451 protein-coding genes, 1 tRNA gene, 1 other RNA gene, 5 pseudogenes, 5 riboswitches and 3 other annotated features (1 of these 466 only partly in view) are annotated in these 461,373 nt (G+C 52.9%); of the genes and pseudogenes, 132 read left to right on the top strand and 326 right to left on the bottom strand.

Annotation, left to right across the window (positions count from 1 at the left end; genetic code table 11):
- Window positions 1-265, bottom strand: the 5' end (the start) of a protein-coding gene (locus KNP82_RS02280) for a FadR/GntR family transcriptional regulator (protein WP_214798511.1). The gene continues 290 nt to the left of window position 1, outside the view; 265 of the gene's 555 nt are visible here — the first part of the coding sequence; its start codon is at window positions 263-265; its stop codon lies off the left edge, out of view.
- A 74-nt stretch (window positions 266-339) separates the two neighbouring features.
- Window positions 340-3,510, bottom strand: a complete 3,171-nt coding sequence (gene dnaE, locus KNP82_RS02275) for a DNA polymerase III subunit alpha (RefSeq protein ID WP_236355695.1) — start codon at window positions 3,508-3,510, stop codon at window positions 340-342.
- Window positions 3,511-3,612: 102 nt separating this feature from the next.
- Between dnaE and KNP82_RS02270 the strand changes: the two genes are divergently transcribed.
- A complete protein-coding gene (locus tag KNP82_RS02270) occupies window positions 3,613-3,804 on the top strand; it encodes a YtzJ family protein (protein ID WP_021065615.1) in 192 nt (63 codons plus the stop codon).
- 18 nt (window positions 3,805-3,822) lie between these two features.
- Here the strand turns inward: KNP82_RS02270 and KNP82_RS02265 are convergent, their stop codons facing one another.
- Window positions 3,823-4,788, bottom strand: coding sequence for a DHH family phosphoesterase (locus KNP82_RS02265; protein ID WP_058764551.1), 966 nt, complete (start codon window positions 4,786-4,788; stop codon window positions 3,823-3,825).
- Between the two features lie 77 nt (window positions 4,789-4,865).
- Between KNP82_RS02265 and KNP82_RS02260 the strand changes: the two genes are divergently transcribed.
- Window positions 4,866-5,180, top strand: coding sequence for a YtpI family protein (locus KNP82_RS02260; protein WP_235045157.1), 315 nt, complete (start codon window positions 4,866-4,868; stop codon window positions 5,178-5,180).
- Window positions 5,181-5,224: 44 nt separating this feature from the next.
- Here KNP82_RS02260 and KNP82_RS02255 read toward each other — a convergent pair whose 3' ends face one another.
- Window positions 5,225-6,535, bottom strand: coding sequence for a DRTGG domain-containing protein (locus KNP82_RS02255; protein ID WP_021065612.1), 1,311 nt, complete (start codon window positions 6,533-6,535; stop codon window positions 5,225-5,227).
- Window positions 6,536-6,696: 161 nt separating this feature from the next.
- Here KNP82_RS02255 and KNP82_RS02250 point away from each other — a divergent pair, with 161 nt between their 5' ends.
- On the top strand, window positions 6,697-7,794 hold the full coding sequence (locus tag KNP82_RS02250; RefSeq protein WP_029595176.1) for a M24 family metallopeptidase: 1,098 nt from the start codon (window positions 6,697-6,699) through the stop codon (window positions 7,792-7,794).
- A 43-nt stretch (window positions 7,795-7,837) separates the two neighbouring features.
- Here KNP82_RS02250 and KNP82_RS02245 read toward each other — a convergent pair whose 3' ends face one another.
- A complete protein-coding gene (locus KNP82_RS02245) occupies window positions 7,838-8,560 on the bottom strand; it encodes a metallophosphoesterase family protein (RefSeq protein WP_029595175.1) in 723 nt (240 codons plus the stop codon).
- A gap of 12 nt (window positions 8,561-8,572) precedes the next feature.
- Window positions 8,573-9,298 (bottom strand): SDR family oxidoreductase, encoded by a 726-nt coding sequence (locus KNP82_RS02240; protein WP_021065609.1) that lies wholly within the window; start codon window positions 9,296-9,298, stop codon window positions 8,573-8,575.
- A 183-nt stretch (window positions 9,299-9,481) separates the two neighbouring features.
- Here KNP82_RS02240 and KNP82_RS02235 point away from each other — a divergent pair, with 183 nt between their 5' ends.
- Complete coding sequence (locus KNP82_RS02235; RefSeq protein ID WP_021065608.1) at window positions 9,482-9,919, top strand: universal stress protein; 438 nt, start codon at window positions 9,482-9,484, stop codon at window positions 9,917-9,919.
- Between the two features lie 48 nt (window positions 9,920-9,967).
- Here KNP82_RS02235 and KNP82_RS02230 read toward each other — a convergent pair whose 3' ends face one another.
- From KNP82_RS02230 to tpx, 6 genes are all read right to left on the bottom strand, one after another.
- Window positions 9,968-10,384, bottom strand: coding sequence for a serine hydrolase (locus tag KNP82_RS02230; protein WP_483299303.1), 417 nt, complete (start codon window positions 10,382-10,384; stop codon window positions 9,968-9,970).
- Window positions 10,385-10,672: 288 nt separating this feature from the next.
- Complete coding sequence (locus KNP82_RS02225; RefSeq protein WP_029595174.1) at window positions 10,673-11,764, bottom strand: RNA-guided endonuclease TnpB family protein; 1,092 nt, start codon at window positions 11,762-11,764, stop codon at window positions 10,673-10,675.
- A gap of 255 nt (window positions 11,765-12,019) precedes the next feature.
- The gene (locus tag KNP82_RS02220; protein ID WP_214826896.1) at window positions 12,020-12,613 is read right to left on the bottom strand and encodes a 3D domain-containing protein; all 594 of its coding nucleotides are present in this window, start codon (window positions 12,611-12,613) and stop codon (window positions 12,020-12,022) included.
- A 432-nt stretch (window positions 12,614-13,045) separates the two neighbouring features.
- Entirely contained in the window at window positions 13,046-14,257 is a 1,212-nt protein-coding gene (locus KNP82_RS02215; protein WP_021065605.1) for an acetate kinase, read from the bottom strand.
- 126 nt (window positions 14,258-14,383) lie between these two features.
- Window positions 14,384-15,271 (bottom strand): class I SAM-dependent methyltransferase, encoded by an 888-nt coding sequence (locus tag KNP82_RS02210; RefSeq protein WP_058764001.1) that lies wholly within the window; start codon window positions 15,269-15,271, stop codon window positions 14,384-14,386.
- A gap of 99 nt (window positions 15,272-15,370) precedes the next feature.
- Complete coding sequence (tpx, locus tag KNP82_RS02205) at window positions 15,371-15,859, bottom strand: thiol peroxidase (RefSeq protein ID WP_021065603.1); 489 nt, start codon at window positions 15,857-15,859, stop codon at window positions 15,371-15,373.
- A gap of 155 nt (window positions 15,860-16,014) precedes the next feature.
- On the opposite strand from tpx, the gene KNP82_RS02200 reads away from it, so the two are divergent.
- The gene (locus KNP82_RS02200) at window positions 16,015-16,833 is read left to right on the top strand and encodes an NAD kinase (protein ID WP_031199840.1); all 819 of its coding nucleotides are present in this window, start codon (window positions 16,015-16,017) and stop codon (window positions 16,831-16,833) included.
- A 45-nt stretch (window positions 16,834-16,878) separates the two neighbouring features.
- Here the strand turns inward: KNP82_RS02200 and KNP82_RS02195 are convergent, their stop codons facing one another.
- Window positions 16,879-18,450, bottom strand: coding sequence for an amidohydrolase (locus tag KNP82_RS02195; RefSeq protein ID WP_021065601.1), 1,572 nt, complete (start codon window positions 18,448-18,450; stop codon window positions 16,879-16,881).
- A 74-nt stretch (window positions 18,451-18,524) separates the two neighbouring features.
- Window positions 18,525-20,255 (bottom strand): septation ring formation regulator EzrA, encoded by a 1,731-nt coding sequence (gene ezrA, locus KNP82_RS02190; RefSeq protein WP_021065600.1) that lies wholly within the window; start codon window positions 20,253-20,255, stop codon window positions 18,525-18,527.
- A 236-nt stretch (window positions 20,256-20,491) separates the two neighbouring features.
- On the opposite strand from ezrA, the gene KNP82_RS02185 reads away from it, so the two are divergent.
- Complete coding sequence (locus KNP82_RS02185) at window positions 20,492-20,974, top strand: GAF domain-containing protein (protein WP_021065599.1); 483 nt, start codon at window positions 20,492-20,494, stop codon at window positions 20,972-20,974.
- A 222-nt stretch (window positions 20,975-21,196) separates the two neighbouring features.
- Window positions 21,197-21,796 (top strand): 30S ribosomal protein S4, encoded by a 600-nt coding sequence (rpsD, locus tag KNP82_RS02180; protein ID WP_029595169.1) that lies wholly within the window; start codon window positions 21,197-21,199, stop codon window positions 21,794-21,796.
- Between the two features lie 43 nt (window positions 21,797-21,839).
- On the opposite strand, the gene KNP82_RS02175 is transcribed toward rpsD, so the two are convergent.
- Together KNP82_RS02175 and tyrS are read right to left on the bottom strand one after the other, a co-directional pair.
- Entirely contained in the window at window positions 21,840-22,466 is a 627-nt protein-coding gene (locus tag KNP82_RS02175) for a GTP pyrophosphokinase (RefSeq protein ID WP_021065597.1), read from the bottom strand.
- Window positions 22,467-22,573: 107 nt separating this feature from the next.
- Window positions 22,574-23,821, bottom strand: a complete 1,248-nt coding sequence (tyrS, locus tag KNP82_RS02170) for a tyrosine--tRNA ligase (RefSeq protein WP_214826893.1) — start codon at window positions 23,819-23,821, stop codon at window positions 22,574-22,576.
- 48 nt (window positions 23,822-23,869) lie between these two features.
- Window positions 23,870-24,067 (bottom strand) — a binding site (T-box leader).
- 167 nt (window positions 24,068-24,234) lie between these two features.
- Between tyrS and KNP82_RS02165 the strand changes: the two genes are divergently transcribed.
- Window positions 24,235-26,730, top strand: coding sequence for a transglycosylase domain-containing protein (locus tag KNP82_RS02165; protein ID WP_214826890.1), 2,496 nt, complete (start codon window positions 24,235-24,237; stop codon window positions 26,728-26,730).
- 44 nt (window positions 26,731-26,774) lie between these two features.
- Here the strand turns inward: KNP82_RS02165 and acsA are convergent, their stop codons facing one another.
- Entirely contained in the window at window positions 26,775-28,481 is a 1,707-nt protein-coding gene (gene acsA / locus KNP82_RS02160) for an acetate--CoA ligase (protein ID WP_021065594.1), read from the bottom strand.
- 155 nt (window positions 28,482-28,636) lie between these two features.
- On the opposite strand from acsA, the gene KNP82_RS02155 reads away from it, so the two are divergent.
- From KNP82_RS02155 to KNP82_RS02145, 3 genes are read left to right on the top strand one after another with little or no spacing between them, the layout of a single operon-like run.
- Window positions 28,637-29,266, top strand: coding sequence for a GNAT family N-acetyltransferase (locus KNP82_RS02155; RefSeq protein WP_058764004.1), 630 nt, complete (start codon window positions 28,637-28,639; stop codon window positions 29,264-29,266).
- A 12-nt stretch (window positions 29,267-29,278) separates the two neighbouring features.
- A complete protein-coding gene (locus tag KNP82_RS02150) occupies window positions 29,279-29,911 on the top strand; it encodes an acetoin utilization AcuB family protein (RefSeq protein ID WP_214826887.1) in 633 nt (210 codons plus the stop codon).
- Window positions 29,908-31,077 carry an acetoin utilization protein AcuC gene (locus tag KNP82_RS02145; protein ID WP_131471300.1) on the top strand — a complete coding sequence of 390 codons (1,170 nt, stop codon included), beginning with the start codon at window positions 29,908-29,910 and terminating at the stop codon, window positions 31,075-31,077. The genes KNP82_RS02150 and KNP82_RS02145 overlap by 4 nt, the downstream gene beginning before the upstream one ends.
- A 50-nt stretch (window positions 31,078-31,127) precedes the next feature.
- Here KNP82_RS02145 and ccpA read toward each other — a convergent pair whose 3' ends face one another.
- The 4 genes from ccpA to KNP82_RS02125 form a co-directional block, all read right to left on the bottom strand.
- On the bottom strand, window positions 31,128-32,141 hold the full coding sequence (gene ccpA, locus KNP82_RS02140; RefSeq protein ID WP_021065590.1) for a catabolite control protein A: 1,014 nt from the start codon (window positions 32,139-32,141) through the stop codon (window positions 31,128-31,130).
- Between the two features lie 126 nt (window positions 32,142-32,267).
- On the bottom strand, window positions 32,268-33,359 hold the full coding sequence (locus tag KNP82_RS02135; RefSeq protein ID WP_021065589.1) for a bifunctional 3-deoxy-7-phosphoheptulonate synthase/chorismate mutase: 1,092 nt from the start codon (window positions 33,357-33,359) through the stop codon (window positions 32,268-32,270).
- A gap of 137 nt (window positions 33,360-33,496) precedes the next feature.
- The gene (locus KNP82_RS02130; protein ID WP_029595164.1) at window positions 33,497-34,213 is read right to left on the bottom strand and encodes a YtxH domain-containing protein; all 717 of its coding nucleotides are present in this window, start codon (window positions 34,211-34,213) and stop codon (window positions 33,497-33,499) included.
- 22 nt (window positions 34,214-34,235) lie between these two features.
- Window positions 34,236-34,754: a DUF948 domain-containing protein gene (locus tag KNP82_RS02125; RefSeq protein ID WP_021065587.1), complete on the bottom strand. Its 519-nt coding sequence runs from the start codon at window positions 34,752-34,754 to the stop codon at window positions 34,236-34,238.
- A 173-nt stretch (window positions 34,755-34,927) separates the two neighbouring features.
- Between KNP82_RS02125 and KNP82_RS02120 the strand changes: the two genes are divergently transcribed.
- Window positions 34,928-36,040 carry an aminopeptidase gene (locus KNP82_RS02120; RefSeq protein WP_021065586.1) on the top strand — a complete coding sequence of 371 codons (1,113 nt, stop codon included), beginning with the start codon at window positions 34,928-34,930 and terminating at the stop codon, window positions 36,038-36,040.
- A gap of 40 nt (window positions 36,041-36,080) precedes the next feature.
- Here KNP82_RS02120 and KNP82_RS02115 read toward each other — a convergent pair whose 3' ends face one another.
- The 6 genes from KNP82_RS02115 to KNP82_RS02090 form a co-directional block, all read right to left on the bottom strand.
- Window positions 36,081-36,533: a Dps family protein gene (locus KNP82_RS02115; RefSeq protein WP_021065585.1), complete on the bottom strand. Its 453-nt coding sequence runs from the start codon at window positions 36,531-36,533 to the stop codon at window positions 36,081-36,083.
- A gap of 102 nt (window positions 36,534-36,635) precedes the next feature.
- Window positions 36,636-37,943: a UDP-N-acetylmuramate--L-alanine ligase gene (gene murC / locus KNP82_RS02110; RefSeq protein WP_021065584.1), complete on the bottom strand. Its 1,308-nt coding sequence runs from the start codon at window positions 37,941-37,943 to the stop codon at window positions 36,636-36,638.
- Window positions 37,944-38,031: 88 nt separating this feature from the next.
- Window positions 38,032-39,015 (bottom strand): hypothetical protein, encoded by a 984-nt coding sequence (locus tag KNP82_RS02105; RefSeq protein ID WP_131471303.1) that lies wholly within the window; start codon window positions 39,013-39,015, stop codon window positions 38,032-38,034.
- 53 nt (window positions 39,016-39,068) lie between these two features.
- Window positions 39,069-39,689 carry a YtpR family tRNA-binding protein gene (gene ytpR / locus KNP82_RS02100; RefSeq protein ID WP_058764015.1) on the bottom strand — a complete coding sequence of 207 codons (621 nt, stop codon included), beginning with the start codon at window positions 39,687-39,689 and terminating at the stop codon, window positions 39,069-39,071.
- Between the two features lie 48 nt (window positions 39,690-39,737).
- Entirely contained in the window at window positions 39,738-40,529 is a 792-nt protein-coding gene (locus tag KNP82_RS02095) for a DUF1444 family protein (protein WP_131471304.1), read from the bottom strand.
- 5 nt (window positions 40,530-40,534) lie between these two features.
- On the bottom strand, window positions 40,535-40,846 hold the full coding sequence (locus KNP82_RS02090) for a thioredoxin family protein (protein WP_021065580.1): 312 nt from the start codon (window positions 40,844-40,846) through the stop codon (window positions 40,535-40,537).
- A 114-nt stretch (window positions 40,847-40,960) separates the two neighbouring features.
- Here KNP82_RS02090 and KNP82_RS02085 point away from each other — a divergent pair, with 114 nt between their 5' ends.
- Window positions 40,961-41,293 carry a hypothetical protein gene (locus KNP82_RS02085; protein WP_131471305.1) on the top strand — a complete coding sequence of 111 codons (333 nt, stop codon included), beginning with the start codon at window positions 40,961-40,963 and terminating at the stop codon, window positions 41,291-41,293.
- A gap of 49 nt (window positions 41,294-41,342) precedes the next feature.
- Here KNP82_RS02085 and KNP82_RS02080 read toward each other — a convergent pair whose 3' ends face one another.
- Window positions 41,343-42,359, bottom strand: a complete 1,017-nt coding sequence (locus KNP82_RS02080) for a PTS sugar transporter subunit IIC (RefSeq protein WP_131471306.1) — start codon at window positions 42,357-42,359, stop codon at window positions 41,343-41,345.
- A 127-nt stretch (window positions 42,360-42,486) separates the two neighbouring features.
- Window positions 42,487-43,560 (bottom strand): M42 family metallopeptidase, encoded by a 1,074-nt coding sequence (locus KNP82_RS02075; protein WP_029595159.1) that lies wholly within the window; start codon window positions 43,558-43,560, stop codon window positions 42,487-42,489.
- Between the two features lie 136 nt (window positions 43,561-43,696).
- Here KNP82_RS02075 and KNP82_RS02070 point away from each other — a divergent pair, with 136 nt between their 5' ends.
- The 4 genes from KNP82_RS02070 to dhaM all read left to right on the top strand — a co-directional run bounded on the left by KNP82_RS02070 (window position 43,697) and on the right by dhaM (window position 46,056).
- On the top strand, window positions 43,697-43,999 hold the full coding sequence (locus KNP82_RS02070; protein ID WP_021065576.1) for a PepSY domain-containing protein: 303 nt from the start codon (window positions 43,697-43,699) through the stop codon (window positions 43,997-43,999).
- A gap of 104 nt (window positions 44,000-44,103) precedes the next feature.
- Entirely contained in the window at window positions 44,104-45,081 is a 978-nt protein-coding gene (dhaK, locus tag KNP82_RS02065) for a dihydroxyacetone kinase subunit DhaK (RefSeq protein WP_214826884.1), read from the top strand.
- 23 nt (window positions 45,082-45,104) lie between these two features.
- Window positions 45,105-45,695, top strand: a complete 591-nt coding sequence (gene dhaL / locus KNP82_RS02060; RefSeq protein WP_029595157.1) for a dihydroxyacetone kinase subunit DhaL — start codon at window positions 45,105-45,107, stop codon at window positions 45,693-45,695.
- Window positions 45,688-46,056, top strand: a complete 369-nt coding sequence (gene dhaM, locus KNP82_RS02055) for a dihydroxyacetone kinase phosphoryl donor subunit DhaM (protein WP_021065573.1) — start codon at window positions 45,688-45,690, stop codon at window positions 46,054-46,056. The genes dhaL and dhaM overlap by 8 nt, the downstream gene beginning before the upstream one ends.
- Before the next feature lie 24 nt (window positions 46,057-46,080).
- Here the strand turns inward: dhaM and KNP82_RS02050 are convergent, their stop codons facing one another.
- The gene (locus KNP82_RS02050; RefSeq protein ID WP_236355697.1) at window positions 46,081-46,590 is read right to left on the bottom strand and encodes a hypothetical protein; all 510 of its coding nucleotides are present in this window, start codon (window positions 46,588-46,590) and stop codon (window positions 46,081-46,083) included.
- A 105-nt stretch (window positions 46,591-46,695) separates the two neighbouring features.
- Complete coding sequence (trmB, locus tag KNP82_RS02045) at window positions 46,696-47,343, bottom strand: tRNA (guanosine(46)-N7)-methyltransferase TrmB (RefSeq protein WP_029595154.1); 648 nt, start codon at window positions 47,341-47,343, stop codon at window positions 46,696-46,698.
- 135 nt (window positions 47,344-47,478) lie between these two features.
- Here trmB and cydS point away from each other — a divergent pair, with 135 nt between their 5' ends.
- Complete coding sequence (gene cydS / locus KNP82_RS15720; RefSeq protein WP_021065570.1) at window positions 47,479-47,589, top strand: cytochrome bd oxidase small subunit CydS family protein; 111 nt, start codon at window positions 47,479-47,481, stop codon at window positions 47,587-47,589.
- 45 nt (window positions 47,590-47,634) lie between these two features.
- Here cydS and KNP82_RS02040 read toward each other — a convergent pair whose 3' ends face one another.
- Genes KNP82_RS02040 through pepV form a run of 6 tightly spaced genes read right to left on the bottom strand, consistent with a single transcriptional unit; the run spans window position 47,635 to window position 54,653 of the window.
- Window positions 47,635-48,429 carry a phosphotransferase family protein gene (locus tag KNP82_RS02040; RefSeq protein ID WP_029595153.1) on the bottom strand — a complete coding sequence of 265 codons (795 nt, stop codon included), beginning with the start codon at window positions 48,427-48,429 and terminating at the stop codon, window positions 47,635-47,637.
- A gap of 50 nt (window positions 48,430-48,479) precedes the next feature.
- Window positions 48,480-50,645, bottom strand: coding sequence for a type I pullulanase (gene pulA, locus KNP82_RS02035; protein ID WP_165569416.1), 2,166 nt, complete (start codon window positions 50,643-50,645; stop codon window positions 48,480-48,482).
- A 21-nt stretch (window positions 50,646-50,666) separates the two neighbouring features.
- Window positions 50,667-51,506, bottom strand: a complete 840-nt coding sequence (locus KNP82_RS02030; protein WP_131471309.1) for an NERD domain-containing protein — start codon at window positions 51,504-51,506, stop codon at window positions 50,667-50,669.
- Window positions 51,476-52,051: an RNA 2',3'-cyclic phosphodiesterase gene (thpR, locus tag KNP82_RS02025; RefSeq protein WP_131471310.1), complete on the bottom strand. Its 576-nt coding sequence runs from the start codon at window positions 52,049-52,051 to the stop codon at window positions 51,476-51,478. Before thpR ends, KNP82_RS02030 begins: the two co-directional genes overlap by 31 nt.
- Before the next feature lie 5 nt (window positions 52,052-52,056).
- Window positions 52,057-53,208 (bottom strand): MFS transporter, encoded by a 1,152-nt coding sequence (locus tag KNP82_RS02020; protein WP_214826881.1) that lies wholly within the window; start codon window positions 53,206-53,208, stop codon window positions 52,057-52,059.
- A gap of 59 nt (window positions 53,209-53,267) precedes the next feature.
- The gene (gene pepV, locus KNP82_RS02015) at window positions 53,268-54,653 is read right to left on the bottom strand and encodes a dipeptidase PepV (RefSeq protein WP_021065564.1); all 1,386 of its coding nucleotides are present in this window, start codon (window positions 54,651-54,653) and stop codon (window positions 53,268-53,270) included.
- Window positions 54,654-54,959: 306 nt separating this feature from the next.
- Here pepV and KNP82_RS02010 point away from each other — a divergent pair, with 306 nt between their 5' ends.
- The gene (locus KNP82_RS02010) at window positions 54,960-55,181 is read left to right on the top strand and encodes a DeoR family transcriptional regulator (RefSeq protein WP_081637897.1); all 222 of its coding nucleotides are present in this window, start codon (window positions 54,960-54,962) and stop codon (window positions 55,179-55,181) included.
- Between the two features lie 83 nt (window positions 55,182-55,264).
- On the opposite strand, the gene KNP82_RS02005 is transcribed toward KNP82_RS02010, so the two are convergent.
- Together KNP82_RS02005 and KNP82_RS02000 are read right to left on the bottom strand one after the other, a co-directional pair.
- Entirely contained in the window at window positions 55,265-55,975 is a 711-nt protein-coding gene (locus KNP82_RS02005; RefSeq protein ID WP_131471312.1) for a pseudouridine synthase, read from the bottom strand.
- Entirely contained in the window at window positions 55,975-57,672 is a 1,698-nt protein-coding gene (locus KNP82_RS02000; protein WP_058764030.1) for a putative polysaccharide biosynthesis protein, read from the bottom strand. Before KNP82_RS02000 ends, KNP82_RS02005 begins: the two co-directional genes overlap by 1 nt.
- A 128-nt stretch (window positions 57,673-57,800) precedes the next feature.
- Between KNP82_RS02000 and KNP82_RS01995 the strand changes: the two genes are divergently transcribed.
- A complete protein-coding gene (locus KNP82_RS01995) occupies window positions 57,801-59,075 on the top strand; it encodes a BaiN/RdsA family NAD(P)/FAD-dependent oxidoreductase (RefSeq protein ID WP_021065561.1) in 1,275 nt (424 codons plus the stop codon).
- Between the two features lie 44 nt (window positions 59,076-59,119).
- On the opposite strand, the gene KNP82_RS01990 is transcribed toward KNP82_RS01995, so the two are convergent.
- From KNP82_RS01990 to KNP82_RS01975, 4 genes are all read right to left on the bottom strand, one after another.
- Window positions 59,120-59,632, bottom strand: coding sequence for a pyrophosphohydrolase domain-containing protein (locus KNP82_RS01990; protein WP_131471313.1), 513 nt, complete (start codon window positions 59,630-59,632; stop codon window positions 59,120-59,122).
- Between the two features lie 14 nt (window positions 59,633-59,646).
- A complete protein-coding gene (locus tag KNP82_RS01985) occupies window positions 59,647-60,687 on the bottom strand; it encodes a hypothetical protein (protein WP_214826878.1) in 1,041 nt (346 codons plus the stop codon).
- A 117-nt stretch (window positions 60,688-60,804) separates the two neighbouring features.
- On the bottom strand, window positions 60,805-63,210 hold the full coding sequence (gene leuS, locus KNP82_RS01980; protein ID WP_029595145.1) for a leucine--tRNA ligase: 2,406 nt from the start codon (window positions 63,208-63,210) through the stop codon (window positions 60,805-60,807).
- Between the two features lie 38 nt (window positions 63,211-63,248).
- Window positions 63,249-63,467: a binding site (T-box leader), on the bottom strand.
- 42 nt (window positions 63,468-63,509) lie between these two features.
- Window positions 63,510-64,700 (bottom strand): MDR family MFS transporter, encoded by a 1,191-nt coding sequence (locus KNP82_RS01975; RefSeq protein WP_051627705.1) that lies wholly within the window; start codon window positions 64,698-64,700, stop codon window positions 63,510-63,512.
- Between the two features lie 176 nt (window positions 64,701-64,876).
- On the opposite strand from KNP82_RS01975, the gene mnmL reads away from it, so the two are divergent.
- Both mnmL and mnmM read left to right on the top strand, forming a co-directional pair.
- Complete coding sequence (gene mnmL, locus KNP82_RS01970; protein ID WP_131471315.1) at window positions 64,877-65,854, top strand: tRNA modification radical SAM protein MnmL/YtqA; 978 nt, start codon at window positions 64,877-64,879, stop codon at window positions 65,852-65,854.
- Window positions 65,808-66,380, top strand: a complete 573-nt coding sequence (gene mnmM / locus KNP82_RS01965) for a tRNA 5-(aminomethyl)-2-thiouridylate-methyltransferase MnmM (RefSeq protein ID WP_029595142.1) — start codon at window positions 65,808-65,810, stop codon at window positions 66,378-66,380. Before mnmL ends, mnmM begins: the two co-directional genes overlap by 47 nt.
- 30 nt (window positions 66,381-66,410) lie before the next feature.
- Here the strand turns inward: mnmM and KNP82_RS01960 are convergent, their stop codons facing one another.
- Together KNP82_RS01960 and KNP82_RS01955 are read right to left on the bottom strand one after the other, a co-directional pair.
- Window positions 66,411-67,127, bottom strand: coding sequence for an alpha/beta fold hydrolase (locus KNP82_RS01960; protein ID WP_021065554.1), 717 nt, complete (start codon window positions 67,125-67,127; stop codon window positions 66,411-66,413).
- A gap of 89 nt (window positions 67,128-67,216) precedes the next feature.
- Entirely contained in the window at window positions 67,217-67,687 is a 471-nt protein-coding gene (locus KNP82_RS01955; protein ID WP_029595141.1) for a GNAT family N-acetyltransferase, read from the bottom strand.
- A gap of 164 nt (window positions 67,688-67,851) precedes the next feature.
- On the opposite strand from KNP82_RS01955, the gene KNP82_RS01950 reads away from it, so the two are divergent.
- Window positions 67,852-68,349, top strand: coding sequence for a hypothetical protein (locus tag KNP82_RS01950; protein ID WP_029595140.1), 498 nt, complete (start codon window positions 67,852-67,854; stop codon window positions 68,347-68,349).
- A 39-nt stretch (window positions 68,350-68,388) separates the two neighbouring features.
- Here KNP82_RS01950 and metK read toward each other — a convergent pair whose 3' ends face one another.
- Entirely contained in the window at window positions 68,389-69,597 is a 1,209-nt protein-coding gene (gene metK / locus KNP82_RS01945; protein WP_021065551.1) for a methionine adenosyltransferase, read from the bottom strand.
- Between the two features lie 132 nt (window positions 69,598-69,729).
- A riboswitch (SAM riboswitch) is annotated at window positions 69,730-69,849 on the bottom strand.
- Window positions 69,850-70,164: 315 nt separating this feature from the next.
- Between metK and pckA the strand changes: the two genes are divergently transcribed.
- Window positions 70,165-71,736, top strand: a complete 1,572-nt coding sequence (pckA, locus tag KNP82_RS01940) for a phosphoenolpyruvate carboxykinase (ATP) (protein ID WP_029595139.1) — start codon at window positions 70,165-70,167, stop codon at window positions 71,734-71,736.
- A 35-nt stretch (window positions 71,737-71,771) separates the two neighbouring features.
- Here the strand turns inward: pckA and KNP82_RS01935 are convergent, their stop codons facing one another.
- The 12 genes from KNP82_RS01935 to KNP82_RS01880 all read right to left on the bottom strand — a co-directional run bounded on the left by KNP82_RS01935 (window position 71,772) and on the right by KNP82_RS01880 (window position 81,727).
- A complete protein-coding gene (locus KNP82_RS01935; protein WP_021065549.1) occupies window positions 71,772-72,527 on the bottom strand; it encodes an alpha/beta hydrolase family protein in 756 nt (251 codons plus the stop codon).
- A complete protein-coding gene (gene ytkD, locus KNP82_RS01930; protein ID WP_021065548.1) occupies window positions 72,508-72,981 on the bottom strand; it encodes an RNA deprotection pyrophosphohydrolase in 474 nt (157 codons plus the stop codon). The genes KNP82_RS01935 and ytkD overlap by 20 nt, the downstream gene beginning before the upstream one ends.
- 98 nt (window positions 72,982-73,079) lie before the next feature.
- The gene (locus KNP82_RS01925; protein ID WP_029595138.1) at window positions 73,080-74,432 is read right to left on the bottom strand and encodes a glucose-6-phosphate isomerase; all 1,353 of its coding nucleotides are present in this window, start codon (window positions 74,430-74,432) and stop codon (window positions 73,080-73,082) included.
- 106 nt (window positions 74,433-74,538) lie between these two features.
- Window positions 74,539-75,702 (bottom strand): iron-containing alcohol dehydrogenase, encoded by a 1,164-nt coding sequence (locus KNP82_RS01920; protein WP_029595137.1) that lies wholly within the window; start codon window positions 75,700-75,702, stop codon window positions 74,539-74,541.
- Between the two features lie 68 nt (window positions 75,703-75,770).
- Window positions 75,771-76,769: a Gfo/Idh/MocA family protein gene (locus KNP82_RS01915; RefSeq protein ID WP_021065545.1), complete on the bottom strand. Its 999-nt coding sequence runs from the start codon at window positions 76,767-76,769 to the stop codon at window positions 75,771-75,773.
- A 94-nt stretch (window positions 76,770-76,863) separates the two neighbouring features.
- Window positions 76,864-77,256: a S1 domain-containing post-transcriptional regulator GSP13 gene (gene yugI, locus KNP82_RS01910; protein WP_016509788.1), complete on the bottom strand. Its 393-nt coding sequence runs from the start codon at window positions 77,254-77,256 to the stop codon at window positions 76,864-76,866.
- Window positions 77,257-77,450: 194 nt separating this feature from the next.
- A complete protein-coding gene (locus tag KNP82_RS01905) occupies window positions 77,451-78,695 on the bottom strand; it encodes a lysine N(6)-hydroxylase/L-ornithine N(5)-oxygenase family protein (protein WP_214826876.1) in 1,245 nt (414 codons plus the stop codon).
- A 58-nt stretch (window positions 78,696-78,753) separates the two neighbouring features.
- Complete coding sequence (locus tag KNP82_RS01900) at window positions 78,754-79,941, bottom strand: aminotransferase (RefSeq protein ID WP_214826872.1); 1,188 nt, start codon at window positions 79,939-79,941, stop codon at window positions 78,754-78,756.
- Complete coding sequence (locus KNP82_RS01895) at window positions 79,938-80,432, bottom strand: Lrp/AsnC family transcriptional regulator (RefSeq protein ID WP_021065542.1); 495 nt, start codon at window positions 80,430-80,432, stop codon at window positions 79,938-79,940. Before KNP82_RS01895 ends, KNP82_RS01900 begins: the two co-directional genes overlap by 4 nt.
- A gap of 3 nt (window positions 80,433-80,435) precedes the next feature.
- A complete protein-coding gene (locus tag KNP82_RS01890; protein WP_021065541.1) occupies window positions 80,436-81,236 on the bottom strand; it encodes a glycosyltransferase family 2 protein in 801 nt (266 codons plus the stop codon).
- Window positions 81,233-81,481, bottom strand: coding sequence for a NifU N-terminal domain-containing protein (locus KNP82_RS01885; RefSeq protein ID WP_021065540.1), 249 nt, complete (start codon window positions 81,479-81,481; stop codon window positions 81,233-81,235). Before KNP82_RS01885 ends, KNP82_RS01890 begins: the two co-directional genes overlap by 4 nt.
- Window positions 81,482-81,493: 12 nt before the next feature.
- Window positions 81,494-81,727: a DUF1871 family protein gene (locus KNP82_RS01880; protein ID WP_021065539.1), complete on the bottom strand. Its 234-nt coding sequence runs from the start codon at window positions 81,725-81,727 to the stop codon at window positions 81,494-81,496.
- Window positions 81,728-82,236: 509 nt separating this feature from the next.
- On the opposite strand from KNP82_RS01880, the gene KNP82_RS01875 reads away from it, so the two are divergent.
- From KNP82_RS01875 to KNP82_RS01865, 3 genes are read left to right on the top strand one after another with little or no spacing between them, the layout of a single operon-like run.
- Window positions 82,237-84,504 (top strand): ribonucleoside-diphosphate reductase subunit alpha, encoded by a 2,268-nt coding sequence (locus KNP82_RS01875; RefSeq protein ID WP_214826869.1) that lies wholly within the window; start codon window positions 82,237-82,239, stop codon window positions 84,502-84,504.
- Window positions 84,505-84,533: 29 nt separating this feature from the next.
- Window positions 84,534-85,040, top strand: a complete 507-nt coding sequence (locus KNP82_RS01870; protein ID WP_021065537.1) for a flavodoxin domain-containing protein — start codon at window positions 84,534-84,536, stop codon at window positions 85,038-85,040.
- Window positions 84,997-86,037 carry a ribonucleotide-diphosphate reductase subunit beta gene (locus tag KNP82_RS01865; protein ID WP_021065536.1) on the top strand — a complete coding sequence of 347 codons (1,041 nt, stop codon included), beginning with the start codon at window positions 84,997-84,999 and terminating at the stop codon, window positions 86,035-86,037. The genes KNP82_RS01870 and KNP82_RS01865 overlap by 44 nt, the downstream gene beginning before the upstream one ends.
- A gap of 54 nt (window positions 86,038-86,091) precedes the next feature.
- Here KNP82_RS01865 and KNP82_RS01860 read toward each other — a convergent pair whose 3' ends face one another.
- Together KNP82_RS01860 and KNP82_RS01855 are read right to left on the bottom strand one after the other, a co-directional pair.
- Entirely contained in the window at window positions 86,092-88,035 is a 1,944-nt protein-coding gene (locus KNP82_RS01860) for an N-acetylmuramoyl-L-alanine amidase (protein ID WP_214826866.1), read from the bottom strand.
- 127 nt (window positions 88,036-88,162) lie between these two features.
- Complete coding sequence (locus tag KNP82_RS01855; RefSeq protein WP_214826864.1) at window positions 88,163-88,951, bottom strand: MazG nucleotide pyrophosphohydrolase domain-containing protein; 789 nt, start codon at window positions 88,949-88,951, stop codon at window positions 88,163-88,165.
- Window positions 88,952-89,036: 85 nt separating this feature from the next.
- Between KNP82_RS01855 and ytvI the strand changes: the two genes are divergently transcribed.
- Window positions 89,037-90,164, top strand: coding sequence for a sporulation integral membrane protein YtvI (gene ytvI, locus KNP82_RS01850; RefSeq protein WP_214826861.1), 1,128 nt, complete (start codon window positions 89,037-89,039; stop codon window positions 90,162-90,164).
- A 4-nt stretch (window positions 90,165-90,168) separates the two neighbouring features.
- Here the strand turns inward: ytvI and KNP82_RS01845 are convergent, their stop codons facing one another.
- Entirely contained in the window at window positions 90,169-90,828 is a 660-nt protein-coding gene (locus tag KNP82_RS01845) for a DUF429 domain-containing protein (protein ID WP_058764053.1), read from the bottom strand.
- A gap of 135 nt (window positions 90,829-90,963) precedes the next feature.
- Window positions 90,964-92,406 carry a leucyl aminopeptidase gene (locus KNP82_RS01840; protein ID WP_214826858.1) on the bottom strand — a complete coding sequence of 481 codons (1,443 nt, stop codon included), beginning with the start codon at window positions 92,404-92,406 and terminating at the stop codon, window positions 90,964-90,966.
- Window positions 92,407-92,735: 329 nt separating this feature from the next.
- On the opposite strand from KNP82_RS01840, the gene ptsP reads away from it, so the two are divergent.
- Complete coding sequence (ptsP, locus tag KNP82_RS01835; RefSeq protein ID WP_021065530.1) at window positions 92,736-94,454, top strand: phosphoenolpyruvate--protein phosphotransferase; 1,719 nt, start codon at window positions 92,736-92,738, stop codon at window positions 94,452-94,454.
- Window positions 94,455-94,591: 137 nt separating this feature from the next.
- On the opposite strand, the pseudogene ptsG (KNP82_RS01830) reads toward ptsP, so the two are convergent.
- From ptsG (KNP82_RS01830) to KNP82_RS01810, 5 genes and pseudogenes are all read right to left on the bottom strand, one after another.
- Window positions 94,592-96,529 (bottom strand): annotated as a pseudogene (gene ptsG, locus KNP82_RS01830) (glucose-specific PTS transporter subunit IIBC); the annotation flags it as partial.
- Window positions 96,530-96,669: 140 nt separating this feature from the next.
- Window positions 96,670-98,169 (bottom strand): annotated as a pseudogene (gene ptsG / locus KNP82_RS01825) (glucose-specific PTS transporter subunit IIBC); the annotation flags it as partial.
- A gap of 217 nt (window positions 98,170-98,386) precedes the next feature.
- The gene (glcT, locus tag KNP82_RS01820; protein ID WP_021065527.1) at window positions 98,387-99,232 is read right to left on the bottom strand and encodes a glucose PTS transporter transcription antiterminator GlcT; all 846 of its coding nucleotides are present in this window, start codon (window positions 99,230-99,232) and stop codon (window positions 98,387-98,389) included.
- 105 nt (window positions 99,233-99,337) lie between these two features.
- Complete coding sequence (locus KNP82_RS01815) at window positions 99,338-99,655, bottom strand: YuiB family protein (RefSeq protein ID WP_029595123.1); 318 nt, start codon at window positions 99,653-99,655, stop codon at window positions 99,338-99,340.
- 126 nt (window positions 99,656-99,781) lie between these two features.
- Window positions 99,782-100,993: an NAD(P)/FAD-dependent oxidoreductase gene (locus KNP82_RS01810; RefSeq protein WP_131472403.1), complete on the bottom strand. Its 1,212-nt coding sequence runs from the start codon at window positions 100,991-100,993 to the stop codon at window positions 99,782-99,784.
- Window positions 100,994-101,259: 266 nt separating this feature from the next.
- Between KNP82_RS01810 and KNP82_RS01805 the strand changes: the two genes are divergently transcribed.
- Entirely contained in the window at window positions 101,260-102,237 is a 978-nt protein-coding gene (locus KNP82_RS01805) for an NAD(P)/FAD-dependent oxidoreductase (protein WP_029595122.1), read from the top strand.
- Window positions 102,238-102,273: 36 nt separating this feature from the next.
- Here KNP82_RS01805 and KNP82_RS01800 read toward each other — a convergent pair whose 3' ends face one another.
- Window positions 102,274-103,128: a Rossmann-fold NAD(P)-binding domain-containing protein gene (locus KNP82_RS01800; protein WP_131472401.1), complete on the bottom strand. Its 855-nt coding sequence runs from the start codon at window positions 103,126-103,128 to the stop codon at window positions 102,274-102,276.
- Between the two features lie 127 nt (window positions 103,129-103,255).
- Here KNP82_RS01800 and KNP82_RS01795 point away from each other — a divergent pair, with 127 nt between their 5' ends.
- Entirely contained in the window at window positions 103,256-103,498 is a 243-nt protein-coding gene (locus tag KNP82_RS01795) for a hypothetical protein (RefSeq protein WP_029595120.1), read from the top strand.
- A gap of 41 nt (window positions 103,499-103,539) precedes the next feature.
- Here KNP82_RS01795 and KNP82_RS01790 read toward each other — a convergent pair whose 3' ends face one another.
- Window positions 103,540-103,896 (bottom strand): HesB/IscA family protein, encoded by a 357-nt coding sequence (locus tag KNP82_RS01790; protein WP_029595119.1) that lies wholly within the window; start codon window positions 103,894-103,896, stop codon window positions 103,540-103,542.
- 97 nt (window positions 103,897-103,993) lie between these two features.
- Window positions 103,994-104,135: riboswitch (FMN riboswitch) on the top strand.
- A 159-nt stretch (window positions 104,136-104,294) separates the two neighbouring features.
- On the opposite strand from KNP82_RS01790, the gene KNP82_RS01785 reads away from it, so the two are divergent.
- On the top strand, window positions 104,295-104,882 hold the full coding sequence (locus tag KNP82_RS01785) for an ECF transporter S component (RefSeq protein WP_029595118.1): 588 nt from the start codon (window positions 104,295-104,297) through the stop codon (window positions 104,880-104,882).
- A 129-nt stretch (window positions 104,883-105,011) separates the two neighbouring features.
- Complete coding sequence (locus KNP82_RS01780) at window positions 105,012-105,539, top strand: nucleotidyltransferase family protein (protein ID WP_051627782.1); 528 nt, start codon at window positions 105,012-105,014, stop codon at window positions 105,537-105,539.
- A gap of 91 nt (window positions 105,540-105,630) precedes the next feature.
- Here KNP82_RS01780 and KNP82_RS01775 read toward each other — a convergent pair whose 3' ends face one another.
- The 3 genes from KNP82_RS01775 to KNP82_RS01765 form a co-directional block, all read right to left on the bottom strand.
- Complete coding sequence (locus KNP82_RS01775; protein WP_029595116.1) at window positions 105,631-106,176, bottom strand: 2'-5' RNA ligase family protein; 546 nt, start codon at window positions 106,174-106,176, stop codon at window positions 105,631-105,633.
- Window positions 106,177-106,239: 63 nt separating this feature from the next.
- Window positions 106,240-107,451, bottom strand: coding sequence for a NupC/NupG family nucleoside CNT transporter (locus KNP82_RS01770; protein ID WP_029595115.1), 1,212 nt, complete (start codon window positions 107,449-107,451; stop codon window positions 106,240-106,242).
- A gap of 210 nt (window positions 107,452-107,661) precedes the next feature.
- Window positions 107,662-107,898: a YuzB family protein gene (locus tag KNP82_RS01765; RefSeq protein ID WP_021065517.1), complete on the bottom strand. Its 237-nt coding sequence runs from the start codon at window positions 107,896-107,898 to the stop codon at window positions 107,662-107,664.
- Between the two features lie 97 nt (window positions 107,899-107,995).
- On the opposite strand from KNP82_RS01765, the gene KNP82_RS01760 reads away from it, so the two are divergent.
- Both KNP82_RS01760 and KNP82_RS01755 read left to right on the top strand, forming a co-directional pair.
- Window positions 107,996-109,051: an NAD(P)/FAD-dependent oxidoreductase gene (locus tag KNP82_RS01760; protein ID WP_034778394.1), complete on the top strand. Its 1,056-nt coding sequence runs from the start codon at window positions 107,996-107,998 to the stop codon at window positions 109,049-109,051.
- Window positions 109,052-109,288: 237 nt separating this feature from the next.
- Window positions 109,289-110,719, top strand: coding sequence for a S8 family serine peptidase (locus KNP82_RS01755; RefSeq protein WP_214800068.1), 1,431 nt, complete (start codon window positions 109,289-109,291; stop codon window positions 110,717-110,719).
- A 38-nt stretch (window positions 110,720-110,757) separates the two neighbouring features.
- On the opposite strand, the gene KNP82_RS01750 is transcribed toward KNP82_RS01755, so the two are convergent.
- The gene (locus KNP82_RS01750; protein ID WP_029595112.1) at window positions 110,758-111,051 is read right to left on the bottom strand and encodes a DUF1462 family protein; all 294 of its coding nucleotides are present in this window, start codon (window positions 111,049-111,051) and stop codon (window positions 110,758-110,760) included.
- Between the two features lie 96 nt (window positions 111,052-111,147).
- On the opposite strand from KNP82_RS01750, the gene KNP82_RS01745 reads away from it, so the two are divergent.
- Entirely contained in the window at window positions 111,148-111,405 is a 258-nt protein-coding gene (locus tag KNP82_RS01745; RefSeq protein ID WP_228617585.1) for a NifU family protein, read from the top strand.
- A gap of 34 nt (window positions 111,406-111,439) precedes the next feature.
- On the opposite strand, the gene KNP82_RS01740 is transcribed toward KNP82_RS01745, so the two are convergent.
- Window positions 111,440-112,210, bottom strand: a complete 771-nt coding sequence (locus tag KNP82_RS01740) for a TIGR01457 family HAD-type hydrolase (protein WP_058764066.1) — start codon at window positions 112,208-112,210, stop codon at window positions 111,440-111,442.
- A 4-nt stretch (window positions 112,211-112,214) separates the two neighbouring features.
- Window positions 112,215-112,658, bottom strand: a complete 444-nt coding sequence (locus KNP82_RS01735) for a DUF86 domain-containing protein (RefSeq protein WP_131472395.1) — start codon at window positions 112,656-112,658, stop codon at window positions 112,215-112,217.
- A gap of 158 nt (window positions 112,659-112,816) precedes the next feature.
- Here KNP82_RS01735 and glpX point away from each other — a divergent pair, with 158 nt between their 5' ends.
- A complete protein-coding gene (gene glpX / locus KNP82_RS01730; RefSeq protein WP_021065511.1) occupies window positions 112,817-113,797 on the top strand; it encodes a class II fructose-bisphosphatase in 981 nt (326 codons plus the stop codon).
- Between the two features lie 37 nt (window positions 113,798-113,834).
- Here the strand turns inward: glpX and KNP82_RS01725 are convergent, their stop codons facing one another.
- The 8 genes from KNP82_RS01725 to KNP82_RS01690 form a co-directional block, all read right to left on the bottom strand.
- Complete coding sequence (locus tag KNP82_RS01725) at window positions 113,835-114,503, bottom strand: DUF975 family protein (RefSeq protein ID WP_214826855.1); 669 nt, start codon at window positions 114,501-114,503, stop codon at window positions 113,835-113,837.
- A 101-nt stretch (window positions 114,504-114,604) separates the two neighbouring features.
- On the bottom strand, window positions 114,605-114,910 hold the full coding sequence (locus tag KNP82_RS01720) for a hypothetical protein (protein ID WP_021065509.1): 306 nt from the start codon (window positions 114,908-114,910) through the stop codon (window positions 114,605-114,607).
- A gap of 165 nt (window positions 114,911-115,075) precedes the next feature.
- Window positions 115,076-115,456, bottom strand: coding sequence for a YutD family protein (locus KNP82_RS01715; RefSeq protein WP_058764068.1), 381 nt, complete (start codon window positions 115,454-115,456; stop codon window positions 115,076-115,078).
- A 48-nt stretch (window positions 115,457-115,504) separates the two neighbouring features.
- The gene (locus tag KNP82_RS01710) at window positions 115,505-116,845 is read right to left on the bottom strand and encodes a bifunctional metallophosphatase/5'-nucleotidase (RefSeq protein WP_251128599.1); all 1,341 of its coding nucleotides are present in this window, start codon (window positions 116,843-116,845) and stop codon (window positions 115,505-115,507) included.
- A 14-nt stretch (window positions 116,846-116,859) separates the two neighbouring features.
- Window positions 116,860-117,705 carry a DUF72 domain-containing protein gene (locus tag KNP82_RS01705; protein WP_214799096.1) on the bottom strand — a complete coding sequence of 282 codons (846 nt, stop codon included), beginning with the start codon at window positions 117,703-117,705 and terminating at the stop codon, window positions 116,860-116,862.
- Between the two features lie 17 nt (window positions 117,706-117,722).
- A complete protein-coding gene (locus tag KNP82_RS01700; RefSeq protein ID WP_021065505.1) occupies window positions 117,723-118,904 on the bottom strand; it encodes an MFS transporter in 1,182 nt (393 codons plus the stop codon).
- Window positions 118,905-119,018: 114 nt separating this feature from the next.
- Window positions 119,019-120,338 carry a branched-chain amino acid transport system II carrier protein gene (brnQ, locus tag KNP82_RS01695; RefSeq protein ID WP_029595106.1) on the bottom strand — a complete coding sequence of 440 codons (1,320 nt, stop codon included), beginning with the start codon at window positions 120,336-120,338 and terminating at the stop codon, window positions 119,019-119,021.
- Between the two features lie 241 nt (window positions 120,339-120,579).
- Window positions 120,580-120,852, bottom strand: coding sequence for an acylphosphatase (locus KNP82_RS01690; RefSeq protein ID WP_214756719.1), 273 nt, complete (start codon window positions 120,850-120,852; stop codon window positions 120,580-120,582).
- A gap of 92 nt (window positions 120,853-120,944) precedes the next feature.
- On the opposite strand from KNP82_RS01690, the gene KNP82_RS01685 reads away from it, so the two are divergent.
- Window positions 120,945-122,327 carry an alanine/glycine:cation symporter family protein gene (locus tag KNP82_RS01685; protein WP_131472383.1) on the top strand — a complete coding sequence of 461 codons (1,383 nt, stop codon included), beginning with the start codon at window positions 120,945-120,947 and terminating at the stop codon, window positions 122,325-122,327.
- Window positions 122,328-122,362: 35 nt separating this feature from the next.
- On the opposite strand, the gene KNP82_RS01680 is transcribed toward KNP82_RS01685, so the two are convergent.
- From KNP82_RS01680 to KNP82_RS01615, 15 genes are all read right to left on the bottom strand, one after another.
- The gene (locus KNP82_RS01680; protein WP_285801264.1) at window positions 122,363-123,337 is read right to left on the bottom strand and encodes an L-lactate dehydrogenase; all 975 of its coding nucleotides are present in this window, start codon (window positions 123,335-123,337) and stop codon (window positions 122,363-122,365) included.
- 109 nt (window positions 123,338-123,446) lie between these two features.
- Window positions 123,447-123,776: a DUF6678 family protein gene (locus tag KNP82_RS15650; protein ID WP_051627704.1), complete on the bottom strand. Its 330-nt coding sequence runs from the start codon at window positions 123,774-123,776 to the stop codon at window positions 123,447-123,449.
- A gap of 124 nt (window positions 123,777-123,900) precedes the next feature.
- A complete protein-coding gene (locus KNP82_RS01675) occupies window positions 123,901-124,254 on the bottom strand; it encodes a hypothetical protein (protein ID WP_214826852.1) in 354 nt (117 codons plus the stop codon).
- Window positions 124,255-124,323: 69 nt separating this feature from the next.
- Window positions 124,324-125,706, bottom strand: coding sequence for an LVIVD repeat-containing protein (locus KNP82_RS01670; protein ID WP_131472379.1), 1,383 nt, complete (start codon window positions 125,704-125,706; stop codon window positions 124,324-124,326).
- Window positions 125,707-125,817: 111 nt separating this feature from the next.
- Window positions 125,818-125,932, bottom strand: a riboswitch (SAM riboswitch).
- Window positions 125,933-126,022: 90 nt separating this feature from the next.
- Window positions 126,023-126,397: a YciI family protein gene (locus KNP82_RS01665; protein WP_058764076.1), complete on the bottom strand. Its 375-nt coding sequence runs from the start codon at window positions 126,395-126,397 to the stop codon at window positions 126,023-126,025.
- A gap of 134 nt (window positions 126,398-126,531) precedes the next feature.
- Window positions 126,532-127,929: a Fe-S cluster assembly protein SufB gene (gene sufB, locus KNP82_RS01660; protein ID WP_029595099.1), complete on the bottom strand. Its 1,398-nt coding sequence runs from the start codon at window positions 127,927-127,929 to the stop codon at window positions 126,532-126,534.
- Between the two features lie 19 nt (window positions 127,930-127,948).
- On the bottom strand, window positions 127,949-128,383 hold the full coding sequence (gene sufU, locus KNP82_RS01655) for a Fe-S cluster assembly sulfur transfer protein SufU (protein ID WP_024372279.1): 435 nt from the start codon (window positions 128,381-128,383) through the stop codon (window positions 127,949-127,951).
- The gene (locus KNP82_RS01650) at window positions 128,373-129,593 is read right to left on the bottom strand and encodes a cysteine desulfurase (protein ID WP_029595097.1); all 1,221 of its coding nucleotides are present in this window, start codon (window positions 129,591-129,593) and stop codon (window positions 128,373-128,375) included. Before KNP82_RS01650 ends, sufU begins: the two co-directional genes overlap by 11 nt.
- Before the next feature lies 1 nt (window position 129,594).
- The gene (sufD, locus tag KNP82_RS01645) at window positions 129,595-130,863 is read right to left on the bottom strand and encodes a Fe-S cluster assembly protein SufD (RefSeq protein ID WP_021065496.1); all 1,269 of its coding nucleotides are present in this window, start codon (window positions 130,861-130,863) and stop codon (window positions 129,595-129,597) included.
- Between the two features lie 12 nt (window positions 130,864-130,875).
- Window positions 130,876-131,637: a Fe-S cluster assembly ATPase SufC gene (gene sufC / locus KNP82_RS01640; protein WP_087576453.1), complete on the bottom strand. Its 762-nt coding sequence runs from the start codon at window positions 131,635-131,637 to the stop codon at window positions 130,876-130,878.
- A gap of 172 nt (window positions 131,638-131,809) precedes the next feature.
- The gene (locus KNP82_RS01635) at window positions 131,810-133,024 is read right to left on the bottom strand and encodes an MDR family MFS transporter (RefSeq protein WP_021065494.1); all 1,215 of its coding nucleotides are present in this window, start codon (window positions 133,022-133,024) and stop codon (window positions 131,810-131,812) included.
- 101 nt (window positions 133,025-133,125) lie between these two features.
- Window positions 133,126-133,959 carry a MetQ/NlpA family ABC transporter substrate-binding protein gene (locus KNP82_RS01630; RefSeq protein WP_029595094.1) on the bottom strand — a complete coding sequence of 278 codons (834 nt, stop codon included), beginning with the start codon at window positions 133,957-133,959 and terminating at the stop codon, window positions 133,126-133,128.
- Window positions 133,960-133,989: 30 nt separating this feature from the next.
- Window positions 133,990-134,652 carry a methionine ABC transporter permease gene (locus tag KNP82_RS01625; protein WP_021065492.1) on the bottom strand — a complete coding sequence of 221 codons (663 nt, stop codon included), beginning with the start codon at window positions 134,650-134,652 and terminating at the stop codon, window positions 133,990-133,992.
- On the bottom strand, window positions 134,642-135,670 hold the full coding sequence (locus KNP82_RS01620) for a methionine ABC transporter ATP-binding protein (RefSeq protein ID WP_021065491.1): 1,029 nt from the start codon (window positions 135,668-135,670) through the stop codon (window positions 134,642-134,644). The genes KNP82_RS01625 and KNP82_RS01620 overlap by 11 nt, the downstream gene beginning before the upstream one ends.
- Before the next feature lie 77 nt (window positions 135,671-135,747).
- Window positions 135,748-135,853: riboswitch (SAM riboswitch) on the bottom strand.
- A 452-nt stretch (window positions 135,854-136,305) separates the two neighbouring features.
- On the bottom strand, window positions 136,306-136,563 hold the full coding sequence (locus tag KNP82_RS01615) for a thioredoxin family protein (RefSeq protein ID WP_021065490.1): 258 nt from the start codon (window positions 136,561-136,563) through the stop codon (window positions 136,306-136,308).
- Between the two features lie 187 nt (window positions 136,564-136,750).
- Between KNP82_RS01615 and KNP82_RS01610 the strand changes: the two genes are divergently transcribed.
- Window positions 136,751-137,803 (top strand): PTS sugar transporter subunit IIC, encoded by a 1,053-nt coding sequence (locus KNP82_RS01610; RefSeq protein WP_029595091.1) that lies wholly within the window; start codon window positions 136,751-136,753, stop codon window positions 137,801-137,803.
- A 42-nt stretch (window positions 137,804-137,845) separates the two neighbouring features.
- Here the strand turns inward: KNP82_RS01610 and gcvH are convergent, their stop codons facing one another.
- From gcvH to KNP82_RS01580, 6 genes are all read right to left on the bottom strand, one after another.
- Window positions 137,846-138,229: a glycine cleavage system protein GcvH gene (gene gcvH, locus KNP82_RS01605; RefSeq protein WP_021065488.1), complete on the bottom strand. Its 384-nt coding sequence runs from the start codon at window positions 138,227-138,229 to the stop codon at window positions 137,846-137,848.
- A 39-nt stretch (window positions 138,230-138,268) separates the two neighbouring features.
- Entirely contained in the window at window positions 138,269-138,631 is a 363-nt protein-coding gene (locus KNP82_RS01600) for an arsenate reductase family protein (protein ID WP_058764079.1), read from the bottom strand.
- A 45-nt stretch (window positions 138,632-138,676) separates the two neighbouring features.
- Window positions 138,677-139,405, bottom strand: coding sequence for a hypothetical protein (locus KNP82_RS01595; protein WP_021065486.1), 729 nt, complete (start codon window positions 139,403-139,405; stop codon window positions 138,677-138,679).
- Between the two features lie 87 nt (window positions 139,406-139,492).
- Complete coding sequence (locus KNP82_RS01590) at window positions 139,493-141,277, bottom strand: acyl-CoA dehydrogenase family protein (protein ID WP_029595088.1); 1,785 nt, start codon at window positions 141,275-141,277, stop codon at window positions 139,493-139,495.
- Window positions 141,278-141,290: 13 nt separating this feature from the next.
- Window positions 141,291-142,463, bottom strand: a complete 1,173-nt coding sequence (locus tag KNP82_RS01585) for an acetyl-CoA C-acetyltransferase (RefSeq protein ID WP_021065484.1) — start codon at window positions 142,461-142,463, stop codon at window positions 141,291-141,293.
- Between the two features lie 19 nt (window positions 142,464-142,482).
- Window positions 142,483-144,894 (bottom strand): 3-hydroxyacyl-CoA dehydrogenase/enoyl-CoA hydratase family protein, encoded by a 2,412-nt coding sequence (locus tag KNP82_RS01580; protein WP_214826849.1) that lies wholly within the window; start codon window positions 144,892-144,894, stop codon window positions 142,483-142,485.
- 214 nt (window positions 144,895-145,108) lie between these two features.
- Here KNP82_RS01580 and KNP82_RS01575 point away from each other — a divergent pair, with 214 nt between their 5' ends.
- The 4 genes from KNP82_RS01575 to KNP82_RS01560 all read left to right on the top strand — a co-directional run bounded on the left by KNP82_RS01575 (window position 145,109) and on the right by KNP82_RS01560 (window position 147,318).
- The gene (locus KNP82_RS01575) at window positions 145,109-146,011 is read left to right on the top strand and encodes an SDR family oxidoreductase (RefSeq protein ID WP_029595086.1); all 903 of its coding nucleotides are present in this window, start codon (window positions 145,109-145,111) and stop codon (window positions 146,009-146,011) included.
- A 122-nt stretch (window positions 146,012-146,133) separates the two neighbouring features.
- The gene (locus KNP82_RS01570) at window positions 146,134-146,688 is read left to right on the top strand and encodes a YcxB family protein (protein WP_029595085.1); all 555 of its coding nucleotides are present in this window, start codon (window positions 146,134-146,136) and stop codon (window positions 146,686-146,688) included.
- Between the two features lie 57 nt (window positions 146,689-146,745).
- On the top strand, window positions 146,746-147,018 hold the full coding sequence (locus KNP82_RS01565) for a hypothetical protein (protein WP_029595084.1): 273 nt from the start codon (window positions 146,746-146,748) through the stop codon (window positions 147,016-147,018).
- A 78-nt stretch (window positions 147,019-147,096) separates the two neighbouring features.
- Window positions 147,097-147,318 (top strand): YcxB family protein, encoded by a 222-nt coding sequence (locus tag KNP82_RS01560; RefSeq protein ID WP_029595083.1) that lies wholly within the window; start codon window positions 147,097-147,099, stop codon window positions 147,316-147,318.
- A 15-nt stretch (window positions 147,319-147,333) separates the two neighbouring features.
- Here the strand turns inward: KNP82_RS01560 and KNP82_RS01555 are convergent, their stop codons facing one another.
- The 6 genes from KNP82_RS01555 to secA2 form a co-directional block, all read right to left on the bottom strand.
- A complete protein-coding gene (locus KNP82_RS01555) occupies window positions 147,334-148,251 on the bottom strand; it encodes a proline dehydrogenase family protein (protein WP_029595082.1) in 918 nt (305 codons plus the stop codon).
- Window positions 148,252-148,408: 157 nt separating this feature from the next.
- Window positions 148,409-149,080 (bottom strand): PAQR family membrane homeostasis protein TrhA, encoded by a 672-nt coding sequence (gene trhA / locus KNP82_RS01550; RefSeq protein ID WP_029595081.1) that lies wholly within the window; start codon window positions 149,078-149,080, stop codon window positions 148,409-148,411.
- Window positions 149,081-149,175: 95 nt separating this feature from the next.
- Window positions 149,176-150,618: a carbon starvation CstA family protein gene (locus KNP82_RS01545; protein ID WP_029595080.1), complete on the bottom strand. Its 1,443-nt coding sequence runs from the start codon at window positions 150,616-150,618 to the stop codon at window positions 149,176-149,178.
- 207 nt (window positions 150,619-150,825) lie between these two features.
- On the bottom strand, window positions 150,826-153,564 hold the full coding sequence (locus KNP82_RS01540) for a bifunctional 2',3'-cyclic-nucleotide 2'-phosphodiesterase/3'-nucleotidase (protein ID WP_051627701.1): 2,739 nt from the start codon (window positions 153,562-153,564) through the stop codon (window positions 150,826-150,828).
- A gap of 291 nt (window positions 153,565-153,855) precedes the next feature.
- Entirely contained in the window at window positions 153,856-154,677 is an 822-nt protein-coding gene (locus KNP82_RS01535; RefSeq protein WP_029595078.1) for an SLAP domain-containing protein, read from the bottom strand.
- A 1-nt stretch (window position 154,678) separates the two neighbouring features.
- Window positions 154,679-157,048: an accessory Sec system translocase SecA2 gene (secA2, locus tag KNP82_RS01530; RefSeq protein WP_035385651.1), complete on the bottom strand. Its 2,370-nt coding sequence runs from the start codon at window positions 157,046-157,048 to the stop codon at window positions 154,679-154,681.
- 236 nt (window positions 157,049-157,284) lie between these two features.
- Here secA2 and KNP82_RS01525 point away from each other — a divergent pair, with 236 nt between their 5' ends.
- Window positions 157,285-158,580, top strand: a complete 1,296-nt coding sequence (locus KNP82_RS01525) for a Y-family DNA polymerase (RefSeq protein WP_029595076.1) — start codon at window positions 157,285-157,287, stop codon at window positions 158,578-158,580.
- Window positions 158,577-158,906: a YolD-like family protein gene (locus KNP82_RS01520; RefSeq protein WP_214826847.1), complete on the top strand. Its 330-nt coding sequence runs from the start codon at window positions 158,577-158,579 to the stop codon at window positions 158,904-158,906. The genes KNP82_RS01525 and KNP82_RS01520 overlap by 4 nt, the downstream gene beginning before the upstream one ends.
- Here the strand turns inward: KNP82_RS01520 and KNP82_RS01515 are convergent.
- Window positions 158,903-160,459, bottom strand: coding sequence for a SulP family inorganic anion transporter (locus KNP82_RS01515; protein ID WP_214826845.1), 1,557 nt, complete (start codon window positions 160,457-160,459; stop codon window positions 158,903-158,905). The two genes, KNP82_RS01520 and KNP82_RS01515, sit on opposite strands and share 4 nt — an antisense overlap.
- A gap of 218 nt (window positions 160,460-160,677) precedes the next feature.
- On the opposite strand from KNP82_RS01515, the gene KNP82_RS01510 reads away from it, so the two are divergent.
- Window positions 160,678-161,331: a hypothetical protein gene (locus KNP82_RS01510; protein ID WP_058764094.1), complete on the top strand. Its 654-nt coding sequence runs from the start codon at window positions 160,678-160,680 to the stop codon at window positions 161,329-161,331.
- A 75-nt stretch (window positions 161,332-161,406) separates the two neighbouring features.
- Here the strand turns inward: KNP82_RS01510 and KNP82_RS01505 are convergent, their stop codons facing one another.
- Window positions 161,407-162,819: an NAD-dependent epimerase/dehydratase family protein gene (locus KNP82_RS01505; protein ID WP_214826843.1), complete on the bottom strand. Its 1,413-nt coding sequence runs from the start codon at window positions 162,817-162,819 to the stop codon at window positions 161,407-161,409.
- 139 nt (window positions 162,820-162,958) lie between these two features.
- Between KNP82_RS01505 and KNP82_RS01500 the strand changes: the two genes are divergently transcribed.
- Window positions 162,959-163,150, top strand: a complete 192-nt coding sequence (locus tag KNP82_RS01500) for a hypothetical protein (RefSeq protein ID WP_058764098.1) — start codon at window positions 162,959-162,961, stop codon at window positions 163,148-163,150.
- Between the two features lie 47 nt (window positions 163,151-163,197).
- Here the strand turns inward: KNP82_RS01500 and KNP82_RS01495 are convergent, their stop codons facing one another.
- The 22 genes from KNP82_RS01495 to KNP82_RS01390 form a co-directional block, all read right to left on the bottom strand.
- Window positions 163,198-163,845, bottom strand: a complete 648-nt coding sequence (locus tag KNP82_RS01495; RefSeq protein WP_131472350.1) for a hypothetical protein — start codon at window positions 163,843-163,845, stop codon at window positions 163,198-163,200.
- Window positions 163,846-164,021: 176 nt separating this feature from the next.
- Complete coding sequence (locus KNP82_RS01490) at window positions 164,022-164,981, bottom strand: HNH endonuclease signature motif containing protein (RefSeq protein ID WP_029595069.1); 960 nt, start codon at window positions 164,979-164,981, stop codon at window positions 164,022-164,024.
- A gap of 71 nt (window positions 164,982-165,052) precedes the next feature.
- A complete protein-coding gene (locus KNP82_RS01485; protein WP_029595068.1) occupies window positions 165,053-165,661 on the bottom strand; it encodes a hypothetical protein in 609 nt (202 codons plus the stop codon).
- Between the two features lie 189 nt (window positions 165,662-165,850).
- Window positions 165,851-166,006 carry a hypothetical protein gene (locus KNP82_RS01480; RefSeq protein WP_029595067.1) on the bottom strand — a complete coding sequence of 52 codons (156 nt, stop codon included), beginning with the start codon at window positions 166,004-166,006 and terminating at the stop codon, window positions 165,851-165,853.
- A 127-nt stretch (window positions 166,007-166,133) separates the two neighbouring features.
- Window positions 166,134-166,489, bottom strand: a transfer-messenger RNA (tmRNA) gene (gene ssrA, locus KNP82_RS01475).
- Window positions 166,490-166,538: 49 nt separating this feature from the next.
- Entirely contained in the window at window positions 166,539-167,009 is a 471-nt protein-coding gene (gene smpB / locus KNP82_RS01470; RefSeq protein ID WP_029595066.1) for an SsrA-binding protein SmpB, read from the bottom strand.
- Between the two features lie 49 nt (window positions 167,010-167,058).
- Window positions 167,059-169,464 carry a ribonuclease R gene (rnr, locus tag KNP82_RS01465; RefSeq protein ID WP_214826841.1) on the bottom strand — a complete coding sequence of 802 codons (2,406 nt, stop codon included), beginning with the start codon at window positions 169,462-169,464 and terminating at the stop codon, window positions 167,059-167,061.
- A 16-nt stretch (window positions 169,465-169,480) separates the two neighbouring features.
- Window positions 169,481-170,233 (bottom strand): alpha/beta hydrolase, encoded by a 753-nt coding sequence (locus tag KNP82_RS01460; protein WP_483299302.1) that lies wholly within the window; start codon window positions 170,231-170,233, stop codon window positions 169,481-169,483.
- 90 nt (window positions 170,234-170,323) lie between these two features.
- Window positions 170,324-170,548, bottom strand: coding sequence for a preprotein translocase subunit SecG (secG, locus tag KNP82_RS01455; RefSeq protein WP_012726902.1), 225 nt, complete (start codon window positions 170,546-170,548; stop codon window positions 170,324-170,326).
- Window positions 170,549-170,621: 73 nt separating this feature from the next.
- Complete coding sequence (locus tag KNP82_RS01450) at window positions 170,622-171,509, bottom strand: YitT family protein (RefSeq protein WP_128124240.1); 888 nt, start codon at window positions 171,507-171,509, stop codon at window positions 170,622-170,624.
- A 55-nt stretch (window positions 171,510-171,564) separates the two neighbouring features.
- The gene (locus KNP82_RS01445) at window positions 171,565-172,905 is read right to left on the bottom strand and encodes a glycosyltransferase (protein ID WP_214826834.1); all 1,341 of its coding nucleotides are present in this window, start codon (window positions 172,903-172,905) and stop codon (window positions 171,565-171,567) included.
- Complete coding sequence (locus KNP82_RS01440; RefSeq protein WP_251128612.1) at window positions 172,902-174,110, bottom strand: glycosyltransferase family 4 protein; 1,209 nt, start codon at window positions 174,108-174,110, stop codon at window positions 172,902-172,904. The genes KNP82_RS01445 and KNP82_RS01440 overlap by 4 nt, the downstream gene beginning before the upstream one ends.
- 21 nt (window positions 174,111-174,131) lie before the next feature.
- Window positions 174,132-175,013, bottom strand: coding sequence for a UTP--glucose-1-phosphate uridylyltransferase GalU (galU, locus tag KNP82_RS01435; RefSeq protein WP_021065453.1), 882 nt, complete (start codon window positions 175,011-175,013; stop codon window positions 174,132-174,134).
- Window positions 175,014-175,269: 256 nt separating this feature from the next.
- Window positions 175,270-176,067 carry a phosphotransferase enzyme family protein gene (locus KNP82_RS01430; protein WP_029595060.1) on the bottom strand — a complete coding sequence of 266 codons (798 nt, stop codon included), beginning with the start codon at window positions 176,065-176,067 and terminating at the stop codon, window positions 175,270-175,272.
- A gap of 297 nt (window positions 176,068-176,364) precedes the next feature.
- Window positions 176,365-177,657, bottom strand: a complete 1,293-nt coding sequence (gene eno / locus KNP82_RS01425; protein WP_021065450.1) for a phosphopyruvate hydratase — start codon at window positions 177,655-177,657, stop codon at window positions 176,365-176,367.
- Between the two features lie 36 nt (window positions 177,658-177,693).
- Window positions 177,694-179,232: a 2,3-bisphosphoglycerate-independent phosphoglycerate mutase gene (gpmI, locus tag KNP82_RS01420; RefSeq protein WP_021065449.1), complete on the bottom strand. Its 1,539-nt coding sequence runs from the start codon at window positions 179,230-179,232 to the stop codon at window positions 177,694-177,696.
- Entirely contained in the window at window positions 179,233-179,985 is a 753-nt protein-coding gene (tpiA, locus tag KNP82_RS01415) for a triose-phosphate isomerase (RefSeq protein WP_021065448.1), read from the bottom strand. It lies immediately after the preceding gene.
- Window positions 179,986-180,003: 18 nt separating this feature from the next.
- Entirely contained in the window at window positions 180,004-181,188 is a 1,185-nt protein-coding gene (locus tag KNP82_RS01410) for a phosphoglycerate kinase (RefSeq protein WP_029595059.1), read from the bottom strand.
- Window positions 181,189-181,286: 98 nt separating this feature from the next.
- The gene (gap, locus tag KNP82_RS01405) at window positions 181,287-182,294 is read right to left on the bottom strand and encodes a type I glyceraldehyde-3-phosphate dehydrogenase (RefSeq protein WP_021065446.1); all 1,008 of its coding nucleotides are present in this window, start codon (window positions 182,292-182,294) and stop codon (window positions 181,287-181,289) included.
- A gap of 59 nt (window positions 182,295-182,353) precedes the next feature.
- Entirely contained in the window at window positions 182,354-183,382 is a 1,029-nt protein-coding gene (locus KNP82_RS01400) for a sugar-binding transcriptional regulator (protein ID WP_021065445.1), read from the bottom strand.
- Window positions 183,383-183,491: 109 nt separating this feature from the next.
- On the bottom strand, window positions 183,492-183,749 hold the full coding sequence (locus tag KNP82_RS01395) for a glutaredoxin family protein (protein WP_214826828.1): 258 nt from the start codon (window positions 183,747-183,749) through the stop codon (window positions 183,492-183,494).
- Window position 183,750: 1 nt separating this feature from the next.
- On the bottom strand, window positions 183,751-184,893 hold the full coding sequence (locus tag KNP82_RS01390) for an RNA polymerase factor sigma-54 (protein ID WP_029595057.1): 1,143 nt from the start codon (window positions 184,891-184,893) through the stop codon (window positions 183,751-183,753).
- A 123-nt stretch (window positions 184,894-185,016) separates the two neighbouring features.
- On the opposite strand from KNP82_RS01390, the gene KNP82_RS01385 reads away from it, so the two are divergent.
- Both KNP82_RS01385 and clpP read left to right on the top strand, forming a co-directional pair.
- Window positions 185,017-185,089: transfer RNA gene (locus tag KNP82_RS01385), tRNA-Arg, on the top strand.
- A gap of 151 nt (window positions 185,090-185,240) precedes the next feature.
- Window positions 185,241-185,816 carry an ATP-dependent Clp endopeptidase proteolytic subunit ClpP gene (gene clpP, locus KNP82_RS01380; protein WP_021065442.1) on the top strand — a complete coding sequence of 192 codons (576 nt, stop codon included), beginning with the start codon at window positions 185,241-185,243 and terminating at the stop codon, window positions 185,814-185,816.
- Window positions 185,817-185,855: 39 nt separating this feature from the next.
- Here the strand turns inward: clpP and KNP82_RS01375 are convergent, their stop codons facing one another.
- The 12 genes from KNP82_RS01375 to hprK form a co-directional block, all read right to left on the bottom strand.
- Window positions 185,856-186,296 carry a hypothetical protein gene (locus KNP82_RS01375; protein WP_214826825.1) on the bottom strand — a complete coding sequence of 147 codons (441 nt, stop codon included), beginning with the start codon at window positions 186,294-186,296 and terminating at the stop codon, window positions 185,856-185,858.
- Between the two features lie 63 nt (window positions 186,297-186,359).
- Window positions 186,360-186,875, bottom strand: a complete 516-nt coding sequence (locus tag KNP82_RS01370) for a DUF2179 domain-containing protein (RefSeq protein ID WP_021065440.1) — start codon at window positions 186,873-186,875, stop codon at window positions 186,360-186,362.
- A 95-nt stretch (window positions 186,876-186,970) separates the two neighbouring features.
- Complete coding sequence (locus KNP82_RS01365; protein WP_021065439.1) at window positions 186,971-187,207, bottom strand: hypothetical protein; 237 nt, start codon at window positions 187,205-187,207, stop codon at window positions 186,971-186,973.
- 87 nt (window positions 187,208-187,294) lie between these two features.
- A complete protein-coding gene (whiA, locus tag KNP82_RS01360; RefSeq protein WP_029595055.1) occupies window positions 187,295-188,248 on the bottom strand; it encodes a DNA-binding protein WhiA in 954 nt (317 codons plus the stop codon).
- 31 nt (window positions 188,249-188,279) lie between these two features.
- On the bottom strand, window positions 188,280-189,275 hold the full coding sequence (locus KNP82_RS01355) for a gluconeogenesis factor YvcK family protein (protein ID WP_029595054.1): 996 nt from the start codon (window positions 189,273-189,275) through the stop codon (window positions 188,280-188,282).
- Between the two features lies 1 nt (window position 189,276).
- Complete coding sequence (gene rapZ, locus KNP82_RS01350) at window positions 189,277-190,149, bottom strand: RNase adapter RapZ (protein WP_021065436.1); 873 nt, start codon at window positions 190,147-190,149, stop codon at window positions 189,277-189,279.
- Window positions 190,150-190,274: 125 nt separating this feature from the next.
- Entirely contained in the window at window positions 190,275-191,228 is a 954-nt protein-coding gene (gene trxB / locus KNP82_RS01345; protein ID WP_021065435.1) for a thioredoxin-disulfide reductase, read from the bottom strand.
- Window positions 191,229-191,296: 68 nt separating this feature from the next.
- On the bottom strand, window positions 191,297-192,769 hold the full coding sequence (locus KNP82_RS01340; protein ID WP_021065434.1) for a tetratricopeptide repeat protein: 1,473 nt from the start codon (window positions 192,767-192,769) through the stop codon (window positions 191,297-191,299).
- A 295-nt stretch (window positions 192,770-193,064) separates the two neighbouring features.
- Window positions 193,065-193,547, bottom strand: a complete 483-nt coding sequence (locus tag KNP82_RS01335) for an acyltransferase (RefSeq protein ID WP_214826822.1) — start codon at window positions 193,545-193,547, stop codon at window positions 193,065-193,067.
- Window positions 193,540-194,190 (bottom strand): pyrophosphatase PpaX, encoded by a 651-nt coding sequence (ppaX, locus tag KNP82_RS01330; protein WP_214826819.1) that lies wholly within the window; start codon window positions 194,188-194,190, stop codon window positions 193,540-193,542. The genes KNP82_RS01335 and ppaX overlap by 8 nt, the downstream gene beginning before the upstream one ends.
- Window positions 194,190-195,008 carry a prolipoprotein diacylglyceryl transferase gene (gene lgt / locus KNP82_RS01325; protein ID WP_058764138.1) on the bottom strand — a complete coding sequence of 273 codons (819 nt, stop codon included), beginning with the start codon at window positions 195,006-195,008 and terminating at the stop codon, window positions 194,190-194,192. Before lgt ends, ppaX begins: the two co-directional genes overlap by 1 nt.
- Window positions 195,008-195,946, bottom strand: coding sequence for an HPr(Ser) kinase/phosphatase (gene hprK / locus KNP82_RS01320; protein WP_021065430.1), 939 nt, complete (start codon window positions 195,944-195,946; stop codon window positions 195,008-195,010). The genes lgt and hprK overlap by 1 nt, the downstream gene beginning before the upstream one ends.
- Window positions 195,947-196,099: 153 nt before the next feature.
- Here hprK and KNP82_RS01315 point away from each other — a divergent pair, with 153 nt between their 5' ends.
- Window positions 196,100-196,456, top strand: coding sequence for a hypothetical protein (locus KNP82_RS01315; protein WP_021065429.1), 357 nt, complete (start codon window positions 196,100-196,102; stop codon window positions 196,454-196,456).
- A 50-nt stretch (window positions 196,457-196,506) separates the two neighbouring features.
- Here the strand turns inward: KNP82_RS01315 and KNP82_RS01310 are convergent, their stop codons facing one another.
- From KNP82_RS01310 to uvrB, 4 genes are all read right to left on the bottom strand, one after another.
- Window positions 196,507-196,866: a hypothetical protein gene (locus tag KNP82_RS01310; protein ID WP_214756744.1), complete on the bottom strand. Its 360-nt coding sequence runs from the start codon at window positions 196,864-196,866 to the stop codon at window positions 196,507-196,509.
- Window positions 196,867-196,929: 63 nt separating this feature from the next.
- Window positions 196,930-198,108 (bottom strand): DUF4097 family beta strand repeat-containing protein, encoded by a 1,179-nt coding sequence (locus tag KNP82_RS01305; protein ID WP_021065427.1) that lies wholly within the window; start codon window positions 198,106-198,108, stop codon window positions 196,930-196,932.
- Between the two features lie 66 nt (window positions 198,109-198,174).
- A complete protein-coding gene (gene uvrA / locus KNP82_RS01300) occupies window positions 198,175-201,048 on the bottom strand; it encodes an excinuclease ABC subunit UvrA (RefSeq protein ID WP_214826816.1) in 2,874 nt (957 codons plus the stop codon).
- Entirely contained in the window at window positions 201,049-203,025 is a 1,977-nt protein-coding gene (gene uvrB, locus KNP82_RS01295; protein ID WP_021065425.1) for an excinuclease ABC subunit UvrB, read from the bottom strand. It lies immediately after the preceding gene.
- Window positions 203,026-203,139: 114 nt separating this feature from the next.
- Between uvrB and KNP82_RS01290 the strand changes: the two genes are divergently transcribed.
- The 3 genes from KNP82_RS01290 (at window position 203,140) to glpK (ending at window position 206,381) form a co-directional block, all read left to right on the top strand.
- Entirely contained in the window at window positions 203,140-204,024 is an 885-nt protein-coding gene (locus KNP82_RS01290) for a sulfite exporter TauE/SafE family protein (RefSeq protein WP_125318001.1), read from the top strand.
- A gap of 101 nt (window positions 204,025-204,125) precedes the next feature.
- Window positions 204,126-204,833, top strand: a complete 708-nt coding sequence (locus tag KNP82_RS01285) for an MIP/aquaporin family protein (RefSeq protein ID WP_029334585.1) — start codon at window positions 204,126-204,128, stop codon at window positions 204,831-204,833.
- Between the two features lie 30 nt (window positions 204,834-204,863).
- Window positions 204,864-206,381 carry a glycerol kinase GlpK gene (gene glpK, locus KNP82_RS01280; protein ID WP_214707253.1) on the top strand — a complete coding sequence of 506 codons (1,518 nt, stop codon included), beginning with the start codon at window positions 204,864-204,866 and terminating at the stop codon, window positions 206,379-206,381.
- A 41-nt stretch (window positions 206,382-206,422) separates the two neighbouring features.
- Here glpK and KNP82_RS01275 read toward each other — a convergent pair whose 3' ends face one another.
- The 11 genes from KNP82_RS01275 to cspD form a co-directional block, all read right to left on the bottom strand.
- Window positions 206,423-207,559 carry a PDZ domain-containing protein gene (locus KNP82_RS01275; protein ID WP_214826813.1) on the bottom strand — a complete coding sequence of 379 codons (1,137 nt, stop codon included), beginning with the start codon at window positions 207,557-207,559 and terminating at the stop codon, window positions 206,423-206,425.
- A 40-nt stretch (window positions 207,560-207,599) separates the two neighbouring features.
- On the bottom strand, window positions 207,600-209,003 hold the full coding sequence (locus KNP82_RS01270; protein ID WP_214826808.1) for a S41 family peptidase: 1,404 nt from the start codon (window positions 209,001-209,003) through the stop codon (window positions 207,600-207,602).
- A gap of 98 nt (window positions 209,004-209,101) precedes the next feature.
- Window positions 209,102-210,475 (bottom strand): murein hydrolase activator EnvC family protein, encoded by a 1,374-nt coding sequence (locus KNP82_RS01265; protein WP_214826805.1) that lies wholly within the window; start codon window positions 210,473-210,475, stop codon window positions 209,102-209,104.
- A gap of 30 nt (window positions 210,476-210,505) precedes the next feature.
- A complete protein-coding gene (gene ftsX / locus KNP82_RS01260) occupies window positions 210,506-211,408 on the bottom strand; it encodes a permease-like cell division protein FtsX (RefSeq protein WP_214826802.1) in 903 nt (300 codons plus the stop codon).
- Window positions 211,398-212,084 (bottom strand): cell division ATP-binding protein FtsE, encoded by a 687-nt coding sequence (ftsE, locus tag KNP82_RS01255; RefSeq protein ID WP_021065417.1) that lies wholly within the window; start codon window positions 212,082-212,084, stop codon window positions 211,398-211,400. Before ftsE ends, ftsX begins: the two co-directional genes overlap by 11 nt.
- 433 nt (window positions 212,085-212,517) lie before the next feature.
- Window positions 212,518-212,850: a cytochrome c551 gene (cccB, locus tag KNP82_RS01250; protein WP_214826799.1), complete on the bottom strand. Its 333-nt coding sequence runs from the start codon at window positions 212,848-212,850 to the stop codon at window positions 212,518-212,520.
- 107 nt (window positions 212,851-212,957) lie between these two features.
- The gene (locus KNP82_RS01245) at window positions 212,958-213,815 is read right to left on the bottom strand and encodes a YitT family protein (RefSeq protein WP_214826796.1); all 858 of its coding nucleotides are present in this window, start codon (window positions 213,813-213,815) and stop codon (window positions 212,958-212,960) included.
- A gap of 61 nt (window positions 213,816-213,876) precedes the next feature.
- Window positions 213,877-214,977: a peptide chain release factor 2 gene (gene prfB, locus KNP82_RS01240; RefSeq protein ID WP_214756750.1), complete on the bottom strand. Its 1,101-nt coding sequence runs from the start codon at window positions 214,975-214,977 to the stop codon at window positions 213,877-213,879.
- Window positions 214,978-215,031: 54 nt separating this feature from the next.
- On the bottom strand, window positions 215,032-217,554 hold the full coding sequence (gene secA / locus KNP82_RS01235) for a preprotein translocase subunit SecA (protein ID WP_214756752.1): 2,523 nt from the start codon (window positions 217,552-217,554) through the stop codon (window positions 215,032-215,034).
- A 141-nt stretch (window positions 217,555-217,695) separates the two neighbouring features.
- Window positions 217,696-218,256, bottom strand: a complete 561-nt coding sequence (hpf, locus tag KNP82_RS01230; protein ID WP_021065412.1) for a ribosome hibernation-promoting factor, HPF/YfiA family — start codon at window positions 218,254-218,256, stop codon at window positions 217,696-217,698.
- A gap of 313 nt (window positions 218,257-218,569) precedes the next feature.
- Window positions 218,570-218,767 (bottom strand): cold-shock protein CspD, encoded by a 198-nt coding sequence (gene cspD, locus KNP82_RS01225; RefSeq protein ID WP_021065411.1) that lies wholly within the window; start codon window positions 218,765-218,767, stop codon window positions 218,570-218,572.
- A gap of 273 nt (window positions 218,768-219,040) precedes the next feature.
- Here cspD and KNP82_RS01220 point away from each other — a divergent pair, with 273 nt between their 5' ends.
- The 8 genes from KNP82_RS01220 to KNP82_RS01185 all read left to right on the top strand — a co-directional run bounded on the left by KNP82_RS01220 (window position 219,041) and on the right by KNP82_RS01185 (window position 224,668).
- The gene (locus KNP82_RS01220) at window positions 219,041-219,535 is read left to right on the top strand and encodes a competence protein ComK (RefSeq protein ID WP_214826793.1); all 495 of its coding nucleotides are present in this window, start codon (window positions 219,041-219,043) and stop codon (window positions 219,533-219,535) included.
- Between the two features lie 90 nt (window positions 219,536-219,625).
- The gene (locus KNP82_RS01215) at window positions 219,626-221,290 is read left to right on the top strand and encodes a hypothetical protein (protein ID WP_251128597.1); all 1,665 of its coding nucleotides are present in this window, start codon (window positions 219,626-219,628) and stop codon (window positions 221,288-221,290) included.
- Between the two features lie 9 nt (window positions 221,291-221,299).
- Window positions 221,300-221,590, top strand: coding sequence for an EscU/YscU/HrcU family type III secretion system export apparatus switch protein (locus tag KNP82_RS01210; protein WP_131472867.1), 291 nt, complete (start codon window positions 221,300-221,302; stop codon window positions 221,588-221,590).
- Window positions 221,587-221,967: a flagellar export chaperone FliS gene (locus KNP82_RS01205; protein WP_029595030.1), complete on the top strand. Its 381-nt coding sequence runs from the start codon at window positions 221,587-221,589 to the stop codon at window positions 221,965-221,967. The genes KNP82_RS01210 and KNP82_RS01205 overlap by 4 nt, the downstream gene beginning before the upstream one ends.
- Window positions 221,951-222,775, top strand: coding sequence for a flagellin N-terminal helical domain-containing protein (locus KNP82_RS01200; RefSeq protein ID WP_214826788.1), 825 nt, complete (start codon window positions 221,951-221,953; stop codon window positions 222,773-222,775). The genes KNP82_RS01205 and KNP82_RS01200 overlap by 17 nt, the downstream gene beginning before the upstream one ends.
- 20 nt (window positions 222,776-222,795) lie before the next feature.
- Window positions 222,796-223,239, top strand: coding sequence for a YaaR family protein (locus KNP82_RS01195; protein WP_214826786.1), 444 nt, complete (start codon window positions 222,796-222,798; stop codon window positions 223,237-223,239).
- A 9-nt stretch (window positions 223,240-223,248) separates the two neighbouring features.
- Window positions 223,249-223,914, top strand: coding sequence for a DUF2225 domain-containing protein (locus tag KNP82_RS01190; RefSeq protein WP_214826784.1), 666 nt, complete (start codon window positions 223,249-223,251; stop codon window positions 223,912-223,914).
- Between the two features lie 253 nt (window positions 223,915-224,167).
- Complete coding sequence (locus KNP82_RS01185) at window positions 224,168-224,668, top strand: DUF1572 family protein (protein WP_214826782.1); 501 nt, start codon at window positions 224,168-224,170, stop codon at window positions 224,666-224,668.
- A gap of 163 nt (window positions 224,669-224,831) precedes the next feature.
- On the opposite strand, the gene KNP82_RS01180 is transcribed toward KNP82_RS01185, so the two are convergent.
- Window positions 224,832-225,461, bottom strand: coding sequence for a DUF4352 domain-containing protein (locus KNP82_RS01180; RefSeq protein WP_214826780.1), 630 nt, complete (start codon window positions 225,459-225,461; stop codon window positions 224,832-224,834).
- A gap of 148 nt (window positions 225,462-225,609) precedes the next feature.
- Window positions 225,610-225,795 carry a hypothetical protein gene (locus tag KNP82_RS01175; protein ID WP_214826777.1) on the bottom strand — a complete coding sequence of 62 codons (186 nt, stop codon included), beginning with the start codon at window positions 225,793-225,795 and terminating at the stop codon, window positions 225,610-225,612.
- A gap of 191 nt (window positions 225,796-225,986) precedes the next feature.
- On the opposite strand from KNP82_RS01175, the gene KNP82_RS01170 reads away from it, so the two are divergent.
- Complete coding sequence (locus KNP82_RS01170; RefSeq protein WP_214826775.1) at window positions 225,987-226,364, top strand: DUF3021 family protein; 378 nt, start codon at window positions 225,987-225,989, stop codon at window positions 226,362-226,364.
- A 48-nt stretch (window positions 226,365-226,412) separates the two neighbouring features.
- On the opposite strand, the gene KNP82_RS15505 is transcribed toward KNP82_RS01170, so the two are convergent.
- From KNP82_RS15505 to KNP82_RS01140, 5 genes are all read right to left on the bottom strand, one after another.
- Entirely contained in the window at window positions 226,413-228,002 is a 1,590-nt protein-coding gene (locus tag KNP82_RS15505) for a flagellin N-terminal helical domain-containing protein (protein WP_251128596.1), read from the bottom strand.
- Between the two features lie 142 nt (window positions 228,003-228,144).
- Window positions 228,145-228,498 (bottom strand): flagellar protein FliT, encoded by a 354-nt coding sequence (locus KNP82_RS01155; RefSeq protein WP_214826772.1) that lies wholly within the window; start codon window positions 228,496-228,498, stop codon window positions 228,145-228,147.
- Complete coding sequence (fliS, locus tag KNP82_RS01150; RefSeq protein ID WP_214826769.1) at window positions 228,495-228,869, bottom strand: flagellar export chaperone FliS; 375 nt, start codon at window positions 228,867-228,869, stop codon at window positions 228,495-228,497. Before fliS ends, KNP82_RS01155 begins: the two co-directional genes overlap by 4 nt.
- A gap of 14 nt (window positions 228,870-228,883) precedes the next feature.
- The gene (fliD, locus tag KNP82_RS01145) at window positions 228,884-230,557 is read right to left on the bottom strand and encodes a flagellar filament capping protein FliD (protein WP_214826766.1); all 1,674 of its coding nucleotides are present in this window, start codon (window positions 230,555-230,557) and stop codon (window positions 228,884-228,886) included.
- 12 nt (window positions 230,558-230,569) lie between these two features.
- Entirely contained in the window at window positions 230,570-230,926 is a 357-nt protein-coding gene (locus KNP82_RS01140; protein WP_214715997.1) for a flagellar protein FlaG, read from the bottom strand.
- 271 nt (window positions 230,927-231,197) lie between these two features.
- Here KNP82_RS01140 and KNP82_RS01135 point away from each other — a divergent pair, with 271 nt between their 5' ends.
- Window positions 231,198-232,073, top strand: a complete 876-nt coding sequence (locus tag KNP82_RS01135; protein ID WP_214826763.1) for a hypothetical protein — start codon at window positions 231,198-231,200, stop codon at window positions 232,071-232,073.
- 84 nt (window positions 232,074-232,157) lie between these two features.
- Here the strand turns inward: KNP82_RS01135 and KNP82_RS01130 are convergent, their stop codons facing one another.
- From KNP82_RS01130 to KNP82_RS01100, 7 genes are all read right to left on the bottom strand, one after another.
- Window positions 232,158-233,315 carry a flagellin N-terminal helical domain-containing protein gene (locus KNP82_RS01130; RefSeq protein WP_214826760.1) on the bottom strand — a complete coding sequence of 386 codons (1,158 nt, stop codon included), beginning with the start codon at window positions 233,313-233,315 and terminating at the stop codon, window positions 232,158-232,160.
- Between the two features lie 72 nt (window positions 233,316-233,387).
- Window positions 233,388-234,278, bottom strand: coding sequence for a flagellin Hag (gene hag, locus KNP82_RS01125; protein WP_214826756.1), 891 nt, complete (start codon window positions 234,276-234,278; stop codon window positions 233,388-233,390).
- A 70-nt stretch (window positions 234,279-234,348) separates the two neighbouring features.
- Complete coding sequence (gene hag / locus KNP82_RS01120) at window positions 234,349-235,239, bottom strand: flagellin Hag (RefSeq protein WP_214826752.1); 891 nt, start codon at window positions 235,237-235,239, stop codon at window positions 234,349-234,351.
- Between the two features lie 232 nt (window positions 235,240-235,471).
- Entirely contained in the window at window positions 235,472-236,764 is a 1,293-nt protein-coding gene (locus KNP82_RS01115; RefSeq protein ID WP_214826750.1) for a methyl-accepting chemotaxis protein, read from the bottom strand.
- 123 nt (window positions 236,765-236,887) lie between these two features.
- Window positions 236,888-237,211, bottom strand: a complete 324-nt coding sequence (locus KNP82_RS01110) for a hypothetical protein (RefSeq protein WP_214826748.1) — start codon at window positions 237,209-237,211, stop codon at window positions 236,888-236,890.
- 10 nt (window positions 237,212-237,221) lie between these two features.
- Window positions 237,222-238,049, bottom strand: coding sequence for a GNAT family N-acetyltransferase (locus tag KNP82_RS01105; protein ID WP_214826746.1), 828 nt, complete (start codon window positions 238,047-238,049; stop codon window positions 237,222-237,224).
- 58 nt (window positions 238,050-238,107) lie between these two features.
- Window positions 238,108-238,593, bottom strand: a complete 486-nt coding sequence (locus tag KNP82_RS01100) for a hypothetical protein (protein ID WP_021066569.1) — start codon at window positions 238,591-238,593, stop codon at window positions 238,108-238,110.
- Between the two features lie 156 nt (window positions 238,594-238,749).
- Between KNP82_RS01100 and KNP82_RS01095 the strand changes: the two genes are divergently transcribed.
- Entirely contained in the window at window positions 238,750-239,247 is a 498-nt protein-coding gene (locus tag KNP82_RS01095; protein ID WP_021066568.1) for a hypothetical protein, read from the top strand.
- Between the two features lie 32 nt (window positions 239,248-239,279).
- On the opposite strand, the gene KNP82_RS01090 is transcribed toward KNP82_RS01095, so the two are convergent.
- The 3 genes from KNP82_RS01090 to KNP82_RS01080 form a co-directional block, all read right to left on the bottom strand.
- Window positions 239,280-239,573 (bottom strand): putative quinol monooxygenase, encoded by a 294-nt coding sequence (locus KNP82_RS01090; RefSeq protein WP_035385647.1) that lies wholly within the window; start codon window positions 239,571-239,573, stop codon window positions 239,280-239,282.
- 2 nt (window positions 239,574-239,575) lie between these two features.
- Entirely contained in the window at window positions 239,576-240,529 is a 954-nt protein-coding gene (locus KNP82_RS01085) for a DMT family transporter (protein WP_214716473.1), read from the bottom strand.
- Between the two features lie 97 nt (window positions 240,530-240,626).
- Window positions 240,627-241,487: a YitT family protein gene (locus tag KNP82_RS01080; RefSeq protein WP_214716471.1), complete on the bottom strand. Its 861-nt coding sequence runs from the start codon at window positions 241,485-241,487 to the stop codon at window positions 240,627-240,629.
- Window positions 241,488-241,650: 163 nt separating this feature from the next.
- Here KNP82_RS01080 and KNP82_RS01075 point away from each other — a divergent pair, with 163 nt between their 5' ends.
- The gene (locus KNP82_RS01075) at window positions 241,651-242,565 is read left to right on the top strand and encodes a YitT family protein (protein ID WP_214716470.1); all 915 of its coding nucleotides are present in this window, start codon (window positions 241,651-241,653) and stop codon (window positions 242,563-242,565) included.
- 31 nt (window positions 242,566-242,596) lie between these two features.
- Here the strand turns inward: KNP82_RS01075 and KNP82_RS01070 are convergent, their stop codons facing one another.
- The 11 genes from KNP82_RS01070 to KNP82_RS01020 all read right to left on the bottom strand — a co-directional run bounded on the left by KNP82_RS01070 (window position 242,597) and on the right by KNP82_RS01020 (window position 250,423).
- On the bottom strand, window positions 242,597-243,652 hold the full coding sequence (locus KNP82_RS01070; RefSeq protein ID WP_251128595.1) for a GGDEF domain-containing protein: 1,056 nt from the start codon (window positions 243,650-243,652) through the stop codon (window positions 242,597-242,599).
- Window positions 243,653-243,751: 99 nt separating this feature from the next.
- On the bottom strand, window positions 243,752-243,979 hold the full coding sequence (csrA, locus tag KNP82_RS01065; protein WP_021066562.1) for a carbon storage regulator CsrA: 228 nt from the start codon (window positions 243,977-243,979) through the stop codon (window positions 243,752-243,754).
- Complete coding sequence (gene fliW, locus KNP82_RS01060; protein WP_029595007.1) at window positions 243,979-244,416, bottom strand: flagellar assembly protein FliW; 438 nt, start codon at window positions 244,414-244,416, stop codon at window positions 243,979-243,981. The genes csrA and fliW overlap by 1 nt, the downstream gene beginning before the upstream one ends.
- Before the next feature lie 15 nt (window positions 244,417-244,431).
- Window positions 244,432-245,007, bottom strand: a complete 576-nt coding sequence (locus KNP82_RS01055) for a DUF6470 family protein (protein ID WP_131472892.1) — start codon at window positions 245,005-245,007, stop codon at window positions 244,432-244,434.
- Window positions 245,008-245,010: 3 nt separating this feature from the next.
- Window positions 245,011-245,940 (bottom strand): flagellar hook-associated protein FlgL, encoded by a 930-nt coding sequence (gene flgL / locus KNP82_RS01050; protein ID WP_214716468.1) that lies wholly within the window; start codon window positions 245,938-245,940, stop codon window positions 245,011-245,013.
- Window positions 245,941-245,946: 6 nt separating this feature from the next.
- Window positions 245,947-247,440 (bottom strand): flagellar hook-associated protein FlgK, encoded by a 1,494-nt coding sequence (gene flgK / locus KNP82_RS01045; protein WP_131472894.1) that lies wholly within the window; start codon window positions 247,438-247,440, stop codon window positions 245,947-245,949.
- Window positions 247,441-247,452: 12 nt separating this feature from the next.
- A complete protein-coding gene (gene flgN / locus KNP82_RS01040; protein ID WP_029595003.1) occupies window positions 247,453-247,809 on the bottom strand; it encodes a flagellar export chaperone FlgN in 357 nt (118 codons plus the stop codon).
- A 112-nt stretch (window positions 247,810-247,921) separates the two neighbouring features.
- The gene (locus KNP82_RS01035; RefSeq protein WP_021066556.1) at window positions 247,922-248,173 is read right to left on the bottom strand and encodes a flagellar biosynthesis anti-sigma factor FlgM; all 252 of its coding nucleotides are present in this window, start codon (window positions 248,171-248,173) and stop codon (window positions 247,922-247,924) included.
- Window positions 248,174-248,197: 24 nt separating this feature from the next.
- Complete coding sequence (locus KNP82_RS01030) at window positions 248,198-248,542, bottom strand: flagellar protein (RefSeq protein ID WP_051627695.1); 345 nt, start codon at window positions 248,540-248,542, stop codon at window positions 248,198-248,200.
- A gap of 58 nt (window positions 248,543-248,600) precedes the next feature.
- Window positions 248,601-249,269 carry a ComFC family protein gene (locus tag KNP82_RS01025; protein ID WP_058764216.1) on the bottom strand — a complete coding sequence of 223 codons (669 nt, stop codon included), beginning with the start codon at window positions 249,267-249,269 and terminating at the stop codon, window positions 248,601-248,603.
- Entirely contained in the window at window positions 249,266-250,423 is a 1,158-nt protein-coding gene (locus KNP82_RS01020) for a helicase-related protein (protein ID WP_214716466.1), read from the bottom strand. Before KNP82_RS01020 ends, KNP82_RS01025 begins: the two co-directional genes overlap by 4 nt.
- A gap of 183 nt (window positions 250,424-250,606) precedes the next feature.
- Between KNP82_RS01020 and KNP82_RS01015 the strand changes: the two genes are divergently transcribed.
- On the top strand, window positions 250,607-251,350 hold the full coding sequence (locus KNP82_RS01015) for a hypothetical protein (RefSeq protein ID WP_214716464.1): 744 nt from the start codon (window positions 250,607-250,609) through the stop codon (window positions 251,348-251,350).
- Between the two features lie 36 nt (window positions 251,351-251,386).
- Here KNP82_RS01015 and KNP82_RS01010 read toward each other — a convergent pair whose 3' ends face one another.
- The 7 genes from KNP82_RS01010 to KNP82_RS15645 all read right to left on the bottom strand — a co-directional run bounded on the left by KNP82_RS01010 (window position 251,387) and on the right by KNP82_RS15645 (window position 259,813).
- On the bottom strand, window positions 251,387-252,727 hold the full coding sequence (locus KNP82_RS01010) for a hemolysin family protein (protein WP_251128608.1): 1,341 nt from the start codon (window positions 252,725-252,727) through the stop codon (window positions 251,387-251,389).
- A 173-nt stretch (window positions 252,728-252,900) separates the two neighbouring features.
- Window positions 252,901-254,535, bottom strand: a complete 1,635-nt coding sequence (gene treC / locus KNP82_RS01005) for an alpha,alpha-phosphotrehalase (RefSeq protein WP_214714101.1) — start codon at window positions 254,533-254,535, stop codon at window positions 252,901-252,903.
- Window positions 254,536-254,618: 83 nt separating this feature from the next.
- Window positions 254,619-256,067, bottom strand: a complete 1,449-nt coding sequence (gene treP / locus KNP82_RS01000; RefSeq protein WP_214826744.1) for a PTS system trehalose-specific EIIBC component — start codon at window positions 256,065-256,067, stop codon at window positions 254,619-254,621.
- Window positions 256,068-256,270: 203 nt separating this feature from the next.
- On the bottom strand, window positions 256,271-256,936 hold the full coding sequence (gene treR / locus KNP82_RS00995) for a trehalose operon repressor (protein WP_058764564.1): 666 nt from the start codon (window positions 256,934-256,936) through the stop codon (window positions 256,271-256,273).
- A 91-nt stretch (window positions 256,937-257,027) separates the two neighbouring features.
- Window positions 257,028-257,876 (bottom strand): DegV family protein, encoded by an 849-nt coding sequence (locus KNP82_RS00990; protein WP_058764224.1) that lies wholly within the window; start codon window positions 257,874-257,876, stop codon window positions 257,028-257,030.
- A 94-nt stretch (window positions 257,877-257,970) separates the two neighbouring features.
- On the bottom strand, window positions 257,971-258,663 hold the full coding sequence (locus tag KNP82_RS00985) for a response regulator transcription factor (RefSeq protein WP_034778646.1): 693 nt from the start codon (window positions 258,661-258,663) through the stop codon (window positions 257,971-257,973).
- Window positions 258,664-258,688: 25 nt separating this feature from the next.
- The gene (locus tag KNP82_RS15645) at window positions 258,689-259,813 is read right to left on the bottom strand and encodes a sensor histidine kinase (RefSeq protein ID WP_201455031.1); all 1,125 of its coding nucleotides are present in this window, start codon (window positions 259,811-259,813) and stop codon (window positions 258,689-258,691) included.
- 174 nt (window positions 259,814-259,987) lie between these two features.
- Between KNP82_RS15645 and KNP82_RS00975 the strand changes: the two genes are divergently transcribed.
- Both KNP82_RS00975 and KNP82_RS00970 read left to right on the top strand, forming a co-directional pair.
- Window positions 259,988-260,629: a YigZ family protein gene (locus KNP82_RS00975; protein WP_058764228.1), complete on the top strand. Its 642-nt coding sequence runs from the start codon at window positions 259,988-259,990 to the stop codon at window positions 260,627-260,629.
- A 41-nt stretch (window positions 260,630-260,670) separates the two neighbouring features.
- The gene (locus KNP82_RS00970) at window positions 260,671-261,693 is read left to right on the top strand and encodes an LCP family protein (protein WP_214826732.1); all 1,023 of its coding nucleotides are present in this window, start codon (window positions 260,671-260,673) and stop codon (window positions 261,691-261,693) included.
- A gap of 52 nt (window positions 261,694-261,745) precedes the next feature.
- On the opposite strand, the gene KNP82_RS00965 is transcribed toward KNP82_RS00970, so the two are convergent.
- The 5 genes from KNP82_RS00965 to KNP82_RS00945 form a co-directional block, all read right to left on the bottom strand.
- Window positions 261,746-262,798: a glycosyltransferase family 4 protein gene (locus KNP82_RS00965; protein WP_214826729.1), complete on the bottom strand. Its 1,053-nt coding sequence runs from the start codon at window positions 262,796-262,798 to the stop codon at window positions 261,746-261,748.
- Window positions 262,799-262,924: 126 nt separating this feature from the next.
- Window positions 262,925-263,338: a Rok-like winged helix domain-containing protein gene (locus KNP82_RS00960; protein WP_029594989.1), complete on the bottom strand. Its 414-nt coding sequence runs from the start codon at window positions 263,336-263,338 to the stop codon at window positions 262,925-262,927.
- A 218-nt stretch (window positions 263,339-263,556) separates the two neighbouring features.
- Window positions 263,557-264,222 carry a beta-phosphoglucomutase gene (gene pgmB, locus KNP82_RS00955; RefSeq protein WP_214826726.1) on the bottom strand — a complete coding sequence of 222 codons (666 nt, stop codon included), beginning with the start codon at window positions 264,220-264,222 and terminating at the stop codon, window positions 263,557-263,559.
- A gap of 200 nt (window positions 264,223-264,422) precedes the next feature.
- Window positions 264,423-264,758: an Asp23/Gls24 family envelope stress response protein gene (locus KNP82_RS00950; protein ID WP_029594988.1), complete on the bottom strand. Its 336-nt coding sequence runs from the start codon at window positions 264,756-264,758 to the stop codon at window positions 264,423-264,425.
- A 73-nt stretch (window positions 264,759-264,831) separates the two neighbouring features.
- Window positions 264,832-265,887 (bottom strand): acyltransferase family protein, encoded by a 1,056-nt coding sequence (locus KNP82_RS00945; RefSeq protein WP_029594987.1) that lies wholly within the window; start codon window positions 265,885-265,887, stop codon window positions 264,832-264,834.
- A 277-nt stretch (window positions 265,888-266,164) separates the two neighbouring features.
- On the opposite strand from KNP82_RS00945, the gene KNP82_RS00940 reads away from it, so the two are divergent.
- Entirely contained in the window at window positions 266,165-266,653 is a 489-nt protein-coding gene (locus KNP82_RS00940) for a hypothetical protein (RefSeq protein WP_029594986.1), read from the top strand.
- Here KNP82_RS00940 and KNP82_RS00935 read toward each other — a convergent pair.
- The gene (locus KNP82_RS00935; RefSeq protein WP_214826723.1) at window positions 266,650-267,249 is read right to left on the bottom strand and encodes an alpha/beta hydrolase; all 600 of its coding nucleotides are present in this window, start codon (window positions 267,247-267,249) and stop codon (window positions 266,650-266,652) included. The two genes, KNP82_RS00940 and KNP82_RS00935, sit on opposite strands and share 4 nt — an antisense overlap.
- On the bottom strand, window positions 267,246-268,190 hold the full coding sequence (locus KNP82_RS00930) for a VOC family protein (RefSeq protein WP_214826720.1): 945 nt from the start codon (window positions 268,188-268,190) through the stop codon (window positions 267,246-267,248). The genes KNP82_RS00935 and KNP82_RS00930 overlap by 4 nt, the downstream gene beginning before the upstream one ends.
- Before the next feature lie 117 nt (window positions 268,191-268,307).
- Here KNP82_RS00930 and KNP82_RS00925 point away from each other — a divergent pair, with 117 nt between their 5' ends.
- The 3 genes from KNP82_RS00925 (at window position 268,308) to KNP82_RS00915 (ending at window position 270,870) form a co-directional block, all read left to right on the top strand.
- Window positions 268,308-269,198 carry an ABC transporter ATP-binding protein gene (locus KNP82_RS00925; protein WP_021066531.1) on the top strand — a complete coding sequence of 297 codons (891 nt, stop codon included), beginning with the start codon at window positions 268,308-268,310 and terminating at the stop codon, window positions 269,196-269,198.
- A complete protein-coding gene (locus KNP82_RS00920; protein WP_214826718.1) occupies window positions 269,188-270,381 on the top strand; it encodes an ABC transporter permease in 1,194 nt (397 codons plus the stop codon). The genes KNP82_RS00925 and KNP82_RS00920 overlap by 11 nt, the downstream gene beginning before the upstream one ends.
- Before the next feature lie 63 nt (window positions 270,382-270,444).
- Entirely contained in the window at window positions 270,445-270,870 is a 426-nt protein-coding gene (locus KNP82_RS00915; RefSeq protein WP_029594984.1) for a hypothetical protein, read from the top strand.
- 64 nt (window positions 270,871-270,934) lie between these two features.
- Here KNP82_RS00915 and KNP82_RS00910 read toward each other — a convergent pair whose 3' ends face one another.
- Both KNP82_RS00910 and KNP82_RS00905 read right to left on the bottom strand, forming a co-directional pair.
- Complete coding sequence (locus KNP82_RS00910) at window positions 270,935-271,534, bottom strand: helix-turn-helix domain-containing protein (protein ID WP_214826715.1); 600 nt, start codon at window positions 271,532-271,534, stop codon at window positions 270,935-270,937.
- An 86-nt stretch (window positions 271,535-271,620) separates the two neighbouring features.
- Window positions 271,621-272,121: a PTS sugar transporter subunit IIA gene (locus KNP82_RS00905; RefSeq protein WP_029594982.1), complete on the bottom strand. Its 501-nt coding sequence runs from the start codon at window positions 272,119-272,121 to the stop codon at window positions 271,621-271,623.
- A 206-nt stretch (window positions 272,122-272,327) separates the two neighbouring features.
- Between KNP82_RS00905 and KNP82_RS00900 the strand changes: the two genes are divergently transcribed.
- A complete protein-coding gene (locus tag KNP82_RS00900; RefSeq protein WP_029594981.1) occupies window positions 272,328-274,022 on the top strand; it encodes a M3 family oligoendopeptidase in 1,695 nt (564 codons plus the stop codon).
- Window positions 274,023-274,128: 106 nt separating this feature from the next.
- Here the strand turns inward: KNP82_RS00900 and KNP82_RS00895 are convergent, their stop codons facing one another.
- The 12 genes from KNP82_RS00895 to KNP82_RS00840 form a co-directional block, all read right to left on the bottom strand.
- Entirely contained in the window at window positions 274,129-275,019 is an 891-nt protein-coding gene (locus tag KNP82_RS00895) for an aldo/keto reductase (protein ID WP_029594980.1), read from the bottom strand.
- Entirely contained in the window at window positions 275,016-275,519 is a 504-nt protein-coding gene (locus tag KNP82_RS00890) for a hypothetical protein (protein ID WP_029594979.1), read from the bottom strand. Before KNP82_RS00890 ends, KNP82_RS00895 begins: the two co-directional genes overlap by 4 nt.
- Window positions 275,520-275,854: 335 nt before the next feature.
- Entirely contained in the window at window positions 275,855-276,700 is an 846-nt protein-coding gene (locus KNP82_RS00885; RefSeq protein ID WP_214826712.1) for a pentapeptide repeat-containing protein, read from the bottom strand.
- Window positions 276,701-276,780: 80 nt separating this feature from the next.
- Entirely contained in the window at window positions 276,781-277,536 is a 756-nt protein-coding gene (locus KNP82_RS00880; RefSeq protein WP_214826705.1) for a hypothetical protein, read from the bottom strand.
- A gap of 120 nt (window positions 277,537-277,656) precedes the next feature.
- Complete coding sequence (locus KNP82_RS00875) at window positions 277,657-278,034, bottom strand: hypothetical protein (protein WP_214799213.1); 378 nt, start codon at window positions 278,032-278,034, stop codon at window positions 277,657-277,659.
- A 76-nt stretch (window positions 278,035-278,110) separates the two neighbouring features.
- Window positions 278,111-278,539 carry a CBS domain-containing protein gene (locus KNP82_RS00870; RefSeq protein ID WP_128123335.1) on the bottom strand — a complete coding sequence of 143 codons (429 nt, stop codon included), beginning with the start codon at window positions 278,537-278,539 and terminating at the stop codon, window positions 278,111-278,113.
- Between the two features lie 387 nt (window positions 278,540-278,926).
- Window positions 278,927-279,727: an alpha/beta fold hydrolase gene (locus KNP82_RS00865; RefSeq protein ID WP_214756295.1), complete on the bottom strand. Its 801-nt coding sequence runs from the start codon at window positions 279,725-279,727 to the stop codon at window positions 278,927-278,929.
- 86 nt (window positions 279,728-279,813) lie between these two features.
- Window positions 279,814-280,926 (bottom strand): M14 family metallopeptidase, encoded by a 1,113-nt coding sequence (locus KNP82_RS00860; protein WP_214826703.1) that lies wholly within the window; start codon window positions 280,924-280,926, stop codon window positions 279,814-279,816.
- Window positions 280,927-281,014: 88 nt separating this feature from the next.
- Window positions 281,015-281,416, bottom strand: a complete 402-nt coding sequence (locus KNP82_RS00855) for a hypothetical protein (protein ID WP_214826701.1) — start codon at window positions 281,414-281,416, stop codon at window positions 281,015-281,017.
- A gap of 110 nt (window positions 281,417-281,526) precedes the next feature.
- On the bottom strand, window positions 281,527-281,997 hold the full coding sequence (locus KNP82_RS00850; RefSeq protein ID WP_251128594.1) for a flavodoxin family protein: 471 nt from the start codon (window positions 281,995-281,997) through the stop codon (window positions 281,527-281,529).
- A gap of 83 nt (window positions 281,998-282,080) precedes the next feature.
- Entirely contained in the window at window positions 282,081-282,509 is a 429-nt protein-coding gene (locus KNP82_RS00845; RefSeq protein WP_131471938.1) for a hypothetical protein, read from the bottom strand.
- Window positions 282,506-283,156: an SIMPL domain-containing protein gene (locus KNP82_RS00840; protein ID WP_214826690.1), complete on the bottom strand. Its 651-nt coding sequence runs from the start codon at window positions 283,154-283,156 to the stop codon at window positions 282,506-282,508. The genes KNP82_RS00845 and KNP82_RS00840 overlap by 4 nt, the downstream gene beginning before the upstream one ends.
- A gap of 214 nt (window positions 283,157-283,370) precedes the next feature.
- Here KNP82_RS00840 and KNP82_RS00835 point away from each other — a divergent pair, with 214 nt between their 5' ends.
- The gene (locus KNP82_RS00835; protein ID WP_214826688.1) at window positions 283,371-283,973 is read left to right on the top strand and encodes an excalibur calcium-binding domain-containing protein; all 603 of its coding nucleotides are present in this window, start codon (window positions 283,371-283,373) and stop codon (window positions 283,971-283,973) included.
- 60 nt (window positions 283,974-284,033) lie between these two features.
- Here KNP82_RS00835 and KNP82_RS00830 read toward each other — a convergent pair whose 3' ends face one another.
- Genes KNP82_RS00830 through KNP82_RS00820 form a run of 3 tightly spaced genes read right to left on the bottom strand, consistent with a single transcriptional unit; the run spans window position 284,034 to window position 285,118 of the window.
- The gene (locus tag KNP82_RS00830) at window positions 284,034-284,207 is read right to left on the bottom strand and encodes a hypothetical protein (protein ID WP_214826686.1); all 174 of its coding nucleotides are present in this window, start codon (window positions 284,205-284,207) and stop codon (window positions 284,034-284,036) included.
- A 33-nt stretch (window positions 284,208-284,240) separates the two neighbouring features.
- The gene (locus KNP82_RS00825) at window positions 284,241-284,984 is read right to left on the bottom strand and encodes a hypothetical protein (RefSeq protein ID WP_214826683.1); all 744 of its coding nucleotides are present in this window, start codon (window positions 284,982-284,984) and stop codon (window positions 284,241-284,243) included.
- Window positions 284,981-285,118, bottom strand: coding sequence for a hypothetical protein (locus KNP82_RS00820; protein WP_214756287.1), 138 nt, complete (start codon window positions 285,116-285,118; stop codon window positions 284,981-284,983). Before KNP82_RS00820 ends, KNP82_RS00825 begins: the two co-directional genes overlap by 4 nt.
- 185 nt (window positions 285,119-285,303) lie before the next feature.
- Between KNP82_RS00820 and KNP82_RS00815 the strand changes: the two genes are divergently transcribed.
- Window positions 285,304-286,437 carry an RNA-guided endonuclease TnpB family protein gene (locus KNP82_RS00815; RefSeq protein ID WP_214826680.1) on the top strand — a complete coding sequence of 378 codons (1,134 nt, stop codon included), beginning with the start codon at window positions 285,304-285,306 and terminating at the stop codon, window positions 286,435-286,437.
- On the opposite strand, the gene KNP82_RS00810 is transcribed toward KNP82_RS00815, so the two are convergent.
- From KNP82_RS00810 to KNP82_RS00775, 8 genes are all read right to left on the bottom strand, one after another.
- Complete coding sequence (locus KNP82_RS00810; protein WP_214826677.1) at window positions 286,370-286,948, bottom strand: RNA polymerase sigma factor; 579 nt, start codon at window positions 286,946-286,948, stop codon at window positions 286,370-286,372. The genes KNP82_RS00815 and KNP82_RS00810 overlap by 68 nt on opposite strands.
- Window positions 286,949-287,005: 57 nt before the next feature.
- On the bottom strand, window positions 287,006-287,515 hold the full coding sequence (locus tag KNP82_RS00805) for a HEAT repeat domain-containing protein (RefSeq protein ID WP_214826674.1): 510 nt from the start codon (window positions 287,513-287,515) through the stop codon (window positions 287,006-287,008).
- A gap of 74 nt (window positions 287,516-287,589) precedes the next feature.
- A complete protein-coding gene (locus KNP82_RS00800; protein WP_214826671.1) occupies window positions 287,590-290,160 on the bottom strand; it encodes an ABC transporter permease in 2,571 nt (856 codons plus the stop codon).
- On the bottom strand, window positions 290,157-290,840 hold the full coding sequence (locus KNP82_RS00795) for an ABC transporter ATP-binding protein (protein WP_021066503.1): 684 nt from the start codon (window positions 290,838-290,840) through the stop codon (window positions 290,157-290,159). Before KNP82_RS00795 ends, KNP82_RS00800 begins: the two co-directional genes overlap by 4 nt.
- Window positions 290,841-290,925: 85 nt before the next feature.
- Window positions 290,926-291,930 carry a sensor histidine kinase gene (locus tag KNP82_RS00790; RefSeq protein WP_214799227.1) on the bottom strand — a complete coding sequence of 335 codons (1,005 nt, stop codon included), beginning with the start codon at window positions 291,928-291,930 and terminating at the stop codon, window positions 290,926-290,928.
- Between the two features lies 1 nt (window position 291,931).
- On the bottom strand, window positions 291,932-292,612 hold the full coding sequence (locus tag KNP82_RS00785; RefSeq protein WP_214826667.1) for a response regulator transcription factor: 681 nt from the start codon (window positions 292,610-292,612) through the stop codon (window positions 291,932-291,934).
- A gap of 93 nt (window positions 292,613-292,705) precedes the next feature.
- A complete protein-coding gene (locus KNP82_RS00780) occupies window positions 292,706-293,713 on the bottom strand; it encodes a tRNA dihydrouridine synthase (protein WP_214717982.1) in 1,008 nt (335 codons plus the stop codon).
- 96 nt (window positions 293,714-293,809) lie between these two features.
- Window positions 293,810-294,412, bottom strand: coding sequence for a TetR/AcrR family transcriptional regulator (locus KNP82_RS00775; RefSeq protein ID WP_214826664.1), 603 nt, complete (start codon window positions 294,410-294,412; stop codon window positions 293,810-293,812).
- Between the two features lie 217 nt (window positions 294,413-294,629).
- Between KNP82_RS00775 and KNP82_RS00770 the strand changes: the two genes are divergently transcribed.
- From KNP82_RS00770 to KNP82_RS00760, 3 genes are read left to right on the top strand one after another with little or no spacing between them, the layout of a single operon-like run.
- Window positions 294,630-295,589 (top strand): DUF5692 family protein, encoded by a 960-nt coding sequence (locus KNP82_RS00770; RefSeq protein WP_214826662.1) that lies wholly within the window; start codon window positions 294,630-294,632, stop codon window positions 295,587-295,589.
- Window positions 295,590-295,640: 51 nt separating this feature from the next.
- A complete protein-coding gene (locus tag KNP82_RS00765) occupies window positions 295,641-295,925 on the top strand; it encodes an antitoxin VbhA family protein (RefSeq protein WP_242678983.1) in 285 nt (94 codons plus the stop codon).
- On the top strand, window positions 295,925-296,644 hold the full coding sequence (locus KNP82_RS00760) for a Fic/DOC family protein (protein WP_029594958.1): 720 nt from the start codon (window positions 295,925-295,927) through the stop codon (window positions 296,642-296,644). The genes KNP82_RS00765 and KNP82_RS00760 overlap by 1 nt, the downstream gene beginning before the upstream one ends.
- A gap of 104 nt (window positions 296,645-296,748) precedes the next feature.
- Here the strand turns inward: KNP82_RS00760 and KNP82_RS00755 are convergent, their stop codons facing one another.
- The 7 genes from KNP82_RS00755 to gatC form a co-directional block, all read right to left on the bottom strand.
- Window positions 296,749-297,279, bottom strand: a complete 531-nt coding sequence (locus KNP82_RS00755; RefSeq protein WP_029594957.1) for a DM13 domain-containing protein — start codon at window positions 297,277-297,279, stop codon at window positions 296,749-296,751.
- A 36-nt stretch (window positions 297,280-297,315) separates the two neighbouring features.
- Complete coding sequence (locus KNP82_RS00750; RefSeq protein WP_029594956.1) at window positions 297,316-297,852, bottom strand: GNAT family N-acetyltransferase; 537 nt, start codon at window positions 297,850-297,852, stop codon at window positions 297,316-297,318.
- Window positions 297,853-297,928: 76 nt separating this feature from the next.
- Window positions 297,929-299,290, bottom strand: coding sequence for a 23S rRNA (uracil(1939)-C(5))-methyltransferase RlmD (gene rlmD / locus KNP82_RS00745; protein WP_131471912.1), 1,362 nt, complete (start codon window positions 299,288-299,290; stop codon window positions 297,929-297,931).
- A gap of 96 nt (window positions 299,291-299,386) precedes the next feature.
- Window positions 299,387-300,388, bottom strand: coding sequence for a diacylglycerol kinase (locus KNP82_RS00740; protein ID WP_029594954.1), 1,002 nt, complete (start codon window positions 300,386-300,388; stop codon window positions 299,387-299,389).
- Window positions 300,389-300,449: 61 nt separating this feature from the next.
- Window positions 300,450-301,880, bottom strand: coding sequence for an Asp-tRNA(Asn)/Glu-tRNA(Gln) amidotransferase subunit GatB (gene gatB / locus KNP82_RS00735; protein ID WP_021066489.1), 1,431 nt, complete (start codon window positions 301,878-301,880; stop codon window positions 300,450-300,452).
- Between the two features lie 12 nt (window positions 301,881-301,892).
- The gene (gene gatA, locus KNP82_RS00730; RefSeq protein WP_029594953.1) at window positions 301,893-303,335 is read right to left on the bottom strand and encodes an Asp-tRNA(Asn)/Glu-tRNA(Gln) amidotransferase subunit GatA; all 1,443 of its coding nucleotides are present in this window, start codon (window positions 303,333-303,335) and stop codon (window positions 301,893-301,895) included.
- Between the two features lie 11 nt (window positions 303,336-303,346).
- Window positions 303,347-303,637 (bottom strand): Asp-tRNA(Asn)/Glu-tRNA(Gln) amidotransferase subunit GatC, encoded by a 291-nt coding sequence (gatC, locus tag KNP82_RS00725; protein ID WP_021066487.1) that lies wholly within the window; start codon window positions 303,635-303,637, stop codon window positions 303,347-303,349.
- Window positions 303,638-303,854: 217 nt separating this feature from the next.
- On the opposite strand from gatC, the gene KNP82_RS00720 reads away from it, so the two are divergent.
- Window positions 303,855-305,558, top strand: coding sequence for a methyl-accepting chemotaxis protein (locus KNP82_RS00720; RefSeq protein WP_029594952.1), 1,704 nt, complete (start codon window positions 303,855-303,857; stop codon window positions 305,556-305,558).
- A gap of 39 nt (window positions 305,559-305,597) precedes the next feature.
- On the opposite strand, the gene KNP82_RS00715 is transcribed toward KNP82_RS00720, so the two are convergent.
- The 3 genes from KNP82_RS00715 to KNP82_RS00705 all read right to left on the bottom strand — a co-directional run bounded on the left by KNP82_RS00715 (window position 305,598) and on the right by KNP82_RS00705 (window position 308,471).
- Entirely contained in the window at window positions 305,598-306,974 is a 1,377-nt protein-coding gene (locus tag KNP82_RS00715) for an alanine/glycine:cation symporter family protein (RefSeq protein ID WP_029594951.1), read from the bottom strand.
- Window positions 306,975-307,205: 231 nt separating this feature from the next.
- Window positions 307,206-307,643 (bottom strand): thioredoxin-dependent thiol peroxidase, encoded by a 438-nt coding sequence (gene bcp / locus KNP82_RS00710; RefSeq protein ID WP_021066484.1) that lies wholly within the window; start codon window positions 307,641-307,643, stop codon window positions 307,206-307,208.
- A gap of 12 nt (window positions 307,644-307,655) precedes the next feature.
- Window positions 307,656-308,471, bottom strand: coding sequence for a nuclear transport factor 2 family protein (locus tag KNP82_RS00705; protein WP_058764301.1), 816 nt, complete (start codon window positions 308,469-308,471; stop codon window positions 307,656-307,658).
- Between the two features lie 171 nt (window positions 308,472-308,642).
- On the opposite strand from KNP82_RS00705, the gene pruA reads away from it, so the two are divergent.
- Together pruA and KNP82_RS00695 are read left to right on the top strand one after the other, a co-directional pair.
- Entirely contained in the window at window positions 308,643-310,187 is a 1,545-nt protein-coding gene (gene pruA, locus KNP82_RS00700; protein ID WP_021066482.1) for an L-glutamate gamma-semialdehyde dehydrogenase, read from the top strand.
- Between the two features lie 54 nt (window positions 310,188-310,241).
- Window positions 310,242-310,610, top strand: a complete 369-nt coding sequence (locus KNP82_RS00695) for an iron chaperone (protein ID WP_214826660.1) — start codon at window positions 310,242-310,244, stop codon at window positions 310,608-310,610.
- Between the two features lie 49 nt (window positions 310,611-310,659).
- Here the strand turns inward: KNP82_RS00695 and KNP82_RS00690 are convergent, their stop codons facing one another.
- The 6 genes from KNP82_RS00690 to KNP82_RS00665 form a co-directional block, all read right to left on the bottom strand.
- Window positions 310,660-311,475, bottom strand: coding sequence for a ZIP family metal transporter (locus KNP82_RS00690; protein ID WP_131471904.1), 816 nt, complete (start codon window positions 311,473-311,475; stop codon window positions 310,660-310,662).
- Between the two features lie 93 nt (window positions 311,476-311,568).
- Window positions 311,569-312,033, bottom strand: a complete 465-nt coding sequence (gene ribH, locus KNP82_RS00685; RefSeq protein ID WP_021066479.1) for a 6,7-dimethyl-8-ribityllumazine synthase — start codon at window positions 312,031-312,033, stop codon at window positions 311,569-311,571.
- Window positions 312,030-313,214, bottom strand: coding sequence for a bifunctional 3,4-dihydroxy-2-butanone-4-phosphate synthase/GTP cyclohydrolase II (locus KNP82_RS00680; protein WP_029594946.1), 1,185 nt, complete (start codon window positions 313,212-313,214; stop codon window positions 312,030-312,032). Before KNP82_RS00680 ends, ribH begins: the two co-directional genes overlap by 4 nt.
- Window positions 313,214-313,855 (bottom strand): riboflavin synthase, encoded by a 642-nt coding sequence (gene ribE, locus KNP82_RS00675; protein ID WP_029594945.1) that lies wholly within the window; start codon window positions 313,853-313,855, stop codon window positions 313,214-313,216. Before ribE ends, KNP82_RS00680 begins: the two co-directional genes overlap by 1 nt.
- Window positions 313,836-314,915: a bifunctional diaminohydroxyphosphoribosylaminopyrimidine deaminase/5-amino-6-(5-phosphoribosylamino)uracil reductase RibD gene (gene ribD / locus KNP82_RS00670; RefSeq protein ID WP_214826658.1), complete on the bottom strand. Its 1,080-nt coding sequence runs from the start codon at window positions 314,913-314,915 to the stop codon at window positions 313,836-313,838. The genes ribE and ribD overlap by 20 nt, the downstream gene beginning before the upstream one ends.
- Window positions 314,916-315,067: 152 nt before the next feature.
- A riboswitch (FMN riboswitch) is annotated at window positions 315,068-315,210 on the bottom strand.
- Window positions 315,211-315,304: 94 nt separating this feature from the next.
- Complete coding sequence (locus KNP82_RS00665; RefSeq protein ID WP_214826654.1) at window positions 315,305-316,117, bottom strand: undecaprenyl-diphosphate phosphatase; 813 nt, start codon at window positions 316,115-316,117, stop codon at window positions 315,305-315,307.
- 453 nt (window positions 316,118-316,570) lie between these two features.
- On the opposite strand from KNP82_RS00665, the gene KNP82_RS00660 reads away from it, so the two are divergent.
- Window positions 316,571-317,212 carry a homing endonuclease associated repeat-containing protein gene (locus tag KNP82_RS00660; RefSeq protein ID WP_235045171.1) on the top strand — a complete coding sequence of 214 codons (642 nt, stop codon included), beginning with the start codon at window positions 316,571-316,573 and terminating at the stop codon, window positions 317,210-317,212.
- Between the two features lie 424 nt (window positions 317,213-317,636).
- Here the strand turns inward: KNP82_RS00660 and KNP82_RS00655 are convergent, their stop codons facing one another.
- Entirely contained in the window at window positions 317,637-319,319 is a 1,683-nt protein-coding gene (locus KNP82_RS00655; protein WP_214826651.1) for a GGDEF domain-containing protein, read from the bottom strand.
- Window positions 319,320-319,447: 128 nt separating this feature from the next.
- On the bottom strand, window positions 319,448-320,278 hold the full coding sequence (locus KNP82_RS00650) for a DegV family protein (RefSeq protein WP_021066472.1): 831 nt from the start codon (window positions 320,276-320,278) through the stop codon (window positions 319,448-319,450).
- A 169-nt stretch (window positions 320,279-320,447) separates the two neighbouring features.
- On the opposite strand from KNP82_RS00650, the gene KNP82_RS00645 reads away from it, so the two are divergent.
- The 3 genes from KNP82_RS00645 (at window position 320,448) to KNP82_RS00635 (ending at window position 324,288) form a co-directional block, all read left to right on the top strand.
- Window positions 320,448-321,146, top strand: a complete 699-nt coding sequence (locus tag KNP82_RS00645) for an ABC transporter ATP-binding protein (protein WP_214826649.1) — start codon at window positions 320,448-320,450, stop codon at window positions 321,144-321,146.
- A 5-nt stretch (window positions 321,147-321,151) separates the two neighbouring features.
- The gene (locus KNP82_RS00640; protein ID WP_214826646.1) at window positions 321,152-323,473 is read left to right on the top strand and encodes an ABC transporter permease; all 2,322 of its coding nucleotides are present in this window, start codon (window positions 321,152-321,154) and stop codon (window positions 323,471-323,473) included.
- A gap of 86 nt (window positions 323,474-323,559) precedes the next feature.
- Window positions 323,560-324,288 (top strand): DUF4261 domain-containing protein, encoded by a 729-nt coding sequence (locus KNP82_RS00635; RefSeq protein ID WP_236355702.1) that lies wholly within the window; start codon window positions 323,560-323,562, stop codon window positions 324,286-324,288.
- A gap of 34 nt (window positions 324,289-324,322) precedes the next feature.
- Here the strand turns inward: KNP82_RS00635 and KNP82_RS00630 are convergent, their stop codons facing one another.
- From KNP82_RS00630 to pulA (KNP82_RS00590), 9 genes are all read right to left on the bottom strand, one after another.
- Window positions 324,323-325,216, bottom strand: coding sequence for a DUF5996 family protein (locus tag KNP82_RS00630; protein ID WP_214826643.1), 894 nt, complete (start codon window positions 325,214-325,216; stop codon window positions 324,323-324,325).
- Window positions 325,217-325,322: 106 nt separating this feature from the next.
- Entirely contained in the window at window positions 325,323-325,646 is a 324-nt protein-coding gene (locus KNP82_RS00625) for a thioredoxin family protein (RefSeq protein ID WP_021066467.1), read from the bottom strand.
- A gap of 19 nt (window positions 325,647-325,665) precedes the next feature.
- Entirely contained in the window at window positions 325,666-326,517 is an 852-nt protein-coding gene (locus KNP82_RS00620) for a DegV family protein (protein ID WP_029594935.1), read from the bottom strand.
- Between the two features lie 132 nt (window positions 326,518-326,649).
- Window positions 326,650-327,066 (bottom strand): RDD family protein, encoded by a 417-nt coding sequence (locus KNP82_RS00615; RefSeq protein ID WP_236355703.1) that lies wholly within the window; start codon window positions 327,064-327,066, stop codon window positions 326,650-326,652.
- 18 nt (window positions 327,067-327,084) lie between these two features.
- Entirely contained in the window at window positions 327,085-328,158 is a 1,074-nt protein-coding gene (locus tag KNP82_RS00610; protein WP_058764326.1) for a nitric oxide synthase oxygenase, read from the bottom strand.
- A gap of 102 nt (window positions 328,159-328,260) precedes the next feature.
- On the bottom strand, window positions 328,261-329,946 hold the full coding sequence (locus KNP82_RS00605; protein ID WP_214826637.1) for a putative bifunctional diguanylate cyclase/phosphodiesterase: 1,686 nt from the start codon (window positions 329,944-329,946) through the stop codon (window positions 328,261-328,263).
- Window positions 329,943-330,680, bottom strand: a complete 738-nt coding sequence (locus KNP82_RS00600; RefSeq protein ID WP_131471879.1) for a PAS domain-containing protein — start codon at window positions 330,678-330,680, stop codon at window positions 329,943-329,945. Before KNP82_RS00600 ends, KNP82_RS00605 begins: the two co-directional genes overlap by 4 nt.
- Entirely contained in the window at window positions 330,628-331,083 is a 456-nt protein-coding gene (locus KNP82_RS00595) for a PAS domain-containing protein (RefSeq protein WP_214826635.1), read from the bottom strand. Before KNP82_RS00595 ends, KNP82_RS00600 begins: the two co-directional genes overlap by 53 nt.
- Before the next feature lie 225 nt (window positions 331,084-331,308).
- The gene (gene pulA / locus KNP82_RS00590; RefSeq protein ID WP_251128593.1) at window positions 331,309-334,230 is read right to left on the bottom strand and encodes a type I pullulanase; all 2,922 of its coding nucleotides are present in this window, start codon (window positions 334,228-334,230) and stop codon (window positions 331,309-331,311) included.
- Between the two features lie 214 nt (window positions 334,231-334,444).
- Between pulA (KNP82_RS00590) and KNP82_RS00585 the strand changes: the two genes are divergently transcribed.
- Window positions 334,445-335,575: a GGDEF domain-containing protein gene (locus KNP82_RS00585; protein WP_214826633.1), complete on the top strand. Its 1,131-nt coding sequence runs from the start codon at window positions 334,445-334,447 to the stop codon at window positions 335,573-335,575.
- A 182-nt stretch (window positions 335,576-335,757) separates the two neighbouring features.
- Here the strand turns inward: KNP82_RS00585 and KNP82_RS00580 are convergent, their stop codons facing one another.
- The 6 genes from KNP82_RS00580 to KNP82_RS00555 are packed head-to-tail and all read right to left on the bottom strand — an operon-like array spanning window position 335,758 to window position 341,483.
- A complete protein-coding gene (locus KNP82_RS00580) occupies window positions 335,758-337,416 on the bottom strand; it encodes an FAD-dependent oxidoreductase (protein ID WP_214826631.1) in 1,659 nt (552 codons plus the stop codon).
- Between the two features lie 12 nt (window positions 337,417-337,428).
- On the bottom strand, window positions 337,429-338,715 hold the full coding sequence (locus tag KNP82_RS00575) for an arsenic transporter (protein WP_035385645.1): 1,287 nt from the start codon (window positions 338,713-338,715) through the stop codon (window positions 337,429-337,431).
- A gap of 30 nt (window positions 338,716-338,745) precedes the next feature.
- Window positions 338,746-339,024 (bottom strand): Fe-S cluster assembly protein HesB, encoded by a 279-nt coding sequence (locus KNP82_RS00570; RefSeq protein ID WP_029594927.1) that lies wholly within the window; start codon window positions 339,022-339,024, stop codon window positions 338,746-338,748.
- Window positions 339,021-340,778 (bottom strand): arsenical pump-driving ATPase, encoded by a 1,758-nt coding sequence (arsA, locus tag KNP82_RS00565; RefSeq protein ID WP_035385731.1) that lies wholly within the window; start codon window positions 340,776-340,778, stop codon window positions 339,021-339,023. Before arsA ends, KNP82_RS00570 begins: the two co-directional genes overlap by 4 nt.
- A 14-nt stretch (window positions 340,779-340,792) precedes the next feature.
- Window positions 340,793-341,152 (bottom strand): arsenite efflux transporter metallochaperone ArsD, encoded by a 360-nt coding sequence (gene arsD / locus KNP82_RS00560; RefSeq protein WP_029594925.1) that lies wholly within the window; start codon window positions 341,150-341,152, stop codon window positions 340,793-340,795.
- A 13-nt stretch (window positions 341,153-341,165) separates the two neighbouring features.
- Entirely contained in the window at window positions 341,166-341,483 is a 318-nt protein-coding gene (locus KNP82_RS00555; protein ID WP_021066456.1) for an ArsR/SmtB family transcription factor, read from the bottom strand.
- A 225-nt stretch (window positions 341,484-341,708) separates the two neighbouring features.
- Here KNP82_RS00555 and KNP82_RS00550 point away from each other — a divergent pair, with 225 nt between their 5' ends.
- The 8 genes from KNP82_RS00550 to KNP82_RS00515 all read left to right on the top strand — a co-directional run bounded on the left by KNP82_RS00550 (window position 341,709) and on the right by KNP82_RS00515 (window position 349,807).
- Complete coding sequence (locus tag KNP82_RS00550; protein ID WP_029594923.1) at window positions 341,709-343,190, top strand: SulP family inorganic anion transporter; 1,482 nt, start codon at window positions 341,709-341,711, stop codon at window positions 343,188-343,190.
- Window positions 343,191-343,299: 109 nt separating this feature from the next.
- On the top strand, window positions 343,300-343,713 hold the full coding sequence (locus KNP82_RS00545; protein WP_029594922.1) for a universal stress protein: 414 nt from the start codon (window positions 343,300-343,302) through the stop codon (window positions 343,711-343,713).
- 106 nt (window positions 343,714-343,819) lie between these two features.
- Window positions 343,820-344,023, top strand: coding sequence for a PLD nuclease N-terminal domain-containing protein (locus KNP82_RS00540; protein WP_021066453.1), 204 nt, complete (start codon window positions 343,820-343,822; stop codon window positions 344,021-344,023).
- On the top strand, window positions 344,020-344,868 hold the full coding sequence (locus tag KNP82_RS00535; protein ID WP_021066452.1) for an ABC transporter ATP-binding protein: 849 nt from the start codon (window positions 344,020-344,022) through the stop codon (window positions 344,866-344,868). Before KNP82_RS00540 ends, KNP82_RS00535 begins: the two co-directional genes overlap by 4 nt.
- Window positions 344,868-345,626 (top strand): ABC transporter permease, encoded by a 759-nt coding sequence (locus KNP82_RS00530; RefSeq protein WP_214756263.1) that lies wholly within the window; start codon window positions 344,868-344,870, stop codon window positions 345,624-345,626. Before KNP82_RS00535 ends, KNP82_RS00530 begins: the two co-directional genes overlap by 1 nt.
- Before the next feature lie 113 nt (window positions 345,627-345,739).
- Complete coding sequence (locus KNP82_RS00525) at window positions 345,740-347,374, top strand: C39 family peptidase (protein ID WP_214756261.1); 1,635 nt, start codon at window positions 345,740-345,742, stop codon at window positions 347,372-347,374.
- A gap of 161 nt (window positions 347,375-347,535) precedes the next feature.
- Window positions 347,536-348,771 carry a DUF1343 domain-containing protein gene (locus KNP82_RS00520; RefSeq protein ID WP_214826628.1) on the top strand — a complete coding sequence of 412 codons (1,236 nt, stop codon included), beginning with the start codon at window positions 347,536-347,538 and terminating at the stop codon, window positions 348,769-348,771.
- A gap of 115 nt (window positions 348,772-348,886) precedes the next feature.
- Window positions 348,887-349,807, top strand: coding sequence for a CAP domain-containing protein (locus KNP82_RS00515; protein WP_214826624.1), 921 nt, complete (start codon window positions 348,887-348,889; stop codon window positions 349,805-349,807).
- Window positions 349,808-349,848: 41 nt separating this feature from the next.
- Here the strand turns inward: KNP82_RS00515 and KNP82_RS00510 are convergent, their stop codons facing one another.
- On the bottom strand, window positions 349,849-350,046 hold the full coding sequence (locus KNP82_RS00510; protein WP_021066447.1) for a CsbD family protein: 198 nt from the start codon (window positions 350,044-350,046) through the stop codon (window positions 349,849-349,851).
- 55 nt (window positions 350,047-350,101) lie between these two features.
- Window positions 350,102-350,500, bottom strand: coding sequence for a hypothetical protein (locus KNP82_RS00505; RefSeq protein WP_214826621.1), 399 nt, complete (start codon window positions 350,498-350,500; stop codon window positions 350,102-350,104).
- 146 nt (window positions 350,501-350,646) lie between these two features.
- On the opposite strand from KNP82_RS00505, the gene KNP82_RS00500 reads away from it, so the two are divergent.
- Genes KNP82_RS00500 through KNP82_RS00490 form a run of 3 tightly spaced genes read left to right on the top strand, consistent with a single transcriptional unit; the run spans window position 350,647 to window position 353,811 of the window.
- Window positions 350,647-351,579, top strand: a complete 933-nt coding sequence (locus KNP82_RS00500; protein ID WP_214799267.1) for an ABC transporter ATP-binding protein — start codon at window positions 350,647-350,649, stop codon at window positions 351,577-351,579.
- A 5-nt stretch (window positions 351,580-351,584) separates the two neighbouring features.
- The gene (locus KNP82_RS00495; RefSeq protein WP_021066444.1) at window positions 351,585-352,724 is read left to right on the top strand and encodes an ABC transporter permease; all 1,140 of its coding nucleotides are present in this window, start codon (window positions 351,585-351,587) and stop codon (window positions 352,722-352,724) included.
- Complete coding sequence (locus KNP82_RS00490) at window positions 352,711-353,811, top strand: ABC transporter permease (protein WP_214826619.1); 1,101 nt, start codon at window positions 352,711-352,713, stop codon at window positions 353,809-353,811. The genes KNP82_RS00495 and KNP82_RS00490 overlap by 14 nt, the downstream gene beginning before the upstream one ends.
- A gap of 42 nt (window positions 353,812-353,853) precedes the next feature.
- Here the strand turns inward: KNP82_RS00490 and KNP82_RS00485 are convergent, their stop codons facing one another.
- Entirely contained in the window at window positions 353,854-356,538 is a 2,685-nt protein-coding gene (locus tag KNP82_RS00485) for an HD domain-containing phosphohydrolase (RefSeq protein WP_353049047.1), read from the bottom strand.
- 202 nt (window positions 356,539-356,740) lie between these two features.
- On the opposite strand from KNP82_RS00485, the gene KNP82_RS00480 reads away from it, so the two are divergent.
- Together KNP82_RS00480 and chrA are read left to right on the top strand one after the other, a co-directional pair.
- Complete coding sequence (locus tag KNP82_RS00480) at window positions 356,741-357,049, top strand: PadR family transcriptional regulator (protein WP_021066441.1); 309 nt, start codon at window positions 356,741-356,743, stop codon at window positions 357,047-357,049.
- 5 nt (window positions 357,050-357,054) lie between these two features.
- Window positions 357,055-358,239: a chromate efflux transporter gene (gene chrA, locus KNP82_RS00475; protein WP_214756253.1), complete on the top strand. Its 1,185-nt coding sequence runs from the start codon at window positions 357,055-357,057 to the stop codon at window positions 358,237-358,239.
- Window positions 358,240-358,274: 35 nt separating this feature from the next.
- On the opposite strand, the gene KNP82_RS00470 is transcribed toward chrA, so the two are convergent.
- From KNP82_RS00470 to KNP82_RS00400, 15 genes and pseudogenes are all read right to left on the bottom strand, one after another.
- Window positions 358,275-358,778: a YdcF family protein gene (locus tag KNP82_RS00470; protein WP_214756252.1), complete on the bottom strand. Its 504-nt coding sequence runs from the start codon at window positions 358,776-358,778 to the stop codon at window positions 358,275-358,277.
- A 79-nt stretch (window positions 358,779-358,857) separates the two neighbouring features.
- Window positions 358,858-360,099 carry a DHHW family protein gene (locus KNP82_RS00465; RefSeq protein WP_214826617.1) on the bottom strand — a complete coding sequence of 414 codons (1,242 nt, stop codon included), beginning with the start codon at window positions 360,097-360,099 and terminating at the stop codon, window positions 358,858-358,860.
- A gap of 18 nt (window positions 360,100-360,117) precedes the next feature.
- Window positions 360,118-361,551, bottom strand: coding sequence for an MBOAT family O-acyltransferase (locus tag KNP82_RS00460; RefSeq protein ID WP_214756250.1), 1,434 nt, complete (start codon window positions 361,549-361,551; stop codon window positions 360,118-360,120).
- 24 nt (window positions 361,552-361,575) lie between these two features.
- Window positions 361,576-362,055, bottom strand: a complete 480-nt coding sequence (locus KNP82_RS00455; protein WP_021066436.1) for a hypothetical protein — start codon at window positions 362,053-362,055, stop codon at window positions 361,576-361,578.
- Window positions 362,056-362,132: 77 nt separating this feature from the next.
- Window positions 362,133-363,239: a non-hydrolyzing UDP-N-acetylglucosamine 2-epimerase gene (gene wecB, locus KNP82_RS00450; protein WP_131471841.1), complete on the bottom strand. Its 1,107-nt coding sequence runs from the start codon at window positions 363,237-363,239 to the stop codon at window positions 362,133-362,135.
- Window positions 363,240-363,319: 80 nt separating this feature from the next.
- A pseudogene (gene tagH, locus KNP82_RS00445) lies at window positions 363,320-364,096 on the bottom strand (teichoic acids export ABC transporter ATP-binding subunit TagH); the annotation flags it as partial.
- A gap of 7 nt (window positions 364,097-364,103) precedes the next feature.
- Window positions 364,104-364,901 carry an ABC transporter permease gene (locus KNP82_RS00440; protein WP_021066433.1) on the bottom strand — a complete coding sequence of 266 codons (798 nt, stop codon included), beginning with the start codon at window positions 364,899-364,901 and terminating at the stop codon, window positions 364,104-364,106.
- A gap of 16 nt (window positions 364,902-364,917) precedes the next feature.
- Entirely contained in the window at window positions 364,918-366,207 is a 1,290-nt protein-coding gene (locus KNP82_RS00435; protein ID WP_021066432.1) for a nucleotide sugar dehydrogenase, read from the bottom strand.
- Between the two features lie 141 nt (window positions 366,208-366,348).
- On the bottom strand, window positions 366,349-368,523 hold the full coding sequence (locus tag KNP82_RS00430) for a glycosyltransferase (protein ID WP_214714146.1): 2,175 nt from the start codon (window positions 368,521-368,523) through the stop codon (window positions 366,349-366,351).
- Window positions 368,520-371,591, bottom strand: a complete 3,072-nt coding sequence (locus KNP82_RS00425) for a CgeB family protein (RefSeq protein ID WP_214826613.1) — start codon at window positions 371,589-371,591, stop codon at window positions 368,520-368,522. The genes KNP82_RS00430 and KNP82_RS00425 overlap by 4 nt, the downstream gene beginning before the upstream one ends.
- Window positions 371,592-371,672: 81 nt before the next feature.
- A complete protein-coding gene (locus KNP82_RS00420) occupies window positions 371,673-371,978 on the bottom strand; it encodes a hypothetical protein (protein WP_021066429.1) in 306 nt (101 codons plus the stop codon).
- 9 nt (window positions 371,979-371,987) lie between these two features.
- Window positions 371,988-374,672: a glycosyltransferase gene (locus KNP82_RS00415; protein WP_131471836.1), complete on the bottom strand. Its 2,685-nt coding sequence runs from the start codon at window positions 374,670-374,672 to the stop codon at window positions 371,988-371,990.
- Between the two features lie 199 nt (window positions 374,673-374,871).
- Window positions 374,872-376,947: a bifunctional metallophosphatase/5'-nucleotidase gene (locus tag KNP82_RS00410; protein ID WP_214826611.1), complete on the bottom strand. Its 2,076-nt coding sequence runs from the start codon at window positions 376,945-376,947 to the stop codon at window positions 374,872-374,874.
- A 263-nt stretch (window positions 376,948-377,210) separates the two neighbouring features.
- On the bottom strand, window positions 377,211-379,163 hold the full coding sequence (locus tag KNP82_RS00405) for an asparagine synthetase B family protein (RefSeq protein ID WP_214826610.1): 1,953 nt from the start codon (window positions 379,161-379,163) through the stop codon (window positions 377,211-377,213).
- A gap of 73 nt (window positions 379,164-379,236) precedes the next feature.
- A complete protein-coding gene (locus tag KNP82_RS00400) occupies window positions 379,237-379,737 on the bottom strand; it encodes a hypothetical protein (protein ID WP_214714154.1) in 501 nt (166 codons plus the stop codon).
- Window positions 379,738-379,963: 226 nt separating this feature from the next.
- On the opposite strand from KNP82_RS00400, the pseudogene KNP82_RS15715 reads away from it, so the two are divergent.
- Window positions 379,964-380,082: pseudogene (locus KNP82_RS15715) on the top strand (transposase); the annotation flags it as partial.
- Between the two features lie 149 nt (window positions 380,083-380,231).
- Window positions 380,232-382,058, top strand: a complete 1,827-nt coding sequence (locus KNP82_RS00395) for a hypothetical protein (RefSeq protein WP_214826607.1) — start codon at window positions 380,232-380,234, stop codon at window positions 382,056-382,058.
- 275 nt (window positions 382,059-382,333) lie between these two features.
- On the opposite strand, the gene KNP82_RS00390 is transcribed toward KNP82_RS00395, so the two are convergent.
- The 3 genes from KNP82_RS00390 to KNP82_RS00380 all read right to left on the bottom strand — a co-directional run bounded on the left by KNP82_RS00390 (window position 382,334) and on the right by KNP82_RS00380 (window position 387,359).
- Window positions 382,334-384,745, bottom strand: a complete 2,412-nt coding sequence (locus tag KNP82_RS00390; RefSeq protein WP_144060661.1) for an Ig-like domain-containing domain — start codon at window positions 384,743-384,745, stop codon at window positions 382,334-382,336.
- 763 nt (window positions 384,746-385,508) lie between these two features.
- On the bottom strand, window positions 385,509-386,831 hold the full coding sequence (locus KNP82_RS00385) for an Ig-like domain-containing protein (protein ID WP_021066423.1): 1,323 nt from the start codon (window positions 386,829-386,831) through the stop codon (window positions 385,509-385,511).
- A 153-nt stretch (window positions 386,832-386,984) separates the two neighbouring features.
- A complete protein-coding gene (locus KNP82_RS00380) occupies window positions 386,985-387,359 on the bottom strand; it encodes a nuclear transport factor 2 family protein (protein ID WP_029594901.1) in 375 nt (124 codons plus the stop codon).
- A 180-nt stretch (window positions 387,360-387,539) separates the two neighbouring features.
- On the opposite strand from KNP82_RS00380, the gene KNP82_RS00375 reads away from it, so the two are divergent.
- From KNP82_RS00375 to KNP82_RS00365, 3 genes are all read left to right on the top strand, one after another.
- A complete protein-coding gene (locus KNP82_RS00375) occupies window positions 387,540-387,821 on the top strand; it encodes a hypothetical protein (RefSeq protein ID WP_051627691.1) in 282 nt (93 codons plus the stop codon).
- A gap of 73 nt (window positions 387,822-387,894) precedes the next feature.
- Window positions 387,895-388,118: a binding site (T-box leader), on the top strand.
- Window positions 388,119-388,174: 56 nt separating this feature from the next.
- Window positions 388,175-389,506, top strand: coding sequence for an anthranilate synthase component I (trpE, locus tag KNP82_RS00370; RefSeq protein WP_029594899.1), 1,332 nt, complete (start codon window positions 388,175-388,177; stop codon window positions 389,504-389,506).
- Window positions 389,503-390,081, top strand: a complete 579-nt coding sequence (locus tag KNP82_RS00365; protein ID WP_214826605.1) for an anthranilate synthase component II — start codon at window positions 389,503-389,505, stop codon at window positions 390,079-390,081. Before trpE ends, KNP82_RS00365 begins: the two co-directional genes overlap by 4 nt.
- A gap of 3 nt (window positions 390,082-390,084) precedes the next feature.
- Here KNP82_RS00365 and KNP82_RS00360 read toward each other — a convergent pair whose 3' ends face one another.
- The 7 genes from KNP82_RS00360 to KNP82_RS00330 all read right to left on the bottom strand — a co-directional run bounded on the left by KNP82_RS00360 (window position 390,085) and on the right by KNP82_RS00330 (window position 395,794).
- The gene (locus KNP82_RS00360; protein ID WP_214826602.1) at window positions 390,085-390,783 is read right to left on the bottom strand and encodes a ferredoxin reductase domain-containing protein; all 699 of its coding nucleotides are present in this window, start codon (window positions 390,781-390,783) and stop codon (window positions 390,085-390,087) included.
- A 17-nt stretch (window positions 390,784-390,800) separates the two neighbouring features.
- Window positions 390,801-391,553, bottom strand: coding sequence for an iron ABC transporter ATP-binding protein (locus KNP82_RS00355; RefSeq protein ID WP_021066414.1), 753 nt, complete (start codon window positions 391,551-391,553; stop codon window positions 390,801-390,803).
- A complete protein-coding gene (locus KNP82_RS00350) occupies window positions 391,550-392,626 on the bottom strand; it encodes an iron chelate uptake ABC transporter family permease subunit (protein WP_214826599.1) in 1,077 nt (358 codons plus the stop codon). Before KNP82_RS00350 ends, KNP82_RS00355 begins: the two co-directional genes overlap by 4 nt.
- Window positions 392,623-393,627, bottom strand: coding sequence for an ABC transporter permease (locus tag KNP82_RS00345; protein ID WP_214826596.1), 1,005 nt, complete (start codon window positions 393,625-393,627; stop codon window positions 392,623-392,625). The genes KNP82_RS00350 and KNP82_RS00345 overlap by 4 nt, the downstream gene beginning before the upstream one ends.
- Window positions 393,628-393,639: 12 nt before the next feature.
- Window positions 393,640-394,641 (bottom strand): siderophore ABC transporter substrate-binding protein, encoded by a 1,002-nt coding sequence (locus KNP82_RS00340; RefSeq protein ID WP_214826593.1) that lies wholly within the window; start codon window positions 394,639-394,641, stop codon window positions 393,640-393,642.
- 293 nt (window positions 394,642-394,934) lie between these two features.
- On the bottom strand, window positions 394,935-395,225 hold the full coding sequence (locus tag KNP82_RS00335; protein ID WP_214826590.1) for a hypothetical protein: 291 nt from the start codon (window positions 395,223-395,225) through the stop codon (window positions 394,935-394,937).
- Window positions 395,222-395,794 (bottom strand): zinc dependent phospholipase C family protein, encoded by a 573-nt coding sequence (locus KNP82_RS00330; protein ID WP_214826588.1) that lies wholly within the window; start codon window positions 395,792-395,794, stop codon window positions 395,222-395,224. Before KNP82_RS00330 ends, KNP82_RS00335 begins: the two co-directional genes overlap by 4 nt.
- A 111-nt stretch (window positions 395,795-395,905) precedes the next feature.
- Here KNP82_RS00330 and KNP82_RS00325 point away from each other — a divergent pair, with 111 nt between their 5' ends.
- The 5 genes from KNP82_RS00325 (at window position 395,906) to KNP82_RS00305 (ending at window position 398,078) form a co-directional block, all read left to right on the top strand.
- On the top strand, window positions 395,906-396,433 hold the full coding sequence (locus KNP82_RS00325) for a TetR/AcrR family transcriptional regulator (RefSeq protein WP_214826585.1): 528 nt from the start codon (window positions 395,906-395,908) through the stop codon (window positions 396,431-396,433).
- 1 nt (window position 396,434) lies between these two features.
- The gene (locus KNP82_RS00320; protein WP_214710875.1) at window positions 396,435-396,743 is read left to right on the top strand and encodes a DMT family transporter; all 309 of its coding nucleotides are present in this window, start codon (window positions 396,435-396,437) and stop codon (window positions 396,741-396,743) included.
- Window positions 396,744-396,754: 11 nt separating this feature from the next.
- The gene (locus tag KNP82_RS00315) at window positions 396,755-397,096 is read left to right on the top strand and encodes a DMT family transporter (protein WP_214826582.1); all 342 of its coding nucleotides are present in this window, start codon (window positions 396,755-396,757) and stop codon (window positions 397,094-397,096) included.
- Window positions 397,086-397,433, top strand: a complete 348-nt coding sequence (locus KNP82_RS00310) for a nuclear transport factor 2 family protein (protein ID WP_214826579.1) — start codon at window positions 397,086-397,088, stop codon at window positions 397,431-397,433. The genes KNP82_RS00315 and KNP82_RS00310 overlap by 11 nt, the downstream gene beginning before the upstream one ends.
- Window positions 397,434-397,568: 135 nt before the next feature.
- Window positions 397,569-398,078 (top strand): hypothetical protein, encoded by a 510-nt coding sequence (locus KNP82_RS00305; protein ID WP_131471791.1) that lies wholly within the window; start codon window positions 397,569-397,571, stop codon window positions 398,076-398,078.
- 35 nt (window positions 398,079-398,113) lie between these two features.
- On the opposite strand, the gene KNP82_RS00300 is transcribed toward KNP82_RS00305, so the two are convergent.
- The 8 genes and pseudogenes from KNP82_RS00300 to KNP82_RS00265 all read right to left on the bottom strand — a co-directional run bounded on the left by KNP82_RS00300 (window position 398,114) and on the right by KNP82_RS00265 (window position 403,191).
- Window positions 398,114-398,476 (bottom strand): VOC family protein, encoded by a 363-nt coding sequence (locus KNP82_RS00300; protein WP_029594885.1) that lies wholly within the window; start codon window positions 398,474-398,476, stop codon window positions 398,114-398,116.
- Window positions 398,473-399,246, bottom strand: a complete 774-nt coding sequence (locus KNP82_RS00295) for an ABC transporter permease (protein ID WP_029594884.1) — start codon at window positions 399,244-399,246, stop codon at window positions 398,473-398,475. The genes KNP82_RS00300 and KNP82_RS00295 overlap by 4 nt, the downstream gene beginning before the upstream one ends.
- Window positions 399,243-399,947 (bottom strand): ABC transporter ATP-binding protein, encoded by a 705-nt coding sequence (locus tag KNP82_RS00290; RefSeq protein WP_029594883.1) that lies wholly within the window; start codon window positions 399,945-399,947, stop codon window positions 399,243-399,245. Before KNP82_RS00290 ends, KNP82_RS00295 begins: the two co-directional genes overlap by 4 nt.
- A 15-nt stretch (window positions 399,948-399,962) precedes the next feature.
- Complete coding sequence (locus tag KNP82_RS00285) at window positions 399,963-400,496, bottom strand: GNAT family N-acetyltransferase (RefSeq protein ID WP_214826902.1); 534 nt, start codon at window positions 400,494-400,496, stop codon at window positions 399,963-399,965.
- The gene (locus KNP82_RS00280; protein ID WP_029594881.1) at window positions 400,496-400,714 is read right to left on the bottom strand and encodes a DUF6440 family protein; all 219 of its coding nucleotides are present in this window, start codon (window positions 400,712-400,714) and stop codon (window positions 400,496-400,498) included. Before KNP82_RS00280 ends, KNP82_RS00285 begins: the two co-directional genes overlap by 1 nt.
- A 131-nt stretch (window positions 400,715-400,845) precedes the next feature.
- Window positions 400,846-400,962 (bottom strand): annotated as a pseudogene (locus tag KNP82_RS00275) (UTRA domain-containing protein); the annotation flags it as partial.
- Between the two features lie 438 nt (window positions 400,963-401,400).
- Complete coding sequence (locus KNP82_RS00270) at window positions 401,401-402,279, bottom strand: hypothetical protein (RefSeq protein ID WP_214826576.1); 879 nt, start codon at window positions 402,277-402,279, stop codon at window positions 401,401-401,403.
- Between the two features lie 351 nt (window positions 402,280-402,630).
- Complete coding sequence (locus KNP82_RS00265; RefSeq protein WP_029594877.1) at window positions 402,631-403,191, bottom strand: AAA family ATPase; 561 nt, start codon at window positions 403,189-403,191, stop codon at window positions 402,631-402,633.
- A 143-nt stretch (window positions 403,192-403,334) separates the two neighbouring features.
- Between KNP82_RS00265 and KNP82_RS00260 the strand changes: the two genes are divergently transcribed.
- On the top strand, window positions 403,335-405,389 hold the full coding sequence (locus KNP82_RS00260) for a C40 family peptidase (RefSeq protein WP_029594876.1): 2,055 nt from the start codon (window positions 403,335-403,337) through the stop codon (window positions 405,387-405,389).
- A 379-nt stretch (window positions 405,390-405,768) separates the two neighbouring features.
- Entirely contained in the window at window positions 405,769-407,001 is a 1,233-nt protein-coding gene (locus KNP82_RS00255; protein WP_214826574.1) for a S1 family serine peptidase, read from the top strand.
- 12 nt (window positions 407,002-407,013) lie between these two features.
- Here KNP82_RS00255 and KNP82_RS00250 read toward each other — a convergent pair whose 3' ends face one another.
- Together KNP82_RS00250 and KNP82_RS00245 are read right to left on the bottom strand one after the other, a co-directional pair.
- Entirely contained in the window at window positions 407,014-407,178 is a 165-nt protein-coding gene (locus tag KNP82_RS00250; protein WP_029594875.1) for a hypothetical protein, read from the bottom strand.
- Window positions 407,179-407,197: 19 nt separating this feature from the next.
- Window positions 407,198-407,425 (bottom strand): DUF3221 domain-containing protein, encoded by a 228-nt coding sequence (locus KNP82_RS00245; protein ID WP_029594874.1) that lies wholly within the window; start codon window positions 407,423-407,425, stop codon window positions 407,198-407,200.
- A 125-nt stretch (window positions 407,426-407,550) separates the two neighbouring features.
- Between KNP82_RS00245 and KNP82_RS00240 the strand changes: the two genes are divergently transcribed.
- Window positions 407,551-408,435 (top strand): tetratricopeptide repeat protein, encoded by an 885-nt coding sequence (locus KNP82_RS00240; protein ID WP_241764571.1) that lies wholly within the window; start codon window positions 407,551-407,553, stop codon window positions 408,433-408,435.
- A gap of 125 nt (window positions 408,436-408,560) precedes the next feature.
- Here the strand turns inward: KNP82_RS00240 and KNP82_RS00235 are convergent, their stop codons facing one another.
- The 8 genes from KNP82_RS00235 to KNP82_RS00200 all read right to left on the bottom strand — a co-directional run bounded on the left by KNP82_RS00235 (window position 408,561) and on the right by KNP82_RS00200 (window position 414,534).
- Complete coding sequence (locus KNP82_RS00235; protein WP_214826572.1) at window positions 408,561-408,818, bottom strand: AbrB/MazE/SpoVT family DNA-binding domain-containing protein; 258 nt, start codon at window positions 408,816-408,818, stop codon at window positions 408,561-408,563.
- A gap of 95 nt (window positions 408,819-408,913) precedes the next feature.
- On the bottom strand, window positions 408,914-409,663 hold the full coding sequence (locus KNP82_RS00230; RefSeq protein ID WP_214826569.1) for an SDR family NAD(P)-dependent oxidoreductase: 750 nt from the start codon (window positions 409,661-409,663) through the stop codon (window positions 408,914-408,916).
- 126 nt (window positions 409,664-409,789) lie between these two features.
- Window positions 409,790-411,496 carry a methyl-accepting chemotaxis protein gene (locus tag KNP82_RS00225; RefSeq protein ID WP_214826566.1) on the bottom strand — a complete coding sequence of 569 codons (1,707 nt, stop codon included), beginning with the start codon at window positions 411,494-411,496 and terminating at the stop codon, window positions 409,790-409,792.
- 193 nt (window positions 411,497-411,689) lie between these two features.
- Window positions 411,690-413,513, bottom strand: a complete 1,824-nt coding sequence (locus KNP82_RS00220; RefSeq protein WP_214826562.1) for a methyl-accepting chemotaxis protein — start codon at window positions 413,511-413,513, stop codon at window positions 411,690-411,692.
- A gap of 118 nt (window positions 413,514-413,631) precedes the next feature.
- Window positions 413,632-413,844, bottom strand: a complete 213-nt coding sequence (locus KNP82_RS00215) for a DUF2922 domain-containing protein (RefSeq protein WP_021066376.1) — start codon at window positions 413,842-413,844, stop codon at window positions 413,632-413,634.
- Between the two features lie 29 nt (window positions 413,845-413,873).
- Window positions 413,874-414,086: a hypothetical protein gene (locus KNP82_RS00210; protein WP_021066375.1), complete on the bottom strand. Its 213-nt coding sequence runs from the start codon at window positions 414,084-414,086 to the stop codon at window positions 413,874-413,876.
- A 26-nt stretch (window positions 414,087-414,112) separates the two neighbouring features.
- Window positions 414,113-414,253 (bottom strand): YvrJ family protein, encoded by a 141-nt coding sequence (locus KNP82_RS00205; protein ID WP_021066374.1) that lies wholly within the window; start codon window positions 414,251-414,253, stop codon window positions 414,113-414,115.
- 68 nt (window positions 414,254-414,321) lie between these two features.
- Window positions 414,322-414,534, bottom strand: coding sequence for a hypothetical protein (locus KNP82_RS00200; RefSeq protein ID WP_029594867.1), 213 nt, complete (start codon window positions 414,532-414,534; stop codon window positions 414,322-414,324).
- 320 nt (window positions 414,535-414,854) lie between these two features.
- Between KNP82_RS00200 and KNP82_RS00195 the strand changes: the two genes are divergently transcribed.
- Complete coding sequence (locus tag KNP82_RS00195; RefSeq protein ID WP_029594866.1) at window positions 414,855-415,295, top strand: MerR family transcriptional regulator; 441 nt, start codon at window positions 414,855-414,857, stop codon at window positions 415,293-415,295.
- Window positions 415,296-415,324: 29 nt separating this feature from the next.
- Here KNP82_RS00195 and KNP82_RS00190 read toward each other — a convergent pair whose 3' ends face one another.
- Entirely contained in the window at window positions 415,325-416,080 is a 756-nt protein-coding gene (locus KNP82_RS00190; RefSeq protein ID WP_214756234.1) for a Fic family protein, read from the bottom strand.
- 197 nt (window positions 416,081-416,277) lie between these two features.
- On the opposite strand from KNP82_RS00190, the gene KNP82_RS00185 reads away from it, so the two are divergent.
- Window positions 416,278-416,478, top strand: coding sequence for a sensor histidine kinase (locus KNP82_RS00185; RefSeq protein ID WP_214756232.1), 201 nt, complete (start codon window positions 416,278-416,280; stop codon window positions 416,476-416,478).
- Window positions 416,479-416,539: 61 nt separating this feature from the next.
- Here KNP82_RS00185 and KNP82_RS00180 read toward each other — a convergent pair whose 3' ends face one another.
- Entirely contained in the window at window positions 416,540-418,393 is a 1,854-nt protein-coding gene (locus KNP82_RS00180; protein ID WP_214826559.1) for a sensor domain-containing phosphodiesterase, read from the bottom strand.
- Window positions 418,394-418,673: 280 nt separating this feature from the next.
- Here KNP82_RS00180 and KNP82_RS00175 point away from each other — a divergent pair, with 280 nt between their 5' ends.
- Window positions 418,674-420,053, top strand: a complete 1,380-nt coding sequence (locus KNP82_RS00175) for a C40 family peptidase (RefSeq protein WP_251128591.1) — start codon at window positions 418,674-418,676, stop codon at window positions 420,051-420,053.
- Window positions 420,054-420,168: 115 nt separating this feature from the next.
- The gene (locus KNP82_RS00170) at window positions 420,169-422,877 is read left to right on the top strand and encodes an EAL domain-containing protein (protein WP_214826556.1); all 2,709 of its coding nucleotides are present in this window, start codon (window positions 420,169-420,171) and stop codon (window positions 422,875-422,877) included.
- Window positions 422,878-422,907: 30 nt separating this feature from the next.
- On the opposite strand, the gene KNP82_RS00165 is transcribed toward KNP82_RS00170, so the two are convergent.
- Both KNP82_RS00165 and KNP82_RS00160 read right to left on the bottom strand, forming a co-directional pair.
- Entirely contained in the window at window positions 422,908-423,174 is a 267-nt protein-coding gene (locus KNP82_RS00165) for a hypothetical protein (protein ID WP_131471752.1), read from the bottom strand.
- Entirely contained in the window at window positions 423,171-423,905 is a 735-nt protein-coding gene (locus KNP82_RS00160) for a DUF3784 domain-containing protein (RefSeq protein WP_214756228.1), read from the bottom strand. Before KNP82_RS00160 ends, KNP82_RS00165 begins: the two co-directional genes overlap by 4 nt.
- A gap of 107 nt (window positions 423,906-424,012) precedes the next feature.
- Between KNP82_RS00160 and KNP82_RS00155 the strand changes: the two genes are divergently transcribed.
- Window positions 424,013-424,486, top strand: coding sequence for a DinB family protein (locus KNP82_RS00155; protein WP_214756227.1), 474 nt, complete (start codon window positions 424,013-424,015; stop codon window positions 424,484-424,486).
- A gap of 34 nt (window positions 424,487-424,520) precedes the next feature.
- On the opposite strand, the gene KNP82_RS00150 is transcribed toward KNP82_RS00155, so the two are convergent.
- Window positions 424,521-425,762, bottom strand: a complete 1,242-nt coding sequence (locus tag KNP82_RS00150) for a UDP-glucose dehydrogenase family protein (protein ID WP_214826553.1) — start codon at window positions 425,760-425,762, stop codon at window positions 424,521-424,523.
- Window positions 425,763-425,888: 126 nt separating this feature from the next.
- Here KNP82_RS00150 and KNP82_RS00145 point away from each other — a divergent pair, with 126 nt between their 5' ends.
- The 4 genes from KNP82_RS00145 (at window position 425,889) to KNP82_RS00130 (ending at window position 428,804) form a co-directional block, all read left to right on the top strand.
- Complete coding sequence (locus KNP82_RS00145) at window positions 425,889-426,134, top strand: hypothetical protein (RefSeq protein ID WP_029594856.1); 246 nt, start codon at window positions 425,889-425,891, stop codon at window positions 426,132-426,134.
- Window positions 426,135-426,253: 119 nt separating this feature from the next.
- A complete protein-coding gene (pgaC, locus tag KNP82_RS00140) occupies window positions 426,254-427,513 on the top strand; it encodes a poly-beta-1,6-N-acetyl-D-glucosamine synthase (RefSeq protein WP_214826551.1) in 1,260 nt (419 codons plus the stop codon).
- Window positions 427,471-427,950 (top strand): poly-beta-1,6-N-acetyl-D-glucosamine biosynthesis protein PgaD, encoded by a 480-nt coding sequence (gene pgaD, locus KNP82_RS00135; protein WP_214826548.1) that lies wholly within the window; start codon window positions 427,471-427,473, stop codon window positions 427,948-427,950. Before pgaC ends, pgaD begins: the two co-directional genes overlap by 43 nt.
- Window positions 427,950-428,804: a polysaccharide deacetylase family protein gene (locus KNP82_RS00130; protein WP_214826545.1), complete on the top strand. Its 855-nt coding sequence runs from the start codon at window positions 427,950-427,952 to the stop codon at window positions 428,802-428,804. The genes pgaD and KNP82_RS00130 overlap by 1 nt, the downstream gene beginning before the upstream one ends.
- Window positions 428,805-428,838: 34 nt before the next feature.
- On the opposite strand, the gene KNP82_RS00125 is transcribed toward KNP82_RS00130, so the two are convergent.
- The 11 genes from KNP82_RS00125 to KNP82_RS00075 form a co-directional block, all read right to left on the bottom strand.
- A complete protein-coding gene (locus tag KNP82_RS00125; protein ID WP_214826542.1) occupies window positions 428,839-429,483 on the bottom strand; it encodes a thioredoxin domain-containing protein in 645 nt (214 codons plus the stop codon).
- 138 nt (window positions 429,484-429,621) lie between these two features.
- Window positions 429,622-430,380 carry an Ig-like domain-containing protein gene (locus KNP82_RS00120; protein WP_214826539.1) on the bottom strand — a complete coding sequence of 253 codons (759 nt, stop codon included), beginning with the start codon at window positions 430,378-430,380 and terminating at the stop codon, window positions 429,622-429,624.
- 1,542 nt (window positions 430,381-431,922) lie between these two features.
- Window positions 431,923-432,567 carry a sugar transferase gene (locus KNP82_RS00115; RefSeq protein ID WP_285801263.1) on the bottom strand — a complete coding sequence of 215 codons (645 nt, stop codon included), beginning with the start codon at window positions 432,565-432,567 and terminating at the stop codon, window positions 431,923-431,925.
- On the bottom strand, window positions 432,567-434,120 hold the full coding sequence (locus tag KNP82_RS00110; RefSeq protein ID WP_214756219.1) for a lipopolysaccharide biosynthesis protein: 1,554 nt from the start codon (window positions 434,118-434,120) through the stop codon (window positions 432,567-432,569). The genes KNP82_RS00115 and KNP82_RS00110 overlap by 1 nt, the downstream gene beginning before the upstream one ends.
- A gap of 12 nt (window positions 434,121-434,132) precedes the next feature.
- Window positions 434,133-434,834, bottom strand: a complete 702-nt coding sequence (locus KNP82_RS00105) for a CpsD/CapB family tyrosine-protein kinase (RefSeq protein WP_214826537.1) — start codon at window positions 434,832-434,834, stop codon at window positions 434,133-434,135.
- Complete coding sequence (locus tag KNP82_RS00100) at window positions 434,803-435,564, bottom strand: YveK family protein (protein ID WP_051627686.1); 762 nt, start codon at window positions 435,562-435,564, stop codon at window positions 434,803-434,805. Before KNP82_RS00100 ends, KNP82_RS00105 begins: the two co-directional genes overlap by 32 nt.
- 130 nt (window positions 435,565-435,694) lie before the next feature.
- Entirely contained in the window at window positions 435,695-436,885 is a 1,191-nt protein-coding gene (locus tag KNP82_RS00095; protein ID WP_214826535.1) for a hypothetical protein, read from the bottom strand.
- 17 nt (window positions 436,886-436,902) lie between these two features.
- A complete protein-coding gene (locus KNP82_RS00090) occupies window positions 436,903-438,057 on the bottom strand; it encodes a glycosyltransferase family 4 protein (protein WP_214826534.1) in 1,155 nt (384 codons plus the stop codon).
- Window positions 438,058-438,070: 13 nt separating this feature from the next.
- A complete protein-coding gene (locus KNP82_RS00085) occupies window positions 438,071-439,126 on the bottom strand; it encodes a glycosyltransferase family 2 protein (protein ID WP_214826532.1) in 1,056 nt (351 codons plus the stop codon).
- 171 nt (window positions 439,127-439,297) lie between these two features.
- On the bottom strand, window positions 439,298-440,203 hold the full coding sequence (locus KNP82_RS00080) for an NAD(P)-dependent oxidoreductase (protein ID WP_214799332.1): 906 nt from the start codon (window positions 440,201-440,203) through the stop codon (window positions 439,298-439,300).
- The gene (locus tag KNP82_RS00075) at window positions 440,200-441,045 is read right to left on the bottom strand and encodes an aldolase/citrate lyase family protein (RefSeq protein WP_214826530.1); all 846 of its coding nucleotides are present in this window, start codon (window positions 441,043-441,045) and stop codon (window positions 440,200-440,202) included. Before KNP82_RS00075 ends, KNP82_RS00080 begins: the two co-directional genes overlap by 4 nt.
- A 283-nt stretch (window positions 441,046-441,328) precedes the next feature.
- Here KNP82_RS00075 and KNP82_RS00070 point away from each other — a divergent pair, with 283 nt between their 5' ends.
- Window positions 441,329-441,976, top strand: coding sequence for an acetyltransferase (locus KNP82_RS00070; protein ID WP_214826528.1), 648 nt, complete (start codon window positions 441,329-441,331; stop codon window positions 441,974-441,976).
- 41 nt (window positions 441,977-442,017) lie between these two features.
- Here the strand turns inward: KNP82_RS00070 and KNP82_RS00065 are convergent, their stop codons facing one another.
- Window positions 442,018-442,473: a hypothetical protein gene (locus KNP82_RS00065; RefSeq protein ID WP_214799966.1), complete on the bottom strand. Its 456-nt coding sequence runs from the start codon at window positions 442,471-442,473 to the stop codon at window positions 442,018-442,020.
- A 154-nt stretch (window positions 442,474-442,627) separates the two neighbouring features.
- Here KNP82_RS00065 and KNP82_RS00060 point away from each other — a divergent pair, with 154 nt between their 5' ends.
- The 6 genes from KNP82_RS00060 to KNP82_RS00035 all read left to right on the top strand — a co-directional run bounded on the left by KNP82_RS00060 (window position 442,628) and on the right by KNP82_RS00035 (window position 450,614).
- A complete protein-coding gene (locus KNP82_RS00060) occupies window positions 442,628-443,608 on the top strand; it encodes an Abi family protein (RefSeq protein ID WP_214826526.1) in 981 nt (326 codons plus the stop codon).
- 408 nt (window positions 443,609-444,016) lie between these two features.
- Window positions 444,017-445,924: a beta-glucoside-specific PTS transporter subunit IIABC gene (locus KNP82_RS00055; RefSeq protein ID WP_214826523.1), complete on the top strand. Its 1,908-nt coding sequence runs from the start codon at window positions 444,017-444,019 to the stop codon at window positions 445,922-445,924.
- A 37-nt stretch (window positions 445,925-445,961) separates the two neighbouring features.
- Complete coding sequence (locus KNP82_RS00050; RefSeq protein WP_214826521.1) at window positions 445,962-447,413, top strand: 6-phospho-beta-glucosidase; 1,452 nt, start codon at window positions 445,962-445,964, stop codon at window positions 447,411-447,413.
- A gap of 130 nt (window positions 447,414-447,543) precedes the next feature.
- Entirely contained in the window at window positions 447,544-449,085 is a 1,542-nt protein-coding gene (locus KNP82_RS00045) for a maltose/glucose-specific PTS transporter subunit IIC (RefSeq protein WP_021066322.1), read from the top strand.
- Between the two features lie 24 nt (window positions 449,086-449,109).
- A complete protein-coding gene (locus KNP82_RS00040) occupies window positions 449,110-449,916 on the top strand; it encodes a MurR/RpiR family transcriptional regulator (protein WP_214826518.1) in 807 nt (268 codons plus the stop codon).
- 2 nt (window positions 449,917-449,918) lie between these two features.
- On the top strand, window positions 449,919-450,614 hold the full coding sequence (locus KNP82_RS00035; protein WP_214826515.1) for an N-acetylmannosamine-6-phosphate 2-epimerase: 696 nt from the start codon (window positions 449,919-449,921) through the stop codon (window positions 450,612-450,614).
- 72 nt (window positions 450,615-450,686) lie between these two features.
- On the opposite strand, the gene KNP82_RS00030 is transcribed toward KNP82_RS00035, so the two are convergent.
- Window positions 450,687-451,712, bottom strand: a complete 1,026-nt coding sequence (locus KNP82_RS00030; protein WP_029594834.1) for a YcjF family protein — start codon at window positions 451,710-451,712, stop codon at window positions 450,687-450,689.
- Between the two features lie 316 nt (window positions 451,713-452,028).
- Here KNP82_RS00030 and KNP82_RS00025 point away from each other — a divergent pair, with 316 nt between their 5' ends.
- The 4 genes from KNP82_RS00025 (at window position 452,029) to KNP82_RS00010 (ending at window position 456,801) form a co-directional block, all read left to right on the top strand.
- Window positions 452,029-453,363, top strand: a complete 1,335-nt coding sequence (locus tag KNP82_RS00025) for a PDDEXK-like family protein (protein ID WP_214826512.1) — start codon at window positions 452,029-452,031, stop codon at window positions 453,361-453,363.
- A gap of 276 nt (window positions 453,364-453,639) precedes the next feature.
- Entirely contained in the window at window positions 453,640-454,896 is a 1,257-nt protein-coding gene (locus tag KNP82_RS00020; protein ID WP_214826509.1) for an extracellular solute-binding protein, read from the top strand.
- 61 nt (window positions 454,897-454,957) lie between these two features.
- Window positions 454,958-455,974, top strand: a complete 1,017-nt coding sequence (locus tag KNP82_RS00015) for a carbohydrate ABC transporter permease (protein ID WP_214826506.1) — start codon at window positions 454,958-454,960, stop codon at window positions 455,972-455,974.
- The gene (locus KNP82_RS00010) at window positions 455,971-456,801 is read left to right on the top strand and encodes a carbohydrate ABC transporter permease (protein ID WP_029594830.1); all 831 of its coding nucleotides are present in this window, start codon (window positions 455,971-455,973) and stop codon (window positions 456,799-456,801) included. Before KNP82_RS00015 ends, KNP82_RS00010 begins: the two co-directional genes overlap by 4 nt.
- A 92-nt stretch (window positions 456,802-456,893) precedes the next feature.
- Here KNP82_RS00010 and KNP82_RS00005 read toward each other — a convergent pair whose 3' ends face one another.
- A complete protein-coding gene (locus tag KNP82_RS00005) occupies window positions 456,894-461,279 on the bottom strand; it encodes an Ig-like domain-containing protein (protein WP_214826503.1) in 4,386 nt (1,461 codons plus the stop codon).
- Between the last annotated feature and the right edge of the window lie 94 nt (window positions 461,280-461,373).

Here is a 461,373-nt window from a genome sequence, read left to right as displayed (position 1 = left end):
TGACGATGAACTCTGACAAGATTTCAATGTAACGGTGCCGATCCTGTTCACACAAAAACGTGCCGCCGCCGTGTTTCGTCTCAACAATCCCAAGGAAGCTGAGAGCCCGTAATGCTTCACGGACTGACGCACGGCTGATGGACAGCGTTTCAGCGAGTTCCCGTTCTGACGGGAGACGGTCGCCCGGCTCGAGTGCGGCCTGGACGATTAACGTTCTGATTTTAGAAATGTTTTCGTGAAATGAGGATGCGTGTTTTCCATGCATCTGACCGTTCAACTCCCTTTTGGATGGCATTATCTCTAAAGTGGTCAGACCAATTAAACAGATTATACCACTTTTTATGACTTGGTACTAGTTCCCGTGCCGGGCAATTTCGAGTCGACCCGTTTCAACACGACATCCGTATCGCCGAACCGTTGCCTCAATCCTTGCAACAATGCTTCTGTCGGATTGACGGCATATGTCGAGGCGAGTTGTTTCACTTCTTTCGAATCAGAGAATCGGCAAATGACGGGGACATCCCCTGGCGCTGTTCGCAATAGTTCTTCAAGGTCGGCGAACGACTCCAGACGCAATCGGACAAACAACGCTTGGCCGTGGAGAGGCCGGACGCGTTCGACGACGAGTTGGCGACGCCCGTCCCGTTCATTCGGATGCACCTCGAGCAAGAGGACGTTCCCGACGTAAAGTGAACGAGAGAATTGGGTGAACACGCGTGGAAAAATCACGACCTCGTCTTGCGAGACGCCGTCATCGACCATGACAACACCCATCTCTTCATTCTTTTTCGTCTTGAACGTACGAATCGCATCGACATAGACGACGATGAATCCCCGTTCGCCGTTCAACACTTCATCGATCGTCACCGTCTCAATCGAGAGCGGGGCGACCGTCGTCAACGGCGAGTGGACGATCCACGTCCCGAGTGCTTCCCGTTCTTCTTCGGACCAATTCGGCTCGATTGGTGCCGAGCGCTTCAAACCGAGTGCGGACAGCTCATCTGGGAGCAGATGCGTCTCTGTCTCCTCGCGAAGCCGTTCAACGGCCTCGAACGCACGGTGGCGATCGCCGTGATACATCCGGTCGAGGGCACCGGCTCCGAGCAGGCGCCGCAACTTCGGCTGGTCTTTCGAGCCCCACTCCATCAGTTCGAGCAGACGTTTTACGTCGGTGAATTCGGAATGGTGTTCAATCAACCGTTCGACGTCGCGTTTCGTCAAGCCTTGGACCGCCTTCAACCCGAGACGGACCCCTGGCCCTTCTAAAAAGGCCCCGGCTTGGCCATGAAGGACGTCCGGCGGATAGACGGGAATTTTCCCTTTTCGCAGCATGCGAACGAGTTGGTTCGTCTTGTCGTACGTAACGAGATAAAAAATCCGCTCGAAGTGCGCCTTCACGAAAGCCAAGCGATAACTGATTAAACTGTAGGCCACCGCGTGCGAACGGTTGAAACCGTAGCCCGCGAACTTCTCAATCCACGAGAATACTTGTCGCATCGAGTCGCTGTCGAACCGCTCCGACGAACGTTCCAAGAATCGACTCTTCTCAACGTCGATGGCCGCTACATCTTTCTTGGCGATGGCACGGCGAATCAAATCGGCCTCGGCATACGAGTAGCCGGCAAGTTCTCGCAGGAGGCGCATGACTTGCTCCTGATAGACGAGCACGCCGTTCGTCGTACGCATAATCTCACCGACGACCGGGTGGACCGGCTGATGCGGCATGCCATGCTTTCGCTTCGCATACGTATCGATAAACTGCATCGGACCTGGACGATAGAGCGACATCGTGACGACGATATCCTCGAACGTGGTCGGCTTCACTTGCCGGAGCGCTTGTTTCATCCCTTCCGATTCGAACTGAAAAATCCCGTCCGTGTCACCGCGAGCGAGCACCCGCAACGTCTTGGCGTCATTCAATGGAATCGTCTTCAGCGAGAACAGTTCATCCGTCTCGCGAATGAGCGTCTCCATCTGACGGAGTCTCGTCAAGTTGCGCAGGCCGAGCAAATCGATTTTCAACAGGCCGAGCGCTTCGAGATCCTTCATATTATATTGGGTCACTTGCTCCCCTGCTGTCGGCTGTAACGGGGTGACGTCATCAAGCGCGTCACGACTGAGTACGAGTCCGGCCGCGTGGACCGAGGCTTGACGGGGCAATCCTTCGAGCTGGGCGGCGATGTGTAACAGTTGCGACCGCTTCTGACTGCCGGCGAACCATTTCATCTTCGTCGGATTGGCCAAAATCCCGGCCAACCCGTCGTCTTTCACTTGTTTGCTGGCCGCCTGTCCTTCTTCAAGCGTCAGCCCGAGCGCCCGCGCGACATCACGTAGCGCCGCTTTCGCGCCGAACGTCGCGAGCGTCCCGATTTGGGCGGCGTGGTTGGCCCCGTATTTATCGAGGACATAGCGGACGACCTCGTCGCGCCGCTCGTCTTCGAAGTCTAAATCGATATCCGGCATCGTGATTCGTTCCGGGTTCAAAAAGCGTTCGAATAACAGCTCGAACCGGACCGGGTCGACCTCGGTGATGTGAAGCGCGAAACTGACGAGTGATCCGGCCGCGGACCCACGCCCCGGACCGACTTCAATGCCTTGCTCCCTAGCGTAGCGGACGATGTCCTCGACGATGAGGAAATACGAGGCGAAACCGGTCCGCGCAATGACGTCGAGTTCATAGCGGGCTCGTTCGATATATTCCTCTTGGAACAAGTCGAGCGCCTTTAATCGTTCGGCGACGAGACGCTTCAGTCGGTCGATCGCATGTTCAATCTCTGGAATCGACGAGGTCGCCTCCGGCAAGCGTGTGACCGAGATGAGGGATTCGAACTCGTCCAACGCCTCAAGCTCGATCGGGTCGAACCAATCGTTCATTTCGCTCGGCAGTCTTACGTACTTTCCTTTCCGATGCACATCTTCTTGTGAGATGAGCTCGCCTTCACCGATGGCGACGATGGCGCGATACGCCTCGAAATCCTCCGGTCTCATGTAACACGTGTCCGGGGCCGGTACGAGTCGTGTCCCCAGTTCGTCACGCATCTCGCGTAATTGCCGGAGCATCAGCGTCTGTTCCGTCGACTGCGGCGCCGGCAACCCGAGCCACAGTCTGTCTTCATTCACATAACCGAGCAAATGGTTATAGAGACGGCGACGGTGAACCGGGTCGTTCGCTTTCCAGTTCTCCGGTAAGATGAGCACCGCCAGTTCGGTCGCTTCGGTCAAGCCATCGGCCTGGACGATGCGATACAGTTCGGGCACTTGTTCATCGGTCAACGCATAGACGAGAACGGAGACGTCGAATCCATCCATTCGCAGCGTCGTCCGTAATCCAATAACGGGTTTAACCGCATAGCGTTCACATAACCGGACGAATTGCGGCAAGCCGTATAACGCATCGTCGGCCAAAGCGACTGCTCGACTCCCCCGTTCGGCCATCTGGGCGACATACTGTTCGAGCCGAATCGTACTTTGCATCAAGCTATAAGCCGATCTTACATTCAAGTGGATCACAAGAGTCCCCCTTTCTTTTTTCACAATTGTCAAACTCATTTTGGCACTTGTCTGATACAATAATTATAGACAAAACTTCTCCTAAAAGGGGGTATAAACCGTATGATTATTAATCGGGGTAAAATCGCACGTGACAAGCTAGAGAATTTACAGAACGGCCAGACCGTCTTCGCCGATAGTCCGGAGATTATCGAACGACTCCGTCGTTATATCACCGAGTATCAACTCGATGTCGTCGAGGATGTGACCGACCGTGGTACGTGGTTCATTCCACAAGAAGAGGATAAACGCTGAAGAGAGCTGACCAACGGGTCAGCTCTCTTCAGTTTCGAACGTGAACGGGGCCGCGACTTCATCGAGCGCCATGATCACCTCGTCCATCTCTTCCCATTTATAGATCGTGGCACCGGCGGCCATCGGATGACCACCGCCGCGATAGCGTTTCGCCACTTCATTGATGACCGGCCCTTTCGAACGGATCCGGACACGAATCTCGTCCTTGTTCTCGACGAACATGACCCAACACTTCAGCCCTTCAAGGCCAGAGAAGCTGTTGACGAGCAGCGACGCCGCTTCCGGTGTCGCATGGAACGTGCGCAAGACGTCTGCATCGATTTTGACGTAGCCGACACCCGCGTCGGTCACATTGACGTTTTGTAAGACATAGCCTTGGAGTTGCAACGTCGCCAAATTCGTCTTATACATTTGACGATACAACCGGTTCGTATCGATACCATGGTTAATCAGTTCGGCCGCGACTTCGAACGTACGTGGCGTCGCGTTGCGGAACTGGAACCGTCCCGTGTCGCCGACGATTCCGGCGAACAACAAGAATGCGGATGCCTCGTCAAGTTCAAGCCCCCAAATCCCTGCAAGTTCAGCAATCATCTCTGAGGTGGAACTGACCGTCGTGTCGACGATTTGATGGGTCGCATACGCATCTTCGTCAGGGTGGTGATCAATCTTGACGACCGTTTTGCCGGTCAAGGCGTGCGGCCCATCGATTCGTTCATGGTTAGCCGTATCGAGCACGATGACGAGCGCCTCTTGATACATCTCCGGTTCGACATGCTCCATCTTACCTAAAAACTCTAAATCACGGACGATACCGCCGACGACATAGACCTGCTTTTCCGGATAGGCGACTTCAAGAATCCGCTTTAATCCGAGCTGACTCCCGAGTGCGTCAGGGTCGGGACGGACGTGTCGGTGAATCATAATCGTGTCCGCCGCTTCAATCAATTTCAATATCGTTGCTGCCTCTGGCCAATGTGCCATTGCCATTCCTCGCTTTCTTGAACACTATTCTATGGTATGATGATAACAGATTACACGTCTGAAAGGGGTTTCTTCACTTGGGTCAATTAGTTATGATCGGACTCATTCTGTTTTCGCTAGGCGCCTACTTCGTTTCCAAACGACGCGCTTATTTGACGAAGACACCGTACCGGAAAGCACTGTTCAACACGCAAGCGCTCATCTGGCTGAGCATGTTTCTCGCACTCTTCGCCGTCAACCAAATGGTTGGCGGACTCGGACTCGGCTCGACGATCGGTTGGATCGTCAGCATCGCCATGCTCGTCTTGGGTGTCGGCAACGCCATCGTCGGGTTCATTCGCTATCGTAAAATCTATCCGCTCGCTAGCGAAGAGCCAATCAACCAATCATAAGAGAAATAGAAACGAGCTGATGATGGCATCAGCTCGTTTTTTTGTTAGCGGTCAATCAATTGCGCCGTGACAAGCGCCTTGGCGACGAGTTGGGTGCCTTGTGTCATCTCGACATCGACTTTCCCGAACTTCCGGCCAAGGTCGAACACGTTGGCCGAGACGCGAATTTGACTCTCGATTTGAATCGGTTTCATAAAGTAGACCGTAATATTTTCGACGACGAGGTCGCCTTTTTTCATATGGCGCAGACTGCGGGTCGCTCCTTCGACGAGCAACGTCGTCAACACCCCTGACGATGCCGTCCCCATGTGGCTCGTCATCTGTGGCGCGACCTCGACGGTGAACGCCGTCCCGTTCGAAGCCGGGTCTTCTTTCAACTGGTTCGTGATCATATTGTCGAACGTCTCGCCGACTTGCGGTTGGCGGTTGGCGAGTTGGAGCGCCTTCAACACGTCTTGGCGGCTGATGATACCGAGCAGACGGCCATAGTTATCAACGACCGGCAACATCTCGATGCCTTCCCAAACCATTTGGTGAGCCGCATTGGTGACGCTCGTCTGAACGCCAACCGTGATCGGGCTCTTCGTCATCACTTTCTCGATCTCGGTATCATGCGGCCGGTCGAGCAAGTCTTTCGCCGTGATGACGCCAACGACTTTCATCTGCTCGTCGATGACGGGATAACGGTTATGTTTCGTCCGTTCGTTCAGTTCGTGCCACCGTTTGACCGTATCGTCCACTTTCAAATAGAACGTGTCGTGCAGCGGGATGACGATATCCGAGACGAGTAGAATCTCTTTTTTAATCAAGCGGTCATAGATGGCCCGGTTGATCATCGTCGCGACGGTGAAACTGTCATACGACGTCGAGATGACCGGCATGTGATACTTATCGGCCATCCGTTTCACTTCATCGGTCGTGTCGAATCCCCCCGTGATCAACACGGCGCCACCGGACTGGAGCACAAGTTCATGCGCCTTTTCCCGGTTTCCGATGATGACGAGTGAGTCGACGTCGATATATCGCATCATCGCCTCAAGCTTCATCGCCCCGATGACGAACTTCGAGAGCGTTTTATGGAGCCCGTCTCGGCCACCGAGCACTTGCCCGTCGACGATATTGACGACTTCTGCGAACGTCAGCTTCTCAATATTCTCTTTATGTTTACGCTTGATGCGAATGGTGCCGACCCGTTCAATCGTCGAGACGAAGCCTAAATTCTCCGCTTCCTTGATGGCCCGATACGCCGTTCCTTCTGATACTGCCAATTCCTTCGCGATTTGGCGGACCGAAATTTTAGATCCGACATCGAGCGACTCGATATGTGCTATGATCTGTTCATGTTTTGTTGTCATGTCACGAGTCCCTTTCCTCAATACATTTTCTGTCATCCTCAGTATACTGTATCAGTCTTCCTTCTTCAAACTGTACTACTGAAAATGTGACATTTCCTTTCCGTTTTGGAAAACGGTATAATGAAACAGAACGCCAATGAACGAGAAGGAAGGGAAACGAGTTGAATCAACGAACCAACCATATTGCACAATCTTTGGCCACTAAAGGGTTAGACGCTGCTTTTGTCACGTCGAAAGCATCGGTCTTTTATTTTTCGGGAGTATATGCCGAGGCACATGAGCGGCTCATCGCCATCCTCGTCTTGAAGAACGGCACGACCGCTCTCGTCTGTCCGGCACTTGAAAAAGGCATCGTCGAGGCGAGCGACTGGAATGGCGATATCGTCACGTACATGGACCACGAAAATCCATGGGACAAAGTCGTCAAACTGTTCCTCGACCAACAGATTATCCCCGAGCGCATCGGGATTGAAGGCGAGCATTTGACCTACAACCGCGTCGAACAGCTCCGCGCCGGCTTTGCCGGTCTCTCAATCATCGACTTGACCGAAGAGCTTCAGGCGCTTCGCATGATTAAGTCTCCGGACGAGGTCCGCCTGATGAAACGCGCCGCCGAACTCGCTGATATGGCGATTGAGGCAGGGATTCGCACCTTGCGTGAAGGCGTGACCGAGCTCGAGGTCATCGCCGAGATCGAATATGCGATGAAGAAACAAGGTGTCCGCGAGATGTCGTTCGACACGCTCGTCTTGTTCGGCGAGAACAGTGCCGATCCGCACGGCGTACCTGGTAACAATCGCTTGAAGAAAGGCGACTTCGCCTTGTTCGACCTCGGTGTCATTTGGCAAGGCTACGCCTCGGATATCACGCGCACCGTCGTCTACGGCGAAGCGAGCACGAAGCAACGTGAGATTTACGAGACCGTCCTTAAGGCCGAAGAAGCCGCCATCGAGATGGCGAACGTCGGGACGACGCTCGGATCCATCGACATCGCGGCTCGCCAAGTCATCACGTCGGCCGGCTACGGCGAATACTTCACGCATCGCGTCGGACACGGAATCGGCATCGAGGTGCACGAATTCCCGTCGATGGCGGCCAACAATGATATGACGGCCCAAGTCGGGATGACGTTCACCGTCGAACCAGGAATTTATCTCCCTGGCGTCGGCGGCGTCCGCATCGAAGACGATATCGTCATGACCGAGAGTGGTCCGATCTTGTTGACGAGTTATCCGAAGACGCTCCAAGAAATCAATTGAGTCACAACAAAGACCAGCCGTACGCGGCTGGTCTTTTTCACGGTCAATAAAAGAGTCGGAACATGACGTCACGTTGCGGCACATCATTCCGTTCCATCGCTTCCAGAAATGCCTGCTTGTCATAACGGACCGACTGCGGATGGATGGCGAAGCCTGTCTCATCCCACTCGAGGATGCCGTAACGGGCCAAATCGTCACGGGCGACACCGAGCGCACCGGGATTGAAATAATGTTTCGTGTCGTCATGGAACACATGCTCCGGATGATGATGCCCGAAACAGATGACGTCCGCTTCATAAGACCCATACAACGACTGCATGTTCGAAAGTGTCGCCTCGACGATGTCATGGAACGGCTCCTCGGTGATCGGCACGTCCCGCTTCTCGCTCGGGATATGATAATGAATCCCATATACCCGCGTACCCTCGACAACGCGTTCAATCGTACGCGGCAACTTGAAGAGCGCGTCCGCATAGTCAGGCCTAAGCGTGCGCGCCACCCACTCGTGATGCGGACGGGTATGGGCATAACTGTCAGGGTGACCCGTCCCGGCCATGAGCGACAAGACAGCCTCATCATGGTTGCCGGTGATCATGTGTACACCACGGTCGAGCAGACGTGCCATCACTTCGTTCGAGTCGGGCCCCATCGCGATCATATCGCCCAAACTCCAAATCTCGTCGACCTGCTGGCGATCGAGCTCGGCCAGCACCGCGTCGAGCGCTTGGACGTTTCCATGGATATCGGTCAACATGGCCAATTTCATGCGGTTTCCTCCTTATTTTCGGTATTGATGGACGACGTTGACACCTCCGGTCACATCGATGATGGCACCTGTGACCATATCGGAATCACGGGCGAGCAGGAATAGAATCATGCGGGCGATGTCTTCGCCCGTCCCGTGTCGTCCGACCGGGGTCTGGTCGTCCGGTTCGGCCGCTTCGATTCGCATTTCTTTTTGCGCGCCGACGATATTGCCCGGGTTAATCATATTGGCTGTGATGCCGTGTGCCGCTTCCTCGAGTGCGACCGATTTCGTCAAACTGACGAGCCCGGTTTTGGCGGCCGCGAAAGCCGACCGATGAACCCAGCCTGGTGCCGTCCCACTCTCCGGGAAGCCATATGTGATGATGCGGCCGAATCGTTTTGCCCGCATACTCGGGATAGCCCGGCGCATCAGCCAAAACGAGGCTGACAAATTGCCGCTGATGACCTCGTCCCACTCCTCGTCCGTCAAATCGACGAGACACTTCCGTTCGAAGATGTAAGGCCCGGCGTTCAAGATGAGCGCGTCCGGCTCTCCGAATTTGGCCACCGCCTCTTCATAGCCACTCAGGACAGCTTCGCGGTCCGTCAACGGGGCCTCGACCATATGTAACCGTTCATGTTGCCAATCGATCGGCTTCCGCTGCAATACACTGACGTGCCAACCTTCCTCCAATAATCGTTCCGTCACAATGCGGCCGATCCCTTTCGCACCGGCCGTGATGACTACATGTTTCATCGTCATCCCTCCTCTGTATCATCTTACCCGTTCCGCTTGCCCATTTCCAAACTTCAACCTGTTCCATCAGAAAGTTGTGAAAATTTCACACATTTCTGAAAGAACCGGGCGTGAATTGAAGCAGAAGTGGTATACTATACATGTAAGCCGCACGTACATTTCAAGCGAAAGGTTGGGATTTACATGGCAATTGTCTACAAACATATTCTATCTGCCGTCGACGGCTCGAAAGAGGCCGAACGTGCATTTGAAACAGCAATCGACGTCGCACTTCGAAACGATGGCAAACTGTATATCGGACACGTCATCGATACACGGACATTCGCCACGGTTGAAGCGTACGACCGGACGATTACCGAGCGTGCCGAGACGTATGCGAAAGAACTGCTCGAGGACTACGTCAATCGCGCGAAAGAACGAGGTGTCAAAGAAGTAGAGACGGTCATCGAGTACGGCTCTCCGAAAGTGACAATCGCTAAAAAAATCGCACCGAATCACGACATTGATCTCATCATCTGTGGAGCGACCGGGTTGAACGCCGTCGAACGCTTCTTCATCGGTAGCGTCTCTGAAAGCATCGTCCGCTACTCGAAGTGTGACGTGCTGATCGTCCGCCAATAACGTTTCAAGGGCCAACGCGCATGCGTTGGCCCTTTCGTGTGTAGTCGCTTATGGCATCAGGTTATCAATCGGTCGAACCGTCTCAGCCGCCAAATTACTGAACTCGCGAAGGTAATCGAGGTATCGATCGCCACCATAATTATAGAGTTTGTTATACATCCTGACGACGACGGTTCGATAAGCAGGAATAACCAATAGCAATGGCCCGGTGTTCCCAAGAATTTGATACGACCCAGCTGGTACAGCCTCCCCTAGTTCGCTCCACGCTTTCGGCTCGCCTTGGACATACCAAAACAGCCCGTTTGTCGGGAACGTTGAGTTGGGATATGCGGGACTTTGAATCGATGTCGCGAGACGAATCATTTCTTTCGGCACAATCTGAACTCCACGATGACGTCCGTTATTCAGATGAAGATTGCCCCATTCCGCGAATTCTCGCGCAGTCGTATGTAGGTTCGACCCCATTCCATCATCAAAAGGATACAACTTATACGACGCTTCCTCGTCAGGATCGTCAATGACTTTGACGAAACTCGGTGCCGCGCATCGGTCGCCCATTCCGTCCGCGAGAGTCCCATCGGCTGAAACACCCGCTCTCTTAATAAGTGAGTGAAGTCATATCCGTATAACCGTGTGAACTACTCACCACTTATTTGCTTCGCGAATTGAAGTGGGAGCTTCTTGGGAAGACCGTGCTTTGACCAGCCACGATTATGGGCCAAGCTCGTCGGGCAGTCCCTGCCCTGAGGTGTTTCAGTTGGCGAGGCGCAACAGGTTGAGGCTCGCGTTGACGTCGCGGTCGTGGTGCGCGCCGCACGCGGCACACGTCCACTCCCGAATTTGTAAGTCTTTCTTGCCGCCGTTCTCGCCACAGCTCGAACAGACTTGGGTCGAGGCGAACCACGGGTCGGCCTTGATCAGCGTCCGGCCGTAGAATTTACATTTATATTCGAGTTGTCGGACGAACTCGCCCCACCCGGCGTCCCCGATTGATTTCGCCAGGCGGCGGTTTTGCATCATCTCCCTCGGCTTCAGCGTCTCGACCACGACGACTTGGTTCTCGTCGACGATGCGTCGCGACAGCTTGTGGAGGAAGTCGTGCCGGCGATTCCGTACCTTTTCATGCTTTTTAGCCAAAAGGAGCCGGGCCTTCTCGCGGTTCCGGCTGCCGGGCTTCTTGCGGGCGAGGGCGCGCTGCGCTTGTTTGAGCCGATCTTCGGCCTGTCGCAGGTTGCGCGGGTTCGCGATCTTCTCCGTGACGAAATCGTCGTTCGTCATGGTGGCGAAGTGTTCCAGCCCGAGGTCGATCCCTATGTTGTGCTCGGCCGGGCCCCACGGCTCGTCATCCTGCTCGACGAGGAGCGACACGAAGAACGTGCCCGTCCTCGTCATCGACACGGTCGCCGAGCGGATCTCCCCGTCGAAGCCGCGATGCTGTGTGAACCGGATGAACCCGACCTTCGGCAGACGGACTTTTCCCGTCTCGATGCGGATCGTGCCGTGCTGGTTGTTCGTCGTGTAGGACGCGCGCGATTTCCGTCTCGACTTGAACACCGGGAAGCCGGCCGTCCCGGCGAAGAACTTCGCGAACGCCGCGTCGAGGTGCAGCTTCGCGTTAGCGAGCGCGAGGCTGTCCGCCTCGCACAGGAACGGGAACAGCGGCTTGTAAGAGGCCGGTGTCGGCGGTTTCCGCCTCGGTCCGCCGGCCGCCTTCGCCTCCTCGTGGATGGTGATGCGGTCCTCGAGCAGCTTGTTGTAGATGAAGCGGGCGCAGCCGATCGTCTTGATCAGGAACTCGGCCTGCGTCGCCGTCGGGTGGAGCCGATATCGGTAGCCCTTCAGCATGTCCGTCCCTCCTTTGCCCGGTACCAGGATGATGCTTGTCCCATTCCGATACCCGCGGAGGGGGCGAGGAAATCTGACGGAATCACGAACTTTTGTTCGTCGTCCTGTCACAGCGGTGGCCAAGGGCGTCGGGGACGGGCGATTCATCTCCTACCTACGCTGGGCCGTGCCCCGAGACGCTTAGAGGAGGGAGAATTCTCGCCTAATTTAGTTAAAAAAGGGCCACCGCAAATGCGATGGCCCCTCGTTCACGTATTATAACACTTTGACAGTAACCGTCTTACGACCGAAGTTGAGGGCCGCACTTTGTGAGTACATTAAGATGTCGATTTTGTTACCTTTGATGGCGCCGCCTGTGTCAGCCGCTGTGTATGTGCCCATCAACTTCCCGCCGACGTACACTTGTACTTTCTTACCGAGCGGAATGACGCGCGGGTCGACAGCGACGACGTTACGTTTTTGTGCCCGTACGTTCCAGCCTAATGCCGTAACGCCTGAACATCCTTTGCAGTACGGTGTGTAAGCCGATGCGTTCATCGTATATGTTTTCACATTAGCCTTCGCGACCGTTTTCTTCACGGTGCGTAAGTACTTTGTAGCGATCCAACCTGACTTGCCTTTGTAGTTGACGCGAATCCAAGCTCCTTTTGAGCCAGTGCGTTGAAGTTGTTGTCCTTTATTGATTTTCCCAATCACTTTACCGCTGAGCGTCCCTGCCGAGCGGACGTTCAATCCGTTGACTTGGCTTTGTACGTAAACTTTTGAAGACGCCTCAACTTGTTGTTGGGGTAAGAGCATAGCGAGTGTCATGACCGTCAGTAGTAAGACCGTTCCAATTTTTTTGAGCATGTGGTTTGTCCTCTCCTAGTCGGTTTGTTCGTTGTAAGTTCGTGTTGTCGAATCTGTTGTGCTGTTCCAGTTGAAACATGTCGTATCGATTACGGAATGTTTCGTCCAGATAACTATATGACGAATCGTATGACCGTGCGTTTACAACTAAAATTCATTTGAGTGTCAGCTAAGTTACGATTACATTACAAAACCGCCATCTTTTAAGGGAAGATGACGGCTTTGATAAAAATCTTTAGGTTTCGTCATATTAATTCCCAATTAAAGGGATTAATATATCTGCTTTGTTACGGAAACCATGTTTTCTTACGTCAAATGTTACAAACGAGCACTTTCGATTCGGCCCATCGTCACAAAACCATCTCATGCCGTATGCCAAAAGCACTAAAAAAAGCCCGTCCCGTATGAATACGGAACGGACGTTGTAACAGCTTAAACGTGTGATTCGACGAGGTTGGCGATGCGAACAGTATCGCGTGCGATGACCAATTCTTCGTTCGTCGGGATGATGATGACTTTGACCGGTGAGTGCGGGTAGTTGATGAACAACTCTTTGCCGCGTGCTCCGTTGTTGAGTGATGGATCCCAGTAGACGCCCATGAACTCAAGGCCACGAAGGATGCGCTCACGGATGACGTCAGAGTTTTCTCCGACACCAGCTGTGAAGATGATTGCATCGACACCGTTCATCTCTGCCGCATATTGACCGATATAGCCGTGGATGCGGTTCGAAAAGATTTTGAGCGAGACTTCGGCACGGTGGTTGCCTTCAGCCGCTGCTTGCTCGATGTCACGCAAGTCACTCGAGATACCCGAGAGACCGTAGACACCTGACTCTTTGTTCATGACGTTCAATACGTCTTCAGCCGACTTGCCAGTCTTCTGCATCAAGAACGGGATGAGGGCCGGGTCAAGTGATCCCGAGCGCGTTCCCATCGTGATTCCTTCGAGTGGCGTGAAGCCCATCGTCGTGTCAATCGAACGACCGCCGGCAACCGCTGCGATTGATGCACCGCTACCGAGGTGGCATGAGATTAAACGAAGGTCTTCAAGCGGACGACCGAGAAGCTCTGCCGCACGTTGCGTGACGTACTTGTGGCTCGTTCCGTGGAAACCGTACTTCCGGACGCCGTGCTCCGTGTAGTACTCGTACGGAAGGCTGTACAAGAAGTTCTCTTCCGGCATCGACTGGTGGAACGCCGTGTCGAAGACCGCGACTTGCGGTACGTTCGGTAAAATCGTTTGGAACGCACGAATCCCCGTCAAGTTTGGCGGGATGTGGAGCGGTCCGAGTTCGACGAACGATTCGATGTTCTTCATGACTTCATCGTCGATAACGACCGAATCCGCGTACAACTCTTTTCCGTGAAGGACACGGTGACCGACGCCTGCGATTTCGTCGAACGACTGAATGATATCAAGGTCAATCAATTTTTCGAGCGAGAGCTCGACCGCTTCTTTATGTGAATGAAGCGGTGTGACGATATGGAACTTTTGTCCTTCGCCATATTTAATCGTGAAGATCGCATCTTCTTTTCCGACACGCTCGACGAGCCCGACGGCGAGCATCTTCTCAGATGGCATTTCGAGAAGTTGGAACTTTAATGACGAACTACCTGCGTTGACTGCCATAATTTTTGTCATGTCATACACCTCTTACCTTTCGATTTAAACACGAGTCTTTATCTGTTCTCTTAAAAACCGATAACTGTATCATAATGAAGATACTTGATATGGCATATGTTTTTCAAGTCTTTTGCCCAATAAAAATTATGTTGTTTTAAACCAATCGTCAATCTGTTTCACAATATTGGCAACAGCACGCACATCCGTGAACGATGGCAACTCGACGAGGAGTGCTTGTTTCGGGCGTTTGACGCCTTCCCCAAGCTTTTGTAACATCAATAGGCTTTTCGCATATCGCTCGTCTTTGAACATCGTCGTCGGTAATTGAAGAACACCTTTGACGACAGCCTCACGGTCCATCCACTGTTTTAATTTCCCTTCGTCATCCTGTTCAAACAAATTGTTCGGGATGACAAAAATCCCGTGACCGCCTGGTTTCAAGTGACGCATCGCCTGCTCGATCAACAAGAAGTGCGAGTAAGAATGGCCTTCATCCCGTTTCAAGGCGTAGCCAGACGCCATGTCATCGTTCGGATAATAGCCGATCGGCAAATCGACGAGTGCCAAGTCGCTCGGCTCGACGAACAGCGGTGCGAGTGCGTCTTGATGGAAGTACGATACCGGCTTCCCGAGCAGGTTGCTGATTGCGTAAGACAGACGCAGCATCGTCTCATCGACTTCGACCGCCTGTGCGGTGGCATCTTTCAATTGTGTCAACACGGCGTGGACGAGTGTCCCCGTCCCGCTACCGAGCTCGAGCACGTTCGCCCCGTCCTTGACGAGTTTCGTCGCCAAGTACCCGATGAACAGGCTGACGGCGTCCGGCGTCGGTTGATGGTTCGGCGGGAGTGTCGTCGTCTCCTCGAGGACGAGCAGACTGACGGCTTTGCGGACATCATCCGTTTTCTCCTGTTCGACATTGACTCGCTCAAACACTTCAATCAATGCCTCGAGCGGCAATAAGTCAAGGTCTGTCGTCAGCTTCTTCGCTTCTTTCTTCCAATCCCGATACAGTTGTTCAAATCGTTCCATCTTCGATCATCCTTTCCATACAAAACCGGCCCTCTTGTGGAGAGCCGGTCGGTTCACTTCTATTAGTGTAAGCGATTCGTGGTCGATTCGCCAAGCGAATCAGTTCGCAGCGTCAAACGCCTCGAGCGCCGCATCGAAATCAACTTCCTCAGTCATCTCATCCATGTACTGGACGTACTGGACCGTACCGGCCGAGTCGATGACGAATACCGAACGTGCGAGAAGACGGAGTTCTTCCATCAATACGCCGTACGATTTCGCGAACGATTGGTCGCGGTGATCCGATAACATGACGACATTATCAAGTCCTGACGCCGCACACCAGCGACGCTGTGCGAACGGTAAGTCGTTTGACACCGTCAAGACGGTACCGCCGAGCGATGACGCCTTCTCGTTGAATGCGCGTGTTTGCGTGTCACAGACACCTGTGTCGATCGATGGAACGACACTAATCAATTTCTTGCCTGGGTATGACGCGAGCGTCACCTCTTCAAGTGCCGTCGTGAGCGCTGTAAAGTCCGGTGCAGTATCTCCGACTTTGACCGGGTTCCCTTGCAGTGTAACGGTATTGCCTTTAAATGTTGGCATCGTTTCATCCCCTTTTGCATGATTTATACTTCTTCATCATAGCGATGGCGCCGTCTCGATGACAAGCATCCTGCCTCAGACGGCCTGATTGTGATTTTCCCTATATCGAGCGTCTAAAACGCTGTATAATGAAAGAGACTCAATTGACAAAGGGGATGACTAGGATGAGAAACAACGTTTTTTTGTACCATCGTAACGTCAACGACTTTACAAAAGAAGTAAAGAAATTAATCGAAATCGGTGAGAAATACGGCTTCAACGTCGTCAATCGTCCTGAAGACGCCAACATCATCGTCGCCATCGGGGGAGATGGCGCGTTCTTGCAGGCCGTCCGCTATACAGGATTCCGTCAAGATGCTATCTACGTCGGGTTTGGCCGCGGCTTGAACGAGTTTTATTGCGACTTCGATATACATAAACTCGACGAAGTCGATCGCTTGTTCTCGGACAACAGCGCCCGTATCGAAGCCGGTCTCGAAGTGCGGAAATACCCGCTCTTGTCGGCATCCATCAATGAATCGACTCCGATGCTTTGTTTGAACGAAGCCTCAATCAAATCGAGTATCATCAAATCGCTCGCCATCGAAGTGTACATCGATGATCTCCATTTCGAGACGTTCCGCGGTGACGGCATGGTCGTCTCGACACCGACCGGCTCGACAGCGTACAACAAATCACTCGACGGCGCCATCGTCGACCCGCTCATCCCTTGTATGCAAGTGAGCGAGATCGCCTCGGTGAACAATAATCGTTACCGCACGCTCGGCTCGTCGTTCATCGTGCACGACTCACGCAAACTCTCGCTCCGCATCGTTGAGGACGGGAACGACTATCCGATTATCGGCATGGACAACGAGGCGCTCAGCTTGAAGTATACAGACCGCATCGATATCGAACTGTCTGACCAGGTCATCAAGACGGTCAAACTGAAAAACAACTCGTTCTGGCACAAAGTCCAACGCTCATTCTTCTAAACGACAAAAGGCTAGCCGTCCTCGTGGATGGCTAGCCTTTTTTTATTACGTGTTGACGACGTCGGCCTCGTATACCGGAGCCCCGTCGACGACCGTCATGACGAGTCGGTTGTCGAGGATGTCGCGTCCACGCAAGTCGAAGAAGTCCTCTTCCCACACTGTGAACGTCGCGTTATAGCTCTGAATCAACAAGCCGTCGCGTCCGTGTGTGCCTGTGGCGACACGTGGTGCATACGTGAAGCTACGGAGCGCCTCATACATCGATAGGCGTTCCGGCGGGTTGAGCGCCCCTGACTCCTCAAATGACTGACGGGTGACCGCCGCATACAAACCTTTCCGTACATCGACGGTAGAAATCGGGGCGTCACTGCCTCCAAGGACGAGCGCTCCCGTATCGAGCATCGATTTGAAGCGGTAGGCGTCATCGACGCGGTCGTTGCCGAGCCGATCGAACAACAAGTTCATGTCGTCCGACAAGAAAATCGGTTGGGCATCAATCAACACCGGCAACGCTTGAATCCGTTTCAAGAGCGCGTCGTTCAAGAGTGAAGCGTGAATGATTCGGTCTCTCGTCCCGCGCTTGGCCGGATATTTCTCAAGCAGCGTGATGAACTGTTCGGCGGCGGCGTCCCCAATCACGTGGGCCGCCACGTTCATCCCGTAGGACCGCGCCTTTTTGACAAGCGCCTCGAGATGATCCGGACGATGGACCTCGATTCCCCGCTGTGCCGGATCATCCGTGTACGGTTCCGACAAGAGTGCCGTCCGTCCCCCGAACGATCCGTCGACGAACAATTTCATCGCCCCGAAATCAAAACGCGGGCGCTTGGCGAGCGCATCGTGACGAATCAACGTATCGACGACTTGTTCATGGACGAGCAGATGCGCGTGGAACGGGAGATCCGCCAACACGTCTTCATACGCTTGAATCGTCTCGAGCGGGTCACCGTGATAGAACAAGTCTTCCGTATGGGCATTGACGATGCCGTGGGCGAACAGAGAGTCGATGGCCCGGTGGAGCGAGGCGACATTTTTCTCGCGATTCCCGCCCAGCTCTTTGTGGAGCAGGTCGAGCGCCGCATCGTACAGTACCCCGTTCAACTTGCCGTCCGCATCGCGTCCGAGCTTCCCGCCTTCGATGACGGTATGATGAATCAAGCCGAGCCGTTCCAACCCTTTCGAGTTGACGACGGCAACGTGGCGACAGACCCGTTTCAAGACGACGGGGCGGTCCGGAATGACGGCATCAATCATCTCACGCGTCGGCATCTCGCCAAGCAGACGGTCATTGAACCCTTCCGCGACGATCCAATCGTCGTTTCCACCCTTTTGCTTCATCGATTCGAGCAGAGCTTGCAAGTCCGTCGTCTCGGTCGCATCGATCCGGTCGAGCGCTTCCCCGTACCCGATCAAGTGGATGTGTGAGTCGGTGAACGCCGGATAGACGCTCTTCCCTTCAAGATTCACAATTTGCTTGATTCTTCCGGCGTATGTACGACGAAGGTGGCCTTCTTCTCCCATCTTCAAGATCCGGCCGTGCTCCACGTACATGGCACGAGCTTGTTCATGCTCTTTGTTCATCGTATAAATCTTTCCGTTAACCCATAGCGTTCCCATCACAAAATTCCTCCTCGATTCAAAAAAGATTGACGTACACGTTAATTCCCGTTTACGTCAATCTTCATGCATCATTATTTTCGTAATAGCTCTTGCTGTTCCAATCCTTTTTCGACACGTTGGCGAATCTCACGGGCCGCTCCTTCATCGAAACGTCCGAGGACACGCTCGCCAATCTCGACGGCCGTCCCATACTCACCATGTAAAAACTTGTTCTCGGCGAGCGTCAAGGCGATATGCACCTCGTTGTCGCGACGGCGATAGCGGTTCGCATACTGCAGAAGCTGTTCGGCGTACGTGACTTGGCGCAAGAGCGCTTTGACCCGGTCCCGGAAGTTGTCCATCGTCTCTTCGACGTCGTGGCTGAGGCCGACGATATACGTCATATTAAACGGTGCTTTCTCGAACTGTTCATCCAACGATTGCACGCCTTTTTGCAACTGGCGCATATCGCTCGTCAAATCAGTCGGAACGACCGGCATGGCGCTCTTCGCGAGCAAACGGCGATGGGCAGACAGTTCGCGCTTCCATGACTCGAGTTTGTTGCGGACTTCGAGTTCTTCTTTGCGAAGGGAGTTCGTGTTCTCGATGAACCGTTCATGCATTGCACTGAACTGATCGAGCGAACGTTTCGCTTCTTGTACTTTTGATTTAATCATGCTGAACGGAATCATCTGGGCGACGAGCGCCTGTTCGATGTCGAGTACGTTCGCCGTGAGCGTCGCACGCTCCCGTTCGAGCTGTTCAAACTCTTCGCCGACACGGGCATTAATCTCGTAATTGCTGACGAGCCGGGTCATCTCTTGATGGAGACGAGCCATGACTTCACTCGTCTGGCGGTCACGTTCTTTCACGGTCGCGAATTCTTTTTTCACGTATTGGCGTGCATCGACTTCGGTCCGGAACGCTTCGAACAGCTGATCGATGTCCGAGCTGAGCTGTTGCATGTCCATCTCGAAATGATCGAAGTCGAGTTGTTCAATCCGGTCCATGAGCGCGGCCCGGCGATCTTCCGCTTGCTCGATCTCTTCCATTAAACCGAGCGGCTCAAGCGCGTAGCCGTCCATTTGCATCTCTTTATGACCCGAGCGCAACTGGTTGAGCTGTTGTTTCAAATCGATTTGCACCGTGCGCACGAACTGCGGGATGACGCCGACGAGTTCACGAATCTTCGTCACTTTCTCAGACAAGACTTGGCCGGCGATATACGCCTCCGACACTTGTCCTTCCTGCTTCAACGTGATCATCTCGGTCCGCTTCGCTTCCGCTGCCGCGATTTCAGACTCGACGAGCTCGTATGTCGGACCAAACGCACTGTTTTGGGCGACGAGCGTCTTCCGGAATTGATACAACTCTTTCTCGTCTTTTTTGACGATATCGAGAAGCGACGAATGGTGTTGATTGAACTCATCCATCTCATCGAGCATGGCGTGTACCATCGACTCGAGCTCTTCAATCAACTGTTCCGTCGCGTTCAAATCGGATTTCACTTTAAGGAAGCGATATTTGTCCAAATCTTCTTCGGCATGATAGAGCGCCTCATCGATTTGTCCCGTATGTACGCTGACGAGTTCGTCCCACGACTGATGCCACCGTTCGAACTTCTCTTTCGTCTCGCCTTCCATCGGCCATTGTTTGAACTTCTGCAGTTCAGCCGGCACACTGGCGCTGAGCACACTTTGTTTGCGCATGTCTAAATCATCAATTTTCTGGTAAAAATTCCTTCGCACGAGCATGCTTCCCAGCATGGCCCCTAATGCGATGACAATGATTCCAATTAAAATTCCGTAGATTCCGTAATCCATCTCTGTCACAACCTCCAAGCCGCTTTCGTGGACTTATGTATCTAAATGAATAAATGAAGTATTTTATGAGTATAGATAATACTAATCATATTATAGAACCAATGATTTGCATAGGTTTTCCAACAGTTTAGGGAGAGAATGTTATTTTCCACGCGAATCTTTTGAGAAGACAAACCGAAAAAATGCGTGTACCATAATGCTAATTCATCATGCATTCATTCATAGGAGGGAATCAAATGTTTCAAACAACGACTTACACCGGCGATTTGGCCGCCGGGTACGACATGCTCAATAAACAGTTGGCAGCACTTCTAGAAGGCGAGACGAACCGTGTCGCCAATCTATCGAACGCGAGCGCATTGCTCAACCAGTTCCTCGACCGCATCAACTGGGTCGGATTCTATTTAACAGAGGGAGAAGATGCCCTCATCCTCGGACCGTTCCAAGGCCTTCCGGCTTGTGTCCATATCGCGTTCGGTAAAGGAGTTTGCGGCACGGCGGCCTCGACGCAAGAGACGCAACTCATCGCAGACGTCCATCAATTCCCGGGCCATATCGCTTGTGACGCGGCTTCTAACTCAGAAATCGTCGTCCCGCTCGTTCGCGACGGCAAGACGATCGGTGTCCTCGATATCGACAGCCCCGAGTTCGACCGCTTCTCAGATGTCGACCGCCAAGGGCTCGAGCAATTTTGCCAGACATTACTTCGCTTCATCTGATTGACAAGCGAATCGTTTCGTCGTATACTGATTTTTGTGCATGAAATGACGATAGCAGTCATTGACAGACGTATCCACCTTTCGGGCCTCGACTGAGTCGGAGGAGCATCTCGTAGCTTCGCTATCAAGTGAAGGTGCTTGAACCTAGAAAGGGGCGTCACCCGTCTTTGACACCGTTGTTCTTTTGTGCAAAATACATGAACAACAAGGAGGAGTCCAAACATGGCTCGTTACACAGGTCCAGCTTGGAAACTCTCGCGTCGCTTAGGCATCTCGCTTAGCGAAACGGGTAAAGAATTAGCAAAACGTCCTTACGCACCAGGTCAACACGGAAATGGTCGTCGTAAAATCTCTGAATACGGTCTTCAGCTTCAAGCGAAGCAAGCACTCCGTCACATGTACGGAATCAACGAGAAGCAATTCCGTCGCATCTTCAACGATGCTGGGAAAATGCAAGGTATCCACGGTGAGAACTTCATGTTCTTGCTCGAGTCACGCCTTGACAACCTCGTTTACCGTATGGGTCTCGCTCGCACACGTCGCGGAGCGCGCCAACTCGTCAACCACGGTCACATCCAAGTTGACGGTTCACGTGTAGACATCGCGTCTTACCGTGTAAAACCAGGTCAAGTCATTTCAGTTCGCGAGAAGTCTAAAAACTTCAAAGCGATCGCTGAAGCTCTCGAAGTAGCACCAGCTACAAAAGACTACGTCACATTCGATGCTGAGAAGCTCGAAGGTACATTCGTACGTCTTCCTGAGCGCGCTGAATTGAACGACCAAATCAAAGAGCAACTCATCGTTGAGTACTACTCACGTTAATGCTTTTATCCCCTTTCCTGCCGAGGCAGGAAAGGGGATTTTTTTATTTCTTTAAAATCTGTTCACGAATCCGGCCCATCTGGGTATCGAGCGCATCCGCCATCTTCGCCGCTTCAATCAATTCGAGTTTCGACGCCTCCGGGACGACGTGCTGGTATTTATAATGAAGCTTATGCTCCGTCGCCGCCCAAAAGTCCATGGCGAGCGTGCGAATTTGAATCTCGGCGGGCACCCAGATGACGCGTTCCGCCAAATACACTTTCGTTCGGACGATAAGATGCAGGCTCCGATAGCCGCTCGGTTTCGGATGTTGGATGTAATCCTTAATCTCATCAATTTCTAAATCGTCCCGTTTTTTCAAATGATCGAGGATGGCGTAAATGTCATCGCGGAAACTCGTGACGATCCGCACTCCGGCGACGTCAGATATATTGTCCCACAGCGCTTCCACTTCTAGGGGAAGTCCTTTTTGATTCATCTTCCGAATGATGGACGGCAGCGTCTTCATCCTCGTCTTCACGTGTTCAATCGGCGAATAGCCGAGCCGCGTCTGCCAATCGAGGTCGATGATGCCGAGATCGCTCTCGAGTTCAGTGATCGCCATCTCGTAGTACCGGAACCGCTCGCGCCATTGATGGAACTGCTCGCCAAAAAATTCTTCAATATCCATAACAAATCCTCCTTGTCGTCTATACTTGCTATCGTAGCAGACCGAATCGATGTTGAGACAGAAAAAAACGTCCATGTTCGCAACATTGGCGGACATGGACGCATGCATCAGACGTGACGGATCACGAAGTATTTTTTCTTACCGCGACGGATGATGGTGAACTCACCGAGCGTATCGGCGCGTGTCACCGTCTTATCGAGCGACTGCTCCCGCTCCCCATTCAAGTAAATCGCCCCGTTTTGAACGTCTTCACGGGCTTGACGTTTCGATGGTGCAATCTTCGCTTCGACAAGAAGGTCGACGAGGTTGCGCTCGCCGTCAAGCTCGAACTGTGGCATGCCTTTAAATGCGGCATCCATGTCTTCTGGTTTGAGCGTTTTCAAGTCGCCACTAAAGAAGGCAGTCGTGATGCGTTGCGCTTGATCGAGACCTGCTTCTCCGTGGACGAGTTTTGTCATCTCTTCGGCGAGACGACGTTGGGCGACACGCTTCTCCGGTGCAGCGACCACTTCTGCTTCGAGCGCCAAGATATCTTCGTGCGACATGAACGTGAAGTATTTGATGAACTTGATGACGTCAGCGTCGTCGACGTTAATCCAGAACTGGTAAAACTCGTATGGCGTCGTCTTATCGGCGTCGAGCCAGACTGCACCGCCCGCCGTCTTCCCGAACTTTTGACCGTCCGACTTCGTCACGAGCGGCACCGTCAACCCGAACGCCTTCTCCGAGTGACCGAAGCGGCGGATGAGTTCGAGACCGGCCGTGATGTTGCCCCACTGGTCGCTGCCCCCGACTTGAAGGCGGCAGTTCTCGTTTTCGTACAACTTTAAGAAGTCGAACGATTGCAACAACATGTATGAGAATTCCGTGTACGAGATTCCGTTCTCCAAACGTGAGTCGACCGAGTCTTTGGCGAGCATGTAGCTGATCGGGAAGTGTTTCCCGATATCACGTAAGAAATCGATAATCGATAACTCTTCCGTCCACTCGTAGTTGTTGCGGATAGAGATTGGATTCTCACCTTCGAGCGGGAGGAAACGGCTCAATTGGTCTTTGATCCGATCCGAGAACTGTTTGACCGTGTCGAGCGTGTTGAGCGAACGCTCGTCCGAACGACCTGACGGATCACCAATCATCCCGGTCGCGCCACCGACGAGGGCGATGACGTGGTGTCCCGCCTCTTGGAAACGTTTGAGTGTTAAAATCGGGAGCAAGTGCCCGATATGAAGCGAGTCCGCCGTCGGGTCGAACCCGGTGTAAAGCGTCGTCGGTTTGTTCAACTGTTCTTTCAATCCTGCTTCGTCCGTCATTTGGTTGACGAGACCTCGAAATTCTAAATCCTTCAATAATTCCATCTGTTCCACTCCTTCGATTGACATAAAAAAAACGTCCCTTCTCATATGAGAAGGGACGGAGATTCCGCGGTACCACCCTAATTGCCACAGCTGTGGCCACTTGTAGCGAGAGATAACGGTCTCGACCCGGCCGAACGGCACGCTCCAAAAGTGTAATTCATCGATTGACATTGGCTAGTTCACAGCACCCACTAGCTTTCTGGACAAGCGGTCAGTCGACTACTTCGCTTTCTTCATAGCATCTTTGTTTATGGACTATGCTTTACATTTTATAAGTTCCATTTCCAAATTGTCAACTGGAAGATGGAAACTTGCAGCCGACAGTTGATTGTGAGGAAGGTCAGCAATGACTTGTGCTATAATCGTATATATTACTGTCCAAAATAGTTTTACACCATATTAAGGAGGCTGTCATGCTGCAAAAGATTCGAGACACATGGAACCAACCAAAGTCCTTGAAAGCCCGCCGTTATGCCAATGTATTTTACGATGTATCGTGGAACGTCCTGCTCCTAACGATTATATCAGTCGTTCTCATTGGATTTTTAGGCGCCGGGATCGGAGCGGGTTATTTCGCTTCTCTCGTCAAGGATATGCCGGCACCTGCATATAAGACGATGACGTCACAAATCAACACGTACTCATCGACTTCTGACATTTATTTTGGAAGCGGTGAACGAATCGGAAACTACACGACGGATGAAGTACGGATTCCCGTCGCCGTCGATAAAGTTTCTCCGTTCGTCGTCGACGCATTACTCGCCACAGAGGACGTCGAGTTTTACGAACATGATGGTGTCGTCCCGAAAGCGACGCTCCGTGCCATCTTACAAGAAGCGACCGGATCGGAAGATCGGACCGGTGGCTCTACGCTCACACAACAGCTCATCAAGAACCAAATGCTGACGAACGAAGTGTCGTTCGAACGAAAAGCGAAAGAGATTTTACTCGCCCTTCGCCTCGAGAAAGCAATGAACAAAGATGAGATCTTGAACGCGTACTTGAACGTCGTCTCATTCGGACGAAACTCGATGGGACGCAACATCTCAGGGATTGAAGCAGCCGCTCGCGGTGTCTTCAACACATCGGCTGAGAAATTGACGTTGCCACAAGCTGCTTTCCTCGCCGGGATTCCGAAAAACCCGTTCTTGTACACACCGTATTACCAAGGCGGTGTCATTAAAGAGGACGTGGCACCGGCCATCAACCGGATGAAAACGGTACTCAACCGGATGTACGTAGCCGGGAAAATCACGAAAAAAGACTACGACGCTGCATACAACTACGACATCACAAAAGACTTCATGAAGACGCAATCGAAGCCGCGTGACCGCTATCCGTATGTCGTGCAATGGGCTGAAGAAGATGCTCTCATTATCGTTCGGGACCACATGCTTAAACAAGATGGCGTGAACGTGAACGAATTGAGTGCAGAAGAGCGCAAAGAAATTACGAACACGTACGGACGTCGCGCTCACAACGCGCTCCGTCAAGGTGGATACAAGATTCATTTGTCACTCGATAAACAAGTTCACGAATCGATGCAACAACCGGCCCGGAACGTCAATAACTTTGGACCAAACAATTCACCAAATGTCGATCCTGACCAAGGTCCGGAGCAAACGGCAGCCATCATGCTCGACAACAAGACCGGTCGCATCCTCGGATTCGTCGGTGGTCGTTATGTGAACGGTAAGGCCGATGACTTCAACCGCGCCCGTTTAATGGAACGCCAAATCGGGTCGACAGCGAAGCCGTTACTCGTTTATGCGAACGCGATTGAAAAAGGTCTCATCACGACGGATACGGTCATCATCGATGAGGAGTATAAATACCAAAACGGTACAAACCCGAATACGATTTCGGTTCGAAACGAAGACCGCGGCTACCGTGGACCGATGACGGCTCGTGACGCGTTGAAGCTATCGCGAAACGTCCCGGCCGTGAAAATTTACGAAGAGCAAGGCGACTTTAGAAATGATACGGAGAAATTGATTCAGATGGGCATGAACGTCCCTGACGATACACGCGACGCGCCATCAATGGCACTCGGTGTCAGCTCGGTCTCACTCGCATCACTTGCCTCAGGTTATGCGATGCTTGCCAACGGTGGTGAACATGTCGAACCGTATATCATCGACCGCGTCGAGTATCAAGGTGAAGTCATTTACGAGAAAAATCCGAAGAAGACACGTATCTACTCAGATCGTACGGCCTACTTGATTGTCGATATGCTCCGTGACGTCTATACGTCAGGAACAGCGACGTATGCCAACTCGCTCTTGAACGTCCCCGGCGACTGGATGGGTAAAACGGGTACGACCCAAGATATTCGCGACTCCTACTTGGTCGGTTCGACACCGGGTGTCACGCTTGCCGTCTGGACAGGATATGATAAAGAAAATGGTTTGACTGACGGAGGCGCTTATGGCCGCTACTACCAACGGACACAAGGTATGTGGTCTAAGATTGCCAACAACGTCTATCTCGATCGTCCAGAAGTGTTCAACTCGAACGCTCGCTTCGTACAACCGGCTAGCGTAAGAGCTGGCGACTTCGGTGACTCTGGTTCATTCTCTGAGAAGAAAAAAGTCGAAGAGAAGAAGAAGGAAGAGGAAGCGAAGAAGAAAGCCGAAGAAGAGGCGAAGAAGAAAGAAGAAGCCGAAGAGAAGAAACAAGAGGCTGAAGAGCAGAAACAGGAAGCTGAAGAAGAGAAACAAGAAGCTGACGCTGCTGCGAAGGAAAAGGCAGCGGCTGACGCAAAAGCGAAAGCAGAAGCCGACGCAAAGAAAAAAGCGGAAGCTGATAAGAAGAAAGCTGAAGAAGAAGCAAAGAAGAAAGCCGAAGCTGAGAAAAAGGCTGAGGAAGACAAGAAGAAAGAAGACGCCGAAGCTGCAGACGGCGCCTAATCCGACAAGAAAGGTCGACACATCGCGTGTCGACCTTTTGTCGTTCAATCTTCCATTGTCGATAAGTCACCCGTCTCGAGGTTCAACTCCCATGCTTTCAAGACGCGACGCATGATTTTCCCGCTTCGCGTTTTCGGCAATTTGTCTTTGAACTCGATCTCACGCGGAGCCGCGTGAGCCGCGAGACCTTCTTTGACGAACTTTTGAATCTCCGCCTTCAACTCGTCCGACGGCTCATAGCCTTTACGGAGCGCGATGAACGCCTTGATGATCTCGCCGCGGACCGGATCTGGTTTCCCGATAACCCCGGCCTCGGCGACAGCTGGATGCTCGACGAGACGGCTCTCGACTTCGAACGGACCGACCCGTTCCCCTGCCGTCATGATGACGTCATCGACGCGGCCTTGGAACCAGAAGTAACCGTCCTCGTCCATATACGCCGAGTCACCTGAGACGTACCAGTCACCCCAGAAGTAGCTCTCATACTTGGCGTCATTCTTCCAAATTTTCCGCATCATCGACGGCCATGGCGTCTTGAGTGCCAAGTTGCCCATCCGGTGAGGCGGGAGTGGTTGACCGCGGTCGTCTAAGATGGCCGCTTCACAACCCGGGATAGCTTTGCCCATCGACCCCGGTTTGATATCCATCGTCGGATAGTTACAAATCATCATCGCGCCGGTCTCTGTCATCCACCACGTGTCATGAATCCGTAATCCGAACGATTCGTTCCCCCAACGAATGACTTCCGGATTGAGCGGTTCTCCGACCGACAGGATATGGCGGAGTGACGACAAATCATATTTTTCAAACGCCTCTTCTCCGGCACCCATGAGCATCCGAAACGCTGTCGGCGCGCTGTACCAGACCGTGACACCGAACCGTTCGATGACCGAATACCAGAACTCAGGATTGAATCGTCCCCCGACGATTACGTTCGTCGCCCCGTTCAAGAACGGTGCGAAAATCCCGTAGCTCGTACCCGTCACCCAACCTGGATCGGCTGTGCACCAGTAAATGTCGTCCGGTTGCAAGTCAAGCACCCATTTGCCGGTCATCAAATGCTGCACCATGGCGTTATGGACATGCAAGACACCTTTCGGTTTCCCGGTCGACCCTGACGTATAATGCAAAATCATGCCGTCTTCGCGGTCGACCCACGTGATGTCGAGATCGGTCGAGGCATCACCCGCCAATTTGCGGTAGTCGATGATTTTCCCTGCCTCTTTTACCTCGTCACCGACGATTAAAATCGTCTCCAAGTGCGGGAGTTGATCGACCGGGATACGCGGTAGGAGCGCCTCGGTCGTGACGATGACTTTCGCTTCCGAGTCGAGCAGACGGTCGTGGACGGCTTGCTCCATGAACGCCTCAAACAACGGACCGACGATCGCCCCGAGCTTGAGTGTACCGAGCAAAATAAAATAAAGTTCTGGACTCCGTGGCATGAAGATGAAGACGCGGTCGCCTTTCTCCACTCCAACCGATTTCAGAACGTTTCCGGCCCGATTGCTTTCTCGTTTCATGTCCTCATACGTGTAGCGCTCTTCTCGTTCCCCATCGAAATAGAGCAACGCCAGCTTTGTGGCGAGTTCACCTTCTGCGTGACGGTCGATTGCTTCGTACGCCATATTGACGTTCCCCGTCAAATTCCAAGAAAATAATGCTTCTGCTTGTGTCCACTCGAACGACTGACAAGCATCTTCATACGACGCCAATTGATGTTCCCCTGATAACGCTTTCAATTTTTCCATCGCTAAAGATTCGCCTCCCCTGTAATGAATGGTATAACCACTTTCAGTATAGTGTTAATATTATGACAAATCAATGAATTTCCAAAATCTCCAAAAGAGTGTGAAACAAGCTAAATGAAAGCGCTATAATAGAAGGTGGAAAAGGTGGTGACTCCATGGAAAAACAATATCATTCAAAGGTGTGGGAAACCTCACTCGGAGCCGTAATCATCGATGGACCGATCGAGAGCGACGTGTTGGCCACGTATCGGCTCGATGAGGGATTGACCGCATTTCGTGAACCTGAGGACCAACATAAGGCGCTCGTCGAAATCGCTGACTTGAAAGAAGGCCGCATCATCGTGGCCCGCGTCGATGACCTCGTCATCGGTTATGTCACGTATTTATATCCGGACCCATATGAACGTTGGAGCGAAGGGAACGACCCCTATATCCTCGAGCTCGGCGCGATCGAAGTGAGCCCGCGCTTCCGTGGCCAACGGATTGGCAAGCAGCTACTCGAAGTGTCGATGATGGACTCGCATATGGATGACTTCTTGATTTTGACGACAGAATATTATTGGCACTGGGACTTGAAAGGGAGCGGGCTCTCGATCTGGGACTATCGGAAAGTGATGGAAAAGATGATGAACCACGGCGGACTCGTCTTCTTCCCGACCGATGACCCGGAGATTGCCTCGCATCCGGCCAACTGTCTCATGGCACGGATTGGCAAGAACGTCCGGCAAGAAACGATCGACCATTTCGATTCGCTCCGGCTGCGGCGCCGGTTCATGTATGACTAAGGAGGGACCTGGATGTTGATTGAACAAATGATGAATCGTCATGTCGTGACGATTCAACCGACCAACACGATCGCCCATGCGGCCAAGCTCATGCGTGATCATAAAGTGCGCCATCTCATCGTCACCAACCCGGCCCGACAAGTCGTCGGAATCGTCGGCCAGTTCGAGATGAGCGGAGCGACGAGCGTGTTCCATCCGGAGAGCGAGAGCGCCGACTTCAAAAACCCCGTTTCGAGCATCATGCGTCAAGATGTGACGACGGCACATCCGTACGACTTCTTCGAAGATGCGGCCGCTCTGTTTTATGAGTATCGCCTGACCTGCCTGCCGATTGTCGAACAAGGCAAACTCGTCGGCGTCTTGACCGAGACAGACTTATTGCGTTACTTCGTCCAATTGACGGGCGCGCTCGAGCCGAGCTCTCAGATTGAGCTCTTGGTCGCTAACACGACGGGGACGCTCGAGAAAGTGACCCGGCTCCTCGCCAAGACGAACGTCAACATCATCAACGTGTTCGTTCATCCGACGCCCGACCCATATAAACGCATCATCTCGTTCCGCGTCCAGACGATGAATCCGCTCCGCATCATCGAACGGTTGAAACGCGAGGGTTACGACGTGCTCGGTCCGGAGATGTCCCAATGAGACCGGCCTACATATTCGGGGAGAACGAGAACTCGTACCGCTTCCATGCGGATCATCCGTTCAATCCGGTCCGCCTGGAGCTGACGACGTCCCTGCTCATCGCCTCAGGTAAACTTCAGGCCTCCGAGTGCATCGCCCCGTCCCTCGCCTCGGTCGAGTCGCTCGCGCTCGTCCATGACCTTGATTATATCGAAGCGGTTCAAGCGGCGGCGGCCGGTGAGCTGTCGACATTGAAAGCGAACAAGTTCGGCCTCGGCACTGAAGACACGCCGATTTTCCCAACCATCCATGAAGGGGCGGCCCGGCTCGTCGGGGGCACCGTTCACGCACTCGATTTGGTCGCGAGCGGTAAACTGGAGCGCGCCTTTCACGTCGGGGGCGGCCTCCATCACGGGATGAGGCGGAAAGCGTCCGGATTTTGCGTGTATAACGACGCAGCGGTTGCCATCGCCCACGTCCGTAAAGCGTACGGCAGCCGGGTCCTCTATGTCGATACTGACGCCCACCACGGAGACGGCGTACAATGGCTGTTTTATGACGATGACGATGTGATGACGTTATCCATCCACGAGACCGGCCGCTACCTGTTCCCGGGGACAGGAGCCGTCACAGAGCGCGGCAACGGGAATGGGTACGGCTATAGCTGGAACGTCCCGGTCGATGCGTTCACCCAAGACGAGTCGTTCTTGCGCTGTTACGAGACAGTGTTCCGGGAAGCGTGCGAATGGTTCAAGCCGGATATCATCGTGACGCAGAACGGGGCCGACGCTCATGCCTTTGATCCGTTGACGCACCTTGCCTCGACGATTCGGACGTTCGAACAGATTCCTCAAATCGCCTCTCGACTTGCCGACGAGTATACGGAAGGAAGACTCGTCGCCCTCGGCGGCGGCGGCTATGATTGGTATCGAACCGTACCCCGGGCTTGGGCGCAAGTGTGGGCCGGACTGACGCGCGAGGCGCCGTACAGCGGCGACATTCCGTCCGAATGGATCGAGCAGTGGCAGGACAAAGCGGATTTAGCCTTGCCGACACGCTGGGATGACCATCCGTACACGTTCCAACATATTCCCCGACGCCAACAAATTGAGGAGAAAAATTGGGAAGTGACGAAACGGGCGTTCTGGCCGTTCATTTCGAACGATCGCAAATCAATATATGTCTAAAAAAATCCCCTCGTCCGCGGAGTGACTCCGACAGGCGAGGGGATTTTTATTCAGTCTTGACGTACCGAATCGCGACGTTCGATGCGGTGCGGCAAGACAACGTTCTTCTCTTCGACTTCTTCCGCATTCAAGATTTTCGTCAAGAGACGCATGGCAACGGCACCGATGTCATACATCGGTTGGACGACCGTCGTCAATTTCGGACGAATCATCGTAGCGAGACGCGTGTTATCATGGCCGACGACTTCAAAATCGTTCGGGACCGAGAAACCGGCGTCTTGAATCGCGTGAATGACACCGAGTGCCATCTCATCCGTACCGGCGAAAATCGCTTTCGGGCAATCGTCACGTTCGAGCATCTTCTGCATCGCCTCAAGGCCTGATGCGTACGTGTAATTCCCAAGGACGACGTCACTCTCACGGAACGGGAGTCCGGCGTCGTCAAGGGCACGGCGGTAGCCAGAGAATTTCTTCTCGCCATTGATTTGTTGCTCGAGTGGACCTGTGATGAAGCCGACTTGTTTATGACCGTGGCCAATCAACATTTCGGTCGCGTCGTATGCCGCTTGCTCATAATCGATGTTGACCGCAGGGAGGTCATACCCTTGGTTGAGTGTCGCCGCGAGGACGATTGGGACCGGTGACTTCTTAAACTCGTTGACGAGGTCTTCATGCAGACGACCGCCCATGAAAATGATGCCGTCGACTTGTTTCCCGAGCAATGTGTTCAACAAATGGATCTCTTTGTCACGGTTCGAGTCCGAGTTCCCGAGGATGATGTTGTACTTGTACATCGTCGCGACGTCCTCGATTCCGCGGGCAAGGTCTGCGAAGAAGATGTTCGAGATATCTGGGACGATGACGCCGACCGTCGTCGTCTTCTTACTGGCCAGTCCACGTGCGACAGCGTTCGGACGATAGCCGAGACGGTCAATCGCATCCTGGACTTTCTTGCGGGTCGTCGGTTTGACGTTCGGGTTTCCGTTGACGACGCGTGAGACGGTTGCCATCGACACCCCGGCTTCTCGTGCGACATCATAGATGGTTACATTGTTACTATTCATTAAAACTCCTCCTACAAGCAATGATTTTCAAACGATTTTCAAAAAACGTGTCAAAAAAGGAAGACAGGTATCTGTCATCATTTTACCCTGTCTTCACGCTATATAAAACGTTTCCAATTGGAAAGCTTACTTTTTCACCAAATCAAGTTGAGGGAACTGGGCCGTTAGCCCGTCCACGAATTGATCGAACTGATCGAAATCGAGTTGTTGCTGGGCATCCGATAAGGCGATGGCCGGGTTCGGGTGTACTTCCACCATGACTCCGTCCGCTCCGACTGCAAGCGCCGCTTTGGCCGCTGGCAGTAACAAGTCGCGTCGTCCTGTCGAGTGCGTCACGTCGACCATGACCGGCAAATGCGTCTCTTGTTTCAAAATCGGGACCGCTGTGATGTCGAGCGTGTTGCGTGTCGCCCGTTCATATGTCCGGATGCCGCGTTCGCACAAGATGACTTGGCTGTTGCCGCTCGCCATGATGTACTCGGCCGCATAGATGAACTCTTCAATCGTAGCCGATAAGCCACGCTTCAAGAGCACCGGTTTATCCGTCTTCCCGACTTCTTTCAGCAAGTCGAAGTTTTGCATATTGCGCGCACCGACTTGGATGATGTCCACGTATGGAAGTGCCGATTCGACCGCACCAGGCGTCATGATTTCAGAGATGACCCGTAAGTCATGACGATCTGCCGCTTGCTTAAGCAGTTTCAACCCCTCGAAGCCGAGACCTTGGAAGTCGTATGGTGAAGTACGTGGCTTGTACGCCCCGCCTCGCAAGATTTTCACTCCGGACAGCGCCAATTTCTCAGCGACGGCGTTCACTTGCTCAAACGATTCGACCGCACATGGTCCCGCAATCAGTTGCGGACGTCCATTGCCAATTTTGACATCATCGAGCGTGACAATCGTGTCTTCGGCTTGGCGTTTCCGTGAAACGAGCAGCGTCTTGTCACGATCTTCGCCTTGCAGTTCGGCCGAAGCTTTAAACATCTCTTTGAACAGATGTTGCAAGCGAGCCGTCTCGAACGGACCCGGATTCTCTGCCGCGATGAAGTCGAGCATCTCACGTTCACGTACCGGATCGTATCGCTCCACACCTTGCAGACGTTTTACTTTTCCAATCTCAACAGCGAGTGTGCCACGGCGGCTGAGCAAGTCGAGCATCTCACGATTCAACTCATCCATCTCGCGACGTAATCGATTCAACTGATCTTGTGGACTCATAATTACCCTCTCATTTCTAAGCCGTTCTTTCCAGATTCCTAATTATAACGAACTTTAATCGCTTTGTCATAGGGAAATGGGCTGACGACACAAAATCAACAAAAAAAGCGCCCGGCTAGTCCCGGACGCGTCATCACTTATTTGTTGCCGTTTTTAAGGTCTTGCTTCAAGTTGTTCAATTCTTGTTTCGACTCATCGTCGAGCAAGTCTTTCACAGGTGCCTCGAAGTCTGACTCATAGTCTTCCGATTGGTCACGGCTGCTCGTTGTTTTTTGTTTGTTTGCAGCCGATTTCGTCGCGTTCGATTTGTTCGCGTTCGGCTTATTGTCTGATTGTTTCGGTTTGTCTGTCGACGCTTCTGACTTCGACGACTCGTTTGACTCATTTGAGGCTTTCGCTTCGTTCGAATCTTTTGCTTCGTTCGACTGCTCTTCTGAAGCCTTATCGAGTTGCTCTTTCACTTCGGCTTCCGCCTCCGCTACGAGTTGATCAGCTTTCTCCATCGCTTCTTCGATTGACAATTCGTCTTCATCGACTTGTTGTTTCAATTCAGCCGCTTCACGGGCCTTGTCTTTGACGAGGTTTAAGACCGGAGCCGCTTTATCGCTCGCTACTTTAATCCATTCGCCGACGACCGGTTCTGCTTTTTCACGAACTTCTTTCGACTTGACGGTCAATCGCTCACGCGACGTCGCCGTTTTCTCGTCGAGGTATGTCCGTACTTCACGTCCGCTCTTCGGTGATGTGAGGAGTGCTACTGCTGCACCAATCACGCCGCCGAGGACGACACCAGCTAAAAACCCACCGCTTGATTGCTGTTCATTCGTATATGTCTTGTTCTTGTCGTATGTCATCGTTACTTCCTCCTTGTGATAGTTATGATTTGATTGTATCGTCTGTCGCAATCAACCCTGGTGAAACCGTAGTCGGTTCTTGTTTACGGTCCCGACGGCCGCGACGACGTGATGGTCGTTCGTCTGAAGACGTTTCTGTTTTGTTTTTCTTAAATAATTCTACAGCGACCGATCCCCAACGTACCGCTTGGGCAATCTGCTCTTTATTCTCGTCTGCTGCTACGTGAACAGAAGAAGAAACCGTCCGTACCGACTCTGTCACTTCGTTGAGTGACGTGCCGAGCTCATCAAGGGCGTGTGCCACCGGTGCGAGCAATTCTGTTTTCTCCTCGACGTTATCCACGAGACGGTTCGTCTTATGTAAGAGCGCCGTCACTTCCATTGTGATTCCGTCTAATTGACGTTCTAAGTTTTCAGTTGTGTTGGCGACGCTGCCGAGTGTCCGATTGACGTTCGACAAGACACGTGCCAAGAAAAATACGAGTACGACAAATGCGAGTGCTGCGACGAGCCCTGCAATGCCTCCTAATGTGATTTCCATGCATCCATTCCTCCTATTCGATAATGTGGTGGTTTCATTATAGCACCATTATGACTCAAAAGATTTGTCACAACCGTTTTCGCCATCCGGTCTGATTATTCCTTTACCCGTTTTTATGTTTTCGATTACACTAAAATAGAAATAAATTTAAAAAAGTTAAAAGGGGTGTTCGTATGAGAGATCCAAGAATCACGCAACTCGCTGATGGATTAATCAATTATTCAGTCGAATTGAAACCGGGGGAACGCGTTCTCATTGAAAATTTCGGCGTCGAGGAATCGCTTGTCGAAGCGCTCGTCGAAAAGGCGTATGAGGCTGGGGGGCATCCGTTCGTCTTATTGAAAGAGAGCCGCATCTTGCGCAAACTTTATACGGGAGCGAGCCGGGAACAGCTCGAACTCATGGCCGACATCGAACGCAAACAGATGCAAGCGATGGACGCTTACATCGGCCTTCGTGCCGGTGACAACATCAACGAACTGTCAGACGTGCCGGCCGAGCAACAAAAACTCGTCGGGGCCACTATCGGTAAAATGCATACCGAGGACCGCGTCAAAGGAACGAGATGGGTCGTGCTCCGTTATCCATCGCCGTCGATGGCACAACTCGCTGGTAAATCGACTGAGGCGTTCGAAGACTTCTACTTCAACGTCTGCACACTCGACTACGGTAAGATGGACCGGGCCATGGACGCGCTCGTCAGCCTCATGAATGAGACCGATCGTGTCACAATCAAAGGACCAGGGACGGACCTCACGTTCTCAATTAAAGACATTCCGGCCATCAAGTGTTCTGGCCAAATGAACATTCCGGACGGTGAAGTGTTCACAGCTCCGGTCAAAGATTCGATCAACGGTGTCATCACGTACAACACGCCGTCACCGTATCACGGCTTCACGTTCGAGAACGTGTCGTTGACGTTCAAAGATGGAAAGATTGTCGATGCGACAGCGAACGACACAGACCGAATCAATGAAGTGTTCAATACGGACGAAGGGGCACGTTTCGTCGGCGAGTTCGCCATCGGCGTCAACCCGTACATCCAACATCCGATGAAGGATATCTTGTTCGATGAGAAAATCGACGGCAGTTTCCACTTTACACCGGGTCAGGCGTATGATGACGCTTATAACGGCAACAACTCGTCAATCCATTGGGACCTCGTCAATATCCAACGCCCTGATTACGGCGGCGGCGAGATTTGGTTCGATGATGTCTTGATTCGTAAGGACGGGCGTTTCGTCGTCGACTCGCTCTTGCCACTCAACCCAGAGAACTTGAAATAACAAAAACAAGCGTGCCGATGACGGTACGCTTGTTTTTTCGTTACAGCTTCGTCTTTTTACCGAGCGCAGCCGACATCATCCAAATCTCTTTTTCGAGTCGTTCGATATGAGACACGAATGTGTCCTCGATGGCTTCGTCCCCGTCTTCGAAGTTCTCCATCGCGTCTTGCATCTCTTGGCGAATCTGTTTGAAGTCACTGATGACATCTTTAATCATCTGCTCGGTATCCGCGTGGCGGTCCCCTTCTTGCAACGTCGAATGTTCGAGATACTCCTTCATCGTCGCATACGGTTCGCCATCGTTCATCAATAGACGTTCCGCCACGTCATCGTACAGTTCGGCGACGAGATTATACAGTTCCTCTAATTTTTCATGATACGTGAAGAAGTGAGGGCCGCTAATGTACCAATGGTAGTTGTGCAGTTTGACGAATAAGAGGCCATAGTTGGCTACCTCTTTGTTCAATGTGTTTAATGCGCCTTGGCTTGCCATCCTTAACATCTCCTTTTCCAAATTCAGTCGCTAGTATTATTACCGTCTTAGCTCGATGTTAAACACAAAAAAAACGAACGGCATCAGCCGTTCGCTCTCGATTCACGCTTCAAGTTGGACGTGTTTCTCATATTCGCGTTGATAAGTCTGGATGTCCCCAGCCCCCATGAACAGGAGGACGGCATTGTCATGTGCCTGGAGCACTTGCGTTCCGCCACGCTTTAACACGTTCGCGCCTTCGATGCGCGATTGCAGGTCTTCAATCGTAACTGTACCTTCTTGTTCGCGAGCCGAACCGAAGATGTCACACAAGTAAACGGCATCCGCTTCGGCTAATGCCGCAGCGAAATCATCCATGAATGATTTAAGACGCGTGTACGTGTGCGGTTGGAAGATAGCTACAACTTCACGGCCGACGTATTTTTTACGCGCCGCTTCCACTGTCGCACTGATTTCCCGTGGATGGTGGGCATAATCATCCACTAACACTTGGCTTCCGAGCGTCGATTCGCTGAAACGACGTTTCACGCCGTTGAACGTCTCGAGGCGGTCTTTGACCAACTCTTTCGGTAAGTTCTCGTAGTCACATGTCGCGATGACGGCAAGTGCGTTCAAGACGCTATGGTTCCCGTATCCTGGAATCCGGAACGTCCCATAGAAGTCGTCACGCAAATACACGTCAAACGTCGTCCCGTTATCCGTCGAGTTCACGTTCTCGGCGCGGAAGTCGTTATGAGCGCCAAAACCGTAATAGACGATTGGCACGTTCGCTTGAATGTGTTGAAGATTTTCATCATCCCCGCAAGCGATGATGCCTTTCTTCACTTGCTTGGCCATCTCTTGGAATGCGTCGATGACGTCATCGAGTCCTGAGAAGTAATCAGAATGATCAAAGTCGATGTTCGTCATGATGGCATAGTCCGGACGATAGTATAAGAAGTGACGCTTATACTCACAAGCCTCGAAGACGAAGTTTTTCGAGTCTTCGACACCTTCACCCGTACCATCGCCAATCAAGAATGATGTCGGCTCGATGCCACGCATGACGTGGGCCAACAGACCTGTCGTCGATGTTTTCCCGTGAGATCCAGTGATGGCGACACTAGTGTAGTGGTCAGCCAACTCGCCTAGAAACTCATAGTACTTGTATATCGTCAATCCGAGTTCGCGTGCCCGAACAACTTCAGGGTGATCGTCTGTGAAGGCGTTACCTTGGACGACGATTTGCCCTTCAGTAATGTTTTCAGGGTCAAACGGAAGGATTTCAATTCCTTTACGGTTCAATGCTTCTTCAGTAAAAAATGCTTTGTCAACGTCCGAACCTCGGACCTCATTATTCATGTCATTTAAAATTTGAGCTAAAGGACTCATGCCCGTTCCTTTAATTCCGACGAAGTGATAACGGTTCATCTGTAAATAGCCCCCCTAATTCATTGCGGTCTGTTTCAAAAATGCGACAAACCTTTGTCATTATAGCAAAACTACCGGAGTCATGCTATTACAGATTATTGTTTTTTTTAGCCAATCGGCGACTCTTGTACATCGCCATCCGGTCTTGCGGCGTCATCATGACGTTGAGCGGAGGGCCATCCGCTTTGTATGACACGCCCATGGCGGGCGTCAATGTTTCTTCATCAGGCACATCGACCGGTTCGTCCGACTGTAATGTTTTCGCAACATCCTCAACAATCGGTGCCACCGTCTCGACCGATGCTTCAGTCGGCAACGATGGTTCGGTCACATCTTGTTTTTCTTCACGAACGGCAATCTTTGACGATTTCAAATCGGTCGACCCCATGAAGACCGAGGCAAATCCGCTCTCTACAATCGAGACTTCCCCGAGGAGCGGTTTTGTATCTGATTCATCCGGCTCATCTTCCAAGACGGTCGGACTCTCGTCAATTGGTTGCGATGTTTCCGCGGAAATAATTGACGCTTCGATTGGTGAATCTGTTTGCTCGGCCACCATTTCCTCAAGCGTCTCCGCTACTGGCGCTTCGTCCGCTGTGACATCAAAGTCAGACTGTGGTGTCATCGCTTCGTCCGTGTCCGGCGCCGATTCATCAACCGACTCCATCACCGGTTCATCTACTGATTCGATCACCGATTCGTCTACTGATTCAACAACGGATTCGTCTACTGACTCCATCACCGATTCATCTACAGAATCAATTACCGGTTCGTTCTCAGGCTCAGGCGTTACGCTTGGTGGCACCGCCTCTGACATTTCCTCAACTGGGACGGCCACTCGCTTCGCTTGGCGCATCGCTGAATCGTCTCGCGTCTCCGGAGAATGTTCAGTCGGCAAGATGATTTTCGGTTTCGGTCGGGCGTATCCATAAATCGGAGACGGTACATCCGACGGCACAAATTCATCCTTCGGCTCGGGCTTCGGTGCAGGCGCACCTTTCTTCCCTTCTTGGGATAGTTCGCGTCGAATTCGGTCTGCTTGCTGTTTTAATGAACGTTCATATGCATCCATACTTGATTCCTCGCTTTTTCACTCAATCCTATTTAGCAAAAAATCGGTCGAGTTTAGCGACCGATTTCAAATGCTTTACCTACTTCATATTCGTCATCTAATACGAGAATTCCTTTTTCTTGCGGTGCATCAGGCAAGTTCAATTCACGCGCCGAACAAATCATCCCGTGTGAGCTCTCACCACGTAATTTAGACGGGCGAATGATCAAACCTGATGGCATGACTGCACCCGGTTTCGCGACGACGACTTTTTGGCCGGCCGCAACGTTCGGTGCGCCACAGACGATTTGGACCATACCTTGGTCAGTCTCGACCTGACAAATCGACAATTTATCGGCATCCGGGTGTTTCTCAGCTTCTTTGACATAGCCGACGACGAATTTCGGGGTAAAGTCCACGCCCGACAACTCGGCTTCGATATTTTGTTTGCGCAAGATGACACCGAGCGTCTCAATCAATTCGGCCGTCAATTCGACCGGTCCATGCCAATCGCTGACATCAAAATAGTTGCTCGCGTTGAACACGTTGTAGCCATTGACTTTCCCTGTCGTCGACTTAACGATGGCGACATCGTCTTTCCGTTCAACAACTTGATGATGGCGATCGCCTTCTCTTAACAGGACCATGAGGACATCGCCGATTCCTTCACGGTTATAAAAAGCATTGATTTGCATACGTAAAAACGCCCCTTCTTTCAAACTAGACACAAATAGTTTAGCAGATTATGCGTCGGTTGGTGGGTTCTTTTTTCCGACAATGAAAATTGGCTCGAGTACGCCAGCCTCATAATGGAAAGAAAGAGCCGTCACCGGAATCCGACCGTTCGTGAAAAAGTCGAACATGAGCTGCTGCATCGCATCATAACCCTGATCGTTGCGGATGTCCGCGATGATCATCACGTCCTGGTGCGGTACCCCGACGAGCATATCGCCTTCGATACGGCGCTCCATGACCCGCAAGAACTCATCATTTAAAATCCGTGACGCTTCATACCCGTCCCGAGCAGCCAGAAAATAGAACGTATTCCCGGCCACGGTATCTTCTTTTAAATCGGTCGGCAACTTCTTGACGTTGTCTCGTGCCAATTCGTCAAGACGCGTCAAAGGCATCCCGTCCAAATGCCGCTCTTCGATCAAGCGATAGCCGTTGCCCAAATCGAGTGCATAAAAGACAGCCGTCTCAGCTGTATGTGGCGTCATCGCGAGTGCTTCCCCACGCTTCGTCTCCGTCGAGAACGAGGCCGAACGGATGACGGGATAAATGTTCGCTTCATTGCCAGCGAGTGTGACCGCATCGTCGGCCGAGAGCGCTGTCTCGATGTAGTCGACGACCTCTTCAATGGCGACTTCTCCCCGGACTTTCGCTTTCGCTACGAGCGGGGCGAGACGGATGTTGACGCCGAACCGGTCCGTGGACCGCTCGATGCGCAACACCTCGTTCTCACGGTCATACGAGGTCCGGTACCCTTCCGTAAACCGGCGTTCGAGATGGCGACGTAATTCATTCCGTTCCATCTAGCTCACCCTAACCCATGAAGGAAGGCTTCGACTTGCTCAGGCGTCTTCCGTTCGCGTCCGACATAGCGGTCGACTTCTTGTCCGCCGTTGAAAGCGACGAAGCTTGGAATCCCGAAAATGTCGAGTTCTTGAGCAAGCTCCATCCATTCATCACGATCGACGTAATAAAATGACCAGTCTGAGAACTTCGCTTCAATGTCCGGCATGAATGGGTCGAGGAAACGGCAATCGCCGCACCACGTTGCTGAAAACATGAGGACGCTCTTCCCTTGTTTCGCTGCTGTATATTCGTTCATCGTTGTCAGTTGTTTCATCTTCACCACTCCTGTTCTTTTTTCCTCATTCATGATAGCATAAGTCCGTTGTCACATTCCGCTCTCGTGTTTTATGATAGTCGGGAGTGAAGACTACGTGAAAAAGGTGAAGTCATGACAAAATGGACACGCGAACAGTTGAATCCAGAAATGAAGCATCCACTTGAACAACTCGTCGGCGTCATCGGCATGTTGGCGATTCTGCGCTACGGTTATTTGTTTATCGATACGGACAAATCACGAGGCGAGATTTTCATTTGGCTCGTCGTCGGATTCGCCGTGATTTACATACTTGAACGCGTCGTCAAGCGTCTTGTGCGCAGGCTGCCCATCATTCGAAAACGTTTTTTACTCCCCGTTTATGCCGTCCTGCTCGTACTATTCCTCGCGAGCTTCCGCGTCCCGCGGGAAACGGTCGAAATCGTCCGGAATTTTTTCGGGTGGTGAACGAAAGAGAGCGTCCCGCTTATTTGCCGGGACGCTCTCTTTCGTATGTTCAATATTCGATTTTCATGTCGTTCGGTCGAATCCGGTTCATCCGGACCAACACTTGATAGACGGCGTAGCTGAGCACCGCTGGCCCGACGATTAAAAAGCCGAAGACGACGATGAACGTATACCAACTGAAGCCCATCGTTTCGAGCATGACGATCGGTCCGACGAGTCCACTTGTTCCCATGCCAGCGCCTGCCGCGACGCTATCGAGTTCAAACAACAGAATCGCAATCGGCGCGAGCACGGCGCCGGCCACGGTCGGCGGCAACAGAATCCATGGGTTTTTGACAATATTGCCGACTTGGAGCATAGATGTACCGATGCCTTGGGCGATGGCGCCTCCGATGCCATTGTCCCGATAGCTCGTGATGGCAAACCCGACCATTTGGGCAGCACACCCGACCGTCGCCGCGCCGGCGGCAATCCCGCTCAAACCGAGCATGAGGGCGATGGCCGCGCTCGAGATCGGAGCCGTGAGGGCGAGCCCCATCAACGTCGCGACGACGACTCCCATGAACAGTGGTTGTTGTTCCGTTCCCCATTCGATCCATGTGCCGAGCTGTGTCATGAACAACCCGACGTATTTACCGATATAGGTCGCACTCAAATAACCGATGCCGATCGTCGTGAACGGCGTGACCAAAATATCGAGTTTCGTCGACTTCGAGACGAGCTTGGCGACTTCGACGGCGAGCAACGTCGCCACATAACTGCCGGCTGGTCCGAACTCATAGCCGAACGCCCCGACGACGAGTGCCGAGAACAAGATGAGTGGTGGTGCCTGGAGCGCATAGGCGATGGCGATTCCGATGGCAGGCCCGGTCAAGCCGATGGCCACGTCACCAATTTCGATGAGCGTCGAACCAAATCCAGACAGGTTCGTCTCGAGCAACTGTCCTCCGGCCGTCTTCATAATCAAGCCGATAATGAGCGTACTGAATAATCCGAGTGCCATATAACTGAGAGCCGTCACGAAATAGAGCGACGGACTGAGCGTAATCCCTTTTTTCTTAAGCATGGAAATTCCTCATTTCTGTCTTGTCAGTCGTAAAGTTCCTGTCTTCACACTTTTATCAGTATAAACGTTTCTCGTGAAATTTCAATATGAAAAAAACGCCACTCCACGAGTGACGTTCTTCGTTCAATTAGCGTGAAGCCCGGAGCGTCTCCATCGTCGAGCGATCGAGTCGTTTGACGAGTGCCTTCAGGAGCGCTTTCGCCGCGTCGTAGTCGTCCGTATGCAAAATCGAGGCATGCGTGTGGATATAACGCGCCGCGACACCGATGACGGCCGTCGGCACCCCTTCCCCGCTCATGTGGATGCGACCCGCATCCGTGCCACCTGGCGAGACGAAATACTGGGTCTTAATGTTTTCATCAGATGCCGTATCGAGCAGGAAGTCACGCATCTCAGGAGACATGACCATGACTCGATCGAGGATACGAATGAGTGCCCCTTCCCCGAGCTGTCCGAACTCTGTCTTATTGCCTGATGCATCGTTGGCTGGTGATGCGTCGAGGACGAGCGCGACATCCGGACGAATCATTTCGGCTGCTGTTTGGGCACCACGGAGACCGACTTCTTCTTGTACGGTCGCCCCGGCGAACAAGATGTTCGGGTGATCGGCTTTTGTCGTCTCTTCGAGCAACTCGACGGCGAGCCCGACGCCGTAGCGGTTGTCCCATGCCTTGGCCATAATTTTTTTCGGATGTTTGAGCGGCGTGAACTCGCTCGTCGGCACAGCCGGTAGACCCGGACGTACGCCCCACGATTCGGCCTCTTCTTTCGTATCGGCCCCGATATCGATAAACATTTGCTTCATGTCCATCGGCTTGTTCATCGCCTCCGGTCCAAGCAAGTGCGGCGGCGTCGATGCGACGACCCCTGGAATCAATCCATCGGCCGTAACGATGTCAAATCGTTGTGCCATGAGCACTTGGCTCCACCATCCGCCGAGCGGTTGTATGTACAGCATCCCGTTTTCTGTGATCCGGGTGACCATGAACGCGACTTCGTCCATATGTCCAGCGACCATGATGCGTGGGCCCGCCTCGTCCCCGACCCGTTTCCCAAAGATTGAGCCGATGCCATCCGTCATGACTTCATCGACGTGCGGTGTGATTCGGTCACGAACAAACCGGCGGACCTCTGATTCAAACCCGGGCGCGCCCGGAAGCTCTGTCAACGTCTTGAATAAGTCTCTCGTTTTTTGTTCCATTTCCATCCATCCCTTCAACCGTTCTTGTATCATTATATACAGAACTTTTCGACAGATGCGAATGGTTTTCGTTCCAATGGGGTACAGGTTTTGGTACGATGTACATGATAGCCATAGTTCAAGGGGAGGTAGTCATATGAAGAAAAGATATTGGTTAGTTGGAATCGGGGTTGCCATCGCAGCCGCACTTATGACGAAAAAAGTGTTAGATGAACGAAGCTTATCGGCCGAGGATGCGCTTGAGTACACGAAGCGTGCATTTTCAGCCAAAGGTCACGTCCAAGGGGCATGGATCTCGGCATCACCTGAGATTTATACGTATGACGGACGCGAGTACGACGTCTTCAAAGGCGGCATCTCGGTTCTCGAGAACGACGAAGAGAAGACGTACCAATTCACAGTCGATTCAGAGACTGGCGCTCTACTTGAATATGCATGAGATGAGGTCGGCGAATATTTTCGCCGACTTTTTTTGTTTAATTCACCCAAAAGAGTGGAAAATTGAATATGGTACTTTTCAAACTCAAAAAGGAGTGATCCCACGTGAAGAAACTGATCGGTGAAGCAAACGAGCTCGTGTCACAAATGGTCGAAGGTATGGTCCACGCCCACCCTGAACTGTACGGTCGTGTGGAAGGATTCAATGTCATCTGTCGTGCCGACGGGGCCAAGTCCGGGAAAGTCGGACTCGTCTCAGGTGGAGGGAGCGGTCACGAACCAGCGCACGCCGGTTATGTAGGCGATGGGATGCTCGATGCCGCCGTATGCGGTGAAGTGTTCACGTCCCCGACGCCGGACATGGTGCTCGAAGGCATCAAAGCGGCCGATGGCGGCAATGGCGTATTGCTCGTCGTCAAAAATTACGCAGGTGACGTCATGAACTTCGAACTCGCCGCCGAGCTCGCGGACGCCGAAGGGATTAAAGTCGATCACGTCGTCGTCGCCGACGATGTCGCTATCACGAACAAAGAAGACCGTCGCGGTGTCGCCGGTACCGTGTTCGTCCACAAGATTGCCGGTGCAGCCGCAGCGAGCGGGAAATCACTCGACGAAGTGAAAGCGCTTGCAGATAAAGTCGCGGCCAATGTCCGCTCAATGGGGATGGCCGTCGAACCTTGCTATATGCCAGTGAGCGGTAAACCTGGATTCGATTTGAACGAAGAAGAAATGGAAATTGGAATCGGGATTCACGGAGAACGCGGCGTCGAACGGAAACCGACGACGAACGTCGATGCGATTGTCGATGACTTGCTCGATCATTTGAAAAAAGAAGTCAGCCCCGGCGAAGTCGCCGTCATGGTCAACGGTATGGGCGGAACGCCTCTATCTGAACTGTACGTGACGTATCACTTCGTCGCGAAAAAATTGGAAGATGCCGGCTATTCATTGAAACGGAAATACGTCGGCAACTATATGACGTCACTCGAGATGCACGGCTTCTCGATCACACTCTTGCCGCTCGATGAAGAGTTGACGGGCTATCTCGATGCACCATCGGCGGCACTCGGTTTCAAACTCTAATCTACGAATGAGGTGTTCATGCAATGTTGACGATTGAAGGATTCAAGCAAGCATTACGGCACGCCCAATCAGAGATTGAGGCGAACAAGGATACATTGACCGATCTCGACCGCACTATCGGCGACGGAGATCACGGCATCAATATGTCACGTGGCTTTGAAGCGGTTGTCGCTGTCCTCGATGATGACTACGCAACTCTCGGCGACTTGAGTAAGAAAGTCGGGATGACGCTCATGTCGAAAGTCGGTGGTGCAGCCGGTCCACTTTACGGTTCCGCCTTCGTCAAGGCAGCGCCTAAGTTTGGTGACGCGACCGAAGCCGATTTCAATCTCGTCAAAGAAGCGCTCGTCGAAGCAGCGACAGCAATCAAGGCGCGCGGGAAATCGGAAGTTGGCCAAAAGACGATGGTCGATGTGTGGGACCCGTTCTTGAGTGACTTGAACGAGTCCGACGACTTTGACGCGAAACTTGATCAACTCGTCGGTGCGACCGAGGATATGGTCGCCACGAAAGGACGGGCGTCTTATTTCGGTGAGAACTCTCGCGGCACCGTCGACCCGGGGGCACTCTCGAGTTCAATCGTCTTAAAAGCGATTATGAAGGAGGTTGAGTGATATCGTAGAGCTCATCATCGTATCCCATAGCGCCAAAATCGCTGAAGGGATTCAAGACTTGATGAAAGAGATGGCCCCATCCGTTCCGATTCATTTAGCGAGCGGGCTTGAAGACGGCAGCATCGGGACTGATGTGACCCGAATCCTTGAGGCCATCGAAGCCGTCGACAAAGAGGCACTCATCTTATCGGATATCGGTTCGGCCACGATGAACGCCGAACTGGCCGTCGATATGTATGAAGGCGAGAAGACCGTCCAGTTTTATGACGGTCCAATCGTCGAGAGCGCCTTCGTCGCTTCCGTTTCAGCCGGTAACGGCATGGACGTTGCTCAAATCGTCGAACAGTTAAAGATGGCATAAAAAAAGAGCCTCGCGGCTCTTTTTTTAACGTGGGTTATCGTTTTTCTCGTAAATCGGGTTCATGTATTCAGTCGTCGAGTAGAAACGTGGTACGACAACGAACAAGATGACAGCCGGGATTGCGATCAAAAGTAACAAGATCAACACAGGCAACCAATAGACGATTTGTTGTCCGAGCATGTCGATGTTTGCGTCTGCAAATTCAGTCGCGCCTTCGACTTCTGCAAGGTCAGCTGTTGCGAGGATTTTGTTGTCCGTCGCATCATAGTAATGGAACTCCGTCTTACGTGTGATGAAGATGCCGTCACGGATCGTATCAATTTCAACGACCGCCGCGATGACTTCGTTGCCATTCGAGTGACGGAGCGTCTCTTCTTTTACGATTTCAGCCGTTCCTTCTTTGTAATCATAGTGCGTGGCCTTCAAATCCTCTTCAAGGGCGTCCAAAAACGCCTCATTTGCCGAGGTATTAAGTGGTGCGATTGTTAGAATGAAGATTAGTGCAAGCAGGCTTGCCCATGCTTTTTTCAACATCCCCATGTTCCCCCTTCTCTAATTCCAGTTTAGCGTCATTCCTATTGTACCAAGAAGAAAGAAAAAAGTGTGAAGAAAATGCTATTAAAATAAGAAAAAAGCGTGTCAAATTTTCGGGCGGAACGCGGCCTCCATCCGATAAATCGGTTGTCCCATGGCGCTGAAGCGCTCTTCGTACTCGGTACGGACGTTATCTGCCGGTTCGTTCGCGTGAAGATCAAGTGAAATATCTGTGAAGTACATGCCGTATTGACTCATGCTTTCGAGTGAATATTCGAACAGTCCGCGGTTATCCGTCTTGAAGTGAATCTCGCCTCCGCGTGGCAACACAGCCTCGTACGTGGCGAGGAATGTCTTATACGTCAAACGACGTTTCGCATGTCGGGTCTTCGGCCATGGATCTGAGAAGTTCAAATAGACGCGGTCGACTTCGCCGGCTTCGAAATAGTCGACGAGTTGCTTGGCATCCACAGTCAAGACGCGGACGTTCGGCATCGGCGTTTCGACGAGCTTTTGCACGATCGACACGGCGACGCTCTCGAACAACTCGATAGCGATGAAGTTGACGTCCGGGAACTGCTGGGCCATCCCTAAAATGAATTGCCCTTTCCCCGACCCGACTTCGATGAAGAGCGGATTGTCGTTCTTAAATTCTGATGTCCAGTTCCCTTTTAACGTTTCGGGATGAGTGATAAAGACGTGTTCTTGAGCTTCCATGTATTCTTTAGCCCAAGGCTTGTGACGTAAACGCATGTTTTTCCAACCTTTCGTTCAAGAAATGTTCAAGTTTCAGCTGACTAACCGCTTCGCGCGAGCAGTCCCCTTGCGATTATACACGAAATCATTGTTTAATGAACATGAATCATCCTTCACAAGGAGGTTATATCGATGAGCACGTTAGATCAATTTCTTATTTTTTACGCGGCTCCGTTGACGTTCTTCGGCGCCGTCATCGCGACGTTCGTATGGGCGTATTTTATGAAACCTGATGATGTCTGATGCATATGGAAAGGGATGGCTCACACTCGTGATCCATCCCTTTTTTCATTGTGTCCGTTCCTCTGCTTCATCGAGCAATTCCCGGAGCACGGTCAATCCTTCTGCGCGGGCGATGCCGTTCTGTTCCCCATATAAGGTCAGAACCGTCTGGGCAATCGCATACCAGTGCATTCGATAGTGTAACTCGGAGGTGAAACGGATGCCGTAATGACTGAACCACGTCTCCCAGTCCACCTCGTCGACGTAGCTGTAGACGACCATGGCCAAATCAAAAGCACGGTCGGCGATGATAGCGTCATCCCAGTCGGTCAAATATAACAGACCGGTCTCATCCTCAATCCAATTGTTATGGTTCAAGTCTGAATGGCAGACGACGAGTTCACGTTCGTCATCAATCGGCTGATGGACCGACAACCAACGAATTGCCTCATCAATCGTCACGTCTGCCTCGTCTTGCTCGTAAGCGGCACATTGCCGGAGCAACAGTGAGGACGTGACCGGTGTATGATTCAACTGCTGCAACATGAATAATAGTTCTTTCGAATGATGAATCTTCCCAAGCTGTGCCGCCACATCAGCCCGTTTCATATCGGCTGGCGAGAGCTCACGACCTTCGATGAACTGTTGGGCACTGAGGACGTCACCGTTAAACATCCGTTTCGTCCACAGCAATTTGGGGACGATGCCTTCGGCGGAAAGAATGGCTAAAAACGGGGACGAGTTTCGTTTGACAAAGATTTTTTGTTGGCGCGTCGTCGCTACGTACGCTTCGCCTGTAATCCCGCCTGCGGAAGCCACCGTCCACTCTTCACCGAGCGCACCGATTATATCTGAATACATATTCATCACGCTCAAATCTCATTAAGAATTACAAAGATACAATCACCATATTAACACGCGATAATCGTCATTGACAACGACTCGACTTGAATCTGACTCGGATTTCGTTCAATCGGGACGAGGCTAGCCGTTTCCCCTTGAACATACACGTTCCAGTCCCCTTCCGCTTGGAACGTCACATCGTGGAATGTCCCGTTCAAATAGACGCGAACGCGTTGCCAGGCGTCATAAGAATGGCTCGCCGTCAGCTCGTAGGCAATCACGCCCGGGGGCGACGGAAGGAACTTGAACTGCTCGATGACTTTCTGCCGGGTGTCGTAGCGGAAACATGTGTGACGGCGCCGCAGTTTAAGGAGCGTCTTCACGAACTCGACCTCGCTTTGGCGTTCGTCACGCAAGTCCCAATCGAAATGATTGATGCGGTCCGGCGCATTATAGCTGTTCTCGACCCCTTGTTTCGTCCGGCCGAACTCTTGACCGGCGTGGAGGAATGGGACGCCTTGCGATGTGATGACGATGGCCGTGGCGAACCGTTGCATCCGCAACCGCATCGTCTCGTCCATATCCTCACACGATAACAGCAATTTATCGTACGTCGTATAATTGTCATGCGCTTCTACGTAGTTAATCGTGTATTGCGGGCTCGGGAAGCGCCCGACGGTGACATTCGGGATTTGAACTGCCCCAGTGATACATTCGCGCAGCTCCCACTCCCGCCATTCGTTCCCGGAGACGAATCCACGCTCCCGGTCGTTGAACGTCGACCCTTTCAAAGCGTCTCGCATCATGTCATTGAAATGACCGATTCGGGGCATGAAGGCCGCGTTATGTGACGAGGCTTTCAATGACGGGCTGAGAGGCGTTGCTAAGTCCCACCCTTCCCCGTAAATCAAAATCGAGCGGTCGATTTTATCGAGTGAGGCCCGAATTTGATTCATCGTCTCGACGTCATGAATGCCCATTAAGTCGAATCGGAAGCCGTCAACGTGATACGTCTCGGCAAAATACGTCACACAATCGACGATCATCCGCCGCATCATATATCGCTCCGACGCCGTGTCGTTTCCGACCCCAGTCCCGTTCGCGACCGTCCCGTCATGTTCGTAACGGAAATAGTAGTACGGCACGAGTGCTTCGAGCGATGATTGTTCTCGAATGAAGATATGGTTCATGACGACGTCTACGACGACGCGCATGTCATGGCGGTGCAAGGTATCGACCATCTCGGCATACTCGAGGATACGCGATAGCGGCTCGTCCGGTTGCGAGGCATAGCTACCCTCCAAACCGAACCAGTGAATCGGGTCGTAGCCCCAGTTGTATGGCATCCGGGTCGCCTCGTCGACGCTGCCAAAATCATGGACCGGCAATAACTGCAGGTGGGTGATCCCGAACTCTTTCAAATAATCGAAGCCGGCACTGTTCCCTGCGCGCGTTTTCAGCCCGGTCTCGATGATACTGGCATATAGCCCTTGCCATCGACTCGTCGAGGCTGGGTGGCTCGTGAAATCACGAATATGCAGTTCATAGATGACGGCATCTGTCGCTTTGCGGAGAGGCGGGCGTTCTGCCGGCTCCACGTGCTCAGCGACGGCTGTCTCAACATCGATCAATACGCCAAATTCGCCATTTAGGCTGACGGCTTTGGCGTAAGGATCGACGACCTCGTTCGTTTCGACAGGTGTCTTGACGTACAGTCGATAAAAATAGCCTTCGTACAGTCTAGGAACATCGGCATGCCAGACGCCTCGACCGCTCCGAGACATGCGAAACCGTTCAATCTCACGATGCGTTTCGGGATCATGGATGACGAACCAAATCGAAAACGCGACGGGCGACCAGACATATGCTTCAATCGATTGCCCGGAAAATGAAAGGCCGAGCGGTCCGTCATAGGCATAGCGACGTTCAAACTCGTCCGTATGCACAATTTCGCGGGGCACGACGACAATCGTCTTATGTCCAGGGTGAAACACGGTATAGACCGCTTCGAGCGTAACCGGGCGCGTCAATTGGATATCTCGTTCAATCGTACCCGCCTCTGTCGTCCATTCATTGAGCACCACATAATCGACCGGTCGACCGTTTTGTTCGATTTGTACCGGTACGGATTCATATTTGGCAATGACCTCGAGTCGAATCGTCTCGAATGAGAGCAAGGAAGCCCGTTCAATCGTCACATGAGACGTCGTTTGCTGATTTGGTGTGTGATGCATACACGTTCCATCCTCTCCTACCTACTGGTCCAAAAATTGTCGAAACGGCATCTGGGCTGTCGCATCTAGTAGTTTCGCCACATCTCGAATTTGTTGGGCTTTGACGATCGGCGCCCTCGTGTTCACTTGTTTCATCCACGGTTCATAATCCGCGCGTGAGATGAACTGAGTCGACCGAATTTCAGGCACATGATCGAAATAGCCTTGTGGGGCCACCGTCACTTTTTGGATGACCCCGTCATAGGACGGAAGAAACTGTCGAACGATTTCTTCGGTGCGCGTCAACGCGATGAGCGGGTTGACTACACGTTTATTTTCCCCTTTGAGCGGTTGATGAATCCACGTCTTCTGCTTCGATATGTGATAGATGCTGCGGTCGCCGTCGAGCCATTCGACCAGGTAAATATGCGATGGTCCGATGATGAGGTGGCTCAGTTCGACCGTCGCCCCGTTCCATTCGACGACCGGACGATACATGAAGAAATGTTGATCGTTCCATTCGGATACCATCTTGCGATATCCGTATTCTCGCAAGAATGGCAATAACGGGACGTCCGCCTCGGTCGCCCCTTCACAGGCGTACTGCAATTTTTGGATATGACGGCGGTTTGTGAGCAGTGTCTGGAACTGTGACTCCGAGAGCGGCGTCGGTTCGAGCTCGATGCGTTCCGTACGGCGCCAAAATTTCCACCACGGGTTCACAAACTCCATGATTTCGGGCGGATTCAACCGATTGGAATCGTGGAGACGACGCATGCGCGCGACGTCGGATTCGACATACTCTTGAAAGCGATTGAATTGGTCGAGCATGTTTCGTTCATATTTAGATGTTACGTCAAAAATTTTAATCGGGATCGCCATGTGTCCTCCTCTGACCGCTTTAACGGAAATGCTTCGACTGCCTCATAGGCAGGGGTGTGACTCGGGTTGATTTGATAAAGGACGACCGCTTCAACCGATTCCTCGATGGTGAACGTCGGGGCGATGTACGGGATGCGTGTGCCCGTGTCCCACTTTTTTGCGAGTGTGACATGTGGGACGAACGGTTTACGGTCGAGTGCCGGAATCTCTTCGGCTAACTTGCGTCGAAGCGTCCCGGTGAGTGTCGTCAACTCCACGGACGGTTCCGGGACGATCGTCAAGACACGCGGACGATCCGGTCTCCCGAAGTGGTCGATTTGCTGGAACGTCAGCGCGAACGGGGCCGTCGACGTTGTCACTTCACGTGTGAGTTCTTTCACTGCCTCGACTTCATCATCGTCCAATGAACCGAGAAACTGAAGTGTCAAATGAAATTCCTCCGGACGATACGTCCGACGATACGAATAAAACGGCAAGATGTCCTGCTGTACGTGTTCGAACGTGTCGTCCTCGATCGGTAGCGCCAAAAAGTAATGTGTCGACATGACCATCATCCTTTCACTCGAAAACGTCTCGGTCCAAAGAAAAGGACCGCGCCAATGATGCTGACCACCGTGTACATCCAAAATACACCGATGATGCTGTTATATTCAATGATAAATCCACTGAGGAGGTTGAATCCGGCCGTCGCTAGTCCTGACGTGATGGCCATATAGACGCCAATCGCCGTCGAGACGACGTTGCGGCTGACAAGGCTGCGGACAAATTGAAGTGCGACCGGAATCAATAATCCGACGACCAGTCCTTGAACGATGGCAAGAATCCAAACGACCCAAATCGGGGGCTCAAGTGCTAACCAGCCGTTGCGAAGCGCAGAAATCAAGGCGGCTCCCGCCAGCACGTTGACCGTACCTAGACGTGAGACGATTTGGTACGCCACTTTCATGAATGGAATTTCGCATAATACCGCGACAAGGAACAGTGTCCCGACGAGCGTCGTCGAGCCTCCGATGCTCGTCACATAAATTCCGAAGTAATAGTTATTCGCGTAAATCGGGCCGAAGACGAGCATGCCCCCAATCAAAAAGGCGATGAACGGCCCATTCCAGACGGCCGACCATTGGAACGGTGCCGTCGTGTGCACTTGCTTCGGTTCCTGTTCAGATACGCTCCGCACGAACAGCGTACCGATTGCCAGCATGACCGCGCTGAGTAAAAACGTACTCGCGAGGCCCCATGTCGTGTCCGAGATGCGACCCATGACGAACACCGCAATCGCAAATCCGGCCGATCCGAACAGCCGGATGGCCCCGTAGTCGATTTTGGCGCGTGACGTATACTCGAGTGTCATCATATCGACGAGCGGGATGTGTGCACATTGGAAGATGGACCAGGCGATCATCAATATAATAATCCATACGTAAGACGTCGCGAACAAGAACGTGAGCGATAAGGCAGCCGCCCCGAGCATCGCAATAATCAACCAAGCCCGAACCCGCCCCGTTCGGTCGGCGAGCATGCCCCATAGCGGTTGGACACCGATTGAGAGGATCGGCATGATGGCGACGATTGTTCCGACCTGACCTGGAGACAAATCAAAACGTGACTGCGAGAAGAAAAGCGTCATGTAAGGAATGAGGGCTCCTTGGGCAAAGAAAATGGCGACGTAAATCGATTGAAACGATATTTTTTGTTGGTTCACAGTAAACTTCCTTCCTAACAGACAGAGAGCCGACCGAATCAGTCAGCTCTCACGGGTCATTATTTAGCGAGCTCATAAATCGCTTCCGCATAGATGGCGGCGGCGCGAAGTAAATCTTCAATTTCCATGTATTCATCGACTTGGTGGGCGACGTCTTTCGCTCCAGGGAACAGCGCCCCAAAAGCGACACCAGCCTCGAGCGAGCGCGCATACGTCCCTCCGCCAATGGCCATCAAGTGCGCTGACTCGCCGGTCTGACGCTCATAGACGCCTGCCAACGTTTTCACGAGCGGATGGTCTTCGGCCACATGGTGCGGCGGCATATGATGACGCGTCGACAGTTCGAACCCGAACGACAAGGCGATTTCTTTCAAGTTTTGCAACCGTTCCTCGAATTTCGCGGTGTATGGATAACGGATATTCACCGTCGCCGTCCGTTCGTCCCCTTGATAGCGGAACACACCACCGTTAATCGTCAAATCGCCCGTCTCATCACTCGCTTCGATACCGAGTGAAATCCCGCGTGAATCGGCGAACACGTGACGAATGAACTCGATGTAGCGCTCTCCTTGAATGTCGAGCGGGAGCGTCAACAAGAAGCCGGCGAGGACGTAGGCCGCGTTGACTCCGTTATCTGGTTCCATGGCGTGGGCGGCCACACCTTTCATCGTGAACGTATACGTCCCTTGGTCCCATGTGCACGTGCCGTCCGCTTCATATTTTTCGAGATACGCTTCAAACTTTTCTTCGAGAACGTCTTCTGTCTCGAGTACCGCTGTCGCAAAGTCCGGGACCATGTTCGGCCGTTCTCCGCTCACGAACGAGACCAAGTGATGTTTCGAGCCTGGCACCCGTTGAATTGGGAGCTGCTTCAAGACGCCATCGTATAGCCCCTTTTCAGCATTGATAATTGGAAAGTCAGCGTCCGGTGCGAAGCCATATGTCGGCATCGCCTCTTGTTTGAAGTATTCGCGGACACAACGCCATTCGCTCTCCTCGTCGCAACCTGCAATCAGGCGGACGCGTTTCGATAGCGGCAATCCAAGTTCCTTCACGATGCGCAGTCCGTAATAAGCAGCCATCGTCGGTCCTTTATCGTCATTGCTGCCACGGGCGAATATTTTCCCGTCGGCGATGGTAGGATTGAACGCCCCATACGTCCATCCCTCCCCAGCCGGCACCACGTCTAAGTGACAGAGGATGCCAACGATTTCTTCCCCTGACCCGTATTCTAAATGCCCCGCGTATCCGGCGACGTCTTTCGTAGCGAACCCGTCTCGCTCTCCGAGTGCAAACATGTAATCGAGAGCTCGGCGGACTTCAGGTCCAAACGGTTCGTTCGGGCCGGTCTTCGTCTCATCAAGCACGCTTGGGATTTGCAATAACCCTGTTAAATCTTCTAAAAATGCGTCTTTTCGTGCGTCGACTTCTTGTCTCCAATTCATATGGATCTCCCCTTTGCGAATGTTCTCTCCCTTATTAGTATATCCAAATGTTAGAAAGACGAACATTCATTTCGAAAATATTTTTTCGTTCGTCTTTTAGCCTTTTGTCTACGTCTTTACATATCCTTCATTCGATATTTACGTTCATAATCGTTTCTTTACATTTCGATTGTTCGTTCTTTTCTCTTGCAATTCTATGCAGGAGCGGTATACTAAAGGTGTAATTTTAGAAAATAACAATTTCATATTTCATTTGTCGTCCGTAGGTTTTGTCTTTCATCATTCTACGCATTGGGAGGTTATCCAATGAAAGGTTCAACAGATCGTATGCTAACCCGCATCAAGTCCATTTATTTGTTCATTAACGAAAGGGAATGCGTCACCACTTCTGAACTAGTAGAGGAGTTCGGGATCACATCACGCACCGTACAGCGTGATTTGAACGTGCTTGAATACAACAATCTGGTTGAAAGTCCGAGTCGCGGAACGTGGACATCATCAAAACGTTCGCTCAAGACGGCAAATTAAATAACAAGTTACGAGGGATTCCGGCAACGGGTCCCTTTTTTTGCGCCCAAAAAGGCACGTGTCGGCTGACACGTGCCTTCATTTCATGTGAAGAACAAGTCGACTTCCTCTTCGCTCAACTCCCGATACGCCCCGGGTTCGAGCGTCGGGTCGAGCTCGAGTGCGCCGATTTGGACCCGTTCGAGCTGCTCGACGTGTTTCCCGACCGCGGCAATCATCCGTTTTACTTGATGATACTTCCCTTCCGAGAGCGTCAGACGGACCGTCGAACGACGTCCGGATTTGCTGATGAGCTCAAGTCGGGCCGGTTTCGTCGTATAGCCGTCCTCAAGCTCGACACCCTCGGCGAAGTGACGGACATCGTCTGTCGTCATCTCCCCGTCAACTTCGGCGACATACACTTTGTCGACATGCTTACGCGGTGACATGAGCGCATGATTGAACGCCCCATCGTTTGTGAGAAGCAACAGACCGGTCGTGTCCTTGTCGAGACGTCCGACCGGGAACAACTCGTAATGGGCGTAGGACGGGTCGATCAAATCGACGACCGTCGATTCGACCTTGTCCTCGGTCGCACTGATGACACCTGCCGGCTTGTTCATCATCAAGTAGACGAACGGTTTGTACTCGACGACCTCGCCTTGCACGGTCACCCGTTCCGTTTCAAGGTTGACTTGACGTTTCGCGTCTTTGACAGGTTGGTCATCGACACGGACGACCCCTTGTTTCAGTAAAATCTTGACGTCTTTGCGCGAACCGTATCCCATGTTCGCCAATAATTTATCAATTCGCATTAAGCTTTCCTCCGATACTGGAATCGTTTCCCTAATAGTTTTCCGGCCAAGTGGCTTCTCCAACCGAGATAGCCGTATACGACGAGACCGATTCCGAAACCGACGATCGTGGCAACGATATCATTGCCCCAACTCGGTTCATTCCGGAGCGTGACGAACAGCGAGCCATACACGGCGATAAACATCGCGCCACCCATGGCAAACATGAGCATCGTCCGACGCAACAGTTGCTTATACGGAAACTGGAGCGCCCGTTGGATTTTCCAAACCATGAGGATAATCGCGACGATATAACCGGCGATCGTCGCATAACCAGCGCCGATCCCGCCGATTGCATACACGAACGGTACGTTGAGCACAGCTTTCGTGATGAGACCCATCGCCGTCGCGAAAATCGTGAAATATTGACGGTTGATCCCTTGCAGGATGGCCGCCGCCACCGAGTAATAAGCGAGGAAGAACGCACTCGGTGCGTAGTGGAGCAGGTAGACCCACCCTTCGCGGTCACCTGGGAACAACGTCCCGAACAACGGCTCCGCGAGCGCGACCAATCCGATGACGGCCGGGATGGTGACAAAGAACGATACTTGGAAAATATGGTTCACTTGATTGCGAACTTTGTTCATATCGCCGTGCGTGAACGATTTTGTCACGAGCGGGATGGTCGCCATCGACACACTCGCCGCAATCGATACCGGAATCAACACGATTTTATGGGCGTTCCCCGTCAAGAATCCGAACGCGGACGTCGCTTCGGCGACCGACTTCCCAGAGTTGAGCAACGTATTGACCATCGTCAACTGGTCGACGAACTGATAGAGCGGCGTCGACAGACCGACCATGACGATTGGAATCGAATAGCTGAGCAACTCGAGCAATAGTGATTTCATCGAACGGACCGGTGTGCCGGCCGGATTATCGGTTTGACGATGGATGTCTTTCCGTTTGCGCCAGTACATGGCGAGCACGACGATACTCCCAATCGCACCGATAAAGGCGCTGAACGTCGCAATCGTGACGGCGAGCACTTTCAAACCGTTCAACTCGGTCGTCGCCACAGCAGCGGTGCCACCGAGCGAGTCAGCGAGCGGACGAATGAGTGCCGAGTCCGAGAAGACGAACAAGACGAGCATCGTCCCACTGAGGAGGAACATGATGCGGACGATCTGTTCGATGACTTGGGAGATGGCCGTCGGGGCCATGTCCTGATGTCCTTGGAAATAGCCGCGCACCATACTCATCGCTGGGATGAGCAGGAGGGCGAAACTGACGCTACGCGTGACGAGCGTCAACGAGTCGATATATTGCTGATTGTTCTCCGAGTTGCGGACCATGAGTTCCGATAACCACGGTGCTGAGAAGAACAGTAATAAAAAAGCGACGACTCCGGTCACGAGCATCAGCTTCATCCCTTGACGGAACAAGCGCTGACTCGTGCCATATTCGCCGAGCGCATTATACTTGGCGATGAATTTCGATACGGCCACGGGAATCCCCGCCGTCGAAATGGCGATCATGAGCGCATAATAGGTGTACGCCGCCTGATAGAGCGTGACACCGGCAATCCCGACCATCGCTTGGAACGGGAACGTATAGAGCAGTCCGAGTGCACGTGAAATCAAATTTCCGGCTGACAGCAGCAGCGTGCCTTTGACGAAGGACTCTCGTCCTGAATCTTGTTTGACGCTTGATGACATGAGATACCTCCATCTATTGTTTCACAACTAATGTACCTAATTTTACAAAACGACCGTTTCTCATTATACTCTTACTGTTGCAGATAATAAAGTTACGAATTTGATTTGAAAGAGAAACGAGGGATACCATGATGAAAGATGTAATCGTCATCGGAGGAGGCCCAAGCGGTCTGATGGCGACCTATGCCGCCGCCAAAGCAGGAGCGAACACGCTCCTAATTGATAAAGGTTCGAAGCTCGGACGCAAGCTCGCCATTTCTGGCGGAGGACGCTGTAACGTGACGAACCGCAAGCCCGTCGACGAGTTGATTCAATTCATCCCGGGGAACGGACGCTTCTTATATAGCGCCCTCGCCCAGTTCGACAACCAGTCGATTATCGACTTGTTCACCGGGTTCGGCATCCCGTTAAAAGAGGAAGATAACGGCCGGATGTTCCCGGTGACGGATAAAGCGCAAGACGTCGTCAACACGCTCCTCGGGGCCATCGACCAACTCGGTGTCGAGATTCGCAAAAATGCGAAAGTGAAGACGCTCCATTTTAATGAAGCAAATGAGTTCGAAGCGGTCGAACTCGAGGACGGAGAGCGGATCGAGGCCGGCGCTTGCGTCATCGCCGTCGGTGGACAATCCGTCCCTCACACCGGCTCGACCGGGGACGGCTATCCATGGGCCGAGAAAGCCGGCCATACGATCACCGAGCTGTTCCCGACTGAAGTACCGATTTTGTTGAACGATGCGTTCATCGGCACGAAACAGCTGCAAGGGCTGTCGCTCCGTGACGTCGCCCTCACCGTTCACGGCAAGAAAGGCAAGCCGATTAAGACACACCGCGGCGACATGATTTTCACGCATTTCGGCATCTCGGGTCCGATTGCCCTCCGGTGCAGTCAATATACGATTAAAGAACGCAAACGTAGCAAAGAGCGCGTCGTCGCCCTCTCGCTCGACTTGTTCCCGGACATGGCACGTGACGAGCTGTATCAAGAGCTTTGGAACCAAGTGCAAGACCAACCGAAGCGGGCCGTCAAGAACGTCTGGAAAGGATTCATCCCGGAACGGATGCTCGACTTGTTGTTGGCCGACCTCGCGTTCGGCGAAGAGGACGCGAGCCAGCTGAAGAAACAATCGGTTATCGATTTCGCGACCCGATTGAAGACGTTCGAGTTGCACGCCACCGGAACGCTCGATTTCGATAAAGCGTTCGTCACGGGCGGCGGCGTTTCCGTCAAAGAAATCGCCCCACAAACGATGATGTCGAAGAAAGCAGACGGCTTGTTCTTCGCCGGCGAAGTGCTCGATATTCACGGCTATACGGGTGGTTATAACATCACGGCCGCCTTCACGACCGGACACTGTGCCGGTTCACACGCGGCACAGTTCGCGGAACAGACGACCGTATAAACAAAGAGAGTCGATCGCACGTGCGATCGGCTCTCTTTTTAGTGTCACTGTTTTGCTTCAAGTTGACGTCTTACTTCCGCCTCGAGCTCTGGCTCGGGTGGCAACCAGCCTTCCGGCTTCATGACTTTATTGTCTGACGCACGGAGGATCGGCTTGCCGTCTGGTCCGAGCTTCGCCATATTGGCACGCTGCACGATTTCAAACAACGGAACCGGGTCGAGCCCGAGTTCGACGAAACTGCCCATCACGAAATAGAGGGCGTCCGTGAGCGCATCACCTTGTCCGACGAGGCGAGCGACGTCGTCCGTCGGCGGTGCGTCTTGGAGCGATTTTTGAACCGCCTGTTCGAATCCTTGTTGGAACGTGGCGACGGCAGCAAGGAACTCGTCTTCATTCCGTGCCGATTGATGTAAAAATTCGACGACAGCTTCTTCTGCCGTCCAGACCGAACGTTTGACAGCACGGTCTAAGCTAAGCGGTTGCGGTGCACTCGCCTCCGGGTGTCCGAACGTCTCGTGGAACTGGCGAACCTCTTCATAAAAGTAACGTTTGCTCATCTCATTCTCTCCTATCAGTCGACCGAGACGAAATCGTCAAGGTCGAACACATCTGGTCGCACGATGGCGAATATCTCATTGTCTTGCAGGAACATGCCGGTCGAGCCGTAGACGCGAGGTGTCACCATCTGCCCGTTCATCGTCCCTTCGTCCGGGTTGACCGTATAGAGGACGAGTTCTTCCGAATCGAGGACGTAAATGCGCCCTTGGCGTTCGACGAGGCCGACACCGCGGAAGTTCTCGAACTTCTGTTGAATCGAGGCGCTCATCCCTTCGGTCGTGAGCGGTTTTCTCGACTCGACAGCCCATTCCGTCTTCGGTTCCGCTACTGCTTCAGAGTCCGCTTCATCTGTCGTCGATGTCGAATCGTCGTCTGAATCGGTTTCCGTCGCTGTACCCGTTTCCGCCTCACTGTCGTTGGCCGTCTCTTCCTCGAGCGTCCGCTCTTGGACGTACAACAGTTCTACATCCGGCGTGTCCTCCAAACGGCTCATGATAATCAATCGTTTCGTCTCTTCATCGTAACCGAGGCCGAACAACCGGTCTGTCGAGGCGATTCCTTTAATCAATTTACGTCGTTGTTCCGTCCAACGGCCTTCTACCCGCTCGATTGTCACGAGAACCCCGTTCGCCGTGACGGCATATATTTTGTCTTCGGAAATCATGCGCATGCCGATGAACTCGCCGAACCGATAGGGTTGCCCTTCGTTCTCCAATATGAGCGACGAATTCACGCGATTGGCGTTCCCGCTCACTTCGAAGAACTCTTTATTTTTCGTCAAGACGAGATACGATCCGATCGTGTCACTATAGTACACTTCATCAATCTCTTGAATCTGTTCGAGGGCATCGGTCGTATCGATGTCCTCCTCGTCCGGCGAGGCTTCGACGGGAGGTACCGAAGTCGATTGATGGCTCGTTTGAATATCGATTTTCTCAAACGTCGAGGCGATTTGGCTTTGGATGTCCTTGTCCGAAAAGACGAACACATAGCATAAAATCACACCGACGACGACGGCAAATAGCGTCGTATATAGTACGTATGAACGTTTCATGGACGTTTCGTCCCCTTTATATGCAGTATCGCCCTTTAGTGTAACAAACCCGACCCGAAAAGAAAACGACATGACGAAAAAGAAAGGAACGTGTGACAATGTCACACATTCCTTTGCTTATCCTACGACGATATTGACGAGTTTCCCTGGAACGACAATCACTTTGCGGACCGTCTTTCCTTCCGTGAACTCTTGAACGCGTTCGTTCGCAAGCGCATCGGCCTCGAGCGCTTCTTTCGAAGCGTCGCGGGCCACGTGCATCTTCGCACGAAGCTTCCCGTTCACTTGGATGACGACTTCAATCGTGTCGCTGACGAGTTTCGACTCATCGAACGTCGGCCATGCCGCGTACGTCAAGTCTTCTGTCATGCCGAGACGTTCCCATAACTCTTCGGCCAAGTGTGGCGCGACTGGGGAGAGCATCTTGATGAAGTTGACCATCTCTTGTTTTGGAAGCGTGTCTTGTTTGTACGCCTCGTTGATGAAGACCATGAGTTGCGAGATCGCCGTGTTGAAACGGAGCGCCTCGTAGTCTTCTGTCACTTTCTTCACCGTCTGATGGTACGTCCGTTCGAAGTCGGCCGTCGGAGCGCCGTCCGTGAGCTCCGTCTGGTCGAACAAGCGCCAGACGCGGTCAAGGAAGCGACGAGCGCCGTCAAGGCCGTTCGTCGACCAAGCGATGGCTGCGTCGAGCGGTCCCATGAACATCTCGTAAAGGCGAAGCGTGTCAGCACCGTGCGATTTGATGATATCGTCCGGGTTGACGACGTTCCCTTTTGACTTCGACATCTTCTCGTTGTTCTCACCGAGAATCATCCCTTGGTTATAGAGCTTTTGGAATGGCTCGTTCGTTGGAACGATGCCGATATCATAGAGCACTTTATGCCAGAAGCGAGCGTAGAGCAAGTGTAGGACCGCGTGCTCCGTACCACCAATATATAAGTCGACCGGAAGCCAACGCTTCAACTTCTCTGGATCCGCGATCATGTCTTCATTGTGCGGATCGATGAAGCGAATGTAGTACCAGCAGCTACCGGCCCATTGTGGCATCGTGTTCGTCTCGCGCCGCCCCTTCTCACCTGTCACAGGATCCGTGTACGTCAACCACTCGTCGGCGTTCGCAAGCGGTGATTCTCCCGTACCCGACGGCTTGATTTCATCGATAATCGGGAGTTCGAGCGGAAGCTCTTCAATCGCAACGGTCTTGAGCGTACCGTCTTCCATATGAATGATTGGAATCGGCTCGCCCCAATAGCGTTGACGGCTGAACAACCAATCGCGGAGACGATACGTCGTCTTCGCACGGCCAGTGCCGGCGAGTTCGAGTTCTTCGATGATTTTGGCGATCGCGTCGGCTTTATTGAGGCCGTCCAAGCTGCCTGAGTTGACGTGGACGCCGTCCTCGACGTAAGCCGCCTCATCCAAGTTGCCGCCTGTGACGACTTCACGGATCGGAAGGTCGAACGTCTTCGCGAACTCATAGTCGCGCTCATCATGTCCAGGTACGGCCATGACCGCGCCCGTGCCGTATGTCGACAACACGTAGTCAGCGATCCAAATCGGAAGCTTCTCCCCGTTGACCGGGTTGATGGCGTAAGCGCCGGTAAATACACCCGTCTTCTCTTTGGCGAGATCGGTCCGTTCGAGGTCTGTCTTTTTCGAGACTTCTTCGACGTACGCTTCGATGGCGACGACTTGTTCCGGTGTCGCGATTGCTTTCACAAACGGGTGCTCCGGTGCGAGCGTGACGTATGTCGCGCCGTAAAGTGTGTCCGGACGTGTTGTGAACACCGTCACGACTTTATCGTGACCGTCGACTTTGAAATCGACTTCAGCCCCGACCGACTTGCCGATCCAGTTGCGTTGCATCTCTTTGACGCTGTCTGGCCAGTCAAGCCCTTCTAAATCATCGAGCAAGCGCTCGGCGTATTCCGTGATACGAAGCACCCACTGTTTCATCGGCACACGGTAAACCGGATGGCTTCCCCGCTCCGACAACCCGTCGATGACTTCTTCGTTGGCGAGTACCGTCCCGAGGGCCGGGCACCAGTTGACGGCGACTTCGTCGACGTAGGCGAGTCCGCGGTCATGAAGTTGTGTGAAGATCCATTGCGTCCACTTGTAGTATTTCGGGTCGGTCGTGCTGATTTCACGATCCCAATCGTACGAGAAACCGAGCTCTTTCAATTGGCGGCGGAATGTGCCGATGTTGCGCTCTGTGAACTCGCGCGGGTCGTTCCCTGTGTCGAGGGCATATTGCTCGGCCGGAAGACCGAACGCGTCCCAACCCATTGGATGGAGGACGTTGAAGCCTTGCATCCGTTTCATGCGGGCGATGATGTCCGTCGCCGTGTAACCTTCCGGGTGACCGACGTGAAGTCCGGCTCCTGACGGATAAGGGAACATGTCAAGGACGTAGAAACACTCCTTGTCCGGGTCCTCTGTCGTCCGGAATGCATCTTTCTCGTCCCAACGCTTTTGCCATTTCGGCTCGATGTCTTGATGTTTAAAATAGTCCAACATTCATCCTCCTCTGCATAATAAAAAGCCTTCCGCCCCGGTAATGGGACGAAAGGCTTGAAAGCTTTCCGCGGTACCACCCATGTTGCATTTCTGCCACTTGAGACGCCGGTAACGAGGCGTAACTCCGGTTCACCCTACTGTTCGTTCAGGCGAACTGCTCCAAGGCGAGTTCTCGCGGTCCATATACCGGTTCACACCACCCACCGGCTCTCTACAAATACAGACGTCACGATACTATTCCTCTTCTACGCATGTGTATGATCTCACTCGTTCATTTTAGCCCAATCTGTTTTAGAGCGTCAACTTGATTTTTCAGGTACTCGGATGTCCTTCATGAAAATGAAGAACGCGAGCGCGATGGCCGTGAGCAAGAATAGCATTGTAAAGACGGCACCGATGCCGAATACGTCATAGACGAGACCCGACACGGTCGGACCGATCATCCGACCGACCGAGGCTGCGATATTGACGAGTCCTTGGAACTGACCTGCTTTCCCCGGCGGTGCGAGTTTCGCGGCAATCGTCGGAACGGCCGGCCAAATGAACATCTCCCCGATCGTCATGACGATCATCGCGACCATGAACATCGTGAAGCCCCCCGCGAACGGGACGACCGCGAAGGCAGCGAGGAAAATGACGGCGCCGACGATGAGTTGCTTCTTCAAATCATCTTCAAAGTAACGAAGCGCCCGGTTGAGGAGCGGTTGAGCGAACACGATCAAAGCTCCGTTCACCGTCCAAAGGAGTGAATATTGGCTGATTGTCACGCCAAGGTCTTTCGAATGGACGGCGATTGTCCCTTGCCACTGCACGTAAACGAACCAAAGGGCCGCGTAACCGATGGCAACGAACCACATCGATTTCATCGTCGCACTCGATAACGTCGTCGCCGCAGCCTCAAGCTGCGACTGGACGACCGGACGTGCCGGGTCTTTCAAATAACGGAGCCCGAATAAGAGGACGACGACGAATAAGACCGATAAGAAGAAGTTGGCGTAGAAAATCAACTCGATATCGATGCGCGCAATCTGTCCGCTCATCGCTGTCCCGAGGGCGACCCCGACGTTTTGAGCGACGTAAATCGCGTTGAACGAACGGCGTCCGCCTTCCGGCCAAATCAAGCCGGCAAAGGCGTATACCGTCGGGAAGACGAGACCGCCGGAGAACCCGATTAAGCCGAGCCAGCCCAAGTAGCCGAGGAACGTGGCATGGAACAACAAGAACCCGAGCGAGCTCACGAGCAATAGGCCGACCGAGAGGATGAGCGTCCGCTTCCCGCCGATCCGGTCAAACAGCGTCCCCCCGATATAGTTCCCGGCAATGGCGAGGGCCGAGTTAACGAGCAACGCCATCCCTGCGAGCGTCATTGACTCGCCTAAATATCCATTTATATAGAGTGTGTTAAATGGCCATAAAAAAGACGCCGCCGTCGTATTGAGCGCCATCGCGATGACCAAAATCCATACCGAAATCGGCATTTTGTTGTTCATACCAGTTACTCCTTTCCTACCCGTTAAACGATAAAAATTCGGCACGACGGCCGAATCAAAAATAAGTCCTCCTCCAAGCTAACGGAACGCCTCATAACTGTCAAGAAAAATTACTTATTATGAAATAACGGTGACTTATCTTTGTGATAGCATGAGCAAAGAAGGAGAGGATATTCATGCAAAACCCGTTTGGCGAAGCCAAATATCACAAATTAAATGAAGCATATCGCCGCGAGTTCGGCGGAAAAGTGTTCAAAGTACCGCTCGACGGGGGCTTCACTTGTCCGAACCGGGACGGGCTCGTCTCGAAGGGCGGGTGTACGTTCTGCTCGGATGACGGAAGTGGCGACTTCGCAGGCAATGCCTGTGATCCGATTTCGGTCCAATTCGCCGAAGTGAAGGCGCGGCTGCACCGAAAATGGAAACACGCCAGTTACATCGCCTACTTCCAAGCGTTCAGCAACACGTATGCCCCCGTCTCCCGGCTCCGGGAATTATTCGAGCCCGCCCTTGAGGAGGACGGTGTCGTCGGTCTATCGATTGCGACCCGACCGGACTGTCTGCCAGACGACGTCGTCGACTATCTCGCCGAGTTGAATGAACGGACGTCACTCACGGTCGAACTCGGCCTGCAGACGATTCACGATGCGACGGCGAGGAAAATCAATCGTGGTCACGACTACAAGACGTTCTTGGAAGGACTCGACAAACTCCGGCGACGCCAAATCAGCGTCGTTGTCCATATCATCAACGGCCTGCCGGGCGAGACGACGGAGATGATGCTCGACACGGCGCGAGAAGTTGCTAAAATGGACGTACAAGGAATCAAGATCCATTTGCTCCACGTCTTGAAGCAGACCCCGCTCGCCAGACAATACGAAAAAGGACTGCTCGAGCTCATGGACGAGACGACTTACGTCTCGCTCGTCTGTGATCAATTGGAAGTATTACCGCCCGAGATGGTCATCCATCGTCTGACCGGTGACGGTCCACCCGATCTGTTGATCGGTCCGACGTGGAGTCGGCACAAGATGGCCGTCCTAAACGCCATCGATGCCGAATTAATGCGTCGTGATTCTTTCCAAGGAAAAAAGAAGGATGAGAGCCATGGGATTAATGAGAGTTTTACCGTTCGCGAAATACCTACTTCGTGAACATGTGACGCCAGGTGCCGTCGCCATCGATATGACGGCCGGCAACGGGCACGACACATTGTTTTTAGCCGAACTCGTCGAAGCGACGGGACATGTCTATGCGTTCGACGTTCAAGCCGCGGCGGTCGAGGCAACACGGACTCGTATCGAGGAGGCAACATTGACGGACCGTGTCACCGTCATTCATGATAGCCACGACACGGTCCGGGACATCGTGGCAGACGAGACACGCCCAATCACAGCGGCCGTGTTCAATCTCGGCTATTTACCGGGAAGCGACAAGTCGGTCACGACGACCGGCAATACGACCATCGACGCCCTCGAGCAACTGCTCGATGTCATGGCCGTCGGCGGCGTCATCGTCGTCGTCATCTATCACGGCCATGAGAGCGGCAAAGTCGAGCGCGATGAGGTGCTCGCATATGTCGAATCACTCGATCAAAAACGGGCCGGCGTCCTCCGTTACGGCTTTATCAATCAAATCAATCATCCCCCGTTCATCGTGGCGATTGAAAAACGAGAATAAAAACAGGCGACTCATGCGAGTCGCCTGTCTTCATTCTCGAATCAATTCATAAAACGTGATGAGCGTCTCCGCGAACTTCGTATTCAGTCGTTCATAGCCGAAGTGCGGGAACCCTTCAAGCCGGCGGATATACACTTGGTCGCCGCCGATTTTCCGGCAGACGTTGAGTGTCAATTTCACATCGGCGAAGCGATCGTCCGGTGCGTAGAAACAAGCGAGCGGCAGACGCGGCAGATGTTTCTTCTCTTCTTGATGCTCGACGATTTCCTCTTCGATTTCACGGTATTGACCGTACGTGATCTCCCCGAAGCGCGACGACTCTTCCCCGCCACCCATGAACGTCATCATGCCGAGCGGAAGGTCAGGACGGAAACGGTCGACCGCACTGGCCACGACTTGTTTCAGTCCGCCGATTTGGCGGGACGGATGCCAGTCGAACAGCGGTGAGATGTACGTCAGACTGCCGAGCGGCACGTCATATTCCTGGAGCAAGCGGTTCGTCAACAACGCCCCGAGACTGAACGCGATGACGTGAATCGGCAGCTTGTACTGACTCGCCTCACGTAACGTGTTCTTGATTAACAATTTATGGTCTTCCGCCGTCAAACCGACCGTCTGGCCGGTCACGACGAGGACTTCATACTCGTCCCGCAACCGTCCTAAAAACGCCTCACTCAAACGCGACGTGAACTGGAGCGGATACACGATCACGATGACCCCTTTTCGTGATTCTTCTTCATAAGCCATGCTGTCACCTCATTTTGTTATCACATATCTTTATACTAACAAAAAACATCAGCCGAGACTGATGTTTGGTTGAAAATCCGTCTAGGGTCTTAGCGCGGGTCGTACCGTAAATGAATCAGTTCCATCGGTTGATCGTATACTTCTTCTTGGATTCTATTCAGTTCGATGAACGCCTCATGACTCAAAAAAGCGATGGCTTGCTCGTTCGAGCTTTCGACGTACAGCTCGATCGGTTGGACTTTCCGTTCCCGTAGATGCGACAACAGTGCCGTCCCTAGGCCTTGGCGGTGATGAGCCGGATGAAGATAGAGACGGAGTACTTCCCATGTGTCCCCGCGGTCGATGGCGTGATAGAAGCCGATGACGTCGCCTTCGGCCTCACCGACAATGAACAACTGCTCTTTCGCTTCCTCGCTTGAACTGATGGCGCGGACGATCTCTTCTTGTTGATAGGCGCGTTCCATTACTTTCGAACGAACCTCGTCTCGTTCACTGACCGTCGCGAGCGCAATGTCGCGGATGGTGGCGGCATCTTCTGGCACGGCTTCTCGAATCTTCATAACGGCATCCCCCTTTTGGCCAATCTAGTAGTAACATTCCCCATCGGCAAAAAAATATCCTGCCCGTTCATTACTTTTTGATGTCGAAATGAAGGAAAACGTTATTTTCCATTTTGTGTCGGGTATAAGAGTATCAATGCCAACTTACAAAAAGGAGTGTTACCATGGAACCGAAACTACAACACGATCCACAAGTCGAGCAAGCCAATCATCCGAACCGTCAGTTTGAACAAACGAACACAGGAGGTCCAAAAATCACAGTCGTGACTGGGATGCTCCTCGGCGCCCTCGTCGGCGGCCTACTCGCCTTACTTAGTACGTCAAACCGTGAGAACACGAAACAATCGTTCTCGAGCGCGAAGTCATCGGTCGGCGGTCTCGTCGATACGGTCAAGCAAGACCCGGCCGGAACGGCGTCACAAGTCATCGGTCAAGTGAAAGCAGCGAGCGAGGTCATTCAAGACGTCGCGACCGACGTGCAAAACGTCTATGAAAAAGTCGCCGGTGAAGTCGACACGGTCAAACAAGACGTGAACAAAGTCGTCGGGACGGCGCAAGAAGCGAAATCGGATTTACAATCGATCGGCGAGAAAGTCGTCGAAGCGAAAGATACAGCACTTGGCAAAGAGAACTCAACAACTGAAGACAAGCCGCAAGCCTAAAAAAAACGACCTTTCGAGTGAAAGGTCGTTTTTCTATGCTTATGCGAAACGTTTCGCGCCTTCTTCGAGCACTGCCGCTTTGTCCGTTTGCTCCCATGGGAGTTCAACGTCTGTACGACCGAAGTGGCCGTAAGCTGCTGTCTGCTTGTAGATTGGGCGACGAAGGTCGAGCATCTTGATGATGCCGGCCGGACGGAGGTCGAAGTTCTCACGAATGAGTTCGACGAGCTCAGTCTCGCTCAATTTGCCTGTGCCGAACGTATCAACCGCGATCGATACCGGGTGAGCAACACCGATTGCGTAAGCAAGTTGAACTTCTGCTTTGTCAGCAAGTCCCGCTGCAACGAGGTTTTTCGCCACGTAACGAGCTGCATACGCTGCTGAACGGTCAACTTTGGTAGGATCTTTACCTGAGAACGCGCCGCCGCCGTGACGAGCGTATCCACCGTACGTATCGACGATGATTTTACGTCCTGTGAGGCCTGCATCCCCTTGTGGTCCACCGATTACGAAGCGGCCAGTCGGGTTGATGAAGTATTTCGTGTCCGCGTCGATGAGTTCAGCCGGGATGACTGCATCGATGACGTGCTCTTTCAAATCAGCTTGGATTTGCTCGAGCGTGATGTCTTCCGCGTGTTGTGTCGAGATGACGATTGTGTCGATGCGAACTGGGTTGTTCGCTTCGTCGTATTCGACTGTCACTTGTGTCTTACCGTCTGGGCGAAGGTAAGCGAGCGTGCCGTTCTTACGAACTTCTGCCAAACGACGTGACAATTTGTGAGCGAGTGAAATCGGGAGCGGCATGAGTTCCGGCGTCTCTTTTGTTGCGTAACCGAACATGAGACCTTGGTCACCAGCACCGATCGCATCGATTTCTTCTTCAGTCATTTGTCCTTCACGAGCTTCGAGCGCTTGGTCAACACCTTGCGCGATGTCTACCGATTGCTCATCGATCGATGTGAGGACAGCACAAGTCTCTGCATCGAAACCATATTTCGCACGTGTGTAGCCGATCTCACGAACAGTTTCACGAACAACTTTCGGGATATCCACGTAAGTTGATGTTGTGATTTCACCTGCTACGAGCACGAGACCTGTTGTGACAGACGTCTCAGCCGCAACGCGGGCGTTTGGATCTTCAGCTAAAATTGCATCCAAAATCGCATCTGAGATTTGGTCACAAATTTTATCCGGATGTCCTTCCGTGACGGACTCCGAAGTGAAAAGTCGACGGTTCAAGTTTGCCATTTCGAAAAACCTCCTATAATAAAGGGTGATGTGTGGACGGTACTCGTTCCCCTTACGCGTTGCTTTGGGACGGTAATGAAAAAAACCTCTCGCCATGTTCAAATGGGAAAGGTTGAATCGTTCTTCCTTACCCTCTTATCGTTCGAAGCTTACGCTTCGCTTCAGGATAGCACCTTTTCCGAATAACAATGAAAAATCGGACGGTTGCTGGGCTTCGTAGGGCCTTGTTCCCTCCACCGCTCAGAATAAGAGTATCCGTTACGAAGACCATCATATAAATGACACCCCGTTCTGTCAAGCGTATCGACCGAATTCGTCAAACTTTTCACAAACGGTCAAATAGTTATGTTTGTGAAATATCAAACATTTTTTTGTCCGTTTTGGTTTTTGTACTATGACCTGGTACAGAATATGTTAGAATGACAATGTAAGAAAGCGCTTACTTTAAAGGGTAAAAAATGCTTGTTTTTGATTAGTATGTCACATATAATAAAAACGTCATACTGATTAAACGCGGAAGTATGCGGATTTCATCCACATCTATTTAGGGGAAAGGTGGGATTCAGGATGGCGACAACGCTCCTGAAAATCGAAGAATTAATTAAAGGTGCCGACATGATGCGGAACTTGACGGTTCCAGAACTGGTGGAAGAAGCCATTCGCAACGGTGAGGGCGTACTGACGAAAGACGGGGCTTTATCGGTCAGTACCGGGAAATTCACAGGACGGTCACCGAAAGACAAATTCGTCGTGCAAGATGAAGTCAGCAATCATTTAGTAGACTGGGGTCCAGTCAACCAACCGATCGCGGAAGAGAAGTTCACCGCGCTACTCGACAAAGTGTTGACGCACCTCGAAACGAAAGACAAGCTCTATTATCTCGAGGCTTCTGCGGGGGCAGACGAGCACTATACGCTCCCGGTCCGTGCCATCACGGAATACGCGTGGCACAATTTGTTCGCCAAACAGTTGTTCTTGCGTGAATGGCCGACGAAAGGTGCCTTCGAGCCCTTCACGGTCATCTATGCACCGAGTTATAAGGCCGATCCAGTCATCGACGGGACGAACTCCGAAACGTTCATTCTCGTCTCATTCGCCAAGCGGACCATTCTGATCGGGGGAACAGAATACGGCGGTGAGATTAAAAAATCGATTTTCTCGGTCATGAACTTCTTGTTGCCGGAACAACATGTGTTATCGATGCACTGCTCGGCGAACGTATCGGACGCCGGCGAGACGGCCCTTTTCTTCGGTCTATCGGGAACTGGGAAGACGACACTGTCGGCCGACCCGGAACGCCATTTGATTGGGGATGACGAGCACGGTTGGTCACCCGACGGCGTCTTCAATATCGAGGGCGGTTGCTACGCGAAGACGATCAATTTGTCGCGCGAGAACGAGCCGGAAATCTACGATGCCATCCGTTTCGGCTCATTGATTGAGAACGTCGTCTTAGACGAGAACCGGGCACCGGATTATAAGAATATCTCGCTCACCGAGAACACACGGGCCGCCTATCCGATTCAATTCATCGATAACGCGATGCTTCCGTCACGGGCCGGTCATCCGAACACGATCGTCTTCTTGACGGCCGATGCATACGGGGTATTGCCTCCAATCAGCAAATTGACGAAAGAGCAGGCGATGTACCACTTCTTGTCAGGGTATACGTCAAAACTCGCCGGCACGGAGCGCGGCGTCACTGAACCACAGGCGACGTTCTCGACCTGCTTCGGGTCACCGTTCCTGCCGCTCGCACCGGAACGCTATGCGGACATGCTCGGTACGCTGATTGAGAAGCACGACGTCGACGTCTATCTCGTCAACACGGGTTGGACCGGCGGCGCGTACGGAGAAGGATCACGGATGAAGCTCGCCTATACACGGGCGATGGTGAACGCGGCGGTCAACGGCAAATTGCGTGACGTCGAGACGACGCGCCACGACATTTTCAATGTCGAGATTCCACGCCACATTGACGGCGTGCCAGGCGACGTGCTCAATCCGCGGGACACATGGAAAGACGGAGCGCGCTACGATGCCGAAGCAACGGCGCTCGCCCGGAAGTTCCAGGACAATTTCAAACGATTCACGAAAGCGAGTGAGGCGGTCGTTGCGGCCGGACCAATCATCGTATAACGAAAAATGAGACGACTGCCGAATCGGCAATCGTCTCATTTTTTTGAGTTGGCGAGCATCCATTCCATCGCCGCATCGGTCGTCTTCCATTTTTCCCAAAACGGGAGTTGATGGGCGAAGGGGACGACCCAAAGTTCGGCCCGCTCCCCCATCCGTTCCGCGACCGCCGTCGCATGGCGGAGGCGGACTTGTTCATCATCGGTGCCGTGAATCAACAACGTCGGTGCATCCCATTCCTTGTAGAGCGGCGAGCGCTCAACATAAGCGGCACGGGCCGCTTCCGGGTCGCCCCCGGTCATACGGCGCAACATCTTCCGCATCGAACGCTGTTCTTCATATGTCCACTCGAGATTGGTCACACCCGCCCATGACGTGACGGACGTGAGCGGTCGTTCCGCGGCGAGCGACAACGCCATCATGCCCCCGCGCGAGAAACCAAGGGCATGAATGAACGTATCCGTTCGACGGACGCGATCGTAGAGAGACAGGACGTCCTCTAGATCGGCGCCGCCGAAGTCCTCTTTCCCGCTCCCGCCATGGTTACCCCGGTAAACGGGCGCCACGACGTGAAAACCTTTGGCAGCGAACTGCATCAACCGGGGCAAACGCACATCCCCGATGCGTCCTGTTCCGCCGCGCAGATAGAACAGGACGTGTCCGTTCGGCCGTTTCGGTGTGATCGTATAGGCGACGACGTCCTCACCGTCACGCGTCGCATACCAGCCACGATGGACCGGATAACCGGCGTACGGCGGCAGGACCTCGACCTTGTCAAACCAATTGTTTTTCATAGAGCACCTTCATCGTTTCCGGGAGCACCCGGTCTTTCATCATGAAGCTGTACCGATTGTTCCGGAGCAGATTCGTCGGCAATTCCTTCATAAGGACGGCCCCATCGGTCTCGTCGACCGCCGGATGATCGTCGAAACGTTCGATTTCGGCGAAATAAATATTTTTAATGACCGTGTCGCCGCGCCCGAGCACGCGATATTGGCCGAGATAATGGAGCGTCTTCACGACACCACCCGTCTCTTCATACACTTCCCGAATCGCGGCGTCATCCTCGTGTTCGCCGGGTTCGACTTTCCCACCCGGAAACTCGAGTCCGCGCTGCTTGTGCTTCGTCAGCACCCATTGATTTTCAAAGCGAGCGACGACCCAGACGTGGAGCGGTGTATCCGAAAATGGATAGTGCGCAAAGCTCAACTCGACTTTATTGTGATAGTAGTCCGTGAATGTCAACATAGTCCATCCCTTTCTTTCCCCTGTCTACTCTCACTTTACCTTGTCTTCCACTAGTTTCAAACAAAAAAATAGGCCCGCCGGAGCGGACCTACTCAAAATTATTGGTTCAAGCGCTTTTCAAGCTCAGCTTTTTGCTCTTCGTAACCTGGTTTTCCAAGCAACGCGAACATGTTCGCTTTATACGCTTCAACGCCTGGTTGGTTGAACGGATTCACTCCGAGGATGTATCCGCTCATCGCGCATGCCTTCTCGAAGAAGTAGAACAAGTAACCGAGGTGGTACGGCGTCATCTCTGGCAATTCGACGACGAGGTTCGGGACTTCTCCGTCCGTGTGGGCGAGGAGTGTTCCTTCAGCTGCCTTGTCGTTGACGAATTGAATCGTCTCACCAGCGAGGAAGTTCAAGCCATCGAGGTCTTGTGAATCTTCCGGCACGTTCATCGCGTGACGGACGTTCGTGACACGGATAACCGTCTCGAACAAGTCACGACGACCTTCCTGAATGTATTGTCCCATCGAGTGGAGATCCGTCGAGAAGTCGACTGCCGCCGGGAAAATCCCTTTGTTGTCTTTCCCTTCTGACTCGCCATAAAGCTGTTTCCACCACTCCGATACGTAATGCAAGGCTGGTTCGTAGTTGACGAGCAACTCGATCGACTTGCCTTTCGCATATAAAGCGTTACGGACGACCGCGTACTGATACGCTTCGTTGTCCGCCAAGTTCGGAGACGAGTAAGCCGTTTGGGCATCGCGTGCACCTTCCATGAGGGCGTCGATGTCGATGCCTGCTGCCGCGATCGGAAGGAGTCCGACCGGTGTGAGCACCGAGAAGCGACCTCCTACGTCATCTGGAATCACGAACGTCTCGTAGCCTTCTGCATCCGCGAGCGTCTTCAAGGCGCCACGGGCACGGTCTGTCGTCGCATAAATACGTTCACGTGCGCCATCTTGACCATACTTGTCTTCCATGAACTGTTTGAGGACACGGAACGCGATGGCCGGTTCAGTCGTCGTTCCCGATTTCGAGATGACGTTGACTGAGACGTCCTTGCCTTCGAGCACTTGGAGCAACTCCGTCAAGTATGTCGACGAGATGTTGTGGCCGGCGAAGAAGACTTGTGGTGCGTTGCGTTCTTCCTTAGATAACACGTTGAAGAATGAATGTTGGAGCATCTCGATTGCCGCGCGTGCGCCGAGGTATGATCCACCGATTCCGACGACGACGAGGACGTCCGAATTTTCACGGATTCGTTCCGCAGCCGCTTTGATGCGAGCAAACTCATCCGTATCGTAGTTTGTTGGAAGGTCGACCCACCCAAGGAAATCGCTACCTGCCCCACTGCGGTCATGAATGACCGAATGCATTGCTTTCACGGTTTCTTGCAATTGATCGACTTCATGTTCCCCGACGAAAGACAGGGCGTTTGAATAATCGAAACGTACTGTTGACATGTCATTTCCTCCTTTAAATCGCTCATTGAAGAGCCATACATGACCCATCATAAACGGAAACGTCGGATTCGTTCAATCATTATTGCAAAATAGGCATGAAATCGCCTTATTTGCTCAGTTCAAGAATCGCTGCGACGTCTTCACGTTCGAGCGTACGGAAGCGACCGAATGCGCCTCGTTTCATCGCCGAGTCGAGGATGGCGTCAAATGTCGATTCATCGATGTCATAGTCACGGAGTGAGCTTGGTGCACCGAGCTCGTCGAAGAAGGCGCGGACAGCTGCAATCGTCCGTTTCGCCGTCTCAAGATCGTTACCGGCCGGTTCAACGTTGAACACTTCCGTCCCGAGGCGTGCAAATCGAGCGGCGTTGTCTTCTTCAAGCACATGCTCCATCCAGCGCGGGAACAAGATTGCGAGTCCGCCTGCGTGTGGGATGTCATGGACAGCCGAGACCGCATGCTCGATGTTGTGTGACGCCCAGTCGCCCGAGGCGCCCATTTGGAGCACTCCGTTCAAGGCGATCGTTCCGGCGAACAAGATGATGGCGCGCAAGTCGACGTTCTCCAAGTCATTGACGAGTTTCGGTGCCGATTCGACGACCGCTTTCAACACGCCTTCCGTCATACGCTCTTGGACCGGCGCATGGTTCGGGTGGAAGTATTGCTCGAAACAATGACTCATCATATCGACGATGCCGTAAATCGTTTGATCTTTCGGTACCGATACCGTATAACGCGGATCGAGAATCGAGAACGTCGGATAGACAAGCGGGTGGCCCCAACCGTACTTCTCTTGCGTCTCCCAGTTCGTGATGACCGAGCCCGAGTTCATTTCAGAGCCAGTCGCTGCGAGCGTGAGCACCGTACCGAACGGGACCGCTTCTGTCGGGATGTGGTCGCGAAGCACGATATCCCAAGCGTCGCCTTCATACGGGATGGCCGCCGAGATGAGTTTCGTACAATCGATGACCGAACCACCGCCGACCGCGAGCAACGCGTCGATGTTCTCTTCGCGTGCTTGTTTGACCGCGCGACGTACCGTCTCGATGCGCGGGTTCGGCTCGACGCCTGAGAAGTCGACGTAGTCGATCCCAGCATTGTTTAACTCGGCCACGACTTCTTCGTACGTGCCGTTCTTTTTGATGCTCCCGCCTCCATAGACGAGCATCACTTTCTTGGCGTCAAGCGCCTGTAACTCGCTCGCGAGTTTTTCGATTTGATGAGTCCCGAAAATAAGTTTCGTCGGGTTTTTGTATTCAAAGTTGTGCATAATTCATCCTCCTTCGAAAATATGTAACACCTACACTATATACCCTGTTTTTTGTGATTGAAAAGCAATCAGGCCTGAGCGTAGATGCGGTCGATGATTGTATGGAGCGTCACCGCCTGTTCCGCTTGCTGGTACGACGGCTCCTGACGACACGCCTCGAGAAACGTGTGAATCTGTCTCGCATACGGGTCTTCGAGCGCGAGGTGAGCCGGTGTCTTATCGAACAACGCCCCGTGCTCTTCCGTATGGATGACGAGTGGGAACAGCGACGCGCCACCGTTCGTTCCACGCAGTTCGACCCGCATCGTGTCCGCCGCGTCGACGTTGGCCATGAAACTCGCGTCTAAGAACAAGGATGCCCCATTATCGAACGTGACCATCGCCCGCGCCGTGTCTTCGACCGAAAACGCGTCCGCGTCCCAATCGCCCATCAGCCCGACACCAGGTCGTGTTCCGAGATATTGACCGACGTGACCGACCACATCGACCGGCTTCGGATAATCCATCAAATAGAGGGCAAGGTCGAGCATATGTACCCCGATATCGAGCAGTGCGCCGCCGCCCTGCAACTCTTTATTCGTGAACACGCCCCATCCCGGGATGCCACGGCGCCGAAGGGCGAGCGCGGTCGCGGCATAGATGTGTCCGAGTTCACCCGCCTCGATCATCCGCTTCAATAGTTGGGTATCCGACCGATGCCGGTAATGGAAGCCATAATGAAGGGTTCGCTCAGCTCGTCTGGCCGCTTCTAGCATCTCGTTCGCCTCGTAAGCCGAGATGGCCGGCGGTTTCTCGCAGAGGACGTGACAGCCGGCCTCGAGTGCGGCAATGACTTGTTGTTTATGTAAGGCGTTCGGTGTACAGATGCTGACCGCATCGAGTGTCTCTTCGGCGAGCATCTCCTCGACCGTCTCGTACACCCGTTCGATTCCGAACTGCTTCGCCACCGCCTCCCCGCGTTCGCGTGTCCGATTCATAACGGCGACGACGTCTGCGCCTGCTGCGATGTATTGCGGGATATGGGCGGTCTTGGCAATCCCGCCCGTACCGATGATTCCGATTTTCATGGTCCTCACTCCTTTTCTGTACTGTTCGTGAACGTGTGGGACATTTCCTGTACAAAAAAAAGACGACCTGCACAAGGCAGGTCGTCTCAATCACTTACTTTTTGAAGTTCGTGTTTTTGATCCAGTCTTCGAGCTTGTCCTTGAGGACAGTGAAGCCTGGTGCTTCTTCTTGCTTGAAGTTTGAAGCTTCGTTGCGGCGTGGTGCGCCACGACGAGCTGGCTTAGCCGACTTCTCGCGTTTTGGAGCTTCTTGTGTTGCTTTCATTGAAAGCTTGATTTTCTTAGATGCTTCATCAACATCAAGAATTTTCACTTCAACTTCTTGACCGACTTGAACGTACTCGTTCACGTCTTTCACGTAGTCGTGTGAGATTTCAGAGATGTGGACAAGACCTTGAGTCTCGTCGTCGAGTGCGACGAACGCACCGAAAGGTTGGATTCCTGTTACTTTACCTTTTAAAACTTGATCTTTTTCGTATTTTGCCATTACAAACACTCCTATGCTAAATTCATCAACTTACTATAACATACTTTTTTCGATAAAGTGTACAAATTAGTAAAAAAGATTATTTGGGATTGTTTTTGTGTTTCAAAGTCGACGGGTCGGGTAAATACAAATCAAGCAAGACTTCAAGTATTCCCCCCTGATTCCGCTAGGCTAACGCCTAGCCCTTTTTTTGTTCAAAAACTTGTAAACGGTTGCTGCGCGGCCACATCAAACACCGTTTCCCCCATCATTTCATTCAACATGATTGCGTTTCGATACACTGCCATCCCCAAATTCGTCGCTGCCGGACCGTGCGAATGTTCTAAATTCGTATGGGTAAATAAACTTCCCGCCAACGTCGTCTTCGTCGCAATCTGATAGCGATTGTTGACACGCCACTGCTGCTCCGCCTCCCATTCGATGTCGAACCGTTCGACCCATGTCGGGATGCGCGGTCGATATCCGGTCGCCGCTACGACCGCATCATATTCACCCGTAAACGATTGCCCCGTATATTGTTGCGTCCCTTCGACAGTATAAACGATTTCGTGTGCGATGTGCTCGATTTCAATCTGAGTGTACAGGTTCGTCGCTTGATCACTTCCGTCCGCCGTCCGATGATACAAAAATCCATAAATCGCCCGAAGCGTCTCAGGATTGACCCCGTTCCGGAACCGCTCGAACGCTTTCCCGAGCTGCTCCCGCTCCGCATAGGGCAATTGATTGAAATAGTCGACATACGGCAAGCTGAAAATTTCCTCGCCGAGCTTACCGCTCTCTAGTGATTCGAACACATCCGAGCGCGTCACCCAATCGATGCGTTGGCGCATTTTATCGGACCGGGTCAATAAGTCGAGATACACTTCAGCCGCGCTTTGACCGCTACCGATGATGACGATGCGATCGGTTTCAAGCAAGCGCTCCCGCTCCATCCGATACGAACTCGTATGGACGACATCTTGGAAGGCGTCCGGGACAAGCGGTTCTGCTCCCGTACCAATGACGACGTGACGTGACGACAGCACCGTTTCCCCATCCGGTGTCTCGACCGTGACGAGAAACCCATCCGCCGCCGGACGGACATCGGTGACCCGGTGTGAGAACTTGATCGTGTCGAGCGAGGCGGCGACCGATTGTAAATACCGGTTGAACTCCGTCCGGGGAATTGTCGGGCTCTCCTGGACGATGAATGTCTGCAAGCGGCCGTTCTGTTTCAAATAGTTCAAATAACTGTGACGGTTCGTCGGATCGGCAAGCGTCACGAGATCATATAAGTAATGCGTCTGCATCGTCGCCGACTCGAGCAGCATGCCTTCGTGCCACTTGAAGTCGTCCCGTTCCTCAAAACAGACACCCTTCAATGAAGTCGCTTCACTGAGCGCCATCAATCCGAGATTGTACGGCCCACAGCCGATTGCTACAAAATCCACTTGTTCCATTGGCTTCACCTCGCTCGTCTTTTCCCACCTATTATACCGCTAAAACGTAAACAGACCCTCATCGCTGAGAGTCTGTTGTTGTTGTCGTCACCTCGAACTGTTTCATAAACCGATCGATGCGACGAATCGCTTCTTGTAACTGTTCGACCGACGTCGCGTAACTGGCACGGACGAAACCTTCGCCACTCGCACCGAACGCGTTGCCCGGTACGACCGCGACCCGTTCCTCGAGCAAGAGACGCTCGGCGAACTCTTCGCTCGTCAAGCCCGTGTGACGGATTGACGGGAAGGCATAGAACGCGCCTCCCGGCACGTGCGTCGGTAATCCGGCGTCATTGAGGGCCTGGATGAAGTAGTTACGGCGCTGTCGATAGCTCTTCACCATCTTCGGTACATGTTGGTCGCGACTACGGAGCGCCTCGAGACCGCCGAATTGGACGAGTGTCGGGGCACACATCATGCCGTATTGATGGACTTTGAGCATTTCTCGCGTCACGACTTCCGGCGCGCATGTGAACCCGAGCCGCCAGCCCGTCATCGCGAACGCCTTCGAGAACCCGTTGACGACAACCGTCCGCTCGCGCATATCGTGGAGCGTCGCGAAACTCGTGAACGGCTCATCGTAAGACAGCTCGGCATAAATCTCATCGCTGACGACCCAGAGATCGTGTTTCGTCGCGAGTTCCGCAATTTCGGTGAGCTCTTCGCCCGTCATCGTGGCCCCGGTCGGATTCGATGGGAAACAGAGGAGCATCGCCTTCGTCCGTTCGGTGATGGCCGCCTCGACATCGTCCCGGTTCAAACGGAACCCGTTCTCCGGACGACAGGCGACAGGAACGACCGTCCCGCCAGCGAGTTCGATGAGCGGTCCGTATGAAACGAAGGCCGGCTCGACGACGATGACCTCGTCACCCGGGTTGAGGAGTGCCCGGAACGCGATATCGAGCGCTTGCGATGCGCCCGTTGTGACAATCAATTCCGTCGCCGGATCATACGTCGCCCCGAAGCGGTCCGTCATATAACTCGCGATTTCTTGTCGCAATTCGAGGAGTCCTGCGTTGGCGCTATAAGCCGTATAACCTTGCTCGAGCGCTGCATAGCTCGCCTCGCGCACATTCCATGGCGTGATGAAATCTGGCTCCCCCACCCCGAGAGAGACGACGTTTTCCATCGTTTGCGCCAAATCGAAGAAGCGGCGGATGCCGGACGGCTTCATCGAGACGACTTGTTGAGATAGTGACTTCATGGCGTGATGTTCAACCGTTTGTCTTCGACTTGTGGGGTGAACAAGATACCATCGTGTTTATACGTCTTCAGTTTGAAGTGCGTCGTCGTCGAGACGACCGAATCGAGCGGTGACAGTTTATCCGACACGAACGACGCGACGTCTTGGAGTGAGTTTGCCCGAATGACGACTTGCAAATCGTAAGCCCCTGACATTAAATAGAGCGCCGTCACTTCCGGGAAGCGATAAATCCGCTCGGCGACCTCGTCGAAGCCGCGGCCACGTTTCGGTGTGACTTTGACGTCGATGAACGCCGTGACGTCGTGCCGATTGATTTTTTGCCAGTTGACCATCGCCCGGAAACCGAGCAAAATTCCGTCCGCCTTGAACTTCTCGAGCATCGCCTCAACGGTCGCCTCGTCTGTCGCTAGCAAGTTCGCCAACAATTTCGTCTCGAGGTAGCCTTTCTCTTCGAGCAACTCGAGCAGTTCTAATTCTTTCGATGTGTACATAATTTATTCTCCTTCCGTTCTACCGGGGAACGCCCCTGTGAACGTTCTCTCTGTCTGTCTCACGTAGTCCCGTCGCTCGGCTTGAACGATATGGAAGTTTTTCATCTCCATATTGACGAGGCCGTGCTTGTGACAGAACCGATCAAAGTAACGACGACGCGTCTCATCTTGTTTGGCCGACAGATTGTCCGTGCCGTTGAACGCGTATAGCACGGTCGCGCGCGCGGGATGCCGAATCGTCCCGACTTCGCTGACACGTAGAATGAAATCCCAGTCCCAGTAGTTATAGACATCCTCGTCGAACGGTCCAATCGTCTCGTGGAGCTGTTTTCGATACAGCGTGCCGGACGGGATGAACGTCGAGTCTTGACGGAGTCGTTCCAAATCGAGGTCGTAGGCGAACGCTTCCCAGTCGGTGACGCGTCGGCGTCCGTCTTCCCATATGAAGCGGAACAGTTCCGCATCCGTGAAGACGAGGTCGGCCGCGCGGATGTCCTCGAGCGCCTGCTCGAGATGTGTCGGCATGAGCAGATCGTCATCGTCGAGCAACAAGACATACTCGCCGTTCGCCTCTTGCACGCCGAGATTGCGGGCTTTGACGTGATGGTTCTCGCCAAGTTCGATATAACGAATCGACAATCGATTCAAAAAAGGCGCCAAAAGATGCTGTTTTGGCGGCCCGTCATTATTGATTACAAGTACTTCGAACTGTTGAAACGTCTGGACGACCAGGCTTTCCAGCAGTTCGGTCAGTTCTGTCTCCCGTGAATAGACCGGGATGACGATGGAAACGAGCGGGTTCATCCGCGGTAAGCAGTTTCGACGTGTGGCAAGATTGTTTCCCAGCTCACGCCATTCTCTTTTGATACCGTGACGAAATCGCCATAAGCGAATACGCTCTCCACGCCTTCGATGGCGACGAGTTTCGCGAGAAGCGGTTGGTCCGTCTCTTCGCCAGCTTTTACGCTTTGGCTTTTCGCGCCGAAGACGTTCTCAGGAAGTGTGATTTTCATTGCATTTGGATTCGGTGTTGGATCGATACGTAACATCGTGGTTCCCCCTTATAAGTGACAAGATTCTGAAGACGCGAGTAAGTGTGCCGCCATGGCCCGTGTTTCCGATTCGGTCGGACAGTCGCCGAACGCGTCTGTCAAAATCCGGCGAATCGTTTCATCCAACTCATCGATCGTGTCGATGTGGATGAGCGCCAAGGCGATATCATCAAACTCTGGTCCATACGACCCAAGCCCGTAACCGAGTGGGTCCCATGCTAATAATAAGTCTTCTGCTCTCATTTGTTAAACCCTTCTTTTTACCTTGATTTCAAATCGTACTCCCTCAATCTACCTCACTTTTCAATCCGATGCTAGTGAGCGTTCGAATTTCCCTCGTTTTCAAAAACAAGCGACCACTATATATAGTAATGAATCAACAGTGAAAAGAAGCAGGATTTTCTCAAAAAACAACGAAGGCGACTGCCGAATGAGGTCGTTCGCTTCTCGATTGACCGCTTACATAAAAATGAATGTGCTGTCGTTTAACCGTCGCTCAAACTTTTTTCTATCTCAAATCTCATCTCAAATCGGATGACAGCGCCGTTTTTGAGTAAAAGTAATTCAAGCGTCTGCAGTTTGCCGAATGTCAAGATTGCAAAACTAAATATAGGTGATTTATGATTAAAAAGAGAAGAAAACGTCAATATATAGTTAACGGATATTTATCACGTTCCGCTCACATTGACGTCGTATCGGACAAGTTCCGCTATACCTTTATAATATCTACATCCGAAGAAGGAGTGATCGTTTTGACATCCCCTATCCACCACGAGACGCTGTTGGCTGCGACGCCAACGCTCGCTGACGTCTCGCCATTGATCCAATCCCTTAAACAACGCTACCCACAACTCAGTGTTGAACGATATGAAGAACGGGCCGTTCGGGCGCTCGAAGGAAAGACACTGACACAAGATGTAGTATATGAACTCTTGACGATGCACGCCCTCGACATGTTGCAGGCAGAAGAGCCGGACTGGACGTTCGTTGCCACTGAGATGTACTTAAACCGCCTTTATTTAGAAGCGGCACGAAACCGTGGCTATGACGCCTCGATGCGTTACGGTGCGCTCTATCCGATGATTGAGACGCTCACGACAAAAGGCATCTTCACGTCGGCCCTACTCGATACGTACTCAAAAGAAGACATTGCCTACTTGGAGACGTTGATTGACCCGTCACGCGACCGCATGTTCACTTACATCGGTCTCCGGACGTTGTCGGACCGTTATCTCGGCCGTGACCATGTCAAGAACCTATACGAGTTACCGCAAGAGCGGTTCATGGTCATCGCCATGACGCTCATGCAAAAGGAGAACGCCGACCAGCGCGTCAAACTCGTCGAAGAAGCGTACTGGGCACTCTCGAACCTCTATATGACGGTTGCCACACCGACGCTCTCGAATGCCGGGAAATCGTACGGGCAGCTCAGCTCATGCTTCATCGATACGGTCGACGACTCACTCCGTGGCATCTACGATTCGAACACGGACGTGGCCACGCTCTCGAAAGGCGGCGGCGGGATCGGCGTCTATCTCGGCAAGATCCGCTCACGCGGCAGTGACATCAAAGGCTTCAAAGGTGTCTCGAGCGGCGCGCTCCCTTGGATGAAACAGTTGAACAACACGGCCGTCTCGGTCGACCAGCTCGGCATGCGCCAAGGCTCTATTGCCGTCTACCTCGACATTTGGCATAAGGACATCTTCGAGTTCCTCGATGCGAAATTGAATAACGGGGACGAGCGTCTCCGGACCCACGATTTGTTCACGGGCGTCTGTTTGCCAGACTTGTTCATGCGTACGGTCGAAGCCCGCGGTGACTGGCACTTGTTCGACCCGCACGAGATCCGGACGGTCATGGGCTTCAGCCTCGAAGACTTCTATGATGAGACAGAGAACGGCGGTTCATTCACGGAGAAATACATGGCGTGCGTCAATACGCCTGAACTGACTCGCGTCACGGTGCCGGCCATCGACCTCGTCAAACGGTACATGCGCTCACAGCTCGAGACAGGAACGCCTTACATGTTCTTCCGCGACGCCGTGAACCGTGCCAACCCGAACAAACACGCGGGCATGATTTACAGCTCGAACCTCTGCTCAGAGATCGCGCAAAACATGTCGCCGACGACAATCGATGAAGAGTACACGGAAGACGGAAAAATCGTCATCACGAAGACACCTGGTGACTTCGTCGTCTGTAACTTGAGCTCAATCGCCCTCGCCCGAGCCGTCAAATCGGACGTCCTCGAGCGACTCATCCCGATTCAAATGCGGATGCTCGACAACGTCATCGACTTGAACACGATCGAAGTGCCACAAGCGATGATCACGAACCAGAAATACCGCGCCGTCGGACTCGGCACGTTCGGCTGGCATCACTTGCTCGCACTTGAGGGCATCCGTTGGGAATCGGTCGATGCCGTCCAGTACGCGGAGAAGCTGTACGAGAAAATCGCCTACTTGACGATTCAAGCCTCGATGGAACTCGCCAAAGAAAAAGGCGCGTTCGGGGTCTTCGAAGGATCGGAATGGCACACGGGTGAGTACTTCAAGCGCCGCAACTACCGCTCACACGACGAACTCGATTGGGACGGTCTCGCCGCAGCGGTCCATCAAAACGGTGTCCGCAACGCCTATATGATGGCGGTCGCTCCGAACTCGTCGACGGCCATCATCGCTGGCAGCACCGCGTCAATCGACCCGGTCTATAAGAAGGTCTACTCGGAAGAGAAGAAAAACTATAAGATTCCGGTGACGGTCCCTGACCTCAACTCGGAGACGAACTGGTTCTATAAATCAGCGTTCGAAGTCGATCAACTCTGGAGCATCCGTCAAAACGCGGCGCGCCAGCGTCACATCGACCAAGCAATCAGCTTCAACCTGTACGTCAAAAACGACGTCAAAGCGACCGAACTCCTCTCGATGCACCTCGAGGCGTGGTCGCTCGGAATGAAATCAATCTACTACACGCGTTCGACGACTGTTGAAGTCGACGAATGTGAATCGTGTGCTTCATAACGTCACGTAACAGAAAGGTGGGAACGACCATGCACATCGCCATCGTCTATAGTTCCATGAGTGGGAATACAGAAGAAGTCGCCGAATTGATTCAGGAAAGCCACGTTAATCGGGGCGACCGCGTCGTCTTGTTCGAGGCGGACCGCATCGGCCATCGCGAAGCCCGATCGCTCGCCACGTACGACCTCGTCTATTTCGGATCGTACACGTGGGCCGACGGCGTCTTGCCGGACGAGATGAAAGACACGTTCCGGCTCGTCTTGAAAGAGCTCGACGTGCCGCTTCGCCAAGCCGCCGTATTCGGGACCGGGGACAAGATGTTCGTCCACTTCTGTCGAGCGGTCGATGAGATGGCGTACCACCTTTCGAAGTACGGGATCCCCCTCGCCGGTGAAACGTTGAAAATCGAGCAATCACCGCGCAATCAACCGTACAACGTCCGTCATTGGGCCGAACGGTTGGCTAGAAATGCCGAAGAAGGAGTATATGTCCATGAACATTCAAAAGATCAAACTACTGTCGCCCAAACATCCTAACCGGGCGACAGCCATTATCGGGGGCGAGACGAGTTCCATCGTGAATTGGAACGACATCGCCTATCCACAGTTTTATACCATCTATAAGCAACTGCTCTCGAACTTTTGGATCCCGGATGAGATTTCGATGTCCAAAGACATGCAGCAATGGCCACAGTTGACGGAGCGCGAGCAGGATGCCTTCAAACGCATCATCGGTCTGCTGTCAATCCTTGACTCGGTGCAGACGCGTTACATCCTCGAGTCATCAATGTTCTCATCCGACTCGTCGGTGCACGCCGTGCTCGCCGTCATCGCTCAGCAAGAAGTCGTTCATAACCAATCGTATAGCTACGTCCTCTCGAGCCTCGTCCCGCTCAGCGAACAAAATCGTATTTTCGATATCGCCAAGGACGACGAGATGGTCATGAAACGCAACCAATTCATCTTGGACTTATATGAGGACTTCCGCGCCGATCAAACGGCCGAGACGTTTGCCAAATCGCTCGTCGCCTCGATCATCCTCGAAGGCATCAACTTCTATTCCGGTTTCGCCTACTTCTATAACTTGGCGCGCCATCAGAAGATGGTCGGCACGTCGACGATGATCAGTTACATCCAGCGCGACGAGATGCAACATTCCTACTTCGTCAGCCAGTTGCTCCGGGCCGTCTTGACGGAAAATCCGGAGATTGACGCGGACGGTAGCTTCAGCCAGTTCGTCTACGACACGATGGCGGAAGCCGTCGACCTTGAAATCGAATGGTGTGAGTATGTGTTGCGTGACCTCGATGGACTCGACGTCAGCGAGATGCGCGACTACGTCAAATACCTCGCCAACAAGCGTCTCCGCGTCATCGGCTTGAACGATCTGTATGAAGGGTTCAATGAGGATGTCATGCCATGGATTCGCGCTTATTCAGATGATTCATTGAACGCGACCAAGTCAGACTTCTTCGAACAAAAATCACGTTCGTACGCGAAAGTCACCGACGCCAACGGCTTCGACGACCTGTAAGCACAAAATCCCCCGACTCACGATGAGTCGGGGGATTTTTATAATGAATGAAGCTTAATGATAGGCACGTACATATTGGGCAATTCCTTCTGCGACGCCTTCCGCCATCCGTTGACGCGAGGTGTTATTTCGTAAATGTGTGACGTCTTGCGGAGATGAGATGAAGCCAAGTTCGACGAGGGCCGATGGCATCGTATTATAACTGATGACATAATAGTTCGCCGTCTTGACGCCACGGTTCGTCATCCCGGACATTTTCCCCATCAGATTGGATTGGATATTCGTCGCCAGGACACGGCTCTTGGCGCTATGGGCCGAATAAGACGAATAGAATGTTTCGACCCCTTTGGCCGCAGGCGTCGTCGCTGCGTTTGTATGCAAGCTGACGAACAAGTTGCCGCGAAGTGTCTTAGCGGTCTGAACGCGTTGATCGAGCGTCAAATAGACGTCCGTCGAGCGCGTTAACCGGACTTGATATCCATATTTCGACCGAAGATACGTCTCGACCCGCTTCGTCACGTCGAGGACGATCGTCTTCTCATAAAGTGATCCATTGACCGCTCCCGGGTCACCGCCTCCATGTCCCGCATCGAGGACGATGACGGCGCCACTCGTTGCATTCGGTTTAAGCGTCATCGCGTAAGCCGTTGAGATGTAGCCATCGCGGCCATTGTACTTGATTTTATAGAAACCGTTCGCCGAACCGTAATGGTCGACTTGAGTCCCGTGCGTGAGGCGACCGAGAACCGCCGAGCTCGCCGAAGCGCTCGCCCGAACGTTCAACACGTCTCCTGGTGTATTCGTGTACACTTTCCCTTTCGGCGTGGCCGCAGGGGCGGCCGGGGCCTTTCCAGCCGTCAGCCAAGACGTTGGCGTATAGAACGTCTCCGTTCCGATATAGACGACCGACCAGCTCGAATTATGTTTACTGTAAGTCACGGTCGTATACTTCGGCAATACGCGAGCGACCGGTGAAGACTGAAGCGTTTTCTTGTAGAGGTTCGCATTCCGATTCGCATAGCCTTGTACTTTTTGAATGACCGGTGGCTTCGCTACCGGCGGTTTTGCTACCGGAGGCGCACCCGTCGTGATCCCAACTGTCGGCGTGTAGTACGTCTCGTTCCCGAGATAGACGACCGACCAGCTCGTGTTGTACTTGCTCGAGACGACCTTCGACTTAATCGGCAATACCTTCAACACCGTTGAACGTTGATTGCGCTGACCGAACAGCTTCAACTCACGGTTCGCGTAACCATTCGTTTTCACTACTGGCGGTTTTGTCGTCGCCGGAGGAGTGGCTGGCGCTCCCGACGTAATCCAAGCGGTCGGCGTGAAGAACGTCTCATTGCCGAGATAGACGATTGACCAGCTCGTATTGTACTTGCTCGAGACGACTTTCGACTTGACCGGAAGCACCTTCAATACGGTCGACCGTTGATTTCGTTCACCGAACAGCTTCAACGATCGGTTGGCATAACCATCCTCTTTCGTCACGGTCGGTGTCGAGGCGACGACTTTCGGGGCAATGTATGCTTTGGCCGCATAATACGTTTTGCCGCCGATATACACTTTTGCCCAAGACGAGTTGTGGACCGCATATTGGACGGTCGTGCCTTTTTTGAGCGTCCGATAGACAGTCGCTTTGCTATGGGCGGACACACGGATATTCAAGTTGACCGTGGTCACGCCTGTCGAAGTGGCCGCTTGCTTCGTTACGGTCGAAGATGGTGTAGCGATTCGCTTGATATACTGTGCTGAAGCATAATACGTACGACTGTTTAAATATATTTTGCTCCACTCTTTGTTATAAGTTCCATATTTTACTTTTGTTCCCTTTTTTAGCGTGTGAATCAATTTCCCGTTCGTGCTCGGTGTAGCGCGCACATTCAGATTGACAGTTGTTTCTCCTTCCAAAGTAGCCGCTTCAGCTGACGGTATTTGGATTGAAAACAACAAGACGATCATGATGAGGGCAAGTTTAAAAAGCTTCATATTCATCCAAAATATTCCTTTCTTCTACGCGCATCGCAACTGACAACACCTTCATAGTAGCACATTGCTTTTATTAAAAAAGTAAATATTTGAAAAAATTATGAATACTTTTTACAAAAAAGGGGAATGTTTTTTACCCTTGTTTTCGAACAATCAAGAACGAATCGGCACCATGCCGCTCGGTCTCGACCACGAAAGAGTCCGGGAGCTGGAAAGCTGCAGTCAACGAGCCGTTTGTTTGGAGCGGAGGCTCTGGCTGACGGATCACGAATCCATCAAGCCCTTCCACTTCGGCAATTTTTAAAAATCGCGTCAAATGCCTTTCTCGCTCTCTATATCGGCTCGCCTCCTCGAAAGGTTTAGCCGCTACTCCACCCCAATAGCGTCCTTCGACATACGCCACGTAGGCGCGGACCGACGCTTCCGTGATCGGGTCCGGGGTATGGTCGAAACGTCCGAAGTCCCGGGATGACTTGTCTTCGATGAGTGAGACAATCGCTGCATATAAATCAAAGTCGTTTTGGGACGCAAGGTCGAGGACCGCTCGTTGTACAGCCTCGATATGTCGCTGCAACGAACCCGGCGTCGCGGACGCCTTCAGTTTTTTGTCCCCTTCATAGGCGTTTAAAATCCGTCCGACTTCCCCGGCCTCACGAACGAGCCGATAGTACGTCTTGTCCTGCGCCTCCTGACCATTTCCGGCCTCTTGACGCTGAAGCGTGATGGCGTACTGGTTCGCCAGACACGTCGAAATGACGAACACGTCCATCAGTTCTTCCCGTAGCGCCGATTGGTCGTTCGCATACAATGCTCCGCCGACTTCACCGACTTCTTCTAGCAGTCGGGCCAACCCCGATAGTGGCCGCCAATAGCCACCTAAATGAATAATCATTTGATCGATTCGTCGTTGTAATTCCTTCATATTTAATCACCTATCCATCCTCTTTATTTACCGCCTGCGTGGTATACTATGCTCAATCAAATTGTTAAGAAAGGGGCTATGCATCTTGTCGCCAGCCAGACTATGGCAATTACTTCGTTTCCTGCTCGTCATCATCGGCCTCGTCTTCGTCATCTGGGGACTGAGTGTCCTCTTCACGTACACGTATCCATTCGTGTTCGCTCTCTTGTTATCCTTGTTGACGGTTCCACTCGTCAATTGGTTCGAGCGTGAGACCAAGTTACCACGCGCCCTCGGCACACTCGTTTCTTTGTTGATTGTCATGAGCGTCGTCAGCGGAATCATCGCCATCGTCGTGACGCAACTCATTCGCTACTTGACGATTGCCGCCGAAAAACTGCCTGCCCAGATTGAAACGTTCACCGAATACATACAACGCCTATTCAATGAAAAACTCGCCCCGTTGGTCAACGATGCGTACGACAGCATCCAACGGCTGAACCCCGAACAGGCGAACTCGCTCGAAGGCGGTATCACCGAAATCGGTGTCCAACTCGGCGCCGCGATCGGCGTCTTGTCCCGAGGTGTCGCCGGCTTGTTGCAGGACATCTTGAGCGCGTTGCCGCTCGTCTTGCTCTTGTTCATCGTCATCGTGCTCGCCTGGTTCTTCATCACGAAAGACTGGCCGGACTATATGAAGTCCATCGCTCGCTTGAATGAACGAAAAGGCTTTAAGGAGTTCGAGCTCGTCATGACGAATTTACGCTCGGCACTGTTCGGTTACGTCCGCGCGCAATTGACGCTCATCTCGATCACGTTCGGAATCGTCTTAATCGGCATGTTCATCCTTCATGTCGACAATCCGTTCTCGTTCGCCCTGCTCGCGGCCATCTTTGACTTGTTGCCGTACCTCGGTGTCGGAACGCTGTTATTGCCGTGGGCCGCCTATGCCGCCGTCACGGGCGAATGGTTCCTCGCGATTGGGCTCGTCGTCCTCTATATCGTCGTTATCGTGCAACGCAATCTGGCCGAACCGAAAATCGTCGGCTCTCACATCGGCCTCGACCCGCTCGCCGCCCTCATCTCGATTTTTGTCGGGCTCCAGCTGTTCGGGGTACTCGGCTTCATTTTAGGGCCGGTATTGGCCGTCCTGCTCAAAGCCCTCTATAACGCCCAAGTGTTCCACTACATGTGGAAGTTCGTCATCGGGCCGACGACACCAAAAGAGCGATGACACGTCATCGCTCTTTTGTCTTCGGTACCGCCACGAACGGTGCCCCTTCAGTTTGGTCCGGATGCGTCACCATCCCGGTCGTGCCCGCCTCATAGGCGGCAACGGCCAAAATACAGGCGTCGATGATATCATCGACTTGCACGTTCGACATCTTCCATTTCCATGGCGAGCTGTTCGAATAACGGCGCAACAACTCGATCCGTTCGAGCTCTCCCGCCTCGGTCTTCTTGCTGAAGGCCGCCTCGTTCCCCGTCATGACGGCAAAACACACTTCAGGATGCGACTCGTAGACATCCGCATCCGTGATCGTTTGAAACTCACGGATACGCGGCACCAAGTTCCACGCCTGTTTACTGATCCCTTTTCCGACCAGTTCCCGGCTCTTCGCATTCGCCTCGGCATAGGACGCCTCCATGAGCACGTCTTGAATCGGCGGCGTGAAGATGGACGACTTCCGCTGCTTCAGTTGTGACCGCATCCAGGCATCACACGACCGGTCCGGCGCATCAATCGTCGCCAAGTCTTTCGGCATGTCGACAAAATGAACCGCCCCTTCAATCAATAAATCTTCCAACTTTTCTGAGATGGTCAAACAGAGCGAGATGCTGTCGTACGTGATTCGTACCCAGCTCCCGCGCGCGCCATCAATTCCTACTCCGACCACGTCGTCCCTCCTGAATCAAAAACAATATTCCGAGCACCGCACATAAGACGGTCACTCCTAACAACCATTGACTCGGCCAAGCCGTGTATCCGAGTCCGGAGACGACGGCTAAGCCAATCAATAACAATCCTGATTTCAACGTTTCCACTCTTCGAGCATCAATGCGAGCGTTCGCACCATGACCCCAGTCGGTCCTTTTGGTCCGAGATCGCTTGCCGCCGAACGTTCACTCGTCCCGGCGATATCGAGGTGGAGCCAAGGCGTGTCGCCGACAAACTCACCGACGAACGCGCCACCAAAGATCATATGCCCATAACGGCCCGGCGAATTGTTCAAATCTGCGACTTCTGATTTCCGGACTTGTTTAATGAAGACGTCGAAGTATGGCATTTGCCAGACGAGTTCATTCGTCTCTCGGCTCGCAGCTTCTAAGGCGCCGTAGAGCGACGCATCGTTCGTCAGGCAACCAGTCACTTCTGTGCCGAGCGCGACGAGCACACCGCCCGTTAGCGTCGCCACATCGATGATGGCTTGCGGTTCATACGTCTTGGCAAAGGTGACAGCGTCGGCGAGGACAAGACGACCTTCCGCGTCGGTATTGAGCACTTCAATCGTCTTCCCGCTCATCGCTGTGATGACATCATCCGGTTTGAACGCGTCCCCCGAAATCATGTTGTCCGTCGATGGGATAACGCCGATGACGTTCACGTTCGGTTTCGTCGTCGCAAGCGTCTCGAATAGGCCGAGCACGGTCGCCGCGCCCCCCATGTCGCCTTTCATACCGACGATGCCGTCTTTCGGCTTGATTGAGTAACCACCCGTATCAAACGTGATTCCTTTTCCGACGACGGCGACGGGCGCTGCATCGCCTGCACCGTGGTATTCGAGGACAATCAATTTCGGCGGGATGGGCGACCCTTGATTGACGGCGAGCAGTGCACCCATCCCGAGCGCCTCCATCTCTTCCTTCTCCAAGATGCGATGGCTGAAGCCATGACGTTCGGCCAATTCGACCGCATAGTCCGCGAGTGTTTCCGACGTCAAAATATTGGCCGGCATCATCGTGAGCGTCCGTGCGACATTGACCCCGCGTCCGTAAGCGGCACCCGTCAACGCCTCTTCCTCTACACCAGCACCGAGCAACGTGATCGTCACGTCTGACTTCGCCGGCTTCGGTTCAGATTTGTATGTAGGGTGCTCATATGTCGCCATCTCATACGCTTCGGCAAACAGTTTCGCCGTGTTCGGTCCGAACGTGTCGAGCGCGACCGCGACGTTTGTGAAGGCGCGTGCTTTAATTTGTTTCGCGACTTTCCCGAACCAATTGCGCACGTTCTCAGGCGTATTCTCGTTGCGTTGTCCAAGACCGACGAATAGGATGCGTTTGACCGTTCCTTCGAACGTCGGGACGATGGACAGTTCCCCTGTTTTCGTCGAGATATCCGATGCTTGGATGAGCGACTTGACGCGCCCATTAAACAACGTATCGAGTCCTTCGTCAATCGTGTCGGCAGCACCGATTCCGACGACGATCGTGTCATATGAACCGTTCCAATCTAAATCCTTCACTTGATACATGTTTGCCACTTCCCTTCTTTATATATGGTTAGCATAACGAACTTCGGCGAAATAATGAAACAGTATGCGTAAGAGTCATGAATTCTTCGAATTCAGGCGTTAACTCCTCGTTGTGACGATGATTTATTTTATGATAGGATAAGAAAGTACGCAATCAGGCATCCCTCACTGTTGAGGCGAGGCCATTTTGTTCGGTCGAGGCTTCCCCTAGTAGTAGACCGTTGCTACTTTAATCTTCCAGGTTTTCGTTAGTTCCTTTTTCATTTCGGGTAAGAACTAACGAGATAACATTGGAAACCACTATTTCTTTGAAGAGAGGGACTACGCTTATGTCACACATTAAAGGTATTGGCGCATCTGCAGGAATCGCAGTTGCGAAAGCATTCGTCATGGAGACACCTTCATTCGACATCCCGACAAACAAAATCGAGGACGTAGCAGCTGAGAAAGCCCGTTTCCAAGCGGCCATCGCTCAGTCAAAAACAGAACTCGAAGAAATCCGTCAAATCACGCTTCGTGAGCTCGGTGAAGACAAGGCAGAGATTTTCTCGGCTCACTTGCTCATCGTCGAGGATCCTGAGATCGTCTCACAAGTGAACGACAAAATTGAAAGCGAACACATGAACGCTGCGAAGGCGCTCGATGAAGTCGCTCAAATGATGGTCATGATCTTTGAATCGATGGATAACGAGTACATGCGTGAGCGCGCAGCAGACGTTCGTGACGTCACGAAACGTGTCATGGCGCACATTCTCGGTGTCACGTTCATGACGCCAGCCTCAATCTCAGAAGAAGTCATCATCATCGCTGAAGATTTGACGCCGTCTGATACAGCTCAGCTCAACCGTAAGTACGTCAAAGGATTCGCGACAAACATCGGTGGACGTACATCTCACTCGGCAATCATGTCTCGTTCACTCGAGATCCCTGCCGTCGTCGGTACAAAAGTAGCACTCGAAGAAATCAAAAATGGCGATCTCGTCGTCATCGACGGGACAGAGGGCGACGTGTTCGTCAACCCGTCTGAAGAACTCGTCAACGAATATAACGAAAAACGCGCTGCATTCGAAGCGTATAAAGAAGAGTTGAAACAACTCGTCAACGAAGAGTCGATCACAGCCGACGGCCACAAGGTCAAACTTGCAGCGAACATCGGTACACCGAACGACCTCGAAGGCGTATTGAAAAACGGCGCTGACGCCATCGGTCTTTACCGGACCGAGTTCCTCTACATGGACTCGGAAACGTTCCCGACGGAAGAAGAGCAGTATACAGCTTATAAAGCAGTCATCGAAGGTATGGACGGCAAACAAGTCGTCATCCGTACGCTCGATATCGGTGGAGATAAAGAATTGTCTTACCTCGACCTTCCAAAAGAGATGAACCCGTTCCTCGGCTATCGTGCGATTCGCCTTTGCCTCGAAGAGACGGACTTGTTCCGCACACAGCTTCGCGCGCTTCTCCGTGCCTCAGCGCACGGTGATCTCGCCATCATGTTCCCAATGATCGCGACGCTTGAAGAGTTCCGTGCTGCGAAAGCCATCTTGCTCGAAGAAGAAGCAAAATTGAAGACAGAAGGAATCGCTGTCGGTAACTACGAAACTGGGATGATGGTCGAGATTCCATCGACTGCCGTCATGGCGAAGCAATTCGCGAAAGAAGTCGACTTCTTCTCAGTCGGCACGAACGACTTGATTCAATACACGATGGCAGCGGACCGCATGAACGAGAAAGTCTCGTACTTGTACCAACCGTTCAACCCGGCCATCTTGAACTTGCTCCACAACGTCATCACAGAAGCACACAAAGCCGGTAAATGGGTCGGTATGTGTGGAGAGATGGCTGGAGAAGAGCTTGCGATTCCAATCCTGCTCGGACTCGGTCTTGACGAATTCTCGATGTCGGCTTCAAGCGTCCTTCGCGCACGTAGCCTCGTGAAACGTTTGACGAAGTCGGAAACAGAAGCAATCGTCAACGACGTCCTCAACATGGATACAGCTGAAGAAGTCGTGAACTTCCTCAGTGAAAAATTCGATATTAAGAAGTAACACAAAAAAAGAAGTTCTCGCGGTTGCGAGAGCTTCTTTTTTGTTTACTCGGCTCCTTTGTCATCCGTTCTGAAGTCGAGCGCTTCCCCGGCGACGACCGTCTCTCCGAATGGGACGACGACGATTTTGCCGTCTCCGTTCGTCCAGATGATCGGCGTGATGAGCGATGGGACTTTGTCACGAATCAAGTTGAGGTCGACATCGAGCAAGACGTCCCCTGCTTCGACCCGGTCGCCTTCTTTCACTTTGGCGACGAAGCCTTCTCCTTTCAGGTTGACCGTGTCGAGTCCGACGTGGATGAGAATCTCTCGTCCGTCGTCCGCGAGTAGGCCGATTGCATGTTTCGTCGGGAAGAACGTGGTGATTTGACCGGTGACCGGCGCAACGACTTGTCCCGAGCTCGGCTCGATGGCAAATCCTTCACCCATCATCCGGCCCGAGAAGACTTGGTCCGGCACATCGTCAAGCGATAAGATGACACCCGACATCGGGGCAAGGAATCGATGGTCGGCATGTTCAGCCGCTTCCGGTGTGATGACAGCTTTTTCTTTCGGTTTATATTCGCCGCCTTCGATGATGGCCGCGATTTGCGATTTGAGCGTATCCGATTTCGGACCGAAGATGGCTTGAATGTTATCCCCGACCTCGAGCACTCCGGCCGCTCCCAAATCTTTCAGCAAGTCTTTATCGACTTGTTTGACATCGTTCACAGTGACACGCAAGCGTGTGATACAAGCATCGAGGTGTTTGATGTTATCCGGTCCACCGAGTCCAACGAGCACCTCATACGGTAAATCATCTCCGACGACGGCGCGGGCGCCTTTGCCTTCGGCGACGGTTTCACGTCCCGGTACTTTCAAGTCGAACTTCGTGATTGCGAAACGGAACCCAAAGTAATAGATGACCGCGAAAACGAGACCGACTGGAATGACGAGCCACCAGGCTGTCCGGTTCGGCAACACCCCGAACAAGAGATAGTCGATGAGTCCGCCCGAGAATGTCATCCCGATTTTAACATTGAGCAAGTGCATGGTCATAAAGGAAAGTCCAGCGAAGACGGCATGAATACCAAAGAGAAGAGGTGCAACGAAGACGAACGAGAATTCAACCGGCTCGGTGATTCCCGTCAAGAATGAAGTGAGGGCTGCTGAGAAGTAAAGTCCTTCAACGTCTTTGCGACGTTCTTTCGGGACAGTATGGAACATGGCGAGACAAGCGGCAGGTAATCCGAACATCATGAACGGGAATTTGCCGGTCATATACGTACCGGCTGTAAATTCGACCCCGTCACGAAGCTGGGCGAAGAAGATCCGTTGGTCCCCTTGGACGAGATCCCCCGCTTGGTTCGTATATTCCCCGAACTGGAACCAAAACGGAGAGTACCAGATGTGATGCAGACCGAACGGGATTAGTGAACGTTCGACCAAACCGAAGACGAAGGCGGAGACCGCGACGTTCGCTTCAATGATCGTGCTCGAGAACGTGTTGATCGCTGAACCGATTGGCGGCCAAATATAGGCGAGGGCAATCCCGATCAATAAGCTGAACGCGGCGGTCGCGATTGGCACGAACCGTTTCCCTGCAAAGAACCCTAAGAAATCCGGCAACTTGATGTTAAAGTACTTGTTGTAGGCGAAGGCGGCAATCAAACCGGCGATGATACCGCCGAATACCCCCATCTGGAGCGTCGGAATCCCGAGTACCGTCGCATAAGCCGGGTCACCCTGGGCAATTTCCGCGGTAATACCGTTCCACGTGCTGATAACCTTGTTCATAATTAAATAACCAACGATAGCTGCTAACCCGGCAACACCGTCCCCGTTGGCTAGCCCGATGGCGACACCGACGGCGAACAGTAGACCTAGATTGGCAAACACGATATCCCCGGCATCGGTCATGACCTGCCAGACGAGGACGAGTGAATCGTTTGCCAAGAAAGGTAAGAGCGAAACGAGATCAGGGTTTTGGAACGCCGTACCAAATGCGAGTAATAGACCGGCTGCCGGTAGAATCGCAACCGGAAGCATGAGTGCCTTCCCGATTCGCTGCAAAACACCAAACACTTTCTTCCACACCATGGTTCCCTCCTTTTGTCAGAATACTTACTTTTCCCCATCTGCCAGTAGGCTGAAACCGTTTCACCCATACAAAAAAAGCCAACCCATAATGGATTGGCTTATAGCTTCAATTAGTTAGCTTTCTTTTCGTTACCTGAAGCGATGACCGCTTGCATTTCTGATTTCAACGCATCCGAACGTGGTCCGAAGATGGCTTGAATGTTGTTACCGACTTCAAGGACACCAGCTGCCCCAAGGCGTTTCAACTCTTCTTTGTTGACTTGGCTCTTATCTTTTACTTCGACGCGGAGACGTGTGATACATGCGTCAAGGTGTTTGATGTTTTGTGAACCACCGAAACCAACGAGGATATCTTGTGCAAGTTCCGAACCTGTAGCAGTTGATTGCTCAACGACTTCATCTTCACGGCCCGGTGTTTTAAGGTTGAACTTACGGATAACGAAGCGGAATCCGAAGTAGTAAACGACTGCGAACACGAGACCGACTGGAATGACGAGCCACCAGTCTGTACGGTTAGGAAGTACACCGAAGAGAAGGTAGTCGATCAAACCGCCCGAGAACGTCATCCCGATTTTGACGTTCAAGATGTGCATGACCATGAATGAAAGGCCAGCGAAGACTGCGTGTACTGCGAACAAGAGTGGAGCAACGAACAAGAATGAGAACTCGATCGGCTCAGTGATACCAGTCAAGAACGATGTAAGTGCTGCCGAAGCCAAGAGACCACCGACGACTGCTTTACGTTCAGGACGTGCTTCGTGGTACATTGCGAGTGCTGCTGCTGGAAGACCGAACATCATGAACGGGTACTTACCAGTCATGAACGTACCGGCTGTGAGCTCAGCGCCATCACGAATTTGTGCGAAGAAGATAGCTTGGTCACCACGAACGATGTTACCCGCTGCATCCGTGTACGAGCCGAACTCGAACCAGAATGGTGAGTAGAAGATGTGGTGAAGACCGAATGGAATCAATGAACGTTCGATCAAACCGAAGATGAATGCCGCGAACGTGCGGTTTTCAGTCAACATGAAGTTTGAGAACGTGTTCAAGCCGTGCTGAACTGGTGGCCAGATGAGAAGCATGACGAAACCAGCGACAACTGCCAATACTGCAGTAACGATTGGGACGAAACGCTTACCAGCGAAGAAGCCAAGGAATTGTGGCAACTCGATGTTGAAGTACTTATTATATGCCCAGGCGGCGATCAGACCGACGATGATCCCTCCGAATACCCCAGTTTGGAGCGTTGGAATCCCGAGTACTGATGCGTAAGCCGGATCACCTTGTGCGATGATTTCAGGTGTGAGTTCGAGCCAAACACCCATAACTTTGTTCATGATGAGGAATCCGACGATGGCTGCGAGTCCGGCAACGCCGTCCCCTGCTAAACCGATCGCGACACCGACTGCGAATAAGAGTGCTAAGTTCGAGAAGATAATGCCACCCGCTTGCTCCATGAGCTGAGCGAATTTCACAACGCCTTCGTTCGTTAACCAACCAGCGCGTGATGTAAGGGCCGGGTTTTGCATCGCGTTACCGAATGCAAGAAGAAGACCGGCTGCCGGCAAAATCGCAACAGGAAGCATAAGTGCTTTACCGACTTTTTGAAGAACACCAAAGATCTGCTTAAACATGATAAATCCTCCTTTTTGTGATTGTTTCGTGCGGAAAGACGACTGTAGATGTCAGACAACCGACGTATCTAAACGTTTTCATAATAAACGTTTATAAAAACAGAAACAGGCATGAATAAGGTATAGAACGTAGACCTCTCCTAATAGAGAAATCGGTGCGTTCCACTCCTTACTCATGCCTGATCGAATCAGTAACACGTAAGATACGTGGTATCAGTTATCTACTTGTTAGGCGCTGGAGATGCATCGTCAAATATGTCGCTTCACCTCGCGGGACCGGACGCTTTAATTCGCGTTCCATGATGCCCATCAGCTCCCAAGCAGTACTATAGCATAGCGGATATTCTTCGCGCAATACCTTTTCAATTTTTTGTGGGGCCTCCACCATCTCACCCGTCGCAACCCGCTCAACGGCGTACCTTAAGTGCCGAAGTAAGCGCTTATAATCGAGTGAACTCCGGTCCATTTTGACGTTCAAACGACTCTCAATCGTCTGAACGATCTGCCCGATAATTTGGTTGTGTCGATTGACCTCGAGGACGTTTTTGAACGTCGTCGCCGAATGGATGTGGAGCGCGATGAAACCGATCTCCGCGTCCGGCAATAACACGTCAAGCCGCTCGTGAATCATATCGACGATACGTTCGGCGAGCGCGTACTCGTTCGGATAGAGCGATTCGGTCTCAAGCAAGAACGGATTCGTGACTTCCATCCCTTGTTCAATCCGCTTCATCGTGAAGAACAAGTGGTCGGTCAAACCGATATGAATATGTTGGTCGACTTTTTTACCGGTGTTGTTCTCGATAAAGCCGACGATTTCTTGCATGAAAGCAATAAAGTCCTCGTCGACGTGTTTGACGAGTTCACGATATTGCGATTGCTCTTCTTTGTCCGTCAGTTGATACACTTTCTCCGGGACACTGGCCGGGTCGACGAGATCGCCCGCTTTCTTGCCGAAGCCAATCCCTTTCCCGAGTAGAATGACTTCCGGTTCCGGATCATGTTGGCAAATGACAACGCTATTATTCAACACTTTCTTGATCGTATACATCGGTAATGTCATTCGTATCGCATCCCTTACTCACTATAATCGTTTCGTACTAAGTATATCGGTTCATCCCCTAAAAAAGTAGGCGGAAAACAAAAAAGACGAACATTTCTGTCGTCTTTAAAACATTGAATAACCACTCTTGCGCAAGTAGCGAATCGTGATTCCAGCCAAAATCGCACCGAGCAACCCGAAACCGAGCATGAACACATCCAGAAATTGAAGGCCGAGCACGCGTTCGTAAACGTTGGCGAGCGCAGTCGATGTCTCAGTGATGTAACTCGAGAGCTTGACGTTATCAATCATCATAATGACGAAAATCGGATAGATGAACACGAGCGTCCATGTTTTTTTAAGCAGCATGTTCAAAATGAAGCCGATGCTGAAGAAGATGACCAAATAAAGAATCGCCCCAATGACAGCCTGGATAATATGCATGCGATTGCCCCCTTTTCCCGTTGTCTATTATACCGAATCGTTTGCGCTTAGGTCAAAGGTGAACCGTACGCCACCGACAATAAAAAAGTGACCCGCTCCTATGAGCGGGCCACTCAGATATATGGCTTAGAATTTACCTTTTTTAAGGACGAGACCGTACTTCTTCAATTCGAGGAAGTGTTTGTTGTCGATCACTTTCTTCATGAATGAAGCGTTACGACCGAAGATCTTTTTGCCCATGACGATGCCGATGCCATCGTTATGGCCAAGTGATGCGACTGTCCCTTTGCTCTCATACGTGAATTTCGAAGTTGATTTCCCGTTGATGAGGGCAGCGATGTTTTTCGCCACGTTGTGCGCTTGTTGAGTCGCGATTTGGGCAGTCGGTGGGTATGGACGGTTTGAGACCGGATCCATGACAGCCGAGCAGTCACCGATGATGAAGACGTTGTCGTGACCAGGGGCACGGTTGTCCGCCTCGACCATGACACGGTTCCGAACCGCTTCAAAGCCAGACTTCTCAACGATCGGGCTACCGCTGACGCCACCTGTCCAGAGAATCGTGTTCGCTTCAATCGTCTCTGTCGTGTCGCCTTGGAGTGGACCGAACGTGACAACACCAGGCTCAACGCCTTTGATGCCGTTGCCGAGTTTCATCTCGACGCCGTTGCGCTCGAGCCATTTCTGCGCGTACGTCGTGAGTTCTGGGTCGAAACCAGGAAGTACAGTCGGAGCGGCTTCGATGTTCACGATGCGAACCGCTTCACGTGGCACGTCATACTGTTTGCAAAGCTCAGGCACACGGTTGACGAGCTCACCGAGGAACTCGATTCCTGTGAATCCTGCGCCACCGACAACGATCGTCACGTACGAGCGGTCAGCTGAACCGTTCGTTTTATATTGAGCGAACGAGTACTCGATATGTTCTTTGATTTTACGGACGCTGTTCAATGAACTGATTGTCATCGCGTTCTCTTTAAGGCCAGGGATACCGAATGTTTCAGGTACGCCGCCGAGTGCGAACACGACATAATCATATTCAACGGCTGAACCGTCTACGAGCAAGACTTGTTTTGCCGTAGTATCGACGCGATCGACGACCCCTTTGACAAATTTCACACGTGACGGGTTCACGACGTCGTTGATGTAGATGCGAGCTTGATCCGGTTTCATCGTTCCGGCCGCTGGCTCATGAAGCCACGTCGTCTGGTAATGGTAATCATGCTTGTTGATGAGCGTGATGTTCGCGTCGCCAGCTGAGAGCGTCTTCTGGAGGTTCACCGCTGTGATGAGTCCACCGAAACCTGCGCCAAGAATAACAATGTTAGGTCGTTTCATGTTCATTTCCACCTTGTTTTGATAGTTTTGTTTTCTTGAACAATCATGTTGTGTGTTTTTTCACATGAATGTTCACAATAAAGCCTAAACCTTGTTCAACCAATGTTCACAATTGCTTCTCGTTCATTGTACGCTGTTTATTTCGTTTTCTCAATGGAAAAGCTTATCTTCTTGAATTTTTTTTGAATGTATAGGATGTTTGTACAGAATGGATTTAATTCACGATTGTCACTATAATGGATGTATACGTTTTGAGGAGGAATTCGATGAAATCGACGAAAGATGTGATCATCATCGGTGGCGGCCCGGTCGGACTGTTCACCGCATTTTATGCAGGTATGCGCCAACTCGATACGGCGTTGATTGAAAGTTTGCCGCAGCTCGGCGGACAATTATCGACACTGTATCCAGAAAAATATATTTACGACATCGCCGGCTTCCCGAAAGTGAAAGCCCAAGATTTGATTGACCAATTAAAAGCCCAAGCCGATCAGTTCGAGCAGGACTATCGCCTCGGGGAGACGGTCGAGACGGTCGAACGTCTTGAAGACGGCACGTTCCAGATCACGACGAACAAGGATGAGTACCATACGAAAGCCATCATCATCACGGCCGGGAACGGGGCATTCGCCGCACGACCGCTCGGCATCGATGGTTGCGAAGATTATGCCAACCTTCATTACTTCGTCGACAACATGGAGAAGTTCCGCGACCGCCGCGTCATGATCGCTGGCGGCGGCGACTCTGCCGTCGACTGGGCGCTCATGCTTGAAGGCATCGCCAAGGAAGTCCATATCGTTCACCGCCGTGACCGTTTCCGTGCCCACGAGCATACGGTCGAGCAAATGAAGGCCTCGACGATCAACGTCTGGACGCCATATAACATCGAATCACTTTCAGGTGAGACGCACATCGAGTCGGTCGAATTGACAGACAAGGACGGCGAATCGAAATTCGTCGAGATCGATGACCTCATCTGTAACTACGGTTTCGTCTCATCGCTCGGCCCAATCAAAAACTGGGGCATGGAGTTCGAGAAGAACACGATCCGCGTCGACTCGCGGATGGAGACGACGGTCGCCGGCATCTTCGCGTGTGGTGACATCGCCACGTACGAAGGAAAAGTAAAATTGATTGCGACAGGCTTCGGAGAAGCTCCGATTGCCATCAACCAAGTGAAGCAGCTCGTCGACCCGACAGCGCGTCACCCGCAACATTCGACTTCGGTATTTGCCGGGAAATAACGATGTGGCCCTCATCGCGATGATGAGGGCCATTTTTCATTTGCGGATTGTTTGTACAATGACCCGGTCGAGCCAGTCGTCGAGTTGGGTGAAGACGAACCCGGCCTTTTTCGCCTCGGCAATCGACATATAATAGTCGACGTCCGTATCGTACGGCGACGACTCGCCATCTTTGATAATCTGGACCGGTTTATTTAAGTGATGGCCGATCCGTTCCATGAGTGCCCCGAGCGAGATGACCCCTTCACTCGCCGCGTTGAACGGTCCGGTCACGTTCGCCCGACCGACCCATTCTAGAAAGGCGGCCGCCTCAAAGCTTGAGATGAACCCCATCTTCGCTTCCGGGTGATGCAGTACGATCGGCTCTTCCCGTCGGACGGCGTCGATATAAAACTTGAGACGGTCTGTATAGTCGTCGGGTCCGAGCACGATTGGCAAGCGGACCGTCGCGACCGGGAACGAGGCGCGATGGAAGAAATAAGATTCAGCCTCTCGCTTCCCTTGCCCGTAATCATGTTCGGATTCGAGATGATAGTCATGATGGAGCGGATTGAAATCACTTTCTTTCAACTCGGCGCCTGGCGCATAAACCGACATCGTCGACGTGAGCACATATTTACCGACTTGGTCCATGAAAGCGTCCGAGGCGATCTTTGCCTGGTACGGGTTAAAGCAAATATTGTCATAGACGACATCATAATGGTCGCGTGACAAATCTTTCATCGTCGCCACCGACTGTCGGTCCCCTCTGATCGACCGGATGCCCTCCGCCTCGGGTACTTGCAGTTGTCCACGCGTCACAATCGTCACATCGTCACCGGCCTCCGCCAACCGAAGCGCCAACCGCTTTCCAAAATAGCGTGAGCCACCGAAAATCAATACTTTTCTCATCGTCCCTGCCCCTCCTACATGAAATGACATCTCTTTTCATTTTCCCTTGCATCCTCTCGACTAATCTTCCACATCCTTGAATATTTTTGTTATTCTTATATATATAGAGAAGAAAGAGGCGAGACGCATGCATCAGATCACATTAGAAAAAGGATGGTCGTGTGAATTACCGACACAATATGCCATTTACCAAAGCTTATCGGACTTCAGCCGTTACTCGGTCCTTGACCAAGAGGAAGAGAGCGTCTGTTCGTTCCGCATCACGAACGACACGTGTAAAATCACAGCGTTTCGTCCTTGGCAACATCAAATCGAGTTAGACGCGGCTTCGAAACTCATTCGATTAATTCTGATTGAAGAGACAGACTGAATACAAAAAAGGCCAATCATGAGACATGATTGGCCTTTCGTTTAGCAATCCCCAGGTGTCCCGGCGTTCGATGCCGTCCGGAAACTCGAGCCGCAACCGCACGTGGCGATGGCGTTCGGATTTTTAATCGTGAAGCCGCCTCCGAGCATCGACTGCTTATAGTCAATCTCGAGACCGTCGACGACCCCGTGATCGGCTTCCGCGACGATGACACGGACACCATAGTGGTCAAACTGAACGTCCTTGTCTGTCTTATCCTCATCAAACCCCATCCCATAAGACAGGCCGGTACACCCGCCCCCTTGCACTTTGATCCGCAAGTACTGGTCGTCGGGGCGTTCGGTCTGTTTCATCATATCGATGACTTGTAATGCGGCTGATTCTGTCAAATGAATCATCTGAACTCCTCCTTCGTTATCTTAACTTCAAGTCAACTGACTTGAGATTTTGTGAAATATCTTGTATAACTAAACTGTAACAAAAAAAATTAAATCGTTCCATCTTCGGGGCAGGGTGAAATTCCCGACCGGCGGTATTGAAGACAAGTTCTTCTCAGCCCGTGAGCGAGCAAGGCGTTGCTTGCTGATTTCGTGAGATTCGAAAGCCGACAGTAAAGTCTGGATGGGAGAAGATGGCGGCATCCGACCGATATCCGGATGTTTTCTTCGGCGTGGTCTAAACACCGATGAGAACATCTATTTCGTATGCGCGTAAACTCTCCCGATTGTTTGATACAATCGGGTTTTTCTATGCGACGGGTGCCATTCATCAAGGAGCGACAAAAGGAGAGATTTTGATGAAAACAACGCGCAACAAACGATTGACAACACTGGTGACGCTATCGATGCTCGGGGCCATTTCTTTTGTCCTCATGCTCTTTAACTTCCCGCTGCCTTTCCTACCACCGTTCCTAAAAGTGGATTTCAGTGACATTCCCGCGCTCGTCGCCGGGATCGTGTTCTCCCCACTCGCAGGCGTCGTGGTCGTCGCTCTAAAAAACGTCCTCTACTATGTCTTCAACGGTGGCGGCGTTCCGGTCGGCGAAGTCGCGAACTTCTTTGCAGGCGTCGCCTTCATGTATCCGGTCGCATGGTTCTACCATAAACGTAAAACGAATAAAGCGCTCGCTTCAGGCCTCGTGGCCGGTACGATCACGATGGCACTCAGCTTGGCAATCTTGAACTATTTGCTCATCTTACCAGCCTACGCGTTCTTCTTCGGCATGACCGAGATGGCGCAACCGGCAGTCAAAACGGACCTCGTCCTATACGGTATCTTGCCGTTCAACTTCATTAAGGCCTTGTTGATCAGCGCCTTGTTCGTCCCACTCTTCCTCAAATTGAAGCCGTGGATCGAACGCCAGCGCATGCAACTTCAAGCGTAACTGACAAGCACCTAGACCGGGGTCTAGGTGCTTTTTGTATAGGTACGCTATGCTAATGAGAGAATAGGAGGAGATGGATTGAACACGACTGAAGATGTGACCCATTTTTTAGAGACTGATGTGGAACTGATGCGTCTGTTGACAATCGTCGCTTCGCTCGGTTTACCCGATTGGTGGATTTGTGCCGGATACGTGCGGGCAAAAATATGGGATGACGCGCACGGCTACGAAGTACCGACGCCGATCGAGGACGTCGATGTCATCTACTTTGACCGATCTCACATCGACGAGGCGATTGAAAAACAGTATGAGGCACAACTGCACGACCTGTTACCGAACGTCCCTTGGTCGGTCAAAAACCAGGCCCGCATGCATCTGGTCAATCAATTGCCACCGTATCAATCTGCGGTCGATGCCTTGGCCCATTTCCCTGAGACGGTCACGGCCATCGGTGTCAGTCTTGGTGCGGGCGGACGCTTGAAGCTGGCCGCCCCTTACGGTATCGACGACATAGTCGAACTAAAGTTACGACCGACCCCGGCCTTTGCGAACGACGCTTCACACCATCATATTTATCGAGCCCGGATCAATAAAAAGAATTGGCAAGCCACTTGGCCGAGACTCCAAGAAGTGGATATACCTCGTCAGGAACGATAAAACCCCACCGTTTCCTGGTCAATCCCTTCTATCGGTCCTAGTCACATATGACAAACCTGACAGAAGAATGCACCTAAGTAACTTAGCTTTGTTACTTTTGTGCGGATAATTTTACTCTATGTAATACTCGAACGTGAATCGGTGTTACTAATTCAATTAATGCCACCTCTACAATTTTTCCAGCTATAGGTTTTACAATATCAGTACAATATTCAAAAGCATCTTTCATCTTTTCTTTAGACAATCTGTTTGCCAGTGTACAGTGCGGAATCCATGAGTCCGGCAAATATAAGGACTCAGCGTTATCATTAAACTCCCCAAATATACAATAATGCTCTAAGTGGAGGCTCCTCAATCCGGATGAGATTGTAGGTGAAAGAAAAAGTGCACTCGATTGAATGAACGTACCCAACGTACTAAATGTTAGATTTATAATCTCCTTCGATTGATAGTAGCTGTCCATCAGTTCGATATACGCCTCAACATTCAAACTACTGTAACTAGCTAATGTTATATGAGGTTGTCGATTCGAGACTTCATATGCATAAGAAGTAATTCCTTCTTGTTTCAAGCCTTCCCATACCTCTTGAATTCGTTTCTCCGTTTGTTCATCAAAAAGCGCTATCATTCCATACATATGTCATTCCTCCCCAAAAAAGAGTGACCACCGAAGTGATCACTCTGAGTATATCGTATTTGATTAGAGAAGCAGACCAGCAAGCGTGGCTGACATCAAGTTAGCAAGCGTACCTGCGAGAATCGCGAGGACACCCATGCGCGCGATATCGTTCCGACGGTTCGGTGCCATTCCACCAAGACCACCGAGAAGGATAGCGAGTGACGAGATGTTAGCGAATCCACAGAGTGCGAACGCGATCATAGCTTCCGTACGTGCCGAGAGGTCACCAGAACCGATGATTGGTGCGAATTCAGAGAAAGCGACGAATTCGTTCAACACGAGTTTTTGTCCGAGGAAGCTACCGAATTGAACAGCATCTGCCCATGGCACACCGATCACGAATGCGAGCGGTGCGAACACATAACCAAGAATCAATTGAAGCGTGAGACCGTCGAAACCGAACAAGCCACCGATTCCACCGAGAATCAAGTTAACGAGCGCGATCAATGAAACGAAGGCGAGAAGCATCGCACCGACGTTCAATGCAAGGAAGAGACCGTCAGAGGCACCGCGAGCGGCTGCATCGACGAAGTTCGCTGCCTTGTTCTCTTCATCTTCAGCGATTTCGATATCGTCATCCGGTACGTCTGTTTCCGGGACGATGATTTTCGCGAACATGAGACCAGCAGGAGCAGCCATGAAGCTCGCTGCGAGCAAGTACTCGAGCGGTACACCAAGAGCAGCGTATCCAGCAAGAACTGAACCGGCAACCGAGGCGAGACCACCGACCATGACAGCGAAGAGTTCCGATTGCGTCATCGTTGGAAGGTAAGGTTTGATGACGAGCGGTGCTTCCGTCTGACCGACGAAGATGTTCGCTGTCGCTGAGAGCGATTCTTTACGTGATGTGCCAAGTGCTTTGGCGAGAGCCGTACCGAGGATACGGATCACCCACTGCATGACACCTACATAGTAGAGAAGTGCGATGAGTGACGACATGAAGACGATAATCGTCAACACTTGGAACGCGAAGACGAAGTTGTCTCCGCCGACAGCTGTACCGAAGACGAAACTAATCCCGGCGTTCGCCGTGTTCAAGACGTTCTGGACGCCTCCTGAGATCCATTCTAACGCGTTACGTCCTACTGTAGTGAAGAGGACGAGGAAGGCGAACGTAAACTGTACCGCGAAAGCGGCAAGCACGGTGCGCCATTTGATGGCTTTACGGTTGGTCGAGAAGATGTAAGCGATTCCAATTAGTGCCAAAATACCAACCACGCTCATGATATTCATTGGTGTTGTGCTCCTTTCATATTGGGGAAACCTGATAATATGATATACCCGAATCGAGATGTGTCCTACCGTTTGAAACGCTTTCTTTTTCTGTTGTTAAACGTCAGACAACCTACATTCGAACCTCTTTGAATATAACAGACCCTTTTTAAAAATGCAACGGGTCAAAACGGTCAAAATAAAAAAAGTTTGAAGGTCCTTCAAACTTTTTCACCATGCCATTTCTTCAATTTTTTCATATACATTCGTCACGAGTTGTTCCGGTGTATCCCCGGTCACGACCTCACCATCGACGAGACAAAACAAGTCAAGCGAACAGACGCCGCAGTAGCCCGTACAGCCATATTCGACGACGTCTAAGTCTGGATCGGACTCTAATTTGGCGCGGGCGATTTGTGAACCCATCGCTAAATTGGAGGCACAGAACTCAATGATCGGATTCATCATGTCATTCACCCTTCCCCTTTCCTTCAAAGCAGGAAAATGGTTCTTCTACGGCGTATTATAACATGATACAGTTGAAGTGTAACAAAGGGGGATTTTTATGCGCAAATTAGTCGTCTTGGGAGGCGGTTACGGGGGTATGCGTGTAATCGAACGTGTCCTCGGCCATCAGCTGAAGGACGTATCGATCACACTCATCGACCGTCTACCTTACCATGGATTAAAAACAGAGTATTATGCACTTGCGGCGGGGACCGTGTCGGATCGTGACATCCGCATCGATTTTCCAGAAGAGGTCGACTACATATACGGCCAAGTCACCGATATCGATACGGGGGACAAAATGGTCCTGCTCGCGAGCGGGGAAAAAGTGCCGTACGACGACCTCGTCATCGGCCTCGGTTGCGAGGACAAGTATCACAACGTGCCCGGTGCCGCCGAGTTCACGTACAGCATCCAAACGTTAGAAGAATCACGCAAGACCCAGCAAGCAATCAACGGCCTATCTCCGGGATCGGTCGTCTCGATCGTCGGTGCCGGCCTGTCCGGTGTCGAGCTCGCCAGCGAGCTGCGCGAGAGTCGTCCCGACTTGACGGTCCGTTTGTTCGACCGCGGCCCGTCCGTCCTATCGTTCCTATCAAACCGCGTCTCGATGTATGTCCAGTCTTGGTTCGAGGAACATGGTGTCGAAGTCATCAATAACTCGAACATCGTCCGGGTCGACGCCGATGGGTTATGGAACCATGAACAGCACTTCGCTTCCGATTTGACGGTGTGGACCGCCGGGATTCAACCGGTCGCCGTCGTCCGCAACCAAGGTTGGGAACTCGACGGGGGTGGACGTGTCAAATTGACACCACACCACTACGTCCCGGAACAGCCCGACATCTTCGTCGTCGGGGACAACGCCAGCCTGCCGTATGCACCTTCGGGTCAGCTCGCGGAAGCGCAGGCCGAACAGATCGTCCAAGTGCTACTCTGTAAATGGAAAGGTGTCGGGTATCCAGATTTGCCGGATATCAAACTCCGAGGCACGTTAGGATCGCTTGGGAAGAAGGCCGGATTCGGCGTCTTCATGGGCAAGCAGTCGCTCACCGGAAAAGTCGCGCGATTGCTCAAGTCCGGAATTCTTTGGAAACATAAAGTCATTAAATAACATGCCTGGGTCGGCCATCTCGGTCGATCCTTTTTAGTGTAAAGCAATCCATTTGTCGTTCAGCCACCGTCGTGTTGAGCCAAAAGTCTTGTATCTGAATCCCCTGTATCCTTATCTAAATATTCAGATTATTGATTCGATTGACATATTCTACCCGTTGGCAAAACTTGTTACTCTAGGGTCACGGCCGAACGACTTCGTGTCGCCTCGCCTACATAACCCGAAGGAGGAAACAAGTTGAAAAAAATCTGTAGCACCGTCCTCGCCTCATTGCTCGTCTTGTCAACCGTCCCGGAAGCCGCGGAAGCTGCTCCCAACAAATCGAAAGAACGCGTCATCGTCGTCTTCAAAGAGTCAGCGAAGAACATCCCGCTCTCAATCGAAGGCATGGAAGTTCGCCAACAGTACAAAAACATTCCGGCCGCAGCGCTCGAAGTACCGAAGGCTGCCTTGAATGGCTTGAAGAACAACCCGAACGTCGCCCACGTGGAAGTCGATCAAACGGTACAAATCGAAAATCAGACGCAAGACTGGGGCATTCCGAAGTTGAAAGCTCCATCAGCTTGGCAGAGTGGCTACACCGGGAAAGGCGTGAAAGTATCGGTCGTTGATACCGGAATCTCGCCGCACCCTGATTTGACGATTTCTGGTGGTGCCTCGTTCAGTACAGTCACGAGCTCATACGCGGATGACAACGGTCACGGTACGCACGTCGCCGGGATTATCGGTGCCCGCAACAACAGCATCGGAACGGTCGGGATTGCCCATGAGGCGAGCATCTATGCTGTTAAAGCACTCGAAGCCAACGGTAGTGGTAGCCTCTCGAGTATCATCGCCGGGATTGACTGGTCGATCACGAACGATATGGACGTCATCAACTTGAGTCTCGGGACGACAAGTCCATCGACGACGCTCCAACAAGTCGTCGATCGCGCCAATAACGCGGGTATCCTCGTCGTCGCGGCAGCCGGTAACAACGGACGCGCTGACGGTACAGGTGATCTCGTCAACTACCCAGCCCGTTACAGCTCGGCCATCGCCGTCGCGGCGACGGACATCAACAACAACCGCGCCTCGTTCTCGGCGACAGGTAGCACGGTCGAAGTCGCGGCACCAGGTGTGAGCATCAACTCGACACTCGCGAACGGCGGCTACGGTCAAATGAGCGGGACATCGATGGCGACACCTTACGTCGCCGGTAACCTCGCACTCATGAAGCAAGCGTTCCCGACGTTGTCGAGCTCGCAACTCCGCACGAAACTGTCACAAGATTCGATCGACCTCGGAACGGCCGGCCGTGACACCTGGTTCGGGAACGGACTCGTGCAAGCACCGACGTCTGGCGGCACGACGCAACCGGTCCAAGCGCTCACGACGACAGTATCGACATCGAAATCAACTTACTACGCTGGTGAAGTCGTCTCGATTTCTTCAACAGTCCGGAATTCGAACGGCCAAGCGGTCGCGAACGCCGACGTCCGTGTGACGGTCACACAGCCAAACGGCGCGACGCTCACAGGAACAGGCAAGACAAGTTCAACGGGCGCCATCACGTTCACGCTCTCGACAAGCTCTTCGTCACAACGTGGGACGTATCAAGTAAAATCTGATGCGACGCTCACTGGTTACACGGCAGGTTCGGCGACGTCGTCGTTCCGTCTTCTATAACGCACAAGAGTCGAACGACAATCGTCGCTCGACTCTTTTCATGCTGTCGTCTGTTCAATGGCCGAATAGACTTTCCGTAGTTGGACGACCCCTTCGTCCACCACTTCCCCATCGATGAGCACGAGCGGATAGAACCACTCGTCCTGCTTGATCGCTTCGGCGATGTCATCGTCCGCCGTCTCAAAATCGATATACTCGAACTCAAACGCCTGATTCGGATATTTCCGTGCCAATGCGCTTTGCAACCATTCGTATGTCTCAATCGAACTCGGCGCCCCGACACAGCTCGCACACTGTACTTCGGCCCCATATACCGTGATTTTCATATCCATTCCCCCTCTTCTTTCCTATTATACAAAAATCAAGAAGCTGCATCGTCACAAAACGCTCAGCGTTAATGATTGAGAAACAATCTCAAACTTGCTAGAATGAAAGAGAACCAGAAAGGGGTAGATACCATGGAAATGTTTGATCAAGTCCAAGAAGTACTCGATAAATTACGCCCGTTCTTGCTTCGCGACGGCGGTGACGTCGAACTCGTTGATGTAGAAGAAGGCATCGTCAAACTTCGTTTGATGGGTGCATGCGGCAGCTGCCCATCTTCAACAATTACATTGAAAGCCGGGATTGAGCGCGCGCTCATCGAAGAAGTACCTGGCATCGTTGAAGTCGAACAAGTATTCTAAACAAAAAGGGAGACAATCATGTCATCCCTTTTTTTCATGCATGTGTCCATTCGTCCAAGCTCTCGACCATATAGGTTGGGAGTTTTTCTTGTTCCTGAATGAAAGCCGGACCATGTACGCCTGAGTTGACGTGGAGCGTCCGAATCCCACCGTTGATCCCGAACAAGATGTCGGTATGGTAGTTATCTCCGACCATGACGACTTCTTCTTTCGTGAGACCAATCATCTCAAGCGCGATGTCGACCATGACCGGTTCTGGCTTACCAATAAAGAACGGATCTTTTTCCGTCGTCACCGTCAAGACGGACGTGAGCGCACCGTTCCCCGGTAAAAAGCCGCGTTCGGTCGGAATGGCGATATCACCGTTCGTCGAGATGAAACGAGCGCCGGAGCGGATCGCGAGCGCGCCTTTCGCCAATTTTTCGTATGTGATGTGTCGGTCGAGCCCGACGACGACGTAATCCGCCTTCGCCTCTTCCGTCACATGGAAACCGCGTTCTTCGAGCGCCAGGCGCAGGCCATCTTCACCGATCATGTAAATCGTCGCCCCGGGCGTCATCTTCTCGATATAACGGGCCGTCGCCATCGCACTCGTCAATACGTGCTCAGGCGTCACATGCACACCCATCGAGACAAGTTTATTCGCCACTTGCTCCGGCGTCATCGACGCGTTGTTCGTGACGAATAAGTATGGGAAGCCGGTCGCCTCGAGTCGATTCACGAAATCGACCGCTGCTTGAATCGGGGCCGTCCCCGCATACATCGTGCCATCTAAATCAAATAAGTATCCTTTAATCGGATTCATCTAATCACTCGCTTTCTGGTAAAAATGCTGATACAGGACCGAGCTCCACCTCGAGATAGCGTCGGACCTGCTCTGGGAATGCCTCGAACGTTGATTTATCACGGTCGACCCAGACGTCGAACCGGGCCGAATCTGCCGTGACGAACTCCCTGACATAGTGCGCCCGTAATCCGACGAGCGCTTTCGTCGCTTCCGCCGTCTCGGCGTCGAGCACACGCTCGTCGAGCAAGATGTCGACAATATCCTCATAACTGCCCGGGTCACGCATGATGAACCCGTCAATCATCGAGTTGCCGACGTCAATCACGCCCTCCATCAAGTGAACGGCCAAACGTTGTTTCGCCAGCTCGATGGTGAACGCGTCCCCCTCTAATTGGTCGAGTCGACTGAGCATCGTCTCCATATGGGTCAACGTCTCGTTAATCTTTTCTCTGTTTACAAAATACATCGCAATCCCCCCTGCCTCCTATAGTAATCCTTTTTCTCGTTCGAGAAAAGAATCTCTCCTATTTACATCATTTACGTAATTGTGATACACTAATCCACGGATTAACACAACTATTAGTATGTCACATTAAATAGATATCATGTGGAGGGTACAACACTATGGAACGAGAATTAGCGTTAGAGATCGTACGAGCAACCGAGGCAGCAGCATTGGCCTCATCGAAATGGATCGGTCGTGGGCAAAAGAACGAAGCGGATGACGCAGCGACATCGGCCATGCGTGAAGTACTCGGCACGATCAATATGGATGCAACTGTCGTCATTGGTGAAGGTGAACTCGATGAGGCACCGATGCTTTATATCGGTGAACGCCTCGGGACGACGTTCGGACCAGAAGTCGATATCGCCGTTGACCCGCTCGAAGGGACGTCGATCGTCGCCAAAGGACTCGGGGACGCCATGGTCGTCATCGCGGTCGCGGATAAAGGCGCCCTCCTCCACGCACCAGATATGTATATGGATAAGCTCGTCGTCGGCCCGAATTTAAAAGGCAAAGTCTCACTCGACGAACCGCTTGAGTCGATTATCGAGAAAGCCGCCCTTTATAACGGCAAGCGCATCGAGGAAGTGACCGTCATCATGCAAGACCGTGATCGTCATGAACATTTCCGTCAAGCGGCGATGAACATGGGCGCACGCGTCAAGCTGTTTGAAGACGGCGACGTCTCGGCCGGAATCGCAGCGGCCGTCAAGTCGAACCCGATCGATATCTTCATCAGTACGGGCGGCGCACCAGAAGGCGTCATCACGGCAGCGGCCGTCAAGGCGCTCGGTGGCGATATGCAGGCACGCCTCCACCCGATGAATGAAGAAGAGACGGCACGTGTCATCTCGATGGGCATCGAGGACCCGCTCCAATTGCTCACGCTTGACGACCTCGTCAAGAGCGACGACTGCATCTTTGCGGCGACAGGCGTCACATCGGGCGAATTGCTGGACGGCGTAAAATTCTTGACGGACGATATCGTCGAGACGACGTCACTCGTCATGCGATCGAAGACGAAGACGATTCGTAAAGTCGTCGCCGAACACACACTGTCGCTCAAGCCCTACCTCCAAAAACAAGAAGTCAACGCCTAATACAAAACCTCCGCTCTCGATGAGCGGAGGTTTTCGTTTAGAATCCTTGTTCAAAATCTGTCCCGATATGGTTCGTCTGCGGTTGTTCTGCTTTCCGAAGTGAGTCGTAGAACGTCGCATACGTCGTCGTAAAGTACGGATAGACGTACAAGAAACCGATGCCGAGTGTAATGACCCCGAGAAGGAACCAACCGATGAACGAGAGGACGAGTTTGAACGCGTCCATCTTATGGCCGTCCATCATCCGGCGTGATTCGGTGATCGCCTCGAGGGCCGATAATTCCGGCTGGTCACGTAAGATGTAATACGTGAGAGAGTACGAGAAACTTTTGATGATTCCCGGAATCACGAGGAGCAACGACCAAAGGAAGATAAACAATCCCATGAAGAACGGGGCGAGCACGTGCTTGACGTATCCCGTTTTGAACGGCTCGAACAACGTCGAGACAGCAGGCTTGTCACCGCGCGATACAGACAGGACGAGCCAAGACCAACCGATGGCGAGCGGCGCAATCAATAATGTGAGGAGGAGCGACAAGAACGTAAGTCCCGTGTCCGCTGCTGTTGGGACCGCTTCTGGATCTACAGGAGGCGCGAACGATTGTGGAATCCCGTTCAAGACGACGAACAAAATTAATAGCCCGGCGAGTAGCCAACGCTTACCAGTTAACATTTGTTGTGCATGTTGCTTAAGTTGTGCAGTCATTTTCATCATCCTTTTTTTGAGTTCTCTCTTCAGTGTACGTCATCACTTCACGAAAAGTTTCAAAAAAACACGAAAAAAGGGAAAAGGTTTTCCCTTTCCCTTTAATACATGACGTTGCCCATGAAAAACTGTGACATCGATACGATAAATAAGAGCACACCTGTGGCCACTGCCGCCAACGAAATAATTTTAAAGAGGCGGCTTCTCAAAAACGCCTGACGATATTCAAAGCGGCGGATTAGCAAGACGTGGACAACCTCATAGATCAGGACTGCGGCGGTGAAGTAAAACGTCATGATACTCCCGAACCCGAAGAACAACATCGCTAGTACGCCCAAGCCGAAATTATGAATTCGATTATGGACGTCATCGCGGTCACCGACGGTCGCCGTTTGTACGTGTTGCATACTTCCACCTCACTTCCAAAACCCACAAAAACCCGAACAGAAACAATAACCTTAAATATAAGTTATCACAATTTTCCTATCCCTAAACCTGTCACACCGTCTTTTCACCTAAAAGAAACATTTGGAAAATAAATGTAACAAAAAAGCGCTGATGTCATCAGCGCGTCATGTACCGGTCGAAGGCTCGACTTCTTCCGATTTATTGAATTTGCGTTTCAGTTTGAGCGGTTGTTTCGTACCACCGAAGACTGGACCGTCTTCCGCCTCATCGATTTCCGTCTCTTTTTTGAGTACAAAGAACGGGCACCCAAAGTTACAGTATTCATACACGTAATCCATCACGTGATCGATTCGATTATCATACGTCGCGAACTTGGACTTCGTCTCATAGAACCCTTTCAACCGAAGCTGTCCGTGGCCCCAATCCCCGACGATATAATCGTATTTATCAAGCACGTCGCTATAGCGTGCGATGAACGCTTCCTCGTCAAAACCGTCACGTTTCTCTTCAATGACGGTATAGCCGTGGCGATTCACTCTAATCATGTTTCACACCTCCACTGTTCTATCATAGCATGCCGACCGGTCCCGTCCCTATCCTTTTCGGATGGCATTATGACGGGTCACGATCGTCTCGCGTAACACGTCACGCAGCAGTTCCGGCATAAAGTAACGCTTCGGCTGATCGGCCAAATACGGAAGGAGCGGTCCGAACGTGAACATGTCGACCGTGGCGACACGATACGTCCCGTCTAGATTGATTTCCTCACCATTAATCGAATAGCGACCGTTTCGGCTGTCGATTCCATGGAGGATCGGGCTACCGAGCACCGTCCCGCGAAAACCGAGGCCACGGACATGCATTGTCGTGAACGCATCTTCTTGGACGTCGTTCAAAAATCGGACGAGGGTCGCCCCGTCAAGCGTCAAGAGACAAGGGTTGATCGGATGCGGACAAATCCGGTGCAACATATTTAGCGTGACGTGGCCCGGGCGCAAACCTTCTAACAAGACACCGGATGGGATGATACTCAACTCGGCGTCACACCAGTCCGCGAGTCCGCTCGCCAATAGGTTTCCGATGGCTGACGGACCGAACCAGTCACTTTCATAACCTGGTGTCTCGGCAATCGTCACATCGAGCAGACGCTCGGCTTGACCATACTCTGCGGCTAGGACCGCGACCGTCGCTTCATCAGGTTCGCGCTCCGATACATCGTGGAGACAAGCCCGCTTCTCGATGACCCGCTTTCCTTCGATGGCTAGCTCGATTTGCCCGACGTACTGCCCGTATTTGCCGGCCTGCGCGATTAGGACGCCGTTCGTGACGACACCTTCATCGAGTACGTGGTGGGTATGGGCTCCGAGGATGACATCGATTTCTGGGAACGCCTCGGCGAGCCGCTCGTCGGCATAAAAGCCGAGATGGCTGAGCGCGATGATGACGTCGCAGTCTCGAAGTGTCTCGAGGGCACGCGCCGTTGCCGCATGTGGTGCTTCGATGGCCCAACCGAGTTCAGGATAAAGCTCTTCATACGGCGCGGTCACCCCGAACAGCCCGATCTGAATTCCCTCTCGTTCGACGATGAGCGTCTCCGACGCCCATTCTGGTCGTTCACCAGCTGCTTGATAGACGTTCCCTAATAGGACCGGGAACGCGGCCTCGTCATACAGATGGGCGAGCCAGTCGTGCGGGAACGTGATGCCTTCATTATTGCCGATCGTGACCGCCGTCGGTCGAATCCGGTTGAGCAGTCGGACGTTCACTTGTCCGCGCGTCACTTCTGTCGCCGGATGGGTGCGGTCGGCATGGTCGCCGAGATCGAAGACGAGCGTCTCGTCCGTCCGATGCTCATTCAAAAACGAGACGAACCGCGGCCAGTTATGGAATTTCGAATGTAAGTCATTATAATGGAACATCGTAATCGTTCTCAAGACGATCCCCCTTCCTAGAACAGACTGATTTGGCTCGGGGCGAGTTCATATTCGGCACCGAGAATCTCAATCAACCGTTTGGCGTTTGGTACCGCGTCGCCGGCCGAGTTGTTGTTGAAGTAGACGTACACCGACTTCGCTGTTTCATCGACTTGTTTGAGGGCCGCAGCGAGCTCCTGCAGTTCATCCTCACTATAGCGATACAGGCAGCGGACGTGACGCCATTCTTGGCTCGTCATGCCCGGCTTTCGGAGCCAGCCGGCGGTGTTGCGGCCGTGCAAGCGCACGACGGCCACGTCCGGATTGGTCACGACCGGGACGAACGGGATGCTACTCTCTTTCGTTTGCGGCTCATCACAAATCGTATTGATGAAACGTTGTTCCGTTAAGAATGCGAGCGTCCGCTCCCGGAACGCCTCGGAGAACCACGTCGGGTTCCGGAACTCGATGGCGATGTCATAGTCGTGCAACTCGTCACGGATCGTCCGTAAATAATCGAGATGTGGCTTCGAGACATCGAACCAGGGCGGGAGTTGGACGAGCACGGCTCGTAGCTTCCCAGCTTGTTTCAGCGGTTCGACAGACGTTCGATACCGTTCGAACAGCTCGGCGAGAGGTAGCTTCGGCTCCCGGTCATGGCCGCTCATTTCCCTGGAAACTTTGACGATGAATTGGAACGTCTCCGGTGTTTCCAAGTTCCACTTCTCGTAATTCTTCACCGGTTGAATCGCATAAAACGAGGAATCGATTTCAACGGTCGGGAAATGTCCCGCATAGGTCGACAGTTTATGTTTTCGTTCTTCTGGGGTCGTATACAGTAAATCATGGTCTCCCCACCCCGTCACACCGACATAAATCATCACATTCCCTCCTCAACTTATTGTTCGAACGTGGCCGCAGTGTTCCGTTTCGACCAATTCAACGTTCCCGCGAACGTCACGAGCAACAGAACGAGCCCCATCACAAACGGATAGCGCATATCGATATCGAAGGCGATTCCGGCAAGCGTCGGTCCGACGATATTCCCGATGCTCATATAAGCATTGTTCATCCCCATCGCAAACCCTTGCTCTTTATCTGCCATTTTCGATACGAGCGTATTCAATACCGGTCGTAAAATTGACGTCGACAAGAAGATAATCAACGTGACCGCGAAGAAAATCGTGTAAGACCCGGCAAACAGTGAGAACAAGAAGCCGAGCGCGGCGAGCATGATAAAGATGAGCACGACTTTAATCTCACCGAACAGCGAGACGAGACGGTCGACCGCGAACAGTTGGACGATAACGCTGACGATTCCCGTCCCGGTGATCATGACCGCGATTTGTTGCGGCGTTGCGCTGAACGTCTCACTGACGAACAGACCGAGGACCGACTCGTATGCCATCAAACCGAATGCCATGACCAAGTTGATGACGAGCACGAAGAAATACGGTTTCCGTGTCGACGACACGAGTTGACGCGGTAACGATTCACTCTCACTCGTTTGGACATACGGTTCACGGTCCGGTTCTTTCAATAGAATGATTGACGAGATGACGGCAACGAATGATACGATCGCCGATAACAAGAGCGGTGCCTTCAACCCGAATTCGGCGAAGAAACCACCGATTCCTGGGCCGATGACAATCCCGAGCGACATTGCCGCGGAAATATAACTGTTCCCTTTCGCCCGTTGTTTGAGCGTTGTGATATCGGCCACGTAAGCAAAGATGGCCGGAATCAAGAGAGCGGCCCCGACGCCGCCAATCGCCCGTGAAATCAACAGGACGGTCAAGTTGTCTGATAAGTAAAAGACGCCCATCGAGATAGTAAACCCGATGAGTCCGAGGATGATCATGAGCCTGCGGCCGTAAACGTCCGCCCATTTCCCGGCAATCGGCGACATGAGCAGCTGGGCACCGGCAAAGACAGAAATCATGAGTCCGGCAGCGGTTCCGCCTTCTCCAATCATCTTCAAATAATCAGGAATAATCGGGATGATAATCCCGAATCCTGCTACAGCGATGAACATGTTCAACATGAGAATCGCCAATTGTTTCTTTTGTTTAGTCGTCAATGTATGTCACTTCCTTTTCATCCTTTCATTTTACTTGTTGATGAATGAAATGAGCAAACGATAAGACAGCAAAACACCCATCCTTGACCAGAGGATGGGTGTTCAAACACTTGCTTATGAGATGCGTGATTGAGCGAGTGCTTGGTTGGAACGATTTTTCGGTAAAAACAGTGTGATCACATACACGATCAATGTTGGAACTGCCCAAGCAAGTCCGATCTCAGCCATCGGCAAGTTCGTGATCCAAGCTGTTGCTGCTGACGGCGCCAATCCGTGTGTCGTCTCGAAGAGCGAGAGCACGAGAGCCGTATATACAGTCGCCTTCATGGCGACATGCGGGTTGCGTTGAATCCGCTCCGTAATCGAGACGAGCACGAGTGCGATCATGACCGGATACAAGAGCGTGAGAAGCGGTACTGCGATTTCAATCAACATACCGAGTCCGACGAGTGAAATCATGAAGCCGAACAACGTCGTCGCGATGACGACTTGGTAATACTTGAGTGATTCGAACGTGTTGCTGATGAAGCGTGAGAACTCAGTGATGAGTCCGACCGCTGTCGTCAAACAAGCGAGGAAGACCGCAGCCCCGAGCGCGAGCATTCCGACTTGTCCGAAAGACGAACCTGCAAACGCTTGAAGCAAGCTTGCTCCGTCCGTCGTTCCTGTTTGGCCTGTCATGTTCGCTCCAATCGACCCGAGCGAGATATAGACGAGCATCAAACACGTGACAGCGAGCATTCCAGACGTCCGAAGGAGTGAAGATGCTTCTTTTTGGTCCGTCATCCCGTTCGCTTTGAGCGTGACGAGCACGATGGCACCGAAGACGAGAGCGCCGAAGACGTCCATCGTCAAGTAGCCTTGTTTGAAGCCTTCCCCGAGGGCACCAATCCACGTCTCATATCCTTCTGCTGGTGCGACCGGCTTCCCGAGTGGAGCCACGAGGTTCGTGATTCCGATTGCCGCAAGCAAGAGCAAGAGGATTGGCGTGATGATGCGTCCGATGACTTCAATCAATTTCTGAGCACGTAACGTCAAGAAGAACGTCAAACCGAAGAAGACAGTTGAACTGATTGCGAGCGTGAGCGTAGATGGCGCACCGAGAAACGGTACGACTCCCATCTCATACGTGACTGCTGCCGTCCGAGGAATCCCGAAGAACGGTCCAATCGCCACGTACATTAATCCCGTCAAGACGAGCGCAAGCCGCTTCGGAATATACCGAGCGATTTGGTCAGATCCACCGCCGACCCGCGCGACTGCGAAGAGCGCGAGTAATGGTAGCCCGACGCCGGTAATGACGAAGCCGACTAGGGCTGGGACGAGGTTCTGTCCTGCCATCGCACCTAGCATCGGTGGGAACAGCAAGTTCCCGGCCCCGAAGAATAATGCGAAAATCGTGAATGCTAACGGGAATAATGTCGATTTTTTCATACAACTACCTCCACATACATGTAATACCTTCCGTGTTACCCAATGAATCAAATGACTAAATTTTCTGACAATAAACCGCTTGGTCTATTTCATTATACACACTTTCATTTTTTTGACCACCCTATCCATAAAAATGATGTTTATTTTTTTGAAATGTGGATTTATTGTATGGAACCGTTCCCTTAATTTACAAATTATCGGTTGGTCGCACTCACTGACTAGCTGTAAATGAGAAAAATGGTCAATAACGGATATCAAACTTCCGGAATGATTCGATCGTCGCCTCTTCCGCTTCAATCCGTTCGACCCCGACAAAACGATTGCCGTCATAGAGGGCGCGTTTATATGATTCGAGTCTCTCCGCGTCTCCTTCGATTTGAAGTTCGACCGTCCCGTCATTCAAATTCCGGACCCAACCTGTGATGCCGTATTCAAGGGCAGTCGCTTGCGCGAAATAGCGGAAACCGACCCCTTGGACCCGACCCGATACGACGAGATGCTGTGCTTGTTTCATATAAGTCTCCTCCTCTAATTTGAAAGAATGGGTTTAGCCTCTGTCTCGTTAGGCAACAATGTATAAGTAAAATACTGGATAGGAGTGGTGATGTGGAACAACTTGTGACTGTGGTGACGACAATTTCAGATTGGCTATGGGGTGTGCCAATCATCTCGTTACTCGTTTTGTCTGGACTCTATTTGACGATTCGTTTAGGATTCTTCCAATTCCGATACCCCATCTACATAATGCAACAAACGTTAGGCAGTGTTTTCAAAAAACCAAAAGGTGAAGGTGACATCAGTCCCCGCCAGGCATTGACGTCGGCCTTATCTTCGACGATCGGTGCCGCCAATATCATCGGGGTACCAGCCGCCATCATGTTCGGCGGTCCGGGCGCCATCTTCTGGATGTGGGTCATCGCCGTCGTCGGGATGGCCATCAAGTTCTCGGAGAGCGTCCTCGCCGTCCGTTACCGCGAGAAGAACGAGGCCGGTGAATTTGTCGGCGGTCCCGTCTACTATATGGCGAAAGGCTTGAAGCTGAAATGGCTCGCCTCATGGTTCGCCTTCGCTCTCATGATCGAACTCATCCCGAGTATCATGGTTCAAGGAAACGCCGTCAGTTCGGCCGTCAGAGAGACGTTCAACGGCAATACCCTTGTGACCGGGATTATCGTCGCCGGGCTCGTCGCCCTCGTCGTCTTCGGCGGTATGAAACGCATCGCGAAAGTGACGGAAGTCATCGTCCCGGCGATGGCACTCGTCTATGTCGGTGCCGGTTTCATTATCGTCTTGATGAATTTCTCACAAATCCCGGAAGTACTCGGGCTCATCTTCTCATACGCATTCCAACCGATGGCCGCGCTCGGTGGTTTCGCTGGTGCCGCCATCGCCGAGACGATTCGTTGGGGCTTCGCCCGTGGTCTTTATTCGAACGAGGCAGGACTCGGGACGGCACCGATTGCCCACGCCGCTGCGCAAACGGATCATCCGGTCCGGCAAGGCTTCTGGGCCGTGATCGGGATCGTCATCGATACGCTCATCATCTGTAGCGCGACGGCGTTCGTTGTCTTGTCGTCCGGTGTATGGACACGGGCCGATGCGATGAACGATCCAGCAGCCCTGACAACAATCGCGTTCCAACAGTACTTCGGGTACACGGGCAGCCTGCTTGTCACAATCTCGCTCATCTTCTTCGTCTTGTCGACGATTATCGTCATCATCTTCTACGGGTCGCGCCAAGCCGAGTACTTATTCGGTTTGAAGGCCGGCTTCCTGATGAAAGTCGTCTATATCGGCTCAATCGTCATCGGTGCAATCGGTGGAGCACAGATGATTTGGAACTTCCTTGATTTGATGCTCGCGATGATTCTTATCCCGAACATGATTGCCGTCTTGATGTTGAGCGGCGAAGTGAAGCGCTTGACGACCGAGTTCTTCACGTCCGAGAAATATTATAAGAAAGACGTCGCCGAGAAGAAGGCGTCGTAATGACAAACCCGGCTGCGATTGCAGCCGGGTCCTTTTTATGTTGATGATTCGATGTTGTCAATCGCTTGGCGAATCCGTCCGACCGAGGCATCGAACTGTCCTTGTTCCTCGTCCGTCAGTTCGATCTCGACGATTTGGCGGATACCAGTCCGGTCAATCAAGGCCGGTACGCCGATATGGAGACCTGAGGCACCGTATTCGCCATCGAGATGGGCACCGATTGTCACGACGGAGTTCTCATTCCGGACGATGGCGCGGACGATTCGGAGGAGCCCGAGCCCGATCGCGTAGTACGCCGCGCTCTTATATTCGATGATTTGATTCGCCGCATCGCGGACTCCTTGATAGATGGCGTCCAAATCTTCTTGGCGATACGATTCATTCTCCTCAAGTAGCTGCTTCATCGACTTCCCGTAAACGCGGGCGTTGTCCCAGGCGACGAAGCCCCCAGCACCATGCTCGCCCATATAATAGACGTGGCAGTTCCGTGACGACAAGTCGAAGTACTCGCCTACCTTATAACGGAGACGTGCCGTATCAAGGACTGTTCCTGAACCGATAACGCGATGTTTCGGCAAGCCGGACGCCTTCCAGACGACGTGTGCCATGACATTAACCGGGTTCGTCGCGACGACGATGATACCGTCGAATCCGCTCGCCATAATTTGTTCCGTGACATGTTGCATGACCTTCGCATTTTGTTCGGCGAGGTCCATCTGGGTCTGACCGAGCTTTTGAGCGGCACCGGCCGTGATGATGACGATATCGGCGTCGCGGCAGTCCGAGTAGTCACCTGCCCAAATTCGGACCGGACTCGGGGCGAATGATATCCCGTGATTGAGGTCCATCGCCTCCCCTTCGGCCTTGGCGTGGTTCGAGTCGATCAAGACGAGCTCTTCACAGAGCGCCGCCATCGACAGTTGATAGGCGAAACTGATACCGACCCAGCCGGCGCCGACGACGGCGATGCGGGTGATGTCTTCTGGGTCAATCGTGTTCAAGTGATCCATCTGCTTCATCCCTTTCTAAACGTGTTCTCTTACTTAGCATACCCGACTCGCCTTCGTTTTACGACAAAAACTAAACAATCAGTATATACAAAGTAAATACAGGATTACGCTATACGTCACGTTTCGGTTCAAATATTCCCGTATCTCGAACATAGCCAAAAATTTGAATCGTTTTATTGTCCTGTATAAACGGGATTCGTTCTTTCGTTAAAATAAATATTATTTCATCGGTCATGTCACATACGTCCGGTTCGACGATTGCTCCCTTGTAGACTAACACCTTTGGTCGCAATCGAATCCATTCGATTGATTGTAGAGAAGACTCTATCCAAATGTCTTCCCACTCTCCCCATAACAATTCGTACTCAGACAACGACTCACTTGGAAATAACGTATCTTCTCCTAAGTATTTGATTTGATACGGGAGCGCATAACACAATGCTTCTGATAGAGCTCGATTTCATGCAGTTCTTTTCGTCGGTCCACCCAATTCACCTCTACCGTATTTGTTCTAATTTTACAATCGCTCGTAATACTTCATCCCGATTCTGCTTTTTCTTCATTTACTTAGGCAAGCGACTCTCAATACTGCGATTCGCCCTGTCGCTTGTCCGTATCATCGCCTCGATATAACGCTTCATGTAGCCGAGGTGCTCTTGGTTGTAAGCCCATAGTACATGACCACAACAACCTGTTTGTAGATAGAGCGGCAATCCGAAATGAACATCGATAGCTCCACCGATATATTTTGTACCGTTTTGCTTCATTTGCAGATGACCGCAATGGAAACAGCTCAGGCGTACCTCATTAATCTTCTCCAAAACGTCCGCTCGGCCCCCACATTGTGGACAAATCACAAACATTTGAGACATGAACGTCTCCAGTTCTCGACTCTCTAATAAAAATCGATTGGTCACGACATCGCCCCCTCGTTTCATTATACAAAAAACCAGCGAAGTCGAGCTTCGCTGGTTGTCGAGATGGCATTACTTGTTGGTTTTTTGGAGCACTTTCAACCCTGTACCCATGTCAGACGCGAGCACATAGTTTTGATCGACGTACACGCCCCAGATATTCGCATCGGCCGGCACGTATTTTCCGATTTGTACCGGGTGACTTGGATTCGAAATATCAACAGTTCGAACCCCGCCCGCATAGTGAGACAAGTACAACGTGTTCCCATGTACTTTTGGATCGTGTACCGTTTTACCGAACGTCACTTGTTCAGCCGGATTCTCAGAGATGTCTTCTGTCAAATCCGTCTTGAATTCGCTCAATAGTTTTGGATTCGTTTTGTTTTTAATGTCGAAGATCCGTGTGTATCCGTAAGCTTGTTCGTAGCCTGATTTAACCGGTGCATACACTTCTCTTGTTTCAACGAGTACCGTGCCGCCTTTTGCAAGTGCCGCCGAGTGCGCCGAGCCTTGTTGATCCGATGCGAACGCTGTGCGTCCTTCGTATGTCACGTTATCTGGGTCTGAAATATCCAAGATGATCGTTCCAAGATCCCAGAACGAGAGAAACGCTGTTTTCCCGTTCTCATCCGCATAGGCGCTATGATTGAAGACCGGTCTCTTCTTGCCATCTGGTGCGTTCCAGTTGTATCCGTCAAAGCTTTCATCGACTTCTGCTAATGAGCGTGGATCGAACTCATATAGCTTCTTCGGTTCCGCCGGGTTGGTGACATCGACGAGTTGGAAGTCCTTCTCTTTACCGTGTGAATAGTAGTCCGCGTAAGGGTTCGAGGCAAGGACCAATACCCGGTCCCCTTGTGTCGTCAAGTAAAGCTCATGTGTGCCTCTCGTTTTCTTCGTCACTTCATAGAAACCCAACTTCTTCGGCTCATACGGGTTCGTCACATCATAAATCAGGAATCCACCTTTAGAATTCGGATTTTTAGAGTCGAGTTGTTGTGCCGATACAACCGCCAAATCTCCTTTGAACGATTTTGTGTTCACCGTCTTCACGATTACTTTTTCCTGCCAAGTCCCAGGAATGTCTTGGTCGGCGAATACAGCGACTTCTTTCGGGTTGGATGGATCTTTCAAGTCAAACACGCGAACCCCGCCGTTTCCTCCACCGGCAGTATTTGTTCCTGTGTATGCGAACCCTTTATGGGCGTACACGTCGGCCGTACTATTTTTTACGCCTTCTCGGATTTCCTTTAATGATACTGCTGCCGTCTCATGTAGATACTTGACGTTCTTGCTTCCTTCCGTCACGGGAACCGAACTGATTTCATCCGAATTGCGCTCCCCTTTCTCAATGATGATGTCCCCAAGCTCGTCATGCGCATATGTAACCGGTAAAGCTGACGAGACCGTTAACCCTGTGACGAGCGCTGCACTTAATAAGAATTTTCCTTTCAAAATAAATTCCCCCTTATATTTTTTTGATAGAAACTCTGTTAGAGGCAGAATACAAAAAAATCCTTCTGAACTCATAAACGAGACAGAAGGATTCCTAAAAATTCCGATTTCCTCTCATCTCTCAGCGTTCGCTGTTAGATTTAGCACCGTTTCCGTACTGGCGATTCAGTACGGATGGTTGCCGGGCTTCATAGGGCTAATTCCCTCCACCTGCTCTTAATAAGAGTATTCATATCAAATTACTTTGTATTATGACGACGTTTCCATGGAATGTCAATATATTTTTCTGCATAATCTTTACAGGTGAAGTTTTCATTCACTCTCGCTCCCGATAATAGTGAACCGGCCGAATCTCGAGCCTCCACCCTAACGCTTCCGCTTCGGGCACTTGGGTCGTCGGATGGATGGAAGCGATTCTGACCGCGTCCTCCATATCCACCGCTTCAATCACGAACGCACTTCCCATGACTTCCTTCGATGCCGTAACAGGCCCATCCGTAATCGAAATCTCCTGTGACTCCCGCTTGAGTTGCTTCATGCTCGCTTCAAGCCCCATGTCCAACAACACTTGTTCACTTGCATATAGCTCCTGTAAGTATGGTTCACACGTCGCCATGATTTGATCGATTTCTAGGTCGGTCTTTTCGTTCATTTTGTCAGCGTTGAAATATCCCGTTACCAAGAACATCATGTGATCTTCTCCTCTCGAATCTACAGTCATGCATCATCTTATCCCATTCCCTATTCCCTGTTTACAGGCATTGCCTACACAAAAAGACGGTCGACATGAAATCATGTCAACCGTCTTTCCTCATCTATTCAGGATTATCCAATCGATCCTTCCATCTCAAACTTGATGAGACGGTTCATTTCGACGGCATATTCCATTGGCAATTCTTTCGTGAACGGCTCGATGAAGCCCATGACGATCATCTCAGTCGCTTCTTCTTCCGAGATTCCACGGCTCATGAGGTAGAAGAGTTGCTCTTCTGACACTTTAGAGACTTTCGCTTCGTGCTCGAGTGAGACTTGGTCGTTCAAGATCTCGTTGTACGGGATCGTGTCCGACGTCGACTCGTTATCCATGATGAGTGTGTCACATTCGATGTTCGAACGTGCACCTTTCGCTTTACGACCGAAGTGGACGATTCCGCGATACGAGACTTTTCCGCCTTGTTTCGAAATCGACTTCGAGACGATTGACGACGACGTGTTCGGTGCGAGGTGAATCATTTTCGCGCCCGCGTCTTGGTGCTGCCCTTTACCGCCGAGAGCGATTGAGAGCGTCATACCGCGTGAGCCTTCACCTTTCAAGATGACGGCCGGGTATTTCATCGTGAGTTTCGAACCGATGTTGCCATCGATCCATTCCATCGATCCACCCGCTTCACAGACAGCACGCTTCGTGACCAAGTTGTAGACGTTGTTCGCCCAGTTCTGGATCGTCGTATAGCGGCAATATGCGTCTTTGTTGACGAAAATCTCAACGACCGCTGAGTGGAGTGAGTTCGTCGTGTAGACCGGTGCTGTACATCCTTCGACGTAATGGACAGAAGCGCCCTCGTCGACGATGATAAGCGTCCGCTCGAACTGACCCATATTCTCCGAGTTGATGCGGAAGTAAGCTTGGAGCGGTTGCTCGAGCTTCACGCCTTTTGGTACGTAGATGAACGAGCCACCTGACCATACAGCCGAGTTGAGCGCCGAGAACTTGTTGTCCGTCGGCGGAATCAATTTTCCGAAGTACTCACGGAAGAGGTCTTCGTTTTCTTTGAGCGCCGTGTCTGTATCTTTGAAGATGACACCTTTCGCTTCAAAGTCTTCTTGCATGCTGTGATAGACAACCTCAGACTCATACTGAGCCGAGACGCCTGCCAAGTATTTTTGCTCCGCTTCTGGGATTCCGAGCTTGTCAAACGTACGTTTGATTTCTTCAGGAACCTCGTCCCACGAGTGCTCTGTCTTTTCAGACGGTTTGACATAATACGTGATCTCATCGAAATCGAGTGCCGTGAGATCGCCGCCCCATGTCGGCATCGGCATTTTGCGGAACTGTTCGAGTGATTTCAAGCGGAACTCGAGCATCCATGCCGGTTCTTCTTTCATGCGCGAGATCGTCTCTACGATTTCATTCGTCAAGCCGCGGCCTGAACGGAAAATCGAGATGTCTCGGTCATGGAAGCCATATTTATAATCGCCAATGTCAGGCATGTTTTTCGCCATATCGGTCTCCTCCTTCTACTTACGCTTCCTCGTCGACTCCCTTTTCAAGCGCTTTCCACGCGAGCGTGGCACACTTGATGCGAGCCGGAAACTTTGAGACGCCAGACAACGCTTCGATGTCGCCTAGGTCGAACGTGTCTGTATCATAGTCTTTTCCTTGGACCATCTCCGAGAAGATGGTGGCCAATTGGAGTGCCTCGTCAACAGACTTGCCCTTCACGATTTGAGTCATCATCGATGCCGACGCGAGACTGATTGAACAGCCTTCACCTTCGAACTTGGCATCTTTCACGATTCCGTCCTCGACTTGGAGTTGGAGTCGGAGTGAATCCCCGCATGTCGGGTTGTTCAAGTCGACCGTCACGCCATCTTCGATGACGCCACGGTTTCTTGGGTTTTTATAATGATCCATGATGACCTGTCGGTACAACATGTCGAGATTGTTAAAACTCATAATTGAAATACTCCTTCGTTTGACGTAGCCCTTCGATGAAGCGGTCGACCTCTTCTTTCGTATTGTACAAGTAGAAGCTCGCTCGGGCTGTCGATGATTGCTTCAGGAGACGCATGAGCGGCTGGGCACAGTGGTGGCCGGCCCGGACCGCGATGCCTTGCATATCCAAGACGGTCGCTAAGTCGTGGGCGTGCACGTCACCTAAATTGAACGTGACGAGTCCGACCCGTTCCTCTGGTCCGTAAATTTCAATGCCTTCAATCGTACGCATCTGTTCGATGGCGTACGTCGCGAGCGCCCGTTCGTGGGCTTCGACGTTCTCGAGACCGAGGTCTTCTAAAAAGTCGATGGCCGCTGCCAAACCGACGGCGCCGGCGATAATCGGCGTCCCTGCTTCGAACCGGTACGGGATGTCTTTCCATGTCGACTCATACAAGTCGACGTAATCGATCATCTCGCCACCGAATTCGACCGGTTCCATGTTTTTGAGCAACTGCTTCTTCCCGTATAAGACACCGATCCCGGTCGGACCGAGCATCTTATGGCCTGAGAAGGCGAGGAAGTCGCAATCGAGTGCTTGCACGTCAAGTTTCCGGTGCGGTGCGCTTTGCGCCGCATCGACGACCATGACCGCGCCTTTTTCATGGGCGAGCTTCGCCACATCGGCGATCGGGTTGATCGTGCCGAGCACGTTCGAGACGTGACTCATGGCGACGATTTTCGTCCGGTCCGACAAGACGGCACGGACCGCGTCGAGCGTGACCCGACCGTCCGGCGTCAATTCGACGTAACGGAGCGTGGCCCCTTTACGCTTGGCGAGCTGTTGCCATGGAATCAAGTTGGCGTGGTGCTCCATCGGTGTGAGGACGATCTCGTCCCCCGCGCCGACATTGGCGTCCCCGTAGCTTGACGCGACGAGGTTAATCGCCGTCGTCGTCCCGCGTGTGAAGATGATTTCTTCTGGGACGGCGGCGTTGATGAATGAACGGACGCGCTCCCGCGCCCCTTCATACGCATCCGTCGCGTGCGTCCCGAGCGTATGGACGCCCCGGTGCACGTTCGAGTGGATGCGGCGATAGTAATCCTCGATCGCCTCGATGACAGCAAGCGGTTTTTGGGAGCTCGCCGCGCTGTCGAGATAGACGAGCGGATGACCGTTGATTTCCTGATCTAAAATCGGGAACTGTTTACGAATCGAGGCATCAATCATCTTAACGTACTTTCCCTTCGATGACTTCACGGAGACGGTCTTTGACCGACTCGATCGCGAGTTGCTCGACGACCGGGTTCAAGAATCCGTGAATGATCAACCGTTCGGCTTCTTTACGTGACAGACCGCGGCTCATCAAGTAGTAGAGCTGTACGTCGTCGACGCGTCCGACCGAAGCGGCGTGACCTGCCATGACGTCGTCCTCATCGATGAGGAGAATCGGGTTCGCATCCCCACGTGCCTTTTCAGACAACATGAGCACACGTTCCGTTTGAACGCCGTTCGATTTCGAAGCGCCATGGTGAATCATCGATGTCCCGCTGAAGATGGCCGTGGCCGAATCTTTTTGGACACCGTGAATCAAAATGAACCCTTCTGAAGACTTCCCGAAATGGTCCGTCCGGATGTTGAAGTTTTGTTTCTGTGCGCCACGACCGATCGTGACCGCTTTCGTGTCTGAGAACGTGTTGTCTCCGACGAGGTGCGTTTTCGTCTCGACGACCGAGTTGCCGTCATTCATGTGACCGAGCGCCCATTCGAGGCGTGCGTTCTCATAGACGACACCGCGGCGGTTCATGAACGATAGAGCCGACTCAGCAAGCTGGTCGACGCCACCGAAGACGACTTTCGCGTTCGCGCCAGCGAACACTTCCGTCACGGCGTTGACCGTGTGCGGCTCGTTCGTGTTCGAGAGGAAGCTCTCGACGTACGTCAATTCACTGCCTTCGTCTGCGACGATGATCGTGTGGTGATAGAGCGCGCCGTTCGCTTGTTCCATCGTGAAGATGGCTTGGAGCGGGTCTTTCAACTGAACGTTCTTCGGTACGTATAAGAACGCACCGCCGTTCATGAGGGCAGCGTTCAACGCAGACAAACGTTCTTCGTCCACGCGGACACCTTCCGTCATGAAGTATTTCTCGACGAGGTCCGGATGTTGTTCCATCGCTTCGTTGATGCCCATGAAGAGGACACCTTCTGGCGTCGCAAGTTCGTTGTAGACGACATGACCGTTGCGTTCAACGAGCACGTTTGTACGGTGGTCTCCAAGAAGTGCTTCGATTTCAGGCGTCAAGCCGTCATGCTTCGTGAGCTCGACGTCTCCAGAGACGAAGTCCCATTTATCAATCTTGATCTTTTCAACTTTTGGCAAGGCGAGAGTCGGCGCAAGTTCTGCTGCTTCTTTGCGACGGTTGACCATCCATGAAGGTCCACCGAGCGCCTCTGCACGTGCCGCTACTGCTTGTGCATCCAATTCAAATTGTACGGTCATCGTACAGCCTCCTTACGCTTCTGTGTCTACTGTCATTCCAAGATCTTGCTTCACCCAGTCGTAACCTTCTGCTTCGAGTCGTTGTGCAAGCTCTTTGCCACCTGACATGACGATTTTTCCGTCCATCATGATGTGAACAAAGTCTGGCTCGATATAGTTGAGGAGACGTTGATAGTGCGTGATGATCAAGCAGCCGAACTCTTCGTTGCGCATTTCGTTGACGCCTTTCGCGACGACTTTGAGCGCATCGATGTCAAGACCTGAGTCAATCTCATCGAGGATGGCGATGTTCGGTTTGATCATCATCATCTGAAGAATCTCGTTACGTTTTTTCTCTCCGCCTGAGAAACCTTCGTTTAAATAGCGGTGTGCCATTGCTGAAGGGATTTCAAGGACGTCCATCTTCGCATCGAGTTCACGGATGAACTTCATGAGCGAGATTTCTTGGCCTTCTTCACGGCGCGAGTTGATTGCTGAACGCAAGAAATCGGCATTCGTGACACCACTGATTTCAGCAGGATACTGCATCGCGAGGAACATTCCGGCTTGCGCGCGCTCGTCGACTTCCATCTCGAGTACGTCTTCACCGTTCAAATCGACGCTTCCGCCTGTTACTTCATACAATGGATGACCCATAAGTGCCGATGCGAGTGTTGATTTACCCGTTCCGTTAGGACCCATGATGGCGTGAATTTCGCCACCTTTAATTTCAAGATTAAGACCTTTGACGATCTCTTTTCCTTCGATTGAGACGCGGAGGTCATCAATTTTCATGTGTGGTACGTTAGACATTCGGATACCCCTTCCGTTTTCTCGCCATTTTTGGCGTAGATTAGATATATTCTAATCTTAATCTAGGCAATTTTTTATTTCAAGCGACTCACCTTATTATTCATTCTCAATAAAACATAAATGTTGAGAATGAGAATATCGGGAAATCAAGACATTATCCAACTTTTTCCTCGGTTAACGCCAAACTTGCTTTCCGTTCTTTCAAGGCGCCGGTGAAGAAGAAGGCGCCACACGCCGTCAATACGGCCAAGCTTCCAAACACTGGCAACGCTGCATTGTCGAATCCATCAAGCAACACTCCTCCGATGACGGGGCCAATCGTCTGACCGAGCGCCGTCAACCCCATCGCCCCGAAATACGTCCCGCGCAGATGGGCCGGTGCCAATTCGTCCGTCAACACGTCCGTCATCGTGAACATGAGCACCTCGCCGACCGTGAAGATGACCATCGCGACGAATAAAATCCACGTCTCGGTCGCGAAGCCGATCAGGAGGAGTCCCGACGACAGCGTGGCGACACCGAAGAAGAGTGACTTGATCGGTGAGACCCGCATCCCGAATCGCATAATCGGATATTGGACGACAAGGACGGTGATCGCATTGACCGTCAATAGATAGGCGAACAAACGCGAGCCGTCACTGAATCCGTCATGGAAAGCGATGAACTGTGGCAACGTCGCATTGAACTGACTATAGCCGATGATGGCAAAAATCATCCCGATGATGACGAAGCGGAACGTCTTATCTTGTTGTAACACACGGAACGTCTCCGTCAAGCGCGGCCGGACTTTGACGCCGTCCCCTTCCTCGAACGGATACTTTCGGAACAGTGTCGAAATGACGAGTCCGTACATCACGTAAACGCCCGTCACGACGAAGAAGGCGCTCTTTGCGCCGGTGAGCGACAAAACGACCGCGAGCAATGGCCCAATCGCCGCCGCGATATTGATTAAAAAGTAGCGGACGTTATAGACGATGACGCGCTGGTCCGGCTGCGTCGTATCGCTGATGAGCGCGCGAGACGCCGGTTCGAGGAACGACCGCGACACACCCATGAGTACCGAAAATATGTAAAACCAAAATAATTCTGTCACGAGCGCGAAGCCGCTGAACGTCAAGGCGTTCAAGACGATGCCGATCAGCATCAACTGTTTGCGCCCGTACCGGTCAGACAGCGTTCCCCCGAAAAAGCTCATGAACAGACCCGATAGCGCCGAGATGGCGAACACCGTCCCGATGACACTCGCCGAGAAACCGAGCGTCGCGAGATAAATCGCAAAAAACGGCATAACAAAAAATGTCGACAGCCGGGCAAAAAATGTGCCAAACAAGACACCCAGCGTCAGCGGATGAATGTGTCGTATGTTCATCCGGATCCCCCCTTTTCCTACATATATGTAGTGTACTTCTATTGGTGAACCAAAACTACTCCAAATAAAAAAGGCCCGGGATAGCCCGGGCCTTGACGAAATTATTGTTTGACCGGTACGACCGCACCTTTGTACTCATCCAAGATCCACTGTTGTGTCTCTTCTGACGTGAGGACTTCAAGGAGTGCTTTGACGCGCTCATCATCTTCGTCGCCTTCACGTGTGACGATCAAGTTGACGTAAGGTGAATCTTCGCCTTCGAGAGCGATTGCGTCTTCGAGTGGGTTGAGGCCGGCATCAATCGCGTAGTTCGTGTTGATCAGGACCGCGTCCCCTTCACCGTTGTTGAACGCTTGCGGGAGAAGTGCCGCTTCGACGTCCGTCTTGAACTCCAAGTTTTTCGGGTTGTCGACGATGTCTGAAACCGTCGCGTCCGTTGTCTTGCCTTCCGCGAGTGTAAGCAAGCCTTCAGATTGAAGCATCGTGAGGATACGTCCGTGGTCAGCGACCGACGAGCTCATGATGATTTCCGCGCCTTCTGGAAGCTCATCGAGTGACGCGTAGTCTTTCGAGTACACACCGATCGGCTCGATGTGAACGCCGCCGGCTGAAGCGAATTTGTAGTCTTTGTTTTCAGCCATTTGCGACTCGAGGTACGGCTCGTGTTGGAAGTAGTTCGCGTCCAACTCCCCGTCTGCGAGCGTCTTGTTCGGGAGGACGTAGTCTTGGAACTTCTTGATTTCGAGCGTATAGCCCTTCTCTTCGTATTCGTCTTGGACGTGCTCTAAAATCTCAGCGTGCGGGACGTTTGATGCGCCGACGACGAGTGTCTTGTCATCGCCTGAACCTGATTCTGAATCCCCACCGCCGCAAGCCGCGAGAATCGTAAGTGCTGAAGCTGCCGTTAAACCGAGTACTGTTTTCCATGATTTCATTATAAAACCCCTCCAAATTTTCTATTTAGATTAAGCAGAACGCTTATCAATTACAGATACGAGTCGATCGCCGATGAACTGAATGACGAAGACGATGACCAAGATTAAGACGGTCGCGACGAACGTGACGTCACTTTGTGAACGCTGGAATCCTTCGAGGAACGCCAAGTTCCCGAGTCCTCCACCGCCGACGACCCCTGCCATCGCCGTGTAACCGACGATCGCGACGATCGTGACCGTGATGCCTGACACGATGGCCGGCAATGCTTCTGGGAACAACACTTTATAGACGATCTGCCATTTTGTCGCACCCATCGACTCAGCCGCCTCGATGACGCCGCGGTCGACTTCGCGAAGCGCGAGCTCGACCATCCGCGCATAGAACGGGGCCGCACCGATGATCAGTGCCGGCAGTGCTGCCGTTGACCCGAGCATCGTCCCGACGACGAGTAACGTGAACGGGATGAGCAAGATAATCAAAATGATGAACGGGATCGACCGGAAGATGTTGACGACCGCGCTGATGACCGTGTAAATCGGACGGTTCTTCATCATGAGCGGCTCGTTTGTGACATATAGGAGCATCCCGAGGGCGAGACCGATGACGAACGTCGCGGCTCCGGCGACGAGCGTCATATAGAGCGTCTCCCACGTCTGTTCTAACATGACTTGCCAATCTACATTAGGAAACATCGCTTTCTACCTCCACTTCCACTGCCTGTGATCGGATTGAGGCGATGGCCCGCTCGACTTCAGCCGGCTCTCCGATCAATTGGATGAATAATGTCCCGAGGGCACCGACTTGTGACTGCGTCACGTTTCCGCCGATGATGTTGAAGCCGATGTCATGCTGCTTCAACACTTCCGACAGAATCGGTTGTTCGGCCGTCTCGTTCAAGAATTTGAGCTTGACGATTTGACCGCTCGGATAACGAGCTTTCAAATGTTCGAACGTGAGCGACATGTCTTCGACCGCGCCGATCTGTTTGACGAACTCTTTCGTGATTGGCTGTTCCGGGTGTTGGAACACGTCGGCGACTTGCCCGGTCTCGACGACCTTTCCGGCCTCCATGACGGCGACACGGTGACAAATCTTTTGGATGACGTGCATCTCATGGGTGATGAGGACGATCGTCAACCCGAGTTTCTTGTTGATGCTGACGAGCAGTTCGAGAATCGAATCCGTCGTCTTCGGGTCGAGTGCGCTCGTCGCTTCATCGCAGAGGAGCACTTCTGGATTCGTAGCGAGCGCACGGGCTATCCCGACTCGCTGCTTTTGGCCGCCCGATAGTTGTGACGGATAGCTGTCTTCTCGTCCGGCGAGGCCGACGAGCTCGACGAGTTCTTGGACGCGGCGTTTGCGCTCGCTCGCCGGTACCCCGATGAGTTCGAGCGGGAAGCTGATATTCTCAGCGACTGTGCGCGACCATAACAAGTTGAAGTGTTGGAACACCATCGAGACGTTTTTACGTACCCCGCGTAGTTCCTTTGGTGTGAGCTTCGTCAGCTCGCTGCCGGCGACCACGATTTCACCGCTTGACGGTGCCTCGAGTCGGTTGAGCAAGCGGATGAGCGTCGACTTCCCCGCACCTGAATATCCGATTATTCCAAAAATTTCGCCGCTTTCGATTGTAAGCGACACATCATCGACCGCCTGGACCCGACCGTTTTTCGTGTCGAACCATTTGGCCACATTGCGTAATTGAATCAATCCATTTCCCTCCTGACAACAAAAAAAGTACGCACGTTTGAGCAAACGTGCGTACTTTATCGTACGGACAACGATTGCTCTCATCTTCCAAGGTTCTCACCTTGCTGGAATTAGCACCATTTCGGATTGCTCCGCGGTTGCTGGGCGTCATAGGGCCAGTCCCTCAGCCTCTCTTGATAAGAGTGGTTGCGTATTCGATTAGCCTTATCATAGCGACATATTATTTTCATGTCAAACTATTTTATGCGAAAAAATAAAAAAGGTGCCATCCGAGGATGACACAGAACGTAGCACCTTGAGTCACTGAAGGACAACCCATAGATGAACCTCTTTTGCCCGATCAGAGCATTCATCCTTATATGGGGGATTTTTACCCAACCATCACTCGGTCTTCGAACGGACCATGCAATTACGCGACCGGTGCCCCGACGCTTGATTTTTTTGGGGGACAATCGAAGGGAAGGTCCACCTGAAATCGCGTAAGCTCATGCAGCGGTTGTTCGAAAACGTCTTGATGACGGGAAAATCTCGTCCTATGTTGTGTTCAAGTAAGATGTTGTAATGAATATATCATTCGTGAACTTTCTGTGTCAACTGATTATTTAAAATTTTCAGATTATTCTAATCATCCTATCTCATTTAACGAAAGATAGGACGTGCTGGACGTTTTGAAACGCGTACAAACGATCGCGAACTTGGCCATTCTCCAGCTTCAATAGCGCCGGGACACTCATAACCTGATATGCCTCGAGCTCGTTCGGGATAAAGTTGGCATCGCGTTTTTCAATCTTCAATTCTGGGTCGACCGCCTCGACGACCGAGAGCATCCGCTCGGCCACGGCGCATGTACCGCACATTGGGGCGTATATATATAAGAATCCGTCTGTCATCATTTTGCTCACCTCTCTTCTAAGTATATGAATCCGGCCCAGTCGGTTCAAAAGTTGTGCTCAAATGGAAAATTCTGAACATTTCAACATTTCTTGTTGACGCTCAGCAGAAAGAGGCATAGTATGGTCATTAACTTTATCGCTTTTGTACATAACAGCAAACCAGTAGAAAAGGACAGGTGAATCCCCAATGACGGAAGAGAAGCTTACCGGAAAACAATTTTTAATGAACGTCTTGAACGGCCTCAGTCTTGCCATTCTCATTGCCCTCATCCCGAGCGCTTTGCTCGGTGAATTAACGAAAGCCATCTTGCCGTATTTTCCGTCCTTGCAGTTCATCTTAGATGCGACGACGATTGCGATGCGCCTCTTACCGGTCATCATCGGTGTCGCCGTCGCCATGCAGTTCGGACGCTCGGCGCTCGAGGCCGGGACGATCGGCATCGCGACCCAGGTCGGAAGTGGCGCCATCCGCATCGAGGAAGGAGCGTTCCTCATGGCCGGAATCGGTGACGTCATCACGGCCGGTGTGACGGCCGCTCTCGCGACGTTCCTCGTCATGCAGTTGTCGCCACGCTTGAAGACATACACGGTGCTCGTCTTGCCGATGACGGTCATCGTCGTCGCTGGAGGTATCGGGGCGTTCCTGCTCACATACATCTCACAAATCACGACGTACGTCGGAACGATCATCATGACGATGACGGAACTGCAGCCAATCGTGATGGGCATGTTGATCGCGATGGCGTTCTCGCTCATCATCGTCTCACCAATCTCCACGGTCGGGATTGCCACAGCGATCAGCCTGTCTGGTGTCGCTGCAGGGGCCGCCAACCTTGGCGTCGTCGCTGCCGGCTTCGGTCTCGCCATCGCTGGCTGGCAGATGAACGCGACCGGAACGTCGATCGCCCACTTCCTCGGCTCACCGAAGATTCAAATGGCGAACTTCGTCCGTCGTCCGATCATGATGTTGCCGGTACTCGCCAATGCGGCCATCCTTGGAGCGCTCGCAGGTATCCTTCGGATTGAAGGCACGCCAATCAGTGCCGGATTCGGCGTCTCGGGTCTAATCGGTCCGGTCAACGCCTTGCATTTGATGCCGGGAGGATTCGCGCTCTGGAACGTCATGCTTGTCGTCGTCTTGTTCGGGCTCATCCCAATCGCACTCGGGATTCTGTTCTATCGTTTGTTCAACCGGACGTCGCTCATCGAGCCTGATCATTACCGTCTCGACTTCGATTAATCAAAAAGACCCGGCTTCTCGTAAAGAGAAACCGGGTTTTGTTTAGCCTTGAATCATCGCTTCGTATTCTTCGGCTGACATGAGCTTGTCGACGTCTGACGCGTCGTTCAACTCGACTTCGATCATCCAAGCGCCTTCGAACGGTGCTTCGTTGACGAGTTCTGGTGAATCGGCAAGTGATTCGTTCACTGCTGTGATTTTCCCAGAGATCGGTGCGTAAAGCTCTGATACGGTCTTGACCGATTCAACCGAACCGAATGGCTCATCGAGTAAGATCGTGCCACCGACTTCAGGAAGTTCGACAAAGACGATATCCCCTAGTTCGCTTTGTGCGAAATCCGTGATCCCGATGCGGGCGACGCTTCCGTTCACTTCCACCCATTCGTGCTCTTTTGAATAACGTAGATTGGCAGGTACTTTGCTCATCTTAACTTCCCCCTCAAATGAATTAGACTCACACGAGTATTATAGCACTTCGCCCCAAACGTCTGTAAACGACTTTTCTGAAAATCCGACAGTTGATTTTTGACCATCTGTCACGAGTGGGCGCTTTAAAAGCATACCATTGCTCGCAAGAAGCTCGAGTTGTTCGTCTTCTGATAGATTTGGTAGCTTGTCTTTAATGCCTTCGTTCCGATACACTTGTCCGCTCGTATTGAAGAATTTTTTAAGCGGGAGACCCGACTGTTTCCATAGTTCAGCCAACTCGTCTTTCGACGGCGTCGCCTCGACGATATGGATATATGTATAGTCGATGCCGTTCTCTTTCAACCACTTCTCTGCTTTTTTACACGTACTGCATGGCGGATAGCCATATAGTGTCACCATGTTCATCACCTCTCCTGTTACTGTAGCATATTCCGATTCGTCGGTTCATGTTTCAAGCAAGCGCACAATCTCTTGCTTGAGCGCCGGATTGACCGAGTGGTGCGCCTCGATGTGGCGGAGGATGGCTGCGGCCGCCTCGACCGATTTTCCGTAACCGGGTAACCACTCCTGTAGACGTGCGACGAGCTCCGGATGTGTCCCTTCGACCCGTCGCGTCGGGTTGAAGGGGTCGCTCGTCTCCCCGTACGCGATTAACACGTTGTTGACAGCCGCGACTTGAATGAGTTCGAAGCCAGCGAGCTGTTCACCGCGCCGTTCCCGGAGCAGTCCGACGTATAGGTTCGTCAGTGCCTCCTCGTAGCGATGTGCGGCGTCTGAAGGGCGTGTGACAAGCTTCGGCGTCGCAAACGTGTCGAGCGCCTCGTCACGTTGCCAGACGACACGCCCCGGTGTATAAGCGATTCCAGGCATCTCTACGATCTCGAACACGGCGAACTCGGCGTAAATGCCGTCCTCATACATGACCTTGTGCCCGTCTTTCGTGTTTTGGAACTGGTACGCCAACGGCTCGACCGCGAGCCAGTCCAAATTGTCGATGAAGCGGGCCTTATGCCCGTCCTCGACGATCAAAAAGAAATCGAGGTCCGAATAGTCGTCGAGCCGATCCATCTCAAGTCCAATTGAACCGAGCGCGAGGAGCATGAGCGTGCCCTCATGCTTGGCGACCGAGCGGCCGATTGCATCCATCCGTTCTAATAAGTCATCTCGTTTCATGCGTATCCCCTCCTTCGTCCATTGTATCGTCCGCAGACAGGAAAAAGAAAGGGCCGACCGCGTCCGGCCACCCTTTCTCTCGCTTGCTTATACGATGAACTTGTTCGCTTTGATGAGGCTCGCTGCGACTTCGCGCTTCGTGCCGATGACGTTGATCGGCTGATAGCGGCTGAACTTCTTCATCGCCGACAAGAGCATGCGCTGCTCGTCGCCCGATGCGGCCGCATACAAGACTTCTTTCGCCATGAGTTCGACTTGCTTGAACACTTGCTCGGCGAAGATTTCTGTATAGCGGACTTTCTGCTGGTTCTTCTCAGCGCCTGTACGGGCGATGGCTTTCTCCGTCCGCGCGATGGCCGCTTCAAGCGCATAGATGGCGCTGATGATGTCGGCAATCTTCGCGAGAATCTCTTGTTCGTTCTGGAGGGCCTGCTGATATTTCTGGACGGCCGTTCCGGCGATCATCAAGTTGATTTTCTTCATGTTCGACAGAAGCATCTTCTCACGTGCGAGCGGCGACCCGTCAAGCTCTTGTGGCATGTAGCTCATGAGCTCTTTCTGGAGCTTCTGTGCTTCGGCGAGAAGCGGCAAGTCGCCTTTCATCGCTTTCTTAAGGAGCGTGCTCGGTACGATCAAGCGGTTGATTTCGTTCGTTCCTTCGAAGATGCGGTTGATGCGTGAGTCACGGTACAAGTTCTCGACTTCATATTCAGTCATGAAGCCGTAGCCGCCGTGGATTTGAACCGCTTCGTCGACGACGTAGTCAAACGTCTCCGAGGCGAACACTTTGTTGAGTGAACATTCAATCGCGTATTCGGCGATGGCTTGGGCAACTTTCGAACCGTCGCGCATGTTGTCGTCGCCTAGCGCGTCGAGGCTGTCTTGGAACAGACCGCCCGTCCGGTAGACCGAGCTCTCCATCGCATAAATGTTCGCAGCCATCGTCGCAAGTTTCTCTTGGATGAGCGGGAACTGACTGATCGGTGTCTTGAACTGTTTGCGCTCGTTCGCGTACTGGACCGAAAGATCGAACGCACGTTTCGACGAACCGACCGCACCGACCGCAAGTTTGTAACGACCGACGTTCAAGATGTTGAAGGCGATGACGTGGCCTTTGCCGATTTCTCCGAGGAGGTTGTCGACTGGGACTTCGACGTCTTCTAAGATGAGCGTCCGTGTCGATGAGCCTTTGATGCCCATCTTCTGTTCTTCGGCGCCTGTCGAGACACCTTTGAATTCACGCTCGACGATGAAGGCGCTGAACTTGTCGCCGTCGATTTTCGCGTAGACGACGAACACGTTCGCGAAACCAGCGTTCGTGATCCATTGTTTCTCCCCGTTCAAGACGTAGTGTGTGCCGGCTTCGTTCAAGACGGCCGTCGCTTTCGCACCGAGCGCGTCCGAGCCTGAGCCTGGCTCTGTGAGCGCGTAGGCGGCAATCCATTCGCCAGTTGCGAGTTTCGGCAAGTACTTATGCTTTTGCTCTTCTGTCCCGAAGAAGACAATCGGGAGCGTCCCGATGCCGACGTGGGCGCCGTAGCTGAGGGCGAATGAACGCGCTTTGGCGAATCGCTCTGTGATGATCGATGACGAGATTTTATCGAGCTGATAACCGCCATACTCTTCTGGCACGTCCGCGCCGAGGAGGCCGAGCTCGCCCGCTTCTTTCAACAGTTCGACCGAGAGATCGAACTCGTGTTTCTCGATGCGTCCAAGGACAGGCATGACACGGTCGTCGACGAAGCTCGCCGTCGTGTCGCCAATCATTTTGTGCTCATCTGAGAAGTCTTCCGGTGTGAACAAACGATCCGCGTCGAGTGCGTCGATGACGAAGCTACCGCCTTTAATCAATTCGTGTTCTGTACGTTCCATTGTCAATTCCCCCTTATAGTAATTCGAAGACGCCAGCAGCACCCATACCGCCACCGATGCACATCGTCACAACCCCATACTTTTCATTGCGTCGTTTCATCTCATGCAAGATCGAGACCGCGAGTTTCGCGCCCGTGCAACCGAGCGGATGCCCGAGAGCGATCGCGCCGCCATTGACGTTCACTTTCGACGGGTCGATCCCGAGTTCACGGATGACGCCGAGCGATTGGCTCGCGAACGCCTCGTTCAATTCGAACAATCCGACTTCTTCAAGCTTCACGCCGGCCATCTCGAGCGCTTTCGGAATGGCGACGACTGGCCCGATTCCCATCACTTCCGGACGGACACCACCGACCGCGAACGAGAGGAATTTCGCCATCGGTTTCAAGCCTTGACGTTCGGCTTCTTCGCGCTCCATGACGAGCACGGCCGCTGCGCCGTCTGACACTTGTGACGCGTTCCCCGCCGTCACTGAGCCCTTAATTTTAAACGCCGGACGCAGTTTACCGAGCGCCTCGAGCGTCGAGTCGGCACGGACGCCTTCGTCATGTTTGACGACGAATTCACGTTCCGCGACTTTCCCGTCTTCGCCGAGCACTTGCTCGACGACCGTGACCGGGACGATCTCTTCTTCGAACTTGCCGCCCGCAATCGCCGCCGCCGCTTTTTGGTGGCTGTCGATCGCGAACAGATCTTGGTCTTCGCGCGAGATGTTATATTCGGCCGCGACACGTTCTGCCGTGTGGCCCATGCTCATATAGTATTCCGGTGCCGTCTCCATGATCGTCGGGTTCGGACGGATGACGTGTCCGCCCATTGGGACGAGACTCATCGATTCCATACCGCCGGCGATGACCGCCGTCGCTTGGCCGATCATGATTTTCGCTGCCGCGTCGGCGATGGCTTGGAGGCCTGACGAGCAATAACGGTTGATCGTGATGGCTGGTACTTCGTGCGACAAGCCGCCCCGGACGGCCGCGTAGCGGGCGATGTTCATCCCTTGTTCCGCTTCCGGCATGGCGCATCCCATGATGACGTCGTCGATTGGTCCCGTGTAGCCAGACCGCTCGAGCGTCGCTTTAATCGCATGACCCGCGAGTTCGTCCGAGCGAACATTTCGGAACGAACCGCGTTTTGCTTTTCCGACCGGCGTTCGTGCGCCGGCCACGATGACTGCTTCTCTCATCTGTTAAGTCCCCCTTTTGTCAGTTCCGAAGTGGCTTGCCTTTGACGAGCATATGTTGCATCCGTTGCTGCGATTTTGGTTCCCCGATGAGGCTTAGGAACGCCTCGCGCTCGATGTCGAGGAAGTACTGCTCGTCGACCATCGTACCGTATGCCAAATCGCCGCCGCTGATGACGTGGGCAAGTTTTTTCGCAATCTTCAAATCGTGTTCAGAGATATAGCCACCGTAGAACATCTCGTACGCCGCGAGTTCGAGCGTCGCTTTCCCCGTTCGACCGACGACCGGCAACTTCTCACGAACCGGTGCCGTATAGCCGTCAGCGAGACCGAGTACCGTCTGTTTCGCATCGAACGTCAAGTGGTCGCGGTTCATCGAGATGCCGTCGATCGGACGGTGATAGCCGAGCGCTTTCGCGTCATAGGCCGATTTCGATACTTTCGCCATGGCAATGTTTTCGAACGTCTGTTGCGCCGCTTTCTCGATGTTTTGCATCGACTTCGGCGTCTGCTCGAGGAGTCGACGGTACGTGTTGACGTTTCCGCCCCCACCTGGGATGAGGCCGACACCGACTTCGACGAGACCCATATATGTCTCGAGCGCCGCCTGCATGCGTGCGGCCGGCAAGCTGATTTCTGTCCCACCGCCGAGCGTCATGCCGTAAGGCGCGACGACGACCGGGCGACCCGCATAGCGAATCTTCTGGACGACTTGTTGGAACTTGTTGATGATCCAGTCGAGCTCGTACCAGTTCTCGTCTTCCGCTTCCATGAGCATCATCGCGAGGTTGGCGCCGACACAGAAGTTCTTGCCGTCGTTGGCGAGGACGAGTCCTTTGAAGTCTGTCTCGACGAGGTCGATTGACTGTTCAATCATCTGCATGATATCGACACCGATCGCATTGTTCGGTGACGTGAACTCGAGAGCGACGACGTCGTCTCCGATATCGATGAGGCGGGCCCCACCGTTCTCGAGCACGATGCCGTTCGACTTGGCGAGCGGCGCGAGTTTCACTTCTTTCGGGTTGACGGTCTTCTCAACGTACGTCTGTGACGCTTGGTCGTAATACTGGTCTCCCTTATAGAAAGATGTGTGTCCGGCAGCGAGCATCTCGTCGATCCACGCCGGGACGTCATAACCTTCCGCTTTCATGCGGGCGACCGATTTCTCGACACCGAGTGCGTCCCACGTCTCGAACGGTCCGAACTTCCAGCCGAAGCCCCACTTCATCGCGTCATCGATAGCGACGATCGAATCACTGATTTCGCCTGTGAGACGAGCCGAGTAGACGAGTGTCTTCGCCGTGACCGGCCAGAGCAGTTGTCCGATGCGTCCTTTGTTCAAGATGGCACCTTTCAACTTCGCTTTCGAGCCCGGGAGCGATTTGATTTGATCGAGCTCTGGGCCTGTAATCGCTTTCAATTGCTCGTACTCGAATGTGTGAAGGTTGAGTTCTTGGATGACTCTGCCGTCTTTCTTATAGAAGCCTTGTCCGGCCTTTTGACCGATCCAGCCCTTCTCGACGAGCGTCTTCATTTCAGTTGGGACGTCGAACGTGTCCTTCTCTTCACCTGCGTCGAGTGTCTCATAGACGTTACCAGCGACGTGGACGAACGTATCGATGCCGACGACGTCGAGCGTACGGAATGTCGCCGATTTTGGCCGGCCGATGAGCGGTCCGGTGATCGAGTCCATCTCGCCAATCGAGGCGTTCTGCTTGAGCATCTCTTCGAACGTGACGAGGAGTCCGTACGTACCGATGCGGTTACCGATGAAGTTCGGTATGTCTTTCGCCTCGACGACGCCTTTCCCGAGACGGTCCTCCGCGAAGCGGGCCATGAAATCGATGACCGGACGTGCCGTCTGCTCCGTCGGGATGAGTTCGAGCAGTTTCAAATAACGTGGCGGGTTGAAGAAGTGTGTTCCGAGGAAACGTGTCTTCAAGCCTTCCGGCAATACGCTCGCCATCGCCTCGATCGAGATACCAGACGTGTTCGAGCTGAGAATCGCATCTTCACGGATGTAAGGTGCGATTTTTTCGAACAGCTGTTGTTTCACGTCGAGCCGTTCGACGACGACCTCGATGACCCAGTCCGCTTCCTTCAAGCGCTCGAGATCATCTTCTAAGTTCCCCACGTCGATGAAGTTCAAGTGCTCCGCTGTCGCGAGTGGTGCCGGGTTTTGTTTCAATAGCTTCTGACGGTTCTCGGAAGCGATGCGGTTCCGCACTTCTGGTGATTCGAGCGTGAGCCCTTTCGCTTCTTCTTTCGCCGTCAATTCACGTGGTACGATGTCGAGCATGAGCGAACGAATCCCCGCGTTCGCCAAGTGAGCCGCAATCCCCGCCCCCATTACTCCTGAACCGATGACGACCGCAAAACGGATATTGCTCGTCAAACGGAGGTCGGCTGATTGTTCGATGTGACTCGTCATATTGTTCCCCCCTCAATGAGAATGAATAGTGATTCATTTCAAGCGTAAAAAAAATCGCAATCACCATCGTGTTTACTCTTCTATCATAAATGAATGACAATTCATCCGCAAGCGTTCATTTTTCAAATTCGTTCCAATTTCACTGAGGACGATTTATTTCTCGGTCACTGTGGTATAGACACAAAGAGTCAATTTTAGAAAGGGGAATGTATACATGAGTGATAATCGTTTAAACACAGTGGGGAACCGACATGATTTTGAATCGTTCAAGAAGGACGGCCAAGAGCAGGCCCATCAACCGGGGATCGACTCGAAGATGGAGCCGTTCCCGATCTATGAGCGTGAAGGCTATAAAGGAAGCGATAAACTAAAAGATAAAGTGGCCATCATCACAGGCGGCGACTCGGGAATCGGGAAATCGGTCGCCATCTTCTTCGCCCACGAAGGCGCGAACACGGTCATCGTCTATAAAGATCAAAACGAGCTCGAGGATGCCGAGGCGACGAAAGAGCGCATCGAGGAACTCGGCCAAGCCTGTCTGTTGCTACAAGGGGACATCGGCGACTCGGCCTTCTGCCAAGACGTCGTCAAACAGACGCTTGAGACGTTCGGACATTTGGACATCCTCGTCAACAATGCCGCCGAGCAACATCCGCAGGAGTCGCTCCTCGACATCTCGGACGACCAGCTCGAGCAGACGTTCCGCACGAACATCTTCAGCATGTTCTATTTGACGAAAGCCGCCCTTCCATACTTGAACGAAGGCGCGAGCATCATCAATACGACGTCAATCACGGCGTATGAAGGTAACGACCAATTGATCGACTATGCGTCGACGAAAGGTGCGATCACGGCGTTCACGCGTTCGCTCGCCAAGAACTTGGCCGAGAAGAAAATTCGCGTCAACGGCGTCGCACCAGGTCCGATTTGGACGCCGCTCATCCCAGCGACGTTCCCGGCAGAAAAAGTCGCCTCGTTCGGTGACTCGGCCGAGATGAAACGTCCGGGCCAACCAGCGGAACTCGCCCCGGCTTACGTCTATCTCGCGAGCGACGACTCGACGTACGTCAGCGGGCAGGTCATGCACGTCAACGGTGGTACGGTCATCAACGGATAATATTGTCGCAGGCCCAGTGTTTAGTCACTGGGTCTTTTGTATGGAAAATTCATCCATCCTATGTTAGCGTAATTTGCAGGCGTTAGCTTGTCATTTAGACGACAGAAAGGAGCCAATGATGGATGATTCATTATCGATTGACACAAGATGATTTTTTCACGTTACAAAAGAACTTCATCGAAAACTCGGTTCCCGATAAACGAAAATCTATACTTGTCACGCTCGTACTCATGTTACTGACCGCCTTTTACGGATTTGCCCTCGCGATTGGCTTTTTACCGCAAACGCTTTCCGCCCCTGTCATCATCGCACTCGCCGTCAGTGCCGCTGTGGTGCCGGCGCTACTCTTATTCCCTCTCTTCAAGAAAGTGTATTCCACGATGAGGTTGAGACAGTTGCGATCCATACTTCGACAGGACTCGAAATGGCCACGTGATGTCACGTTGTCGATCCATGAGGACGGGATTGAAGTCAATTCGCTCCACAATGCCGTCAACAAACGGGTTCAAGTCGCGTGGGAAGCGATTGGACGAGTGAACGAGGACGAGACCCATCACTATATATTTATTGAAGCGGCGGAAGCGATTATCGTCCCGAAGCAAAACCGGATGCTCGACGAGACGGAGCGAATTCGAATGAATGATTTGCTACAAAAACACTTAGGCATCACACTCTAAGCGACAAAGGTATTCAATCTGGACGTAATTATGACGAATCACAAAGGAGTGGATGCAATGGTCACCACGTATAAACTGACGTTTGACGATTTTTTAGCTTTCCAAAACGACATGATTCACCATTCCGATCAATATAAACGAATTCGCAGCGCATGGTTGAGATATATGAACATCCCGCTTTTCGCTCTCGGTTATGCAGCCGCATTCTTCCTCGTACCGCGCCCCGAGTCGACGATTGCCTTTTTATTGATTACGGTCGGAATCGGGCTGCTGTTCGCGCTATTACTCAGACCGTTGCTAAATGATTTGCATGCCCCGCTCGCCCTCTAGCAAACCCGTCGTGTCCTCAACAAACAGGACACTTGGCCAAAAGACGTCACGCTTCAACTTTCTGATACGCACATCGAAATGCAGGCCATTCGTGGCAACATCCATCGAACAACTCAAGTCCCATGGGCATCCATTCTCAAAGTGAACGAGAACGAGACGCATCGCTTCCTTTATTACGAAGAGGATGAGGCGTTGATTATCCCGAAAGTAAAAGATGGGGTCACAGAAGTCGAACAGAGTGAAATCGAGCGGATCCTCGACAAACATATGAACACAGAAAAGCACACGAGTTCACATTGAACTCGTGTGCTTGTTTCATTTCTTGACCATTCCTTTTAAGACGAACGCGACGTTCGCCGGACGTTCCGCGAGGCGGCGCATGAAGTAGCCGTACCAGTCACGGCCGTATGGCACGTAGACACGAACTTTGTAGCCTTGGCGGACGAGCTCGAGTTGACGCTCGACCCGGATGCCATATAGCATTTGGAACTCGAACTGGTCGAGTGGGATATTGTTCAGTTTCACATGCTCGATGACCGCATCGATCATATGGTCGTCATGTGTCGCGATAGAGGCGTAGTTCCCGTTCGCAAGATGGAGTTTGACGAGCTTCAAGTAGTTGTGGTCGACGTCTTCCTTCTCGGGGAATGCGACCGTCGCCGGCTCTTTGTATGCCCCTTTAACGATGCGAAGGTTCGGCTTGAGCGGTGCGAGATGATTGATGTCATCTTCCGAACGGTACAAGTATGACTGGATGACCGTCCCGAGTCCCTCAAAGTCGGCTTTCAACTTTTTGAACAAGTCGAGCGTCTTCTCGCAGCGTGTCTCGTCTTCCATGTCGATGGCGACGAACACACCGACCGCTTGCGCTGTCGTCAAGATTTGACGCATGTTGTCTTCAATCAACTCGTCCGAGATGTCGAAGCCGAGTGACGTCAACTTGAGTGACATGTAGGCGTCGAGCTGCTCTTCTGCCATAATTTCAATCGCCCGGATGATTTCATCGCGGTTCTCGTTCGCTTCCGCGACCGTCGTGATGAACTCCCCTAAATGGTCGACCGTGACCGATAATCCTTTCGCGTTCAACTCGCGAATCGTCGGTACCGACGTCTTAAAATCTTCCCCCGCCACAAAGCGCGAAGCCCCGAACCGAAGCCCGTATTTTTTAGCCAAACTGTTGAGTGTTTTGTTTTGAGACATGTAGATAAATCCATCGCGCAACACTTTTTCCATCTGATTTTCCCCCTTACGTTTACACCCATCTATCTCTATGACGATGTCTGAAATTATTATGACATACAAACGTCAATTCGTCTGTAATTTTGTAATCGTTTTCAGGATTTCATTTCCCTCTATTCAGAAAAAACAGACGCCCCGCAGGACGTCCGTTTCACAGGCCCGTATTCGGTGCCACATAGAGCAAGATACTAAGGAAAACGAACACGCTTCCGGCTAGGACGAACAAGTGCCAAATCGCATGGTTGAACGGCAACTTCTGCCATACGTAGAAGATGATCCCGACCGAATAGGCGATCCCTCCGGCGAGGAGCAACATGAAGCCGTTATGACCGAGCGACTCGTACAGCGGGCGGATGGCGATGAGACAAATCCAGCCGAGGCCGAGATAGGTCACGTTCGACACCCACATGTATTTCCCCGTCGAGAACAACTTCCAGACAATACCTAGCACGGCGACGCCCCAAACGATCCCGAACAACGTCCAGCCGAGCGTCCCTTTGAGCGACACGAGCGCGAACGGCGTATAACTCCCCGCAATGAGTAAGTAAATCCCGGCATGGTCGAACACTTGGAGCACGCGCTTCGCCCGTGGGTGCGGAATCGCATGCATGAGTGTCGAGAACAGATACAGTAAAATCATCGATGCCCCGAACACGCTCACCGCGATGACATTACCTGTGCTTCCCGTCTCGGTTGCCGTCATGACAAGCAGAACGAATGCGACGATGCTGAAGATGACGCCAAGCCCGTGGGTGATGGCGCTCGCAATCTCTTCTCCAAGCGTATCGGCATGGAGCATGTCTTTTAGCTTCTCTTGATCCATTCAGGTCCCACCTTTCAAATCTATTCCTCTAGTATGGTCATTTCCCGATTTCAACGCAAATAAAAACATGGGCCGAAGCGACCCATGTCTGTGAATTATGCGACTTCCTTCACCGGAACGTCACATTCCATATTTTGTGCTCGCATCGCTTTCGCGCGCATGTGGAACAAGACGAGCAACGTGATCGTCCCGATGGTGGCGATGACGTACGGGATGACCCCATCCATCTTGAAGCCGATCGGTGCCGTCAAAATGTAGAACCAGACGGCATACAACATGAACGTCCCTGGGATGAGCGCGATATAGTGGTTGCGCCCTTTGATGTACAAGTACATCGCCCCGACGAACAAGGCGATGACCGCCGTCGTCTGGTTGGCCCAGTTGAAGTATTGCCAGAGCACCTGGAAGTCCATGTTCGTGAGCGCGTATGAGATCACGAAGAGTGGAAGTGCGATCCAAAGGCGTGACGAGAATTTCTTCTGCGCGATGCTCATGTAGTCGGCGATAATCATCCGCGCGCTACGGAATGCCGTGTCACCTGACGTGATTGGCAAGACGATGACACCGAGGATGGCGAGTGTGCCGCCGATGCTGCCGAGCATGAGTGTCGCCACTTCTTGAACGACGAGTGCCGGTGTACCCGTTTGAATCAACCCGAGCAATTCGCCTGGCTCAAAGATGGCCATGGCTGCCGCGGCCCAAATCATGGCGATGACCGCTTCGACGATCATCATGCCGTAGAAGATTTCACGGCCATTGCTTTCTTTCATCGTCGTCCGCGAGATGATCGGTGACTGCGTGGCGTGGAAACCAGACAACGCCCCACATGAGATGGTGAAGAAGAGGAGCGGCCAAATCGGCAAGCCATCCGGATGCATGTTCGTGAGTGTCATCTCTGGAATCTGGTAGCCTTGTGCGAACAGGCTGACAGCGATCCCGACGGCGCTGATCATGAGGAGCGCCCCGAAGAACGGATAGATGCGTCCGATGATTTTATCGACCGGAAGGAGCGTCGCCAAGATGTAGTAGGCGAACACGGCGAAGATGACGATCGTGAGCGTCGTCGCATTGCCGTCGAACAAGTTGTTGATCATATTACTCGGTGACGTGACGAATACTGTCCCGACCAAGAGTAAAAGCAAGAGTGCGAACCCGTTGACGACGTGGCGGAGCGAGCGGCCGAGGAACTTCTCAGCGAGTTGCGGCAAGTGCGCTCCGTTGTTACGAAGCGAGATCATGCCCGTCAAATAGTCGTGTACCGCTCCCGCGAAAATCGACCCGAAGACGATCCAGAGGAAAGCGACCGGTCCGTATAGCGCCCCCATGATCGGTCCGAAAATCGGTCCGACGCCGGCGATGTTCAACAACTGAATCATCGAGTTCCGTTTTTTCCCCATCGGCACGTAGTCGATGCCGTCCTGTGACGCATAGGCAGGCGTCGTGCGTTCTTCTTTGATGCCGAACGTCTTCTCGACATAGCTGCCGTACACTTTGTACCCGACGAATAAAATCGCCAAGGCAATAAAGAATGTAATCATGTGTGCTGTCCCCTTTTGTGCATATGTAGCCGATCCCCGTCGGCCCCGAAAAATGAATCCCGTTGTTTTACACGTATAATGTAAACGCTTACGTGACTGATTATACAGCAGTTACCACTTTTTTGTAAGGGGTTTCGTTCATTTTTTTGACACTTTTTCGAACACGAAAAAACGGCGCCCCGCAGGACGCCGTCTCGGTTGAATCGCTTATTTCAAGGCGAACTTCGCTTGCTTCGCCCCTGCGCCCGTATAGTCGCTCGCGATGACCGCGTAGCTTCCTTTGGCGAGACCTTTTTTGAATGTGAATGTATACGTTCCGGCCCAGCTCGCTTTCACTTTGGCGACTTGTTTGCCTTTCGCGTCTTTCAAGACGACGACGGCTCCCGGTGTCGTTTTCCCGATGATTGCTTTCGTGCCGGCTTTGACACCTTTCGTGTTCTTCGGTGTCGCGATGGCCGCTTTCTTGAGCGTGAACGCCTTCGCTTTGACGACCGTTCCCGTCACATCTTTGGCGACGACTTCATAGTCGCCATAGATGAAGCCGGCCCGTTTCGTGAATTCGAACGATCCGTTCTTGTCAGCCGTCGCATACGCGATCGTTTTGCCGTCACGCTTGAGCGTCAACTTCGTCTCCGGTGTCGCTTTTCCGGTAATGACGTTCGTGTTGGCGTACGTCAACTTCGACGCAAGCGCCGGTGTGCCGACGAAGCCAGCACCGACGACTTTCGTTTCCGTGACCGAAGCGCCATCGAGTTCAGAGACGATGGTGAGCGATTGACGGAGCTTGAGCGGTTTCGTCACGAGCGTATACGCACCGTCTTGATCCGCTTTCGCTGTCGCGAGCACTTTGTCGCCATCTTTCAACGTGACGTTCGCGTTCGGTGTCGTCGTCCCTGTCACCGCTTTTGCGCCCGGCTTGATCGTGTTCACCGTGAGGGCGAGTTCGACTGCCGCTTGATCGAGTTCGATCGTGTATGTGCGGAACAAGCGATTCGCCGCATCCGGACGTGTCGTCTCGGTCGCTTCGATGCCTTCATACAGGTCGACGTACTGTTTGCCGGCATCGGCCGTCTCGAACTTGGCTGTCCGCTTCGCGTCGGCAACGATTTTCCAGTTGTCGTCCGCTTTGTATTCGAGCTTGCCTGAGACGATATAGTCCGAAATCACGTTCCGTGTCTCATACGCTGAACGGTAAACGATGTTCTTCCCGCCACCGAGACCCGGGAACGATGTCGAGCCAGCGCGATAGTTGTTCGTCGCGACGAGGAACTCTTGGTCGAGTGTGATCGGCTTGCCGTTATACTTCACGTTCTTGACGCGGTTCGCATCTTTGTTTTTCAGTGTTCCACCGATATCGAACTTGGCAGGACCAGTCACATCAATCTCATACGTGAGGCCGTCGAGGATATCGAAGTTGTAGCTGCGGAACTCCAAGTTGAGCAACTCATCGTTCGTATCCGAGACTTGTTTGTACGCCCCGGCTGACATCTCGAGCCAGTCCATCACGTCCGCACCCGTCACTTTGACGACTTCGAGCGTGTTCGGGAAGACGTACAGGTCGGCCACGTTCTTTAACGCGATCGAGCCTTTCGGGATGTTCGTGTAATAGCTCGCGTCCGTCAACTGACGGTTACCGGCTTTGAACGGAGCCCCCGCCGAGAGGATTGGAAGCTCTTTATATGCCGCGAGTTCTGGGTTCGTCGCGAGTTCTCTCTCGACGTACCATTTCTGCGCGTTCGTCACGAACTGGACCGATGCGTCGTCACGGACGAGCGCGAAGTAGCTTTGGATATCGTCTTGAATCTCACCGACTGGGCGGTTGATGTATTCGATTGTCGCCTTATGGTCCGCATCGATGAGCGAGGCGATCGTCGGGTCTACCGGTGTGTCCGCCTTGACCGTGTCGAGTTTCGCGTTCGCGTCGAGCACGCTCCACTTGCCGTCGACGAGCTCGAGGTCGAGGTCGATGACCCCGAGATCTTTCCCTTGGTTGTTCGCCATGACGACCGGCTTGCCGTTGATTGTGCCTTTGTCCATGTTCACATGCGGGAAATCTTTGAACATGCCGTTCGCGTCCGGGAAACGGCCGTGCTGGTGACCGGTCATGACCATGTCGAGCCCTTCGATTTTCGTGAGCGTGTAGCCGACGTTCTCTTCCCCGTCTAATTGCTCATCCGCAAGTGCCGCACTTTCCCCGATCCCTGAGTGCGCGAGCGCGACGACAACGTCTGCGCCTTGTGCTTTCAATTTGGCGACGGCCGCTTTTGCTGCCGGTACCATATCATCTGCCGTCACCTTGCCTTGGAGGTTCCCTGAATCCCACGACATGATTTTTGGCGGGACGACCCCGAAGACACCGACTTTGATCGTATGTGTCTCACCGTCCCCATCGACGACTTGGCGTTCGATGATTTGGACTTCTTGTCCATCTTCGTTATATTTCGATACGATCGGTTCGCCTGACAAGTCCTTCACGTTCGAGTTGACGAAGCGAAGCTTGCCCTTCGACCCTTGCATCGCGTCATACAAGAACTGGAGCCCAAAGTTGAACTCGTGGTTCCCGAGTGTGACGGCGTCGAACTCGAGCGCCGACATCGCTTCATACATCGGATGTTCGAACGGGCCTGGAGTCTTCTGATGCTGCTCGCGGACGTAATCCCCGAACGGCGTCCCTTGAAGCGTATCCCCGTTATCGAATAGGAACGTGTTCGGCTTGCCGGCGTCCGTGCGATGTTGCTGAATCAACGTCGCGACTTTCGTCAACCCGATCGTGTTGTCGATTTTGTCTTGGAAGTAATCGTAGTTCGTAATGTTCGTATGTAGGTCGGTCGTCTCCAAGAAGCGCAGTTTGACGACGTCCTCGTCTTCCGCTGCCGCGTGTTGGAGCGGGATGAGTGTTGGGACGATGAGCGACGTAGCAATGGCCATCTTCGTAAATTTAGACATGATTTTTCTCCCCATTCATGTGGTGTGCATTGCGGACTAAATATACCATAGCGGCCTCTCCATTTTAATGAATCTTACGCCCTATTTCCTTTAAAATTTGGTAAAGAAAGGTCTGGTCCTAGACGACTTTCCGAGAACATGGAAAAGGTCCGAATCCGTATGATAGAACCGAACAGACGACTTCACATCACGCGATTTTTTGCACGAACTTGTACAGAGGCTAGACTTCACACAAGCAGTCCATTAGACCTAAAAAACCATCCCCAACGCGTATCGGGGATGGTCATATCGTCACGAATGGATGCGAATCGAGATCGGTCCGTCGTTGTCGCCGTCCGGTCTCGGGAAGCGGACGTGGAGCGGATAGTCGTGTTTCGGCAAGATTGGCTCGGCGAGCACGGCATCGGCTCGGCCGACGACCTCGTCTCGCTGCATCAACTCGAGCGGGAGACGCGGGATTTGGAGCGCCTGCTCGGCATAACCGTTCCGGACGAGGAGTGAGGCGCCGATTTCCGTGTCGGTCACGTCGAGATGGACGAGCAACAAATCGAACTGACCTTCGGCGACCGGACGGCTGAGGATGTTCATCCGCTTCAGGCGGTGCCATGCCACGTCCGGGAACGCGTCCCGTTCGGCGTCGGTCACGTCTTGGAGCGGTGCCGTCGGGTTCATTTGGAAAGCGAGTTGAAGCGACTCGGTGTCGAGTTCGTCGACATCGGTGAACAGTTCCTCCTCGAAGAAGTCGAGATAGACGGGCTTGCTCGTCATCGCTTCGAACGACGGCAAGTCCATCCGGCTGAGCATCTTCTGGCCGAGCGGTTCGCGGCGTTCGTTCAACAAGAGCACCGGGATCTCGTCGAGCGAGAACTCGGTCGCGACCGTGTTGCGGAACAAGGCGACCACGGACAGGCCGCCCGGGTTCTTCGTCGCACTGAGCAGTTCAATCGACAGCTGGTTGTCCGCGAGCGGCGGCAGCGTCGTCGCATGATAGCGGAACACATACTCATCTTCTTTCGAAATGTCCATCCCTTCATCGAACACGAGGCGGAGCGTCCGCTCGTCGTCTTGGCGGATGATCGTCTCGACTTTCTTTCGTTTCAACAGTCCGAACATGTCACAGCCCCTCCTCTTCCCGTTGCGCAAAGTATACATCTAACTGGCACAGTTGAATCGTCACGTCGCGGGCGATATCGAGATACGTTTCTTGGAAAATCTCGAGCCCTTCCTTGCCGAACTGACGGCTCGGGTCTTCCTGGCCGTAGCTGCGGAGTCCGATGCCCTCTTTCAAAGCGTTCATCGTCGTCAAATGGTTCGTCCAGCGGATATCAAGGTGGCTGAGCAGTTGTTGCCGCGCGAAGGCGATGACTTCCGGATAACCCTCGATCCGCTGTTCTGCCATCGCGACGATGCCGTCGATCCATGGTGCGAGTGCTCGTTTCAACTCGTCTTTGTCCCCGACCTCGTCGTCCCATGTCGGTGCCTGTTGCGTCAAATACATATAGTCCTCGAGCAAGGCGTCTTTCGCCCACTCTTCCGGCACGAGCTCGGCGTCGATATGACGGTCGAGCGTCTCGTTGAGCGCGAGTCGCATCATCGCGAGCACGTTGTTCAAGATGGCCGTCGCATTGGCGTCGACCGCCTCGTCGCGAATCGAGTAAATGATGCGGCGCTGCTCGTTCAAGACGTCGTCGAGCTTGAACATGTAGTCGCGGACCGAGACGCCGACGCCTTCAATCGTCGTCTGGGCGTATTCGATGATGTCGCCCGCTTCCTTATGGCGAATCTCCCCGTGCTCGTCCGGCTTCAGTTTGTGCTCGACACGTTTCAAGCGCTCGGCGGCGTACCGTTTGACGAGATCGTCCTCGAGCGAGACGAAGAAACGTGACATGCCCGGGTCGCCTTGTCGTCCCGACCGGCCGCGGAGCTGATTGTCGACGCGGAGCGACTCGTGTCGTTCCGTCCCGATGACATACAAGCCGCCGCGTTCGCGCGCCGTCTCGTCTAAGACGATATCGGTCCCGCGACCGGCCATGTTCGTCGCAATCGTCACGTGCCCGAGCCGTCCCGCCTCGGCGATAATCTCGGCTTCTTGGGCGACCGTCTTCGCGTTCAACAGCTCATGCGTGATGCCTTGTCGCTCGAGCTGTTCGCTGACGGCCTCCGACTGGGCAATCGAGGTCGTCCCGATCAAAATCGGTTGTCCCGTCGCGTGGATGGCCGCCACTTCTTGTCCGACCGCCGCATATTTATGGGCGATCGTGTCAAAGACGCGGTCCGGCAAGTCTTCACGCAGACGTGGCCGGTTCGTCGGCACTTGGACGACGTCCATTTGATACGTCTTCATGAACTCTTCGCGTGACGTCTGGGCTGTCCCGGTCATGCCACCGAGGAGCGGATACATCCGGAAGTAGTGTTGAATCGTGATTTCAGCCGTCGTCTTGTTCTCTTCGGTGATGTCGAGCTGTTCTTTCGCCTCGAGCGCCTGATGGAGGCCTTCCGACAGGCTGCGTCCTTCCATGACCCGCCCCGTGAACAAATCGATCAACTCGATTTTGCCTTCTTGGACGATATAGTCGACGTCCCGCTCGAACAATACGTTCGCCCGGAGCGCCTGCATCATGTAGTGATAGAGGACGTGGTGCTCGGCGGAAAACAAGTTGTCGACCGAGAACAACGCCTCGATTCTTTCGATACCCTTGTCCGAGAACATGACGGCACGTGCCTCGAGGTCGACCGTATAGTCGTCTTCCGTCAATTGACCGAACACGGTTTGGGCGAGCCGTTTCAGGCGGACGTGTGACTCGTCCTTCTGGGCGATGATGAGCGGTGTCTTCGCCTCGTCGATCAAGACGCTGTCGACTTCATCGAGCAAGGCGAAATGGAACGGACGCTGCACGCGTTCTTGCGGCGAGCCGACCAAGTGGTCCCGAAGATAGTCGAACCCGAACTCGGTCCCGACCCCGTATGTAATGTCGGCCGCATACGCCGCTTGTTTGTCAGGGAGCTCCATCTCCGGCACGTTCAACCCGACCGTAAGCCCGAGGAACGTGTGAATCTTGCCGATTTGTTCGGCGTCACGTTGCGCCAAATAATCGTTCACTGTGATGACATGGACGCCTTTTCCTTCGAGTGCTTTGACGAATGCCGGTAATGCCGCGACGAGCGTCTTCCCTTCCCCGGTCGGCATCTCGGCAATGTTCCCTTCAAGTAGCGCAAGGCCGCCGATAAGCTGGACGTCATAGTGACGGAGCCCAATCGTCCGGACGGATGCCTCGCGGACGAGAGCGAACCCTTCCTCCGTGATGGCGCGGACGTCCGCACCGTCCGTGAGCCGCTGTTTCAGTTCGAGCGCGTACTGGCGAAGCGCCTCATCGTCTAAAGCGCGCATCGTTTCCTCGTACGCGTTGATGCGTTCGACTTGTTTCTTATAGGTTTTCAATCGTCGTGCCTGATCATTGGTCAATTGCTTCACAAAATCAATCACAGGATAGCCTCCATCGTCAGAAACCATATTTGTCTAGCTACCCTCTTATTATACCGGATTTTGTTTCCGACTCGTTTTTTTATTTTGGTAAATCCCAAAAAGATGGAATTTCATGCATCAGCCATCCTTTTTTTTACTCTTTTCAAAATTTCTTTTCATTTTTCTATTTGAGACGGCGTGAGACCGTGATACGATGACAAAAACAGAACGTTTGTTCGTAAAAAGGAGAGGTGGCTATGCGACGTCGGATTTTTTGTATCGACAGCGTCTCATTCTATGCCAGTTGCGAGTGCGCCGCCCGCAAGTTGAACCCGTACAAGACGAAGCTCGTCGTCTTATCAAACCTCCAAGATCACGGCGCCCTCGTCCTCGCCGCGACACCGCCGATGAAACAACTTGGCATCAAGACCGGCTCCCGGCGCTTCCACATCGACCGGTTGCCGTGGCACGAGCGGCGGCACATCATCTACGCCGAGGCCCGGATGAGCCACTATTTGAACGTATCCGTGCAAATCGTCCACATCTTGCATCAGTTCGCACCCCCGGAGGCGATCCGCGTCTACTCAATCGATGAGACGCTCGTCGATTTGACCGGCACGGAGCGGCTGTTCGGGAACGATGCACACGTCGCCCGGCTCATCCGCTCGACCGTCTTCCGTTATACCGGCATCCCGGTCACGATCGGCATCGGCCCGAACAACGTCCTCGCCAAGCTCGTCCTCGACTTGCATGGGAAAAAGACGGGTGTCGCCAGCTGTTTCCTGCACGATGTCGAACGATTGATTCACCCGGCCCCGATCGGCAAGATGTGGGGCGTCGGTGCGAAGATGGAAGTCCATCTCCGGCGGCTCGGCATCGACACGATTGGCGACCTCGCCCGCTATCCGCTCGAGACGCTCCATGAGAAGTTCGGCGTCATCGGCGCCGAGCTTTGGCACCACGCCTGGGGCATCGACGAGTCGCCGACGATCCTCCCGCCGAGCTCCCTGTTCGGGGCGAAGCGGCAGCGTCCCCGGACGATCGGCCATGGCATCACGCTCATGAAAGACTATGCGACGTACGCGGCCATCCGGCTCGTCTTGCAGGCTATCGCCGTCGAGGTCGGGATGCGGACGCGACAGGCCGGACTCGTCGGCGGCAGTGTCCATCTCGGCGTCCGCTACACCCGGACGAGCGAGCGGCGCGGCTTCAGCAAACAAAAAAAGCTCGCCCGCTTCACAGCGGACGAGCGCGAGTTCTTGCCGGTGTTGTTGACGCTCTTCCTCGACGCCTGGGACGAGACAGAGGCGGTCCGTTACGTCTCGGTCGCCCTCGGTAAGCTCGAGCCAAGGAGCGACCACGTCCAACTGTCATTCTTCGAGGACGAGTGGGCCCGGGCACGCCGGTTCGACTTCCTCGACCTCGTCGACAGCTTGAACGTCCGCTTCGGCCGCGGCACGATCCGGCCGGCATCGAGTTTACTGAAAGACAGTCCGCTTCGGACGCGGCAACGCCTCATCGGCGGACATAAACAAGGAGGTGAATCGTCATGAGCCAGACCCGCTACAAAGACCGCGGTGAATTGAAATGGATCCCGTTCCTCATGCCCGAGCACGTGGCGCTCCTGAAGAAATATTACGCCCACGTCCAAAAGATTGAGCTGCCCGACTTAGATGAGCAGTTGCTCTACTTGTGGCAGACCGAGCTCGAACGCGCCATCCGTGAAGGGGATGCCGTCGAGCTGACGCTGTTCGACAACGGCATGACCCATACGGTGCGCGGCTACGTCCACGCCATCTATTACGCCGAACGTGAAGTCGAGCTGTTCGACACCGAGGTGCGCCGTATCCCGTTCGATCAGATTCTGTCCGTCCGTTAAGACGCGTCAATCGCTTCCTGCGTCGTCTCGAACGTGTCGACGTGGTCGAGGACGCCATAATGCTTGAGCGTCTGTCGCACCGGTGCCGACAAGTGCGCGAAGACGACACGACGGTCGGCCGCTTTCAACTCCCGGACGACGCGGCGAATCTCCTCGACGGCCGTCACATCGATGACCGGACAACGGTGGAAGTTGAAGATGAACACATCGGGCTCGTTATGGATATGATGCAACACGTGCTCGAACATCTCGATCGCGCCGAAGAAGAGCGGCCCCTCGACGCTGAAGACGACCTGTCCGTCGCGCGTCACGTACCGTTCCGTCTGTTCGCGGACGTCAATCGTATCGGCCATCCGTTTCGCGAACAAGGCGAGCGCACAGATGACCCCGACCTCGACGGCGACGACGAGGTCGACGAACACGGTCAACCCGAGCGTGACGAGCAAAACGAGCGACTCGGCCGACCGATGCCGGAGCATCTCGAAGACGTGGTGCCGCTCCGACATGTTCCAAGCAACGCGCATTAGAATCGGGGCGAGTGCGGCCAGTGGGACATAGCTCGCGAGCGGTGCCAACACGAGCACGGCGAGTAGCACCGTCAATCCGTGGATGACGCCGGAGCGGCGGCTGACGGCCCCGGCTTGAATGTTCGTCGCCGTCCGGGCGATGGCGCCGGTCGCCGGAATCCCGCCGAAGAACGGGACGACGACGTTGGCTAGCCCTTGCCCGAACAGTTCTTTGTCCGGGTTCATCTTCGTACCGGCCATGCCGTCCGCGACCGCACCCGACAACAGCGACTCGAGCGCCCCGAGGAAGGCGATGGCGAACGCCGATGGCATGAGCGTCGCAATCAAATCGAGGTCGATTGCGAGCCAGTTGAACTCCGGCAGTCCGCTCGGGATGCCGCCATAGGCACTGCCGATTGTCGCGACTTCTCCTGGGACGACGAGACTGACGAACGTCGGCACGAGCATCGCCATCAATAACAGCGGCAATTTCACGGGCAGTTTCGGTACGAGCCAGAGCGTCAAGAAACCGATGACGGCAATGAAGACAGGCCATAAGCTCGCTTCATGTAACGACGTCACGAGCGTTAATAAGTTCTCGTGGAAGTGCGGTGCCTTCTCGAACGTGATGCCGAACAGTTCGTCGAGCTGGTCGACGAAGATGACGACGGCGATTCCCGCAGTGAAGCCGATCGTGACAGCGCGCGGCATGAAGCGGATGAGCCGTCCGACACGGAGCACGCTCATGAGGAACAATAGAATCCCGGCGAGGAACGTCGTCACGAGCAACCCTTCGTAGCCGTGCGCCAGCATGACGCCCGAGACAATCGGGATGAAGGCGCCGGTCGGTCCAGCGATTTGGAATGTCGAGCCTCCGAACAGGCTGACGAGGATGCCTGCGATGATGGCCGTGTACAGGCCGTACACCGGTCCGACCCCCGAGGCAATCGCGAACGCCATCGCGAGCGGCACGGCGACGACCCCGACGGTGATCCCGGCCGAGATGTCTTTCTGCCATCTTTGGCGTGGTGTCATGAAGTTGTCCATTCTTGCATTCCTTCTTTCCATGAGGTCGAAAACGAGTTCAGTTTACGCCTGTATGTATCCTTTGTAAACGACTCTGGCGAAACGTTAACATAATCGACAAAACAAACCGAGATAATAATCTTACTTATAATCAAAACGTATAGAACTGAATTGATATACAATGAGAAAAACTGTTTGGACATATCGGCAATAATATTAATCAAGAAAGGGATTTACTTATGAAAAACCAGCTAAACATTCTAAAAGACCTTTCAAAGTACCGTTCTCCAAGTGAAATGGATAGTTACTTCAAAGAAATAATTGAACTTCTAAAACGTGATCGGCGTGCTTTAGCAGTTTCAAGGTTACGTAAAGGTTGGTTTAAGGAGTTTCAAGAAGAGTTTGTTCCAGCATACGTGTTTTCACTTTCCCCCTATTTTCCTGCAGATGCAAAAGTCAAAATCATTATAGGAAATCAAAATTACGATTTTGTGGTTTTACGGCCTGACGGTGTTGAGGAAAAATACGAAGTGAGTTCTTACATAGACGGAGAGCAAGAGGTAGAAATCGCTAAGGCTTTGAATGAGGTTGGAGTGTGGAGTTCACGCTTAAGAAGTTATGAGAATTTGGAAGATAGAATGGCAACCTATATGGAGAGAACAAAAAGCAATATTAAAAACAAATCCATGAAAGACTATACAGGCATTTCTTTAATTTTCAGTGTCACTACCTTTCAATTCTCACCTGTATTGAACACCAGACCTGAATTTTCAATCGAAAGCTTGGTTAACTTCATACAGATGACCCCATTTAGAGCAAAACATATTTATTTAATTGTCGAAGACGGTAAAGATAGTCATACAGTTGGTTCGAAAATTCTTAAAATAAAATGAGTACTACTATGCGCTTGTACGAAAAAATTTAAAGAATCTAAAAGACGCATCCATCACGCGATGGATGCGTCTTCGTTAATTGGTCGGTGCCTCGACGACTTGATCGCCCTCATCCGCATCTTCACCAAGCAGACGGACGTGACGGCCGAACAGCCACATGACGACGAGGTGGGCTTTCGCCTGCGTCTTCGTATAGAACCACCACGGCAGCGCCGGTACGAACTCATGGATGGCAACGAGCCCTTCGTCCGACTCGGGGAGCCGTCTGAACTCGAGTCGGCCTGTCTTGTCATCCTCACTCAATTTCGCAAACAACCCGCCATCGATTTCATAAGAGGCCATATCGTCCGTCGCCTCGTCTTCGAGCGACAGATGGAGTGCGACGAGTGACGGTCGGAGGAGCGCAATCTCCCAGTCATCGTCCTCTTTCGTCGTCTGGATGAGCGGGTACGCGAGCCGGCCGAGCCACTCGAAATACGTGTCGGCCATCCATAGCGCCGACTTGTTCTCAGGCAGGCCGAACCGTTGAATCGAGCGGACGGTATACTGTTGCGGCGCTTTTTTCTTCTTGCTGCCGCCCGACTTCTGTTTCTCTTCTTCCTCGAGCGCGTGATCGACCGCTTCCTTGAACGGGATTTCCCCTTGTTTGACGCCGGTCGTGTCTTTTGCGACCATGGCGTGACCCATGCTCTCGACGAGCGGATAGACGGTGTCTTTCGGTTCACCTGTGACGGCCATGACCCAGAGGCGGGACAGCTTGATCGTCGGGAATGGGAAGTCGATCATGACGCGACGTTTGCCCATGACGTCAGCCGTATCTTCAATCATCTTGCGATACGTCATCACTTCCGGTCCACCGATATCGATATGATGGTCATACAGCGCTTCGGCCCCGACGACCGAGATGAGCGCCTGGACGGCTTCACGCAAATCAATCGGATGCGTCTCCGTCTTCGTCCAGTTCGGGAGAATCATGACAGGCAACCGTTTGACAAGTTTCGCGAGAATCGGGAACGATGAGCCTTCTGGACCGATGATGAGTCCGGCCCGAATCGTCGTCACCGGCACCCCTTGCCCACCTAGAATCCGTTCGACTTCGAGCCGACTCTTCAAGTGACGGGACAACGTCTTCGACTCTTTCGGAATGATCCCGCTCAAGTAGACGATCTGTTCGATATCATTTGCTTTCGTTGCTCGGGCAAAATTGTCGGCGATGAGCGCGTCCATGTCTTCGAACGTCGCCTGCGTCAGCCCGCCGTCCGGAATCATCGAGTGGACGAGGAACATGGCGTAGTCCGCCCCCTCACACGCCTCACGTGTCTGTTCATACGAGAACAAGTCACACGACCGCCACGTGATGTGGTCCTCGTCTTCTTTGTTCTTCGTCGAACGAGATAAGGCGATGATGTCGTATTCTTCTTTTAAATGGTCCATCACGTTCGAGCCGATATAGCCGCTCGCCCCCGCGATGACGATGGTTTTCCGCATAGTGGTCACTCTCCCCTTCATTTGCACATAAAGGTACTGTACCCGTCTTGGGCTGAGGTTAAATCAGTCCCGCGCCCTACAGTATGTACTGGAAAAATTATGTAAACTAAAGCCAACTAAAGACGGAGGAGGAATGGCTATGGGATTTTGGTATTTCTTGATGCTATTGATCGGTGGATGGCTCGTGGTGCGCGGTATATTCAAAAAGAACACGAACGGACTGATGCGGTTCGGCACACTCGTCATTGGAGGGCTGTTGATCGCCCTCGGCCTGTTCATGTTCCAAGACGGCAGTGATGCGATTGTGGCGGATTTGTTTAACTTGTGGTGACCATGGATTGAACAAAAACACTTCCTGCGCGCAGAAAGTGTTTTTCATTAGAACGATAGAATTAATGGAGTACCGTCATTAAGGATCTCCCCGTTTTTAGCGACATAGTCGACATGAACATCCGCATGGCGTAACATGTCGCTCTCTTGTAGCGCTGCCATCCAGCTGCGGACGAGTGCCTCGTCTCCGGATGCTGGCTCCCGATGAATCGTCACCAAGATTGTCGGTACGACGTCGGCCGTTTTATAGGCGAGCGGGTTCGCAGCCGAGTTGTCGAGTTCTCGTACGGCTACTTCATCGTAAAAAACATCGTACGTGACATCACGGCCAAACGCCGTCATGACCGAATCCTCGATGACATCCGTCACGTCATCTTCCCATTTCGATGCCAGGAACGTGTCGACGACTTCCCCTGTCGTCTCATCCGCATAAACGAAAAACTCGGTCCCTGTCACGGAATCAACTGCGGTTGCCGCATATTCGAACGGGAAATTCCCCATGTTGTCGAACGTGACCTCTGTCGTCAATTCGGCATTGTCGAAACGCTCCGCTACATACGGCTCAGCGAGTTGGATTGCTTTTGCTTCTTCATTGGGGTCGGACTTCATCGACTGATTGAACACAAAAACGAGGCCTCCCATCCCGACGACAAGCACCCCAATCGCAATTAATGCCCATTTCCAAAAGCGCTCCACACCAATACCTCCTCTAAACCGTCTATGTACCACCAAAAAAGTATCTCAGCTTCTTTCTATCAGTGTATCAGACAATTTATGGAAGGGTTTATTTTATTCAAAGGTATAGTTTTAAGGGTAATGAGTTTCTAGTTTTCTAAGGTCCCGAATTTTTGAACATCACCTATCCCACAAACCTATGCCCTCGGTGCCCAATTGGCTTCAAACCCATTCTGCACCGCATAGTCATACAGGTGAATCAATTTCGTTTCTTTGTATGTCTCCATCTGTTCTGCCACGCGCAACTCATGATTTCGTTCCAGAAGAGCGTAAAGATAATCAATCTTCGCCATCCGATTGTTCTTGCTCGTATTACAAGTCGGACAAGCGAGGACAAAATTCCATAGAACATCATTCTGTATGTAAGACCACGGGATAAAATGGTCGACATGGATCTGTTTGAGCGGCTTCATACAATAAAAACAGACGGAATGACCATGGCTCAGCAAAATTTGTTTGAACTCGTCGAGCGATTGACGAGCCGAGACGAATTCGATTTTGTTCAAGATTCGCTCCATCGCTTCGCGTGTATTGTATTTTTCCAGAAAGACGGCGAGTTGATAATTCGTAACATTCATCAAGACCCGTTTATATTTCTCAAAAAAGATGACGTAGCTCGGCACAAGTTTGACCCACTCTTCTTTCCGATTGAATGAATAGACGGTTCCCTCGAACGAGGTATAGAACGATCCGTACACGTACTTCTTATAGAACTGATTCACGTTTCGAATCAATTGTTGTTGCTGCTGAACCGGCAGACGATCAAAGTTCCAAGTGGACGGAATTTCATGTGTCGCTTGAAACGTGAGCATCGTTTTTTCGACCGAGCTCAATTTCTCAAGTTGATTCACTTGTCGCAATCCGTGTTTCACAATCAAATTCCAATACATCTTCGTCACGTGTCTTGAAATTTGCTGGAACGTCACTACACCGGAATCACTTAGTTCGGTCGTGCATTCGAGCAACGCCTTCATAAGCATATGCTTGTACGTCGTCGTATGTGTCGCATTCATTAAAAATTGTTGTGTATAGCGCCATAAGTCAGTTTCTGTTAAGTAGACGTTTTTTGCCTCAGCAACACTTAAATCCCACCCCAATGACCTCACCCCCACTCATTCGTTACATCATCGATTATAACGAATGAGGAACAAGAACGGATCAAGGTGAATCAAACAGGAGCCGAAAACTCTTTTTTGATTTGTTCTATATCGATATTTGTTTTTTCATGGATATAATGGACTAACGTATCATACTGTTCGACAGTATTTAGCTTTTTAAATTTCTCAACATCTCCTTCAAAGTCTTTAAAGTACTCACTTTGATAATCAGGATTGTTAAAGAGCTTTAGATACTCCATATAATCTTTTACAGTCATCTGGCTCACGATTTGAGACAAGATTGCATCCCACTCTTTTATCCGACTCTCATGAATCTGTTTTTTGATGACGATGTCATGCGCCTGCTCGAATTTGATTTGTTGAATGCATTGCTCCACTTCCATCTTATACTGGAACAATTCGTCTCGATTTTGAGTGTTTAATGCAGGAACAACCTCTGTTAAATAATATTGATATCTCTTCTTTCGAGGATGCATGATTTTGTCTTTTGGTTTTTTAGGATTCGATTCTTTATTCGAACGATTTTTAAGTCGTTCCGTTACACCAAATGCACCAATTGCTCCAACAATTTCTTTTTTATGTTCAAGTGCAAACTTTCCTACTGCCGGACCATACTTCTTGACTCCATTGATAATTAATTCCGTAGATTTTTTTGACATGAGGATTCCTCCTATGATGGTTATATATTCTCGTGACGTTTTTTCAAAAACAGCTCATAGTATATATTCAACAAAGCAATATTCAATCCTTTGATTCCGTTTAAAAGTCCAAATAATGGTGTTGTCCATTCACAAAGAAAGGATTATTGAGCAAACACTCAATAATCCTTTTGCTATAATGTTTCCTGATCATTCCCCAGCTTCTTTCTTCTCTTGTTGCTTCTGCAAATATGCTTCTCGAATCTGATTGATTTTATCTTTTTTATTCGAAATAGCTGGTTTTTTGCCATCTTGATACTTGGCAGCAGCCACTTTACTTTTCGTATCTAATTGATATTTTCCCATTTGATTCACCTGCTTTCATTTCATTGTGATTGAGTTGTTCCATAAAAATCAAAAGACCTTCTAATCTCAATGAAATTAGAAGGTCTTCATTAAAAATCATTGATTGCAGTCGTTGCAGACTGCTTAAAAATGGAGACGGCGGGAGTCGAACCCGCGTCCGAAGGCATCGTAACGCATGCTTCTACGTGTGTAGTTTATCTATTGAATCTCAATGTGACACTGCCGATAAACAGGCGTTGTCGCATCCAGTCTGATTCATCTCTTCTTCGCGCCCTCAGACGGCGAGGTTGAAGCGTAGCTTGCTTAGTTTGAGACCCTGATAATCATCCACACAAGCGATGGATGTCAGGATCCGCAGGGCACTTAGGCTGCTGCGAGTTGTGTGTTAGTTTTGCCAGTTATAGGCGTTTGCGTTTTAACGAGGCCGACCCCTCGACACGCCACATACGACCGACCTACCCCCGTCGAATCCATAACGTCCCCGAGGTGGTAATTGGTACTACAACAACTATACCACAATCAGGTCTCGCTGTCAGTATTTTTGCCGGTCCCGGAGTGCCCGGTCGACGTCGCGCTTCGCGTCTTTCTTCTTCAAGTCGTCGCGCTTGTCATACTTCTTCTTCCCGCGCCCGATGCCGAGGAGACATTTGGCGAAGCCGTTCTTGAGATACACTTTGAGCGGGATGATCGTATATCCGTCACGCCCTTGTGCGCCGATGAGCTGATTGATTTGCTTCTTATGCAACAATAGCTTTCGGACACGAAGCGGCTCATGGTTGAACCGGTTCCCTTGCTCGAACGGGCTGATATGACAGTTGTGAAGCGTCGCCTCGCCACCGTCAAAGCGCACATACGCGTCGGCGATGTTGATCTTCGACTGGCGCACCGATTTAATCTCGGTCCCCGTCAACACCATGCCGGCTTCAATCGTATCTTCGATCGCATAATCGAAGGACGCTTTTCGGTTTTGCGCGAGCGCGTTCGAATCTTTCTTCTTGGCCATAGACATTCAGTCCTTTACTTCAATATGGAGGAGGGGTCGCCCCCTCCCGTCAGCGACGCTTCTTCGCTCCGCGTTTGGCGTCGCCTTTACGTTTTTGACCGTCTTTCTTCTTCAAGTCGAGTGCCGACCGTCCTTGCGACGTCTTCGGCTTCTCGCCTGGCTTCGACGGTTTGCCGGCTTGACCCGGTTTCCCTGGTTTGCCCGGCTTGCCGCGCTTCGGACGTTTGTCATCGCGACCGCGTCCTCCGCGTTTGTCGTCTTTCTTCGGACGATTTTCTGTCGCTTTAATCGTCGTCGGTTGGCGACGGCGCGACTGTTCCCGCTTCGGCATGCCGACGACGGTGAAGTCGATCGTGCGCTCGTCCAAGTTGACGGCGTCGACCTTGACGCGCACCGCGTCGCCGATCCGGAACTGACGTTTCGTCCGCTCACCAATCAAGAGGAGCTGCGACTCGTCGAAGTGATAGTAGTCATCCATCGACTGGAGACGAACGAGTCCTTCAATCGTGTTCGGGAGTTCGATGAACATCCCGAAGTTCGTGACACCGCTGACGACGCCGTCGAACTCTTCACCGAGACGTGATTCCATATACTCGGCTTTCTTCAAGGCTTGCGTCTCGCGCTCGGCATCGACCGAACGGCGCTCGCGCTTCGACGCCTGTTCAGCGATCGAATCAAGACGGTCCTCGTACTTGGCAATCGTCTTCTCTGACACGTCGCCGTTGAAGACATACGTGCGCATGAGACGGTGGACGATCAAGTCCGGGTAGCGACGGATCGGCGACGTGAAGTGCGTATAGAAGTCGGTCGCGAGGCCGAAGTGGCCGAGCGAGACGTCATCGTACTTCGCCTGTTGCATCGAACGGAGCATAATCGTGCTGATGACCGGCTCTTCCGGTTCACCTGAGATCGCCTTCAAAATCTTCTGAAGCGTCTTCGGTTCGACCTTCTGGCCTTTGAAGCGCTCGATGTGCACGCCGAAGTTCGCGACGAAGTCGAAGAAGAAATCGAGCTTGTCCGGTTTCGGATTATCGTGGACACGATATATGAACGGCACGTCCATCTTGTGGAAATGTTCGGCGACCGTCTCGTTGGCCGCGAGCATGAACTCTTCAATCAACTTCTCGGCGACCGAGCGTGGACGCAAGACGATATCGGCCGGTTTGCCTTCTTCGTCGACGACGACTTTCGCCTCGGCGAAATCAAAGTTGATGGCACCGCGCGAGTTGCGGCGCGTGCGGAGCACTTCCGCGAGTTCGGCCATCAGGTCGAACAACGGGATGTACGGCTCGTACCGTTCGAGCGTCGCTTCGTCGTCGCGTTCGATGATTTCACGAACGTTCGTATACGTCATCCGCTCCGTCGTCTTGATGACACTCGGGAACAGCTCATGGTTGACGACCTTCCCGTTTTGCGGGGAGATCTCCATGACGCAGCTGAGCGTCAACCGGTTGACGTGCGGGTTGAGCGAACAGATCCCGTTCGAGAGACGGTGCGGCAACATCGGGATGACGCGGTCGACGAGATACACACTCGTCCCCCGTTCGAACGCCTCGATGTCAAGCGGTGACCCTTCCGTCACGTAGTGTGACACGTCGGCGATATGGACGCCGAGCTCATAGTTACCGTTGTCGAGTTTCTTGACGTGGACGGCATCGTCCAAGTCTTTCGCGTCTTCGCCATCGATCGTGAAGATCGTCTCGTTGCGAAGGTCGACACGGCCCATGAAGTCCTTCTCGTCGGCCTCATCCGGCACGGCGTTCGCCTGGTCGATGACATCTTCCGGGAACTCCGTCGGGATGCCGTGCTTATAGACGATCGACAAGATGTCGACGCCCGGGTCGTTCTTGTGTCCGATGATGCGGACGACGTCACACGCGCCGGCGAAACGTCCGTCCGGATATTTCGTGATGCGGACGACGACTTTATGGCCATCGACGGCACCGAGCGATTTGTCCGGGTTGACGACCGGCCAGAAGTTGATGCGCTTGTCATCCGGCTCGATGAAGGCGAACTGGTCGAGGCGTCCGCTCGGGAGCGTATACGTCCCGACGAACTCTGACAAGCCGCGCTTCAATACTTTGAGGAGCACGCCCTCGGTCTTGCCGCGGTTGTCCTCACGTTTTTTGACGAGGATCGTGTCCCCGTGGTAGACGTCTTTCAATTGGTCGGGCGGCAAGAACACGTCCTCCGTCTCCCCTTCGACTGATAAGAAGCCGAAGCCGCGTTGGTGAATCGAGATGATTCCCGCTGCTTGCCCGAGCACGGCGAGCGTCCCGTAACGGTTCGTCCGTGTGCGGCCGATTAGGCCCTCTTCTTCGAGGGTGTTCAAAGTGCGGATGAGCTCTTTAAAGGCATCCGTCGACTCGAGCGCAAGACGCTCAGTCAACTGGTCCACTGTCAGTGCTTTATCACTGGCTTGGATAATTTCTAGTAGTTGGTCACGTAAATTCAACGTGACACCTCCTTTTTCACACTGACCAGTCTAACGTTTCGAGAAAATCGAGCACGTCCTGGTGCAGTTTCTCTTTTTCTTTATCGAGTGTGATCACGTGTCCCGACTCCTCATACACGAGCAGTTCTTTTTGGAACGCATTAATTGCCTCGTAAATTTCGTGTGCAGATTCAGGATCGATCATTTGATCTTTCGCTCCTTGGACGACGAGCGCCGGGACGAAAATATCTTCGAGTTTTGTCGTCGTGTCACGGACGAAGGCACGGAGATCCTTGAGCGTCGGCATCGGTTTGAAGTCCGCCATCTCCTGTTCAATCTGTTCAGGCGATTTTTCTTCTCGAGACTTATATTCTCGAGCGTAGGCTTTGACTCCTTTGTATAACCGGTCCTCGGCATCGATTCCGGTCGGAGCGCACATCGGGATGACGCCTTTGACGTTCTCCTCTGAAGCGAGGCGAAGCGACATGACGCCGCCGAGCGAGAGCCCACAGACGGCAATCTCCTCATAGCCTTTCTCTTTCAACGACTGGTAGGCGTTCAAGACGTCCTCCCACCAGTCCGCCGGTCCGTACTGAAGCAATTCTTCCGGCGGGACGGCATGGCCCCGATACTGGGGACCCATACACGTATAGCCTTCTTTTTGCAGGAAACGACCGAGCATACGGACATCCGCGCTCGATCCGGTAAAGCCATGTAACATCAACACGGCACGTGGTCCGCCTTCAAAGAAGAACGGTTTCGGTGCTGTAATCTTCATTGCTAACGTCATCTCCTCATACAATCCATTATTCCCAAAAAACAATTGAAAAAAACAAAAGCCGACCGCCTCACGTAAAAATCGAGAACGATCAGCCTTTCATCATAATGATGCGACTAGTAATCCTAAAATGAAAAACAATGTGCCTAGTACAGCTGCAGTTCGGTTCAAAACAGCGTCGAAGCCGCGCGCTTTCTGGCGGCCGAACAACTGCTCCGCGCCACCTGCAATCGCCCCAAGACCTTGCGACCGACCTGACATGAGCAGTACGACGACAATCAATAAAACAGCCACGACGAGTAGGCTGATTGTAGCGATCGTTTGCATAGTAGTCAGTTCCTCCTTCTTTTTACACGCTTCTTATTATATAGAAGTTGGCGTCAAAACACCAGCTTTCAAATTATCGGGACGGGTAGCTGAACCCTTCCCCGATGACCTCTTTCACTTGGTGGATGACGACGAAGGCACGCGGGTCCGTCACTTCGACGATTTTCTTGAGCGGGCCGACTTGGCGCTTGTCGACGATCATGTACAGCATGTTCTTATCCTGCTTCGTATAGTAGCCGTGACCGTGGATAATCGTCGCCGAGCGGCCGAGCGTCTCCGTCAACACGACGGCGAGCTCTTCCTGCTTGTCGCTGATGATGGTGACGGCCTTACGGATGTTGAGCCCTTCAGCGACGAGGTCGATCACCCACGAGCCGATGATGATGGCGATCAACGTATAGAGCACGACTTGTTCCCCGAGGATGAAGCCAGACGCCCCGACGACGATGGCATCGATGATGAACATCGACACGGCGACGCTCATATGCAAATAGCGTTCCATCAGACGGGCGATGATGACCCCGCCCCCGGTCGTCCCGCCGACGCGGAGCACCATGCCGATGCCGACCCCAATCATGATTCCGGCGTACACGGCCGCGAGCAGTTTGTCCTCGGCTGGGCTGCCCCAATCGTGGGTCAAGCTGAGAAAGAACGACGTCGCGATGACAGCAACGACCGAGTAGACCATCGTCCGTCGGTCGAGCAGTTTATAGCCGACGATGAATAAAATCCCGTTCCCGATAATCGACGTGACCCCGAGGTCCCAACCGAATAGGTAATACAAGATGATGGTGACCCCGAGTAGGCCGCCTTCCGAGAAATCGTTTGGGACGGTGAAGTAGTTTACCCCGAACGCGAGAATGAATGAGCCGGCGACGATCCAGGCGATATCCTTCAAGGAAATCGATTGGAGTTTCTTCCAGACTTGTTGACGCAATAGATGTTGTTGCTGACGTTTCATCATTTGTCCCCCTTCCATATAAAAAAGACCGCGGCACAAAGCCGCAGTCTAAGTTTTACTGTTGAACTGGCTTTGGCGCACCGTCTTTCATAATCGGCAACTTGCGGTCCACGACGTTCGTGTAGACATTCAAGAGTGCCTCTTTTTCCAAATCCCAGTTATATTGCTCACGCGCCATCTTCGTGTTCTCTTTGACACGGGCGTAGAGTGCTTGATCGTCGAGCAGGCGGTTGACGCCTTCGGCAATCGATTGTGGGTCGTGCGAGTCGACGACGACTCCGACGTCGTTGCCGGCGACGACCCGTTCGATTTCCGGGAAGTCACATGACACGACCGGTACTTCTGCCATCAAATATTCGAACAGTTTGTTCGATGACGCCGAGTAATGGTTGAAGCAGACGTTGTTCAACACTTGGAAACCGAGATACGCGTTCATCGTATAGTACGGTAACGCCTCGACCGGTACTTTGTCAATCATCTTGACGCGGTCGCTGACGCCTTCGTCCTCGATCATCTGTTTGATGACCGGCTTGAGTTTCCCGTCCCCGATCATGACGAGCGTGCCTTCCTTGAAGTCCTTGACGGCGAGGATGAGCTGCTCGAGTCCACGACCGGCTTGGATGCCGCCTTGATACAAGAGAATCTTCTCGTCTTTCGGAAGCTCGAGGAGCGCATGCAAGTCTTTGCGGAGCGTGAAGTCGAGCGGACGATAGAACGGGTAATTGTGGAGCACGTACGGATAGAAGCCGTAGAGTTCTTCGTTGTGCGCCGCGCGCGTGTGGTTCTCGACCATCATCGAGTCGACGTACGGCAAGAGCCAGCCCTCGAGGTTACTTTGGATGTAGCCGTAACCGGTCCGGTCCGTCTGGACTTCGTGCGAATCGTAGACGATTTTGCCTTTGTTGACGAGTTTACCGGCGATCAACGCCTGCGGGAGCGTGTTCAAGTCGTTGGCGTGATAGAAATCGTACGACTTCTTCGTTGAAGTGAACACCATTTCGAGCATCGCGCTCGCGTTGACGATATTTTTACGCACAGGTGGGAACAAAATCGCACCCGCTGCCGCACCGAGTCCAAGCATCGTCAGTGGTGCGAGGACGAGCAGTCCCGCGCCGACGAGTCCAGCACCGATTTGACGTGTCTTCTTCGCGCTGACCCATGTCCGGGCCGACTTGAGCGCCTTCATCCCGTTGGCGAGAATTGACGGCTGCCGTTTGACGCGGATGACGCGGAATCCTTCCGGACGCATCTCTTCTTTCGGGAGTGACGGATTTTTCGGGTCTTGGAGCGCGATCAAATCGACTTCATAGCCCGCCTCGGCGAGTGCCGAGCATTCGCGCAAGACGCGCGCATCATTCGTAAAATGGTTCCATACAAACATACATACTGACTTCATCGTGTTTCCTCCATCGTTACTTTTTCTACCACGTCTTCGAGGACGTGTATATTGTTTTCCCAGCACAAGTTGTCTTTCACATAACGGATCCCGTTGACGCCGTACTTTTCACGCAAGTCAGGACGTTCGAGCAGTTTCCGGAGCATGAGCTCGATCTCGTTGATGTCACGTTTCCGTGATACGTAACCGACCTCGGCCGCTTCGATGACATTCGCCGCATGGCCTGACACCGCCGCGACGATTGGTTTGCCGACCGCCATATAATCGATCAATTTGCCCGGGATGACCGTATCGAACACTTCTTGCTCGATCAAGCTGACGAACGCGACGTCCGCATTCTTGATGGCTTGGAACGCCTCCGTCCGAGGCATCGCCTCGAGGAAGAGGAAGTTCTTGAAGCCGCGAGCCTTGATCGTCTCTTTCAACTCGTTCTTGCGGTACCCGTAGCCGATCAGCTTGAAATGGACACGCGGTTCGTCCCGGAACCGCTCCGCAAGCTCAAGCAAGAGCGACACGTCTTGGGCAAGGCCCATGTTCCCGGCATACAGAATCTCCATCCGGTCGTCCTCAGGGACGGTCCGCTCGAGGTTGCGCTCGCTCTCTCGAATCGAGTTCGGCATATAGTGAATCATGTCGTTGTCGACGCCACGTTGGCGCAGATAGCTGCGGAACCCTTCCGAGTTGATGATGATTTCATCGGCCGCCTTATACAGACGCTTCTCAAACCAAAACGCCGGGGCGAGCATCCAGTCGTGTTTAAACACGCCGACGCCTTTCACCGACTCCGGCCAGAGGTCACGGACGTCCAAGATGAACGGGACGCCATACTTCCGTTTCGCATACACACCGACGAACGCCATAAAAAAAGACGGGGTCGTCGCAAAGACGACATCCGGTTTCGAGTCGAGCTTTTGGACGGCAGCGACGCCTTTAATCATCTGTTCCAAAAACAAAGCGAGCCGGCTCACCATGTTCGACGTATGCTTGCGTTTCTTCGTGATGAGACGCTTGATGAACGGCTGGTTGTTGAGCGCCTTGTCGTTCCAGAAGCGGTCGTCTTTATACAAGTTGAAGTTCGGATACGACGGGGCGGCCGTGATGACCTCCACCTCGTAACCGCGTTCTTTCATGAGATGCGTAATATTTTGCATCCGGTTACCGGCACTGCCGATTTCCGGATAATAGTTTTGACAGACCATTAACATTGTTTTCAAAAATAACACACCTTACTGTTGTTCGAGTTCGTCCACGAAGCGCTTCAAGAGCGTGTGGACGTTGGCTTTTAAATCTGGGTCGCAGAGCGCATGGGCAATCGTCGCTTCGATGAAGCCGATCGGTTCCCCAACGTCATAGCGACGCCCGTCAAATTCATAGGCGAAGACGGTCTCCACCTCGTTCAAGCGGGCGATGGCGTCCGTCAGTTGGATCTCGCCGCCCGTCCCGATTTCTTGCGCCGACAACGCCTCGAAGACGTCCGGCGTCAAAATGTAGCGGCCGAGGATGGCGAGGTTCGATGGGGCTTCTCCGACGGCCGGTTTCTCAACGAACGTCCGGACCGGGATCAGCTTCCCTTCGACGGCAAGCGGGTCAATTATACCATATCGATTCGTCATTTCATACGGGACGCGCTGTACCCCGATAATCGAACGCTCATACTGCTCGTACTGGTCAATCAATTGCTTCGTCGCCGGCACGTCCGCCTCGATGATATCGTCCCCGAGCAGGACGGCGAACGGTTCGTCGCCGATGAACTTGCGGGCACACCAAATCGCGTGACCGAGCCCTTTCGGCTCTTGTTGCCGTATGTAGTGGATATTGGCGAGGTTCGATGAGTGGCGCACCGACTCGAGGAGTTCGGTCTTGCCTTTTGACTCAAGGTTCTGTTCGAGCTCGATGGCCCGGTCGAAATGGTCCTCGATGGCGCGCTTGTTCTTCCCGGTCACGATGATGATGTCCTCGATGCCGGAAGCGACGGCTTCTTCCACGATAAATTGGATCGTCGGTTTGTTGACGATCGGGAGCATCTCTTTCGGCATCGCTTTCGTCGCCGGCAAGAAGCGGGTGCCGAGCCCGGCGGCCGGGATGATGGCTTTCCGTACGCGTGTCATGGACGTCTCTCCTTTTTTATGCTGTATCTGATGATTATACCCAATTTCCTAGCGTTCACGCACACAAAAAAACGGCCGTGACATACGTCACGACCATTTCCGGTCGTCCATATACTTGTACAGGAACCAACCGCCGACACCGAGCGCGATGAGAAGAAGGAGAAAACCGCTGATCATCATGACGAACGCCTCCTTTCACCTACACTCTTCTATTCCCGGAATGAGCACTCGACAAGCGTTCGTCTGCCATCCTTTCTCAAAACCATTTCTTGCCGTTCGCCTCGATAAAACGATATTCTTCTTGATAATGCGTGTGGTGCCCTTCATCCATCATCGTTTGGAAAGCGACGTCCCCTTCTGAGGCGTTTCGTTCGATTAACCGATAGAGCGCCTCAATCCGCAATAGCAGCATGTCCAACAACTCCGATGTCGAACCTTCCCAGCCGTACGCTTCTAAGAAGAGCGCGACTCGTCGTTTGTACGTCCCATCATCGCGCTCCGCCTCATAGTGAACGACCTCACCCGACTCGGCTTGATGACGCCGGCTGAGCGGAACGAACGTATAAAGGGCATAAACGATATCCCAGGCTCGTGGTCCGGGCGCCGCCAAATCAAAGTCGATGACCCCTGCCACTTTCCCGTCATGGAAAATCGTATTGTAGACGGCGAAGTCGTTGTGGCAAATCACTTCAAACGGTGCTGGCGTATGGTCGAGCGGTTGCCAGTCAGACGGCCACTCGACATCCAAGGTCGCGTCATGCAGCCGGCGCATCAGCCGAGCGGCATCCTGAATCGCCTCATCGGACCACATATAGGCTTTCAACGGATAATCGGCCGTCTCCCCTTCGAGATACGTCAAAATCTCCCGGCCCTGACCATCCACCCCGACAAATCGCGGAACGCCCGATATCCCCTTCGCCTCTAAGTGCGTTAACAATCGATGGACGTGTTCACTGCCGTCTTTCAACGTACGATAGACATGATTCCCCTTTTTATAGACGGTCGACACGTTCCCGCCACTCAACCTTTTTTCTTGTTCATGTGATTGGTCCATCCAATCCCCCCATTCTTCATCAGTCACGTTCAGTATACAGCAACACGGGGTGTCGATGACGAGGAAGCTCGACACAGAGTATCCGCCCCCGTCCAAGCGGCACCGTGACTCTTGCAGGAAAGCAATCTAACGGAGACCCCGCAAGCACGAAGTGCGAGGAGGCTCCGTGGATTGCCTGCAGAAAGCATCGGTGCCGCCAAGACGGGTTGACGACCAATCAGTCGTCCCACCGTCTGATGAAGATCATCAAAACCACAAAAAAACAGGCCCGCACAAGGCGGACCTGAAAACAATCAATTATTTTTTGAGGTTGTAGAACGACTTGATACCGTCGTATTTCGCTACATCGCCGAGCATGTCTTCGATGCGGAGAAGTTGGTTGTACTTCGCGATACGGTCTGTACGCGAGAGCGAACCAGTTTTGATTTGACCAGCGTTTGTCGCAACAGCGATGTCCGCGATCGTCGCATCTTCTGTTTCACCAGAACGGTGTGAGATAACAGCTGTGTAACCAGCTTTTTTAGCCATTTCGATCGCGTCGAATGTTTCTGTGAGCGTACCGATTTGGTTAACTTTGATGAGGATCGAGTTCGAGATTCCTTTTTCGATACCTTCAGCAAGCTTCTCAGTGTTCGTTACGAAGAGGTCATCCCCAACGAGCTGAACTTTGTCACCGATTTTGTCAGTGAGCAATTTGAAGCCGTCCCAGTCGTTTTCGTCGCAACCGTCTTCGATTGAGATGATTGGGTACTTGCTTACGAGCTCAGCGTAAAAGTCTACGAGCTCAGCAGTTGTCATTGACTTGCCTTCGCCAGCGAGTTCGTACTTGCCAGTTGACTTGTCGTAGAACTCAGAAGACGCAACGTCCATTGCGAGGTAGATGTCTTCGCCAGCTTTGTAACCAGCTTTTTCGATCGCTTCAAGGATAACTGTGATCGCTTCTTCGTTAGACTTAAGGTTTGGTGCGAAACCACCTTCGTCACCGACAGCTGTGTTAAGACCCATACCAGAAAGAACTGATTTGAGGGCGTGGAATACTTCTGCACCCATGCGGAGCGCTTCGCGGAACGTTGGCGCGCCAACAGGCATGATCATGAACTCTTGGAAGTCAACGTTGTTGTCAGCGTGCGAACCACCGTTGATGATGTTCATCATTGGAGTTGGAAGCGTCTTCGCGTTGAATCCACCGAGGTACGTGTAAAGTGGAAGGCCGAGCTCGTCTGCTGCTGCGTGTGCTGCTGCCATAGAGACACCAAGGATCGCGTTTGCGCCGAGTTTACCTTTGTTTTTCGTACCGTCGAGCTCGATCATTTTCTTATCGAGTGCGTTTTGATCGAATACATCGTAGCCGATGAGTTCTGGTGCGATTGTGTCGTTTACGTTAGCAACGGCTTTGAGTACGCCTTTACCAAGGTAACGTGACTTGTCGCCATCACGGAGTTCTACTGCTTCGTGCTCACCAGTAGATGCGCCTGATGGGACGAGGGCACGGCCGAAACCGCCGTCTTCTGTGAAGACTTCTACTTCGATTGTTGGGTTACCGCGTGAATCCAAAATCTCGCGTGCGTAAATTTCTGTAATCATTGACATGAAAATTCGCTCCTTTTTGTTTGGAAAGTTTTTAAGTTACTTCGTGACGATTGATGTGCCGGTCATTTCTGCCGGTTGCTCTCCACCGAGAAGGTGAAGGAGCGTTGGGGCGAGGTCGCACAAAGCGCCTTCTAGAACTGGTTTCAGTTCCACCCCTTCTTTCGTGACGATACATGGTACTGGTTCCGTCGTGTGGGCCGTCATCGGTGAGCCGTCCGGGTTCGTGACAAGGTCAGCGTTCCCGTGGTCCGCCGTGATGATCGCCGCGCCGCCTTTGGCAATGAGTGCGTCCACTACTTTACCGAGGCATTCGTCGACGACTTCGACAGCTTTCTTCGTCGGTTCGAGCATACCGGAATGGCCGACCATGTCCGGGTTCGCGTAGTTGATGATATACGCGTCATACGTGTCCGATTCGATGCGTTCGAGAAGACCTTCCGTGAGCTCGTATGCGCTCATTTCTGGCTTCAAGTCGTACGTTGCCACTTTCGGTGACGGTACGAGGAAACGATCTTCACCTTCGAACGGTGTTTCTTGTTGTCCGTTCAAGAAGAACGTGACGTGCGGGTATTTCTCAGTTTCCGCAGCGCGGAGCTGTTTGTACCCTTGCGCGGCGAGAGTCTCACCGAGCGTGTTTTTCAAATCTTCTGGTGGGAAGACGATGTCCGTGTCGATTTCATCCGAGAATTTCGTCATCGAGACGAGCAAGATGTTCTCTGGATGTGCGCTCGAAAGTTCGAAGCCTTTGAAGCCGGTCTTCTCTTTGAACACTTTCGCAAGTTCGATCGCCCGGTCCGGACGGAAGTTGAAGAACATGATTGCGTCGTTGTCTTTAATCGTCGCAATCGGTTGACCGTCTTTCTCGATGACCGTCGGTAAGACGAATTCATCCGTCAAGCCGTCTGCATACGACTGTTTAAGAACGTCGACTGCATTCGTGCCGACTTCGCCTTTCGCGTTGACGAGCACGTCGTATACTTTCTCGACGCGTTCCCAACGGTTGTCGCGGTCCATGGCATAGTAACGTCCAGACACGCTAGCGACTTGACCAAGTCCGAGTTCAGCGAGCTTCGCTTCCGTCTGTTCGAGGAAGCCAGCGCCTGATTTCGGATCACAGTCACGGCCGTCCGTGAAAGCGTGAATGAATACTTTTTCGATACCATGAAGTTTTGCAAACTCGACGATGGCGTACATGTGGTTGATGTGAGAGTGAATCCCACCGTCTGAGACGAGGCCCATGATGTGGAGGCTCGAATCATACTTTTTCACATGTCCGGCCAAGTGATTCATCGCTTGGCGGTCGAAGAGTGAACGGTCTTTGATGGAATTGTTGACGCGTGAAAGTGACTGATAGACGACCCGGCCGGCACCGATGTTCAAGTGACCGACTTCCGAGTTCCCCATCTGACCTTCCGGAAGGCCGACGTACTCGCCTTTCGCGTTCAAGAGCGTATGTGGATACTGCTCCCAGAAGCGGTCGAAGTTCGGTTTGTTCGCCGCAGCGACCGCATTACCGAACGTCTCGTTCCGCATTCCAAAACCATCCAAGATGATGAGGGCGACTGGTCTTGCCATTTAAATCGCCTCCAACAACTTGAGGAACGAAGCAGCTTCAAGTGAAGCACCGCCGACGAGTGCGCCGTCGATGTCTTCTTGTGCCATATACTCCTTGATGTTCTCAGGTTTTACAGAACCGCCGTATTGGATGCGAACCGCAGCCGCCACGTCTTCACCGTAAAGACCTTTTACCACGTCACGAACATATTTGCATGAGCTTTGCGCATCTGCTTCGTCCGCTGATTTACCAGTACCGATTGCCCAAACTGGCTCATACGCGATGACGAGTTGTTTGACTTGGTCAGCTGAGAGGTCCGCGAGGCCACCTTCGACTTGCGTCTTGATGACTTCTTCGAACTTGCCGCCTTCGCGCTCTTCCAATGTCTCACCGACACAAACGATTGGCGTAAGACCGTGTTCGAACGCTTTTTTCGTTTTGCTGTTGATGAATGCATCTGATTCGCCGAAGTATTCGCGACGCTCTGAGTGTCCAAGGATGACATATGTCACGCCGAGGTCAGCGACCATGGCCGGGCTGATTTCGCCTGTGTATGCCCCGCTGTCTTTGTCGTACATGTTTTGTGCACTGAGTTTCAAGTTCGATCCTTTAGCCGCTTCTACCATTGGGGCCAAGAATACTGCTGGTGCACCAATCGCCGCGTCAACTTTGTCCGTTGACGGGATATTGTTTTTAACTTCCTCTACGAAAGCGACGGCTTCCGAGAGTGTTTTGTTCATTTTCCAGTTACCTGCAATAATCGGTTTACGCATCGATAACCCTCCTCTGTTTTACTTGTCGTTCAACGCTTCGACGCCTGGAAGTTTCTTGCCTTCCATGAATTCGAGTGAAGCGCCGCCACCAGTCGAGATGTGGCTCATTTGGTCAGCAAGGCCGAACTTGGCTGCTGCCGCGGCTGAGTCACCACCACCGATGATTGAGTATGCGTCGCTGTCTGCGAGTGCTTGAGCGACACCTTTCGTTCCGTTAGCGTACTTATCGAGTTCGAATACGCCCATCGGTCCGTTCCAAACGACAAGTTTCGATTCGCGAATCGCTTCCGCGTAAATTTCGACTGTCTTCGGTCCGATATCAAGACCCATGTGATCCGCAGGGATCGAGTCGATATCGACTGGTCCGACGTATGTCTCTTCGCCGAATTCTTTCGCAATGACACAGTCGACCGGCATCAAGAACTTCACGCCTTTGTCTTCTGCTTTTTTCATGAACTGACGAGCGAGGTCGAGCTTGTCTTCTTCAAGGAGTGATGTCCCTACTTCGTGCCCGAGTGCTTTCGAGAACGTGTACGAGAGACCGCCACCGATGATGAGTGTATCCACGATGTCAAGAAGGTGGTCGATGACCCCAATCTTGTCAGCAACTTTCGACCCGCCGATAATCGCCGTGAACGGACGGTCAGGATTCGAGAGTGCCTTGCCGAGGACTTCAAGTTCTTTCTCCATCAAGAAACCAGCAACCGCGTGGTCGACGTGGTGCGCGATGCCTTCTGTCGAAGCGTGGGCACGGTGAGCCGCACCGAACGCGTCGTTGACGAAGATATCAGCGAGTGCCGCGAAACCTTTCGCGAGTTCTGGATCGTTTTTCGTTTCACCAGGGTAGAAACGGACGTTCTCGAGAACGACGACGTCTCCTTCACCAAGTTTAGAAACGGCTTCTTCTGCGACTGGACCGTACGCCTCTTCGACGAGGGGTACATCTTTGCCGAGCAGTTCAGCGAGACGTTTAGCGACCGGTGCGAGTGAGAACTCGAGGTTCTTCTCGCCTTTTGGACGGCCGAGGTGGCTCGCCAAAATGACTTTCGCGCCGCCGTCGATCAAGTGCTTGATCGTTGGAAGTGCCGCTTGAATCCGCGTTTCATCTTGAATGACGCCATCTTTGAGTGGAACGTTGAAGTCAACGCGGCAAAAGACGCGTTTCCCTTTTACATCGATGTCACGAATAGACTGTTTGTTCATAACCTTCGCCTCCATATGTCGTGCGTGTCAATTTCATAAATAGAGCGGAGAACAATCTCTTGTTTCCGCTCCTATTTGATTCTATTTAGTTCACGAACTTACTTCGCGATTTCAGCGAAGTGCTTGAGTGTGCGAACCAATTGTGCAGTGTAAGACATTTCGTTGTCGTACCAAGAAACTGTCTTAACGAGTTGCTTGTCGCCAACTGTCATTACTTTAGTTTGTGTTGCATCGAAGAGTGAACCGTAAGTGATTCCGACGATGTCAGAAGATACGATTTCGTCTTCAGTGTAACCGTAAGACTCGTTCGCTGCTGCTTTCATTGCTGCGTTGATTTCGTCAACAGATACAGTTTTCTCAAGAACTGTTACGAGCTCTGTGAGTGAACCTGTAGCAACTGGTACACGTTGTGCCGCACCGTCAAGTTTACCTTGAAGTTCTGGGATAACGAGGCCGATTGCTTTAGCCGCACCAGTTGTGTTCGGTACGATGTTAGCTGCTGCCGCACGCGCACGACGGAAGTCGCCTTTCGGGTGTGGAGCGTCAAGCGTGTTTTGGTCGCCTGTGTAAGCGTGGATTGTTGTCATAAGACCTTCGATGATTCCGAACTGGTCTTGGAGAACTTTAGCCATTGGCGCCAAGCAGTTTGTCGTACATGAAGCACCAGAGATTACTGTCTCTGTACCATCGAGGATGTCGTGGTTTGTGTTATAAACGACAGTCTTCATGTCACCTGTAGCTGGAGCCGAGATGACAACTTTTTTCGCGCCAGCTTTCAAGTGAAGCTCCGCTTTTTCTTTGTCTGTGAAGAATCCAGTACATTCGAGTACGATGTCAACACCGAGCTCGCCCCATGGAAGTTCTTCTGGGTTACGGTTAGCAAGTGTGATGACTTTCTCGCCGTTTACGAGGAAGTGATCGTCGTGTACTTCAACGTCTCCGTCGAAACGACCTTGAGTCGTGTCGTACTTGAGAAGGTGAGCAAGCATCTTCGTGTCAGTCAAGTCGTTGATTGCAACAACTTCGATTCCTTCGTTTTTGATGATCTCGCGGAATGCCAAACGACCAATACGTCCAAATCCGTTAATACCAACTTTTACTGCCATAGTTAATTTCCTCCTTAGGGTAGAAGCTATTTATTGAAGAGCCAACGGGGGTCAACTCTTTAATAACGAGTTAATAATTCTGTCGCCGCACCTTCGTCTGTGACGAGGATGATGTTCGGCGTGTGTTTCGCATATGCGGCGATCGCCTGTGCCTTCGACTTTCCTCCGGCGACAGCGATGACGGTGTCCATGTCGTCGAGCTCCTCCAATTGGATCCCGACCGTCTTGACCCGGTGCACGATTTCACCTTCCGCGTTGAAATAATATCCGAACGCTTCGGCGACGGCATCGTGCCGTTCAATCATCCGCAAATGCTCTGGTGACGCATGACGGCGTTTCGCCATCGTTTCCGCCTCACCAATTCCATGTACCACAATTCGCGCCGCTCTAATCATTTCCAGTACATTTTTAATGCTAGGTTCCTCCACCATCCGCTCGAACGTCTCTTGCGATACCTCGTCCGGAATGTGGAGTAAATGATAGTCGGCATGGGCCCGGTCGGCCATCCGAGAACAGACGGTGTTCGCCTGTAACTCGAGCGTCTCTCCGAGTCCGCCGCGTGCCGGCACGAAATGCATCGGCCGTTCTTTTTTATCGGGCGACATCATGGCCGCAACCGATGCCATCGTCGTCCCGCCTGTGACCGCGATGATATTGTCGTCCGGTGCCAGTCTCGCTTTCAGTTGCGTGACGGCGGCCCGACCGATATCTCGCTGGACCCAGAACGTCTCGTCGGAATCACCCGGTACGATGACGACTTGGCGAACGCCTAGTTTGCGCTCGAGTTCTCGTGCGACTTCCGAGATGCCTAGGATCTCTCCCATGACCTCGTGCAAGTCCCGGAGAACGTTTCGGCCCGATTCCGTAAGGGAAATACCTTGAGTAGCGACCATCAATAGACCTTGGTCTTTCAAGAAGTCGACTTCTCGTCTTAGGATTCGTTCCGTCAGCCCGAGGCTTGTGGCCAATGTCCTGCGGCCGATCGGCTGCATCAAACGGACATAATGTAAGATATCGTAACGATGTCGGAGCGTATCGAGCATGTCGGGAACGATTTGCTTCTGAACTTGAATCAGCTGCTGGATCATACTCATTCCCCCTCGACTTAAAGCATGGACAATTTTTGTCCCACTTTTATATTTGCGTCCCACCGCTACGACTTCATCTTATCAATCACCTTTCCGTCTTGCAACCCCTTCAAACGTTTTTTTTCGATGTAAGCGTATACTTAACAAAATCTTCAACTTTACTGTCATCGTATCGACCTTGACTAATGACACGTCCCTCGTGTAAGACGACAGGGATCTCAAACAAGTATTTCGCCTCGAGTTCTTCGTTGCCGGTGATGTCGATCTGCTCGAGCTCGAACGGATAGTCTTCCATGAGCCATTCGAGCATGACGATTGCCTCCTCGCAAAGCGAACAGTTGGCACGGCGGTATAACGTCAGGACCATGTCAGTCCCCTCCTTTCCATAGTTGTCGTTCCCGCTCCCGCGAGTTTCCAAAACCGAGCGCCTCCCGATAGTTCGCCACGGTCCGTCGTGTCACCGTATAGCCGAGCCGGTCCAGCTCGCGCATGAGTGCGGCATCGCTCAGCGGCGACGTCTCTTGTTGAATCAGTTCGGCGAGCGCCTTCTTCACCATGAACGGCGATTGCCCGTGCGTCGCCCGGACGAAAAAGTGACGCCACGCCATCACGCCGCCTTCGGTCGTCACGTACTTGCCTTGAATCGCCCGGCCGACGGTCGACTCGTGCTTGCCGATTTGTTCGGCGACTTCTTTTCGCGTCAACGGATGCAAGACGAGCTTCCCGTCCAACCAATCGCGTTGGCGTTCGGCGATGACGGCCCACACCGATTTAAGCGTCGCGTTCCGCATCTCGAGCGTCTCGTGCCACCATTTCGCCTCGCGATCGTCCCCGACCCGAGCCGCATCGAGCGTCGGGCTGAACCATGTCGTCACGAGCTCACCGTCACGACGGACGACTTCAAGTTCCGGGACGACGGGTTCGGTTCCTTCATATAATAATGGCGTCTTCGGGAGTGTCGCCACGATACGCGTCGCCCGTTCGTACTCAGCAACCGAGATGTCGAGTCGTCCCGGGATGTCATCAAGGTTCGCGTCGAGCGCCTCGAACACGTCCAAGACGAGTGGGTCGTCATGTTCAATCGCATGCCGATATTGGCAGTCGCGCTCATTCTTCGCCCCAATCCCTGTCGGTTCTAGAAACAAGAGCGCCTGGCGCGCCGCCTCAATGTCCGCCACATCGACCTCGAAACGATGGGCGAGCACGAAGTCGCTCTCCGGTAGCAGACCACGATGGTCGAGCGCGAGGACGAGCCGTTTCTGGAGCGCGCGCTGGGCCTCAGTCCCGCTCCCTTCCTCGATTTGCTCGAACAATCGCTCCTCGAACCCACTCGCCGTATCGGCTACCCATTCGACCGCACCGCTCCCCGTGGCGATGCATGGATTGCGTCGAGCCAACCGGCCGAGCTGAAAGGCGATCGCGGTCCGGTCCGCCTCGAGAATCGGCAGCCGCCGAACCATATCCTGGGTCAGCTGTTGTGTTTGAAGTTGTTGCTGTTCTTGCCGTTGCATCGGTCACACCCCTCTCGCTTCCTATTGTATCGAACAGCGGGAAATCGCGCTCAAAAAAAAGTGAGCCGAACAGGATTGCTTTTTTAAAAAAACAAATGTATAATAAATCGTGTCAGAGAACATGCACCCGTAGCTCAGGGGATAGAGCACTGGTTTCCGGTGCCAGGTGTCGGGAGTTCGAATCTCTCCGGGTGTATCACAGCAAGAGGTCAGGCATATGCCTGGCCTCTTTTGTCGTTTTAGAATCGTCAAACCGTGGAATAGGTCAAAAACGATGACTATCGTTTGACCAACATTGACTATAGCGGTATGATATGTTTACAACCTACATAAAGGAGGCAGATTCAATGTTAATTCCAACAGTTATCGAACAAACAGGTCGCGGGGAACGCGCGTACGATATTTACTCACGCTTGCTCAAGGACCGCATCATCTTGCTCGGAAGTGCAATCGACGACAACGTCGCCAACTCGATTGTCGCCCAGCTTCTCTTCCTTGCAGCCGAGGACCCAGATAAGGACATCTCACTTTACATCAACAGCCCGGGTGGTTCGATCACTTCCGGAATGGCGATTTATGACACGATGAACTTCATCAAGCCGAACGTGTCGACGATTTGTATCGGAATGGCCGCATCGATGGGTGCCTTCTTGCTCCAAGCCGGTGAACAAGGCAAACGCTTCGCGCTTCCGAACGCAGAGATCATGATTCACCAACCGCTCGGCGGTACGCAAGGTCAAGCATCGGATATCAAAATCCATGCCGAACGCATCATCAAGATGCGTGAGAAATTGAACCAAATCATGGCCGATAACACAGGCCAGCCGCTTGAAGTCATCGAGCGCGACACAGAGCGCGACTACTTCATGTCAGCTGAACAAGCGAAAGACTACGGTCTCATCGACAAAGTCATGACGCGTTAATGACGCAACCCCATTCTCCTCGGAGAATGGGGCTTTTGTTTACTCTTTGACCTCGACCCCGAACACATAGCGGCTATCGCCTTGCGGCCAATCCCCGCCCGTCTCGAATACATAGACGCCCGGCTCGTCTGGCACGACCGGTTCAGCCGGGACAAGTTCCCCATCGACGAGTTGATGGAACGAGGCGTTCGACGGCTCGGCGTGGAACTCGACATCAATCTCGGCACCCGCTTCGACCGGCACGAGCTGTAGGTCATCCGCCTCCGGCAGAGTGTGGTCCTCGCATACCGCCTCGCCCCCGTCCGACCAACAGAATGTCGACTGTTTCACTTCCGCGGTCACGGTTCCGACCCGGACCGTCGGGAGCGGTGGTTTCAGTGACGACTCCGAGTTCCAAAACGAGGTGGCGTACAACGCCCCACCGACCACGAGCAACCCAATCACAACAATCCATAATCCTTTTCGTCTCAACCCGCTCATCCCCTTTGTACGTCTATTCCCCGTCCTACGAAAAAAACGACCCACTTTCGTGAGTCGTCCTGTTCATTTTGGGCGTCGGAGCCCTTTCATCATATAGCCGCCTTTAAAGTCGATTGGATCGAAAGCGACGAGGAACGCCTTCGGTTCATACTCCTCGACCATCTGGCGCAAATCTTTCATCCGTGTCCGCGCTGCCAAGACATCGAGACGATAGCGGATGCCGTCACGTCCCTGCCCTTGGTAGTGTGTCACCCCGTAGCCGCTGTCGCGCATCTTCTGGATGAGCTCGGCCGGGAACTCTTGTGTGTGGACTTGAATCATATTGTAGCCGATCGCAAGTTTCCGCTCGACGTAACCGCCGACGAGAATCCCAAGTCCGAAGCCGACCGCATAGACGATCATCCCGAGTGTCGTCAAATCTTGGAACACGATGCCGAGCGCGAAGATATAGATAAGCGTCTCAAGCGTACCGAACAGCCCCGCAATCATCGTTTTTCCTTTGACGAGCATGATGGTACGAAGCGTCAGCACCGGTACATAGACGAGTTGTAATACTAGGATGAGCAAGATTTGCCCCATTGGAACGACCTCCATTCGAATTCAATACAACCACTATTTCAAATTTCAGGGCCGGATGCAACCAAAAAAGGCTGACCGGAGTCAGCCTTTCGCAATTATTTGTCTAAGTTATCAACGCTCGTGAGCAGTTCATAGTCTTTACGGATGACCTGATAGATGGCATTCGTGTCGCCTGACAATACTTCTTCGGCCCGCAATTGGTTGAGAAAGAGGCTTGTCGCGAACGTGACGAGGGCACTTTTCGGGATCCCGATTTGTTTCGCACGCTCCGTGATGACCTGGTCTAAGTCAGCGTCAATCGTGAGCGAGATTCTTTTCTTTGCATTCGACATAATCATGAAGCTCCTTTAAGTTACATTTCTAAAGTCCTATACACAATTGCTAATTATATAGGAAGAATGGTTTTGGCGCAACCAACGTCACGATGAGCTGATTTCTTCACCGTTGCGCACCTTGTCCGCAATCTGATCGATTTTACGGAGCCGGTGGTTGATTCCTGACTTCGAGATCGGTCCCGTTTCGAGCATCTCGCCGAGTTCTTGGAGCGAGACGTCTTGATGGGTGACCCGAAGCTCGGCAATCTCCCGGAGTTTGACCGGTAAGATTTCGAGTCCGACCGTGCGCTCGAGGAACTTGATATTCTCGACTTGGCGGAGTGCCGCCCCGACGGTCTTGTTCAAGTTCGCCGTCTCACAGTTGACGAGCCGGTTGACGGAGTTCCGCATGTCCTTGATGATGCGCGCGTCCTCGAAGTCGAGCATGCCGCGCGTCGCCCCGACAAGTTTCAGAAAGTCCGAGATTTTCTCGCTCTCTTTAATGTAGAGAATATGCCCTTTCTTCCGCTCGAGCGTCTTCGCGTTCAAGCCGAAGCGGTTGGCGAGGTCTCGGAGCGCCTGGTTATGGTTCTCATACAGGCTATACACCTCGAGGTGATACGACGACGTCTTCGGATGGTTGATTGAGCCGCCGGCAAGGAATGACCCGCGCAAATACGCTCGGGCGAGGTTCTCGTCGCGTGTCATATCCGAGTTGAGCGTCCGAATCATCTCATAATTCTCCCCGAGAATCTCGAGGTCCTTCAACATCGTCTCGGCGCGTTGGGCGACCCGGACGATATAGACGTTGTTCTTCTTTAACCGCATTTTCTTCCGTACGAACAAATCAAGATGATGGTCGTACAGCCGTTTCATGAGGGAATAGATTCGGCGTGCGATGGCGGCGTTCTCGGTCGAGACGTCGAGCGTCATCCCCCGCCCTAAGGCGAGCGAGATGACCCCGTTCATCCGGACGAGCGCGGACAGTTCCGCTTTCGCCTCGGCATCGGTCACTTCGAGTTGCGTCAGTTCTTTTTTGACGTCAGAGGCAAAGCTCATGTCAGTCCCCTCCTTTCTGTTCAATCACAACTTATTTCAGCTCGAGCTCTTGGAACGAGCGTGGTTTCTTGATGCGCAGCACGCGCTGCATGACGAGTCCGGCAATGGCGTCCGAGTCGTGGCGGATGTAATCGCGGTTATAGTCGACGATGTCACCGGCGAGCACGTTCGTGCCATAGTTCCGAAGCTTCTTGCGATCGAAACGGACCTCTTCCGAGCCGTCCTCGAGGTAACGCTCTAAATAGATGTCCTCGATCGGCTCGTTATTGACGACGATCGTGTCGACCGTCGACTTGCCGAGATACGCCTCAATCGATTTCAAATGCTTCATCGCGTCGTACCCTTTCGTCTCGCCCGGCTGCGTCATAACGTTGCAAATATAGACGACCGGCTTCCCGGAGCGGACGATGGCGTCGCGCACTTCCGGAATCAACAGGTTCGGGATGATGCTCGTATATAAGCTCCCTGGTCCAAGCACAATCAAATCCGCGCCCTCGATCGCCTCGACGACACCGGCCGCCGGCTTGATGCCCTCTTCGAGCAAAAATAGGCGTTTGATCGGTTTTTCGACGAGCGGGATTTTCGATTCGCCTTTGACGATCGTCCCGTCCTCGAACTCGGCCGCGAGCGTCATGAGCGTCTCCGTCACCGGGAGCACCTTGCCCTGGGCGTTCAACAGCTGCGACAAGACGTCGACCGCCTTGACGAACGAGCCTTCACAGATGTGCGTCGCCGCCGTCAGCATGAGGTTGCCGAGCGAGTGGCCTTCGAGCCCAAAGCCGCTGTCGAACCGATATTGCAGAATCTTGTCCATGAGCGGCTCGACCTCGGATAAGGCGAGGATGACGTTCCGGATATCGCCCGGCGGTAACATGTGGAACTCGTCACGGAGACGCCCCGAGCTGCCCCCATCGTCCCCGACCGTGACGATGGCCGTGATGTCGAGCGGATAGTGCTTCAAGCCCCGTACGAGCGTCGAGAGGCCCGTACCGCCACCGATGGCCACAACTTTCCTTTCGCGTCTCATCTTACTTCTCCTTCGTCGCATGCGCGAGGTCGCGATGGACGGTCTTGACGTTATAGCGCTCGGCGAAATGGGCCGACACTTTCTCGGCGAACGTGATCGAACGGTGCTTCCCGCCCGTACAGCCGAAGGCGACGACGACTTGCGTCTTCCCTTCGCGCTTGTACTGCGGCAACAGGAATTCGAGCATGTCGATCAGCTTCTTATAGAACGCCCGCGCCTCGGGGTGCGACATGACGTAATTCTGGACTTCTTCCGTCTGTCCGGTGAGCGGACGGAGCTCCGGGATATAGAACGGGTTCGTGATGAAGCGGACATCGAACAACAAATCGATATCGAGCGGGACGCCGTGCTTGAACCCGAACGACATGAAGTTGACCGTGAACGGAATCCGTTCCTCGTTGAATTGGAGCAGGATGCGGTCTTTGAGCATCTGCGGCTTCAAGTCGGTCGTGTCATAGAGCGTATGGGCCCGGTCACGGAAACCTTCGAGTAACGAGCGCTCGAGACCGATGCCGACGAGTGGTGCGTCTTCCGGGGCGAGCGGATGCGACCGGCGCGTCTCTTTATAGCGGCGCACGAGCACTTCGTCCCGTGTGTCGAGATAGAGTAAGTGCGGGTGCACGTTCTTCTGTTCCAAGTCGTCGATGACGATAAACAGGCTGTCGATGAAGTCGCGCGTGCGCGTATCGATCGCGACGGCTATTTTCGGTCGGACCGAGCTGATGACGTCAATCAATTGCGGCAATAGCACCGGCGGCAAGTTATCGACGCAAAAATAGCCGAGGTCCTCAAAGCTGTTCATCGCGACCGATTTCCCGGCCCCGCTCATCCCGCTGATGATAATCAATTCTTCTAATCCTTTAAAGTCTTCCATGTCACTGACGCCCCCTTAAAATTGACAACCGAGCCGTGTGTGTAGCTCTCTTCTGTCTTTAGTATAACGAACGCCTGAAAAAAAGAGAAGGGATTGCGGTCGCCCGCAATCCCTTCTGTCTCTAGTCACGCGTTTTGTTCGTGCAACGCCTCGAGGAGTCCCTCGATATAATGTTGCGCGTTTTGAGCGGCGATCGATCCGTCGTTCGTCGCGGTGACGACTTGGCGGAGCGTCTTGTCGCGAACGTCTCCGGCTGCGAAAATCCCAGGGATCGTCGTCTCCATCGCTTCGTTCGTGACGATATAGCCTTGCTCGTTCGTGATGCCGAGGTCTTTGACGAAACCAGTGATCGGGTTCATGCCGATATAGATGAACACGCCATCGATCTCATGGTCCGACTCGGTTCCGTCGACCGTGCTGACGAGACGCGCCCCACCGACTTTTCCGTCCGCTTCCACGATCTCTTTGAGCGTGTGGTTCCAGATGAAGTCGATTTTCGGGTTGTCGAACGCCCGTTTTTGAAGAATCTTTTGCGCGCGAAGCTCGTCGCGACGGTGGACGATTGTGACTTTGTCAGCGAAGCGCGTCAAGAACACGCCTTCTTCGACTGCCGAGTCACCGCCACCGATGACGAACAAGTTCTTGCCTTTGAAGAATGCTCCGTCACAGACCGCACAGTAAGAGACACCGCGGCCGCCGAGCTCTTCTTCGCCCGGGACACCGATTTTCTTGTATTGCGCGCCTGAGGCGAGAATGATGGCCCGCGCTTTATAGTCGCGGTTGTGGGCGTGAACGACTTTATATTCCGTCTCATCCGAGATGCTTTGGACGTCGCCATAGGCGTACTCCGCACCAAACGCTTTCGAGTGGTCGAACATTTTTTGAGACAAGTCTGGACCAAGAATGCTGTCATAGCCCGGATAGTTTTCGATATCTTCCGTGTTCGCCATCTGTCCACCTGGGATGCCGCGTTCGATCATAAGTGTCGATAAGTTGGCACGCGACGCGTAAAGTGCCGCCGTCATTCCGGCTGGGCCGGCCCCGATGATAATGACGTCATAGATTTTTTCTTCTGTCATAATGATTCCACCTCTGCATGAAATTGATTGACTTCAGTATAAGAAACCTAGGGAGGTATCGTCTATCTTTATGCTTGTTCGAGTGTTTGTTTGAACGAACGGATCGTCTCCGTGAGCGTCGCAACATCGATACCGAACGCATCGGCACAGTCGTCGAGGACGAGAGCGTCCCGTTTCGCATAGAACATCCAGACGAGGGCAGCGGCCGATGCCGTTGTGTCCTCGAATGATGCACCGGCGAGCAGCAAGAGCGCGAACCGTTCATAAAAGTCGCCGTCGAGGCTCATCTGTTCTGCTTCCGACACTTCCGTCTCGGCAAGCAAGAGCGCGTCATATGCCCGAGCGATGCGGACATCGCCTGTGAACGGGGCCTGGCAAATCTCGGCCCGGCACTTCTCAGCGAACGCAAGCACCGTCTCGTTGTCGGTGATGCCGCTCGTCAACGCGAGCGCTTCGAACGCCTCGTCATCGGCGAGCTTCGAGATGATTCGGATGATTTCGATTCGAGCCGCGTCTTCTTCTTGGCGCAATCCTTGGACGAGCGCCGAGCGGAACTCGAGGTTGTCGCGGATGTCGTACGGGCTCTTCTCTTCGAATTGTTTCAACTCGTCACTGTTCAAATAGGTAGCCGCTTCTTCAAGACGCCCGGTCTTGTAGGCGGATACGCTGAGCCAATGCCCGAACAGTGAATCCCCACGGAATCCGCGTTCTTTCAACAGGCGGAGTTCTTCGTACGCGCGGTCGTATTGACCGACGAGCGCGAGCGTCGTGGCGAGTTTGTAGCGTAAATCGAACTGGAGCGGACGGACACGTGTCAGTGGGACCGACAGTTGGAGCGCCGCCTCTGATTGTCCGGCTTCATGCAACAACAGAATCGTGTTCAAGAGCGCATGCAAGTTGCCCGGGTTCTCGTCGAGCACGTACTCGAGCGTCTCGAAAGCCGCGTCATCGTTGCCGAGATAGAAATTGACGACAGCCAAGTTGTTGAACGCCGGCCAAAAGCGCGGATAGCGATCGATTAACCTTTCGAGCGTCGACTTGGCGGCGAACAGGCGGCCTTTGTCGATATGCTGTTGGGCCTCGGTGTGCCACGTGATTAGCTCGTCTTCTTCGTCATCTTCGAGTTCTTGTTCGAGTTCAATCAGTTCTAACAGGGATTGGACCGAGTCCGCGTAGCGTCCGTGTGCCTCGACTTCGAGGTATCGGTTCGCATACATCGCTGCTTCTTCATATAAAGAGATATAGGCGCAGTTGCTCGCAAGGTGATATAAGGCCTCTGTTGACGTTTCATCGAGTTCAAGCACCCGTTTCCACACGTCATTGGCGTGGTAGATCTCCCCTACTTCAAATAACAGTTCAGCGTACTGTTTGTGATAGTCGACGCGGTGTGCTGCAGCGGCAGTGGCTTCAGCCATGAAAAAAGTCGCTTCATCTAGGCGACCTTCACGTAACGCACGACGACCTCTATAGTAGTGGAGCTCCGCGGCGAGCGGAGATTCTGGTTCGGGTAGCGTCATTACTGCTTCATAGTTCGCTTCCATATTCTAAATCCTCCACATCATCTCTAAATCTTTTTTTAGTTGCAGGGTTAAGAATACCGCACTCAATCAGTGAGGGCAACTGAAAAACTTAAAAAAAATCGGGACTATATTCCTTCTATAATGAATATATTTTGCTAGGTCCACTAAATGCTTTTTGACAAAAATATGAGGGTTTCGTGTCAGCGCCCATAGACACAAAAAAGCGGCATCCCCTTAAAAAAAAGTGATACCGCTCTAGTAATTTTATGAGGAAGGACATGTCTTGACCTCAAAATGATTTCGCGCTAAATTGTGTCTATTTTGTGTCGACGATTTGGAGCTTTGCGCCAACGACGCGCTCTCCGGGCAGGACGTCGCGATGCACGACGGCACCGGCACCGATGACGGCCCGGTCGCCGATCGTGACGCCAGGAAGGATCGTCACGTTCGCCCCGATCAACACCTCGTCCCCGATGCGGACATCCCCGATCCGGTACTCGTCGACGAGGTACTCGTGACAGAGGATCGTCGAATTGAACCCGATGACCGTATTACGGCCGATCGAGATTCGCTCCGGGAACATGACGTCCGGTGTCACCATGAGGGCGAGCGCGCTATACTCCCCGATTTCCATGCCGAGGAACGTCCGGTACAACCAGCGTTTCGCTTTGACGGATGGGAAGTAGCGGCCGATCAAGACGACGGTCGTGTTCTTGAAGACGCGCAGGAAACGAATCGTCCGATACATCTGCCAGAGCGGGTTCGGCCCGTCGAGATGAAACCGTTCCGTCTTACGCATGGACCGTAACCTCGTCGAGCCACGTCTCAAAATGTTCCATCGAGTCGATGATGACGTCCGGCTCGAGCGCTTCTAAAAACGCGCGGCCTTTCAACGCCCAGCCGACGGCGACCGTCTTCGTGCCGGCGTTCTTGCCGCTGAAGATGTCCGTGTCATTATCGCCGACCATGACGGAGCGGTCCGCCGTCGACCCAAGCGCGCGGAGCGCCCGCTCGACCGGCTCGGCATGCGGTTTCTCATGGACGACATCGTCGGCCGTGATGACGACGTCAAACAAATGGTCGATGTTGAACAAACGCAAGCCTTGCTCGACGACGGGACGGCCTTTCGATGTGACGACGCCCATCTTGTATCCTTTGGCGTGAAGGCGATACAGCCCCTCGATCACACCCGGATACTCGGCGACGAGCTGGTCGTGCATCGCGATGTTGAAGCTGCGATAGAACGCCTGCATCTCTTTCCATTCCGGCTCATTGAGCGCTTTGAACGACTTCTCGAGCGTCGGTCCGATAAACGGGAAGATATCCTCGTCGCGATACGTCTCGTTTGGGAAGTAATACCCGAGCGTGTGACGGAAGCTCGCGATGATGAGCGGGTTCGTATCGAGCAACGTGCCATCCAAATCGAATAGAAGGGTATCCATCAATCAAACAGTCCTTTCTCTGAAGGGTCGTCGTATCGCTTCGCTTTGCGGCGGACGATCATCATGACGATACCGAACACGATCATCGCGATCGAGACGAGTTGTGCCGTCCGGAGATCACCGGCCATCAAGCTGTCGGTCCGCAGTCCTTCGATATAGAAGCGACCGATCGAGTACCAGACGAGATACGACAAGAAGATATAGCCGCGCGGCGGGTTACCGACCATACGCCATACGACGAGCAAGATGACGCCGATGATGTTCCAGACGCTCTCGAACAAGAACGTCGGCAAATAGTAGGCCCCGTCGATATACATCTGATTGACGATCCAGTCCGGGAGGAAGAGCGTCTCTTTCAAGAAACGGCTCGTCGTCTCGGCACCGTGCGCCTCTTGGTTCATGAAGTTGCCCCAGCGACCGACCGCTTGTCCGAGCAAGAGCGACGGTGCGAGGATGTCCGTGATCTTCCAGAACGACATCGACTTGCGCATGCAATAGATGACGACGACGAGCAGCGCCCCGAAGATGGCCCCGTGAATGGCGATGCCGCCTTGACGGATGTCGATGATTTGGCCGAGGTTCTGACTATAGTAGTCCCATTGGAAGATGACGTAGTAAATCCGGGCGAAAACGATGCTGATCGGAATCGACCAGATGATGACGTCGACGACCCGTTCTGAATCATAATTGAGGCGCTTCGCCTCGAACAAGGCGAGAACGAGGCCGAGCATCGCCCCGAAGGCGATAATCATGCCGTACCAATAAATCGGGAGTGACCCGATCTCAAACGCGACGCGGTCAAATGTTGGCTCTACCATTATTCCATGTCTCCTTCGTTGTCATGGATGGCGTTCGCGAGCCGCTCCGCGAACTCTTCGGCCGTATTGATGCCCATGTTCTGCAGACGGTAGTTCATCGCCGCGACTTCGACGATGACAGCCAAGTTACGTCCCGGACGGACCGGAATCGTCAAAATCGGCACTTCACTGTCGATGATTTTCATCGTGTTGTGATCGAGCCCGACGCGGTCATATACTTTGCCCGCATCCCAGTTCTCGAGGTTGATGATCAAGCTGATTTTCTTGTGCGAACGGACGGCACCGGCACCGAACAACGTCATGACGTCGATGATGCCGATTCCGCGAATCTCGAGCAAGTGACGAATCAGCTTCGGCGCTGAACCGACGAGCAATTGGTCCCCGGTCTGGCGAATCTCGACCGAGTCATCAGCGACGAGACGGTGGCCCCGCTTGACGAGTTCGAGGGCGGTCTCGGATTTCCCGACGCCGCTCTGCCCTTTGATGAGCACGCCGACGCCGTAGATGTCGACGAGCACGCCGTGCATCGCCGTCATCGGTGCGAGTTCCATCTCGAGGAAGTTCGTGATTTGTGACTCGATTGAGGTCGTGACCGCGTTCGTGCGCATGAGCGGAACGTTCGCCGCCTCGGCTTCTTGTTCAATCTCTTTCGGGATGTCGAAGCCGCGCGTGATGAGGATGCCCGGTGTCAATTCCGTGCATAAAATCTTCGCCCGCTCGCGGCGGCTCTCTTCCGACAAGCTCGCATAGAACGTGAGCTCGGTCTTCCCGAGCACTTGAAGCCGATTTTTCGCATAGTGGGTATAATAGCCGGCAAGGACGAGTCCCGGTCGACTGAGGTCCGGTGTGGCGACAGGACGGTGAAGTCCCTCTTCCCCGGCGATGACTTGAAGTTTGAAGCGCTCAACGAGTTGAGCCGTGCGTACGATATTTTGCATGAGTAATCTGCCCCTTTCACGCTCATTATTGTATCATAGCTCTTCTTGAAAAGTGTCAACGAAAGTGAGCCGAAGCGTGTCGAAAAAAAGAGGTGAAACTAAATTGTGGCAATTGCGTAGAACGGGTATAGACGAATAGGGAGGTGAAATGAAATGAATTCACTATTTTGGATTGCCATTGTCTTTATTTTTATCGTCGGGATCGCGGCGCTCGTCTACTTGGTCAAGTCACTATTTGACATGTGGCGCGAGTATGCGGCGACGAAGAACGAGACGGTGCTCTTATTGTTCATCTTGAACATCGTCGGCTTGTTCTTGTCCGGGTCGCTCTTATCGATGATCGTCGCCATCATCTTCTATTGGAACCGATCGAAGAAGATGCGGTATCTCGGAATCTTCTTGCTCATCGCCGGACCGGTTCTATTCATCCTGTTCATCATCGGCTCATTCACGCTGTATGACGGTCAAATGATGGATTGGGAACAGATGGAGTATCAAATGAATCTATGACACGACAAAAACCCGGAGGCATTCGCCTTCGGGTTTTTGTCATGGGTGTCTCATTCGCCCGGCAAATAACCGACCACGGTGTTCGACTCCGGTGCGACCAAAATCGTCGGGACGCCGATGCTACTGTTCGGGTCCGCTTCGAACGATACGGCGAGCGCCTCGGTCCCCTTATACGCATCGTCCAACAGTTCATAGCCATCATCGACCGTGACACGATGTACCTCGGCACTCGCTCCCGCATCGATTGCGGGCTCTTGCCAGTTTCGCGCGGTCACATACGCCCAGGCGATGGCAATCGCTTCGTCGCCTGACGGCTCGTTCCCACTGACGATGCGCTGTTCGTCGTCACATCCGCCGAGCAACAGCACCGCAATCATCATCCATCCGGACGCTGACGCTAATCGCTTCATCCCGTCCCTCCTCATCTATCAAGTTGAAAGAAACCCGAAGGCGAGAGGCCTTCGGGTTGTCGGTCATTGCTGATGGAACGGGTTGTTCAAATCGGCTGGATTGACCGGGTCGACCGGGTCGATCGGTTCCACCGGCTCGTGCTTGTCCTCTTCGAGGAACGTCGACGGCGTATGGAGCGAGCCGTGTTCGAGGTCGATTGTACCGGTACGTGTTCCGGCCTCGACTTCGATGCGTGGTGTCTGACCGCGTCCCGACAGGAATTCAAGACGACGCTGGGCGACATCTTTCCGGTCACGGATCAACTCGAGCTCGTCCAAGTTACAGTGAAGTCCACCGAAGTTCGTCTCGAGTTCCCCTTCGACCTCGACGCCGTGCGGCAAGACGAGACGAATGTTTCCGGCGAGCGAGACGAGCTCGAACTTGGCCGGACGGGCCGTCGCGAGTTCGGCCCGGATATTCCCGTTGCCGGTCTTGAGCGACGCCTTGTCATATTTCCCGTTCACGATGACGGCACCGTTGCCGGTCCGTACGTGGACGAGTTCTGACTCGACCGCTTCGACCTCGACCGTGCCGTTCCCCGTATTGAGGAGCAGCTCTGAGGCGTGCACGTCATGGAGCACGACCCGGCCGTTTGCCGTCTGGATGCGAACGCTCTCGACATCGAGGCCGTCCGCGCGGACTTCCCCGTTGAGCGTCTGCACGTGCAGGTGATCGAAATGATGATGCGGGACGTACAATTCGACGTGGGCCCGGACGAGTTTGTCACGGAGCGACACGACGAGACGGTCGCCGATGACCGAATGCTTGACCGCCGACTGAAGCTGTTCGAGTGCCTTGTCCGCGTCTTGTTGACGGAGCGGACGGCCCGTGACGATCAGTTCGCACTCGTCGTTGTCGGACGAGACAATCGTCGCCGAGGCGTTGAACAAGTCGAGCGAGATGTCTTTCCCAGTGAACGGGAACGATTTCGAATACGTCACTTCTGGTCCGAAGTTCGAGCTGAACGTGAAGTCGCTGTCACGAAGTTTCGTCACGAGTCCTTCGACGGCCGACGTCAGTTTCGTCGTGAGCGACTCGACCGAATACGCATCGACTTTCTCCGTCTCTTGACGTTCCTCGAGCGCTTGGACGCGCTCAGGTTCGAGCCGTTCCAGTCGCTCGAGTTGGGTCATGCCCTCTTCAATCGTCAGCTTTCCATCTTTCACTTGCTGGAGAATCAGTTCACGCATTTCTTGTTTCACTGTTCGTTTCCCCCTTCGATTTGGTTACACGTCAATCATGTTCCCGTTTCTCATCATTTCTATACCTTACTTCCGTTTTCCTGCTTTTGGTTTCGCTCGGGCCGAATCCCGTTCTAACACCGGCTTCAAATACTTACCCGTATACGAGGCTGCCACTTCAGCGACTTCTTCCGGAGTCCCGGTCGCGACGATTGTCCCGCCACCGTCACCGCCCTCAGGTCCGAGGTCGATCAAGTAGTCGGCCGATTTGATGACGTCGAGGTTATGCTCGATGACGAGTACCGTGTCCCCGTTCTCGACAAGACGTTGGAGTACTTTCAAGAGTCGCGCAATATCGTCGACATGAAGTCCTGTCGTCGGCTCGTCCAAGATGTAAATCGTCTTCCCGGTCGAGCGTTTGTGGAGTTCGGAGGCGAGTTTGACGCGCTGCGCTTCCCCGCCTGACAGTTCCGTTGCCGGTTGGCCGAGTTTCATATAGCCGAGACCGACGTCAAAGATCGTCTGAATCTTGCGCTTGATTTTCGGAATCTTGTCAAAGAAGTCGAGTCCTTCCTCAATCGTCATATCGAGCACGTCCGCAATCGTCTTGCCTTTATACTTCACTTCGAGCGTCTCTCGGTTATAGCGTTTTCCGTGACACACTTCACACGGGACGTAGACGTCCGGCAAGAAGTGCATCTCGATTTTGATGATTCCGTCCCCGCGGCACGCCTCGCAGCGTCCGCCCTTAACGTTGAAACTGAAGCGGCCTTTCTTATAGCCGCGCATCTTCGCCTCGTTCGTCGACGCGAACACGTCACGGATATCATCGAATACGCCGGTATACGTCGCCGGGTTCGACCGTGGCGTCCGTCCGATTGGCGACTGGTCGATATCGATGACTTTATCGATATGGTCGAGTCCTTCAATCTTCTTATGCTTCCCTGGCTTCGCCTTGGCCCGGTTGATGTGATGGGCGAGCGATTTATACAGAATCTCGTTGATGAGCGTCGACTTCCCAGAACCAGAGACACCGGTGACGGCAATGAACATGCCGAGCGGGATCGAGACATCGACCCCTTTCAAGTTGTTCTCTTCCGCCTTCAAAATTTTCAAGAAGCGCTCGTCCGGCACTTTGCGTTCGGCCGGGAGCGGAATGAACTTCTTACCCGACAGATATTGGCCCGTGAGCGACTTTCGGTTCTTCATGAGTTGCTTCGGCGTCCCGGCGGCGATGACTTCTCCACCGTGTTCGCCGGCGCCCGGTCCGATGTCGATCAAATAATCGGCTGCCATCATCGTATCCTCATCGTGCTCGACGACGATGAGCGTATTGCCGATATCACGCATCTGTTTGAGCGTCGCGATCAAGCGGTCGTTGTCGCGTTGGTGCAACCCGATTGACGGTTCATCGAGGACGTATAGGACGCCCGTGAGCCGCGAACCGATTTGCGTGGCGAGACGAATCCGCTGTGCTTCCCCGCCCGAGAGTGTCCCGGCGGCGCGAGAGAGCGTCAAATAGTCTAGACCGACGTTGTTCAAGAAGCTGAGCCGCTCACAAATCTCTTGCAAGATGAGACGGGCGATGGCGATATCTTTCTCGCTCAGTTCCGTCATGATCGAATCGAACAAATCGATGGCGTTGACGACCGACAAGTTCGTCACTTGGCCGATATGGTGACCCGTGATTTTGACGGCGAGCGTCTCTTCTTTCAAACGGTAGCCGCTACATGTCGGACAGGCGTGGGTCGCCATGTACGTCTCCATCTGTTCACGGATATAATCGGACGTCGTCTCTTTATAGCGGCGCTCGATGTTACGGAGCACCCCTTCGAAGAAGATCGTGTTCGTCCGGACTTGTCCGAAATCGTTCTCATAACGGAACAAGAACGACTCTTCATCCGTTCCGTGCAAGACGAGGTCTTGGTCCCGCTTGGACAAGCGTTCGAACGGTACATCCATGTCGATGCCGAAGTGTTTACACATCGAGGCGAGCAGTTGCGGATAATACTGCGAACTCGTCGGCTGCCAGGCGACGATCGCGCCTTCCTTCAGCGTCTTCGATGGGTCTGGGATGACGAGTTCCGGATCGACGTCGAGTTTCGTACCGAGCCCGTCACACGTCGGACAGGCGCCGAACGGTGAGTTGAACGAGAACATGCGCGGCTCAAGTTCGCCGATCGAGAACCCACAAATCGGACAAGCGTGATGTTCGCTGAACAGGAGCTCGGTGCCGTCCATCTTATCGATGATGGCCCGACCGTCGGCAAGGCGAAGCGCCGTCTCGAGCGAGTCAGCAAGACGACCTTCGACGTCAGCGCGAACGACGAGACGGTCAACGACGACTTCGATCGAATGTTTCTTATTCTTATCAAGCTCGATCTCATCGGTCAGTTCAATCGTCTCGCCATTGACACGAACGCGGACGAACCCTTCCTTTTTGAGCGAGTCGAACACTTTGACGTGCGTCCCTTTGCGGCCCGAGACGATTGGCGCCAGGATTTGCAGGCGCGTCTTCTCCGGCAGCTCCATCACTTGGTCGACCATCTGTGAGATGGTCTGGCTCGAGATTTCGATACCGTGACGCGGACAGACCGGTTTCCCGATGCGAGCGAACAAAAGACGTAAGTAGTCATAGATTTCCGTCACCGTCCCGACGGTCGAGCGCGGGTTACGGCTCGTCGTCTTCTGGTCGATCGAGATGGCCGGGCTCAGCCCTTCAATCGTATCGACGTCCGGTTTGTCCATCTGTCCGAGGAATTGACGGGCGTAGGCCGATAGACTCTCGACGTAACGGCGCTGCCCCTCGGCGTAGATGGTGTCGAACGCGAGTGACGATTTACCGGAACCGGACAAGCCCGTCAAGACGACGAGCTGGTCCCGTGGAATATCGATATCAATGTTTTTCAAGTTGTTGACGCGCGCCCCTTTGATGACGATCGCATTTTTCTTTTCAGCCATTTAATTCCCTACCTTCAACTCCAAGATTAAGTCACGCAATTCGGCCGCCCGTTCGAACTGGAGGTCGCGGGCCGCTTGTTTCATTTCTTCTTCTAGCTTGGCGATGGCTTCCTCACGTTCAGCCGGCTTCATCGAGCTGAGTGATTCGAGCACATCCTCCTCGGCGTCGACCGTCGCGCGGATGACGCCGCGTACTTCTTTACGGATCGTCTGCGGCGTGATGCCGTGTTCTTCATTATAAGCTTCTTGAATCGAGCGACGACGATCGGTCTCTTCAATCGCGCGCGTCATCGAGTCGGTCATCTTATCAGCGAACAAGATGACGTGCCCGTTCGAGTTCCGCGCCGCCCGCCCGATCGTCTGAATGAGCGATCGGTCCGAACGGAGGAACCCTTCCTTGTCGGCGTCTAGAATCGTGACGAGACTCACTTCCGGGATGTCTAGTCCTTCCCGCAGCAAGTTGATTCCGACGAGGACGTCGTATTTCCCGAGACGCAGGTCACGGATGATCTCAATCCGCTCGAGCGTCTTGATTTCCGAGTGCATATAGTTGACCTTGATGCCCGCTTCACGCAGATAGTCCGATAAATCCTCGGCCATCTTTTTCGTGAGCGTCGTCACGAGGACGCGTTCGTCCTGTTTGATACGGTCGCGAATCTGATCCATCAAGTAGTCGATTTGTCCCTTAATCGGATGAATCTCGATCGTCGGGTCGAGTAGACCCGTCGGCCGGATGATCTGTTCGATCATGTTCGGTGTATGTTCAAGCTCGTAAGGACCCGGTGTCGCCGAGATGAAGATCGCTTGCGACAACTTCTTCTCGAACTCGTCGAACTTGAGTGGTCGGTTGTCTTTGGCCGAAGGGAGACGGAAACCGTGGTCGACGAGCACTTGTTTCCGGGCCTGGTCGCCGTTGTACATGCCGCGCACTTGCGGGAGCGTCACGTGCGACTCATCAGCGATGAGCAAGAAGTCTTTCGGGAAGTAGTCGATGAGCGTGTACGGCGTCGCCCCTGCCTCCGTCAAGTTCAAATGACGTGAATAGTTCTCGATGCCTGAACAGTAGCCCATCTCGCGCATCATCTCGAGGTCATAGTTCGTCCGTTGTTCGAGGCGCTGTGCTTCAAGCAGTTTGCCTTCTTCGCGGAACTTTTCGAGCTGCTGTTCGAGCTCGGCCTCGATGTTGACGATTGCTTTTTGCAACTTCTCGTCACGAGTGACGAAGTGGGACGCCGGGAAGATCGAGACGTGCTCCCGGTCGGCGATAATCTCTCCGGTGAGTGGGTCCATCTCGCGGATGCGGTCGATTTCGTCACCGAAAAACTCAACGCGCAAGCACTGCTCGTCACGTGACGCCGGGAAAATCTCGACGACATCCCCGCGGACACGGAAACGGCCGCGCTGGAAATCGATATCGTTCCGTTCATATTGAATGTCGATCAGTTTGCGGAGCATCTGGTCGCGCCCCATCTCTTTGCCGACGCGGAGACTTAAGACGAGACTGTTATACTCTTCCGGGTTACCGAGACCGTAAATACAGGAGACGGAGGCGACGATGATGACGTCGTCCCGCTCGAACAAGGCCGATGTCGCCGAGTGGCGGAGTTTATCGATCTCATCGTTAATCGAGGCATCTTTCTCGATGAACGTGTCGGTCGACGGCACATACGCCTCCGGCTGATAGTAGTCGTAATAACTGACGAAGTATTCGACGGCGTTGTTCGGGAAGAACTCTTTGAACTCGGAGTAGAGCTGTCCGGCGAGCGTCTTGTTGTGGGCCAAGACGAGCGTCGGCTTCTTCACTTCTTGGATGACGTTCGATACGGTGAACGTCTTCCCGGTGCCGGTCGCACCGAGCAACGTCTGATACCGGTCGCCGCGATTGATTCCTTCGACGAGCTGACGAATCGCTTCCGGTTGGTCGCCGGCCGGCTTATATTCTGAATGTAAGTCGAACGGAACGCTAATCTTATCCATGTATATTCCTCGCTTTCTTTACCTTGCATATTGGCTTGATTATATCACATACACGAACAAATATTCGCTTCTGACACGCTTCCCAAATCGTTCCGCTTTTCGTTATCATGGAGAGTGAATCTAAACAGAAACGAGTTGGTCGTCATGTGGTCGCTTCTCTTTATCCCGCTCGGTGCCGTCGTCGGCGCCTTGTCCGGCTTCTTCGGCATCGGCGGCGGGGTCATCATCGTCCCAGTGTTGCTCTTTAGTGGATATTCGGCGGCCGAGGCCGTCGCCACGTCGCTCCTATTCGTCGTCGGGACGAGCCTGTCCGGCGCCAAGAAACATACGTCGCTCGGCAACGTGTCCTGGTCAACAGGCATCACGGTCGGCTTGGCCGGTGCCGTCACGGCGCAGCTGTCGAGCCGGCTCGTCCTCTCGATCTCGGGCACGTATGACTGGTTGCTCAATCTATTTTATCTGGCTATCCTATCTTATTTTGCCGTTACGCTATTAAAGAAAACATCTAAACCGCAGAAGCCGAAAAAATCATCGCTGCTTGCCGCCCTCGTCATCGGGATGATGGCCGGGCTGTTGTCGGCGCTGCTCGGTATCGGTGGCGGTTTCATCATCGTCCCGCTCCTCGTCAGTTGGCTCGGCTTCTCGACACATCGCGGGGTCGGGACGAGCCTGGCTGCCGTCCTGTTCATCTCGCTCGGCGGACTCGTCGGTTATCTCGCATCGCTGTCGCTCGACTACGTGACACCGCTCGCGTTGGTCATCGGCGCTTTCATCGGGGCCCCGTTCGGCGCCACGCTCACGAATCGCTATCACGATAAAGAGATCTCTAACCGACTCGCCTGGTTGTATATGGCCGTCATCACCTCAATCGCGCTCGATCTTGGTGCCGCCGTCTATGCGCCGCTCGCGTACGTCAGTTTGGCGGTCCTGCTCGCTTTTCTTGTCGGGATTGGACTCGACTTCAAACGGCGTATTGTCAATCAAAACCACTTTTCATAAGAAAAGTGGCTTTTTTTGCATATTCGGTTTTGAAACGCTTACATTTGGGGCATATAATGAAGTGGTAAGCCAAATTTAATATGGAAGGAAGGGAGTATCACATGTCAGCATTCGTCAGCGAAATTATTGGTACAATGCTACTCATCTTGCTCGGTAACGGTGTCGTCGCCGGCGTCGTCCTCCGTCATTCGAAAGCGGAGAACGCAGGTTGGGTCGTCATCACGTTCGGTTGGGGCTTCGCCGTTATGATCGGGGTATACGCAGCCGGAATCTACGGAGGGGCGCACTTGAACCCTGCCGTCACGGTCGGGCTCGCGACAGCAGGCTCATTCCCTTGGGCTGATGTGCCAGCCTACATCTTAGCACAGTTTATCGGGGCGTTCATCGGGGCCGTCCTCGTGTTCGTGCACTACAAACCGCACTATGATGTGACCGACGATCCGGGTGCCAAACTGGCCACCTTCTCGACCGCACCAGGGATTCGTAGCACGCCGTTCAACTTGATCGGGGAAATCATTGGTACGTTCGTTCTCGTCTTCGGAATTTTGTCATTCGGGGCCAACACGTTCACGGACGGCTTGAATCCGCTCATCGTCGGTTTCCTCGTTGTCTCGATCGGTCTCTCACTTGGTGGTACAACGGGATATGCCATCAACCCGGCACGTGACCTCGGGCCGCGGATTGCGCATGCGATTCTTCCAATCAAAGGCAAAGGGACGTCGGACTGGGGCTATTCATGGATTCCGGTCGTCGGACCAATCATCGGGGCGGTCATCGCCGCATTGGTTTACGGCATTCTTGTCCCATAATCTTTCTAATTTCTAAGGAGGCACTCTCATATGGAGAAAGAAAAACGTTATATCTTAGCACTTGACCAAGGAACGACAAGCTCACGGGCGATCATCTTCGACCACGACGGAAAAATCGTCACGACCGCTCAGCGTGAGTTTAAACAATACTTCCCTAAGCCAGGCTGGGTCGAGCATAACGCCAATGAGATTTGGGGGTCTGTCCTCGCCGTCATGGCCGAGGCGTTCGGTTCGGCCGACATCGATCCAAAAGAGATCGCAGCTATCGGGATCACGAACCAACGGGAAACAGCCGTCGTCTGGGAGAAGTCGACAGGACGTCCGGTCTATAACGCCGTCGTCTGGCAATCGCGTCAAACAGCCGGTATTTGTGATGAGTTGAAGGAAGCCGGTCATGCCGACTTGTTCCGCGATAAAACTGGTCTCTTGATCGACGCCTACTTCTCAGGCACGAAAGTCAAATGGATCCTCGACAACGTCGAAGGCGCCCGTGAGAAAGCCGAAGCCGGTGACCTCCTCTTCGGAACGATCGACACTTGGCTCATCTGGAAACTGTCAGGCGGCCACGCCCACGTCACGGACTACTCGAACGCGTCACGTACGCTCATGTACAACATCTATGAGCAAAAATGGGACGATGAGTTGCTCGAGATCTTGACGGTACCAAAGTCGATGCTCCCGGAAGTCAAACCGTCGAGTGAAGTGTACGCCAACACGATCCCGTATCACTTCTTCGGCTTCGAAGTTCCGATCGCCGGTGCGGCCGGTGACCAACAGGCTGCCCTCTTCGGTCAAGCCTGCTTCGAGTCAGGAGAAGGTAAGAACACGTACGGAACAGGTTGCTTCATGCTCATGAACACGGGCGAAGAAGCCGTCAAGTCGGACCATGGTCTGCTCACGACGATCGCGTGGGGATACAACGGTAAAGTCGAATATGCGCTCGAAGGTTCAATCTTCGTCGCCGGTTCGGCCATCCAATGGCTCCGTGACGGACTCCGTATGCTCAAGTCGGCGAAAGACACGGAACAGTACGCCAACCGCGTCGAGACGACAGACGGCGTCTACGTCGTCCCTGCCTTCGTCGGACTTGGTGCCCCGTATTGGAACTCGGACGTCCGTGGTGCCATCTTCGGCCTCACGCGCGGGACGGAGAAAGAACATTTCGTCCGGGCGACGCTCGAGTCACTCGCCTATCAGACACGCGATGTCTTGACGGCGATGGAACAAGATTCTGGCATCGAGTTGAAGACGCTCCGCGTCGACGGCGGTGCGGTCAACAACAACTTCCTCATGCAGTTCCAAGCGGACATCTTGGACGTGCCGGTCGAACGTCCGGAAGTGAGCGAGACGACGGCCCTCGGTGCCGCCTACCTCGCCGGACTCGCCGTCGGGTTCTGGAAAGACCAAGCTGAGATTAAACAGCAGTGGAAACTCGACCATCAGTTCGAACCGAAGATGGACGAAGCACACCGCGAAAATCTGTATAAAGGCTGGCAACACGCCGTCGAAGCGACAATGGGCTTCAAACCATCAAAACTTGAACTTTAATTGAACGCACGAAAGGGAGCATCCGCCAAGGATGCTCCCTTTTATAATTTCCGTAACCGCAGACGCGGACTCGCCGGCTCGGCGACGAACAAGATGCCGAGCTCGTGCGGGTCAGTCTCATACATCGCCCGTTGCACGAAACGGATATCTCCGTTCAAGTTGAGCACCTCGAACTTGATGTACGGCTTATGGAGCTGGAGCGCCTCATAGAAGCTGCTCCCGCCCGTGATGACCGTCCCGTTCACTTTATAAATCGACTCGCCCGGGATGAGCTGCATCGATTCACCTGGCGAACCCGGGAGCGTGTCGATGATGACCGCGCCCCGGTTGCCATTGATAAACACTGGTGTCGTCCCGCGGTTCTCTCGCTTGATCATTTGAAGCGCTAGCTCATACAAGACGAACACGACGAGCAATCCATAGGCCGCATACGGCACGTCGATGACGTACGACGCCCCGAACAAACCGAGGGCGACGAGCGCGAGCAAGCCGCGATACAGGCTCAGGCGACCGAGGAGCGTCCCTGGCAAGGCCCCGGTCGATAACAGGCTGACCCCGATTGGGATCGGCAAGATGACCGGCACCGGCATGTCGAGACCGAACGACGGTGGCAAAAAGACGACGAGCGGGAAAAACCAAAGCCGTTTGACGACGTGTCCACCGATGAACTGGCCACGTTTGGACAAGATGAGCGTCGGTGATGTTTCAATCGACCCGTTCCAACGTAAGAGAATCGCTTCCGCCAATGTGACGACGCCGAACACGAGCGCATATACCGGCCACTCGACCTCGGATAGCCGGTCCATCCAGCCCGAGACGGCGCCGTAGTCGACGACGTCACGCAACGCGACCGCCGTCAGCATGAGGAGGAACGGGAACGCCGGGCTGCTGAAACGTGGGTGCATCGTCAAGACGATGAGCGCATACAGCACGCTGAACGTCACGAGCCATTCCCAGTTGACGGTCGTCTCGAGCAAAATCAATGCGGCTGAACCGATGACGGCGAGCAACAGGCTCGGCCATACAAAATGGCGCCAGTCCGACTTCGGCGAACGTCGCCGTGAGCGGAACATGCCCCGCTCCCGTTTGATGCGCGTCATGGATATGTAAGCGAGGGCGACGAGCGTCGCCCAGAGTAGCGGACTACCGATCAAGGTCAACAAAGCAGTAAAACTCATTCGTAGAACGTCCACACTTGTCCAATCCTTTCCCTAATCCTTATTTTGCAGCTTCTTCGAGCGCTCGGTTCAATTGGGCATCGTTCGCCTCATCTTGAATCACCTCGAGCAAGCGTGACTCGAGCGCCGACGCCGTCGCCTCATTGACGACCCCGTCTTCCGGCAAATTGTTGTCGGCTTGGAAGTCGCTGACGGCGCGGGCCATCGTGTCACCATAATATCCCTGCTGTCCGCCCGGCTCATAGCCGATGCCCGACAAGACCGTGTGCAAGTTCGACACCGCCTCACCGTAGTCGCCGACTTTGAGCGAGTCCGTGTCGGCGAGGATGCGATTCACCCCGAAATAATCCGGTTGATTGACCTCGACGTCCGGCTCGATGCCTTTCTCGTTAATCCAATTGCCGTCCGGCGTGAGCCATTTGCTCGTCGTCAGCTTCAAGTTGCTGCCGTCCTCTAAATCGAACGCCGTCTGGACGACCCCTTTTCCGAACGTCTTGTTGCCGATAATCGTGGCACCGGCCCCTTCTTTGAGCGCCCCGGCCAAAATCTCAGATGCCGACGCCGATCCTTCGTCCGTCAAGACGAACAAGTCGTACGGCTTCGCTTCTCGGGCGCGGCCGCTCTGCGACTCGCGTTCCCCGTCCGCGTTCTCAATTTGGACGACCGGTTTATTCGTCGGGACGAACCCTTCGGTCATCTCGATGACGGCAGGAAGCAAACCACCCGGGTTCCCGCGCACGTCGATGATGAGGCTATCGATGTCTTCCGACTCGAGCGTCTCGAGCTGCTCCAAAAACTCATCGGCCGTCGGCTCAGAGAACTGGGTCACCTCGATATAACCGATTTTCTTCCCGTCCTGTTCTTTCACTTCTGAATAGACGGTCTCAATCGGAATCGTATCGCGTGTAATCTCGTAGTCGGCCTCTTGACCGCCGCGACGAATCGTGAGCGTGACAACGGTCCCTTTCTCGCCACGGATGAGTTGGACCGCCTCTTCGACGGCCATCCCTTCGATCGACTCCCCGTCGACCGCCGTGATGACGTCACCGGCCCGGAGGCCTGCCGCTTCGGCTGGAGCGCCTTTGATTGGAGCGACGATTAAGATGTCTTCTCCTTTCTTCTCCAAAGTCGCGCCGATTCCTTCAAAGCTCGACTCAATCGAGTCGGTGAACTGTGACGTCTCTTCGGCGTCGAGGAAGTCCGAATACGGGTCGTCGAGCGCTGCCGTCATCCCGTCGAGGGCACCGGTCAACAAGTCTTCTTCCGAGATATCCTTTAACGAATGCGTCTCGATCAATTGTCGGACTTGGTCGACTTTGTCCCAGCCTTCCGCTTTCGGTTGAATCGGTAACGCTGTATCGGTGAACGCCATCGTCGCGAGCCCAGCACCGGCACCGGCGACGAACGTGGCACCGGCTAGTAATCCTGCGGTTGTATTTTTCACGGGTAGTCCCTCATTTCTCTTTGTCAGTCTTTCATCCAGTATAGCAAAAAGTTCAGAAAAACGGACGTGTTCCATAAATTTGGAACACGTCCGTCTCATCAGTAACCGATGTATGGACCCGGGTCGACCGCATTCGGTTGCCCTGGCGCCCATTGTCCGCGATGTAATTCGAAGTGGAGATGCGGGCCTGTCGACCAGCCCGTGCTGCCGAGCGTACCGACGGTCTGTCCGGCGCCGACCGTTTGCCCCGACGTGACCGTAATCGCGTCGAGATGGGCATAGACGGTCGTCCATACTTCTCCGCCAACGATATGGGACACGAAGACGACGTTGCCGTAACCGGTCGCCGGGGCCGCCTTGATGACGATGCCTGGTGCCGCCGCGACGATCGGTGTCCCGGTCGCATTGACGAGATCGATGCCACGGTGCGACTCCGCCACGCCCGTGAGCGGGTTTTGCCGAGGGCCGAACGGGCTCGACACGTAGCCGGATACCGGCCGCACGAACGAGGTCGCCGGTCCCGTCACGTTCGTCGGGGTTTCCGCAGGCGGTGGGGTTGTTGGAGCAGGCGCTGGGGCGGTTGGCGCTTTGTCGTCTGCCCGCTTGTCCGCTTCCGCTTTGGCATCAGCTCGTGCTCTCGCCTCTGCCTCGGCTTTTGCCTGCGCTTCTGCTTGTGCCTTGGCCTTCGCTTCGGCCTCGGCGCGGGCGGCGGCTTCCCGCTCCGCTTGGGCGATTGCTTCGAGTTGACCGGCGATGATCCGGCTCTGCTCACTCATGAGCGCCTGTTCTTCTTCACGGCTCATCTTCTCAAGCTCCAGTAGTTCGACTTGTTCGTTCAGTTCCGACAACAAACCCTGCTTTTGTTCGGCGGCGACGTCGAGCGCCTGTTTCGTCACGACGAGTTCCCGCTCTTTCTGTTTAAGGAACGAGAGCTGGGTCCGCTGCCGTGCTTCGAGCGCTTCGAGCCGCTCGACTTCACTCATGTAACTATGTATGAGGTCCCGGTCCTGATCGGCAATCGTCTGCGCGGTCAAGAGCCGCGTTACGAAGTCTCCGAATGAACGGGACTCGAAGACGACTTGGAGATAGGACTGGTCCTCATGTACTTGAAGCACACGAAGACGCTCACTAAGGAGCGCCTTCTGGCTTTCGAGGTACTGCCCTTGGGCAGTGAGTTGATCACGGGTTTCCTCGAGCTCGGTACGCGCCGCGTCCGCTTCTTCCTGTTGGACGGCGATCTGTTCACTTAAGCCTTCGAGACGTTCATTGACCGCACGGATTTCTGTCGTGACCGCGTCACGTTCCGCCTCGGTGACTTCGAGCTCGGCGTCCGTCTCGTCTTGCGCTTTCTTGGATTCCTCCAATTGATTGGATAAACGATCTTGTCGTGCTTTCAGCGTGTCTTTCTCCGTCGCCCATACAGGCGAGGCAAGTAGCGTCAAACTTAATCCAAGCGCAAGCGAACGTTTCATCCGCCAACTCCTCCTCATATTTAAATTAGATTAGACTTTCAAGAATCGACCGAGCGATGTCGTCGAACCCCAGATCCCGATGAAGGCACCGAGCGCTAAGAGGACGAGTGACACTTGCGTCGTCAAAATCGATGGATCAATCAATTTAAATATATCACTATTCAGTTGATCTAGCGATGGTTGTAAAGCACTATATGCGACGTCATAACCGAAGTAGATGACGGCAATCGGGATGAGCGCACCGAATACACCGAGGAGAAGCCCTTCGATGAAGAACGGCCAGCGAATGAAGCTGTTTTTCGCTCCGACGAGACGCATGATCTCGATTTCGCGACGGCGTGAGAAGATCGTCATCTTGATCGTGTTCGAGATGAGGAACATCGCCATGAGCGTGAGACCGACGATCAACGCAAGTCCGCCGATGCGAATCCCGTTGAAGAAGGCGAACATCTTGTCGATATAGTCCTGTCCATATGTGACCTTATCGACGTTATCAAGTGACTGCACCGAATTAGCGACCTTCTCCGTATTGAGCGGGTCTGACGCCTTGACGATATAGCGGTCGTGGAGCGGGTTGTCCTTCTCGACCGTTCCGTAGGCGTTCGCATCTTCACCAAGCTGGTTACGGAAATTCTCTAATTCATCCTCTTTCGAGCTGAACGTGACCGATTCGACGCCTGGAATCTGTTCTAAGTTCTCGCCGAGCTTCTCGACGTTCGCTTCCTCCGCGGTCCGGGTGACGAATACTTGAATCTCGACGTCGTTCTCGACGTTCTCTGAAATCTCATTGACGTTGAACATGACGAGGGCGAATACCCCGACGAGTAACAAGGTGATGGTAACGGCACTGATGGCCGCGAATGTCATCCAACCGTTGCGTAGTGTTCCCTTGAACCCTTCGCGCAGATGACGTAATCCACTTTTAAATATCATAGCCATATGCTCCTTTCTCTTCATCGCGTACGACTTTCCCGTTCTCGATCGCGATGACGCGATGGCGGATCTTGTCGACGATATCACGGTTGTGGGTCGCCATGACGATGGTTGCACCGCGACGGTGAATCTCTTGGAACACTTCCATGATGCCCCAAGCCGTGTCCGGGTCTAAGTTACCCGTCGGCTCGTCGGCGATGATGAGCTTTGGCTTATTGACGATGGCACGAGCGATCGACACACGCTGTTGCTCCCCACCCGATAATTCATCCGGATAATTGCGCGCCTTGTGCTTCAGTCCGACAAGGTTCAACACGTCCATGACCTGCTTGCGCATCGTGTTCGTGTCGGCCTGTACGACTTCGAGAGCGAACGCGACGTTCTCATATACCGTGAGTGACGGCAACAACTTATAGTCTTGGAAGATGACGCCGAGTTGACGGCGTAATTTCGGGACGTGGCGGTTTTTCAACTTGCCGACGTCAATCCCGTCAATCAAAAGAAGACCGCTCGACGGTTTCTCCTCACGATAAATCATTTTCATAAACGTCGATTTCCCAGCGCCGGATGGTCCGACGACGTATAAGAATTCGCCGTCTTGAATCTCTAACTCGAGGTCATCGACGGCGACGACGCCGTTTGGATATACTTTGCTGACTTTTTGCATCGAGATCATAACGTATCCCCTACCCTTTTTATATATTTTTCATGCATCTATCCTATTTCATGCATCTATGACGAAGACTGGATTAGTTAGTTAAGTGAATATTTTCGTCTAGCCTCTGTTCTACACGATAAGCACTCGTCCTGTCAAGGGACCCTGTTCGTGCCAACCTGACCCAAAAAGGCGACAGGCAATATAGTTCAAGCGCCTACAATTATAGCAATCGGACTTTTAAATAACCATTACAGGAATGTTTCAGTTGGATTGAGTTCGGTGTGAAATTGTCGTGTTGAAGACAGATTTCACGACTCGGACACATATGATGAAACGCACATTCAAAAGCTACCCGCGTTCGCAACTCCCTCGCTTCAATCACTGACAATCCGGATTCAGTCGAGATTGAAGGAAACAAAAAAACCACGAGTCGTCTCGTGGTTCCCCATGATTATTTTTTCTCGGCGAGCCAAGCGGCGACAGCCGTGATTTCTTCTTCGTCTTCAATCACATTCGCAGGCATAGCGCCTTTCCCGTTTTTGATGACTTCTTCAATTTCACTGGCAGATAGACGTGAACCGACATCCGAGAGTTTCGGACCGCTCATCCCTTCTAGATTTGCGCCGTGACATGCCGCACAGTTTTGTGCGTAGACCGCTTCCGCGTCGACCGATGCCGTGTTGGCGCCGTCCCCGTTGCTCGTCGACTCTTCTTCATCGCCACCGCCGCACGCACCGAGCGTGAGCATGGCGCCAAGTCCAATCACCATCATCCATTTCTTCATAATAGGGTTCCCCTCCTAAGTTGTAGAAATAACCTACTTTTACCATTATAGCCGTTATGAACCGCTTTCTAACCTAACTCACGAAAAATACACAAAGATTCCACAACTTAGGGAACGTTGATATAGCGTTTATCCGACGTGAACCCTTGCCCCATCACCTCGTGCGCCTCACTGAAGATGAGGAACGCATCAGGATCGATGTGGCGAATGATTTCTTTCAGCCGGCTCACTTCGTTCTGGCGGACGACGACGAGGAGCATCGGGCGCTCGAGTCGCGAGTACGCTCCGATCGCTTGTATCTCCGTCGCACCGCGGTCGAGCTCATCGAAGACGGCGCGCGTGATGACGTCCCGTTTCTCCGAGATGACGTACGCCATCTTGTCCTGTGTGAAGCCGAGCTGGACAAAGTCGATCATCTTGATCGTGATGAAGAGGGCGATCAGTGCATACAGTCCCGTCGTGAACGAGAACGTGACAGCAGCGACGAGGACGACCGCCCCGTCGAGGATGGCGATACAGAGGTAGAGCGGGATGTGGGTGAACTTATGTAAGATTTGCGCGAGCAAATCCATTCCCCCGGTCGAGGCCCGTCCCCGGAAGATGAGCCCGAGACCGATGCCGACGCCGGCCCCGCCGAAGATGGCCGCGAGCAATGTGTCATTGACGGCCGCACCCGCGTCAATCGCTTCATAAAATAAGATCACGCCCGGTAAAAAAATCGACCCGACGAGTGACTTCACGCCGAAGCCTAGCCCGAGAATCATCCAGCCGACGAGGAGGAGCAACACGTTCGACACGAGCTGGAACGCCCCTGGCGAGATGTTGAACAACTCGTACGTGATGATTGAGATCCCGCTGACGCCGCCCGAGGCGAGGTTGTTCGGCAATAGGAATAAACTGAACGCCGAGGCGACGAAGACGGACCCGGTCAGTAAATAGATATAGTCTTTGACGATTTGCTTCATTAAAGGTTTTCTCCTCTACATACAACGTGGCCCAAAGACGTCAGTCCTTGAGCCACTTGCATCACATATTTGTCTTGCGGAGGTAAGCGTCGATGAAGCCCATGATGTCGCCATCCATGACGCCGCTCGTGTTCCCGACTTCATAACTCGTGCGGTGGTCCTTGACCATCGCGTACGGGTGGAAGACGTACGAACGGATTTGGCTGCCCCAACCGATGTCTGTCTTCTCGCCGCGGATCTCATCGAGTTTGCGTTGCTGCTCGTCGAGTTCGCGTTGATACAGTTTTGCCTTGAGCATCTTCATCGCTGCTTCGCGGTTCTTGATTTGCGAACGCTCGGCTTGACACGAGACGACGACGCCCGTCGGCACGTGCGTGATCCGGACGGCCGAGTCGGTCGTGTTGATGTGCTGACCGCCGGCGCCTGACGCGCGGTACGTATCGATCCGGAGGTCTTCGGTCTTCACTTCGATTTCGATGTCGTCATTGAATTCCGGCATGACGTCACACGAGACGAACGACGTATGGCGGCGGCCCGACGAATCGAACGGCGAGATGCGGACGAGACGGTGAATCCCTTTCTCCGCCTTCAAGTAGCCGTAGGCGTTATGCCCGACGATGCGGAGCGTGACCGACTTGACGCCGGCTTCTTCGCCCGGTAGATAATCGACCGTCTCGACTTTCCAGCCTTGCTTGTCAGCGAAGCGCTGATACATGCGGAGGAGCATCGATGCCCAGTCCTGCGACTCGGTACCGCCCGCCCCCGGATGAAGCTCGAGGATGGCGTTGTTGGCGTCGTACGGTCCGTTCAAGAGGATTTCGAGCTCGAACGCGTCGAAATCGGCCTTGAGCGCCGTGACCATCTCTCCCAACTCGCTTTGCATCTCGGCGTCCGGCTCTTCTTTGATCAGTTCGAGCGTGACTTCGCCGTCTTCATGCCCATCGGCGAGCTCTTGGTATTTGTCGACCATCGCTTTGAGCGCGTTCGACTCGTCGATGACTTTCTGCGCCTTCTCTTGGCTGTCCCAGAAGTCTGGGTACGTCATCTCGTTCTCGAGCTCGGCGATGCGGGCCTGCTTCTCTGTCAGGTTGAGCGATTGGCGATAATTCTCGAGGCGTTTCGCCATCGCCTCGAGTTCGTTGCGAATATCTGAAATTTCCATAGTGTAGGTCACCTTTCCGTAGGAAAGAGGCGAGCGGGCTCGCCTCTTTCAAAATTAAGCCTGTTGTTTGCCGTGGCAGTTTTTGAACTTCTTGCCTGAACCACACCAGCACGGGTCGTTGCGCCCGAGCCGTTGGTCTTCCGAGCGACGGACCGGCTTCTTCTTGAGCGGCGTGTCGTCCTTGCCAGACACCGCCACTTCCTCCTCGACGACTTTCTCGCGTCGGAGGTTATCGCCGACTTCGGCACGAAGCACGAAGCCGGTCACTTCTTCGGAGATGGCCGCGTTCATCGCGTCGAACATGTTGACGCCTTCCGCCTGGTACTCGCGGAGCGGATCGTTCTGTCCGTAGGCACGCAAGTGAATCCCTTGACGGAGTTGGTCCATGTGGTCGATGTGTGCCATCCAGTGTGAATCGACGGCACGGAGCACGATAATCTTCTCGAACTCGTTGAAGCGTTCCGGCGGCGCGAGTTGGCGTTTCGCCTCATACTGCGCGTTCGTGCGTTCGCTCAAGAGCTCGATGATCTCCTCGCGCTCTTTGCCGTAGAAGTCCTTGCCTTCGACCGGCTGTTCGAGGGCGAGCGTCTGGTTGGCCCAGTGCGCGAGCTCATCGATGTTCCATTCTTCCGGCACGAGCTCGAGCGGCGTATATTGCGCCACGCCCGTCTCGACCGTCTCTTGAATCATCGAACGGACGATGTCCGTGACCGATTCGTTCTCGAGGATGCTGGCCCGGTCTTTGTACATGACTTTCCGTTGGTCGGCCATGACGTTATCGTAACCGAGGAGCTGCTTCCGGGCGTCATAGTTGTTCCCTTCGACACGTTTCTGGGCCGACTCGACCGCTTTCGAGACCATGCGGCTCTCAATCGGTTGCGTGTCGTCCATGCCGAGGCGCTCCATCATGTTCTGGAGGCTGTCCGTCCCGAAGCGGCGCATGAGCTCATCTTCGAGTGACAAGTAGAACTGGGATTTACCTGGGTCCCCTTGTCGTCCGGCCCGTCCACGGAGCTGATTGTCGATCCGGCGCGACTCGTGGCGCTCGGTCCCGACGATGTACAATCCGCCGAGCTCGATGACGCCCTCGCCGAGCTTGATGTCGGTTCCGCGTCCGGCCATGTTCGTCGCGATCGTGACCGCGCCTTTTTGGCCGGCGTTCTCGACGATTTCGGCCTCACGGGCGTGGTTCTTCGCGTTCAAGACTTCGTGTTTGATTTTCTTCTTCGAGAGAAGCTTGCTCAAATGCTCCGACGTCTCGACGGCGACCGTCCCGACGAGGACCGGTTGTCCCGTCGCGTGGGCTGCCATGATTTCTTCGACGACGGCTTTGAACTTGCCGTCCATCGACTTGAAGATGAGATCCGAACGGTCTTCCCGAAGAATCGGTTTGTTCGTCGGGATCGTCACGACCTGCATGTTGTAAATGTTACGGAATTCTTCTTCCTCTGTCTTCGCCGTTCCGGTCATCCCGGCCAGCTTCTCATACATACGGAAGTAGTTCTGGTACGTGATCGTCGCGAGCGTCATCGATTCACGCTGAATCTCGACGCCTTCTTTCGCTTCGATCGCCTGGTGCAACCCTTCCGAGTAGCGGCGTCCGTCCATGACCCGACCGGTGAACTGGTCGATGATCATGACTTGGCCGTCACGGACCATGTAGTCGACGTCATGATGCATGACGGCGTTGGCACGAAGGGCGAGCCCGACGTGGTGGTTGACCGAGACGTGCTCGATCGCGAACAAGTTGTCGATGCCAAAGAACTTCTCGGCGAGGTCGACCCCTTTGTCCGTGAGGAGAACCGACTTCGTCTTCACGTCGACCGTGTAGTCGTCCTCGATTTTGAGCGTGCGGACGAAGGCATCGGCACGCGTGTAGAGCTCTGTCGATTTTTGAGCCGAACCCGAGATGATGAGCGGGGTCCGGGCTTCATCGACGAGAATCGAATCGACTTCATCGACGATCGTGAAGTAGAGCTCGCGTTGGACACGGTCTTCTTTATAAAGGACCATGTTGTCACGCAAGTAGTCGAAACCGAGCTCATTGTTCGTCGAGTAGGTGATGTCACAGTTGTACGCCGCCTGCTTCTCGACACGGTCCATGTTCGACACGTTGAGGCCGACCGAAAGGCCGAGTGCGAAGTAGAGCGGTTCCATGAGTTCTTTGTCACGGCGGGCCAAATATTCGTTGACCGTCACGACGTGGACGCCGCGGCCCGTGAGCGCGTTCAAATATACCGGAAGAGTTGCGACGAGCGTCTTCCCTTCCCCGGTCTTCATCTCAGCGATGTCACCGTTATGGAGCACGTAGCCCCCGATGAGCTGGACGCGGTAGTGGCGCATGCCGAGCACACGCTCAGACGCCTCGCGACAGACCGCAAACGCTTCTGGCAAGATATCATCAAGCGTCTCACCCTTGTCCAAACGCTCCCGGAACTCAATCGACTTCGCCTGAAGTGCTTCGTCAGACAATGCCTTAATCGGTTCGGCGAACGACTCGACGAGGTCGGCCGCTTTTTCTGCTTTTTTCAATACTCGTTTCTGTGGAGCAAATAAATCTTTCAAAAAGTTCGCCATACGCTTTATCTCCTCTGCATTCACTGAAAAATGCATGTTTTTTCCCTAATGTACAGTTTAACCGAAGTGACCCTCGCTTTCAAGGAAAGGCCAAACGAAACGGCCCTCCGAGTTGGAGGGCCGTGTGGTTTCAAGGTTGAATTATTCTGGTTCGATCAAGCCGTATTTCCCGTCTTTACGACGATAGACGACGTTCGTGTTGCCCGTTTCTGCGTCTGAGAAGACGAAGAAGCTGTGGCCGAGCATGTCCATCTGAAGAATCGCTTCTTCCGTATCCATCGGTTTGAGCGTGAAACGCTTCGTCCGCACGAGTTCGAGTTCTGCCTCGTCTTCGTCGTAGACGACCACGTCCTCAGGACCTTCGAGTGACTTGAAGTACTCGCCGATACCGCCATCTTTGGCACGTGATTTACGGTTGAGTTTCGTTTTGTGCTTACGGATTTGACGTTCCAATTTATCGACGACGAGGTCAATTGCCGCGTACATGTCGAGGTTTGTTTCCTCAGCACGGAGCAACAAGTTCGGCATCGGGATCGTCACTTCCACTTTTTGCTTCTCGTTGTACACTTTCAAGTTGACGTAAGCCGTCTGTGCATCCGTAGGAGTTGTGAAATAACGAGTCAATTTGTCCAACTTTTTCTCGACATAGTCTTGAATAGCTGGTGTGACTTCAATGTTTTCGCCGCGAATGTTATAAATCATCTGAACTCCTCCTTAAAATAACCGCTTGACCCAATGATTCGTCGATTTGGACCGAATCTCCTGCTTCATTTCTGAAAAGAAAGTGGAACCAGGTGGCTCATTTATAGTATACCCCGAATTCAAATCGTTTGAAAACGTTATCATCAGAAAATAATGACAATTTTGTTCCGATTGCGTCGTCTTCAACTTGAATCGGCGGTATAAAAAGAAACTACCCGTTCTGCCCGTTCTTAAACGCGATTTTGATTCGAAGGACGCTATGTAAGGAAAATAAAAAGCCGGCTCCACGAGGGAACCGGCTTACGGCTTGAAATTATAATTTTGTAACGTTAGCCGCTTGTGGGCCACGCTCGCCATCAACGATTTCAAATTCTACCTCTTGACCTTCGTCAAGTGATTTGTAGCCGTCAGTTTGGATTGCAGAGAAGTGTACGAATACGTCTTTGCCGCCTTCTACTTCGATGAATCCAAAACCTTTTTCTGAGTTAAACCATTTTACTTTACCTACCATGTGTAAATCCATTCCTTTCACCATTGAAGAATACAGAGGCTTTCCCTCTATCGGTAATCTTACCACCTTCTTGGAAGCGTGACAAACACTTTCTCATATTTTTGTAAATGAATCGTCTTTTGGCTTACATTGGAATTATATTTCCCTACTTTTCATATAGAGATATTGAATTTACATATTTTGTGATATATCATGGAAGGGATGATTTAGGTTTGTACGCCATTTGGGCGAGCCGAGCCTGAAAATCTAATACGAAAAGGACGGTGCAGCCATATGCGCCCCTACCATTCCGAGGAAAAGTACCGTATTACGAAGCGGACGGTGGCCATCCTGCCTTGTTATGAGATGTCCGCGCAATCGCGCGTCATTCTCGAGGACGGCTCCGAGATTACGACCCCGCTCCGGCCCTACCAGCTCCTGCAGCTCTCATGCCGCCAGTACAGCAGTTCGATTGAGGAGCGCATCTTCGTCGCCAAGCGCGTCGCCGGAATCAAAGGCAAAGTGCCAGTCGTCATCGAACCGACGTCCGGTCTCGTCTTTTTCCCGACGATGTCCCCGAAGCGCCCTGAATGTGAATGGTACGCCTGGTCGCACGTCCGTGACATCACGAGTGACCCGATCGAGTCGAAAGGCTTGGTCGTCACCCAGAACGGTCACCGGATCGCCACGAACGCGACCTCATACGTCCTCCGCAATCAATTGAAAGCGACGGGCGAACTCGTCGCTCGGTTCCAACAATTAAACCAGAGCGCAACGCTCCACTCTTGACCCTTCCGTCGATTCGACGGGAGGTTTTTTTCTGTCGGTTTCGCTTCACTTTTTGAAAAAGAGGTCGATATATTGTTCGAGGTGACAACTATGCAAATCCAAGCCCCCATGACCGCGGCCGTCGCGGTCACAGCCGGCATCCAGACGAATCGCATCTATAAAGCCGAGCTCGTCAAACAGACCGGACCCGACTCCGGGATCGTCAAAATCAATGGCGAGCACGTCGAGGTCACGTTCGAGGGCGGGCTCCCGAAGACGAACCCGTTCCAACTGACGCTCGCCGAACAAGACGGCCAGCTCATCGCGACGATCGTCGTCAAACCTGAACCCGAGACGCCGGACATGCCGAGCGGTCAACCGGTGAAACTCGATACGAAGATTCAGGCGTTGCTCGCATCGCTCCCGCCCGAGGTCCGGAGTGCCGTCAGCCGTTTGCTCCAATCAGGACGGCTGCCGATGAACGAGGACACGGTGCGTCTGCTCGAGACCGTCTTTAAAGGCGACATGCGCGATGCCGTCCTCTGGCTGAAGACGGTCGAGGCGCCGACGCTCCCGCGTGATGTCGCGCGCGACCTCGCCGTCGCGTCATTAGATGAAGCGAGACAACAAATCAAACCACCGCCACCTGACGCGCCGTACCCGCAGAAAGAACGGTTCATCGAGCACGTCAATCTGTCGCGTCCCGTCAGCGAACGTTTGACGCCGACACCGGAGACGGTCGACCGGCTCATCAACGAGTTGCCGGAGCCGCGCCCGACGCGAATCGAACCGCGTGAGGCGTTACCGCCCGTCCTAGGACGCCCGGTACTCGTCAAGGAAGTGACGACGCATCTCGCGACCGTGACGAACACGTTCCGAAGCGAACAAGTGACGGTGACGAAACAGCTCGGCCAAGTCGCCGCCCTCGTCGAGACGAACCCGCATCAGGCACGTCCTGCGCTCGAGACGGTGTCGACCCGACTGACGCAGCTCATTCAAAAGACGGACGCTTTGTTACATACGAGCGCGACCCAAGAGAAGGCGCTCGTCGCGATGACGGCGAAGCTCGACGTCGCCCTCGGCCTACTGTCGACGAAACCGGCTGAGAGCGCCGTGCTCATCAAAGAAGTGCGCGCCAGTTTGAACGAGTTCCGGTACGTGCCGAACCACGTCCGGCTCGAATACATCCCGCATCAGGCGACCCGCGCCGGCGAATTGCCGCGCGTCACGCCGTTCAAGGTCGACCCGAACCTATCAGGCCGCGTCATCCAAGAGACGACGCAGCGCGTCCAGGCGTCGACGTTGTCGATGAAAGCCGACGCGGCGACACCCGAGGCGCAACGGCTCGCCTCGTTCTTCCAAGTCCAACAGACGTTGAACCGGCTCGACGGCGGGCAGCTCCATCAGCTCATCCTCGCCTTGCCGGCGAAAGTCCAAGAGATCGACACCGGCATCCACGTCCATATCCAAAACCGTGAGGCCGGGGATGTCGTCGACTGGGAGAACAGTGTGCTCTATATCCGGCTCGAGACACCGCGGCTCGGAGAGATTGGCGTCAAGCTCGAAGCGATCGACCGGAATCTCCGGCTCACGCTCGAACACGATGATCCGACCGTCGAGGCACTCGCGCGTCCCCTGCTCGGCAAGATCGAGACGACGCTCGAGGCGATCGGTTATAAGAGCGTGACGACCCAGTTCCGCCCACTGACGAAGTCCGATAAACCGGAGACCGAGCGCCCGACGCTCGAGACGACCGGCTATGATTTCCGCATCTAGGAGGCTGTTATGTATCAACGCATGGATTTGACGAAACGCAAGACGGCCGCCGTCGTCCGCTATGACGAGACGATCGACCGGGCCCCGGTCGTCGTCGCCCGTGGAACGGGCGCCGTCGCCGATAAGATTTTAGACGAGGCGAGATCACGCGGCGTCGCCATCGAGCATGACCATTCGCTCCTTGGCCACCTGCTTGACCTCGACCTCGGGGACGCGATTCCGCCCCAACTGTATGACGTCATGGCCGAAGTGCTATTACTGATTGAAGAACTCGACACCATCAAAGGAGACCCATCATGAACCCGAACCGACTATACGAAATGAGCCCGGAAGAGCTGACGCAAGCGATGCTCCACGCGCTCGTCTATCACTATGAACAAGCCCAGACGGCGACAATCGCCGAACGCAACCGCCATTTGCGCCAAGCGCGCGAACTGCTCGCGAAGCTCCACCAAGGACTTCACGACGGCGGCGGCATCATCTCGGCCCAACTCGATGAGCTTTACTTGTATATGGCCAAATCGAGCCTCGAGGCGTTGATTGAACAAGACATGGACAAAATCGAGGAGCTTCACGGCCTCGCGACCGAGCTCGACCAGACGTGGGCCGAGGCGATCGAGAACGCCCGACTCCAACCCGTACCTTCAGGAGGAAACCGTTATGAAAATTACCAATAACGTGCAAGCACTGAAAGCCTACTCGTCGCTCACGGTCAACCAGGCGACGATGAAGAAGACGATGGATCGCCTCTCGAGCGGTGTCCGCATCAACAAGGCGTCCGACGACGCGGCCGGGCTCGCCATCTCTGAGAAGATGCGCATCCGTCTCGACTCGCTGTCGATGGCCGAACGCAACACCCTCGACGGCATCTCGCTCACGCAGACGCTCGAAGGCGGGATGAGCGAGACCCATTCCCTCCTGCAACGGATGCGCGAGCTGTCGGTCCAAGCGTCGAACGGGACGCTGAGCGGTGATGACGCCAAGGCGATTCAAGACGAGATTGCTGCCCTTACGGATGAAGTGACGCGAATCGCCGAGACAACCGAGTTCAACTCGAAGAAGATCATGAACGGTGACTTTATCGCCGGCAATGAGACACTCTTCTTCCAACTCGGGGCCGGTAGCGGCGAAGGCGTCGTCTTGAACGTCGACGACATGCGCGCCGGTGCCCTCGGGATTGAGGGACTGGATGTGACGACGCAAGGTGGCGCCAATGACGCCATCGCCAAGTTCGACGCCGCCATTCAAAAAGTCTCGCTCGAACGTTCGAAGCTCGGTGCCATCCAGAACCGGCTCGAGGCGAACGTGAGCGTCGTCACGATCGGGTCCGAGAACTTGACGGCTTCCGAGTCCCGCATCCGCGACGCCGACATGGCACGCGAGATGATGGACTTCGCCCGTCTCAACATCTTGAACCAGTCCGGCATGGCGATGATCGCCCAATCGAACGCGTTGCCGCAAGGCGTGCTACAATTGTTGAACTAACTTAAGGAAGGACGGATCCTATGGACATTCGTCGCATCATGGAGACGCAGTCGCTTCAGGGCGCCGGTAAGGCGAAACGCCCCGAGGCTGAGCCTGGCGTCTCGTTCCAGAACGTCATCGGTCAAAAACGGGAGGACCGCGAGCACGAGCGCTTCCAGCGCCAAATCGCGGCCATTCACGAGAAAGGCGAGCTCCTCGCCGAGAGCCAGACCGTCGAGTCGCTCGCTGAATATAAGCAACTCATTAAAGACTTTATGAAAGACGCCGTCGACGCGGCACTCCGCCTCGAGGAAAAACGCGGCTTCAACCGCCGTGGTCGCGCCAAGATTTATAAGATCGTCGAACAGGTCGACCAGAAGCTGCTAGCGCTGACAGACCAGGTCATCTCGGGTGAGGCGTCTCGTCTGTCGCTCCTCGACCAAGTCGGTGAGATTCGCGGCCTGCTCGTCAACGTATACGTGTGAGGTGAGATGATGGCAGAACATATCTTTTCAAAAAAAGTGAAATGCCCGTATTGTTTGAAACAAAGCGAGACGCCACGTGTCTTGTCGCGCCACATTCGGCCGCAGGAAGTCGCGAAGGACGGATATACGACATACGATGGCGCCAACCCTTACTTTTATGAGCCGACCGTCTGTAGCCACTGTCACCTCGTCTTCCACGACTCGTTCGACAAGGTACGGAAAAACAATCGCGAGGCGCTCGAGACGGGCTACTTCGACCGCGTCAACGCCGAGGCGCTCACCGGTGACCGCTCGGCCGAGCACGTCATTCGGCTCTACAAGTTCGCCGTCGTGACGGCCCAATTGAGCGGCCAGAAACCGTCCGTCGTCGCCATGCTCGGCATGCGGCTCGTCTGGATGTATCGCCTGACGGGGAACGAGGCGTCTGAGAAGGAATGGATGAAGCGGACGCTCGACAAGTACAACGAGGTACAGGAGGCATACACGGACCAAGTCCGGACCGGTCTCCCATATGACCAGCTCATGCTGCGGATCGCCGACTTGTCGGCCTCGCTCGGTCTATATGAGGACGCGAGACGTTGGTACGGTATCTTGCTCGGCAGTAAGGAAGTGTCGGAGCGGATCCGTACCCAGGCCCGGTCACACTGGGAAGACTTTAGAATCGAACACACCTAAAAGGGAGAGCCGCGGCTCTCCCTTTTCGCATACAAAAAAACGTGCTCTTCCACTTACGGACAAACGCGGTCGGTTCTCTTCATGGGTGAACCCCCAAACTGAAATAAGCTAGACGTGACATGACTGTCGTCAAAACCTAAACAGGGCACTCAAGAACCGATTGCGCGGTGGCGTGTTACACGGTTCATTCTCAATGATTTTTATCACGTTCAGATTGGGGTATGCTTAGTAGGAATCCAAAGGAGGTCATTCCATGTTTGAAGCCCGCTACATCGAAACGGTACGCTCGATTTTCCAGGAACAGAAACAGCTCGCCGAGGACGCGTTGAAGCAAGTAAACGATGAGGATATGCATCGCGTGCTCGCGAAAGACACGCTCTCGCTCGCGATCATCGTGCAGCACATCTCGAACAACATGAAATCGCGCTGGACCGACTTTTTGACGACGGACGGCGAAAAGCCGGACCGGAACCGTGACGCCGAGTTCGAGGACCAACAACAGTCCCGCACCGAACTGATGGCGACATGGGATGAGCGTTGGCAGCTGTTGGACGATGTCTTGGCGAGCCTCACACCGGAAGACCTCGGCAAGACCATCTTCATCCGCGGCGAGGAGAAGACCGTCATCTGGGCGATCGAGAAGCAAGTGTCGCACTATAGCTATCACGTCGGACAGATCGTCTTTCTCGCGAAAGTTTTCGCCGGTGAGAACTGGAACGTGCTGACAATCCCGTTGCCGCATCAGCGAAAATAACAAGAACGCGCATCGCGAAGATGCGCGTTCTTGTTATTTGGTGACATCGATTGTGTATTCATATCGCTCCTCGGCAATTTTACGGAACTGATCATTAGAAGATCTTTCCACCACAACAAAAGGATAACGAATGGCCGCACCAGTTCTCTGGAGCGGCCATTCGTTATTTTTCGACGTTGATCGTATATTCGTAGCGGGATTCCCCAATCGACTCATAATTCGCGTCAGACGGTCCGTCAATGACGACTTTCACGTCCGCTAATTCTTCCGGCATCGCTTTGACGAAGAAGAGGACGTCCCCTTCCTTCTTCACTTTCCCCAGGAACTCGCCGCCGACATCATCTGAGAACCACAAGTCAGCCGACACTTGCTCCCCCGTGTTCGTCACGAGCGTCGCTTGGTTCGGATGAAAACTGATGGTGTCGTCAATCGTATTCTCGACGATGACATTCATCGCGACGACTGTCACTTCTTCTTGCCCGTCAAACGAGTCGCGATACGCTTCGTTGACCGTGAGTCGAGATGTCTGCACTTTATCGATGGCGAAGTTGACGGAGCCAATCGTCTCTTTAATGTCGAGCGCTTTGTTCTTCATGAAGATTTGGTTTGAACCAAGTTCACTCTCCTGCACTTCTGCATCTCCTGTTGATTCTGCCACCGGTTCTTCCGTCGTTTCAGCCCCGACGTCTTCCTCCGTATCGGTCGCCGTCGTCTTCAGTTCATCGGCTTCCCCGCAGCCTACAAGTAGCGTCAATGGTAAGGTTAGCAACAATCCATATCGTTTCATGTTCATCTTTATTCTCTCCCTTTCCTTATGAGTGGTGGTTGATAAGATGAGCATACTGGATTGTCTAGCCTGACCGGTGTAAGAAAACGTATAGGGTCGTCACCCTGAATAAATAAAAGCCAAGGCCCGCGATTGGACCTTGACTTTGGCTATATCATCCTCGTGATTTGAGCTCTTCTTCTTCATACGGATCGGGTCCGTCCTCGATTGGCGCATCGTCTTCGACATACGCCTCAATTTTAGGATCGCGTTCCACATACTCATCGTACGCCCCTTCTGGACCGTAGACGAAGTAACGACGGTTTTTCACTGATTCAGGTTTCACTTTTTTCTCACTCATCTCGTTTCCCTCCCCTTTCCAGAAAAGAAGCAACGGTTACAGTGGTATTTACCCGGTTTTCTACCGGTTTAAATGGTATTGAGTCGATTGTAAATGAAATCAGACGTCTTTGCATCCCTATCAAATGGAATGAAACTTTTTAGTAGTCGGGTCGTAAATGATGATAACAAATAGATGAGGGGACGATATAGATGATGTTATTGAAAATAGGATTCGTTCGTGGCGTGAAGTGGTTCGCGCTATTCGGATTGCTTGCAACGTATCAGTGGTGGAGCGGAAATATGGAAGGCGTATACAATATGCTCGTCTATGGCGGGATGGCATTTTTCCTTGGTCTGACAAGCGTCATCTACGAAGTGAAACGTTGGTCGTTCCCGAAACAGATTCTGATTCATTGGGTCACGATGCATGTGACGATTCTGCCGCTCGTCATATTCAGTGGTTTTTTGCCGGTGTCGTCGCTTCGAGATGCCCTGATGGTTTACTTGAAGTTTAATGTGAGCGGGCTGGTTTTGTTCACGCTATCCAGAATGCTTTTGAAAGTGAGACAACAAATCAAAACCTCATGAATAAAAACAGCTCGAAGGCGCGCCTTCGAGCTGTTTTCTATATATGCATTAGCGAAGAAGTTGTAAGATGGCTTCTGGTCGTTTGTTGGCTTGCGCAATCATTGCATGAGAAGCCTGTCCTAAAATATTGGTTTTCGTGAACTCCATCATTTCTTTTGCCATATCGACATCTCGAATACGTGATTCGGCAGCTTGGAGATTTTCAGAAGACATAGTAACGTTCGAAACCACATGGTCTAAACGATTTTGCCATGCACCCATCTTCGAACGTTCTGAAGATACGAGTTGTATCGCTTGGTCAATTTTGCTGATTGCCTGACTTGCACCAGTCTGCGACGTAATATCTAACGCGTACTCAGCAGCTCTATCTGCGTCTCGATTTTTCACTACACGGTCAGACGTAAAGCCATCTTCTCCTTTTACCGTAGAGGTCAACCCAATCCGTCCAGCTCTCATATCATTCATGTCTAACTGCATAGATTGATTAGCATTTGCACCAATCTGGAGGGTTATCTCCTTTCCTCCGCGTGTTAATTTCAACTGATGGTACGTACCTTCATGAGTATAAGTTTCTCCGAAATTAATCGGATTCGATGATAAATCAAGAGCCATATGAGGGGATACAGCAGCACTTACACTACTCATTAGTTCTGAAAAAGTCCTAACAACACCTCCTGATTGAACAGGTGCATCTGGAATAAACGTCAATTCTATTTCACGATTGTTGGAAGGGGATTTCCCAATCCATTCCACTTTAACCGTCTCTCCAGCCTCTAAAGGCGTGATATCTTGTTCATAAACTTCAAATTCTCCCGGAATAGGTTGATTCCCACCTCTCCCAGGCCTAACTGTGTTTATTGGTGAGCTGACATATGGATCAGGTAATTTGGTAGTACCGATATTAGGTGAAGACCAAGATTCTTGACCTGTCTTATGCTCGAACAAAAGTCCATTTGGAGTAGGCGTACCTATCATCTGTACCGTGTATCGAGTGTTCAATTCTGGAACAGCACGTATCGCTGTGGTTAATGTTGATAAATCATTGAATTCACCCAATAACAATGGGTTATTCGAAGACTTTAAAAACGTATAACCATCGACTCGAATCGTATCATTGAAATTGAGTGATGTTGTATCAATACCGACTGTATATATACCGCGAATCGCACCAGGAGTTCCAGGAATACTATGAGTGACTAGTGACTCCCCTCCTTTACCGTTTAGTCCGTTTAAAACGGTTTTAGTATTGAAAGAAGTTTGATTGCCGATACGGTTTAATTCGGTTGTCATTTCATTAAATTCTTGTTGGATTGCCCCACGGTCAGCTATGTTATTTGTGTCGTTAGCAGACTGAACAGCGAGTTCACGCATACGTTGTAGAATTGAATGAGATTCGTTCAATCCACCTTCTCCAGTTTGAATTAAGCTGATTCCATCCACAGCATTTTGAGCGGCTTGATCTAGCCCACGAATCTGAGCTCTCATCTTCTCAGAGATTGCTAATCCTGCCGCATCATCAGCTGCTTGATTGATTCTTAATCCAGAAGACAGTTTCTGCATCGCTTTACCGGCTTGACCTGTATTTATTTGTGATTGACGTAACGCTTGATTTCCATTGCTATTATTTTTGATAATCATAATAAATTCCTCCACAACATCCCATTAATAATGGCTCGTATCCAAATCATCCCATTTATATTATCGGATGGAAGGTTGTTTTTTCAACGATACATCAATATTTTATTAAAATAAAAAAAGCACTGATAAATTCAGCGCTTTTTTATGTCTGTTGATCGAACAATCCTGAGAAGTTCGAATCGACGTCTTCATATGGGTCGACGTATGACTTGACCGTCTTGCGTTCCTGACGAGCCGTCCCGAGCGTCATCCCGAGCCGTTGATGCTCCGCCTCAATCAAACGCGCGATTTGTTGACTGTCATCGACGAGCTGGCGAATCACTGTCTGGTCCGCATCCTTCAGGTCCGGTCCGTGAGCCGCGAGCAGTTGCTCTCGATCGTCGAGTAGCTCATGGATTTTGTCCATCCATGAGTCGTATGTCGGCTCTTCTGGTACTTTCGCCAACAAATCCTTTAATCGTTGCGTTTTGAAGATAATCTCATCGATGGGTCTCATACCTGCTTCGCGAGTTTCATCGCTTCCTTCCACGTGTCGCGGAGCTCCGTCGTGAAGTCGAGTACTTCGTCGAGAATCGTCGTGTCGTTCTTGATGTTCGCATCGACAAGGCGGCGCCACATGTATTCATAGAGCGAATCCAAGTTTGATGAAATTTCTATATTTTTGTTGAGCGTCAAGCGAAGCTCTTGGAAGATGGCTTGCGTCTTCTGGATATTCGTGTTCTTCAAATCTGGATTTCCTTGCTCGATGGCGAGTTTGGCGAGGCGCATGAACTTGAGCGCCCCGTCATACAACATGAGCGTCAATTCCTGTGGGTTCGCGGTCGTGACCGCATTGTTTTGATATGCTGCATATGGATTGGCTACCATTTAAATTCCTCCTCTTACATCCCGCCGCCTAAGAACTGTTGCAGTGACGCGGCTTGCGAGTTCGCCTGGTTCATCGCCGTCTCCATCGCTGCAAAGCGACGGTAATAGGCGTTTTCTTTATCGACTAATAAATCATTCAAACGCTTAATCCGTGTATCGATTTGGGTCATCTCACGCCCCATCGAGTACGTCGGAGCACCGGCACCGTCAGCACCAGCAATCCGAGTAATGGACGATCGTGAGTTAGTCGCTGCATCACGAATTTGGGGAAGTAGTCCGCTATCCGCATTAGTGAAGAGTTGGTATACTTGGTCTGGGTCTTTTTCAATGGCGGCTTTAAGCTTCTCTTCGTTCAGCTCAATTTTTCCACCATTGGTGAAATCAGCACCGGTTGAGAGCCCGATTTGAAAGAGTTGCTTCATCTCATCGTCGTTAGTACTCGACGTCGCACTTGACCACTTGCCTCGCATCGTGTCCATCGCACTGCGGACAATCGTATCGCCACGTAGCATCCCACTCATCGCTTTTTCTTCCCACTTCTTAATCTCATCATCAGAAAGTTCATCGCGTTGGGCTTGTGTGAGCGGTGCAAACGAACGGAACCGTTCTTCACGGACTTTCTTATTCATGAGATCAATCGTCTCGTTATACTTATCGACAAATCCTTTAATATTATCAAAGATTTTTTGTGTGTCTGTTGCAGCAGAAAGTGTCACCGCACCAGATGCAAATTCCGATTTTAACGTGACGGTCATGTTATCAATCGTAACCGTGTTTGAGCTCTGTGTCATCGGAATACCGTTCACTATGAAGCTTGCATCTGTTCCTGTTTTCGGTACATCTCCAGGAGCGATACCAAAAGCAGCTTTCGTTGTTGCGTCAAATTCAATGATTGCATTTTCACCGGTCTGTTTTTGAGTAATTGACAGTTTACCAGAGATTGGTTCGAAAAATGCAGACACACCTGATTCTTTTCCGTTCAAAGCAGTAACTAGGTTCTCCATTGTGGCGTCTTCCGCCACCTTAATTGTCTGAAAGTCTCCGCCTTCAACGGAACGAATTTGAATCTGATAACCAGATGTGTAAGTGGCCGTTGTGCCAGTCGGTATATCCGAACCGTCATTCATCGTTACTTTCCCAGTCGCTTCATCATAAGTATAATTTGAGGCATCAATAGGGTTATTTGTTGCGTCTTTCAACGATATAGTTGCTCCGGCTTTCGGCTTAGGAGAGAGCGTCCATTCCTTTGTATCAGTAGACAACTTCACTTCTTGTATGGCCGATTGCAAGTTCATATCAGCTACTTTTGTTGTCTTCGTTACTGCAACTCCATTTTTATCTTTAGGCTCAACGACTTGGGTAGCCGCTGTTGCGAGCTGACTGACAGATTCGATACGAATTGCCGTGTTCCCACTAGATGGTCCCGCCACGACAGAGACACGTGATTCATCAGATGAACTAGACGTTTTTGCGTAAAAATTACGACTGAACATGAGATCGACCGCACTGTTTCGAAGGGTCATGAGCGAACGGTTGATTTCGCGGTACGCATCTCGTTTCCATTCGGTCGTCTGTTTTTGTTGTTCAAGTTTATCGACTGGCATACGTTCAGCTTGCATCAATTGTTTGATAATTGAATCGGTATCAATTCCACTGGCGAGTCCGCCAAATCGGATTGGTGACGTCATAGTATACCTCCTTTAAATACGTTCATCGAAGAGTTGATTGAATTCCATAAATGCCGCAAAAAAATCGAGCGACTTCTTACTTGGAATTTCCCGGATGACTTCGTTGTTCGTATCTACGATTTGAATATAGAAGTCATTCAATTTCTCATGTTTCATGAACTTTAAACCGGTACGTTGTTGCTCTAGTACAAGATTCGCCTTCTCAACAGCCGCCTCTAGTTTTGTGACGTGTTGAGGCGTCGGAAGAATGACAATCCCTTCGTCTGCGAGCGCTTTTTGATTCGCTTCGACGAACACGTTTTTCGTTTGTTCATACGGCAAGACAGAAGAAGGTAGGTGAAGCCGGACTTCAGACATTATCGGATTCATAAATTTCTACTCCTCATTTTCATTGTTCTCACATACTATATCGGTTCACCAGACTATATTTTTCAGTTTTATTAAGAGGTTAAAAAACGATGCAGTAATATAAATGAATATCTAAACATTATGTTCTAGCCGAACTCACTTTTCATTTTCTTAAACCATAAATTACATTAAACCCTCTACTTTTTCTATATTGGTATTCCGACTATCAAAAATAAAATCGGGAACTAATAATATAGGGAAGTAATTTGTAAAGAATCGAGGAGGATGCATGATGGACTGGAACGAACTGACTGTGTTTGAGAAAAGTCTATTGTTAGGGACATTATTAGGAGATGGTGCTATTCGACGAACAAACGCAAAAGTCGCTCCGAAGAATGGGCTACAATACCGCGAACATTTTTCAGTCAAACAAATGGAGTATCGCGAATGGAAACTAAACAGCGCTCCTCGAGTCTTTGAGGGTATTAAAGTGAGAAAGACAGGAACAAGTGCAGAACTCTATTCAAGAAAAGATAAGCTATTTACTTGGCTACGAGAACAATGCTATGACGATCGAAAAAAACAGATTCCGGTACATTTATTAGAAGACTGTGTTCATCCCGTTTTTTTGCTGGCTCTGTATTTAGATGACGGTAGTCTATCATTGACAAAATCTACGCGATCCAAATTGAATCAGATGATTATCACTCCACATATCTATCTTTATCTTCAAGCTTTTTACCCTGAGGAACTTGAAGTGTTAAGTTCATTTATAGCACGAACCTTCCATCATCATTTCGTATTGAGTCGCCGTTCTGATGGTCACTTCTATACACTTCGTATTCAAAAAACAGAAGAAGCGATTCGTTTCTTAAATGAGTTCACTCCTTATGCTTATGCCATTCCATCCATGCGTAAAAAACTCGATTGGGACTATCGATTACAGCTTGAACGAGAGCAACATCCAGACATGACCGTCATTTCCTCAAAAGCAAAAAATGATTATACAGCAGATGAGATCGAATTTATCATTCAAGCAAAACAAAATGGAATGACAGACGCCGCGATTGCCCAGCAGATAGGTCGTACTTACTGGTCTGTCGTGTACAAATGGCAAGATATTAAAAAAAATTATTTAAAGGAAGATAGAGGCGTCTATGTATATTAAAAAATGTCCGTCCCTCGAATAACGAGAGACGGACATTTTCATAGCCTGGTTCTAGTGAATATTGGTTAAGAAATAGAGTAAATCTTAACGAAGAAGTTGAAGCACAGCTTGCGGCTGTTGGTTCGATTGGGCCATCATCGCTTGTGCAGCTTGGTTCAAAATGTTGTTCTTTGTGAAGTTCATCATCTCTTTTGCCATGTCAACATCACGTATACGCGACTCGGCAGCCTGAAGGTTCTCGGCTGACGTGCTCAAGTTGTTGATTGTGTGCTCAAGACGGTTTTGGTTTGCACCTAGCTTAGAACGTTCTGAAGAAACTGTCTCAATTGCAGAATCCAACTTCGCAATTGCTGTTTGTGCTTTTGCAGAAGAGCGGACATCTAATGCCTGTTCAACAACGATAGCATCCAATCCATTCGTAACTGCTAACTCAGCATCTGTAGTTGCAGCAAATGAAACTCCTAGAGCACTTGATCTCATGTCCGAGATACTCAGCGTTAAGCTTTGACTCTCGTTTGCCCCAATTTGGAATTTCATGCTATTTGTCGCAGTGGCTGCGGTCCCAGCTTGAATTGTTTGAACCGTACCATCAGCACCATCCGCTGTTGCGCCTACTGCCTTAGCCGTAATACGGATTGTACCATCCTCATATGCCTTTGCCGTAAAATCATTTGTCGTATCAGCATTTACTAATTTCGCAAGTCCACTTGCACCATTGTCTGTACCAGTAGCTGTATAAGTTACTCCTCCTACTTCAAAGGTATCCCCAGAAGCAAAAGCAATGTTTGAAATATCGTACACAGCTTTACTGCCTTCACCATTTTTAGAACTATTTAAAAGTTTTTGTGTGTTAAAATCCGTCGAGTTCCCGATTCGGTTAATCTCTGAAGTCAACGAGTTCATTTCTTTTTGAATCTCTTTGCGGTCTGTGAGCGTGTTTGTATCGTTAGACGATTGGACTGCCAACTCACGCATCCGTTGAAGGATTGAGTGCGTCTCGTTCAGCGCACCTTCAGCTGTTTGAATCAATGAAATCCCATCTTGAGCATTGCGTGTCGATTGATCCAAACCACGAATTTGACCGCGCATTTTTTCAGAGATTGCGAGACCAGCCGCATCGTCACCGGCGCGGTTGATGCGAAGACCTGAAGACAATTTCTCCATCGCTTTCCCAGTCTGAGCCGTGTTGAACGACATATTGCGGTGTGCGTTCATAGAGTTAAGGTTATGGTTAATAATCATGATTGGTTCCCTCCATAATATACTTTACCTGACAAATCCTTTTGTCAGTTCTTCATTTTATTGAGTTAACTATTAACGAAGAAGTTGGAGTACTGCCTGCGGCTGTTGGTTCGATTGGGCCATCATAGCCTGAGCAGCCTGGTTCAAGATGTTGTTCTTCGTAAAGTTCATCATCTCTTTTGCCATGTCGACATCACGGATGCGTGATTCAGCGGCTTGAAGGTTCTCAGCAGATGTGCTCAAGTTGTTGATTGTGTGCTCGAGGCGGTTTTGGTTTGCACCAAGCATTGAACGTTCAGATGATACAGTTCCAATAGCAGTATTGATGGCTGTAATTGCCAAGTTTGCGTTTGCTTGAGTTGAGACATCAAGTCCTCCTGTTGTAACTGCAGCTGTTGCTCCTGTAGCAGCTGTGTCGGCTGTTCTACTAACGTTCAAAGTTTTTGCATCCATTGCTCCAATAGATAGTGAAAGCGTTTGACCAGCATTTGCTCCGATGTGGAATGTTAAAGGCGCAGCACCGGTAGGTCCGCCCGCTGTCTTAGCAGAGCCGTCTAATAATTTCTTCGTGTTAAATTCTGTGTTGTTTGCAATACGTGTAATTTCGATTGCCAACTGGTCTACCTCTTTTTGGATTTCTCCACGATCAGTTGTGGTGTTTGTATCGTTCGAAGACTGAACTGCTAACTCACGCATCCGTTGAAGGATTGAGTGTGTCTCGTTCAACGCGCCTTCAGCTGTTTGAATCAACGAAATTCCATCTTGAGCATTTCGTGTCGATTGATCCAAACCACGAATTTGACCGCGCATTTTTTCAGAAATGGCGAGACCGGCAGCATCGTCACCCGCACGGTTGATACGAAGACCAGAAGATAGCTTTTCCATTGCCTTGCCTGTTTGTGCCGTGTTGAATGACATGTTGCGGTGTGCGTTCATCGAGTTAAGGTTGTGGTTAATAATCATGATTGGTTCCCTCCAAGGAATAGATAATTTTTAGACAAATCCATTTGTCCTATTAACAAGTTAGTTATTATTAACGAAGAAGTTGAAGCACTGCCTGCGGCTGTTGGTTCGATTGGGCCATCATAGCCTGAGCAGCCTGGTTCAAGATGTTGTTCTTCGTGAAGTTCATCATCTCTTTCGCCATGTCGACGTCCCGGATGCGTGATTCAGCGGCTTGAAGGTTCTCAGCCGAAGTGCTCAAGTTGTTGATTGTGTGCTCGAGGCGGTTTTGGTTAGCACCAAGCATTGAGCGTTCAGATGAGACTTTCTCGATAGCAGTATTGATGGCTGTGATTGCTGTGTTAGCTAACGCTTGTGTGCTAACAGCGATACCAGCCGTTGTGACTGCTGGCGTTCCAGCTGTGGCTGCTGCACCACCTGCACCAGAAACGCCTAATGTTTGTGCATCCATTGCTGTGATTTTAAGATTTAACGATTGACCAGCGTTCGCTCCAATATGAAAAGTGAGGTCAGCAGCACCAGTTACAGTTGACAAAGAGTTTGCTGATCCATCTAATAACTTCTTCGTGTTAAACTCCGTATTGTTTGAAATACGTGTGATTTCGATTGCCAACTGGTCTACCTCTTTTTGGATTTCTCCACGATCAGTTGTCGTGTTTGTATCGTTCGAAGACTGAACTGCCAACTCACGCATCCGTTGAAGGATTGAGTGCGTCTCGTTCAACGCGCCTTCAGCCGTTTGAATCAATGAGATGCCGTCTTGTGCGTTCTTCGCACCCATATCAAGACCACGGATTTGACCGCGCATTTTTTCAGAAATCGCGAGACCAGCCGCATCGTCACCAGCACGGTTGATGCGAAGTCCTGAAGACAATTTCTCCATCGCTTTACCTGTTTGTGCTGTGTTGAATGACATGTTGCGGTGTGCGTTCATCGAGTTAAGGTTGTGGTTAATAATCATGTTAATTTCCCTCCATAGGTTTGAGTTTTTTTCGCTCTTCCAAATCCATTTGTCCGAGCATACAAGGCTTAGGCCGGCCCTTGCCTTGCAATTGTTGGAACGTTTTATCGTTTCCATACTCTATATCGGAATCTACCGGTATCTGTTTAGCCATTATCAAAAAAAATTACACATTTTGACTACTTCTCTTCAATTCACATAGAAAAACGACCCATCGCTGGGCCGCTCCTCCTTACGCTTCTACCTTCACTTGCTCCGTCTCATTCTGCAAACTCTCCGCGACACGGACGAGCTCGGTCATCGCGCCGTTCACTTCACCGAGACTGGCTGCCTGTTGGCTCGCCGCTGACGTGACTTCCGTCGCGTAGCGTGACGCCTCTTCGACCATACCGACGATGCCGGCCGAGTTCGTGACGACCGAATCGATTTGACCGCGCGACTCATCTAAGAGCGCATCGACCGAATGGACGTGGCTGTACACTTCGTTCGCCGAGTTGTGAATCGACGCGAACGCACCGCCCGCCTTCTCGACGAGACCGACGCCCGTCTCCACTTCCGCTTTCACGTTCGCCATCGAAGACGACGTGTCGCCGACGAGACGTTTGACGTCGACAATCAAATCCGTGATTTCTTGCGTCGAGTTCGCCGTCTGTTCGGCGAGCTTCTTGACCTCGGCCGCGACGACTGCGAAGCCGCGTCCATGTTCGCCGGCGCGTGCCGCTTCAATCGATGCGTTCAAGGCGAGCAAGTTCGTCTGCGCCGAGATGTCGCTGATGACGTCCGTGATGCGCGAGATTTCGCCCGTCATCTCCGTCAACTTGCTGTTGAGCGTCGACGACTGTTCGACTTTGCCAGCGATCGCATGCATCGCATTGACTGACGACGAGGCGAGGCCTTTACCGCTCTCGGCCTCTTGTTGCATCTCACTTGCTGATTCAAGCGCCGAGCCCATCTCTTGACGGATGTTTTCCATCGTCCGGGCGACGGCACCGAGCAAATCCATCGAGCTATACGTCGCGTTGACGTTGTCTTCAAGCATCTTGTTCAAGGCGTCCATCGCTTGGCGGATATTCTCGCCGGCGATATTCCCTTCTTGGACGGCTGCCGCAATCTCTTGAGCCGAACCGGTGAGCTGGTCCGCCGTGTAGCGCATGTTCGTTCCTTGTTCACGAAGGTGTCCGACCATATTGTCCATCGAGAGGAGCAGACGTCCCATCTCCGAACGGTCTGTCGTCGTCTCGTCCGCGAACACGACCGTCAAGTCGCCGTTTCCGACTTCGACCGCCTTGTCCGACGCCAATTCGATGGCTTTGAGCGGACGACGGGCGATCAAGTAGATGACGGCGCCACCAATCCCTGAAATAAGCAAGGCCACGGCCGTCCCGACGAGCATGACCTGACCTTTCGCCATCTCAAGCTCCGTGAGCAGTAAGAGCGTGATCCAGCCGACCGCTCCGCCCGTGATAAAGGATGTGACCAAAATCCAAGCGAGCAGTTGGGTCGTAAAGTTTTTGAATAGCTTCACTATGAGTTCCTCCTCTGTGTAATTCATCACCTACTATATCGTCCAAATCCCAGCTTTTGTATAGCGTTTTCAGTTGAAGTTTTGGTCAATGAAAAAACGCCCTCGTCACCGAGAGCGTCTTGATTAAAAACGGTCATCTTCACTTGTCTTACGTTCTTCGTTGTGCGTCGTCATAAGTGCATCGAGCGCGAGCGCAATCGCGGCTGCCCAGTGTAGCACCATGCCGATGAACGGGATGACCCCGAGTACCGAAGCCGTGATGCCGACGATTGCCCCGACTGAAATTCGTTTCAGCCGCGACACCGATAAGACGAGCAAGATGATATGGAACACGAGCATGAACCCGAGCGGTGTGTAGCCCATACTGATGATGAACAGCCCACCGATTGCCGGGATGCCGAGGAACGCCTCGAACGCGGCACCGAGCCATTTCAAATTCCGAACCATTCGTCTCACCTCACAGTTCTAATAGATAGAACTCATAGCCGCCGTTTTCAGCGAACCCGGCCCGCTTGTAAATCTCGAGCGCGGCCTTGTTCTCCGTCTCGACGTCGAGCTCGAGCTTCGTCCGGCCCATGCGGAACAGTTGCTGGACCATCTGCTTCAACATCTTCGTGCCGTAGCCCTTGCCTTGCTCGGCCGCCTTGACGCCGAACGCATGGATGCTACCGGCATCTTCGCCCGAAAGGAGGGCACGAATGACCCCGACCGGACGACCGTCGACCTCACCGATGTACGTCACGCGGTCCGGCGTATCGATCTGTTGATAGATGTTCTCCGTCACGTCGACGGGGTCGCCGAACGCTTCAGAGAGCGTCTCGATGATGAGCGAACGGTCGGCGTCCGTCGCCTCGCGGAGCGACACTTCGTCCGGCTTCAAGAACAGCTCGGCTTTTTTAAGGACCAAGTTATATTCCGAGAACTGGTACGCCGCGCCGAGATGGTCGATGACCGCCTTGCCGTCCTTCGATTTGCGATCGATGACGAACGTGAACGCTTCACAGCCATTCTCTTTCGCGTCCTGCTTCGCCGTTTCAAAGAGCGCCTTGAAAACGCCTTGTTTGCGATAGTCCGGATGCACGAGCGCGTTCACTTCATACTCGTTCGGAAGATACGGGAAGAGCACCATATAGCCGACGAGCGTTTCGTCATCATAGACGGCGTAGTCGTTCTGACCGACCGCTACGTGTCCGAGTTTCACGTCAATCTTGTCATATGCGTTGACCGCTACCTCGAGCGCCCCCACCTGTTCTGCATGTCTCACTTCTTCTACTATCCAATTCATGAAATCACCTCACGTCATATTGTAGCACAATCGAAAAAGCCCGCCGTAGCGGGCGGACTCATAACGTCCGGAATTCGAGCTCTGGGAGCGTCTCGAGGAGCTCCGCAATCTCGTCCGTGTGCGCCTCGGCACCTGGAACGGCCTCGGTCGGTTCGACCCAGAAGAACGTCTTGTCGCTCGCACCGAGGTAGTTGCCGTAGCCGACTTCCTGGGCGAACGCCTCTTCCGATAGTTCACGGTCAATCAAGTCCAAATGGAACAACAATTGGTCGTCGCCGTCCTCGACGTTATAGTAGAGGTCGAACGTGCCGTAGCTGTTCTTGTCGCCGACATCGACGACGTCCTGCGCCTTCTCGATATAGACGTCCCCCCGCTCAATCGCCTCGACAATTTTCGACGGGAGAATGATCTCGTACCCGAGCTCACGGTCACGGATCGTCTGCGTCGTGTCGTCAGTCCGCCCTCTGGACGAAACGACACCGACCGTTGCGACGAGGGCACCCGTCACGCCGAGCGCGACCGCCCACTTCATTGTTTTGTTCATATGGATTCACTCCTCTTTGGTCTAGCCATAAGACGATTATCGCACAAAATGACCGTAAATCATTAAATATTCTGAAAAAATGTTTAGGGATGCGTTGACGCACGTCCGTCAATCCCATACGATGAAGATATCGTATTATAGAAAAGAGGAACTGATATGTCAAACGAACAACAATTGTCACGCGCACAGCTCGACGCGCTCTTAAAGAACGTCTTCGCCCTTCAAATCCCGGTCATTGAGAAGTTCATGACCGACCTGTTCAGAAAGTACGTCTCGACTGCGTCCACGTTCAAACAGGACATGGACACGATGAAAGCGACAGAATGGCATAAGCAGTTCTTCGGTCAGAAAGTGATGCCGCACTTGTTCATCGAGAACCTTGGCTTCGGCGCGTCGTTCCGTCATCAGGAGCAAGACAAAGTCGTCAAAATCCCGGACAATATGACAGTCGTCAAACCGGACTCGGACGACCAGATCGAAGAGATTCTCCAAAACCTCGACAAGACGATGGCGTCGATGGACAACATCAAAAACAAAGGACTCGTCAAAAAGTTCTATAAAGAGACGCTCGAACTCATCTGCCAGCTCGGTAGCCGGACTGGGATGATGGACGAGTTTTATGAGCAAGTCAAAGGCAGCTTAACGAAAGCATGACCCGCCATCCACGTCCTCGGACGTGGATTTTTTTAATGACCGTTCCTTGGCTCGAACACGGCGAGACGCTCGATATTGGCCAAAATCGGTTTCGCCTTCCCAATCAACGTCTGCGTCGTCTCAAGCGACAGCGATTGTTGATGCGCCTCCATACTTGCCCACACCTCATAGACGACAATCGACTCATCGTCGAGCGAGATGTTCACCCGGTACGCCGCGCACGTCGGCTCTCGTTCCATCGCCGTAGCGGCCTCGAGCAAAATCGCGAGTAGCGTCTCGCGCTCACCTGGTACGGCCGTCAGTTTCCCAATCAATCCATAGGACATGTTCATCCCTCCTTCCCGTATCGATTCGCCGCAACGTGCGGCTTTTCCTCCACCTTGAACTGGCTACGGCTATGCAGCACGACCCCGACCATGACGAGCGAGATGCCGATGAGCGACAGTCCGGACGGCAGATGCGCTTGGAGAAAAATCAACTCGCCGATGAGCGCGAACAGCACCTCGAGCGCCTGGGTCGCCTCGACCGTGGCCAGTTTCCCCATATCGTGTTTGACGAGGTCGGTCGCCTTGAAGAAGAGCACTGTCGCGACGACGCCCGATAACAGTGCGACGAGTAGCGTCTGCGTCAGTTGCGAGCTCGATGGCGCCCCCGTCGTCAACCCGTAACCGAACAGGAGGAGCCAGACCGGGAGCGAACCGATACACATACCAAGGATACGCTCGAACACGTCGAGGTCGGTGTGGGCCATCATCTTCCGGTTGCCGAGCGGATAGGCGAACGCGGCAATCAATACCGGCACCACCCCAATCCATAGGAAACGCGGCTCAAAGTCGGCGAGGAACTCGACTTGCATCAAGACGACGCCGAACAGGATGAGTCCCGAGAAGCGGAGCGCCGTCCACGGAATCCGCTCCCGCGTCCCGTCACTCCGACGGAACAGCGGCGACAACAGCGCCCCGGCGATGATCGTCACTTGCCACGTGCCGGCGATGAGCCAAGGCGGGGCGACCTCGGCGGCGAGACAGATTGGGACGTAAAACAGACCGAAGCCGACCGTCCCCCAGACGAGCCACGGCCATGGCTGATCGACGATGGCGCGGCGCACCCGCGTCATGCCACCCCGGACGGCCACGACGAGCATGAGCAGTGGAATCATGAACAGGAAGCGGAGCGAGGCGCTATACGCCCAACTCCCCCCGCCGACCTGCATCGATTCATTCAAGACGAACGTGCTCGCAAAAAACAAGGCGGCGAGCACACCTAATAACAATGGACGCATACGTTCTCTCCTTTCTGAATCCCCACTTGTTCCCTATCCATCCCGCATTTCCCTGCCTCCACCAAAAAATCAAGCAGCGCTGGCTGCTTGATTCGTCTCAATGAATATCGCGTTTTCGGAAATTCCCACCTTTGACCTCGGACACCTCGTACACGACGACGAACGCCTCGGGGTCGACTTGGTTGATGATTTCTTTCATCTTCCGCTCCTCGAGCCGGTTGATGACGCACGTGATCTCGTAATAGCACTCTTTTGAGTACGCGCCTTGAATCTGGTTGAGCGTGGCGCTCCGTCCGAGCCGGTCCCGCACCGTCTCGACCATGACGTCCGGTACGCTCGTGATGATTTTGAACGTCTTCGCCCCGCTCAGTCCTTCCTCGACGATATGAATCACTTTCGAGGCGATGAAGTAGGCGATGGCCGACAGGACCGCTCCTTGCAGGCCGAACACCGTCGAGACGACGATGAAGACGAACACGTTCAAGAAGAGAATCAAGTCGCTCGTCCCGAACGGCAACTTCTTCGATAACAGGACGGCCAACATGTCGATGCCATCGAGCGCGCCCCCGTTCCGGAGCGACAGCCCCATCCCGAGTCCGAGAATGATCCCGCCGACGACGGTGACGAGGAGCGTGTCCCCATCGATAATCGTCGGGACGCGGTGCATGATGAGCGTCCCGACCGAGAGCGAGGCGATGCCCGTGACCGATAGGATGGCAAAGCTCTTCCCGATTTGTTTATAGCCGAGATAGACGAACGGGAGATTGAGAATTCCGAGGAACACCCCGAGCGGGACACCCGTCAGTTGGGAGCCGACGATGCTGATGCCGGTGATGCCCCCGTCCGATACGCTGTTCGGGATCAACACCGATTCGAGGCCGTACGCCGCGATCATCCCGCCGATGATGTTCATGATGATTTGAAAGCCCATGAGCCAGGCTCGATTGTCACGTTTCATGAGTAACGTCTTCCTTTTTTGAATCAACTTTCCTAGTCTAACATAAAAAAATAGTAGAATAACATCTTCGGTGTCGATGAAAAACTTGTGTCAGATTGTCTGCCGCTTCTGCTTCATCCCGTGTGAGGTTTGCTATACTGAAAAGAAAAAGGAGTGACCCCCGATGCAGCGTCCACCGATGCCTTCCCCGTCCCCGGAGGAAGTGCTCCGTTTGAAACGTGTCCATAATCCCATCAAACCGACCGAACTCCTCGCCAAGGGGCTACTCCTGTTGATTGGGTCGTTCATCTTCGCCATCGGGCTCGAGGCGTTCCTGGTCCCGAACCAAATCATCGACGGCGGTATCGTCGGCGTCTCGATCATCACGTCCTATTTGACGGAGACGAAGCTCGCCATCTGGCTCGTCATGTTCAACTTGCCGTTCATCTTCTTCGGCTATCGCCAAATCGGAAAGACGTTCGCCATCGTCACGTTGATCGCCATCATGCTCATGTCCGGCTTTACGATTTTGCTTCATACAATCGAGCCGTTCACGGACGACCTGCTATTGTCGACCGTGTTCGGCGGCTTCCTGCTCGGAGCCGGCATCGGCCTCGTCATCCGGGCCGGTGGGTCGCTCGACGGGACCGAGATTTTAGCCGTGTCGTTCACGGACCGGCTCCCGTTCTCCGTCGGTGAGATCGTCATGTTCTTCAACATCTTCATCCTCGGGACGGCCGGCTTCGTCTTCAGCTGGGACCGGGCGATGTACTCGCTCATCACGTACTTCGTTGCCTTCAAGACGATCGATATTGTGCTCGAGGGGCTCGACCAGTCGAAGGCGGCGTGGATCATCACGACGGCGCCGGACGACATCGGTCAGGCCATCATGGACCGGCTCGGCCGGGGTGTGACGTATCTGCACGGTGAAGGGGCCTATACGGGCGACGGAAAGAAAGTCGTCTTCACCGTCATCAGTCGATTAGAAGAAACGAAATTGAAGGACATCCTCGACGACTATGACGAGAAGGCGTTCCTCGCCATCGGCAATATCCATGACGTCCGAGGCGGCCAGTTCAAAAAGAAAAATATCCACTAAAAAAATCGGCCCCCCGGGACCGATTTTTTGTTTATCCGATTTTTGCTTGATCGCGCCCGCTCGTCTTCGCCGCGTAAAGGGCGGCGTCGGCCCGTTCGAACACGACCGTGCCCGGCTCGGCCCCGGCGAGCGATGCCCCGAGCGAAACCGTCATCGGGATGTGCATCCCTTCGAACGAGAACGGGGTGTCGCGGATGACCTTGACGATATCGTCCGCGATCAACCGGACGTCACCGGCATCCTCGAGCACCATCAGAAACTCTTCCCCGCCGTAGCGCCCGACGAAGCCGTCCGGCGGACAGTTCGCCTGTAACGTTTGACCGATGTGGTGAAGCGCTGCGTCACCGGCCCGATGACCATATGTATCGTTCAACTGCTTGAACCGGTCGACATCGATGACGAACAGCGCCCAAGGGAGACCCGACATCTCGACCTCGTTCAAACGTTCGAGCGTCATATAGCGGTTCGGGAGACCCGTCAGCTCGTCAATCGTCGCCCGCTGCGCGTGCAGCCGGAACATGCGCAGGTGCGTCTCAATCTGTTTCGCGACCCAGTAACACATCCAGCCACCGAGGAACGTCATGACGAAATACGGCAAGAACACGGTCGTGAACGCCTGAATCGGGACGTTGCCAGCAATTCGAAACAAGACGAGCACGGCCCCGAACACGAGATAGGCCGAATACAAGTGACCGCGTCGCATCACCAGTCGATTTAACACGAGCGACAACACGAAGAACAAGCCGAGCGTGCCGAACGAGCGGATGAATTGGTCGGTCATGCCGTCGAGACCGAAGCGACCGAGAAGAGTCAACCCCATCGTGACGGCGACTCCGACCGGTCCGGCATAGGCGCCCGAGAGCGCGAGCGGGATAATCCGGAGGTCGACTCTTGCCTCTCCGACTTGAAACGAGTTGACCGTCAACAGTACGGCCGCGAGCCCCATGGCGAGACCGAACCAGATGCGGACCGCATAAGGAGAACCTGCCTGAATCGGCAACAGCTGGCGCATGAGATACAGGGCCAGCGATAAAACGAGATAGATGATACTGACATTGATGAAAAAAATGTTGATGACTTGACCCAAGCCTTGTCCTCTCCCGCCATTTATTTCCTCCTATCCTATCGTACAAAAGTGACACATGTCACCCTATCCAAATTTTAGGACAGCTAAAAAGCCGGAAGCTCACGCTTCCGACTTGTTTTGCATCATCTGTTTCATCAAGTTGGCGCTGTCGCGGGCCGATTCGTTCTCGGCCTGCATCTGGACGTACACCTCGTGGCGATGAATATCGATATGGCGCGGGGCATCGATGCCGAGCTTGACCTGGTCGCCTTCGATGGCGAGCACGGTGAGCGTCACATCGTCCCCGATATGGATGGCCTCGCCTTGTTTTCGTTTCAATACGAGCATCAGCGCACCTCTTCTTTCTGACCGCCGAGCGGGAACCGAGCCGGGTAGACGTCATCCAAGATGACCTGCTTCCCACGCCGCTCTTTCGTCTCGATGACGATCGGGGCCTTCAAGTTGAGCGTCGAGGCGTCGAACGGATCGCGGAGCGTCACGATGGCATACACCGAGACGTGTTCCGCCTCATCGATGCCGAGCTGCTCTTTCGCGCCGTCGGTCAACTCGAACGCATAGTCCGACTTGTGCCAGAACGGGTTCGTCACGACGAAGGCGCAGGCCGGATCCTCGAGCGACTGGAGCGACCAGAACGGGAGCTCGTCGCCGTACGGGATGAGGGCGAACGTCTTCGATTCTGGGAACCCGGGAATCTCGCTGACGAACGAGATCGTCTCGTCTTCATTTACTTCAATCTTGCCAAAATAGTCTGTCTCAATGAACATGGGTTGTCCTCACTTTCAACGCGTCTCATCATACATGCCACCGACCGGCCACATCTCGAGCGATGCCTGTTGACGGAGCGAGATGTCCGTCGTCCATGGCGTGAACGAGATGTCGGCCGGGGTGAGTGATACATCAATCTGTGCCGGCGTCAGGTTCCACTCGATTTTGACATCCGCCGGCGTATACGTCAACTTCACGCGGTCGAGCGACTTCGGCATGAAGTCCATGTCGACGACCGGGTACGGGGCGCTCGTCTTCTCAGCGGCCATCGCGGCGATCGGGTTGCCGTTCTCGATGCGCATGAGCCGGTCCCCGTCCCGGGCCGTGGTCGATGTCGCTTCCCGGGCCGCCTGTTCCCCGAGCTGACCGAAATGGCGCCCGAGCTCGAGCGCCGCCTTCAAGTTGCTTTCACTGCGCGCGACCGACGAGTCGACCTCGAGCGTACCACCTGTCGTCTGTTGGGTCATCTCGACCTTGCCTTGCGTCATCGACACATCGGCCCGGCCTTGCCGCATCTCGAGGTGGGGCCGGTTCGACGTGATTTGGATGGCGGCCTGCGTCTGCCGCATCTCAAGCCGGGCGATATTCATCGCTTACCGGAGGAAGTCGAGGAGCGTCGGTTGGATGATCCGGGCCCCGGCCGATAGCGCGGCCCGGTGCACCGTCTCGTGAGACTTGAGCTCCATGATGACTTTTTCGATGTCGATGTCCTCGTTATCGGACATGATCGTCTTGGCGATAATCTCATGTTCTTGCAGGCGGTTGTCGACAAGTTCTAACCGGTTGGCACGCGCGCCGAGCTCGGCCCGCTCCGTGATCAAGTTTTGGGCGATGACGTCGAGGTCGGCGAGCTCGTTCGAGAGCACTTCACCAGTCGTGTTCGGGTCGGCCAATTTCGAGACGAGGTCGTGCAGTCCGGCGAACACGTCGCTGCCGAACACCGTCTCCGGCTGCATGTTCACTTGAACGGTGATGCCTTTCGATACTTCGAAGGCGACTTTCCCGCTCGCGGCCGGTGCCCCGCCTGGGTAGATGCTGTTGACGTCCCCGTTCGGGTCGGCAAGGAACGCTTTCAAGGCGTCCATGTCGACGAGCGGCTGGTCCGTCTTCGTGCCGTTGTAAATATATTTCTCGCCCGACTTCGCGTTCGCGAGCGAGCCGATGTGTTCAATCAACTGATTGACCTCACTCTGGATGATTTGACGCTGTGACGACTCGTATGTGTCGTTTGCCGCCTGTGTCGTCAATTCACGAATCCGTTTGACGGCTTCCGTCACTTCGTTCAATGTCGAATCGGTCAAGTCCATCCAGCTCGTCGCTTCACTGACGTTGCGGCGGAACTGGTCGACCTCGCGCACCTCGGTCCGGTAGCGCATGCCCTGCATGGCGACGACCGGGTCCTCGGACGCCTTCTGAATCCGTTTCCCGCTGATGAGCTGTTCCTGGACTTGGGCGAGCTTGTTATAACTGCTCGATAAATGTTTCAAGTTCGTCTGTGTGAGCATCGTCTGTGTGACTCGCATCAAGCATTACCTCCCTACGACACCCATGCCGTTGATGATTTTGTCGAGCATCTCGTCGACAGCCGTGATGTTGCGGGCCGCCGCATTATAGGCGTGTTGATATTGAATCATCATCGTCATTTCTTCGTCGAGCGACACGGCGCTCACCGCTTGGCGGCGCTGGTCTGAGCTCGCCATGAGCGCGAATGTGCTCTGGGCGAGGCGTCCGCTCTGGTCGGCAGCGACGGCCATGTTGCCGATGACGTTCTGATAGTATTTTCCGATTGACGTATCCGTCTGGACCGACCCGTCGAAACTGAGCGTGGCCGACTTCAAGTTTGCCAAAGCGAGGGCCCCGCTGCCGTCCCCGATGTTGCCGTCTTGAGAAGCGGCGATCAAATCGAGGTTGTTCATGACGGCGTCGCTCACTTTAATTGTCGCTGCGCTCGCCGTTCCTTCAAAGAAGTTCGCCGTGCCGGCGTTGCCTTTGGCGTCCATGTTTGTGCTATGGGCGGTGTTGAACGCCGAGGCGAACTTGCCGGCCATCTCGTCCAAGTCTTTCAACATCGTCGCGTAGACGCCGTTCACGCTACCTGATTCTGGCGTGTCCGTGCCGTACATCTCGACGAGCGCTTTCCATTTGCCGTTCGGCATCGTGGCGTGCGTGAGTGCCACGTCCGCTCCGCTCGCATCGGTCATATCGAGACCGTCGAACGATCCGACCGTGCCGTTGATGCCGTCAACGAGTTTGTGGTCGACGCCATTGATCGAGACGACGATGTCGATGCGGCCCTCAGCGACTTTTTGTGAGTTACCGCGCGACTCCCCGTTCGTATAGTCGACCGGGACGCGTGTGAAGTCCATGTATTGGGCGAGCTCGTCCATATAGCGGTCACGCTCGTCATACAGTTCATTCGGAAGCACGCCGAGCGGCTCCGCATCCCCGATTTGACGGTTGACCTGACTGATTTTCGTCATCAAGTCGTTCACTTTCTTGACGACGACGTCACCTTCTGAGGCGAGGTCGGCCTGCACTTTTTGGAGCGAGGACGACATGTAGTTGAACGTCTCAGCGAGCGTCATCGCCCGTTGGCGCACGACACTGCGCGCGCCGGCGTCATCCGGGTTGACCGACAAGTCTTGGAGCGAGGCCCAGAACAAGTCGAGCGATTTGGCGAGCCCTGTCTCGGAAGGCTCGTTGACGATATCCTCCATCCGACCGAACGCCGCCTCTTTCGTCGCGTAGTAGGCGTTCTTCACCGACTCGTCGCGGTATTGCTGGTCGATCATCAAATCGCGGATTCGGGCGAGCGTCTCGCCGCGGACACCAGTCCCGAACTGCCCGGCCTTCGTTCCCCCGAAGTTGACGCTGAGTTGTTCGGTCATGCCGAGTGACAAGCGTTGGCGCGAGTAACCCGGATTCGAGGCGTTGGCGACGTTATTCCCCGTCGCCTGGAGCGCCCATTGGTGCGTCGTTAAACTGCGTCGCGCCGTTTCTAATCCCATAAATGTTGAGCCCATCAAACTTCCTCCTTATACATCCCGGCTGAACGAGCGCGTCTCGAGCGCCTGTTGACCGTACGTGAAATCATCTGCCTCTGGCATGAGCATGTCCAAATGCCATTCGATATACCGGAGCGACTGTTCGAGCAGGACGGCGTTCAGTTCATTCTGCCGTTTCAGCTCGAGGACGACCGGTCGTAACGCTTCCTTCTCTTCATCGTCCAAAACGAGCGTTCCTTGAAGTCGTTCCGCTTCTTTTTGTTTGATTTGTCGGAGAATCGTCGCCTCTTCCTTGACGAGTGCGCTAAAAGCGGGCATGTCTCCGTTGACGAGCAGTCGTTCTTTGTCATAAGCCAGTTCGAGTAAACGTGTATGTAATGTGAGCATAAGTCTCTCCTTTGTCCAAAAAAAGAGCCGACTAAAGAAAGGGTGTCCCTTGTTTAGTCAGCTTCCGTGCCATCTTATTTATGCGAAGGTCTCCCTCGGACCCCGCTTTCATTCATCCTTGTAGAAAGCGTTTGGCGATGTCGCGCGCGTCCCGTGAATACGTCCCGGCGTTAATCTCCGCCTTCAAGGCGTTGATTTTTTCCAGACGCTCCGGGTGTTTCACCGGTTCTTCAAACCGGGCGCGGGCTTCGGCCGATATCGATAATTGGTCCGTTTGGCGTGTCAGCTCGGGCTTCGTCTCAGGTTGCGTTTTCTTCTCGTAAGTGTTCGGTAAGTGTACCCACTTTGCAGAATCGATGCGCATACGTGTCCCCCCTCTTCTCAGTTGTTAATCCAAACGATAAGCGCGAACGCTCTGTTTCGTGACGCTGGCTTGTAGCCCTTTCAGTTCTTGCTGCATGTCGGTCTGACAGTCCGCGCATACCTTTCCTTGGTTCGTCGGATTGCCGCAACGCACGCAGGCGATGTTCAGTGACGGATTGTCCTTGATGATCAGGCGTCCTTCATGGATGTATCGCGTGATATCAAGTTCGGAGACGCCTGTCGCTTCGACGAGGGCTCCGATCGTCGTCTGTTTGTTGGCGGGTTCGCGGATGAAGTCCCGGACTTTCAAGAAGTTTTGGAAATCGACTTCCGCGCAGGATGGGCAGTATGGCGAGCGGCTTTGTTTCATGAACAGCCGTCCGCACGTTTGACAAGTTGTTGCTTCCACAGTCATTCACCTCTGCCCTTTATATCGGACGCATTTTTAATTTGTTTAGCGTCCGGAACAGGCAAACGGCAGAAACTTGTTCCACCCCGGCCCAGCGCAAGGTGAGCGCCGCCTGATGGAGCGTCGTCCCCGTCGTATAGACGTCGTCGACGAGGACAATTTTGCCACAGCGTGGCAACTGCTGTACAGCGAACGGATTCGTACGGTGCCGCCTTTCTTCTTTCCCAAGTTCACGCTGACTCGAAACCTCGGATTTGACGAGCACCTGCTCCGTCGGTCCAATCATCCTTGCGAGCAGCTCCGCCTGATTGAAACGCCGTGTCCGCATCCGCTCCTCACTGAGCGGAATCGGGACGTAGACGACCCCTGGTTCTCGCGTCGCTCGCAGCACATTGCGTAGCTGTCGCGCCAGAACGACGTCGCCGCCGAACTTATAACGGTGGAGCCAATTCGCGCCCGACTCGTCATAAGCGAAGAGCGAACGGACGGTCAAGTCGAGACCAAGGGCGAGCCAACGGATACAGTCAGGACACGTCGCCCCGTCCGTGGTCGGGTGACCGCAGCGCGGACAACCCGCGACGAGCGGCGTCAACATCCCCTCACAGTCCGGACAGACCCAGTCTCGCTTCAACAACGTCGCCGGGCTCCACGGGACGGTGAACGGTTTCCGGCAGACGAGACAATTCATCGCCGGTTCGCCTCTTCAATCTCGCGAATGGCTTTATCTTGGCGGAACGTGCGCTCGTCGTAAAAGAAGACGACGTCCCCGGTCGGCGCGGTCGGTTTGCGCCCGGCCCGGCCCGCCATCTGGACGAGGGCGCGGGACGAGAACAAGGTGTGACTGCTGTCGAGGACGGCGACGTGAACCCCGGTCACGGTCATGCCTCGCTCCCAAATCGATGTCGCGAGCACGATCCCGTTCGTCGCCTCGAGCCAATCGAGCACGTCCGTCCGCTCGTCCGTGTCGGCCGAGACGGCCTGGTAGGCGAACCCGTTCGCCGCGAGCAGTTCCCCATAACGGACGAGGTCCGGTTTCGTCGGGACGAACAACAGACGGGGTGACGCCCCGTACCGGCGACAGAAGTCGAGGATGGCTGGCTCTGTCTCACGGACGAGCCGGGGCACGGGCAAATCGTGGCCATGATAGCGCCGGGACAGATGAACGGTCGGGAACTGGCGTTGCCAGACGGTCGGCGTCGCCGTCACGAATAAAAACAATCCTTTCCCGGCCCGGCGGAGCGTCCACCAGAGCGCGAGGTCGAAAGCGAACGGGAAGGCGTCGGACTCATCGACGAGAACGTAATCGAACACATGTCGCAAGTTCACGAGCAGCGGCGCCGTCGCGACGGTGATCATCCCAATCGTGTCCTTGTCCCCACCTCCGTAGCGTCGGGTGATGGGAACAGAGAAGGCCGCCTCGAGCCGATCGGCCCACTCGATGGCGACGTCACGTCGCGGTGAGACGATGAGGACACGCTTCCCGTCATTGACGGCACTCGCGATGACGGGGAACGTCATCTCCGTCTTCCCGGCCCCGCAGACGGCATGGACGAGCCCGCTCGTCCGAGATGCCCACCAGGCCAGGAGCTGTCGGCTGACGTGCTGCTGGTCACCCGACAGTTCGAACGGCATGACGAGGTCGGTCGTTTCCAGCGGCGCCGTGATGTCTGTTTCAGCAAGACGGTCGCATTGACAGACGCGACCGAGATGAAGGCAGTTGCGGCAATAGCGGCACTGCCCGTGATGGCATGTGTAAGCACGCGTGTCCGTGCTCAGACAGCGCTGGCAGACGCCGAATCGGATGGCGGGAGTTCCAACGGGTGCTAGGATGAGTTGGCCCATAAGATCAGTCCTTTTTCTGTTGACGCTAGCATACAACCCTCACATCCACATGTCATGTTCGTTGATGGAACAGGGACGGCTAACGGAAAGACGTCCCTTCATTTCATGCTGTAGACGGAGGTGAAAGTGCAAACGACCGACTATACTAGAAATAGACCAGTTATTGGAAATGAGGCAACTATGATGTTCAAACGACCCATCCACAACATCTTGACCGGTTTAGGCATGCTCGGTGTCTTCTTTGTAGGATGGTGGGGCTGGTATGTCTTTGACGGGAGCGACAAAGCGGAGCAACGCGCAATTGAGACGGCACAGGAGTATGTCAACGTCACTTACCCGGATCTGTCTCTTCATGTAGCGGACGTCATGTATTTATCACTCTACGATCCGAAATACCACGTGACGATGGCTTCTGACACAAGCGTCGATACCGAGTTCGTGGTACGAATCACCCGAGGCGGCCATGTCGTCGATGACAGCTATGAAGATGACGTCGTCTCAAAGGAAAACACATACCGACGCATCAGCGAGGCTTATGATGCTGCCGTTCAACAGTCAATCGCACCAACCTTTTCAGACCGCATCGATGTGATGACCGAATTGTCTGATTCAGCCTGGCGCGACGATGTGGCACACGGTGATGATGTCACTCACTTGCAACTCGATCAAGCCGTCGACCTCGAGTTTTACGGAGCTCGCTACGGCATCCTCTTCCTTCATGCGGAAGACGACTCCTATACATACGAAGACGTGATGGTTTTACTGCGTGACGTGAAACGTGTCGCCGACGAGAATAGGGTTCCCTTCCATTCCCTCAAGCTGCAAATCACGATCGATGGCATCAAACGTTATGCGGAAGGGATTCGATACAGCGACCTCGATTCGCCTCATCTGTCGGCACGACTAAAACAACGCATGAACGACTAAAAAGGCTCATCCGGTAGTAACGGATGAACCTTTTTCTTATGCCTCTTGAATGTCAGGGCGGACGACGAGTCGTACCCGCTCCACGTGATTCTCCGTCATCTCGATGACGGTCAAGACGTAACGGTCGAACTCGAGCGTGTCTCCGACCTCGTGCGTCTCGCGGTGGACTTGGAGCCAACCGCCGAGCGTATCGATGCCTTCTGAACGTTCGAACGTGATGCCGAACCGTTCCTCGAGTTCTTCGAGCAAGACGCGCGTATCGATTTCGTACGTCATGTCGTCGACCGTATGAATCGGGTCGACCTCGTCCTCGTCGAACTCGTCACGGATTTCCCCGACAATCTCTTCGAGCAAGTCTTCGAGCGTGATGAGACCGGCCGTCCCGCCGTATTCGTCCAAGACGATGGCGATGTGGGTCCGGGCCTCACGCATCTGTTTCAATGTATCTTCCAAAGGCGTCATTTCATGCACGACCGGAAGCTCTTTCACATAAGTGGTGAGATTGATGGACGGGCTGACCGCGAGTCCCATCAATACCTCTTTGACGTTGATATAGCCGATCAAGTTGTCCTTGTCGCCGTCCTCCGTGATCGGGTAACGGGTGTATTGACTGTCCGCGAACGTCTCGAGCACTTCGGCCCGCGTCGCTTCGATATCAATCGCCTCGACTTTCGTCCGTGGCACCATCACGTCTTTCGTGACGTGTTGGTCGAACGAGAAGATGTTTTGCATCATCGCGAGTTCCGTCTGGTTGATTTCACCGCTTTGGAAACTTTGCGCCATGATGATCTTCAACTCTTCTTCCGAGTGCGCTTGCTCATGTCCGGCCGGTTTGACGCCGAACAATCCGAGCAGCAATCGGGCCGATCCGTTCAACAACCAGATAAACGGGAACATGACCCGTCCGAACCAGAACAACGGTCGGGCGAAGATGAGCGTCATCCGTTCCGCATATTGAATCGCGAGCGTCTTCGGTGCGAGTTCCCCGATGACGACGTGCAAGAACGTCACGATCGCGAACGCGACGGCGAACGAGATAATCGATGCGAGCGACGCCAGGATATCGAACTCGTTAAACAGCGGGGTGAGCAATCGCACGACCGACGGTTCCCCGAGGAAACCGAGTCCGAGCGCCGTCACCGTGATCCCGAGCTGACACGCCGATAAGTAATAGTCGAGGTCAGACGCGACCTTTTTCGCGAGAATCGCCGACTTGTTCCCTTCCGCCACCAATTGATCAAGCCGCGACATCCGCACTTTGACGACCGCGAACTCCGATCCGACAAAGAATGCGGTGAGCGCGATCAATAGCGCCACCAACGACAACAATACCCAAATCGGGCCTTCCACTTCTCCGCCACCGCCACCGGCAGCCATTACGTGTGTAGAGTAGATCCTGTCCACATGTTCCTCGAGAGACTCGAGGGTCACTCCATATAAATAGTTTACAAGGTCACACGACTGTGTTCCTCGCCTAATGAATAACCTACCATGATAGCCCGCCTCTCGGCAACTAAAAGGAGGCGCTCACATGGAACGCCTCCGGACACTTAGTTTTGCTTATAGAACATGATCGCCTCATACGCCCGGAGCGACAACGTCGTCCCGTCGAGCTGCGGCACGTCATAGTTGTGGCTGACGACCTCGGCCTGCGAGAAACCTGCCGGGATCTCATACGTCGTCTCAGGGCCGTAGAAGTTGGCGACGACGAGCACTTCCTCGTCTTCCGTCTTCCGCGTGTACGCCCAGACGTCGAGCGCGTCCGGTGTGAGGAGCGTATAGTCCCCGTCCGTCAACACGTCGAACTCTTTGCGGAGCGAGATCAAGTTCTTGTAGTGGTAGAACACCGAGTTCGGGTCGTCGAGCGCCGTCTCGACGTTGACATCGGTATAGTTCGGCGCCACGTTGATCCACGGCGTCCCGCTCGTGAAGCCGGCGTGCGGCGTCGCGTCCCACTGCATCGGCGTCCGCGAGTTGTCGCGCGACTTCTGTTTGATGGCGGCCATCATGTCCTCGTGCGACACGCCCTGTTCGCGTTTCAAGTTATAGGCGTTGAGCGTCTCGATGTCACGATACTCGTCGAGCGAGTCAAAGCCCGGATTCGTCATCCCGATTTCCTCGCCTTGATAGATGTACGGCGTCCCTTGCAGGCCATGGAGCACCGTCGCGAGCATCTTCGCGCTCTCGACGCGGTGGTCGGTGTCGTTACCGAAGCGGCTGACGACGCGCGGCTGGTCGTGGTTGCACCAGAAGATGGCGTTCCAGCCCTTGCCGTGCATCCCTTCCTGCCACGTCGACATGATGTCTTTCAATTGCACAAAGTCGAACGGTGCGGCGACGAACTTCTCGCCGTTCGGATAATCGACTTTCAAGTGATGGAAGCTGAACGTCATGCTGAGCTCGCGCTCGTCCGGACTCGAGTAGCGGACGCAATGGTCGAGCGTCGTCGACGACATCTCGCCGACCGTGATGACGTCGTGGCCATCGAACACCTCGCGGTTCATCTCTTTCAAATATTCATGGATGCGCGGTCCGTCCGTATAGAATTTGCGGCCGTCCGAATCGTCTTCTGGGAAGTCCTGCTGCTTCGAGATCAGGTTGATGACGTCGAGGCGGAACCCTTTGATGCCTTTATCGCGCCAAAAGCGCATCATCTCATAGACGTCCTCGCGCATCTGCTCGTTCTCCCAGTTCAAGTCGGCCTGGGTCACGTCGAACAAGTGAAGGTAGTACTGACCGCTCGCTTCGTCATATTTCCAGGCGTTGCCGCCGAACTTCGACTCCCAGTTCGTCGGTTCGTCGCGCCAGATGTAGTAGTCGCGATACCGTTCGTCCCCGGCGAGCGACTTCTGGAACCATTCATGCTCGGTCGAGGAGTGGTTGACGACGATATCCATCATGAGCCCGATGCCACGCGCCTCGGCCTCGCGGACGAGCTCGTCGAGATCGTCCATCGTCCCGTATGATGGATCGATCGCGTAATAGTCGCTGACGTCATAGCCGTTGTCGTTTTGCGGCGACTTGTACACCGGGGTCATCCAAATGTATTCGATGCCGAGCTCGGCCAAGTAATCGAGCTTCGCCGTCACCCCTTTGATTGAGCCGGTGGCATTGCCTTCCGGGCTATAGAAGCTTTTCGGATAGATTTGATAGACGACGGATTTACGCCAGTTTGGTTGTGTCATAGATGTAGTCTCCTTTTGTAAGAGTTTTCATTTCGATAGGAAAAGGGGAAGAACCTCCGTCCCTCCCCTTGTCAGTAATCTTCTTATGCGACTTTGTTTTTCTCGATCTCGCCTTTTTTCATGTAACGTTTCGACAGGGCGAGCGTCAACACGAACGGAATGACGAGGGCGATGACCATCCCGACGATGAAGATAAGAATCTTATCGGTGAAGATTGACAGGAATCCAGGAAGACCCCCGACCCCGACAGCGAACGCCTGGACGTCGTTCAATGTGATGAACACCGCCGCGACGGCCGACCCGATCATCGCCGAGTAGAATGGGAACTTGTTCGGCAAGTTCACCCCGAACATGGCCGGCTCGGTAATCCCGAAGAATGCCGAGATCGATGACGTCGAAGCCATACTCTTTTGTTTGGCGTCGTGTTTGAACACGAGGAACATCGCGAGTGCGGCTGCACCTTGGGCGATGTTCGACAAAGCGAGCATCGGCCAGAGGAACGTCCCGTTCGTCTCCGCGATGAGCTGCAAGTCGATGGCGAGGAACAAGTGGTGCATCCCGGTAACGACGAGCGGTGCGTAGAGCAGACCGAACAGGAGTGCCCCGACGACCGGTACCGCTTCAAACACGTTGACGATTCCCGTTGCAATCAAGTTACCGAGGCCACGTGTGAGCGGTCCGACAATCGAAAGCGCAAGGAAACCAGTGATGACGATTGTCGTGATTGGCACGACGAGCAATTGAATCGCATTCGGTACATGTTTTTTCAAGAAAATCTCAATATGGCTCAAAATGAAGGCCGCGGCCAAAATCGGAAGAATCTGACCTTGGTAGCCAACTTTCTCGATCTCGAACAAGCCGAGGATATTGAACGTCGGAACGTCGCCCTCCAGCGCTGCTTGTCCGTAACCCCATGCATTCAAGAGATCCGGGTGGACGAGCAAGAGACCCATGACGATCCCGAGCACTTCGCTGCCGCCGAACCGTTTCGTCGCCGACCAACCGATGAGTGCCGGGAGGAAGACGAACGCCGTGTTCGCCATCATGTTGACGAGATCCCATAACCCTTGTAGGTTCGGATATTCCTCAATCAACGTCGCACCTTCGACGAACAGTCCTTCTGAGGCGAGCAAGTTGTTAATCCCCATCAATAGACCGGCAACGATGATGGCCGGGATGATCGGCATGAACACGTCCGAGAACACTTTGACGAGCTTCTGGAGCGGGTTCATCTTCTTACCGCCCGACGATTTGACCTCGGCGACCGTCGCCGCTTCAAGCCCAGCGAGTTTGATGAACTCGGCGTAGACACGCTCGACGTCCCCGGCCCCGATGACGACCTGATACACACCCGAGTTTTCGAATGCGCCTTTGACGAGATCGGCTTCTTTCACTTTTGCTTCATTGACGAGCGACTGGTCTTTCAACGAAAGACGGAGCCGCGTGACACAGTGTGCCGCTTTGTCGACATTATCCTTGCCCCCGATGGCTTCAAGGATATCCGCGGCGATTTGACGATAATCTGCCTTCATATTGTAGGCCTCCTTTGTTTGAAAGCGTTTGTTGAAAACGGTTACTTATGAGTACAAACAAAGTTTAACTTATATAGATAAGTCATGTCAACAACTTATCTATATAAGTTAGGTGTGACAACTATGTGACAGGCGTTCACTATTTTTGTTCCCTCTTGCCTTGATTCAAAACGAAAAAAAAGACTCCTTTCGAAAAAGGAGCCTTACCGGCGCGCCACATCGCTGAACTGGAACTTGTCGAGCCGGTGGCGGGACTCGGTATATTCGAACTGTCTGCCCTCATAGAGGAACGTGTCGTTCGTGATGACGATGACGTATTCATAATCGTGCAGGTCGAGCCGCAAGCGGTCGAGCTCGGTCACGTCCTCGGCCGCGATCTTCCGTTTGGCGTAACTGATTTGCATCCCGAGCTCGTGCTCGACATAGGCGTAAATCGATTGCGCGGCGATTTCTTCTGTCAGGCCGGGCACGAGGTCTTTGACGAAATAGTTCACGTCTAAGATGACGTTCTCACCATCGAAGTTGCGGACCCGCTCAATCCGGTACATCCGTGTCCCCGGCGTCAAATTCATTCGGTCGGCGAGCCACGCCGGCGCCTCGATGTCCTCGAACGAGGCGACCGATGTCTGAATCGAGCGACCGAGCATGCTGGCGTACACTTCGGAGAAACTGACGATGCCGTTGAACTGGAACTCGATTTGATCGCGCCGCAGCACGAACACGCCTTTCCCGTGATGCTTCCGGACGTAGCCGTGCTCTTGGAGCAAATCGAGCGCTTTCCGGACCGTCCCTCGGCTCGCCTCGTACTCGTGCATGAGTTCGGTCTCGGACGGCAGTTTCGACTCCGCCGCATACTCGCCCGTCTTCATCCGCTCGGCGAGGCGCTCATAGATTTGACGATATTTGGCCACAGGCTCACTCCTCTCTATCGAAAAAGACGACCAGATGGCCGTCTTTTGTTTACCATTCGCGGCGATACCACGTGATGCCGATTGCGCCTGGCCCAAGGTGTGTCCCGATGACCGGTCCGAAATGACCGCCCGTGACATGCGCCTGCGGAAACTTCTGTTTCATCGAGGCGATTTCCTCGGCCTGACGTTCCGGGCAGTTGGCGTGGATGATGCCGATACAGTAGCCTGTCCCGTCGCCTTGAATCGACTGTTCCATCATCTCTTCGATGCGACGGACCGCCTTCTTGTACGTCCGAATCTTCTCGAACGGGACGATCATCCGGTCTTGGAAATGCAGCACCGGTTTGATTTGAAGGAACGACCCGACGAGCGCTTGCGCCGCGCTGAGTCGGCCGCCTCGTTGGAGGTGGTCGAGGTCATCGACGACGAAGTACGCCCGAATCAACTCGCGCATCTTTTCAAGGTGAGCCATGATTTCTTGCGCCGACGCGCCTGCATCGCGTAAATGAATCGCTTCCTCGACGAGGAACGCTTGAGGCATACATGAGATCTCCGAATCGAATGCGTGAACGTTGACGTCGACCATGTCGTTCAAGGCGATCATCGATTGATACGTCCCGCTGATGCCGCTCGAGAGCGTGATCGCGATCACGTCCGTCACCTCGTTCGGGAGACGCTCAATCAGTTCAATCGTTTCACCGATGCTCGGCTGGGACGTCGTCGGCAAGTTCCCTGCCTCGATCCGGTCATAAAAAGCCTCGGTCGTGATATCGACGGCTTCGCGGAACGACTCCCCGTCAAAAATCACGCTGAGCGGTGCGACGTGGACGTCGTGGCGCTCACAAAATTCGGCCGGCAAATAGGCAGTACTGTCGGTCAAAATGGCTATGTTTCCCATGCTATATCCTCACTTTACATCGTTTCGTTTTCCAATTGAATGTGGATTCCATTCCATATTGTAGCATAAAAACGATGTATTGCATCGGTAGAGGTCAAATCTCAACCCATCCGCGGCGGATGGCATCGACGACGGCTTGCGTCCGGTCGTTCACTTCCATCTTGCGGAGCACCGACGAGACGTGGTTCTTGACCGTCTTCTCGCTGATGAACAACATGTCGCTGATGTCGCGGTTCGAGCGGCCCTCGGCGAGCAAGTGCAACACTTCGACTTCACGACGCGACAACAATTGGTAGACCGGATCATCCGTGCGGTTCTCGACGTTACGGCCGGCCTGCTCCCCTTTGAATTGGAGCAAGCGACGGTACTCTTTCAAGACGTTCGTCGTCACTTTCGGGTGCAAGTATGCCCCGTCCTTCGCGACCGAGCGCACGGCCGAGATCAGCTCGGTCGATGCGACTTCTTTGAGTAAGAACCCAGATGCTCCGGCTTCGAGTGCATGCGTGATGTACGACTCATCGTCGTGAATCGACAAGATGAGGACGCGCGTCTCTGGTGAGAGCACCGACAACTGTTTCGTCGCCTCAATCCCGTTCAATTCAGGCATGTTGATATCGAGAATCAAGATTTCCGGCTTGTGGTCCGCGGCGATGCGAATCGCCTCCGTCCCGGTCCGTCCTTCGGCGACGACCGTGAACTCGTCCTCTAAATCAAAAATCCGTTTCAAGCCTTCTCGAAACAGCTCATGGTCATCCACAATCGCGATGCGTGTTTGTAATTGTTCCATCTGGATACTCCCCCTTGTTCTTGTCTTACGTGATCGGAATCGACATGCGGACGACCGTCCCTTTGCCGACTTCCGAATCAATGGTCATGCTTCCGTTCACAAGCTCGATCCGTTCTCGCATCCCAACGATCCCGAATGACTCTTCGCCAATCGAACTCGGCACGAATCCGACCCCATGGTCGCGTACATGAATATGTATCGCATCATGCGCTTGCTCGACGTTGACGATAATCTCCGCCGTCTTCGAATGTTTGATCGCGTTTTGGACTGCCTCTTGGACGAGCCGGAACACGTTGATCTCCAATTTCTCAGGCAGTCGGGCCCGCGAGCCCCGGTAGTTGAGCCGGGTCTTGATGGCCGTGTATTCCTCAGTCTGATGGAGATACCGTTCGAGCGTCGGCAAGAAACCGAGGTCGTCAAGCGACATCGGACGAAGGTCGTAGATGAGACGCCGGACGTCGACGAGCGCGCCGCGGATGAGGCGTTTCAGCTCGTGCAGTTCGGCGAACGCCTCGTCTTTCCCCCGCTTGTCGAACGTCTTCTCGATCAAGTCGGCCCGAATCAAGATGTGGGCAAGCGATTGCGCTGGTCCATCGTGCATTTCACGGGCGAGGTGACGACGTTCACGTTCGGCCGCTTCAAAAACGCTGATTGCCATCTCTTGCTTCTTCATCATGTCCGAGTACTCTTGTTGCAGGTCGTCCCGCAGGAAGTTCAGCACGACGGAGACGCGGCTGACGAGCTTGTCGGCCCGCTCAATCGTGTCCTCGAGGATGAGCAGGCGGCGCTCAAGGTCGTTGCGACGCTGTTGGCCGGCCATCTCTTCTTTTTGGATGAGAAAACGCTCGAGCTGCATTTGGTTGGCGCGTTCGTACGCCTCCCGAATCTCTTGTTCGCTATGTATATGAAACTTCTTGCTCACTTGGACGAGTTTGTTCTTCGCCGCTTTCACGAGCAGGTCGAGCCGTTCCGACTCCTCGATGTAAAACTCAATCTTTTGCGTCAACTCTTTCAGTTCGTTCTGAATCAACGAATATTCGTTGGCCGAACTCTCGGTAATCCGGACGATCTCCTCTTTACTTTCCGTCACCGTATCAATCATATTTGTTATGATATGTTCTAAAGCTGTACGATCGGTAATATGATTCACGATGCCATCCCCTAATAATTCGGTAGTAAGTCCTCATCTATTCCTATTATCGTCTGCGGAACGTTCGTTTACAGTGAAACTTGGAGGCTCTCCTTCCCTTTCGCCGCAACTGGCGTTGACGCCTACTTGAATTTTAAAAAAAATATTCAAAAATAGAAAGGAGAATTTTCAGAAATGTCTGCTGAACAAAATTATACTATAAAACAAGACGGAGAATACGAGGTCGTCATTCAAAAGTCAAAATTTATCGCCCACTTCAAACGGGTCACGTCCGAAGAGGAGGCGCAGGCGTTCATCCAAGCCATCAAGAAGGCGCATTGGAACGCCAATCATAACTGTTCGGCCTATATCATCGGCGAACGGAACGAGTTCCAAAAAGCGAACGATGACGGCGAGCCGAGCGGGACGGCCGGGCTGCCGATGCTCGAAGTGCTCCGGAAACGCGAGTTGAAAGACACGGTCGTCGTCGTCACCCGCTACTTCGGCGGCATCAAGCTCGGCGGCGGCGGACTGATCCGCGCTTACGGTGGCACGGTGAGCGAAGGTCTCGACGCGGTCGGCATCGTCGAGCGCATCCCGATGCAACGCTTGACGCTAACGGTCGATTACGGCTGGATCGGCAAGGTCGAGAATGAACTGCGGCAATCGTCGTACCTCCTCGACGACATCGTCTACGCGGACACCGTCACGTTCCACATCTCGGTTCCGGTCGAAGAGACCGACGCCGCCCTCGCCTGGCTCGTCGATTTGACAAACGGCCAAGGAGGACTCGAGACCCAGGACCAACGTATCATCGAACGTGATTTTGTGCGGTAGGTCACGTATACTAAAGGAAACGAATGAAATGAGGAGACGACATGGAACAAGACTCCCGCAAGAAACGCCCCGTGTGGAAAATCGTCCTGCTCGTGCTCGGCCTCGTCCTGTTGATTGGCGGGTCGGCCTTCGGCTACTTCGTCTTTAAGGCGAACGAGACGGCGGAGAACACGAACAGCGAGCTGACACGCGGGGACAAGTCGGACCGTCGAGAAGAGACGGTCGATTTGACGAAAGATCACTTCTCCGTCTTACTCGCCGGCGTCGATGGCGGCGCCTCGCTCGAAGAAGGACGGACCGACTCGCTCATGGTGGCGACGTTCAACAAGGAATCGCGCCAAGTGACGCTCGTCAGCATCCCGCGCGACTCGTACGTCGATATCGTCACGACTGACGGTGAGTTCAAAGACAAAATCAACCATGCCTACGCCTACGGTGGCATCGACACGACGATCGCGACGGTCGAGAAACTGTTCGACATCCCGATCGACTACTATGCGACGATCAACTTTGATGGCATCGAGGATCTCGTTGATGCGGTCGGCGGCGTCGAGGTCGATGTGCTCGTCCCAATTTCCGGGCGGGCGACCGGCAACGTCGAACTCGAACCAGGTGTCCAAATGTTAGATGGAAAAGAAGCACTCGCCTACGCGCGCATGCGCAAAGACGACCCCGAGGGTGACGTCGGACGGGCGAAACGTCAACAGCAGGTGCTCGAGGCCATCATCAACGAGGCGACGACGATCAATTCGTTCACGAAGCTCAACCGGATCATGAATGCGGTCGGCGATAACATCCGAACGAATATGTCCTTGTCCGAGGCGTCACAGCTGCAGCCGTACACGAAGTCGCTCCGGTCGTTCAACCAAGAGACGCTCGCAGGCGGTGACTTGACGCTCGGCGGTGTGTATTACTATGAACTCGACCCGGCCGACTTGAGCGAGAAACGCACACTCTTGAAGAACGAGCTCGGCCTGCCGGTGACGGCGGAAGACAGTGACAACGGAACCGGCGACGGCTTGAATGAAACGGAAGACGGTTTCAGCGAGACGACGACGTACTGATACCAAAAAACGACCGGGGACGCGTGTCCCCGGTCGTTTTCATATGGTCACATCAGGCCTTCGGCCGGCCGAGCAGGCGTCGTGACGTCTGGATGATCGGCTTATAGTTCGGATGGATCAACTCGGTCGATTCGACGATCAGCTCGATGACGATGAGCACGATGACGAACGTGATGATGGCTCCGAGCATCGTCGTCTTCGCGAACAGAATCGAGGCGATGCCGAAGAAGAACGTCATCCCATACATGAGCAGGACGGCTTGCCGCGTCGTGAAGCCCATATCGATCAACTGGTGATGCATATGCGACTTATCAGGCGACATCGGCGGACGCCCTTGCACGAGCCGACGGACGATCGCAAAAATCGTGTCCGAGATCGGCAGACCGAGCAAGAGGACCGGGACGACGAGCGAGAACAGCGTCACGTTCTTGAATCCGATCAAGGAGAAGACGGCGAGCATATAGCCGAGGAAGAGCGCCCCGGTGTCGCCCATGAATATCTTCGCTGGATAGAAGTTATGGACGAGAAAGCCGAGCGTGCTCGCCAGGAGCAACAGCGCCATCATCGTCAAATAAACGTTCCCTTGGATGATTGCGAGCAGCGCGATTGTCCCGAGGGCGATGCTCGAGACCCCGGCGGCGAGTCCGTCGAGACCGTCGATCAAGTTGATGGCGTTCGTGATGCCGATCAGCCAGAGCACCGTCACCGGGATGCTCCACGAACCGAGATACAGCTGTTGGTCGAACGGCAGGTTAATCAATTCGATGCGCATGCCTGAGTTCAAGACGATGACCGTCGCGATCATCTGGCCCATCAGTTTGACGCGGGCCGTCAGTTGGAAGCGATCATCAATCAAGCCGGTCAACAGGATGACGACCGCCCCAATCAAGATGGCATCGTTATAACGGCTCGTCGGCAATAGGAGCGCATAGCCGATAAAGAAAGCGATGAAGATGGCGAGGCCGCCGATCCGTGGCATCGTCCGTAAATGTACTTTTCGGGCGTTCGGGTGATCGACCGCTCCGATCAGAAAAGCAAACCGGCGAACGAGCGGCGTGATCAAGATGGCCATCACAAAACTGACCAACATGGCAATCCATAACATGGGCCAACGTTCCTCTCTCATAAAAAAATAGACTCTGGCGAATTATAGCATATTTCCCTTGAGGCGAGACGTATCAGAAATGTTACAACGAAAAAATCCCGACGAGGTCGTCTCGTCGGGTCACGTTCAGGCGTGGGCCGGATGCGTCGTCACTTCATCCGTGGCCTCGTATGTATACAAGCCGCGGCCAATCTTTTTGATGTCAGGATTGACCGATTCGATTTTCACCATCAATTGGTAAATATTGCTAATGTGGTGACGATAACGCAACTCGAGCTCCATTTGAATGTCCCGCACGCTCATCGTCTTCCGTTCCTTCAACAGGTCTGTTACCTGATGGACATAGACCTCGAGCGGATAACGTTGATTGACGCGACGTGGGCGCATTCGTTTTGACGGATCGAGTAGCGATTCTTCTTCCCGCTTGTTCCGGTTCAGTTCCGAAATCAAATACTCGGCCCGGCGTTGCAGCTGGCGATACGACTCTTCGATCTCCATCAGTTCCCGATAAATATTTTCATTCACGTTTGTAGATTCCATGCACAAATCCTCCTCTACACCTAATTGATGTTCCCCATCACCCAAATTCATCAATTATTACCAGTTATTACTTGTTCCCATATAAAAGTGTAACGGTTTTGTAATGTACTTGTCATCTATTTTTAGGCATTTCTATCTATTTTAGGTCTTTTGGACCAACACAAAAAGATGACGACTGTTCGGGGCAGTCGTCATCTCACGGAAGATGATCGTAGTCTTTACGCGCCGACGCGTTCGAGGATGCGTGCGAGCGAGAGTTCATCGGTCGAAGAAACGATGAGGTCTGCATGACCGAGCATCGACTCTTCCCCGACGGCGACAGCAAACATGTTTGCCGCTTTGATTGCAGTTACGCCTGCAGCTGCGTCTTCAACGCCGATGGCATGTTCGGGTTTCACGCCAAGGGCAGAGGCAGCCTTCAAAAACACTTCGGGATGTGGTTTTGATTCGGCGACAGTTGCTGCATCGACAATGTGATCGAAGTAATGACGGACACCAAGTGCGTCTACGACCGCGAATGCGTTTTTAGAAGCCGAAGCCATTCCGATTTTGAGACCAGCCTCTTTAATTTCATCGAAGAATGAAATGATGCCCGGCAACAAGTCGGCTGAAGAGATGTGTTGAATGAGTTCAACGTAATGCTCGTTCTTCTTCTGTGCGAGTTCCGCTTTTTCATCCGGTGTGAAATCGTCCTGTCTTCCACCGAGCGCGAGGATGCGCTCGAGCGAGTCCGTCCGACTCACGCCTTTTAGCGTCTCATTGAACTCGCGGTCAAACGGAATATCGAGCTCTTCTCCAAGTTGTTTCCAAGCGAGGTAATGGTACTCCGCGGTGTCAGTGATGACACCGTCCAAATCAAAAATGACTGCTTCAATCGTCGACATACATGCTTTCCGCCTTTCCTTCTAATGCTTCTGTCGTCAGACTACATTAAGGGAACTTGACAAGTACCCGTTGCACGATTGGTCATTGATGCAAACGGTTGCACTTGTTCGATTTCTATTATAAATGAAAAAGCCATCATCATGCAACCGCTTTCGCAAAAAAATAAAAAAGCAGGAGAAGCAGGTGCTTCTCCCACGACTTATAATTGGATTCCGACGACTTTCACGTTCACCGATAACGGTGTCATGGCAAGCATCGTGTCCATGTCTTGCGTGATGCGTTCTTGCACGGCCGTCACCGTCTTGACGATCGATTGACCGTACGCGATGTAAAGTGACAAGTTGATTGTGACGCCTTCTGACGACTCGTCGACTTTGACGTGCTTCATGAGCGCGCGCTCTGACAATTTCGTATCTTCTTGTGTGAACGACACGTATTTCGTCTCTTTGACCACGACAGCGGCGATCATTTCCACGACGTGGCGTGAGACGTTGACGTCTCCTTCAGTGCTGTGCATTCCATTTTCGTATGGCATGGTGTCACTTCCTTAACTCTAGTTTCGCTTCCCATCTTAAAGTGTAGCGGAAAACCGCCATTTAGAAAAGGGTTTACGATTTCACGTCCTTCATATCTTGGGCACGGCGAACGTCAATCTCAACGAGCGGCTTCAACAGCTTGACGACCGGCGGGCTGATAATGACCAGGACGATCAAGAAGGCGACGCCGAACAAGACGAGCAATTGGAGCCACGACGTCGGCATGAAACCGGCTGGGATGAACGCCTTCCAGGCGACGACGAGGAAGACGTGCACCAAATAGACGTAGAGGCTATACTTCCCGGCCCGGGTGAACACCGGCAGTTCACGCCCTGGAATCATCAAGGCGAAGCTGATCGCCATAAGAATCGACACCGTGTAGACGATCAAGAAAGCGAACGGCCCGCTCCAAATCGCCTCCGGCACCGCCGACTCATAGGCGAACCGGAATTTGAACAAGTTACCGATATGATAGAACGTACCCTCCTGTTGGAAACTCATCGAGGCGAGTAGCCCGAGCGTGAGCGTCGTGAAGACGGCAAAACCGCCAATCCGGTAACGGTTGCGCTGCTCGGCCCGCTTCGGCAATTCAAAGAAGTTCAACGTGTTCCGTTCGCTCATCCAGTTCCCGATCAAGAAGAACGGGTAGAACATGATGACTTTCCGGAGCGCGAAGAACCCGGTCGACTCAGCTTGGAAGCCGAACAGGAGCGCGAACAAGAGCGCGAACAGCACGTATCCTTTCAATTGTGTCACGTACGGGGTGATGACGTACCAGATGATAATCGCCATCAAATACCAGAGCGCCCAATACGGCGTCAAGATGTTCAGTGCAGGGTTCTCGAGTGATAAGAGCGGGATGCCCTCGGTGAAGGCGAACCACGAGCCGAGAATCACTTGCCAGATGACGTAGACGACGAACAACTGGATGACGCGCAAATAACGGTTCTCCCGGAAGAAGTAACCGCTCAACATGATGAACAACGGCATGTGGAACGTGTATAAAAATAAATAGACCCATTTCGGCAGGATGTCGTCATACGCGCCGCGTACGTCGGTCAACAAGTGACCGAACACGACGAGCAAGACGAGCACGCCTTTAATATTATCGTACCAATGATTTCGCATGTCTTTCCCTCTAGTTCTTTATTAGTTTTCTGATGTTCTCTCTTTTTTGCCTCATCCATCATAGCCGATTTTTTGAGCTGATGAAATTACGATTCCACAAAAAAATGATGACTTCACTGTCATCATTCCCCGGATTTGCCCTCTGCAAGCCGAAACGTCAAGAAATCTTCAAGCTAGAGCACGTTTCGCGCGTATTCAAATAGACGAGAGTGGGTACAGTATAGTATAGTAGTCTTACTAAATAATCAGAATATTCTAATAAAAGGAGGTGTGGAGAATGGCTTCCGTCATCCGTAACCGTCATCATATGGTGCATGACCCGAAACGTTCATTCTCTAACTTCGGATTTTGGTGGTTCACCGGCGCCTTTTCCGTCGGACTGCTCATCGTCGCCTTCGAACCCATCCGGGAACGATTTACCGCCATCCATCCGATTCTGTCTGCCCTGTCGTTCGTGTTCATCTCGTTCTTCATCGGTGTCGCCATGAAGCTCGCCCGGGACGTCTGGTGGCTTAATTATCTGCTTGAGCGCACATCGAACCGGTATATGTACATCGGCGCGGATACGCTCCGCGGTTGGCAGTACACGCTTGACTCCATCTGGTTATTGACCCGCACGTCACAAAAAAAGCTCGGCCGATTGTATATCCAAATCGACCGAACCGTTCGTTCTGAAGAGGCGAAACGTCTGTTCGCCGCCTATTTGATTGATCGAGGTGTGCTCGTCGTCTATTCGAGACCACCGAAACCGAAGAAGATGGCTTAATCGAGGAACGGTTCTAGCCATGCCCGAGCTGCCTCGACTTCTTCCATGCGCAGCTCGTGCCCACCTCCGTGATAGAAGAGTTCGACGTCCGCTCCGGCACTCCGTAGCGTCGACGTGAGCTCTTCTGTTTCTGTTTTCGGGCAAATCGGGTCACGTTCTCCGGCCGAGATAAACACGTTCGCACCAGCGAGGTCCGGCAGCGTGAGCGAGCGGTCCGGGACCATCGGGTGGAATAAGAGCGACGCGTGGAATGCGTTTTGTCGGTACAGCGCCGAGCCGATCAAGTTGGCGCCGTTCGAATAACCGAGCGGAATCATCTTGTCCCGGTCGATGCCGTACTCTGTCGTGGCGTCATCCAAGAACGTCAAGAACTGTTCCGTCTGTTTCTTCAAGTCCTCGAGGTCGAGTACGCCTTCCGCGTGACGGCGGAAGAAGCGGGACATGCCGTTCTCGAGGACGTCCCCGCGCAGCGTCAAAATGTTCGCCTCCGGGGCGAGGATTCGGGCGAGCGGAATCAAGTCCTGTTCCGTCCCTCCTGTTCCGTGCAATAAAACGAGTGTCGTCTCGGTCGTGCCTTTGATGAATTGATGAATCATGTCATGTCTCCTCTCGGGATTGTAATCGTCGGTAACGTGCGAGTGATCGCCTCGCGGTCTTGTTCGAACCAAGCCGGGAGTTTGAGTGTCGAGCCGAGGCCCTCCAAGCTCTCATCGATCAAAAAGCCAGGGGCGTCGGTCGCCAGTTCGTGAAGAATCCGGCCGCCGTCATGGAAGTAGACCGAGCGGAAATAGTGACGCTCTTTCACTTCGGTCGGGCGTAGCCCGAGCTCGAAGATGGCGTCTTGCCATGAGGCATAGTCTTCCCCATCATTGATGCGCCAGGCGATATGATGGACTGTCCCCGAACCAGGAACCCCGTTCGGCAGGATGGTCTTTTTCACGTCGATGACGTTGCCGTAGTCGGCCGTCGCCTCAAGGCGAATCCATTCTGAATCTTCCCCTACCGTCTCAAAGCCAAACAGCCCCGTCAACAGGCGAACCGTCGCCTCCGGGTCTTTCGACAATAACGTCGCCCCGGCAAAACCAACAATCGCCTCGCGTGACGTCACGCCCGGCACGACCCAACTTGTCTGTTTCGTACTGGTCCGGGCGACAAGCTCGACGACAAGTCCGTCCGGGTCTTCAAACAGGAGCGACGGCTCGCCGAAGCGCTCGGTCGCGACCGTACCGACGCCATGGTCGTTCAATCGTTTCTCCCAGAACAACAGACTGCCTTCCGGGACGAGATAAGCCGTGACCCCGACCTGTCCGCTGCCGACGCTACCTTTGCCGATCCCAGGGATCGGGAAGAACGTGATGACCGTCCCCGGTGACCCTTGCTCGTCCCCGAAGTAGAGGTGATACGTGCCCGGGTCGTCGAAGTTGACCGTCTGTTTGACGAATCGAAGTCCGAGGACATTCCCATAAAAATCTAATGTACGTTGTGGGTCTTTCACCATCGCCGAGATGTGATGGATACCCGCTGATTGCTTCGTCATGTCATGTCCTCCTTTTTATTATCTTGATTTCAAGATAAATCATTTTTGAAGAAATGTGAAACTTTTTGCTCAACATGGCGTACGCTACTAGTAGACACCTATAAGGAGGTACATTCTATGACGTTACAAATTGATCGTGTCTCGAAGCAGTTCGGCGACTTCACGGCCGTCGACGACTTGAGCTTTCATGTCCCAAAAGGCGAGATGTTCGGGCTGCTCGGGGCGAACGGCGCCGGTAAGACGACGACGTTCCGCATGATTCTCGACATCCTCAAACCGAGTGCCGGGACGATTACGTGGGACGGTCGCAACGTCGACCATCGCATCGTCGGCTATCTGCCGGAAGAACGAGGCCTTTATCCGAAATCACCCGTCCGTGACCAGCTCGTCTTCTTGGCTAGCCTGAAAGGCATGCGGCAAGCCGAGGCGAAGCGGGCCGTCAAGACGTGGCTCGAACGGCTCGAGATCCCTCAGTATGAGACGATGCGCGTCGAACAACTGTCAAAAGGAAACCAACAGAAGATTCAACTCGTGGCCGCCCTGCTCCACAACCCGGAACTGCTCATTCTCGATGAACCGTTCAGCGGGCTCGACCCGGTCAACGTCGAGATTTTAAAACGTGAAGTGCTCGCGCTCCGTGACGCCGGGACGACGATCGTCTTCTCGAGTCACCGGATGGAACACGTCGAAGAGCTGTGCCAACATATCGGCATCTTGAAAGGCGGCCGTGCCGTCGTCAGCGGCGACGTCCCGACAATCAAGACCCGCTATGAGGAGCCGGTGCTGTTCATCGAGACCGATCGCCCGGACCTGTTGCAAGCCCTCCCGGTCGTCCGGGCGGTCGAACCTCATAAGGATGGCCACTTCGTCCGGCTCGACTCGTTCGACGACAGCGATGCAGTGCTCGGTGCCCTCGTGGCGAACGGGGCCGCCATCAAGACGTTCATGCGCCAGCCCGTCTCATTAAACGACATCTTCATCAAGGAGGTCGGCCAACATGTTTCATAACTTCGGACCACTCTACTCGTTCACGTTACGCTCGAAACTGCGCTCGAAGGCGTTCCTCATCTCGACGTTGTTGACGATTCTGTTCATCTTCGGTTTCACGAACATCGACCGATTGCTCGCGAACTTCGAGGACACTGACCAGGCGCAAGCCATCCTCGTCACCGACAATAACGAACTGACGACGCTCATGCAGTCTCTCGGCTATGAAGATATCGAGTCGGCGTCCATCAGCGAGTCCGAGGCACGTGCCGGGCTCGATAACGGGGACTATGAGATCGTCGCCTTCATCGAAGAGGACTCGGCCCGCGTCCTCTCGGAACGGCCGGAACCGGATTTCACGACGGTACTACAGACGGCGCTGCGGGAAGTCCGGAACGCCGAGCTGATTGAGGCGTCGAACATCGATCCGACCGTCCTCGCGGCGTTGAATGAGCCCGTGACGGTCGAGGAATCGTACCTCGGCCGCGGCGGAGAGAACTCGGACGAGCTGTTCTCGTCGTTCGCCTTCGTCTACGTCATGCTCATGTTGCTCTACGTCTCGATTATCACGTACGGGTCGATGATTTCGACCGAGGTCACGACCGAGAAATCGTCGCGTGTCATGGAGCTCATCATCTCGACGACGCACCCGGTGACGCATATGCTCGCTAAAATCTCGGCCATCGGGACGCTCGCCCTGCTCCAAATCGCCATCTTCCTCGGCTTCGGTTACTTCAGCGCCCGCAGCAACGAGATGGCCCAGTCGGTCATCGACAACGCCGGCAACGTTCGCGCCGTCGTCTATCTGTTGACGTTCTTCACGCTCGGCTACCTGCTCTATGCGGCCATGTTCGCCGTGCTCGGTTCGCTCGTCAGCCGGGTCGAGGAGTCGCAACAGATGACGATGCCGGTCATCATGCTGCTGGTCGCCGGGTTCCTCGCCGCCATGTTCGGTTTGAACAATCCGGAGGCACCGATCGTCACGATCCTGTCGTACGTGCCGTTCTTCACGCCGATGCTCATGTTCCTTCGCGTCATGCTCGTCGACGTGCCGGTGTGGGAAGTCGCGTTATCAATCGGCATCATGATCGCCACAATCGGTGTGATTTTGTGGGTCGGCTCGAAATTTTATCGCGGCGGCGTCTTGTTCTACGGCAACAATGCGATTAAACAATGGCGACAAATATTACAGAATCGACAATAACGTTTACAGCATTTTCGTTTTCGTATACTCTAAAGAATGTGCAAAATGAGGAGGAAACGAACTATGCGATCACGATTACTCGCAGCTTTAATCTTTACTTTCATGACGACGCTCACGACGTTCATCTGTTATACCGTCTTCTTGGACGCCGATGCGCTGTGGCAAATCTTGCTCGCATACGCAGGAAGCACGTTCCTCGGGACGCTCGCTTTTTGGTATCCGGTCAGCCGTCGTCCGGAGACGTCCCGTTTCGGCGGCGCGTGGATCGGCATCTTGATCACGGCGACGACGCTCATCGGATTCACCGCGATCCGCTTCAGCGTTCGTGGTGACGCCGCGTCCTTACTCGACTGGCAGACGATGCTCGCGAGCCTCGCCTACACGTTCGGTTACGTCGGTTGGGTGCTCACGATTCTCAATATCGTGCTCGGCTTCCTACTTGCCGGGACACGACCGAAAGTACGCTACGACGCGCGCATGGCGCGTTAACAGAAAACAGCCGTTCCTCGGAGCGGCTGTTTTTGTATGCAAAAACCGTGGTCTCCCACGGCTGTCACTGCAATTTATACGATTTAGCGATGACCCCGAACTCCGTGTATTGGAACGAGTTGTCGACGAACTGGTCCGGTACGAGCTGCTCGATATAGCGAGCGAACGGAACAATCCGTTGCGTCGGTTCGTGCGAGCGGCCTAGGTCGAGCACAGCATCGACGAGCGCCTCGAGCGCTTGATGTGACGTCGGTTCCTCGTCTTCGGCAAAGATGCAACGGAGTTCTTCCTCGTGCATCAAGTCGAAGATGCGCATGCGCGCCTCGAGCTGACGTTGCATGTCCTCGGTCGACTTGCCGTGCATCGCCTCATCGTAGGCGAGCTTCATCTGTTCGAGCTCCGGGACCGTTCCTTTCATGAGCACTTTGAGCGACTCACCCGTCCAAATATGGCGGGCCAAATAGTTCGCGTCGATCTTGAGCGCCTCGGCGAGCGCCTCTATGTAAGGCATCGTCGGGTAGACTTCACTCAGCTCGGTCCGGCGAATAAAGTACGGGGCGACGCCGATGCGGTCGGCGAGTGCCTCGACCGAGATGCCGGCCCGCTCACGTAAAATTCGAATCCGATCCCCATACCCCCGATACGGTGCGTTCTTTCCATCCATGTGTCTCTCCCCCTCTCTTCTTAGTATAGTTCCCGAATCCATAAAAAAATACTCGGAAGCGTATGCCTCCGAGTAAAATGTGCAACTTATTTTTTCGTCAATTCGACGACTTCTGAAGAACCGGCTGTGACCGTGTCGCCTTCAGCAACGAGTTTGTTGACGCCAAAGCTGTCGTGGTTCGTGATGATCACTGGTGTGATCGTCGACGGCGCGTTCGCTTTGATGAAGTCGAGGTCGAATGTGACGAGCGTGTCGCCAGCTTTAACCGCTTGACCTTCTGTCACGTGCGTTTCGAAGCCTTCACCTTTAAGGTTGACCGTGTCGAGACCGATGTGAATCAAGTACTCGGCACCGTTGTCAGCGTTGATCCCAATCGCGTGTTTTGTCGGGAAGACAGTCGCGATTGTACCGTTGACCGGCGAAACGACTTTACCATCTGTCGGTTCGACGGCGATACCGTCACCCATCATTTTTTGCGAGAACACTTGGTCAGGAACGTTTGTGATGTCAATGACCTTCCCTGTAAGCGGTGAAACCGCGTTAAGTTGTTCTTCTTTACCACCGAATAGTTTTTTAAAGAATCCCATAGCTTAATCCCTCCAACATGTTCTGTTAATCAAAGTCTTAGCTTTTATACCCGAAAAGCTTCCTCTTCAATCCCTACCCTAGAAACGGTATAGTTGTAATAAGGTAGTGCGAATTCGTTTACACATCGTAAGAATACGAGTGTGCAACCGCTTTTGCAAGCCCTTTTTACACTTTATAAAAATTTCACACGATGGAGGCGCTTACAATGACGACTTTCACAAAATTGTCATATGAACGGCCCAATTTGGAGGCTCTAAACAGCCGATTGTCGGACTATTCAGTCGAATTGCAACAAGCCAGCACACTCGAGGAAGCGAACGAATTGATTCGCCAAATCAACCAGGAACGGAACGAATTCGAGACGCAAAGTCAGCTCGTCTCGATCCGCCACTCGATCGACACGCGCGATGCGTTCTACGAGGCCGAGCAGACGTTTTTTGACGATGCCTTGCCGGTGTACGAGAAAGAAGTACAAGCGTATTATCGCGTCTTGACCGAGCACGACCTCCGCAGCCAACTCGAACAGGAATGGGGCAGCCAGTTATTCGAACTCGCCGAGCGCGCGCTCAAGACGTTCGAAGAGTCGCTCATCCCGAAACTACAGGAAGAGAACCGATTGACGACCGCTTATCAGAAGGTCATGTCGGCGGCCCAAATCGAATTCGATGGCAAGACGCTCAACTTGTCCCAGTTCGGCCCGTATCTGCAATCTCCTGACCGTTCAGTTCGAAAAGCGGCGTCCGAGGCCCGTTATACATATCTCGCCGACAACGGCGACGAACTCGACCGCATTTATGGTGAACTCGTACGCGTCCGGACCGACATCGCTCACACGCTCGGCTTCCCGTCGTTCGTTGAGCTCGGTTACGCCCGGATGCAACGTGTCGGCTATGACGAGTCAAACGTCGACAACTTCCGCAAGCAAGTGCGCGACGTCATCGTCCCGCTCGCGACGACGTTAAAAGAGAAGCAGGCGAAACGGATCGGTGTCGACACGCTCACGTACTACGACGAGTCGTTCGTCTTCCCGGACGGCAACGCGACACCGAAAGGCGACGAGGCGTTTATCATCGAGGGTGGGAACACGATGTACCGCGAACTCTCGAAAGAGACGGACGAGTTCTTCCAGTTCATGCAACAGCGCGGCGCTCTCGATCTTACGGCGAAACCGGGCAAGTCCGGTGGCGGGTACTGCACGTACCTCCCGTCAGAAGGTCTCCCGTTCATCTTCTCGAACTTCAACGGGACGGCCGGCGACATCGACGTGCTCACACATGAGGTCGGTCACGCCTTCCAAGTGTACGAGAGCCGTCATTTGACGACGCCAGAATACGCGTTCCCGACATACGAGGCGTGCGAGATTCACTCGATGTCGATGGAATTCTTCTGCTGGCCGTGGATGGAGCTATTCTTCGGCGACCAAGTCGACAAGTACAAGTTCAATCACTTGGCCGGAAGCATCACATTCTTGCCATACGGCGTCCTCGTCGATGAGTTCCAGCACGTCGTCTACCGCAACCCAGAAATGACGGCCGCTGAGCGTCGCCAGGCATGGCGTGACCTTGAAAAAGTGTACCTCCCGCACCGTGACTATGAGACGAACGGTTATCTCGAGTCAGGAGCTTGGTGGCACCAACAAGGGCACATCTTCCAAAGCCCGTTCTACTATATCGACTACACGCTCGCGCAAGTGTGTGCCTTCCAGTTCTGGGTGCGCATGCATGAAGACCGTGAAGCAGCGTGGAGCGATTACCTCACGCTCTGCCAAGCCGGCGGCAGCCGCTCGTTCCTCGAGCTCGTCGAGTTGGCCGGACTCAAGTCGCCGTTTGAGGACGGCGTGTTGAAACAGACGATTGGACAGATTGAAGACTACCTGTTGAAGCATCCGTTAGCGAACTAAAACGAACCCACTCACGTCAGTGTGAGTGGGTTTTCTCGTGCTTGCTTAGGAATACATTCAGATGAAGGCGCAACAACAGTTGAGCCAGTGAGCTCGCCTGTGGTCTTCAAATCACATCTAACGGTTCTTTCCCACTCGGTGGCGGGAACGCCTCGTCGAGCGCATTGAAGTCATCCTCGCTCAGGTTGAGAAGCATCGCCGCGCCGTTCTCTTCGACGTGGGCTTTCTGCCCTGCTTTCGGGATGGCGATGACGTTGCCACTCCGCACTGTCCACGCGAGCAAGGTTTGGGCCGGTGTCGCACTGTACGCTTTGGCGATCTGGTTTACCGTCTCATCGTTGAAGACTTTCTCTTTCACATCGCTTCCTTCGGCGAGTGGGGCGTAAGCCATCATCGGGATGCCTTGCTCCTGTAAAAATGGCAACAAGTCGTATTCGACGCCGCGGCTGCCGAGATGATACAGCACTTGGTTGACGGCGCAATGTTTCCCGTTCGGCAAGGCGAGCAACTCCTTCATATCGTCGACATCAAAGTTCGACACGCCCCACGCCCGGATCTTCCCGTCCGCCTTCAACTGTTCGAGCCCATCGACCGTCTCCTCGAGCGGGATGTTCCCGCGCCAATGGAGCAAATAGAGGTCGAGATAATCGGTACCTAGCCGTTCGAGCGTGGCGTCACACGCCTGGACCAGTTTGTCGCCCCCGGCGTTATGTGGATACACTTTCGACACGAGGAACACGTCTTCCCGCCGGTCTTGGATTGCTTCGCCGACGAGCGCCTCCGATTTTCCTTCCCCGTACATCTCCGCCGTATCGATGACGTGTAATCCGCAGTCGAGTCCCGTCCGGAGTGCCTCGATCTCGGCATCCCGTTTCGATTCGTCTTCCCCCATGCGCCACGTGCCTTGCCCAAGGACTCTCATTTCACGGCCGTCCGGCAGTTCAGCCACGTGTTGTTTCAGTGCCGCCAAAATCAATGTGTGTGGTATGCGGTTCATGCCATCTCCTCCTTCGTCCATTGTTCATGTAACGGTCCGGTCGTCCCGAAAACAGGATCGGTCGCCGGTTTGTCGACTCGTTCGATGCGTAGGATATTGTCCGGTCGTTCTCCCGGTTTCCCGGTCAACGTATCGTAGTCGCGCCCGTCCGGATACGCACCGACGATGGCGAAGTCTGCACTCGCCTCGAGACGGCGATGTCCCGTCCCGGCCGGTAAAATCAAGACGTCTCCCATTTCAAGTGAAACGAGGTCTCCCGTCGCACCGCCGAGTTGGACCGTCGCCCGGCCCGACTTCACGCCCAGCACTTCATGCGTATTACTGTGGTAGTGATGGTAATCGAACACGCCGTTCACCCAGCTGTTCCCCCAGCCGTTATGTTCAAACGTCGCCTGCATGCCGTCCGTCTCGTCGAACACGCCCCGATATAACAGCACCGGAAAATCTGGATTGTTCGGAATCGAGCCGTCATCTTCAAATCGATATGTCAACATATCCATAGTTGCCCCCTCCTTTGTCTCTTGAGACTGTACCCGACATAAGGCAACAAAAAACGGCTGCTCGGCACGAGCAACCGTTTCGTCAGGAGATCACGTCTTCCCCAGGCACACATCATATCCAAAATCGGTTGGAAGTATTATCCCAGTCCCCATTTTCCCAGCAACAAGTGCTCAGTGATTGGCACGATTCAGGTCAGACTCAATGTCAATTTGGAGTATGACCCAGACGAGGTCATCGAGGAGCTTGGTGAATATGTGCTCCCCCATTTCTCGCCACTCTCGTAACACAAGCACATCAAAAAGACGACTTTCCATTGTGGAAGTCGTCTCTTGCGTTACAGCCAATGGCTCGGCCGCGTGAAGACGGGTGCCAGTCTTGTATGCCGGTCCCCATTCATCGCGTTCACTTGCATCTGTGTCAAAAACAGACTGTCGGTCAACACAGCTCCTCGCACGTCAAGATCTCGTACGTCGGCCCCCATGAAATCGACATAGGACAGGTCTTGCCCACGTAAGTTAACACCGATCAACAAGGCGCCTCGGTAACACGTTCCTCTCACGTCATGCTTGGTCACGTTTCGTCCAATCAAATCGGCACGATCTTGCTCGTGTCGTGACGTCAACGTCAGGCCGCCCAGTTTCAGTCCTGCCGCACGTATGTGCTGACTGAGTCGGACGAACAACGGGCGGGCCTGTTGTCGGAATGCCATCAGCGCCGTCCCGGTCAACTGTTCAGGCGGTAACTCACGGAATGACAGCAGTTCTTCCAATAACGTCTCGAGTAACCGAGCATCGTGCTCTGGGATGTCCCGGCTCAGGATGTCAGTGATGTAGAGCAGCAGCTCGTGGACTTGGCTCATGATCGGCACTATCGCGAACATGCGCGGCCCATCGACCTCCCCCTCTCGCCAGCTTCGTCCGTGAAACGTCACTTGTGACACGAACTGCCCTGCCCCGAGACAGTCATACACCGTACATCCTTTGAAGCCCCGCTCGCGCAGTTCGGAATGGATGTTGCAGGCATACGAATCTGCCAAATGGACACACGGCTGTCCCGCCGGTTTATTGATGGGAAAATCCTCTGACTTCAAATAGTGGAACGCCACACAACAGAGACCGAAACAGTTCGCACAATCTGGTCTGAGCGATTCACGAAGCATATTCAGATCGGGCATCGTCATCCATTGTCACTCCTTCCTTGTACGTTTTGACTCTATACGTACAAGTATAAGGAATGTCCCAATTTTTACATAGGCTTTATTCAATTAAGGTTGTCTTCATCCTTCTCCCCGTAAAGCAGCTGCTCTCTCGCTCGCCTTTTCTCTTCTGCCTCGGATATTTCTTTGTAGAGCGCAATCATGGCATCGAACGAGCCTTCGACGTCGATGCGTTGTTCCAACAGGTGGTCAACATAGAATCCGTGGCGCAAATCTTCGAGGTAAGGTTCTGCTGCTCGAACGAACATCATCTCGAACTGCTCTTTTGCGTCTTGAATCTCGTCATGCGGTCTCTTATCCGTTAAAAGCCGCTGGTCTTCAGGGTCAGTCGAATGGATGAGCTCGTCCCACGCTTCAGGCGACAGTCTCGCTTTCCAGTAATCATAGCCCGATTCAAATCGTTGCAACGGTCGACCGGATGGAAACGACTTTTCGGCATACGTTTCGTACAGCTTTAGCCAATGTTCGAAAAACGAATCGATCATCGCCATGTCCCAATCTATGAATATCTCCGACTTATCATGCTCGACATATTGGACCCTTCCGCCTTGATACGTCACCTCATAACGAATCGTCCCTTGAATGGATTCGTCGCGATAAAACATGTCATCACGATACATCATATCATCTAAATCGAGATCTGCCGGCTTCTCATACGCTTCGAGTGCACTCACAAGCGATTGGACCGCTCCTGTCGTCACATCGGTGAACGTCACTTCAATCCGCTCAATGGTTCGGGGTGTCTCCAGAATCCCTTTGTTGTAACAGAAGGCCAAGACGAGCGGTCGTAGGCTGTCCATCGACTCGGGAATGACAATCCATTCATGTAGCAGCGGGTCATTGTAATACCCCTCTTTGATTAACGCTTTTGTGTTGAGGCCGTCATTTCCAATAATTGTATATAGCAGAATATCAAGGTCTTAAACTTCACCGTATGGGATCATCCCATAGAAGTTCTCTTCTATCTCGTCACCCGTCCGGAAGTCCCGTCCGCTCCACCACTCCACGACAAAACGCCATCGCTCGACGAGCCACCATACCCACTCACCGCCGCTCATACCGGTTTGCCATTCATTCCGTTCATGGGCGACCCACTCGTCTTTATCGTACGAGACAGACTGAGAGGTCCCGTCTTGGTAGCGGATCTGATAGGTGAAGATACCATGTAACGTGTCTCGGTGAAGCAACGAATACGCCGATTCATTCAAATACAGCATGAAATCGATGAAGTTCACTGCTTCCGCAGACCCTGCCTCTTGAAACCATAGCTCAATCGATTCAATGACTCGTGGTTCCATCTATAGTTCGCCTCCCCGTTACTAGTATTCGCACATACAAAAACCAACCCGCTTTCACACAGGTTGGTCCGTTCGCTCAGTTCACTTTATTCTCGAGCTGTTTCAACTTCGTCGAGTAGTACTCGATGATGTCGCGGCGCCGGATGATGCCGATGAAATACTTGCCGTCATCGACGACCGGCACGAAGTTTTGGTCGGTGATCGCATCGACGAGCTCCTCGATTTGCGCCGTGATGGCGACCGGCTTATACCGTACGCGTTGCTTGATGTCTTTCAACCGTGTCCGGAGCACTTTTTCGTAGTCTTCTTCCCCGCGAAGCTGTTCGGCGAGTGCCCAGAGTAAATCCCCTTCTGTCATCGTCCCGGCGTAAAAGCCGTTCTCGGATACGAGCGGCACCGAGGTGAAGCGATGATGCTTCATCTTCTCGAGCGCTTGACGCACCGTCGATTCCGGGTCTAGATATTTGACGTCTTCTTTCGGATATAAAAAGAAAGCGATATTCATGTACAATCTCTCCTCAATCTAAAAATCCACCTCTTCATTGTACCATGTATTAGGGTCTAGTCAGCACAAATTGACCATCTAATCTGCATCTGTTCTGTCAAAAGGAGGTTCATTTCATTTTTCTGATGAAGCGTTTCCAGACAAGCTATTCGCATTGTGTGACAGCACACAAACAGGCACGGCCCCGAACAGCTTCTCCAAAGCCAATCTTGACCGTGAATCAAACATCTTGTCTCACCTATATCGTTGACCAATCTAAACGGAATCACCCGAAACGGCTTCACTGTTGCTATACCCGAGTGAAGGTCATTCTAGCCTTAAAAACCGTAACAAACATGCTACAGATGGCCATCAAAAAAGCCTAGGAACGTCCTAGGCTTGTCTCACTCAAATAAATTCGAGCAACGTCTTGTTGAATTTGTCCATCTCGTCGAGGACGGTACCGTGACCGCTCTCCTCGAACCGTTCGATGCGCGAGTTCGGGATGCCTTTTTCCATCTCGAGCGCAAACTCGAACGGGCAAATTTTGTCGTGCACCCCATGGATGATGAGCGTCTCGACGTTCACTTTTGACAAATCTTCACGCAAATCTTCGTCGCGGAGTGCTTTCGCCGAAGCGATTGTCCCGTGACTCGAGGCGACGAGCGACAGATGATGGAACCAGTTTTGCGTCGGTTTCGAATGTTCTTTCTCGAAGAAAATCTCACCGAAGCCTTCGAGCATCTTCGGCCGGTCTTTCTTTGTGTCCTCAATCAACGCATCGACCTCGGCTTGCGTCATCCCGTACGGATAGTCCGGACGTTGCGTGAACACCGGCGCTGCGGCGCCGGAGAGGACAAGCTTCTTCAAACCGTCATCCGGGAAATCAACCGCGTAACGGATGGCGATGGCCCCGCCCATCGAAAAGCCAACGAGCGTGAAGTCTTTGACACCGAGACCGTTGACGACCATGTGCACGTCAGACGCCATCGTCGCATAGTCATAACCTGTCGCCGGTGCATCCGACTTACCGTAGCCGCGATAGTCGATCCCGACGTAGCGATAGCCTGCGTCAAGCAGCGCATTCTTTTGATACTCGAACATGTTGTTGTTCGCCGGCCAGCCGTGCAGGAAGACGACGGCGTCGCCTGTCCCGACGTCCTCTACAAAAATATTCGTTCCATCATGTGCCGTAATATAGTTCCCCATTGGTCAAAACCCCCAGTTGGATTGTTGAGCGGCGTGCGTATTTGCCCACAACCCAACTTTTCCCGTTTGACCAAAGTGGAAACCTGTCAACTGTCACGCCAGAGCGATTCAGCTTTCAAGACGTGCTCGATTGCTCCCGCTCCTTCACGTAATACAGACGTCCGCCACGACTCGTCTTCCGGATAGAACATGGCCATGAATTCTTTGCGAATGCCGTTCCGGGCTTCCGGGTCTTTCGTCCCTTCAAAGTAAAGCCGGTTCTCGAGGATGATCGTCAAAAACTCGCGAATCGTTGCTTTCGTCGACGTCCCGAACGTCCCGAACTCGAACAACGCCGAGACGAGTTTCTTATCGGGATGATGCGTGTCTCGCACATAATAGAAATGGTTCGTCGAGTCCCCGAGCACGTCGGTCGGGTCATACGTCTGGATATTTTTCAATCCGTACGTCCGCTTCAGTTCATCCACGTCACGCCCGTCCCGTTCACTGATGACCATCGTCACCTCGTTCGTCGGGCCGAGCGCCGTGTGCCAGTCCATATGGACGACGCGGTCGTAGCGATCAAGCAAATCGTGTTGCACTTCTTTCAAGAAGATGGCGGACGGCTCATCCGACTCACCGCCGTAGTACACACCTTTCGGGAACTGGTATTGGCCCATCCCTTTCGCTTCGGTCATCGCAGCGAACCCGTCGAGTTTAATGCCAGAACCGAGGAACGAGTAGATATGTTCACGCGCCTCGTGATAGTCATCGATGACGCCGTCTGGGACGAACAAGTGACGCATGATTTCATATTCTTTATTGACGTTACGCGGGAGCGACTCTCGGTCGATGACATAGTTTCGATTCAAGTCGACGTTATGTTCATTGACGCGGCGGAAGTGTTTCATCCCCCACGGATTGACGGCATGAATGAGACAGATGCCGGTCGATTCGTGCCGGACGTGTTGAAGTTGCGTCTCGACGAACTGGTGTGTCACAGCGGCTCCGGCATATCCTTCGATGCCGTGTTCGCCAATCGTCATGAAGAGCACCGCCTCGCGTGACCCCGCCGGTTCACCGATGATGACATCGATTGTGTCTTCCCCAATCGAGTGGGACATCACGCGTGCGGTCGGATAATAAGGTTTGACGCGGTCGAGCAGGGCGAGAAACTTCTCGCGTGACTCCTCGTATGATGATGAAAAATACTGACTCATAGTGACTCCCTCCATTCTAATCTTCTGTATCCCATTCCCATTCCTGACCCGACTAAAAACGCCTCCTTCCGGAGACATCTTCTGACACCTAATGGGCCCCGGCCTTCGTACCCCGGTTTTGACGGCGGAACTCAAACAAATAGACGAGCGGGGCGAACAGCACGGCACCAAACAACCAGTACGCACCCGGACTCACGAACAGCGTCTCGAACGCCCGGAAAAACCAGGCCATGAGCGAGAAGCCAACGATGAGTTCGGCTGTCCAGATGACTCCACGGCGGACAGCCAGCGTGAGCGTGTTTGTTTTTTGGAAGAGGGCTGCGAGAAAAGCGATTAAAAAGGCCGGGAAACTACTGAACCAAAGCATCCGATTGAGCGTCGATTCGGCAAAATACGTGTTGCCGAGCGACACCGTGATGACATAATGCGCGACGAGCACCAACAAGACGACAATCCAACCGATGAGGACGTCACGTTCCCATTTTTTCATCGTTCTCCCTCCGTTCCACGCAACAGAGCTACCTTTATATTTTCCCGTTTTACCGATGCTTCGGTCACATCCGCATAAAAAAAGACGCGTCCCGTAAGGAACACGCCCGATTATTTGTCCATCAAGTGACGAGCCCATTCGGTCGCCCGCTCGAGTTCTCCGTCTTTGAGCGGCCCTTCCTTGTCGAGAACGATGAACGACTCTTTCAACACCGGTTCCGCTCCCTTGTCCAACAGCAATCGTTCAATCCGGGTCGAGGCATGGCCGAACCATTTGACGATTTTTCCGACGAAAAAGCCTTGATCTTCTTCAGCCATGCTCGTATCAAACGCCGCAGCACGGATGCCTCGGAGCGCATGATCCGAAAGGCCGTCTAAAAAGGTTTTCACGTTCTCAGTCTCGCGCCCGCCATGCGTCGGCGAACCAACGATGAACAAATCAAGGTTGGAGAGGTCGCCGTATCCGACGTGGCTGATCTGCATGATGTCGACGCGGTGTAAGTCGCCGAACCCGTCCTTGATGGCATATGCGACTTTTTCGGTACACCCGTACATCGAGTCAAAGATGATGAGAATTTTCATACAATCTCCCTCCATTGTGCGAAAGCTCTACGTATCTATATATGACTCTTCCCTTAATGAACGAGGCCTCATCATGGATTCAGTTAATTTTTATGTCTTTTCTTCACTCGTGTAGACACAAAAAGGACAGCACCAATTCCAAACACCGCATACGCAACCTTATCCAGATGGTCACGCATGCTGAACGGGGCGTCATGCCGATACTCGGCCCGCTTCCACCCAGACCCACCCTCGACCGCAAGGACGTCCTCCATCGCTTCCCCGTTCACTTTCCGATATGTTGTCCCAACCGGATACATGTTCGAGGCGTCCCCATAATAGCTGCCATCCATATCGTCGGCCATCGTCTTGACCTCGCCGACGACTTCTCCCAAGTCAGCCTCCAATACGGCGACATCCATCACTTCATACACCCGTCCGTCCAACACGACGAACGCATACGCCCACGACAAAGCTTGAGCCGACAAAGAGACAGACAGAAGGAGCAATACTAATCCGATGACGCGTCTCATCGAATCGCCCACACGAACGTCGCCGAGTCACTCAGATCAATCTCATCCGGCTCAAGTTCCGGCATCGCCGCCTCCGAGAAGAGAACCTCGTCATGGAGCGTGAGACGAGTCGGCGAATAAAGATGAAGCTCGCCCCATGTGTAGTCGATTTGAAGCAAGTCACCGAGCGTCGCCCCGGCCCCTTTCGCCAACAGTTCGGCCCGATGACGCGCGTTCGCCGCCGCGCTCGCGAGCAATTCGTCTTGAATCGAATCCGCGTCTTTGATCGTGAACGAGATGGACAGCTTCGGCTCGGCTAGCGAGTTGCTGACATGTTCGATGACCGCTGACAATTGTTTCGTATCGAGCGGAAACTCGAGTTTCGTCTTCTGCTGACAAACGTAACCCCGGAAACGGGATTTATAGTTGCCTTGCTTATCACGATAACTCTCATAGTCTGTGTCGATCGAGAAGTCGGTCGTCTTGAGCGCTGCCTTCTCGAATCCGGCCTGCTCGACTGCCTTTTGTAGACGCGTGACGGCCATCGCCGCCCCGTTCATCGTCTCCTCATAACGGACAGCTCGTGACGTCAAATCCATTCTCACGACAATCAAATCGGGCTTAGCCGATACTTTTCCTGTGCCTTTCACAGTGATGGTGCGATCCATATGATTTCCTCCTTTTGAGTTTAAAAAAACATGTACCTTCTTTATCTGGAAATTAATTATTCCATTCCCCTTTATTGTTAAATGACGGTATATTAGTAAGGTTGTTTTGCATCTAGATACGAGGAGGATTTATTCATTGAACAAAAAATTATTCGAACGAACTGACGTCATTATCATTGCACTCATTTTACTTTTCCCTTTAGGATTATTCCTGATGTGGCGTCATCAAAAATTTAACGAATCTACACGCGTCTTGATTACTTGCGCCATCTTGATTTTAGTTGGTTCGGCGTACACGCAAGCGACGAAAGTGAGCCGACAAGTGTATGAGCAGGATCTTTCGGCAGAACAAGCTAAATACGTCGCTCTCCAAACTAAAGTCGAGGCCGCCCAACAAGAATTAGACGATTCGATGGACGAAGTCGAAGTACTTCGTGTAGAAGCTGACGAAAAAGCCAAGCTTCAAATTGCCGAAGCCGAGAAACAAGCTTTACAACTTGTAAAAGAGGCAGAGTCTAAAGCCGACACGATTGTTTCCAAAGCCGAGGATGAAGCGGCTAGCGTCGCTCAATCTCAACTCAATGAAGCGAAAGAAGAAGCTGCCGATCTCATTGCACAAGCCGAACAAGAGGCAAGCGCTTTGAAAGCTGCAGCCGCAAATGAAAGTTCGTCTTACTCGGCCGCTGCTGCGCCGACAAGTCAGAAGTTCCAAAACTGTACGGACCTCCGTGGCACTTATCCAGGTGGGGTCAGTTCAGATCATGCGGCTTATCAGCCAAGCATGGACCGTGATAAAGACGGCTGGGCTTGTGAATAATGGATGCCAGAATCAACCTCACATCATCGGCGAGGTTGTTTTTTTTACGCTTCTCACTTCTCACGCCCGAGCTGTCAATGACACCACGAGTCCGATGAGATAGCCGAATGCTGCACCTGCCGCAATCCCATACACTAATTCAAATCCAAGTAGGAGCGAACTGATGATGCCAATCCCGGCTCCGAACACCAGTCCGAGTCCTACCCCTGACGCTCGCCAATTCTGCTCTGTCATCGTAGCCCTCCTCTCTTCCATATCCCCTTCCCGTTAACGAAACCGTTCCGTCATGAACGCCTCTATATCATCAAGTGTTTTAGCGCCACGTAGCGACGGATAGGCATCTCGACTGAAGACGAGTCCTTCGTCCGTGTTCAAGAACATGTACCGCTCACCGTCCGGAAATCCGTAATCACTCACGTCCATTACTTGAAGCGAGGCCCCGTTTTGTGACCAGACGTGGGAAGCATCATGCCGTCTCGGCATAAAAATCCCTTCCATGCCGAGGCGAAGTTCAGAGATGACGTCCGCATCCGACTGAAGCACTTCAGAACCGGCACCGGCAACCGTGAGAACTTGAATCGTGCTCCCCTGCTCGATGTCTCCCCGATAGACGTCTGTCACGCCAATCGTCACAATCGACTGATATTCCGCATGTCCGTTGAAGTCGAGCTCGATGTGGTCAATCTGTTTCACGACGCCCCGTACCACCGCAGGTTCCCATTTCGAGAACAGCTCGTCCTCACTCATCTCGGCAAGGTTTGCTGATGACATCCCGACATCGATGTCCCCTTCATCGATATAAGCGACCGACATATTGCTCGAGCTGTCCGACAGCGGAATCAATTCTTTGAAGCCGTCCCATGTCACGGCGAAGAGTGTGACAGCCGCGGCTGCGATGAGCCCGCCAATCCAACGCCAATGTCTTCTTTTCTTATCCTCGACTTCCATCGATTCCTCGACGAAACGGTCATCGACGTCCCCCATCAAACGTGTGAGCCGATCTCCGCTCATAGCGCCACCCCTTCCGCTTCGAGCACTTGCTTCAAGTCGTTCCGAGTCCGAAGCAGCACCATTTTCACCTTGCTCTCGCTCACGTGGCGCATCTTCGCGATATCTTTAACTGATTTAGGCGAGAATTCTCCCACCTCCAAGCGTCTCGGGGCATGGCCCAGTGTAGGTGTGAGATGAATCGCCCGTCCCCGACGCCCTCGGTCACCGCTGTGACGGAACGACGAACAAAAGTTCGTGATTCCGTCAGATTTCCTCGCCCCCTCCGCGGGTATCGGAATGGGACGAGGATGATCCTGAGACCGGCGGAGGAGGGACGGACATGCTGAAAGGATATAAATACCGGCTCCACCCGACGGCGGCACAGGCCGAGTTCCTGATCCGGACGATCGGCTGCGCCCGCTTCATCTACAACAAGCTGCTCGAGGACCGCATCGCCATCCACGAGGAGGCGAAGGTGAGCGGCGGGCCGAAGCGAAAGCCGCCGACACCGGCCTCCTACAAGCCGCTGTTCCCGTTCCTCTGTGAGGCGGACAGCCTCGCGCTCGCGAACGCGAAGCTGCACCTCGACACAGCGTTCGCAAAATTCTTCGCCGGGACGGCCGGCTTCCCGGTGTTCAAGTCGAGACGGAAGGCGCGCGCCTCTTACACGACGAACAACCAGCACGGCACGATCCGTATCGAGGAAGACCGCGTACGGCTCCCGAAGGTCGGGTTCATTCGGTTCACACAGCACCGCAGTTTCGACGGCGAGATCCGCTCCGCGACCGTGTCGATGACACGGTCGGGCACGTTCTTCGTGTCGCTCCTCGTCGAGCAGGACGACGAGCCGTGGGTCCCGGCCGAGCACAAGGTCGGAATCGACCTCGGTCTCGGCTATTTCGCCGTCATGACGAACGACGCGTTCGTCACAGAGAAGATTCCGAACCCGCGCAATCTGCGAAAGGCAGAGGGACGGTTGAAACAAGCGCAGCGAGCGCTCTCCCGCAAGAAGCCCGGCAGCCGGAACCGCGAGAAGACCCGGCTCCTCCTCGCGAAGAAGCATGAGCAGGTCAAGAACCGCCGACATGACTTCCTCCACAAGCTGTCGCGACACATCGTCGACGAGAACCAAGTCGTCGTGGTCGAGACGCTCCGAACGAGGGAGATGATGCAAGACCGCCGCCTGGCGAAATCGATCGGGGACGCCGGATGGGGCGAGTTCGTCCGGCAGCTCGAATATAAATGTAGGTCCCACGGACGAACGCTGATCAAGGCCGACCCGTGGTTCGCCTCGACCCAGGTCTGTTCGAGCTGTGGCGAGAACGGCGGCAAGAAGGGGCTGGACATCCGCGAGTGGACGTGTGCCGCGTGCGGCGCACACCACGACCGCGACGTCAACGCGAGCCTCAACCTGTTGCGCCTCGCCGACCGAAACACCTCAGGGCAGGGACTGCCCGACGAGCTTGGCCCATAACCGTGGCTGGTCGAAGCACGGTCTTCCCAAGAAGCTCCCACTTCAGGTCGCGAAGCAAATAAGTGGTGAGTAGTTCACTCGACTGAAAGTGAAAGTAACGCCCCATAAAGATTTGTCGGGCCTCTTGCGACAACCGGGCCAAAAATTCGTTCAGCAACTCGACGATTTCCGAGTCGGTCACGACAGAGGAGGCGAGACAGTGCTCGAGCTCACTGACGATGAGCGGGACTTTTCCGGCTCCTCGCTTCTTGGCGTTCGCCTTCTCATACATATTTAACGAGACGTTCCGGACCAGCTTCGCCAAATAGCCAGCGAGCCGCGCTGGACGTGTCGGCGGAATCGCTTGCCACGCTTTCATGTACGTGTCATTGACGCACTCGTCCGCGTCCTCTCGGCTATGCAAAATGTTATAGGCAATCGTATGACAGCAGCCCCCGTACTTTTGTGCCGTCGCCTCAATCGCCCACTCCCAACGCCCCCAATACAAATCGATGATTGCTTGATCGTCCAATCGAACCCCCCTCTCGATGTACTTACATCTTTATAGACCGGAAATGTAGTTCATCGGTCACAACTTCTGTAAAAGTTTTTTGGAGCGGCTCTTCACAGCCGGACTGCCCGTCTCAAATTGTGACTCGAGCAAGGCTTTCAGTTCGTCACGGAACCGGGGATGCACGGCGCTCAAGTCGAAGATCGCCTGCAAGGAGTTGACGATGACGATGGCGCTAGTCTCCGTAGCAATCCAATCGGTGAGCATATGAACGACATCGGCCGCCTCGTCTTCCGTCCACATCAGCCGTGGCATGAGTTGCGCCAAGTGCCACCTCACTTCTTGTTGAGTGGCACGATGTAACTGTTGGAACAAGGACGCTTGATGCGCTTGAAGCAACTTTGGATGACGGCGTGTCACTTTCTCCATCGCGTCTGCGCTCCGCATCCGAACGACGGGACGGTCATCGGTCAAGCCGGTTATCAATTCGTTGAATCGGTCCGGGTCGTTCCCGACGTAGGCGACGACCTCATCGACGTGGCCGACCGAGCGCAAATCTCCGCCACTCAATACTTCTCGGATGTCCATTCTCCCACCTCTTTTCTCATTCTTAGTTTACAAAAAAAGGGACTCAGTAGACACTGAATCCCTTTCCATGCATATTAGTTATTCTCTTGCTTCAAACGGTCGATGATATTATCCGACTTCACTTTCGAAATCGCGTATACCATCGAAGAACCAACGATCAGGAAAATTATGACCGTGACGAACAAGATATCGCCCCACGGCAACGTGAACGGTGCTTCGAACGTGTTGATCTGCGCCCGGTAAATCAGGTACATGATCAGAACACTGACCGGCACCCCATACGCCAATGCTTTCATGCCATAGAAAATGCTTTCATAATACACCATCTTGTTGAACCCTTTCGGTGTCATCCCGACCGACCGCAGCATAGCAAACTCGCGACGACGGAGCGAGACGCTCGTCGAGATTGTGTTGAAGATATTCGCCACCGAGATGAGCGAGATCAAGACGATAAACCCATAGACAAAAATCGATAACAGCAACAACACCTGCTCTTGTTGTTCACGCTGCTCCGACACGTTGAAGATGTATTGGTCCATATTTTGTTCCGCCTCAATCACTTGTTGCGTCGCCTCAGGATTACTCGTGTTCAAGGCGATTGATGGACTTGATTGTTTCATCAATTGACCAATCGCATCCTCTTCAAACGTCCCTTCCCGAACGATCACATCAAGCCATCCAAGTGAGCTCGTCATCACACCGGTCGGGGGGACGTCGGTCATGGCGCCGATTTTGATCGTTTTGAGCGGTGCCGTCTCGTCCGTTGCGTTCTCGTCCCGGAGTTCAAGCGTATCGCCGATTTCGGTCTCAATCGTCTTCGAGTTCACAAATTTCTTCTTGTCGACGTCTTGATACGATACTTCATCAATCAAGACGGCACCCGGCATCTCCCCGTCTTCAAAATTGCTGGCGGATGCCCCGATCTGCTTCAAGTACGCATCGAAACTTTCATCATCTAATTGATAAAGAGAAACGTAGTACACAAATTTCCCATCGACGAACGTGGACACCAAGTCTTCATTCTCGGTGACCGCGCTCGGTAACCGCGCTTCGTCAACCACCGTCTGGACGGTCGTATTCTCGAAGTACGTCCCGCTCGTCACATGATCCAACGTCTCATAGCGACGTAAGTCATCTTTACTGAGATTCGACCCGTTCACGAGAATGTCGAACTCGTACGTGCCTTGTGACATCTCGAGTGACTGTTCGAGTCGATCCGTGAAGTAACTGACGACTAAAAACAGCACGATACTGATGACGAGCGAGAACACCGTCGCCAAATACCGTTTCCGGTTGCGTTTTGTGTTTTTCAGCCCAATCTCCGCTTCCAATCCGAAGAACCGTCGCACGAGTTTCGAGGTCTTCACGTTCTTCGACGTCAGTCGCACGTCCTGGGTTTGACGAATCGCATCAATCGCCGAAATCTTAGATGCGCGGCGGGCCGGCAGGTAGCAGGAAATGAAGATTGTTACGCTCGAAATGAGGACCGTCAACAAGAGTGTGAGCGGTGTGACGACGACCTCAAACTTCTCCGTCACGTTGAGCGCCTTCTCCGCAAAGGCATTGATGAACAGGAACGTGACCCCGATTCCGGCCACCCCGGCAATGATACCGATTGGGATGCTAATCCCTCCGATGATCAGTCCTTCAAAAAAGACCGAGTTTCGTTTTTGCCGTTTCGTCGCCCCGACACTCGCGAGCATCCCGAGGTAGCGTGAGCGCTCAGATACGCTGATGGCAAAGGCATTATAGATGAGCGAAATCGAGCCGATGACGATGACCGCCATGATGATGCCACCGAACCCGTACAGCGTCTTGCGCAAGCCGTCATCATCGGTCACCCCATAATAGCGAAGCAACGACGCGTTATAGGCAATTCCTTCAATTTTCTGTTCGCGCATCAGTTGTTTCGTATCTTCATAAATCGAGCCGTTCACGTCGTTCAAGGCGACGAACGTATCGACGATCGCACCGTTCAACGCTTTGTCGTCAATGTATCCGACGACCGTATAGCCAGGCGACCAAGTAGGCTCCCAGGCTGGGCGCGTCATCGTGCCGACGACGGTCAACGTCACCGTATCCTTGATTTTCAACTGTTCAAGCATCGTCTCCCCGTCACGGATCAAGCCATCGTTTTGGGTTAATACGCGACCTGATGATTCGTCCATGCGCTCACCGATCTCAATCGTCAATTCATCCCCGATATTGTACGTGACTTGCGCATTTTGACGGATGGCCTCAGAAATAACGACTTCGCCTTCTTTGTTTGGCAAGCGTCCCTCCGTCAAGTCGACGGGAAAGTTCTTGAGCCCTGACGTGTTATAGTTCCGGACGTATAAGTACGGTTTATAGGCATTCTGTGAATCCTTTAATTCTGCATAGCCGTCACTCGATAGGATGACATCCTTCGTGGCCGCGTCATTCCGAATCGCCTCGACCTGGTCTTCGTTCGTGTTGACATATTGGACGTGCCACTCCCCGTTGTCCGCGATGTCTTGACGAATCATCAAGTCCAGGAACGACGAACCGAGTGTCGTCACAGCCGTAATCATCGCCACCGAGATGATGACCCCGATGATGGTGACGAGCGAGCGCCGCTTGTTTTCACGCAAGTGCCGAAGCGTCATTTTATTGATGATGTTCATGAGCGGACGACCTCGTTCTTCGCAATCTTCCCATCCTCGATCGAGATAATCCGGTCCGCCTGCAAGGCGATTCGTTCGTCATGCGTGATGATGATGAGCGTCTGATTGAACTTTTTGTTGAACAGTTTCAAGAGGCTCATGATCTCTTCACTGTTTTGACTGTCCAAGTTCCCCGTTGGCTCATCGGCCAAGATAATGGCCGGGTTGCTGATGAGCGCCCGACCGATGGAAACGCGTTGTTGCTGCCCGCCAGACAATTGGTTTGGCAGATGAGTCAATCGGTTCGACAGACCAAGGATGCCGATGATGCGCTCCAAATGGGCGGCGTCGACTTTTTGCTCGTCCAACAACATCGGCAGTGTGATGTTCTCCTCGACCGTCAAAATCGGGATTAAGTTGTAAAACTGATAAATCAAACCGATTTGACGACGACGGAAGATGGCGAGCTGTGTCTCGTCTAACTTGTAAATATCCGTATTGTCGATCAACACCTGTCCACTCGTCGGCACGTCGACACCGCCGAGCAAATGTAACAACGTCGACTTCCCCGAGCCCGACGGTCCGACGATACAGACGAACTCGCCTTTTTTGACCGTGAACGACACGTCATCGAGCGCCCGCACTTCCATCTCGTCTTTTCCGTATACTTTCGATAAGTGTTGCACTTCTAATATGTTCATGGTTGCACCCTCCAGTACTTAATCTACTTTGAGTGTACCGAGCGAGTGTGACACGTCCGTGACTCAAAAGTGACTGTTTCGTCACTTAGACGATTGCTTTGTAGAATCGAATTTGAAACGCGGTCCCGGCTCCACGTTCACTGCGGACGGTCAGTTCACCTTGTTGGCTTGTGATGATGCTGTGGGCCATGGCAAGCCCGATGCCGACGCTGTCGTCACTCGCATTCATACCCTTATAAAAACGTTGGAAAATATACGGGATGTCTTGTTTGGCGATGCCGCTCCCCGTGTCACGGATGACGATTTCCGTGTACAGTGTGTTCTCGCTAAATTCGATGAACAGCTCCCCTTCTTCCGGTGTATGTTCGACGCAATTTTTCAAGATGTTGATGAGCGCCTCGGTCGTCCACTTCAAGTCGCCTTCGAACGTGACATCACGCTCACCCGTAATCTGAAGCCGCTGCATTTTGATATCGATTGGCACGAGCATCGGTTTCGTCACGGCTTGAACGAGTGCGGGGACGGATACCGGTTCCCGTTTGAACTGAATCGTCCCGGCATCGATTTTAGACAGCTTGAGCAGTGACGAGACGAGCCACTCCATCCGCTCGAGCTGCACTTGTACGTTATGCGTGAACTCTTGACGCTTGTCATCTGACAGCCGTGGGTCACTGAGCAAGTCCGCCATGACGGTCATCGAGGTGAGCGGGGTTTTCAGCTGATGGGAGATGTCGGAGAGGGCATCCGTCAACTTCTGCTTGTCCTCTTCGAGATGCGTCCCTTGCTCGGACAGCATCTTCGTCACTTTATAGATTTGGCTCTTCAATAGACTGAGCTCGCCTTCACGGTTGTCGCGGACATCGAGTTTATAATTGCCGTTGCTGATCTCTTGCAGGTAACTCGACAGCTGATTGATTTCCCGATAGCGCCACGTCGTGAACCGATATGTCACGATCAAGAACGCGACCGACAAAAGGAGGACGAGAATGACGGCCTCCATCGATAGGAACAAAGATGCGACGATAGAAGCCACCCCAATCAGCAGCAACAGACTGACTAAATAGATACGGATTTCTCGATTGCGCAACATGTCAGCGTTCCACCTTATAGCCAATCCCGCGAACCGTCTTAATCAACGTCGGCCGTTGCGGGTCGTCTTCGAGCTTCTCGCGTAACCGTTTGATGTAGACGGTCAACGTATTGTCATTCACGAAGTCCCCACCCATGTCCCAAATCTGGTCGAGCAGCTGGGCGCGGGACAACACTTGTCCTGTATGTCTGCCGAAGATGAGCAATAAGCGGTATTCAAGCGCCGTCAATAAAATCTCGCTCCCATCCTTTGTGACTTTGGCGTCTTGGGTATTGATTTCAACCGCCCCGATTGTCAAAACGGGTGAGCTGGCTTGTTTATGGTAGCGGCGCAATACCGAGTGAATCCGTGAGATGAGTTCACGGACCCGGAACGGTTTCGTGATGTAGTCGTCCGCCCCCATATCGAGTCCCATGACGACGTTCACTTCATCATCGAACGCCGTCAAAAAGATGACGGGCGTATCCTGTTTTTGCTTCACGAGCCGACATAAGTCATAGCCGCTCCCGTCCGGCAACGACAAGTCGAATAGACACAGGTCGATCGTATGTAACTGTTGTTCAATCAAACGTGTCGCGTCGGTCGCGTTCTGGCACAACGTCGTCGTGAATTGTTCTTGTTCGAGCGAATATTGGAGACCGGAGGCGATTGTCCGGTCGTCTTCCACGATTAAAATGTGCATGTCTACTCCTCCTGTTTCGTTTCGACTACTCAAACTTCTCTTCCAATTCTATCGAAAAAAGGGACCCAGTATACACTGAATCCCGGTAAAACATTATTCGACTGTCGATGCTGCCTCGGCAAGCGCCGCTTCTTCTCTATGATAGTTCTCAACGAACGCATCGAGATGTGCCCGCACTTCGTCTGTCGATTTTGTGTCCATGAGCTTCACACGGAGGTCACTCGCCCCGCGGAACCCTTTCACGTAAATCTTGAAGAAGCGGTGCAAGTTCGAGATTGAACGCGGCACCTCTTCTTGGAACTTGTCTTGCAGGTCGAGTTGGAGACGAAGCAAGTCGAGGTACTCTTCCATCGAATGCTCACGCGGTTCTTTCTCGAACGCGAATGGGTTCTTGAAAATCCCGCGGCCAATCATGACGCCGTCGACGCCATACTTCTCGACGAGTTCTAACCCCATCTGACGGTCGAGGATATCTCCGTTAATCGTGATGAGTGTGTCCGGTGCGATCTCATCGCGCAGTTTGACGATATCCGGGATCATCTCCCAGTGCGCGTCGACTTTACTCATCTCGTTGCGTGTGCGCAAGTGAATCGACAAGTTGGCGATGTCTTGTTTCAAGAGATGCGTCAACCAGTCGCGCCACTCATCGAGCTTCGCGAATCCGAGACGTGTCTTAACGCTGACGGGGATTCCGCCGGCTTTCGCCGCTTGGATGAGTTCCGCTGCGACGTCAGGACGAAGGATGAGTCCGCTCCCTTTCCCGCGCTTGGCCACGTTCGGCACCGGACAACCCATGTTGATGTCGAGGCCTTTATAGCCCATCTCAGCCATGCCGATGCTCATCTCACGGAAGTAGTCAGGGTTGTCGCCCCAAATGTGGGCGACCATCGGCTGCTCGTCCTCAGTGAACGTCAAGCGCCCGCGCAGGCTGCCTTTCCCTTCCGGATGGCAATAGCTGTCCGAGTTCGCAAACTCGGTGAAGAACACGTCTGGTCGGCCGGCATGGGCGACGACGTGGCGGAAGACGACATCGGTCACGTCTTCCATCGGGGCAAGTATAAAGAATGGACGCGGAAGGTCGCGCCAGAAGTTTTCTTTCATGTCAAATCATTCCCTTTCGTAGTCAATCCAATAAAATCACTTTATCTATCTTATTATGGACGCGGGAATGTATCAACTGACAATACTTTAAAAAGCTCAGCGTTGTTCATTTTCGATGATTTTAAAGAAGTGAGCAAATCCGTCCTGCAGCAAATACTCTAATATACGATTCGTGTGCTCAGATTCGACAACTTGAACATTCAACAGCGTTTGGAGCACCATCCCATCGATTGCAGCCATCGTCCACGCGGCGACCGCTCTCGTCGAGGGTCCGCGTTCAACGCAGTACGCTCTCACAAAGATAGCTTCGACGCGATTGATCCAATCCTCGTATTTTTCTTTAAACTTATTTTGTAACTCCACATTCCCGAGCATCGCCTCATGAGCCAAATAAAACTGCAAACGGCTTTCCGCATCTTTTTTGAGTCGGTCTTGCATCCCATCAAAGATTTCTTGAATGATTTCGTGGGCCTCTTTCTTATCTTCAATCGAGATGGTCGCGATTCGTCGAATCTCACCTAATCCTTCATCCATCACGTCATACAGAATAGCCTCTTTCGAACTGTAATAATGATAGATTGCGCCCGTGCTAAAGCCCGCTTTTTTTGCGATTCCCCGAAGCGTCGTACCTTGAATCCCGTTTTCGATAATCGTCGCTCGCGCCGCTTCTAATATCTTTTGTTTTCCTTCGTTCATCATATGCCCGACGCTCCTCACGTAATAATGGCTAATTATATCATAATGATTTGTCGGATTTATGACATGTCCCTGTGACGTACCAAACTGTATTGACATCGCTTTCATTAGTTTGTTACACTTTTCACATAAACATAACGAACGTTCGGTATGTTTAAAGACATCATCTTTTCGTCGTTGCTTCATCACTATCCTTTAGAAATGAAAGGGGCGTTATCGTATGTTCTTCTTTGAGTCTATCCCTTGGTACAATGTCGTGATGTGGTTCGTCGTCTTCGGTCTATTAATCGGGTTGAATGAAATCGTCCGATCTAGCAAAAAAGCAAGTATCTTCATGTTCATGGCCGTACCGATCGCCTTAACCCCGATTTGGTTTTTCACCGCCGATCCTGAAATCACCTCATGGTTCCATTGGGTGAAAGTGTATTCAGCATTGGCCGGAAGCTTGATTTACATGGTCATCCGCTTCACCGATTACCATAAGAAGCATCCATGGTATTTGATGCTCGTCCCAGGTATTTTGGCACTCAACATCGTCGAGGCCGTCGTTCGAGAGTTCCAAGTCGGCATCATGGGATTTGAAGGGATGGTCGATGGGATGTACTACATCTCGGGCGGGTGGAACTACGTGAACGCCGTCGCCGGAATCTTGAACTTGGTCCTCATCTGCGGCTGGGTCGGGATCTTCGCGACATCTGGTAAGAAAAAAGACATGCTCTGGCCCGACCAGACGAAGCTATGGATTATCGCCTATGGTGTTTGGAACATCGCCTACGTCTATTCATGTGCGCCGGGTAACGCTTTTTACTCAGGCTTCGCTTTGAACATCGCTGCGACAGTGCCCGTACTCTTATGGGCAAAAGGTACATGGATGCAAAACCGTGCCCAGACGCTCTCGTTTTGGATGATGTGGGTCATGACGTTCCCTTACTTCTTTGCTGTCGGTAGCACGTTCAATGTGAGTGTGTCCTACAACCCGGCAGCGAACTGGACGATCGCCCTGCTCAGTTTGGCACTGAACGTCGTCCTCGCCGTCTGGCAAGTGACGCGAATCGTCAAATACAAACTCAATCCGTTGAAAGATGAATTGTGGAAAGATACGAACGAGTATAAAGAAATCAACGCGATGCGTGAAGACACTGCTCCTGAACGGGAAGCTGTCATCGGTAAAGCATTGTAAACAAAAGACGGGCCTCAATGCCCGTCTTTTGTTACGTGCATTTAGATAGCTTTGAGAGCAGCTGAAAATAAGTTGCCTCTTCAAAAAAGATTTTCCGTGTATGATATAATTGTAAATAATTTGATCAAAGTGAAAAGGGTGAGAAAAGTGGATAAGAATTCATATATCGAACGTCAAAAACAAGTGAAATTTGCAGTTGGTATGGCTGCAATCGATGGGGGAAAACCAAGTCCTTTCACACAAAAATTGCTAAGTCGATATGAAAATGGCGAGATCACTTCAGCTCAGTTTAAACAAGCCATTATGGAGCAGTATGCGAAAGCACAGCAATCCTAATGGATCCTTACGTTTACCCCAATACAAGTGTGCTTATAAATAAGCTTGGGATAACTGACGAGCAACAACTGATTACTGTTGAAGCGCAACTTATCATTGCAAACTTATTAGAAATCGAATCGCTCATTTCGAAAGTAGACTTCGATAGTTATCATTCTCTACAACAAATCCATCGACATCTATTCAACGAACTATATGAATGGGCCGGCGATTTTCGCTCAATCAATATCTATAAAAATGAGCGAATTTTGGGCGGTATATCTGTGATTTACAGTGATTCTTTGCAGATTCAAACGGACTTAGCATCTATCTTTGATTGGAAACAAAAAATCACATGGACCCATCAAAATATACGACTGCCCATCTATTTCGCTAAGCTAATGACAGATTTGTGGCGGGTTCATCCTTTTCGCGAAGGGAATACCCGTACCGTTTCTGTTTTCATGAAACTTTTCGCTCAACATCATAATTTGTCTTTTAATGCAGAATTGCTTTCTAATAACGCTGGTTACCTTAGAAATGCCCTCGTCATGGCTGCCATCAATGAAGTGCCAGATCCGACCTATTTATACAAAATCATAAATGATGCTTTATCTATTGATGTCTCTAATAGCTTGTCAGATAGTGACGCTTCTTCTGAAAAGTATCGCACAATTGGTTCATATAACGTTTCTAGTTACGAAGAGAATCCGTTCTCTACAGACCCTCATGAATCATAATTCAAAAAAACAGACAACCTTAGAGAAACCGTTCATCGGTCACACTAAGGTTGTTGTTTTTCTAATGTCATTAGATGAAGGCCTTAACTTTTAATGTATTCGCGTTATTGTGGACTTAACTCTCCCGTACCAAACGTTGCATCGAACGCCCGACACCAGATCACGACGGTCGTGTATTGCGTGAAATCAACATCTTCAGGAATCAAATAATTTTGGTTCCCGGTATTGCCCTTTAATGCGCCTAGACGAATTCCTTCTGTCGTCTCCATCTCCGGCTGAATCAAATAGACGAACAAGTCGGGCCCATTTGTCGTTTGGAAATCTTCGAAGCGCAGGTACACGCCGTCTTCTGCACGGATCGTTTGAATGTTCCCTGACGTTTCATAGTTCTTTTCTCCATCCATGAACACTCCTGCCAAGTCGGCAAACTCCTTAGCGGTGCCGTCATCCTCAGACGACGGGGGTTCCGTCGCTTCCTCGGCTTCGCCCTCCTCGTCTACAGTTGCGTCAATTGACGTCGGCGGAAGTCCCTCATCAACCGTCTCGTCCAAGAAAATAGGAGAAATGAGCCACCACCCAATCAACAGGACGGCTACTCCCACTATACCTAGGATCACTTTTGTCACGTTTCGCATCCTCTTCACTCCTTTTCATGAGAAAATCTTCAGTTCTCAGTACAAGTAACCTACTAAATCCAAATGACCGTCCGACCATGCTTTATTCCCTACAGGCCGAATCATCAACTCATCAAAGGATGCTTCCCCAATTCCACGTGTCATCTGCCGTTCATCGTCGATTTTGAGCCACGTACACGTGTTGTTGACATGGTTGAATCCCGCTCGTAAATAAAGATCAGGTCGGTCCGCAAACAATAAGAGGAAATCGACTTGATTCGTCTCTCCTACACCAATGACCTCATCCAATAACGCCTTACCAATACCGTCGCCCTGCATCTCTTTTTTGACGCATAAATCAATCACACCAAGAACTTGAATCGGTTCCCCGTTCAAATTCATCACTCGATAGTCTAGTCCGACATGACCAACGACTTGACCTTCGTCCCCAAAAGCGAGAAGACGGAGGTGAGGCAATTGCTTGAAATATCGACGATTCGGATAGAGCGGTTCAAATGACACCACCAACAACTCACTGATTTCATTACTCAATGTCTCATCAAGTTCTAACTCTACATAACGCTGAATCTTCATCCACACGCTCCTTATCGTCTTGATCCTAAAAAAACCTCCGATTTCAAACAAAATCGAAGGTTCATCTGTATTCATCTTATTCCACTTTCTCTAACCACGCCACCGTCTCCACATGCGCCGTATGCGGGAACATGTCGACCGGTGTGACTTCGACTAATTTGTATCCACGGTCCGCAAGATAACGCATATCGCGCGCTTGCGTCGCGACGTTACACGACACGTAGACGATGCGCTTCGGTGCCATCTCGACCATCGTCTCGAGGAACGACTCGGCACAGCCTTTACGCGGCGGATCGACGACGATGACGTCTGGATTGATGCCATCCTTCTTCCACTGCGGCAACACATCTTCCGCCGCTCCACACGCGTACGTCACGTTGTCGATTTCGTTGACGAGCGCGTTCTGTTTCGCGTCCTCAATCGCTTCCGGTACGACTTCGACGCCGTACACGTGCGCCGCTTTCCGGGCGAGGAACAGACTGATCGTCCCGATGCCGCAATAGGCGTCGACGACTTGTTCCGTCCCGGTGAGTTGCGCGTATTCGAGCGCCTTGCCGTACAGCTTCTCCGTCTGGATCGGGTTGACTTGGAAGAACGAGTGCGGGGAAATCGTGAACGTCAGTCCGCCGATTTTGTCCTCAATCGTCTCATGGCCATACAACAATTTGTTCGTCGACCCTAAGATGACGTTCGTCTTGTCCGGGTTGACGTTTTGCATGATCGACGTCAAGTCCGGCAGACGTTTCAAGATGTCGGCGACAATCTCATTCACGCCTTTGATTTTCGTCGTCTTCGTGATGAGGACGATCATCAATTCACCCGAATGGTAGCCGTAACGGGCCATGACGTGGCGGATGACGCCGCGCCCGGTCTTCTCATCGTACGCCGGCACACCGTGCGCCGCGAGCACGTCACGGACGACTTGGACGGCCTCATCGTTGCGCTCGTCTTGGATGAGACATTCCTTCATCTCGACGATGTCGTGCGAACGTGGACGATAAAAACCGGCGACGAGGCGGCCGGCCTCGTCTTTGAACGGCACTTGCGCCTTGTTGCGGTAACGCCATGGTTCCGGCATGCCGATCGTCTCGTGGACAGGCACATCGAATTGGCCAAGTCGCTTCAACGCATCGACGACACGGTCCCGTTTTTGACGGAGCTGGCCGTCGTAGCTGAAGTGTTGGAGCTGACAGCCCCCGCACTGATAGAAAATCGGGCACGGTGGCTCAACGCGGTCCGCACTCGCTTCTTTCACATCGATCAAGCGGGCGAACCCGTACTGTTTATTCGTCTTCGTCACGACGATCTCCACGGTCTCTCCCGGAAGTGCGTTCGGGACGAACAACGTATAACCGTCGACGCGTGCCACGCCCGCGCCCTCATGCGTGAGGTCGTGGATGTGGACGTCGAGACGGTCATTTTTTTGGACTGGTAACATGAGTCTCTCCTTTCCCGATTCAAAAAATAGTGTGTATTGGTTCATACCCGTTCCAAGCGAACGAAAAGCTCGGCGTGTGCGCCACGCCGAGCCGAATCATTCTGCTTTCTCGTTTGACACGTTGAACAGCTGTTTGATCATCTGCTCGCGTTCATACTGGGCGTTCAAGTCTTCCATCTCACGGATGCGCGCGTTCGGTGCGAGCACCGTCAAGTGACGGAACAAGTTTCGCATCTCGCCCGTGCATTCGCCGCCGTATTCGCCGTCGATATTGAGACTCATCCGTTCCGTCGTCGTCTTCATCTTGACGCGTCCCGTCTTGACGTGCTCGACGAGCGGACTCGACAAGTGCTCACCACGGAGCAACAAACCGACGACGTGGATGAACTCGAACAAGTTACACTTGCGCAAGATGAACAAGTCGAACAGTCCGTCGTTCAGTGAGGCGTGTGGTGAAATCTTCTCGAAGCCACCGACCGAGTTCGAGTTCGACGTGAGGAAAATCATGACCTCGCCGCTGAACGTGCCCTCGTCGTGCTCGAGCTCGATATACGTCGGCTTGATGAGTGGAAGCTTCTCCATCCCTTTGACGTAATAGGCGAGCTGACCGAGCGCCGTCTTCAGTTTCGACGGCACCTCGTACGACAGCTCCGTCATGATGCCGCCACCGGCGATATTGATGAAGTAGTGGATATCCCCTGTCTCCCCTTCAATCTCACCGAGGTCGACCGGCATCTCGAAACCGTCACAGATGACGTCGAGGGCACCGACGACGTTGAGCGGAATCCGCATCGCTCGGGCAAAGTCGTTCGTCGTTCCGACTGGGATGAGTCCGATCGTCGGACGCGTGTCGAGCGGGGCGAGTCCCGAGATAACCTCGTTCAGCGTCCCGTCCCCACCAGCCGCGATAATCAAGTCGAACTCGGCCTCCGCGGCTCGAACGGCTTCGAGCGTCGCGTCGCCGATTGCTTTCGTCGCGTACGTCGACGTCTCATAACCCGCATCCTCGAGGCGGTTCAAAATGTACGGGAGTTCCCGTTTGATCACTTCTTTTCCAGATGTCGGGTTATAGATGACCCGTGCGCGTTTTCGTTGCATACTATTCTCTCCCCATGCTCAAGTCGAGCGAAAAGCGAGACACAAGTGCCTCGCCGCTTGTTTAGCGTTTGGCGATCTCTTCGTGGAACAAGCCATCGAGGAGTGCCGGGTTCGCCATCCCTTTCGTCTGCTTCATGATCTGTCCGATGATAAAGCCTTTGGCACGGTCTTTCCCGTTCTTAAAGTCTTCAATCATCTGCGGATGCGCTTCGAACAAGTCAAGGATGTAGCCGCGGAGCAAGTTCTCGTCCGAGATTTGGGCGAGACCGTTCGCTTCGACGTACGCCTTCGGCTCGGCGCCTTCTTCGATCATGGCTGTGAACACGCGTTTGGCGATCTTCGAAGAAATTGTACCTTCTCCAATCAAACGAATCAACTCCGCGAGCGAGCTCGGCGTCAATTTCATCGTCTCGATCGTATCGTCCGATTTGTTCAAGTGGCCGAGCACTTCGCCCATGAGCCAGTTCGCTGCCGCTTTCGGTTCGGCACCGGCCGCAGTCGTCGCTTCGAAGAAGTCCGAGAACTCCCGCGTCGACGTGAGCGCCTTGGCGTCATAAGCCGACAAGCCGTAGTTGTTCATATAACGTTCGCGACGTGCGACCGGAAGTTCCGGAAGCGTGGCGCGGATGCGTTCTTTCCATTCCTCATCGATTTCGAGACGGACGAGGTCCGGCTCTGGGAAGTAGCGGTAATCGGCCGCTCCTTCTTTGACACGCATGAGGATCGTCTTCTTCGCCGCCTCGTCAAAACGGAGCGTCTCTTGACGCATGACGCCGCCCGTGATGAGCAGTTTACGGTGACGGTCTTCCTCATACTCGAGCGCCTTCAAGACGTTCGAGAACGAGTTCAAGTTTTTGAGCTCCGTCTTCGTGCCGAACGGCTCTTGACCGAACGGACGGACCGAGATGTTACAGTCGCAACGGAGCGACCCTTCTTCCATCTTGACGTCCGAGACGCCCGCGAACGAGAGCACTTCTTTCAAGCGCTCAAGATAAGCGACGGCGTCTTTCGGTGAACGCATGTCAGCCTCACTGACGATTTCGATGAGGGGTGACCCGGTCCGGTTGAAGTCGACGACCGAGTGTTTCTCGCCCGTGTGGTTCATCTTCCCGGCATCTTCTTCGAGATGGACGCGTTCGATGCGGAACCGTTTCATCTCACCGTCGACTTCGACGTCGACGTGGCCGTTGAAACCGATCGGCTGGTCGAACTGCGAGATTTGGTACGCTTTCGGCGTATCCGGATAGAAGTAGTTCTTGCGGTCAAATTTCGTATCGGTCGCGATTTCGCAGTTGAGTGCCATCGCGGCCTTGATGGCGAGATTGACCGCCTCTTCGTTCAATTTAGGCAAGACGCCCGGGTGTCCGAGACAAATCGGACACGTCTGTGTATTCGTTTCGGCACCGTATGTGCGCGAGCAGCCACACCAAATCTTCGACTTCGTGCTCAGCTCGGCGTGCACCTCGATCCCGATGATCGTTTCAAAGTTCATCGTACGTCCTCCTTAGAGCTGTGGCATCTTGAAACCGCCGTTTGCTTGTTCAAAAGCATGGGCCACGCGGTAGAGTGTTGGTTCACTGAAATGGTTCCCGATGATCTGTAAACCGACCGGGAGGCCTTCTGACAAGCCAGCCGGTACCGAGATGGCCGGGATGCCCGCCAAGTTGACCGGAATCGTCATAATATCGTTGGCATACATCGTGAGCGGATCTTCGAGCTGGTCACCGAGTTTGAACGCGACCGTCGGCGCAGTCGGTCCGATAATCGCGTCGTAGTCGGCGAACACGTTCGCGAAGTCTTGCTTCATGAGCGTGCGGACCTGTTGCGATTTCTTGTAGAACGCATCGTAATAACCCGAGCTGAGTGCGTACGTCCCGAGCATGATGCGGCGTTTCACTTCTTCCCCGAAACCTTGTTCGCGCGAATACGTGAACACTTCTTCGAGCGCATCGGCCTCGGCGCGACGTCCGTAACGGATGCCGTCAAACCGGGCGAGGTTCGAAGATGCTTCTGATGACGCGAGCAAGTAGTATGTCGGGAGCGCGTATTTCACTGTCGGGAGCGAGACCTCCTCGACCGTCGCACCGAGCGATTTGAGCGTCTCGACCGCTTCTTCAATTTGTTTGCGGACACCGTCTGACACGCCTTCGGCCATGAACTCTTTTGGAAGTGCGAGCTTCATGCCTTTGATGTCGCCGTGAAGCGATTTCGTGTAATCCGGAAGGTCGACCGTTGCTGACGTCGAGTCCATGTCGCAATGACCGGCAATCGCGTTCAACAAGTAGGCGTTATCTTCGACCGTACGTGTGAGCGGACCGATTTGGTCGAGCGACGAGGCGAATGCGACGAGGCCGTAACGTGAGACGAGACCGTACGTCGGTTTCATCCCGACGACGCCACAATAGGCTGCCGGCTGACGAATCGAGCCACCCGTATCCGAGCCGAGGCTGAACAGGACTTGTCCGGCCGCGACCGTTGCTGCTGAACCGCCTGACGAACCGCCTGGTACGCGCGTCGGGTCCCACGGGTTGCGGACGACTTTGAACGCCGAGTTCTCGTTCGATGAACCCATCGCGAACTCGTCCATGTTCAACTTCCCGATTGTGACGGCACCGGCGTCATGGAGACGCTCGACGACCGTCGCGTCATGTGCCGGGACAAAGTTCTCGAGGAACTTCGAGGCACACGTCGTGCGTGTCCCTTTCGTGACGATGTTGTCTTTGACGCCGATTGGTAAACCGAAGAGCGGGTTGTCCGAGGTCTTGGCGAGCTCGTCCATCCGTTTCGCCTGTTCGAACGCGTCTTCGTTGAGCGTCAAGAAGGCACCGATTTTCTCGTCGGTCGCCTCGATGCGGTCAAATGATTCTTTGACGAGGTCGGATACCGTGACTTCGCCTTCTTTTATAAGCGTATGCAGCTTGGCTACACCGTGATCAAATAAACTCATGAAGGGCCTCCTTATTCAAAGACCGCTGGGACACGGACTTGGCCGTTCTCCCAATCAGGTGCCATCCGTTCGACTTCCTCGCGTGGAAGTGAAGGACGAACCTCGTCTTTGCGTAGTACGTTTTTCAAATCTAGGGCATGGGTCGTCGGGATGACGCCCGTCGTATCCAATTCATCGAGTTGCTCGGCGAACTCGAGGATTTTTGTCAATTGCTCCGTGAAGTGCGTCACTTCATCTTCTGTGATCGCAAGTCGGGCGAGTCCGGCGACGTGCCGAACTTCAGCTTCTGTGATTCGAGCCAAAGGTTCCACCTCCAACAGTTTTCAATACATCGTCCATTATCATACCACTTTTTTATAAGACAAAAAAGAAAATCCCATCTCGCCAATCTTGATGTCTTTTTTGAAAACTTAGGGAATGTCCTCGTAATATTGACTCGTTTCCAAAAACGCCTATTCGGTCCGTCCCCTAATCTCATTATGCTTAGAAAGAAGCATTATTTTTTCGAGGGGGATTCCTATGTCAATTCGTAATAAACTGATCGTCGCGTTCACCGTCTTGCTCGTGTTGTTGCTCGGGGTGAGCGGCTACTCGTTTTATGCGTTGAATGCATCCAAGGCCGCCCAACAAGATATGACCGTCTCGTGGGTACCGGGGATGGACCAAATTCATCTCGTCGATAAACAGCTGCTTGAGATTCGTCAACAGATGATGCGTCACGCCTTGATCGAGGACGAGGTGACGAAGCAAAATGTCGAAACGAACCTCAACACGGGCATCACGATTCTCGAACAACAAATGAGCGGTTATTCATCGACCATCATCACGAAAGCCGATCAAGAGCTGTTCGATCAAGCGACGGATCAATGGGCGACATTTAAAACGAACATCGAGGAGCTCGTCCGCATCTCGAACGAGGACGGTCAAGCCGCGGCCGACGCCTATATCCGGGACACGGCGACACCGGCCGCCGACGCCCTCTCGAACACGCTCGGTCTGCTCGTCAACTTGAACCGCGATGAGATTCGGTCTGACACGGAATCCGGTGCGGCGCTGTTCGAACAAGTCCAGCTCACGCTCATCGTCATCATGGCCGCGGCCGTCATCTTCACCGTGCTTATGATGGTGTTCATCTTCCGCTCGATTTTCGAGCCGCTCAAGGAGTTCAAAGTGAAGATGCGGGAGTTGGCCACGAGCGAAGGTGATTTGACGACGGCCATCCCGGTGAAGCGCCGCGACGAGTTCTCGGGACTCGCCCGCGACTTCAACCAGTTCCTCGCCAATCTGCGGCAATTGATTTTGCAAGTGAACGGTGTGTCTCACGGGGTGACCGAACAGTCGGCACACATGTATGACGAGTTGCGCGAGCTCGACACGTATATGACGACGACGGCCGCCACGACCGAGGACTTGACGGCCGGGATGCAACAGACGGCCGCGAGCGCCCAAGAAATGAACGCGTCCGCCTCTGATATGGAACGGACGCTGCACAACATCGTGACGATGGCCGCCGAGCGAAAAGCCGAGGCCGAGCAAGTCGATACCCGCGCCGTCGCCTTGCGCGACCATGCCGTCGAGGCGAAAGCGTCCGCGCTCCACGTCCTGTCGTCGACGCGCGTCAACTTGGAGCAGGCAATGCAAGACGCCAAAGCCGTCCGCGAGATTGCGACGCTCACGAACGACATTTTGGACATCGCTGCCCAGACGAACCTGTTGTCATTGAACGCCTCGATTGAAGCCGCTCGGGCCGGTGAAGCGGGACGCGGGTTCGCCGTCGTCGCCGATGAGATTCGGAAACTGGCCGAGACGAGCCGGACGACCGTCGAACGGATTCAAGCCATCTCGACGACCGTGCTCCACTCCGTCGACCATTTGAACGACACGTCGAGCGAGATGCTCCATTTCCTCGATACGAACGTGTTGAAAGACTATGACCAACTCGAGGAAGCGGCCGAGCATTACAGCGAAGACGCCGGCCGGTTCGAAGCGACCGCCTCCGAGTTCGCCGAGGCCGCCATCGAACTCGAACAGTTGACGTCGAACATGATCAGGGTCATCCAAGACGTGGCCGTGACGGTCAACAACGGTGCGCTCGGCACGCAGGAAATCGCTGAGAAAGTGACGATGTCTGTCGACCGCTTCAGCGAGTTGAACCGTGTCACCGAGATCTCGCAACAGAAGATGGACGAATTGAACACGTTGATCGGTCAATTCAAAGTATGACAAAAGGAAGCGTCCTCATGCGAGGGCGCTTCCTTTTGGTTAAGCGGCCGCTTGCCGCAGTTCTTTTTTCCGTTCGAGCTCGAAACGCTTCGTCTCGGCGACGACGACACCTGACAAGAACAAGAGACCAATCAAGTTTGGAATCGCCATCAGGCCGTTGAAGACGTCCGAGATGGCCCAAATCAAGTTCAAGTTCGTCGTCATCGCACCAAGTCCGGCGACGACGATATACATCATCCGATACGGCATGATGGCTTTCTCCCCGAGCAAGTAATAGACCGACCGTTCCCCATAATAACACCAGCCGATCACTGTCGAAAACGCGAAGAAGACGAGCGAGATTGTGACGATCAGTTCCCCAATCGGACCGAGGAAGTACGCGAATGACGCTTGCGTCAACTCGATGCCTTGCAGACCGCTCGTATACTGACCACTCATGACAATCGTCAACCCGGTGATCGAACAGACGATGAGCGTATCGATCAACACTTGCGTCATCGAGACGAGCGCCTGTCGTCCCGGGAAATCGGTCTTCGCGGCTGCCGCTGCGATTGGCGCCGAGCCGAGGCCCGCCTCATTCGAGAACACGCCGCGTGCGACCCCGTATCGAATCGCGGCACCGAGCGCCCCACCGCCGATAGCTTCCGCACTGAACGTGCTCGAGAAGATGGTCGCGAACGCCGACGGAATCAACTCGAAGTTCATGACGAGGATGACGAGACCCCCACCGACATAGCCGATGATCATAACGGGCACGAACACGCCGACGACTTTCCCAATCGATTTGACGCCCCCGAGGATAACGAATCCAGTCAGCACCATGAGCCCGATGCCCGTCACGAGCATCGGGATCCCGAATGACGTGTTGAGTGCCATACTGATTGAGTTCGTCTGGACGCCGTTGCCGATGCCGAACGCGGCAATCGCAGCGAACAAGGCGAACGTCATGCCGAGCCACTTCTTCTTCAAGCCGTGCTCCAAGTAATACATCGGTCCGCCGGCAATCTCGCCCCGCTCATCGACGACACGATATTTGACGGCGAGAATCGCCTCGGCGTACTTCGTCGCCATCCCGATGAAACCGGAGAGCCACATCCAGACGATGGCGCCCGGTCCCCCGAGGACGACCGCCGTCGCAACGCCGACCATGTTCCCGGTCCCGACCGTGGCCGCGAGCGCTGTCATGAGCGCTTGGAAGTGAGAGATGTCACCGCGTTGCTTTTTCTGTTTCTCTGCTTCCGCTCCCGTTTTCTGTTTCGGGAGGAACGCCTCTTTCAAACCGTATCCGAGCCGCGTCACTTGGATAAAGCCGAGCCGGAACGTCAAATAGACGCCTGTCCCAATCAATAGAATCAATAAGTGTGGCCCCCAGACGAGGTTCGATAAACTCGTCAGGACCGCTTCAAACTTTTCCATGCTACTCTGCCCCCTATGTAAATCTGGTGTTCACCGTTCCTTCATATTTTTCAGAACATTCTCAACTTCGTCAAGTTGACAAGGCATTAATCCGGTCCGATGTCGTGTAATATTTTTGTAATATACCACTTTTCCGCTTTATCTTACCCTAATTCTGAATTTAGTATTTGAAATAAAATTGTAATGCGAGGCGCACAAAAAAACGGCCCCCGTTTTGGAAGCCGTCTCGTTTCATGTCGTGAGCGCCGCGACGACCTCGTCGACGTGTCCGTTCACTTTCACACTGCGCCATTCCTGTTCGATATAGCCGTCCTCGTTGATGAGGAACGTCGAACGGACGATGCCATAGTACTCTTTCCCGTAATTCTTTTTCAATTGCCAAACGCCGTATAGCTCCGACACCTCATGCGTGTCGTCAACGAGCAAATCGAACGGCAGCTCATGTTTGGCGATGAAGTTTTGGTGCTTCTTCTGGCTGTCGGCCGAGATGCCGAGGACGACGGCCCCGTTCAATCGCGGTGTCGCATCGCGGAAGTCACATGCCTCGGTCGTACAACCCGGTGTCGCGTCCTTCGGGTAAAAATAAAGCACGACTTTCTGGCCCCGGTAGTCCTCGAGCGAGATCATGTCCCCGTTTTGGTTCGGTAATGTGAATGTCGGTGCTAACATGTTATTTCCTCCTTATCCGAACGACGGGTCGACGAGATTCTCGTCATAACCGTCGATCGCTTGTTCTAATTTTTGTTTGAGCGGTTCGAGCACTTCGAGATACTCGACCGGATCTTCTGTTGCAGCGGCCTTTTTAAGTGCCGCCTCATTGTCGGTATACCACGTCCGGTACGCCTCGAAGTAGTTGGCCATCGTGTCTTGGTTTTCCGGCACCGTGAGCGTCTCGGCCATGAGCAAGAAGACGTTATTGTCGGCCTCGAGCGCGACGTAGTCGGTCTGGGCGTTCACTTGGTCATAAATCGGGCCAGCCTCGTCTTCCGGCACTTCGGCGAGACGGGCGTTCGCTTCTGCATTCACGCCGTACTCGTTCGCCTCGATTCCCGTCAACATGTCGCCAACTTCCCCAATCACGTCGGCCGGGATAAGAGCCGGGGTGACGACGAGTTTCCAGTCCTCCCCTTCTTTGATAGCGACTTTCGAAAGTCGGTTCGGCAGTTCATTGCCGTCCGCATCCTCCATCTCATGGACGATGAACGCGACGTCCCCGTCCTCGTTCACCCAGCTCTCGTACATATCGCCCGGCGTGAGGCCACGCATCTCGGCACCGGTCGCCGGGATGTCGGTCAACTCGCCCGCATAGTCGATGGCTTTGAGTGCCGCCGCATCACCGTTTTCGAGCGCTTGTTGGTATGACGTATACAAGGTCTCGACCGCTTCCGGGAGCGGCGTTTTCGTCTCTTCGGCCGCCTCTTCCGTCGGCGTTTCGTCCGCCGTCCCGCATCCCGCGAGCAACACGGTCAGCGCGAGCGGCATCATCCACTTGTTCATTCAATCATTCCCTTCGCAAGTCGTCCTGTACCCTCATCCTACCACGACTCGATTTCGAGCGAAAACGACACGCTTTTCTGGAAAATTGTTTCACTAGGATTTCACCACGATTTTCGATACAATACAGACGTAAGCGCTTCAATATACGATCACTTTTAAGGGGGAACGAGAATGATTCCATACAAACATGAACCATTCACAGACTTTACAAACAAAGAGAACGCCGCAGCCATCCAAGCGGCGATCGAGAAAGTCAACGGTGAGCTCGGAAAAGACTATCCGCTCGTAATCGGTGGGGAGAAAGTTACGACGGAAGGCAAAATCACGTCTTACAACCCGGCCAATAAAGAAGAAGTCATCGGTCACGTCTCGAAAGCGAACCAAGAGCTCGCTGAGCGTGCGATGCAAGAAGCGCTCACAGCGTTCGACTCATGGCGCCATGTCGATCCGGCCGTCCGTGCCGACGTCTTGTTCAAAGCGGCGAACATCGTCCGCAAGCGCAAGCACGAGTTCTCAGCTTACCTCGTCAAGGAGGCAGGCAAGCCGTGGAACGAAGCGGACGCGGATACAGCAGAAGCGATCGACTTCATGGAATACTATGCACGTCAAATGCTCGAGCTCAAACCAGGTAAAAAAGTCGAGAGCCGTCCGGGCGAATACAACCGCTATGACTACATCCCACTCGGGGTCGGGATCGTCATCAGCCCTTGGAACTTCCCGTTCGCAATCATGGCAGGGACGGCCGTCGCGGCTATCGTTGCCGGTAACACGATCCTCTTGAAACCAGCATCGACGACACCGATCGTCGCTGCGAAATTCGTCGAGGTCATGGAAGAAGCAGGCCTTCCGAAAGGCGTCCTCAACTTCATCCCAGGACCAGGTGCAGAAGTCGGTGACTATCTCGTCGACCATCCGAAGACACGCTTCATCAGCTTCACAGGTTCACGTGATGTCGGCTTGCGCATCAACGAGCGTGCGTCGAAATTGAACGACGGCCAAATCTGGCTCAAACGCGTCATCGCAGAGATGGGCGGAAAAGATACGATCGTCGTCGACGAATCAGCGGATCTCGAACTCGCGGCCCAGTCAATCGTCAAATCGGCGTTCGGCTTCTCTGGTCAAAAATGTTCGGCTTGTTCTCGTGCCGTCATCGTCGACAGCGTGTATGACACGGTGCTCGACCGCGTCGTCGAATTGACGAACGAACTCTCGGTCGGCAACACGGAGCAAAACGAACACTTCATGGGACCGGTCATCGATGCGGCCGCGTTCAAAAAAATCACATCATACTTCGACGTCGCCAAAGAAGAAGGCAAAATCGTCGCCGGTGGTAAAGCCGACGACTCGACAGGCTACTTCATCGAGCCGACGGTCGTCGCTGACGTCGCGCCGAAAGCACGTCTCATGCAAGAAGAAATCTTTGGACCGATCGTCGCCTTCACGAAAGCGAAAGACTTCAAAGAAGCGATCGACATCGCCAACAACACGGAATACGGCTTGACGGGTGCTGTCCTCACGCGTGACCGCTCGAACCAAGAGTACGCGCGTCAGAACTTCCACGTCGGGAACTTGTATTTCAACCGTGGTTGCACAGGCGCCATCGTCGGCTATCAGCCGTTCGGCGGGTTCAACATGTCAGGTACAGACTCAAAAGCAGGCGGACCGGATTACATCCAGCTCCACATGCAAGCAAAAACGACGTCTGAGACGTTTTAATCAATCAGCCCGGCTCATCTGAGTCGGGCTTTCTTTCACCAAAGGAGGTTTCTCATGGAGACGTTTGACGATTTTTTAGCAACGATTGACGACCTGGAACACCGTGCCAAACTGGACGACATATTCGTGTGGGTCCGGGAGACATTCCCGCACCTCGAGGAACGCATCGCCTGGAATCAGCCGATGTTCACCGATCACGGGACGTTCATCATCGCCTTCAGTGTGGCCAAAGCACACTTTGCCGTCGCGCCGGAGGCCGTCCCGCTCGAGGTGTTCCAGATCCAAATCCGGGAGGCGGGCTATACGCAGACGAAACAGCTGTTCCGTATCAAGTGGAGCCAAACCGTCGACTACGATTTGCTTCGTGACATCATCGCGTTCAATATCGAAGATAAGGCCGGTCACACGTCGTTTTGGCGTTGATCTGAAAGAAGGAGCGATGACGCACATGTCACCGCTCCTTTTCTGTGGCTTATCCTAACGCCACGTCCAAAATCATCATGATGGTGAAGCCGAGCATCAACGCCATCGACGCCATATCTTTATGCCCATTCTCTTGCGACCCCGGGATCACTTCTTCGACGACGACAAAAATCATCGCCCCGGCGGCAAAGCTGAGCGCGAACGGCAAGAGCGGCTCCATGACGAGCACGGCCCAGACGCCGACCAGTGCGGCCGCCGGTTCGACCATGCCCGATAACTGACCGTAGAAAAAACTTCGGCGCCGGGAGAGCCCATCCCGTCTGAGCGGGAGCGATACGGCGGCACCTTCCGGAAAGTTTTGAATACCGATGCCGATGGCCAAGGCGATGGCACCCGTTAGCGATGCGGACGGGAAATCGGCCGCGACCGCCCCGAAGGCGACGCCGACGGCCAGTCCTTCCGGGATGTTATGCAGCGTGATCGCCAAGACGAGCAACGTGCTACGCTTCCGTTTTTGCGGACGGATGCCCTCCACTTCTTTGAGGGAAGACGTCGGATGCACGTGCGGAATCAGTTTGTCGACGACTGCCAAAAACAGACCACCCACTAAAAAACCGACGGTGGCCGGAAACCAAGCCGGCATCGCGTCTTGTTCCGCCATTTCGATGGCCGGGGCGAGGAGTGACCAAAAACTGGCCGCTATCATGACACCGCCGGCAAACCCGAGCATGCTGTCCATCAACCGCTCGTTAATCGACTTCGTCATGAAGACGATGGCCGCCCCGAGCGCGGTCATCCCCCATGTGAACATCGTCCCGAGCAACGCCTGCATGGCCGGGCTCAGTTGAGCCACCCATTCCCACATCACCATCGCCTCCTTCCACCCTATCCTTTTCCCGGGACGCATGCGTCGCTAACGACAAAAAAGAGGAGAGCTGGTTCGCTCTCCCCCGTCCAATTAAAACGCGCGCATCAAGTTCGCCATCTCGATGGCCGACGTTGCCGCTTCCCAACCTTTGTTCCCGGCTTTCGTTCCAGCTCGCTCGATCGCTTGCTCAATCGTCTCGGTCGTCAAGACACCGAAAATGACCGGTACTTCTGACTGATAACTCGCCTGGGCGATGCCTTTCGCCGCCTCGTTACAGACGTAGTCGAAGTGTGGTGTCGCCCCACGGATGACGGCCCCGAGTGTGATGACGGCATCATATTTCTTGCTCATCGCCATCTTCTTCGCGACAAGTGGGAGTTCGAACGCCCCAGGGACGAATGCGATCTCGACGTCGTCTTGTTCGACGCCGTGGCGCTTCAACGCATCCTTCGCCCCGTCTAGCAAGCGCATCGTGATGAGATCGTTGAACCGTCCGACGACGATTCCGACTTTCAAGCCTTTTCCGACCAAGTTTCCTTCAAATGTATGCATCATGATTCTTCTCCTCCAAAGTGATTCATTTTTTGTTGTTTCGTCATTCGGTACTTCTCGTTCGCCGCATGGGCGCCGACGAGAATCGGGACACGTTCGATGACCGTGATGCCGCACGCTTCTAACGCATCGACTTTTTCCGGGTTGTTCGTCATGAGCCGGACGTTCGTGACGCCGAGGTCACGAAGCATGGCCGCGCTGACCCGGTAATCGCGCAAATCGGCATGAAGTCCGAGCGCAACGTTCGCCTCGACCGTATCAAGCCCTTGTTCTTGTAGTTCGTACGCCTTCAATTTATTGAGCAGACCGATGCCACGCCCTTCTTGTCTCATATACAAGATGACACCGCCTTCGGCTTCCACTTTCGCCATCGCTGTGTCCAGTTGTGGCCCGCAATCGCAACGATGGGACCCGAAGACGTCACCGGTCAGACATTCGGAATGAATCCGGACGAGCGGTGCGTGTTCGATCTCACCTTTGACGAGCGCGACGTGTTCTTCCCGGTCGAGGACGTTCCGATAACCGATCAATCGGAAGTCCCCTTTCACCGAGGGGAGCGAGACGTCCGCCTCTCGTTCGACGAGGTCCGTCTCCATATAGCGAACTAATTCCTCAATCGTGATGAATTTTAAATCATGCGCTTGTGCGACACGTTCAAGGTCCGGCAACCGGGCCATCTCGCCGTCCGGACGGATAATCTCACAGATGACGGCGACTGGTTCACTTCCGGCAAGTCGCGCCAAATCGACCGACGCTTCCGTATGCCCGCGCCGGACGGAGACGCCACCTTTTTTGGCGATGAGCGGGAAGATATGACCAGGACGTTGGAAATCGGCCGGACGGGCGTTGCTATTCGCGAGTTCGCGCACCGTATGGGCCCGCTCGCTCGCCGAGATGCCCGTCGTCGAATCGACGTGGTCGACACTGACCGTGAACGCCGTGCCGTGCGGGTCGGTACTGTTCGCGACCATCGGCTGCAAGTCGAGCCGGACGGCCACTTCTTCAGCGAGAGAAGCGCAGACGAGCCCTTTGCCTTCCGTGATGAGGAAATTCATCGTCTCTGCTGTCATTTTATCCGCGAGGACGACGAAGTCCCCTTCGTTCTCCCGGTCCTCATCGTCGACGACGATGATGGGACGTCCCATCTTCAACTCTTCGACTGCTTCTTTAATCGAGTGAAACATTACCATCCCGCCTTTCCATACCCTTGTGACGCCAGCGATTCGAGCGTCATCGGTTTTTGACTTACGAGTTTTTCCATATACTTAGCCAACATGTCACATTCCAAATTGACCGCATCCCCAGCCTGTTTCATCCCGAGCACTGTCTCACTGTACGTGTGCGGGATGAGCGACAACGTGAAGCCGCGTTCCGTCACATCAAACACCGTCAAGCTCGTCCCGTCGACCGAAATCGAACCTTTCGGGACGATATAACGGAGGAGAGATGGCTCACAGCTGATGTCGACATAGACCGCGTTCGCGAGCGATTGTTTTTTGACGATGCGCCCGACCCCGTCGACGTGACCCGATACGAAGTGACCACCGAAGCGTCCGTTCGCGGGCATAGCCCGCTCCAAGTTAACGTTCGTGCCGGGGCGGACCCCGTCGAGACTCGACGCCTTCAGCGTTTCCGGCATGACATCGACCGAGAAGCTGTCACGATCGAACGTCGTCACGGTGAGACAGGTGCCGTTGACGGAGATACTGTCACCGAGCTTCACGTCCTCGAGGACGATTTTTCCGGCGAGCGTGAGCCGGAGGGACGGACCGTTGCGTTTCACTGCCTTGACACTACCGATTTCTTCAACGATTCCCGTGAACATCGGACTCCCCCTCTCGCATGATGAGTTTGATGTCGGCGCCGACCGTCTCGATCGATTGCACGTCATACCGATTGATTGCATCGAGCGGACCGTCATGATGCGAACGGTAAAATCCGCCCTTGCCGCCGAACACGCGCGGTGACTGGTACATGACCCACTCGTCGACGAACCGTCCGTCCAAGAGTGATGTGACGAGCGTCGGTCCCGCTTCGACGAGCAGACGACCGATGCCGCGTGCGTAGACGTCTTGCAGCACAGCGTCGAGCGACGTGTACGCCGCGAGTTCGACGCCGCGCTCGATGAACGCGTCCCGCTTCGTTTGATCGTCGGACGTCGTGTAGAGTAGCACCGGCACATCGTTCGCCGTCCGGACGAGCTGACTTGACAGCGGCGTGCGTAACTCTCGGTCTAGCACGACCCGGAGCGGTTCCGTCGTCTCGCGGTCGAGCCGGACGGTGAGGGCCGGGTCATCAGCGAGGACAGTGCCGACACCGGTCAAAATCGCATCGACCGACGCCCGCAGTTCATGGACGTCCCGTCTCGCTTCGGTTCCGGTCACCCACTTGCTGTCACCGGTATCGAGGGCGACTTTGCCGTCAAGGCTCGTCGCCGTCTTTAAGATGACATACGGCCGTTTCGTCTCGAGCGAGCGCAAGAACGCCACGTTGAGCGTTCGTGCCTCACTCTCGAGCAGACCGACTTCGACATCAATCCCGGCCGCTTTCAATCGAGCGATGCCTTGCCCTGACACGAGCGGATTCGGGTCGGTCATCGCGATGACGACCCGTTTGATGCCCGACTCTACGACTAAATCGGCACACGGCGGTGTCTTGCCATAATGCGAGCACGGTTCGAGCGTGACATACATCGTGGCGCCATAGGCGGCAGCACCGGCCATGCGGATGGCGTGCACTTCGGCGTGCGCTTCCCCCGCCTTCAAGTGGGCGCCGAACCCGACGACTCGACCGTCCTTGACGACGACGGCCCCGACGCGCGGATTGACGCCGGTCGAAGAGGCGGATTTGGCCAATTGGATGGCTTGTTGCATGTACTGTTGCATAATCTCCCTCCTTGTTTCGTACAAACAAAAAGACCTCAAGGAATGATCCTCAAGGTCTCGGTGGGAGTCGTCCGTCGTCATTTGGGCAAGCCAAATAAGCGTTTTCTTTACAGAAAAACGTACGACGAACTACAGGTCGCGTGGACCTGTCATGTTTCCTTCTCCCATCCAGACTATACTGTCGGCTCTAGAATCGCACTAGATCCACCGTTCGCACACGTGCGACCGGGTCACGGACTTAAGGCTCGCGCCCATCACCGCCGGTTGGGACTTTCACCCGACCCCGAAGGAATATTTGTTTGTACGTCTCCACTTTAGCGCAAAAATAAATGGATGGCAAAACGAAATGCGCAAAAAAAGCGCCGCTCGTGTGAGCAACGCTTTGTAAATCAAGCCAAGAATAAAACGACGAGGAGTCCGACAACCCAGCAATAGAAGGAGAAGTATTTGAGCTCGCCTTTCGCCATGATGTGCTGGAACCATTTGAGCGAGATGGCCGTGAGCGCATACGAGGCGATGAACGCCAAGATGAGCGGTCCGAACAAATCACGTGTTTCTGGATTCGTGAACAACTCCGGTCCATCTAAAATCGTCACCCCGAGACTGATCGGGATGAACAGGAAGAACGAGAAGCGAAGCGCCGACTCTTGTTTGATGCCGAGCAACATCGCCATGACGATTGTCGCCCCGGAGCGACTGATCCCTGGGATGAGCGCGACCGCTTGAGCGAGACCGATTAAGATGGCGTCGCGGAGCGTGATGCCGCCGTCTCCTTTATTCCCTCGCATATTCCGGATGAACCAGAGCGCGACCCCGGTCAGGATAAGCGTATAACCGACCGTGGCGACGCCGCTGAGCTTCTCGCCAATCCAATCGCCGAACAGGACGCCGAGCACACCGGCTGGGACCGTGGCGACGAGCAAGAGACCAATGAACTTGACGTCGACCATCGTCTCGTCACTGCGGTCCTTTTTAAACAAGAACGTCCACAGACTGACGACGAGACGGACGACGTCCTGCCGATAAATCGTTAACACGGCGAGCAACGAGGCAAAGTTCACGAAAATCTCGAAGGAGAGCCCCGGTAACTCGATATCAAACAGCTCTTGGAAGATGACCAAGTGACCGCTTGATGAGATTGGAATCGGCTCGGTGAACCCTTGAATCAAGCCGAGTAGGAGATAAAATAACCATATTGTCATATCGTAACATCCTCTTTTCTTATTTACATCAATTCCATTATTTTAGCAGACCGTTCGTTTCACTGACCACCCTTTCAAAAAAAAATCGTTATTTTCAAAACTTTCATTTGATTAGTCTGAAAATTAAATTTATTATAGAAGAGTACTCAACTGGTGCGACGGTGATGACCCCATTGGCCAGTTGGGTACTTTTTCGTACAGATTATTACATATTAGCCACGATAAAACTTTTTGTTTACAATTGAACCCATTTAATATTAAATTTGTAATAGAACTGTTACCATTTTTTCAAAGTATAAACAGGACTTTAGACCTACCCGTTCATAAAATCGGTTTAAAAAAACTTGAACAATGCACTTATAAATTGTAAAAACTGGCCGATAGTATGATTGTAGAAGCAACTTCGTCATCTTTGTCGGTTCAGATATGAGTCCATGGAAGGAGGAACCATCATTGAGTCAAACGCTATCCACTAAATCCCACCACTTGTCCACCGAACAGCAGAGGATGATTCACTGTATTCGACTGCTCGGCGACTTGTTGAAGGAACGTCCACGACGCTCTGTGTATCGTCGCTTCGCGATGGAACAAAGCTGGCCATCTCCCGAGTCGATTATCCGACAGTTCGGGTCATGGGCCGAGGCGCTTGCAATCGCCGGCTATGAATGGCACGGAGAGGCGACTGTCGATCTCCCGGACAAAATGCCAAAGTACACGCGTGAAGATATCATCGAGACACTCGCCCTCTACTCGCGCGACATGGGATCGATTATCACGCTCAAAAAGTATCAGGAATGGCGCAAGCTCCATCCGAAAGCACCGAGCCATTACCATATCGTCAAGACGTTCGGTTCGTGGCATGACGCCTGCGCCGAAGCCGGACTTGAAGCGAGTGTGACGTACTCGAAATCAGAGCTCTCCACCGCACTCCGTGAAGCGATTCACGAGATGGGCTTCTCTCTTTCCTTCGAAGCGTATCGCGAATGGGCAAAACGGAACAACAAACCATCCACGAAAGCAATTCTTCATCGTTACGGTTCATGGTCGGCTGCGATTCACGCGGTCGAGTCAGAAATTTTCAATCAGAAATTATAATCTTTCATTCATAAGGAGGACGCCGGGTATCCGGTGTCCTCCTTTATTTTGTAGATGTTGCGTCATCGTCCTTTCGGCGCCCACGCTTTCTGCAGGCAATCCCGGAGCCGCATCGCTTACGCTGCTGGGTCTCCGTCGGATTGCTATCCTGCAAGAGTCGGGGCGCCGACGGACGAGCGCATCGAACGCGCCACGGTACATCAATGTCCCGTGTCAGACATGGAAGTTCGTTCAATATTTGTTGAACGATGCCTTGGCCGGTGCCCGAACTCCTAGGGGAGAGCAATGCAAGGATGACCCCGTAAAGCGCGGCATGCGCTGCGGAGTCATCCGCATCGCCCCAGGAACGGAGGGCGTCGGTCGAACATCGTTCATGTTGATTAGACGAAAAAGAAGAACACCGGCTTATTGGTGTTCTCTTTCATCATTGAATCCGTTCCGTCGACGTATCGCGATAATGGGCGACACGGTCCCGGCCGTTGAATTTTGCACCGACGTACATGGCGCGGTCGGCGTGGCGGAGTAGCGTGTCGAGGTCGTCATACTCGTGGATCGTCTCGATGCCGATGCTCGCCGTCACTTGGACGCGGATCCCTTCGGAGCCGAACGGATGGGCGCGGAGCGCTTGGCGGATCTTCTCCCCCGTCACGATGGCAGCCGCCTCATCCATGCGCGGAAAGACGAACACGAACTCTTCGCCGCCGTAACGCGTGACGAGGTCACCGCTTCGGACGAGACGACTGAACAGCGCCCCGGCCTCGATTAACACTTTATCCCCGAACGCATGGCCATACGTATCGTTAATCGCCTTGAAATGATCCAAGTCGACCAAGAACACGGACAACGGATACGAGGCAATGTCGTTCAACCGCTCCTTCGTCCAACGTTTGAGCGCCCGCTGGTTCGGCAGCCCTGTCATCGGGTCGGTCAGACTCTCATGCTGGAGCCGGTTACGCTCGTCAATCCGTTCGAGTGACCAGGACAAGGTTTTCAACAGTCGATGAATCTCGACGGCGATCGCCCCTTCATACGCGCCGTTCGCTGTCGTCGAAATCATGCAACTGACCGCGTTCGTCGTGCTCGAAACGGGCTGGATGACGAGGGCCGAATGATGTAACTCGGTCTGTTGTGCCTGCAGGTCGGGATGCCACTCATGGAGCGAATCGTACACGAAGTACGGCTCTTCCGCATCCCGATGCCGTTCGAGCGTAAAGGCGTCGGCAATCGGTTTTGACTTTCGTCCGCTGACGTCATAGAACGTGCGGTCGCCGGTTCGATTGACTTGTAACCAGCCACGTTCGAGTTCGACGACTTCTCTTAACCCGTTCCAAAACTTCTCGATGAGCAGTTGTTCGTTGTCGACTCGGTAGAGCTGTTCTTTCAAACGCTCGACTTGGTCGATTTTCGACTGCGTCTCCTCGGTCTCCGTCGCTTTGGACAGCCCCATCTTGAGGAGCGACAGAATGAGGAACGTCGCCATCAGGCCGGTATAGCCGAACAACTGGAACGCCTCGATTGCGACCATCGTGAACAATAGCTCGAGCGAGATGACGAGCCAGTCGAATCGGAGCAGACGCCACATGATCGGGAGCGGAATCCGTTCCCCGATCAAGAACCGCGACATGAGGAAACTGAATCCGAGGACGAGGAACAAGATCGCGAAGAAACCGAGTAGCGCCGTACCTTGCTCGAGCAGATGGACGTTCGGACCAATTTGTCCGCCGAGCCGCAAGTAGACGAGTCCTGGTAAGACGAGCAACATCGCCTCAATCAACGTATTGAGCGGGTAGAAATGTAAAAATCGTCGCCGCCCGACTTTGTTCGCGAACGTCCGGGCCTGGAATGTGAGCAGCAGGAGCTGTCCCATCAATAAGGCCGGGAGCAGACCGTACAAGAAGAACGTCATAAAGACAAACATCTCATGGAACGTGAAGTGTAAGTGCCGCCGCTTGAGCGGATTCATCACGAACAGGGCACCGAGCGTAAAGATGAACCAAAACAACGACCAATCAAACGTCCCGATACCGAGCCACATATAGGAGAGAATCCCCATGAAGACGATCGACCACGAGAACCAGCTCCTGACGAGGTACTTCCGAAATCGCATCGTCTCCCCCCTTTCCTTATCCGTTATCATTCTTACACAGTATGAAGGTTCTTGGTTGAAGATTCCAGCCGTTGTTTGAAAGTTTTGACAATGAAAAAAAGACCGTGACTCTCGTCACGATCTTGTCATCACTTCGCTTTTAAAAACGAGATGCCGATTGAGCCTGACCCCGTGTGTGCTCCGAGGAGCGGTGCGAGCGTGTCGACCCGAATCTTGGCTTTATCGCCGAGCTCACGTTTCCACGACTCGGCCAGCTCTGGCACGTTTCCGTGGAAAATGGAGACGTCCGTGCACTCGCCCGAATCGATGGCTTGACGGAGTGCTTCGAACAGCTGGGCTTGCGCTTTTTTATACGTCCGGACCGTCTGATATGGAACGATGAGCCCGTCTTCGAAACGGAGCACCGGTTTCAACTGCAACATGTTGCCGATGAGCGCTTTCGACTTCGAGATACGTCCGCCCTTTTGCATCTGCGTCAAATTTTGCAAAATCAACTCGATGCGGACATCCTCGACACGTTGTTTCATATACGCTTCGACGTCCTCGAGCGCGTCACCGCGTTCGACACGTTCAATCAACTCTTCGAGCATGAGTCCCATCGTATAAATCCCGGCCCGCGAGTCAATCGCGAGCAGTTTGAACTCGGCGATCTCTGCGCCTTGGACCGATGCCGAATACGTGCCGCTCAAGTCGGATGACAAGTGGACGGCGATGCCCATGTCATACTGATCTTTGATTCCTTCATACAGCGTGACGAAGTCGCCGATGGCCGGTTGGCTCGTCGAGACGCGTTCGCCCGCATCAATCCATTCGTATACGGTCTTGGCATCGACCTCGACCCCATCTTTATACGGTTGATCTCCTTTGACGACGTAGAGCGGGACGATATGGATGTCCGGGTGGTGCTGAATCGAATCTGGAAGGACAACGGTGCTGTCCGTAATATAAGCAATTTTCATGTTAGGGCTCTCCTTCAATCAAAATTAGTACCTGGTAATATTATTTTATCACAGGTGAAGCGGTTTCACTATTTTTTCAAAAATCGAATTCCCTTGAAGTTTCACATATTCCCGTCCACAATGCGCCTGAAACGGGTAAAAGATAGCATCGGACAAAGGAGGAATCGGCATGATTCACATCGAGCATGTCAATAAAATTTATAAGACCGGGGATGTCGAGACGGCGGCGCTTAAAGACATCGAGTTGACGATTCAGGACGGCGCGTTCGTCGTGATCTTGGGACCGAGCGGGAGCGGCAAGAGCACGCTGTTGAACGTCATCAGCGGACTCGACACGGTGACGTCCGGGACGATTACGTTCGGTGATACCGTCCTGACCAAGTTGTCCCCGGAACAAATGACCGCGTTTCGGCGCGACCATCTTGGCTTTATCTTTCAACAGTATAATCTGCTCCAAAACCTGACCGTCTATGAAAACATTCAAATCGGGGCCGATTTATCTGACAACCCACTCCCGATCGATGAATTGCTTGAGCAGGTCGGACTGACGGCCGCCCGCGACAAGTATCCGTATCAACTGTCCGGCGGCGAACAACAGCGCGTCTCAGTCGCCCGCAGCCTCGCCAAAAATCCGTCCATCGTCTTCTGTGACGAACCGACGGGGTCGCTCGACGAGGACAACTCGAAACGGGTGCTCGAATTGCTCGAACGGTTGAACAAGGAGTATGACAAGACCGTCGTCGTCATCACGCACAACACCAGCATCAGCGAGATGGCCGATGACGTCATCAAAATGAACTCGGGTCGAATTATTGAATTGACGCACAACCCGATTAAACGATCTGCTCGTGACATCCACTGGGGGTGAGACAGATGCTTTATAAAAATGTGTGGAAGACGCTCGCCGGTAAATGGATGCAGCTTCTCGCCATCGCCGTCATCATCGTCATGAGCTCGCTCACGTACACGATGATGTTTTATGGCATCAGCGGCATCGAAGTCCCGACCGAGGAATATCTTGCGTCATCGAATCAAGAAGACTTTGCCGTCGAGATGCTCAACCGCGTCACCGCGGAAGAAGCAACCGCCCCCGCCCTCGCCGACTTCATCGCTTCAGGTCGATATACACTATCGGACTTGCAACGTGTCGACGAGGCGGCGTTCGATGCGTTGGTCACGGCGCGGATTGATGCCGTCGAGCGTGACATGGGCAACGCGACGCTCGAACTGCGTGCTTCAAAACTGATTAACTATCCCTTCGGCTCGAGTGAGCACCGCGGACTCGTCTTGAAAGAAGCGGACGCCATCAACCTCTCGTATCTCGAAGCGGGCAAGCGCCCCGTGCGAGACGACGAGGTCGCCATCAACGCGAAATACGCCGAGAAGAATGACATTGCCATCGGCGACACGATTGACCTCGGCAGCCCGTTCACGGTGAGCGGGTTCGTCCTGTTCCCGGACTATACGTTGCCGCTGTTTGATGAAAATTACTTTAACCTCGACCCGGGCACGCAGACGCTTCTCCTCATGACGGACAACGCTTACGAGGAAGTGACCGGCACGGAATCGTTCCGTTTGGCTGGTGCCACCGACGGGACAGTCGTGACGGACATTGAGCTCCCGTTCGTCATCTCGGTCATGGAGACGGAGAACATCATGCGCAGCGGCGCCATCTATAGCGAAATCTCGTCCGGTAAAGCGATGGCGCTCGGCTTGAGCTTATTCATCGTCTCCATCGCCGTCATCATCGTCGCCATCTTGATTTCGAACATGCTCGAGGCCGAACGCGGACAAATCGGTCTATTGAAAGCAATCGGGTATAACCGACGCCAAATTGCCATACCGTATCTGGTGCTCATCTTGGTGTTCGCGACCATCATGCTCGTCATCGGCTACTTTCTCGGGCTCTATTTCGCCGAACCGCTCAAAAACCTGTATCTCGACTTTTATCTGTTGCCGTCCATCACCATCGCTCAAAGCCCGCTCGTCTTTCTCACGGCCGTCTTCGCCCCGCTCTTCTTCTTCGCACTCGTCGCAGGGGCGGTCATCTATAAAATCATGGGTGAGAGCGCGCTCGCTTTGTTGTCACCTCGCGACAACGTATCGCTCAACCGCCTCAGTCGGATCGTCAGCCGCATGCTCCGCAACACACGCGGCAAGACGAAGTTCAAATATTTATACGCCGTCAAAAGCACGGGCAGTTTCATCATCTTCTTCCTCGGCATCCTGTTCTCGACCCTTCTCATCGTCTTCGCCCTCATGATGAACGGGGCCGTCGATCGGATGACCGTCGGGGAATTGAATGAGGCCGACTATGCGTACGAGGCGTATACGACGACGCAGCCTACGCTTCGTGACGGACAAGAACCGTTCCTCACCTATCCGTTCGCGTTCGTCGAAGACAAGCTCGTCACGTTGAAAGGGCTCGATGCGACAAACACGCTCGATCGGCTTATAGACGAAGACGGGAATGACTTGACGCCTGCCGCAGACGAGGTCATCGTGAGCGCCTCGCTTGCCTTGAAGCTCGGACTCGAGACCGGGGACACCCTCAAGATTGAACTCGAAGACGAGACGCTGTCGTATCCGATTAGAGGCATCGCGGATGAGTATATGGGGGACACCGTCTATCTATCGCGTGCGGCGCTCAGCGAACAGTTGTCGGACGGGACGACGGACGAGTTGTTCAACGGCATTTACGCGACCGAACGGCCGGACGAGACGGACTATCCGACCATCATCTCTCGGAGCGGCCTCATCGAGCAGTCCCAGTCCATCAATGAATATATGAATTTGATGATGAACGTCATGATCGGCGGGTCGGCGTTAATCGCCTTCAGTATCCTGTTCGTCTTGACGGCGCTCACGGTCGAGAAAAACTATTACGTCATCTCGCTGTTGAAAGTGATGGGCTATAACCGGCGTGAGGTCCGTTCGATGATTTTGAACAGCTATTTCATGTACGCGCTCGCCTCTGCGCTCCTCAGCATCCCGATCGCCCTCCTCATCTTGCGGGTCATCATCGTCGTGTTCGCAGAAGATTACGGCCTCGTCCTGCCGCTCGAATTTGAATGGGTGTACGTGCTGTATACGCTCGGCGCGGTGACGCTCCTCTTCTTCGCGAGTACGTTCATCAGTCGTCGGAAAATCGATCAAATCCCGTTACAAGAAGTATTGAAGACATATCAAGAATAATTTGTCGCCAAATAGGGCATAATAAGAGAAGAGACCGGGCCTCTCCCTGTGAGGGGCCTGACTATTAGAAGAAGAGGATGATTCTTATGAACCGTACACAAGTATTGCTCGCCATCCCAGGAAACTGGTCATCGGCCGAGGCAGTCAGCGAACAAATCAGTTTACATAGTGAAGGCTACACGATGGCCGGCCTGTTGCTGCTAGAAGACGAGACCGGGAAAGCGTTCACAGTCGAAGTCGTCGAGCGCGACCCTGCCCTCGCCGAGGCGATGATTCACGCCAGTTCAGGTGGCTTCACGCCGAAAATCGCGAAAGGGCTCGCCCGCCATACGCACATCATCTATTTGATTGTCGACGTCAATGACGTGTCAGACATCGCGGCGGCGCGCCGTGCAGCCAACGCCATCTTGAACGCCGGCGGCCTCGGCGTCATGGTCGAGACGGCTGGTGTTGCCTACTCGAAAGACGAATGGCAGGAGTCGAAAGAAGAAGATCTCGCCCTCGACTACTCACTTCTGACGGCCATCACGGAAGAAGAAGACGCCTACGTCTCGTGGGGCATGAAAGCGTTCGGTCACGCCGACGTCGCCGTACCGGCCACGCTCGAGATTGAAGACGCGATTCACGTCGTCCACTCGTTCAACTTCCACCTCATCTCGGGTGGTTCGATGTTCGGAGACGGAGACAGCTTCACGTTCGAGGACGGCAAGACGTTCACGGTCGAGATGGGTGAAGACGAGCGGACGTCAATCGACAACTTGCTCCATAACCCGTTCGGCTTGATTTACCTCGTGCCACAAGTCGCAGCAGAATAAAAACAAAGGCTCACAGACTTTCGTCTGTGGGCCCTTATTTTGGTTGCGGCGGCATATCGAGCGGCGAGAAATAATGCGCGCACCCTTCCCATCCGAGCTGTTCACTCAATAGGTCGAACGATGTCCGGAAGAACGCTTGGATGTCACCCGACCGGTCTACTTTCTCCAGCGACAGAAAACATTCGCTCATGTTGGCGTCATAGTAGGCGTCCGCAGGTTGAAGCCGTTCCGAGGCGAGTTCGGTGTATTGAAACGGATACGGCAAGATAAAGTACATCGGCACGTCGACGGACGCATCCCCGAGCCAAAACCCGAACTCGATCATGTGCTCATCGAACGCCGCCTTCTCGATCAGTTTGTCTTCCGGGAACGGCTCGGACTTCGCGTAGACGATCATCGACGAGACGTCGAACGTGCCCCAAAACAAGGCCGGTTTCACTTTCCGGCATCGGAGCGGGGCAAGAAACGCCGCTTGTTCCCGTGCGGCGTATTGGAACAAACGCAGCCCTTTCAGCGCAGCATCGGCATCGTAAGCGAGCGGCGCCTCATCCCGGTCCAAGTATCTGAGTTCTCGCATCTCCTGCGTCTTCGGATTGAGGGTAAGGCGGATTCCGGACGCTTGAAGCGTACCGATGATTTCCATGTAATACGTTTTGAGCGTTTTCCCGTCCTCAAGCGGGAACATCGTTCGATTGGACTCGACATGCACCGTAATGATTCCAGCCGCAACGTCGACGTCAATCTCGAACAACGTCTCCCCGCTCCAGAGCGGCCCGGTCGAAAACCCGTTCACGGTGAGCGGCAATGTGACGTGAGCCCACTGTGGCTCTTGCGGGGCCAGCCCGAGTTTGATTTTTCCGAGAATTTGCGAGACGAGATGGAGCGTGAGCTTCGTGTCGACCCATTCAGAGTGACGTATCAGATTCATGAGCGTTTCCCCATTTCTTCTTTCGAACAAGTGACGCAACTACTCTCCTGATTCCCCGTGTCCGGCTCCGACAACCAAAAAAATCCACAGACACGTGTCTGTGGATTTAGCCTCGCATCTCTTGGAGACGTTCGAGTTGATGCGTCAGCTCGCCGATCGGGACGAACCGGGCGCGGCGGAGCGTCTCTCTGCCGTCGAGGAAGAACAGGACGACCGGTACCGTGAAAATCGAGTAGGCACCGGCAATTTCCGGCACCTGATCCGAATCGATGGCGACCGCCTCGATATCGGGGAACTCCGTCAACATCTCTTCGACTTGCGGTTTGAGCGAGTGGCAGACGCTACAAGTCGGATGCGAGACGTAGACGAGCAATTGGTCCGAGTCCGCAATCCGGTCTTGTAACGCAGTGAGTGTGGTGACAGCTTCCATCAAACTCCCTCCTTTATGGTTACGCGTCGAGCCAGAGAATGCCGACCGTCTCAAAGCCTGCGTGGACCGCAATCGACGGACAGAAACGCGTCTTGACGATTTCAATGTCTGGCAACTTCGCTTGGATGAGAGCGACGATATTGTCCTGCATCTCTGGAGCGAGCGCCGTCTGAACGAAGACACGGTTGTTATGAATGCCGTTCGCGGCGTGACGACGTTCGAGCTCTGTCACCATCTCGGCGTAGGCTTTCTTGAGCGACCGTGCTTTTTTGAACGGGATGACTTTCCCCGTCTCATCGAGCGTGATAATCGGTTTGATGTTAAGGATGTTGGCAAGGAACATCTCGCCTGACGAGACGCGACCCCCGCGGCGCATCGTTTCCATGTTGCCGATAATCATGAAGAAGTTCTTCTTGTCACGCCACGCTTCGAGCAAGGCGACGATTTCTTCGACCGACTTACCTTCAGCCTCGGCGGCGAGACCGAGACGGACGAGTTCTTGCTGCTCCTCGAGCGCTGCGTGCGAGTCGACCGTGTACACTTTGAAGTCGGCCGCTTCGGCCGCCGCACTCGAGTTTTTCACGGTCGAGCTCAAGCCGTTCGAGCAATGGACGGCGATGGCGCAGTCATACCCTTCTTCTTTCAAACGTTCATAACGGGCGATGAAGTCACCGAAGATCGGCTGTGACGTCTTCGCTTCTTTCTTTTGGTCGATCATATAGCGATGCAAGTCTTCGAGCGACAAGTCCACTTCGCTGTAGCCGCTGCCGTCGACGATCAATTGAATCGGGACGATATCGACACCGAGACGGGCCGCCTCTTCTTTCGAGAAATTGGCCATACTATCGGTAATCCATGCGATTTTGGTCATAACAAAAATCCTCCAATGGTCGTTCAATTTTTTCCTAACTCATTATACCTTATTTTTCGAAATCCTTCCTTTCTGACTGATTCGCACGAAAAAGACAGCCCGACTCATCGTCGCGCTGTCTTCGGCTTCGACTCATCGTGTCGAAATCAATTTTGTATGGGCAAACTCATCGTGCGGCAATTCCATGTCTTTGCCTGACTTGATCTGTTGCAACGCTTTTAACAACGGGAGACCGAGCGTGGCCGGATAGACGACATCTTTATACAACGTCCGCTTCACGACTTGTTCGAGCGAGAGCGGTCGTCCGTCTTGACTGACGACTTTAATCCCGACGACTTGGTCACCGATCGTCTGGCCATTTCTGTTGAGCAGGAAGTACACTTCCCCGGCCATCGTCACGAGCGTCGGCAAATAGTAACGTTTCACTTCTTTTCCAGGAAACAACTTTTTCCGAATCGTCTTCTCGACGAGTTTCGCTGGGGTTTGAAAAATGAGTTGGTCAATTTGACTAGCAACGGCACGTTTCCAAATTGGGACTGCCACGTTCATCATCCTCTCGTTTCGGTTCTAGGCTTTAGATTCCTCTTTTGCCTTCGCTTGAAACGCCGAAAACGGACAACCCGAACGCGCGAACAAGTTGGGCGTCACAATTTTGTCATCATAATGGCGGTGGAACACGTGCGTCGCGGCGGGTGACAGCGGCGGGATGAGCCAGCTCCATTGGCCGGTCACGTCGCGCCCTGCGTCCTGTTCGTTCTTCTCGAACCGTTTGAACTGTTTTGCCGCCGTGTGGTGGTCGACGATCGTCACCCCGGCCCGCTCGAACGACTGCAAGACAGCCACGTTCAATTCGACGAGGGCCCGGTCGCGCCAAAGCGTCCGCTCTTTCGACGTGTCGAGACCGAGCGACGCGCCGACGAGCGGCAAAAGATTATAGCGGTCCGTATCGGCCAAGTTGCGCGCCCCAATCTCAGTCTCCATATACCAGCCGTTGAACGGGATTGATGTGAAGCGCTGGCCACCGATTTCAAGCTCCATATCGGCGATGGCCGGGACGGCATGCCACTTGATCATGCGTCCGTTGAACAAGTCGTACGCCTCATGCCGAATCTCGACTTCGAGCACCGCATCGTCTGGCAGTTCATAGAGCCGGACCTCTCGCCCGTCCGTAATTAACAGCGGCAAGACGTCAAACTCGGTCCCGGCCCCGCTCCAGCCGAGTCGTTCGGCCTGTCGCGTCATCGTCAAGGATAGCGGGTCGCCAATGATTCCGTCCTCCGTCTCATACGCCGCGTACCGGATGAGTTGCGCGTTCAACAAACGAAACTCATTCGGGAGCACCGTCATCGTCGAGCGAATCTTGCCATCGTTCGTCGCATACCGTAAATGACTGACGAGCGCCTCGAACACGTCGTCGAACGTCTCTGCGTCGCGGGCATCCCGAACGTTCAGCGTCTGCCAAAACAGACGGCCGATACATCGATTCGAGTTGCGCCAGGCGAGTTTTGCCCCTTCCGTCAACTCATCGGTCGTGAGCGTATACGATCCTGTTCGTTCAATCTCATCCGCAATCGTCTGTAGCCGTTTCGAATGATCGCCTTCTAGTTGTGAGAAAAAGTGTCGGGCTACCTGAATGTCCATATTGTCGATCTCCTCTATATAGTCTGTCCCTCTCATCTTAGAGAATATCATAACGGGTTTCTACTTTTAGCGTACAGAAAAAGCGAGCCAATCGGCTCGCTTTCAGTCTGTCTGATCGATCAAGTCTTTCGCTTTTTGAATCGTAAAGCCTCGTGGTTTTTCGCTTTCCAAGGCAGTCAATCGTTTTTCAAGTTCAACCGTCTGTTCATATGACGCCTCATATTGATAGAGGCCATTGGCAAGCTCGGTCAAACGCTTCACTTGAATCGGGAATGGTGCCATTCCATCGTCAAGCAAGATGACGAGGCTGAGATCACTATCAACCGGTAAGCGGATTGACCCGTAAAAGGCGATGGCCTTGAAGCCGCGACGCATGATGACGATTGGTGATGTGCCAACCGCGACGTCTCGATTGCGCAAGCGCGTGATGGTGATGCCCGCATGAATCAATCGACTCGACGACGGTAGCGTCTCGACATACTCTTCGATCGGCGTCAGTGTTCCAGCTTCGAGCGCTTGTTCGAACTCTGACTCTTTGAGCGGACGGCTGAAAATAAATCCTTGAATGACGTGACAGCCAAATTCGCGGAGGCGGAGCAGGTCGTCCATCATCTCGACACCCTCGACGACGACATTCATCCCGAACTCCTCGGCGATGAGGAGTAGACTGCGAATGATTCCTTGGGCCTTCCGGCTTTGGTTAACGTTGTGGGCGAATACCCGGTCGATTTTAATCGTCTGAGCGCTATACGCCTGCAAGTATGCGAGCGACGAGTAGCCTTTCCCGAAATCGTCGAACGCGATCGGGATGCCAAGATCATTCAATCGTTCGAACGCTTGCGTGATTTGTTGGGCGTCTTCTAACAGCGATGTCTCCGAGATTTCGACCTCGAGATAGCTCGCGGGGATATGGTGACGGGCGAGCGTGTCCTCGATCACATGCTCGAAATGCTCTTGATATAAATATTTGGCTGAGACGTTGATTGAAATCGGCACTTTTTTCGGGAGCGTCATCAAATAGCGGCACACTTCTTCAATCAGCCAATTCGTCAGCTCGAGATGAAGGCTGCTCTCCTCTGCGAGGGGGATGAACTCGGCTGGTGAAATCGATCCCCACGTCGGATGCGTCCAACGCATGAGTGCCTCGGCCCCCACGATTTGTCCGGTCCACGCGTTCACTTTCGGTTGATACATTAAATAAAACTCTTTGTTTTGAAGCGCCCCACGCATATCCCGCAGCAGTTCATATCGCTTTAATGACTCAATATCCATTTGTGAGGAATACAGTTCAAGTTGAGCCCCGATTTTCTTGTCGGCTCGGTTCATGGCAATACAGGCGTGTTTAATTAGCTCACTCGCCTGCACCCCGTCTTCCGGATATCGGCTCACCCCAATCGAAATGCGGGCGAATAAGTCATAGACATCAACGCGGAAGCGATGGGTCGAGAGCGTGCCGAGCTTTTTCCCGAGCGCGAGCACTTCGGGATCTTCCATGCGTCGCGGCAAGACGATGAGCACGTTATCCGCATCTAAATGCCCGAGCATGGCGTCTTTCGGCAATAGGCGAATCAATTGGTTCACCGTCGCCACACGCCACTCGTCGCCAAGTTCGTAGCCGAACGTATGATTGATCTCGGCAATCCGATTGAACGATAGCGAGAATAGCGTGAACGGGTCCCGCTTGCGGGTCAAATGATATACCGACTCCGTGATCGACTCGCGATTCGGCATGTTTGTAATCGGATCGAGCGAGGCAAGACGCCAAATCTCTTCTTGTTGCTCTTTCAACTGCGTGATGTCTTTGACGAGCGTCCGGAATCCGATGACGTTCCGCCCTCAGAAAAAATCGGTTCCCGATTCTCTTCGATCCACTTGATGTTCCCTTTGGCGAAAATACGATACGAGAACGTCGATGGTTTTCCGTTCAGTGTCACTTCCCGCGCCTGCTTGACTTTCGGAATGTCGTCCGGGACGACAACTTTTTGCCAGTAATCCGGGTGAGCGTTGAATTGGTCTTCCGTATATCCAAAGATAAGTGAGAAGCCTGGCGTCAAAAACTTGAATTGTTTTGACTCAAAATAGCGCTCAAAAATGACTGAGTCGACAATCTCGCAAAGCTGCCTTACTTTCGACCGTTCTCTCGTCAATTCTTCCTCGGCCGTGACGAAATTCGTCACATCAAACATCGCCCAGGTGACGGCTTTTCGGTCTTTCGAGACACCGACTTTCACAATCAACTCCAAATACTGTTCCACTTTCGGATTAAAAGCGCGAAGTTGCGTCTCGTATTCAAATTGTTCGGTGTCTTGAAGCAACGTTTCGATTGCCGCCGCGAACGTACCCCGATCGTCTTCATGAATCAATTTCCGAAAATCTTCCCGCTTCATCTCAGCGAGCTGTCGTTTCGTCAAACCAAGCAGTTGTCCGGTTTGCGGAGAATGATAGAACGTGTCCGCTTCAAGGTCGAGTTCAATCAAGATGAGTCCAGGGATCCGCTCGAATAGCGATCGGCTCACTTTCATCCGAATTGTAACGTTCTCTCAACTCCGTCTGTGTCGTCAAATCTTCGACGACCCCGTAAAGGCCCGTGATGACCCGTCCGGTATAGAGTGGCGTGTTCGTAATCGACAGATGAATCGAGCGACCGTCCTCGTTCCGCGCTTGCAGTTCATAATGTACGGTTTCACCTTGGAGCGACCGTTGATGGAACGTCTGGACCCGTTCACTTTCTGTACGAGGCAACCATGATGCCGGATGAACGAACCGTTCTTCTTCCCCGTTGAAAAGAAGCGACAGTTTTTCATTCGAGTCGACGAGCCTTAACTCTCGATCGAGTACATAGACGGCATCTGGATACTGATCTAACAGGAGCGGATCGATATTGATTCGTTCTCCACGTTCCATTTGTTCAACGTTTGATTCCAATGCATGCTTCCATTGTCGGAAGAAGCCTATTTCCACCACTCCCCGGTGTGACGAACGTCACATGAATGTCGTATTACTTTGATTATATAAGATGGAACCCGTCAAGGAGGCTTCTACTTTTGAAAATAAGGGGAATAATCTCTCTTTTGTACATATTTTGAAATTAATGTCATTATTTCAAGCATCATAAAAGACCACGGCTCAATTGAGTCCGTGGTCTCCCGTTTAACGTTGTTTCACGACGACCGATCCGTAGGCCGGTACATCGACCGTGCCCGAGACGCGTTTAATCGTCTTCGTGCCCGCTTGTTTCCCATCGACGATGAGGTTCCATTGCCCGCTCGGCAATTTCACTTTAACCGTCTTAGCGTTGGCGTTGTGCGTGATGAACAAGTCTTTCTTCTGGCCAGGTGCTTTGTCATCAATCGAGTAGCTGATGACGTTCGCTTCGGCTTTGTAGAATTTCAAGTTTTTCTTCACGTCAACCGCCTTCGTCATGCGGAGACCTGGGTTATCTTTACGCATTTCGATTAAGCCCTTCATGTACTGGACGTCCGCCTTACGGTCGGCGGCCCGTTTCCAGTCCATTTGGTTAATGCGGTCCGGCGATTTGTACGAGTTGTGGTCGCCTTCTTTCGTGCGCATGAACTCTTGACCTGCATGAATGAACGTTGTTCCTTGGCTCGTCAAGAGGATGCTCGACGCGAGACGGTGCATCTTCGTACGGTCCGCTTCCGACGTTTCTGGGTTCGTGAGTTCAAGCTTGTCCCAGAGCGTGTGGTTGTCGTGCGCTTCGACGTACGTGATCGCTTGCGTCGGTTCTTTCGTGAAGCCTTTGATGTCGGCGCTATAATCGATTTCACCGACGATGCCTGTCTTGATGCGGTTCTCAAGGCCGGCTTTCCCGTTGATGAAGCCGTTGTCCGTGTCGATGAAGACACTGCCTTTCAAGCCGTCGCGGATGTTGTCGTTGAAGTGTGCGACGCCTGGCATCTTGTATGCGTTCTTCTGGTTCGCTTTTTTCGCCGGGTCGAGCGGCGTGCTGAGGTCCCAACCTTCGCCGAAGACGAGGATAGATGGATCCACTTTGTTCAACGCCGAACGGACTTGGTTCATCGTCTTGACGTCATGGATGCCCATGAGGTCGAAACGGAACCCGTCCCAATGGTACTCTTGCGCCCAATAGACGACCGAGTCGACGATGAGCTTCTGCATCATCTTGCGTTCCGAAGCGGTATCGTTACCGACACCCGTTCCGTTCGCGAAATCGCCGCCTTCTGTGTAGCGGTAGTAGTAACCTGGAACGATTTTATGCAAGTTCGAGGCTTGCGCATCGAACATGTGGTTATAGACGACATCCATGACGGCGCGCAAATTGTTGTCATGAAGCCCTTGAATCATTTGTTTCATCTCACGAATCCGGACTTTTGCGTCATATGGATTCGTCGAATACGAGCCTTCCGGCGCGTTATAGTTTTTCGGGTCATACCCCCAGTTGTATGATGCATCCGGTTTCGTCTCATCGACCGAGGCCGTGTTATAGTCGTACACCGGAATGAACTGGACGTGTGTGACACCGAGGTCTTTCATATGGTCGAGGCCAGTCTTTGTGGCTGTCTTCTTGCCGTTGACGAGGAGGCGTGTGCCTGGCTCGACGACACCGAGATATTTGCCTTTGTTTTTAATCCCTGAATCGTACTTGTCTGACGTGACGTCGAAAATCGACAAGTCGCGAACGTGCGTCTCATAGATGATGGCGTCTGTCCGTTTCGCCAATTTCGGCTTCATCGAGTTCCAACGTTTCGGTTTCGTCTCGTTCAAGTCGACGACGACCCCTTGGTCCCCGTTCACACCAACTGCCGTCGCGTAAGGATCGACCGCGCGGACGCTACCTGATGCGTGCTTGACGTTGTACGTGTAGCCGATGCCGTCCAAGTCGCCGCGGACGTTCGCGACCCATGTGCCGCGCTCGCCACGTTTCATCGAAATCGTTTTCTTCAAATCTTTATCTGAAGCTGGACGTGTTTTCGGCATGTTCCATAGTTCGAGTTTCACGTCTTGAGCCGTCGGGGCCCAGAGGACGAACTGTGTTTTCGACTGCTTGTACGTTACGCCGAGCTTGCCGTCATAGGCGTACTTCGCATCGAACTCCGGTGATCGGAGCACGTCGCCCGCTTGGAGCACTTTGTCTCCGAACGTCGGATGCTTCGCCGTGATGACCGCCGCCAAGTCGATGTCGGCCTTGAAACGGACCGTGACCGATTTGTCGCCTGACTTCTCAACCGATTCGACGGTCGCACCTTCGACCGTCAATTCACTCAAGAACGTCTCATCGATGACGCGGTTGAGCGTGAGCTCCGCTTGACGGAACGTGTCCGCCTCGAATGAGATGATTTTCGGTGAGCGATCGATTTCCGGCTCTGAGTAGTATATCGTCGAATCCCCTTCGACGAGCCAAATCTCTTTCGCCGTACTGAGCGCGAAACGGTCTTCGCCATCTTTTTCGGCCCATTCGCCTTTTTTCGTGACGAGTCCGATGAGCTTCTTCGCGTCCGGGTTGGCGAACTTCACGTTCGCGACACCACCGAATGCGTCCGTCTCATCAAAGTTGATGCTTTGACCGTCACTACCGTCTGGCCATGTCCAAAGACCCCAGTCCGTGTATGTATTGTCGTAACGGAAGTAATGAACTTTCATATCCACGTCCGTTGCTGCCGTTTCCCCGTCCGGGTTCGACGTATAGATCTTTGAGTCCCCTGACTTGATCCACACTTCGGCAACGCCGTCTTTAATCATATCGCTCGTGATGAAGCGGTCGTTTTCCGACCCTTTATCTTTCTCCCAATTGTCCGTACGGACAATCAAGCCGAGCTTTTCAGGTGAGTCGACCGGGAATTCGTAGGCCGCCACCTTGCCGAAGTCGTCCTCGCCGTTGAAGGCGAAGCCTTTATTCGGGAAATAATCTGGGTTATTCGCCCAAAGCCATAAGTTCCAATCCGTTTGATTGTCCGGCGCCTCTTGATAGTGAACGACGACGAGCGTCGATTTACCTTTATCAAGAGCAGACGATGACATCGGAAACATTGAGAACACTAGTGCAAACGTTAGCACAACTGCCCATGCCTGTTTCCATCGCTTGTTGACCATGTGGGTCCCTCCTTGTAGCATGATTTTAGGAAAACGCTTACACAAAAATTGTAAACGTTTCCTTTTCGGAATTCAATGTTTTTCTAGATAAACACCTAACACCTTCCTCTTTGCGCCATCGGTTGGGAAACCTCCGCTATTTTCCATTCCGAAAATGATTGCATTTTCGGATTAATGGACTGTATATAGAAGTTAGAGGAGGAATTTTAAATATATGTCACTTACGAACCTCATTAACAACTTGATCGCCAACGCCAGTCTGTTGCTGGTCGGTCTCTATATTATTTCGCGCCTCACGAAGCTGGGCGTGACGACGAAGCTCCCGCTCCGGCGTCAAGTCACCATCTCCTTCTTACTTGCCGGGCTATCGATTGTGATCACCCTGCACGGCGTGTTGTGGAACGCGCAGGCCGACTTTCAATACGGGTTTGTCCCCATCATCATGTCGGCGCTCTACTTCGGCCTGCCGGGTGTACGGATCACGTATGTCGCGAGCATTCTCGTTTTGCCGTTCATCTTGACCGAGACGCTTTTGTTGATCACGTTTCTCGACTACACGCTCGCCGCATCGATTGCTGTCGCTTTCCTATGGTTCCGTGAACGAATCAAACCGGCGCGGGACATCCGGATCGTCAATGCGATCAGCCTCGGATTCATCTCGTTGTTCTCGCTGTTAAACGTCAGCAATTATAATCAAATCGAAACGTATGTGATGACGCTCCTCGCCTTCATCACCATCGGGTACTCGGCCGGATTCCTTCTCCATATCGTCTACGGGGGCATCCATAAAATCCAACGCTCGGAACGGCTCATCTCGAAATATAAAGAAGCGGCCTTCACCGACGCATTGACCGGACTTGGCAATCGCCGCCGCTTCGAGGAAGAGATGAAGCGCGTCGACGAAGAAGTGATTAACGGAACGCAAGACGTCGCCTTGCTCTTCCTCGACATCGATCATTTCAAATCGATTAACGATACGTACGGCCATGATGCCGGTGATGCCATCTTGGTCGAATTAGGCAACCGGTTGACGAAGACGGCCCGGACCGATGACATGGTCTGCCGCAACGGCGGCGAAGAATTCTCGGTTTTATTGGCTGACTGCACGTTGTCGCAAGGGTTCGTCATTGGCAAACGCTATTTGCGGCAAATCGCCGAAACGCCGTTCTTATTGCCAGACGGATCGTTCATTGACGTCACCGTCTCCATCGGCATCGCCAGCACGTCAGAGTCAAAAATCGCCACGTCGAGCCAACTGATTAAAAAAGCCGATGTCGGGTTATATGTCGCCAAACAGAGCGGACGCAACCGGCTCGGCAAGTGGAACGAAAAGAAAGCGAACTAACCCCTGATGCGCGGCATGAGGGGTTCATTATAGTTTCTTCCATTCTTCTAACGCCTCTAAGTACCAACGATAGCTCAGCTTGAACGCTTCGTCCTTCTCATGCAACACCCGATAATATCCTGTTCACCTCACTTCTCAGCATACCAAAAAACGGCGTCCGAATGGCTCGGACGCCGTCTGTGTTAGTTCCCGTATTTTTTAAAGAGTTGATAATTTTTATTCCCACCTGACAAGTTGTAAACGTCGGTGAAACCGAGGTTGCGGAGCACGTTTTGAGCCGCGTTCCCCGTCACCCCGCCGTTGCAATAGACGACGGTCGGCTTGTCTTTTTCCATGTCCTTGGCGGCTTCGCGCAAGTTACCGAGCGGGATGTTGACCGCACAGTCGACACATGCTTTTTCAAACTGCGAAGCTTTACGCGTATCGATAATCTGCATGTCTTCACCCGCATCGATCCGCTTCTGCAGCTCACCCGGTGTGATGAGTCGCGCCGATTGATTCATACTGTTCGCGAGCGCCATGCCCGTGTACATGACCGGGTCTTTCGTCGTCGAGAACGGCGGAGCGTACGCGAGGTCGAGATGGAACAAGTCATCGACTTTCGCCTTAAACGTGATAGCCGTGACGAACACGTCGATGCGCTTGTCGACACCTTCGAACCCGACGATTTGAACGCCGAGCAATTGGCGTGTCGACCGGTCGCCGATTGCTTTAATCGTCAAGTCTTTCCCGCCCATATAAGCCGGCTTGTCCGGCTTCGTGTTATGGAGCACTTCGACGTCATACCCGAGCTCGCGGGCCTCACGTTCCGATAGACCGGTCTGGGCGACGGCTTGGCCAAACACTTTGAAGATGCCTGTGCCGAGGATGCCACGGTGTTCAAGGTCGCCTCCTGTGATGAGGTCACCAAGAGCACGACCCATCTTGTTCGCCGTCGAACCGAGCGGACGCCAAATCGGTTTGCCCGTGACGAGCGAGAAACTTTCGGCGACGTCGCCGGCCGCATAGACGTTCTTCACGTTCGTCTCCATCCGCTCATTGATGGCGATCGCACCCGTCTCGCCGATTGTGACACCGATCGACTTCGCGAGTTCCGTGTTCGGACGGACACCGACGGAGAGGATGACGAGGTCCGTATCAATCGTCTTGCCACTTTCCGTGACGACGCGTTCAACATGACCATCACCGACGAGTTCTGTCACTGTCTCCCCGAGCATGAGCTCGATCCCGTTCTTCTCGAGGTGATCCTCGACGCGACAAGCCATATCTTTATCGAGTGGTGGCATCACTTGCGGGAAACGCTCGATGACCGTAACTTCGACGCCGCGCAGTTTGAGCTGCTCAGCCATCTCGAGGCCGATGAACCCGGCGCCGATGATGGTTGCATGCTTCGGGTTCGTCGCATCGACGAAGTTACGTGTCGCTTCCGCGTTCTGAATGTTACGGATTGGGAACACGTTGTCCGAATCGACACCCGGAATCGGCGGGATGATGCTCGAGGCACCTGTCGCGAGGACCAACGAATCATAGCTGTCCGTGAACGATTCACCCGTCTCAAGGTTCTCGACCGTGACCGTCTGTGCGTCGGCATCGACTGCCGTCACGTTATGACGTGTCATGACGTCGATGTTGTAGCGTTTCTTGAAGAATGCCGCATCGCGAGGCGTCAAATCGTCGCGCGACTCGACTTCGCCGCCGACATAATACGGAATACCGCAACCCGAGTACGAGATATCGTAGTCGCGGTCGTAGATCGTAATCTGTGCGTCTTCGTTGTTACGACGTGCTTTTGCCGCGACCGATGTACCGGCGGCGACTGAACCGATGATGACCAATTTCATATTAAACACTCCTTAGTAAAGTAGTAGGCTGATGTATAGTCCAAGCAAGGTGATGGCGAGCGTTGGAATCGTCAAGATGATCCCGACTTTAAAGTATTGACCCCAACCGATTTTAAGCCCTTTCGTGCGGAGCACGTGGAGCCATAGCAACGTCGCGAGCGACCCAATCGGTGTGATTTTTGGACCGAGATCGGACCCGATGACGTTCGCATAGATGAGCGCTTCCCGAATCTGACCGGTCGTATTCGTCAAATCGATGGCGAGCGCGTCAATCATGACGGTCGGCATATTGTTCATGACCGATGATAAGATGGCGGCCAAGAAGCCCATCCCGAACGTAGCGCTGAAGGCGTTCACGGCGAACCAGTCGATGAAGTTGGCGAGCACTTGCGTCAGTCCCGCGTTTTGCAGACCGTAGACGACGATATACATCCCGAGCGAGAAGAAGACGATCGCCCAAGGCGCCCCGCGTAGGACGGACCGGGTCGGCACGACCGGTGAACGATTCGCCATGATCAGGAAGAACAACGAGATAATCCCAGCGACGAGCGAGACCGGGATGCCGACGATATCGCTTGTGAAGTATCCGATGACGAGAAGTGCGAGCACGACCCACGACAAGCGGAACATTTTATGGTCTTTGATGACCGAGGCCGGCTCGACGAGTTTCGATAAATCGTACTGCTTCGGAATGTCCTTTTTGAAATACAAATACAAGACGAGCAAACTTCCAGCGACGGCGAAGACGTTGACGAACACCATCCGTGCCGCATATTCGGCGAAACCGATGCCGAAGAAATCGGCCGAGACGATGTTGACGAGGTTCGAGACGACGAACGGCAGACTCGCCGAATCAGCGATGAACCCAGACGCCATGACGTATGCCAAAACGACCGCATCCGGCAGTTTGAGTGCCCGCACCATGGCGAGGACAATCGGCGTCAAGATGAGCGCCGCCCCGTCATTCGCGAACAACGCCGCGACGAGCGCACCGAGCAACGTGATATAGACGAACAGCTTGACGCCGCCGCCTTTGGCGATGCGGGCCATATGTAAGGCAGCCCATTCAAAGAATCCAATCTCGTCCAAAATGAGCGAGATGATGATGATTGCAATAAACGTGAACGTCGCGTTCCAAATGATTCCCCAGACAGTACCGACGTCATCTAAATTGACGACCCCGGTGAGAAGGGCGATGACCGCCATCCCCATCGCCGAGTAACCGATGCCAAGGCCTTTCGGTTGCTTGATGATGAGGAAGAGCGTGACCAAAAAGATAATACTAGCAATCCACTGCACAATGAGTTCCTCCAATAAATCTCTATTTTTTTAGCAAGTCTGTTGCAGACCGCGAAGCACAAGGCTAACGCCGTCTTCTGTCGACTCGACGTCGAGCGTAACGTTTTCCGCCATCGCTTCGGCGTCGTTCGCGACGGCGAACGTGAGGCCGTCGAAGTCTTTGACCGCATCCGTCGCTTCCGGAGCCGCGACGACTAGACCGAGCGTCGGTCCACAGCACCCGGCTTCCGTACAGATACGGACTGATTTGATTTCTTCTTCAACCAGTGCGTCTTTCATAAAATCGATGGCTTCATTCGTGATTTTCATGTAACTTCCTCCTTGAGTAGTTGTGACAGTGCCGGATAACCGACCGGCAGTTGTTCTTGCCATGCGAGTAACGTCGGACGCGGATAGGCGTTCACCCGTTCGAGCCATGGCGTCTCGCTCGCAACTTTCGCCGTCAGCAGCTTGCTTGTCACATCGAGCGGTGTGAACGATTGGTTGACGACCCAGGCGAACGGTTGAATCTCGGCCCGTTTCAAGTCAGCGACGAGCCGTTCGGCTTCATACACCGGTGTCGCTTCAGGTAGCGTCGTGATGATGACGTGCGTCTGTTTCGGATCGCGCAGTTTTGGTAACAGGTCGCGAACCGCTTCCGGGACGACCCCTGTCGATCGTTCGAGTTCGCGGTGATAACTCTCGGTCGCATCCAAGAGAAGCAGCGTATGACCTGTCGGCGCCGTATCGATGACGACGAAGCGGTCTTTCGCTTTCGCCACTTGATCGGCGAAGGCGCGGAAGACTGCAATCTCCTCGGTGCATGGCGAGCGCAAGTCCTCTTCGAGCATCATGCGCTGCTCCTCGTTCATATCCCCCGCTTCCCCGAACACGTCCATCCGGTACTTCTCGATTTCGACTTTCGGGTCGATCGCATCGACGGTGAACGTACCCGGGACATCCAACCCGATTGTGAAAGCCACATGTGCGGCCGGGTCTGTCGTCGTCAAATGGACGGCGTGCCCTCGCTCACTGAGCGCGACGGCGACAAGCGAGGCGAGCGTCGTCTTGCCGACCCCGCCTTTCCCCATCGTCATGATGACGCTCGGTCCATCCCTCTCGATTTCATCGACGAGTCGGTCGATCGAGCCATAATGACTTGTGTCATAGCTTGTAGTTAGGACGGTGGCCGTCTCCCCGTTTACCCAGCGTCGGAGCGCCGGGACACCGACGAGATTCTCGTACGCATATGGCAACGTGAACGTCTCGAGGTCGGCGATGCCTTTCGGCAGTTCGTGGAGCGCTTGTTGTTGACGCTCGATGAACCGTTTCGTATAGCGGTCCGTCCCTTCGTCTGATGCGACGACGCCGTTGATGACAAGTTGCATCTGTTCGATTCCAATCGCGTGAAGCTCGATCGCGGCACGCGCCGCCTCGACGAGCGTCGATGTCTCGGGACGGGCGACGAGCAACAATGTCGTCTCGCTGCCGTCGGTGAGCGTCTCGACAGCCCGTTTGTATTGCAGTTGCTTGTCGGCCAGACCAGCGAGCGGACCGAGGCAAGACGCGCCGGTCGTATTCGTCTCTAAAAATTCGTCCCACGCACTTGGCAACGTCAACAACCGTAGCGTGTGACCAGTCGGTGCCGTGTCAAAGATGACGTGATCGTATGTCTCACGTGCCGACTCAGACGTCAGTAACTCGGTAAACTGGTCGAACGCCGCGATCTCAACCGTACAGGCGCCGGACAGCTGTTCTTCCATCGACTGGATGGCCACGTCCGGAAGGACACCGCGATAAGGACCGACCATCCGTTCCATGTACTGCTTCGCCGCCTCTTCCGGGTCGAAGTTCGCGATGAACAGACCGGTTCCCGGGACGAGGCGTGGTGTCTCGTCGAGCTCCATCTCGAACACGTCCTGAAGGTTGCTCGCAGGGTCGGTCGAGACGAGCAAGACTCGCTTACCGCGGTCAGCAAGCGTCAACGCGAGGCTCGAAGCGGTCGACGTCTTGCCGACACCGCCTTTACCGGTCAAAAACACATAGCGCGTTGGTTCGATTGTCGTGAAATCAAAGCGATTCATCATGACCCGCCTCCTTATTTTTTAAGCGTGATGCGGACTTTCGGCTTTTCGCCATCTTGTTTCGCGAACGCTTCGACCGGGAGTCCTGTCAACTCGGCAATCTCCTCGTTCGTCATGTAAGCGCCTCGTTTGACGACGGCACCGTCGACGACCGTGAGTGGGAGCGTCTCAAGGCCGTTCGCGATTTCAGCTTGAACATGGACGTTCTCGACGAATCGGTTTGGCTCGGAGGCGAGATTATAACGGGCCACATCAAAGCCGCGTTGTTTTAATACGTAATGGATGGTCGCAATCCGCGTCAGCTCCGGATCGATTGAAGGACCACAAAGTCCGGTCGGGCAGCACATGGCTGGTTCGAATACTTCAAGTTTCATCGTTGACTCCTCCTTAAATCGCACAGTCCGTTTCGCAGTCACAATTCGCCTCGACCGTCTCGATTTTGTCGAGCAAATCGATGACGATTGAGTAGAATGGGCTCGTCTCGTTCAATCGATAGTGAATCCATTGCTTGTCGCGGCGCTCTAACAGGAGCCCTGCTTGCCGCATCATCTTCAAGTGGCGGCTGATGGCCGGCTGCGAGATGTCAAAACAATCAACAAAACTGCAGGCACATTGCTCTCCGCCTTGCATTTGTTTGAGCATCGTCAAACGGGTCGGGTCGGCGAGTACTTTGAGCACTTTACTTAAATCATCTACCGTATGCATCGTCATTCTCCTTCTCTGTATAACAAATCCGTTATATAACCTTTACGTTATGAAAATACCATAGTTTCTCATGCGGAGCAATTGTCTTCTCATAAAAAGTTCGGTATGATGGAACACGTTGTGAAAACATGTGTCGGTCGAACGACTTCTCTCATATAATGCGGCGTTTGATCTTCGTGAGACTCGGAGATCAAAGTCAAAAAATATATAGAGAGGTGTGTTCTTTTGGAAAAATTGAATACGATTAAACAAGATTGGCTCGGCAACGTCCGGGCCGACGTCCTAGCCGGCTTCGTCGTCGCACTCGCCCTCATCCCTGAGGCGATTGCGTTCTCGCTCATCGCTGGCGTCGATCCGATGGTAGGGTTATACGCGTCATTCATCATCGCGATGGTCATCTCGATTGCCGGCGGTCGTCCGGCCATGATTTCGGCTGCGACCGGGGCGATGGCGCTCGTCATCGTCTCGCTCGTCGCCGACTACGGGTTGCAGTATTTACTCGCTGCCGGGATTCTCGCAGGAATCATTCAAATCGCGCTCGGCTATTTCGGCATCGCCCGCTTGATGAAGTTCATCCCGCGCGCCGTCATGGTCGGCTTCGTCAACGCGCTCGCGATTTTGATTTTCCAGGCACAGTTGACGAACTTTGAAGGTGAAAGCTGGATTATCTGGGCGCTCGTCATTGGATCGCTCGCCATCATCTTCTTGTTCCCACGCATCAACAAAGTCATCCCGGCACCGCTCGTCGCCATCGTCGTCATGACGATTCTGGCGGTCACGCTCGGGCTCGAGACGAAAAACATTAGCGACATGGGTACGATTTCAGCAACGCTCCCGGAATTTTTATTCCCGAACGTCCCGTTGACGTTTGAGACGTTGATGATCATCCTCCCCTACTCGATCTCCCTCGCCTTCGTCGGATTGATCGAGTCGCTGTTGACGGCACAAATCGTCGATGACATGACGGGCACGGATTCGAACAAGAACCGAGAATCAAAAGGACAAGGTATCGCCAACATCATCGCCGGTCTCTTCGGTGGGATGCCAGGGTGTGCGATGATCGGTCAATCGGTCATCAACGTCTCGTCCGGTGCTCGCGGCCGTCTGTCGACGTTTGTCGCCGGACTCGCGTTATTCATCATGATCATGACGATGAGTGACGTGTTGATGCTCATCCCGGTCGGCGCCCTTGTCGGTGTCATGTTCTTTGTCTCGTATGCGACGTTTGACTGGGGCTCGCTCAAAGCGATGCGCACCGCTCAAAAATCGGATACGGTCGTCATGCTCGTGACGGTGCTCGTCACGGTCGTCACGCACGACTTGTCACTCGGTGTGTTCGCCGGGATCTTGACGGCAGCCATCCTGTTCGCCGCAAAAATCTCGAAAGTCGAACTTGACCGCAGTGTAGACGCCGACCGTGCCCGCTACGTCGTGAACGGTCAGCTCTTCTTCGCTTCGACGTCCGAGTTCGTCAATCAGTTCGATGTGACCGAAGACGCCGAAGCCGGGATCAAACATGTCACAATCGACTTCTCGAACACGCATCTATGGGACGATTCGGCCATCGGTGCCATCGATAAAGTTGTCTTCAAGTACCGTGAAGTCGGGATCGAGCCGGAACTGTTGAACTTGAACAAAGATTCAGAGAAACTGCTCAATACGCTCGCGCTGCACTTGAAGCAACAAGAAACAAGCGTCGGCCATTGATTCAATTTCTTCGGGAGTGAACATTCACGTTCGCTCCCTATTTTATATCCATGGCTCTAGTAAATCGCATATACTAAAAGTAGATTGTGTGAAAGAGGAGGACGTTTCAATGGGAAAGGTATTTTTAGCGGCAGACGGATCTGCCCACTCGAAGCGGGCACTTGAGAAAGCGATTCAGCTCGCCAAGGCATCAGACGCATCCATCGACATCGTCCATGTCGTCAGCGCCAAAGAATCGAAAGAAGCCGCACTCAACTCGACCGGGAAAATCGATCTCGAAGCGAAACGCAAATTGATGTTGCAACCGCTCTTCGATCAAATCGTTGCAGCCGGGCTTGAATATGAATATATTGAACTTCGCGGGGAGCCGGACGTCGAGCTCGTCAAATACGCGAACCATCAACCGTACGAGTACGTCGTCGTCGGTTCACGCGGACTGAACACGTTTCAAGAGTTCGTGCTCGGCAGCGTCAGCCATAAGCTCGCCAAACGCGCCCTCGCCCCGGTCATCATCGTCAAATGATTGCCACCCTTTCTTTACGGAGAAAGGGCTTTTTTCTGTTCCATACAGGAAATAGGTCCTATATGTGGAATGGAATAGTGAACTCATTTATGAAGGAGGAACCTAATTGGACATTACCAATGACTCAAATTTATTGCTCATCCTCTTGCCATTGCTCGTGTTGCAACTCATCTTGCTCGTCGTCGCCTTGATTGATTTGCTCAAACGGCAAGAAACGAATGGACCGAAATGGGTATGGCTTCTCGTCATCCTATTCATCAACATCCTCGGGCCGATCGTCTACTTCCTATGGGGACGGACGAAGCGATGAACGTCACCCAACTGACGAAACGATTCGGCACGTTCACCGCGCTCGACGACGTCAGCTTCTCGCTCCGCCCCGGCTGTACCTCGCTCCTCGGTGAGAACGGGGCCGGCAAGACGACACTGCTCAATATGATTGCCCGCGTGACGACACCGACGTCCGGACAGATCGTCGGGCATGACGCCATCCGCATCGGCTATCTGCCACAGCGACCGGCGCTCTATCCATCGCTCACACCGGTCGAGACGATTCGCTATGCGGCCGAGTTGACCGGCGTCACGAATGTCGACCCGGTCCATCTGTTGAAACGGGTCGGACTCGAGCCCGTCGATCGACCGGCGGCACACTTGTCCGGCGGCATGCGGCAACGGCTCGGCATCGCCCAGGCACTCGTGCATGACCCGGAGCTGTTACTGCTCGATGAACCCGTCTCGGCGCTCGACCCGCGCGGCCGCCGGGAAGTACTCGACCTCTTAAGCGACTTGAAACGAGAGCGGATGATTCTCTATTCGACGCACGTGCTCCCCGATGCCGAGGAAGCGAGCGACTGGGTACTCCTGCTCCGACAAGGTCGCCTGCTCATGGAAGGGACCGTGACCGATTTGCTCGGCTCGAAGTCCTCGATTCAAGTCCGTCTGTTCAACGACGTCGTGACAGAGGATGAGTGGCGAACGCTCCCGGGTGTCAGCCACGCCACCCGCTCCGGGACGACATGGGAACTGGAGACCGACGCGAAAGACGTGACGGAACGGGCGCTACTGCAGTTGCTGCTGGAGCGCGGTCTAAGACTCCAATCGCTCCATGTCGGGCATCCATCGCTCGAGTCACTCTTTTTGGAGGTGAACGCCTGATGAAACTGGCCATCTTCAAACAAGAGTGGAAAGAGTCATGGCGCAATAAACGGATGATTTGGGTACCGATTGCCTTGATGTTGCTTGCGGCGATGCAACCGCTCACGCTTTATTTCCTCCCGGACATCTTGGCCTCGGGCGGCAACCTGCCGGACGGGGCGGTCATCGAAATTCCGACCCCGTCACCAGAAGAAGTGCTCATGTCGGCGAGCGAACAGTTGCGACAAATCGGCCTGCTCGTCGTGCTGTTATCCGCCATGCATACGTTCAGTCACGAACGGTCGCTCGGCACGCTCGCCTGGCTCAAGTCGCTCAAGATTCCGGGCACGCGCATTGTCCTCAGCAAATGGGGACATTATTCGCTACTCGCCGTCGTCGCCATCGGCCTCGCCCAATTGAGCGCCGCCTACTATACAATCGTTTTGTTCGATTCGTTCGACGTCACCGATTTCTTAATCGCGACCGGGCTGCTCATGCTCCATTTCGTCGTCCAGCTATCGATTTTCTTCTTGTTCGCAGCGTTGCTCGAGAGCGGCCTCGTCGCCCTCGTCATCACGCTCGCCCTCCACTTCATCATGTCGCTCCTTCTCGGGTGGCTCGAGTGGGACTGGATGCCGTGGCGGCTCGGCTCGTTATCGGCCGAAGTGCTCATGGGCGAGAGTTTACTCGTTTGGCCGATCGTCAGCAGCGTCTTGTTGATTGGCGTGACGCTCTTCGTCGCCTCGAAACGGTTGTTGTTCATAAGCCGTTCGTCCTGATGTAACACCTTCTCAAAATAGTCCTTTAGCCGCCGAGTCAGGGCGGCTTTTCTCATGTATACTTAATTTACAAAATAATTCCAATTTTGAAAATCGATTGTGGAGGAACGACTATGAAGTGGAGTCATATAGTGGCAGGGGTGGCCATCAGTATGAGCATCATCCTCAGTAACGACCACGTCCATGCCGCGGCCGGGTTTCAAACGACGGCGACGGGAACAGTCTATACGACAGAAGACGGCACGGTGCTGACCGGCTGGCAAGTGATTGACGGCAAGACGTACTATTTCGCGGCAGATGGGACGATGGCCGTCGGTTGGCAAGCAATCGATGGCGCTACATATTATTTTGAAACGGACGGTGTGCTCGTCACCGGGCGCTATTCGATTGACGGGGCGACCTACTTGTTCGCCGCCGACGGGAAGCAGCTGAAAGGCTGGCAACAACTCACGGACGGTCTCTATTACTTCAAATCGAATGGCGTCATGGCAACCGGCTTTTTGACCGTGGACGGGAAACGCTACTTGTTCTCTCTTGAAGGGAAACGGTTGAGCGGTTGGCAAACCGTCAACGGCGTGAAGCATTACATATTCGAAAACGGAACGATCCGGTCGGGCATGTACACGATCAACGGTAAGAAATACTTGCTCTTGAAAGACGGACAGGTCGCGACCGGCTGGCAACAAATCGGCACGCGCCACTACTACTTCGGTACAAGCGGTGTACGCCAGCACGGGCTGAAAAAGATTGGGACGACCGTTTACGGTTTCCATGAGACGTACGGCTATCGGTTGGCCGGCGTCCAAAAAGTCGCCTCTCGCTATTACTATTTCGGGACGGACGGAAAACGTCGCTACGGCCTGCAGACGATTGACGGCAAAGTGTACGGGTTCCATCCCGTTTACGGCTATCGTTTGCAAGGAAAACACAAAGTCGGGACCCGCTATTACTACTTCCACTCGACCGGCGTCCGTGAGACTGGTTGGAAGTATACGACGCAATACGAATATTTTGCACCGACCTTGACGAAGAAGACAGATTGGCAAGTCATCAACGGCAAATGGTATTTCTTCGATCCGTCGGGCGTCATGTATAAGAACAAACGCATCGGCAACGCCGCGTTCGATACCCGGGGTGCCTATAGCAACCCGCTCTCCACCTATAAGATGAGCGTGCCGCTCTATCGTCAGTTCCAGATGGGCTACCCGTCCGGCTGCGAGTTCTTTTCGCTCAAGATGGCGCTCGAGAAAAAAGGACGCGTCGTCAGCGCCGAGACGCTGTACCGGGAGATGCCGAAAAGCATGTGGAACGCCCGCTATGAGAATCGGCTCTACCGCTGGGTCGACCCGAACGTTATGTTCACAGGCGACCCGAAAGGCAAGCTCAGCAAATATCGCAACTACGGGATTTATCCGAAAGGCATGATTAACTTCTCGAGCAAATACCGGCCTGTGAAAGACTTGTCCGGCCAAGGATTAGCTTCAATTGAGCGCGAACTCTCACTCGGCAACCCGGTCATCGTCTGGGCGAGCGTCGACTTCAAACAGCCATACGGTCACTTCAATTGGTACACCGCTTCGAACAAAAAATTCACCGGTTTCGTCAATTATCATGTCATGCTCGCGACGGGCTATGACAAGAATAACTTCTACATCAACGACCCGTACCGCGGTCGCCTCGTCATCCCGAAAAGCCAAGTCAGCTCTGTCATGGGCGCGACGGGATGGAAAGCACTTGCCGTACGATAATCGTCCAGCCATCGGAAAAATCCGGTGGCTTTTTAGGTACAACGAATCAAATTCAGAAATAAAATTTCCTATTTTACTCACTTTATATTGAATTAAAAATACAGAATGGTACACTTTCCAATAAGTAGTAAAGCGCTTACATTCATAAAGGAGGAATAGTTATGAAGAAATGGATTGGCGGCCTCGCCGCCCTCACGCTCGTCACGTCATCTGTCATGTTGCTCGATGCCGATGCCAAGTCAGAGCCGAAGAAACCGAAAGTCGAGCTCGGGGTCGACCGGTTGATGGCCAATCCTGAAATCTTGGCCGGTAAACGAGTCGGACTGATTACGAATCCGACCGGAATCGATGCTAACATGACGAGCATCGTCGACTTGTTCCATAACTCAGATGATTTCGAATTGACGGCACTGTACGGACCAGAACACGGTGTCCGCGGTGATGCGCAAGCCGGATCGACAATCAGTTCATATATCGACGAAGTGACGGGACTCCCCGTCTATAGTCTGTATGGGGCGACGAAAAAACCGACGGCCGAGATGCTCAAAGACGTCGATGTGCTCGTCTTCGACATTCAGGACGTCGGCACACGCTTTTATACGTACATCTATACGATGGCGTATGCGATGGAAGCCGCAGCCGAGAATGACATCCCGTTCGTCGTCCTCGACCGGCCAAACCCACAAGGCGGCCTCCGCGTCGAAGGTCCCGTGCTCGACCCGGCCTATTCGAGCTTCATCGGCCTCTATCCGATCCCGCTCAAGCACGGCATGACCGTCGGTGAGCTCGCACGCTTGTTCAACTCGGAGTATCAGATTCAAGCCGACCTCGAAGTCGTCAAGATGAAGGGCTGGAAGCGCTCGATGCTGTACGAGGATACGGGACTCCCGTTCGTCATGCCGTCACCGAACATGCCGACGACGGACACGGTTAACGTCTATCCGGCGACCGGTCTGTTCGAAGGGACGAACCTATCGGAAGGACGCGGCACAACGAAGCCGTTCCAATTGATTGGCGCCCCTTACGTGAAGGCGCATGACTATGCTAAGACGTTGAACGCGCTCGATCTTCCGGGCGTCACGTTCCGCGCCGCCTCGTTCACGCCGACGTTCTCGAAGAACGCGGGCAAACTGTCGCACGGCGTCGAAGTGTACGTCACAGAGCCGACGAAGTTCGAAGCGGTCAAGACCGGCATTGCCATGGTCAAGACGGCACACGACCTGTATCCGGACGAGTTCGAGTTCCTCTCAAACGACTTCATCACGAAGTTGACTGGGAACGCCTACGTGAAAGATATGATTCTCGCCGGCGAGTCGCTTGAGGCGATCATGACGAAAGTCGATGCCGAGCGCGATGCGTTCTTGCCGATTCGGAAAGAGTATTTGTTGTATAAATAAGGAGCAGGCAGGCTCACTTGAGTCTGCCTCTTTTTTTGTAATCAAATGTTAATACCCATTATCGCCCTATTCAATATATTATATGGTTATATGATCGAAAAAGGAGCTTCCCATTTTGAAAAAATCTGCCTCAATCTTGCTCGCTGCCGCCTTGGCGACCGCGTTCACATTTACCCCGACGTCCCCGCTCACCGTCAATCCGATCACGGTCGAAGCCTCATATCGTGAGACGGCCGTCAACACGAAAGGTTCCGTTACGGGAATCAGTCAAATCAACGTCCGAAAAACACCGTCAAGCTCAGCGACGAGTGTAGGTAAAATTGTTCGCGACGGCACGATAATGGTCCGGACGTCATTTACGACGAACGGGGCCCGCTGGTACAAAATCCAATGGGGCACGGGGTACGGTTACGTTCCGGCCACGTATATCAAGCTGTCGACAGCCGAAGTCGCGTTCACGAAGACGACGTACGTCGCCCCATCGAGCATCTACTTGAAGTCGCGTCCGCTCACGACCTCGTCGAACGTCGTGTTTTTGCGCCAAGGAATGAAGCTCGAGACGATTTCGTACCGGTACACAGGCACGACGCGTTGGTATAAAGTGAACGTCGGCACGAAGACCGGTTATATATTGGCGAAACACATCACGTTCAAAGCCCCGGCAAGCGGCGTCTTGGCTGAGACGAACGAAGAGCGGCAGACGGCAGGCTTGTCGGCGCTCGCAGCGTCGAGCGAGGCGAACCGTGTCGCCCAAGTTCGGGCCGACGAGATGGCACGGACGGGACAGTTCTCGCATCAGCTCCGTGAGAACGGGAGCCCAGGGGACACGCTCGATGCCTACGATGTCAGCTATCGTGGTTGGGGTGAGAACATCTATATGGGGTCGAACGACCCAGGCGCAGCGGTGAACGCCTGGATGAACTCGAGCGGCCACCGCGCCAACATCTTGAACGGGAACTTCACGCACCTCGGTGTCGGCAAGGCCAAGAACGCGCAAGGCTCGACGATTCATGTCCAAGTCTTTTTGACCAAATGAAAAAACGGGAAGTCGCTATTGTCGCGACTTCCCGTTTTGTATTAGCGGCGTTCGTCTTTCAGGCTTTCGAGGTTTTGTTGGGCTTGGCCGGTCTTCTCTTTGGCCGTACCCTTCACTTGATCTTTCTGGCCTTCACGCTTGAGCGATTGATTGTCCGTCGCTTTGCCGACCGCTTCTTTCGCTTTGCCTGCCGCTTTATCGATCAAACCATCAACTTTTTTGTTTAGTCCGTCTTTCATGTGAATCTCCTCCTCGTGGTATCATGTCTAATTCATGTACCACTCTGAGGAAAATTCAAACGTAATGCTCTTTGACAAGAACCCGGAAACGTGGTCGGACGGTCAACTCAATCGTCGTCACCGTGCGGTTCCGGTCCTCGTTCATGACGATCAACAGTTCGCCGTGATCGCGGCGATCCTCGAGCACCTCGACTTTCCCGACCGTTCGCAGCAGCTGATAGTACAACAACTCCCCCGACGCGTCCTTGACGTTCACCTCGAACTCGTGGTAGCTCGGGGAGATTTTAAAATAAAATAACTCCGTCCCGTTCGAGAAACGGAACACCGACTCGTCATAATAAAACGGGAGTGTCGTATCCATCCGCTTCGGCTCGACCGTACAAAACAACGCCCACGCCATCTCATCTGGAAACTTCTCGCTCGACTCTTCTTTGTTGAACTGCCACCCTTTCATCGCGATCCCTCACTTCAACTTCCATTAATTGTCTGAATAATTCGACTATTATAATTCATTCGTCATTGGGTTCGGAATTTCCTGCAAAGGGGAACAAAACATTGTATGCTTTTTCACGTTCCTGATTTGAAAGGAGTTGCGTCCACGTGTCTATCATCGCGCTCGACCATGTCACGAAACGGTTCGGTGAGACAATTGCCTTGAACGACTTTTCACTTCACGTCGAGGCCGGTGAACTGTTCGGCTTGCTCGGACCGAATGGGGCCGGAAAGACGACCGCCATTTCTGTCATGCTGAACTTATATCCTGCCGACAGCGGTACCATCCGTATTTTCGACCACTCGATGCCAAAAGACGAGCAGACGATTAAACGGCGCGTCGGTATCGTCCCGCAACATGTCTCCGTGTACGACCAGCTGACGGTGTTCGAGAACATTCAATTTTTTGCCGAGCTGTATGGGTTCAAACCAGCCGAGGCCAAACAAAAGACCGTGGCCGCCCTCGACTTCGTTGAACTCACGCCACACCAAAAGAAACGTCCGCCGGAACTGTCCGGGGGGCTCCTTCGTCGTCTCAACATCGCCTGCGGCATCGTGCATGAACCAGAACTCATCTTCATGGATGAACCGACCGTCGCCATCGACCCGCAGTCACGCAACACCATCCTCGAGAACATCCGTGAGTTGAATCGACGCGGGGCGACGATCATCTATACGTCCCACTATATGGAGGAAGTCGAGATGCTCTGCGACCGTGTCGCCATCGTCGATGAGGGACGGATTATCGCCGAGGGCACGCAAGATGAGCTGAAAGATCAAGTCATGACGCTCGAGACGGCCCGCATCAAAGTCGACGCCCTCACTCCGGGCCTCTTGGAACGACTCGAATCGCTCGAGCGGGTAAAGAAAGTCGATTACGAGGAACCGTTCCTCGACGTGTCGCTCGAGAAGGACACCCCGCTCGCCCCGCTGCTCGACGTCCTTCATGACGAGCGGGTTCGCTTCACCTCGATCACGGTCGATCGTCCATCCTTGAATACCGTCTTCCTGGCCCTGACCGGTAAGACACTTAGGGAGTGATGACGATGAAACTATGGACGTTCATCAAATATGATGTCAAACAGCAACTGCGGGACCGCTCGACCTTGTTTTGGATGCTCATCTTCCCGATCATTCTCATCTTCGGGCTCGGAACGATGCTGTCGGCCATCTTCAATAGCAACTTCTCGCTCCCGGTCACGGACGTCGCCTACGTCGAACAGTCGACGGATGATTACCGGGTGCCTCTCGAGACGTTCCTCGCCGACGACGACATCAAAGCATTCATCAATCTCGTACCGTACGATAGTATCGCCGCTGCGGAAACCGGCGTGAACGATGGCGACGCCGACGTCATCCTCCATTTGGACGGTCCCGACGTCCGTCTGCTGTACGAGGAACCGTCGACAATCGAATTTGACGTCATCGAGGCCATTCTCCGGCAATATACGGACGTCGCCAATCAGCAGATTATGCTCGCTGAGGCAGGTGTTTCCGCCCCGTTCGAGCCCACGACGTTCATCGACAGCGAGAGCGTCGATTTGTCGGGTCGGACCCCGACATCACTCGAATATTTCACCGTCACGATTTCCATCATGACGGCACTGTTCGGTGCATTCTACATTACCGGCATGCTCAGTGAGGAGAAGCCGATGACCGGGAGTTATCTCCGGATTCAAGCCGCTCCCGTCAAACGGATCGAATATCGCCTGGCTCGCAGCTTGAGCCGATACACACTCATCTTCCTGCAACTCGTGCTCGTGTTTTGGTTCAGCCACTTCGTTTATCGCAGCTTCTCACTCGATTATGTCGAGTTCGGGCTCTTGTTTATCGCTTGGCTCGCCCTCGCCTTATACGGTACCGCGTTCGGTTTTCTCGTATCGAGTCTGCCCCGTCTCTCGCGCGGTACAAAAGATGCGATCGTCAACGGATTCGTCGCCATCATCATGATCCTTTCCGGCGGTTACGTCCCTGGTTTCGATCAAGTGACGCTGAGCGTGGCACCATGGGCCCAATACGTCTTCATGCCGATCTTTATGCGGGAAGGCATGCTCCAGGTGCTTCTGCGCGGTGGGGATACGACCGTGTTTTGGCAGAGCCTTGGTTGGCTCTCCTTGCATCTCCTCGTGTTCGCCGTCCTCAGTCTCTTGCTTTGGAAAGGGGTGAACCGTCGTGGTGCTATTTAGACATGTCGCCAAGCGCATGCTGCGGAAAAAAGGGCTATGGGTGTTCACGTTCGTCTCCGTGTTCGGTTTCGCCTTGATTCTATCGTTCCTCAGCTCGACGTCGGCGTTGAACGCCTCCATCGGCATCCTCGACCGGGATGGCGGGACACTCGCCGGGCGTGTGATTGAAGAAGCGGGACGGTTCGGTTCGGTGACACCGCTCGAGACGAACGAGACCGATGAAGCGTTACTGCAAGGACAAGACGTCGTCCTGACGATTCCGGACGGATTCACCGAGGCGCTCTTGAATGGCGAGACGCCGCGTCTCTCGTTCAGCGCGACCGAAGGAAGTGACGCCGCGTTGATCGAGCAAGCGCTCAACTCGCACCTGTCTCGTGAACGGCAGTTACTGATTGCAAGTGATTTTGACGAAGAGCGTTTCAACGAACTGGCCGATCTTGAGACGGAGAACGGCTATACGCTCTCGAGCGAGCCGTTTCAACAGAGCGTGGCGACGACGGCGCGAACGCAGGCGTTCCTCGGTCTACTGTCGTTCGTCATGATGTCGGCCTTTCTCCAGTTCATCCCGTTGTTCGTCGCCGACGACCGGGACGAGAAAATCTATTCCCGCCTGTTCGCCGCCCCGGTCACACCGCGGCGTTACATCGGTTCGTTGTTCGTATCGTTCTGTGCGGTCGGGTTGCTCTACGTGCTCATGTTGCTCGCCTTCAGTGCCGTGCTCTATCGACAAGATATTCTGGCTCACCTGCCTGTCCTGACGTTGTTGTTCATCGTCTATTTGTTCGTCTGTCTCGCCATCGGGTCGCTCATCGCCATCCTCGCGACGAATCGGGAGAAAGCGAACATTTGGCAGACGTCCGTGACGATGGCAGCGGCCATCACCGGAGGCGCCTTCATCAGTCTGACGTGGCTTCCGGAGACGCTCCAAGCCGTCGGGCGCTTCTTGCCGACGTATTGGTTCAACTACGGGGTCGCCCAGATGTATGAGGACCGTTTCCCGGTCAACTCGGTCCTCATATTGCTCGGGATGGCGCTCGTCATCTTCCTCGTCATCGCCTGGGCGTTGAAGAAGCGACCGCTCACATGAAAAAGGAGAGCCGCGATGGCTCTCCTTTTTCTAATGCTTCAATCACCGCTGCAACGTCGGCACGATTTTCTTGAAGAACACCTCGACGAGTTCAGGGTCGAACTGCTGGCCCGCTTCTTCTTCGATGACCGCGAGTGCCTCATCAAGCGTCTTCGCTTTCCGGTACGGGCGTCCCGTCACCATCACGTCGAACGTGTCGGCAATCGAGATAATTCGTGCCGCGAGCGGAATCTGCTCGCCGCTGATCCCTTTCGGATATCCTTTCCCGTCCCACCGCTCATGATGGGCGAGTACAATCTCGGATAGTGGCCCATACTCCGGCACCGTGCTCAAGATGTTATAACTCACTTCGGGATGACGTTTAATTTCACGCCATTCGGCCTCAGTCAACATCCCAGGCTTGTCTAAAATCTCATTGCTAATCGCGACCTTGCCGATATCGTGAAGCGTTGCGGCCGTAACGAGCTCGTTCACTTCGGCGCTCGTGAAGTTCATCGCTTGCCCCAGTTGTCGTGACAATTCGGCGACGCGCTGTGAATGGGCCTCCTCGCGCGGAATCTTCTCATAAAGCGTCCGCATGATGAGTTGAATCGAGTAATGTCGCCGGCTCTGTTTCTCGGAAACCTTATGGTGGTACATTCGATTTTCGGCCAAGTTGAACACTTCGGAAATGGAGAGCGAGTCGTCGACTTTCACCGCTTCCCCGAACGATGCCGAGATCGGCAAGCCTTCAATCGCTTTATCGTGAAACAACTGACTCAAACGTTCTGATAGAAGAATTGCCTCGTCGCGCGACGTGTTCGGCATGATGATGACGAACTCATCACCTCCGATTCGAGCGACCGTATCCTTGCCACGAATCTCACGCTTGAGCGTCATCGTCGCTTCAATCAACAAACGGTCCCCGACAAGATGACCAAACGCATCGTTCGTCAACTTTAATCCGTTAATATCAACGACAATCAAAGCGAGCGGATAATAGCATGGTTCGTCGTATGTGATCAGTGCCTCATCGAAATATCGACGATTTTTCACTCCGGTCAGTTGATCGTGATAACTCAAGTATTCGATTTCCATCTCATACTTCTTCTTCTCGGTCACGTCACCGATATAGCCATGCCAGAGGACATGACCTTCATCGAGCTTTTCTGGACGCGATGATCCTAAAATCCACGTCGTCCCTCCGTCCGGTGTGATGACGCGGAACTCCGCATCCCAAATCGTCAAATTCTCATACGACGCCTCGATGCTCGCCATCACGTTCGGATAGTCATCAGGATGAATCTTCGAGAAGACGAGACCCGGATCGTCCTTCATCTCCTCGAGCGTGATCCCGGTCAACACTTCGAACCCCCGGCTAAAGAACGGGAAGTTGAAACTACCGTCTGGGAGGCGCTCGAATTGATAGATGGCACCGGGCACTTGATCTGACAGCTTCGTGAGTAAGCGATCTCGTTCGGCCAGCTCTTCTTCGAGCTGGACTCGCTCCGTCACATCTTTGGCGACGGCGTATATATAATTGCCTTGCACTTTTGAGTGCCATTCAATCGAACGATAGTCCCCATCAATCGTGCGGTAACGGTTGATGAATCGATAGATTTCTTGTCCTTCTTCAAGCGAGGCGAACGCTTCCTCTGTCTTCATGACATCGTCGGGATGGACGAGACTCGTGAAGTCCATATTTTCCAGTTCTTCAAGCGGAAAACCGAGCACACGCTCCCAGGCCACGTTCAAATGAAAAATTTCATGTGTTTTCAACGACATGATGCATTCCAAATCAACATTGGCGAACCCTTCGAACATCGATTCTTTCGTCTCACCAATTTGTTGATCCGCTTTCTTCATCTGTTCGAGGATATGGACGATATACAAATCAACGAGACCGAGCCGGTTCGCCTGTCTATTTTTGTCCATCACAATCGTCAAATCTCCATAAAATACACCGTCTTTCTCGATTTTAAAGAGGATGACTTGACCGAGGTCGAAGATGCGCAAAATATTCTTGATGAGTCGTTTTGGCAACATGCCATCGATGAGTGGCATGATGTCATCGAATACGATTGGACTTGGTGCCTTTAACAGCTCTTTACGTTTCGCACTGATCGGCCATTTACGTCCGACCGGGTGAAAACCGAGAACGTCGAGGCTCCGTTCAAGTAGTTCATCCATCCCCGACAACGCCACAGTCGAATACGTCTTCCCGTCATCATCCATCAAGTTGAGCGTCACGGCCTTTGCTCCAGTAAAACCTCGAATCTGATCGAGGAAATGTTGGTTCATCAACAGTTCACGCCCAGTCGTGACAAACCGGTGCGACACGTTAACGAGTTGTTTCAGCGCATTGTTCTCTTGGACGTGCGGTGTGATGTCATGGAACAACGTCGACACATAGCCCGGACGTTCACTGAACACGGACAACTCATACCAAGCCTTGTTGCGGCGTGAGAAATGTTCGAACGTGATCGCTTCCCCACTATCCACGGCCCGTGCGACTTGGACGATCCACTCCCGCTCGCTGTACTCAAAGTCTTTCAACTTGTCGGTGATGCGCCCCCCGAGAAAGTGTTCACGCTTCGCCTTCATGATGCGCTCGAACGCCTCGTTCACTTCGTGGAACTCGTAATCGACGGGCTCCCCCGCCTCATCGTAGAGCACTTTAAATTCGACGTAGCCTTGGGGCATATGGCGCAACAAGGATTGGAATTTGGTTTGGTTTAGGTCTGCCACGTCGGTTCCTCCTCTGCTTACTTCTATTATTCAGTTTACCTCATTTTTTATGAATTCCCTATATTTGCCGAATCGATTCTTGTGAATCGGTTACATGAAGTTTTTGTAAAGGTACACGTTCGACGGTTGCATAAATTTGCTTAGGTTGTTACACTGATTTCGACATCCGATATCGAAAATCGATTTCAAGGAGATGATGTATGTGGAAGACCGCGTCCTTCGCAAGCTGTTCCTCGGCTTTATTCATATTCACATCTTGCATCATGCTGCCGAACATCCGGTATATGGCGCGTGGATGGTCGAAGAACTTCGAGAGCACGGCTACTCGATCAGTGCCGGCACGCTCTACCCAATTTTACACACGATGGAGCAGGATGGCCTGCTCGTCCGGACCAATGAGCTCGTCGGAGGCCATATCCGGAAGAACTATACGACGACCGAAAAAGGTCTCGTCGTCTTGGCGGAAGCCCGTCAAAAAGCGTATGAACTATTTAAAGAGATTAAGGAGTGAATCACATGTCTAAACAACGTGTAACGTTTAAGACGTTACTAGAGATTTTATTCGTCTCGACCCGACTCGGACTGACATCGTTCGGCGGACCGGTCGCCCACCTCGGTTATTTCCATGAGGAGTACGTCCGTCGCCGCAAATGGATGGACGAACGTGCCTACGCCGACCTCGTCGCCCTCTGTCAGTTCTTGCCCGGTCCGGCCAGTAGTCAGGTCGGGATTGGGATCGGCATCGTCCGAGGCGGGATTCTCGGCGGGATCACGTCGTTCATCGGCTTCACATCACCGTCCGTCATCGCCCTCATCTTGTTCGCCTTGCTCGTCTCGGGACTCGACGTCTCCGATGCCGGCTGGCTCTACGGCTTGAAAGTCGTCGCCGTCGCCATCGTCGCCCACGCCATTCTCGGCATGGCCGGCAAATTGACGCCCGATGCGAAGACTCGCACAATCGCGTTCTTCGCGCTCGCCGGCGTGTTGTTATGGCAAACCGCCTATAGCCAGGTGCTCGTCATCTTGCTCGCCGGTCTGGCCGGATTCTTGCTATTCAAACCGAACAACTTGGACGTCAAATCGGCGTCGTTCCCGCTCTCGAAACGACTCGGGGCGACGCTGCTCGGTCTATTCGGTGCGTTGCTCGTCATCTTGCCGATTTTACGTGAGACGATTGAAAGTCAATCGATTGCCCTGTTCGACAGCTTTTACCGGGCCGGTGCACTCGTCTTCGGTGGCGGTCACGTCGTCTTGCCGCTGCTCGAGCGTGAGCTCGTACCGACCGGTTTCTTGAGCGAAGAGGCGTTCCTTGCTGGTTACGGGGCCGCCCAAGCCGTACCGGGACCGCTCTTCACGTTCGCGTCTTACCTCGGGACGGTCATCAATGGTGTGCCGGGCGGACTGCTCGCGACGGTCGCCATCTTCTTGCCAGCGTTCCTGTTGATTCTCGGTGCCTTGCCGTTTTGGGATGCGCTCCGTCGCAACCCGAAAGTCGCGGGCGCACTCATCGGAGTTAACGCCGCCGTCGTCGGGATTTTGATTGCGGCGTTCTATCAGCCGATTTTCACAAGTACCGTCAACGGTGCGGTCGATTTCGTCTTCGCCGCCTTCTTGTTCGCCATGATCGCGTATTGGAAGATGCCGCCTTGGGCGCTCGTCATCGTCGGAGTCATCGGTGGGATGATCATCGGTACGCTATAACACGAAAAAGGGACTTCTCGATGAAGTCCCTTTTGTCATGCTCGCCATTTCCAGCGCATATAGTTGATGAACAGTTTCACGTACGCCAGCTGTTCGCGGACGACGTATTTCAGTTTCGTGGCCGTCGGCGTCTTCGCATAGAGCGCGTCGGTCGAGAGTCCAAAATATAGCCGCCCGACGAGTCGGGCCCGTCTGACGTGAAAGTCGTTCGTAACGATCGTCAGCCCGGGCGCGCCGTCCCAAATCGAGCGGCTCAACTGAAAATTCTCCACCGTCGACGTCGACTCCGCCTCGATATGGATGCGGGTCTCGTCAATCCCTCGGGCCATTAATTCCCGGGCAATGACGTCTGCTTCCGCCATCCCTTCATCAGGTCCTTGTCCTCCGCTAGCAATCAGTTCGACGTGCGGATACCGCTTTGCATAGTCAGCGGCCGCCTCAATCCGATAGCGCAAGGCGCTCGATGGTTGGATGCCATTCACTTTGGCGCCGAGGACGAGGACGTACCGATACGTCCCGTCGGCGGTTCGTCGTTTCATCTCTCTCACCTGCCTACTTGTTAGTATAACGACTTCTCATCAAAAAAAGCCAATCATCACATGGATGATTGGCAGTTTGTTAAAAGCTATCTTCATAATCCCCAGACATCCCGGAGATACGGTCGTTATGCATGAACAAGACGAGGTCGACATCGTTCTCTTCGACGTAGTCCGTGATATCGACTTTGCCTTCCGCGTAGCGGACGTCAATCGCCGAGACCGTTCCGAATGACTCTCCGAGGAAGCCGAGCACCGGGTTCGCATATGAATCCTTCAAGACGAGCACATGCAAGTCGTTGACCGGATCTTTCTGCTCGATGCGCAACTGTGCGTAGTTGTCTTTCATGAACACTTTATAGAAATCAGCGAATCGGTTCGTCTCTTCCGCTTCTTCACGGGCGATGACCGAATGACCGCAATCATCCCCGTTCCGGCATACCTCGGTCGTGAAACCGTCTTTCGGTTCCATCCACTCCAAGTAGTCGAGCTTCTCGACGTACGGGAGTGAAATCTCACGAGCGTATGAGCCGTAGTAAGGCTGATCGATTTTGAACGTCTCCATATCGGACGCCTCTAATTTTGGCACGTCCTCATAGTCCTGTTGGAGCCGCTCGATGATTTGCTGATACCCGAGGAATGCGCCTTGCACGTTCCAGTGGTGATCGTTATAGAAATAGATGTCTTCCATCGGCTGCTCAAAGAGCGTCTCCCCAAGGTCGATGAGCTCAAAGTCAGCCCCTTCGACCGCGTCATGGAGATTGCCTCGGCTCTCTAAGTCGCCACTGATAACGTAGTCCGGAATCATCTCGTTTTGCGCCGCATGGACCGGCTTACTCGGCGCGGACGCGAAGTAGACCGGGACATCCTGTTCTTGCATCGTTGCCCCGAACTCAGGGAACAGACGCTTCATGTTATCGAACCCGCGTACAGGCTCATCAGGACCGATGAGCACCCCGTTGTCGAGGGCGAGTACCCCGTTGTTGATTTTTTGTTGGAAGACGTTCTTTTGGAAGCCTGCCTGCAGACCCATCCAACGGTCACGTTGAAACACTTGGTCGCTCGAGTAGCTTTCGAACTCTTCCATATAAGAACCATCCCGCACGGCACTGACCGAGACGTCCGGCTGTTGCGCGAGCTGACGCCCTTCTAGTACCGATACTTCCCGATCCTGACCGAACCAATACGTGGCCAGTCCGAGGAAAATCACTCCTAAAAAGACACCGAGCAACAGAAAATCGGCGAACCAGGATTGCTCGAGCCCTTTCGGCTTTTGCTCGATCGGCCGCGGGCTAGGTTTTCTAGAATCTAATGGCTTCTGCATCATATTGCCCCTTTCTCTTTAGAAGCGGAAGTAGATGAACGGGTTGAACGTGCTCGATACGATATACGAAATCGACAAGAAGAAGAGCACGAGCACACCGCTCACCCGGACGAGCCCGACGATTCGGCGGGTCGCCGTCGTTTTCGTGTCATCGAGTTCTTGACTCAAGAACTTCCCGACGACGATACGTGGAATCGGTGTGGCCGCAATAATGGCGATCAAGAGCACGACCCCATATTGGACCAAGTAGTAGAGCGCTTGTTGATCGAACAGCGGTCCGCCGTGAAGGCCGAACATCGTCTGCAAGTAAGCAATCGCATACGGGAAATCGTCAGCTCGGAAGAAGACCCAACCGATGATGACGACGAACAGTGTGAATGACAGCGACAGCCAAGACGGCATCGCCTTCAACCATTTCCCAAGGAATGCACGTTCGAGCATGATGAATACCCCATAGTATACACCCCAGGCGATAAACGTCCAGCTCGCCCCGTGCCAAATCCCAGTCAAGAACCAGACGACAGCCAAGTTACGGTACGTCTTCCATTCGCCTTGGCGATTTCCGCCGAGCGGGATATAGACGTAGTCACGGAACCAGCTACCGAGTGACATATGCCATCTGCGCCAAAACTCCGAAACAGAACGAGAGATATACGGGTAGTTAAAGTTCTCTAAGAAGTGGAACCCGAACATACGCCCTAGCCCGATGGCCATATCTGAATACCCTGAGAAATCGAAGTAAATTTGGAGCGAATAGGCGATAATCCCGATCCAGGCGAGTGTCGTCGACATCTCTCCGGCCGGCATGCCGAAAATCTGATCGGCGACGTAGCCAGCGCTGTTCGCTAAAATCATTTTCTTCCCGAGACCGATGACGAAGCGCTGAATCCCAGACACGAAGTCATCAATCGTCTCGCGACGATCGACAATCTCATCGGCGACCGTTTGATAGCGGACGATCGGTCCGGCAATCAATTGCGGGAAGAACGAGACGTACAAGGCCAAGTCAAAGATGTTGCGTTGGACTTGCCCATCTTTGCGATATACGTCGATGACGTAACTCATCGCTTGGAACGTGAAGAACGAGATACCGAGCGGGAGCGGGATTTCCGGGTCGTTCAACGAGAAACCGAGCACGCTGTTGACGTTCTCGACGAAGAAGCTCGCATATTTGAACACCCCAAGCATCCCGAGGTTCCCGAGCACCATGAGTGTCATCCATAGCTTGATTTTCTTTTCATGATGACGGTCGCGGTCGACGAGCAGTCCGAAGACATAGTTCATCGCGATCGACGCGAGCATAATCAATACAAATCGCGGTTCACCCCAGGCGTAGAAAAACAGACTCGCGACGAGCAAAATCGTGTTTTTAATGGGACGCGGTGAGATAAAGTACAGGCCGAGTACAATCGGCAAGAAATAAAATAAAAAGACGGTTGAACTAAATAGCATATCAGTTAGTCCCTTCCTACAAGATTACTCCTCAAACGAGAGGTATAGATCATCGAGTCGAATCGTCTGAGGCTCCGTCGTCTCAATCACATATTTGTAAGAGAGTTTGAAGTACTCTGCCCCTTCGACTTGAGGAATCGACTCCTCGATGTGGTTGTCGCCCGGATTGAGCGTCAACTTGAAGCGTTTATTCGAGACGCGTTCTTTCTTCGTATACTGCATGAAATACATCTCGAGCTTCACGGTCTTGTCACTGAGCACGTGAATATGCGTATCGAGGCCAATCGTTTGGCAAGGGTCCATCTGCGCGTCCGGCAAAAACATTTGCGACGGCGGAATCTCGAATTTCAAATCGAACAGTTGCACGTAAATCGAGTCGGACTCACTCTCCGGCATGAAAGTAACCTCTGTCTTATACCCTTCTTCGCGCATCCGTAAGTGATCCTTTTGGTAACCGCGCGGATAATAATGATAAATCGCAGGGCGGATTCTTTTGACTGCCATATCGTTTCCTCCGTTTTATAAGAAAAGAGTTGCCGTACACATGTACGAGACAACTCTTATTCTTTTACATTAAATTATTAGAAGTCTGTTGCCAAAATGGCGTCGACGATGCGACGTGACGCTTCCCCGTCACCGTATGGGTTCGAGGCTTTCGACATCTTCTCGTAAGCCGTTGCGTCCGAGAGAAGCTCATCGGCAAGACCAAAGATGACTTCTTCCTCTACACCAGCGAGTTTCAACGTACCAGCGGCCACGCCTTCCGGACGTTCCGTCGTGTCACGAAGGACGAGGACTGGAACACCAAGTGACGGTGCTTCTTCTTGCACGCCGCCCGAGTCCGTGAGGATCAAGTGCGAAATCGATGCATAGTTATGGAAGTCAAAGACGTCGAGCGGTTCAATCAAGTGGACACGGTCGATATCGTGCAAAATCTCGTTGGCGAGTTCGCGCACGACCGGGTTCATGTGGACCGGATAGACGACTTCGATATCGTCGTACTTCTCAATCAAACGGCGCACAGCGCGGAACATGTTGCGCATCGGCTCGCCGAGGTTCTCGCGGCGGTGGGCCGTGAGTAAGACGAGACGGCGTCCCGATTCACGGATTGAATCGAGCAACTCGTTCGAGTAGTCCTCGCGGACCGTCGTTTTGAGTGCGTCGATCGCCGTGTTGCCGGTGACGAAGATCTTGTCTTCCGGCTTGTTTTCACGAAGCAAGTTCTCTTTCGACGTTTCCGTCGGAGCGAAGTGAAGGTCGGCCATGACACCTGTGAGCTGACGGTTCATCTCTTCTGGGAATGGCGAGTACTTGTTGTACGTGCGAAGACCGGCTTCGACGTGCCCGACCGCGACTTGATTGTAAAACGCCGCGAGCGATGCCCCGAACGTCGTCGTCGTGTCACCATGGACGAGGACGATGTCCGGCTTCGTTTCAGCGATGACTTCTCCCATTCCTTTGAGGACGCGTGACGTCACGTCGTACAACGTTTGTTTGTCTTTCATGATATCTAAATCGTAGTCTGGCTTGATTTCGAACAACTCGAGCACTTGGTCAAGCATTTGACGGTGCTGCGCCGTGACGACGACGATTGGTTCGACCCCTTCACGTTTCTTCAATTCAAGAACGAGTGGTGCCATTTTAATCGCTTCTGGGCGTGTCCCGAAGACAGTCATTACTTTTTTCATCGATTCGCTAACTCCTCTTCTGTGAGCGACGGCAAGATATACGTCTCGCCGAGCTCTGTAGATTCGACAACGGTTGTCCGGCGTTTCAACTTATCCGCTTTAAACGCGTCTTGCTGATCTTTTGATAAGTTACGGAACCATTTTAAAAACTTGTTATATTCGCGTGCGACTTCTTCGACCGGTCCGTACTCACGGACCTCGCCGAACTCGAGCCAAAGTCCGAGCGTACAGAACTGTCGGACTTGGGACACGGAGTGGCTGATGAAGAAAATCGTCTTGCCTTGATCCTTGAACTCGTTCATCTTGGCGAGACACTTGTCAGTGAACGTTTGGTCCCCGACCGAGAGCGCCTCATCGATGACGAGGATGTCCGGATCGATGTTAATCGAAATCGCAAATCCGAGGCGTGATTTCATCCCGCTCGAATACGTCTTGACGGGTTGATAAATGAAGTCACCGATATCGGCGAAATCAATGATTTCTGGCGTCAACTCGGCAATCTCATGTTTCGTCATCCCGAGCATGAGCCCTTTTAATTCGATATTCTCCATCCCGGTCAAGTTCCCGTTCAGGCCAGACGAAATCGCGATGAGCGCCGTCTTGCCTTTCAGCTCGATTTGACCATGGGTTGGCGGCATGACATCCGCGAGCAGGTTCGACATCGTCGATTTCCCTGACCCGTTGATGCCGATGATGCCGACGACTTCGCCCGGCGGCACTTCAAACGTGACGTTCCGGAGTGCGTAGAATTGCTTGCCGTTCGTTTTATTGAGGAAAATCTCCTTCAATTTGTCGGTCGGCTTGTTGTATAACGTATAACGTTTTGACACGTTCTCAAATTTAACTTGGTACATGATAGCCTCCTCAAATGTAATCGATGAAATATCGACGGAAGCGCATATGGATCATCGAACCGACAAAGAAGAGGACGAGCACGATCGCCCAATAGTAGAGACCATACGCCCAGTTGTTCGCGAGCCAATCGGTCCCGAGGAACATCGAACGATACCCTTCAATCAAATAGTACAACGGGTTGATTTGAAGAACCTCTGCGAGACGGCCGGTCGGAACCCAAAAAATCGGCGTCAAGTACATGAGCATTCGCATGAGCGATTGCAGTAAGTTTTGTAAGTCGCGCACGATGGTCGTCAGTGCGGACGTGATTAACGCTAGCGAGTAAAGTAAGGCAAGAGCACTGATCGCCAAGTATATGAACCAAAGCGAATGGAGCCCCATCGGATAGCCGAACGCCCACATTAACACGTAGGATACCGCCACTAAAATGGCATGGCGATAAAACAACGATAACAGGACGTAAGCAGGAATCGTTGAGATTGGAAAGCTCATCTTGGAAACTAACCCAATCTTCGAATAGACAGACCGAGCCGTAGAAGTGATTGCCGCGGCAATAAAGAACCAGACGACAATCCCTGCAACGAGCCATGGCAGAAACGGCACGCCATCAATCGGCCTGCCGCTTCGAATACCAAATCCAAATACAAACCAATAGACTGCGATTTGCAGCAATGGCGTGACGAATTCCCATAAAAATCCGAGGTACTGCATTGAATAGTTGCTCTTCGTCTCATACGTCGCGAGACGCATGATCAGATACTTACTCGACTGCAGTTCTGAAAGAATAGCTTTCGCGGATTTAAACATGTGAATTCACCTTGAATCAACGTACGAGATTCGTTTCCTTTGTAAATTTGTACAAGTTGCCGTAGTTAACGACTGCCACATCTTCGCCAGCTGGCTTCACGATGTTGCGCGTATCAAAGATCATCGGACGACGCATCGCTCCGCTGAGTTCAGCGAAATCGAGTGTCTTGAACTCGTTGTGGTCGACGAGGACGAGGACGAGGTCCGCGCCTGCGATCGCTTCTTCTTTCGAGACGAGGTCGAAACGGCTCGATGTCGACTTCTCGACGTGACCGTCATGAACCGAGATGTTCACGCCACGGTCGAGCAAGAGCTCACAGATGTCGACAGCTGGACTTTCACGCATGTCGTCGACGTTTCCTTTGTACGTCACGCCGAAGACAGCAACTTTCGCGTCTTCGATGCCCGCAACGAGCTTCTCAACGTTGTCGGCCACGTAGGCTGGCATGGAGACGTTCGTCTCACGCGACAAGTTGATGATTTGAGCGAGGTCAGGTGACTTCGCGACGATGAAGTATGGGTCGACCGCGAGGCAGTGACCACCGACGCCAGGACCTGGGCTATGCAAGTTGACGCGCGGGTGTTTGTTTGCCATTTCGATGACGTCGAGGACGTTGATATCGAGGTCGTTACAAACTTTAGCGAGTTCGTTCGCGAGGGCGATGTTGACGTCACGGAACGTGTTTTCCATGAGTTTAGACATTTCAGCCGTCTTCGCGTCCGTCTTGACGATTTCGCCTTCGACGAATGTGCCGTAGACGCGTGCGCCAGCTTCCGCACAAGCAGGCGTGATGCCGCCGACGATGCGGTTGTTGTGCACGAGCTCATGCAAGATTTGTCCAGGAAGGACACGCTCTGGGCAGTGAACGAGGAAGATGTCTTCGCCGACGACGAATCCAGCTTCTTCGACGAGTGGCTTGACGAAATCGTCCATCGTACGTGGTGCGATCGTCGACTCGACGATGATGACGTTGCCTTTCTCGACGAATGGAAGGACTTTACGTGTCGCGTCCAAGACGTATGTGAGGTCGCACGACTTGTGCTCGTCATCATTGTTTGGTGTCGGGACAGCGATGATGAATGCGTCCGCTTTCTCCGGTGAGAGTGACGCACGGAATTTACCTTGCGCGACGACGTCTGCGACGACTTCGCCGAGACCTGGCTCTTCAATGTGGATTTCACCACGGTTCAATTTATCTACGACGTTTTGAGAGATGTCTACCCCAACGACGTCGACGCCGTATTTAGCGAAGACTGCCGATGTCGGCAAACCAATATACCCAAGACCTACTGTACATACTTTCATTTGTAGTAACCTCCAAGTGTGTGTGTGCCCTGCGATTTCTCGATGCGAGCATGTCCATCATTTTATTTCAGTTTCGACAATAAAACAATACTCATTATACTCTTGAACAAATCAGCCGGGCAATTACATTTTAATGACAAATCAATGTTTTTCAGTTTCGGACAACGCCTCTAGTATAAGCTGTTCTAGCTTTTTAGCAAGTGTTTCGACCGCGAAGTGCTCAAATGCATAGGTTTGAAGCGGTTTTGCCGCTTCGAGCAGACGATCGGAATCGTCGGCGTACGAACGGATGATGCCGACGGCGTCGGACACATCTTCCAATAATAACGCGTCCGGATAAATCGTCTCGCTCCCCGTCCAGTGACGGATGAGCGGATACGTGCCCGACGTCATCGCTTCGGCCGGTGCCAAATGGAAGCTCTCGAGATCGCTCATCGAGAGGACGAAGCCAATCTTTTGTAGCCATTCGGCGACATCATCGCCGTGTCCATCGAACTGGACGCTCGACTGGAACTGCGGCTCTTCAAGTCGGGCGAGCAACTTGTCGTAATACGCTCTTTCATCTTCCCGTTTATTGATCCAATAAATCTCGTTTGGATGATGTCCTTTAATGAAGAGTTTATAGCGACGATCTTGTTGCAACAGCTGCTCGAGCAAATCGAGCGCCAAATCGAGTCGCTTCAGTTTCGGGTTGACGCCGATCATACCGAGGTGGAACGTCAAATCTTGTTTCACTTTCGGCTGAGCCAAACGTTTCCCGTCGACGGCGTTATAAATCATCGTCATCTTGTGGCGCGGAATGCGGAACAGACGGTACATCTCTTCGAGCATATACGGCGAGACGAGGATGATTTTGTCGATGTTATGCAAGTTGTACTGACGTGGGAACGGTGTCTCTTTCTCTTGACGGTGAATCCGCACGATCAGCTTCTGATGCGGCAACTTGTGTTCCGAGTACCAGACGGCGTTGCCGAGTCCCCATTCACAGAAGATGATATCGGCCTGCTCGAGGCACGCCTTACTGTGATTGACGTTGTGAATCTTATGGCCGTCCCATTGGTCGACGAGCACGTTGAAGCGCGGGTTCTCCGAGAACTTCTGCATGAACAGCTTCAAGAACTTCAAGTCGTGGCCCGCGAAGACGATCGTCAACTTCTTCATCGCCCACAGCTCGTCACGGAGGCGCGCATGCGTGTTCGTGAACGTATAATACTGGGCCATGTCATACAGACGCTTGGCGGCCTCACGGTAGATGGTGGCGTCCGTGAGCGCGAGACGCGCCTTGTCGATGAACTCTGACTCTGAATTGACGAACAACGGATAGTCCGCCCCGAGGATGAGCTCATGCATCGGATTACGGTTGAGCAGCACCGGCTTTCCGAGCGCACCATACTCGAGCAGCTTCGTCGACAGTTCGAGCGAGGCGTCGAGTTCCGGATGGCGCCAAGATACTCCGACCGCACTCGACTCGATTAACGTCTCGACGTCGCGACGCGGGATTCCTTTCAGCCATGTCACGCCTGGATCGTGACCGAGTCGATGTGTCACGTCTTTGCGGAAGTTCGGGTTGTTCGGGTCTTGATTGAACTTGTCACCGGCGACATGAAGCTCGGCCGTCGGATGTGCGGCGCGCAGTTTTGCGAACGCCGTCAAAATCTCGCTCGAATACCAGAGCGGCGCAAACTTGCCTGTATAGACGAGGCGGTCGTTCGGTTTCGTGAACGATGGCGTTGCCTCTTTCACGTTCGGAATCATCGGGTTCAAGATGAGGAACGGTCGCTCCGTCGGGAGGAACGTCTCAAAATAATCTTTCATCGCCGACGTCTGGCAGAGCATGCGGGCCGAGCGTGAGGCGATTTGCTTCAAGCGGGCCAATTCTTCGTCCGACGCCTGCGTATGGTCGTGGGTGAAGTCGGTGATATACGTCCACGTCTTCGCCATCGTGTCCTTATACGCCGACAAGTTGTAGGCGAGCTGGAAGCCACGGATGAAGGCCAAGTCGTACGAGCCGCTCATCATGAGCTCATGGATGAGTTGGGCCGCTTCAGACGGCTCGAGTACTTTCTTTTCATAGTACGGTTCGTCCTTCTTCGGTGACGTCTCGCCAAATACGTCGAGGAAGCGGACGTTCGGCAACTCACGAATCGACGCCGTCACTTCCGGTTTGACGATCGAGCGTTTCAATAAGACGTCGACGTGAATCGACGGGTCTTGTTTCAACATATGGACGACGGACGTCAGCCAGATGGCCGACCCGTCAATCAAGTTCAAGTTCACGTCCCCATAGACGAGGACGCGAAGCGGTGCTTTCGTCATAACGTTACCTCCTGGGCCATCTCGTCGGAGAGATTGGCTCCGCCTTTGACGTATTGATACGGGTCGATGCTAAAGATCCGCTCGCCGGACTGGGCCAACTCTTGGAGCGACGCATCGTTCGTCAGCACGTCGAGTGCCTCTTGGATGCTGTAGAAACGGAGCGCCGCCGGTTTGACGAGCGATCGCGTCGGCACGGCGTCGAACACGTAGCGATAGCTCGCATCCACATCTTGTTTCTCGAGCGTCCCATCAAACGTATAATGGTCGCCTTTCGTCAAGATGTTGGCGTCGGCATAACGCGCCGCCAAAATATAGTCGGACACGTAAGACGGGCCGTAATAGTCGTCCCGGTTCACGAACGCCATCCATTCGAAACCGTCCAAAATCTCAGATAAGGCGTTATATTGCGTCAAATAACTGAGCATGAACGTCGAAATCGTCTCGGTGTTGTACTCGTTATAGACGTCGATATAGCCGTCGAACTTATCGAGAAACACGACGAGGTGTGTATGCTTGTAGTCTTGCGTTTCATAAATCGATACGACCCGCTCCATCTCCTCTTTCGAGCGGACGATGGCGACCATGGCCACACGGACGTGGTCGACACGATACGGGATACCGATTGCCCCGACGACTTGGGCGAGACGTTGCGTGTAAGTATGATACGTCAACACGTGACGCATCCCGCGCATAGCGACGTCCTCATAGAACGCGTCATCGGTCAACAGCTTCTTGAACGTCTCATCGAGCATGGCGTCACCCTCATCGAGGAAGACATAATCGCCGAGCATCTGTTTGACACCGATGGAGCGCGTGCTGACGACCGGCGTCGCACAGGCGAGGCCTTCGAACACACGACGCGAGAACATCGTCGGTGAGTCATTGACCGAGTTGACGTTCAGCATGACTTTAAAGCCTTTATACGCTTTCGCGATTTGGTTATATTTCAAACTGCCGCGAATCGAGTTACGGAACTGTTCCGGGAATTGGAGCTGATCCGTCTCACCGCGTTGGTTCATCTCATAGTTGCGGTCATAGATGACGAGGCCGTAACGGTCCGCCGCGGCGAACAAACGGTCCATGTCTTGACGACGTGACTCGTGTCGGTTCGCGTAATACGAGCCCGCGAACGAGGCGTACGGTTCACGTGTCCCCGGTAAACGAATCGGGTTGTGTTCTTTTGGTTGTGCCGCGAACGGGAGTGCGCCGACACGGTCGTGTCCGCAGTCGCGGATGTAATCCTCGACCCGGTTCTCGTCCGTCGTATAGACGTAGTCGAACCGTTTCGCCGTCTCGATGAAACGGTCGTAGTGAATCGGGTCTTCTTTGTTCCAGAACACGGTCGGGATGTTGTTGTGACGGCACCATTCAAGCAGGCCATCGAGCTCTTCCCACGTGTTCGTGCCGTATTTGACGACCTTCTTCTCCCACGCCCCGGCGTTCCCTTTCCACGCCGACTCGACCATCAAGAAGTCCGGTTGTTCATCGGCGAGGACGGCCGGCCAGTTATCCGGTGTGAACGTGATCAAGTCACATTCTGGGCGGTACGAGGCGGTCGTGAACTCATCAAAGATGGCCGCGACTTTCAATTCGTGCAACTCACGCGGCACGGCACGGAAGAGACGGGCCTCGCGCACATCGAGCCATTCCGGGCTACGCGTGCGGTCGCTGATGATCTCTTCAGTGACGCGAATCCGGTCGATGACTGCTTCCCCGTCGCCGTCGACACGGAGCGCGAAGCGGAGACGACGCGCCTCTTTCTCAAACTCGAAAATCTTCTCCGAGCCGAGTTGGACTTGCTGCATGTTCAAGCGACCTTCCGTCGAGTACGTGATGATATAGAGGACGACGTTTGTCCCTTCTCCCATCTCGCCGTCGAGCGTGACCCGGTAACGGCTGTTCGATTTGACGTCGAACAAGAAGTCGACCGGTAACAGCTTGAAGCTGTTATTCGTCTCAGCATACGAGATGTAACGGCGATTGCCTTCCCCGGTTTTCAACTTGACGACGAGCTGGTCGTGCTTATGTTTCAGTTTGATCGTGTCCGGTGTCGGCACCGTCCACATCGATGGTTTGAGCGATAAAATTTCTTCACGGCGGACGCTCTTCTCGCGGACCATGCCGAGTTTCAAACCATGTAGTTCACCGTGGCCAGACAAGCGGACGAAATAACGGACCGTCGTATGACTCGGTGTCAGACGGATGATGCCACTCAGTCCGAGCGGGACCTCGATCATTTGATCTTGTCCATCGGCCGTATACGTGACGACGAACAGCGAGGCGTTCGCCGTGCCCGTCACCGTCCCTTTTAAATAGAAACGATAGACGTCATCGTCCATATCCCCGAGCGGGAAGTCGATGGCGCGTTTCGTGTTCACATGCGGGAGGGCCGATTCGCCGACACCGAAGTGGACGTATTGGCCACCAACACCGTGCAGCAACAGTTTGTCATCTTCAAAGTCGACGACACGGTTGATGGCCGAAATCAATTCGAGCTGTTTCGGCGTCAAATCGATGCGATAGTCGAAATCGCTATCCTGCATGTGATAAGCCATTCCTTCGACGTCCCAGAGCGAGACACCGTTGACGTTCAGTTCGATGACACTATACGAGCCTTTTCCTTCCGTCTCGACCGTGAAGCGGACTTTCGTCTCGTTCGCGAGCAAGGCGATATCGGTCGGCGTCTGATTGTAGACGAACACGTCACGTGAATGTTTGTTCCGTTGATAGAGCGACACTTTGATGGCAGGTGTGACATCACCGGCCGCCTTCGCGCGGAACTGGACGTGCATCGTCCGATTCGATTTCGAGAAAACTTTTTTGATGTCGATCGTGTCTTCTTTCTCGTCCGGACGATACGTCAAGACGACCGCTTCCGGGCGTGAGATGACGACGTCGGCCCCTTCTAGATGGACCGCATCCGATGCGGTGTACCAATTCGGGACGATCGGTCCCGCTTGACGAGATGTCACGCGGTTGAGCGCCTTGTTGATGATGCGTTTCCCGACGCGACGCGAGCGTTGAACACCGAGATGTGCCGCCCGACGTGCTTTCGTTTGCCAACCCATATGTCTTTCCTCCAAACTGCGGGGTATTCCCCTCGATTTCACTAATAAGGAAGCGACACATCACATGTCGCTCCCGGCTGGTCATTTCCGTTTGACGATTTTGCCGACACGGCTTCGGACGGCACGCGCTGCGAGCAATCCTTTTCCGACTTTCGACTGGGTCAAACTTTGATATTTACGATTAAGTTGGCGATAGCGTTTATCGGCCTTATCGACTTCTTTTGAAATCCATTCCACCGTATAGAGCAGTTCGGCGTACCGATGCAACAGACGTTGATATTGTTGGCTCGTGATGCGGTATTCACGTTGAAGTCGTTTATTTTCCTCGATTTGTTCAGCGAGCTGCATCTCGAGAAGGTTCTTTTCTTGTTTCAATTGTTCACTCATGTTGTCACCTCAACGGAATACGTCGAAATACAGACGTTTCAATTCATTTTTTTGACCGCTCTCATACAGATCGATGAACTGTTTAAAGCGGGGGCTCTTCGGTTCGAGCGGCTTGAACTGCTCGTAGATGGCATATAACAAATCGGCGTTGCCGAAGAAGTCCTCGTCCCGCGACCGGCGGATGAACTGGAGATACCATAGCTCAAAGAACCGTTCGAAGCGAGTCTCACGATAGACATCGAGTACACCTTCACGCTCGAACGCCTTCGCCCGGGCCGTTTCGCGCAACACACATTTCTCGAAGTAACGACGGGTGATCGTATTGACGGTCGATCCCGCCACGGCCGCGTAATAGTCGTGAATCGTCAAGTCGACGAGTGCGACACGTTCGGCCGATAAGAACATCTCTTGGAAGAAGAGCGAATCTTGACCGACCGCCCCGATGACTTGTTTCAAGCCGTTGTCGACGATGAAGTCGCGACGGATGACCATCGCCTGGATGCTTTGCACTTTGAAGTTGTGCTCGAGCAGGTAGGCACGCGGGTCTTCAATCATGCGGATGCCGCCTTTCTCGAGCCCTTCAAGTTCGATCATCGCTTCGCGGTTCGACAGCTTCAACATGCTGCCGACGGCGAGATCGAGTCCCGGTTCGCGCGTCATCAACTGATACAGCTCATGATAACCATCGTTGACCGCCTCGTTGTCCGGGTCAAGGAAAGCGATATATGGAGTCGTCGCCAGCTCGACACCTTTGTTACGAGGGCGTGAGGCACTGCCGCTGCCGCCGTCTGCGAACGAGTACGTGTAGACGTTCGCATGTTCGCGCGCCAAGCGCTCGACGTAACGGCTCGTCTCGTTGTCGGTCGAACCGTCATCCACGAGCCAAATCTCCATATCGTCAAACATCGTGCTCCGCTTCAAGCTGAAGAAGCACTTGTTGTACAAGTAACGACCATTGTTATAGACCGGCACGACGACAGACAATTTGTAGTCGCGCGGTGCGTTCGGTTGGAAGACGACCTCGCCTTTGACGAGTTCGAACCGGTCGACGGCATAACCCGGCAACGTCCGGCTCTTGAGCGTCCGTGTTGCGACTTCTTTGAGCGACAGTTGCTCCGCGACGAACACGGAACGATGGACATCGGTCACGTCCGTCACGAAATCGTGTTCCGGACCCGAGACGAGCGTCTCGCCGTCGAAGTAGGCCGCTTTCGTCACGAACGATACGTCCGTATATTTGAAAGCGTTAATCAAGTCTTCTAAATAATAGGCTTCATACGTATAAGCCGAGTCAAAGAACGCGACGAACGCCGCTTCCTGCAAATCGGTCTCCGTCACGGCATCTGCCATCCGGAAACGGACGTTAGCGTACGTCTGGTCGTCGACCATAGCTTGAAGACGCGACTCGACACCTGAGCCGACGACGAGAACCGGACGGGCCCCGAGTGCTTCCGTCTCAAGTCCGAGCGCGAACAACATCTCTTCGAACCGGTCATGCATCGTATGTCCGGCCATGATCGTACGGACGCCCGCTAATTGCTGGCGGTACTTCTCGTCCTCGGTCTTGAACATGTTCAAAATCTGTTTGGCGTCGAGACGGCCCGTCGCGATGAACACGTTCGGGAAATCGTTGTTGACGGCGATATTATAGTTCGTCAAGACGAGGTTACCGCGTGCTTGCGCATCGTAAATCGCTTGTGCGCTATACGTCGGGCTGTTCTTCACTTCGTTGACGTGAAGGACCCAATCGACGGACTTTTTCAAACGGTCCATGTCCGTCTCGCTCGCGACGAGATATTGACGGTACGCTTCGCCGACTTCCTCGTTTTTGTCACGGTCTGATTTAATCACGTGGAGACGGTGGTCCGTCTCTAAGACGCCATCCATCAATTTGTCGACGTCTTCCATGAACGCTTTTCGCATTGGGAACTCATTCGTGACGAGCACGTCGTTCAAACGGGCGCGTGTCATGCCGATCGGATTGTGACGCAATTGGTTGACAAACGGCTTGATGACGAAGACACGGTCATGTTTGCACAGTTCGGTGTAATCTTGGACCCGCTCTTCATTGGCCGTAAAGACGATGTCACACTTCGCTGCGAGTGATGCGTAACGCGCGTAATGATTCGTGTCGGCCTCGGTATGGAACACGACCGGGATGTCGCGATAGTTGGCTTGCTTAATCAATTTTTCGAGCCATTGGCGCGAGTGTGAGCGCGGTGTCGCCATGTGTTCAAAACTTGTCGCCTCATCACCTGGAAGGATTGGGCTAATCATGAGGAACTCGATGTTCACACCTGCATTGACGAGCTCTAAAAACTCGGTGACCGTCTTGAACGTATGGACGTTACAGACGTGATTCCACATGTCGGCCCGTTCGACCGGTCCGACGAACGCCACATCGATGAGTTTCTTCTTATAATAAGTACTCCCGTTCGATGCTGGATATTCCGGTAAGTCGTTCGGGAAACGCGCGGTCGCCGCATCCCATTCTTGTTTGAGACCGGTGTTATACGTCTCAAGCTTTTGGTCATCCCAATATGGGAGTTGTGCTTTTTTCGTCAACGACGGCAAGTCATTGATGAGAATGACATCGCCTTCATCTAGCGGTTCTTTTTGTGAAATCCGTTCCCGTTCTGCACGTACCCATTTCGCGTGCTCTTGAACGTCGGACAATAATCGTCTTACATCCATTCAATTCGCCTCATTCTTTCATCATGTCGTATCGTAGGTTTCACACCTACACCCTCTGTCATAGTATCAAATATCAGATAGGCAAGCAATTTCAGTCAGATGACAATCGGACGACTTGCCATTCCCCTCTTTTGTAATACCCGACTTTCCTTCCCTATAACAAAAAAACTCCCCTGAATCATCAGGAGAGTTGGACTGCTTATTCAGCTGCTACGTCGACGATGCGACCTTCCACTTTCGGTTCAACCGTGACAAGGCTTGCCACGTGGTCGCGCAAGTTTTCCCAGTCCGAGAGACCGAGGTCTTGGACGCGGCCTTCAGTGTAAGCAACACCGAGCTCCGCGAAGCCGTCGCCGCCTTTCGCTGTGAACGCATTCGTCGCGACTTTATAACGTGTTGAATCTTCTGCTACGAGCACTGGTGCTCCGTCTTTCATGTACTCGATTTTCGTCACACGTGAGCCTGACGGTTGCGAGCTATCGTACGTCACTTTCAAACCAGCGACGTGAAGGAAACCACCGTTCTCGTTCGGAAGCGGTCCGACACTGCGTTCGAACGTTTGATAAATCTCTGTCCCTGTGAGGTCAGCGATCGCGAGCGTGTTCCCGAACGGAAGCGTCGTGAGCACTTCACCGATTGTGATCTCACCTTCGTTGATGGCTGCACGGATACCGCCACCATTTTGAATCGCACCGATGACGTCAGGGCTGAATGTCTTCGCTTTCGCGAGCATGCCGTCTGTGATCAAGTTTCCGAGTGCCGTTTCGTTCTTACGAACGCTCACGCCAGTCGTGTTGCCTGGATCGCTCGTACGTGGGTTCGTGAGCGCTGCTGTTGCTGAAGCACCTGTTGGTTGGTTTTTCAACTCATCGACTTCTTCTTTGAACGGTGCGAGGAGCTGTGTCGCTTTCGCGTCCGCTTCAAGCTTCGTCACATCGATTAAAGCACCCTCATGGGCAACAACTTTTCCGTCTTGGTCGAACGTGACGTCAAGTGTGCCGAGGTATTGACTGTACTGGTACGCTTGGACGATCAACGTCGGGTTGTCCGTATCGGCGTTTCTCACTTCCGGCTTCGCGAGAAGCGAGTGCGAGTGTCCGCCGATGATGACGTCGATGCCTTCGACTTCTTCCGCGAGGATTTGGTCGTTATCGACTGTTGGGTTGTCATCGTAACCTAAGTGCGTGACAGCGACGATTTGGTTGACGCCAGCTGCTTCGAACGCTGCGACAGCCGCTTTCGCTTCCGCGATGTAGTCTTGGAACTGGGCGTTGCCCGGGCTTGCGATTTCAGACGTCTCTTCTGTCGTGAGACCGAAGAATCCTACTTTGACGCCGTCTACTTCTTTGATGACACCTTCATACAGACGACCGTTATATGGCTTGTCTGTCACCGCGTCACGGAAGAGCGGGTTCAAGTCTGTGTCTGCTGAGAAGTCGAGGTTCGAGCTGACGAACGGGAAGTTCGCGTAGCGAATGAACTTGGCAAGTTCGGCGTTGCCGTCTTCGTCGCCACCGAGATCGAACTCGTGGTTCCCGAGTGTCATCAAGTCGTACTTCATGTAGTTCATGAGTTTCAAGTCAGCCATTCCTTCAAACTTGTTGAAGTAAAGTGAACCTGAGAATACGTCCCCAGCGTCAATCAAGAGTGCGTTCGGCTTCTCGGCGCGGACTTGTTTCACAGCTGTTGCGCGTTTTGGCGCCAAGTCGAGTGAAGCGTGCGTGTCGTTCGTGTGCATGAATGATACCGTGTTCCCACCGACCGAATATGGAAGTTCAGCTTCGATTGTGCGGCCATTGCTCGTAAATTTCGCATGCGCCGTGAACGAACCGATTTTAGATGTATCGATGTCGTGAACACGGACGAGACGCTCGACCGTACCGTTCGCGAAGCGAACATCGAGACGAAGTGCGCTCGGCACGTTCTCCCCTTGTTTGAACGAGAGTGCTTCTCCCGGTTCGATGGCAACCGGATAGTTCAAGACGCGGACACGCTTCTCGACTTTAATCCCCTTGCCGACCACGATCCCTTTCGCCGTTTGATATGTACCGAGTTTGTTCAACTTCACCGATGATTTGTACCAATGGATTTTGGCACCTTGATATGTCTTGTCGAGCGTGGCGTCGAGGTCGCCTCCGCGGACGAAGTCGGCTTTCAGTTTGACCGTCTTAACTTTTGGTGCCGCGTCAGCTGTCGCTGCCGGAACGATCGATGAAGCGGTGATAGCCGCCACAGCGAGTGAAGCGTACAACTTGTTCGTTTTACGTGTGAGCATTTGATTTTCCCCTTTCAAATGTGGTGAAGCAGAACTAAAACGAATGATAGCGCTTACAATGTCCGACGGATGATAATCGGCCTTGCTCCCTATTCCGTCTTCAGACCTATCGTTTCAGAGACCACTTTCCTCTCTAAACATATCCAATTCCACTAGTAAATACAATTAATTTTTCGTTAATTCCGTGTATCTTTTCCAAAAAATCCCCCGATTGCAACATCGAGGGATTCCATGGAAATTAAAATACGATAGGCAAAAAGACCTTATTCGGTTTCAATCAGTTCATGAAGCTGGGTGAACGGACTCGACGCCCCTGCCTTCAAATGCCCGTGCTCGATTTCTTGGAGACGGAGCGCCTCGAGCTGCATCTTCGAGGCCGCGCCCCACTTGTTTGGCCCACAATCACGAAGGGCAACCGTCCGGACCATGAGTTCCGTCGCGTCATCCGTGGCATCGAACTCGACCCAAACTTGGTTCGGTCCGCCCCAGGCGGCGATGTCTTCAGATAAATAGAGAACGGCGTCGACCCAAATCTCATAGCGCATCCGCCCCAAGCCAAGCGACGACCGCTTCTCGAACGGGTTGAGCACGTTCAAATTCAAACGATACGTCTGTCCCGGTTTCGTCGTCAGGATTTGTGAATACGCCATATGGTCGCCTTTTTGCATCGTGTTCGCCTCGAGGTGGTATGACACGTTCGTCGTCAAGCGCCGGACGGTCAACGGGATCGTCGTCTCGTCCAAACGGCCGCTCGTGATGACCCCATCGAGCGCCATCCACCCTTGGTCGAGCGTCGGATGCATATAGTCACGCATCGTGTCCCGCTTGTTCACACCCCAGAACGCGAGCACCGGCCACTCGTTCCCGATCACTTCATAGAACAGTTTGGCGTATAACCGATCCCCATAATCTGGCATCAAGAACAGCTCGAGGATGGCGCGCGCGTTGAACGGGATATACGTCTCGAACGCGACATCGCTCTCAGCGAGTACTTGCTGGTGCCAGACGCCCATCCGATACTCCCAATACAACAAGTCGTACGGGTCGTAGCCGTGCAGCGTCTCAGTCGTCAAATTGACCGCGGCCACGTAGGACGTCCAAAGCGAGACAACACGCTCGTCTTCCCGCGACTTCCATGAATAGCAACGAATCGCCCCTTCGACCGTGAACTCGGCCGGCAGCGTTCGATTCTTCCGATAAAATGCCCGGCCGATTTCAAGGATGTTTGAGCGCAAGTGACGCGTCGGCCGGTCTTTGTACAGTTTCATATATTCGTACGCGTGGGCATGACCGTGACGTGACGTCACACTTTGGCGCAACATCGTCCGGAACGACCGCGTCTCCTCGGCGCGTTCGAACGCCCGGTCATCGACCGGGATGACGCGATGACGAAACTGGAGATCACGCGCCATCATCGACGCAACTTCGACATCGATATCGAGCGACTCGACGTGATGGCCTTCCGTCACGTTCTGATACGTGAACGTCTCGATGTTCGCGAGGAACGGTTTGAGGAGCGCCAACGACAAACGACTGTCAATCCCGGCCGTGAGCGAGAAAATCATGCGTTCGTCCGACTCGAGTAGTTGATGGAGCTGATTGTCGAACCACGTCCGAAGTGGTTCGATGGCCGCCTCGACCGGCAACGCATCGAGCGGACGCCGTGGATAATAGCGTGTCATCCGGTTCGTCTCGTCCACGAAATGGTTCGGGACGAGAATTCGAATCGACTTATAAATCGTGAAATGACCTGGCAAGTGATAATGGTTATGGTGTCGCAACTCGTCCGAACAGAGCGGGTGCGCCTCAGACTGGACGTCTTCTTGTAACAGTTCGAGATGCGACGCCGCTCGGAGCGGTGCTTCCGTCGTGAAGTAGACACCTCGCATCCCGGTGGCATCATGATAGAGGCGAACCGATGTTTCATCACCCCGAATCAACACGTAGCGGCCACCCATGAAGTCAAGCGTTTCATGGAAGGTATCCACGTCTTGCCCGTTCAATCGTTCGAGCACCCCTATCCGGTCACGCTGTCGCGCTCGGATGTCGAGGATGTCCCCGAAAGCGAGCAGCCAACGGTCGCCTTCTTGAATCAAGTCGACCGGACTGAGCGGGTCATAATAGAAGAAATCGCCATTCGGCAAAGTGATTGTTTCCCATTCTTCACGGTTTAGCCGTGTGGCGGTCATTAAAAATCCACGTTGATAAGCTTGCATCGTTTTTCCCTCATTCTATAGAAAATTCGTTCCTCGATTCCAAAAAAAGACGAGCACCGGTCGTGCCGGCGACTCATCGACTCTGACTGATAATGGTCATCCAAATATTGGAGAAGACGCCAGCCGTCTTGGCATAATCCACGGGATCAGCCATGTTAAGTTGGACGCCGTTCTGATAGACAAACAAATGCGTCACCGTCCCACCCCCGGACGCCCCGATCGTGATGCCCCGTTTCGTGAGCGTCTCATCCGGTTCGGCGATAATGGAGACGACCGAATCGGCCCGATCGCGCCGGACAACGATGTAGCCCCGCGTCGGTTCAATATAGGCTTGGGTGAAGCCGAGCGGTTTATGACTCCCGTTCGCATGTATGTATAGTCCTTGCGGATCAAGCCGCAACGCCATGCCGCTGAATCTCAACTCACTCCCCGATGTGGACGGATGCAACATCCCGTCCGCCTCGGCTTCCTGGTTTTGTTCGTAAATGACCCCCACTAATACCAGACAGACCAGGACGAACGTCCTGATGAGAAGTTGAAACTTTTGCCTCTGTTTTCGTTGTGTTCGACTCATAATTCCCCTCCAAATTATAAAGTATCCACTAAAAAAATAGAACAATATAATCATACCGTACTTGTTTTAAATTTCCATAATAAATTGGGATTAATATGTATTTATTGAAGCTTCATACATAGTAAAACCAATAGAGTTCTGTGATATCGGTTCTACTATGTCTCGTCCATCATCAAAACGTATGCGTGACCTGCACGTCGTCTGTCCGATTGCGGGGAGACGAACGATCCTTTCACGACTATCAAACAGGAAGATGAAAGGACAAACAATAAGATCAAGCTCATCAAACGGCGTGCATATAGCTACCGGAACCTAGAACGTTTCTTCTACAGTCTTCAGATTTGAAATCGGTCGAACTAGTGTCAACTACGGTTTATTGTGATGAACTAACTTTTACACTGTTAACAAGAATTCATTTTCCATTTTTAATAAACATTAGAAATAAAGAATCTCTCATTTCTATATAATGGTTTTGTTAAAGGAGGAGAATTCTTATGTATAAAAAATGGTTCATGGTTTTCGTCATCGCTCTCGTCACATTGATTACGGGAAACGTCGAGGCGTCGTCGTTTCCATATAAGACGCTCGAGTCAACTCCATTGAAGGTGTCCGCAAGTTCTAAAGCGAAAACAATCCAAACTCTCAAAATGAACACGAACGTCTCACTCATCTCGACACAAAACGGATGGGCCAACGTCCAAGTCGGCAAGACGAAAGGATACGTCCCGTTCAAGAGTATCCTGCCCCTTGAAATCCCAATCAAAAATCATGATAGCTATCATCAGGTCATGACATATAAAGGGACTGAGATTGCCAGTGTCAACGGAAAAAGCGCGAAAATCGCTCCGGCGTTGCTCCCTTTCTTCAAACAGAACGCTGTGGCGCTACGAAGCACGCTCGCAAAGCCAATCATACAAAACAACACAATCGTGGGATTCGAACGATTGGCACTCGGCCAATTCGTGCAGGTCAAGACTCCAATTATCATTGATCGGAATGCCGCTGCACGAATTCAGAGTTTAAAGTTGCCCGGAGGACCCGTTACAATTACGACAGCCGCCCCACTCCGGCAAGTGATCCTAGAAGGGTGGGGGTTCGAGCCCTACAAACAGACGTCACAATGGAACGTCACGTTGAATGGTACGATTCACCAATTCCACTCAAACACGCGATTTACGCTTCGGGGGAAAGGAACAATCAATCGTTGGGACATCCATCAGGCTCAACTCTCTTATGATTTACCTATTACATACAATGGAGATATTGGTTTCTTAAACGTTAAACATGCAGACGTCGTATTGCGCGGCACATCAACCTTTAAAGTCAGAGCTGTATCCGCTCCAACGAAAACGCATATCCTCGATGGACCGAACGGGTTACTTGGTGTCACTAAACCAAACCTTGTGATACAAGGTAAACGAATGGGCGCAGACGAAAGGGCGATTGCTACAGCATTACAAAATGTGACTGCCGCTAAACTCACTCAGCTACTTAAACAAATGAACATCGAACATAAATCAAATCATATGAATGACTACGTGAAAGCATTTAAATTGAACGAGACAGCCGGACCAAACAAGTTGTTCTTCACGACAAAATCCGACATCTCGTTTGTAGTCAGTGCGGTCGATCGCACGCTTGAATTCAATCAGTTCAGTGAACCGTTTGTTACATTGAACAATCCATCGAATCGAATCCAAATTCAGATGAAGAACATCCAGTATAATTCTTGGGCTAATCCGATTTATCATAAGCGTATCGTGAATGCTCTAATTGGAAAATCCGGCCTCATCACAATCTCGTTCAAAGGTCCAGAACAATCTGTCAGCGAGTTTGCGCGACTGGAAAAACAGGGTCGCTACTTTATCTATAATCACCCTCACGGTCCCGGAACGTTCCGTGTTGTCTCGATTGATGGCAAGAAAATTAATGGCTTCACGTATGTTATTGAGATGGGACGCTATTCGTACGACGAGCATAACCATTTCAATAGGGAAGAGCTCGTTCGTATTGGCGATAAGACGCTCGACTCTTACAATCAAGTACCGCCTGCATTCGAAGTCAAAGTCGTAAAAGGGTTGCGCGGTTCCAATTCATATTTAGCGATCCGCTCAAACGACAACCAATGGCTCAAGCGCGTGTATGGATACACGTTACAAGTCAATAAAAACTACTGGGCAGATGGCCGACTCAGTTCGGACGCAGTCGACCTCGCCGGCTGGGACCCAAAACAGACAATTATCTTATCGCAACTCGACGGAAAATTGAACGATACTTTGACCATCAAAGCATTCGGCTATCAAGACGCAAAACAAAAATAAGACAAGGTCATCTCGCGCGCGGGATGACCTTGTCTTATTTCGGTTGGCTGATAATCGTGACTCAGGCGTTCGAGAACTGCCCCGCAATCATCGTATAATCGGACGGTTTTACTTTAACGGAGTTGTTCTCAAAATCCGAGGTCAACCACACATTACGATGATGAACTAGACATAGTAAAACCGATAGCGTCAAACGCTACCGGTTTCAAGATGGCTCAGCCCGAAGGCCTTGCTCTATTTAACCCTAAGGGAGGGTCAATGAAGGTCAACGCTAATTACTTAGCGATGTTCACCGAAGTGAACAATGGGTGTTTGTTGTTCTCGAGGTCGAGGACTTCGAACGCAGCGCCTGGTTTGAGCGTGAGCGTTTGAGCTGTCTCGGCCGGAGTCAACACACGGTCAATCGTGATTTGGACTTGGTTCGACTGCGATCCCATGATTTCTGTGACTGTCGCAGATTTCGAGAGATCTTTGTCGCCAACGAGGACTTTGAAGTCTTCGTAGCCATCTTCGATTGAGTACTTCGCGATTGACTCATCGAACGTGAGCGTGATGACCGCGTAGTCGCCCGATACGTTGTTCGACGTGAGGACCGCAGACGTCAAGCCTGGAAGGTCGTTCTCCGCGAACTTCTCGTTCAACGAGACTGTATCCATGACGTTGCCCACTACATCCTTGATGTTTTGGATCACGAACGCATATTTACCAGTCGTTTGAATCGCGCCTTCTTTGAGCGTCAACTTGATGACGTCGCGATCTTCATCCGTGAAGACAGCTTTCTCGGCGATTGCCTTGCCTTCAATCAAGAAGTTGCCCAAGTTGAGTGACGATGGGTCGAGCTTCTCGCTGAACTTGAGGTAAAGCGTGCTGTTGTCCTTCTCTTGGAAGTAGTAGCCATCGAACGTTGGCTTCTCTTTCTCGATTGGGCTCGAGACAATTGAGAACTTGATTGATTGCTCAAGGCTCTCGTTGCCGACGACATCCTTCACGAGGTTAGCCGGAAGTTTAACTGAGTAGTTTCCAAGCTCAAGATCCGAGATTGGCGTCTTGATTTGGTTCTTCGAGTAATACGAGGCGTCAGTCCATGCCGCCACTTTCTTCTCGACACCGTTCGGCGTGATGTACGAACCGTACATCTTACCGTCGCTGTAAGCACCATGCTTGAGTTCTTCAGAGAACGTGAGGACGAGGTGGTTCTTGCCGTCGATGACTTCCACTTTCGCATCTGTCACAGTCGGAGCCATCTCATCGTTCGTGAAGTTAACCAATTTCGTTGACGCAGCGCCGTAGTTGCCAGCAAGGTCGCGGAAGTGAGAAACTTTCACGTCGATTTGACCGATGAACGAGTGGTCGCGGACAGTGAGGACTTTGCCTGACTCATCGAGCCATGCGTTGTCATCAAGGTCAGCTTCGATTTCGCCGTTTGTGAGCGTGATTTTCGCGACGTGGTTGTAACGGTCCACGTAGACAGCCTCAGAGAATGTGACTGTGAGGTAGCCTGGTTTCGACGAAGACATGCCGACGACTGAAGGGTTGACCGCGTCGATGACTTTCTTCTGAACGATCTTCGTCACTGGGTTTGGCGAGATGAAGTTGCCAGCGAAGTCACGGAGACCGACGAGCGTCAACTTGTAGTCTTTGCCTGCGACGAATTGCGCATCTGACAAGTCAAGGATGAACGATTTGCCGTCCCATGAGAGTTTGTCGACGTCTACTTTGTAGCCAGCGCCAGAAGCATCTTTCAATTCGAGTTTCTTCTCGAGCTCATCTTCCGAGTCAACGTTGACCGGCTCGGAGAACGTGAACTTCACGCGGTTGTTTTCAAGGTACTCAGGGTCGTTAAGGACCGGGCGTACGTTGTCTTCGAACGTGTAGATTTCTTTGAACGGTACGAGCGCTTTACCGTCGAGTCCTTCAATCTTCGAGCTAGCAAGCACAGCGTAGCGGCCATCGAATGTCTTCTCGGCGCGAACGACGAGCGTTTTGCCGTCTTTCGAGAGTGTGCCGCGAAGTCCTTTGAGGCGTTGCGCGTCTGGAATGTGATCGATTTCGACCGTTCCATCTTTGAGCATGCCGTTATAAAGGAGTGTGCTCGCGTCTACCGGTTTCGAGAAGTTGATTTCAAGTTCCTTCGCATTGAGCAACTTGACGCTCGACACCATCGGAGCTGATTCAACAACTTTATACTTGAACGATTTTGAGACCGTTCCGTACGCTTTGTTCGTGTACGTGAAAGTCGCCATGAACTCGCCGACTTTCGATGTGTCGATACCAGACCATGAACCTGGTTTCATATAGACGCGATCTGCGAACTTGACCGGCTGTGTGCGGATTCCTGAAACGGCTTCCCCTTTTTCGAAGACGAGCATTTCTTTCGGTCCGACCACTTCTTGGGCATAGTTCAAGACGCGAATGCGTTTCTCGACTTTGATGCCTTTCCCTTTGACGAAACCAACCGCCGTTTGGAAGACTCCCAATTTGTTCATGTTGACTGAAGACTTGTACCAGTGGATCTCTGATCCGTGATACTTCTTGTCAAGCGCTGCATCCAAATTGCCTTGGCGTACATAATCTGAACCTAGCTTGACGACGGGCATTGCTGCTGAAGCCGACATTGCTGGTGCGACTGCTGCCGCTGTCACTGCAAACGCTGCCGCTGCTGTGACAAATTGTTTTTTGTTTGCCATCTTGTTTAAATCCTCCCTTTGGTAAAATGCGATTTCTGCGTCTTCGACTTTCTCGGTCCTCTCGATCACTCCTCAGACACCCTTACTGCCCGAGTTATGTATAGCATCGATAGGACTCGAGTCATACAAAAACAGGTATCTAAAACCATACATTGACTTTTAGCCTATGCATCGTCCCAGATTGCTTACATCCATAATATACATAACGTTTCCAGTTGAAACAAGCGAATTTTTAGCGAAAAAGGGAAATGATAATGCATTTTCATGATTTTATTTAGAATAAACATTCTGCGTTCGATTAATTACCAGTGTAACAAAAATCGCATTAAATCAACAAAGTAAGCGCTATCAATAAATAAACTCAAGATCAGACTTCCGTCATCAGGTTAGATTTTTATAAATGCACCTAATAAAATATAATTACCAATTATTTTTTTGTATTTTACAATAGAAGATAAATATTAACCATTAAATACCATATAATTATGTGGATAACGTTTTTTAATAAACCATTTCGTTACCAGTTCATGCTTTATTGGATTCATAAATAAATCATTACACTTTTCGAATAGAACTTTTGAAGGTGAGTCCTATGGACGATACACAAAAAAATGAAGGGCTTTTCGCAGAAGTGTTTGATTTTATCCAGTAAATGGATATTGGATTACGGGGATTGTTGTTGTACACAACACCGATGCTCCTTATTTTTGAGAACAAAAAAAATCGCCCTTCTCCTATGAAGGGCGATTAAAACTGATGGGGATTAATAACCGACGAAACTGAGTGATTCCATGAATGCACGTTTCTCCGCAGCATAGAGTGGCCATTCGATGACGTCCTCACTGCCTTCCACCGTCACAACGATTCGGTTCTCGGGACGAACATTCGCTTTCACGAATTGGACGAGCTTCGCATCCGGTTTGAACTCAACGTATTCCGCGACCGTTCCATCCTCGTATTCAATGTACTCGATGTCGTCTTGATCAAGGTTCACTTTATACGACTTGCTGCCGACTTTCAGGCGGAGCGTGTCCATTTCAAGGAAACCATCTTCCGATTCGATGTTGAGGAAGAACTGCATGCTCGCTTTCGACGGTGAACCGTAGAAGACCGGCGCGAACGTCTCCGCATAACGGAACTCCCCATAGCTATCGAGCACTTCACGGTGGACCGTCACCGGACCTGGGAAACGATAGAACTTGTTATAGAGCGCATGTTGGACGCCGAGTTTGAGCGTGCCGCCTTTATTGCCAGCGCCGTCAATCGCATACAACGAGATCGCTTGCCCTCGTTTTTGTTTTGGGATTTTAATCGCGAATTTTCCAGTCGACATGACCGGCGCTTTGTAAAGTTTCGTTCCGATTTGGGCATAGACTGTCGCATACGCCTCGGCCGTCCCTGTGATCGATGTCGATGTCGTCGTCACGCTCTGCGCGACACGCGGGCGTGCTGGAGCCACACCGTCTTTAATGACTTTCGTCGAACGCGTGACGCTTGTCGCGCCTTTCGCGTCGACCGTTGTCGCACGGATGACCGTTCCGATTGGAAGGGCGACCGTCGCACGGCGATAGACGCCTTTCGCGTCATAGCGCGCCGTGTACGAAGCTGCACCGACTTGGAGTGTCACTTTCGCGCCAGGCGTTCCTGTCACGACGATTTGACGAGCCGAGTTATTGACCGTTCCGATTTTCGGCGTCGCCGGACGTGCGGCCGGATCGACGGCGACAACGACTTCCGTCGTCTCACTGACGTTGCCCGCGGCATCACGCAAGCTGACCGAGATCCGTTTGCCGACCGATTGCGGGCTCATGTTGAATTGAGCCGTCCCCGCTTCCGTGACGACACGCGTGTACACTTTGCTGTTGATGCCGATCAATGCTGTCGTGCCAGCCTCTCCTTCAATTACAAGTGACTTCGACGTATGGAGTGGCGTCGAGACGACAGGTGCGAGCGGTGCTGTGACGTCGACCGTCTCGACGACTGGTGGTTCTTCTGTTGATCCTTCTGCTTGCGCTTGGAGCGGCAAGAGTGGCGAGACGATGAGTGAACCGGCTAAGAACAATTTCAAATACGATGAATGATTCATGACTTTCCTCCATTATGTAGGTTTTACAGTTAATTGGTCGAATACCAAATTCTATTGTAATAATTCGACTTCATACAATGACGGATTTTTAATAAATCAGGTAAATGATTTCACAAAAAAACTGCTTTAGTTTCCCAAAGCAGTTCACGGTTCTCACACCTCATGAATCATTGTTGACTGGCCGCCTTGCCAGAGCCACGTGTCTTCTTGTTTCACATAGACATGCAACACCCAGAACCGGCCTTCGTAAGCGTTCGTCCCGAGAATGAAACGCTCCTCGAGCAACAGTTGCACGAGCGCGATCTCACCAGCCACCGTCTCGTCGAACGTGACGGTCTCCTGCGTAATCCACTGGACAGACGCCGGGTCAACGAACTGGTCTAAAAATGTTTCTTTATCGAACTGACGTCCGCTCGAGTCGACGTAACGAAACTCGTCATGCATGATGCCGCGCATCGCGTCCAGGTCGCCCTTGACTTGAAGTTCGGCCCGTTCGTCAGAAAGTTGTTTTAAGTTGATTGTTTCCATTGATGTACCTACCTTTCGCGTCCATCATAACATACTCGTATGCTCGAGTCGTCTCACTTGTAATGGTCATCTTCATTGTTCGATTGAATGTAACCACATCGGTAGTATTCTTTTTCTTATCCTCTATTCCCTGTATACTTATCAATATACAGTTAATCCCATTTCGAGAGGACTATGCTTATGGATTTGATCGACCCGTTCATCTGGCAACTCGTCATCGTCCCTATCCTCACCATCGGGACCGGTGTCCTTATTGCATTACGATTCGAAAAGTCTTATATCGCCCCGCTCATCACGTTGGTGCTCAATCTCGCAATTGAAATGACGATGGGCCTCGCGTACTACGGGACGCTCACTTCTCCATCGTCTTGGAATTGGCTTTTCCCGATTCCCTCGTTTCTCGTAGCCTATACGTTTCTCAGTAAACGGAAAACTGAGCGCCAGACAGAAAAACATTCCTGAGCCCTAATCATTCTGACAGTTTCAATATTGACATTCTTGCTTCAGCCCGTTAAAGTAACGATAACATTCATACGAACTCGCGATGAGAAAGAAGAGTAGCGTGAAGATTCGTCTCCAGAAAGCCGGTGGTCGATGCGAACCGGTGACGTGTCTCACGTGAATGGGCTTTTGAGCGTTCAGACCGATACGTAGGCTCTGACGGGTCCTCCCGTTACCGAGGATAGCGAATGATTGTTCGCGATGAGTGGGGGGGAACTCCCCCAACGAAGGTGGCACCACGGGTCCCCCGTCCTTCATGTCTTTTTTAGACATGTCGGGCGGGGGACTTTTTTTATTTTTAAGGAGGAGATCACATGAAACAACTCATCATCAACGGCGACGAACTGACACCGGTGGCCATCTTTCATCGATTAGAGGGAGATCGGAAAGTACTGCTCGAGAGCCGCGCCGAAGGCAAGCATGGCCGTTACTCGATTATCGCCTCCAATCCGGTCGAGACGATTCGCGCCAAAGGCAACGAATTGACCGACGCATCCGGCACGATGCACACGGACGACCCGCTCGCCTTGTTATCGGAACTAGTTTCGCGAGACACGCCGGATGCCCCCTATCCGTTCATCGGCGGTGCCGTCGGCTATATCGGCTATGACATGCAACGCGTCTATGAACCGATTCCGAATACACCTAGCGAGACTCGCGGTTTGCCAGATGCCTTGTTCCAACGATATGAGACGGTCGTTCTCTATGATCACGTCGAGGAGCAGGTCATCGTGATCGATACCGGGGATGATGATGCTGAGAAGCGACTCCACCACATCAAACTGGCACTCGAGACGGCGAAGACACACGAGCTCGCCCCTGTCGTCCGCACGAGTGAACGGGTGTTGACCGGGAAAGATGAATTCGTCGAACGCGTCTTGCAGGCGAAAGAAGCCATCCTCGCCGGTGAGGTGTTCCAACTCGTCTTGTCCCAACGCATCGACGCGACGTTCACCGGCGACCCGTTCCACTTCTATCGGACGCTCCGGAAACAGAACCCGAGTCCGTACTTATTCTATATCGACCTAGGCGAGGCGATCGTCCTCGGGGCGTCCCCGGAGAGTCTCGTTCGCGTCGAGGGAAATCGCGTCTCGACAAACCCGATCGCCGGCACGCGCCCCCGTGGCAAAACGGTCGAAGAAGACGTTCGTCACGCCGCTGACCTCGTGAAAGACGAGAAAGAACTCGCCGAGCATCGGATGCTGCTCGACCTCGGTCGCAACGACATCGGCCGGGTCGCAAAAGTCGGCTCGGTCACGATTCCGAAACAGATGGAAGTCGAGCGCTTCAAAAACGTCATGCATCTCGTCTCCGAGGTCGAGGGCGAACTGCGTGACAACTTGAATCCGATTGATGCGTTACGTGCCTGTCTCCCGGCCGGTACCGTCTCCGGCGCCCCGAAGATTCGGGCGATGCAGCTGATTGACGAATTGGAGACGGTGAAACGCGAAGTATATGCCGGGGCCGTCGGGTATCTCGACGTCCGGGGCGGCTATGATTTCGCTCTCGCCATCCGGACGATGGTCGTTCAAGGAGATACGGCCTACGTCCAAGCGGGTGCCGGTATCGTCTACGACTCGGACCCGGTGTCAGAATATGAAGAGACGTTGCATAAAGCCAAATCCCTTTTGGAGGTGTTCGCATGATTCTACTTATCGATAACTACGACTCGTTCACGTACAACGTGTATCAAGATGTCGCCCGGTTCAGCGACGTGACGGTCATCCGTAATGATGAACTGACAATCGACGCGATCCGCGACCTCAATCCGGCTGGCATCATCATCTCTCCGGGTCCAGGTGGCCCACTGGATGCCGGTGTGTCGCTCGACGTCGTCCGCTCTTTGTCTGGCACCACCCCCATCCTCGGCGTCTGTCTCGGTCATCAAGTCATCGCCGAAGCGTTCGGGGGGACGGTCGGACGGGCCGAGCAGGTCATGCATGGGAAGACGTCTATGATTGAGACGACACCGGGCATCTTGTTCGATGGGAATCCGAGTGAGGTCATGCGCTACCATTCGCTCGTCGTCTTGGAGACGGATCTCGTCGTAACCGCTCGCACGCACGACGGTGTCATCATGGCACTCGAGCATCCCGAACACCCGACATATGGCGTCCAGTTCCATCCCGAGTCGATTGGAACGCCGAACGGACGCGATCTGTTCAAGCGTTTCGTCGACTTGTGCCATTCAAAAAGACCGAGGAACGTGTCCCCGGTCTGAACGTTAGGCTTTCAAGAAATCTTCAAATTGAAAATCATGCTTGTCGAGCATGATTTGATTTGGCGTTACACCGCTTTGACGCAACGCGGCAATCGTCTCATGCAAGAAATCATCGCTACCGACCACATAAAACAACCCATCTTTGTCTGCGGTGAGCGTTTCGACACGCTGATAATAATCCGGACGACTGTCGACGAACTCGGCCGTGAAGGCGGCTGTTGACGCGAACACATCGCTGAACAGATAATCCTGTGAGGAATCGACGTTCAACGAATGAAGGTGCGGCACGCCTTCCCCATTCGCCAAATACGCGAGCACGAGCGGACGGAACGTCGCAATGCCAACTCCCGACGACAACAGATAGACGTTCTTCCCTTCCCGCTTCAACGGTACGTTCGAATGCGTCTTGAAGATGGCGACCTTGTCCCCGATGTTCATGTCCCGCAGAATCGATTTAAACGTCGAACATTCCGATTTGACCCGGGTCGTGATGCCAATCGCGCCTTCCTGCGGCAACGTCGAGATCGACATATGGCGAATCAACGTCCGGTTCGGTCGATCTTCCTTGTTAAACCCCTCGAGCGCGAAGTGTGTGTGCGCCCCTTCTTCCCATGTGAAGCCAGCCGGCAGTTCAAGTTTGAACGTGTAGGTGTCTTTTGATTCCTCCACGACTTGTTGAATCGATGTCCAGTAAATCTGCATCGAATCCCGTCCTTTCTTTAATAGACTGCGATTGGCCCATACGGCCCTTGAATAATCTCCAGTTTCGTCTCGAAAATGTCAGATAGGATGTCTGCATCCATAATCTCCTCGACCGTACCAAAGGCGGCGATGTTCCCGTCTTTCATCGCACAGATGCGGTCCGAATATTTCGCTGCGAAGTTGATGTCATGGAGCACCGTGACGATTGTCCGTCCGAACTCGTCAGCGACGTGGCGCAAGTACTCCATCATCTGGACCGATCGAGCGATATCGAGGTTATTGAGGGGTTCGTCGAGGAGCACGTATTCCGTCTCCTGACAGAGCACCATCGCGACGTACGCCCGTTGGCGCTGTCCGCCCGACAATTCATCGAGATAGCGATGCTCGAGCGACGTCAAGTCGAGGAAGTCGATATATTTCGAGATAATCCGTTCATCCTCTTGCGTCAACCGTCCTTTTGAGTACGGGAAGCGTCCGAAGCCCGCCAGCTGACGGACGGTGAGACGCGTCACGAAATGGTTCTCTTGCCGTAAGATCGTGACGATTTTCGCCAAGTCTTTCGATTTCGCACTCGACACGTCCAGGCCGGCGACATGGATTTGACCTTCATCCAAGTCGAGCAAACGGCCGATCATCATGAGCGTCGTCGATTTCCCTGCCCCGTTCGGTCCGATCAACGACGTGAATCCAGCTTTCGGGATGTCGAGATTGATTGGTCCGATTTGGACGTCATCCGTATATGTTTTTTGTACTTGTTCAAGTTGAATCATAATGACCTCTTCCGTAAAATCACCGCTAAGAAAATCACGCCGCCGAACAGTTCGATGATGACGGACACGACACTCGGTGTATTGAGAATGTGATACATAAAGAAATACGCGCTCGTCAGAACGAAGAAACCAAGCGCGAACGCCAGCGGAAACACGTACTTATGATCGTACGTCGCTGCCACTTGATAGCTGAGCGTCGCCACCAAGAATCCGAAGAACGTCAACGGTCCAATCAATGCCGTCGATACCGACATGAGGAGCGAGATCAAGACGAGCGTAAAGATGACGCTCCGGCGATGGTTCACCCCGAACGATGTCGCCACGTCTTTCCCGAGTGCGACGACGTTCAAGCGATTGGAGAAGCTATACAACAAGACTCCGACGATAATCACAATCGGGATGACAATCGGGAAGTAGGCGGCATCGGCATGCATCACCGAACCGAACAGACGGGCCTGCAGAACGTCGAACTCGGACGGCGCGAGCATGCGGCGCATGAACGAGGACACCGAGTTCAAGCCGGTCCCGATGATAATGCCGATGAGAAGCATGAGTTGCAGATTGCCATATTTCCCTGACAAGAGCCAGCCATACAAGAGCAGACTCATGAGCACCATGAGGCCAACCTGGGTCAAAAAGGCACCGGTTCCCGAAAAACCGATTAACGCCCCTGCCCCGAAGAAGAAAATCATGCTCGTCTGAATCGTCGAGTAGAGTGCGTCGAACCCGAGTAACGATGGCGTGATGATCCGGTTGTTCGTCACAGAATGAAACGCGACCGTCGCCATGCTTTGACAGAGCGCAGCAATCGCCATCGTGATGACGGCGACGACCCGACGCTCGACGACCGGGACGAACGACGGTGAGTCGAACGGGACCGGATTGTTGTAGACGAGTAATCCGAACGCACAGAGTAATCCGCCGATGATGAAGAAGGCAAGGAATAGCCAGTAGCGGCGCTGTTCTCGTTTCGAACGGAACGCCGTCGCACACCGTTCTTCTGTATGCACGGATCGACCATCGACATCATACGCTTCCCGTGGCTTCGTCTTATTTTCAATAAGTGTGCTCATCGTACCCCTCCCGTCTTCCGTTGTCTCATGAGAATCGCGATGAACACGATTGATCCGACCGTCCCGAGAATGAGTGATACCGGCAATTCGAACGGCATGATGATCGTCCGCGAAATCAAGTCGCTGACGAGGACCGTTCCCATCCCGATGACGCACACCCACGGCAAGTTGCTGCGCAGGTCATCCCCGCGAAACATCGAAACGATGTTCGGAACGATTAGCCCGAGAAACGGCAGATTGCCGATGACCGTCGCCACGACCCCGACCGCGAGTGCGATCAGTCCCGTCGCAATCAAGATGAGGCGGTTGTAGTTGACGCCGAGGCTCGTCGCGATGTCTTCTCCGAGTCCAGCGAGCGTCAAGCGATTCGCGAGGATGAAAATGAAGAACGTGACGAGGATGATGAGCCACAAGTATTCATAACGTCCGACCTGCACCGATGCGAACGACCCGACGAACCAACCTTCGATCGTCTGGCTTGCTTGAAAGAATAGACCGAGAAACGTTGACACGGCCGAGACGACCGCCCCGAGCATGAGTCCGATAATCGGGACAATCAACGACGAGCGAAGTTTGACCGAGCGCAGAAACCAGAAGAAGACCATCGTTCCGATGAACGAAAAGACGATCGCCCCCGTCATCCGCATCATGAGCGTCGGAGCCGGGACGAGCAGATACACAGCGAGCAGGCCGAGCCCCGCCCATTCGAGTGTACCGGTCGTCGTCGGTTCGACGAGACGGTTTTGCGTGATCAGTTGCATGACTAGTCCCGACATCGCCATGGCGGCACCGGTCAACATGATGGCAATCGTACGCGGGACGCGAGTGATCCAAAACATGTCCGATCCGCCTTCTTGACGAATGTCATAGACGCCGGTCACGAGCGAAAGGCCCGCCAATATGAACACCACGAGCATTGCTACGATAAAGGACTTCGTCCATATGTTAGAAAAGGAGGGCTGAGACAATGTCTCAACCCTTGCTGTCACTGGTTTTTGCACAACGTGACTCCCTTATTTCGAAAGCGCGGCTGCGATGTCGTTGAATAGTTCAGAATAAGTTTGAATCGACTCGTTGATGTACGTATCGTTCGGCGCATACACGATTTTTTCGTCTGTCACGGCTTTCGTTTTTTGGAGTGCCGGTGCGTTATCGATCACGTCTGCTGCAGGTACAGCGTCTTCCATGCTTGAAATGGCCGCATCACGGTCGAGGACGAGCAACCAATCTGGGTCACTCTCAGCAATCGCTTCAACCGATACCTCATCCCCTTGGTGGTCACCTGTCGTTTTCGCTACTTCGAGGGCAGGTGTCCAGTCAAAGATGTCATACATCGGTCCGAAGACACGCCCCGTATTCGGTGCCGAGAAGCCGATATCGCCGCCTGAGACGATGACTGACATCACCTTGTCTTCACTATCGTATGCCTCTTTCACACTGTCGATCGATGCTTCAAAGCTCGCGATGAGCTCATCTGCTTCCGTTTCTTTTTCAAATATTTGGCCGAGTGAACGTGTCGTCGTCTCAAAGCCTTTGACCAAGATTTCTCCTGGCGTGCCCGCATCTTCGGGAAGCTCGATGTCCAAGTTGATGACGGCCGCTTCTGGGACTAATTTTTTTATGTCTTCGTAGTAGTCGGCGAATCGTTGTCCGACGATGACGACATCCGGATCCACGCCGGCGATCGCTTCTAGGTTCGGCTCATTGTGCATCCCAACGTCTACGATGTCTTTATCGTTTTTATAAGGCAAGTCCGCTGGAATCAATCCGATTGGTGCCGCGACCAAGTCGATGCCCCAATCTGAGAGCGTCTCGAACGTTCGGTTGTCGAGCGCGACGACCTTCTCCGGATTGACTGGTACGTCGATTGTTCCATGTACGTCTGTGATTTCAACTGTCTTCGGTGCCGTCTCGGCTTCCGCACTTCCTTCGTCTTTCGTTTCGTCCGTGCTACCGCATGCGGCTAGCGTGAAGACGAGTGATGTGAGCATAACTGCTGCTTTCCATTTCCCCATTCTTTCCATCTCCCTATGTATCTGTTTATTAAATGACAACCTTGTCAATGAGTCCGCAACTGTTTCACGATTTTGCTCTATGTATGGATACTGACGCTTTCTCACTGATAATGATTATCATTGTCGTTTTCATTGAGAAGCATAACAAACAAAAATAGGTTGCGCAATGCCAAATTTTCAAATTGGAAATGGAAATATTATTCTTTCTATCTAATGCCAACAAAAAAAGAAAGCGGAACGCCTGTCCACTTTCTAAGCAAATAGAGTTCATTCGGTCACTCTCATTTGTCCGATTACGCTTCCGAAATCCCGTTAGCGAGCACCAACAAAAAAATCCAAATCGATAGCGGCACAATCAATCCAAGATTCCCGACGAGACTGAACACACGCACCGTCTTGTCTTTTGAGAACAGGCCCCAAATCAATGTGGCCACGAGGGCGACATCTAGAACAATGTAGACCCATATGGCCGTAATCAAGTTCAAATCCGGGAAAAAGCGGCCGTTCACAGTGAACAGCGCCACGATTGTCAAAATAGAAAGTCCAAACGTCACGTAAAGCGGTGCATAACGTCGTTGAATCATATAATCACCCCACTCTTCTGTTGGACCATCTGTCGACATCGAAGGATGCACGTCTCGACGTAGCCATCGAACTGGTGTGGCAAAAACATCGTATACGTCCCTTCCTCTTTCGCCTTCGCATCTTGCTTGATTTTGAGGATGAGTGCCAGCAGCTCGCCTTGTGCGGCATTGGTTAACACGTCGAAATCGAAGGCGTCCAATCGCTGCACTAAACGAGCGTTATATGAATCAAAATCGGCATAATACATCGCCTGCTTTTCTGGGTCTTTCGTAATGACTTGCTTGAGCCAGGCTTTATAGAACCCCTGCAACCAAATCTCGTCCGCGACGAGATGGCAATAATAGCCGAGGCGGAACGATTGATTCTCGACCGCACTGTCCACCCAATATTGATCAAGGTCGAGCCGTCTTGTCATATCCTCATGCCGTCCCGCGTAATAGTGGGTGTTTTGTTTAGACGTCGTCGCATCAGGCGCAAGATTTCCCAACAAAAAAGCCGTGCGATCGACATCTATCAAATGCGCCAACACCTCATTCGCGATGACGAGATGCATCAAATGTGAACCCATCATCTCTCCCCCCTTTTCCTAATTATCCCATTCATGTATTCATCTCGACAACCCAACTCTAGTCTGATACGCTCACTATACTGACCGTTCAGTATAGTTAGGAGGGGACACATGAGTAAAAAACAATTGTTACTGCGGACCGCCGCACAGATCATTCAAACCGAGGGCATTCAACAACTGTCGATGGACCACTTAGCCAAACGCGCCGGTATCACGAAAGGTGGCGTCTTATACCACTTTGAAAGCAAGGCCAACCTGTTGCAGCAGATGAATAGAATGGCACTCGATGAATTTGAAAATCGGATCGTCCATCATCAAACCGGGTTAAATGGTCCTTATCCGTTCACACGCGCCTACGCCCTCGCGACGCTCGATTATAGCGATGGTGATGCCGACTTGATTGCCGTCTTCATCTCATCCCAAGAAGATGCGAGCGGAAAGCTTTGGAATGACGCCGCCAAACGATGGGATAAACAGTTCGCCGCGGATGGTCCTGACGCTGATTGTGTGCTCGAACTTCGACTGCTCTGTGACGGGTTTTGGTTCGCATTGACATATGGCTATAGCGCTACGTTCAAAGATCGGGCCGCCCGCATCATCCGACAAAAGTGCGACGCGCTGTCAAAAGGAGAATCGTAACATGGGCTTCGTCTATCTCGTCGGTGCCATCGTCTCTGAACTGTTCGGTTCGAGCATGTTGAAGCTGAACGCGACGACAACGAGCCGCCTGCCCGTCCTTGGTGTCGCCTTCGGTTACGTGACGGCATTTTACTTGTTGTCGCTCGCCCTTCTTTCCATCCCGCTCAGTTTCGCCTATGCGTTTTGGAGCGGGGTCGGCACGGCAGCGACGGCGCTGATCGGCTTCCTCGTCTTCAAGGAACAAGTCCGGATTCAGACCGTCATGGGCATCGGGCTTGTCATCATCGGGCTCGTCTTGATGAAACTATGAGGAGGGAAATCATGAAATCATATGGAATCTTACTCGTATCGATTGCATTCGAAGTGCTCGGGACGTCGATGTTGAAGCTGTCGGACGGATTTACCAATCTGTTCCCGAGTCTCGTTCTCTTAATCAGCTTCGCCATCTCGTTCACGTTGATGGGCATCGTCTTGAAGACCATCCCGCTCAGCATTGCCTATAGCGTCTGGGCCGGGCTCGGCACGGTCGCGACCGGGCTGATTGGGGTGTTCGTGTACGGGGAAGTGCTGTCGACGTTGAACAGCATCGGCCTGATTGTCATCGTGCTCGGCGTCATCGTCATGAATCTTGGAAAACGGGAGGAGCAACCACATGCTGGCTGACTTAATCGAACAACAGGAACGGGCATTACTGACGACCGACGTGCGCACCTCCGCTGAGCAGTTGCGCCGTCTACTCACGGATGATTTTTTTGAAATCGGCAGTTCCGGACGCATGTTATATCGGACGGCATCTGCCGCCACGATGGACCTCGGCGAGATTCAAATCACCCTATCCGACTTCTCACTGGAGACCGTTCAAGACGACGTCGTCCTGGCCACGTATCGGACCGAAGACCACTCCACCGGGCGCATCGCCTTGCGCAGTTCGATTTGGGTGAACGTTGATGGCCAATGGAAGATGCGTTTCCATCAAGGGACAATCGTTCCGCCTTCTTGAAACTAAATCGTCACCTAAAAAGGGAGTGTCCCAATCGACACTCCCTTTCGTCGTACCTGATTCATTTTTGTACACACCCATCATGTTCATTTTGCTTATAATCGACCCATCCGATGAGATGAAAGGAAGATGAACATGGATCAACAAACAAAAAAGCAATGGCTTCAATCCGTACGTCCGAGGCGTTCCGTAGACGAACAGCTGGCCATCAAGGCATCCCTGGAAGCGAAATTGACGTTCGAGCCGACCATCCCGCTCGATGCCATCCGTAAAAAACGACCGACCATCACCGTCACGTTCACGGTCGGCGGCTTCGGCGTCCATAACGAGTCCACCATCACGTTTTTTGAAGATGGCGCGGTCAAACGAGAAGTCATCTGGCGTGAAGAGTTCGACTTAAGCACGGCGATTCCCCGTTCCGGTTGGTACAACGAAACAGATGCCTTCCGCGTCCATGAGCGATTCGTGTCGCTCGTCTCACATCGCTGGCCTGAAGTATTCGAGGAAAAAGGGTACTTCACGATGGACGGGACACAATGGAACTTCACTGTGAACCGTCACGGCAAACTGTTGCATCAGCATGGGGGTAGCAACGCCTATCCTTCCAATTGGAAAGCTGTCACCGAACTGTTCGGGATCTCTTGAACGAAAAAAGAGCACCCACAGCGGGCACTCTCCATTCAGAGGGCTTGAATCATCTCGACTCGATTGCCGAACGGGTCGCGGAACTCGAACCGGTCATACCCAGGAATCGGGATTCCCATGATTCGCTTAATCCCTTCCGCCTCAAGCTTCTGTCCCCATTCCGCTAAATTGGTCACGGCGTAAGCGACATGTCCTTTCGTCGATAGCCGGTCAACCCCATCCTCGGTGCCGACGTGGACGCTACGGTCGCCGACCTCGAGCCAAAAGCCGCCTCGTCCTTGCAGCGACACCGGTTTCTCAATCTCATTCAGGCCGAGCACACCGCAATAGAAGGCTCGCGCCTGTTCTTCTCCGCCTTTCGGAATTGTGATTTGGACGTGATGGATGCCTTGAATCATGTCGTTTTCCCCTTTCGAACCGTCAAGCCGACGAACTGCAGTTTTTGGTTGAACAGGCGCGGATACGCGAGATACCCGACCATGACCGCCGAGATCGATGCGGTCGTCAAAATGAGAAACAAGATGAGCAACTGATACAATACCGCTTCCATCGGGTCGGCCCCACCGATGATGAGCCCGCTCATCATACCCGGGAGTTGGACGAGCCCCATCGTCTTCTGCGCCTCGACGGTCGGGATCATACTCGTGCGGATGGCGCTCTTCAAACTGCGCTCGATGGCTGCTTTCGGTGTGCCACCGAACGACAAGATGAGTTCAATCACTTCATCGCTCCGCTCGACCTCGTCTTTGAACTTGTTCAAGAACAGGAGCGACAACACCATACAGTTCCCGATGACCATGCCGCTGATCGGGATGACTTTCTCCGGCTCGAACGGGATGATGCCAAGCCCGAGCATTAGCCCCATCGTCAGCGTCTCGACCATGACGAGCGTGAGCAGAATCATCCATGTGATGCCGGGGATGCCGTCCCCTTTCTTGATGATGTTCTGTGTCGCCGCACCGATCATGAGAAGAATCATGAGCAGCATGAACACCGGGCTGTCGCTCTCGAAGACGAACGTCAAAATATAGCCGATAATGAGCAACTGAACAATCGACCGCACCGTCGCGATCAAAATGTCGCGTTCGAGCCCGAGTTTCAAGAACAACGCCAAACCGAGCGGGATGGCGACGAAAATCAATGAGGTCATCAGTTCGATGAACGTCATAACTCCTCCCCCCTCACGAAGCGGCCGATCATCGGATTGTCCGACTCGTCGATGAACGTCGCGTCGCCGAACTCAACCAATTTCCCGTTCCGCAAGAACCACATGTCATCACTGACACGGCGCGCCTGGTCGAGGTCGTGCGTGATCCAGATGACGGTGACCCCGAAATCTTGTTGCAGTCTCACAATCAACCGCTCGATCTCTTTCACCGTCCGGTAATCGAGGCTCGCCGTGATCTCGTCCAACAACAGCACGTCCGGCTTGTTGACGAGCGTCCGGGCGATGGCGACGCGACTGCGTTCCCCGCCCGACAACGTCTTGATCGGTTGATCGAGTGAGATGCCGCCCAAGTCGACTTTCTGCAGCAAATCCACCGCCCGCTCCCGTTCGAGCGTCTCTCCGAAGATGGCTTTCGGCAGGTTCATGTTGTCGTACACCGTGCCGTCGATCATCGGCGCGCTTTGAAACGCCATACCGATTCGCTGGCGTAGCTCGATGACGTCAATCGAATCGATGTTCTCCCCTTTGAAGTAAATCGCACCGCCGTCCGGTGATAACAGGCCGTTGATGTGTTTCAAACATGTCGTCTTACCGGCACCGCTCGGACCGACGAAAGTCGTGATCCGCCCTTCCCGAAAATAACCGGTCACGTTATGTAATATGTCTCCATGACTCACGTTCTTAAATTCGATGATGTGCATCGACGTCGCCTCCCCTCATGTCATGCTGTCTGTCTCAAGCAATGAATACATATATAAGTCATCATATTTCCCCTGCGTGAATTCGTATCCTCGCAGCAACCCTTCTCGCGTAAATCCGACCCGCTCGAGGAGCTGTTGTGACGCGGTATTCGCCGGCTCGACGAGCGCCTCGATACGATGGAACCCGAGTTGTGCGAACCCATGACGAACGACCACGCGGAGCGCCTCACCGGCAATACCTCTTCCCCAATAATCCGAGCTGAGCTCAAACCCAATTTCGGCTCGCTGGTGCTTCGCTGACACGTTCAAAAATCCGCAACTGCCGATGACCTCGTTTTGCCCGGTCAACGTGATTCCCCAGCGGACACCTGTCCCTTCCTCGAGAATCGAATCGTACCAGGCAATCTCTTCTAACGCATCCTCTAACGACGTGAACGGGTCGAGTCCCATATGGCGGACGACCTCGGGTTTCGATAAATACGCCAACAGGTGTGGCGCATCGTCCGCTATCACCCGCCGTAACGTCAGCCGATTGGTGCTGAGTGACATCACGATCGGTACCCTTCCTCGACCACAACATCACCATTCGCATCGAGTAGCGGAGTGATGCCTCCACCTGTCCCGACCCACGTCTGGATATAGTTCACGCCGGTGTCCGTATCGACGAGGATGGTGATTTGTCCAAGTTCCGGCAGTTGTTCCGTCAACTTGACGTGAAACCGTTTCGATTCTGCCGCTTCTTCTGCTATTTTCTTTTTGAATAACATCCTACCCCCACCTTTCTACTTCTAACTGTACGCAATAGATCTTCTCGTTTCAATGAATGAGACGCATCCATAACTGCCGGATGTGAAACCCCTTTAATTCATACAAAAAAACACGCCCGATTGTGGCGTGTTCATGAATAGCTCCGCTCGATGACGAAGCTCGTCTTATCCCCTCTAAAGTAGGACCGTGAATATTCAATCGTACGTCCAGAGGCGTCCTCGGTCACCGTCTCGATATAGAAACACGGCGTATACGATTATATCTGTCGGTTTTTCCCTAAATATCAAACGCACCAAGTCCTCACTGAGGGATGAGTACCCTTCGCCGTCATCTGATTGAGTGCACTTGTTAAGCCGTCCGACTGACACCAAATTACTCTCACAACTCATACTCTTAGAAATTTTCTCGTCTCTGCATAATATTTGCTACTGATTCTAGACAATACTTTTTTTGGAATTACTATCTAAAATTCTCTCTTGTGACATCCTGCCGTAGATTTATAGAATCCTTCTTCCTTTATTCTGACACTCTAACCACTAGGTGGTAAGGGTCTAAAGTACAAGGGCTTCCAACGACACTCGAAAGTATAGGAGACTAACACTTTTCCATTAGACTTTCACCATCAAACCTCTGAGCAGGGTTTTGTGATGGCATAGGACGCATGTCAACATCCTGTTATTACTTATTAGATAATATTCATTTTTTTACAACGTTTAATCTCAATGTGATGTTTCGAAAGGAATTCTTCAAAACGGCTGATACATTTCTCTTCATTTTTCCGTTGAAGCAGCCGTTTTTCACCTTCAAAAGAACGGACTCGATCGGCCAACACCAGCAGTTTCACTTTTTTCTCACTGACAATTGCAAGTGTATTCAGACCAATGTCCAATCCAACGTCACCCGAACCAGTAGTTCGTTTGAAGTGTCCCGTTTCTTTATTCCGTTTAGCTGGCGGTATCCCTTTAAAAACAATTTGGACATAAAATTTATACTTTTTACGAACCCACTTTCTCACAACCCTGCAATAAGCAATATCATTTTGAAAAGCCTCGAGTTCGTAAGAATTGTTTTGATCACAAATGACTTGAAGTGATAAACCATTCCATAACAAATACCCATCCTTGTATCGGATGCCTGCTTTATTCGTCTTTCCTTCTAAGGAATTAAATTCACCGAATTTCTTGAAGTGAATTTGTTTCCCATTACCATACAATAACTCATCAAAAGCTTTCCATAATCGAGTAGCAATCTTCTGAGAATTGTTGGAGTCGATATTTTTTTTAAAGTGATGTTGCATAGGCTTAACATCTTTGTGGAACTCATATTCTGAAAGACGATATTCCTCACACAATTCTTTAAAGGCTTCATTCGCTTCACGTTTATTAGTCTTATGCAGCTCTAGTGCCTGTCGATAACGTTGGGTTTTAATCATTTCCTTGTAACGCTTGAGGGTTATATTGGCAAGGCTGTTGTAGATGTTACGCCCAATTTCGAAACGGTTATTTAACACATTATTTTTATATATTTCTGATATCGTTGGAAATTCCACAACAAAATATGTCAACGTGAACCCTCCTCTTTTTTATAAATAACAATCGAATCCTAATTCATGAATATGTGTTTAATCCATTCCTATCACCATTAGAATAGCAAACTACCTAGTCTTAAATTCGGTAATTGCATTGAACTACCCACATCTACAATTTCTAGGTATTTATACCCAAAAAAGGTCGTGGCGATTCATTACCCACTTACGCCGGGTCCTCGTCCAAACCGCTTAGAAGCGGGCGTAGTTTCGCCGTTTTTTGATAAAAAGAGATTTTTTGAGGTTAAGCCGAAAAAAAGAAAGAAAAGTGAAAATCATTCTATTCATGGCAATGATTCTCACTCGTCTTTCCTAATAGACTCGTTTTCGTCATAGCTGGAAATGTTGTTTGATTCGTTTCGCGACCGTCGCCGCATCGAGATGCGTGTTGTTGATGCGCAAGTAGTTGTCGACGTCGAGTTCCCCGTCTCGTGAATTCAAGCGGTACAGCGTCGCCGTCTGCTTCAACTCACCTTCCGACCAGTCGATGTCCCGCTTCGTCGGCTTATGCGTCAACCGGTTCTCCGTCGTGTTCCGGACGAGCCGTTCCTCGATGTCCGCCTCGAGCTCGACGTAATAGATGTCGGCCCCGTTCGACTCGAACAGGTCGGTCACTTGTTTGATATACGCCCAGTCCTCTTCTAAATCGAACGCCCAGACGAACGTGAAGATCATCCCGTCCAAATCACTTTTCGCGACCGCTTCGAACAGTTCGTGACGGAACAGCTGGACGAGCCGACGCCCTTCCGGTGTCCCGTAACTGAAGAACGGACTGACGAGGTCGATCGTCATATGGTTGTGGAACAACTTTAAATCGGTTATGCTGGCGAGCTCTTGCCCGACCGTCATCTTGCCGACGGCTTGTGGACCGAATAAGACTATAAATTTCATGGTTCCCCTGCTTTCTACATGCTTTTTGTTATTCTAGCATGGCAAATCGTAAACAAGATACAATGTCCTGCCTCATTTTCTAACATTTTCCTTTTCTAAGTCGATATAATAACAGATGAAACTATAGACCTGAGGTGCTACATATGTATAAACGCTTATTCAGTTTGCTTATCTTATTCAGTTTTTTATGGGTGGCTTCCGTCTCTGCAGAGGCGACCACACGCTTGCTCAAGGCCGACACACCACTCCTCGTGTCGATGGAAGATAGCGACAGCTTGACCGTGTTACCAAAAGGCACGACCGTCACCGTCCTCAATCGGTCCGATACCCATGCCCACGTATCGGCAGATGAACAAACCGGTTACGTGTCGAACGAGGTCCTCGTCGAACCGGTCATGAAAACCGTCATCGCTGAAACGGACCTGTTGGATGAAGCAAGGAACGCGGTCGAGTTTTTGTCGTATGGTACGAACGTGAGCGTCTACGATTTAGGCGACGAGTCCACCCTCCTTCGCGTCGTCGGAGAGACGCCACGATTCATCAAACGTACCGTACTCGCTGATACCGCTCCTGCGCTTGCCGCGGAGACACGGTATGTCAAAGCAAAGACGAATGTTTACGCCACACCACGTATCGGATCGGTCGTCAGTAACGTTCAATTCGGACAGACGATCACCGTGTTCGGGCAGACAAAGAATGGCTATTACCGGATTCGCTCAGGAGACACTTATCAGTATGTGGCGATGAGCGCGACACTCAGTCGCCCGATCAAGACAGCTGAACGCTTCATCACGAAAGATACACCACTTTACGCGGATGCGAGTGAAAACACGATCGTTGGGACCGTCAAACGTGGCCAACGGATTAGCATGTACGGGGAAGTCGGGAACCGCTCACGCGTCTTTACGGGCGGACAGTATCGATTCGTTCAAACGAACCATACGAGCACGACCAAGCCGGCCCCACTGAAGACCGGCCAGCGTTATATCACAAAATCAGCCCCGCTTTACAGCGAGTCGTTCAAACAAGTCGGTACATTGAAACGTGGGTCACTCGTCAACATATACGGGACACACGGGAAGTACACACGCGTGTTCACGGGCGGCCAATACCGATTTGTCGCAACCAGCCTGACGAGCACGAAGAAACCACCGCTCTATGACGCGACGGGGAAACGTTACGTCAAGTTCGATGAGGTCGAAGTGTATCAGACCGCTTCCACCTCGTCTAAACAAGTGGCCGAGTTCAATCGCGGACGATTGATCGAGACGTACGGGACGAGCGGTTATTACACGCGCGTCAAAATCGGGACGAGCTACCGCTTCGTCGCCACGGCTTACTTGAGTCTAAACAAGCCACTCCCGAAACCGAAAGTCGGGACCGTGTTCTATACACAACTCAGCGGCACGCCGTACTTCACGAGCGATATCGCCTACACTCGTCCAGCCGGTCAGTTAGCGCGTGGCGCCAAACTCGTCGGACTCCGCTCCATCGATGCGGACTTTTGGCAGGTCCGACTCGCCTCTGGTAAGAAGGTGTACGTGTTAAATCCGTATATCGCCAAGACGAAGCCGAAGGCGGTCGCGGCGAAGGCCGTGAACGTCAAAGCCCATTACCACACGGCCAAACGGACACCGTTCTATGCGAATCCGTTTGATACAAAACCGATCGGCTACCTCGACTCGAATCGACGGGTCTATCCCCGTTCCCTTCACGGCGACTCGTATTTGATTCAATATAGTTGGAGCCCGGTTTACGTCAAGAAACAGGACATTCGAGTGAAATCGGATCCGTTACTCGCATCACGCGGCAATAAGCAGGCCGAGCGCATGATCGCGGCAGCCGCGAAGCATCTCGGCACGCCTTACACGTGGGGCTCGCAGTCTCCGCTCAATGGGGGCTTCGATTGCTCGGGTCTCATCCATTACGCGACCAACCAAGCCGGGAAAGTCGGCGGACGGACGAACGTGAGCGGCTATTGGCAAAGCAACCATTTCAAGAACCGCCGGACGAGCATTTCGAGCGGAAAACGAGGCGACATCATCTTCTTCCACGGGACGTATCGCAACGGCCCGTCACATATCGGCATCATGCTCGACAACGAGACGTTCATCCATGCCGGTGGTGAGATGCTTCAAATCAATTCAATTTACGATCCGCAGTGGCGTCCACACTTCCTCGGCTACAAGTCCCTTTAATTCACACACGCCTGTCCTCACATGAGGTCAGGCGTGTTTTTTATCGATACCATATGTTTAAAACATACGATTGAAGACACGCTCGCGTTCTTACCGTATATGAAATGGGGAATCGTCTCGTTCACTCATGACAAACGTTGAATGGAGTGAACACATTAAGAATAAACTTGTAGTCTTTGACGAACTGTTCATATACGCAATGGTTGCAGCTCACAATCAAGGGAAGTCACCTTGTATTCATCGATTTAGAGTCATCTTAAATAAGGGCTCATCATTCAATTCCCATTCTTCACTTACAAACCTGGTCAATTATTGTTTATCCCTTCAACATTTGAGGAATATGCATATCATCGATGTTTATGAAGGAAGGTGTCATCCCGTGACTTGTCCACGCTGCGGAGCGAAGACCCGCTCGAAAACCACTGTTTGTCCGACGTGTGGTCATCGCCCACGTCGCTTGAAATGGATTGCTGTCCCCATCGTCATTGCCCTCATCGCATTCGTCTCGTTTTTAACGAACGCCTATCTGACCGACAGCCCGCGCTCGAGTGATTCGCTCGCCGACAAAGTCGATTTGAACATCACGGAAGACACGGTCTCAGCCGATGGTGCCACCACCGTTGATCTCGAGACGTTGCAAGAAAGCCTTTATACCGTCGGCACGGGTACCGGATTTTTGATTAGCCCGCAAGACGTGTTGACGGCGGCCCATAACGTCGCCGCCATCACTCGTGTCACGATGAAACACGGTGACAAGGCAGTGAACGGAACCGTCATCGGTCGGACCGACGCCATCGCCGTCATCCGCATCGAAAAAGTGAAAGCGACCCCGTTCTCGTTCAGCCATGCGATTGTCGGACCGGACGAATCGGTGTTGACCCTCGCACCGGACGAACAGATTGAAGGAACGCTCACGTTCGAAGAAGATAGCTATCGTCGCGAATTTGATTTACCGAACCGCGCCATCGGCAGCCCGATCGTCACGGCCAATGGACGGGTGCTCGGCCTTCACTTGGTGACGAAGACGCTCCCGGTCGCCTTGTTCGAACAAGACGTGCTGTCGTTCCTCGAGTCGGACACACCGGCCCCGCCGCCGACGACGAAACGCAGTATCCCGGCCGCTGAACTCGCACCGGTTGCACCGATTACACCGGTCCCGAAACGTGAGGATCCGGCCGAACCCGCTCCGGCTCCTGAACCTGCGCCCGAACCGGCACCGGAAGCCGAGCCCGCGCCAGAAACACCGGAACCGACCGAACCCCCAGTTGAAGAACCGGCACCGGTCGAGGAAGAGCCTCCGGCCGAACCGGAACAACCTGCTGAAGAACCAGAAGCCCCTCCCGTGACGGAGCAACCGACTGAGCCCGACGTCCCGGTGACCGAACCGGCTGAACCGGTCGAACCGGAACAACCGGCCACTCAAGAAAAAGAAACGGAGACGACGGCACCGGTCAAGAAACAAGACAAGCCGAAAGCCACCGCTAAGCCTGACAAGAAAGAAACGCCGCCCGTCGTCAAGGAGAAACCGGTCGCCGATGATGCGACCGAAGAAGCCACGGACGAACCGGCTGCAGTTGAAACTGAAGATGAAGAAAGCACGCCATCGGAATGATGACGTGCTTTTTTACGTGTCGTTTCGAGAGCGTCGCTGTAAGTTGCCGACCGCCGCCCCAAATAGGAGCAAGATGATCGACAACATCCAAAACGGCATCACGTCCTGCAACAACCAGACGATCAGCGCACTGATGGCGATAACAATGCCCAACCATAAGAAATTTGACTGTCCCATTCATTTCACCTCGGCCTCATCATAGCACATCGACCCGGTGCGCCGTCGCCTGTGGCGGCAGTGAGCGGGTCATCTTCTCATCGTGCTCGACGCGGACGTATTGCCCGACGGCGAGCGGCGTCTCGTCCTCTCGCAGCACTCCTTCCCAATGAAACACGATGCCATCGAACGGCTCGGCGTCTAGGTTCGGCGCGACCCGGATTCGCGTCGGTTCGAGCTCGACGATATAGCCAGTGAACGTTACCATCTCCACCCCTCCATTTCCTCGGAAATCCTTCCCTTTTCTTTTCCCATATCTTGAAAAAAATCTACTCGTCTGTCCAATTGCTCGGTATAATGAAGCCACACTCATTTACGCCGGGAGGGACTCCTATGAAACACACCATCGATTTACACCATCTAGACTTTCAACGCACCTTCCTCGAGATGATGCTCCTTGAAGAAATGATTGACGACTATAACGCCGAAGCAATCGAGTCGCTCGTCGTCCGTGGCGAGACGAACTTCCCGGACGACCCATTTTTTCCGGCGATGCGGGCGTATCCGCTCATCCGTGAAGGCGAGTTCAGCCGGGCCCGCGACGTGCTCGAAGCCGCGAGCGCGAAGGGCGACCATTACATGATTCATTGCCTCCACGGCATCTTGAGCGACGATACAAATTTCTTGTTCGAGGCCGAACAACATTTCCTTCGCGCCGTCGAACGCTATCCCGACGTACCAATCGTCCAACGTACGATCGCCGTCCATTATTTCAACCGCAAGTTTCACGGGGAGGCCGGTCTCCACTTGATGCATTACGTCCGGCTCGCCGGGTTCAATGAAGAGACGGTGCCGATGTTGCTCGAATTCTTCCAAGTGTATGATGAGATTCCGCTCGAGATGAACGATGAGCTCCTCAAGGTGGCCATCGGATACTTGAACGCCAACCCGCGCAATCCACGCGCCCACTCGCTCTATGCGTCCATCTGCAGCCATCGGGTCGAGATGCTCGTCAAACGATTGCCGGAAGACAACCATCAGCTCGACGATGAAACGATCGCGATGTTGCTCGAGGTCGAAGAGCACGGCATGTGGAGTGCGACATATGACGACAGTGAGGACCAGATGTTCCGCGCCATGTTCGCCGATTATATCGACAACGTCGTCTTGCCAAACACGTCGAAACTGTATGTATACCGCTTGCGTCTCCGCTATTGGTACCACCGGCTCACGCACCGCTTGACCGGGGGCTATGGGGATTCGATGCGTTCGTCGTAAACATAAACAAACAGCCCGAACTCTTTAAAAGGGTTCGGGCTGTTTGTTGTACTTCCTGTCAAAATGATTGTTTTGATTGCACATTCTGATTCGAATCAAGCTTGGTATCGTATTCTTCAAAAAGATTAACGTTCCACTAATCCTTTGAACGTATCGTTGTGTTGCTCGATTGTTTTTTCCATGTCCTCAGAAAATTTTGAATCGATATCCGTTTGTACTGTATCCTCAAGCGGTCGAATCAAGATACCCTTGTCTGTCGGCACTATCGAGACCTCGTCACCCGCACCTAACTTCAACTGTCGCAACACAGTCATTGGAATAGAGATGCAAACAGAATCGCCATGCTTAATCAATTTTCTCTCATATTGATTTTGCTTTCCCATACTACCACTCCTATTGAACACGTCTAATACACAAGGTATGTGCCTAATATATCTCACATGACTCTTCAGAGCACAATCACTTTATTTACTTACGTTTACCCCATATACGGATGAATCGGACCGCGCAACTTGAACGTGTAGTCCTCGTGGTTGACGATGCCGACGACTTGATCGCTCTCGAGCAGTTGCACTAAGAACCCGGCCATCTCTTCGGCCGTATGGTACTTCTCAACGTTTTGGCTATAGTCAAAGTCGTCTTCTTCGCGAGCGCGGTTGGCAAAGCCCGTCTCCGTCGCGGCCGGCGCGAGCACTTTCGCTCGCAGTTTGTCCCCATCGTTCATGAGCTCGCGGGCAAGCCCTTCCGTATACGCACTGACGAAGAATTTGGTCGCGCTATACGTGACGCCTTTTTTGGCGATATGATAGCCGACGACCGATGCGACGTTCAACAGTGTCGCCCCTTCGACGTTATGATAGTCCCGGACGTATAGGCTCGACAGTACCGTCAACGCCTCGACGTTCAAGCGAATCATGTTCTCGACTTTCCCGACCTCGACGTCCTTCACGAAATTCGAATCGCCAAACCCGGCGTTGTTGATCCACGTCTCGATGTCGAGATCAGCGAGCGATTCATACAGCCCGTATACGTTCTCGCTGTATGACAAGTCTTTCGCCTTGATGATGACATCGCTCTTCGGTGCGATCGCCTTGATTTCACTCCGCAACTTCTCGAGTTCGTCGTGCCGCCGTGCCACGAGCACGAGTGACTTCCCTTGCTTGGCGAGCAATTTCGCCGCTTCATAACCAATACCTGAACTTGCTCCGGTGATGACGGTATATTTCATGATGTGTCCCCTTTTCACTGTAGTCGAGATGTTGTCTCTCTCCCGCAATTCCCGTAACACCCTCTCATCAATCCTGACAACACGCAAAAACTATCCTTTCCCTAGAACAGGAAAGGACGGTCCGTTTTATGTTTGGAAACGCCCGATGAGCGTCTGCAAGTCTCCGGTCATATTGCCGAGCGACTCGGCGACACCGTTCAACTCTTGAATCATCGCGAGCTGGGCGTCGGCCGTCTCACCTACGCTACGCATCGTCTCGGCCGTGCCTTCACTGTCACTCGCCATATGGATTGCCGCTGTCGCGACTTGTTTCGTCGTCGTCGCGATCTCGCTCGAGGCGACCCGGATCTGTTCCGTGTTCTCGACCGAGGCGTGCAATTGCCCGACGATTTGTTGGAACGACGCCGTCGCTTCTTCAAGCAACGCCGTGTTCGTCTCGACGCGGCGGGCACTGATGGCGTGACGTTCGAGTACCGCATTCGATTGCGTCTGAATCGATTCGATCAAACCGGCGATTTGGGACGCCGATTGTTTCGACTGTTCCGCGAGTTTCCGTACTTCTTCGGCGACGACGGCGAAGCCTTTCCCTTGTTCCCCGGCCCGGGCCGCTTCGATGGCCGCGTTCAAGGCGAGCAGGTTCGTCTGGTCGGTGATCGACTGGATGACCTCGGTAATGAGGGCAATCTCATCTGACTGTTGTTTCAACGCCGTGATCGATTGACCAGTCACGACCGTCTCCGATTCGAGGGCGAGCACTTCTTGTTTCGCTTGTTGAATCGTCTGTTCCCCGCGTTCGGCGAGCTTCAGACTCGTCTGGACGTCTTGGCTGATCGTCCCGATCGACGTGGCGATCCGCTCGACGCCTTCATCGGCCGCTGCGACCGCCTGCCCACTCTTCGAGGCAGCCGCCGCCTGGTTGACCGTCTCACCGACGACTTGTTCAATCATCCGTGTCGTCTCCTCTGTTTGAGACGACATCTCTTCCGTACTCGCGTACAGTTCTTCCGACTGCGCCGTGATCTCTTGGGCGTTCCGGCTCACTTCGTCGATGAGTTCGCGGAGATTGCCTTTCATCTGGTTGAAGCCAAGCATCAACTCGCCGATTTCATCGCGCGTGAGCGCTTGAAGGTCCACGCGCGTCAAATCACCGTCGGCGACGATGCCGACCTCGTCCGATAGTTGGCGAAGCGGGACCGTGACCATGCGTTGGAGGAAGTAGCCGGCGCCGAGCGTGAGTACGAAAATGATGACGGCGATCACTGCAGAGTATATCAATGCACTTTGACCTCGACTCTCAAGCTGCGCTTGCTTCGCCAACATCGCGGCTTCCGATTCGGCTTGCATCGTCTCTCCTGACTCAATGATTGATGCCGTCACATCCGGCAACAACCGGAGCGCGAGTCGGTCCACTGTCTCTTGATCATCCGCGTCGATTGCTTGAATCAACTGTTGTGCTAAGTCATCGTAACCTAATGCGTATGACATCAAGTTCTCTAGTTCTTTCGTCTCTTCTGTCGAAGGCGAAAGTTCTAACAAGGCATTGATTGCTTCTTTTTTCTCTTCTGACCCTTGCTGCTCTGCTTCAAGCCGGGCCGGCTCTTGTTCAAGAATATAACCACGCAGGCCATACGCCTGACGGACCATCCCTAACGATAATTCATCGGCCGCCTTCATCCGCATGACATCTGATGAGATCATTTCTTCATATCGGCTCGTCGCATCGTTCAGCGCCATCAGATTGTAACCCATCCCGATTACGACGAGTAAAAGAATCATTCCGATCCCGCCAAACAGTTTCTGCGTCAATGTGAGTTGATTTAGCCTTTTTTTCATCTTCTCGAGGAACTCGTCCTCTCACACCTCTATTTCTATCAAATTTTGGAATCACATGATTTCTATCGGTTTGTGCAAACGGTTTTCCACATTTGTTTCCAATTATTTTAATGGATTGACCTTATTTACGAGTCTTATGTTCCATTTATTGTCACAAAAAAAGACCACAGCCCATCATGGCTGCGATCTAGCTTCATAACTTGAACTGTGACACGCGATTCGAAAGTTCGACCGCACGTTGCTCGGTCTCCTGCATCCGAGTTTGGACGTCGTTGAACCGCTCGACGGACAGTTGGACTTTCTCCGAAATCGACTGCGTCCCGTCCGCCCCTTCCGTCACGGTCGTCGCGACTTCTTGGATGACGTGGAGGATGCTGTCGGTCATATGGCGAAGTTGGAGTGCGTTCGTCTCGAACGTCTGTGCCGTCTCCCCGAATACGGTCGCATCCGCTTCATATTGCGTGGCCGACTCCTCGAGCCGGTCGTAATCGGCGAGCACTTTCGTGTCGAGGAACGTCAGCATATCGGCCGAGCTCGTGTTGAGCCGGGCGACTGAGTCGATGACCGTATGCGATACCGCTTGAATCTCGTTCACCGTCTGGCGCGAGTTCTCGGCGAGCTTACGAATCTCCGAGGCGACGACGGCGAAGCCGCGCCCGGCATCCCCGGCCCGGGCCGCCTCGATCGATGCGTTCAAGGCGAGCAAGTTCGTCTGGTCGGCGATGGTCAAGATGGCGCTCGTCAAGACGCGAATCTGTTCGACCGACTGTGCCCCTTGGATGGCGTCGTCGAGCTCGATGCGCTTCTTGTCGATGATGGTGTTCGCTTCCGTCTTCGAGGCGACAGCCTGCTCACGGAGCGCATGGGCCCGGCGCTCGACATCGCTCGCTGTCTTGGCGCTCTCGTTCGAGAGGTCGACGATCGTATCGATGGATCCGCCCATCTCGACCGTCGACGCGCTCATCTCTTGCGACGAAGCGGCCGTCTCTTCCATACCGGCCGTCAATTCTTCGACCGTGCCTGACGTCTCTTCCATATAACGGCTCAATTGTGTCACTTCCGTCGCCACTTTTTTCGACGACACGAGGACGACTTTCGCCGTCTTGTCGACGTCGACCATGATGTCGCGTAGCGTCGCGAGGAACGTGTTGAACGAGCGGCTCACTTGAGCGATCTCATCGTTCGACGTGACCGGGATGGCCATCGTCAAGTCGCCGCCTTGTGAGGCCAACTCGTCAAACTTCTCTTGGAGCACCCGCATCGGTTTGATGATGGAACGCAATAAGCTCAGTCCGAGGAACAACAGGAGTACGACCGCACCGATCGTCACCGCGAGCAACGCGATGAGCGACTGTTGAAACTCACGTTCCATGTCGGCGCCGACACGTTGTGAACCTTCCGAGTTGTAGTCGACGAGCTCGGTCAGGCGTTGCGTGAAATTATCGTATGTCGATTGGGACTGGGCATCGTAATACGAGCGAGCCATACCGTTGTTGCCGGACGTGCTGAAAATCAGCATATTGTCCGACACGCGTTGATACATCTCCCACTGGCGGCTGAAGTTGGCGAACAGCTCCTTGTCCGTCTCACCCGTCACCGTCTGTTCATATTTCGGGGCAATTTCATTAATCCGTGTCCGAATCTCTTTCATCGCGGACATCAATTCTTCTTTCGCGGCCGCGTCGTCCGTCACGATATGCTCGAGCTCGAGCGCGCGATAGTTCGCCGCGAGCGTGTTCAGCTCGTGGGCGTAGTCGAGCCCTTTGTTCCAGTTGTTAACGATGTCATCGCCTTGACGATTCGCATCGGCGAGCGACAAGAGCGAGTAGCCGCCGACACCTGCGACCATGAGGAGCGCGAGAATGACGAGTCCCCACAGCTTTTGACGGATGGTCAGGTTCTTGCCGGTCACTCGTTTTCCTTCACGCGTGCTTGGCTTTCGTCGTTTCGGTTTCCATTGAAAGCGCTGGACGTTTAAACGATTCCGTAACGCTATCCACTTCTGTTTCACTGACATATGTATATTCCCCTCTCGCATGCAACGTTTCTTCCTATATCGTCTTGACGTCGAGGAATCTAAAGTGGATTGACCAAAATAAAAAAAGATGACTGAAAAATCAGTCACCTTTGACTACTTATTGGACGTTCAACACGGTTTGTGTGCCTTCGATCATCTTGATCTCGGTCCATTTGACGACGCTCTTGCCGAGCGGGTCGTTGGCGACCATGAAGTCGGCGAGCGCTTGCACTTTCAACGCATCGACCGGTTGTTTCACATTATTCAAACGGAAGCGCGATACTTTATTGAACATATCCAAAAATGCGATTTCTACTTTAGTCTCAGTCATGGGTTAGTCCTCCTTGGATGTGGGTGTGATTAGACGACGTCGTATTCGCGAACGACCGACACGGTGAAATCTTCTTGCTCGGTCAAGTCGAGCATGAGGTGACCGAACGCCTCGGCATTGTCAGCCGTGAGCGCCGCCCGGATTGGACCGAAGCGCTGCGTTTTCTTCGTCGGTTTCAAGCTGTTCAAATCGTGGTGCGTCGTCAAGACGAGCGTGGCTTTCTTTTCAGTCAATACGGCCATGGGGGATGGCTCCTTTCGGGGATGGATTACAATTCAGACGGATAGGTCGAGTCGAGACGTTCGAGCAGTTGAATCATGCGCTCAAGGCGCGTCTCGATCCGGTGGAGCAGATAGAGCGAGACGACGATTGGGAAGCCGAGGTTCGAGATGAGTTCGGGCCAGCTCATGGGCCCACCCGCTCATCGGACAAGGCTCCGGCGGGACGCTTCGGTACACGCATCAGGGGTTCCTCCAATTAGAACGTCACGTGGAATTCACGCGACACGACGTATGCGGCGGATTCGACCGCGAGAAGCGGAATCAACAGATCACCGAACTGCTTGATCTCCTCGGTCTCCATCCGCGCACCGAGTGGACCGAACCGGACGAGCTGACGCTTTTCCTTGCCGTCAACGAGCCGCTTCGTGTCGAGATAAAAGACGCTTGCGTATTCTCGATACACTGCCATATGTCTCACCTCCTTCGCCCCTATTAACCGAAGTTGGTGAATGTTTGCTCATATTTCCTTGTAACCTTTTCGTAACGACTATAGACCTATTCTGAATGAAGGCGCATTCATCGGTAAAAATCGGCGTTATTCCTTGAATTCTCATACCAATTAGGGTATCTTAATAGACGTCAATCGCATTTCGAAAACACGCCTAAAGTCCCACGAATTCATTTCCCCACTTTGAAAAAACTGGCAGTTAATTGCTTAGAAATGGGTTACTATACGGAGGAGGGCATTTTCGAAATGACCAGTTTGACTTGAAGAAGGAGATACTCTAGATGAACAGCTTAGACTTCGCACTCAACACTTCTATTCCTTCCGCTCAACTCGACTTCGACCACACCGACCTGACGTTTTATGCGACTGACTGGGATGCTTATCGCCCGGAAAACGCGAAGCCGCTCCTGTACAACGAACGCCCATTGACCGTCTATCCACTCAAAGAACTGAGCCGTGCGTTTCATGTCGCCGGGATTCCCCGTAGCCAGCAACAGCTGATCAAATGGGAAACCGACGGCGTCTTGCCACCGACCCCGTTCACGATGGGACGCAAGCGCTTCTATACGGAAAATCAGATTCGGACAATCGTCGACATCGCATTGGAATGCGGACTACGGCCCCGGACACACGTCAAAAAGACGAACTTCTCCGAGCTAGCCCATAAAGAATTGGCGTACATACTCCAACTGGAATTGAAAACCGAACTCCCGCATGAATGAGCGGACATGAGGCAGCCCTTCCTGAATCGTCAGGAAGGGCTGTTTTTGGATGGATGAGGGGCGATCGCGCTCAAGTACAAATCGAGCGATGTTTCGACCTCTGTCACGACAAGGGCGACAAAGTCGTCATACATTCCTGTCGTATGCGCTCGATCTAACGCATTGTAATAACTCAGGCGATTTTCGACTTTGATGACAATCGGCGGATAACCGGACTTCATCAACTCTAAATTGAGCAACAACCGAGATGTACGACCATTTCCATCAATGAACGGGTGAATCCCCACGAACTTAGCATGCAACAAAGCGCCCCGTTCAACCGGGTGCATCGTATTCGTCTCTGTTTCATACCAATTCATCAGTTGCCCCATCTGTTCTTGAATGAGGTATGGAGGCGGCGGCATATGAACGGATCCAGCAATAAACACTTGCTGGTCCCGATAGACGCCTGCATACGCATCATCAATTCCTTTCAAGTCGAGACGGTGCAAATTTTTTATTTGCCACTCCGTCAGCGGTTCTTCGCGTTGGACAATCTCTTCTACATAAGAAATGGCGTCCTGGTGGTTAATCACTTCAAGATGCTCGCGCATCGTCTTCCCGCCAACCGTTATACCTTCCAGCACCACTTTTGTCTCGTTGATTGTCAACGTATTTCCTTCAATGGCATTCGAGTTGTATGTCCATTCTAAAAAGAGTTTTGCTCTCAAACTTTGAAGCGTATACGTCGGCAGCGGTCGATTTTGATCCAGTTGTTCTTTTTTCATCGTCAGTTGCTCAAACATATAACCCGCTTCCTTTCTCTCAAGTGTTCGTGATTTAATTATACGCTTGTTTACCTGAGCAAGTCGATTTCGAGTGAACGCCTCATTTCATCTTTAATCGGCAAGGATACCCCCTACTTCAATCGTGTCCCGGGCACAGCCCGACGATAAGTGGGAGAGGAATTGCCGCCGGGGCCGAATCGTGCACGTCCGACTCAATGAACGGCATCGGCATCGACGCGAACGAACTGCCGTACATCTTCGAGCGCTACTACCGGGGCACGAACACGACCGACGCACTCGGCAGCGGCCTCGGTATGGCGATTTCCCGGGGCATCATCAAAGCGCACGGCGGCACTGTCACGGTGACGAGTGCGCGCGGGTCTGGAACGACGATTCGCATCGAGTTGCCGGCCTGACGCGAGCGGCAAAAAAAACGCAGACACGTAACATGTCTGCGGTCCATTCAAAAGGATTCGCTCAACGGAGCGAATCCTTTTTCGTCGTGTCATAATCCTCAATCCACGTCTCGAGCTCATCAATCGGGAGCGGACGCGAGAACAAGTAGCCTTGCATCTCATCACAGCCGAGCGAGCGGAGTGTGTCGCGCTGGTCCGTCGTCTCGATGCCCTCGCACACCGTCTTCAAGCCGAGCCCGCGGGCGAGCTCGATAATCGACTGGACGATGACGTTCCCGGTCGGATCGTTGTCCGTCACTTGGATGAACTGCCGATCGATTTTAATCTCATGAATCGGATAGTGCTTCAAATAGACGAACGCCGAGAAGCCGGTCCCGAAGTCGTCGATTGAGATCGAGAAGCCTTGTTCCCGGAACGCGACGAACCGCTCGATGACGTGTTGCTGATTCTCCATCCCGACGCTCTCCGTGATCTCGAACGTCAAGTAGTTCGGGCAGACGCCCATCTCCTTGACGATATGGGCCAGCTTTTCGACGACCCCGTCCGATAGGAAATGACGGGCCGACAAGTTCAAGGCGAGCTGATACATCCGGCCCTCGTCGTGCCATGTCTTCAACTGGCGGCACGCGGCTTCGAGCGCCCATTCTTCGAGCGCGATGATGACGCCGGTCGATTCGGCGAGCGGGATGAAGTCGAGCGGTGGAATCAATCCTTGTTTCGGATGAATCCAGCGCATCAGCCCTTCGAATCCTTTTAACTTGCCAGTCGCCGCTTCAATCTTCGGTTGGTAATAGAGCGTGAACTCGTTCAAGGCGAGCCCTTTTCGCAAATTCATCTCGAGTGTCAGACGGGCCGTCGCCTTCTCACCCATCTCTTCCTCGTAGAAGGCGATCCCCCCGCGCTGCACGTGGCGATCATTGGCCGTGATTCGGGTCGTGTCCATCATCTCGAGCGTCGAGCGTGACTTGTCCTCAATCGAGATGAAGGCGCTCATCGTCAAGACGACGTCGAGCTCCCCGACCGCGAACGGCTCGCTCGTCACCGTCTCACAAATCAAATCGGCGAGCGCCTTCACTTTGATGCGGTCGCCGTAAGGCGTCCACAGTAGAAAGCCAGATTGAGAGACGCGCGCCAAGAGCGACGTATCGACGACTTGTTGGAGGCGTTCCGACAGTTCGATTACGATGTCGTCCGCGCGCTGGATGCCGATTGCCGTCTCGACGGAACGGAACTCGTCCGCCCGGAGATAAATCAATGAGCCGAGCTGGTGCGGTGCCTGTTCGCGGAGCGCGTCCACCCGCTCGATGAACCCGTTCAAGTTCATGAGCCCGGTCTGTTCATCCGTATAGGCGAGTTTCGTGATGTGTTCATCGATCTCGCGGCGGTCGAGCCGGAGATAGAGGATGGCGATAAAGTCGGACAGCGTGCTGACAATCAGCTCCTCGATGAACGTCCATTGCCGCGGCGCGAACGTCTCACAACAGATGACCCCTTTCGCCCGATTGTTCGCATAGATCGGGGCATCGAGCATCGAGTAAATCCGTTGCCCTTCCACGAAGTGCTGCTGGTATAAATCCTTCACCCACTCGTGGGTCCGGACGTCTTCGAACGGGAGCACCCGGTTCGTCCGCAACGCGTCGAAATAGACAGGTGCGTCCCCACGCATGACTGTCAACACCGGTTCGCTCGGTCCCGTCTCTTTCGAATAGGCGACTTGGCAACTGATCGAGGCATACGTCTCGTCGAAATGCCAAATCGAGACCGTGTCGACGTCGAGCATATCGGAGACGACCTCGCACATATATAAGAGCGCTTGCCGTACCGCAGCCTCCGTCACCTCTGGCATTCGGACGAGTTCGAACAGTTTCTCTTGATGTTTGCGATATGATTGTGTTGAAAAGTTCCCCTCGTTCATAAGTCCCCTACTCTCATTCAAACGTTTTGCATTCATGATAGCACGAAAAGAACTATGGATAGGTTTCCAAAATTCAACAGAAAGTCAATTTTCGATTCCCCTGTTTCTTTAGTACTCCCGCCTCATCCGTGTCCGAAAATATTGACCTCATTTTTAACGGAATCCACTGATTGAGCCATTTCCACCATTGCTTGCCGTTTGTGTAAACCCTACAATAAACATGTATTGCTTTACCTGTCGATAATTGTCAAAAGCACTCATTAGAGAAGGAAGTGACCCAATGTCCCCTAAGTCCGGCCTCATGTACTCATTCGCAGCCATCGCCGCCGTAAGCATCATCGCCCAGGCCGACGAAGTCGCAGCAGCCAGCTCACACGTCGTCCGTGCCGGTGACACGCTCTGGTCGATCAGCCAACAGCACAACGTGTCACTCGCCAATTTGAAAGCCTACAACAACTTGAATTCAGACCGTCTCGCCATCGGGCAGACGCTCAAATTAAGCGGAAACGCCCCGACCACGGTGAAACCTGCCGCCACACCTGCCACGTCAGGCACGGGTACCGTCACGACGGCCGCCTTGAACATGCGCGCCGCTGCAGGAACATGGCATCAAGTGCTCGTCACGATTCCGAAAGGTCAGACGCTCACACCGATTCAAACGAGCGGTGCCTGGACGAAAGTCAGCTATGGCGGGAAGACGGGTTGGGTACATAACGGTTACTTGACGAACTCATCCGTCAAACCGACTACACCGAGCACGCCGACAAAACCGGCCGCGCCTCAAGAACAGAGCATTAACCAGTCGTACGTCACGACGGCCAACTTGAACGTCCGTCAAGGCCCGGGCATCGGCTATGCCCTCGTCACGAGCATCCCGAACGGCACGACCGTCAAAGCGACGAAACAGATCGGCACGTGGGTATACGTCACGCATAACGGCAAGAGCGGTTACGTCAGCACCGGTTACTTGAAACAGACGACGACGGCACCGAGCGCGCCGGTCACACCGAACGCCGGAGACGGCGGTGCGGGCAACGAAGCATTCGACTACGTCGTGAACACGCCATCGTTGAACGTCCGCGCTTCGGCCTCGACGAGTTCGGCTATCATCGGCAGCGTCAAGTCCGGCCAGACGCTCCGCGTCGTGCAGACGTCGAACGGTTGGCATCAAATCTATATCGGGAATACGACCGGTTTCGTCGCGGCGTCTTACGTCAAGGCGGTGCCGAAAGGGTCTACGGTAAACCCAACTCCGACTCCGGCTCCTTCACAAGGTGCCGGAATCGCAGCCATCGCCGTCGCCAAGAAGTATGTCGGCACGCCGTACATCTGGGCGTCATCGAACCCGGCCAACGGCGGATTCGACTGTTCAGGGCTGATCCACTATGCCTTCAACCAGGCTGGCTACAACGTCCCACGCACGAACGTCGCCACATACTGGGCCGGGTCTTATTTCGGAACACAGCTCAGCAAGACGTTCGTCCCGCAAGCGGGCGACCTCGTCTTCTTCGAGAACACGTACACGGCCGGACCGTCACACATGGGCATCATGATTAACGCGGACACGTTCATCCACGCCGGGACGTACGGACTCGGCTATAACACGATCAGTAAAGAGCCATACTGGAAATCACGCGTCATCGGTTACAAGCGACCGTGACCTTCGGCGCATTGAAAGACCCGACCTTTGTCGGGTTTTTTTTCGTGGGGCAGGATTTCCCTCGAAAGACTCGAACACGAGAGATAGAATGGGAAGAGAAAGAAGGAGGTGTCCGATGGGAAGCAATCGATTCGCTAAAATTCCGTACCGGATTTACACGATGGCCCTCGCCGTCGCTTGTCTCATCGGCGTATCGTTGTTCGGGCTCGGCCTGAGCTATTACTGGAAAGAAAAACACGTCGCCGTCGACGAGACGGTGCGCGACTTGAATCACGCCTCCGACTTGGCCGGCGTCGAGTCGTATCTCGTCTTGCATCACGCGGCCAAGCTCTACGAGACGAACTCGGAACAACCGACGGCGTTACTGTCGGCCCCGTACCGTGAACGGGCGCTCCAATACAACGTGCAACTGCTCGACGACTTCGAGACCGGGGTCGATGAGCGTGAACGGGAGGCGTTGCTGCGCTTCTCGGAAGACCTCGAGGACACGTTGAACGCGGACGGCTTGAGCCGCTTCGAAGCCGTGCCGTTCGACGTCATCGAGTCAATCAACCGACGCTGGCTCTATCAAGGGCTCGAACGGACCGCCCAAGCGAACACGGCCTATGAATTGACCGATGCCGTCATGCGCATGCAGATGGCGTTCGTCGAAGGCGTCACGAACTTGCTCGCCGAGACACCGGATGAAGACCAACTCGAGTTCGAGGTCTCGACGATCGCGAACGAGGCCCGTCTGATTGAGGATATCGTCGCGACCGACCCGTCGCTCAGGACGAAATCGGTCGACGATTTGATTGAGAGCGCGCTCGCCCTCGGACGGGTGACGGCCGCCAATTCGACGCTTGAGGCTCGTTACGTCAACGGGACGAGCTTCTATGAGGACTCGCACGCCGCACTACAAGCGGTACGCGCGGCAGCGGATGACACGCTCTTGACCGAGCGGGACCGTTACGGCGCACTCGCCCTCACCGTCCTGCTCATCACGCTCCTGTTGTCGGGGGCGCTCTTGTTCGCCCTCTGCTACACAAGGAAGATGTACGCCCATGACCTCGGGCATTTGAAGGCGCGCGCCCTCGCCATCGACCCGAGCACGGAACCGGTCGAGGAGACGTTCCCGCCGAGCCATGACTTCCGTGGCATCGAGGATGAGCTTCGTGAGATTGCCGTGAGCGTCCATTCGACGGTGCACACGCTCGAGACGAAGTCGAACGACCTGCTCCGGTATCACGAGCGCTGGTCGTCCCTCTTCTCCGAGACGGGTCTCGCCATCGCCTTAATCGATGACACGTACAACTTCATCGAACGCAACGATGTGTTCCGCCAGTTCTTCGGCGAACGGAACTTGTATGAAATTAATCAATTGTTCACCGACACGGGGCGCCGCTTGTTGCGCGAGGCGCTCGCCGGGGTGACGGAGAATGGGACGAGTGCCCAGTTCATCCTGCACTTGAAAGGCGAGCACGTCCGCTTCTTGAACGTCAAAATCATCCCGCTTAAGCGTGGCGAGACGCTCACGTATTACCTCATCCTCGAGGATGAGACCGAGCGCGTCGAACGCGAACGCAAAGTCGACCGGCTCGTCCGGTTCGACCTCGCCACCGAACTGTATAACGAATATGGCTTCCTGCGGGCGTGGGAAAAACAGGACATCGACGGGACGTTCCTGCTAATTAAACTGAACGACTTCCACCACCTCGTCGACTGGTACGACCCGACGTATGCCGACTTGCTCATGACCGAGTTCGCCCGTCACGTCGAGGACCGGCTCGAGAAGTACGCGCATCACTTGTTCGGCCGTTACCGCGACGACACGCTCATGCTGTATGTCCGTGGCTTCAGCACCGTCGATGAACATGAGTTGATGGAGCTGTTCCCGACCGAACTGTTAATCAATCAGAAACGCCAGACCGTCCACGTTCAAATCGGGGCGACGCATACGACGCCAAGCTTTAACGATTGTCTGTTCGAGGCGACGAAGGCGTTGCAACACGCCAAAGAGACGCGCACCCCGTTCGTCTGGTACGACGCGAGCATCCTCGCCCAGCTCCAATGGGCCGCCTTGATTGAACAGGCGCTCCCGGAGGCAATCGAACAAGGCTATATCACCGTCGCCTATCAGCCGCAAGTCGAGCTGAAGACAGGCCGTGTCGTCGGGGCCGAGGCGCTCGCCCGCTGGCAGCACCCGGACATCGGCAACGTGCCGCCGAACGAGTTCATCCGCATCGCCGAGCGCTCGGACCAAATTCTTTGGCTGTCGCACTCGATTCTCGACTTGGTCGTCGAACAGCTCGTCGCCTGGCGTGACACACCGTTCGCCGACATCTCCTTGTCGTACAACTTGTCGGCCCATTCGGTCGACCCGTCGATCGTCACGAAATTGCGTGACTTGATGGTGACGTATCCATGGCTCCCGGACCGGCTGAAAATCGAGTTGACCGAGTCGGCCGACATCATGTCGCACACGACAGAGCTCGAACGGCTCGAAGATATCTCTGACCTCGGCTATTGCCTCTCGATTGACGACTTCGGGACCGGCTACGCCTCGTTCGAAGCGATTTGGCACTTGCCGATTCAAGAAGTGAAGATCGACCGCATGTACGTCAGCGGCAAAGCGAAGGACAGCACGTCATTCCTCCGTGCCGTTTCTCGCTTCGCGAGTGAACAGAAATTGACCTCGCTCGCCGAGGGCATCGAGACGGAACAGGACCTCGAGCGGATTATCGCGGAAGGTGTCGAACTCGGACAAGGTTATTATTACGCCCCGGCCCTTGACGCGACCACGTTCGAAGCTTGGGTGAACGAAAAAAGAGGGCACCTCGCCTAAGCGAGCGCCCCTCCGACCGGTTGACACATGTCAGCCGGTTTTTCGTTTGATGAGATTGAGCACGAGCTTCAGTGCGATCAACAGTCCGATGACCGGCAAGATGACCGGTAGCGACCCGCGCGGCAAGAGCCCAAACACGATGAACGCCGTCATCCCGATGGTGAAGAACAGTTTGACCCCTCGCTCATGGCCGTCGAACTGTTCCCAGCGCCAGACAAGAAGCAACAGTGTCAGCGGCGCGAACAAGAACGTCAAGAAAAAGAACGGCATGTGCCGTGTATACCAAGGTTGTGTCATTTCAGTCGGACCTCCCCATATAACTCTTCCGTCGCCTCGTTCGACTCCACGTTCACATAAATCGGTTTGCCGCTCCAGTCGATGCGTACGGCGGCCTCGATGTCTTGGTCGAGGTAGACAAGCACGTCCTCCCCGTCCGTCGTCCGGAAGTGTCCGATCAGGCGTGAACCGACGGCGGCACCGTTCGTCCGGCGGTCGAGGCTCGGCCGATACGTCAATGTCACGGTCTCGATTTCATCATACGGCACCGTCTCGCCGTAGCTACCCTCGATGACGAGTGCCGAGTCGGTGAGCGTCACCTCGGTCGGCTGACTGAACCAGAGCCACAGGCCGGGCACGATTGTGACGAGGAGACCCAAGACGACAACGACCGGGATGAGTTTCTTTTTGCCGCCAGGGCGGATGTTCCCGTCCTCGTCATAAATGTTGCCGTCATACTTCTGAGCACGCCAGAGCGTCACGACGATGAGGATGAGCATCAAACCGAAGAACGGTTCGACCGGGATGTCGAGTCCGAAACCGAGTCCATGGATGGCGGCGATCAGTAGGAAGATAACGGCCATCCCGTAGCACATGAAGCCGATTAAACGCGCTACCGCCTTAATATTGACGCGCGCCTTATCTTCGCGCTTCATCGTATTATACCCGGAGATGAGGAAATGCCAGCCCAAGCGATGGACGGCGAAGCCGAGTGCGAACAGAATGAGTCCGGCACTTAAGTAGATCCACATACAAGCGTCCCCCTTTCTTCTATAGTCTACGGGAAAACGAGACCGAACGTTTCAAAATCGTGAATCTGCGTCGTATACTCAGGGTAGAACGTTCAAGGGGGAATTCGATGTATCGCACCAAAGCAGATTTTCTACACGACTGGACCAAATCATCGACCGGCACGCTCGACGTGCTCCGCACCGTCACCGACGAGGCGCTCGGGCAGGAGATTGTTCCAGGCCATAACTCAATCGGCTGGATCGGGTGGCACATGACGACCGCGCTCGGCTATTTCACGAACTTGCTCGGCTTCCGCTTGTCGGCGCTGAAAAGTTTGACGCAACCGAACGACGCCAAGGCTATCGCCGACCAATACGCGCGCTACGCCGACGAGATTAGCCAGGCGGCCGAACAGTTCTCGGACGCCTATTTGTTAGAAGAAGTCGACGTCCACGGCGCCAAACAGCCGCGTGGCGCCGTCTTGCGCATGATGATCGACCATCAGACGCACCACCGCGGCCAGATGACGGTGCTCCTCCGTCAGGCGGGACTCACGGTCCCGGGCGTCATGGGACCGACGAAAGAACAGATGAAGGCGTGAAAAAAGGCGAGGCCCCGTGGGGTCTCGCCTTTCGTCACATCGATGACGGTGTATTCTCCTTGTTTTGCATCCGACCGACCCCTTCGTACTGGACGGTACCCGGGTCGCGTGCATACTTCCAAGCGTTGCGCGCATCGATCAAGCGCTTCGTCCGCATCCCGTCGAACGCTTCCGGTTTCAACGCGACGAGCTCGTCCCATTCCGTGACGAGGATGGCGATGTCCGCTCCCTCGAGCGCCGCTTCGACCGTCTCCGCTTGGGGGAAGTCCCACTTGGCGAGCGGGTCGTAACCGATGACTTCGACTCCACGTATCTCCAACAGTTGAGCGAGCGTCATTGAAGGCGCGTCGCGCATGTCGTCCGTCCCCGGTTTGAAGGCGAGGCCAAGCAAGGCGACTTTGAGATCGCTCTTCGGTTCGACTTTCGAGGCGACGTACTCCATCTGGGCGTCGTTCGCGTGCATGGCTGCTCGGATGACCGGTAAGTCGACTTCGTTCTCGTTCGCCACGTTCAAGAGCGCGTGCATATCTTTCGGGAAGCACGAGCCCCCGTAGCCGAGTCCGGCGTTCAAGAATGAACGTCCGATGCGCGGGTCGAGCCCCATCCCGTCGGCGATCGTCGTGATGTCCGCTCCCGCCTTGTCGGCGAGACGCGCCAAGTCGTTGATGAAACTGATTTTTGTCGCGAGGAACGCGTTCGAGGCGTATTTGATGAACTCGGCGTCAATCGGTGATGTACAGACGATCGGCACCCCGAGGCGTCCGTAGATACCGGCAAGTTCCTCACACATCGCGAGGTTGTCACTGCCGATGACGACGCGGTGCGGTTTCAACACGTCGGCGAGGGCGCGCCCTTCTTGAAGAAATTCCGGCACGACGGCGAACGTATGAGCCGGGTACATGACCGATAGCATGTCGGTCGTCCCCGGCGGCACCGTGCTGCGGATGATGATTTTATGTTTCGACTCGACCTCGGACAAGGCTGCGTCGACGAACGTCAAGTCACAGCTGCCGTCTTGCTTGCTCGGCGTCCCGACGGCGAGGACGAGGTAGTCGACCGTTTCTGTATCGGCCATCGAGTCCGTGAATGTGATTGAACCGTGATGATCGCGTAACACGTCTGCCATGCCCGGTTCGTGGAACGGGACGTCCCCGTTCATGAGACGGAGCAGTCTCGGTTGGTCTTTCTCGACACCGATGACCTCATGCCCCGCTTTTGCTAGTCCACACAGGGTGGCCAGCCCGACATAGCCAAGGCCGATGATTCCAAATTTCACGATAGTTCCTCCTTCAATAGTCTTCTATTAACAGTACCGAAAAGCGGCATGCAAGGGAAGGCTCTAACACTCTCTGAATATTCTCTGCTATAATGAGTCAAAATGAGGCTAGAAAGGAATAACCGTATGGGATTGCTCGCTTTCTTTTTGATTACGCTCTTCGTGTTCTACTGGTTTCCTATTCGAGGTGGACTCAAGACTTTCCTGCTGATTCTCATCATGATCAGCGGATGGCTCTCGATTTTCGAACTCGTTTCCATCATCGAAGCCCGCCCTTGGGTTGCGGCCCCTGTCCTCGCGCTGATCGGTTTGTTCGTTTGGAAATGGCGCAAAGACAGACGGACGAACTTGAACAAGCACCCAGACATTTGACACACGTCGAATGTCTTTTTGAATTTCTGTACAATTTTTTCGCTAAATATGGGAAAACAATTTTTTGATGCTATCATACGTTCAGTACATGGTTTTTTTGAAAATAAGGGGAGACAATTATGAATTTTTACGGGCTCGACATCGCACCTTGGATCGAACCACTGGCCCAATTCGTGTTTTGGTATCCGTTCTTCATGGCGCTGTTTTGGATTTCGGGCGCTCTCTTATTCAGCTTGACGCGGGAGAAAGAGAAAGAACTCGATTTGAACGAGCGGGAATGGCCGTTCATCAGTATCTTGATTCCTTGTTATAACGAAGAAGAGACGATTGCCGAGACAATCGAGTACTTAGATCGTCTCACCTATCCGAATTTTGAGATTATCGCCGTCAACGATGGCAGCCGTGACAAGACCGGCGACATTCTCGTCGGACTTGCCGACAAATATGAACGTCTGCGTGTTATCGACTGTCATGAGAACCGAGGCAAGGCGAACGCCTTACATATGGCCGCCCACGCCGCCCGCTCCGAGTATTTGCTCTGCGTCGACTCGGACGCGTTCTTGAGCGAGGAGGCCCCGTATTACCTCGTCCGTCACTTCTTGACTCGCGGCGAGCGCGTCGGAGCCGTCACCGGCAACCCGCGTATCCGTAACCGAGACACGCTTCTCAGCCGGATGCAGCTCGTCGAATATTCGTCGATTATCGGCTCCATCAAACGGACGCAGCGCGTCATGGGTAAAATCATGACCGTCTCCGGCGTCATCGTCATGTTCCGCAAGAAAGCGTTACTGTCGGTCGGTCTCTGGGACCGCGACATGATCACCGAGGACATCGCTGTCTCGTGGAAACTCCAGAAGAACTTCTGGGACATCCGCTATGAGCCGCGCGCCCTCTGCTGGATGCTCGTCCCCGAGTCGATCTCTGGCATTTGGAAACAGCGCGTGCGCTGGTCGCAAGGCGGACAGGAAGTCGTCTTACGTCACTTCGACATCTTCAAAGACTGGCGCCAGCGCCGGATTTGGCCCGTCTATATCGAACAGGTCGTCAGCGTCCTCTGGGCGTATGCCTGGCTCATCGTCACGGTGTATCTGTTCGCGACGGCCGACACGTGGCAGGACATGTTGATTTGGTTCACATACAACTCGTTCGCGCTCGTCCTCGTCAGCCACGTCCAGCTCATCATCTCGCTCTGGAACGACGCCCGTTACGATAAAGTGTTCAAATATTACGTCTGGGCCGCTTGGTATCCGGTCATCTACTGGATGCTCAACACGTTCGTCGTCATCGCGGCGACGCCGAAAGCGATTAGAGCCCGTGTGAAAGGAGGCTACGCGACATGGAGTTCACCAGACCGGGGGACACGGAGAAGCAGCCTGTAAGTGAATTATATGATTACGAGCAAGAGATTCTCGTCAAAACGAAACAGAACGTGTTCCGCAAAGGGATCGAGCTGTTGCTCACGGCCGTGTTCTGGTTATACACGTTCATCGTCACGTGGTTCTTCTTGAGCGCCGTCGTCGACGTGAACGACCGCTATATCGCCATCCTCAAGACCGCCTTGAACGTGACGAACGCCGACATCCGCGAGCTGCTCTATTTCGGGCTCGTCTCGTCGTTCGTCGCCGCCCTACTGCTCTTCCTGTGGCGGACGTACAACAAGCGGAAGTACGGCCCGCTCAACCGCCGGCAGATGCCGACGGACACGACGCTCGACGATTGGCTCAAACTCGACTTGATGGAGCCGGAAGATATCGAGCGACTTCAGCGTGACAAAGTCATCGTGTTCACAGAAAATCCAGTGAAAGAGTTGAAATGATGCGCTACATGAAATGGCTGGTCGTTCTCTTGATTATTGGCGGCATCGCTTGGAAAGTATACGACGTGTCCTCGACGACACATGAGGACGTGCCCGATGCGGCGCTCCTCCCGACCGAGAACGTCTGTCTCGGACTCAACTATCACCGCGTCAAACAGCCGAACACGTGGAACAAGCTCGTCGAGAACGTGACCGGCTCGTCCGAACTTGTCCGCTACAACGTCTACGCCGACGAATTCGAGCAGCAGATGACGTGGCTCCAAGAGGAAGGCGTTCACTTCGCGACACAGGACGACTTGCTCGGCTATCGCGCCGGTGAGCCGATTCCGGACAAATGCGTCTGGATCTCGTTCGACGACGTCGACCATACCGTCTATGAGAACGCGTTCCCGATCTTGAAAGACAAGCAGATCCCGTTCACGCTGTTCATCATCACCGGTCACGTCGGCGAGGCGTTCCAAAACTTGGACCTCGCCCCGTGGACCGAATTGAAGGACATGCAGGCGAGCGGACTCGCCGACTTCGGGACACATACGCATGACATGCATTATGTCAAAGACGGAGGCGCCGTGTTCTTGCCGGAAGATATGCAAGACGAGCTCCGGCAAGATTTGGAGACGAGTGTCGCCGCCATCGAGAAGAATCTCGGGACGCGCGTCACGACAATTGCCTATCCGTTCGGCAACACGAGCGACGCTGTGACCGAGACGGTGCAAGCCCTCGGCTTCGAACAGGCGTTCATCTTGAGCCCGAATCCGATTACGCCGGACAACGACCCGTTCTATTCGAACCGGTACTTGCTCGATGCCGAACTGTTCGAGCTGTTCGTCAAACCGTATTTCGAGCAACACTGACTTGACCCCTCGTCCGATCGACGAGGGGTCATTTTTATTCCTCCGGCAACTCGACTTGGTCCCCTGCTTCAATCGTCCCGTCCATGACCTGTTCCATCTCCTCTAAGCTGAACGCGTCCACGAGCTGGATGCCGTCGACATATACCGTCGGCACGTAGGCCACGCCGAAGTCGCGCGTGAACAGCCGTGAGTTTTGGATGCCGACGTCGACGTGATTCTCGAGCAGTTCATCCGCATTGAGGTTGAATTCAGCGGCGAGTTCACGGGCATACGCTTCCGTGCCAAAACCGTCCGACCCGGAATCGAGCCCGATGGCGCGCTGCACTTCATAATAGCGGTCCGGGATGAGCCGTTCCACATTATAATCCACGTTCGCGAGCAGTTGTGACTGTTCGTTCAACAGGACGAGCGGCTGTCCTTTGAACGTCGCCTCGCCCGTGTCAATCCAGCGCTCCTCGATCTCCGGTAGTACCTCTTCCATCCACTTCTTGCACCACGGGCAACTGTAGTCGAAGACGAACACGATCTCGTGCTCTCCTTCCCCGAGCGCGACTTTGTCTTCGAGCGGGAGTTCGTATGTTTTGTATGTATGGACCTTCGTCGAATCGACCGCCTCGTTTGGACTGCAGGCTGCAAGGATGACGATGAGTCCGACGAATAAAAACAGAAATCGCTTCAATGTATAACCTCCTATTTGTTCAATCGTTCACATGTTAGTTATATCACGTTTGGTTGGCAGACTCGAGTGACGTTATGGTGAAATTTGTCAAAAGAAATGACACATAAGAAAACGAGCGGACCCTAAGGCCCCCTCGATTCATTTGACGACGCGTGTCGTCTTCTTCACTTCTTCGTATCCGTTCTGCGTCATCTTCACGGTGACAACCACGCCTGGTTTCTGACGTGAAATCGTCAGCTTGTAGTTGCCTTTCGAATCGACTTTCGCGGTCTTGCTGATGAGCTTCGTCCCGATGTATGCCTGGACGCTTGCTCCCTTGTTGCCTTTTCCGGTCATCGTCGTCGCCGTCGACTTCACCGAGTTGACGGTGAACGTCCGAAACGTGTTGAGGACTTTCACAGAAGTACTGCTCGACGTGTTGCCGGCCGCGTCTTTCGCGCGCACCGAGACGGTCGCCCCTGGTTTCGTCGTCTTCACGTTGTAGCGATACGAACCCGCACTTGATGCTTTCGTCGTGTACGTGCGTCCGTTATACGTGATATACACGGTCGCGCCTTTCTCGGCTTTCCCGGACACGTACGTCGACTTGTTAGTGAGCGTCGAAACGGTCGGTTTCGTTGGAGCCACTTTATCGATCGTGAACGTGAGTGACGTGACGTTTCCGGCTTGATCAGTGACGCGGAGCGTGTAAGCGCCCGAGTTCTTGACCGGCCAATTGTTGCGAATCCGTTTCCCGTTCAACGTCGCCGTTCCTTCATTGTATTGAATCGTCACCGATTGATTCGTGACTTGGCCCTGACTGATACCTGAAATAACCGGTGGAGTTCGGTCGATGATTGGTAAAACTTGAATCGATACATCAAACCCTTCCGTAACGGTTAAAGTATTTTGATTCAAGTCAGAAATCGTAAGACTAGATAATCTCCACCGACCTGGATGAGTCCGAAACGAATAATATGATATCGGGAAGTCAAAACCAGTAGACGTCACCTGATCACTCGATAAAATGACCGTCTCCCCATTATCATGAGTGAAAGTCCCTTGCACTGATTTAAGTTTTAAATCATCCTCAGCATTAATCGTAAGCGACTTTGTGACATATTCATCTAAAATGATTTCTTTTTTTTCTATTGAAGTAAATGTCGGTTTTGTTAGATCATTTGAAGGATACTTTAATTCAAATCCTTGTTCGTTCTCTTTTCCCCATAACATGTTACTGTTTCCATGATCATCCCAGCTTTCCAAAAAATTTAACTCGTATCGCCCTTCCTCCATTCCTTCTTTAATCGTAAGTTCGCTAGTATAACGACCATTTCCTAAAGACTTCAGTGGAACGTAAAAGGAGGAATTCTTGCTCTTCGGCTCGATAAGAAAAATACGTACATCCGGGTCGACCGAAAGATTATCTTTTACTTCGATTTCGATACGCACCTTGTCACCTACTGTGTAAGGACCAGAATCAATTTTAAAATTTACTATTTGAGGAGCTTCCATGTCTTCGTTTGTATTATAAACAGTAAACCCTTGATTACTTTCTTCTCCCCATAGCATGGCGCTGTTCCCGTGATCATCCCAGCTTTCTAGGAAATTAAGATCATATCTACCTTCCTCCATACCCTCTACAATTCTTATTTCTCCTATATATTGCCCACCTCCTAACGATTTTAGTGGAACATAAAAAGAAGAATTCTTGCTCTTCGGCTCGATAAGAAAAATACGTACACCCGGGTCGACAGACAAGTTGTCTTTTACCTTAACTTCAACTTTGACCTTGTCACCAACTGTAAAAGGACCAGATTCAATTGTGAAATTCAAAATTTGAGGAGCTTCCTTATCTTCGTTCATATTAATCAAAGTGAACCCTTGTCCGCTCTCTTCACCCCATAACATGGTACTGTTTCCATTATCATCCCAGCTCTCCAGAAAGTTCAGCTCGTATCGACCTTCTTCCATCCCCTCTACAATCTTTATCTCTCCAATATACTGCCCGCCTCCTAATGACTTTAACGGAACGTGGAAAGCAGGATTTTTGCTCTTAGGTTCTATGAGGAATATCCGTACCCTCGGGTCGGGTGATAGATTGTCTTTAACTGACACGCTAATTTTCACCGTGTCTCCAATCGTGAATGAGCCGGATTGAATGGAGTGGCTAATAATTGTCGGCGGTTCTAAATCTTCAGCCCCCAATACCCTCCAATCAAACGAACTAAATACCAATAACATCACTACAATTAAACTGACCCATTTTTTCATTCTGTCGCTTCCTTTATCAATCATATGTAACATCCATTAAGATTTTCCAAAGAACAATATACCATCTACCTTCTAAATTTTGTCTCTTGTTTTTATAAAAAGGTGTATGTTTTTCGATACCACGACATAAAAAATGCCAGGTATCCGTCAGACGATTTGTCCAACCGAAAACCTGGTCATCACCAATCATTTACTCCCAATCCGATACTCCGCCTCAACGATCTCATTCCCCATAAACGCCTCCATCGTCGCCGCCGTATCCGACGAGATGCCGTCCTTCTTCACGACTTTCCCGACCGTCTGCAGGATGATCTTCCAGTCATTGAAGAACGTGACGTTGTCGACGTACTTCACGTCGAGCGCGAAGCGATCCGGCCATGTCAGTCGGTTCCGTCCGTTCACTTGGGCGAGTCCCGTCAGTCCGGGACGTACATCGTGACGTCGGCGTTGCTCCTCGTTATAGCGCGGTAAATACTCGACGAGCAACGGGCGCGGTCCGACGATGGCGATGTCGCCCTTGATGATATTCAGTAAGCTCGGCAGTTCGTCGAGACTGAGCGACCGGAGCGTCTGCCCGAACGGGGTCAAACGGATCTCGTCCGGCAACAGCTCGCCGTGTTCATCTCGCTCATCGGTCATTGTCCGGAACTTCACCATCTCGAAGATGACGCCGTCCTTGCCTGGACGTTTCTGTTTGAACAGCACCGGTCCCCCGAGCTTCCACTTGATGAGACCCGCAACCGTCACGAGGACGGGACTCAATACGACGAGCGCGACCGACGCGAGCACCACGTCTTGTGGCCGTTTAACGTACGTCTCATACATCCCCATCACACTTCCCCCTTCCCGAATCGCTTGCTTGGAATCATCGACCGGACCAAGTCTTTCTCGAACGCATCGACCGTGAACACCCACATGAAGATGGCGTAGGCGAGGACGAGTCCCATTCCTTTGAAGACGAAGCCGAGCAACGTGTCAGCTGGAAACCAATATTGGACGATGAAGCCGAGTCCGAGGACGAACAAGAGTCCCGGGGCGAGCTTCAAGTGACATTCTCGGAAAAATCGGAACACGTCGAGCTTCAACACTTTCGCGTAGATGATGTTCATGAACAACGTGTTGCCGCTCAAGTATCCGATCATGACCGACAGTGCTGCGCCCGTCGCCCCGTACGGACCGCTCAGGAACGCCGAGACAATCAAGGCAATCACCGCCGACAGCACCATCCCGTACGCCCGGTAGCGGACCTGGTTCGTCGCGACGAGATGGATGTTGGCAATCTCTTGCGGCAACGTGATAATTCCCATCGCAATCAACAGGGCCGCGACGACGTACGACTCTTTGAAGTCGTCCCCGACCCAGAAGTGGATGAACTCCGCCCCCATCGCGATGAACACCATCGTGATGAGCCCGATGACGTACAGCTGGATGCGACCGACCCGAATCATCAAGTTCTCGATGTCCTTCAAACCGCCCGAGTGGTTGAGTCGGGTCACTTTCGGCAAGAACAACGAGTTGACGGCCGTGGCGATCAAGAGGACGTAGCCTTCAATGACCATCCCAATCGAGAAGATGGCGACGGCGACACCGCTCGCGAAGATGACGAGCACGGTCGGCATAATATGCATCAAGAAGTTCTGCGTCGCCGACACCGTCGTCTGCCACGAGGCGAAGACGAAAATCTCGCGATACATCCCTTTCCCGGATGCGGTGAAGTCGATCTCCGTATCCGTTCCTTTCCAGACGTACAGCAACTTACACAAGTTGATCAGCAAAATCATCGCCGCGTTGATGATAACGAGGGCGTAGACCCCAAAACCCATGACGAGCGCCCCGATTGTGAAGCTGACGATGAGGATTTTCTCGAGGAAGAGCAGCGTGTTCAGCTGGATGAATCGCTCGTTGACGATAAAGACGGCGTCAATCGGTTTAGCGAGCAGCGTGATCAAGATGTAAAACCCGACAATCGGATACATGACTTTCAACTTTTCCATGTCACTCGCGCTCAAATTGCCGTAAATGACGTCGAGCAGGAAATAGAGGACGACGAGGACGACGGTCAGGATGAGCGTCAAGAAGAAGAACAGCTTATAGGCGATGCCGAGAAAACGAATCTCCCCGGCTCGGTCGCCGTGCGTCCGATAGTTGCTGAGGAAACGGGCGACGACGATCTCAAGCCCGAGGTTGAACGCGAAAATGGCGATAATCGAGAACGACAGGACGTATAACCCATAGTCCCCTTGTCCGATTTTGCTGATCATCCACGGCGTGTAGAGGAGCCCCGAGATGATGTTGAACCCGATTGATCCGTACGAGACCAAGGCGCCGTATTTGATTTGATTCGAACTCGTCTGTTCCGGTTCGATGGCATATTTGGTCGCCATGGGAGAGCCTCCTCATTGATACGTATAGTAATAGGCGTCCTTGCCTTGACGCGATTCGCGGCGATTCAAGACGATGCCGAGAATCTTCGCCCCGGTCATGAGCAGTTGGTCGCGTGCTTTGACGACCTCATCCCGGTCGGCCGATTCACAGCTGAGGACGAGGATTGCCCCGTCGACTTCCTGGGCAATGATCCGGCTGTCTGCCACCTGCATGATCGGCGGTGCGTCGAGCAAGATGATATCAAAGTCGTCCTTCAAATGATCGAGCATCTCCCGGAACGCCGGAGCTGCGAGCAACTCCGACGGGTTCGGCGGGACGACGCCCGCGACCATGACGTACAAGTTGTCGAGTTGCGTCGGCTGGATGGCGGACTCGGCCGTCGAGCGCTTGGCGAGCACGTTGGACAGTCCGACCCGTGAGTCGATATGGAAGATTTGATGGATTGTCGGACGCCGCATGTCACAGTCGACGAGCAGGACGCGCTTGCCGAGTTGCGAGTAGACGACGGCCAGATTGCTCGCGGTCGTCGATTTGCCTTCCCCCATCGACGTCGAGGTGATGAGAAGTGTCTGCAGCTTCGAGCCGAGCGACGTGAACTCGAGGTTCGTCCGGAGCGTCCGATACTGCTCCGAGATCGGCGACTTCGGCTCGTAAATGGTGATCAAGTTTTTCGTCATCCGGTTATGATAGTTTTCGTTGCGTTTTCGGAACATACGGTTCACCCTCCTTTACGACTTTTGGTTCCTGCGGCTTCCGTTTCTCAGGTTTCGCGATTTGACGATCAAACAATGGGATCGACGCGATGACCGGGATACCGAGGATAGCTTCGGCCTCGGCCTCGGAGCGAATCTGTTTATTGAACAAGTAACGCATGAGCACGATGCCGCTGCTCAAGATGAAGCCAACCAGGACACCGAGCGCCGTATTGCGCGGGATGTTCGGTTCGACCGGTTCGGCCGGGATGAACGCCGGTGACAAGATTTGTGTGTTGTCGATATTCATTAGTTTCGGTACCTCGTTCGAGAAGACGCGTCCGAGCTCATTGGCAATCGATGACGCGAGGGCTGCCGAATCGGCCGTCGCCCGAATCGTGATGACTTGCGAATTCTCCTCGCTCTCGATGACAATCTGATCCTCAAGTTTCTCTGGGGCGCTGGCGATATTCTCGCGCACCTCGTTCAAGATGATCGGACTCTTCATGATGATCCGATACGTGTTGACGAGTCCTTGGGACGACTGAATCTGCGTGCTGTCGAGCGTCTCCGTCCCCGTCTGTTTCGGCACGACGAGAATCTGGGTCGACGCCTCATACGTCGGCGGGATGACGTAGCGGCTGAGCGAATAGGCGATGCCTCCGACGAGGACCATCGTGAACAGGATGACCCACTTCTTCGTTTTCAGGATGAACCAAATATCGCGAATCGATGCGTTGATGTCTTTCACGGCAACCTGACCTCCTTCATTGGTGCGACTCAAAGTTGTATGCGTTGTTGGATAATGACCATTTCCCCGTCCCCCTCCCCGTCAAATGCAAACGGGAAGGAGATGCCTATCATTTTTTTGAAAGATTTATCTACGTCGTGACGACGGGCGGGACGGTCTGTTTCACATGCTCGGCCCGATGCCGGCTATAGGCGACGACAAAGACGAGCAGAATCAACAGATAGGCGATGGCACGGAGCCGCAGGGCGGTCCCGATATTATCGTTCGTGATGGCGATCAAGCCGTTCCAGACGAACGCCTGCATCAAGATGAACTGTTGCACTTTCGTGACATAGGCGCGGCGTGACCAGAGGAACAACAGGATGAACGTCATCGGCAACGCCTCGATGAAGAAGACGAGCAAGATGGTGAGGCCACGGACGTCCCACGGCAGCGGGCCGACGAGGTTGCCGAGATAACTGTGCACGTAATTGAACAGGAAACCAAAGTAGTTCGACGCGTCGAGCCGGATGCCCATCTGACTGCCCCCGGCGAGGAAGCCGATGCCGTCGGAGCGATACTGCAACGCTGAGCGGAGCGTCTTGTCGACGATCGGGACTTGGACATCCATGAAGAACGTATAGATGACACCGAAGATGACGAGCGCGAGCGTCAGGATGACGAACGGTCCGGCGACTTTGCGCACCGCTTGCAGCGTCAGCCATAGGACGGTCGCCATGACGAACGACAGGAGCGCGTACGTCCGGAACTCGCCGAGCAACCAGACGGTCGGAATCAAGAGCAGGAAGTACGTCCAGTTCTTCTCGAACAACCAGCGGATGGCGAGATACGTCGCGGCGATATAGAGCATGTAAATCCAGACGTCACGGTAAATCGATGTCGTGATGTTGATGAACAGGCTGATATAGGCGATGAAGCAAAACAGCGCGTACAGATAGGCGTAATGGCGAATGCGTTCCTCTTTCTCCCCGAGCTCCGTCGTCGCGAGCTGGATGGAGACAAGTTTCAAGGCGAAATGGATGAGGAGCGCCATCCCGACGAAGTTGAACAATCGGATGGCAAACACGCTCTCGGTGCCGATCAACTGCATCAGCTTGCCGATGACCCATGGATAGATGGACGTCCGGATCCACGACAAATCGTAAAATACGTTCATCGCCTGTTCCCAGTAGAAGACGCCGTCATCCCCTTCCCCGAACAAATGGTACGACACGCCGTTCCCGGTCGCGTAAATCGCGAGCGCATAGAAGACGGTCGTCGCGAGCAGATAATAGAACAGCACCAGATATTTGACGACGCCGACCTCGATATCGAGTTTCATGCGTCTCCCTCCTCTCTTCAGGCAATCGGTCGATCAAAACTCTCGTAGATGCGTCGCATCTCCGTCTTCGAGCGGTCGACATCGAACGCCTTGACCGACTCACTGTTATGGAGTCCCATCTGGTGGGACAAATCGAAATCGAGTTGCATCGTGCGGATGGCCCGCGCGAATCCGGCCACGTCTTCCGGCGAACATTTGTAGCCGGTCACCCCGTCAATCGAATAGTCGTTGATGCCATGCACGTTCGACGTGATGAGCGGTAGCCCGGCGGCCATCGCCTCGAGCGCGGCCATGCCGAGCCCTTCCCGTTTCGATGGGAAGACGAAGCAGTCCGACGCCTTCATCACTTCGATGACGTCGTCCCTGAAACCGAGCAGAGTCACTTGACGCTCGAGCCCGAGCTCCCGGATGAGCCGTTCGAGGTGGTCGTTGTTGTCACCCGTCCCGGCGATTAAATAACGGAGCGTCGGTTCATGCAGCGAGGCGATGGCACGGATAATCGTCTCGTGGTTCTTGTTCTCGTTCAACTCGCCGACCGACAACAAGACGAAGTCGGTAGCGCTGTCGATGCCGAGGCCACGACGTTTCAACGGCCGGTCGATCGTGACCGCCTCAATCCGTTTCGTGTCGACACCGATGCCGGGGATGCGGAACGTGTGCGACGTCTTGAACGTCTGCGCCCGCGAGAAGTCCTCCTCGTTGATGGTGACGATCGTATCGGTCAATCGGGCGAGCGTCCGTTCGACTGGATAATACAGCATCCAGTTGAGCGATGGGCTGCCTTTGAAGAAATGGAAGCCGTGCGCCGTATACATGCACGGTGTGTGCGTCTGGCGCGCGACGAGCCGGCCGACGACCCCGCCGATCGGCGAGTGGCAGTGGATGAAGTGATAGCGGTTCGCCGTCATGATGGCCTTCAACTGTTGATAGGCGCGGACGTGGCCATTCATCTTCTTGATGTCGCGTTCGAAATCGATTTGGTACAACGCGACCCCGTTCGCCTCTAGGTCTTGCTTGATGCGGGCGATTTTCTCAGGCGAATACATGCTGCCCCATTCGAAGTTCGTGGCGACGTCGACTTGATACCCCATCTCTTGCAGCATGCGGATATTGTCGCGGTTGAAGCTCTCGATCATCGAGACGACCGAGGCGACCATGAGCACTCGTTTCATCGTTTTCTCCTCCTCACACACGTTTCCGAAGATAATCGACCCCATGCAACATCAAGACGAGCGGGACGGTCCGTTCATGTTTACAGAGCTGGAAGAACGTCCGCCACTTCACGTCGAAATGCTGTAGCTCCATCTGCGAATAGGCTTGCTTGTATTCGTCTTGCCGGAGCACTTGCTTCAATGAATCGGCTTGGGCGAAGAGCGATTTCGGTGCCGCTAGCTCGTTCAAGCCGATGCCGATCATGCTGAGGGCGATGCGATTGTAGAGGGCGCGCATGTATTCCTCGCCGAGATGGTGCTTCTCGATGTAGCGCATCAAGATATGGAAGAACTGCATCCGTGACGACACGAGGTCTCGCTTATACGCGCTCGACATCGAACCGGCGTCCGTCTTCCGGTAATGGTAGACCGGGTAATCGATATAGACGAAACGATGACAATTCTCGAGCGCCTCGATTTGGAAATAGAGGTCGTTGAACGTGCCGTATGGACCGGCCCCGAACGTCAGATGTTTGACGAGGTCACGGTGATAGAGGGTGAAACAGTTCGAGTTGAGCGCGTCGACGTTTTCCGGGTGGGCCAGCTCCTCGCCGACCAGTCCGAACAGGCGACGATGGACGTGGCGTTTCGTCTCGTCCGCGTCGAACGACAAAAAGTCCGCGTCAAAGATTTTCTTCGGTAACGACCGGCCCTTGTACTCCCGGACGTACGTGCCCATGACCGCGTCGGCACGCTCCCGTTCGGCGTGTTCGACGAGGATGCGGATCGCGTCAAGGTCGAGCCAGTCATCGCTATCGATGAACATGATGTACTCCCCTGTCGCCATGCCGAGCCCTCGGGTGCGGCTGAAGGCGCAGCCCCGATTCGTCTGGTCGAGCACTTGGACACGCGGGTCATGGATATATTCCATCAGGATGTGGAGGCTGTCGTCGGTGCTACCGTCGTTGATGCAGATAATCTCGACGTGCGGGTACGTCTGTTGTGTCAAACTATCGAGGCACTGACGGACGTAGGCGCTCGCATTGTAGACCGGGACGACGAGGCTGACGCGCGGGGTAAGGCTTGGCATGTAGGTCACTCCTTCTAGGTTGTCGTTTCATGATGTGAGTGATTGCTGTGAGTCTATCCTCGTTGTTCCCGTAAGCCCTTCCCGGTAACTCACAAACGGAATGAGTCGTGGATAATCTTTTCGTGAATTATAAAAAACGAAAAAAGCCGACCGTTTGGTCAGCTTCGCATGTCACTGAAGTTGTTCGTGCCGTAAATTGCGGACGATGTTCTCGAACAGCCGCTCGTTCACCCGATCCGATACGTATGAATTGTGCGGGGTGAGCGTCACCCATTCGAAGTTATAGAGCGCATGGTCCGACGGGAGCGGCTCGGTCTCGAAGACGTCCAAGGCGACGCCGAAGAACTTGCCTTCCTCGAGTGCCGCGATGAGCGCCGTCTCGTCGATGATGGCGCCACGTGCGACGTTCAATAAGACAGCGTCTTCTTTCATGGACGCAATCGCCTCCGCATCGATGACATGATACGTCTCGTCGGTGAGCGGCAAGGCGATGACGATGACGTCACTCTCCGCCAAGACGTCGTGCAACTCATCCATCAACACGTAACGGTCGACGAACGGGACCTGCTTCTCACGATGTCCGACGCCGATGATGGTCATATCGAACGCCCGGAGCCGCTTCGCGATCGCCTCTCCGACGTGACCAAGGCCAAGCAAGGCAACGGTCTTCCCAGTCAGTTCGCGCAACCGCCGTTCCTTCTCCCAATGCCGATTCGCCTGCTTCTCCCGAAACGCCGCCCCGTGCTTCATGAAGTCGAGCAATTGCCAGACGACCCATTCGGCCATCGGTACGGCATACGTATCGCCAGCATTATAGATGCGGACGTCTCGTTTCTCGAGTTCTTCGAGCGGCAGACGATCGAGTCCAGCACTGATGGCCTGGACGAACCGTAGCCGTTTGAAATCCTCACATTGGCGATATTGAAACAAGTTGTTACAAATCAGTCCCTCGACCTGTGAGACATCGATGTCCGTCACGTCCGCTTCTTCCCGGAGCGTCGTCACCGTATAGCCGAGTCGTTCGAGTGTGGCGCGTTGTTCAGGAGTCAACCGCACTCCTGTCGACAGCAAATTCATGACAAAATCCCTTTCCGGTTCTGGATTTCCGTCGCGATGGCATCGACGGTCGAGACGAGGCTCAACCGGTTCAATTCCAACCACTCCGGTGTCGCGTGTTCGAGCTGTTGCTCGTACACCCTAATTTTCCATACCCCTTCTTGGAACATTTGTGCCTGTTTGGCGTCAAATTTTCCGGTCACCCCGATATTACAGAAGCTGCGCGACAAGATGGCGAGCGACGAGCCGAGTCGGACATGCTCCCCGAGCACTTTCTCGGCCGGGAGCCTCCCTTCCCCGATACGGGCGATGCCGCCGAACCCATACGGGATGCCCGCTATCTGGAGTTGACGTGTCACCGCCTCGACCGTCCCGTCGGCGAGCGGTTCGAACAGAAAGCTCTGCCCGTAACTGAGATGCAGGTCGTTCAATCCGATATGGACGTAGTCGATGCCCGTTAGTTTGAGCACGTCCGGCATACAAGCGACAGCTTCTTTCGTCTCGCACAACAGACAGACGCCCGCCCGCTTGTCGACGAGCTCGATGAACGCCGCGACTTCGTCGACCGACTTATAGTACGGCAACATGACGACATCGGCCCCTCGATTGATGACTTCATTGATCTCATAGCGCGAGCCTTGGAAAATCGGATTGACGCGGACGAGCAGCTCCGCATGCTTCAAGACCGCGCGCAACCGGCTCACGTCGCGGACTGCATGGCGCGAGATGACCGTATCGAGATGACCTTGCCGTTCCACTTTCCCGTTCAACTCTAAGTCGACGAACACCCAATCGACTCCGTTCTGTTCAGCGAGCAGCGCGATCTCCGGCTGGTTCGTGATATACATCAGTTTCAAAGGCATGGCGAGCACTCCTTCCGTCAGTAGAATACCTTAGGAAAATAGCCCGTCCGAAAAACAACAAAACGGAAATGCGGATAATGCTTTTGGATTGTAAATGGAAGGTTTACAGATTTTTGAACAAATACCTATATAGGAAGTCACACGTTCCGTCTTCGAATATGCTTTGATATCAAATCATGCTCGCAACTTCTTTTTTGTTTTGTTTCAAATATAGGGAATCGGAAATAACTAACGTACAGAACAATATTTTCGACAGTTTTCGGCAAAAAAGGGGTGACCAATCATGGAATGGATTGTGATTTTTGGTGCAGGCGGTCACGCACAAGTCATCATCGATATTCTTGAGTTGATGGGACTCTACCGGATCGCAGGAATTTATGACGACAACCCAGCCTTAATCGGTAAATTCGTCGCCGGGTACCCCGTGCTCGGTCTCGTCCATTCCAACGTCGTCGCCAAAAAAGGCATCATCGGTATCGGTGACAACGTCCAGCGCGAGTCACTCGAGCGCGCCATCCGCGGACGGACACCAGACTTTGAATTCGTCAACGCCATTCATCCGAGCGCCGTCATCGGCAAGAACGTCATCCTTGGTGAAGGCACGGCCGTCATGGCAGGGAGTGTCATCAATCCGAACGCCGTCATCGGCCCGCACAGTATCGTCAACACGATGGCGTCGGTCGATCACGACTGTATCCTCGATTCGTTCGCTTCAATCGCCCCGGGCGCGCATCTCGGCGGCAACGTCCGTGTCGGTGCCCGCACGTTCGTCGGTATGAGCGCGACGGTCATCCACAACGTCCATATCGGGCACGACACGGTCATCGGTGCCGGCGCCACGGTCGTGAAAGACATCCCGAACCACGTGGTCGCTTATGGATCACCGGCCAAACCGATTCGGGGGCGGGTCATGAACGAACGATACTTGTGAACACAAAAACGAGGTCTCCCCGCGCTGGGTGACCTCGTTTTTCATTTCAACTCGCGATGTAGCTCGCGGTCAGTGATATAGTCTGGCTCGAGCTTTAAGATGACCCGGTCGAAGGCACGCTGGAGACCGAACATCCCCATGCAGAGCGCTGCGAACAAGATAAAGAAGGACGGACCCGCCGAGCCGGAATCGTACCAGCCGAGAAGCGCGTACAGCATGACCAATCCGCATAACGTCAGCCAAAACGGCAACCGGACGAGCCGCTGATACGTCGCATTGTCGTTGAACGAGGCTCGAATCGTGCCGAGTTTCCATTCGCGAATGACTAATGGAATAACGCCTAGAAATCCGATGCCGAGCACGACGAATTCGTATTGGGACACGTACTGGGCGAGCGTTCCCGTGATGATGGCAGAAGCGGCCCCAATGATGAATGTCTTCGCATTTCCTTGCCGTGCGTAATCGACGAGGCGGCGGATATGTTGTTCACGTCTCATGGTCAAAGCTCCTTCTATCTTTAATTACTTCTTTCTACGATTCATATTTACTAGATGTTTCAAATTCAATGTTTTTAAATCATATGAGCTAATTTGGAGTTTGTACTAGGTACGCTGTATAATTATTTTTAATAACATCTTAGGGGAGATTAACTTGGATAGAATTAATGGTAAAACAATTAACGGCCTAATGAGGCATTTACGCGATACACATAATGTTCATGTATCTGGTAGCAAAGATAAACTGAACTTGATCAATATGGGATACTATCACGGCTATAAAGGATACCGCTTTATAAAGCATTCCCATCAACCAATTCCTTACTCCACTTTTGAAGAAATCACGAATGTTTATGAATTTGATAGAGATTTAAAAACTATATTATACCCACATATCATGTTTATTGAGACCGCTTTAAAAAATCATGTATTAAATACGCTTGTATGTCTAGGTCCTGTAGATTTTGAATATATTTTCTCGCATCATTTAAATGATTATAAAAGTGAAAATGTTGGCAATAGTAAGTACAGAGATAAGATGAAAAAAAGATTAGAATTGCGAAATAAAATATTTTCGCAAATCAGTTATAATTATTCTGAAAAGCAACCAGTGATTGCACACTTCTTCCATACAAATAAACCGATTCCTCTTTGGGCTATATTTGAGGTTATCAATTTTGGAGAGTTCGGTTTCTTCCTGCAATGCTTAAATCAAAATGTAAGAATTAAGATTGCACAAGATTTAAATATTCATTCTTCTAATTCAAACCAAAATGGTAGAATTGCTGAAGATTTTGTATTTTTGTTAAAAGAGCTTCGCAATGCTGTCGCTCACAATTCCGTTGTGTTTGATTGCCGATTTAAGAAAATCAATGTCCCTTCTAGATTAAAAGAGTATATTCAACACGAAACCAATATAAGTCAAATCAACTTTGATACAATAGGTGACTATTTCATAGCTGTTATTTTCATCTTAAAAAAATTGGGTATCACAAAAACAGAATTGAAAAAAATAGTTAGACAATTAGAAGGTGAATCCGAAAAATTAAGAAATAACATTCCAGTCTCAATTCATACTTCAGTCATGGGTTCTGATTTCCGTAATAAAATGAACCAAATCAAAGCCTATATTTAAATTTAAACTTTACTTCCCGAACACCTCATGCTATCATTATAGAACTAATAGCGGTACAATGCTTCGGCTTGTACTTAAGGGGATTCAGATGCGTCTGATCCCCTTTTTCATTTATATTGTACATCCAACTAAAACTTGAAAATCCATTTTCTATATTTGATAAGTCAAGTGTTAAGAAAATAATTCTGAATATTTGCAAATGTAAGCGTTGACATTTCGTTTTGGCACGTGCTACATTTCAAGTATCAAATAACAACTGAACGGTCTCCTGCGCAGGAATGTTACCTTTAGTGGGCATAACCTGACTCGAGTCAGATGGCATACGTGATTTTACGTATTTCCTCTGACACGGGTCAGGTTTTTTATTTGACGCGAACGTAAAATCCAATGGAAAAGGAAGGTATGGACATGAAATACGAACAGCTCGCACGCGACATTATCCAGCAAGTCGGCGGCAAAGAGAACGTCAACAGCGTCGTCCACTGTATCACCCGTTTGCGCTTCAAATTAAAAGACGAGAGCAAGGCCAACACGGAAGCCCTCAAAAACATGGATGGTGTCGTCACCGTCATGAAGAGTGGCGGTCAATACCAGGTCGTCATCGGTAATCACGTCCCCGACGTGTATAAAGCTGTCGTCGAAGTCGGCGGTTTCCAAAACCAGTCACCTGTTGAAAAAGAGGAAGGCCCGAAAGGATCATTATTCAGCCGGTTCATCGATATCATCTCTAGCATCTTCACCCCTGTCCTCGGCGTCTTGGCCGCGACCGGGATGATTAAAGGGTTCAACGCCCTCTTCGTCGCCCTCGGTTGGCTCGACGCCACATCCGGCACGTATCAGCTGTTGAACGCCATCGGTGACTCGTTGTTCTACTTCTTCCCAATCTTCCTCGGCTATACGGCCATTAAGAAGTTCGGCGGCAGTCCGTTTATCGGGATGGCCATCGGGGCGGCGCTCGTCTATCCGACGCTGTCGACACTCACGGCCGGTGACCCGCTTTACACCGTTTTCGCCGGCACCATGTTCGAGTCACCGATCCATATCACGTTCCTCGGTGTGCCGGTCATCTTGATGACATACTCGACATCGGTCATTCCGATTATCATCGCGGCGTTCTTCGCAGCGAAGCTTGAGAACTTCTTGAAGACGGTCATCCCGGACGTCGTCAAAATGTTCATCGTCCCATTATTGACGTTGCTCATCATCGTCCCACTCACGTTCATCTTGATCGGACCAATCGCGACATGGGCTGGTATGTTGCTCGGTAGCGCCACAGTCGCCGTTTACAACTTGAGCCCGCTCGTCGCCGGTCTCTTCCTCGGTGGCTTATGGCAAGTGTTCGTCATCTTCGGCTTGCATTGGGGACTCGTCCCGGTCGCCATCAACAACTTGACGTCGCTTGGGTCAGACCCTGTACTCGCACTCGTCTTCGCGGCTTCATTCGCGCAAATCGGTGCCGTACTCGCAGTCTTCCTTCGCATCAAAAATCAAAAAATCAAAACGCTATCTATCCCGGCCTTCATCTCAGGCATCTTCGGAGTCACCGAGCCGGCCATCTACGGGGTCACGCTTCCACTTAAAAAACCGTTCATCATGAGCTGTATCGGTGGTGCCGTCGGTGGTGGGATCATGGGCATCATGGGTACACAAGTGTATATGATTGGCGGACTCGGCGTCTTCGGTTACCCGTCGAACATCTCACCGGAAGGACTCACGACCGGCTTCTACGGATCACTCATCGGGACGGCCGTCGCCTTCGTCGTCGGTTTCGTCTTGACGTACTTGTTCGGTGGCGTCAATAAAGCGGTCGCCGCAACGCCACAACCAGAAGTCACACCGGTCGCAGAAGAAGTATCAGCGACAAAAGTCGGCCAAGAGCAAATCCTCAGCCCACTTGCCGGCAACGTCGTCAACTTGAAAGACATCTCGGACGTCGCCTTCTCATCCGGCTCACTCGGCCAAGGCGTCGCCATCGAACCGACGGAAGGCAAACTTGTCGCTCCGGTCGCTGGCACGGTGTCCGCCCTCTTCCCGACGCATCACGCTATCGGTATCACGACCGAGACGGGGGCCGAGGTGCTCATCCATATCGGCATGGACACGGTTCAATTGGAAGGCAAACACTTCAAGGCACACGTCACGCAAGGCGAGTTCGTGGAGAAAGGTCAGCTGTTGATCGAGTTCGACCTCGACGCGATCAAACGCTCTGGCCGTGCCCTCACGACACCGGTCATCGTCACGAACCGGAAAGTGATTTCACCGAACAAAGCATCACACGTCCAAACGGGCGAACCGATTTTCGTCATCAACGAATAAATGTGGGAGGGTTCGCCCCTCCCCTATCTTAGAAAGGATGAATTTGATGAGTTTTCCAAGCGGATTTTTATGGGGCGGCGCCATCGCCGCGAACCAAGCTGAAGGTGCGTACTTAGAAGGTGGCAAGGGCTTGACGACGGTCGACTTGTTGCCGACCGGGAAGAAGCGGTTCGACGTCATGTTCGGCGACTTGCCGTCACTCGAGCCGGTGCCGGGCGAGTTTTATCCGTCACACGAGGCGATCGACTTCTATCACCGCTATAAAGAAGATATCGCGCTGTTCGCCGAGATGGGATTCAAGGCGCTTCGCCTGTCGATCTCATGGGCCCGTATCTTCCCAAACGGCGACGACGCCGAGCCAAATGAGGCCGGTCTTCAATTTTATGACGACGTCTTCGACGAGCTGTTGAAGCACGGTATCGAACCGGTCGTCACGATCGCCCACTTCGACGTACCGGTCAGCCTCATCCAAAACTATGGCAGTTGGCGCGACCGCCGCGTCGTCGACTTCTTCGAGACGTACGCGACGACGCTGTTCACCCGCTATAACGGTAAAGTGAAATATTGGATGACGTTCAATGAGATCAATATGCTGTTACACTTGCCGTTCATCGGCGCCGGACTCGTCTTCGAGGACGGTGAGGACAAGCAGCAAGTGAAATATCAGGCGGCGCATCATCAGCTCGTCGCGAGCGCGAAAGCGGTCAAGGCAGCGCACGCCATCAATCCTGACATGCAAGTCGGCTGCATGCTCGCGGCTGGCCAGACGTACGCCTACTCGTGCAACCCGGACGACGTCTTGGACGCGATGGACAAGGACCGTGAATCGTTCTTCTTTATCGATGTGCAGTCGCGTGGCGAGTACCCGGGCTACGCCAAACGTTACCTCGACGAAAACGGTATCACGCTCGAGATGGAAGACGGCGACCTCGAGCTGTTGAAACAGCACACGGTCGACTATATCGGCTTCAGCTATTACGCGAGCCGGACGACGAGCACGGACCCGGAGATCAACGCATCGACCGAAGGCAACATCTTCAGCTCGCTCGAGAACCCGTTCCTCGAGAAGTCGGAATGGGGCTGGACGATCGATCCGACCGGCTTCCGCATCACGGCGAACCAGCTGTACGACCGCTACCAGAAGCCGTTGTTCGTCGTCGAGAATGGACTCGGTGCCGTCGACGCGCCAGACGCGAACGGCTACGTCGAAGACGACTATCGTATCGACTATATGGCGAAACATATCGAACAGATGCATGAGGCCATCAAGGACGGCGTCGAGATTCTCGGCTATACGAGTTGGGGCCCGATCGACTTGGTCAGCGCCTCGACCGGCGAGATGAAAAAACGGTACGGCTTCATCTACGTCGACAAAGACAATGAAGGTAACGGGTCCCTCACCCGTTCGAAGAAGAAGAGCTTTGATTGGTACAAGCAAGTTATCACGACGAACGGCGAAAATGTGACGCCTACTGTCAAAACCACATAAGCATGAGAATCGAACCGGTCCCGTTGACTGGTTCGATTTTTTATTAAAAAGATTTTTATCGTAACCGCTTGCATAAAAATATTTTTCATATTATGATTCAGGTGAAAATAATTTTAAGGAGGACTTTTTCATGTCACGTCTATTCGAACGGGCACAACAATTCGGGAAATCATTTATGTTGCCCATCGCCGTCTTACCGGCAGCGGGACTATTACTCGGGATCGGAGGGGCGCTCTCGAACCCGAACACGGTCCAGGCGTATCCATTCCTCGACATCACCTGGCTCCAGCATTTGTTCACCATCATGGCCGCCGCTGGGTCGATCGTCTTCGCCAACTTAGCTGTCCTCTTCGCGATTGGGGTCGCGGTCGGGCTCGCCAAGTCGGATAAAGGGACGGCCGGACTCGCCGCCATGCTCGGCTATCTGATTATGAACGCCACCATCAACGCCATGCTTCAAATCACGGGTGAGTTGATGGAGACGGATCTCGCCAGTGCCGGTCAAGGAATGGCGCTCGGGATTCAAACGCTCGAGACCGGTGTCTTCGGCGGTATTCTCATCGGGATTGTGACGGCACTCTTGCATAACCGTTACAACAAGCAAGTGCTCCCGCAGTTCCTCGGCTTCTTCAGTGGATCGCGCTTCGTGCCAATCATCACGTCGTTTGTCGCCATTGGTGTCGGGATTGCGCTCTACTTCATCTGGCCGACGGTTCAAAGCGGGATCTTCTCGCTCGGCGGACTCGTCGACAAGACAGGCTATATCGGGACGTTCATCTACGGCTTCGTGCTCCGGATGCTCGGACCGTTCGGATTGCACCACATCTTCTACATCCCGTTTTGGACGACCGGCCTCGGGGGCTCAATGGTCATCGACGGGACTTTGATCGAAGGGACGCAGAAAATCTTCTTCGCCCAGCTCGCTGACCCGAGCACGACGCAGTTCTATGAAGGTACGGCCCGCTTCATGTCAGGCCGCTTCATCACGATGATGTTCGGTCTGCTCGGTGCCGCGCTCGCCATGTATCATTGCGCGAAACCGGAACAGAAGAAAGTCGTCTTTGGCCTCTTGTTCTCGGCTGCGCTCACGTCGTTCTTGACGGGGATCACCGAGCCGCTCGAATTCGCCTTCTTGTTCGTGGCACCGGTCCTCTACTTGGTCCACGCCATCTTCGACGGACTTGCCTTCATGATGGCCCACATCTTCGAGATCACGATTGGTCAAACGTTCTCAGGTGGGTTCATCGACTTTATCTTATTCGGGGTTTTACAGGGAAATGACAAGACGAACTGGATGCTCGTACCGGTCATCGGTGCCTTCTGGTTCTTGCTCTACTACGTGACGTTCCGTTTCCTCATCACGAAGTTCAACTTCATGACGCCGGGACGTTCAGACGAGACAGCTGTGAAAGCAGCCGACGTCGACGCATCAGACCGCACGACAGCCATCATCGCAGCGCTTGGTGGCGATGCCAACATCGACACGGTCGACTGCTGTGCGACACGCCTCCGCGTCACCGTCAACGACCACCAGCACGTCCGCGAGGATTTGTTGAAGGCGACGGGCGCCCACGGGGTCGTGCAAAAAGGAAATGGGATTCAAGTAATTTACGGTCCTTCTGTTACAATTATTAAGAATGAAGTCCAAGAGGCGTTAGGCCGGGGCGAATAACGTATTGTGTTGGAGGGAATAGCCGTGTGGGAACAAATGAAAGACGTCTATCCAGAGATGACGGACAGTGAGAAAAAAATTGCCGATTACCTCATGACGAATATGAAAGACGCCATCGAGTTGACGATCACCGAGTTGGCGCAAGCCATCCAGACGTCACCTGGGACCGTGACCCGGTTCTGCAAAACGATTGGGGTCGGGAGCTATTCGGCACTGAAGCTCATGATGCAAAAGACATTGACGGAAACGAACTTGCCCCAGACGGCGACGTCGCTCGAACCGATGCAGCGGTCGTATATCGAATTGATTCAGACGACCGCCCACTTGATCGACCAAGAGGAACTCCTCGCCATCTGCGACCATATCCGACGTTGCCGCTCGGTCCATTTATATGGGCTCGGTAACGCCGGGCTCGTCGCACAAGAGATGGAATATCGCTTGCGACGGATGGGCCTGCTCGCCACGACGGCGTTCGATAGCCACAGCATGGTCATGGACGCCTCAATCGCGACGAAAGACGACTTGATTATCGCTTTCTCGAACAGTGGTGAGAGCCGTGAGGTCGTCCAAGCCGTTCAGCTCGCGAAAGAATCGGGCTGCACGACCATCGCTTTCGTCGGCTATCAGCACTCCCCGCTCGCCGAGCTCGTCGACCATCGACTGTTGACGGCCGGTGCGTCGGGCGAGGCGTTCTTAATCAACACGCAACTCCCGCTCCTGTTCACGGCGGACGCGGTGACGAAGACGTTGATGGAAACGAGTGAAGACTTAAAAGCGCATTATCTAAAAACACTCAAAGCGCTCGACCGATTAAAAGAAAGAAGTGATTAATGATGACCGATTTACCAACCGGATTAATCGTCTCCTGCCAAGCACTCGAAGATGAACCGCTCCATAGCGACTACATCATGGGACGGATGGCCATCGCGGCCGTACAAGGTGGCGCCAAAGGCATCCGCGCCAACTCGGCGAAAGACATCCGTGAAATCAAACAGCAAGTGAACGTCCCGATTATCGGAATCGTCAAACGCGACTATGCGGACAGTGACGTGTTTATCACGGCGACGATGAAAGAAGTCGAAGAATTAATGGACGTGGGCGTCGACGTCATCGCTCTCGATGCGACACACCGACCGCGTCCCGACAACATGACACTGCAAGAACTCGTCCACGCCATCCGTTCGATTTATCCGAACCAACTGTTGATGGCTGACTGTGCGACGCTTGAGGATTGTATCGAGGCGGATCGACTCGGCTTCGACTACATCTCGACGACGCTGCACGGCTATACGGCCGAGACGAACGGCTCGCTCCTCTTCCACGACGACTTCAAGTTCTTGAAAGACGTGCTCGACCACGTCACGCAACCGGTCGTCGCGGAAGGCAATATCTTGACGCCGGAGATGGCAAAACGCTGCATGGACCTCGGCACACACGCCGTCGTCGTCGGCGGTGCCATCACGCGGCCGCAACAGATCACGGCGCGATTCGAAGAGGCGATGTCAGCGACGAATAAGACTGCGAACTAATTCGTTCGCTTCATCGACTATAGAAAATGGCCACTCCGAATGAATCGGAGTGGCCATTTTCTTGCATAATCATCACTTGCTTTTTTCTTTCTCCAAAAACATATTGTATACAAATTTCAACTGTTCAGCCGACAATTCAATATTGTGTTCGTGTAAGTATTTCACAGCGTACCCTAAAGCAATCGTCGCCGCACTAGCCACACCAGCCCCGACTGCCCAGCCGGCTCCAGGCACTAGTTTGACTAATTGACGAAATGCTGTTTTGCCTGCATTTCCGATGATTGTCGCAAGCAACAATTCTTTCGCACTTTCTTTCGATACAGGCTTGTTATAAAGCATAGATAATTTGATGATCAATCCTACTTGAATCCCGGTCAATGGAATAATATCCGATCCAGGAATTGGAGAGGCACCGATTGCTGCTGAAGCGAGGCCCGCACTATTAATCCAACGATTGGCAGTAGTTGATTTATCCTTCAATTCACGAGCCATCAAAATATCTTTTTGCTTCTCCTCTAAAATTTTTAAGAGCTCTTTTTGTAACATGCCGATATTTTCACCTGTTCTCGATGAAATTGGAGTGACAGGGTAAACGTAGTTAGTCGCTTGTTGAATGTATTGCACGAGTCCACCAATGTCTTCGGCTGCATCAATTTTATTTAAGACGATAATGATATTTTTGTTCGTTTTCTCGATTTCTTTTAAATTCTTCAATTCATTATCAGACAGCACCGTACCAGCCGCGTTTGTAAAGAATAGAATAACATCTGATTTTTTGTAATAGTCCAATGTCACTTGCGAATTTTCTTTGTTGATATCATCTAAACCTGGCGTATCAACGAATACAATTTTATCCGAATATTTCACTTCTTTGATTTCAACCGTTTCACCTGGTTTTGCGCCAGTCGATACGAATTCTCCATCCATTAACTTGTTAATCGTAGATGACTTTCCACAGTTTACGTCTCCAACGAGCGCAATCAAAATATCGTGGTCCAGTTGATCATTCGCCTGTTTGAGTTGATCCTCATAGTTTTGATCAAACTCTTGGTCAAACATTTCCTCGTTCAATTCATTATAATCAGATATTTTATCCATTTCTGTTCCTCCATATTCGTAAACTTTCAAATACTGTTTCTATTCAGCATGCCTCGCTCTAGATGTTACAAAAGATAGACTTTAAATACTGTTTATTTCTGAAAAAGAGGTAGATGATATTTGAACTATCACACTTGAATCGTTCGACATTGATTCGACAAATTCTTGCTCTTTCTTATACTCATCTTCTCATTTAAACCTTACCTCTTTTCCCCGCACTACCCTGACACATTTTCGGACTAAGTTCATTTTTTGTATAACCATAATGTTTTATTTATAGTTTACTAATCTTATCAACTCTTCTTAGGAGGCCTATATGCACTACTCACTCGACACCATCTTACAACTCGAAAACTCGACCGAATTCAACCGTCTCAACCAACAGTTTCATCAATTCAATCCGCTCAAAGTGCTCCGCGTCGATCAGTACGAGATCCGTCACTCGAATGTCCTCGCTTGGCTGTTCGACCCGAACGAGAACCATCGGCTCGGGAGCTTCTTTTTACGGAAAGTACTGATGAACTTAATCACGAAGCCGGAGAACGAAGAGAAGATTGTCGGCATCGACTATTTGCCATTCCTGCATGCCCCACTCTCGGACGTCACGGTCCATCGCGAATGGTGGACCGGGAATGGTGCCATCGACTTACTGATTGATATTCCATCCCTGAACTTGATCTTGCTCATCGAAAACAAGTTTCATTCGAGCGAGTCGGCCGGGCAACTCAGTCATTACTTTGACCACGTCCACGAGACATTCCCAAATCGGAACATCTTGCCGGTCTATTTGACGCTCTCGAGTGATGCCCCTTCCCACGACGATTACTGGTTCCTCGATTATGAGGATGTCCGTCTGATGATCACCCAAGAACTCGAGTTGAACCGCGCGACGATTGCTGACAACATTTACGATTTCCTGACGTATTACATTGCGTTACTAGAGGAGCGCCTCGTCGATGACGAGGACACGATGAATACGGCGCTCGAGTTGTATCAAGACTATGCCTCTGCAATTCATCTGCTGTATGCGAATGCCAATCCGGCAAAGCATAAACAAATCGAACTACGGCAAGCGGTCAAAACGCTTGAGACGTTCGACGCGGAGACGAAACGACATCTCCTGCTTATCTATAACCGGAAGCGACAAACCATCGACTACATTTTCAAAACCGGCGGCAACATCGTCCACCAAGCGTTCCTCGAATTTGTGAACGAGCAGGCGATTACGACCTACTCTGCACATACTCGCGTACCGAACTTCGTCATGGACGACTGGTTACCATATTTGGATCAAATGGACCGGTTGAATCGCTATTGGCTCAACTATGGACTGATCATCTGGTTTGAACGGAAAGGCAGTACACGTCTCAAACTTTACGTGGAAGTCGGCCCGATTGATTATGCCGAACGTCTCCCGCTTCTAGAAGCACTTGAAGCGAAAAACATCTCGTTTTGGAAGTCTGGGAAACAAGAAGGCAAGAAGTTCACGCGCATTTATACTGAGACGACCGATGTCTCCGATTGGACAAACACAGCTGTCGTAAAAGATGCAATGACATCACTCATCGACGACCCTTCGTTCCGCTCGTTCAGTAAGACGGTGACCGAAGTCTTAAGCAACATTTACACCAAATCGCCAGTTGAGCTTTAAAGGATAGCCTAACTGAATCATTTTCAGTCGCCTCATCTTACATGATTTTAATGTAGGGATGAGGCGATTTATTTACTAGAGTTTATACTTCAGTTAGATAAGCATTTATTTATATTTTGTTTATAAATGTGACAATTTAGGGAACATCATATATGGATGTGCCGTGAATGCGCTGAAAGATGTTTAAAAAGTGAAACACGTCTTTTGGTTCAATTTTAGTCGAGACTTTAAATCGTCATCGTTAATTGTAAGCGCTTACTAAAAAGGAGGAACGAGATGTTTAACCGAAAATACGCAATACTTGCATCAGCTAGTTTATTGGCGTTCTCGATTTCAGGTTGTACTCCGAACGATTCAAGTGATAGTGGGAAAACGGAAATTAAATTTATCAACGGTTTCACTGGTGGTGATGGCGACTACATGACAAAAATCGTCGATGATTTTAACTCCAGCCAAGACACATATGAAGTCGTCCAGTCCCAAGAAAAAGAACACTACACCAAGTTTAAATCTGGTGATTACGACCTGGTCGTCATGCATGAGACGAACCTCGACACGTATCAAAAAGATCAATTGATTCAAGACGTCGGACCGTTCATGGAGGCAGCCGAAATTTCAGAGAGTGATTTTAACGAGGCGGGGATTCAGTCCGGTTCAGTCGATGACAAAATGTTCGGCGTCCCGCTCGACATTCACCCGCTGACAATGTTTTATAACGAAGACATGGTTAAGGAGGCACCTACCGATTACGAACAGTTGAAACAGCTCGGAGAATCGCTTCAAGCTGAAGATTCAAACTTGTACGCGTTCGGACTTCCATCGACAGGACTGACAACATTCTACTTCACCGTCGCTGCCGCGCAAAATGGAATCGATTTAGCCAAAGAAGGTTATTTGGATTTCACTGATAGTGCATACGCCGACGCGTTGATGCAATATCATGCGATGGTGTTTGAAGACAAGACCTCGCCTGAGAAACTAGGTCTAGACGGGGAGTTCCAAGCGTTCATGAAATCAGCCGAGGACAGTTCGAAACAGACCGCGGTCACGTTCACCGGCCCTTGGTATTATCAAGCCGTGAAAGAGAAATACGGCGATGCGCTTGGCATCGGCAAAATGCCGACGTTATTCGAAACCGCCGCGACAACTGGTAACGCCCACACGATTTCAGTCGCGGCCGCTGTCGACGATCAAGAAACGAAAGACGGCATTGCCGAGTTCTTGAAGTTCATGTATACGCCTGAAAACTTAGCGAACTGGGCCGAGTCTGGTCAAACCCCGACGCACATCGCCACACTCGAATTGATTTCAGAGGACCCTGAGAAATATGCGCTCGCCAATCAAAATCAGGAGCAGTTAGAAATGTATGAACCTGCCCCGCGCGTGTATCAGTTTGATGAGCAAATGCGTTATATGAACGAGGTCGTCTTCACGAAATTGACCGGTGAGGCGAATCTGACGAAAGAAGACTTGATGGCCGAGCTCGAAAAAGCGACAAAAGCATCGAAACAAGTCGCCGACACCCAACAGTAAAGATGACCTTTCGATCAGTGTGGGTGCTCCTACACTGATTGTTTTGGAAGGAGGACGTGCGATGTATATGACGAAACGAACGAAATGGATCGGTTTTTTGTTCGTGATTCCATTTCTCCTCAGTTTTCTCATCTTTTGGCTGACCCCGTTACTATATGGCGTCTGGATCAGTCTTCATGATTTTCGCCTGTCTGTGGGCAATAACGGGTTCATCGGATTAAAGAACTATGTCGATATTCTCACGCCGGACACGCTCTATAACAACGTGTTCATGAACTCTTTAAAAAACACGTTAATGTTTATCGTCTTGAGCGTGCCACCGCTCATCTTGATCAGCCTCGGCTTGGCCCTATTAATCGATAACTTGCCGAAGCGGTTGAAGACATTTTTCCGGACCGTCTTTTTCTTGTCTTATGCCATTTCCGTCACAGCCGTCTCAGCACTCTATCTTTGGTTGTTCGGCGCCAACGGTGGGTTCATCAACAACTTGTTGTTGAATACGGGGATGATTTCGTCGCCGATCAACTGGACCGGTGACCAACCGTATGCGTGGTTCGTCATCGTCATCGCGACCGTCTGGTGGACGATTGGCTTCAATATGCTGTTATTCGTCAATGCGCTCGATGAAGTCGATCCAAACTTGTACGAGGCAGCCGACTTGGATGGGGCTTCCTCGTGGAACAAGTTCCGCTACATCACGTTGCCTGACATTCGAAATATCTCCATCTTTGTCATGATTACGACCGTCATCGCATCGTTTAACTTGTACGGACAGTCACTCCTCATCACACGCGGTGGACCAAGTCAATCGACGAGTTCCTTGATCATGGGCATTCATGCGACCGTGTTCGGAAACAACCAACTCGGTGTCGGTTCCGCCATGGCGCTTTTGATGGGTATCATCATGATGGTCATCACAGGCCTCCAATATTGGATGTCATATCGAAACAACAAAGAAGAAACGGAAAGTGGAAAGTCCGAGAAGAAACGGTTCACCCGTGCCACCAATGTCGGACCGACAAATGTCAGCTCACGGCCAGCCACGACGATTGAGAAAAAGGAGCGGAAAGTCACATGAAGAAGAAACGAATAAAATCGGTCCTACTCGTGACAATCACATCCATCCTGGCCATCTTGTTCATATTCCCGCTCGTTTGGATGGTCTTCACTTCGTTCAAGACTCTTAGCGAATCACTGTCGAGTGCCGGCCTCTTCCCGAACGAATGGACGCTCGAGCACTATCAGACCATCTTCTCTGCTTCGGCAGACTCGAACATGGTGCAATGGACGATCAACACCGCGGTCGTCACGCTCATGGGAACGGTCATCGTCATCTTCGTCGACGTCCTCGCCGCCTATGCGCTCGCCCGGCTAAATATACCAGGCAAAAAAATCATTTTGGCCATCGTCATCATCGCATTGACCGTTCCGGGGATTGTGACATTGTTCCCAGCGTTTTATCTGTTCAAAAGCGTGAATTTACTGGATACGTACTATCCGCTCATCCTCCCATACTCCGCAGGAACGCTCGGGGTGTTCCTCATTTATAACTTCTTGCGCTCTTTCCCGCAGGAACTCGAGGAAGCCGCCTACCTTGATGGGGCGACCCAGTGGCAAGTATTGACGAAAGTCATCTTCCCGTCCATCAAGCCCGTCGTCACGACACTCGGCGTCGTCACGTTCCTCGCCATTTATAACGATTTTCTCTGGCCCTCGCTCGTGACGAATAGCGATGAGATGAAGACGCTCACGCTCGGGGTCGCCACGCTCGTCCAAGGGTCAAACTTCGTCAATCCGGCCGCCATGATGGCCTCCACCGTCGTCGCGACCGTACCGGCTCTTCTAATCTTTCTTTGGGCGAACAAATACTTCGTCAAAGGGGTCACGAATTCGGGGATTAAGTGAGTCGTATACCTATATAAAAAACATCGAGATTCACGTAGTAAGGACTACTGAATCTCGATGTTTTTCGTGTTACGAACGATACGTGATTTGATTTACTTGATGATTTTTGTCATTTTCTTCAGTTCTTGATAACCCGTTTGTGTCATCTTCACGGTCACCGTCACGCCCGCTTTTTGACGTGGAATCGTCAACTTGTAGTTCCCTTTCGAATCCACTTTTGCGGTCTTACTGATAGCTTTCGTTCCGACGAACGCTTGAACCGTCGCAGCTCTATTTCCTTTACCCGTCACCGAGGTAGCGCTCGACTTCACCGTATTCACAGTGAACGTCGCGAACGTATTCAATACTTTAGACGAGGCAGCCGTCGATAGGTTTCCTGCAGCATCTTTCGCTCGGACCGTCACCGTCGCCCCTGCTTTCGTCGTTTTCAAACTGTAACTGTATGTGCCGGCAGTCGATGCTTTCGTCGTGTACGTCCGTCCGTTGTACGTGATGGACACCGTCGACCCCTTCTCGGCTTTTCCAGTTACTTTCGTCGATTTGTTCGTCAGCGTCGAGATGGTCGGCTTCGACGGTGCTACTTTATCGATGGTGAACGTCAAGAGTTTCACGTTTCCTGCCTCGTCTGTCACACGAAGTGAGTAAACACCGGAAGCGACAACCGTCTGTCCACTGGCAATATTTTTACCGTTTATCGTCGCGCTTCCCTCATTGAAGGTTACCGTCACCGATTTGTTGGTGAGTTGTTTACTCGTAACGCCTGAGACAATCGGAGTCGTGCGATCGATTGTAAATTCGCGAGTCGTCACATTACCCACTTGATCAATGACTTTCAGAACGTATTTGCCTTCTTGTACAAGTTTCGTACCTGAAACAAAAGTCTTCCCGTTCAATGAAGCAGTTCCTTCGCTGAACGATGGTGTCACTTCACGGTAGCTTTGTTTACCTTCCACAAACCCTGAAATGACAGGAGACGTGCGATCGATGCTGAATGAAAGTTTGGTTTCGTTTCCAGCATCGTCTGTCACGATTAAGACATAGTCACCTGTCTGATCAATGTTTGTTCCCGATACATAAGAAGTACCGTTCAGTTTACCGACGCCTTCTGTGAAGATTGGTTTTACTTGTTGATAAGTCTTTCCGCTCTCCACACCGGTCACCGTAACTGGTTTCCAATCAATTTTGAAACGAACCGTCGTCTCATTCCCAGCCTGATCTTTCACTTTCAACTCATAGTCGCCATCACTAGAAATTGTCGTACCTGAAGCGAATGGTTGCCCGTTAAGCGTTGCTGCACCTTCTATGAACGTTGGCGTCACTTCACGGTAAACAGACCTCCCTTCAAGAAACCCTTTGATAACGGGAGCTGTATGATCAATCGTGAATGAGATTTTTGTCTCATTCCCAGCCTCATCCGTCACGAGTAAGACATGGTTTCCTTCAAGCGTGATAAGTGTACCAGACGTGTAAGCTACCCCATTCAACTTAGCAGTTCCTTCTGTAAAGGTTGGCTTAGCCTGTTGATACGTTTTACCTTCTTCAATCCCTGTCACGATGACCGGTTTTCGATCGATTTTGAAACGAACGATTGTCTCGTTTCCAGCCATGTCCGTCACTTTCAACTCGTATTCACCGTCTGTAGCGATTTTCGTTCCAGTAACAAACGGCTTCCCATTAAGTGTTGCGACACCTTCAGTAAATGTAGGTGTCACTTCACGATAGGAAGATTTATCTTTAATGAAGCCATTTACAATCGGAGCTGTGTGATCAATCGTAAATGAGATTTTTGTCTCATTCCCAGCTTCATCTGTCACGATTAAAGTATGGTTCCCTTCAAGTGCGATGGATGTACCAGACAAATAAGCCACTCCATTTAATTTAGCTGTTCCTTCTGTAAAGGTTGGTTTAGCTTGTTTATACGTTTTACCTTCTTCAATCCCTGTCACGATGACTGGTTTTTGATCTAACTTGAATCGAGCCGTCGTTGCATTTCCAGCTTTATCTTTGACCGTTAACTCATAGGATCCGTCCACAGAAATCGTAGTACCAGAAGTAAATGGTTGACCGTTCAAGGTGGCTACCCCTTCAGTAAAGATTGGTTTGATCGGCTTGTTATACGATTTATTTTCAACATTCAGCGTTGGCGCAACAAAATCTAGTCCGAACTTGACTATTGTTTGATTCCCAACCTGATCTTTAACGATAAGTTCGTACTCGCCCTCTTTATCAATCTTTATACCTGACGTATATGACTGACCGTTCAACGTGGCTGTTCCTTCTTTAAATGATGGCATGACTGGTTGATTATAATAGTGTTCGTGCGATACACCTTCAACCGTCGGTGGAGTAAAGTCGATTACGAATCGAAGAGTTGTACTATTTCCTGCCTTGTCCGTAACCGTTAATACGTACTCACCTTCATTTTTTACTACAGTCCCATTAGTTATCGTCTTACCGTTCAACGAAGCCGTTCCCTCGTTAAATGAAACGGTTACTGATTCCTTATAACCCACATTGTCCCTCACACCTGAGACGATAGGAGCACTCAAATCAATACTGAACTCTTTAATAACTTGATTACCCGCCTTATCTTGTACCACTAATTGATAATCGCCTGCAGCAGATATAACCGTTCCGGATACAAACGATTTGCCGTTCAATGTGCCTGTATCTGTGAAGACTGGTTTGACTGACTTGTTGTAAAGTTTTAAATCAACACCGGTTACCGTAGGAGCAGTCAAATCAATTTCAAAATCAATTTTTGTTTCATTACCTGCTGAATCCCAAACTAAAAGTTGATGTTTTCCTTCTTGGGCGATGACTTCACCTGAGAAGTAAGGATGCCCATTTAACGTTGCATCACCTTCCACAAATGTTGGTGCGACTGTAGCTTTGTACACCGTTCCTGTTGTAACATTAGCAACTTTAACTGGTGTGTAATCAATAATGAATTGATATACGGTCTTGTTCCCTGCTGTGTCTACAACACTAAGTTCATAATTTCCTTCGTCTCGAATTGATTGACCTGAGAAGAAAGGAGTTCCATTCAATGATGCGACGCCTTCAGTGAAAATAGGAGTGACCGCTTGCTTATGGTATCCGTTTGTCACACCAGTCACAGCTGGAGAAGTAACATCTTGAACTTTCACTGTCGTTGCAACACTGGTATTCCCAGCCTGATCTACGGCATAAATCATTAAGTTCGATCCCGCCATCTGTTTTGAAATTGTAATGCTGTAATTACCTTGCGCATTACTCATTCCGGTAGCCAAAGTTTTAGATGCATTTTTAATCAGGATGGTCGCTCCTGGTTCTGCCGTACCAGACACACTTGTACTTTGATCCGTTAACGTATTAACCTTCGGTGAAGACGGAGCACTGTTGTCCGTAACCGTCACGTACGTCGGTTCTGACCAATTGCCATACCAATCGATTGCATAAAATGTTGCCGTATAGCCTGCACGTTGTTTAGGAATATCAAAATCAAAATACCCTTGATCATCCGCATGTGAAGATACGGTATAGTCTTCAAGATAGGCGTAAATTAAAGCATTTGCTTCAGCTCGCCCTGACAAACGAAGATCACTATCCCCGATTACGTTCACAGATACTTTTTCTGGTGCTGTATTATCAATGACGTAAACTGGCTTGCCTTCACTCTTATTACCTGAGTCATCAACAGCATGTACAGAAATTGTCGTTCCTCCTTTTTGAGGAGCGAAAGCGATATTGTAGTAGCCATAAATATCTGCTTTTGCTTGACCGATAATTTGTTGATTAACTTCGGCAGTTACGAGCGCGCCAGGTTCCGTATAACCAGACAACGTTGTCGAGTATTCATATGTGTAACTCTCCTCATACACTGAGGGAGAATTTGGAGGCGTGACGTCTCGATAATCGACATAGAACTCACTTGAGGTAAAATCAGTACCGTAATTAAAGTAATTTTCATTTTTAATTCGATCTTGGTTTCCATAAATATCTTTAGCCCAGATATAATAAATCTGCCAAGTTCCTCCTTCATTGGCTGTAGCTTCAGAAGGGATGAACGCATCGAATACATTGCCGTAGCGATTCGTATATTGAACTGTATAGAGGTTACCGTTTGGTTTTAGGAATACCACCTCTGCAACCTCAACTTGACTCTCATCATCAAAAACAGTGATCAACTGATTTCCTTCAGTAGATTGGACGATTTTATGATTGATGTAAGATATGTTTATTCGTGGCGCATAAAATTCAGGAGCATAAAACAAGTCTCCACCGCTTAATTCGAAATTTCCATAGGGGAATTGAGAGTCGAAATACCAAGCATTGTTACCGCTAGTATCCTTTATCGTGACTCCTGCAATTTCCATAATTCCATGATTTTTAGTACTCATGAAAGTCGGTACATCTACTTTATATAAATTTCCACCAAGACTACTCGCTTTCAGTTGGAAATACCCTGATTCGGCTTCCGAATCTCCTTTATACATTACCGTGTGAACGCTAAAATAAAATTGACAGTTTTTGCTCGATACGATTTTACACTATTGCCGAAAAATCAGAACAGAACTCCGATAGAGTAGT

Source organism: Exiguobacterium sp. s26 (genome assembly GCF_018618235.1).
Lineage (GTDB): Bacteria > Bacillota > Bacilli > Exiguobacteriales > Exiguobacteriaceae > Exiguobacterium > Exiguobacterium chiriqhucha.
The sequence above is the reverse complement of the archived record's forward strand: the minus strand, read 5'-3'. Positions and strand labels throughout refer to the sequence as shown.

Coding starts and splice junctions, on each gene's coding strand:
- KNP82_RS00990 (WP_058764224.1), bottom strand. CDS start 257,876: ATGGGAAACATAGCCATTTTGACCGACAGTACTGCCTATTTGCCGGCC.
- KNP82_RS01210 (WP_131472867.1), top strand. CDS start 221,300: ATGTATCAACGCATGGATTTGACGAAACGCAAGACGGCCGCCGTCGTC.
- KNP82_RS01555 (WP_029595082.1), bottom strand. CDS start 148,251: ATGGAAAAAGTGTTGCGCGATGGATTTATCTACATGTCTCAAAACAAA.
- KNP82_RS01570 (WP_029595085.1), top strand. CDS start 146,134: ATGATTCATTATCGATTGACACAAGATGATTTTTTCACGTTACAAAAG.
- KNP82_RS00870 (WP_128123335.1), bottom strand. CDS start 278,539: ATGAATATCGCTTTCTTTTTATATCCGAAAGAAGACGTCAAATATCTA.
- KNP82_RS01600 (WP_058764079.1), bottom strand. CDS start 138,631: ATGGTGACACTATATGGCTATCCGCCATGCAGTACGTGTAAAAAAGCA.
- ytkD (WP_021065548.1), bottom strand. CDS start 72,981: ATGTTGACATTCACGGACTACTATCACAATAAAGTCGAGTTGAGCTTT.
- KNP82_RS00935 (WP_214826723.1), bottom strand. CDS start 267,249: ATGATTCATCAATTCATCAAAGGCACGACCGAGACGACACTCGTTTTA.
- KNP82_RS02105 (WP_131471303.1), bottom strand. CDS start 39,015: ATGGATGCATATGAACGTTCATTAAAACAGCAAGCAGACCGAATTCGA.
- KNP82_RS01880 (WP_021065539.1), bottom strand. CDS start 81,727: ATGAGAGCAGAAGACTTATTATTAGCATGGGACCCACTCGGTTACGGG.
- KNP82_RS01310 (WP_214756744.1), bottom strand. CDS start 196,866: ATGAAGCGATTAGCGTCAGCGTCCGGATGGATGATGATTGCGGTGCTG.
- KNP82_RS00280 (WP_029594881.1), bottom strand. CDS start 400,714: ATGTTATTCAAAAAGAAAATAGCAGAAGAAGCGGCAGAATCGAAACGG.
- KNP82_RS01780 (WP_051627782.1), top strand. CDS start 105,012: ATGCGTCTGTTGACAATCGTCGCTTCGCTCGGTTTACCCGATTGGTGG.
- KNP82_RS02230 (WP_483299303.1), bottom strand. CDS start 10,384: ATGGGGTCGAACCTACATACGACTGCGCGAGAATTCGCGGAATGGGGC.
- KNP82_RS00635 (WP_236355702.1), top strand. CDS start 323,560: ATGAACCGTACACAAGTATTGCTCGCCATCCCAGGAAACTGGTCATCG.
- KNP82_RS02085 (WP_131471305.1), top strand. CDS start 40,961: ATGACAAAATGGACACGCGAACAGTTGAATCCAGAAATGAAGCATCCA.
- KNP82_RS00050 (WP_214826521.1), top strand. CDS start 445,962: ATGAATTTGATGAGTTTTCCAAGCGGATTTTTATGGGGCGGCGCCATC.
- pulA (WP_165569416.1), bottom strand. CDS start 50,645: ATGCATCACACACCAAATCAGCAAACGACGTCTCATGTGACGATTGAA.
- KNP82_RS00145 (WP_029594856.1), top strand. CDS start 425,889: ATGGGATTGCTCGCTTTCTTTTTGATTACGCTCTTCGTGTTCTACTGG.
- KNP82_RS00285 (WP_214826902.1), bottom strand. CDS start 400,496: ATGTCACTCAGCACCAATCGGCTGACGTTACGGCGGGTGATAGCGGAC.
- KNP82_RS00910 (WP_214826715.1), bottom strand. CDS start 271,534: ATGGATGGAAAGAACGCACCGTATCGGGGGTATGGGGATCGGATTCGA.
- KNP82_RS01765 (WP_021065517.1), bottom strand. CDS start 107,898: ATGATGAATCCGATCATTGAGTTCTGTGCCTCCAATTTAGCGATGGGT.
- KNP82_RS00610 (WP_058764326.1), bottom strand. CDS start 328,158: ATGGACATTCAGGTAGCCCGACACTTTTTCTCACAACTAGAAGGCGAT.
- arsD (WP_029594925.1), bottom strand. CDS start 341,152: ATGAAACTTGAAGTATTCGAACCAGCCATGTGCTGCCCGACCGGACTT.
- KNP82_RS00155 (WP_214756227.1), top strand. CDS start 424,013: ATGTATCGCACCAAAGCAGATTTTCTACACGACTGGACCAAATCATCG.
- KNP82_RS01545 (WP_029595080.1), bottom strand. CDS start 150,618: ATGATTACATTCTTTATTGCCTTGGCGATTTTATTCGTCGGGTACAAA.
- KNP82_RS00570 (WP_029594927.1), bottom strand. CDS start 339,024: ATGAAAATCACGAATGAAGCCATCGATTTTATGAAAGACGCACTGGTT.
- KNP82_RS01180 (WP_214826780.1), bottom strand. CDS start 225,461: ATGAACATGAAACGATATGGATTGTTGCTAACCTTACCATTGACGCTA.
- KNP82_RS00965 (WP_214826729.1), bottom strand. CDS start 262,798: ATGTTATGGATTGCCATGTTGGTCAGTTTTGTGATGGCCATCTTGATC.
- KNP82_RS02175 (WP_021065597.1), bottom strand. CDS start 22,466: ATGGATATTGAAGAATTTTTTGGCGAGCAGTTCCATCAATGGCGCGAG.
- secG (WP_012726902.1), bottom strand. CDS start 170,548: ATGCAAACGATCGCTACAATCAGCCTACTCGTCGTGGCTGTTTTATTG.
- cccB (WP_214826799.1), bottom strand. CDS start 212,850: ATGAAGAAATGGATGATGGTGATTGGACTTGGCGCCATGCTCACGCTC.
- murC (WP_021065584.1), bottom strand. CDS start 37,943: ATGAACCGTTATCACTTCGTCGGAATTAAAGGAACGGGCATGAGTCCT.
- KNP82_RS02130 (WP_029595164.1), bottom strand. CDS start 34,213: ATGACATACGACAAGAACAAGACATATACGAATGAACAGCAATCAAGC.
- KNP82_RS01740 (WP_058764066.1), bottom strand. CDS start 112,210: ATGAATCCGATTAAAGGATACTTATTTGATTTAGATGGCACGATGTAT.
- secA (WP_214756752.1), bottom strand. CDS start 217,554: ATGGCGAACTTTTTGAAAGATTTATTTGCTCCACAGAAACGAGTATTG.
- KNP82_RS00340 (WP_214826593.1), bottom strand. CDS start 394,641: ATGGGGAAATGGAAAGCAGCAGTTATGCTCACATCACTCGTCTTCACG.
- KNP82_RS01220 (WP_214826793.1), top strand. CDS start 219,041: ATGCGCCCCTACCATTCCGAGGAAAAGTACCGTATTACGAAGCGGACG.
- KNP82_RS01855 (WP_214826864.1), bottom strand. CDS start 88,951: ATGAAGGAATTACAACGACGAATCGATCAAATGATTATTCATTTAGGT.
- KNP82_RS01790 (WP_029595119.1), bottom strand. CDS start 103,896: ATGATTCATTTGACAGAATCAGCCGCATTACAAGTCATCGATATGATG.
- KNP82_RS01445 (WP_214826834.1), bottom strand. CDS start 172,905: ATGAAGTCAGTATGTATGTTTGTATGGAACCATTTTACGAATGATGCG.
- KNP82_RS02040 (WP_029595153.1), bottom strand. CDS start 48,429: ATGTATTCAGATATAATCGGTGCGCTCGGTGAAGAGTGGACGGTGGCT.
- KNP82_RS00440 (WP_021066433.1), bottom strand. CDS start 364,901: ATGTTTAAATCCGCGAAAGCTATTCTTTCAGAACTGCAGTCGAGTAAG.
- KNP82_RS00160 (WP_214756228.1), bottom strand. CDS start 423,905: ATGTGGATCTACTTAAGTGCCGGACTCATTCTGTTCGCACTCGGCTTC.
- KNP82_RS00455 (WP_021066436.1), bottom strand. CDS start 362,055: ATGGCAGTCAAAAGAATCCGCCCTGCGATTTATCATTATTATCCGCGC.
- KNP82_RS01200 (WP_214826788.1), top strand. CDS start 221,951: ATGAAAATTACCAATAACGTGCAAGCACTGAAAGCCTACTCGTCGCTC.
- KNP82_RS01315 (WP_021065429.1), top strand. CDS start 196,100: ATGAATTCACTATTTTGGATTGCCATTGTCTTTATTTTTATCGTCGGG.
- KNP82_RS00055 (WP_214826523.1), top strand. CDS start 444,017: ATGAAATACGAACAGCTCGCACGCGACATTATCCAGCAAGTCGGCGGC.
- KNP82_RS02270 (WP_021065615.1), top strand. CDS start 3,613: ATGATTATTAATCGGGGTAAAATCGCACGTGACAAGCTAGAGAATTTA.
- KNP82_RS00470 (WP_214756252.1), bottom strand. CDS start 358,778: ATGAAACGACGAACCGCCGACGGGACGTATCGGTACGTCCTCGTCCTC.
- KNP82_RS01055 (WP_131472892.1), bottom strand. CDS start 245,007: ATGAATATCGCCCGGCTTGAGATGCGGCAGACGCAGGCCGCCATCCAA.
- KNP82_RS00095 (WP_214826535.1), bottom strand. CDS start 436,885: ATGAAACTCGATATCGAGGTCGGCGTCGTCAAATATCTGGTGCTGTTC.
- KNP82_RS00325 (WP_214826585.1), top strand. CDS start 395,906: ATGAGTAAAAAACAATTGTTACTGCGGACCGCCGCACAGATCATTCAA.
- KNP82_RS00360 (WP_214826602.1), bottom strand. CDS start 390,783: ATGCAGATTTACTGGACATCGATTCAACAAGTCGTGGAGGAATCAAAA.
- KNP82_RS01915 (WP_021065545.1), bottom strand. CDS start 76,769: ATGAAAATCGGAATCATCGGTACGGGCGGGATTGCCAAGACCGCCCAT.
- KNP82_RS01630 (WP_029595094.1), bottom strand. CDS start 133,959: ATGAAATCATGGAAAACAGTACTCGGTTTAACGGCAGCTTCAGCACTT.
- KNP82_RS01410 (WP_029595059.1), bottom strand. CDS start 181,188: ATGAACAAACAGTCTATTCGTGACATCGATGTAAAAGGGAAACGCGTC.
- KNP82_RS01095 (WP_021066568.1), top strand. CDS start 238,750: ATGTCAAACGAACAACAATTGTCACGCGCACAGCTCGACGCGCTCTTA.
- KNP82_RS00365 (WP_214826605.1), top strand. CDS start 389,503: ATGATTCTACTTATCGATAACTACGACTCGTTCACGTACAACGTGTAT.
- KNP82_RS00210 (WP_021066375.1), bottom strand. CDS start 414,086: ATGGCCGTATTGACTGAAAAGAAAGCCACGCTCGTCTTGACGACGCAC.
- KNP82_RS01890 (WP_021065541.1), bottom strand. CDS start 81,236: ATGAACCCGCTCGTTTCCATCGTCATCCCGGTCTATTCACGGGAGACA.
- flgL (WP_214716468.1), bottom strand. CDS start 245,940: ATGCGAGTCACACAGACGATGCTCACACAGACGAACTTGAAACATTTA.
- KNP82_RS00190 (WP_214756234.1), bottom strand. CDS start 416,080: ATGTTTGAGCAACTGACGATGAAAAAAGAACAACTGGATCAAAATCGA.
- KNP82_RS01155 (WP_214826772.1), bottom strand. CDS start 228,498: ATGAGACCCATCGATGAGATTATCTTCAAAACGCAACGATTAAAGGAT.
- KNP82_RS01450 (WP_128124240.1), bottom strand. CDS start 171,509: ATGAAACGTCAGCAACAACATCTATTGCGTCAACAAGTCTGGAAGAAA.
- KNP82_RS01705 (WP_214799096.1), bottom strand. CDS start 117,705: ATGATTTATGTCGGTGTGACGGGGTGGGGAGACCATGATTTACTGTAT.
- KNP82_RS00110 (WP_214756219.1), bottom strand. CDS start 434,120: ATGGCGACCAAATATGCCATCGAACCGGAACAGACGAGTTCGAATCAA.
- prfB (WP_214756750.1), bottom strand. CDS start 214,977: ATGGAAATTTCAGATATTCGCAACGAACTCGAGGCGATGGCGAAACGC.
- KNP82_RS00410 (WP_214826611.1), bottom strand. CDS start 376,947: ATGCTCACACGTAAAACGAACAAGTTGTACGCTTCACTCGCTGTGGCG.
- pruA (WP_021066482.1), top strand. CDS start 308,643: ATGATTCCATACAAACATGAACCATTCACAGACTTTACAAACAAAGAG.
- KNP82_RS00030 (WP_029594834.1), bottom strand. CDS start 451,712: ATGGATAAAATATCTGATTATAATGAATTGAACGAGGAAATGTTTGAC.
- KNP82_RS00850 (WP_251128594.1), bottom strand. CDS start 281,997: ATGAAAATTCTCATCATCTTTGACTCGATGTACGGGTGTACCGAAAAA.
- KNP82_RS00920 (WP_214826718.1), top strand. CDS start 269,188: ATGTTTCATAACTTCGGACCACTCTACTCGTTCACGTTACGCTCGAAA.
- KNP82_RS00715 (WP_029594951.1), bottom strand. CDS start 306,974: ATGGAAAAGTTTGAAGCGGTCCTGACGAGTTTATCGAACCTCGTCTGG.
- KNP82_RS00465 (WP_214826617.1), bottom strand. CDS start 360,099: ATGCAGAAGCCATTAGATTCTAGAAAACCTAGCCCGCGGCCGATCGAG.
- KNP82_RS01245 (WP_214826796.1), bottom strand. CDS start 213,815: ATGAAGCAAATCGTCAAAGACTATATCTATTTACTGACCGGGTCCGTC.
- clpP (WP_021065442.1), top strand. CDS start 185,241: ATGTTAATTCCAACAGTTATCGAACAAACAGGTCGCGGGGAACGCGCG.
- KNP82_RS00235 (WP_214826572.1), bottom strand. CDS start 408,818: ATGGGAAAGCAAAATCAATATGAGAGAAAATTGATTAAGCATGGCGAT.
- KNP82_RS00535 (WP_021066452.1), top strand. CDS start 344,020: ATGAACGTCACCCAACTGACGAAACGATTCGGCACGTTCACCGCGCTC.
- KNP82_RS00620 (WP_029594935.1), bottom strand. CDS start 326,517: ATGACCAAAATCGCATGGATTACCGATAGTATGGCCAATTTCTCGAAA.
- KNP82_RS00520 (WP_214826628.1), top strand. CDS start 347,536: ATGAAGAAATGGATTGGCGGCCTCGCCGCCCTCACGCTCGTCACGTCA.
- KNP82_RS00940 (WP_029594986.1), top strand. CDS start 266,165: ATGGCTTCCGTCATCCGTAACCGTCATCATATGGTGCATGACCCGAAA.
- whiA (WP_029595055.1), bottom strand. CDS start 188,248: ATGAGCTTTGCCTCTGACGTCAAAAAAGAACTGACGCAACTCGAAGTG.
- flgK (WP_131472894.1), bottom strand. CDS start 247,440: ATGGGCTCAACATTTATGGGATTAGAAACGGCGCGACGCAGTTTAACG.
- KNP82_RS01960 (WP_021065554.1), bottom strand. CDS start 67,127: ATGGCTTATGAAGAAGAATCACGAAAAGGGGTCATCGTGATCGTGTAT.
- KNP82_RS02030 (WP_131471309.1), bottom strand. CDS start 51,506: ATGGCGATCCCGATTAAAATTTTTGACGTAACATCTAAATATGAACGA.
- hprK (WP_021065430.1), bottom strand. CDS start 195,946: ATGCAAAATATCGTACGCACGGCTCAACTCGTTGAGCGCTTCAAACTT.
- KNP82_RS00290 (WP_029594883.1), bottom strand. CDS start 399,947: ATGCACATCATCGAATTTAAGAACGTGAGTCATGGAGACATATTACAT.
- rpsD (WP_029595169.1), top strand. CDS start 21,197: ATGGCTCGTTACACAGGTCCAGCTTGGAAACTCTCGCGTCGCTTAGGC.
- KNP82_RS00260 (WP_029594876.1), top strand. CDS start 403,335: ATGTATAAACGCTTATTCAGTTTGCTTATCTTATTCAGTTTTTTATGG.
- KNP82_RS00775 (WP_214826664.1), bottom strand. CDS start 294,412: ATGATGAACGAAGGAAAACAAAAGATATTAGAAGCGGCGCGAGCGACG.
- treR (WP_058764564.1), bottom strand. CDS start 256,936: ATGAAGACGGGCGAGTATGCGGCGGAGTCGAAACTGCCGTCCGAGACC.
- KNP82_RS01615 (WP_021065490.1), bottom strand. CDS start 136,563: ATGATGACAGACGGATTCTTATATATATACGCCCCAATGTGCGGTACA.
- KNP82_RS01770 (WP_029595115.1), bottom strand. CDS start 107,451: ATGAATATCATGAGCGTGGTTGGTATTTTGGCACTAATTGGAATCGCT.
- KNP82_RS00985 (WP_034778646.1), bottom strand. CDS start 258,663: ATGGAACAATTACAAACACGCATCGCGATTGTGGATGACCATGAGCTG.
- sufD (WP_021065496.1), bottom strand. CDS start 130,863: ATGACCGTACAATTTGAATTGGATGCACAAGCAGTAGCGGCACGTGCA.
- KNP82_RS00720 (WP_029594952.1), top strand. CDS start 303,855: ATGTCAATTCGTAATAAACTGATCGTCGCGTTCACCGTCTTGCTCGTG.
- KNP82_RS02075 (WP_029595159.1), bottom strand. CDS start 43,560: ATGGAACAAAAAACGAGAGACTTATTCAAGACGTTGACAGAGCTTCCG.
- KNP82_RS01110 (WP_214826748.1), bottom strand. CDS start 237,211: ATGGTTCGGAATTTGAAATGGCTCGGTGCCGCGTTCGAGGCGTTCCTC.
- KNP82_RS02120 (WP_021065586.1), top strand. CDS start 34,928: ATGAGAGATCCAAGAATCACGCAACTCGCTGATGGATTAATCAATTAT.
- KNP82_RS00740 (WP_029594954.1), bottom strand. CDS start 300,388: ATGCAACGAAAACGCGCACGGGTCATCTATAACCCGACATCTGGAAAA.
- KNP82_RS00215 (WP_021066376.1), bottom strand. CDS start 413,844: ATGACTGAGACTAAAGTAGAAATCGCATTTTTGGATATGTTCAATAAA.
- KNP82_RS01375 (WP_214826825.1), bottom strand. CDS start 186,296: ATGAGCGGGTTGAGACGAAAAGGATTATGGATTGTTGTGATTGGGTTG.
- KNP82_RS01895 (WP_021065542.1), bottom strand. CDS start 80,432: ATGTACACATCGAAAGAATTAGAACTGCTCGAGTTGCTCGAAGAGAAA.
- KNP82_RS01485 (WP_029595068.1), bottom strand. CDS start 165,661: ATGTCAAAAAAATCTACGGAATTAATTATCAATGGAGTCAAGAAGTAT.
- ptsP (WP_021065530.1), top strand. CDS start 92,736: ATGTCACACATTAAAGGTATTGGCGCATCTGCAGGAATCGCAGTTGCG.
- KNP82_RS02000 (WP_058764030.1), bottom strand. CDS start 57,672: ATGTCATCAAGCGTCAAACAAGATTCAGGACGAGAGTCCTTCGTCAAA.
- KNP82_RS02185 (WP_021065599.1), top strand. CDS start 20,492: ATGTTTCAAACAACGACTTACACCGGCGATTTGGCCGCCGGGTACGAC.
- eno (WP_021065450.1), bottom strand. CDS start 177,657: ATGTCAATGATTACAGAAATTTACGCACGCGAGATTTTGGATTCACGC.
- KNP82_RS00815 (WP_214826680.1), top strand. CDS start 285,304: ATGCTGAAAGGATATAAATACCGGCTCCACCCGACGGCGGCACAGGCC.
- KNP82_RS00525 (WP_214756261.1), top strand. CDS start 345,740: ATGAAGTGGAGTCATATAGTGGCAGGGGTGGCCATCAGTATGAGCATC.
- KNP82_RS02265 (WP_058764551.1), bottom strand. CDS start 4,788: ATGGCACATTGGCCAGAGGCAGCAACGATATTGAAATTGATTGAAGCG.
- KNP82_RS00065 (WP_214799966.1), bottom strand. CDS start 442,473: ATGAGACGTGAACAACATATCCGCCGCCTCGTCGATTACGCACGGCAA.
- KNP82_RS00330 (WP_214826588.1), bottom strand. CDS start 395,794: ATGGGTTCACATTTGATGCATCTCGTCATCGCGAATGAGGTGTTGGCG.
- KNP82_RS00625 (WP_021066467.1), bottom strand. CDS start 325,646: ATGGAAGCTGTCACCACACTCACTGCGTTACAAGACCGGATTGCGGAC.
- KNP82_RS02070 (WP_021065576.1), top strand. CDS start 43,697: ATGAAGAAAAGATATTGGTTAGTTGGAATCGGGGTTGCCATCGCAGCC.
- KNP82_RS02125 (WP_021065587.1), bottom strand. CDS start 34,754: ATGGAAATCACATTAGGAGGCATTGCAGGGCTCGTCGCAGCACTCGCA.
- KNP82_RS01650 (WP_029595097.1), bottom strand. CDS start 129,593: ATGATTGATGCCTCGATTCGTAAACAGTTCCCGATTTTAGATCAGGAA.
- KNP82_RS01760 (WP_034778394.1), top strand. CDS start 107,996: ATGCGCAAATTAGTCGTCTTGGGAGGCGGTTACGGGGGTATGCGTGTA.
- KNP82_RS01020 (WP_214716466.1), bottom strand. CDS start 250,423: ATGGGCCAACTCATCCTAGCACCCGTTGGAACTCCCGCCATCCGATTC.
- KNP82_RS01080 (WP_214716471.1), bottom strand. CDS start 241,487: ATGAAACGTGACAATCGAGCCTGGCTCATGGGCTTTCAAATCATCATG.
- KNP82_RS00865 (WP_214756295.1), bottom strand. CDS start 279,727: ATGGGGAACTATATTACGGCACATGATGGAACGAATATTTTTGTAGAG.
- cspD (WP_021065411.1), bottom strand. CDS start 218,767: ATGGTAGGTAAAGTAAAATGGTTTAACTCAGAAAAAGGTTTTGGATTC.
- KNP82_RS01800 (WP_131472401.1), bottom strand. CDS start 103,128: ATGAGAAAAGTATTGATTTTCGGTGGCTCACGCTATTTTGGAAAGCGG.
- KNP82_RS00545 (WP_029594922.1), top strand. CDS start 343,300: ATGGGAAAGGTATTTTTAGCGGCAGACGGATCTGCCCACTCGAAGCGG.
- KNP82_RS01715 (WP_058764068.1), bottom strand. CDS start 115,456: ATGATTAGAGTGAATCGCCACGGCTATACCGTCATTGAAGAGAAACGT.
- pgmB (WP_214826726.1), bottom strand. CDS start 264,222: ATGTCGACGATTGAAGCAGTCATTTTTGATTTGGACGGTGTCATCACT.
- KNP82_RS00350 (WP_214826599.1), bottom strand. CDS start 392,626: ATGAGCACACTTATTGAAAATAAGACGAAGCCACGGGAAGCGTATGAT.
- KNP82_RS00035 (WP_214826515.1), top strand. CDS start 449,919: ATGACCGATTTACCAACCGGATTAATCGTCTCCTGCCAAGCACTCGAA.
- KNP82_RS00085 (WP_214826532.1), bottom strand. CDS start 439,126: ATGCCAAGCCTTACCCCGCGCGTCAGCCTCGTCGTCCCGGTCTACAAT.
- KNP82_RS01085 (WP_214716473.1), bottom strand. CDS start 240,529: ATGCGTCCATTGTTATTAGGTGTGCTCGCCGCCTTGTTTTTTGCGAGC.
- KNP82_RS02255 (WP_021065612.1), bottom strand. CDS start 6,535: ATGACAACAAAACATGAACAGATCATAGCACATATCGAGTCGCTCGAT.
- KNP82_RS02095 (WP_131471304.1), bottom strand. CDS start 40,529: ATGGAACGGAATGAATTACGTCGCCATCTCGAACGCCGGTTTACGGAA.
- KNP82_RS00180 (WP_214826559.1), bottom strand. CDS start 418,393: ATGAACGAGGGGAACTTTTCAACACAATCATATCGCAAACATCAAGAG.
- KNP82_RS00495 (WP_021066444.1), top strand. CDS start 351,585: ATGAAACTATGGACGTTCATCAAATATGATGTCAAACAGCAACTGCGG.
- KNP82_RS01480 (WP_029595067.1), bottom strand. CDS start 166,006: ATGGGAAAATATCAATTAGATACGAAAAGTAAAGTGGCTGCTGCCAAG.
- KNP82_RS01865 (WP_021065536.1), top strand. CDS start 84,997: ATGAACATTCAAAAGATCAAACTACTGTCGCCCAAACATCCTAACCGG.
- arsA (WP_035385731.1), bottom strand. CDS start 340,778: ATGAATCGCTTTGATTTCACGACAATCGAACCAACGCGCTATGTGTTT.
- KNP82_RS01815 (WP_029595123.1), bottom strand. CDS start 99,655: ATGCATATTATCCAGGCTGTCATTGGGGCGATTCTTTATTTGGTCATC.
- KNP82_RS00080 (WP_214799332.1), bottom strand. CDS start 440,203: ATGAATTTGCTGTCGACAGGAGTGCGGTTGACTCCTGAACAACGCGCC.
- KNP82_RS01885 (WP_021065540.1), bottom strand. CDS start 81,481: ATGTTACGTATCGATCCAACACCGAATCCAAATGCAATGAAAATCACA.
- KNP82_RS15505 (WP_251128596.1), bottom strand. CDS start 228,002: ATGATTATCAAAAATAATAGCAATGGAAATCAAGCGTTACGTCAATCA.
- KNP82_RS01285 (WP_029334585.1), top strand. CDS start 204,126: ATGTCAGCATTCGTCAGCGAAATTATTGGTACAATGCTACTCATCTTG.
- KNP82_RS02235 (WP_021065608.1), top strand. CDS start 9,482: ATGGCAATTGTCTACAAACATATTCTATCTGCCGTCGACGGCTCGAAA.
- KNP82_RS00855 (WP_214826701.1), bottom strand. CDS start 281,416: ATGAAAAAATGGGAACGTGACGTCCTCATCGGTTGGATTGTCGTCTTG.
- KNP82_RS00530 (WP_214756263.1), top strand. CDS start 344,868: ATGAAACTGGCCATCTTCAAACAAGAGTGGAAAGAGTCATGGCGCAAT.
- KNP82_RS00225 (WP_214826566.1), bottom strand. CDS start 411,496: ATGAAAAAAAGGCTAAATCAACTCACATTGACGCAGAAACTGTTTGGC.
- KNP82_RS01585 (WP_021065484.1), bottom strand. CDS start 142,463: ATGAGAGAAGCAGTCATCGTGGCCGGCGCACGAACGCCGGTCGGAAAA.
- KNP82_RS02090 (WP_021065580.1), bottom strand. CDS start 40,846: ATGAAACAACTGACAACGATGAACGAATATACAGCAGCGAAACAAGGG.
- KNP82_RS01185 (WP_214826782.1), top strand. CDS start 224,168: ATGTTTGAAGCCCGCTACATCGAAACGGTACGCTCGATTTTCCAGGAA.
- KNP82_RS01595 (WP_021065486.1), bottom strand. CDS start 139,405: ATGAAACGAGATGACTTATTAGAACGGATGGATGCAATCGGCCGCTCG.
- treC (WP_214714101.1), bottom strand. CDS start 254,535: ATGACACAACCAAACTGGCGTAAATCCGTCGTCTATCAAATCTATCCG.
- KNP82_RS00690 (WP_131471904.1), bottom strand. CDS start 311,475: ATGTGGGAATGGGTGGCTCAACTGAGCCCGGCCATGCAGGCGTTGCTC.
- KNP82_RS00640 (WP_214826646.1), top strand. CDS start 321,152: ATGCTTTATAAAAATGTGTGGAAGACGCTCGCCGGTAAATGGATGCAG.
- KNP82_RS02155 (WP_058764004.1), top strand. CDS start 28,637: ATGGAAAAACAATATCATTCAAAGGTGTGGGAAACCTCACTCGGAGCC.
- KNP82_RS00950 (WP_029594988.1), bottom strand. CDS start 264,758: ATGCCATACGAAAATGGAATGCACAGCACTGAAGGAGACGTCAACGTC.
- trxB (WP_021065435.1), bottom strand. CDS start 191,228: ATGACAGAAGAAAAAATCTATGACGTCATTATCATCGGGGCCGGCCCA.
- KNP82_RS00105 (WP_214826537.1), bottom strand. CDS start 434,834: ATGTTCCGAAAACGCAACGAAAACTATCATAACCGGATGACGAAAAAC.
- KNP82_RS00800 (WP_214826671.1), bottom strand. CDS start 290,160: ATGAACATCATCAATAAAATGACGCTTCGGCACTTGCGTGAAAACAAG.
- KNP82_RS01205 (WP_029595030.1), top strand. CDS start 221,587: ATGAACCCGAACCGACTATACGAAATGAGCCCGGAAGAGCTGACGCAA.
- KNP82_RS00655 (WP_214826651.1), bottom strand. CDS start 319,319: ATGCGATTTCGGAAGTACCTCGTCAGGAGCTGGTTCTCGTGGTCGATC.
- KNP82_RS01175 (WP_214826777.1), bottom strand. CDS start 225,795: ATGAGTGAGAAAAAAGTGAAACCTGAATCAGTGAAAAACCGTCGTTAC.
- KNP82_RS01590 (WP_029595088.1), bottom strand. CDS start 141,277: ATGGAACGTACAGAACACGAATTGATTAAAGGCGGTAGCTTCGTCATC.
- KNP82_RS00295 (WP_029594884.1), bottom strand. CDS start 399,246: ATGACGTTCATCGAACTGATGACCTCATTGATTTTCGTCGCCATCCCG.
- KNP82_RS01920 (WP_029595137.1), bottom strand. CDS start 75,702: ATGCACAACTTTGAATACAAAAACCCGACGAAACTTATTTTCGGGACT.
- KNP82_RS00755 (WP_029594957.1), bottom strand. CDS start 297,279: ATGCGAAACGTGACAAAAGTGATCCTAGGTATAGTGGGAGTAGCCGTC.
- KNP82_RS01340 (WP_021065434.1), bottom strand. CDS start 192,769: ATGGAAGCGAACTATGAAGCAGTAATGACGCTACCCGAACCAGAATCT.
- KNP82_RS01275 (WP_214826813.1), bottom strand. CDS start 207,559: ATGAGTTTTACTGCTTTGTTGACCTTGATCGGTAGTCCGCTACTCTGG.
- KNP82_RS00430 (WP_214714146.1), bottom strand. CDS start 368,523: ATGACGAAAGCACCGCTTCGCGTCCTCGTCTATGGGGACGTGAACTTG.
- KNP82_RS01565 (WP_029595084.1), top strand. CDS start 146,746: ATGGTCACCACGTATAAACTGACGTTTGACGATTTTTTAGCTTTCCAA.
- dhaL (WP_029595157.1), top strand. CDS start 45,105: ATGTTGACGATTGAAGGATTCAAGCAAGCATTACGGCACGCCCAATCA.
- ezrA (WP_021065600.1), bottom strand. CDS start 20,255: ATGGATTACGGAATCTACGGAATTTTAATTGGAATCATTGTCATCGCA.
- KNP82_RS01140 (WP_214715997.1), bottom strand. CDS start 230,926: ATGAATCCGATAATGTCTGAAGTCCGGCTTCACCTACCTTCTTCTGTC.
- gpmI (WP_021065449.1), bottom strand. CDS start 179,232: ATGGCAAGACCAGTCGCCCTCATCATCTTGGATGGTTTTGGAATGCGG.
- KNP82_RS00415 (WP_131471836.1), bottom strand. CDS start 374,672: ATGGATGTAAGACGATTATTGTCCGACGTTCAAGAGCACGCGAAATGG.
- trmB (WP_029595154.1), bottom strand. CDS start 47,343: ATGCGTTTACGTCACAAGCCTTGGGCTAAAGAATACATGGAAGCTCAA.
- KNP82_RS00460 (WP_214756250.1), bottom strand. CDS start 361,551: ATGCTATTTAGTTCAACCGTCTTTTTATTTTATTTCTTGCCGATTGTA.
- KNP82_RS00945 (WP_029594987.1), bottom strand. CDS start 265,887: ATGCGAAATCATTGGTACGATAATATTAAAGGCGTGCTCGTCTTGCTC.
- KNP82_RS00900 (WP_029594981.1), top strand. CDS start 272,328: ATGACGACTTTCACAAAATTGTCATATGAACGGCCCAATTTGGAGGCT.
- rapZ (WP_021065436.1), bottom strand. CDS start 190,149: ATGGAAGACTTTAAAGGATTAGAAGAATTGATTATCATCAGCGGGATG.
- KNP82_RS01135 (WP_214826763.1), top strand. CDS start 231,198: ATGGACTGGAACGAACTGACTGTGTTTGAGAAAAGTCTATTGTTAGGG.
- KNP82_RS01515 (WP_214826845.1), bottom strand. CDS start 160,459: ATGGACAACTTCATGACACCACGCCAAAGATGGCAGAAAGACATCTCG.
- KNP82_RS00650 (WP_021066472.1), bottom strand. CDS start 320,278: ATGAAAATTGCTTATATTACGGACAGCACCGTTGTCCTTCCAGATTCG.
- KNP82_RS00335 (WP_214826590.1), bottom strand. CDS start 395,225: ATGATTCAACGACGTTATGCACCGCTTTACGTGACGTTTGGACTTTCT.
- KNP82_RS00780 (WP_214717982.1), bottom strand. CDS start 293,713: ATGAAAGAAAACTTCTGGCGCGACCTTCCGCGTCCATTCTTTATACTT.
- KNP82_RS00695 (WP_214826660.1), top strand. CDS start 310,242: ATGGAGACGTTTGACGATTTTTTAGCAACGATTGACGACCTGGAACAC.
- KNP82_RS00970 (WP_214826732.1), top strand. CDS start 260,671: ATGGAACAAGACTCCCGCAAGAAACGCCCCGTGTGGAAAATCGTCCTG.
- smpB (WP_029595066.1), bottom strand. CDS start 167,009: ATGGCCAAGAAGAAAGATTCGAACGCGCTCGCGCAAAACCGAAAAGCG.
- KNP82_RS00300 (WP_029594885.1), bottom strand. CDS start 398,476: ATGATTCAAGGCATCCATCACGTCCAAATCACAATTCCGAAAGGCGGA.
- glpK (WP_214707253.1), top strand. CDS start 204,864: ATGGAGAAAGAAAAACGTTATATCTTAGCACTTGACCAAGGAACGACA.
- ftsE (WP_021065417.1), bottom strand. CDS start 212,084: ATGATCTCGATGCAAAAAGTCAGCAAAGTATATCCAAACGGCGTCGTC.
- KNP82_RS00010 (WP_029594830.1), top strand. CDS start 455,971: ATGAAGAAGAAACGAATAAAATCGGTCCTACTCGTGACAATCACATCC.
- KNP82_RS01860 (WP_214826866.1), bottom strand. CDS start 88,035: ATGAATATGAAGCTTTTTAAACTTGCCCTCATCATGATCGTCTTGTTG.
- KNP82_RS01430 (WP_029595060.1), bottom strand. CDS start 176,067: ATGGACCAATCACATGAACAAGAAAAAAGGTTGAGTGGCGGGAACGTG.
- KNP82_RS00630 (WP_214826643.1), bottom strand. CDS start 325,216: ATGAATCTGATACGTCACTCTGAATGGGTCGACACGAAGCTCACGCTC.
- KNP82_RS00600 (WP_131471879.1), bottom strand. CDS start 330,680: ATGAAAGTGAGCCGATCGCTATTCGAGCGGATCCCTGGACTCATCTTG.
- cydS (WP_021065570.1), top strand. CDS start 47,479: ATGAGCACGTTAGATCAATTTCTTATTTTTTACGCGGCTCCGTTGACG.
- uvrB (WP_021065425.1), bottom strand. CDS start 203,025: ATGGATAAGATTAGCGTTCCGTTCGACTTACATTCAGAATATAAGCCG.
- pckA (WP_029595139.1), top strand. CDS start 70,165: ATGGCGACAACGCTCCTGAAAATCGAAGAATTAATTAAAGGTGCCGAC.
- KNP82_RS01795 (WP_029595120.1), top strand. CDS start 103,256: ATGCATCAGATCACATTAGAAAAAGGATGGTCGTGTGAATTACCGACA.
- KNP82_RS01170 (WP_214826775.1), top strand. CDS start 225,987: ATGATGTTATTGAAAATAGGATTCGTTCGTGGCGTGAAGTGGTTCGCG.
- ccpA (WP_021065590.1), bottom strand. CDS start 32,141: ATGAATAGTAACAATGTAACCATCTATGATGTCGCACGAGAAGCCGGG.
- KNP82_RS00205 (WP_021066374.1), bottom strand. CDS start 414,253: ATGAGCTGGCCCGAACTCATCTCGAACCTCGGCTTCCCAATCGTCGTC.
- KNP82_RS01540 (WP_051627701.1), bottom strand. CDS start 153,564: ATGTCTAAATTTACGAAGATGGCCATTGCTACGTCGCTCATCGTCCCA.
- KNP82_RS00960 (WP_029594989.1), bottom strand. CDS start 263,338: ATGGAATCTACAAACGTGAATGAAAATATTTATCGGGAACTGATGGAG.
- KNP82_RS00580 (WP_214826631.1), bottom strand. CDS start 337,416: ATGAAATTGGTCATCATCGGTTCAGTCGCCGCCGGTACATCGGTCGCG.
- KNP82_RS02165 (WP_214826890.1), top strand. CDS start 24,235: ATGCTGCAAAAGATTCGAGACACATGGAACCAACCAAAGTCCTTGAAA.
- KNP82_RS02115 (WP_021065585.1), bottom strand. CDS start 36,533: ATGGCAAGCCAAGGCGCATTAAACACATTGAACAAAGAGGTAGCCAAC.
- KNP82_RS02200 (WP_031199840.1), top strand. CDS start 16,015: ATGACTAGGATGAGAAACAACGTTTTTTTGTACCATCGTAACGTCAAC.
- KNP82_RS01400 (WP_021065445.1), bottom strand. CDS start 183,382: ATGATCCAGCAGCTGATTCAAGTTCAGAAGCAAATCGTTCCCGACATG.
- KNP82_RS00185 (WP_214756232.1), top strand. CDS start 416,278: ATGAACGGCATCGGCATCGACGCGAACGAACTGCCGTACATCTTCGAG.
- gcvH (WP_021065488.1), bottom strand. CDS start 138,229: ATGAGCAAAGTACCTGCCAATCTACGTTATTCAAAAGAGCACGAATGG.
- KNP82_RS00835 (WP_214826688.1), top strand. CDS start 283,371: ATGTGGCGTCATCAAAAATTTAACGAATCTACACGCGTCTTGATTACT.
- KNP82_RS01365 (WP_021065439.1), bottom strand. CDS start 187,207: ATGTCGAATGCAAAGAAAAGAATCTCGCTCACGATTGACGCTGACTTA.
- KNP82_RS00875 (WP_214799213.1), bottom strand. CDS start 278,034: ATGGAACCACGAGTCATTGAATCGATTGAGCTATGGTTTCAAGAGGCA.
- KNP82_RS00175 (WP_251128591.1), top strand. CDS start 418,674: ATGTCCCCTAAGTCCGGCCTCATGTACTCATTCGCAGCCATCGCCGCC.
- pgaC (WP_214826551.1), top strand. CDS start 426,254: ATGAATTTTTACGGGCTCGACATCGCACCTTGGATCGAACCACTGGCC.
- KNP82_RS00645 (WP_214826649.1), top strand. CDS start 320,448: ATGATTCACATCGAGCATGTCAATAAAATTTATAAGACCGGGGATGTC.
- ftsX (WP_214826802.1), bottom strand. CDS start 211,408: ATGATATTTAAAAGTGGATTACGTCATCTGCGCGAAGGGTTCAAGGGA.
- KNP82_RS00240 (WP_241764571.1), top strand. CDS start 407,551: ATGAAACACACCATCGATTTACACCATCTAGACTTTCAACGCACCTTC.
- KNP82_RS02210 (WP_058764001.1), bottom strand. CDS start 15,271: ATGGAACGATTTGAACAACTGTATCGGGATTGGAAGAAAGAAGCGAAG.
- KNP82_RS00250 (WP_029594875.1), bottom strand. CDS start 407,178: ATGGGACAGTCAAATTTCTTATGGTTGGGCATTGTTATCGCCATCAGT.
- KNP82_RS01030 (WP_051627695.1), bottom strand. CDS start 248,542: ATGAAACAAAGCCGCTCGCCATACTGCCCATCCTGCGCGGAAGTCGAT.
- KNP82_RS02215 (WP_021065605.1), bottom strand. CDS start 14,257: ATGACAAAAATTATGGCAGTCAACGCAGGTAGTTCGTCATTAAAGTTC.
- ribD (WP_214826658.1), bottom strand. CDS start 314,915: ATGCAACAGTACATGCAACAAGCCATCCAATTGGCCAAATCCGCCTCT.
- KNP82_RS00375 (WP_051627691.1), top strand. CDS start 387,540: ATGGATTTGATCGACCCGTTCATCTGGCAACTCGTCATCGTCCCTATC.
- KNP82_RS00405 (WP_214826610.1), bottom strand. CDS start 379,163: ATGCAAGCTTATCAACGTGGATTTTTAATGACCGCCACACGGCTAAAC.
- KNP82_RS01810 (WP_131472403.1), bottom strand. CDS start 100,993: ATGAAACGACCTAACATTGTTATTCTTGGCGCAGGTTTCGGTGGACTC.
- KNP82_RS01025 (WP_058764216.1), bottom strand. CDS start 249,269: ATGAATTGTCTCGTCTGCCGGAAACCGTTCACCGTCCCGTGGAGCCCG.
- ytpR (WP_058764015.1), bottom strand. CDS start 39,689: ATGCAAATCAATGCTTTTTATAACCGTGAAGGAATCGGCGATGTCCTC.
- KNP82_RS01735 (WP_131472395.1), bottom strand. CDS start 112,658: ATGTATTTTGTAAACAGAGAAAAGATTAACGAGACGTTGACCCATATG.
- KNP82_RS00705 (WP_058764301.1), bottom strand. CDS start 308,471: ATGAACAAGTGGATGATGCCGCTCGCGCTGACCGTGTTGCTCGCGGGA.
- KNP82_RS01935 (WP_021065549.1), bottom strand. CDS start 72,527: ATGAAAAACAATTGGTTTGACAAGGTCGAGGTCCTGCCGCCGTACGCC.
- yugI (WP_016509788.1), bottom strand. CDS start 77,256: ATGGCAAAATACGAAAAAGATCAAGTTTTAAAAGGTAAAGTAACAGGA.
- KNP82_RS01215 (WP_251128597.1), top strand. CDS start 219,626: ATGCAAATCCAAGCCCCCATGACCGCGGCCGTCGCGGTCACAGCCGGC.
- KNP82_RS01090 (WP_035385647.1), bottom strand. CDS start 239,573: ATGTCCTATGGATTGATTGGGAAACTGACGGCCGTACCAGGTGAGCGC.
- KNP82_RS01720 (WP_021065509.1), bottom strand. CDS start 114,910: ATGCAACACGTACAAACGGCGACCGTCGGTGACCGCGATGACGTCCAT.
- trhA (WP_029595081.1), bottom strand. CDS start 149,080: ATGGATCAAGAGAAGCTAAAAGACATGCTCCATGCCGATACGCTTGGA.
- csrA (WP_021066562.1), bottom strand. CDS start 243,979: ATGCTCGTATTGAAACGAAAACAAGGCGAGGCCATCCATATCGGGGAC.
- KNP82_RS00750 (WP_029594956.1), bottom strand. CDS start 297,852: ATGAAGATTCAGCGTTATGTAGAGTTAGAACTTGATGAGACATTGAGT.
- KNP82_RS00680 (WP_029594946.1), bottom strand. CDS start 313,214: ATGTTTCACTCGATTAAAGAAGCAGTCGAAGAGTTGAAGATGGGACGT.
- KNP82_RS00170 (WP_214826556.1), top strand. CDS start 420,169: ATGGGAAGCAATCGATTCGCTAAAATTCCGTACCGGATTTACACGATG.
- KNP82_RS00380 (WP_029594901.1), bottom strand. CDS start 387,359: ATGGAAACAATCAACTTAAAACAACTTTCTGACGAACGGGCCGAACTT.
- hag (WP_214826752.1), bottom strand. CDS start 235,239: ATGATTATTAACCACAACCTTAACTCGATGAACGCACACCGCAACATG.
- KNP82_RS00320 (WP_214710875.1), top strand. CDS start 396,435: ATGGGCTTCGTCTATCTCGTCGGTGCCATCGTCTCTGAACTGTTCGGT.
- KNP82_RS01335 (WP_214826822.1), bottom strand. CDS start 193,547: ATGCGTAAGACGGAACGGTTTCATCTCGACGGGCCGAACCCGCTCTGG.
- KNP82_RS01460 (WP_483299302.1), bottom strand. CDS start 170,233: ATGACGTTAGCAATGAAGATTACAGCACCGAAACCGTTCTTCTTTGAA.
- KNP82_RS01520 (WP_214826847.1), top strand. CDS start 158,577: ATGAGCCAGACCCGCTACAAAGACCGCGGTGAATTGAAATGGATCCCG.
- fliW (WP_029595007.1), bottom strand. CDS start 244,416: ATGTTCATTGAGACAGACTATTTTGGCAAGATTGAAGTAAATGAAGAC.
- KNP82_RS00885 (WP_214826712.1), bottom strand. CDS start 276,700: ATGACGATGCCCGATCTGAATATGCTTCGTGAATCGCTCAGACCAGAT.
- sufB (WP_029595099.1), bottom strand. CDS start 127,929: ATGGCGAAAAACATGCCTGACATTGGCGATTATAAATATGGCTTCCAT.
- KNP82_RS00025 (WP_214826512.1), top strand. CDS start 452,029: ATGCACTACTCACTCGACACCATCTTACAACTCGAAAACTCGACCGAA.
- chrA (WP_214756253.1), top strand. CDS start 357,055: ATGTCTAAACAACGTGTAACGTTTAAGACGTTACTAGAGATTTTATTC.
- KNP82_RS02145 (WP_131471300.1), top strand. CDS start 29,908: ATGAGACCGGCCTACATATTCGGGGAGAACGAGAACTCGTACCGCTTC.
- KNP82_RS01625 (WP_021065492.1), bottom strand. CDS start 134,652: ATGTTTCCTAATGTAGATTGGCAAGTCATGTTAGAACAGACGTGGGAG.
- KNP82_RS01500 (WP_058764098.1), top strand. CDS start 162,959: ATGGGATTTTGGTATTTCTTGATGCTATTGATCGGTGGATGGCTCGTG.
- KNP82_RS00400 (WP_214714154.1), bottom strand. CDS start 379,737: ATGAGTCGAACACAACGAAAACAGAGGCAAAAGTTTCAACTTCTCATC.
- KNP82_RS00315 (WP_214826582.1), top strand. CDS start 396,755: ATGAAATCATATGGAATCTTACTCGTATCGATTGCATTCGAAGTGCTC.
- KNP82_RS01955 (WP_029595141.1), bottom strand. CDS start 67,687: ATGAAGATTCGAGAAGCCGTGCCAGAAGATGCCGCCACCATCCGCGAC.
- KNP82_RS01925 (WP_029595138.1), bottom strand. CDS start 74,432: ATGTCAACAGTACGTTTCGATTATTCAAACGCCCTGTCTTTCGTCGGG.
- sufU (WP_024372279.1), bottom strand. CDS start 128,383: ATGAGTTTTAACAATCTCGACATGTTGTACCGACAGGTCATCATGGAT.
- sufC (WP_087576453.1), bottom strand. CDS start 131,637: ATGAAAATTGATGACCTCCGCGTCTCAATCGAAGGAAAAGAGATCGTC.
- KNP82_RS01635 (WP_021065494.1), bottom strand. CDS start 133,024: ATGAACATACGACACATTCATCCGCTGACGCTGGGTGTCTTGTTTGGC.
- KNP82_RS00915 (WP_029594984.1), top strand. CDS start 270,445: ATGCGATCACGATTACTCGCAGCTTTAATCTTTACTTTCATGACGACG.
- KNP82_RS01950 (WP_029595140.1), top strand. CDS start 67,852: ATGGAACCGAAACTACAACACGATCCACAAGTCGAGCAAGCCAATCAT.
- KNP82_RS02150 (WP_214826887.1), top strand. CDS start 29,279: ATGTTGATTGAACAAATGATGAATCGTCATGTCGTGACGATTCAACCG.
- KNP82_RS00895 (WP_029594980.1), bottom strand. CDS start 275,019: ATGAACCGCATACCACACACATTGATTTTGGCGGCACTGAAACAACAC.
- KNP82_RS00195 (WP_029594866.1), top strand. CDS start 414,855: ATGAACAGCTTAGACTTCGCACTCAACACTTCTATTCCTTCCGCTCAA.
- KNP82_RS00165 (WP_131471752.1), bottom strand. CDS start 423,174: ATGACACAACCTTGGTATACACGGCACATGCCGTTCTTTTTCTTGACG.
- lgt (WP_058764138.1), bottom strand. CDS start 195,008: ATGGTAGAGCCAACATTTGACCGCGTCGCGTTTGAGATCGGGTCACTC.
- KNP82_RS02245 (WP_029595175.1), bottom strand. CDS start 8,560: ATGAAATTGGCCATGTTGACCGATATCCATGGAAACGTCCAAGCGCTC.
- KNP82_RS02005 (WP_131471312.1), bottom strand. CDS start 55,975: ATGCGAATTGATAAATTATTGGCGAACATGGGATACGGTTCGCGCAAA.
- KNP82_RS02135 (WP_021065589.1), bottom strand. CDS start 33,359: ATGAGTCCACAAGATCAGTTGAATCGATTACGTCGCGAGATGGATGAG.
- KNP82_RS00830 (WP_214826686.1), bottom strand. CDS start 284,207: ATGACAGAGCAGAATTGGCGAGCGTCAGGGGTAGGACTCGGACTGGTG.
- fliS (WP_214826769.1), bottom strand. CDS start 228,869: ATGGTAGCCAATCCATATGCAGCATATCAAAACAATGCGGTCACGACC.
- KNP82_RS01035 (WP_021066556.1), bottom strand. CDS start 248,173: ATGCGCATCGATTCTGCAAAGTGGGTACACTTACCGAACACTTACGAG.
- metK (WP_021065551.1), bottom strand. CDS start 69,597: ATGGCAAACTTGAACCGTCGACTTTTCACTTCGGAGTCCGTCACGGAA.
- hag (WP_214826756.1), bottom strand. CDS start 234,278: ATGATTATTAACCACAACCTTAACTCGATGAACGCACACCGCAACATG.
- KNP82_RS01680 (WP_285801264.1), bottom strand. CDS start 123,337: ATGGATCACTTGAACACGATTGACCCAGAAGACATCACCCGCATCGCC.
- KNP82_RS01990 (WP_131471313.1), bottom strand. CDS start 59,632: ATGAGCAAACGTTACTTTTATGAAGAGGTTCGCCAGTTCCACGAGACG.
- KNP82_RS00395 (WP_214826607.1), top strand. CDS start 380,232: ATGTATAAAAAATGGTTCATGGTTTTCGTCATCGCTCTCGTCACATTG.
- KNP82_RS00615 (WP_236355703.1), bottom strand. CDS start 327,066: ATGAACGTGGCAGTCCCAATTTGGAAACGTGCCGTTGCTAGTCAAATT.
- KNP82_RS00805 (WP_214826674.1), bottom strand. CDS start 287,515: ATGGACATCCGAGAAGTATTGAGTGGCGGAGATTTGCGCTCGGTCGGC.
- gatA (WP_029594953.1), bottom strand. CDS start 303,335: ATGAGTTTATTTGATCACGGTGTAGCCAAGCTGCATACGCTTATAAAA.
- ribH (WP_021066479.1), bottom strand. CDS start 312,033: ATGATGCATACATTTGAAGGAAACTTGGTCGGAAAAGGCTTGAAAGTC.
- KNP82_RS00075 (WP_214826530.1), bottom strand. CDS start 441,045: ATGCCTTTGAAACTGATGTATATCACGAACCAGCCGGAGATCGCGCTG.
- KNP82_RS01535 (WP_029595078.1), bottom strand. CDS start 154,677: ATGTTCGGACTGTTGAAACGAAAGAAAGTCGAGACGATCATCCGCCAA.
- KNP82_RS00230 (WP_214826569.1), bottom strand. CDS start 409,663: ATGAAATATACCGTCATCACCGGAGCAAGTTCAGGTATTGGTTATGAA.
- leuS (WP_029595145.1), bottom strand. CDS start 63,210: ATGTTGGACTATTTTAAACATCAAGACATCGAGCCGAAATGGCAAAAG.
- KNP82_RS01690 (WP_214756719.1), bottom strand. CDS start 120,852: ATGAAACAAGCACAGCATCTCGTCGTATCGGGTCGGGTCCAAGGGGTC.
- tpiA (WP_021065448.1), bottom strand. CDS start 179,985: ATGCGTAAACCGATTATTGCAGGTAACTGGAAAATGAACAAAACACTC.
- KNP82_RS01510 (WP_058764094.1), top strand. CDS start 160,678: ATGAAAAACCAGCTAAACATTCTAAAAGACCTTTCAAAGTACCGTTCT.
- KNP82_RS01130 (WP_214826760.1), bottom strand. CDS start 233,315: ATGATTATTAACCATAACCTTAACTCTATGAACGCACACCGCAATATG.
- KNP82_RS00845 (WP_131471938.1), bottom strand. CDS start 282,509: ATGAGACGCGTCATCGGATTAGTATTGCTCCTTCTGTCTGTCTCTTTG.
- KNP82_RS00890 (WP_029594979.1), bottom strand. CDS start 275,519: ATGGATATGTTGACATATCGATTTGAAGATGACGGCTCGATTCCGAAC.
- KNP82_RS00880 (WP_214826705.1), bottom strand. CDS start 277,536: ATGGACAGCCTACGACCGCTCGTCTTGGCCTTCTGTTACAACAAAGGG.
- pgaD (WP_214826548.1), top strand. CDS start 427,471: ATGGAGTTCACCAGACCGGGGGACACGGAGAAGCAGCCTGTAAGTGAA.
- KNP82_RS00905 (WP_029594982.1), bottom strand. CDS start 272,121: ATGGGATTCTTTAAAAAACTATTCGGTGGTAAAGAAGAACAACTTAAC.
- gap (WP_021065446.1), bottom strand. CDS start 182,294: ATGGCAGTAAAAGTTGGTATTAACGGATTTGGACGTATTGGTCGTTTG.
- KNP82_RS01190 (WP_214826784.1), top strand. CDS start 223,249: ATGGCAGAACATATCTTTTCAAAAAAAGTGAAATGCCCGTATTGTTTG.
- KNP82_RS00425 (WP_214826613.1), bottom strand. CDS start 371,591: ATGGGTTGGCAAACGAAAGCACGTCGGGCGGCACATCTCGGTGTTCAA.
- KNP82_RS00760 (WP_029594958.1), top strand. CDS start 295,925: ATGGATCCTTACGTTTACCCCAATACAAGTGTGCTTATAAATAAGCTT.
- KNP82_RS00555 (WP_021066456.1), bottom strand. CDS start 341,483: ATGCATACGGTAGATGATTTAAGTAAAGTGCTCAAAGTACTCGCCGAC.
- glcT (WP_021065527.1), bottom strand. CDS start 99,232: ATGACATTACCGATGTATACGATCAAGAAAGTGTTGAATAATAGCGTT.
- KNP82_RS01995 (WP_021065561.1), top strand. CDS start 57,801: ATGATGAAAGATGTAATCGTCATCGGAGGAGGCCCAAGCGGTCTGATG.
- KNP82_RS00355 (WP_021066414.1), bottom strand. CDS start 391,553: ATGATTCAACTTGAACAAGTACAAAAAACATATACGGATGACGTCCAA.
- KNP82_RS01745 (WP_228617585.1), top strand. CDS start 111,148: ATGAAAGAGAACCAGAAAGGGGTAGATACCATGGAAATGTTTGATCAA.
- KNP82_RS00130 (WP_214826545.1), top strand. CDS start 427,950: ATGCGCTACATGAAATGGCTGGTCGTTCTCTTGATTATTGGCGGCATC.
- tyrS (WP_214826893.1), bottom strand. CDS start 23,821: ATGGAATTATTGAAGGATTTAGAATTTCGAGGTCTCGTCAACCAAATG.
- tpx (WP_021065603.1), bottom strand. CDS start 15,859: ATGCCAACATTTAAAGGCAATACCGTTACACTGCAAGGGAACCCGGTC.
- KNP82_RS01870 (WP_021065537.1), top strand. CDS start 84,534: ATGCACATCGCCATCGTCTATAGTTCCATGAGTGGGAATACAGAAGAA.
- KNP82_RS01905 (WP_214826876.1), bottom strand. CDS start 78,695: ATGGAACAAGTGGATTTTGTAGCAATCGGCTGTGGGCCGTACAATCTC.
- KNP82_RS02080 (WP_131471306.1), bottom strand. CDS start 42,359: ATGCTTAAGAAAAAAGGGATTACGCTCAGTCCGTCGCTCTATTTCGTG.
- KNP82_RS00305 (WP_131471791.1), top strand. CDS start 397,569: ATGGATCAACAAACAAAAAAGCAATGGCTTCAATCCGTACGTCCGAGG.
- KNP82_RS00925 (WP_021066531.1), top strand. CDS start 268,308: ATGACGTTACAAATTGATCGTGTCTCGAAGCAGTTCGGCGACTTCACG.
- KNP82_RS02240 (WP_021065609.1), bottom strand. CDS start 9,298: ATGAAACATGTAGTCATCACGGCCGGTGCGAAAGGGATCGGCCGCATT.
- KNP82_RS00420 (WP_021066429.1), bottom strand. CDS start 371,978: ATGAGTGAACAATTGAAACAAGAAAAGAACCTTCTCGAGATGCAGCTC.
- KNP82_RS00015 (WP_214826506.1), top strand. CDS start 454,958: ATGTATATGACGAAACGAACGAAATGGATCGGTTTTTTGTTCGTGATT.
- KNP82_RS02195 (WP_021065601.1), bottom strand. CDS start 18,450: ATGGGAACGCTATGGGTTAACGGAAAGATTTATACGATGAACAAAGAG.
- KNP82_RS00005 (WP_214826503.1), bottom strand. CDS start 461,279: ATGTATAAAGGAGATTCGGAAGCCGAATCAGGGTATTTCCAACTGAAA.
- KNP82_RS00245 (WP_029594874.1), bottom strand. CDS start 407,425: ATGGTAACGTTCACTGGCTATATCGTCGAGCTCGAACCGACGCGAATC.
- KNP82_RS01440 (WP_251128612.1), bottom strand. CDS start 174,110: ATGTTAATGGTCTGTCAAAACTATTATCCGGAAATCGGCAGTGCCGGT.
- KNP82_RS00310 (WP_214826579.1), top strand. CDS start 397,086: ATGCTGGCTGACTTAATCGAACAACAGGAACGGGCATTACTGACGACC.
- trpE (WP_029594899.1), top strand. CDS start 388,175: ATGAAACAACTCATCATCAACGGCGACGAACTGACACCGGTGGCCATC.
- KNP82_RS01575 (WP_029595086.1), top strand. CDS start 145,109: ATGAGTGATAATCGTTTAAACACAGTGGGGAACCGACATGATTTTGAA.
- KNP82_RS01505 (WP_214826843.1), bottom strand. CDS start 162,819: ATGCGGAAAACCATCGTCATCGCGGGGGCGAGCGGCTATATCGGCTCG.
- KNP82_RS00505 (WP_214826621.1), bottom strand. CDS start 350,500: ATGAAAGGGTGGCAGTTCAACAAAGAAGAGTCGAGCGAGAAGTTTCCA.
- KNP82_RS01010 (WP_251128608.1), bottom strand. CDS start 252,727: ATGGCTGCCGGTGGCGGTGGCGGAGAAGTGGAAGGCCCGATTTGGGTA.
- uvrA (WP_214826816.1), bottom strand. CDS start 201,048: ATGGCTGAAAAGAAAAATGCGATCGTCATCAAAGGGGCGCGCGTCAAC.
- KNP82_RS00435 (WP_021066432.1), bottom strand. CDS start 366,207: ATGAAAGTATGTACAGTAGGTCTTGGGTATATTGGTTTGCCGACATCG.
- KNP82_RS01985 (WP_214826878.1), bottom strand. CDS start 60,687: ATGAAACGTTCATACGTACTATATACGACGCTATTTGCCGTCGTCGTC.
- KNP82_RS02010 (WP_081637897.1), top strand. CDS start 54,960: ATGAAAGGTTCAACAGATCGTATGCTAACCCGCATCAAGTCCATTTAT.
- KNP82_RS01560 (WP_029595083.1), top strand. CDS start 147,097: ATGCAGGCCATTCGTGGCAACATCCATCGAACAACTCAAGTCCCATGG.
- KNP82_RS01725 (WP_214826855.1), bottom strand. CDS start 114,503: ATGACTGCACAACTTAAGCAACATGCACAACAAATGTTAACTGGTAAG.
- treP (WP_214826744.1), bottom strand. CDS start 256,067: ATGAAGGCAGATTATCGTCAAATCGCCGCGGATATCCTTGAAGCCATC.
- KNP82_RS00665 (WP_214826654.1), bottom strand. CDS start 316,117: ATGACAATATGGTTATTTTATCTCCTACTCGGCTTGATTCAAGGGTTC.
- KNP82_RS01785 (WP_029595118.1), top strand. CDS start 104,295: ATGAAAACAACGCGCAACAAACGATTGACAACACTGGTGACGCTATCG.
- thpR (WP_131471310.1), bottom strand. CDS start 52,051: ATGTCGACACATTACTTTTTGGCGCTACCGATCGAGGACGACACGTTC.
- KNP82_RS01750 (WP_029595112.1), bottom strand. CDS start 111,051: ATGGATATGAAAATCACGGTATATGGGGCCGAAGTACAGTGTGCGAGC.
- KNP82_RS00265 (WP_029594877.1), bottom strand. CDS start 403,191: ATGAAATTTATAGTCTTATTCGGTCCACAAGCCGTCGGCAAGATGACG.
- brnQ (WP_029595106.1), bottom strand. CDS start 120,338: ATGAAAAAATCGACATTATTCCCGTTAGCATTCACGATTTTCGCATTA.
- KNP82_RS02225 (WP_029595174.1), bottom strand. CDS start 11,764: ATGCTGAAGGGCTACCGATATCGGCTCCACCCGACGGCGACGCAGGCC.
- KNP82_RS00860 (WP_214826703.1), bottom strand. CDS start 280,926: ATGAGTCAGTATTTTTCATCATCATACGAGGAGTCACGCGAGAAGTTT.
- flgN (WP_029595003.1), bottom strand. CDS start 247,809: ATGCTCACATTACATACACGTTTACTCGAACTGGCTTATGACAAAGAA.
- KNP82_RS00200 (WP_029594867.1), bottom strand. CDS start 414,534: ATGGCAGTGTATCGAGAATACGCAAGCGTCTTTTATCTCGACACGAAG.
- mnmM (WP_029595142.1), top strand. CDS start 65,808: ATGGGATTAATGAGAGTTTTACCGTTCGCGAAATACCTACTTCGTGAA.
- KNP82_RS01100 (WP_021066569.1), bottom strand. CDS start 238,593: ATGAACAAAACAATGAAGTGGGCGGTCGCGCTCGGCGTGACGGGTGCC.
- KNP82_RS01580 (WP_214826849.1), bottom strand. CDS start 144,894: ATGACGAGTCACATCGAACAATCAGCCGACCTCCGTTTGACGAGCAAT.
- KNP82_RS01015 (WP_214716464.1), top strand. CDS start 250,607: ATGTTCAAACGACCCATCCACAACATCTTGACCGGTTTAGGCATGCTC.
- KNP82_RS00585 (WP_214826633.1), top strand. CDS start 334,445: ATGTCACTTACGAACCTCATTAACAACTTGATCGCCAACGCCAGTCTG.
- KNP82_RS01370 (WP_021065440.1), bottom strand. CDS start 186,875: ATGGGGCAAATCTTGCTCATCCTAGTATTACAACTCGTCTATGTACCG.
- KNP82_RS01775 (WP_029595116.1), bottom strand. CDS start 106,176: ATGTATGGAATGATAGCGCTTTTTGATGAACAAACGGAGAAACGAATT.
- fliD (WP_214826766.1), bottom strand. CDS start 230,557: ATGACGTCACCAATCCGATTTGGCGGACTCGCCAGTGGAATTGATACC.
- KNP82_RS01195 (WP_214826786.1), top strand. CDS start 222,796: ATGGACATTCGTCGCATCATGGAGACGCAGTCGCTTCAGGGCGCCGGT.
- KNP82_RS00390 (WP_144060661.1), bottom strand. CDS start 384,745: ATGGCAAACAAAAAACAATTTGTCACAGCAGCGGCAGCGTTTGCAGTG.
- KNP82_RS00510 (WP_021066447.1), bottom strand. CDS start 350,046: ATGAAAGACGGACTAAACAAAAAAGTTGATGGTTTGATCGATAAAGCG.
- bcp (WP_021066484.1), bottom strand. CDS start 307,643: ATGTTAGCACCGACATTCACATTACCGAACCAAAACGGGGACATGATC.
- KNP82_RS00975 (WP_058764228.1), top strand. CDS start 259,988: ATGTCTGCTGAACAAAATTATACTATAAAACAAGACGGAGAATACGAG.
- galU (WP_021065453.1), bottom strand. CDS start 175,013: ATGACACGCGTACGGAAAGCCATCATCCCGGCCGCCGGGCTCGGCACC.
- KNP82_RS01390 (WP_029595057.1), bottom strand. CDS start 184,893: ATGCAACGGCAAGAACAGCAACAACTTCAAACACAACAGCTGACCCAG.
- KNP82_RS02050 (WP_236355697.1), bottom strand. CDS start 46,590: ATGTTGAAAAAAGCATGGGCAAGCCTGCTTGCACTAATCTTCATTCTA.
- KNP82_RS00770 (WP_214826662.1), top strand. CDS start 294,630: ATGTTCTTCTTTGAGTCTATCCCTTGGTACAATGTCGTGATGTGGTTC.
- pepV (WP_021065564.1), bottom strand. CDS start 54,653: ATGAATTGGAGACAAGAAGTCGACGCACGAAAAGACGCATTTTTAGAA.
- KNP82_RS01355 (WP_029595054.1), bottom strand. CDS start 189,275: ATGAGACGCGAAAGGAAAGTTGTGGCCATCGGTGGCGGTACGGGCCTC.
- KNP82_RS01075 (WP_214716470.1), top strand. CDS start 241,651: ATGCAGCGTCCACCGATGCCTTCCCCGTCCCCGGAGGAAGTGCTCCGT.
- acsA (WP_021065594.1), bottom strand. CDS start 28,481: ATGGAAAAATTGAAAGCGTTATCAGGGGAACATCAATTGGCGTCGTAT.
- KNP82_RS00045 (WP_021066322.1), top strand. CDS start 447,544: ATGTCACGTCTATTCGAACGGGCACAACAATTCGGGAAATCATTTATG.
- KNP82_RS00090 (WP_214826534.1), bottom strand. CDS start 438,057: ATGAAACGAGTGCTCATGGTCGCCTCGGTCGTCTCGATGATCGAGAGC.
- KNP82_RS01525 (WP_029595076.1), top strand. CDS start 157,285: ATGCGACGTCGGATTTTTTGTATCGACAGCGTCTCATTCTATGCCAGT.
- mnmL (WP_131471315.1), top strand. CDS start 64,877: ATGCAAAACCCGTTTGGCGAAGCCAAATATCACAAATTAAATGAAGCA.
- ribE (WP_029594945.1), bottom strand. CDS start 313,855: ATGTTCACGGGAATCGTTGAAGAAATCGGTAGTGTCAAGGCAGTGAAA.
- KNP82_RS01975 (WP_051627705.1), bottom strand. CDS start 64,700: ATGAACAACAAAATGCCGATTTCGGTATGGATTTTGGTCATCGCGATG.
- KNP82_RS00840 (WP_214826690.1), bottom strand. CDS start 283,156: ATGGATCGCACCATCACTGTGAAAGGCACAGGAAAAGTATCGGCTAAG.
- rlmD (WP_131471912.1), bottom strand. CDS start 299,290: ATGTTACCAGTCCAAAAAAATGACCGTCTCGACGTCCACATCCACGAC.
- KNP82_RS00790 (WP_214799227.1), bottom strand. CDS start 291,930: ATGTTGCGCAATCGAGAAATCCGTATCTATTTAGTCAGTCTGTTGCTG.
- KNP82_RS00220 (WP_214826562.1), bottom strand. CDS start 413,513: ATGTCAGTGAAACAGAAGTGGATAGCGTTACGGAATCGTTTAAACGTC.
- KNP82_RS01900 (WP_214826872.1), bottom strand. CDS start 79,941: ATGAAGTCACTATCTCAACAAGTCGTCTCGATGAAGCCGTCCGGCATC.
- KNP82_RS00825 (WP_214826683.1), bottom strand. CDS start 284,984: ATGAGCGGAGATCGGCTCACACGTTTGATGGGGGACGTCGATGACCGT.
- KNP82_RS00070 (WP_214826528.1), top strand. CDS start 441,329: ATGGAATGGATTGTGATTTTTGGTGCAGGCGGTCACGCACAAGTCATC.
- KNP82_RS01395 (WP_214826828.1), bottom strand. CDS start 183,749: ATGGTCCTGACGTTATACCGCCGTGCCAACTGTTCGCTTTGCGAGGAG.
- KNP82_RS01105 (WP_214826746.1), bottom strand. CDS start 238,049: ATGAATTGGATAGTAGAAGAAGTGAGACATGCAGAACAGGTGGGGGCG.
- KNP82_RS00020 (WP_214826509.1), top strand. CDS start 453,640: ATGTTTAACCGAAAATACGCAATACTTGCATCAGCTAGTTTATTGGCG.
- KNP82_RS00785 (WP_214826667.1), bottom strand. CDS start 292,612: ATGCACATTTTAATCGTGGAAGACGACCGGACAATCGCCTCCGGTCTC.
- pulA (WP_251128593.1), bottom strand. CDS start 334,230: ATGGTCAACAAGCGATGGAAACAGGCATGGGCAGTTGTGCTAACGTTT.
- KNP82_RS01805 (WP_029595122.1), top strand. CDS start 101,260: ATGAAATCGACGAAAGATGTGATCATCATCGGTGGCGGCCCGGTCGGA.
- KNP82_RS02220 (WP_214826896.1), bottom strand. CDS start 12,613: ATGCTCAAAAAAATTGGAACGGTCTTACTACTGACGGTCATGACACTC.
- KNP82_RS01665 (WP_058764076.1), bottom strand. CDS start 126,397: ATGATGTTCTTGGTAACGGGATATTTCAACGCTGACAAAATGAACGAA.
- gatB (WP_021066489.1), bottom strand. CDS start 301,880: ATGAACTTTGAAACGATCATCGGGATCGAGGTGCACGCCGAGCTGAGC.
- KNP82_RS00115 (WP_285801263.1), bottom strand. CDS start 432,567: ATGGGGATGTATGAGACGTACGTTAAACGGCCACAAGACGTGGTGCTC.
- ppaX (WP_214826819.1), bottom strand. CDS start 194,190: ATGGATACCCTTCTATTCGATTTGGATGGCACGTTGCTCGATACGAAC.
- KNP82_RS00385 (WP_021066423.1), bottom strand. CDS start 386,831: ATGAATCATTCATCGTATTTGAAATTGTTCTTAGCCGGTTCACTCATC.
- glpX (WP_021065511.1), top strand. CDS start 112,817: ATGGAACGAGAATTAGCGTTAGAGATCGTACGAGCAACCGAGGCAGCA.
- wecB (WP_131471841.1), bottom strand. CDS start 363,239: ATGAAAAAAGTAATGACTGTCTTCGGGACACGCCCAGAAGCGATTAAA.
- KNP82_RS01265 (WP_214826805.1), bottom strand. CDS start 210,475: ATGAAACGTTCGCTTGCGCTTGGATTAAGTTTGACGCTACTTGCCTCG.
- KNP82_RS00930 (WP_214826720.1), bottom strand. CDS start 268,190: ATGACGAAGCAATCAGCGGGTATCCATCACATCTCGGCGATGGTGAAA.
- KNP82_RS00795 (WP_021066503.1), bottom strand. CDS start 290,840: ATGAACATATTAGAAGTGCAACACTTATCGAAAGTATACGGAAAAGAC.
- KNP82_RS01840 (WP_214826858.1), bottom strand. CDS start 92,406: ATGTATCAAGTGAAGGATTTAGATTGGAACGGTTCATATGACACGATC.
- KNP82_RS01610 (WP_029595091.1), top strand. CDS start 136,751: ATGACGGAAGAGAAGCTTACCGGAAAACAATTTTTAATGAACGTCTTG.
- hpf (WP_021065412.1), bottom strand. CDS start 218,256: ATGATTTATAACATTCGCGGCGAAAACATTGAAGTCACACCAGCTATT.